Origin of the sequence: Amphritea sp. HPY (assembly GCF_050870985.1) — a bacterium.
In the GTDB taxonomy this organism is placed as follows: Bacteria; Pseudomonadota; Gammaproteobacteria; order Pseudomonadales; family Balneatricaceae; genus Amphritea.
Window position 1 is genome coordinate 1600299 of the sequence record NZ_CP194015.1, and the last position, 461373, is coordinate 2061671.

The window sequence follows — 461373 nt, forward strand, 5'->3', positions numbered from 1 at the left end:
CCGCTCGGTAATGTTTTGCAGGCTGTTATCTGCTTTGAAAATGGTGACTGGCCGGGCGTTAAACGCTCCCGTATCCCGCAAATGCTATTCAAGCCGGCGTACCGGCACAGCATCAACTGGACCGAAAGCGCAATGCAGGCGATTCATGAGATGTAAGCAACCAACGTCTGAGAAGAATGCTTGCACGGCAGTCAAAAATCAATACTAAATATTGCCATTAAGACAAACAGCTCAAGCCTGCCCTTTCTACCGCGACCACAGCATCAACTGGACCGAAAGCGCAATGCAGGCGATTCATGAGATGTAAGCAACCTACATCTGAGAAGAACACTTGCCCGGCAGTCAAAAATCATTGCTAAATATTGCCACTAAGACAAACAACTCAAGCCTGCCCTTTCTACCGCGACCACAGCACCAACTGGACCGAAAGCGCAATGCAGGCGATTCATGAGATGTAAGCAACCTACATCTGAGAAGAACACTTGCCCGGCAGTCAAAAATCATTGCTAAATATTGCCACTAAGACAAACAACTCAAGCCTGCCCTTTCTACCGCGACCACAGCACCAACTGGACCGAAAGCGCAATGCAGGCGATTCATGAGATGTAAGCAGAGATAATTATACAGGCACAAAAAAAGCACCATCAGGTGCTTTTTATTAATCAGGACCAGCTTACAGTTCAGTAATACCACCCATGTAAGGCAGTAGTACCTCAGGAACCTTAACCTTACCTTCTGCAGTCTGGTAGTTTTCCAGCACCGCAACCAGAGTACGACCCACCGCAAGTCCAGAGCCGTTCAGGGTATGCAGCAGTTCCGGCTTACCCGTTTCAGGGTTGCGCCAGCGCGCCATCATGCGGCGTGCCTGGAAGTCCTGCATATTACTGCAGGAGGAAATTTCACGGTATTTTTGCTGACCTGGCAACCAGACTTCGATGTCGTATGTCTTGGCAGCGCTAAAACCCAGATCGCCTCCGCACAGGTTTACTACGCGGTAAGGCAGATTCAGCTTCTGCAGAATTTTCTCAGCGTTGCCGATCAGTTCTTCCAGCGCATCCCATGACTTAGACGATTCAACCATATGCACCAGCTCAACCTTTTCAAACTGGTGCTGGCGAATCATGCCGCGGGTATCGCGACCATGGCTGCCTGCCTCACTCCGGAAACAGGGAGTGTGAGCAACGAATTTCAACGGCATATCAGCAGCGTCAACAATTTCGTCACGCACGATATTTGTTACAGGCACTTCGGCGGTTGGAATCAGATAGTAATCACGTTCGCCCGGCACTTTAAACAGGTCTTCTTCAAACTTAGGCAGCTGACCGGTACCACGCAGGGAATCAGCGTTAACCAGATAAGGTACGTAAGTTTCCTGATAGCCATGCTCTGCAGTGTGCGTATCCAGCATGAACTGGGTCAATGCACGGTGCAGTCGAGCAATACCGCCACGCAAAACGGCGAATCGAGCGCCGGTAATCTTAGCCGCTGTGCCGAAATCGAGACCGCCACTTAGCTCACCCAGATCGACATGATCCTTAGGCTCGAAATCCAGCTCGGCAGGGACGCCCCAGGTACGTAACTCAACGTTATCATCTTCGGTTGCGCCAGGAGGCACCGACTCATGGGGAAGGTTAGGCATCCCCATCAATAACGCGTCCATCTGCTCCTGAACTTCGTTCAGACGCTCTTTGGCAGCATCCAGCTTATCACCCAGCTGACTAACCTCTGCCAGTAGCGGTTGAATATCTTCGCCGGCAGCTTTTGCCTTGCCGATATTCTTAGAGCGGGTATTACGCTCACTCTGCAGCTGTTCTGCCTCGACCTGAACTTCGCGACGCTGATTTTCCAACGCGTTAAATTGTTCAACAGGAAATGTATAGCCCTTAATAGCCAGCAACTGAGCGACTTCTTCCGGGTTAGTTCGAATATATTTTGGATCTAGCATGATGTCAGAATGAACCTTTAATCAGAACAGGCGAGTAATCCATAAACCGCCATACAGGGCGGCAATGCAGAGCACTACGCTCACTAAAATATAAATTGCGGCCGACATTATATGCCCTTCTTGCAACAGGGTCACGGCCTCAAGAGAGAAGGTTGAGAAAGTTGTGAAAGCACCGAGAAATCCGACCATTAACAAAGGCCTCATTTCCGGGCTGATACGGGCTTTTTCCAGGATAAGAACAAACATCACCCCCATCAGGAAAGAACCCAGCACATTACATAACAAAGTACCGTAAGGCAGTCTGAAATTTGCATTATTTAACACAAAACCACTAATCCAGTACCGCGATAACGCCCCGACAGCACCGCCGACAGCAACTGCAACCAGATGCAACATAGTCATTCCTTTTTGTAGCGCTGAAGATCACTTAACCGATCCAGCTCATCTAAATGTCGTAGTTTGTCACCGATCTTTATTTCGAGCCCGCGCGGCGCTGGTTGATAATAGCGGCGTTCACTGATCTCTTCGGGCAGATAGTTCTCACCCGCTGCGAATGCATCCGGCTCGTTATGCGCATAACGATATTCGGCACCATAGCCCAGGTCTTTCATCAAACTGGTGGGGGCATTACGCAGATGTTCAGGTACTGCATAGCCAGGGTCGCTGCGCACATCAGCCATCATCTGATTGAATGCCTGGTAAACAGCATTACTTTTCGGTGCGCAAGCGCAGTAGATAGCAGCCTGAGCTATCGCTCTTTCGCCCTCAGCAGGCCCTACCCGATCAAATGCATCCCAGGCATTCAGTACCACCTGCATCGCCCGGGGATCGGCATTACCGATATCTTCAGATGCGATTGCTACCAGTCGGCGTGCCACATACAGCGGATCACCACCACCATCGAGCATCCGACAATACCAGTACAGAGCACCATCGGGCGATGATCCACGTACTGATTTATGGAAAGCAGAGATCATATCGTAAAAAAGATCACCCTGCTTATCGTAGCGGCGTACGCTTGACTTGAGCACTTCTTCAATAACGTTCAGATCAACCCGGTAACCATTCTCTACGGGTTCAGCCAGGTCGGTGGCAATTTCCAGCAGGTTTAACCCCCTGCGACCATCACCATCGGCAGCCTGCGCCAGCTTTTCCAGCACCCCTTCAGCGAAGTGTAACGGTTGTTGTGTTACTCCCCGCTCAGGTTCATTCAAAGCTCGCTGCAACAGCTGTTCGATATCGCACAACTCCAGACTGCGTAACAGATAGACCCGCGCCCTGGATAGCAGCGCATTATTCAGCTCAAACGACGGGTTTTCTGTGGTGGCACCGACAAAGATAAAAGTACCATCTTCGATATAGGGTAAAAACGCATCCTGCTGCGACTTGTTAAAGCGATGCACTTCATCGACAAACAGAATTGTTTTGCGGCCCGACTGCGCCTTTACCTGCAGCGCCTGATCGACCGCGGCGCGAATATCTTTAACTCCAGACAATACTGCTGACAGGATAATAAAGTGCGCATCGACATGATGGGCCAATAATTTAGCTAAAGTGGTTTTACCTACCCCTGGCGGCCCCCACAATATCATCGAATGGATAGCCCCTTGCTCTAGCGCTTTACGCAGAGGTTTATCCGTCCCTAGCAGGTGCTGCTGACCACAGTACTCAGCCAGTGAACGAGGCCGCATCCTGGCTGCTAGCGGCTCAAAACCTGCCGGCTCCAGCTCATCAAACAGATCGCTCATCAGTTGGCTATCTCAGCTGCATTCTCGATGATTACATCGGTACCTTCCGGTGGCACGAAAACAAACTCTTGCTCGCTCAGTTCTGGGTTCAGCTGTTGATTCTGAAACAAAATAGAGGTGCGCTGCCCAAGGGAATCCTCGAGCTGTAGCTCTGCGATAAGGCCGTCAGTAAACAGCAGGCGAATTCGGGTAAAGATACTTTGCTCTTCCAATGGCAACAGTTCAAACAACTGACTCTGCTCTTTTTCCTGCAGCAGCCGAATTCTGTATGACTGTTGCAACTCGTCCACCTGGCCATTAAGAATAAGCGCCGGAACGCTGCCTTGCTGATCACTCAGGGCGCGCCTGGTCGCCTGTTCCAGGTCAGGATCATAGATCCAAAGTATTTCACCATCGCTGACCAGCTGCTGTGGGAACGGCTCCTGTGCGACCCAGTTAAACCGGTTTGGCTTAGCCATCACTAAAGTGCCGCGAGACTGTTCCATTCGACGAGAGTCATCTGCCGCTGAGATCTGATCAAATTCTGCACTGAAACTATCAAAGCTACCGAGTAGCTGTTTAAGTCGCTGACCACCATCTTCACCAATCTCTGCCTGAGCAGCGACAGTAAAAGACAATAAAACAGATGAGATAACGGCGGTAGCTATATATTTAAACAAAGTAATATTCATAAAAACCTATCAATTCTTAGGTGGCGGTGGTGCCAGAACTTCACGGGCGCCGTTATGGCCTGCCGGGGTAATTACACCAGAAGCCTCCATCGTTTCTATCATTCGGGCAGCACGGTTATAACCTATCTTTAACTTACGCTGCACCGAAGAGATAGACGCTTTCCGGGTTTCAGTTACAAAGGCAACGGCTTCATCGTATAGCGGATCCTGTTCATCATCGACCGATCCACCACTACCTGAGCCAGCGTCTGACACTTCAGAAAGATCGTGAACCAGGTATTCAGGCGCACCTAACTTCTTCCAGGCCTCAACGACTCTATGCACTTCGTCATCACTGACAAACGCACCGTGGACCCGGTTTGGCAGGCTGCTTCCTGCAGGCAGGTAGAGCATATCGCCATTACCCAGCAAGTGCTCAGCACCGCTTTGATCGAGCACGGTACGGGAATCAATTTTAGAGGACACCTGAAAACCGATGCGGGTCGGGATATTGGCCTTAATCAAGCCGGTAATTACATCAACGGAGGGGCGCTGTGTGGCCAGAATAAGGTGTATACCGGCGGCCCGGGCCTTTTGCGCAATTCGGGCAATCAACTCCTCTACCTTTTTACCGACCACCATCATCATATCGGCGAACTCATCGATACAAACGACAATGTAAGGCAATGTTTCAAGATAAGGTGCCGGTGAGTCCGCTGGCAAGCCCTGCTCTTCCGGGTTCCATAGCGGATCAAGCAATGGCTCGCCTTTGTCACGGGCTTCAATTATTTTTTCATTGTAACCTGCGATATTCCGGACACCCATTTTAGCCATCACACGGTAGCGGTTTTCCATTTCGGCAACACACCAGCGCAAGCCCCCCGCCGCCTCCTTCATATCAGTAATAACCGGCGCTAACAGATGCGGTATACCTTCATAAATCGACAGCTCCAGCATCTTAGGGTCCACCAGCATTAACCGGACTTCGTCGGGCGTTGCCTTAAACAGCAAGCTGAGCAGCATCGCGTTAACACCCACTGATTTACCGGAGCCGGTAGTGCCCGCCACCAGCAGATGCGGCATCTTGGCCAGATTGGCTACAACAGGGTTGCCCGCAATATCATTACCAAGGCCCAGGGTCAGCTTTGAAGACGCTTCTTTATAAGGCTTAGAATTAAGCACTTCACTCAGACGAACCATCTGACGCTCTTCATTGGGTATCTCAATACCAATAACGGACTTACCCGCAATGACTTCAACGACGCGCACACTCATGACTGCCATCGAGCGAGCCAGATCTCTTGCCAGATTGGTGATCCTGCTGGCTTTAACGCCCGGTGCTGGCTGCAATTCGAAACGGGTAATAACCGGCCCCGGATTTACTTCAACCACTTCAGCAACAATACCGAAGTCTTTAAGCTTGCTTTCCAGCAAACGAGACATCTGTTCCAGTTGATCATCGGTATAGCAATGACCCTGCTTCAGCTCCGGCGCATCAAGCAGATCCATCGATGGGATCTTACGTCGCGGCTGCCGCTTGCGAATAGCCGGCGCGACATGATCAAGTCCCAGCTCATTATCTTTCATTGGCACATGGGTTTCCGACAGAGGTACGATTTTGAGCTCTTTACGCTCACTGTCGTTCAGCTCAGCCCCCCCCAAGCTAATTTCAGCTAGTGGATCGAGCTCCTGAGCCGACTCACCCCAAGGCGCAGCAGTAGGGTCTGTCAGAAACCTGTCTGATGCCACCTCAGTGGCCGGCTCAACATTCTTATCGAAAACTTGTGCTCGCGGATCTGGCGACTGCAAGGTCTGTGAAAGGGGGGGGGCGGCATCAGTGAACAAAGGATCCACAGTGAAGGATTCCGATTCAAGGCTCTGCCCGGGAGCAGGTTCAGCCGTTGATGAGGACTGCATGACCTTAGATGAATGCGTGATACTCAGATCAGGTTCTTTTCTGGCCGCAGCTCTCAACTGACTCCGCTTAGCTTCATCTTCAGCAGCATATGGATCAGACGCCCCTTTATCTGCCGATCCCGACTTTATTTTTGGCGTACTTACGGGCTGCAAAGCTTTAACTGACTTGAGAGCTACACGTCCAAGGCTATCAAGCATTGCGGTCCAGGACAGTTCAAGAAACAGAGTCAGACCAAATAACAGCACAGTCCAGAGAACAACTGAACTGCCTATCAGGCTAAACAGTTCGACAGAGATATCCGATACCGCCTGGCCGATCAAACCACCCATACTGAAGGGCAGATTCAACATCTGATTGGACAAGTGGGTGGCTGATAGGGTCGCCAGACTGCAGAGTATTAATATGCCACCGACCAGGCGCAGCATCATGAACGGCAAACCATCGAGTAATGAGATTCGACGTCGCAACATAAAACGTATAGCAGGTACCACCAGCATAAGCGGGATCAGATATGCCCCAACACCAACGATGGAGATAAGAAAGTCAGCGATCCAGGCACCGGCCTGACCGGTAAAGTTCCGCGCTTCCGGGTGATATCCAAGATGGGACCAGCCGGAGTCCCGGTTGTCGTAGCCAATCAGTGCCAGCTGCATAAAAACAGCCAGACCGAGCAAAATAATTAAACCACCCTCTTTCGCTATACGGGCAAAAACATCGGCAAATGACACTATTTTAAATTCGTTGCTCTGACTCAATCGGTAACCCTGCCTGTCAACCACACAAAAACATCCTCGAAAAATACCATAATTGCCCTTTCCTCCCCACAGTGAATCTGTTTTTTTCGACATAGAATTAACCATATAGGGAGCAAATGAGCAGAAACTGAACAAAAACGATCAAATGTCACCCTAATATTCTGTCGGCAATATTTTTTTACTGTCTTAGCAGCCACCCCGGGGCCGTCATGAAATAAAAAGATAAAACTAAACTGCCATTTGTCTCCCCCTCACAAACAGGCATAATAGGCGCCATTATTTATTAGTTATCAGTAACGGATTTCCAATGAGCGAACTACAACACCACCCGTTAATTATTCTTGGTTCCGGCCCTGCCGGATACACCGCTGCCGTATACGCTGCCCGCGCCAACCTGAAGCCAATTGTCATTACCGGCATGCAAGCTGGAGGTCAGCTGACGACAACCACAGACGTTGATAACTGGCCAGGCGATGTAGATGGCGTACAAGGCCCTGAGTTAATGCAGCGAATGCAGGCGCACGCAGAACGCTTTGATACCCAGGTTATCTTCGATCATATCAATGAGACTGACCTGCAAAATCGGCCTTTCCGCCTTAAAGGTGATATGGGTGAATACACCTGCGACTCCCTGATTATTGCTACCGGGGCATCAGCACAGTATCTGGGGCTTGAGTCTGAAGAGACATTTATGGGCAAAGGCGTCAGCGCTTGCGCAACCTGCGACGGTTTCTTCTACCGCGGCCAGAAAGTTGCAGTAATCGGCGGCGGTAATACCGCAGTTGAAGAAGCTCTCTATCTTTCCAATATCGCAGCAGAAGTTACTCTGATCCATCGCCGCGACTCTCTGCGCTCAGAAAAGATCCTGCAAGATAAGATTCTTGAGCGAGCTGAGAACGGCAATATTAATATCCTATGGAACCACCAGCTTGATGAAGTTCTCGGTGACGAGATGGGTGTAACCGGAATCAGGGTCAGGAGCACTACCTCGGATGAGACTCAGGAGCTCGATCTGCAAGGTGTATTCATCGCCATTGGCCACAAACCCAATACCGATATTTTCACCGGTCAGCTAGACATGAAAGACGGCTACTTGAAAATAAAATCCGGCATCGAAGGCAACGCTACCCAGACCTCGGTTGAAGGCGTATTCGCGGCCGGAGATGTTGCCGATCATGTCTATCGCCAGGCAGTTACTTCAGCCGGTTTCGGCTGTATGGCTGCACTGGATGCAGAGCGCTACCTGGATGACCAGGAGTAATCTGGATTAGAGGAGTGGGTTCGCACCCGCTCCTCCTTTCACCTGAGTGAGACTATGATTCCCTGGCTTGATTCAATATCCTGCGAATTCCCACCTATTTCCGGCGCCCTTGATGATCCAAACGGATTATTGGCCGCCGGTGGTGATCTGAGCCCGCAACGTCTGCTCAATGCCTACAGCAAGGGAATATTTCCCTGGTTTAATCCCGGTGAACCTATTCTCTGGTGGTCCCCCGACCCCCGCTGCTCAATCGAACCTGAGCAAATTCATCTTTCGCGCAGCTTAAAGAAGGCGATTCGCAAGGCTGAGTTCCAACTCAGTTTTGATCGCAGTTTTGAGGCGGTCGTTCAAGCCTGCTCTGAGCCACGGCAATACAGTGAAGAAACCTGGATCTCTGCCGAGATGCAAGCCGCCTATCTTAAGTTACATAATTTAGGTCATGCTCATTCCGTTGAACTATGGCAGGATGATCAACTTTGCGGAGGGCTATATGGCATCGCCATAGGCAGGCTCTTCTTTGGTGAATCGATGTTCAGCAAACGTGACAACTGCTCAAAAATCGCGTTCGCTTTTTTTGCCCGCCAATTACAGAAATGGGGCTATGCTTTAATTGATTGCCAGATAGAAAATAACCACCTCACCAGCATGGGGGCACAAAACATTCCCCGTGCCGAGTTTCAGGGCTATCTTGACAACTATCTGACCGAACAACCCGATCATGAATGGGTGTTCGATATCGATAAACAAGACGTGGTAGGACGCGAGTGACCAATCTTAAAACTCTGCATTTCTATGCAACACCGGAACATGATTGTAGCTACCTGGAAGGCTTTGAAGCAAAAACGTTGTTTGTTGATCCACAGGAGATCATCACAACAGACGCCTACAGCCAGCTATCCGATCTGGGATTCAGGCGCAGCGGTAAGCATATTTACCGACCGTACTGCGCCAATTGTCAGGCCTGCATATCGGTCAGGGTTGATATCGGCAACTTTGCTGCCAGTAAAAGCCAGAAGCGAATTATCAATAAGAATCGTGACCTGAAAGTTGTTACTGTTCCGGCGCAGTTTACTGATGAATACTATGACTTGTACGCCAAATACATAAATACACGGCACAGTGACGGCGATATGTTTCCGCCGACGCCAGATCAGTTCAGCGCTTTTCTCATCGATGGAGGCCAAAAAGGCTGCTTCTTTGAGTTTCGCGACCCGGATAATAAATTAGTTGCCCTGGCAGTAACCGACTTCCTTAATCAGGGTTTGTCGGCTATCTATACTTTTTTTGATCCTGATGAAACCCAGAGAAGCCTGGGAACTTTTGCAATTTTATGGCAGATCAAAGAGACCAAAAGACAAGATCTTGATTATCTTTATCTGGGATATTGGATTCGCGAGTGCCAGAAAATGGCCTACAAAGTCGCTTATCACCCACTGGAAATGCTGCTTCACGGGCAGTGGATTCCGGTAGATTAAAACTCTTTTCAGCAAAAGCACTAAATCTCTTTGATATGGTTAGATAAATAGGGCAGAATACGGCGCTTGAAAATCAGTCGTTTTTAACCCAATTAGGTAGGTACTTAATGGCCAAAGAAGATAGCTTTGAAATGGAAGGTGTTGTGACCGACACTCTGCCTAACACAATGTTCCGTGTAGAGCTTGAAAACGGTCACGTTGTGACTGCACATATTTCCGGTAAAATGCGCAAAAACTACATCCGCATCCTGACCGGTGATAAAGTTAAGGTTGAACTTACTCCTTACGACCTGTCTAAAGGCCGCATCACCTACCGCGCCCGCTAATAAAAAAGGCCCTCATTAATAAGAGCCTTTTTTATTGTTTCAAATGAGCCTTTCAGGCTCATTGCGTAGCTGGCAGCCTCAGGCTGCCACTACCGCATTGATCTCGATCTCACCCTCTTCGTTCAGCGTGACGTTAACATCGCCACCGCTTTCAGCAAGATCACCAAACAGAATCATCTCAGCAAGCGGCTTTTTGAGCTGATCCTGAATCAAACGCTTCATAGGGCGCGCGCCCATAGTCTCGTCATAACCCTTCTCGGCAAACCAGCCACGCGCACTTTCATCAACATGGATAACGACGTTTTTATCATCCAGCTGCACCTGCAGCTCGGTAAGAAATTTATCGACGACCCCGGCAATAACTTTCGGCGACAATGATTTGAACTGAATAATACCGTCCAGTCGGTTGCGAAACTCCGGCGTAAACATCCTCTTAATCGCTTCCATACCATCGGTTGAGTGATCCTGATGGGAGAAACCGATAGATGCCCGACTCATCTGCTCCGCACCAGCATTAGTTGTCATAACCATAATCACATTACGGAAATCTGCCTTACGGCCATTGTTATCCGTTAATGTGCCGTTATCCATAACCTGAAGCAGCAGATTAAACACTTCCGGATGAGCCTTCTCGATCTCATCGAGAAGCAGCACGCAATGAGGTGACTTGGTAATAGCCTCCGTTAGCAGACCGCCCTGGTCGTAACCTACATACCCCGGTGGCGCACCAATAAGACGGGATACTGTATGCCTCTCCATATATTCGGACATATCGAAGCGAACCAGCTCTATCCCCATAATTCGCGCCAGCTGCGTGGTAACTTCTGTTTTACCGACACCTGTTGGCCCGGAGAAAAGAAACGAGCCTACCGGCTTGTTCGGCTCATTCAGACCGGCTCGGGCAAGTTTTATCGCGGCAGACAAAGTATCGATCGCCTGCTCCTGACCAAGCACAACCATTTTAAGATTGTTATCGAGCTTTTTCAGCTGCTCCTTATCGGAAGAGGAAACGCTCTTGGCAGGTATGCGGGCAATTTTAGCAACAACAGCCTCCACTTCGTGCACATCGATCAGACTGGTTCTTTTCTCCACCGGCAACAACTGCTGATAGGCTCCCGCCTCATCAATCACATCAATCGCCTTGTCCGGCATGTGTTTATCATTGATATAGCGCTCCGCCAACTCCGATGCAACCCGTAGCGCTTCATCGCTGTATTTTAAATCGTGATGCGCCTCAAAACGGCTCTTCAGGCCCTGCAGGATTCGATAGGTATCATCGACAGAAGGCTCAAGCACATCAACCTTCTGAAAACGCCGGGCCAGCGCCCGATCCTTCTCAAAAATACCCCTGAACTCCTGGAAGGTAGTTGAACCTATGCAGCGCAACTGCCCCGAACTAAGCAAAGGCTTTAATAAATTCGACGCATCCATCGAGCCACCGGACGCTGCACCAGCGCCGATAATGGTATGAATTTCGTCGATGAAAAGAACGGCGTGGTCTTTACCTTTAATTTCGTTCAGCAAACCCTTTAGTCGCTTTTCAAAATCACCGCGATACTTGGTTCCCGCCAGCAAGGCACCCAGATCAAGGGAGTAAACTACGCTCTGAGAAATTACATCAGGCACTTGAGATTCGACGATCAACTTCGCCAACCCTTCAGCAATAGCCGTTTTACCTACGCCCGCCTCACCAACCAGCAAGGGGTTGTTTTTGCGCCGGCGAGACAATATCTGAACAACACGCTCAACCTCATCATCGCGACCGACTAACGGATCAATTCTGCCAGCAAGCGCCTGCTCATTCAGGTTAACTGCATAATTCGCCAGCGGACTCTTATCTTTTTCGGCTGCAGCATCACCCTCAAGCAAGCCTTCACCGGCCTCGCTCTCTTCACCATCTTCGATTCTGGATATGCCGTGAGAAATATAGTTAACGACATCAATACGCTCAACACCCTGCTGGTTGAGTACATAAACAGCCTGACTCTCCTGCTCGCTAAAGATGGCAACCAGTACATTGGCACCATTCACCTCAGCCTTACCTGAAGACTGAACATGAAACACTGCGCGCTGCAGAACTCGCTGGAAGCCGAGTGTCGGCTGGGTTTCAAGGTCGGGAATATCCTCCGGCAACAGTGGCGTTGTATCATCGATAAAGCTGGCCAGAGAGGCTCTTAGCTTATTAAGATCCACTCCGCAGGCATTAAGAACAGCGCTGGCTTCATAATTATCCAGCAGAGCCAGCAGCAGGTGCTCTACGGTCATAAATTCATGTCGTTTTGAACGGGCACTTTTAAAGGCAACGCTCAGCGTATCTTCAAGCTCTTTATTCAGCATATTATCGCTCCGTTACGCTTTTTCTACTTCACACAACAAGGGATGCTTACTCTCCCTTGCATATTGATTCACCTGAGCAGCTTTAGTTTCAGCGACATCTCGGGTAAATACACCGCAAACACCCTTTCCTTTAGTATGGATGGTTAACATGACTTGTGTAGCTTTTTCCTGATCATGACCGAAAAAAACCATTAAAATCTGCACCACAAAATCCATTGGCGTGTAATCGTCGTTCAATAGCACCACGCGATACATAGCCGGACGCTTAACTTCAGGCTTCGCCTCTTCAGTTGCTACGCCATCTTCCTGATCATATTCAGGATCATCCTGCCCATGTACTAGTTTAATCTGAGAAAAAGCTTGTCGCATACCATATTCCAAAATATAACACGAATTTTTACACCCCGTTTTGGGTAGCCCTTATTATCCGGGCGTTGCAGCCGAGTGTTATACTGACCACACGCAGGAGGAAGAGTATGTGCAGTATCGGTTGTCCCTGCTAAAGACAAGGAACCACCTTTCGGTAATAGCATTGTAGCAAGAGAGGTTGTTGCGGTAACAGGCCCAAGGCATAAATGGGCCGTGATATATTCGGATATTGGGGGACACCAATGCACACAGGGAAAGTCAAGTGGTTCAATAATGCCAAGGGGTTTGGTTTTATTATTTCAGAGAATCACGACGAAGATCTTTTCGCACATTACTCAGTAATACAGACCGAAGGCTATAAGAGCCTGAAGGCAGGTCAGGAGGTGCAGTTTGAAACCACTCCAGGCCCGAAAGGCACACACGCTATAAATATAAGACCGACTATGGAAGAGACAACGGAGGAGAAAGCATAATCGCCAGACATTTAATGACGGCAACCTCGCACTGCGCATAAAAAAAGACAGCTTAGCTGTCTTTTTTTATGCGCCCTGACCGCTACATATTTTCTATGATCGCCTCACCAAACTCAGAACAACTCAACAGCTCAGCACCATCCATCAAGCGCTCAAAATCATAGGTAACTGTTTTAGCGTCGATTGCACCATCCATGCCCTTTAGAATCAGATCCGCAGCCTCCAGCCAGCCCATATGTCGCAACATCATCTCTGCTGATAGAATAATTGAGCCGGGATTCACCTTATCTTTACCTGCATATTTAGGCGCTGTACCGTGAGTCGCCTCAAATATAGCTACTTTATCGGAAAGGTTGGCACCAGGTGCGATACCTATGCCGCCAACCTCCGCCGCCAGGGCATCAGAGATATAATCACCATTAAGGTTAAGTGTCGCAACAACATCATATTCAGCAGGTCGCAACAAGATCTGCTGCAACATTGCGTCAGCAATAACATCTTTTACAACAATATCTCCTCCGGTATTGGGATTTGAGAAACGCATCCAGGGACCGCCATCAATCAGCTCAGCACCAAACTCCTCTGCCGCCAGCTCATAACCCCAGTCTTTAAAGGCACCTTCGGTAAATTTCATGATATTACCTTTATGCACCAGCGTGACTGAGGCCCGATCATTATCAACAGCGTACTGCAACGCCCTGCGAACTAAGCGCTTGGTACCCTCTTCAGATACGGGCTTAATACCGATACCACACATCGTATCAAAGCGTATCTTGGTAACCCCCATCTCCTCTTTGAGAAATGCAATCACCTTATCAGCTTCCGCTGAGCCGGCCTGCCACTCAACTCCGGCATATATATCTTCTGAGTTTTCACGATAGATGACCATATCCACATCAGCGGGATTGACCAATGGACTTGGCACGCCTTTAAACCATCGCACTGGTCGCTGGCATACATAAAGATCCAGCTCCTGGCGCAAGGCCACATTAAGCGACCGGATACCCCCGCCAACAGGTGTTGTCAGCGGACCTTTAATACCAACTACAAACTCATTAAATGCCCGTAATGTCTCATCTGGCAACCAGGTATCCTGATCATATATTGAAGTCGCCTTCTCGCCGGCATAGACTTCCATCCAGGCAATTTTTCGCCGCCCGCTATAGGCTTTTGCAACGGCTGCATCGACAACTTGCAACATAACCGGGGATACATCAGCACCAATACCATCACCTTCTATATAGGGCAATATAGGATTGTCCGGCACATTAAGAGAGCTATCTTCATTAACAGTAATCTTTTCGCCGGCAGGAACGTTTATTTTTGAATATCCCATCATTTGCTCCCCTCATACTAATCTGCGAACATGGCCTTTAAAGATCAGTATAGACGGTGTTTACTGTCTCACCCGCCCAAAACAACACTAGCCATCAAATAACAATATATGCCTGAAATCATTATTTTTAACAAACCTTTTCAAGTACTTACCCAATTCACCGACAATGAAGGCAGGGCCACGCTGGCCGACTTTGTTAAAGACAAGGGCGTTTATGCGGCTGGCCGCCTCGATTACGATTCAGAGGGACTGTTAATCCTGACCAGCGATGGCCAGCTACAGCACCAACTAGCCAATCCTAAGTTTAAAATGGAAAAAACCTATTGGGCTCAGGTTGAAGGAGAGATAACTGACTCTGCGCTGCAGCAATTGCAACACGGAGTGGAACTTAAAGATGGCATGACCCGCCCGGCAAAAGCGAAAAAAATTCCTAATCCTGCCGTCTGGCAACGCACTCCACCAATTCGGGAGCGCAAGAATCAGCCAACAAGCTGGCTGGAACTGAAAATATCGGAAGGGAAAAATCGCCAGGTGCGACGCATGACTGCAGCAGTGGGTTTCCCTACTCTGCGCCTTATACGCGTTGCCATCGGCCCCTGGCAGATTGATGGCCTTGAGTCCGGCGCTAGCCGAAAGCTCACAATTAATTTACCAGCCGGACAGAAAACCCCACCAGCAAACCAAAGAAACACAAGGGCAAAACACAGCTCCCGGCAGAGAAACAGATTTAACAAAGCAGGTAAACGGAGCTCCTGAACACAGCACCTGAGCATGCTGAACCTGTTACCAAGATTGTGCAGTCGAAGTGCTAATCCCAGTCTCCAGCTGCATTAAGGTCTGACTGCTTAGCTTCAACCCAGTGCTCACCTTCGACTGTGATCTCCTTCTTCCAGAACGGCGCATCGCGCTTCAAATAATCCATGATGAACTGCGCAGCAGCAAATGCGTCTACCCGATGAGCGCTGCCAACTCCGATAAAAACAATATTCTCATTCAGATCTAAGCGCCCGATACGGTGCACTATGACGATATTGCCCAACTGCCAGCGCTGCCTTGCCTGCTCAGCGATCTGCTCTAGCGATTTCTCTGTCATTCCAGGGTAATGTTCAAGGTACATCGCTTCTAGCCCAGGCCCAGAGGATAGCTCCCGAACAATACCTGTAAAAGTTACAATGGCACCGTTACTGGCGTCATTTGCCCGTACCTGCTCACTGAGTTCGCCGATGGAAAAATTCTCAGACTGAACTGAAATACTATTACTAAACACACCGTGCTCCGAATTGCAGAAATAATCTGCCATTAATGTTATCTTTTGCCACCTCAAGCGGTAGCCTTATTATAGCGAGCCCTGCAAGTCAGCGCTCGATCACAGACCGCAACCTTATTTATGACGGAATGTAACATGCGTTGGACACCTCATGCGACAGTCGCGACCATTGTTGAACAAAACGGCCGCTTTCTATGTATCGAAGAGCAATCAAACTCTTTGGGTAAGCTGGTTATTAACCAACCCGCAGGCCATGTAGAACCCGGCGAGTCTTTTGTCGCAGCCGCAATCCGCGAGACTCAGGAAGAGACCGGCTGGACAGTACAGCCTACCGCTCTGCTTGGCATGTATGTTTATACCGCGCCGAGTAATAATATCACTTACCATCGCTACTGTTTTATCGCCAATGCGATCACTTATGATCCGGATCAAACCTTGGACACCGGAATTGAGCACGCATTATGGCTAAGCGTTGATGAGCTACAGGCCCGTAACGATCAGTTGCGCAGTCCGATGGTACTTAAATGTATCAAAGACTATTTGGCAGGGCGACGCTTTCCGTTAGACTTTATTGCGGAACAGGTAGCCGATACAAATTGAAATCAGGCTAACGCACCCAATATAGCTATTCAGAAATAATTAAACAGCAAGGTATAACGATCAGATATGTCAGATCCGGCCAACACTAAAGTAATTGTCGGCATGTCCGGCGGTGTAGACTCATCCGTCTCAGCACTTATCCTGCAACAACAGGGGTATCAGGTTGAAGGCCTGTTCATGAAAAACTGGGACGAAGACGATGGTAGCGAATACTGCACCGCCATGGATGATCTTGCCGACGCTCAGGCAGTTTGCGATAAACTAGGGCTTAAACTGCACACCGCTAATTTCGCCGCGGAATACTGGGACAATGTGTTTGAGCATTTCCTGGAAGAGTATAAAGCCGGGCGCACACCAAATCCGGACATTCTGTGTAATCGTGAAATTAAGTTTAAAGCATTTCTGGACTACGCCAGAATACTCGGTGCCGATCTGATTGCTACCGGTCACTATGTTCGCCGTGGCGAAGTAGACGGTAGCGCCGCCCTGCTCAAAGGCCTGGACAACAACAAAGACCAGAGTTATTTTCTGCATCAGGTAGGCTGCGACGAACTGGCGCAAACCCTGTTTCCGGTAGGTGAACTGGAAAAACCAGAGGTTCGACGACTGGCCGAAGAGCACGACCTGATTACACACAACAAGAAAGACAGCACCGGCATCTGCTTTATAGGCGAGCGCCGCTTCACTGACTTCCTGAAACAGTACCTGCCAGCACAACCAGGCCGGATTGAAACTCCGGACGGCGATGATATCGGCCAGCACCAGGGGTTGATGTATCATACTATCGGTCAGCGCCAGGGGCTCGGGATTGGCGGCCTCAAAAATTATCCTGAAGAACCTTGGTTTGTGGCTGAAAAAGACCTTGATCGCAATGTTTTGGTTGCGGTACAGGGCAAGCAACACCCCCTGCTGTTCAGCAACTGGCTCAGCGCCAGCGAAATATTCTGGATTAGTGGTGAGAAGCCACAACTCCCCCTGCGCTGTAAGGCCAAAGTTCGCTACCGTCAGTCGGATCAGGACTGTACTATAGATGCTACTGCTGAGGGCTACCTGATCCGTTTTGATGAACCACAAAGGGCAGTTACTCCAGGCCAGTCTGTCGCGATCTATCTTGATGATGTCTGCCTCGGCGGTGGTGTTATCGAAACGACGGGTAAAGACGATTAGCACCGGCGAAGACTATTAATAGTGTTGCGTCATTTTAATTGCAACTGCAAACAGGAACAGAACTGAACCATGTCGCGAGTAAACGATGAACAAGCAATCGCCCTTGCCGGTCTATTCCAGGCAGCAGGTCTGGTAGAGCAGATTGCTACCCGGGGTATGGTGCCGCAAAACAGTTTTGAAACCAGCATCTACAGCCTGTTCGTTACCGACCCTGGAAACACTGAACAGATTTTCGGCGGCGTTGATGAGTTGCCATACAACCTGGGGCCGGGATTTCGCAGCCTTCAGGAGCTATTAGACAAAAGCCGCAATGAACAGAATCAGGATGTAATCCGCTACGGCCTGAGTCTGATGCATCTGGAAAAAAAGCTATCAAAGCGACCAGATCTTCTGCAGACCATAGGCTCACGCATTGATCAGGTTAGCCAACAAGCTAGATACTTTGGTGACGGCTCGGAAGAGAGCCTGGAAACCCCTGCGGTTTATACTCACCCAAGCGTAATCGCCAATCTCGCGAGCCTGTATCAGGACACCCTGAGTACATTCAATTTCAGGATTCAGGTGACTGGAGAGCCACGTCACCTGCAAAACGCAGAAAACGCAGCTAAAATCAGGGCGCTATTATTGGCCGGTGTGCGTGCCGCCATGCTCTGGAGACAAGTCGGAGGAAAGCGTTGGCAGCTACTTTTTTTCAAATCCCGCCTGCGCCCTTCTATCAAAAAGATAACTGGCCGCTAATTCCAGCCACTTTTCAAATAAATATCAAAAAACCCAAGCCTCAGATTTTCACTGAGGCTTGAATTTCGCTATAATTCGCGCTCAAAATTCAACCTAGTCAGGTATTAAGTCGATATGGATCTAACTTCTTTAAGTGCAATTTCTCCGGTTGATGGTCGCTACGGTAGCAAGACCGCTGATCTGCGCCCGGTTTTCAGTGAGTTTGGCCTGATCCGTGCCCGCGTCACTGTAGAAGTTCGCTGGCTACAGAAACTGGCTGCCCATCCTCAGGTTTCCGAAGTACCGGCGCTGAGTGATGAAGCTAACGCCATCCTTAACGATCTGGTTGATAATTTCGGTGAAGCCGAAGCTATGCGTGTTAAAGAGATCGAACGCACGACTAACCACGACGTTAAAGCGGTTGAATACCTGATCAAGGAACGCATTCAGGACAATGCTGAACTCGCCGCAATCAGCGAGTTTGTTCACTTCGCCTGTACTTCTGAAGATATCAATAACCTGTCCCACGCACTGATGCTTAAAGAAGGCCAGGAAGTAATGCTTCCGGTTATGCAGCAAGTGACTGACGAGATCGCCAGAATGGGCCGTGAATTCGCTGCCCAGCCGATGTTGTCTCGCACCCATGGCCAGACTGCTTCCCCGACTACCGTTGGTAAAGAGATGGCGAACGTGGCTTACCGCCTGCAACGCCAGATCAAGCAGCTGGGTAACGTAGAACTGCTGGGTAAGATCAATGGTGCGGTTGGTAACTACAACGCTCACCTGTCAGCTTACGCTGATATTGACTGGGCGCAGAATGCTCAGGAATTCGTTGAAGGATTGGGCCTTAGCTTCAACCCTTACACTACCCAGATCGAGCCACATGACTACATAGCTGAGCTGTTTGATGCAGTATGTCGCTTCAACACCATCATCATCGATTTCGATCGCGATGTCTGGGGCTACATCTGCATGGGTTACTTCAAGCAGAAGACTATCGCCGGTGAAGTTGGTTCTTCCACTATGCCGCACAAAGTTAACCCGATCGACTTCGAAAACTCCGAAGGCAACCTGGGTATTGCCAACGCGGTAATGCAGCATCTGGCCGCTAAACTGCCGGTTTCCCGCTGGCAGCGTGACCTGACCGACTCTACTGTTCTGCGTAACATGGGCGTTGGTTTCGGTTACAGCCTGATCGCTTACCAGTCCAGCCTGAAGGGTATCAGTAAGCTGCAGCTTAACGCAGCTCGTCTGGATAGCGATCTGGAAAATAGCTGGGAAGTACTGGCTGAGCCAATTCAGACCGTTATGCGTCGCTACGGTATCGAAGAACCGTACGAAAAGCTAAAAGCCCTGACCCGTGGCCAGGATATGAGCAAAGCTACAATTCAGGCCTTTATCGATACTCTGGACATGCCTCAGGAAGCTAAGGATGAACTTAAGCAACTGACTCCGCATAACTATATCGGCAATGCCACTGAGCAAGCTAACGCAATCTGATTGCTTAGTCTGAGACCACGATAAAAAGCAGAGCAACCGCTCTGCTTTTTTATTAGCTTTTCTTTTGTCTAAATAACACTTTAATAAAGCCTCATAACCTGTTGATATTATGGAAAAGATAATTGCGAAAGATGGAGTTGAGATTCACTACCTCCGACTAGGGGCAGGCCATCCAATCATCTTTCTCCATGGCTGGAGTGCCAGCGCCAGAGACTGGCTGCCTTTCGCATCAGAGCTTGCTGAAAACCATGAGGTCATCTGCTGGGATGCCCGTGGTCATGGTGGACACCCATTAAGCCCGGACACCAGCACCCATGTCAGTGATATGGCGCGAGATCTTGCGCAACTGATCGAACATCACCAACTGGAACAGGTCACTATCGTTGGCCACTCAATGGGCGCCCTGACCCTATGGGAATATATTCGCCAGTTTGGTTGCGCTAAATTATCCGGTGTTTGTATCGTCGATCAGTCTCCTAAGCTGGTAACCAACGAGCAGTGGCACAACGGCATCTACGGTAACTTCAACCAGGCAGCCAATCTACGCCTTATCAGTAAGCTGCGTGAGGATTTCGGCGAAGGATTATTACAACTGGTAGCCAATGGTTATAATCGAAAATCCTACGATAACTATCAGCGCAACTCCCGCGGTTTCCAACAGATGCGTGAGCATCTCAACAGCCTCGAGGGCGAGCCTTTAGTACAATGCTGGGAAAGTCTGACAGCACAGGATTATCGTGACGTGCTACCTGCCATCACAGTGCCTGCACTACTGATATATGGTGATGAAAGTCAGTTTTACAGTGCTCAGGTTGCCGAATATGTGCGTGATAATATCCCGCTGGCAACACTGCATACCTATGAAAATTCAGATCACTCGCCACAACTGTGGCACCGCGATCGCTTTGTCTACGATCTGCGTTGTTTTACCGACAAGTTACAGACATAAAAACATAGCAGTACTGATTAACGACAAGCTTTATAACCTCGAATCAAGTTAATATCGCAACCGGACTTATCGCTTATTACTTCACTGAACAGGCGATAAAAGAGGCTGCTAACAATGGATAATGTACAACCATGCTCGACAATATTCGAATTGTACTGATCAACACTTTCCATCCCGGTAATATTGGTGCCGCCGCACGGGCCATGAAAAACATGGGTCTGAGCCAGCTTTATCTGGTTGATCCCCGCGTCTTTCCTGATGAAGAAGCTGATTCCCGCGCCGCAGGTGCAAAGGATCTGCTGGATAACGCTGTGGTAGTCGACAGCCTCGATGAAGCTATCGCTGATTGTCAGTTGGTTATCGGTACCAGCGCCCGTAACCGGACATTCGACTTGCCGATCTTCGATGCCCACGATTGCGCTAAAAAAGTGGTTGGCGAAGCACAGCACGGCAAAATCGCAATTATCTTCGGGCGTGAAACCATGGGCCTGCACAATGCTGAGCTACAGAAGTGCAATTACCATGTCTACATTCCTGCCAACCCCGATTATCCGGTACTTAACGTTTCCGCAGCGATACAGCTAGTCTGCTATGAAATCTGGCAAGCACACAGCAAAGCTAATTATGTCGAACAGGAACAGCCTTACCCGCGGCAGAAAGAGATGGCTCTGTTCTACGAACATCTGGAGAACGCCCTGCGCAGCACCCGCTTCATCATTCCCCAGCACGAGGGCAAGGTGATGGAAAAGCTGCGTCGCTATTTCAACCGCTCCAGACCAGAAAAAACTGAATTGAACATGCTGCGGGGCATTCTACGCTCAATCGACGAAACCGTCGCTAAGATCAAGCCTGTATCAGACCAGGCCAACGATAAAGGATCAGAGTCATGAGTCACTCACCATTCGGCGATATCTCTGTAGAAGAGTTTCTACGCGATTACTGGCAGAAGAAACCATTACTGGTACGTAACGCATTCCCGGATATCGAAGCTCCGGTTGGCGCAGATGAACTGGCCGGCCTGTCTTGCGAGGAAGAGGTCGAATCCCGCCTGGTAATCCAGAAGCCCAACAGCGATCACTGGGAGCTGAAACAAGGGCCTTTTGACGAAGATACTTTTTCTGACCTGCCAGAGAGCCACTGGACTCTTCTGGTTCAGGCCGTTGACCATTGGGTACCGGAGGCAAGCGAAATCGTCGAACAGTTCCGCTTTATCCCGAACTGGCGTTATGACGATCTGATGGTGAGTTTTGCCAGCAAAGATGGCGGCGTTGGCCCCCACTACGATAATTATGATGTATTCCTGATCCAGACCCAGGGTAAGCGGCGCTGGGAGATCGGCGGTCATTTCGATCAGAACTCACCACGACGATCCGATACCCCGGTTATGATAATTCCCGACTGGACGCCTGAACAGGTCTGGATACTTGAACCTGGTGATATGCTGTATATCCCCCCTCAGGTAGGCCACAACGGAATCGGTGAAACAGATGATTGCATGACTTACTCAGTTGGCTTTCGCGCCCCTTCCCATGCAGAGATAATGCGCAGCTTTACCGACTTTATTGGTGAAAAGCTGACTTCGGAATTCCGTTATAACGATCCGGATCTGGCTTTGCAGGAAAATCCCGGCGAAATTAAGCCCGAAGCGTTAGATAAGGTCCGTGCAATTTTTACAGATTACCTGCAGGATGATGCCCGCCTAGCTAAATGGCTTGGGGAGTATGTTACTGACCCTAAGTATCCTGATATTAACCAGGCCGCCGAAGAGCAGATCGACGCAGTTCAGCTTCGTGAGGCTCTCAAATCTGGCGACCTGCATTTCTGCCGCAATGAAGGCAGCAGATTCAGTTACAGCATCCGCAGTCAGCAAGCGTTGCAACTGTTTGTCGATGGCAACTGCTTTGAGGTAAGCGAATCTGCCTGTGCATTAGCAACAACCCTGTGTCAAAATCCGGCAATTGTTATTAGTCAGGGGGATTGGACAGAAGCACAGTTAAAACTGTTGGCCGACCTCTATAACCAGGGCTCGCTTTATATCGAATAAGCGATCGATTTACTACAATGCTGCTGACTACAAAAAGCCATCTCCGACTACAAGTAGTCAGCAACCCTTACGACAAAAGGCCATAACAGATGGTCTTTATCCGTTTTAGTCAACTGATTTACTTATAGTTTTATGCCCTTTTGAGGGGAATTTATCGATATACGCTTAGACCACTATTAATGTAGTGAAAATCACCTTATAACAATTAAGAATATCTAAAGCTACTTCTTATAACATTTATGTTTTGTAAAAAGCATCTTTTTGGTTCCATACGAAAGTCTTTAGACTTTCGACTATATCCACTCAAAGCACGATGAATAGAGCTTTTGCTGCGATGCAGCACATAATGGACTGTGTAGTTTAATTACAAACCGGCTAAACCCATGTTTTGTAGTATATTTACAGCCATTGTGCCCTGCACAAAAATGCTTTGACAGCCTCTCCGTAAAGCCCGCATTATTAAGTCCTCTTTTAAGTGTCAGCCACTTCGACAAATTGCTGACGCAAGATGTAAACCGCTCTTAGCAAAGCCACCTAATTACAAATAACGGCTCCGTTATTAGCTATCAAACAGAAGGATTAACCATGTCTAGTCTGAATCAAGATATCGAAACTATCGCAGCAGCAAAAGCCACTGCTGGTAGCCCTTGGGATGCTATTAACCCAGAATCTGCTGCTCGCATGCGCGCTCAGAATAAATTTAAAACGGGCTTAGACATCGCTCAGTACACGGCAGACATCATGCGTGCTGACATGGCTGCATTCGATAAAGACAAAACAAAGTACACTCAGTCTCTAGGCTGCTGGCACGGCTTTGTAGGTCAGCAAAAACTGATCTCTATCAAAAAGCACTTCGGTGGCAAAACTGATCGTCGTTACCTGTATCTGTCCGGCTGGATGGTTGCTGCGCTGCGTTCTGACTTCGGCCCCCTGCCTGACCAGTCTATGCACGAAAAAACCACTGTAGCGAACTTGGTTGAAGAGCTTTACACCTTCCTGCGTCAGGCTGATGCCCGTGAACTGGGCGGCCTGTTCCGCGCTCTGGATGCTGCCCGTGAAGCTGGCGATACTGCTGCAGAAGCTAAGATCCAGGATCAGATTGACAACCACGTGACTCACGTTGTGCCTATCGTTGCTGATATCGATGCTGGTTTCGGTAACGCTGAAGCGACTTACCTGATGGCTAAGCAGATGATCGAAGCCGGTGCTTGCGCACTTCAGATCGAAAACCAGGTTGCTGATGAGAAGCAGTGTGGTCACCAGGACGGTAAAGTAACCGTACCTCATGCTGACTTCCACGCTAAGCTACGTGCGCTACGTTATGCTTTCCTTGAGCTGGGTATCGACAACGGTGTTATCGTTGCACGTACCGACTCTGAAGGTGCTGGCCTGACTAAAGAGATCGCTGTTGTTAATGAACCTGGCGATCAGGGTGACGTATACAACTCTTACCTGGATGTTGAAGAGATCGACGTAGCTGATATGGCTGAAGGCGATGTATGCTTCAACCGTGACGGTAAGCTGGTTCGTCCTAAGCGTCTGCCTTCTGGCCTGTATCAGTTCCGTCAGGGCACTGGCCATGAGCGTTGTGTATTTGACTGTATCGAAGCTATTAATGCAGGTGCTGATCTACTATGGATCGAAACTGCGGTACCTACGGTACACGAAATCAAAGGCATGATGGATGATGTTCGTAAAGTTCACCCAGATGCTAAATTGGTTTACAACAACTCTCCATCGTTCAACTGGACGCTGAACTTCCGTCAGCAGACTTTCGATGCATGGGCTGCTGAAGGCAAAGACGTTTCTGCTTACGACCGCGCTAACCTCATGAGCGCTGAGTACGACAATTCAGAGCTTTCTGCTGTAGCTGACGAACGTACTCGTACTTTCCAGGCTGACACTGCACGTGAAGCGAACGTATTCCACCACCTGATCACTCTGCCGACCTACCACACTACTGCATTGTCTGTAGACAACCTGGCTAAAGAGTACTTCGGTGAGCAAGGTATGCTTGGTTACGTTAAGAACGTACAGCGTGAAGAGATCCGTCAGGGTATCGCATGCGTTAAGCACCAGAACATGTCTGGTTCTGACATGGGCGACGACCACAAAGAATACTTTGCTGGTGAGAACGCTCTGAAAGCTGGCGGTGCGAAAAACACCTCTAACCAGTTCGGTTAATAGCACCAAAGATAGTAAGGCTAACTGGTTAGGCGGTTAGTCTCTCTTAAAAAGCAGACTTCGGTCTGCTTTTTTATATCAGAACAAACTCATTCCCTAACCTTATCTGCCTTAACCTAGCTTGATTCAAACAATTATTCATTTTTAACTTATTTTGACCTCTCAGACTTTTAACCTCAGATTGGTTATATCTAAAGCCATCCCTCTGGGTTTCCTAGTAAAGTAAATATATTGCTGCGTTCTGTGCTGTAACCAGACGTTGAAATCAGTCTTTTACTAAAAATAGATTTCAGGTCTTAGTCACTACACCTGTTGAACTTAAGATTAAAAATGAGAGTCGGGTTATAACAATGGATTTTGAAAATTATTTAAAGCTGCTTGCCAAACACGATGGTTCTGACCTTTATCTAAGTACAGGCGCCCCTCCCTGCGCCAAGTTCGAGGGCACATTGAAGCCTCTTTCAAAAGAGCCGATGAAACCTGGCCAGATTGCAGAGATCGCTTATAAGGTAATGGATGAAGAGCAGCAGCAGGAATTTGAGCATGAGCTGGAAATGAATCTTGCTTATTCTATACCTTCTGTTGCGCGGTTTCGTATTAATATTTTTAAGCAGCGCAACGAGGTATCCATTGTTGCCCGTAATATCAAAATGGATATACCTCGCTTTGAAGATCTTAAACTACCGCCGATACTGAAAGAGGTGGTTATGGAAAAGCGGGGGCTGGTACTGTTTGTCGGAGGAACTGGCTCCGGGAAATCTACCTCTCTCGCTGCTTTAATTGACCATCGAAATAGTAATTCTGGCGGCCATATTATTACTATTGAAGATCCTATTGAGTTTGTACATCGACATAAGAAAAGTGTGATTAACCAGCGGGAAGTAGGAGTTGATACACGCAATTTTCATAACGCCCTAAAAAACACCTTACGGCAGGCGCCTGATGTCATTCTGATAGGCGAAATTCGTGACCGTGAAACCATGGAACATGCATTGGCATTTGCAGAAACCGGCCACCTGGCTATCTCTACCCTTCATGCTAATAATGCGAACCAGGCTCTCGATAGAATTATTAACTTCTTTCCTGAAGAGCGCAGGAACCAGCTGTTAATGGATCTGGGCATGAACATTCGCGCTTTTGTATCACAACGCCTAATTCCAACTATCGATGGTAAACGCTGTGCCGCAGTTGAGATTTTACTCGGTACTAAAACCATTCAGGAGTTAATCCTAAAAGGTGAATTCGAGAGTATCAAAGAGATCATGTCAAAATCTGAAAACTTAGGGATGCAAACCTTTGATGCGGCACTCTTCAACCTAGTGCAAGAGGGACGAATTTCAGGAGAGGAAGCGGTCAAAAATGCCGATTCCCCAAATAACTTAAGATTACGCTTAAAACTATCACAAGATCAGGGCGACGCCTCCCAGCAGCAAATATCATCTGGCCTGAACCTCACCCTGGAAGACCAAGAGGATGAGGAGGAAACTGACGACGAAGAGACTGGTAGTCAATTTAGCATTAAGCAGTAGCCACCTCGCTGATCAGATTTCGTAGCCATTGATGTGCAACGTTGTGCTGTAACAACGGACTCCAGGCCATTTTCAATTCAAAGTCCGGTATCTCAAACGGAGGTGGCTTAACTACTAGTCTCGGGTTTGCTGACTGCAACACCGCTGCTCGTGTAGGAATAGTTGCAATCAACCCCTTTTGTTCGGCAATATGCGCCGCAGACTGATAGTGCCGGGTAAATACCCGGATCTTACGTTTATCGCCGATCTGCTCCAACGCTTCGTCCACCCAACCCAGTCGTTTAGTATCTTTTGGTGAGATCCCCATACCGGCACCCATGCCGGTTTTACTTACCCACACATGATAAGCTTCTAGGTAGGTTTCGAGCCGAAAATCATTCGATATCGGATTATCAACGGCAAATAAGCATGAGAAGCTGTCTCTCCAGAGTGTCTTTTGGTGGAATGATTGCGGCATGGTATCAAAGCGGTTAATAACCAGATCAACCAACCCCTGCTCTACTTCGGTAAAACTCATATCGCTTGGAGTCAGAATATCCAGAACAATGTCCGGCGCTTCTTTACGTAGCCGTTTAAGCAGACGAGGCAGCAGTGTTGCCTCACCATAGTCACTGGTCATTATGCGAAACACCCTATCGCTCTTACTGGCGTCAAAAGCACTACTGGGCTCAATAACCTGCTCTACCGAAGATAGGATCTGTCGCAGGAGTGGCTGCAATGCCTGAGCACGCTCTGTGGGGACCATCCCCTCACTGGTACGTACCAGTAATGGATCGTTAAACGTCTCTCTTAACCGCCTCAAACCGTTACTCATAGCTGGTTGAGTAATACCTAACGCACTGGCAGAGCGGGTTACATTTCGTTCCCGCAACAGTACATCCAGATATACTAATAGATTCAGATCTACCTTATCGAGTGTCATAAAACCCCGTCATTAGTGGGCACAAGCACCACTATTTTTCTCATGAATACTGCAAATAATAGCCATTTATTTCCTTTATGTTAACCGCTCTCTTAAAATAGATCCTGAATCGAATAACAGAACAGTCCACACAGCTGTCACTATGAGAGAAGGAAAAGCCATGTCTACTCTGAATCAAGATATCGAAACTATCGCAGCGGCTAAAAATGCTGCTGGTAGCCCTTGGGATGCTATTAACCCAGAATCTGCTGCTCGCATGCGCGCTCAGAATAAATTCAAAACGGGCTTAGACATCGCTCAGTACACGGCAGACATCATGCGTGCTGACATGGCTGCATTCGATAAAGACAAAACAAAGTACACTCAGTCTCTAGGCTGCTGGCACGGCTTTGTAGGTCAGCAAAAACTGATCTCTATCAAAAAGCACTTCGGTGGCAAAACTGATCGTCGTTACCTGTATCTGTCCGGCTGGATGGTTGCTGCGCTGCGTTCTGACTTCGGCCCCCTGCCTGACCAGTCTATGCACGAAAAAACCACTGTAGCGAACTTGGTTGAAGAGCTTTACACCTTCCTGCGTCAGGCTGATGCCCGTGAACTGGGCGGCCTGTTCCGCGCTCTGGATGCTGCCCGTGAAGCTGGCGATACTGCTGCAGAAGCTAAGATCCAGGATCAGATTGACAACCACGTGACTCACGTTGTGCCTATCGTTGCTGATATCGATGCTGGTTTCGGTAACGCTGAAGCGACTTACCTGATGGCTAAGCAGATGATCGAAGCCGGTGCTTGCGCACTTCAGATCGAAAACCAGGTTGCTGATGAGAAGCAGTGTGGTCACCAGGACGGTAAAGTAACCGTACCTCATGCTGACTTCCACGCTAAGCTACGTGCGCTACGTTATGCTTTCCTTGAGCTGGGTATCGACAACGGTGTTATCGTTGCACGTACCGACTCTGAAGGTGCTGGCCTGACTAAAGAGATCGCTGTTGTTAATGAACCTGGCGATCAGGGTGACGTATACAACTCTTACCTGGATGTTGAAGAGATCGACGTAGCTGATATGGCTGAAGGCGATGTATGCTTCAACCGTGACGGTAAGCTGGTTCGTCCTAAGCGTCTGCCTTCTGGCCTGTATCAGTTCCGTCAGGGCACTGGCCATGAGCGTTGTGTATTTGACTGTATCGAAGCTATTAATGCAGGTGCTGATCTACTATGGATCGAAACTGCGGTACCTACGGTACACGAAATCAAAGGCATGATGGATGATGTTCGTAAAGTTCACCCAGATGCTAAATTGGTTTACAACAACTCTCCATCGTTCAACTGGACGCTGAACTTCCGTCAGCAGACTTTCGATGCATGGGCTGCTGAAGGCAAAGACGTTTCTGCTTACGACCGCGCTAACCTCATGAGCGCTGAGTACGACAATTCAGAGCTTTCTGCTGTAGCTGACGAACGTACTCGTACTTTCCAGGCTGACACTGCACGTGAAGCGAACGTATTCCACCACCTGATCACTCTGCCGACCTACCACACTACTGCATTGTCTGTAGACAACCTGGCTAAAGAGTACTTCGGTGAGCAAGGTATGCTTGGTTACGTTAAGAACGTACAGCGTGAAGAGATCCGTCAGGGTATCGCATGCGTTAAGCACCAGAACATGTCTGGTTCTGACATGGGCGACGACCACAAAGAATACTTTGCTGGTGAGAACGCTCTGAAAGCTGGCGGTGCGAAAAATACCTCTAACCAGTTCGGTTAATAACTGAACTTATTTTAACTAGAGCATCCTGGTAATAACTCCTTAATTATCAGGGTACTGGATATAAAAGCGGCCCTTCTTTAAGGCGCCGCTTTTTTTATAAATAGCGGTTATTTCTAGTGAGCCAACCAAGGAACTTAAAGGCTTTTTACGTTAGAATTGAGGGACTTGCTTGTAGGTCTTCGGACCTGCTTTCTACTGCAAACTGATTAAGTGACTTTGAATATGACTGATACACCTACTTTTCTTAAAGATGCTAAAGATCTGTTAACCGAACAAAGCTTTGCTACGGGCGATACCTGGTATCACGGTACTTCATCGGCACTGGTCGACTCAATCAAAGAGCAGGGCTTGAAACGCTCAGGTGATAAAGCATTGAAGGCCGCCGCCAAAAAAACCATGGCAACTATCGGGAATAACTATACAGAATCGATTGAGCCGGTTTTTTTAACGCAAAGTAAAGAATTAGCTTTTTACTGGGCTGAACAAACTGTGAGAGACCGCAGCGTACGGGTTGAAGGTGATGAGCAGCCAGTCGTGTTTGCAGTAAAACTGCCAGAAGAATTGAATGCCAAGGTAAAACCCGATGTAGGTGCAGCGAGCTTACTGTTAGTGAAAGAGGGTGAAAACTTTATGGCTTATCTGGCGGGTATCTATCAGGCGAATGGTTACGATGCACCTGAAATAGATTTGATGAGAGCAGATCGTTTGGAGTACTTAAGTAAATTGGGCATGGCTTATTTTGATGCGGATGTTGATGCTTCATGCCTGGATCTGATTACTGGCTAAGCTGTTATTTTTATGCCTGATCAGGCTAATGCTCGGCGTTCTTCTCCACCTCCTTGCTGCCTGATCAGACGCCGGTAGCGCTAGCAGGCGCAATGGCAGTTTTTTTTATGTCAGATCAGGCTCGCGTTATGCGTTTTTCCCTTCCTGGAGTGCGGCCTGATCAGACTTCGGTATCGCTGCGCAGGCGCAATGGAACATTGCTGGCTACGCTTACCTCGCATTGGCTCCGCCAATGGGAGTTTGAATTTATTACTTTGTAGCTTTTGTTTTCAACCGGTCAGGAAATCGCATTTGGATAACCCCTTTAATGACAAATTTCTATGCTGGGCTATTCTTGATGCTAACAAAATAACAGAGACTGTATGATGCAAAACTTGCTCACCAATATCCCGGCTGAATTGCCCGGTGAACTATTCACTACTCTGCTGGAAAATGACAACCTTAAAATTGAACGCATTGTCTCCCGCGGACACCATTCGCCCGATAATGGCTGGTACGACCAGGATCAACACGAATGGGTGTTGGTAATTCAGGGAGAGGCACGCATAGGATATCCGGACAGCCCCTCCCGAAAGTTGACCGGCGGCGAGTATCTTCACATACCGGCCCACCGCAAACACCGGGTTGAGTGGACATTGCCAGGACAGGACACTATCTGGCTGGCTATCCACTATCAATAAGTTAATCTAACACCCGATTGAGCGGCGCTCTCACCTAGATCAGGCCAGGACATAGCCTGGCTGGTAACACACTATCAATAACCTAATCTAAACGCCCGGTTGAGTGGAGCTCTCACCTAGATCAGGTCAGGACACTATCTGGCTGGCTATCCACTATCAATAAGTTAATCTAACACCCGATTGAGTGGCGCTCTCACCTAGATCAGGCCAGGACATAGCCTGGCTGGTAACGCACTATCAATAACCTTATCTAAACGCCCGGTTGAGTGGCGCTCTCACCTAGATCAGGCCAGGACACTATCTGGCTGGCTATCCACTATTAATAAGCTAATCTAACACCCGATTGAGTGGCGCTCTCACCTAGATCAGGTCAGGACACTATCTGGCTGGCTATCCACTATCAATAAGCTAATCTAACACCCGATTGAGTGGCGCTCTCACCTAGATCAGGCCAGGACATAGCCTGGCTGGTAACGCACTATCAATAACCTTATCTAAACGCCCGGTTGAGTGGAGCTCTCACCTAGATCAGGTCAGGACACTATCTGGCTGGCTATCCACTATCAATAAGCTAATCTAACACCCGATTTAGTGGCGCTCTCACCTAGATCAGGCCAGGACATAGCCTGGCTGGTAACACACTATCAATAACCTAATCTAAACGCCCGGTTGAGTGGAGCTCTCACCTAGATCAGGTCAGGACACTATCTGGCTGGCGATTGCTATCAATAACCAAATTGATGCGCCTGGTCACTGATCCAGCTGCTTACTTCTGATACACTTTTAACGTTTTACAAAGGCGCATAGGTAACACGCCTCACTATAATAATGAACGAGATGGACCGAGATGACTGACAATCTGCAACTGCCGGCACTGAATGACAGCGAAATAACACTCAATGGCCGTGTCGCCACCCTCACCTTTCAACGCCACGATGTACGCAACGCACTAACCGGCACCGGGCTGATAGACGATATCGTTAATGTCGCCGACTGGATCAACCGAACCTCACTGGTTTCAGTGCTGATCATTACCGGAGATGGTAGTGCCTTCTCGGCCGGTGGCAATATCAAAGAGATGAGCGAACGCGACGGTGAACATAAAGATGGCGCCTTCGGCGGTGATGTATATGAAGTACAAAACAAGTACCGTCAGGGTATCCAGCGAATCCCGATGGCAATGAGCCAGATCGACATTCCGGTCATTGCAGCAATTAACGGCCCGGCTATTGGTGCCGGCTTCGACCTGACCTGTATGTGTGATCTGCGTATTGGCTCAGAGAAGGCCCTGATGGGTGAAACCTTTGTCAATCTAGGGATAATTCCTGGGGACGGCGGAGCCTGGTTTCTACAGCGCCTGATCGGCTATCAGAAAGCAGCCGAGCTGACACTTACCGGCCGGGTAATCGGCGCCGATGAAGCCAAAGAGCTCGGAATCCTGCTGGACATAGTCAAGCCGGAACAGCTAATGGAAAAAGCGCTGGAGATGGCGACCCGGATAGCGGAGAAGCCACCCCAGGCATTGCGCATGACTAAACGCCTGTTGAAAACCGCACAGAAAATGGAGCTGCCCGAGTTTCTGGAGCACTGCGCACTGATGCAGGGAGTTTGCCACAATACTGAAGATCACTTGGAAGCGGTGAATGCATTTGTTGAAAAGCGGACACCCAACTACAAAGGCAGATAAACCAACTTACCTTTTGCTTTGATCGTTAATAAAAAAGTAACGATCAAAGCTTCCCGGTTCTACAACCTGGATTCTACAAAGCAGCAGTGACGGTTACTTCGATCAACACTACATCACGCGCCATTTCCGCCTCGACACAGGTCCGGGCCGGAGCACAGCCTTCAGGCAGCCATTCATTCCATAGCTCATTAAAGACAGCGACGTCGTTGTTATCTTTAATATGAATCAAGGCAGAAAGCATTTTGCTTTTATCGCTACCGGCTTCAAGCAGGTGATCATCAATACGGGACAATACAGATCGGGTCTGACCGACGATGTCCTCATTCACATCCAGGGCAACCTGGCCACACAGATAAACGGTTTCATTGTGGACCACAATGCGACTTACTTTCTCGCTAGTACGCTTACGAATAATAGTCATTTTCTAATCTCTTATCTGACAGTTATCAAAGGGCTGCAATAACCGTCACTTCAACCAATACGTCATCATTAGCCATTGTTGACTGAACACAAGTCCGGGCAGGGGCACAACCTTCCGGTAACCATGCATTCCATAGCTCATTAAACGCGGCAACATCACTGTTATCTTTGACATGAATGAGTGCAGACAGCATCTTACTGTTGTCGCTACCAGCTTCTTTCAGATCATCATCAATGCTAGCCAATACCGCTTTTGTCTGGCCAACGATATCAGCGCTGACATCGACTGGGATCTGACCACAAAGGTAGACAGTTTCATTATGGATCACTATACGACTTAGTTTTTCACCCGTTCGCTTGCGAATATGAGTCATTGGATTATTTCCTATCTTAGAAAGTTAAAAGACCTGAACACTACGAAAACGGTACTGCTGGCATAACCAAATCGGCAGCCGCCATTCATTCAGTGTACCCAGGTTCAATTCAGAAAAAATTGGTTGCCTGAGGCCAGCGCTAAAGGCTGACAATAGCACGAGGCACTAAGCCAAACAGAGAAAGGGTTTTCATATAATGAAATCTGGAAGCACGATACGAAAAATTGAGCCGTGCTCAAAATTCCCACATGACAGATCAGACAAGCCCATTTTTCCTACGGCTGACTAAACTTTCTTTACGATTCATATTAAAATATTGCATCTGAATTCCCTCCCCCTTTTGGAGTTGTTATGAGTCTTGATGATGTAGATAAGCCTGTTTCCAAAGAAGATGAAACGGCCCAGACCAAAAACGGTTTTCTGGCGCTGGTTTCCAGGCTGGTCTTTGATGAGAAGCTACCCGTACGTTTTATGTACAAAACCGTGCCTGAGCACCTCAACGATACCGGCTGGAGAATGTTTACAGGTTACGAGACCCCGGAATTCCTTGAAGATGAAGTGACTAACCTCATTCCTGTTGATGTTGAAAAGATGGTCAAGATCGACCCATCCATTAAAGAGCTGGTTGAATATAATGCTGGCACTGTTTGGGAGCGTACACCAGAGTCAGATGGCTGGGAGCGGGTCTATGATTTTAAGATTCCATCAAGTGAGGTAGATGTAAACATCACCAATGACGTAGATGATTTTAAACACTGATTAGCTACTGAATGACTAAGGAGGGTGCACGCGCTGACTCCCTCCATTTTAGTAAGCTTTAAGCGCCGCCTCATACAAGCTGGCCATCTGGCGATCAAAACAGCAGAATATCACTTTAAGCACTGCCCCTTCTGACGCCAGCAGGCTATTTACTTCCTGTTGTACAATGCTTACTGCAACACTCACGGCCTGGTCTTTAGGGTAACCGTAAATACCGCAACTAATAGCCGGAAAAGCGATCGACTGAACACCATGCCTTACGGCAAGCCGCAAGCTTTCACGATAACAAGATGCTAGTAGCTGCGCTTCTTTACAATGACCGCCCTGCCATACAGGGCCGACAGTATGGATAATATAGCTGGCTGGCAGGTTGTATCCGCCAGTTATCCTGGCCTCACCAGTCTGGCAGCCATCAAGAGTTTTGCATTCAGCCAGCAATTGCGGCCCCGCTGCCCGATGAATTGCCCCGTCGACACCCCCGCCACCCAGCAAAGAGCTGTTCGCAGCATTCACAACAGCATCGACTTTTAGTTGCGTAATATCCCCTTCAATTACTGAAATACTGTTAATCATTCGGTGTATCCTGAGTGATCTTTATGGCCTGGTAGACCTGACATTGCACAGCATCAGACCAGTAGTCCAAGCTGAGCCCGGCCTTTTGCTTAAGTCGCTCAACAAAACTTTTCGGATCTGGCAGCTGCTCCCACACTGCCGGCAGAAAGGTAGCCCGGTTATCTCCGGCTTCGAATACCAGCCCATCCACACCTGGACGAAGTTTTTGCAGCAGTTCTGTATTGTTTAACACCGACAATTCGCGCATTGGAGTGAGTACTGATATCTCCACCTCCAGCTGTTCCGACTCATCCCGGCTGACCGGGTTAAATCGCTGATCTCTGAAAGCTGCCAGATAAGCATTACGACTAACCGCATCAACTAGCCGGCTATCCGCCTGCAGATTACCGACGCATCCCCTTAGCTGCCCGTCAATTTTCAGCGTAACAAAGCATGCCCTCTGGCGTTGAAGGCTTGGATATTCACAAGAAACAATTTCACCACCAACGGGCTGCTGCCTATCCAGGCCGACCTTGATAACACTCCGCACTAGAGCAAGCAGATACTCCTGTTCGGCCTTCGTGTACTGCTCACCTTCCGTGCATACACCATTCTTAGCAGAAAGCATAAGCGGCATACCCCACTACCCGACTCTTATCACCAGCTGTATCTCCAGAGTTACAGATACCCAACTTCTCGACCGTCAGTCCCAGTTGCTTAGCACTTAATAACAATCCGTTCATCGCAAAACAACCACAAGCCTGCTCCGGCTTGATATCCGGATTTAATCTTTCAATGTGTGATGATGTATCTGCATCAATATCCCGGGCTTCATCATATGAGTGGAAATGACTCAAGTCAGAACTAATGACTAACAGCGTATCTTCTGAAGCCATCACATACTCAACCACAGCAGCTACCTGACGGGCATCAACGTGGCCAACAACCAGAGGAACAACCGCCTTGTCCAGACCTATGTTTTGCAGGAACGGCAGCTGGACTTCAAGACAATGCTCTTGCGCGTGGGCAGAGTCATTAACTGTCACTAAACCAGTTTCTTCCAGCTCTCTGGTAAATGCTGTATCCAGTTGCACATCCCCCAGCGGGGTGCGCCATTGATCTGCTCTAAGGCTGGCAATACTGCTTAGCGGGACCCGGTGGGACGGCCCCATCATTACGACCCGCTTAATTGAATCGGTATAAGCTCGCAAGCGGTTGTATGCCAGAGCTGCAATAGCGCCGGAATAGATCAGTCCGGCATGAGGAACAATCACTGCCTTAGGTATTACCTCAGGGTGAACGCCAGATTCTGGCTGAAGGTGCTGGTTGTCGGCCAGCAACTTGCTTACCAAGCCTGCTAACTGGTCTTTATTATCCGGATAAAACATACCGGCGACGGCAGGATTCTTGATTTTCATGGCAAAATTTCCTGTATCGGTTTCACGCTAACGGCAATACTATCTTTGTCACAAACTGCCTGAGAAAGAGCGGCAATAAAAAGCACTCGATAACCAGCAATTTATAAACAGCATAGTGAATTATAGCCATTCATACCGACAGGAGAATAAGACAACAAAGAAAGTCATCTAAGAATTACTCCTGATTGATTACAGCTACTGCAAGAAATACTCGAGAAGGCAGACAGTGGCTGAGTACACAGCCCTTTTAAGCCCCGAAACTTTAGTTACATCAAGAAGCCCGCTGCTCTGAAAGCCCCCTTCAGACAGGGTACCGGGCTTCGACAACAAGCATCATCAGATCAGCCCTGATAGCCTTTAAGAAACGCCCGAACTTCGGACACCTGCTTAAGAGTACGCATAGCCTGAAGCATCTCAGCAGCCTCTGGGTACTGACGTTGCATCATCTTAAGCCACTGCTTAATACGGCCATGCACATACTTCGGCGCTAATTGTTCGACTACCATTTCGAGAAACACCAACAACAACTGCTGCATTTCAGTCCATGAAAGATGCATCGGATCATCACCCCGCTGCAATGCTTTAATTCGCAGACCCAGGTCCGGCGAGGCAACCAGCCCGCGACCTATCATGACATCGTCACAACCACTGACTTCACGGCAGCGCTGATAATCCTGCCAGGTCCATACCTCACCATTGGCGGTGACCGGGATATCAATATGCTCCCTGATCCGGGCGATCCACTCCCAGTGGGCTGGAGGGCGATAACCCTCCTCTTTAGTCCGGGCATGGACAGTCAGGCCATCGGCACCTGCATCAGCAATTGCTGATGCATTTTCCAGTGCCAGGGTCTTATCAGAGAAACCCAGGCGCATTTTGGCAGTAACCGGCACCTCCGCAGGTACCTGAAGGCGGACCTGTCGTACGATTTCATGAACCAGCTCAGGTTCTTTCAACAGCACAGCTCCGCCCTTACTCTTATTCACGGTTTTAGCCGGACAACCAAAATTAAGATCTATCGCTGTAGCGCCTATCTTCACGGCTTTAGCAGCATTACCTGCTAATACCCCAGGGTCGCTTCCCAGTAGCTGTAAAACAACGGGCACTCCGGCACTGGTGTTAGATTCATTAAACAGCTCAGGACAGATACGGCGAAATACTTTAGCGGGCAACACCCGGTCCGATACACGCACAAACTCCGTTACGCACTGATCTATACCACCTATACGGGTAAGCATTTCACGCATCGGCGCATCAACTACCCCTTCCATCGGGGCCAGAACTATCTTCACTGCTGTTTACCACCTAAAATTTAACTATGCGCCTGTTTATGAGCTTAGATCCACCAAAAAAATTACAGCACCAGATCCTTCAGCTTTGTCCGGTGAATAAAAGTACCCGGATACTTAAGGCGGATCAGATTCACCTGACACTGCTATTTCTGGGCGAGCAGCCAGACAGTATCATTCCTGAAATTGCCGAAGCACTGGAAACGTTACACTTTAACTCATTTGCAATTGAACTGGATGATACTGGTCATTTCAGATCCGGCGTTATCTGGCTTGGCGTTAAACACAATACAGCATTGCTTAATCTTCAGAAAAATATTGCAATACTGCTACAACAACAAGGCATCAGTTTTGATCACCGAAGATTCAGTCCCCATATCACACTGGCCCGCAGCAAAAGACATTTAAAAGCATACCTGTTACAGCAATATCACCAGGCGTTTCATGAGCAACGGTTCGGATTCCAGGCTGATAAATTACTGCTCAAGAGCAGCCAGCTCACACAGCAAGGCGCTATTCACCGCATTGAAGCCGAGTGGACACCCTAAGTAAGTCATATAGCAATGACTAAAAATGCCCGCGCAGGTGTTAACCTGGCGGGCATTTCTAAACTACCCTGATTCAGATCGCAGCAAGACCCAACTGCAGATCATTTTTCAGGTCAGCAATCGCTTCAAGACCTACCGAAACACGAATAAGGTTATCCTTAATGCCTGCTTCAGATTTTGCTTCTGCAGACATTCTGCCGTGAGTGGTGGTTGCCGGATGTGTAATAGTACTTTTTACATCGCCCAGGTTACCGGTAATCGAGATCATTCGGGTAGCATCGATAAAACGCCAAGCGGCATCACGATCACCTTTCACTTCAAAGGACAAAACACCACCGAAACCGGATTGCTGTTTCTTAGCCAACTCATGTTGCGGATGAGTTGTCAGACCTGAGTAGTGAACTTTCTCTATTCCTTCCTGCTGCTGCAACCAGGTAGCCATCTCCATCGCGCTTGCGCTATGGGCTTTCATCCTGATATCCAGTGTTTCAAGACCTTTCATAAAGATCCAGGCATTAAACGGGCTCATACATGCACCACCGGTACGAATGAAGCCGAACACCTCTTCCATCTCTTTTTCACGGCCGACTACCACACCACCAACACAACGCCCCTGGCCATCCAGGTATTTCGTTGCTGAATGGATCACGATATCCGCCCCTTGAGTAAGCGGAAGCTGCAACGCCGGTGTACAGAAACAGTTATCGACCACCAGCAAGGCTTCATTGGCATGAGCAATAGCTGAGACAGCTTCAATATCGGTCAGCTCAGCCAATGGATTAGAGGGTGTCTCCATGAAAAATAGCTTAGTATTTGGCTCTACCGCAGCAGCCCAGTTATCCGGGTTAGTCGGGTCAACAAAAGTAACGCTGATCCCGGTCCGGCTAAGATATTTCTCAAACAGGGAAACGGTTGAGCCAAAAACACTGCGAGAACAGATAACATGATCACCCTGCTGTAGCAGAGCGATGCAGGTGCTTAAGATAGCCGCCATACCCGAGGACGTGGCCACTGCCCGATCGCCACCTTCAAGTGCAGCCATGCGCTTTTCAAAAGCGATCACTGTCGGATTGGTAAAGCGGGAATAGATATTCCCTTCCTCATCTCCACTGAACTTAGCCGCCGCTTCACGAGCAGACGAGTAAACAAAGCTCGATGTCGGGTAGATAGGGTCATTGTGCTCGCCCTCACCGGTACGGTGCTGACCGGCACGAACAGCTAAAGTGCTGAATTCGAACTCATCAGACGGGAACTGGATACGTTCCGGACGTTCAAAACTGGAGCTGGACATAAGTCGCGCTCTCCTTACATCAATCGGATTTAGCTGATCTCACTGTGCAGATCGGCGCTCTCGTTGGTGCTTCCTTTCTCGTCACCGTCTTTCGCTGCATCATTACGCTCAGCGTCAATACGGTCCAGATAAGCCTGATCAATATCACCGGTAACGTAGTTGCCATCGAATACAGAGGCATCAAACTTAGTTACCGAGTCATTACCGGCCAGAACACAGTCCTTAAGATCATCCAGATCCTGATACAGCATCCAGTCACAACCGATCTCCTCGCCCACTTCATCGTCGGTTCGGTTATGAGCGATCAGTTCCAGCGCAGACGGCATATCAATACCGTAAACGTTAGGATAACGCACTGCTGGAGCTGCAGAGGCAAAATAAACTTTCTTAGCCCCCATTTCTCGGGCCATCTGCACGATCTGCTTTGAGGTCGTACCGCGAACGATAGAATCATCAACCAGCATTACTACTTTATCTTTGAATTCCAGCTCGATCGGATTCAGCTTACGACGTACGGATTTCTTGCGCTGGGTCTGACCCGGCATGATAAAGGTACGACCGATATAGCGGTTTTTGATAAAGCCTTCACGGAAATTCACACCCAGATGATGCGCCATCTCCAATGCAGAAGTACGGCTGGTATCCGGTATTGGGATGATCACATCGATATCGTGATCAGGGCGCTCGCGCTTCACTTTCTCAGCCAGCTTCACACCCATCCGCATACGTGCTTTATAGACGTTAACTTCATCGATGATGGAATCAGGCCGCGCCAGGTATACATGCTCGAACAGACAAGGCGTCAGTTCCGGATTCTCGGCACACTGACAGGTCTTTACTTCGCCGTCCTGAGAAATAAAGATCGACTCACCCGGCTCAATATCACGTACCAACGTATAGCCTGAGATATCAAGAGCAACAGATTCAGAAGCAACCATATACTCAGTTCCGGTAGCTGTCTCGCGTTTACCGTATACCAACGGGCGAATACCGTTAGGATCACGGAACGCTACGATACCGTAACCGGTAATTACAGCAACAACCGCATAACCACCACTGCAGCGCTGATGTACTGCTTTAACCGCAGAAAAGATATCATCGGCAGTCGGTATCAGCTTACCGATCTGCTGCAGCTCATGGGCCAGGATATTCAACAGCACTTCGGAATCAGAAGTGGTGTTGATATGACGCAGATTCTCTTTACGCATCTGCTGACGCAGATCTGAGGTATTAGTCAGGTTTCCATTGTGAGCCAACGCAATACCGTAAGGTGAGTTGACGTAAAATGGCTGAGCCTCCGCTGAACTTGAGCTACCGGCTGTAGGATAACGGACGTGACCGATACCCATATTACCCATCAGGCGCTTCATATGCCGGGTACGAAAAACTTCGTTTACCAGACCATTATCCTTGCGCAGGTAGAAACGATCCGCATCACAGGTCACCATACCGGCGGCATCCTGTCCGCGGTGCTGTAGCACCGTCAGAGCATCAAAGATTGTCTGATTTACATTAGATATGGCAACGACGCCAACTATACCGCACATTCCAGCTACCTCAGGTATTTAGTTAGTTACTGCAAGTATAAAGTAAAAACGTACTATCCATTCTGGCCACTGATATTCCAGATAAACTGGCCGATATCACTGGCAGTATCCCGGGTCCAGGATTCCATTAACAGAAAATGGGGGATCAGCTGGGATTCGCTCCACCAACCGTCCTGCACTACCGGTGAACGCACCAGCAACGCAGTAATTACAACAATGATCAGGCCGCCCCGGATAATACCGAAGCCGACACCGAGAATTCGGTCTGTACTACTAAGCCCTGTTGCGTGAACCAGCATAGCAATCAAATTATTGATTACCGCACCAACCATAAGGGTAGCAACAAAAAGAAGAATAAAGGCGGCACCGATCCGTACCGAAGGAGTTTGCAGGAAGTCTTCCAGCAAAGTACTCAAAGAGGGTGCAAACAGGCGCGCGACGATGAATGCCGCAACCCATGTAATAAGGGATAGCGCTTCTTTAATAAAGCCTCCGCGCAAGCTAAACAAGCCGGAGATGGTGATAATGGCGATGATCGCCCAATCAGCCCAATTCAGTACCATATTGATCTCTACTTCAGGATCGCTAGTAAGAGCGCGGATTCTACCAGAGCAAGACCGCTAACCCAATGCCTGTATCCGGTTAAAAACAGCCTTGAGCTTGATAAAAACAACCTTGAGCTCGATAAAAACACTTCAGCATAGCCAAGGGCAGCTTATCTGGTTGTAAAACGCACAATAATGCCATCAAGGCCAAACTCTTGCTTGATGCTGCTCTGCAGCGCACCAAGCTTGGTTTTTTGCATATCCGGACCGACAAAAACCTTAATCAGATCACCATTCTTGCGGGTATAGACTTTATAACCAGACTTAATGAGCTTGCGTCGCAAGCCTTTAGCGTTATCTTCATCTTTAAAGCTGGCTAGCTGCAGACTCCAGGCAACGGGTACACCTTCCTGATCCAGCACCGGAGTATCCTTACTCAGATCGATAACAGGTTTCCGTTGTTCAATTGCTTTTGCCAGGGCTGCAGGCTTAGCCGCGATAGTTACCGCTGGAGCCGGCGCGGCAGCTTTTGAGGTGTCGGGCAAACGCTGATTTTGTGGTTCAATTACCACTAATTCGGGAGACGCTGGCGCCGCAGGAATAGCGCTTTCCAGATGTCGCTCTTTGTATCCTGCACCATCAAAAAAGATTGGAATCAGTATTACCGCTGCCAGAAGTAGCAACCCACCACCAACCAAGCGTTGTTTAAAGCCATCATTCACAGTAATCAGCCATCCATATAAAACTGCGTTTACAACCGTTATTCACTTTATTCAGTCTGCCATATCAAGTGCTGTCAGAGCATCACTTACAGTAAAGAAAGAACCGGCAATCACCACCCGATCATCCGGCTGCAGCTGTGATTGCAGACCGTTCAGTGCTGCCTGCACAGTACCACAAGTAGTTTGGGAATCAACCGCGATAGCCTGCTGCTTTAACAGCAACGCCAACTGCCCTGCTGACTGACCCCGGGGTACATCGAGTGTTACCAATCGCCATAAATCTACTACCGGCGCAAGTATCGAGACAACCTGCTCTATATCTTTATCAGCCAGCATACCGAGTATCAAAATATTGCGGCCGCTGACCGGTTGTTGTTGCAAGCGCTTAACAAGATAGCCTGCTGCTTCAGGATTGTGAGCCACATCCAGAATATAGTCGTGGTTCAGGTGCCGGATACGCTGCATCCTCCCGGTCAAACCTGCAGCAACTAAACTGGCAGCAAGCGGTTGCTCTGCCAGCTCTAGTTTCAACAGCTGCAGTACTTGTAAAACAACTGCCGCATTGGCTTTAGGCAGATTAATATCCGGCAGTTCCGCATGAGTAACAGGCTGACCAGTACCGGTAATTCCCTGCCAGCTCCAAGATCCATTTTCGAACTCAGCCAGATCGAAATCACGCCCCCGACAGTACAGCTGTGTGCCAATTTCATCCGCATAATCAAGCAACTTTTGCGGCGGCTCCGGATCACCACAAAGTGCAGGCATCCCGGCGCGGAATATACCGGCCTTTTCATAACCGATCTGCTCCCGATCATCACCCAGCCAATCGATATGATCGATAGCGACAGTGGTCACTATGGCGAGATCTGCATCGATGATATTGACTGCATCAAGACGTCCGCCCAACCCTACTTCAAGCAATAACACATCCGGACGCTGCTGAGCAAAAATATACAAGGCAGCGAGGGTATTATATTCAAAATAGGTTAGTCGAATGTCACCACGGGCAAGATCGATCGCTTCAAATGCTTGCACTAGAAGCTCATCTTGAACAGGCTGCCCTGCAAGCTTGATCCGCTCGTTATAGCGAAGAAAGTGCGGTGAAGTAAAACAACCAACAGACAGGCCTGCATCACGCAACACCTGATCCAGCAAAGCCACTGTGGAACCCTTGCCGTTAGTACCGCCGATAATAATCTTACGGCTGGCAGACAGGTCCAGAGACATGTTCCGATAAACCTGGCTAAGCCGCTCAAGACCCAGCTCGATCTCATTAGGGTGACATTGTTCGATCCAGTTTAACCACTGGGCAAGGGTTCGTTTCTCAGATACTGTCATAGCGTTGCTTTATAAACTCATTTTAACTTTTTCCGGTAAATAAACAGAAAGGCCGGAACAAATCATTGCTCCGGCCCTTTGTCAGTCACATCTGCTTATGCCGCCGGCAAACCCTGCATCATCCGCAGTACGGAAGACAGACGCTCACGCAATTCCCCACGAGAGATGATCATGTCGATCTGACCATGCTCCAACAGGAACTCACTACGCTGGAAACCTTCAGGTAGCTTCTCACGTACGGTCTGCTCGATAACCCTTGGCCCAGCAAAACCAACCAACGCGCCCGGCTCACCGATATTCAGATCACCCAGCATCGCAAGAGAGGCCGATACACCACCATAAACCGGATCGGTCAATACAGAGATATAAGGAATACCAGCATTCTTCAGCTTTTCCAGTGCAGCACTGGTCTTAGCCATCTGCATCAGGGAGAAAAGTGCTTCCTGCATCCGCGCGCCACCACTGGCGGAGAAACAGATCATAGGAATACCTTCTTCCAGGGCTACTTTGGCGGCACGTACAAAACGCTCACCTACTACAGCACCCATTGAGCCCCCCATGAATTTAAATTCATAAGCGACTGCAACAACCGGCAGACCATTAACCTCACCACGCATCGCGATCAGGGCATCTTTCTCGCCAGTCGCCTTCTGTGCAGCAACTAAGCGATCCTTATACTTTTTAGAGTCTTTGAACTTAAGGCGATCAACCGGCTCTACCTCAGCTGCGATCTCCCGCAGAGTTCCCTCATCAAGAAAAGCGGTCAGACGCTTGCGGGCGGTCAGACGCATATGATGATCGCACTTAGGGCAAACATTCAGGTTCTTTTCCAGTTCAGGACGATACAGAACGTTCTCACACTTAGGGCACTTCTTCCAAAGACCTTCAGGGATATTGGTACGCTTCTTTTCAGAGCGAACCAGGGAAGGAACGATTTTATCCAGCCAGTTACTCATTATTACTCCAGCTTCTGCCTATTTTGGCAGCCTTATTTATCCATTGCCTGACGCATGCTCGCAGTAATTGCTGCAACCGCTTCAGGGATCTGTTCCTGATTGCTGGAAAGCTCAGCAATCTTATTAACCAGTACGCTGCCGACAATTACGCCGTCAGCGACTTCTGAAATAGCTCGGGCTGATTCGTCATCGCGGATGCCAAAACCAACGCCGATCGGCAGGTCAGTATGGCGACGAATCATCTCAACCTTCTCTGCGACTTCTGCCACATTGAGTGATGCAGAACCGGTCACACCTTTTACCGACACATAATACACGTATCCGCTACCGGCATCACATACCTGCTTGACCCGCTCTTCTTCTGTAGTCGGCGCCAAAAGATAGATAACATCGACATTTGATTCACGCATCAGGCGATTGAATTCAATCGCTTCTTCCGGCGGCAAGTCAACGGTCAGCACACCATCAACACCTGCAGCAGATGCTTTCTCGGCAAAGGCCTGGTAGCCCATTACTTCAATCGGATTCAGGTACCCCATCAATACTACCGGAGTAGTCTGATCGGTTTTACGGAATTCAGCGACCATATCCAGCACATCCAGCAAACGCGTGCCATGCAATAACGCACGTTCACACGCCAACTGAATTACAGGGCCATCCGCCATCGGATCAGAAAACGGGATACCCAGCTCAAGAATATCAGCACCGGACTCAACCAACGCATGCATCAGTGGCAAAGTTACTTTTGGATCAGGGTCCCCTGCTGTCACATATGGAATCAGCGCTTTGCGACCCTGGTTTTTCAAATTATTAAAACACTCAGTAATACGACTCATCTGTATATCACTCTGTCAGGGCTGTTAAACGTTGATACCATCAATTTCCGCAACGGTATGGATATCTTTATCTCCCCTGCCGGAAAGATTAACCAGCAGAATCTGATCTTTATCCATAGTCGGAGCCATCTTCATCGCGTGGGCGACAGCATGACTGGACTCAAGCGCAGGCATAATACCCTCAATCTGAGTCAGCTTACGGAATGCATCCAACGCTTCATCATCATTTATGGCAACATATTCAGCGCGACCAATGTCCTTGAGATAAGAATGCTCCGGACCAACACCCGGATAATCAAGACCCGCTGAAACAGAGTGAGTTCCGATAATCTGACCGGCGTCATCGGACATCAGGTAAGTACGGTTGCCGTGCAACACGCCTGGATGGCCCGCACTCAACGGCGCAGCGTGCTGACCGGTTTCAATACCGTAACCGCCCGCCTCAACACCAACCATTCGTACCGCTTCATCCTCAATAAAAGGATGGAACAAACCGATAGCGTTAGAGCCACCACCAACACAGGCGACTAGAGCATCCGGTAACTTACCGGCTTGATCCAGACACTGCTGGCGCGCTTCACGGCCAATTATTGACTGAAAATCACGTACCAGTTTCGGATAAGGATGCGGACCTGCAGCAGTACCTATAATGTAGAAAGTGTTATCGACGTTAGTTACCCAATCGCGCATCGCTTCATTCATCGCGTCTTTCAAGGTACGGGTACCCGATTCAACAGCGATTACTTCGGCACCCAACAGCTTCATACGGTAAACATTAAGCGCCTGACGACGAACATCCTCGATGCCCATATAAACCTGACACTCAAGCCCCAGACGGGCAGCAACAGTCGCCGTAGCAACGCCATGCTGGCCAGCACCAGTTTCAGCGATAACCCTTGGCTTACCGGTATGCTTTGCCAGCAACGCCTGTCCGATAGTATTATTTACCTTATGCGCGCCGGTATGGTTTAGGTCTTCCCGCTTCAGGTAGATCTGTGCACCACCCAGTTCAGCCGAGAGACGCTCAGCATGATACAGGGGAGATGGGCGGCCTACATAGTGAGCCAGGTCGCGGTCAAATTCAGCCTGAAAGGATGGATCCCGCCAAAGCTTCTCGTAGGTCTGTTCCAGCTGCTGGAGAGCAGCCATCAGGGTTTCAGACACATAACGGCCACCGAAGTCGCCAAAATGGCCTCCTTCATCGGGCATCTGCTTTGCTATTGCAAGATCAGCTTTAGTTGGCACGAGCCACCTCTTTCATAAATAATGTTATTTTTGATCTGTCTTTAAGACCTTTACTTTTCTCTACCCCGCCGCTGACATCAACAGCAAAAGGACGAACCTGAGTAATGGCCTGATGCACATTTTCCTGATCCAGACCTCCCGCCAGAATCAGCGGTTTATCCAGATCAGCGGGAATGCGATCCCAGTCAAATGCTTCGCCGGTTCCTCCCGGAACTCCGGCACGATAAGCGTCCAGCAGTATCGCTTTAGCGCTACTGTAACGCTTTGTTTCTGCGTTAACATCCAGCCCTGGCGACATACGCAGGGCCTTAAAGTAAGGTCGCGAAAATTGGCTGCAGTACTCCGGACTCTCGTCGCCATGAAACTGCAGCAGATCAATCTGCGTCAATTCAGCAACAGCTGACACATTTTCGGCGGTCTCATTAACGAACAGTGCGGTAGTCGTAACAAATGGCGGCAACTGAGCGATTATGTCGGCGGCTGTCGCGGGTTCTACATAGCGCGGACTCGGTTCATAGAAGACGAAACCCAGTGCATCGGCACCAGCAGCTACCGCAGCCTGTGCATCCTGTAACCGGGTAATACCACAGATTTTTACGCGCGTATTGTTCACTTGATAATCACTTGGATCTTATTGCACTGAAGATCGGTAATACTAACAGATCGCAGCCCGGTAGGTTAACCGTTTTGCATCAGGAAATAGGGCCCAAGCTGAGATTTTGGCAGCTCATATTCTTCAGGGTACTTAACATCAACAAAATACAGCCCGTAAGGCGGTGCCGTTATCCCGCCCTGAGTACGGTCCCGGGCTTCGAGAACCTCTTTTGCCCACACAGGCTTAGCCTCTCCTGCACCGATGGTCATCAGTACTCCGGCAAAATTACGAATCATATGATGAAGAAAGGCGTTAGCCCTGACATCAATTACGATCAGCTCGCCTGCAGTATAAATATTCATAGCCCGCACTTCCCTGACCGGACTCTTAGCCTGACAGGCTATTGCCCGATACGATGAAAAATCATGCTCCCCCAGAAGATACTTGGTAGCTTCCTGCATGGCACTGATATCCAGTTTTTTGTGCGTCCAGGTAACACCTTTAGATAACAAGGCCGGCTTTACCGGCGAGCTGTAAATCAGATAACGATAGCGCCGCTCCAAAGCTGAAAAACGGGCATGAAAACTGTTATCGACCGGCTTCGCCCACCTGATAGCAATATCATCAGGTAACTGAGTATTGGTACCCATGACCCAGCCGCGTAAATTACGCTCAGCCGTCGTATCAAAATGGATAATCTGATAAGTACCACTGACACAGGCATCGGTACGACCTGCACAGATTACCGATATAGGTTCATTGGCAATTTTTGAAAGTGCCGCCTCAACCGTTTCCTGAACCGTTGGTACATCTTTCTCTTTCTGAGTTTGCCAGCCACGGTAGTTCCCGCCTGCATATTCTACACAGAGGGCGTAACGACTGAATTCTGAAGGGCTTTTTTCTGAACGATCAGGGGCGACCGTAGTCGCCCCTTGCTGGGTATCATCCCGTTGTTGCATCGGATTAGATCTTAATTAGTAAGTGAATCGATTAATGTGTTTGCTTCTTGCTGCTGAGTATCGCTGCCTTCCTTGATAATCTCCTGCAGGATATCTTTAGCCCCATCAAGATCTTCCATGTCGATATAGGCACGGGCCAGATCAAGCTTAGTCTCAACTTCGTCAGCGCCCTCGAGAAGATTCAGACCATCAAAGCTGCCATCATCCACCCCATCATCTTCACTCAGAGAGATGTCGCTATCACCGGCACCAGACAGAAGGTCCTCAAGTTCAGAATCAAGCTCTGCATCCAGATCATGACTGATCGACGCCTCGAGATCATTCATTGAGTCAGGCTCAGCTGAAATATCCAACTCTTCCAGAACAACATCATCAGCAACGCCATCAAGCAGCTGCTCCAGCTCTGGGTGTAGTTCATTATCATCAGCCAGAACCGGCTGATCAGCCTCTGCAGCAATCTCTTCAGAACCACCCAGCAACTCATCAAGGTCAGCGATTTCGTCTTCAACCGACAGATCCAGATCGGACTCCTGATCTGTGCCCAGCAGCTCATCCAGATCAGAGATCTCATCTACCTCTGCAGCTTCTGAACCAGCTTCTTCGACGGTATCAACTGCACCGCCAAGCAGATCATCCAGATCAGCCAGCTCATCTTCTGAATCAACTAAAGAGCCATCTTCGTTATCAAGTGTTTCTGTGACTTCTAAATCACCACCAAATAACTCATCAAGATCAGGTAGCTCTTCAGGCTCATCCTCAATCTCTGGCAGAGTTGTCGCATCGGCGACTTCCTCAATCTCACCCGCAAGCTCTTCTTCAGGCTCTACTTCAAGGTCAGCTTCAAGATTAAAATCAAGCTCAGCTTCGTCGCTGAGATCCGCGAGACTATCGTCCTCTACTACGGAGTCTACGACATCATCGTTAAGCGGCTGAATATCAAAGGCTAACTCATCATCGAGCTCTTCCTCATTAACTGACTCCGCACTCTCAACAGAACTCAGCAGATCTTCAATATCATCCACTTCACTGACTTCATTCAGGTCGAGAGACTCAGCATCCTCACCAAGAATTGAATCAAGCGCATCATCAATCTGCTCATCGTCTGTTGATTCAAGCGTCTCATCAGCCACCGACTGATCAATCTCCGAAACGTCGTCTTCAAGACCAAGATCAAACTCTTCAGCATCAATGACGTCATCAACACCTGGAGCTACTTCCTCAAGATCCATTTCGAGGTCCAGATCCAGATCGCTGAGATCATCAAGATCTTCATCAACCAGATCACTAAGCTCATCAACCTCGATCTCTTCCGGCTCTACCTCTGATACCCCTTCATCAGTATCAGCTACAAGCTCTTCAGCAACGTCTTCTTCGATCTCTTCTGGCAGATCGACCAGCGCAGCTATTTCTTCGGAATCAGCCGCCTCGGTTTCTTCCTTATCCTGCTTTCTGCGACGCCCCATGACGAAAAACAACAACGCGACTAACAAAGCGACAACAGCCGCAGCAGCGCCCGCTATATATATGCCAAACTCTTCAAGCAACCCCTTCTTCTGCGACTGCTGAGCAGGCGGGGTTACCAACGGTTGTTTTTTTGCAGCATCCAACTCAGCTTGCAGTTCTGCTATCTGGTTGTCTTTAATTTCTAACAAGCGCTGCAGACTTGTCATCTGCTCAGCCAGACTGTCAACACGCCCGGCAATCTCTTCGTTTTCGCGCTGAATCATGTCGACCGTTTCGAGCGCGCTGGCAAGTTCGGTTTCAAGCTGCTGGTTTTTTTCAAGTAAAGCAGCATTTTCCTTTGTAACTTCCGTGTCGGCTGCCTGATCGGTTACGGCGCCTGACTCAGCATCCTTCTGCTGTGCCGCCGAGACGATTTTCAGCTGCCCCTGAGCCGAACTGCTGGCAACTTCAGATCCCTTTTTTTCAGATGCTTGCTCCTTACCGGCACTAGCATCCAGTTGCGCCCCTTTCGGCTGGGTGGCAACAGCTCCCTGCTTCCAGACACCCGTCTGACGCCAAAACTCTTCATTAGCCTGCTTCTGAGTCAGCTCTCTGGCTTCATCCAAAGTGGGAATATCAAGTACGACACCAGCCTTCAGCTGATTAACATTATTATTAGCAAATGCGGAGGGGTTTTTACGCTGCAACGCAAGCATCATCTGCGCTTCAGTGATATTGGCAGCCGGCTTATATTTCTTAGCCAGATTCCATAACGTATCATTTACGTCAACATAGATCTGGCTCTGCGGATTCACACGGGTCTTGATATTATCCAGCGGCGCACTGGCAGATAGTGGCTGCGCAGTAATGGTTGATGGCGTCGCTACCGATTGGCTTTGGGCGGGCTGAACAGCGGTGGTTCGGGGTGTCGGATCATATACCGGCGGATCCAGCAGTACGGTATATTCACGCACCAGCCGACCACTCGGCCAATTTACTTCAACCAGAAAATTCAGGAATGGCTCTTTCACAGGCGCAGAGGAGGTCATTATGATAGTCCCCCGACCTGCTGCACCGGGCTTTACCTCAAAATGCACATCAGACAAGAAACGTAACTTCTCGATACCTGCCAATGCAAACTCATCAATATTAGCCATTCGAGGCTGAACCTGTTGCGGATCGAGTTCGCGCATCTGCAACAATTGAATTTCCGCCTGGAGCGGCTCATTCAAAGCAGATTTAATTCGAATTTCGCCGAGTCCAAGCGCATTTGCATTGGAGATTCCTAGTGCACCAGCAATCGCCAAGCTAAGGGCTAATTTGCGCAGCATATTTTTGCTTCCTTATATCCCCGGTTTCTGAATTGCAGTAAAAAGCTTAAGTATTCAGAAAGTTACGTATCCAGTTTCAACCACCAGAGTATTCATTAAAACCTGCGTTTAATCAACAGCCCAAAAGCCCCGAAACGCTAGACAAACAGCCTAATTAACCGGCTTTAATAACTACTGCAGCCCCAAACATTCGTGCAACAGCCAACCTCTGAGCAGTTTTTCATTTATATTTTAAGCATTTATGCGTCTATCTTGGTTAAAAATAGCATCAAACCGTAGCTTTTAGTTCAGTTAAACAAACAAGATTACCTAACTTGGGTAGTATCAAACCCTATCAACTGCGATTTGCGCAACTTAATACTTATTTGATCTGCATCAGCTTCAAGCGACAATAAAAAAACCGGCCAGATGGCCGGTCTTAAAGTCCTTTAATTATCAGTCCTGCAGCAAGATCCGCAGCATACGTCGCAGAGGCTCAGCAGCCCCCCACAATAACTGATCACCTACGCTGAATGCATTCAGGTATTCATCACCCAGATTCATTTTACGCAAGCGTCCTACAGGTACATTCAGAGTCCCGGTAATCTTTGCCGGCGTCAGCTCCTGAGCAGTGATATCACGCTCGTTTGGTATCACCTTAGCCCATTGATTGCCTTCAGCAATCATGGCCTCGATCTCATCCATTGGCACATTCTGCTTCAGCTTAATTGTAAACGCCTGGCTGTGACACCGCATCGCACCGATTCTGACACAAGTGCCATCGATTGGGATCGGACTGTCACTTAATCCCAGAATCTTGTTCGTTTCGGCAAAAGCCTTCCACTCTTCACGGCTCTGACCATTATCCAGTTTGGTATCTATCCAGGGGATCAGGGAGCCAGCCAGAGGTACGCCAAAGTTATCAGTCGGCATCGCATCGGAACGAATAGTCTCAGCAACCTGACGGTCGATATTCAGGATCGCACTGGCAGGGTTATTAAGATCAGCAGAAACTGAATCTTTAATCACACCCATCTGGGAGATCAGTTCACGCATATGACGTGCGCCACCACCAGACGCAGCCTGATAGGTCATGGAGGTCATCCACTCAATCAGACCCGCGTTAAACAAGCCACCGAGACCCATCAGCATCAGCGATACGGTACAGTTACCGCCAACATAGGTTTTAACACCCTTTGCCAGACCATCTTTGATAACATTCATGTTAACCGGATCGAGAACGATGATCGCATCATCAGACATCCGCAAGGAAGACGCCGCATCGATCCAGTAGCCATTCCAGCCCGCTTCACGGAGTGCGCCGTAAACCTGTTTCGTGTAGTCACCACCCTGACAGGAAATAATGGCATCCATCTGTTTCAGATCTGCAATGGATGTCGCATCTTTCAGCGCAGGAATATCTTTACCGATATCCGGACCTGCCTGACCTACCTGGGATGTTGTGAAGAAGACCGGCTCTTCGATTTGATCGAAATCACGTTCTTCCATCATGCGCTGCATCAGCACGGAACCCACCATTCCGCGCCAACCTACGAAACCTACACGCTTCATCTGTTCCACCAAAAACTCAGAAATTAGAAACAACAAAGCCGCCACAATCATCTGCGGCAGCTTGTCATGGCTCCGGACACCCCGGAGCCCATTAATTATGCAACATTTCCTTCACTTAGACTATCGTAATTAAGCTATCGACCAGGCCAATCACGACATTCAAAAGCTTTACGCTGTCAGAGCTGCAACTACCGCATCGCCCATCTCTGCAGTAGAGACTTTCTGCATACCCTCAGACCATATATCACCGGTACGCAGGTTCTGATCCAGCACATTACTTACTGCAGTTTCGATACGGTCTGCGGTTTCACCGGCATTCAGAGAATATCTCAGCATCATTGCCGCAGACAGAATAGTTGCCAGGGGATTAGCCAGGCCCTGGCCTGCAATATCAGGCGCTGAACCATGACAAGGCTCGTACATACCTTTGCCATCAACATCCAGTGAAGCTGAAGGCAGCATACCGATAGACCCGGTCAGCATCGCTGCCGCATCAGACAGAATATCGCCAAACATATTACCGGTTACCATCACATCAAACTGCTTCGGTGCACGAATCAGCTGCATCGCAGCGTTATCAACGTACATATGGCTAAGCTCAACATCAGGGTATTCCTTAGCCAGCTCCTCCATTATTTCACGCCACAGCACTGTTACTTCCAATACGTTAGCCTTATCGACAGAGCACAAACGCTTATCACGGGCGCGAGCCGCTTCAAATGCCACACGACCTATACGACGGATCTCATTTTCATCGTATACGTAGGTATTATATCCTTCGCGAACACCACCCTCTTTCTCACGGATACCACGTGGCTGGCCGAAGTAAATACCACCGGTCAGTTCGCGCACAATCAAGATATCCAGACCAGCAACAAGCTCCGGCTTCAGTGACGAAGCATCGGCCAGCTGTGGATACAGGATTGCAGGCCGCAGGTTACCGAACAGTCCCAGGTTAGAGCGGATACCCAGCAAGCCTTTTTCAGGACGGATCTGGAAGTCAGGATTGGTATCCCACTTTGGCCCACCTACCGCACCCAGCAAAATAGCATCGGCGGCTTTCGCTGCAGCAAGGGTGGATTCCGGCAAAGGTACGCCATCCGCATCGATGGCAGAACCACCCACCAGCGCCTCAGACAACTCCAGACCCAGATTGTCCTGCTCGTTTACCAGATCCAGCACCCGGCGCGCCTGAGCAACAATTTCAGGACCAATGCCATCACCCGGCAAAATCAGTACATTCTTAGACATTATTCAGTTTCCTATAACGTAGACTGCAAAGCCCGCTCTGCAGTCTGAATTCAATATTTTTGCCAACGCAATTATTTAATTGCGTCAAATAGCCACGGCGCTTGCTGACGACGTTTCTCTTCATAAGCACGGATATCATCACCATGCTGCAACGTCAGGCCGATATCATCAAGACCATTCAGCAGGCAGTGCTTACGGAAATCATCAATCTCAAACGCCATCTCTTCACCGGATGGGGTAACAACAACCTGACGCTCAAGATCAATACTGAGCTGATAACCGTCAGTGGCGGCGACTTCAGTAAACAGCTGATCCACCAGCGCATCGCTAAGCACGATTGGCAGCAGACCATTCTTAAAGCAGTTATTGTAGAATATCTCAGCAAAGCTAGGCGCAATAACCGAGCGGAATCCGTAATCATCCAGCGCCCATGGCGCGTGTTCACGGCTTGAACCGCAGCCGAAGTTCTCACGGGCCAGCAGCACACTGGCACCCTGATAGCGAGACTTATTCAGGACAAACTCTTCATTTAACGGGCGACCCGCGCAATCCTGATCCGGTTGACCTTCATCCTGATAGCGCAGCTCATCAAACAGGTTCTTACCAAAACCGGACCGCTTGATCGATTTCAGGAACTGCTTAGGAATAATCATATCGGTATCAATATTAGCCCGATCCATCGGCGCGGCGATACCTGTGTGCAATGTAAACTTATTCATGTCGCTCTCCGATACCTTATTTAATCAACTCACGCACATCGATAAAGTGGCCAGTTACAGCCGCTGCTGCAGCCATTGCAGGGCTGACCAGATGGGTACGACCACCGAAACCCTGACGGCCCTCGAAGTTTCGGTTAGAGGTAGACGCACAGTGCTCACCATTGCCCAGCTTATCCGGGTTCATTGCCAAGCACATAGAACAACCAGGCTCACGCCATTCCAGACCGGCAGCGATAAAGATCTTGTCCAGCCCTTCCTCTTCTGCCTGTGCTTTTACCAGACCTGAACCTGGCACCACCAGCGCCTGGATAATGTTATCAGCAACCTGGCGACCCTCAACTACCCTGGCTGCATCACGCAGGTCTTCGATACGGGAATTAGTACAGGAACCGATAAACACCCGATCCAGTTTGATATCGGTAATTTTCTGGTCAGCAGCAAGGCCCATGTACTGTAACGCACGATTAATACCGTCGATCTTCACCTGTTCAGTTTCAGCAGCCGGATTCGGCACCTGTCCAGATACCCCAACCACCATCTCCGGCGAAGTACCCCAGGTGACCTGCGGTTCAATATCAGCAGCATTAACAACAACCACTTCATCAAATTGAGCATCAGCATCAGATATCAGGCCCTGCCACTCAGCGACAGCGGCATCCCACTGTTCACCCTTAGGTGCAAACGGGCGGCCTTCAAAGTAATCAATAGTGATTTGATCAACTGACACCAGACCAACCCGGGCACCTGCTTCGATCGCCATGTTACAAACGGTCATACGACCTTCCATCGACATTGCGCGGAATACATCACCACCAAACTCAATCGCATAGCCGGTACCACCAGCAGTTCCGATCACGCCGATGACATGCAATACAACATCTTTCGGCGTAACACCGACACCCAGCTCACCATCAACACGCACCAGCATGTTCTTCATCTTCTTGGTGATCAGACACTGAGTAGCCAACACGTGCTCAACTTCTGAGGTGCCTACACCATGAGCCAACGCACCCAGCGCACCCAGGGTTGCAGTATGAGAATCGCCACATACTGCAGTGGTACCCGGCAGAATAGCGCCCTGCTCCGGCGCCATAACATGAACGATGCCCTGACGGTGATCGTTCATCTTGAATTCCAGAATACCGAACTCATCACAATTCGCATCCAGCGTTTTAACCTGAATCTTGGATACAGGATCAACGATCATATCCACACCACCGGAACGTTCAGTAGTCGGTACGTTATGATCCGGAGTAGCTATATTGGCATCGATACGCCACGGCTTACGACCCGCTATCCGCAGACCTTCAAATGCCTGCGGCGAAGTAACTTCGTGAAGTACCTGGCGATCGATGTAGATCAGGGAACTACCATCTTCATTGGTCCGTACCAGATGGGACTCAAAAAGTTTGTCGTATAATGTCTGTCCAGCCATGGGAACTCACCTCACTGTGTAACTAAGCGGCCGATATTTTGTCGACCCTTTTTATATCTCGCCATCCTAAGGCACCAGCCCGCAGAAAACAAATTCATAATTTTTATGCTTTGCATTCCAATTAGGAATAGATAGTCTTGTTAGATCTTACTCAGGAATAACTTATGGATACCAGCTCATTACAGGCCTTTGTTACTGTTGCCGAAACCAGCTCATTTTCCCGTGCAGCCGAGCAGATGTTCCTCACCCAGTCGGCGATCAGCAAACGTATATCGATATTGGAGCAGCAACTCGACAGCCGCCTGTTTGACCGCATCGGCCGCAGCACCAATCTGACTGAAGCGGGCCAGGATCTGCTGCCCCGTGCCCGTCGCATTCTAATGGAACTGACTGACGCACGCCGCTCGCTGAATAACCTGAGCGGCGAAATTGGTGGCACTCTTTCAATTGCCGCCAGTCACCATATCAGCCTGCACCGCTTGCCGCCTATTTTGCGTCAGTTTGCCAGCGAATGCCCGCAAGTGACTCTGGACCTGCGTTTTGATGAATCCGAGATCGCCTACGATAACGTTCTTAAAGGTAATCTTGAGATAGCCCTGATCACATTGTCGCCCCATCCGGATGCCAGGATTCTGCCCCAAACTATCTGGCAGGACCGGTTACGTTACGTTGTCGCACCGGATCACCCCCTGGCTCAACTAAAAACAGTATCCCTTGAACAGCTAACCGGCTACCCCGCTATATTACCGGGCAGTACCACGTTTACCCGCCAGATAGCTGAACATCAGTTTTCTGAACTTGGCCTGAGCCCCGACATCGCTATGTCAACCAACTACCTGGATACCATCCGCATGATGGTGGAGATCGGCCTGGGTTGGTCCCTGCTGCCTGAAACAATGACTAAGAACGGCCTCACAGTGCTCAAAGCTGACACGCCACCAGTAATCCGCGAACTGGGTTATATCGTCCATCGTGAACGCACCCTGAGTAATGCCGCACGGCATTTTATCGACCTGCTACAACGCGCCTCGCAGCAATGAGATTGAATAAAAGGGTTCATAAACCCGATGCAGTTCTTTAATATAATCAACACTTATCATGTATAGGAACAGATCATGACCGACCGCTCTGACACAGGCGCTGAATACTGGCTGAAGGAACAGCTACAGCGCTGGCAGGACATTGCTCAGGGCATTACCCCTCAAGGTAACGAGCAGTGGCAAAAATTTATGAGCGGCTTTGACGGGCAAAGCTTCCCTGACTTGTCGGAACAGCAGGCGGAACTGCTGAACCTCGTTAAACGTCAGTCCGAACATTACACCGTATTCTCTGAATCATTGCTCAAGCCAGATCCAGCTGATTTTAATGCAGAGCAATTTGCAGAACGTTTTCAGAAGTATATGCAACAGCAATGCAATGAAATGCTGGGAAAGCAGTGGAACCTGCCGGAGCCTTTTGCCTCGCTGATCAAAAGCACCCCGCTCAGCGCAGAATCAGTTAAAAAGATTCCGTTACGGGAACTGTTAGAGCAGCTGGCTCAGTCACCTGATATTGGCAGTGGGCCGTTCGGTCAAATACAAAACCCAGGGCAGATGAGGGATATTTCTCAGGCGCTGCTTGATTATCAGGACGCCCTGATTGGATACCTGGAGCAATATGACCAGATCTTCAATCAAACCGGTGTCGAACTTAAACAAATTTTGCAACAGGATGACACCGAAATCGACAGCATAAAAGCGCTGCACAATCTGTGGGTTGACTGTTACGAAAAAGCCTATAAAGACACTGTTTTTACCGATAGCTATCAAACCAGTCATGGTCGTATCAGCAATAGCTTGATGCAGGTCCGCAAACTGGCCTTCAGCATCCGCGACAAGAAACTACAGGAGTTCGGCTTTGTTACCCGAGAGGAACTCAACAGCACTCTCAAACAACAACACAGGATGCGTAAGCAGTTGCGCCAGCAGCAACAAGAGATCACTGAACTGCGTTTACAGATCGACGAGCTGGTAGAGGCATTAAAACAGTCTCCTGCAGACAATAAAATGAAAACCTCCAGGAAACGGAGTTAGACCTGTGAGCGGTATTAATTTCACCCCGGAAAATGTCGCCGCTGAGCTGAGCCAGTTCAGCGAAAAGCTGGTACAAAGCTATAACACTCTGCAAGACCTGGGTGAAGTTCAGGTTGGTCAGACTACCAAAGACATTATCTATAGCGAAGACAAGCTAAAGCTATACCACTATCACGCAGAAAAGACCCCAGGCCGTAAACGCTGTAAAACCCCATTGCTTATCTGCTACGCCCTGGTTAACCGACCCTACATGGTTGATCTGGATCCGCAACGATCCTTTGTCAAGCGCCTGCTTGAACTGGGTATCGACGTTTATCTGATCGACTGGGGCTACCCGGATGCCGCTGATCGTTATCTGGATATGGATGACTATATCAACTGTTACATCAGCAACTGCGTCGACCAGGTACTACAGTACAGCAGTCAGCAACAGATCAACCTGCTGGGAATCTGCCAGGGCGGCGCGCTTAGTCTGTGTTATACCGCTCTGAATCCTGACAAGATTAAAAACATTGTGACTATGGTCACCCCGGTAGATTTTCAGACTCCGGACAATATGCTCAGCCACCTGGCCCAACAGATCGATGTCGACCTTGCGGTCGAAACCTACGGCAATATCCCAGGCGCCATGCTTAATGACGCTTACAACTCCCTGATGCCGATGCGTTTAGGTATCCAGAAAAATCTTAATATTCCGCAGCAGCTTAAAGACCAGGCCTCGGCCCTTAACTTCCTGCGCATGGAAAAATGGATCTATGACAGCCCAGACCAGGCTGGCGAGATGTTCCGCCAATTTGTGCAGCAGTTCTTTAAGCAGAATGGCTTTTTGAATGGCCAGATCACCGCCGGCAACAGAAAAGTCGATCTGAAACAGATTAGCCAGCCTATTTTGAATGTATTTGGCAGTTTCGATCACCTTGTGCCACCCGATGCCTCCCGAGCACTTAAAGGCCTGACCAGCAGCTCAGATTACACCGAGTATGAGATCGCTTCAGGGCATATAGGCGTGTTCGTATCCGGCAGGTCTCAGCAGGAAGTCGCTCCCACTATTGCCGACTGGCTAAAACAGCAAGATTAGTCGATACCGCTTACCCATTCGCTCTGCCACGTCCGGTTAATATTGCAAATATTTCTCTTTTTCTCAGACAGATTCTCATCTAAAATCCGCCCTTTATTTTCCAACCGGCTATGCTGAAGTCGCCAGAAAGCGTTATGAGCGCAGATCAGAGAAGGCAAAAGCCTGAGCAAAAGCGGAGTTTACTCTAGTAAATGAGCACTTTGATCAGGCTTTTAACGCACTATGGTCAAGCGCAATAGCTTTATGTCGGCTTCTTATTTGGAGTTTACGAAGTTGCCTACCAACGGAAAAATCAAGCTACAGGGCTTTAACAATCTTACCAAGAGCCTTAGCTTCTGTATCTACGACGTATGCTACGCCAACACCGCAGAGCAGAAAGCGGAATATATCGAGTATATCGACGAACAATACAGTGCCGATCGCCTGACCGAAATACTATCCGAAGCCTGTGAAATCATCGGCGCTACGGTGTTGAATATTGCCCGCCAGGACTATGAGCCACAAGGCGCCAGCGTAACCATCCTGGTTGCCGAAGAGCCTCTAAAAGATTCAGAAAAAGTAGATACCACTGAAAAGCCAGGCCCACTGCCCGACTCCGTTGTGGCTCACCTGGACAAGAGCCACATCTGCGTGCACACCTATCCGGAAGCGCACCCCGATCATGGCATCTGCACTTTCAGGGCGGACATTGAAGTCTCTACCTGCGGCATTATTTCGCCACTAAAAGCGTTGAACTACCTGATTCATAAACTTGAATCGGATATTGTTACCATGGATTACCGGGTCCGCGGCTTCACCCGCGATGTACAGGGTGTTAAGCACTATATTGATCACGACATCAATTCTATCCAAAACTTTATCAGCCAGGATATCCGTGACCAGTACCAGATGGTCGATGTAAACGTGTATCAGGAAAACATCTTCCATACCAAGATGCTGCTGAATGATTTCAATCTGGATACCTACCTGTTTGGCACCACCACCGAAGAACTGACCGGGCTTGAAGTGAAAGAGATTACCGAGCGTCTGTACAAAGAGATGAACGAAATATTTTATGGCCGTAATATCCCAGACATGAACTAATACTGGTTAGCTACCGGCACCATTAATAAAAAGCCCGCTCTCAGAGCGGGCTTTTTTTTAACATCAGAGCACACTAATCAGGCTGACCAATGTTGTGCCAGAATCGGCTCAAGCTGCTGCCTGGCATCATCCGACACCACTCCACCAATGCCGGCTGGCACGTCAAAGGATGCCATCGCCTGCACCAGCGCTTCAACGCCGGAATCGGTAATGGTTGCACCGTTAATATTAATCTCTTCAATCTTGTAGATATTATCACTGTGATACCAATCCTGGATCTCGATCTGGTCGTCAGTACCAACAACGTTGACCAATAAAGTGTCGTCATTTCGGCTGAACCATAATTGATCAGTCGCATCGATATCGTTGAAGCTAAAGACATCTTTATCGGTGCTCAGACGCTCTTCATCGAGCACTATGTCGGCACCGTCACCGGCACGGAAAATATAGGTATCACTGCCACCACCGCCGTATAACTCATCATTACCGGCACCTCCCAGCAGCTCATCCGCAGCTGACTCACCAGCCAGAGTATCGTCACCGTTACCACCGGAAAGCTTGTCGTAACCGTAACCGCCGCGCAGGGTATCGTTACCGTCACCACCAAACAGGACATCATTGCCTTCGCCGCCATTCAGAGAGTCTGAACCAACTCCACCACTCAGCGCATCGCGGTTATAGCCACCTTCCAGACGATCATTACCGGAACCACCCACTAACAGATCGTTACCGTCATCACCTTTCAGAACATCGGTGCCATTTCCGCCAACCAGAGTATCATTGCCAAAGCCGCCCTGGAGCTTATCGTTGCCACCTTTGCCATTGATGAATTCAGCGCTATCATCACCACTCAACTTGTTACGACGCCGGTTGCCGTTAATCTTTTTAGATGCTTCATTCAGCCCAAGCACAAAATCATCGGACACCGACAGACCACCAGCATCGGTGGCTGCAACCAGTAATTCTAAAGCACCCGGCTCAAAACCTGCGGGGACATTACCCTTTAACTTACCGGTTACCGCATTAAAAATAAGCCAGTCCGGCAGCTCTTCACCATTACTCTGCTTTATTGAGTAGGTCAGCGCATCGCCATCAGGATCGATAAAAGTATCCGTGGGAATAGTCCAGCTGAACGAGTCACCCTTATCACGAATAAGGTCCGGCAGCTCAATATTCATCTCCGGGGGATGATTGATCAGCTTATCGATCACCTCGTGACAAGGTATCACCGTGCTGTCACCAAACTCGATAAATTCGATACAGTAACCATCATGACCCAGCATATTTTCGATCAGTATACTGTCGGCCGGGCCATTGGCATTATTAATCGTCAGCAGAACATGATCACCCTGCGCCGAGAAAGCAACATCATCAACGCTGATTTCAGGGGACAGTATCAGCCGATCGATAGTGTTATAGCCAGCAGTATTATCATCATTGATAACGTCGTGGCCATCACCCCGCGCAAACAGGTAGGTATCACTGCCGGTCCAGCCTTCAAGCCGGTCGTTTCCAGTGCCGCCGATAATAGTATTATTAAAGACGTTAATCAGGCCATCGATCCGGGTGATTGTGATCGTGTCATCTCCGGCACCGCCATCCATATAGTTATGGCCTTCACCATCAAACAGAATGTCGTCTCCGTCGCCACCGAAGGTCTCGTCATTACCGCCCCCACCAGCCAGAATATCATTACCGCCGTCACCGTGAACTGAGTCATTACCGGCATTACCAAACACCCGGTCATCCCCCTCCCCGCCGTGCAACTCATCAATACCCACACTACCGTTCAACAGGTCCTGACCGTCACCGCCATCGAGGTAATCATTACCCAGTGATGCATTCAGAGTATCATCACCCTCCTCACCGTAGAGCAGATCAAAACCATCACCACCGTTCAGGGTATCGTTACCGGTACCGCCATAGATACTGTCGATTCCGTTACCGCCGTGCAGAGTATCATTACCCGCACCGCCGTAAATGATATCGTTGCCGTCATCGCCGCGGACAAAATCATCACCGTCGCCAGCATCAATAGAATCATGCCCGGCATCACCGAAGATACGATCATTACCACCGTAACCGAAAATAAAGTCATTATTTACAGTACCGCGCAGCGTATCATCATTCTCAGTACCTTCAATTACCTCCCCCATCCCTGGAAATGAAGGCGCAGAAGAGGCAACCGTATCGGCTGCACTTGCTGCTGATACAGAAGCCGTACCAACAACAGGCTTAGCCACAACACTGCTTACGACCCCGGTAACAGACAGATCAGCATCCTGCGAGCCTGCAACGATCGATTCAGCACGTTGCGATGCACTAACAGCAAGATCTGAAGAAGACAGCACCGACGCTCCCGCTGGCTCTATCTCAACCTGCTCAGTGAGACTCACGCCTCCGGTATAGATTTTTGCTGAGGAATCAGCACCCTGCACCAGACCCGATAACGGGTCTTGCATAATCGCAGACTGAACTATCAACGCGTCCCGCTGCTTTTTATCATAGTCAGACATCACTTTGTCTCCTTGTGTTTACCCTGCCGCCTAGACGACAATATGCCTGAACAGAACCAGCCTGAGTATCGATCTCAATATCAGATCTCGCCGAATCCATTCGCGATTTTATTTACCGACTGTCGACTCATATAACTCAGCCTTATCCAACCGGACCTTCTTCTCTTGCAATATATGCTTCGAAACCAACGATAAAACACATAACCTCTGTGTTTACTTCTCCTCAGCGCTCCCTTGCACTCTCATTCTTATACCGTAACAGCGGCGTGAGGATAAACTCAATCAGGTACCGCTTACCGGTTTTAACTTCGGCAGTGACACTCATACCGGGCACCAGATCAACCTCACGACCATCGACCCAAAGTGCTTTTTTATCCATCAACAATCGCGTTTTGTAAATCAGACCGCGCTTCTCATCGGCTACCGCATCGCTAGATACGTTATCTACCCGGGCTTCGATAATTCCATATTTAGTAAATGGAAAAGTATGCACCTTAATTTCTGAATTCTGCCCCTGATGGACAAAGCCAATATCCTTATTCTCAAGCCATGCCTCAACCATCAACTGCTGATTCTCAGGAATTATCTTCATCAACTGCTGCGCAGGGGTTACAACGCCACCAACGGTATGCACCGCAAGCTCCTGAACTACACCATTAACCGGCGCTAACAACACCTGCTTACGATTCAGATCACGCGCCTTATTCAACTCTTCAGACATAGACGCGAATTGGCGATCAAGCTCTATCAGCTGCTGCAGATTCTCACTACGGGTTTGCGCAATAAGAGACTCCTGTTGCTGACGCAACTCTTCCAGCTGAGCATCAAGCTGTACATTACGAGCCTTTGAAGCCACCAGATCGTGTTTTTGCTCAACCCGCTCCTGCTCAAGTTCAAGAAACTGAACCCGGGCTGCCATCTTCTTCGCCATCAAAGAGCTTAACGCATCCACTCGCTGAGCAATTAAAGGAAGCGTCGATTGTAACTTACTGATCACAGCACCATTCATATCCCGCTCAGCAGCCTTATCCAGTATGCGCTGATCAAGCCGGGACAACTCAGCACGAAAGCCGGCTATCTGCTGCTTCAAAAGAGAACTTTGTGTAGACTTTTCAGCAGCTGAAATACCCTCGGGCCAATCGATCAGCGGGATAGCGCCAGATTTAAACTGCTCGGTTAGCAACGCCACGAAATAGCGCATACGCTCTGCATTGATACGGTTCTGATGAACCTCCAGGCTAAGGCGGTGCAGATCTGCAGCTGTCTGAGTACGATCGAGAATAATAAGTGGCTCGCCCTGTTTCACCACTTGCCCCTCGGCGACCAGAATCTCTGCCACCACACCTCTCTCATACGGCTGAATCTGCTTAACCTGACCGAAAGGAACTATCTTACCTTCGGCCGTTGCCACGATATTAACCTGACCAAAACAAGCCCATATTATTCCGACAGTAAACAAAACTATCAGTAACCAGGCGGTTATGCGCCCCAGCGGATGGGGTGGCCGTTCCTGTATTTCCAGGGCCGCCGGCAAAAAGTCCAGCTCCTGTTTTTGAAGCTTTTCATCCCCCAGAGTAGAGCGGGACTGCCATGCATTTTTGAGTTTTTCGAACATCCTTATTCTCTTCTCTTTTCAGGCTTAGCTGGTTATCGGGTTGCTGCCTGCAGGCTCTTTGCGTATTGAAGGAACGCCTGACTGATAACCATGCAAGGTAGAGTAATAACCCTTCATTGCCAATAGCTGATCGTGACTTCCAGACTCCACAATCTGTCCTTTTTCGACGACGATAATGCGATCGCACTGACGCACTGTCGAGAGCCGGTGAGCAATGATAAATACAGTTCGGTTACGACAGATTGCCGTCATATTATTTTGGATAATCCGCTCGGATTCATAATCCAGAGCACTGGTTGCCTCATCAAAAATCAGCACCCTAGGATCGGTGATTAACGCACGCGCTATTGCGATTCGCTGACGCTGGCCGCCTGATAAGTTACAACCATGTTCGCCTACGGGGTTATCATAGCCTTCCGGCAGTTCAAGAATAAATTCATGCGCGCCCGCTAATTTTGCAGCCCTTACTACAGCTTCCATCGGCAGGCCCGGGTTGGCCAGAGCAATATTCTCTCTGATCGAGCGATTGAATAGAAAGTTCTCTTGTAACACTACTCCGATGTTGCGCCGCAGCCAGGCAGTATCGACCATCGCAAGATCGACACCATCAACTAACACCCTGCCATTTTCCGGAATATACATCCGTTGAATAAGCTTAGTGAGGGTACTTTTACCAGAACCTGAGCGGCCAACGATCCCGATCACCTCACCGGGCCTGATATCCAGGGATACATTATTAAGTATCTGCGGCCCGTCCTGGCGATAGCGGAAACTGGTATTATCGAAACTTACCCGCCCCTTCAACTCAGGCAAAGTACTGCGGTTAGGATTGTAACCAGGCTCTTTAGGGGTATTCAGAATATCACCCAGGCGTTTAACGGAAATACCAGCCTGCTGAAAATCCTGCCACAACTGAACCAACTTAAGAATCGGTCCTGAGACACGCCCGGCTATCATATTAAACGCCACCAGCTGACCGACAGACAACGAACCATCGATAACCAGGTGTGCTCCCCACCAGATAATCAGCAGCGTGGTAATCTTGTTGATGAAGCCCGCTATCTGATTGGCAACATTATTCAGGTTATTGGCCCGGAAAGAAGCGGTCACATAGAGAGATAGCTGATCCTCCCATTTACGTTGCATCTGTGGCTCTACCGACATCGCTTTCAGGGTCTCAACCCCGGTAACCGCTTCAACCAGAAACGCCTGATTCTCGGCCCCGTGCTTAAACTTCTCATCGAGGCGATGACGTAAGATCGGCGTAATATAGATCGACAGCGCGATATAAAACGGCAACGTACCCAAAACAATCAGGGTTAATGTCGGGCTGTAGAACCAGAGCACTGCAAAAAACACAACGGTGAACAGCAGATCAATCACCAACGTTAGCGCGGAACCGGTTATAAAGTTACGTATCGTTTCCAACTCGCGAACCCGGGCGACACTCTGACCAACCTGACGGGATTCGAAATATGCCAGCGGTAGCGAAACCAGGTGATTAAACAGTTTCGCCCCTAACTCGACATCCACCCTGTTGGTGGTATGAGAAAAAATATAGGTTCGCAACCCGCCCAGCACCGCATCAAACAGCGCCACCACCACAAAACCAAAAGCCAGCACATCCAGAGTAGTAAAGCCCTTATGTACCAGAACCTTATCCATCACCACCTGAAAGAACAGAGGCGTTACCAGGGCAAATAACTGGAGAAAAAAAGAGATCAGCAGAACTTCGGCGAACAGCTTGCGGTATTTAACCAGTGAAGGGATAAACCAGCTCAAATCAAATTCTTTAAAGCTATCCAGCAAACCGCCCCGCCGGGTCAGTAAAATAAGCCGCCCATCCCAAACCGCCTCTAGCCCTTCCCGCGATAGCGCCTCGGGCTGAGACGCTCCAGCCCGCAGAATAAGGGCCTTATCTGCATCGACGCTCTTTTCTGTCCCGCTTTCATGGCTCGACACCCGGGCCAAAACAAAAAATTCGCCTTCATTATCGATACCTATTGCTGGCAGGCTTGAGTTATTAAGGCGACTGAAATTGGTTTCAAGTTGGCGGGCCTTTAAACCAAGCTTTTTAGCTGCGCGCAAAAGCTCCAGCGAGCCGAACGGCTTACCTGGTGTTGCAAACTGATGTTGAAGCTGCTGCGGCTCTGCCGGTTGGCCATGAACCCGGAGAATAGTGACTAAAGCGAATAAACCGCTATCAATAGCGTCTTGTTGCTGATCCATAAATTAGCATCATCCTTGGTGCTAGAAAAATTCCATTTATACGTGCTACACAGAATGTTACAGATATATATTGAGAGACTGGTCAACAATCTTTGTAAATATCGATATCTGAATATCCCTATCAATGTATAAACTGGATTACCGCATTGAATCAGGAACGACACTGTGTAACAGGTTTACGGCAAAAAAACCGCAATATGCTGATAGCATAACCTATCGTATAACAATGTCTAGATTTTAAACAAATTAATATTAAAATTAAAAGACCTCTATCTTATAAAACATAAGCTTACTGAATTACAATCAAACGAAAACACAAAAAAAGCCGCTCTTGGCGGCTTTTTCAATACAGCAACAACTACTTATCTTTCGCTTCACCATTGGCCGCTGACGTATCCGGTTTTGGCGGCTCTTCTCCAGCTTCGCCCGGCGGGGTAAACATATTCCACATCGCCATATTCTGATCAGCGATTTTATTCATCACATTCAATGGGTTGGTCACGCCCATCATATTCTGCATCTGTTCACGAATCCGCTCCTGATGCTCAATAAATGTAGAGATACTCTGCTCCAGGTACTGACTCATCATGCCCTGCATACTATCGCCATAAAAGCGGATCAGTTGCTGTAACACCTGATTGGTAAGCAAAGTACCGTGCCCCATCGCTTCCTGCTCACTAATAATTTGTAGCAGAATATTACGAGTCAGGTCCGCTCCGGTTTTTGAATCCTGAACCTGGAATACTTCCTGATTCAGCACTAACTGCTTCACATCTTCCAGGGTGATATAGCAGCTGCGAGAGGTGTCATACAGACGTCGATTGGTATACTTTCTTAAAATTCGCAAAATATCATCTCTCTAATAGTGCACTTTTTATCTCTGTACCCAGTCCGTTGCTAGTCAGAGCTTTTTTTACTGCCACCGGTATATGAGGTCATCATATTCATCAGCATTTTTTGTATCGTATCCATAGAGCCCAGGCTATTAGCCATATAAGGCTGAAACAGGGTCAGCGGGTCATAACCTTCAGCACCCGCCTCCATTCGCTCCTGGATTTTCTGCATCATCTCTTTCTGGAAAGTCTCAACGTCTGGCAGACCTAATACTTTACGGAGTTCTTCAGGCGTCATCTCAACATCGATTTTGAAATTCATATCCAGCCCTTCGTTTAGAAAAAGACGATTGTTATGCCTGTTGATTATATATTGTAACCAAGCAACTACTTTGCCCGAAAACACTAAATCAACCAAAAATTAATGTATTCCCTAATACTATACCAACTGCAGTGCAAAACAAATTTATCGATTCGTTTGTGCACAATTTTCCGGTTTGATCCATATAGTTGCGAGCAACACTGCAACAAACACTGCGCCAGCGGCAGTATAAAATGTTGCGCCTGCACCAAGGGTATCCCAGGCCAATCCACTAACAAGAGCCCCGGCAGCACCACCAAAACCAAATCCAAAACTACTGAACATCGCCTGCCCCTGGCCATGACAGCCCGGTGTAAAATAATGGTGCACTAAGGCTATCCCTACCGCATGCAGTGAGCCAAAAGTGACCGCATGCAACGACTGAGCAAATAACATAAGCGGAAGATTATCCGGCGTAAACCCGATTAACAACCAGCGTAGTACACACAACACCAGACTGATAATCATCACAAATCTAAGACCTAAACGACCGATGATGCGGTGCATGTAGATAAAGATGATAACCTCAGCAATCACGCCAATAGCCCATAACAAGCCGATCTCAACCCTGCTATAACCGAGACTATCCATCAATACTGAATAAAAGGTGTAATACGGACCATGACTAAACTGAATCAGGAAGCAAATAGCAAAAAATGCCAGCACCTGAGGCCGCAGCAACTGCTGCTTAAATCCGCTTTCATTCTGGTCACGCTCTACGGCCTCACCACTAACAAATAGCGAAGACAGCCAGATACAGATCATTAACCCCAGCATAAGATGAGGTAACCAGCGCACCTCTATCAGATCAAGTAGCCAGCCTATACCAACAACCGTTATGATAAATCCGATAGAACCCCATAGCCGAACTCTGCTATACAATTCCGTTCTGGAGCCAAGATGCGTCAACGTAATCACTTCAAATTGAGGTAATACCGCATTCCAGAAGAAGCTAAAACCAGCCATCACCAGGGCAATTCCCCAGGCACTTTCCTGCCAGAAAATTGCGATGAAAATGATGCAGGTAGCCAGCGATCCCAAACGCACAATCGCAACTCGTTGACCCGTGCGATCGGCGACCCAACCCCAGATATTTGGTGCGATGATACGGGACGCCATCAGAATCGACATCAGAATACCGATAGTCTCGGCATTAAAGCCGAAAGATTTCAGATACAAGCTCCAGTATGGAACCAGCGCACCCAGCAACGAAAAATAGAAAAAGTAGAAGCCGGATAGCCGGGTATATGTATTCAGATTCATTCTGTTTTTCAGACCCTATCCAGCATTTAGTCAGATTCACTCTAAGCTAGCACAAATGAAAAAGGGAGACATCAGCCTCCCTTCACAGCAATCCTTCAGAGATCAATCAGTCATCACCTAACACTTCAAGAACATACTGTGGCAGAGCGAAAGAACCGGTATGAATTGCCGGATTGTAGTAACGGGTTTTAATACCGCTCGCAGTGAAGCGCTGAGCAATAGTATCTACCGATTGCTGACGTATAGCCGCATTATCACAACCCCAGGCAAACGTCATTGCGCCGCCAATGTAGGTCGGCACGGCAGCAGTATAGAATGACTGATCAGTAAAGTATGGGCTCAGGCGCTGGCGGGTTGTCAAAACCTCATCTGGCTGCATATACACAACACCATTCTGTGCCACGAATACACCACCATCATTCAGGCAGCGCTTACAACCCTCATAGAATTTACTGCTGAACAACACTTCACCCGGCCCAACAGGATCAGTACAGTCAGATATAATAACGTCATATTTTTCATCGGTCTGGCAAACATAGTCGATTCCATCGCCAATAACGATTTTCGCCCGAGGGTTGTCGTATGCGCCCTGAGAATGATTCGGCAGATACTTAACGCACATGTCGATTACCGCCTGATCGATCTCAACCTGCGTAACAGATTCAACTGAATCATGCTTTAGTACTTCGCGCAACATACCTCCATCGCCACCGCCAATTATCAATACTTTCTTAGCACTGCCGTGGGCCAGAATAGGCACATGAGTCAGCATCTCATGGTAAATGAACTCATCTTTCTCGGTGGTCTGGATAATACCATCCAGCGCCATCACGGTACCGAACATAGGATTTTTGAAAATAATCAGATGCCAGGAATCGGTTTGTTGCTCAAATAGCACCTCTTCCACTGCATATTCCTGTCCATATCCGTTGTAGAGAGTTTCTTTATACGTCGTCATTAATTGTACCTTGTACCTTGTACCTAGTAACTACAAGCCTCTTCTTACGAGACTTATCTGTTCAAAATAAAAGACCCCGTCCGTACCACCGGAAAGGGCCTGATAGTTCACCCAGCTAACTGAGCGCAAAACTATACCGGTTGATTACGCTTTAATTACCGGTGTTGCACATTGCACATCGGCGTTCTGAGCACGATGACGCAGCAGATGATCCATCAACACAATCGCCATCATGGCTTCTGCAATTGGTGTCGCTCGAATACCGACACAAGGATCATGACGCCCCTGAGTTACTACTTCAATCGCTTCACCTTTATCGTTGATGCTACGACCCGGCAGGCGCAAACTCGACGTCGGCTTCAATGCGATATGGGCTGTTATGTCCTGACCAGTGGAGATACCACCGAGGATACCGCCAGCATGATTCGATAAGAAGCCTTCTGGGGTCATCTCATCGCGATGCTCGGTTCCCTTCTGCTCAACCGCGGCAAAACCATCACCGATCTCAATACCTTTAACCGCATTAATACTCATCAATGCATGCGCCAGATCCGCATCCAGCCGATCAAAGATAGGCTCACCCAAGCCAACTGGCACACCGCTGGCATTGACACTGATTTTAGCACCGATGGAGTTGCCCTCTTTACGCAGGGCATCCATGTACTCTTCCATTTCAGCCACTTTACTTGCATCCGGGCAGAAGAATGGGTTCTGCTCTACCTGAGTCCAATCGAAGCTATCGATCTTAATCGGCCCAAGTTGAGAAAGATAACCACGTACCTCAATGCCTTTTTGCGCCAGATATTTTTTAGCTACCGCTCCTGCAGCAACTCGCATCGCAGTTTCACGCGCAGAAGAGCGTCCGCCACCACGGTAGTCCCGGAAACCATATTTGTGGGTATAAACGTAATCAGCGTGCGCCGGACGGAAAGTCTCGGCTATATTGGAATAGTCCTTAGAACGCTGGTCGGTATTCTCAATTAACAGACCGATCGGTGTTCCGGTGGTTTTACCTTCAAATACACCAGACAAAATTTTCACCTCATCCGCCTCTCGACGTTGAGTAGTATGTCGGGATGTTCCCGGCTTACGTCGATCCAGATCACGCTGCAGATCTGCTTCAGACAATTCGATTCCCGGAGGACAACCATCGATAATACAACCCAGTGCCGGACCGTGGCTTTCTCCGAATGTAGTAACTGTAAACAGTTTACCGTAAGTATTTCCTGACATCGTATAGTCCCGAATGTAGTGCCAAATAGAGTGCTAAAAGTAGTGCCAAATCCTGCGCCAAATGTCGTATCTATAAACCGTACTTATATAGAATTCGTACCTGTATAGCGCTGATGATAAATATCAATAAAGTATAACGCGGCTACTCAGATAGAGCTGCAATACTGTTTAACTTCTGCCGCCGTAAGCAGAAATATACCATTACCGCCCTGTTCCAGTTCGACCCAGATAAAAGGGATCTCAGGAAACTGCTGCTGCAGATGCACTTCGCTGTTACCTACTTCAACCACCAGCAAGCCATCATCCGTCAGATACTCTGCCGCTTGTCGCAGAATCTGTTTGGTAATTTCAAGACCATCCGGACCAGACCCCAGCGCAAGACCCGGCTCATGCTGATACTCATCCGGCATACTATCCAGATCTGCCTTATCGACATACGGCGGATTACTCACAATCAGATCATAGCGTCGCCCGGTTAAATTAGAAAACAGGTCGCTTTCTACCGCGTGTACCCGGTCAGTTAACTCGTGGCGCCGAATATTTCTGCGGGCCACTTCAAGGGCATCCCCTGAAATATCAGCTACATCAACTTCAGCTTCTTCAAAAGCATAGGCGCAGACAATGCCGATACAGCCGCTACCGGTACACAGATCCAGAATCCGCTCTACCGGCCCCTCGCGAAACCAGGGAGCAAAATGCTGTTCAATCAGCTCCTGCACCGGAGACCGGGGAATCAATACCCGCTCATCCACGTAAAAAGGTAAGCCAGCATACCAGGCCTCCCCTATTATGTAGGGTAGCGGTCGACGCTGATCGACCCGCTGCACCAGGAAATCCAGCACCCGCTGCTTTTCATCAGTTGTGATGCGAGAGTCCAATAGCTGCTGATCACTGCTCCAAGGCAGGTGCAGTGCACCTAGCACTAACTGCACTGCCTCATCCCACGGATTATCAGTACCATGGCCAAAATAGATGTCGTACTGGTAAAACTGACTCATACTGAAACGGATAAAATCGCGAATAGTATGCAGTTCTTTTACTGTCTGTGCTTGATTGATGGTCATGTCTGGATAGATAATTCGCTCGGATTAAGTTTCAGCCCTGAATGGAACCGTTTACAGGGCCGTATATGTTAATAAATATTGTCTGCGAACGCTATGTCTGAAAAAGATCTTCCAGAAAACGGCGAGTTTGATTTTAGCAGTGCCATGAAGGGCATTACCCGTCATAAGCACGATAAAGCCGATCTCAAAGGAACGCCTGCAAAACTCAGAGCCGCTAACGACGAAACGTCGCGTTATAAAAGACAGATGGCGTCACAGGATGTAGAAGAGCTGGTTGATGGTCTCTCTTCTGAGGTTGTTAAGCTGGTTGAAACCGAAGACGAGTTGATTTACGCAACGCCCGGAGTCCAGCTAAAACTGATGAAGCGTCTGAAGCAGGGACATGTTCCCTGGAACGCGGGGCTTGACCTTCACGGCATGACTCTGGACGACGCCCGCAACGAACTGAGTGGTTTTATCCGGGAATGCAGCAACCAACAGTTTCGCTGCATTATGGTCATCCATGGCAAAGCCTATAGCGGAGAAGGTCAGCAGCCACTGATGAAGTCCTATGTGAATGACTGGCTGCGTCAGATGCCGCAAGTTATAGCCTTTACTTCAGCGCAGCCAAAGGATGGCGGCACCGGTGCACTTTATGTACTGTTGAAACGGCCAAAATAGTCTGATAAAAACTTTACCTAGGGGTCCAGATCACGTACCTTAGCCCCTTTTTCGACGCTGCTGAAATGTTTAGTAGAAAACATGCAAGTGGCCAAGTAATACCAAAACAGGATTTCTCACTGTAATGGAAAAAGAATTCGCAAGCATTATCGAGCAACTGGGTGAAGATGTCAGTCGCCCGGGCCTGGTCGATACACCAAAACGCGCTGCCAAAGCGATGAAGTTTCTGACCCGCGGTTACCAGCAGAGCCTTGATGAAGTTATCAACGGCGCGATGTTCCCCACAGAGAACAGCGAGATGGTTATCGTTAAGGACATCGAACTGTATTCCATGTGTGAGCACCATATGTTGCCGTTTATCGGCAAATGTCACGTGGGTTACATTCCTAATGGCCAGGTCATCGGACTGTCTAAGATCGCCCGTATCGTCGATATGTATGCCCGCCGACTGCAAATCCAGGAAAACATGACCAAAGAGGTCGCCGATGCAATCATGCAGGCGACCGGGGCTGCCGGTGTTGGCGTGGTTATCGAAGCCAAGCACATGTGTATGATGATGCGCGGCATAGAGAAGCAAAACAGCAGTATGAAGACCTCTATGATGCTCGGCATTTTCCGCAGCAATCAGGCAACTCGGACCGAGTTCCTGTCGCTGATCAGGTGAGTCGATTCTGCAGACAGTCAGAGCTGCCATTGATAACTCGATGGTAATAAAAAAGGAGCCCAGGCTCCTTTTTTATTATATCGCCTTCAAGGCTCTTAACTAGCGCAGCCGGCTCGACTCGAGTCTTTCCATCTGCTTACGGGTAATCTCACGACCCAATTCGATCATTTCGGCAGCACGATGAAACTCGTAAAACCGACAGGCATCTTTGGGAATTCCCACCAACAGATCCGGCGGATAGCCTGCCACTTTATATTTACCGAGCGATTCCTGCATCACCTCAACAGCACTGAGTAAAATATCTATACGACCAGTAGCCTTGCTATTACCATTACCGTTTGGCCGCGAATTTTCAACAGCATCAGCTTGAACCTGCTTACCGCTTGCCGTATCAGCATTCCACTCATCGCTAAAGCCAGAACGATTCAGATACTGAGTGTCCGGCAGATTTATCTTAACCTGCTGAGCCTCAGCATTAAGATCAACAGCAATTATAAGATCAGCATGCGCCGCTACAGTCGGAATAATCGGAATGGGATTCAACACACCACCATCCAGCAGGATCCGATCATCCTCAATGACTGGTGTGAAAAAACCCGGCACCGCAATCGATGCCCTTATCGCATCCAGCAGTGAGCCATTCTGGAACCAAACCTCTTTCTGATGGGTGATATCAGTGGACACGGCAGTATAGCTTATTGGCAGATCTTCAATCATCGGATTACCAACGATCTCCCTTAACTTCGCCAGTAAACGCTCGCCACGGATAGTCCCCTCCCCCCGTAACGTGACATCCATCAGTTTGAAAACATCCATCCAGGACAAGCTGGTCACCCAATCACGGTAATCACCAAGGCGCCCACAAGCATAGACCCCACCAACTAATGCCCCCATTGAGCTGCCAGCTATGCAGATGACCTCATAGCCACGCCGCTCTAACTCTTCAATGACTCCGACATGCGCATAACCTCTGGCGCCTCCGCTACCCAGCACCAACGATACCGTGGTCTTCATCAGCTATCCCCCTCAGTACTGCTGAACCCAAACACCAGGACTCGACCTTTGCTCCATGCTTGGAATTAATGGCCCAACCCCCGCTGTTTCAATTCTGTCTTGCTCAACTCCAGCCTCGAGGAGCAACTGCGCGACTCTATCTGCATTAGCCTGGGATGCAAGAATCATATCCATAAGCGATTGTCCTTGGACAGCGGCCATATAACCGGCCAGAACAATCCTGTCTTTATTGTTTTGCAGCAGATATTCAATCAAGGGCTTTACCCCCTCAGCCAGCTTCGCAGGACTACTGAGATCAACTGCCAACCAGCTAAAGCCTTGCTGATGCAGATCGTTAGCTATCGAATCCGCACTCTGCTGTTCAGGCTGAACAATATCTATATGAGCATACACCCTGCGGTTCCCCCGCTTAACTATGTACAGAGCAACATGAGCATCACCAACCCTGGCAGCAAGATATGACTGAGAACGGTCAATACCGTAAAGCTCGGCCACATTAAACATATTATTGGCCCATTGATTACTGCTACCACATTGACGACTGCTGCACTTAAATAGCATCTCGGAATTTTGCTGCTCAAGCTGTGCCAGAAAGTGATCAAAGACATCGGCAGCCCCATGACCATCTGGAATCCGGTACGTAATGCTGGTCAAACGACCTTGTAAACGTATCGACAGCTCCGGCGCTATCACCCCTTCGACCTTTTTCATCGGACCAAGGGCCATAGCATGGTCGGGGACAGAGTCTGTTTGGTAATGAACAATCCAGGACAAGCCATAACGCTGCAGTAATGGATGATCGATCGCACCTGTCTTATCACGGGCTGCGAGCACCGGCTGTACGCAAAATGATAACAGCACCCCTATAACCAGTAATCGCTTCAGCATAACCACTCCTTTGTAAAAATATGATCACCAATCAAACTGCATTGGTCCTTGCCTGTTGTATAAGCTTAGCAATTTGCTGCGCGGCCTGCGGCTCAAGATGCAAATGGTGACCGCCTTTCAGGGTTTGGCTTTGAATATCAGGAAACAGCGAGATACGACGATCACTCTGAGCGACCCCCTTATCACCCAGCACCAGCAGGGTCGGCGCTGCCACCCGGGTAATGAAGCTTTCCACCTGTGATTCCGACAGTCGCATTACAGAAGGCAATACCAGGCTCGGGTCGCTACGCCAGTAAAACCCATCATGCCGCTGAATAATACCCCGCCCAACCAGCCAGCGCGCAGCTTCGTCATCAACCGGAAAGCGACCACTAATTCGAGCAGCAACAGCATCATCCACTGATGCATAAGGCCGCTGCTGACGTTTCTGCATCCGTTTTCGCTTGTTAATCGCCTGAGCAAGTTGCTCAGCCACATCTTTCGGCTCAGTGACTAACGGGGCGATACCTTCGATCAACATGAGTCGGCTGACCCGATCCGGATATGCACCGGCAATCAGAGTCGCGATGCTCGCGCCCATAGAATGGCCAAGGATTTCGAAATGCTCAAGGCCCAACTGATCAGCGACACCCAGCACATCCAGAACATTGTCCCAGATATAGTAAGGCATGGACGCAGGCCTGTGGTCTGAGTAACCATGCCCCATAAGATCAAGTGCTATCAGCCTTACCCCTTTTAATAAAGGCGCCAGACGATTAAACGTAGCAGCATTGTCTAGCCAGCCATGCAATCCAATAACTGGCGTGTCGGAAGGCTTACCCCAGGCCTTTGCAGCAATGAGATGACCATTTACTTCAAAGCGAAGCTCTTCAACTTGTATAGTTTTTTCTTCTGAAACCATCTTACCCGCTTATACGACGTCGGCTTATTCGATACCCCAGCATACAAAAATAGGCTAGTATCTCCCACTGTTTTTTCTTTTTATCACAATTAGTTAAGCATGGACGCATAAGGAATCACGATGGCCCAACCCAAGCCAGACAGCCTGCTGAAGATACAACGTAGCGGATTAATATTACTGGCGGTACTGTTCCTGCCCGCCTCTCTCTTCTTTCAACCTAACCTGGGCGGAGAAGGCCTCTCGATCACATTTAACAGCACGGTGTGGATCACAGCCAGTCTGATTATCTGCTGCGCAACATTTGCCATGCTGAAACTCGGAAGCATTGAATATCCGACGGCCCTGCTGGCTCTGCTAGCGATGCCGGTAGGCATAATAGCCAGCGGCTTTATCGTGGAAAACTTTCTACCCGTAGAATGGGTATTCCGACAACTATATATACTGGCTGGATTTTTTTTCCTGCTGGCGTTGTTTCAGTTTCGTTTTACATTCCGCCAGACAGAGCAGCTATTACTCATTATTTTGATAGCGGGCATTGTTCACGCCCTGTACGCCATCAGTCAGATATTCTGGCCACAGCTTTTCTCCCAATTCAGGGCTCCGAGAATGGGATGGGCGCCGTACGGTATTTTCCAGCAGATAAATCTACTGGCCAGCTTTCAGGCCAGCGCACTCCTCATTGGCGTCTATCTTCTCAGCAGACCTATAGGTCGCAGCCAATCTTTAAGCACCCGATTGATTATTCTGCTGGCAATCCTGCTCAGTAGCTTTCTGGTCTTTTATGCCGGATCCAGGGTCGGCTTACTCGCGGCAATTCTGGGTTTACTACTGATTACCTGCAGTCGTTACCGGCAATTACTGAATAATAGAAAGCTGCTCATTATTGCACTCATACTCTTTATAGGCGCGGGTTTTGCCGGAAAGGAAGGACTTGAGCGCTCAGGTAAGAAATTTCAGGATATTATCACTAATGAAGAGCAAGGTGTTGCCGTACAAGGCGCCAGTTCACGTAAGAACATTTACGCTATATCCCTGGATCTGTTTCTGCAAGCTCCAATAGCTGGGCACGGTATCGGTAGTTTCCAGAAAGTATGGCACGAGAAAAAAGTAGAATACCTGGCTGCGCACCCAAATGCCCTGTTCCCTTCACAACGACTTAGCCACCCCCACAACGAGTTGTTTTTCTGGCTGATCGAGGGTGGCATCCTGGCCATTGCGGGAATACTTATCACCGCACTGACCATTATGGTCGCAGCCTTTAACTGTGGTTGGCGTCGTGGCCTTGCCTATCTGGCCCTGCTCTGCCCGATACTACTGCACACCCAGGTTGAACTACCCTTTTATATCAGCAACATCCACTGGTTCCTGCTGCTGACCCTGCTATTTATAATACTTCGCCACCGTCGTAAACAGAGTAAGCTTCGACTCAGCCGCGCAGCGACGGTAACCATTGCAACAACGTCAATCACAGTACTGCTACTGACAAGCTTATTCATGATTCAGGCACTGGCGGCCAACTCAGGCATTGTGCGATTCCTGCAATCCAGGATGTCGCAACCGGCACACCTGGAAACAGCATTGGAGAATTTCTATTTTCGGGACGACGCCGAGCTATACCTTATGCGCACTTTGCTATTAAGAGACCTGAATAATCAAAGTAACGACTTCGCGCCTAAGTTTATTGAATGGGCCGAGCCTGTTATCGAGTATCGTCCCATCGAACAGTTGTATATCGATCTTGCAAGAGCTTATCTGGCAATAGGAGAGAAGAAACAGGCCGGATTGATAATCGACCGGGGCATTGCGATATACCCGACAAGCAACACACTGAACCAGGCACAGACGAAGATCTATGAAGTGATTAACAAACCAGAATCGACGGCAATTAATACCGTCTCAGCAGCCGCCCCAACCCCGCAGCCGGCACCTCAAGATCAATAACAACCATCGCCCCGGGCTGCATCGGCTCAGGGCGTGTAAGATCTCCCTCGCAGAGCAAAGACACCAGATAGCCGATAAGCGGCTGATGGGTCACCAGCAGGAGCGACTCATCTTTCTGCTGAGACAACCAGTCGATCACCGCTTGCGGGGAAGAGTCTGGTGTAAGAATCTCCAGCGAATGCAACAGTGCAGGCTTCTGTTGCTGTACAAGATCTGCCGTTTGTACAGTACGCAAATAGGGGCTGTGTACGATTCGGGTCACACATGACAGCTCACCGGCGGCGGTATTAAGCATTGCCTGCAATCGCAGAACGCCACCACGGGTGAGATGCCGTTCGTAATCGGATGGCGCATCAAAGCCAGCCTCACCATGGCGCAGTAACAGCAGTCGCATCAGTCGCTATCACGCGGCAGAAGAAACTCCACATCGCTACTCTGAGTGCTGAGCATCATCGTCTTTGCCACTTCGGACACCGGTGCATTTTCAAACACAACCTGATACAAACCGGCAACCAGCGGCATATACACACCGAGAGTATCAGCTTTTTCTTTAACGTAACGCAGGGTATTCACTCCCTCTGCCACCTCACCTAACGACTCTACCGCCTGCTCCAGGGTTTTGCCTTCACCCAAAGCGTAACCAACCCTGTAGTTTCGACTCAGTGGCGAAGAACAGGTGACTATCAGGTCGCCAACACCGGCAAGCCCCAGAAAAGTCATAGGATTAGCACCAAGCTGTACCGCAAAGCGGCTCATCTCAGCCAGACTGCGGGTCATCAGCATACTCTTAGTGTTCTCCCCCATACCGAGTGCAGAACTCAGACCAGAAGCGATCGCGTAAATATTTTTCAACGTTCCACCAAGCTCCACGCCATACATATCTGAACTGGCATAGACCCTGAAGTAAGCACAGTGCATCGCCGCCTGAATAGCCTTACGCACAGAGTCATCTGCACTTGCCACCACTGTCGCTGTAAGCTGTTTTTGCACTATCTCTTTAGCCAGATTAGGACCGCTCAATACTCCTATCCGGTTATCTGGCAGCTCTTCAGCCAAAATCTGACTCATCAGACTGAAGTTTTTTGCTTCAATTCCTTTGGTAGTGCTAACCACGATCTGAGAAGGCTTGAGATAGACTTTAGCCTGCTGCGTCACAGCACGGAAGGACTGACTGGGAATAGAGATAAATACGATATCAGAGTCGGCCAGGGCATACTCCAGGTCCGAGGTCGCTTCAATTAGATCAGACAGCTTGCGTCCGGGCAGATAACGGCTATTCATCCGCTCCGTATTAACTTCTGCCGCCCTGTTACTGTCACGCATCCAAAGCTTGACCGGCAAGCCTTTATCACCGATCAGGTTGGCTATTACTGTACCAAAACTACCACCGCCCAATACGGTTACACTGACGCCATTCACCATGGTGAAAGTTCCTTATCTGTTTTGACTGTTACTTATCTGTTACTAACTGCGGCTATTATCCAGAGAGTCTAGCAATTTATTGACCCCCGCAAACAACAGCTTGACGATAAAAAAGCCAATTACCGCCAGCACTACAAACAACATTGCGACCTTTATATCACCGGTCTTCTGATAACCGGCAAAAGCCACCGCTAAGAAAAAAAGACTGACCAAAGCGCCCAATATGCGACTGATCCGTCCGGTATTATGTTTATCCACTTATCACCTCAGGATGAACAACTGATCGATAGATTTCTACCCCATTCAGGAGTTGCCTGAGAGTATATCCCGAAATCCTGATTTTGATAGGGGTATCTGAGTACGGACAGCAGCTTTACTATTTCACTATGATCTCCATCATACGCTCTGCGTACAGCTTCTTCCGCCAGATAACTACGAAGTATGTAACGAGGATTACTGCGCGCCATAATCTCAACACGTAGCTTTTTACATTCGATTCTGGCCCGGTAACGCTGCAGCCAGCCAGTAATTCCTGACTGATCAGAAAACAGTTCAGAAAAGCCCTTATTGCCAGCATCACTTTCGTGCTGGAGCAAGGCGAAAGCCCGACTATAGTCGACACCGTCTCCAGCCATCAATTGCAGCAGATCCTGAATCAATTGTGGATCCCCCAGTCGCTTATCAGCAAGACCAAGTTTGCTGCGCATCAAGTCGGTATAGACTACTGCATAGACCGCCTCAAACCGCCCCAAAACCACCTCCAGGCCAGCTTTCGGGACAAGACCACTTAATGTCTGAGCAAGGCACACACAATTCCACAGAGCAATAGAGGGCTGCTGCCCGAAAGCATAACGACCATACTCATCAGAACGATTACTGACAAATCCGGGATCATAGTCATCTAAAAAAGCAAAGGGGCCGTAGTCCAGTGTCAGGCCCAGAATAGACATATTATCGGTATTTAAAACCCCATGACAAAAACCAACCGCCTGCCAGTTAGCTACTAAAGTCGCAGTGCGTTCAACAACCTGTTGAAACAGATCAAGATAGGGGTTCTCTGCCGCAAGAGATGCAGGGTAATGATGCTCAATTACAAAATCGGCCAAACGCTTTAACTGTTCCGCCTGGCGACTGTAATAAAAGTACTCAAAATGACCAAAACGAATGTGGCTGGGACTAAGGCGCAGCATACCGGCCGCAAACTCGATAGAGTCACGGTAGATCTGTGTCTCACTGCCGATTATGCATAACGCCCGCGTGGTAGGGATACCCAGCGCAGCCATCGCTTCGCAGCCGAGATACTCACGAATAACCGAGCGTAAAGAGGCCCTGCCGTCACCATGGCGCGAGTAGGGGGTGCGCCCACAACCTTTCAGCTGCAGCTCCCACAACTGCCCATCCGGCGCTGCTACTTCGCCAAGAAGCAATGCCCGACCGTCGCCAAGCTGAGCTGAATAACCGCCAAACTGATGCCCGGAATAGACCGTAGCAAGCGGCACACTCCCTTTTAGCAACCGATGGCCGGAAAACAAAACGCTCAGCTCCAACTCACGGACCTGACATGGATCGAGTCCTATCAGAGACGCTGCGGATGTACTAAAAGCGACTAAACCGGGATTTTTCAGCGGCTGCGGCTGCAGCCGACTGTAGAACTCTTCAGGTAGCTGCAGATAACGATTACTGAGGCTTAACGAACTAAGGTCCGATTGCGTCATAACCATTCAACTACCTGTTTATTATCTGCGACCCTGATCAGCTGACACCGGATCAGACCGCTTCCAGTAAGTTAGGATCTGGATAGATACATTCCATTTTCACACCGGCTTCGGCTTCGATATCTGGCAACAGGAAGGCATCGTCTTCGGTTGCAAAACTGATAGATGTACCGGTACTACCCGCTCGCCCTGTACGCCCAATACGGTGCACATAATCATCCGGATCTTCAGGCAGGGAGTAGTTAATAACGTGGCTGACACCATCAACATGGATGCCACGACCTGCAACATCGGTCGCTACCAGTATATTTATTTTGCCGTTACGGAAATCATCCAGAGTTTTGACACGCTTCTGCTGGGCAATCTCGCCGGACATCAGCGCCGCGGCCAGACCGTCTTTCTGCAAGCGCTCAGCCAGCCGCCGGGTTTCATCACGACGGTTACCAAACACAATGACCCGCTCCAGCTGATTAATCTGCATGAAGTTTCGAAGCAATTTATACTTATCCTGCCGGGAAACCAGAAAAACCTGCTGAGTGACTGAGTCAGTACTCTTCTTTTCCGGAGCGATCTCTATCGTTACCGCATCCGTGGTCCATTGCTGAGCCAGGTTCATCACGTCATCAGTAAATGTCGCACTATAGAGTAACGTTTGACGATCACCTTTACGCGGTGTGTGACGGATGATCGTGCGAACATCGGGAATAAAGCCCATGCTCAGCATCCGATCCGCTTCATCCAGCACCAACACTTCAACGTCACCCAGATCAACATCTTTAGAGCGAACAAAGTCGATTAGTCGTCCCGGAGTTGCGACCAGAATATCGACCGGACGGGCTGCCAATTGCCTGCGCTGCTTTTCATAGTCCATCCCGCCAACCAGTGACACCACACTCAGATCACAATATTTAGCAGTCTCTACAGCGTCTGAGGCGATCTGCAATGCTAACTCACGTGTCGGAGCAATAATTAACGACCGGGGGATACCTTTGCCGCGCTTATAATCGAGCGGAAAGTCAACCAGATCGGTAATGATACTGATCAGGAAGGCGGCAGTTTTACCAGTACCCGTCTGCGCCTTGCCGATCATATCCTTGCCTTCCAATGATTCTGTCAGGGTCGCAGCCTGGATTTCAGAGCAATACTGAAAGTTAAGATCGGCGATAGCATGCATCACATCTTCAGGCAGATCGAAATCATGGAAACGGGTCTTGCCTTCAACCGCAGGAACAACAAACTGATCCCGGGTCCAGGATGCTTGAGAAGCCGCTTTTTGAGAGCTCTTCTTTGAGCTCACAGCTTTGTTTTTGTTAGCTACTTCAGGCTTTGTTTCACTGAGCGGTACAGCATTTCCGGCAGCAGGCTGTTGTTCTTGACCTGATTGAGCAGCTTCACGCTTTAATATATTCTTAATCAATGTATTACCTTATCCGGCATTACTGACGGTCAACTAAAATTTCTGCGGAATGGCGGCAGTGTATCTAACAACTGCCTGCCGTAGCGACGGGTGATTACCCGGCGATCCAATAGCACTATGCGACCACTATCCTGTTCTGTTCGTAGTAGTCGGCCTGCCGCCTGGGTCAGGCGCACTGATGCCATCGGTACTGACCATTCCATAAATGGGTTGCCACCACGTTGTTCAATCCATTCAGCCATAGTGGCATCTACCGGGTCATCCGGCACACTGAACGGTAACTTGGTAATTATCACTTCTGTCAGATAATTACCGGGCAGATCAACGCCCTCGGTAAAAGAAGCCAGACCGAAGATCATGCTTCCCTCACCCTCATCAATACGTTGCTTATGGCGTTTCAGAATCTCATTTTTGCTGAGCTCACCCTGCGACAACACCTTATTGTTTAGCTTTTCGTCCAGACTGGCAAGCACTGATCGCATCTGCCGCCACGAACTGAACAAAACCAGGGTCGCCGCAGCCGGATCTAACTCCCGGTTAAGGTATTCAATCACCTCTTCGGTATGCTGTTCAGCGTTATTTGCTTCTGCCTTCATCGCCGGAATATGCAATTCGGCAGCATTATAGTGATCGAACGGACTAGGCAATGAGTAACAGGCCGTTTCAGAAGGCAGGCCCAGATCGGCAAGTAACCGGTCGAACTTGCCTAATGCGGTAAGTGTCGCTGATGTAACGACAGCAGCAAAACAGTGTTGCCACAGATTATGCGCCAACATCTGTGCCGCAGAAACAGGTGCACTGCGACATTCAAAATCATATCCCTGCGCGGTTTCTACCAGATTAATCCAGCGCGCGGTTGGTGTGGCATTCTCCTCATCGACATGACCAAAACTGCGCCCCAGACCGGTAATCCCCTGATAGCGAGCAACCATCATCCCGACCCGGGGATACCACTGTTCGGCCTGTTGTTTGTCTATCGAACCGTTTTCACCGTCCAGCGATTCCTTCAACAGATCAAGAATCATCTCCATTTTCTTGAACTGACGTGCAGCAAGATTTTCTACCTGAAGGCCAAACTGACGCATCTCATCTGGCAATACACCACCGGGAAAGCGCAGCCGCTCAATATTCCGTCCCCGACTATCATCAAGCAGCTGTGGCCTGACCAGTTCAGCCCAGTTAGTTAACACAACATCGAGATCTTCCGCTGGCTTTTGCAGCTGCCGAACATAGTCACATAGCAGTTGTGGCTGGCCTAGCTGCTCTGTCATTTTGGTTAACTGCTTAGCGGTAGATGACAACCAGCGCACGGTGGATTTTAAACGTAACGAAAACGAAAAATGACCGCTGGCCTTATCGGATAGGTGGTGGCCTTCATCAAAGATATAGATAGTTTCGGCAGGCTCAGGGAGAATCGCACCGCCGCCGAGAGACAGATCCGCGAGAACAATATCGTGGTTGGCGATCACGCATTCAACCTGATCAAGTTCACGTCGCGCTTTAAAAAAACTACAAGCACCAAAGTTACTACAGCGTCGATTGGTACATTGCAGATGGTCGCTGGTCAGCGGATACCAATCCTGATCGTTGATTTCCTGTACCAGATTGTCCCGATCACCATCCCAGCGCCCTGAGGCAAACTCATTAAGCAGAGATTTATAAAACTCAACGGTTTCATCATCCAGGCGTAGTGCAACTTCATCTTCATATAACGCCTGCTGCCCTGTCGCACCATGGGAATCGAGATGTTGTTCAGCTTTATTAATACAGAAATACCGGCCGCGACCTTTGGCCAGACCAAACGATAGCGACAAACCTGTGTGCTCAAGAACTTCTGGCAGGTCTTTATGCAGCAACTGTTCCTGCAACGCCACTGTCGCAGTGGAAAGCACAACTTTCTTACCCAGGGCTTTCGCTATAGGGATAACCGCCAGCAGATAACCGATAGTTTTACCGGTGCCGGTACCCGCCTCAATGACACTGACATGCTTTTCACCCAAACGATGACTTTTGTCGTCGGTGAGTATATTACCCAGCACCTTGGCAACCTCAGCAATCATCTGTTTCTGACCACGACGTGGTTTCAACTGACGGCTTTCCAGAAAGCGCCGGTAAGCACCCTGAATCTCTTGTTTCAACTCTTCTGTCAGCACACGACACACCTGCAGCTCTTATTCTGCGGCCATTCTACCAATAATACTGGATATATAAACATAAAAATGTTTACAAATATAAAATACTGTATATAGTTACAGCTACTGTATAAAAAAACAGAGCCGATCATGAAACTGACACAACGCCAAACAGATGTACTTGATTGCATAAAACACTACATCCGAACCACTGGCTATCCACCTACCCGCGCAGAAATCGCTCGCGAGCTTGGTTTTAAATCAGCCAATGCTGCGGAAGAACATCTTAAAGCGCTTGCCCGTAAAGGTGCTATTGAGATGATCGCTGGCACTTCACGTGGCATACGTATTCCAAATTTCGACGATGAAGATAGCGGTCTGCCGATAGTGGGCCAGGTTGCTGCCGGTGAACCTATACTGGCGCAGGAAAACGTAGAAGACCGGATTACCATTGCTTCTGACTTCTTTCACCCCCCTGCTGATTATCTGTTACGGGTACGCGGTACGAGTATGAAAGACGTTGGCATTATGGATGGAGATCTGCTTGCAGTACATCAGTGCCAGACCGCCAAAGATGGAGAGATTGTTGTTGCACGATTGGATAACGATGTCACCGTTAAGCGCTTTAAACGGGAAGGAAAGCTGATCTATCTGATCGCAGAAAACAAAGAGTTTGAACCAATTGTTGTCGATCTGGAACAGCAAGAACTCTCAATTGAAGGCCTTGGTGTCGGGGTTATCAGAAGAGGATAAGAACATGTTGCAAGTAGAAAACAGCGTTAATCTAAATACCGCTATGCCGGCAGCCCTTTTGCGACCGGAAACTGTAAGAGTTAAGCCTCATTCAGGACTGGCCGGGAAAATAACCGAGATCGTATTACAAAATAACGATTTCGAGCAGATGACGATGTTGCTGCCACTGCTTGCACAACTCAGCAAAGATGATCGCTGGTTTGCCTGGATCGCTCCGCCAGCCACCTTGCCCAAGGCCCTGCTAGAGGCTGCAGGAATCGATCTCAACAAAGTTATGTTACTCCAGCCAGACCAGAACCATTCAACCTATGATCTGGCCTGCCAGGCACTTCAGGCAGGCACCTGTCACGCAGTTATCACCTGGCCAGGTATGCTCAACAATCAAGAATTGAAAAATCTTGAGTCTGCAGCGCTAAACGGTGCCAGCCACGGCATTGTCATCCGCGGGCGGAATGACTAAATACCTTATCATTGCAGCCTCTCCTGCTCTTTGAGTACAACTAAAAACAGCGCCAGAAGCGCTGTTTTTTTTAGCTGTACAAACAGATAATCAGTGAATCACCTTGGGCCGGAGATCATCTGTATTATCTGAAGACCCATCAGAGGCCTGACCCTCTTCCGATTTCTGATTAATATCAGATATCATATGAATTCCGGCAGTCAGCATTACCTTAGCAACATCGATATGCTGTTCGTGCAACTGCTCAAGTATGTGATCAGAAAAATTCACCCGCATAATCGGCTCATCGTCAGAATCGGCTTTTCTCAGCGCTATCTCACCATCATCCAATTCAACTATCTCAAGAAACATATCTGGCATTGTTATTCTCTATTCAGTCTCTGCTCTATCACTGTGATGGCTTATCACCATTCCTGCATACCGCTTCGCAGACGCTCTATAAGCGCCCGAAGCTGATCAAACCAGGCCTGATACTCCTTGATTATATCGGCATCTTCAGCGTGATCCGGGTTGATCTGCATAACATGGATTTCAGAAATACTTTCTGCCTTAGCCGCGGACTGCTGATGGTCTTCCGCCCGCCAGCAGCCTTTGTACGCCGCAAGCAGATGATGTAACCAGCTACGGGGGTTGAACTGCAACTCCTGCAGTTCACCGACTTCAGGCGCTTCCAACCCCTGCGCCTCCATCTGCTCCACCAACTCTTTCAACTTACTGATACGCTCAGCATCAAAACGGTACTGCTCCGCAATCTCTTTCAAGAACGCGCTATAAGCTGAAACCATATGAAACAGCACCGACTCATTGTATGACTCGATCTGCGCATGCTTACTCCATCCCGTCGATGACTGAGCGCTTTTCAGCGCTTCCAGGTGAATCCGGGTGAAGTTAAGCTTTTGATTAGTTCTTGCTAAGTACACACCACTCATTAAGCTCTCCCGATTAAGCTGTTCGAATACCTTTTATTCGTCAGCTTTCTTCTTTGCTGTAGCTTTCTTCGCTGGCGACTTCTTAGCAGGCGCTTTCTTGGTAGCTGCTTTCTTAGCAGGCGCTTTTTTGGCTTTTGCACTTTCCGCAAGCCAGCTACCATCCTTATAAAATGCCCGCCAGCCTGTTGCCTTACCCTCGACCTCAGTCATCACGTACTGCTCTTTAGTTTTGCGACTATAGCGAACAATAGATGGATTACCTTCATCATCCTGCACCGGTGCGGAAAACAAGAAACTGTATTTCGGATCGATCTCTGCCTGATGTGGCAATAGCTCACTGATTTTAGGCGCACGGGTTTCCCGCTTGCGCGGAAACTGACTGGCAGCCAGGAACAAACCCGAAGCCCCGTCACGTAATACGTAGGTATCCTCTACCTTTTCACAAGCCAGCTCAGGCATTGCAACAGGATCCATCTTAGGCGGCGCGGCCTCTCCATTTTTCAGTAGCTTACGGGTATTTTTACAGCCCTCAGCAGTACAACCGAAGAACTTGCCGAAACGGCCTGTCTTGAGCTGCATCTCGGCACCACATTTATCACAATCCAGTACCGGACCGTCGTAACCCTTGATCTTGTAGCTACCCTGCTCGACTTCAAAACCTGCACAATCCGGATTATTACCGCAAATATGCAATTTTCGCTGCTCATCGATCAGGTAGCTATCCATCGCCGTATCACAGATCTTGCAACGGTGCTTATTACGCAGAATGCGTGATTCTTCCTCATCATCACCGTCGACGCTGACCACTTCATCGCCATGCACCAGGTTCATGGTTGTTTTACAGCGCTCTTTTGGTGGTAATGCATAGCCTGAACAACCCAGGAATACCCCGGTCGTACCCGTTCGAATCGTCATCACCCGACCACAGCTGGTACAGGGAATATCGGTTTCAGTCGGCGCATTCGGGCGCATACCATCTTCAGGATGTTGCGCCTGCTCAAGACGGAAAATAAAACCATCATAGAACTGATTCAGCAATTCCTTCCAATCTGCGCTTCCAGTCGCGATATCATCCAGCGACTCCTCCATTCTGGCGGTAAAGCTGAAATCCATCAGGTCGGTGAAATTTTCCACCAGCCTTTCAGTAACAATATCGCCCATTTTCTGGGCATAGAAACGGCGATTCTGAACCTCGACATAGCCGCGATCCTGAATGGTAGAGATGATTGATGCATAGGTCGATGGACGACCAATACCCCGTTTCTCCAACTCTCGTACCAGGCTTGCTTCTGTAAAACGCGGTGCAGGCTTGGTGAAATGTTGCTTTGGATCAAACTGTTCAAGTGTCAGCAGATCGCCGGATTTAACTTCCGGCAGGATAATATCATCGCTTTTACCTTGCGCAGACATCACCCGGGTATAACCGTCAAATCGCAGAATACGCCCTTTGGTTCGCAATTCAAACTCGCCAGCATTTACTGTGATACGGCTGCTGGTATACAAAGCAGGCATCATCTGACAGGCAAGGAACTGGCGACGAATAAGCTCGTACAAGCGCTCAGCGTCACGCTCCATACCTTTTAACGATGTAGCCTCTATGGTGACATCGGAAGGGCGAATCGCCTCGTGAGCCTCCTGAGCACCCTCCTTGCTGCTGTATAGGTTGGCATCCTCCGGCAGGTACTTAGTGCCAAAGTTTTCCTTAATATAATCCCGGCAAGTCGCAACTGCTTCACCACTCAGGTTGGTGGAGTCGGTACGCATGTAAGTTATATAGCCCGCCTCATAGAGACGCTGGGCCAGCATCATGGTCTTTTTAACACCGAAGCTAAGTCGGGTACTTGCTGCCTGCTGCAGTGTTGAAGTAATGAAGGGAGCTGAAGGTTTACTACTGGTAGGCCGGTCCTGGCGACTGGCTACTTTCAGCTCCAGCCTGCTCAGCTGATCAAGGTGCGACTTAACTTCCGTCTCGCTAACCGGACGGAAGGCTTCACCCTGATATTTCTCTACCTGAAAACGGATCGAATTATTATCCGGGGTCTGCGTGTCAGCATGAATTTCCCAGAACTCTTCCGGGATAAAACTGCGTATCTCTTTTTCACGCTCCACCAACAGACGCACGGCAACCGACTGAACACGTCCGGCGGACAAGCCTCGGGCAACCTTTTCCCACAATAACGGTGACACCATGTAACCAACAATACGGTCAAGGAAACGGCGAGCCTGCTGCGCATTGACCCGGTTCAGGTCAAGATCGCTTGGCTGCTGAAACGCTTCCTGAATCGCTTTTTTGGTGATCTCGTTAAACACCACCCGGCGATATCGATCATCGTCTCCGCCGATCGCTTCACGCAGGTGCCAGGCGATCGCCTCCCCCTCTCTATCCAAATCGGTCGCGAGATAGATAGTGTCAGCATCTTTGGCCAGTCGTCTCAGTTCATCAACGACCTTTTCCTTGCCTGGCAGAATTTCATACTGCGCTTTCCAGTCCTGCTCAGGGTCGACGCCCATCCGGGCAATCAACTGTGTTTTTGCTTTCTTTGCCTTATGGCGAATCTTATCTTCCGGCGATAATTTACGCGTGATAGCGGCCTGTCTGGCGCGCTCTTTAGGATCACTTTTGGTTGCCGCACCGGAGCCGCTGGTCGGGAGATCCCGAATATGACCAACACTGGATTTAACAACAAACTGATTACCCAGATACTTATTGATGGTCTTGGCTTTTGCCGGTGATTCGACGATTACTAGGGATTTTCCCATACAAATTCAATCCTTAGGGATAAGGTTGGCAACATAAATCAGGGTGCATATATAAGGGCTGCTGGTACCTTGGTCAAGCATCCGCTTAAAAAAAAACACTTTTTAACTTTATGAACTGCCACCAATAAAGGTATATTTTAACCATAACAGGGCATACCACTTATGCCCTATCTCTATTCGTCCTATAAATACAACTACCTGAGAATATGCTGCAAGACAACCTGATTTTTATCATTATTATTGCAGCAGTCGGTTTAACCGCACTGCTAATTAACTTTTTTATCGCATCTAAAGAGCAACGGGAAGAGCGCCGAATAAAACGATTAAATTACCTGCAACACCATTCTGAGGACGCGCTGAACACCCTTGCGGTACTTCGCGAAGCAAACTGCCGTGAAGAAATTATCGAGAAGATCTCTCAATACACAGTAAAAATGATTGAGGATATCGCCCTACTTGCCCCCGAGTCACCGATACTGGAGCAGATAAGCACGCAAAAAGAGAACACTGACCGTCTCAGCCCGGTACCTGGGGGATTCAGTAACGACCGCTCGCTGAAACGCGTTCAGATCTATATTCAGCATGCTGAAAAAATCCTCATCGAGATGACCAAGCAAGGTTTTTTGGCAGTCAGTACCGCTAAACAGTTTCAGCAGGATCTCTACTGGTTGCACGTTACTGTATTCGCCGATGCCCATATTGCCCAGGGCAATCACTACCTCGAACGGGACGATAAGCTGATCGCTATGTCACATTACAAACACGCCAAAGCGATCATAACCCGGACCAACGTCCCTCAGCGTAAGAAACAGCCACATCTTGACCATATCCGAACGTTACTCAATAAAGCCCGTCCCAGCAGCGCACTGGCAGCCAGCACCCTGGCTTCATCACTAGCTGAACTTAAACAGGACAGTGGCGCGATTACTGAGTAATAAACGCAAAGCGCTCTACCAGCAACCCTTCAGCCGTTGTTACCTGACCGGTGAACATATCGAGTGGTCTGACCCAGACCGCCCGATCACCGTAACACTGCTTATAGACCACCAGCCATTCCTCTGTTTCAGAGTGGCGAGCGGTATGCAGAACCTCATATTCGGCACCTTTATAATGGCGATACAAGCCGTTTTTTATATCTGTCATTACTTCACCTATTAAACTTCAGCAACTTAAAATTTATTATCGATAAATTCCTGCATCATGACTTTAAACTGCTCCAGATCTTCAAGCCGTCCCCGTTCATCCCAAAACAAGCTGAAATGGACCGGTGTCGACTCAATCGAATCAACCCCTACGGGCAACTGAGCAATCAACTGACCCAACCGCGCCAATTGAATTTCGCTGAGCTTACGTTCTCCGACACCCCAGCTCCAACCTTCAGGTAATCCTTCGTCGGCAACTGCTGTCTGCCTGAATATTTGCCAGGCAACAAAGCTGTCCCGCTCATTTTTTTCCAGATTGAAGCGTGGCAAGCGGTAGGCAGTTGCCATATAGACTTCCGGCTCAACCTGGCCGGCGGCCCTTGGTGGCGTTAAACGTATCATCTGAACATTAAAACCAAGCTTTGAAGCTTTTAAGCGCAACTCTGCCTGAAGTTTTTGCCGCTTACTTGGCATCACCCACATCATTGAGCCCAACAGCGACATCATAATCAGAACAATAATTGCCCACTTCATTTCAAAATCCTCGTTATCCGGTTGACACCGGTCACACTTAATATCATTTTGCTTATGCTAGTCTCTTATACATAAGCCAATACGGAGATGATCCAGATGAGTCTATACAAACATATCCTGCTCGCGGTTGACCTGTCAGAGGAATCCAATCAATTGATTGGTAAAGTTCGCCAGATGGCAGAAAACTGCCAGGCTGAACTCTCTCTGGTTCACGTGATTGAGCCATTGAGCTTTGCTTATGGTGGTGACGTTCCTATGGATCTGACCGCCATCCAGGATCAACTGGATGAACATGCTCACAGTAAGATGGAAACCTACAGCAAGGCTCTCAATTACCCGGTAAAAGAAAAACTAGTAGTGTCGGGTCATACTGAAACTGAGATTCATCGAATCGCTGATGAGCAAAACTGTGATCTGGTCGTCGTCGGTAGCCATGGCCGACACGGCTTAGCTCTTTTACTTGGCTCTACTGCCAACGGTGTACTGCATGGGGCTCATTGCGACGTACTGGCAGTTCGCGTCAAAGAACAGGCCGAATAAGCCCCAGACAAGAGCTGAAGGCTACTGCATAGCCTCCAGCTCGACCCAGCGTTCCATCAACTGTTCAACCTTTTCTTCTCGCACCTGCAATTCAGCAAGTTTGTCTGTGACCTGCTGATGATCACCATTATAAAAATCAGCGGCACCGGTCTCCTGCTGCAAACGCTCGAGTTCAGCTTCCGCCTGCTCCAACAGCTCTGGCATCTGATCCAGCTCACGCTGTAGCTTATAACTGAGTTTTTTCTTTACCGTTGGTGGTGCAGCTTCAACACTTTCCTTAGCAACTGGTGCAATCGATTTCTTGACCGCTTCAGCCTTCAAAGGCTCCGGACGCTGACGCAGCCAGTCGTGATAGCCACCGACATATTCCTGCACCCTGCCCTCGCCTTCAAAAACCAGCGTAGAAGTGACAACATTGTCCAGAAAAGCCCGATCATGACTTACCAGAAGTAGCGTACCTTTATATTCAAGCAGTATCTCCTCCAGTAACTCCAGAGTTTCAATATCCAGGTCATTGGTCGGCTCATCGAGTACCAGCAAATTAGCCGGCTGACTGAATAACTTCGCCAACATTACCCGGTTACACTCACCACCAGAAAGCGCCTTAACTGGAGTTCTCGCCCGTTCAGGGGTAAACAAAAAATCGCCGAGGTAACTGATAATGTGTCGTGATTTGCCGTTAATACTGATGCTTTCGCGACCTTCAGATATATTGTCGATGATTGTTTTCTCTGGCTTTAACTGACCTCTTAACTGATCAAAATATGCCACATCAAGGTTTGTACCAATACGCACAACACCGCTATCAGGCTGTAATTTACCCAGCATAATTTTCAGCAGGGTACTTTTGCCAACACCGTTGGGGCCTATCAGACCGATCCGGTCACCGCGCTGAATCGAGACTGAAAAATCACGTAGAACAACATCACCACCATACTGCTGGTTAACATTTTCAGCTTCTGTCACAAGCTTGCCGGAGCGACCACCCTGCTCCATCGCAAACTTCGCCTTACCCTGTTTCTCACGACGTTCTGAGCGCTCAACCCGTAGTGACTTCAATGCCCGAACACGGCCTTCATTACGGGTACGCCGTGCTTTGATACCCTGTCTGATCCAACGCTCCTCTTCAGCCAGCCGCTTATCAAACAGCGCATTATGCCGCGCTTCCTCTTCCAGCATTTTTTCTTTCTTTTCCAGATATGCACTGTAGCTTCCCGGAAAAGAGGCCAGGTTGCCGCGATCTAACTCGACAATGCGGGTTGCCAGTCGTTCCACCAATGAGCGGTCGTGAGAGATAAACAGAACGCCACCGTTAAACTCCAGCATCTGCTTCTCAAGCCACTCGATAGTTTCTATATCCAGATGGTTGGTAGGCTCATCCAGTAACAGCAGATCAGGTGACTGTACCAGCGCAGCACCCAGCGCAGCCCGCCTGCGCCAGCCACCTGAAAGCGCTGACATTGGCATCTCACCATCAAGCCCCAGACGCTCGAGTACCTGCTGTATTTTTTGCGACAGATGCCAGCCATCCGCAGCTTCGATACCCTGTTGCAATCGTTCCAGCTCCGCGAGATCTGACTCGGCATGACTCATCGCCAGCGCTTCATAGCGCTGTAACAGATCCACGACCTCGGAGACTCCTTCGGCCAGAACCTCTTTAACCAGTCGGTCATCGGCTGCAGGCAGTGCCTGGGGGAGCTCAGCTATACGGCAACCACCGCGCTGCCAGAACTCGCCATCATCGGTAGCCTGCTGTTTCATAATTACACGCAACAGCGTTGACTTACCCGCGCCATTAAGTCCTACAAGCGCAACGCGCTCACCTTTATCTAACTTGAAATTGATACCATCAAGCAGCTTTTTATCACCAAAGGCTACGGAAACATTATCCAGTCTGATCAGCGACATTTTTAGTTCCAACAGAAAATTAAGGAGGCTATTCTACAAAAAAAAACAGAAGAATCCCGGTATTACTGAAAAGGATCATAATTTTCTCGTGATTATGACCCATTTGAGGCTATGATGATGCATAACCTGTGTAGCTATTATGGATAATGATGACAGTCGTAGCTTCTAATTTAAGATTTTTGCGCAATGCTGCCATCAGTGCCACATTGCTTTGCCTGTTTTTGATAACGACAGGTCCGCTGCAAGCAGCTGAACTGATCCAGCAACGTGCACTGTATCAGCAGGCTAAAGAACAACTGAAGAGCAATAAGATGGACCAGTTCTATCTTAGCAAAGCCAAACTGACTGAATATCCTCTGTACCCCTATCTGGAAAAATCCGAGTTAGAGCATCGCCTGAACTTTATTACTCAGCACCATATTAATCTGTACGCAAAACGCTATCCCGATCTGCCGACTACGATACAACTGCAACAGCGCTGGCTCAGCTATCTGGGCAGCAAATCGCGCTGGAAAGATTACTTAACTGCCTATGCCAGCGCAGATATTCAGAAAGAAAAATATCAGTGCTACCAGCGTCTCGCTTTGCTTCGGACAAAGCAATATAAAGAAGCAATGAAAGATGTCGAAAAGCTCTGGAATGTGGGCCATTCAATCAGCGACATTTGTGACCCCGTATTCGACTACTGGACCAAAAAATCCACTGGCCCGACATCAGATCAGGCAGCCGAACGGTTCTGGAAGGCAGTCGACAATAACAGCATCACCCTGGCCATCTATCTCAAGCGTTTCATAAAAGACAAAAAACAACGCCAGCAAGCAGCCCTGTTACTACAAGTACGAAATAATCCATCACTACTGAAACAACAAAAAACCATCAAAGGCGATTCCCTGGCAAGCCGTACAACCTACCTCTATGGCCTGTACCGACTATCCCGCAAAAGCCCGCAAACCGCCACCGATATCTGGCTCAGAATCCGTGACAAGTTAAGCTTCAGCCAGGCTCAGAAGGAAGCGATGAACCGTAAGCTGGCCAGCCGATTGTTCAATAGTTCCGACAAAAAAACTGACAACCTGCTGGCTCAACTCAATGTCAATCTTGACGAAGAGATCCAACAGCACCGAATCAAACTCGCCCTGACTAAACAGGACTGGAATAAAGTTTATTCACTGATCGACATGCTCAGCGAGGAACTGCAACAGCAGGAGCAATGGGTATATTGGAAAACAATAGCCGCCAGCCATACTCGCGACCTTAAGCCCAGCTATTCAGATTCATTCTTCCAGCTCAGCAAACAGCGTAGTTATTACGGCCTGCTCGCGGCAGATATGCTGCAAAGTCAGTTCCGCCTCAATCCGATGCAGCAAAAAGCGGATCCGAATAAGATCCAGGCTTTACAACAAAGCCCTGCCTTCACCAGAATGCGTGAGCTGTATCTCAATCAGGAACTTTACCTGGCCCGGCGGGAATGGAATTACGCACTTAATACAGCCGATGCCGATACATTTCACGCAGCATCTACCATAGTGCACAGCTGGAACTGGCATGCCCAGGCTATCCGCGGAGCAGCCAAGGCCCGATACTGGGATGATATCGCACTCCGTTTTCCGCTACCCTATTCTGATCTGTTCGCCAAGAAAGCCCGGCTTAACAAAATAGATACTAACTGGGCCCGCGCCATCGCTCGCCAGGAAAGCGTATACCAGCCGACCGCGCGTTCTCATGTTGGCGCCCGCGGGCTGATGCAATTGATGCCTCGCACGGCACAAAGCACCGCCAGGAAAAACAGCATACCCTATCGGCGCAGCTCGCAACTCTTTATCCCGGACATCAACATCAGTCTTGGCACAGCCTATCTCGCAGAAATGCAAAAGCGATTCGATAACAATCAGGTTTACGCCAGTGCAGCTTATAATGCCGGCCCCCATCGCGTTAAGCGCTGGCTAAAGGAGCGCGGTAACTTACCGATCGATATCTGGATCGAGACAATCCCCTTCAAGGAAACACGCAACTACGTCAAAAACGTTATGGCCTACCATGCTGTGTACCGAACACTCGCCGGACAGCCGTCCCATATACTGGTACCACAGACGGCTTTCAAGTTGGCCATGCGGGACTCCAGCGGCTCTGATCAGGCACAGCACCTTAGGGAATACATTCGCAACACCAATGACACTGCCACCATCAACAATAACGAAGACGAAAAGCTATAACTCAGATGCCTACCGATACAACTCTCCAACTGATCGACATAGGGGTTAACCTCACCGACAGCGCCTTTAGTAAAGACTGTGACGAGGTGATCGAAACGGCGCAAGCGTGTGGCGTTTCAACCATGATAGTCACTGGTACCACCCTCGAGGAAAGCGAGCAGGCGATTGAGTTATGCCAACAACAACAACCAGATATCCTCCGCTGCACCGCAGGCGTTCACCCGCACTACAGCAGCACATTCGATACCACCACACGGCAGCAGTTATGGGCACTGGCTAAAGAAGATGCTGTCGTTGCTATCGGCGAAACCGGGCTCGACTTCAACCGTAACTTTTCTACCCCGGAACAACAGATCCATGCTTTTGAACAGCAGCTGGAGCTTGCTTGTGAAACCGGCTTACCGCTTTTCCTGCACGAACGGGATGCGCATGAAAAGCAACTCGAGATGCTCAGCAGCTGCAGGGATCACTTCAGCCGGGCTGTCGCACACTGCTTTACCGGCAGTCGTAAAGAACTGTACAACTATCTGGACCTGGATCTTTATATTGGTATCACCGGCTGGATTTGTGACGAGCGGCGCGGCACTGAACTACAGAAGTTAATCAAAGAAATTCCGGCGGACCGGTTACTGCTGGAAACAGATGCGCCATACCTGATACCAAGAGATATGCGACCAAAACCAAAAAGCCGGCGAAACCTGCCGCAGTATCTGCCGCACATTCTCAGCAAAGCAGCTCAGCTAACAGGCAAAGAAGATCAGCAACTTGCTCAGGAAGTATTCAACAATAGCCGCTATTTCTTCAATCTTTAAGCACCGCAGTTTTTAGCATTGCTAAAATAGTAGCTTACTTTGAAATAGCCACCTTGCTGATGAATTTCTGCAACTGATGCTGGTCGAAAGGCCAGCCCAGCTCTGCACCTGACCGCTCATCGACAAGCACCGGAATCCTGATTGCGTACTTATTCATCAGGCCATCTTCAAAAGCTATATCAACCTCTTCAACCTGATGTATCTGTGGGTCCATTGTTGCAACGATTAATTCAGCGGCCTGATCACAAAGGTGACAACCACTGGTACCCATTAAAAGATAATTACGCATAGATCTGAACAACCTTCTAATTTGAAAAACTGATTCTAATTCTACAGTGAAATTGGATGAGGATATTAGCTCAAAAGTAAACTTCACAACACTCGACACTTAAATTTTGATGATTAGCGTAAAACACCTATAACACCAGCAGCTATCCAACCCCCTCATATTCCAGCGTATTAATTCGTTATCTAATGCCGGGGCCGGCATACCGCTACAACGTTCTGCAACATTTCTACGCTATCATCTCAATATCTAACCCTTCTGATCTGTAAAACCCGGACTAAAGTACCGCGGTTACCCCTTGCTGCACTGCATCAAGTTGTCTATGCTCATGGATCAGGTTTGTAAAAGTCGTTGTAGGGTAAAGAAGATCAGACGGCACCTCAAATCAGATTCGACTTTATAGCCGGGTATCCACTAGCGGGTACGAAACAAAGAAGTTCGTCTCGCTAATCCAGGAAGGCTTCACTAACGAAGGCAGTTTTATGGAAAATAACAGCAACATCCTTTCTAATCCGCAAGAGTTCATCAACTATCTGAATCAGGAGAGCCAGAAAGTTCTTGAGATGTATTCAACTGCAGGCAGCGAAGATATGTTCAAGCAGTTCACTCAATCCTGGACTGAACTGGCGACTCGCTCGTTCGAAGATCCAACCGTATGGGTGCGGGCCATCACTGACTACCAACAGGCTCAGATGAACCTGTGGCAGAACATTCTGACCGGCAAATCTGCAGAAACCCCGGTAGCACAACCACAAAAAGGCGACCGCCGTTTTGCCGCTGAAGAGTGGAGCCAAAATCCAGTCTTTTCTTATATCAAACAATCTTATCTGTTAAGTTCCAACCTGCTCAACGAGATGGCTTCAAATGCCAACCTGAGCGATAACGAACAGAAGAAGCTTGAGTTCTATACGCAGCAATATATTGATGCGATGTCGCCGACTAACTTCGCCGTCACTAATCCGGAAGTCCTGCAACAAGCTTTGGAAACCAAGGGCCAGAGCCTGATTGATGGTCTGCAAAACCTGCTGGGTGATGTCGACAAAGGCCGTATCACAATGTCTGACGACACCGCCTTTACCCTGGGCGAAAACATCGCCACAACCGCAGGCTCCGTCATCTTTGAAAACGAGATGCTGCAACTGATCCAGTATAAACCAACCACTGAGCAGGTGTTTAGCCGCCCGACTCTGATCGTGCCGCCATGCATTAATAAGTTTTATATCCTGGACCTTCAGGAGCATAACTCTTACGTTAAGTATTGTGTCGATCAGGGACAAACCGTATTCCTTGTTTCCTGGGTCAACCCTACCGTCGAGCAACGCGAACTCAGTTGGGATGACTACGTCGAAAACGGTACGCTTAAAGCGATCGATGCGGTTAAGAAAATCACCCAATCAGAGAAGATCAATACAGTTTCCTGGTGTATTGGCGGCACGATTATGGCATCTACCCTGGCGGTGATGGCAAAGCGCAAAGACGAGTCAGTTGCATCTTCGACTTTCCTTACTACATTGACCGATTTCACCGACCCGGGTGACCTGAGTGTATTCATCGATGAGCAGCAGGTAAAAGAGCTAACTCAGAAGGTTGACGACGAAGGCCTGCTTAACGGCCGCAACCTTGCAACGGCATTCAACATGCTGCGATCCAATGATCTGGTATGGTCGTTTGTGGTTAACAATTACCTGAAAGGTAAGAGCCCGGCACCCTTTGATATTTTGTACTGGAATGGCGACTCCACCAACCTGCCAGCAAAAATGTACAATTTCTATATCAACGAGATGTACATTAACAACAAGCTGGCTGAACCTGGCGGCCTGACCATTTGTGGCGAGTCTATTGATCTGCGCGACATTAAGATTCCGGTATACTTCTTGTCTACCATTGATGATCACATCGCACCCTGGAAAGGTACCTTCTGCAGCACAGAAACAATGCAAGGTAAGATTGAGTTCGTATTGGGCGCCAGCGGTCACGTAGCCGGTGTTATCAATCCCGCGTCTAAGAACCGTCGTAACTACTGGACCGGCGGCGAGCTGGGACAGGGTGCCGATCACTGGCTGGAAACTGCAGAACGCCAGGAGGGAAGCTGGTGGCCTAACTGGGCTAAGTGGTTGAAACCGAAAGCAGGTAAAAAAGTTGATGCACCTAAAGGCTTCGGCAACGCCGAGTTCAAAGTTGTTGAACCTGCTCCGGGACGTTATGTAAGCGCCCGCGTGGATTAAACGTTTGCTATATTTCTGACACAAGCCGGAGTTTCTCACTCCGGCTTTTTTATTTCCTGTAACATAGCCGGATGAGCTCAATACCGCCCGCTGCAACGCAGACTTTCAGCAAACTGTCACGCCGACATGAATTGGGTCAGATCCTCTATCTGGCCGTGCCTATTCTGATCGCTCAGCTATCCCAAACGGCAATGGGCTTTGTTGACACTATAATGGCTGCCAGAGTAGGTGCTGAAGATCTGGCAGCGGTATCTCTCGGCGCCAGCATCTGGCTGCCGATTATGCTTTCTCTGGGCGGCGTTCTGATGGCGACCACCCCTCTGGTTGCTCAACTTGCCGGAGCCGGGCGCGATAAAGAAAGCAAAGCGATCTTCAATCAGGCAATGCTCATTGCTCTCACGACATCGATTATCGCCTGGTTTATTCTCCGCAACAGCACTGCTTTACTGCAATTCATGGGGGTATCCGGCCCACTGCTCGAGAAAACCAACGCGTATCTGCAAGCACTCTCCTGGGGCGTACCTGCAATCATGTTTTATCAGGTCTGCCGTAGCTTCTGCGAAGGCTTTGGTAAGACTCGACCATCCATGAAGATCGGCATTCTGGGCTTACTTTGCAATATTCCGCTTAACTATATCTTTATCTATGGCAAGCTCGGAGTTCCTGCCATGGGCGGTGTTGGCTGTGGCTGGGCAACCGCCATCGTCATGTGGATCATGGCAATCTGCGGCGGACTCTACCTACACTCTTCAGCATTTTTCAGACCACTCAAATTACTATCTGCCGGCAGCCCAGAGAAGACACAAACCATCGCCTCATTTCTAAAGCTGGGGCTACCAATTGGCTTCACCCTGCTGATAGAAGTAAGCATGTTTTGTATTATCGCCTTGCTTATTGCCCGCCTGGGCGATGTCGTTATCGCGGCCCACCAGATAACCCTGAGCTTTTCCGGGCTGGTATTCATGTTTCCCCTGAGTATGGCACTGGCCCTGACCATCAGAGTCGGACAGCAGATAGGCGCAGGACAAACAGCTCATGCGCGCTTCAGCGCAACCACTGGTATTATTTTCACCTGCTGCTGCGCCGTAATCAGCTGTATTCTGATCGCTGTGTTCGCGACCCGGATTGCCTCTCTTTACAGCGATCTTCCGGAAATAATATCGCTGGCATCCAGCCTGCTGATGATCGCTGCTATCTTTCAGATTCCCGATGCGATACAGGCCTCATCTGCGGGTGCGCTTCGCGGTTACAAGGATACCTCGGTTCCATTGCTGATGGTGTTTATTGCTTTCTGGCTTATCGCCCTGCCCTGCGGATATATTCTGGCATTTTCAGGTTGGTTGATACCTGCATTAGGCGCAGCCGGTTTCTGGTATAGCCTGGTACTCGGACTAACGATTGGCGCTATACTTTTGTTAAGCCGATTTTATGTGATCTCAAAAGATGTTCCCTGCCCGACTGATTAGCCTGCTGTTATTTATATTTATAACCGGCTGTGCCGAAGACACACCGGAACAGATGCTCGAACGCTACCATCAACGCCTTGCCAACTCCCTGGATCAAACAGCCCGGTTAGATCTGCAACAGCCCCTGCCACTACCCCACTACCCTAAACGCCGAACCCGGTTAATTGAAGTAACAGAGGTACGCCAGGGGCTCTATGAGGTACTAAATCTGCGTCACTGCCAGCTATTACCGCTAATTGCAGAAAGAAACAGCTCCCTGGGCAAGGTAAAGCAACCTTCACAACAGCTGATTTACGAATTTAAACTGTATGACGGACTGCGCAAGTGCCGCTCAGAACTGAAACAAAAGCCTGCCGATCCCGAGCTACAACAACAGATCGAGGAAATCTGGCGGATCAAACGACAAAACCTGCCCCGGGTAATCTGGAATTCACTCTACAATAGCGAGGAGATGGAACGTAACTTCTCCCTCTCGGAACCCGCCCTGGCAATCAATGGTGAAGATGGCTTTACTGCATCGATGCAGGCGCTGCAGCGCTTTGAATTACTGTCTGCACTTGCCTATGAACACCCGGCATGGCAATTACCCGAATACATTAATGATCTGGAACAAGATTACGGGGCACTTTACCACAACCGTTATGGCAGCCGCTGGTTACGCTCAATCACACAACTAACACTTACGCTAAAGCAAAGCGCTGCAGTTATTGAAGACCGACTGTCACAACGCCCGTTATGCTTTAAACAACAAGCCACACCCCAGGCAAAGATTGTGCTGAATGTATTTCAAAAATTCTATGCAGCGCAAGTTCAGCCGTATATGGCACGGCTAGACCGTCAAGGCAAACGATGGCTGGAGCAGCACAACCTTATTCTGCAAAACCTCGCCCCCGTTATTCCTGCAAGCGTCAAAAACTATCGGCAACGGATACTGAGTACAGATCTTTCCAGCCTTTCACCAGCGCTCTGGCCCGATTATATTTCCGCAAGAGATCAACATACCGACGCCTGGCAAAAGCTACTTGGTCAGTGCGGCCTTATGCCCTCCACAAAAAAATGAAGCTCCACCATTTTGGGTAATCCAGCCCGGTTTCTGTAAAGTAATTATGGAACTATTGTAGTCATAGCTTTACCAGACACCGCCACGGGCAAAATGTGAACGCAATTCAGTCATATTCAATATCAAACCAGCAATCAGGCTGCCGGGGATTTTCCGGCTGGCCGGTATTATTGCTGTTGCTGTTATTGTCTCTGACCTATAGTCTGATCGCAGCGCCCGCCATGGACGTTACTATGAGCGAGGCCGAAATCAGGAAAATTGGCCAGCGCTACGGAGAAATGGCTGAACGGCGCTTACGGGCATGGCAAAAACTGATCATCGACATCGCCGATCAGAGTGATAACGAAAAGCTGCATCGGGTAAATAAGTTCTTCAACCAGGTGCGCTTTCTTGATGATATTGTGCATTGGAAGAAAACCGATTACTGGGCCAGCCCGGTCGAGTTTCTGGTCAGTAACGGCGGTGATTGCGAGGATTTTTCTATCGCCAAATACTATACCTTGCGCCAGGTAGGGGTACCGATGGAGAAGCTGAGTATCGTTTATGTTAAGGCATTGCGACTGAATCAGGCACACATGGTACTGACCTATTACCCAACCCCAAAACAGGTTCCCTTAATCCTGGATAATCTGATTGGCGAAATCAAACCCGCCAACCGACGCCCGGATTTGCAACATGTCTATAGCTTTAACGGCGACAACCTGTGGCTGACTAAAAAAGGACGCCGCAGCACTCTGGTAGGCACCTCCGACCAGCTAAAACCCTGGGTGCAGCTGCAAACAAGAATGGAAAATCAGGACATAAACCTGAAGTAATCAGGTTCGAGGAGTTAAGCATGTCAATCGTAAATCAGTTAATGGCTGCTGTATTAGCTGTTTTAATCGGCCTTGTATCAGGTACTGTCTACCTGATGTCAGACAGCTCGAAAGCGATGCTGCTGAACCAGCTCGAATCACACGGCCAGGATACTGCAACCCATCTTGGCCTGTACCTTGCCCCTTTTATGGCAGCCCAGGATAAAGCGGCTATCGAAACGACGGTCAATGCCATTTTTGATAGCGGCTTCTACCAACAGATCAATGTTGTCGACAGTAATGATCAGCCCCTGTTTACCAAAACTACGCCCGCGCGGATTAATGAACAGGTACCGCAGTGGTTTATCAATCTGGTCGAGATCACACCACCAAAGATGAACCGCGAGATTACTCACCAATGGCAAAAAGCAGGTTCTATCTTTGTTCAGAGCCGAGCCGGCTATGCTTACGAGCAACTCTGGCGTGGCACGAAACAAACCTTCATCTGGTTTGTGGTACTTTCATGTATCAGTATTTTCTTTATCAGTATCCTGATGCGCTACATCCTGTCGCCACTCAGAAATGTTGAAGAACAGGCTATAGCCTTGTCGCAACAGCGATATATTGAGCAGAGTAAAATCCCGGGTACTCGCGAACTAAGGAAAGTCGTTGAAGCGATGAATATCATGGTACGCAGGGTTCGCACCATGTTTGATGAACAAGCCAAAAGCATCGAAGAGATCCGCCGCACTGCCTACCGGGATGAACTTACGGGTCTGGCAAACCAGCGGGCAACCCATACCCAACTGGCAGAGCGATTAGATTATCGTCAGGACTTCGGCCCAGGCACCCTGATTCATCTGCATATCGACCAGCTACAGCAGCTGAACAGTCAGCTCGGAATGGAAAAGGCCAATAATTTTATTCGCGCTGCGGCTGAGCAACTATCACAGCTGGGCGAGCAAAGTGAGCAACCTGTTATTGGTCGCATCAGTGGCTCAGACTTTATACTGCTAAGCCATATTACCGACCCCGATCATCTGCAACGGGAACTGAATAAGATTAGCAGTAGCCTGACCGACTTCTACTGCCAGCTAAGCAACAATAACCAATCAGTTAATAGCGCGATCTATATCGGCTCCTGTCCTTACCGCGAAAACAGATCTGCCAGCCAGCTTACTGCAAACGCCCGCATTGCAGCTGAACAGGCAAAGCAGCAACAGATCTCAGTAAACAGCGTGCAGGATCACGACAGTAACAACCAGGACAGCTGGCACCAACACGTTGCCGACACTATAAACAATGAAGGCATATTCCTGCAGTCTCAACCGGTCAGGCCGATGTCTGATGCTGGCAGCGTTGTACACCATGAGCTCTACGCCCGGATCTACGATCAGCAAAACCAGCCCTGCATGGCGGGTGAGTTCATCAGCGTTGTAAAACAGTTAAATCTGATGGTCGCCCTCGACAAAACTGTTATCAGCAAAGTTATTAAACGGCTTAACGACGGAAGTAATGACAATTACTGTATCAATCTGAGTAACGATGCACTGAAAGACAAAGGGTTTTCAGACTGGTTCATCCAGCAGTTAGACAGTCTTAAAAATCCAGAGCAGCTGCACGTCGAGATCAACGAAAGCTCTGTGCTGAATAACATTGAGAGCATTAACGCATTCCGTGAACAGCTGAAGCAGATGAATATCCGTTTCGGCGTTGATAACTTCGGCATTCACCCTGCAGGCTTCTCATACCTATATACCGTGCATCCGGATTACATCAAAGTCGACGGTTCACTAATCCGAGAGATCGACAACAGTCCAGAAGACCGATTCTTTGTGCGCAGCCTGATTACTGCAGCCCACAGTCTGGATATCCACGTGTATGCCGAACATGTCGAGCGTGAATCACAGTTGAAGTATCTGCAGCAACTGGAGATTGATGCGACACAGGGCTGGATCCACGGACAACCGAAAGCCCTGAGCTAAGCAACGACTCCTTGCTCGGGCAGGCCTTCGCCCGTACAAAAAAAACCGCCAACAGGCGGTTTTTTTTATTCTGGTAAGGTCTTAGCCATGCTTGGTGAGCAACATATCCAGCTTATTGCTGATGCGATCTTCGCGCTGCTTAACCTTTTCCTGCTTCTGATTTTGCTGACGACGCTTATTGATCTCTTTTAACTGCTGCTTGGCATGCTCCGCCTCTGCTTCAGTCACAGTTCCTGATGCATTGCCATCGAGACCGATACGATCAGCCCCCAACTTAAGGCTGCGAAAATAATAGGGCGAACGTACATAGGAAGCCAGTGCGCGCTTTATCTTGTTCTTCGCTAGCTTCTCGTCTGCGATGAGCTCTTCCTGAATACCAATTTTCAGCGGACGCACATTCTCCCGACTGAACACTTCGGGGTAGGTTTCACAAATCAACTGAAGCGCTGCCTGATTGGCCGCCCTGTTCTTAGATTTTGACTTAGACTTAGAGTTTTCGTTAGCCGTATCAGTCGTTGTTGCAGTCACTATAAATTCTCTCAACTATAGCCCTATCACAGGTCAGACCCTGCAATAACGCTCTATCATGGAAACAGTTAAATCGGGCGATCAGCCCTGAAAAAGAGTGTTGGCAGTATAGTAGCATTTTTCTTTTACCTGCTGCTATATAAGCCCTTTCAGTTACTCACCTTTACGAATCAGATACATAAAGCGATCTTCAACGGATGATTGCGACAACAACTCATGCCCCAAAAATGTACAAAACTTTGGGATATCACGCTGAGTAGAAGGGTCAGTCGCTGTGATTTCCAGCACTTGCCCGCTATTCATCTCTCGCACCTTGTTATGCAACAACATGACTGGCTCAGGGCAATAAAGGCCCGTCGCATCCATTGTTTGATCCGCTTTAATTTCAACCATCAATAAAACCTCTAATACTGCAATTGCACATATTGTCGCAAATATCGGGCAATAGAAAAACCCATCTTTTAGTAAGATATGAATTTACCCGGGGACTGAGAGCTATTATATTGAAATGAAAGCGCTTTAAATCAGGCCAGTCGAGGAGAGAAAAATGATTCGCGTGATGATTGAACGGCATATAGCAGACGATCTTGCTGAATACTATGAGCAAGCGGCCCGCAATACTCTGCAAACCGCCATGCAGGCCCATGGCTTTATTTCCGGTGAATCCCTGCGTAATACTAACGATTCCAACCACAGAGTAGTCATGGCTAATTTTCGGACAATCCAGGATTGGCAACGATGGCATGGATCAGCAGAACGTAAAGAGATAATGGAAGCGATTATGCCGATGCTGGATGGCGAAGAGAAAATAACCGTACTGGAGCATTAAACCGTCACAATGTTACACCCGGCCTGAAACCACTCAGGCCGGAATATCAGACCACTTTCAAAGCGGCATCAGAACCCCGGATTCATCACCCGTACATGCACAGTAATTTCCTCTCTGTCATGGTAAAGGTGTTTCGCCGCCAGATGATATTTCACCCCCGCCTCCTGCAGATCAGCTTCCAACGCTGCAAGGCAGTTTTTAACTTCCATATAACGCTGCTTCATCGGCAGTTTCAAATTAAACACCGTTTCCCGACACCAGCCATTAACCAGCCAACGGGTCATCAACCCGGTAACTTTGGTTGGCTTATCAACAATATCGCAGACCATCCAGTCGAAGGATTTATACGGCTGATAGGTAAAAGCATCTTCCGTAAGATGCGTCACCTGCCCACTATCCATGAGTGATTCAGCCATAGGTCCATTATCAATCGCGGTGACGAACATATTCTGATTTACCAATTGCCAGGTCCATCCGCCGGGCGCAGCACCAAGATCGACCGCCCGTTTACCACTACTTATATAACGATCCCAATCCTGCTGCGGGATGAACCAATGCCAGGCTTCCTCGAGTTTAAGCGTTGACCGGCTTGGGGCATTTTTTGGAAACTTAAGCCGCATTATGCCCATCGGCCAGGGTGCTGAGTTCTGCTCAGGCGCATAACCTAAATAGAAACGAGTGCCGGACAGAGCAAAAATGTGCATCCGGTTAACCGCTCTGCGATCCATAAGCCCCTGCTTCCGCAGACGCTGACTGAAAGCAGAGCTAAAGCTATTACAAAACCGTTGAAGTTCACGGCCTTCGGTGGTGTCAGCCGGTTCGACGATTAATTCCGAACAAATTGGTAACTGATCGATCAACTGCAGCAAAGCACTGATTCGATCATCACTGTCAATATCATCGATCAATGGCAGACAGGCCAGCCATTGACGCACAAAAATCAAACGACTGAAATCCAACTGCTCCACTGCCTGACTGGCACCATTCGGCTGGTGGCTGACGAACAGGGCATAGCCACTGTTCTCTTCCAGCTTGCAATAACCAAATATACCCTGGCTTTCACAAAGATCCCGAACTTCTGCGGCGCACTCTTTTTCGAACCCCGGGCGACAATACAGTAGCAGGTGATTCATCAGGCGTTACCTTCACTTATCAATTGGCAAAATTGCAGCGTGGATTCTACTGCATCGGCTATATGCTCGTCCTGAGTTATTCCGGATTTTTTTCGCGGTTTAAGATCGTGATCACCATCTTCAAGCCAGTGCAACTGTATTGCAGGCGCTAATTCATAACTATCCACTATCTCTTGACGCCCCATCGCATCACGGGTTCCCTGAAATATATGAACCGGTGTATTAATTTGCTGTAGATGATCAATTCTCGGACGGTCTAGTTTTCCTGGGGCATAAAACGGATAGCCATAGACAAAACACCCAGCTACAGCATCATGATCAGCCAGCATGGTCGCCATCCTGCCACCCATAGATTTTCCCGCAAGGTATAGAGGCACACCTTCTTCCTGGTATTGCCCGATAAGCTCGCCATAGTATTGCAGTAGTTTCGGCTGGCGGTCAGGCGGACGCCTTTTACCGTCATCCCGGCGCTTTTGCATATAGGGAAATTCAAAACGAACAATCTGTAATCCACCGGCCACAAGGGCTTGTGCTACCGCTTCCATGAATTCACTATCCATCGGCGCGCCTGCGCCGTGAGCAAATAAAACCCGACCTAATTCGGGCTTGCCATCGATTAACATTTTTGACTCCAGTAGCAATAAGCGGCGAATTATGCCTGAAAATCCGCTTGATCTATATCAAACAAACGCAAACTAGTAACGTCTGATACCAACTAAAAAATATACCAAAATAGTATTTTATAGTTTTTATTAGGTTTTTAGCTCTTTTTATTCAATAATGGAATAAGCAACAATCCCTTAAATACCAACAACTTAAGTGCCAATAGCAAATGTTGCAGTGCATAAAAACAACCGTTAAAGCGAAATAATTAGTGCGACACTATGTCGCAACTAATACCCAAGACGCATTGAAATGTGACTAGTGTTTAAAGATAATAGCCGACGGAAATTTACTTTCTAAACCTTTCTAATAGCTTGTTGATGAGAGCCTGATATGAGCACAGCAGCTGAACACCCAACCTACAATTACAAGGTGGTGCGTCAATTCGCCATCATGACAGTGGTATGGGGCATCGTAGGAATGGCCGTGGGCGTATTAATCGCGTCCCAGTTAGTATGGCCTGCACTTAACTTTGATACCGCCTGGTTGACTTACGGTCGTTTGCGTCCGTTACATACCAACGCGGTTATCTTTGCATTCGGAGGCTGCGCACTGTTCGCAACCTCTTATTACGTCGTACAGCGTACGAGCCAGGTTCGCCTGATTTCTGACAAACTAGCCGCTTTCACCTTCTGGGGCTGGCAGCTGGTAATCCTGAGCGCAGCTATCACTCTGCCGCTGGGTATCACCTCTTCTAAAGAGTACGCTGAACTGGAATGGCCAATTGACCTGCTCATCACAGTAGTATGGGTAGCCTACGCTGTCGTATTCCTGGGTACAGTGAAGATGCGTAAGACATCTCACATCTATGTCGGCAACTGGTTCTATATGGCATTCATCATCACCGTTGCAGTCCTGCACATTGTTAACAGCGCAGCGATGCCTGTTTCTCTGTTCAAGTCTTACTCTGTATACCCTGGTGCTGTCGATGCGATGGTGCAGTGGTGGTACGGACACAACGCGGTAGGATTCTTCCTGACTGCGGGCTTCCTGGGTATGATGTACTACTTCGTACCTAAGCAGGCTGAGCGTCCAATCTACTCTTACCGTCTGTCCATTGTTCACTTCTGGGCGCTGATTGCGACCTACATGTGGGCTGGCGGTCATCACTTGCACTACACCTCTCTGCCAGACTGGACTCAGTCAGTAGCGATGGTTATGTCTCTGGTTCTGCTGGCACCTTCATGGGGCGGCATGATCAACGGCATGATGACTCTGTCAGGAGCATGGCACAAGCTGCGTACCGATCCGGTACTGCGCTTCCTGGTGGTATCTCTGTCCTTCTACGGTATGTCTACGTTCGAAGGCCCGATGATGTCTATCAAGACTGTAAACGCACTGTCTCACTACACTGACTGGACTGTTGGCCACGTACACGCCGGCGCTCTGGGCTGGGTAGCGATGATCTCTATCGGTGCTGTGTATCACATGATTCCTCGCCTCTGGGGCAAGACTCAGATGTTCAGTGTTGGCCTGATCAACACTCACTTCTGGCTGGCCACTATTGGTACGGTTCTTTACATCTGCGCGATGTGGGTGAACGGTATCCTGCAGGGTCTGATGTGGCGTGCAGTTAACGAAGACGGCACTCTGACATACAGCTTCGTAGAAGCTCTGGAAGCGAGCCACCCTGGTTTCTTCGTACGTGCGTTAGGTGGAGCATTCTTCCTGACTGGTATGCTGCTGATGGCATACAACGTATGGCAGACTGTACGCAAAGACAGCACAGCTCCTGCAGCTGACGCGTCTGCGCAAGCAGCTTAAGGATCAGAGGAGCACATTGAAATGATCAAACACGAAACGATTGAAAAGAACATTGGCATCATGATCCTGCTGATCATCCTGGTGATCAGTGGCGGTGGTCTTGCTGAAATCGTACCTCTGTTCTTTAGCAACTCTACTACTAAGCCGATCGAAGGACTGCGTACTTATACTGCGCTGGAACTTGAAGGTCGTGACATCTACATCCGTGAAGGCTGTAACGTATGTCACTCCCAGCAGATCCGCCCTTTCCGTGCTGAAACTGAGCGCTACGGTCACTACTCAACTGCCAACGAAGGCGTTTGGGAGCACCCATTCCTGTGGGGTTCCAAGCGTACAGGTCCTGACCTGGCTCGTGTCGGCGGTCGTTATAGTGATGACTGGCATCGTGCCCACTTGTACAACCCACGTGACGTTGTACCGGAATCTAAAATGCCGTCTTACCCTTGGCTGTTTGAAAACAAACTGTCAGGTGAAGACACTGCTGCCAAAATGCAAGTACTTGCCAAGCTAGGTGTTCCATACACCGAAGAAGACGCTTCTGCGGCTCGCGAGCAAGTGGAAGGTAAAACAGAGGTCGTAGCATTGGTCTCTTACCTTCAGTCATTAGGCAAACTGCATTCCGTTTACAATAACAAGCGGTAATTATAGTGAGCTACGAAGTTTACGGTCCCTACATTCCTGTTGTGATGCTGATCACTTTCATCGGGTTGTTTATCTGGGTATTACTGCCCGGCAATCGCAAAGGGTTTGATGATGCATCAAACCTGCCCTTTGCAGATGATGAGCAGGATCAACGGACGCTAGGCGCTGATAACGGGAGAAAAGAACAATGAGTGCTTTTTGGAGCGCATGGATAACTGTTATTACTCTGGCAGTTATTTTAGGCTGTGCATGGTTACTTTGGGCAACACGCCGAAGCGAACCACACAAAGAAGCGACCGAGGAAACCCTTGGTCACGCATTTGACGGTATCGAAGAGTACGATAACCCGCTGCCAAGCTGGTGGTTGCAGATGTTTGTTGCAACTATCATTTTTGGACTGGTTTACCTTGTAATGTACCCGGGTCTGGGTAACTTCAAGGGTGTACTTGGCTGGACCTCTGTTGGCCAGTGGGAAGAAGAGATGGCGCACGCGGAAGAGGTATACAAACCTGTTTTCGCTAAATACGCAGCCATGTCTGTCGAAGACCTGCAATCTCAGCCAGATGGTCTGAAAATGGGTCAGCGCATGTTCGCTAACAACTGTTCACTGTGTCACGGTGCTACAGGTTCAGGCGCACACGGCTTCCCTAACCTGACCGACGGTGACTGGCTGTACGGTGGTGCACCAGACGTTATCAAGCAGACTATCGCCAGCGGTCGTACCGGTGCGATGCCTCCTTGGGGCGCGGTGCTGGGTGAAGAAGGTGTACGCGACGTAACTAGCTATGTTATGTCTCTGAGCGGCAAGGAATCCGATGCTGAAGCGGCTGCCCGCGGACAGCAACAGTTCCAGGCGCTATGTACAGCTTGTCACAGCCAGGATGGTACTGGTCTGCAAGCGCTGGGCGCACCCGACCTGACCGATGATGTATGGCTATACGGCTCCTCTTTCGAGAAAGTCAGCCACACCATCCGTACCGGTCGTAGTGGTGTAATGCCTGCGCATAAAGATCTGCTGAGCGATGAGAAGATTCATCTGATCACCGCTTATGTATACAGCCTTTCTAACAAGTAAGGCTTAGATCAGGAAAAAGGCGGTATGATTAATTTCATATCGCCTTTTTTTATGCCGCAGGTTACCTCCGAGATTTAACCGCGTATAATATTCAAATTCGCTAATAAACCAGTTGAGCCCTGGCTTAGTAGCGCAGGAATTTCGAAATATTGATGGTGAGGGATGGTATGAATCAAATACCAGTTAAAGACGTAACACCGAAAAGCAACAACAGTAAAGCTGAAAGCTTTGACCTGTACGCCAAACGTGAACACATCTACGTTAAGTACTACAAAGGCCTCTTCAAAAATTTACGTACTATCTCCGGCTTTATAATGCTGGTTATGTTTTACGGTTTTTCCTGGATCCAATGGGACGGCCACCAGGCGATATTGTTTGACCTGCCAAGCCGTCAATTCCATGTTTTTGGCATTACCTTCTGGCCGCAGGATTTCATGCTGCTATCCTGGCTCCTGATAATTCTCGCCTTCGTACTGTTTTTCGTTACCGTTTTTGCCGGACGCCTCTGGTGTGGCTATGCTTGCCCTCAGTTTGTCTGGACCTGGTTCTTCATATGGGCCGAACGGGTTACCGAAGGTGATCGTAACCAGCGAATGCGGCTGGACAAACAGGGCTGGAGCGGTCAGAAAGCCATCAAAAAAACTGCCAAGCACAGCTTATGGCTTTTTATTGCCGCTGCCTCTGCAATCGCTTTTGTCGGCTACTTCACACCTATCAGAGAGCTGACCCCCGCGGTATTAAGCTGGAATCTTGGCCCATGGGAAACCTGGTGGATAGGCTTTTTGACCATCGCCACATATGCCAATGCCGGCTGGCTACGTGAGCAGGTTTGTATCTATATGTGCCCTTACGCCCGCTTTCAGAGCGTTATGTTCGATCAGGACACACTGGTAATTTCTTATGATGAAGAACGTGGTGAAAACCGCGGCAAGCGTAAGAAAAATGCCGACTACAAAGCACAGGGTATGGGTGATTGTATCGACTGCGGCAACTGTGTTCATGTTTGTCCGGTAGGTATCGATATTCGCGACGGCCTGCAATACGAATGCGTAGCCTGTGGCGCCTGCGTCGATGCTTGCGACGATATCATGGATCGCATGGGCTACGACCGAGGCCTGATACGTTACACAACCGAACACGCATTGGAAGGCGGCGAAACTCATATTCTGCGGCCACGCCTGATCGCTTACTTTGCCTGCCTGTGCGCTATGTTTATCGCATTTGGTTACACCCTGTTTACCCGCATCCCATTAGAAGTGGATATTCTCAGAGACCGGGGCCAGCTCTATGTTGAAGCGTCTAACGGCATGATTGAGAACGTCTATACGCTGAAACTGGCCAATAAGTCGCAGGAGGATCACCAGTACAGCATCGAAGTATCAGGCATCGATGGCCTGACAATGATGGCAGAGCATGAGGTGACCATCCGATCCGGTGAACTTTTAGACTACCCTGTGAGTCTACAAGCTGATCCCCGCTTCCTTGATCGCCCGAACTACAACATTATGTTCAAAGTTCAGGCCCTCGATGATGAAGATATTATGTTGGAACAGGAAAACAGGTTTATCGGCCCGGCCAAACGCCACTAACAGGGAACAGTCAGGCAACTCGTTAAATCGACTGCGATAACCCTACCCCCTAACGACTCGACTGAGTTAGAATAGCTGCCGGATTTATCTCCGTGCAGCTATTGCTTTATTTAAGGATTTTTATGACCGATCAAAGCACTCCATCACCATGGTATAAGCAGCCGTGGCTGTGGTTTATTCTGGCGCCGCTAATCGCCACTTTGCTCTATTCAACGGTATATATCACTGCGGCGATGGTTACCCATGACGGCGTCGTACTTGAAGAATACACTAAGAAAGCTAAAGCATTTCACGAAGACACGACGAAGACCGAAGCTGCAAGAGAACTTGGCTTGTACGGCGACCTGCGTATGGACCTGCTAACAGGCGACATTAATCTGCAACTGAATAGCAGCACAGGGACTGAACTGCCACAATCACTGCAGTTGATAATCGGCCACCCGACTAAAGCGTCGCTCGATATCACAGTGCAACTTCGTCAACTTAAGGACGGCTATTACGCTGGTGCTCTGGAAGCAGTACTCAAGGGCAGGAAAAACCTGATTCTGCAGCCTGCTGATAAGCAATGGCAACTAGTACAGCAAGTCGCGCCACCGTACGACGAGCAAACTTTCAAACTAGGTGTTCAGTAAGCACACTCCATGAACGCTTCTCAGGATCACATCATTAACGATCAAGCCTGCTTTCACTGTGGGCTTGACGTTCCTGTCAAATCGCAGTTTGTTACCGTTATCAGTGGCAAGCCACGCCGTATGTGCTGCCCAGGCTGTCAGGCAGTAGCACAGGCGATCACCGAAGGCGGACTCGACAATTATTACAAGCACAGAACCAGCGAGGCAACCTCTCCCGAATTTAGTGAGCAGGTCATTCCTGATCAATTATTAGCGGAACTTGCACTGTGCGATCAACCTTCAATTCAAAAAGCATTTGTCACAACCCTAGAGAGCGGTGACAAACAAGCTTCACTGGTAATCGAAGGCATCACCTGCGCAGCTTGTGTCTGGTTACTTGAACACCATATCAGCAACCTCGAAGGTGTGGTCAAAGTCAGCGTTAACCTGACCAACCACCGCGCCCAGCTTAACTGGGATGAAAGCAGCATTAAGCTCAGTGAAATTTTGCTGGCGATCCACCGTATCGGTTATCAGGGGCACCCATACCACCCCGATAAGGAAGAACAACTGCTCGCCCAGGAAACACGTAAGGCAACCCGCCGCCTCGGCATTGCCGGTGTTTTCTGCATGCAGGTAATGATGCTCGCAATCGCGCTATACGCTGGCGATATTCAGGGCCTTGAAGATCACCTGGTTACATTTATTCGCTGGGCCAGCTTTGTCCTCGCCACACCGGTAGTGATCTATTCAGCACGGCCCTTCTTTGAAGCGGCACTGCGCGATCTTAAAACCCGCCACCTGACCATGGATGTTCCTGTTTCCCTGGCTATAGGTGGAGCCTATCTGGCCAGCATATGGGCCACTGTAACGGCATCGGGCGAAGTCTATTATGACTCGGTCACCATGTTTACTTTCTTCCTTCTGATCGGTCGTTTTCTGGAAATGAAAGCCCGTCACCGTACAGGACGTGCCGGCAATTCACTGATGAATCTTTTGCCTGCCAGCGCCATTGTGCTGCGAGACAGTGAAGAACATATGATACCGGCCAATGATCTTTGTGTTGGCGACCGGGTACTGGTTAAGCCGGGCCACACCATTCCAGCTGACGGCAACATAGTCAGCGGCAAAAGCAGTATTGACGAGTCAGCCCTCACCGGCGAATACCTGCCCCTCAGCAAGAACAGTGGGGACCCGGTAGTCGGCGGCACGATCAATGTAGAGAACCCGATACAGATTGAGATCACCCAGGTCGGCGCTGCAACACAACTTTCTGCAATCGTCCGACTACTTGAACGCGCCCACGAAGAAAAGCCTGCAGTTGCCCGCGTAGCGGATCGCCTGGCCGGGTATTTCGTCGCTGCGGTACTGCTTACCGCATTTACCGTAGCCATCTCATGGTGGTTCATCGCTCCACAGCATGCATTCTGGGTCACCCTTTCTGTGCTGGTGGTCACCTGTCCATGTGCACTCTCACTGGCGACCCCGACAGCTTTAACTGTTGCCACCGGCACCCTGCGCCAGAACGGACTGCTTATCACCCGGGGCCACGTTCTTGAGAGCTTGTCACGGGCCACCCATATTGTGTTCGATAAAACCGGCACCCTGACCGAAGGCAATTTGTCGCTGCAACAGGTCGAGCCGATCAATACACTCTCCCGTGATGACTGCCTGAGCATTGCCAGTGCTCTGGAATCCCATTCAGAACATCCGATCGCAAAAGCATTTCATCATTTCTCGACGCTGCACGGCATCGCCCCTGCCGATAACGTTACAAACCATGTTGGTCAGGGACTGGAAGGTACCGTTAACGGCGAGCATTTCTTTATCGGTAAACCTGAATTTGCCAGTCGGCACTGCGGACAAAAACTGAATTATGACGCTGCGCCAGACGACAAGAACCAATGGTTATTGCTCGCCAGTGAAAGCGAAGTCATTGCCTGGTTTGGTCTTAATGATCCGGCCCGTAAACAGGCGCTGAACACAATTAACCAGCTACGCCAGCAAGGGCTTCAGGTGCAGATGCTGACCGGCGACAGCTCAGCCGCGGTTCAGCATATCGCATCGGAACTGAATATTGACCAGGCTATCTCAGGCGTCACACCTGAGCAGAAGCTACAGCATATTCAGCAACTACAGGATGAAGGCGCCAGAGTCATCATGGTGGGTGACGGCATCAACGACATTCCGGTGCTGGCTGGCGCCCAAACATCGATCGCGATGGGCTCAGCAACCGATCTAGCCAAGACAAACGCCGATGCCATACTCATATCCAGCGATCTTCACCGACTGCCACAGGCATTGAACCTGGCACGTAAAACACAGTCTATAATCAGGCAGAACCTGGGCTGGGCATTGATCTATAACCTGATAGCGCTGCCGCTTGCAGCCACCGGAATGATAGCCCCCTATATGGCTGCTATCGGCATGTCAGCCAGCTCTCTGGTAGTCGTGGGCAATGCAATGCGTTTATCTAAGCTAAGCAAAATGTATCGCCTGAAATCAAACAATCAAACAAGCCAGAAAGGTCGCTGAAAATGAACATTTTATATCTGCTTATACCTATCGCAATTATTCTGGCCGGACTCGCTATCTGTGGTTTTTTCTGGTCGGTCAATAGCGGCCAGTACGACGACCTTGAATCGCCAGCCCACAGCATCCTGTACGATGACGATGAGCATCTGATCCCGGATGATGCTAAACCAGGCAAGACTTCAGATAAGAAGTGATGACCGAATCTCTGTCTGCCGTCACCGCGCTGCTTCTGGGCCTGCTGGGTAGCGCCCACTGCCTGGGCATGTGCGGCGGAATATCCAGCGCAGTTGCGATGGGTATCGACAAGCGCAATAGCAACCCCCTGCTCCTGTTGGCCGGTTTTAATCTGGGCCGCATTGCCAGCTACAGTGTCGCCGGCGGCCTGCTGGGCGTTCTTGGCTGGCTCATCAGTTCGCCGGAAATAGCCGTATTCCTACGCACACTGGCCGGCATTATTCTGGTACTGATGGGACTCTATGTTGCCCAGATCTGGAAAGGACTGTCCCATCTTGAAAAACAGGGTGCCTTTATCTGGCGCTACATTCAGCCCTTCAGCAGTAGGTTATTACCCGTAAAGTCACCACCTCAGGCACTGTTACTCGGTGCACTCTGGGGCTGGCTACCCTGTGGGCTGGTATATAGCACGCTGATATGGAGTGCTACTGCCGCAAACTGGCAGCAATCCGCACTACTGATGGCCTGCTTTGGCTTAGGCACACTACCAGGCATGTTAGCCACTGGATTGTTAGCACAGCAGGTACAGCAACTGCTGAAAAACCGTAAAACACAAACTATTGCCGGTATGATGATTATCGCATTCGGCGTTTATACAATTCCGTTTCAGGGGCTGGGCATTGCTTGATGAATATCAACAAAGCGCCAGCGGAAACGACTATAATCTGCACTTTGCAGTTTTAAGTGAGAGTTTCTTGTGAACCAGAACAATCTGATTAAGTGGGATCTGGATCTGATCCGCCGGTACGACCTGTCCGGCCCACGCTATACATCCTACCCAACCGCTATTCAGTTCGACCCTGAACTGTCGGCCCAGGATATGGTAAACACCGGTCAGCAAACCGCCGACCAGGCCTCACCGCTGTCACTGTATGTACATATCCCTTTTTGTGCGCATGTTTGTTACTACTGTGCCTGTAACAAGGTAATTACCCGTAACCGCAAGAAAGCGCAGCCTTATCTGGATACGGTTTACAAAGAGATGGAACAGCTCTCCAAGTGGTATTCAGACGACCGTATCGTCGAACAGCTGCACTGGGGAGGTGGCACGCCGACCTTCATCAGCAATGAGCAGATGATCGAGCTGATGCAGAAACTGCGTGATAATTTCAATTTACTGGATGATGATTCCGGCGATTATTCCATTGAGATTGATCCTCGCGAAGTTGATAACGAAGCACTCAAAGTACTGCGTGAGATCGGCTTCAACCGCATCAGCTTCGGCGTGCAGGATGTTGAACTGAAAGTTCAGGAAGCGGTTAACCGTATACAACCGGTAGAGCAGGTAGCCGCCGTATTAGCTGAATCCCGTCGCCTTGGCTTCCGCTCCATCAATATGGATCTGATCTACGGCCTGCCGCATCAGACTCTGGAAAGCTTCAACAAGACCCTGGATACCATTATCGGGCTTGATCCCGACCGCTTATCGGTCTTTAACTATGCGCATATGCCTGATCGCTTTCGCTCCCAGAAACATATCAATGCGGACGATCTGCCAAGCCCTGAAACAAAGCTGGCGATACTGGAAACCACTATCCGCAAGTTAATGGACGCCGGTTATGTTTATATCGGCATGGATCACTTTGCTAAACCGGACGATGAGCTGGCGCTGGCACAGCAGAACGGCAAACTGCACCGCAACTTCCAGGGCTATACTACACACAGCGATTGCGATCTGGTCGCTATGGGCGTCTCTGCAATCAGCCAGATTGGCGATGTGTATTATCAGAACGAACATGACATGGCGCTTTACACTGCTGCGGTAGAAGACCGTGCCGACGCCATTAAGCGTGGTGTTACGCTAACCCGGGATGACCGCATCCGTCGCGCTGTGATCAATCAGCTTATCTGTCACTTTGAGCTGAATATGGGCAGGATTGAGCAAGCGCAAGATATAAATTTCCGTGAATATTTCGCAGCAGAGCTGGCAGAACTGGAACATTTCACTGAAGACGGACTGATCGAACTGACCCCGGGCAGCATAAAAGTGACCCCGGCCGGACGGCTACTGATTCGCCGTATCTGCATGGCTTTCGATGCATATATACCGAAGCAGCAAGCAACGAGAAGCTTTTCCCGTATCATTTGATACGGGAAACACTTCACCCTGATACGTATTTAGTAGATAATTCATTACTAAGCTAACGTGTCACAAATAAAAACAGGATCTATTTATGGGTAACCATAAGGCGCCAGAAGGGAAACTACACAGCTTACAACAGGGGCATTGCAATACCTGTAGCCTGAGCTCCCTGTGTTTGCCTGTATCATTAAATATGACCGAGATGGATCGGCTTGACGATATTATCGACAAAAGCCGCCCCCTGAAAAAAGGTGACCACCTGTTTCATCAGGGTGAGCCATTCTCTACCGTTTACGCGCTACGCGCCGGAACCATTAAAACCTACACCCTGACCAATGAAGGTGAAGAGCAGATCACTGGCTTCTACTTTCCTGGTGAACTGGTGGGTATGAGTGGCTTTGATAACGAAGAGTATCCGGTCTCCGCCAAGATCCTGGAAACCACTACAGTCTGCGAAATTCCTTTTGAGCGTCTCGATGAGTTGTCTGGGCAGCTGCCTGAACTTCGCCGTCAGATCCTGCGCACTATGAGTAAAGAGATTCGTGACGACCAACAAATGATGCTTCTTCTCAGCAAGAAAAACGCTGAGCAGCGGGTTGCCACCTTTCTGGTTAAACTCTCCAGTCGTTTCAAGGCCAGAGGCTATTCTGCGGTTAATTTCCGCTTATCCATGTCCCGTAACGAGATCGGAAATTACCTCGGCCTGGCGGTAGAAACCGTAAGCCGGATCTTTACCCGTTTCCAGAAAATGGATCTCATCAGCGTTGATGGTAAAGAGATCGAACTGACTGATCTTGAAGAGATTTACAACCTGTCTGGTGAATCGCCAAACGCGGACATCTGTGAAGACAAGACCTGCCCAAGTTCCTGAGAAGTACATCACTCAGCGCCCTGCACTGCAGTGACGGGCGCTGTAATTATGCAACAACCCCCTATCTCCTATAATCTGTTCAGATCTGAACCTTTTACTGATTTTCTGTTAAGGATCCAAAATGTCTTTCGATGAATGCTATATCAAGTCTGTTATGCGTACTATTCCTGACTGGCCTGAAGAAGGCGTGATGTTTCGTGACATTACACCGCTGTTCAAAGATCCAAAAGCGCTGCGCATGATCTCTGATTCCTTTATTCAACGTTATATTGATTCTGACATTACGCATATCGCCAGCATCGATGCCAGAGGATTCCTGATCAGCTCAATCATGGCTTATCAGTTGAATATCCCACTGGTGCTGGTACGTAAAAAAGGTAAGCTGCCAGGTAAGACCATTCACCGGGAATATAATCTTGAGTACGGCACCGCGGCAGTTGAAATGCAGATAGATGCGGTAGCAGAAGGCGATAATGTACTGATCTTTGATGACCTGATCGCCACCGGCGGTACTATCCTCGCGGCCAGTACCATCATCAAAGAGCTTGGCGCTACAGTTTACGAGGCCGCCGCTCTGATTGATCTGCCCGACCTGCAGGGTTCTACCAAAATCCAGGAGTCCGGTATCCCGGTACATACACTGCTGGCGTACGAAGGACTGTAATGCTTCACCAGCCTCACCCGAAACCGGAAAGCCTGGCGCTGCTCCGGTTTTTTTTATTCAGAAAGAGGTTACCGCTGCGACCTTTACAGGGTTGCCAAATGCTTTTGGTTATAAGAATATAACCAAAAAAAACAATGATTTGGTTTCATTATGTCTTGTAAGCACTTCGCAGCACAGGTTTCACTCATCGTCAGCATCACTGCAGCCAGCTCTCTTACCATTGCGCAAGAGATCAGGGTTGAACATGAAGGACTCATCCTCAATGCCAATCTGCAGCTAATCGATGGCCAGCCCCTCAACGGCGATATTGCACTGATTACCCACGGCACCCTGGCACATAATGGCATGGAGATCATCCAGGTGTTACAGGAACTACTCGCCGACGAAGAGATCCCCAGTCTGGCGCTCAACCTAAGCTTGGGGGTCAACGACCGGCACGGCATGTATGACTGTGCAACGCCACACAACCATGCTCATACAGATGCCGTCGAGGAGATTGGTGTCTGGCAGCAATGGCTAATAAATAACGGTGCTGAAGGCATTATCCTTATGGGGCACTCACGGGGTGGTAACCAGACCGCATGGTTTGCCAACGAGAACAGCAGTGTGGCTAAAGCTCAGATCCTGATAGCACCAGCAACCTGGGATGCTGTAACGGACGCCACGGCATACCAGAATCGCTACCAGCAGGCGCTAGCCCCCCTGCTCACCAGCGCTAAAGGAGCATCTGCCGGACAATGGCTGGAAAATACCGGCTTCATCTACTGCCAGGACAGTAAAGTCTCAGCCGGGAGTTTTGTATCCTACTATCAGCCTGATACGCGATTTGATACCCCCACTCTGCTGCAACAGGCAACACTTCCCAGCCTGGTCATAATCGGATCCGACGACCACACTGTCAGTGATCTTCAGGTAAAGATGCCCAGTGTGAATAATGATCGGGTACAATCGGTTGTTATCGAAGGTGCCGATCACTACTTCCGTGACCTGTATGCTGATGAAGTGATCGAAAACATTACCGACTTCCTAGGGCAACTATGAAATTACAATTATCGTTCAGCAGCTTCTTCAGTAACACCCTGCTGAGCGCTGTATTTCTGTTTTTCAGTGCAACAGCTTTTGCCCAGCCACTGCCTGTTCTTAGCAACCTGCAGCAGGACCAGCAACTTGCGGGGAATGAACGTTTCCTGCTGGTATTAGTAAGCCAGCCTGGCTGCAGTTACTGTGAGCTTATCGAAGAAGAGATACTCAAACCGATGCAGATCAGCGGCCATTACGACGCTAAACTGCTATTCCGCAACCTGATCATTCATGATGACCGCAGTATGACGGATCTTACGGGGATCCGTCTCGACACCTCTGAGTTTGCCCGCCGCTACGGTACCTCACTGACCCCGACATTACTGTTCCTTGACCCGCAAAATAGCACGGAACTAGTGCAGAAGATGGTAGGCATCAGTACTGTGGAGATGTACGGCTACTACGTTGATAAAGCCGTAGCACAAGCTTCCGACAAGCTGCAGATGAGTAGCACTCAGCCATAGTATCGATGCTTGTTTAGCCCCGGCACGAGTAATCACTGTTAAGCGCCGTAAGATCCCATTACAATACCGTCACTTCGGTATACCGTGATTTCTCTATACCATTATTTTCTCTACCCAACACTTTCTATAAATTCATACTTAGGGCCTGTGCATGTGGTTTAAAAACGCGATCTTTTACCGTTTCAGTCAGACTTTCAGCTATACCCCGGAAGCCCTTGAAGAACAATTGCTGGAGAAAGCCTTTACCCCCTGCGGCAGCCAGGAACTGAGCCGTTTTGGCTGGGTCAGCCCAACCAATGGTATGTCCGATATGCTGGTTCACGCTGGTAATGGTTTCATGCTCATAGCGGGTCAGAAAGAGGAAAAGATTCTACCCGCCACCGTGATTCGCCAGAAGTTGGATGACAAGGTCAAGGTCATTGAGCATGAGCAGGCGCGCAAGGTTTTTAAGAAAGAAAAAGATCAGCTCAAAGATGAGATTGTCATCGATCTGCTACCCCGCGCATTCAGCAAATACTCAAAAACCTGGGCACTGATAGCTCCGGATCATGACCTGATGATTGTCGATGCCAGCAGCCATAAGCGCGCCGAAGAACTGCTTAGCCATCTGCGCAGTGTTCTGGGCTCCCTGCCCGTCGTACTGCCAGACGTTAATCAATCCCCTTCAGCGGTTATGTCCAACTGGCTGGAACAGCCTGGTGAACAGTTCCAGGGACTGATCCCATTGGATGAATGTGAGCTGCGTGACAGCGCTATGGAAAACGGCGTCATCCGCTGCAAAGGTCAGGATCTGGAAAGCGACGAGATAAAATTGCACCTGGAAGCCGGCAAGCGAGTCGTTAAACTGGCACTGGAATGGCAGGAAAGCCTTAACTTTATCCTGCAGGACGACCTCTGCATCAAGCGGATCAAGCTATCCGATCAGCTGAAAGAGAAGATGGAGCAAGACAGCCCGGATGAGGCATTAGAATGCTTTGACGCCGACTTTGTCCAGATGTCTCTGGAACTGACCCGCTTAATTCCAAAACTGCTGGAAGCTTTCGGCGGCGAAGCTCAGCGCCCCTGATTAGTTGCTAGATCGTCACTTCGTGACTTGCTTGTTGTAGATGCTAAAGACCTTGTTCACACAATGAAGGGATTCGGTCTGATTAAATAAACGCGCCAATAGGCGCGTTCTTTATTCAGCTGCGTTTTACTTTTACTCTACAGCCTCGCCAACCACTGTGAGCCCCAGGCTGGTCCAGGCCTGCATGCCGCCACGGTAATATTTCAGCTTATCTTCCGGGTAGCCCGCATTCAGCAGTGCACGACCCATTGCCGGAGTCTGGCCACACCAGTAGCCATTACAGAACATGACCAGTGTCCTGGCATTATTAAAATCAGTTTTTGCACCAGTAATTTCAACACCGAAATCATCCAGCGTATCTTCCAATGACTCCTGTTCATCCATCAGCGTAAACGGATAATTCTGGGAACCTGGAATAGTCAGGCGATAATGCCAGCCTTCTGTGCGGGTATCGACGATCATAATCGTCTCATCTTTTTCCGCCTGCATCATATACTCTGTGAATTCACGCTCTCCCAATGTTTCAACATCATGTGGCGCGAAAGGATTCATCGCTTGCGGTGTGCCGCGGAACGTCGTGCTGTAAAGTTCAGACACCCTGTTCTCAGGGTTCTGATTACGCATCACTTCTATCGCATCACCTTCATGATCGACAGTAAACGAAAACAGCCCCGGTGCGATCATCGCTTTTTTTGTACCCTCTGCTTCTGCTAAAGGGGCACTCATAATAATCGTACCTAACAGAATCCCCGCTACCGTTCCTTTAAACATTTTCACACCTTTTATTATTTGATCTATCGGTTAACTCGTTCAGGCAATTATTAAGCACTCTTGGTTATAAACTAATAACGACGAGCTATAAGGGTATTTATACAACAAAGATTCTTCAGCGTCACCCGCCCGAGATATAGTAATTAGTCTGATAAGCTAAAACCAATTGCACTATGCTGATCACTGTGTAGACTAGCCCGGCCTGCTCTGCGGCTTAATGCAGAGCACGGTATTGTTGTTAATTTTGTTATGAGTGACAGTTCGGTGAGTTCAATTTACAGCGTAAAAGAGATGTTTTACACCCTGCAGGGCGAAGGCGCCCATGCGGGCCGGCCAGCAGTGTTTTGTCGTTTTGCCGGCTGTAATCTGTGGTCAGGCCGGGAACAGGACAGAGCAAAAGCGGTGTGCGATTTCTGCGATACTGACTTCATCGGTACCGATGGCCAGAACGGCGCTAAATTTACCACGCCTGCGGCACTGGCCGAAGCGGTAGCGGCACTGTGGCCTGATGCAGATCAGGGCACTCCTTATGTAGTCTGTACCGGTGGCGAACCCTTGTTGCAACTTGATCAGCCTCTGGTCGATGCATTCAAAGACCAGGGTCTTGAAATAGCGATTGAAACCAACGGCACACTGCCCTGCCCGCAAGGTATCGACTGGATCTGCGTCAGCCCTAAATCCGACGCTGAGCTGATACTGAAGCAAGGTAACGAACTGAAACTGGTTTACCCTCAGGCACAAGCGATGCCTGAACAATTCACCGAACTCAGTTTCGAAAATTTCTACCTGCAACCAATGGATAACGGCCTGCAAGCAGACAATACCAGCGCAGCAGTTCAATACTGCCTACAGCACCCCCAATGGAAATTAAGCCTGCAAACACATAAATTTATCGGTATTGACTAATTTGTTAGTTCGTCACTTCTACCTGATTAAGCTTCTGGCCTGAACAGGTAGAGCGGTGCTGCATTACGATAGATTATCAACAGTAGAGCCGGGATCTGCATTAAGATACCGTATAACAACACAGCCATAGACATCTCCGGATTGTGTAATATTGCTCCAGTAACCATCAATGCCGTACCCGCATTCTGAATCCCGGTTTCAATCGCCAGAGTTAATCCGGTTTTCACATCCAGATTAAACAGATAGCGCGGTACCAGATAACCACACAGCATAGCACTACCCGCCAACAGCAACACTGCCGGTGCTAACTGTGGTAACAGCAGCGGTAGCCCGGCAGAATTACCAGCCGTGATCAGCACCACCACGATCAGCATAAACAACAAAGACAGCAACTTGACTATTTTCTGCAGCGGCTGGCAAAGATGCGGCCAGCGCAAATTCAGCGAAATACCAATAGCAACGGGAATCAATGTCACCGTAAACAGTTTTGCTGCTGTGCTGATCAATGACAACTCAAACACCACTCCCTGCCCCATGAAGTGCTCAAGTACCAGATAGGTAAGTAACGGCAGAGTTAGCGGGCTCAGCAGGCTGCTAACTGCAGTAAGGCTGATTGACAGTGCAGTGTCAGCACGACACAGATGACTGATCATATTTGATGTTGCGCCGCCCGGGGCAAACGTAACGACCATTAAACCTGCAGCCAGCACCGCTGGCAGGTGCAGCAGAGTAACAACGATAAACCCCAGAGCAGGTAGTGCAACTAACTGCAACACTGAGCCCAGAAGAACAACACCCGGACGCTCAATTAGCTGCCTGAAGTCAGCCGGCTTAAGCGATACCCCCATTCCCAACATGATGATAAACAGCGCTGCCGGTAACAAAACCGTAAGGACTGAATCGGCCGCCATAGCATAGATCCTTGTGTTATCAATTATTAGACTTTGCTTATATTAAAAGCGTCGCAAATTAAATACAACGGCTTCCAGTACGCACCGACACTGGCCTGTATCCATCTACCCACACTTCCTGTGGATAACGCTGTGGGTAGCCCTGCGATTCTCCTCGCAAAGGCCTGTAACAGGGCTAACCCCCACAAACTGATCACTTTTTAACCAGCTGTTTTATTGCTTTAAAATCAAATAGATACCATCTTAAAACTATAATCACGGGCTGCAATACTGGCATTTTTCCACTTTTTATTGCAAAACCACGTCGCTGCTGTGACAGAGGGAAGTCAAGCTAATTCTTGTAACAAAAAGCTATAAAAAAAACCTTCTTCATCTGGTTAAACAGGTATAGAGATCGTAACATTGGATCCCGTTTATTTGTCAGCCTGAAATTCCTATGTACAGTCCAGAACAGAAACAACAACAAGCCCAGCGAGTAACCCTGGTTGGCGCCATAATCGATACGATACTTGGCCTGCTTAAGATCACTATCGGTCTGATAGCACATTCCAGCGCGCTGGTTGCCGACGGCATCCACTCTCTGTCTGACCTGCTAACCGATTTTCTGGTCGTCGCAGTGCTTAAATACTCCCACCAGGAACCCGATGAAGACCATCCCTGGGGGCACGCCCGTTTCGAAACCATAGGCACCGTGCTGTTAGGCTGCATCCTGATCGCTGTCGCAGGTGCAATGGCCTACGAAAGCGTTCTGATATTGCTCACCAGCGACCAGATCCCGTTACCAGAGTGGCCAGCCCTGATCGTTGCGGCTGTCTCTATCGGCGCTAAAGAATGGATCTTCCATTACACCATGGCGGTCGGCAAGCGTATCAAGTCAGATCTGATCATTGCTAACGCCTGGCACAGCCGCACCGACGCACTCTCATCGATAGTGGTTTTTATCGGTGTTGCCGGTGCCATGTCCGGCTATGTCTGGCTCGATGCTCTGGCCGCCGTCATTGTTGCTTTTGTAGTTGCAAAGGTCGGCTGGGAGCTGACCTGGAAAAGCATCAAAGAGCTGGTTGATACCGGTCTGCCTGAAGAACAGGTTTCACAATATACCACTGAGATAATGCGGGTAGAGGGCGTACTCAGCGTACACAGCTTCAAAAGCCGTAACATGGGCAGTCAGAGCTTACTGGAAATGCATCTGCAAGTTGCGCCCCATCTGAGTGCCTCTGAGGGTCACTATATCGGTGATGCCGCAGTTTATCGCCTGAAAGGGAAATTTGAAGATATCGGGCATGTCATCTTCCATATAGACACCTACGATGACGAAGAGGAAGTCAATTACTGCAAGACCTTGCCGATGCGAACTGAAGTCAGCGGTATTCTGTGGCAAAGCCTTGAAGCGCTGGGGGTACCCGATCCCGATATCAGCCGGCTTACCCTGCACTACCGTAGCGATGCCATTGAGATTGACCTGATGCTACTCAACAGTGAAGCCAACAAACAACTGAACCTGATTGAGCTGGAGCAAAAGCTTTCGAAATCACTCTCCGAATTCGGCTGGTTTAAGGGTATCCATCTTTGGCTGGGTACAAAAAGCACAAGACTCAACTGATTGGCCCATGACTTATTTACGACCCTCAGCGCCTGCAAGTGCCGAACTTGAGATAAAACACAGTCGTTTCATCTGTTATATCAGCCCGGTATCAGGCCGGGCAGAGGCGGATGAATTTGTTCGCTCGATAAAACGACTGCATCCGAAAGCAAATCATAACTGCTGGAGCTATATTGCCGGCATGCCAGATGACCCCCATCAGTGGAACTCCAGTGACGATGGCGAACCCAAAGGCACCGCCGGTCAGCCGATGCTGAATATTCTGAGACATAGTGAGCTTGGTGAGATCTGCGCCGTTGTTACACGTTACTTTGGTGGCGTTAAGCTCGGTACAGGAGGGCTTGTCAGGGCATACGGGCAATCAGTACAAGAAGCACTTAAAGTCCTAGAGAAAGAAACAGTAATCCCCACCTCTGCCCTGCAGCTTACTACCCCTTATAACCTTACCGGCGATATTGAACATCTGATCAGCAGTTTCAACGTCAGTGTTACAGAACGTAGTTTTGGTGAACAGTTGCTGATTCAAGGCCAAATCGAACAGGATAAAATTGACGGATTCATCGCCTCACTGACGCCGTTTCAACATCAGATTACGTTAAAAATTGATTAAACAGCCTGAAACATCTCAGTTCAACTCATCCCAGATCAATACCTGAAAGGCAGCCTCCAGGGCTTCGGCTCTTTTTTCATGACAAAACTGTGACGGAATCAGGTCTAATATCCTCAGCCGTACCAGAATATCCTTAACGATCGCATTTAAGCCGATGATGTGTACATCACGGCCAACCTTATGCGCATCCAGAATTATATCTTCAATTGCCAGTGCGGTAGATACATCGATAAATGGCACATGACCCATGTCTAACATCAAAGCATCATGGGGCCGTGCATCATCAAGTTTCGCAGAGAGTCTCTTGGCCGAAGCATAACTGATCGGGCCATCGAAATAGTACAGCACGATACGCCCCTGACTGTCTTGCAGCACCCGACGCTCTCGCTTCGATAAGCCCTCATCTTTACCGGCATGGCTATCGATAATCCGAATACTGTCTAACTGATTTTCTGACAACCTCTTTACAGTTACTACATTGGCCAGAAACACACCGACAAACACCGCTGTCACCAGGTCGACAAAAACGGTTAGACCCATCACCAGAAGCATCAGGCAAACAACGAATAACGGCGCTCTGTAGAAACGCCTCAAAAAGCGCCAGTCGATAATATCCAGCCCCACTTTAATCAGGATACCCGCCAACACAGCGTGGGGAATATTCTCGGCCAGTGGAGCCGCACCCAGCACAATAATAATTAAAACCAAGGCATGAAACATGCCTGATAATGGCGTCGTACCTCCCGCTTTAATATTGACTACGGTACGCATAGTTGCACCGGCACCGGGCAAACCGCCAAACAAACCCGCCACCATATTACCCAGTCCCTGGCCGATCAGCTCCCGCTCTGAGTCATGCACGGTTTTTGTCATACTGTCAGCCACCAGCGAGGTCAGCAGCGAATCAATCGAGCCCAGCACCGCCAGCATGACAGCGGCAAACAACATCTCCTGCAACAGTGAGATACTCACTACCGGCCATCTTATTTCAGGCAATCCTGTTGGAATATGGCCAATGATTGCCAACGACTTATCGCCATGCAGAGTGAGATAAAGAATAGTGCCAACCACCAGCGCAATCAGTGCAGGCGGCACCAGAGTTGCCAGTTTTCGCGGACAAAAAAGAATAATCGCCAGCGTTGTACCACCTAACAGTAAGGCAGCGCCATCCGGTTGATCCAGATAAACGGGAATCGCCTGAAACGACTCCAGCACGCTGGCTGAGGCCGGGAATCCAAACAAAGGGCCGAGCTGTAACAGGATGATAATAATGCCGATACCACTCATAAAACCGGATATTACCGGGAACGGCACCAGCGTAACGAACTTACCCAGCTTAAGTACGCCAAAAAGAACCTGAAAAAAGCCCCCCATGATCACCACGGTAAATGCCAGTAATGGGCCACTCTGAGGATCGATAGCAACAAACTGGGTAAATACCGATGCCATCACCACCGTCATCGGACCAGTCGGACCTGAAACCTGGCTCGGCGTTCCGCCAAACATGGCGGCAAACAAGCCAACAAAAATAGCACCATACAGTCCGGCAATAGCACCTGCGCCGGATGACACACCAAATGCCAGCGCCAGAGGTAGCGCTACTACTGCGGCAGTCAGACCGCCCAGCAGATCACCCCGCAGATTGTTAAAGGAAAGCCCGTGAATCAAGTGCATCTGATTTCTCTGTTATTTTTGTTATGAGAATCTAATCAGATCAAGGGTTTACCAGACAGCACTAAAGATCAATGCCAATTTAGTCTTAAATTCAGCAGTTAAATTTTAAAACGCACGTTTAATTTTTTTCACCGATTATCAGGCTAAGCCGTGCCGTTATACAAGTAATGATGTTATTATTTTCCGCCTCAATATATTGATAGTAAAAAAACACTATGATTTCCGCGATAAAGGGGCATTATGAAGTTCGCAGATAATCCTAAGCAGGCCGCTGAATTCCTGCGGCAGGCCATTCCACTCATGGTCAAGCACTGTATCCCACCCAATCCGCTTAATTATTCTCTATGGTATGCCTACGTTTCTCAGGCTCTGCCGGCGCTTAATGAACAGATGAATAAAGCGTTAGAGATCTACGGCACCTGCCCAAATATCATCAGCGAACAGCTATTCAGGGACTTCCTCATCACCGATGAAGTGAATAACGCTGAAGATATTCAGAACGCTCTGCTATCTGTTATGGGTGACCTGGAAAGCCAGGCAAGTACAACCGCCCAGGATACAGAAGTCTACAATGAAGTACTGCAAGACAGCCTTGCCGCCCTGCGCGATAGCAGTGACGATCAGTCGCTGGAAATGATCATCCAGAAACTCGCGGTCAATACTGAAACTATCAGTGAAAGTGCACGCTTATTCCAGAACAAAATCGATGAAGCCCAGGCTGAGATTAAAAGCCTGAAACAGGAATTGGAACAGAGCCGCCAGGACGCCACCATCGACCCACTGACCGGGCTCTATAACCGTCGGGTATTCGACCTGGAGCTGGGCCAAATAGCTAACCAGACACCACCCAAGGTTGCTTTAGTGATGGTCGACATCGATTTTTTTAAGAAGTTTAACGATACTTATGGCCACCTGATGGGCGATAAAGTGCTGCAATACGTAGGCAAGCTGGTCAAAGACCAATGCGTTGAACCTTTGATGCCAGTACGCTTCGGTGGCGAAGAATTTGCCGTCCTGCTGCCTGGAAAAACCATTGCTGAAGCGGTAAAACTGGCCGAAGCCATTCGTCAGAAAATTATGGCTATCCGTATCAAACAGAAAAAATCCGGCACTGTAATCAGCTCAGTGACGGCTTCTTTCGGCGTTGCCGTAATGAACGCCGATGAAGCGATAGAGAGCTTTATTGGTCGCGCCGACGCTGCTCTGTACCAGGCGAAAGAAGCCGGCCGTAACAATGTACAGACCGCTGCTTAATTCTGTCTGCTGATATGAAAAGGCCCTGCACGGGCCTTTTTTTATTGTCTATAAATTATTACACCAATCGGCTGATCCGCTTCCATTAAAACAGTAACGTTAATCAGTTATTCCCGACAAAAAAATCCCCGGTCTGCTTACACAGCCGGGGCAACTTGTCGATGAAGAAAAAACTAACTCGCAGGTTCACGCATGGTGACAAACTCTTCCGCAGCGGTCGGGTGAATACCTATAGTAGAATCAAATACAGCCTTAGTAGCGCCCGCTTTCAGCGCCACCGCGATACCCTGGATAATTTCCCCGGCATCAGGGCCTACCATATGCACACCGAGCACCTTATCGGTATCACGATCCACCAGCATCTTCATGAAGGTTTTCTCGTCGCTACCACTGATAGTGTGCTTCATTGCCCGGAAGCTGGATTTATAGACATCAACGTTGGCGTAGAGTTCACGGCACTTTTCTTCACTCAGGCCAACAGTACCAATGTTCGGCTGACAGAACACCGCGGTGGCAATCAGATCATAATCAACCTGCTGGTTCTGACCATCATATAAGTTACGTACCAGTGCCATGCCTTCAGCCAGCGCGACAGGCGTTAACTGTATCCGGTCAATAACATCGCCAATGGCATAAACCGATGGTTCAGCCGTCTGGAACTGGTCATTAACCTCAATAGCACCGTTTTTAGCCTGCTCGAGTTTGATATTCTCCAGTCCCAGGTCAGTCACATTCGGCACCCGGCCGGTCGCGTACATAATGGTATCCGTTTCCAGTACAGAGCCGTCGGTCAGATAGGCAAGCAGTGAGCCGTCCTGCTGTTTTTCAATTTTCTCGATATTAGTACTGAAGCGCAGATCAACGTTCTTTTTCGCAACCTCTGCTGCGGTAAACTCACGCACTTCCTGATCAAAGCCGCGCAGGAAAATCTCACCGCGGTAGATCAGTGATGTATCAGCGCCAAGCCCGGCAAATATACCGGCAAACTCTACTGCGATATAACCACCGCCCACCACGATCGCGCGCTTAGGGAACTGATCCAGGTAAAACACTTCGTTAGAGCTGATTACGTGCTCATTACCCGGAAAATCCGGTACAAAAGGCCAGCCGCCAGTAGCAATCAAAATTCTTTCCGCAGTATATTCTTTACCCGCGACAGTGACCGAGTTCGGACCAGAAATTTTTGCCCGGCCATCGATCAGGTGAACCCCGGAATTAACCAGCATATTGCGGTAAATACCGTTAAGACGTTCGATCTCTTTAGTTTTATTGTCGCGTAGCGTCGGCCAGTCAAATGTTGGTTTGCCAACCGTCCAGCCGAAACCCGCTGCGTTTTCAAAATCTTCAGTGAAATGCGAGCCATATACGAACAGCTTCTTTGGCACGCAACCAACATTGACGCAGGTACCGCCAAGATAACGATCTTCAGCCATACCTACACGCACTCCCATGGCTGCTGCCATACGCCCGGCACGCACACCGCCGGAACCAGCGCCAATCACAAACAGGTCAAAATCAAACTCTGCCACAGGAATCCCCTTGCTCACTCATATAATTAAGCTGCTAATCTACCCGCAGAACGGGGTAAGTGCCAATAAAGATATTCAAAAAAAGTAATAGACCTTTACTATGACGATACTGACTTAAATTTCTGGCTGATTTCCCCACCAGCGTAATCACAACATTCTCCTTGCCAGTAAATACTACGGGGCAGCGTCTGACGATACAGGGCAGACCTTACGAATGCCTCAAACCAGCAGCGCAATGCGATCTGCTGTCGTGGGATTTGCAGACCATAAGCCTGAGCCAGCGCCAACCGAGTGCCCAGTACGGCTAGCTGAATCGGCTTAGCCGAACACAAACCCTGTTCAAACCAGCGGTTCAGTTCGCAGCAGCAACTGCGCCATCGTTGATCTGATTGTTCCAGCAGATCCCTATCCCATTCAGATACGGTCTTTGCCCGCTTTTCAAAAATAGTATCTTTTATCGCGCTCCCTAATGCCGAATCAGCATAGCTATTTATCATGGCGATCCGGGCATTGTCGGCGGCATTATCCTCTGAGCATTCGGCATCGCCAGCATACTGTTCCATCAGGTAACTGATAATCACTGAAGACTCCCAGATTACCAACTCTGCCTGGGGATCTATTAACACCGGCACACTGCTCCTCCCTTGTGGACTGATAGCCAGAATATCAGGATGCTTTTCTCCCAGTGCGATATCAACAGAACGGTACTCCAGGTCTAAGGCACTAAGGATTAGCCTGACCCGCCAGCAAAACGGACAATCCTGCCGCTGGTATAAAGTGATCATCGTGTGAAGCCTTTTTCACGCAGCAGATCGGCAACAAAATCGATTCTGTCGTTACCCCAGAAAAGCTCACCGCCAACGATAAATGTAGGAACACCAAAGGCACCCTTTTCCTGCGCGATCTGCCAGTTAAGATCCAGTACAGCCTCGTTCGCAGGACCAGAAACCGCCTGATCAAGCAGACTCCTTGCCAAACCTATATCTTCAGCAACACGATATAACACATCGATATCACCAATATCATTACCTTCACCCCACTCCTGATGCATCACACCAATAACGTATGGCTGTAGTAAACCGGCCTTTTCTGCCGCTAATGAACCTAATGCCGCAAGAGTGCCATCGGTATGCATTGGCGGTGGAGTGAAAGGAATATCCAGTTTACGGCAGAAGCGTTTAACATCCTGGCGTACAACCGCCAATTTACTTTTCTGTCGCTCAGGCGCCGATCGGCCTGACCAGCCGGCTAAAGGCCGCCATAACAGATCAATATCAAATTGCTGCAACAGATCAAACATACGTTTCGATGCCAGGTAACAATACGGGCTGCGAAAATTGAAAAATATTTCAAGCGGCTCTCGATCAGACATAACTCACTCCTTTTTAACCAGTCTGCCCGTTAAACCAATACTTGATAAGTTGTTAATCCGCTATATCATTTATTCTTATATAGAATAAATAGACCAATTAAGAGGCCGCTTTGGATAAGTTAAATGCCATGCATCTGTACGTGCGGGTTGTCGACACAGGTAGCTTCTCGGCGGTGGCAACTGAACATGGCTATTCTCAGTCAACCGTCAGCAAGCAGATCGCAGGGCTCGAAGAAGCCCTTGGCGTACGCCTGTTACAGCGCACCACCCGGCAACTGAAAATGACCGAAGCCGGTCTGCAGTACTACAACGGCGCCCAGATACTGTTACAAGACCTTCAGCTACTTGAAGCAAGTACCCTGGAAAAGGTACAGAGTCCTGGCGGACTACTGCGTATCAATACTCCAGTAAGTTTTGGCCGTTGCCATATTGTGCCACTGCTACCCGACTTTCTGGCAGAGTATCCGGATATACGCATTGAACATATACAGGACGCCCGGCGCATCGATCTTGTCAGCGAAGGGATCGATCTTGCAATCCGTATTGGCGAGCTGGCGGACTCAAGCCTTATCTCTCGCAAACTGGGGTTGAGTACCCGCACCCTGGTATGCAGCAAAGCCTATCTCAAACAAAATGGACCGATCGACCATCACCATCATTTGCAGCAGTTGCAATGCCTGCTCTATTCTCAGGACGACGTACAGCGTTACTGGCACTTCAGTACCGCTGATGGGCCGGTCAAGCTGCGGGTCACAGGTAACTATGCTGTGAATAACATTGATTCGCTGTTATCTGCTGTTCTTAACCATATGGGTATCGCACTACTCCCGCATTGGCTGGTCAGGTCTTATATTGACAGCGGAGAGCTAACTGAAATTTTGCCGGATTATTGCGCCAGAAGTGTCAGCATCAGTGCGCTCTACCCGCAGAATATTCAGCAACCGACTAAGGTTCGTTGCTTCATCGATTTCCTGATCGACCAGTATAAAAACAATCCCGATCTGAATTGATCTTTTAAAAACAGGCCGGTACTGTAGCGCCCTGCATCTTTCTTCAGCATCTGGATAAATAATGAAACTCATCTCATTCAATACCAACGGACTGCGTGCCCGCCCCCATCAGATTAAGCAACTGATCGAAACCCACCAACCGGATGTGATCGGTATTCAGGAAACTAAAGTGCACAATGATGAGTTTCCCGTTTCGATGATTACTGATCTGGGCTACCACGTCGAATTCCATGGTCAGAAGGGCCATTACGGTGTCTGCCTTATCTCCAAGACGGCTCCGGTTAAGCTGCAGAAAGGCTTTAGCGGCGATGATGAAGACGCCCAGAAGCGAATGATTATCGGCGAATATGAGATAAATGGTCGCTTAGTTACTGTGCTCAACGGTTACTTCCCTCAAGGTGAGAATGTAGAACACGAAACTAAGTACCCTGCAAAACGAAAATTCTATCAGGATCTGCAGAGCCATCTGGAAGAGAACTGTTCTGCCGATCAGGATCTGGTTGTCATGGGTGATCTCAATATTTCAGCTGAAGACATAGACATCGGTATCGGTGAGCCTAACCGTAAACGCTGGCTGAAAACCGGTAAAGCCAGCTTCCAGCCGGAAGAGCGCGAATGGCTTGCGCGTCTGCTTAGCTGGGGTCTGAAAGATACTTTCCGTAAAGTACATCCTGACACCAATGACCGCTTCAGCTGGTTCGATTACCGTAGCCGCGGCTTCGACGCAGAACCGAAGCGAGGACTTCGCATCGACGCCGTACTGGTAACCGAATCACTGTACCAGAGCTGTTCCGCTGCCGACATCGACTATGATATCCGGGCGATGGAAAAACCATCGGACCATGCACCGATCTGGGCTGAGTTTAAATAACTCAGGAAACACTACATATGCTGTTCCGGTGACCATAAAACTATCCGGGCGGGACTGAATTTAAACAGACCAAACACTGTGCCAATAAAAAGCCCGGCTAATTAGCCGGGCTTTGTCATTTCAGGGATAGTTTAAGGAATTATCTCATTGCATTTACTCACTGATTGAACTGACAAAATCCGGTGCTTTAATCACCATCAGGTCGCAATGGATCTCATCCAGAATGCGCTCTATGGTACTGCCGACCAGTAAACGATCTATCATTCCCCTTGCCACTGCACCGATCACCAGCAGATCAATATGCTGTTCATCAACGTAATCCAGCATCGTCAGGTGCGGCTCACCCTCTTTTAATGTCACTTCCTGACTCGTAATACTCAGGCCGTAAGGCTCCAGGATCTGGTCCAGCGCATACTGATGCTCCGCCCGGACCTTAACCTGCATCCCTTCAAAGTCGGTCACCAGATGCTCGTCAAAAATCGCTGAATGGGGCAATACACTGAAACTGTGAACGACCCTTATATCCCCTTCTATGGTCTGCACTATCCGGGTTGCCCAGTCGAGAATTTTGCGGTCCAGCGTCGCCGGGCTATCACACTCATGAAACGGGTCCAGCGCTGCGGCAACGTGACCACGGTCAGACCAGGGCTTTTGCTTAACCAGCATCAGTGGCACCGGGCATTCCCGGATCAACTGCCAATCGGCCTGATCAAACACATAGTGGCCAAGACGGCTGTGCTGTTCGATCTGGTGCAGAACAACATCCGGCTGAAAGCGTAATACTTTTCGCACGATAGCCTCCGCGTGATGCCGCTCCCAGCAAACATCAATATCCACCTCGATACCTTGTTCCTGGATCGACGCCGCTATTTTCTCCAACTCAGCTTCTGCGCCATGCATAAATCCATGCTCGGCATTAATAAGTGCCTCCTTGTCGAACAAGTAGCTATTACGCAGGGAAGCATTGTAACAGCAGCGAAAAAGCTCAATCTTGGCACCCGCCCCTTCGGCCAGGCGCAGCGCTTTTTCCAACAACTGACTGCAATCTTTACCCTCTTCGACATTAACCAGAATTTTTCTGATATCCATGACACAGCCTCCCGGAAACAACTCAATAAATCCGTTACTGGTACTTTGCCGCCAGCATTAACAGACAAAGTCTCTTTAAGCATGAGTCAGACTTTGAAAAATGCCAAAAAATTATTTCTACAAGATCGCTCACCCTCTCCGTCAGTTAAAACGATTACCTCTCGCCCACAATTTTCTGACTATTACTTATCAGACACTTTATATTCAATATAAGTAATATATAATGTAGGAAGTTTTAATTTATTGTTCTCCGGTACTTGTGTACCGGCATGTACTTAACTGAACTTTTAAAGAGGGATTACAAAATGACTGTTAACGCTGCACTTCGGCTGATGGCCGGTTCCGTAATACTGCTCAGCCTGGCGCTGGGTACCTATGTAAATCCAGCCTGGTATTACCTGACCGGCTTCGTTGGTCTGAACCTGCTGCAATCAGGCTTTACCAAATGGTGCCCGGCAGTATCTGTTTTCCGCATGCTGAAACTGAGCGAGAAAAGCTGCGTAACAGGCATGAGCGTGCATCAGGGGGTACACATCATCGCAGGCACTATGGTTTTAGCAACCGTTGCTGCATACCTGTTCCTCAGCGCACCGCAGTGGATTTTGTACCTCACAGCAGCGTTTGGATTAAGCCTGCTTCAATCGGCTTTCTCCGGCTGGTGCCCGGCTTTCACTATCGCTTCCCTGCTCGGATTCAAAAAGCCCGCGTAATACGTTATCGGGCTCCTTTTCCAGCTCCACAAAAGCTACTTTGCGCCGCTGAATGCGGCGTTTTTTTATCCTGTGTAACCGGCTGTTTCTCATCTCTTACCCCACTGACATGATCAGGCTACGGCTGATACCAATGATTGAAAGTAACAATAACAAATAAATCACACCGGTTCTGAGTCGCCTTTCCGGTATGCGGTTAAACATCACACCGCCAAAATGAATCCCGACCACCATCGGCAGTAACATCGCACCACTCTGCACCAGCAACTGCTCAGTAAACAGCCCATGTCCGGAGGCACTGAACAAGAGAATAACGTCTGTGCCGAAAAAAAACAGCACTAATGTTGCTCTTAAGGCACGCATACTCAGATTACTTGCCGTCAGAAAAGCTGCCACAGGCAGTCCACCTACCGCAGCTGCACCGTTACAGACACCGGAAACTATGCCCAGCCCGGTATAGGTCATAGCCCCGCTCTTGCCACGATATTGCCAGCCACTCAGTAATAACAGGCTCAGCACCAGAATCAGTCCGGCAACGATCAGGCTGACATCTTCTGCCGGTAAAATCACCAGCACATAGATTCCCATCGGCGTCGCGACTAACGCCCCCAGCAACATGAAGCCAAGGGGCCGCAATGCCGCATCACGCCAGGTGGAAAAAGCCATATGAATACTGGCAGCAATCTCCAGCAACGCCAGCATCGGCACAATACTCAGGGGGCTCATAAACAATGTCGCCGATGCTACCACCAGCGAAGAAAAACCAAACCCGATACAACCCCTGACCATACCGGCAATGGCTACTATCGAGGTCAGTGCGATCCATTCAATCGGTTCCATGCAATCAGTTCCACCAGTTCAGCTTCAGGGGGCTGTCAATTACCCGGTTAACAGGCACAGGCAAGAGCTGTCAGTGTCAGAAATATGTCTCTTTGCGACAAGCGCCAGTAAAACCAGTCCGGTGGTACCAGAAGGTGTAGTAGTTGTTAGCAGAAGATGTAGTAGTTGTTAGCAGAAGATGTAACTTTTAGCAGGAGCTGTAGTACTTATCAGAAGAGCATTCACCAGAAGGATTCGCTGCTCATGGATAAACCCCGGCAATAAATCGGTTAAAGCTGGCCGGTGTAAATAGCCATCTGTTCCCGGCTGCGCATGATATCGGTGTCAACCACTGCACTGACGCCTTCGATCCGGGCGATATACTCCCCGGGTAGTAAAGCCTCCCTGGCACCGGTCAATACATGGTGCTTATACCAGTGAAACGGATCGATCGCCGGATCGATATGGGTCGCGAAATAAAGCACAGCCTGCCTGACATCCCCTCCTGCAGAGAAGACTGTCACTATCTTTTCATCGTAGCCTGCGCCTAAGCCTTCAAAGCGGTCGAGCAGCCGTTTATCCCGGTGCGAGATCCTGAACAGCACGCCATACAAAAGATGTTGGCTATCACCGGTCTGGAACGCATCACACTTGCCTGAGCCATCACGGCCAATCTTATGAAACCTCAGTTCATGCTGAGGCAGGCTGTAACAACCCAGCTTACGCGTAGCACCGAGTCGCGACACGATACGCGCAAGGGACATATTTGAACCATAAGCAAAGTAATTAATCACGCCGCCTCCGGATCTGCTTGCTATAGTCTAAGTTTAACTGCAGATTGCTCACCGGGCTTTGTTTAGCAGGAAGACACCAATAACAGGGATTGTTATGCAGACATTCAATCGCAATAGCTACCGCTTATTGAGTTCGTTACTCATGGTATTTCTAGCGTCGACAATCAGTATTCCAGCAGATGCTGGTATCAGAATGGCTGACGGCCAGCTGATTTCGACTGGCCACAGTAGCACTAAACTGCTCCACTATCTGGGCAAGCCGATCAGCAGATCCAGCAGCCATGGCTGCCTCAACCGGCGCTGCAGTAAAAAGGGTAAGATCGAGTCGTGGATCTATTATTACGACAACCGCACCTGGACCATCAGCATATCCGGTGGCGTCATTATCGATACTAAATGGACCCGCAGGAACCGCTAGAATAGCGGATTAGTGGCTTAGAAGGACATTACCGTCGGCGTCGGGCCGGTTTTTTACCCAGCGCCCGCTCTCTGGCCCTTTTTTTCTGCGCACCACGGCTATTTTTACCGGATGATTTAACGACCCGATCAAGATCCGGTTCAAACCCCGGCAGCCACTGTTGCAGCAGTCGGCTATCCAGCACTCTTTCGATCTCTTCCAGCAGGTGTCTTTCCTCTTCGCTGAGCAGCGATACCGCGGTTCCTGAGCCACCGGCACGACCGGTACGCCCGATTCGATGGATGTAATCTTCAGGGTTAAATGGCAGCTCATAGTTGATAACATACTTTAACTCATCGATATCCAGCCCCCGGGCTGCAACATCGGTCGCCACCAGCACCTGTACAGAACCCGCCCTGAAATCCTCTAAAGCGCGCTCTCGCTTAGCCTGTGATTTATCGCCATGGATCGCCTGGGCGGTAATAGCCGCACTGCCGAGGTATTCGACGAGTTTATCCGCGCCCTGTTTGGTCCGGGTGAAAACCAGCACCTGCTGCCAGTTACCCGCACTGATCAGATGCGCTGTAATCTCCCGCTTACGCTCCGGATCGACATTGTAGATAGTCTGCTTAACATTGATCGCGGTACTGTTACGTTGATCAACCTCGATCAGCTGCGGCTGATCCAGCAAACGTTTTGCGAACTTAAATACCTGATTATCGAAGGTCGCCGAGAACAACAACGTCTGGCGCTGCTGCGGCACCACCGCCATTATCTTGCCAATCTCTTCGCTGAATCCCATGTCCAGCATCCGGTCCGCTTCATCAAGCACCAGAGTTTGCAAAGCTGACAGATCGATCACCGACCTGAATATCAGATCCAGCAGTCGGCCCGGTGTCGCCACGACGATATCAGCGCCGTTACGCAGCTGTTCAATCTGCTCATCGATTGCCGCGCCGCCATACACCAGAACGCAGTTTAGCGGGCTGAATTGCCCGTAACGATTAAAGCTCTTATAGACCTGTTGCGCCAGCTCACGGGTCGGGGTCAGTATCAGGGCGCGGATCGTCCGCGGCCCCGTCGTGTTAACAACATCGCAAAGGCGCTGCAGTACCGGCAAAGCGAAAGCCGCCGTTTTGCCGGTACCGGTTTGCGCACCAGCCATCAGATCACGGCCATCGAGCACCACCGGAATCGCCGCCGCCTGCACCGCCGTCGGAACGCTATAACCCTGTTCAGATACCGCTTTAATCAGATCCTGATTAAGGCCTAATTCGGAAAACCCCATCGCCAGCCCATACCCCTTAACAATTTCGCGAAGTTTAACAGATTTGAAGGCGCTATTATTACCAGTTTTCTACATCCGCGCTGCCCAAAGCGGTTACTTTTACAGTTTCTTTAACAGCAGTCCGTGCTAGCATTCAAACAGCCGTTTCAGAGGAGCTGCCCTTGTTCGTCCATACCCTGTTAAAAGTGCTGCGTCTGCTGATTCCAGCGCTTATCCTGCTGGTAGCAGGCATCACCGGTTTAAGCTATCTGGCCGTGCTTCCGCTGCACTATCAATCGCTGTTCAGCCAGCTGCCGTTGATACTTGCATCGATCTGCCTGATTCTCTGTATCAGCTTTAACCAGGGGCGTCTGTTTCTCGCCAGCCTGAATATCCTGTGCCTGTTCTCACTGATTCAGTCGGATCTGCAAACCTCGCTGAATAATCCGGCCAACTTCGTTCTGTTTTCGCTGCTGACGGTACTATTTCCATTACAACAGCTGCTATTAGCAATGTACCCGGAAAAAGGCTTCAGCCTGCGCTGGGCTTTGCCCCGGGGAGCGATAATCGCAACCCCCTACCTGCTGGCCCATCTGCTCAATCAGGCAGGGGTTATGGCCAGCTGGATTACGCAGCTACCGATGAGCCTGATCGAACTGGCATTTGACCCTCTGTTATTGAGTCAGGCCGCCTGCAGCCTGTTTTTGTTCAGTTTAGCCATCAATATGCTGGTGCTGTACTTCAGAGCGACCCTTGCCGATGCGGCGATTCTGGCATCAACTCTGGGCTGTGCCCTGACCCTGCTATGGTTTGACAGAGCATTCATCTCGGCGCTGTATGCCAGCCTGATTCTGCTGTTGTTCCTGTATACCGTACTGTTTAACTCTTACAGCATGGCATTTATCGATGAACTGACCGGGTTACCGGGACGCCGTGCACTGGAAAACCATCTGTCCAGTATCGGGCGCAACTATAGCCTGGCGATGGTCGATATCGATCACTTTAAGAAATTTAACGACAGTTACGGCCACGATGTCGGAGATCAGGTGCTACGCATGGTCGCCAGCCAGATGAAACAAGCGGCAAAAGGTGCCAGCCTGTTCCGCTATGGTGGCGAGGAGTTCACCCTGGTATTTAAAGGTCAGGATGAAGCGACAGCCCTGCCGATAGCGGAAAAAATTCGCGAAGCCGTAGCCAACTATCCCATGCGCATCCGGGATAAGGACCGCCCGGAAGATTCCCAAAAAGGCCGCCAGCAACGCACATCCCGGCGTAAGAAAAAACAGGATTGCGAAATTGTACAGGTCTGTATCAGTATCGGCCTGTGCCAGAAGACAGAACAGCACAGTCATAGCCGTGATGTGCTGAAGCAGGCCGATGAATCTCTATACCAGGCGAAAAACCAGGGCCGTAACCGCACGGTTGCCGCCCATATTTCTCAGACCCGCCAACGTAAACAGGCCACCCGTACGAAATCAGCCGCCGAACATGCCTGAGTACTGTTTATGTCCAAGCACTATTCAGTTGCAAGGTTGAACCTGAATAGTTTTCATATGAGAATTCAGACCTGCGGCCGATAACTCCCCTTCGCTAAACAGTTTCCAGCGCAAAAACTTTCCTGTTTTAAAAGCAACGGGTATCGTAAGCCTATTCACAGAGGAGGTCCGGTATGGATTTAACATCAGTTCAGGGACAACCGGTCGGCAGCCGGACAGCTGAGACGCAACAAAACCGGGTTCAAACCCAACCAACGCAGAGCAAAACGGAACAGAACCAGTCGATCCTGCAAGCCTCGCTGAAAGTCAGTATCAGCTCGGGCAATGACTCTCTTACCCTACTCTACCGTAGCGCGGTGAATGAGCTTAATCAGGTACTGGAAGCTGATCTTGGCAGCAATGCCATCGACGAGGCCTATAGTTCCGGTATAGATGTAAGCCCTGATGCTACCGCCGAGCGTATCGTGTCCCTGAGTACCGCATTCTTCAGTAGCTATCAGGAACAACACCCCGAGATGGACCTGGAAACCCAGTTAAACTCGTTTGTAGAACTGATAAGCTCAGGCATCGACCAGGGCTTCAGCGAAGCCAGGGAGATTCTCGACGGCCTGCAGGTACTTGAAGGCGATATTGCTGCCAATATCGATACGACTTATGAACTGGTACAAAATAAGCTGACTGCGTTCCTCGACACCTTGCTGCAAAGCAGTGTGACTGAAACCACAGATGACACAGTGTCCAGCGACGCCTGAGCCGGTCAAAACGCATACCGCAAACGCGCGTAAATATTTGTAGCATCCTCAAACTGGCCAAAGAAGGTGTGCGGCTGGTCACCGCTAAAGATATTCGCTCCCAGCGCCATACTCAGATTGTCGTCGAAACGATAGCTGACCAGCGGCCGGATAAAGTGATCCTGATCGCTCGGCGAGTAATAGGCGAACAGCGACAGAATCAGATTATCCTGCCACATCCGATAGCGCAGCCGCGTTGTATACAGATGGCGGTATTCGTCGGGCTCGAATTGCGAGCCCGATGCCCTCTTCAGTTCAGCGTAATCCAGCGTTTGTTCCAGATAATACTGCAGCCCCAGTGTCAGCCTGGGCAACAACTCCTGTTCGTATCCGAGCAGAAAGCGCAACTGATCATTGGGCGTTAACGGATCACTGCCGACGTCATCTGCAGCCATATGCAGCGCCAGTTCGGCATTCGCCAATCCCCGCCCCAGATTACCCCTGATACTGGCACCCAGCACATCCAGCCGGGTAAATGCCGGACGACCCTGGCTATCCAATGCGTTGGGCTGTTTCTGAAAACCCCGGTAGCCGTATACCGCCCATTCTGTATTGGATACACTGCCAAAGATGCGCAACGCCAGTTCACTGTCAGACAGGCTGTCAGGTCTGTCCGGGTCGATCTTACCCTCAGGAGCTGCGATGTTCCGGCCCGCCAGCGGTGAAAAATAGGAAAACCGCTCCCCGTCGATATAACGATCGGGAGTAAATTTCGGCATCCAAACCAGATCGATGCTGGCTTGTTTACCGTAATAACTGCCTTTGATCGCCGCCACCGGCGCTTTCAGATATTCAGTGTCACGCCCGGAGAAAAACGACTGCCAGTCTTTGGGAAACATATCGTTGAGGAACAGCAGGTCGCCGGTTCCCCAGGTCAAAACCTGCTGCCCCAGTTTGAAATCCCAGGACTGCCGTACGCTGAAACTGTAGCTTGCCTCACGCAGATCCAGACTCAGGCCATCACTGACACCGTCGGCATACAGGTCAGCCTTTAGCCCGTAACGGTTATCGCCATGATAGCCGGTGGTTTCCAGTCGCAGTCGCAGATCGGCAAGCGTCAGCTCTTCAGCCAATGCAGGGTCATCATTCAGCCGGGCTCCGGCCGCACTTTCAATAAACCCGGTCCAGACCGAACCAGCTGTCTCTTCGGTCCAGCGATCATCACCCCAGTCATCATCTGCGACGATATCTGTTGCCGCGCCTGTTGCCGCGCCTGTTGCCGCGCCTGTTGCCGCGCCTGTTGTCGCGTCAGTTGCCCCGTAAACCTGACCCGACAACAACGACAGCGCAAGCAAAACACCAGTAAACTTTCTCATGCGGATCTCCGGTAAAGCTATCACTCAGGCCGCTTTAGCCAGCGGCGTGGCGGATTACGCAACGAGCGCTCGCTGAACACGTCCGCCTGCATACCCAGATCGTAACGGATAAACCTGAACTCCATGGTGGTACTGGCGCCACTCAACAGATCACTGACACGGGATCTGGTCACGGTTGGATAGCCATCAACATCGGCGGTGGCAAGCACTTCCACCCGCCGAAAAAGTTTATCATTAGCATCGTAGTATTCGATCTTCATGGGCAGCATAGAGCGCTTATCGATCCATACCTGATAGCGGCTGAACTCGACCGTTGCGGCATCCTCAGGCGTACTTTCCAATCGATAAAATTCGCTGCTGGTTTCAAGCAAACGGTGCTGATCAGCATTCGGGTTACGGCCAGACACATCTTCATAGAAATAGTGCGAGCCGACAAAACTGGTGCGTTTATCACCGGCGGAGATCCGTTTCACCAGATCCAGTCCCGGCAGGTAGAGCCAGCGGTCATCATCGCTCTGCGCATGCTTCTCCACCAGGAACACCGTATTACGTACATCCGCCGGGCGACTGAACACCACCAGAAACTGTTGATCGCCGCCGTCACTATGATCACGGCGCAGAATGGTAAATTGCCGCTGCTGCTTACGCCCCTGGGCATCCAGAATCAGCATACGCGCTTCAGAGCGGCCATCCGCGCCTTGGTAATAAGCCGCCTGGTTAGCTTGCTTAACGATCTCTGTGACATTAGTAAGATCATCGGCATAGGCTGGTGCCGATACCGGCAAGAAAAGGAAACACGACAATGTAAGACCGGTTAACAGTGATTTAAACATGGCTGGTTTCTCCTTTTTTTGTTTGCTTAGCTGAATTACGCTTTACGCCGAACAGCGCGTCTTTATCTCTGATCAGTTGCATCACCGCCGGCAACAGTACGATAGTCACGACCGCGGATACCGCCATGATCGTCGCCAGAAAGAAGCCCACGGTGATATAGGGCATCAATGGTGCAAACAGCAGCGGGGTAAAGCCGATCGCGACCACCACGGCATTCCGGCTGATCGCACGCGACGGCCCCCGGTAGACCTCGGCAATAGTCTGCTGCCAGTCACCGCATTCACGATAGGTGGCACGGGTGCGCTCCAGAAAGTGGATCGCGAAGTCTACCGACAAACCCAGGGTCAACGCAGACAACACCGCTATCGGCATATCATAATCTTTGCCGATCAAACCGATCAGGCCATAGATAAACAGAATGGTAATGCTCAGCGGCAGCATCGACAGCAGGCCAATTTTGATTGACCGGAACAGCAGCACCATGATCAGCAGGACCATCACAAAAGCCCCCAGCAGGCTGTTCAGCATTCCGTTGACCATCGCTTCCTGCCAGACCACGTTAATATAGGTCAGGCCGGCCCAGTTCAGGGTAACCCCTTGCGGTAGCGGATGCTCTGTCACGTAGTGATCCACCAGAGCCAGCACCCGGCTCATATCCTGATTGTCACCGCTACTCAGCTGCAACCACAAAGTCGTCGCCCGGTAATCCGGGGTTACCATATGCCACAGGTCATCCGGCCGGTGTGAAGACTGAAAGCTCAAAATAGTCTGTGCCGCCGCATTCGCCGTAGGCGGAAGTGTATATTGCGACGGGTCACCGCCCCGCAGCTCCCGATAGACGGTTTTCAGCAATACCGGCAAGCCGTTGCTCTTGCCGACGTATTCAGAACTGTCGAGATAGTTTTGCAACTTATCGAGGTAGCTCAGTGCTGCAGGGGTAAGAAAGTATTTTGCATCAGACTGCGCCTGTTCAGTGGTTTCCAACAGTTCCAGCCATAAGGCTTCATTAGCGCTGTCGTCATAGGCCAGCTGATCGAACAACACAACCAGCTCATCGGTCAGCTCACTGAAAGACAGATCCTGGTTTTTGATACTACCGGCAATATAACCCGTAAGATCTATACCCTGCTTAGTCGCCTGTAGTGCTAACTGTTCTAGCAAGGGCTGTTTCAGCTCACCGGTTTTTTCCAATACCAGAAACGCGTTGTAGGTACCGGGAAAGTGCTGGTTCATAACTTTATCTGCCACCCGCAGCGGATGATCCGACTTAAACCAGCGCACCGGATTATCATTGATCTGAATCTGGCTCACGCCATAGGCGCTTAGGCCCGCAACTACAGCAAAGATAAACAGCAAGCCCTTCGCTTTCGCAATTGAAAAGCGGCCGGTGCGCGCCAGCAAACGGCCCAGCAGAGAACTGTCGTCATCAGCGATATTATGATCGCGCAGCTTTGCCATCCGTTCCGGAGACAGGCTGATAATATAGGCTGGCACCAGCGTTATGGTCAGCAGAAACGCCAGCATAATGCCGAAGGCAACGTGCAGGCCAAAAATCTGTACCGGGGGAATCGGCGTCAACGCCAGCGAGGCAAAACCCACCGCCGAGGTCACCGAGGTATACAGCATCGGCGTAAACAGATGTTGCAGCACTTTATTCAAGGCGGACCTGGGATCATCACCCGGACGGTACCGATCGGCAAACTCCGACAGGATATGCACCGAATCCACCACCGCGATCGGCATCAGGAAGATCGGAATCATCGAACTCATGATATGCACTGTATAGCCCTGGCCAATGAGCAGGCCCATCGTGATAATCACCGCCCCCATAGCAACCAGCATCGGCGCAGTTATCAAGAGAAAGCTGCGAAAGAACACCCACATCAGGATAAAGATCATCAGGCCGGCTAATGGCGCGGAGATCGCCATCTGTACGAACATCTCCACACCAAAGGTATCTTCTGCGACCGGCAAACCGGATATGTAATACTGGTTATCCCGCGGCAGGTTTTCGACGACCGCCTGAATCTCGTTAGAGATGCGGTAACTTTCCGATTTGTGGGTGATCGGAATATAGATACCCGCCGCCTCGCCATCGGCCGATACCAGGGTGTTATTCAACAGCGGCAGGCGCTCGACTGCAGCTCTGATCTGATCAACCTGTTCGGCCGAGTCAGGCAGCCGCTTCATCATCCATTCAAAACGAATAGTACTTGATTCAGTCCCGCTGCCTTCCTGGCTTATATTGTCGACCCGATCCAGCGCCATCAGATCCTGACTTATGACGCCTTCGATGCCGGCAATCGCTTCTGACAGCTGCTGTAACGCGGTCAGCGAGCCAATATTATAGATACCCTCTGCGCCGTTATTCACCACCCCGACCACGACCATATCATGCAGACCGAAGCGCTGTTTTACCTCATCATGGAACAGCCGCGCCGGATTATCATGGGGCAGCATATTCTCAGGGTCGGTATCCACCTTAATCGACGGGATCTGCAAGCCAGCCAGGACGGTTAAAAGTAATATCGCCAGGAACACCCACTTCGGGCGGTTCATACTCAGATTGATGAGCGCAGACTTGAGCATCACAACACCTTTTTCGGTTATAACCTTATAGTAATTACGACAAGTATATTAGCAAAACCTAATGTATAAAAGTACTTTATTAGTAAATTGCGATTTACCCTTCGATAATCTAGAATTCCGTAGCATCTGTACGGCTATGTGGCGATCCTGCAAAGCAGCAGAAAATAACAAAAACAAGCAACACCAGAACAGGCAACAAAAATTGGAGATAGATGTGGCCAGTATTTCAGATCATCCGATGACGCCAGAAACCCTGGCGATGATGAAAGAGAACTCCAGTAAAGCAGCAAAACTGATGAAAGCGCTGGGCAATGAAAGCCGCTTGCTGATCCTCTGCTACCTGGACGGCAAAGAACTATCGGTCACCCAGCTCAACGAATGCCTCGACCTGAGCCAGTCTGCCCTGTCACAGCACCTGGCAGTGCTGCGCAAAGACGGCCTGGTGCAAACCCGCCGTGAATCCCAGACTATCTATTATTCCCTGTCCGGCAACACCGCCACCCGCATCATCCACACCCTGCATGAGATGTTCTGCCCGACGATGTGATCTGAGCGCAAATCCAGAATATAAAAAAGGGCTCGCAATGAGCCCTTTTTTTTATTGTCATAGTGATCTGTCTTTTAGACAGATTTATTCTGAACCCGGTTATACTCTTTCTTTTGCTGCGCTACTAGTAGACCCCGGTCCCATAATCGGTGTTTTTCTGACCTCGATGACGTACATCCAGATCAGCGATACCCAGGTAATACCGAACATCAGCATGAAAGCGGAAGACCTGACTGCTGTGAGATCGAGTAACGCACCAAACATTATTGGCAGTATAAAGCCGCCCAGACCACCCGCCAGGCCAACAATGCCGGAAACCGCACCCATATTATCCGGATATTCATCGGCAATGTATTTGTAGACCGATGCTTTACCAAACGCCATGGCGACACCGACTATGAATAGCAGGATTGTAAATATTGTAGGCGTCAGTGCGATCTCGAAGGTCTGCGGACCCTCAATGGTTTGGATGGTAAATTCCGTTTGCGGATAGGACATCAGGAACAGGCAGATCCAGCACACCCACATTACCCACCAGGTGACCGAATGGGCACCATACTTATCTGAGAACCAGCCGCCAAATGCCCTTAATATACCGCCGGGCAGCGAAAAGCAGGCCGCCAGCAATGCCGCTGTTTTCAGATCAAAGCCGTATTCACCGATATAGTATTTGGTCATCCACAACGCCAGCGCGACGTAGCCACCGAACACAAATGAATAGTATTGGCAGTAACGCCAGACATGCGGGTCTTTTAGTACCTTCAGCTGATCGGCAAAAGTAACATCAGAAGCGATACGGTGGCTTTTATCTTCAAAACTGAAAAACCAGAACAGGATGGCGGTAACAAGCATGATAACCGCGTAGGTTGTCGGCACCATCTCCCAGCCAAACGCGATCACAATCGATGGTGCGATCAGCTTGGTCAGAGCGGAGCCGGCGTTACCTGCGCCGAAGATACCCATGGCTAATCCCTGGTTACTCTTATCAAACCATTTGGCAACGTAGGCGATGCCGACCGAAAATGAGCCGCCCGCCACACCAACAAAAAGCCCCAACACAATGAAATGCCAGAATTCTGTTGCCATAGAAAGAAGGTAGATAGGTGCTACCGTCGAAAGCATCAGCAGGAAGAGTACAATTCTTCCACCAAATTTATCCCCAAGCAAGCCCAGCGGTAGCCGCGTCAGGGAACCGGTCAGTACCGGTGTTGCGGCCAAGAGGCCAAACTGGGTCTCATTAAGACCTAGTTGTTCTTTAATCGGGATGCCGATCACCGCGAACATCATCCAGATCATAAAGCAGACGGTGAAGGACAGTGTACTCGAGGTGAGAACCACTCCCTGTTTCAATTTCAAACTAGCCATGTACTATCTCCTTAAGTAAGGTCATGCCGCATAGTGAATGAAGACCATAAGAAAAGCCAAAGTTTACATGTATTTACCGGTTTCCGGTAAGGATATGACAGAAAAAAGGACTCATATTGAGTCCTTTTTAGATTTTCAGCCGATCTGAAATCAGTGCTGCAGACGATAGATCTGCCAGTCTTCAACCGGTTTATTCAGCATCATCTCCATCTCGATCACATCTTCTTCCATGTTGTAGCTGTTTTTAAAGCCCAGCTTCTGCGCCAGCCCCTGCATCCCCTTATTAGAAGTCAGGGTCGAACCCATCAGCATCAGGGTGCCCCGCGCTTTGCAGTAATCGACCGCTTTCTGCATCAGTACCACGCCGAGGCCCTCGCCCTGCAGATCGTCCCGAATCACCACTGAAAATTCGGCACGGACGTTATCGGCATCGGTCACCGCCCGCACCACACCCAGGGTTTCCCAGCCGATGCCATCGACTTTCGGCGCGGTAACGATAAAGGCCATTTCACGGTCGTAATCGATCTGGGTCCAGTTGGCCAGCTCCTGGTGGGTCGGAATGCCCCGGCTATAGAAGTAGCGCAGGCGGATCGATTCCGGGCTGAGTTTGTTGTAAAACTCCAGATGATTGGGTTCGTCCTCGCCACGAATCGCCCGTACTATGCCTTTGCGTTTCGAGCGTTTCAGCACGATATTTTCGGTCAGGTGTTCCGGATAAGGAGAAATGGACAGTTGCGACGGTTCGCCTAAGGAAACCGATACATCGACCGCCAGTACGCCACGATGGTTGATCAGCAGCGGGTTGATCTCCAGACCTTTAAGGTTAGGCAGCTCAACCACCATCTGCGACAGTTTGATCAACAGCTCACTGAGCTGGTCAAGATCGCGCTCCAGCTGATCGCTGTTCTCTTTCAGAATCGAGTAAACGTGGGAGTTCATCACCAGCTGCCGCGCCAGACTGAGATTCAGTGGTGGCAACATCACCTGCCGGTCAGCCATTACATCGACCGCGTAACCGCCGCTGCCAAAGACCAGTAAGGGGCCGAATACCGGGTCCCGGGTTATGCCCATATTGATCTGCACCGACTGAAAGCCCCGCTTCATCTGCTGCAGGCAGAAGCCCAACATCTCATCGTTGGGGAAGCGCTCCTGCACCCGGTAAGCCAGTTTAGTCACCGCATGCTTCACCTCACCGGAGGAAAACAGGTCCAGCGCCAGGTCTTTCCAGCGCAGGTGGTTCTTGTGGTCATAGTTAAACGGGTAGATATTTTCCTGATGCATTACCTTAACCGCGACCGCCCCGCCCAGCTTCTGCGCGATTTCCACCACCTGATCGACATCGTCGGCATAGTGGCTGTTGGATACCGGGATCTCATACTGGTCGAGCAGGTCACAAGCTTCTGCATGGGTCAGATAATCGCGCTTCTCCGCCAGGGCATCGGCGATCAGTTGCTTGGCATGTTTGTGATTCTGCTCATTCTGCCCGACAAACGGTGCCGGGGTCTGCTTCATCACCGCCTGGTTGCGGCGGAAATCGACCATGTGCATAAAGGCATTGATCGCTTCTTCGGGGGTAATAAAGGTGGTCACACCGGCGCTGTTAAAGTGATTACGGGATTCGATCGCCGTGCTGCGCCCCATCCAGCAGGTCAGTACATTACGCGGTGTGTTGCGGGCGACCTTGATAATCTCATCGGCGGTCTCAACCCCGGGAGCCAGCCGGGTCGGCGCATGGATAACCAGCACCGCATCGACATTTTTATCTTTAGTCAGTATCTGGGTGGCACGGGCAAAGCGTTCCGGCGTGGCATCAGCATGCAGATCGATTGGATTCTGCAGGTTCCAGTGTTCCGGCAAAACTTCACGCAACGCGGTAACGGTCTCGTCGGTCAGCTGGGATAGCTCACCGCCGCGTTTAATTAACTGGTCGGTAGCCAGGGCGTTCGGCCCCATACCGTTACAGACGATGGCCAGACGTTCGCCACGCATCGGCTTCATGCGGGACAGGGTTTCCAGCGCGTTATACAGCTGATCGCTGGTTTCTACCCGCACCACACCCGCCCGGCGCAACGCGGCATCGTAAACCAGGTCTTCATCTTTAATACCCGGCGCGACGTCCCCTTTATCTTCATCAAATACGATGTCGGATTTCAGCACCAGCACCAGCTTGTTGCGGGAAGCCGAGCGCAATGAGCTGAGAAAGTTACGTGATGAGCCAATTACATGATCCAGCTGTAACAGAATCGCCTGGGTATACGGGTCCTGCGCGAGGTAATCGATGATCGATGGCAGATCGACATCGACCCCGTCCCCCAGGGTCATGAAGTGCGAGAAACCGATCTCCTGGCCATTGGCCCAGTCGATCATCGCGGTACCCAACAGCCCTGACTGGCCGATATAGCTGACCTTGCCTTTACTGATATTAACGTGGGAGTAACTGGCGTTCATGTTCTGGCCGGGTACCAGCAGCCCCATACAGTCAGGCCCAAGAATACGGATACCATAAGGCTTCGCCGCCTCCCGAATATCATCGCGCAGGCAGTTACCGCGGGTTTCACTGGAGCGGGACAAACCACCGGTCAGGATCATCGCTGCCTTAACCATATGGGCACCGAGTTTGCGTACCAGATCGGCAACAGACTCAGGTGGCGAACAGATAATTGCCAGATCGGGCATTTCCGGCAATTTCGACAAGCTTTCGTAGCAGGTCACACCGAATACGGATTTATAGCCGCGCTTGTTAACCGCCATCAATTTGCCCTGATAGCCGCTTTCAAGCAGGTTATTCAGGACCACACCGCCCATGCTGTTTTCCCGTTCCGAGGCACCGAATACAGCAATGGATTTCGGTTTAAAAAAACGTTTGAGATACCTGGTACTCAAGACAGCTCTCCAGCTTATTGTGTTCTTTCATTAACTCTTTTCTATGGCCCGATTCTACTACTAAAAGCATTACTTCGCAGGTGCAGCATAAGGATTTATTACCCACTATGACTGATCCTGGTCATGAGGCATCACCAAAGTGGGTGATCCATCCTGATTAACCAGTTACCCCATTCAACTGGTAACCTGCTTTCCAGCCCAAACTCCGTAATATCAACAACACAATAGCCGACACTGAACCTGACCGCGAAAAACAGGGTGCAATTAAAAAATCTGATAATTACACAGTATTGGCCCTGTTTTTGCTTTTTTGACTCTAACAACAGAATTAACACCAGTACCCGTTAGGAATGATCCTATGGGCATAAAGCCTGACCGGTATCTGACTATTTTAGCTAAAAAATAAAAAGGTAGTGCATATGAAGCTAAGCCCTGTTTTCGCCATCACCGTAACCAGCGCCGCCATGCTGGCCACCGCCCCTGCTATGGCCCACACCGGAAGCGAAACCGCTGCAGGATTGATCGCCGGTTTTGCCCACCCCTTTACAGGTCTGGATCACTTGCTGGCGATGCTGGCCGTCGGTATCTGGGCAGCGCAACAGAAGGGCCGCTTGCAACTGAGTATCACTGCGACTTTTATAGCATTGCTGCTGACTGGCTTTATCAGCGCCGTAAACGGCTTTGTTATGCCACTGATGGAAGGCACTATCGCAACATCACTGCTGGTGTCAGGTTTGCTGATTTGCTGTGCCGCAAGGCTACCGGCACAGATCAGCCTGGCGCTGACGGCAGTATTTGCTCTGGCCCACGGTCAGGCCCACGGCATAGAGGTCGTTGGCATATCGGCGGTATTGTTCGCCGCAGGCTTTATCGCCGGATCGGCACTGCTGCAATTCTTCGGTGCAGTCTCAGCACAGGCACTACAACCGCGTATGCCATTAATCCTTAAAACTTTTGGCGGTATCACGGCTCTGATGGGTACAGCTCTGCTGCTAACGGCATAGCGTCAAAACCTGTAGATCTTAATCAAACCCTTACGTGTCCCCGTAAGGGTTCTGCTCTGCTGTTTTGATCACCCGAAACAGACAGTTTACCGGGCCCTGCCCGGTTTTTTTTTGCATCTCTGTAGCATCTGTAATTACACCGCATGAAAATCCTAAGCCGTTATGACATAACAACTATTTCCTCAATGGGCGTTAAATATCCGGTATATTTGCGGTTAAAACTTGACCAGCAGGACGGGTTTTCTGTAAGTTCTAACAACGCTCAATTATAAAAACAACTTAGCGTGTCTTTCTCGAGGCTTATGAGGTATCGTCCACCTGTTTTGGATTTAAGATGTCTCTTCTGCCAGACAGAAGGCAAGCGCCATTGAAGGCGGGAGTGTTAATGAAGAAGAATGACGACAATCAGGATGCAGGCCAGCCCCGCCTGTTGCTTCAGGGCATTGTCAAAGAGTTTCCCGGCTGCCTGGCCAACGACCGCGTTGATCTGTCTATCCTGCCCGGTGAGATCCATGCCTTACTCGGTGAAAACGGTGCGGGCAAAAGTACTCTGGTAAAGATGATTTACGGGCTCCTGAAACCCGACTCAGGCTCGATGACCTGGGAAGGTAACGAGGTTCAGGTTGCCAACCCCGCCCACGCCCGGGAACTGGGTATCGGCATGGTGTTCCAGCATTTCTCCCTTTTTGAAGCCCTCAGTGTTAAAGAAAATATCGCGTTAGGTATGAGTAATCCGCCGCCGATGGATAAGCTGGAACAGCAGATCCTCGAGGTAGAATCCCGTTACGGCCTGCCACTTGACCCTAACCGGGCGGTACACAGCCTGTCTGTGGGTGAAAAGCAGCGGATCGAGATCGTTCGCTGTCTGCTACAAGACCCAAGCCTGCTAATAATGGACGAGCCGACCTCGGTTCTGACCCCACAAGAGGCGGAAACCCTGTTTGTCACCCTCCGCCAGCTTTCGGCTGAGGGTTGCTCAATTCTCTATATCAGTCACAAACTCGATGAAGTCCGGCAACTCTGCCAAGGTGCTACCATTTTGCGCCTGGGCCGCAATGTAGGCGATTGTATTCCAGCCGATGAAACCCCTGCCAGCATGGCGGCACTGATGATAGGCGAAGAGTTTGAAGTGGCACAACGTGGCACTCACCAGGAGGCCGGACCGGTCTGCTTTGAGGTAAAGAACCTGAGTCGCAAGTCTGAGCAAAGCTTTGGTATCGACCTGCATGATATCGATCTCAACGTACGCAGCGGCGAGATAATGGGCATTGCCGGGGTGGCCGGTAACGGTCAGGCCGAACTGCTAGAGCTACTCAGTGGCGAGGTACTGTGCGATGCGAATGAGATCCTGATCGGCGGTGAGCCCGTCGGCCAGCGCGGCACCAGTCAGCGACGACAACTGGGCCTCTGCTTCGTTCCGGAAGAGAGACTGGGCCACGGCTCAGTACCGGACATGTCGCTGGAAGATAATTCACTGCTCAGCGGTTACGTCAGTCAGCCTTTTCTCAAGCAAGGCTTTATTTCATTACCGAAAGTACGCAGCTTTACCCGCAAAGTAATCGAACAGTTTGACGTTCGCTGCCCGGGCCAGGAAGCGCCAGCGAGTAGTCTATCGGGCGGTAATCTGCAGAAGTTCATCGTCGGGCGTGAAGTATTGCAGCAACCTAAAGTGCTGGTCATTGCCCAACCGACCTGGGGCGTTGATGCCGGTGCTGCAGCACTGATTCACCGCGCCCTGCTGCAACTGGCTGCCGAAGGTTCTGCGGTTTTGGTGATATCCCAGGACCTCGATGAACTGTTAGCAATCAGCCACCGTATCGCTGCGATCTGTGGTGGCAGCATGTCCGAGTCCTACGCTATTAACGACGTCAGTGCCGAAGATGTTGGTCTGCTGATGACCGGCGTTGCATTAGATACACAGCCCCGCACGGGGAACGATCTGGACCAAGGAGCCGCACAATGAGTTTATCTCTGGTCGCCAGACCGCAACCGTCCAAACTGATGGTCTATCTGTCTCCGCTGCTGGCACTTGTATTAACACTGGTCAGCGGCTTTCTGATGTTCAGCCTGATGGGCATCGATGGCCTGGACGCCCTCCATGCTTTCTTTATCCTGCCGATCAGTGATCTTTACGGTTTCAGTGAGCTGCTGGTGAAAGCGATCCCGCTGGTACTTATCGGGGTGGGTCTTTCTATCGGCTTTAAAGCCAATGTCTGGAATATAGGTGCCGAAGGGCAACTGGTCATGGGTGCGGTCGCCTCCGGTGGCGTTGCCCTGCTGGCATTTGAAAGTGACAGCGTATTGGTCCTGCCGGCAATGATGATCGCCGGGGTACTGGGCGGCATGGCCTGGGGCGCGATCCCCGCCTGGCTAAAAACCCGCTTCAATGCCAATGAGATTTTAACCAGCCTGATGCTGACCTATGTTGCCGGTCTGTTCCTCAGCTTCCTGGTGCACGGCCCCTGGAGAGATCCGGAGGGTTTTAACTTTCCCGAGTCACGCCTGTTTAGTGAATCAGCACTGTTGCCGATCATTCTTGAAGATACCCGACTGCATATCGGCCTGATACTTGCGCTGTTTGTGGTCGCGACTATCTGGGTACTGTTAAGCCGCACCCTGATCGGCTTCCAGGTTAAAGTGGTGGGCGCGGCTCCTCGCGCCGCCCGTTTTGCCGGATTCAAAGAGAAAGGCCTGATCTGGTTCAGCCTGATGCTGGGCGGTGGTCTTGCCGGACTGGCCGGGATGATTGAAGTATCCGGTCCGATCGGACAGCTGGTACCCCAGGTATCCCCGGGTTACGGCTTTACCGCTATCATAGTCGCCTTTGTCGGTCGCTTACATCCGCTCGGCGTAACGGTTGCCGGCCTGCTGCTGGCGCTGTCTTATCTCGGCGGTGAAACCCTGCAGATTGAAATGGGACTGCCACAGGCGGTTACCGGAGTATTTCAGGGCATGCTGCTGTTCTTCCTGCTGGCGTGCGATGTGTTGATCAAATTCCGGATTCGCCTCGGCCAGCCTTCTGCAAAGAAGGCCACAGCTGAAACTGAAACTGCAAACCAGGAGGCAGGCGCATGAGTGAATCCATGACCATCTTGCTGGCAGCAAGCCTGACCATTATCGGCGCTGCCACGCCACTGCTGTTTGCCGCTCTGGGCGAACTGATAACAGAGCGTTCCGGGGTACTCAACCTGGGTGTTGAAGGCATGATGCTGCTCGGCGCAGTGAGTGCTTTTGCCGGTGCCCTGATATCTGGCAACACTTACGTCGGCGTACTGACCGGCGCACTCGCAGGTATGCTGACGGCGCTGCTGCACGGTTACCTGACACTGACGTTAATGACCAATCAGGTCGCAACAGGTCTGTCGATTACAATCTTCGGCGTTGGCCTCAGCGCCCTGATCGGCCTCGACTTTGTCGGTGTCACGGTTGAGCCACTGGGTAATCTGCCGCTGCCGCTGCTATCAGAGATCCCGTTTATCGGCCCTCTGTTGTTCGATCATAACCTGCTGGTATACCTGTCGGTGGCGATGGTGTTTGGCCTGAGCTACTTCATCTTCCGCACCCGCGGCGGACTGATACTGCGGGCGGTCGGTGACTCACCCGAATCCAGTCATGCACTGGGCTACCCGGTGATTAAAATTCGCTATATGGCACTACTGTTTGGCGGCATGATGGCCGGCCTTGGTGGCGCTTACCTGTCGCTTATCTACACGCCGATGTGGTCAGAGAATATGACCGCAGGACGGGGCTGGGTGGCACTGGCGCTGGTGGTATTTGCCACCTGGAAGCCATGGCGGGTATTACTTGGCGCCTATATGTTCGGTGGCGTCACTATTCTGCAGCTGCATGGTCAGGGTTTCGGGCTGGATATCCCGTCGCAATTCCTGTCGATGCTGCCTTACCTGGCAACCATACTGGTGCTGGTGCTGATCTCACGGGATCAGCTGAAGTTACGGGAAAACTCACCGGCATCCCTTGCCCGAACATTCAGACCAACAGCCTGATTTAGAGATAACTACAAACTCACTACAAACTAGTTAAAAACTAAATAAATGCTGTTGCAGATAATAATATGAAGAAGAACCTCCAGGAGAAAACCATGAAGCATCCGTTTAAGAAGATTCTTGGCATGGCTGCGACCGTCGCAGGTCTGGCCATTGCCGGGCAGACGATGGCTGAAACCAAAGTCGGCTTTGTCTATGTCGGCCCAGTGGGAGACCACGGCTGGACATACCGTCACGATATCGGCCGTCAGGCGGTAGAAAAAGAGTTCGGCGATCAGGTAAAAACCACCTTCGTCGAAAGCGTTAAAGAGGGACCGGATGCTGAGCGTGTAGTGCGTAAAATGGCAGCGAGCGGCCATGACCTGATCTTTACTACGTCCTTCGGTTTCATGAACCCGACCCTGAAGGTTGCAAAAAAATTCCCTAAGGTTAAGTTTGAACACGCCACCGGCTATAAGGATTCCCGCAACATGAGCACCTATAACGCCCGTTTCTACGAGGGTCGTTATGTTGTCGGTACAGCAGCAGGTCATATGACAAAATCAAATGTCATCGGTTACGTTGCCTCCTTCCCTATTCCTGAAGTAGTACGCGGTATCAACGCTATCGCGCGCTCTGCCCGTGCTGTTAATCCCGATGTGACAGTAAAAGTTGTCTGGGTTAACTCCTGGTACGATCCGGGTAAAGAAGCCGATGCAGCCAAGACACTGATCGATCAGGGTGCCGATGTTATCCTGCAGCACACTGACAGCCCCGCACCTCTACAGGTTGCTGAGCAGCGCGGTGTCTGGAGTGTCGGTCAGGCATCTGACATGAGCAGCTATGCCCCTAAAACCCAGATAACGGCTATCATCGATGACTGGAACCAGTACTATATCGACCGTACTAAAGCGGTAATCGACGGTACCTGGGAAACCAGTAATACCTGGGGTGGCATCAAAGATGGTTTAGTCGGTCTGGCTGACTGGAATGCCGCGGTGCCTGCCGATGTCGTTGCCGCAGCCGAGAAGGTTAAACAGGGCATTATTGATGGTTCACTGCACCCGTTCCAGGGCCCGGTGATCAATCAAAATGGCGAAGAAGTAATCCCTGCCGGTCAGGTGCTGGATGACGGCGCACTATCTGGTATGAACTACTACGTGCAAGGCGTTGAAGGCAGCCTGCCTAAATAACGCATAGCATTCTGTAAGACACAAACCCGCCTGATGGCGGGTTTTTTTATACAAAAACGCTTTACCAGTTCGTTAACCGGTTTCATCCAGCAGGGAGAAGGATATGAAGGTAGTAAGCAGTGAGGTGGTAATGACAAAGGCGGGTACCGGGATTAGTAGCATCAACAGGCCGCTGCCGCACCAGAGCATGGCTACACGCTGTTTTTTGGCGCGATAGGCCGCAGTGAACTTACGGCGATAGAAGTGTGCTTCGTCCGGCTGCCGGTTTTGCATCCAGTCGGGCAAAACCAGCGTGAGCATAAATCGTAACAGTTCGAATCCCATGACAATCTCCCAGTGCTATTTCAGAATAACAGAGTCTGGGAGTTTTGCCCTGTGAGACAGGGTTATAAATGCGATCAGTAATCAGCCACCCGATACAGAATCGAATCCCGGTAGCCGGTCACTACCCGGATCAGGCCGGACATCGTATGGTTCAGTTCGGCATCGCCGCTATCGACGATCAGGGGGCGACCTTCCAGTTCTTTAATCTTACTTTTGGTGGCCACCACGATGATGTTCTCGCGACCTAAGCGGCGCAGCAGTGTCGGGCTGAGCTGCTGGTTACCCCGGCCGATAATATGCCCCTGACCACCGATTACGGTGATCACCAGTCGGGTCTCATGGCCGGAGGTAAGCTCTTCCAGTTGCTGGGCGGTCAGGTCCTGGCCGATCAGTTCGCCGTTTTCGATCAGGTCTACGCCGAGCAGGGTATTTTCCAGGCCTAATGAATCCATCAGCGCCTGTACGGTGGTGCCTGAGCCGATGATGTAACGGACATCGTCTTCCATGGTTTCGGCAAAATCGGCGGCGATATCATCGAGCACTAGCTCTTCTACTTCACGGCCACCATTTTTGACATGCTGCAGGAAACGGCCTTCCGCCGGCACCATCAGCTCGCCGTAATACTTCGCCCGTACTTTACCTTCACGGAATGCGGCTTCATCGATGTCACGGACCTCCTGGTCGGCCAGGGTCACCAGTTCACCCCGGACCAGCATGGCGACAATCTCTCCGGCGGCTTTCGGCGTAACGGCGTACACCCCGGAGTGGATTTTCACCCCGGCCGGGATACCCAATACCGGCGCGCTGTCACCGATCGCATCGCAGATATTGCGGGCGGTGCCATCGCCACCGGCGAAAAGTATCAGGTCGATACCCTCTTCCACCATCTGCCGGGCGGCGGTTTCAGTATCTTCGGCGGTGGTATGGCCCGGTTCGATATGACCTATGACGGAAGGATCAAAACCCGCGCCCCGCGCGGCGTTCTCACCCATTTCACCCGGATAGGTCACTAGCTTCAGATCAAGCCCTTTGAGCGGTTCCAGCGCCTGCAGTGTGCGCATGCTGGCTTTCGGTTCTGCGCCCAGTGCCAGCGCCTGGCGTGCGGTTTCCTCGCCATCGCTGCCTTTCAGCGCGACACTGCCGCCGACACCGGCTAATGGATTTATGATCAATCCCAGTCGAAACATCTATAACTCCTGCCCTGACCGATCCAGGTTACCGGTCTCAATTAAAAATTGCTGATAGACAAATGCGGCGATAATAAGCCGGGTATCTTCATCCAGTTCGAGAAATTTGTAGCCATGGTTATAGATCTCGCCGATCTCTTCGCCGACATTGTGTTGGTTGCATAGCTCGACCGGGGCTAGTAGTACCTGTTCGATATCACCGATCTGAACCCGGGTGGTCAGATAAAACTGATCGCCCACCTTACCTATAGCCCGTGGTAACTGCAGACATACACCACCCAGGCTCATATCAACACACAATGCTGAACAGGGCAGATCGGTATGTTCGGCCATTTCATCATGATCATCAACCGATACCATAAGCTTCACCGGTACCCGGGTATGACGACGTATCAGTTTCAGATCCAACTCTCTGGGGTATGATAACAGCCAGTGACTGAACGGGGTGTCGTGCTCTTTCAGAATCTTACTCTGAAAGGAGCAGATACGGTTGCCAGTGATCATTCGTACGGTAACCATGCTGCCTTCAGTCACAAAGGCGGGGCTTCCCGATGCGCCGCTAACCGGCGCGCTGATGAATACACCAGCGTTTTCAGCGTAGCCAAGCAACTTGGCATTGTAACGGCCACGGGGTGCTTTGACTTCGATGCGCACCGGTTCGCCGATCTGTAAACGCAGATCGGCCAGTGTTTTAACGCTGTCCTGCTGATCCTGTTGCTGATTAAGCGTCATTGTTGTCTGTCCATGGGGTGAAGAAGATATAGCGCCATATACATTGGCAATTTCTGTGTCTTTGTTAAGTCTGAAAAAACAGTATGAATTAGTCTGTATTAAAGCCTAACGCCGTTAACTGCGCAGCGACCCCGGAACCTGGTGTTACCCCCTTAAGCTTCACCGCAGCAAACTCTCGTCGCACCGGGTAGTGCTTGCGCAGCAGGTCAAACTGCTTAGGTTGCTCCGCCTGATCGAGCAGGGAATCTCTGAAGCGGGCGTCATCCTGCCGGGGATCGTACACCTGATGAATAGCCTTGGCGGGATCAACACAACCACTGAGTTCAAGTTCCGGCGCATTATCCTGTGGCAGACACTCTCCCAGCGTCAGCTGTGGTTCAATGCCGTTTGCAGCACAGAAAGCATGGTACAACATATACGTGCCCCGGATCTTACCATCAAGGCTGTAACCTGCAATATGCGGCGTACCTATTCTGACCCGCTCAGCCAGTGCGGCATCCACTCTGGGTTCATGTTCCCAGACGTCCAGTACCAGCGTCACATCTTCACGCTGGCGATGCCACTCAAGCAGATCCTGGTTATCGATTACCGGTCCACGCCCCGCGTTAAGCAGGATAGCGCCCTGTTTAATTAACGACAGATTACTCTTGTTTAATAAGTGCAGACTAGGATGATCACCGCCTTTTACCAGCGGCGTATGCATGCAGATGATATCGGCTTGCTGTAACAGGTTGTGCAGTTCACAAAACTCACCGCCTTCGCTCTGCTGCCGTGGTGGATCATTGAGCAGTAGCTTAACCCCGATCTGCTCAAGCCGGGCCTGTAAACGGCCACCGACATTGCCGACACCGATAATACCCAGCGTCTTATCCTGTAGTTTGAATCCCTGCTCACCCGCCAGCAGGCTTAACACGCTCAGTACGTATTCAGTCACCGCATCGGCGTTACAGCCCGGCGCACTGGCAAAGCTGATGCCCTTCTCTTGCAGATAGCGTTGATCGATATGATCGGTGCCGATAGTCGCTGTGCCGACAAAGCGAACTTTGCTGCCAGCCAGTAAAGCTTCATTTACCGGTGTAATCGAGCGCACCAGCAACAGATCAGCATCGGCTACGTCCGTCGCGCTCAGTTGACGCCCCGGGCGCCTGACAACTTCGCCAAAACCCGAAAAAAGCAGCTCTGCAGCTGGAATATTTTCGTCGGCGACGATCTTTAATGACTTAAGGTTCAAATAAGGCTCCGGAATATGGAAATTCAGCTGGTTTAGGCACTAAACGACGATTATAATTCCCCGCCACATTGGATTGCATCATAAAGATGCAGATTAACTGAGTTATGGTCGTACTCCTTGATTATTCGCTGGCATAAACAACAGGACTTTTTCATCGTCCGCCTCTATCAGGATCTGATGGGAGACTGGGTGCTGACCGAATCCTGGGGTAACTCTGTCAGTGATCAGGGGGCATTTAACCATACTGTTTACCATTGCTATCACGAAGCGCGGAACCACCTGCGCGTTATCGGCAAAAAACAGAAAAATCTCGGCTATAAAAAATCCGTTTCCAAAGAGCAGCAGATCGAACTGGATTTCGGCTGATCACCCGGCGATACCATTAGCCGCCCCCTCCCTTGAAAACCCTGTAACACAGATCAAAAAATCTCGATGCCACCCTTGGCAACCATGGCCTACAGCGATATATTGCTTGTCTTTATATACACAATAACAGCACCGCTACCTAAATCAGTATCACAATAACAACAGCGGTGTATCTGTTTCCCCATGAGAGAGGTCCTATGAGCAAGTTCGATTTCGCGCCAATGCCAGACAAAGAGGGTTTTTTCGGTAATTACGGCGGTCAGATTATCCCCCCTGAACTGAAAAAGGTGATGGACGATATCGACCAGGCTTATGAAACGATTCGTCAGACCGATGAGTTTCAAGATGAACTGATGAGCCTGTTTCAGGACTATGTCGGTCGCCCCAGCCCGATCTATCATGCGAAGCGCCTGAGCGAACAACTCGGCGGCGCTCAGATCTTCCTGAAGCGTGAAGACCTGAACCATACCGGTGCCCATAAGATCAATCACTGTCTGGGTGAAGCCCTGCTGGCTAAGTTTATGGGTAAAAAGAAAGTGCTTGCTGAAACCGGTGCCGGACAACACGGTGTTGCCCTGGCAACGGCTTGTGCACTTGTCGGCATCCCTTGTGAAATTCACATGGGCCAGGTGGATATCGAGAAGGAACATCCTAACGTTACTAAGATGAAGATACTGGGTTGTAAGCTGGTACCGGTTACCCGCGGCACCGCCACCCTGAAAGATGCAGTAGACAGCGCTTTCGAAGCATATCTGGAGAATCCGGTAGAGTATCTTTACGCCATAGGTTCTGTTGTTGGCCCACATCCGTTCCCGAAAATGGTACGCGATTTCCAGAGCATCATCGGCCGTGAAGCCCGTCAGCAGTTCAACGACAAATTCGCCAAGAATCCGGATGTAATTACAGCTTGTGTTGGCGGTGGTTCAAATGCGATGGGACTGTTCACCGCATTCCTTGACGATGACGATGTTAAGATCGTCGGTGTTGAACCTGCAGGAAAAGGCCTCGATACACCTGATCACTCAGCGACAATGACACTGGGTACACCGGGCGAACTGCACGGTTTCAAATGCTACGTATTGCAGGATGACGACGGTGAGCCGTTGCCGGTTCACTCCATCGCCTCAGGTCTTGATTATCCAGGCGTTGGCCCGCAACACTGTTACCTGAAAGATATCGAACGGGTAGAGTACGAATCTGCGACCGATGAAGAATGCCTCAATGCCTTTATGACCTTGTCCCGTGTTGAGGGCATTATTCCTGCGCTGGAAAGTGCTCACGCGGTTGCCTGGGCGATGCGTGTAGCACCAACCATGGGTAAAGATCAGCGCATTCTGATCAACCTATCCGGCCGAGGAGACAAAGACGCCGACTATGTTGCAGAGAAACTGGGACTGTAAAAACTGAAACAAACAGAAAGGATTAGATCTTATTTTATCAACCAGTTACTAATTGGCGATAGATCTAGTCCTTTCTTCTCTTGTGCAAAACCTTTCTATAAATTCGCACGCTAATCGCACGCGGAACAAACCACTAAGATTTTAAAGGTAGCTATGGATTTATAGCGACTTTACCATCTCCAGGCCCATGATCAGCCCAGGCAAGCCACTGACCTAAAACATCTTCCAGCTTTCCAAGCGGCTTCTGATGTTTGATGAACCCAATTACAAAGACCTTGGAGCTTAACCCCAGAATTAAACCGGTTCACTCAAGGCCTTTCCTGCCTCCCCCTGCTGCAATGTATCCAGAAACTATTGTTCCGCTAACAAGCTTTCCGTCACAGGATCTTGGGCACCAGCCAGACCTGCAGCAGGCCTATCTGACAGTACAAGCTGCAGACCTGAATACGCCAGTAGCCTATAAAAACCTGCCCCTTCTTTCTCCCTGACAGGATCGTTAACCAATAATGATACCAGCCTTACCGAAGCGTTATTTAGCAGTACTGCCTGGGGCTTACTGGCTCAGCTTACAACACCAATATTTCAGGGGAAAAACTCAGGGGACAAGCCAGAAGCGCTGAGCTAGTTGCGGAGTAATTTTATTGGGCTTTGCAACAATCACTCCTTCAAGCCGTAAACGAAGTTGAAGATGCTTTAGGGCAGGAAAATTCACTCGCTGTCCAGCAAAGCATATCAAAATCCCTAATACCGTTTCAGGTACTGACGAAAAGCTAAGCACCTGTTTTGATTTAGGTCTCAGGCTGTCCAGAAAACTGGTAGAGCGTTTTGCATGGGATATGAACTCCGCGATCATAAGCGACAAACACAATGTGACGGTGAGATTCTTCATCTAGCGCCACTCTATAACCAGTTCCACAACTGTTTATTCTATGAGATCAACAACGCTATCTACTGAATCGATAACTCTTGGAGCTTATACACCTTGCTCCCCTCAGCGTTATCGTTCTGAATGCTATCGCCATTAACGTGGCGATTAAGCCTGCCTGCTGAGACCGTTTCCGGCATAGAGCTCAAATAGAATTAGCCATGAATCACCCGCTCAGGATAAGCGCACCTGCTTGCTAGAAAAACGGTTAGCGGACACAGCAAGCGAACAAAAAACATACGATTAAAATACTACCTCGAAAAATACACTTTGATGATTCAAGAAACGAACTTAATTCCATTTCCCTAATGCGACCGTTTGGGTCCATTCAGAAAATAGGTGTGCATCTTACCCTTGCCCTTTATCTCAAGTAGTCCACGGTCTTCAAATTCAAACTGGCTTTTCAGGTTATCATAGGTGCTTTCTGTCACCTGGATCCGGTTTTTAAGGCCATGGGACTCCATCCGGGCCGCCACATTTACGGCTTCCCCCCACACATCATAGATAAACTTCCTGGTACCAATTACACCTGCGACCACCGGACCGCTATTAACTCCTATCCGTATACTCAGATGAGTCCCGTGACGACAGTTGAATTCCTCAATGGCTACGAGCATATCCAGGGCCATGTCTGCGATAACTGCTGCATGATCATCCCTGGTAACAGGTAACCCTGCAACGACCATATAAGCATCACCGATAGTTTTGATCTTCTCCAGCCCCCGCCGCCCGCAGAGCCGGTCAAATTCCGAGAAAATTTCATTCAACAATGTCACCAGTTCTCGCGAAGAAAGGTCTACTGAAATGTGCATAAAATTGACGATATCGGCAAACAAGATTGTCACTTCAACAAAACTATCGGCGATTGTATCTTCACCCTTCCTGAGCCGCTTTGCGATCGGCTCAGGCAGGATATTGAGCAGTAGCTGTTCGGATTTCTGCTGCTCGACGGTTAACAATGTTAAGGCTTCTGTCAGCTCCCGGGTACGTGATTTCAATTTAGTATTCAGCCGTTGCACCTCTTCTTCAGCCTTTTTTCGCTCGGTGATATCGGTCGACACGCCACAGGTCGCATAGCAGCGGCCTTTGCTATCAAAGAGTGGTATCTTCAATGAAATATAGGTATGTAAACCATCATCCTGAAGCGCCTCTTCCTCAAACTCAATCGCCCTGTGCTGTTCAACAGCTTTGATATCGTTTGCGTGGTATTTCCCAGCGATCTCAACAGGAAACAGATCTGAATCCGTTTGACCCAGAGCCTGCGTCATCGTGAAATGAAACAGTTCCAGCCAGCGTTGGTTGACCATCACGTACCGACCATCAAGGTCCTTCATATAAATCATTGCGGTGGTGTTATCCAGCAACGCCTGCACCCGGTTTTCACTGCGACGCAGGTCCCCCTCCCTGTGTTCCAAAGCTCGCATCAGCCGAAAAATTAATAAGATACACAGGATCAAAACCAGCGTGATTGCCCCTTGTCGCCAGAGGTTGGATCTACTTTGGGCAATCAGTGAGTTTTCCAGCTGTCGGACTTCCGCCAACATTTCCTGATGAATACTCCTGGTACTCGCCTCAACCTGTTTGCGCGGTAGCGTTATGTAGACCCCCCATGGGGGAACGTTATCGCCAAAAAACAACGGTTGCAGCAGCGAGAGGGAGTTATCAGAAAGCTCACGAAACTGCTGAGACCGATATGAACTATCGGTGAACTGCCTGCTAACCATGGTCCCAATGCGGTTACGGCTGCCGGAGATTGCAACAATACTGCCCTCGGCACTTACTAGCGCCAACTGCAGCTCTGGATCCAGCCCTTTAGAGGCCTCAAGATCCATCAGCAACTGAAGCCGCTTTACAGCAAGGTCGATACCAGCTACGCCGACAACACGCTGCTTCATAATAATTGGAACGGACACTGTAATGACGGAGGCAGTACCCTGCTCGGGCTGCCTTTGCCATAGGACCTGTATCGGGGCTTTACTTTCCTTCCGGATTCGCTGATAAAAATCGCCACCGCCGTTAACGGCTGTTTTGGCAAAGAATTCGGCATATTTGTGCGCTACTTTTAATTCAATAGTGCCATTAACCTTCCTGTACCAGTACGGTGCATAGTGACCGCTCGCATCGTAACCGGGTACATCTGCATAGGTGGAGTCTGACGTGCTAATAATACCCGGCTCCCAGATCGTGTAGATTGCCTGAAAATCAGGGTTATTATCCAGCAAGCTCATGAGAATCCGGTTGACCGATTCAGACCCTACATCGGCAGCAAGCTCCACCTCCTTCATACTGGAAAGCACATTTGCCAAAGTCGAAGTGACGCTGATAGCCCGTTGCATCAAACTTTCAACCTGAAGTGCTGTTGATGCTCCAGCTGCCACCAACTGTTGCTCAACCACAGATAACAACCGCTGTCGCACCATTTGCGAGGCTTCATGCGTAACCTGAGCTGCTGAATCCACAGCCAGTCGACGGTTTTGCTCAGCGGCCTGAAAGGAAACCGCAATAAACAGCGCCATGCATAGCGGCAGTGCAACCAGCAATAGCGGGTACCAGCGAAACAACGTCGGTATACGGAACAATCTAGCCATAATATGGATAGGTCATGACGGGCCAGCCCCGTCAGGCCATGTCCCTCCCTTCAGTCAAAGCCTGGTTTTAACACTCCACAAGGCTTATCTGATGTATAACTCCATGGCGAGGTCATGAAATTACTTTTGAATGTTGGTATTTTCCGCCATCCCGTGAAACCGGCTTAACCATATTCAGGAAGGGCAATCACTTTCATCAAACCATAGCGTCCAGACAGTAAGGAAAGCTTTCCACATCAAAAATCATAGCAAGGTTCTATGCCTAAGCTAAAAGCACTGCTGGAAATTGCTCATACTGAAGGGCTTTATCCCCCCCCTGAGCTATCTGGCCAGCCACTTACCATCACTTTACTCCGCTACACAAAAGAGTGAACACCAATCGTTACAATGTTTTAACTACCAATGGTTTTATCCTGATTCACTCTGCCAACCCATAGCTTCGCCAGCAGAACCCTTTCATAAATCTATCATCTGCAACGAAATCACTTCACGTCTTAACCTGTGCCAGCGAGACGTATTTATTTATAAAGCGAAAGCTGAGCCAAATCAAAAAACCAATATTGTTAACCTTAACAAAGACACATGTTTACAACAAACACCACAAACAGACCGACCACAGGCCTGAAACATACTAAAAATACTACTTTTTTGCTTCAGGCAGACAAATTTCAAAATGAAAAACAATCATCCAAATGAAAAGTATCGTGACAAAATTTATAGTGTCAATAATTTAGCCCTAAGCTAAGCACAACACTTAAACCATAACAAAACCAGTTATTTAACAAAGTGTTATAGAGATAATTCCGCCTTATATATTGTCAAGCCTGCTGTCCGAAAACGTCTTATCATTACAGTCTTAATAATTGTCAACACCACAGCGCGCCAATTGAAAACGCTTTGCATTGACAATGAGAGTGCTTATTGTCCACAATGAACACATACAAAAAACAACAAACCTCTATCTATTGTTAATTCATAGACCGAAAGGAATGTACATATGCAGATCCGCTTAATTAACCCAAACACCACTGCAAGCATGACTCAGAAGATTGGAGAGGCTGCTCAGCATATAGCGAGCTCCAACACTGATATCGTTGCAACTAACCCCCGTAGCGGGCCGGTATCGATTGAAAGTCATTATGATGAAGCAATTAGTGCAGTGGGCGTTGTAGAAGAAGTACGCAGCGATAAAACTGCTGATGCATTCATTGTTGCCTGCTTTGGTGATCCGGGATTGATGGCTGCGCGGGAGCTGACCCAGTCTCCGGTTATTGGTATTGCAGAGGCGGCCTTCCATATGGCGACTCTTATCAGTACCCGCTTTTCAATAGTTACAACACTTGGCCGCACCGGAATCATTGCCGAACATCTTTTGCAATCGTATGGATTCTCTCATCACTGTCGGAAGATTCGTGCTGCAGAAATTCCTGTACTGGATCTGGAAGATAACGGTGACCTTGCTCTGGACAGAATCGTTGAAGAGTGTCTGCGCGCCAAAGAAGAAGATGGTATTGGCGCCATTGTTCTCGGTTGCGGTGGCATGGCTGATCTGACCGAACAGATCAGTGAAAGAGTCGGACTACCAATAGTTGAAGGTGTAACAGCTGCCGTAAAACTGGCTGAATCCCTGGTTAGCCTGGGACTTAAAACCAGTAAGCACGGAGATCTTGCTTACCCACTACCTAAGCCTTTTACCGGCATCTATGAACACTTATCAGAGGAATGCAGAAGCTGAAAAACAAAAACACTAAAAACTTAGTGGTTAATTCTCACAAGTAATACAACAATAAAAAGGTCGATAGATATTCGACGATGAGGGTTTCATTATGCAACAAGAACAAACACTATCAAATTCAGAGGTCATACCGCAGCATAGCGAACATACGAAAGCTGCAGGTGATGAATCGCTTGCACCGCAAACGACCCGAATCATGGGCCGTTTTTCATACTTATTAGCCTGGTTTGGCGGCTGTGTTTCAATCGGAACATTTGCTATGGGATCCAGCCTGGTTGGCACACTAAACCTGCTACAGACTACCTTAGCTATTGCTATCGGTTGTTTTGTAATTGGCATCGCACTGGCACTAAATGGTGCTGCTGGCTACAAGTACGGTATTCCTTTCATGGTACAGGCACGCAGTGCATTCGGCTTCGCCGGCACCCGATTCCCCGGGCTGGTCAGGGCAGTTCCCGCGATAGTCTGGTATGGCTTTCAGTCGTGGATTGGCGCAGGCGCGCTAAACGCTGTTTCAGCAACGCTATTCGGCTTCGACAACCTGGTGTTCTATTTCGTCGCCTTTCAGTTTCTGCAGATCGGGCTATCAATTTTCGGTTTTCAGGGCATCAAGTGGCTGGAAAACATCGGCAGCGGTTTCATCCTTCTATCCCTTGTCTATATGTTCTACAGTGTCATCACAAAATATGGTGATGAGATCACAACCAACCTTGTCAACGTTGAGGGTACATGGGGGGCTCCTTTCTGGGGAGCAACAATGCTATTCCTCGGCATATACAGTACCATGATGCTTAATGTGAGCGATTATTCCCGAGAGCTTGAGAAAGGCACAAAGCCTGGACTTCTATCCACCATCTACGCTATGTCAATTCTACCTTGTACTCTGTTTATGGGTTTAATCGGGCTCATGGTGTCTGGTGCGACAGGTGTTTCTGATCCTATCCAGGTATTCTCCAGCGCGGTAGATAACACGCCGCTGCTTGTTACTACACTACTCTTTATCGCCTTCGCTCAGGTAACAACAAACGTCCTGAATAATGTGGTACCACCAACCTATATCCTGATGGATGTTTTCAAACTGAAATTCCGTACATCGACTATTCTGGTTGGCCTGGCTGCATTCTGTACTTTCCCGTGGGAACTGGTAAAAGAAGAGTCCTCGGCGGGTTTACAGATTTTCGTACAGACCTATTCAGCTTTTCTGGGACCAATTTTTGCGGTACTGGTTGTGGACTACTTCTTCCTCCGCAATCGTACTCTGAACCTTAATCACCTGTACGATGAAAACGGACCATACAAGGGTGTTAACTGGGCGGCGATTATTGCCTCCCTGTTTGGTGCTGCTGTTGCGCTTACCTTTTCATCAATCTCCTGGTACGCAAGCCTGATTCCAGCAGGACTAACCTATTACCTGCTAATGAATAACTGGTCAGCATGTGCACGCTTCCGTAAGTAACTCGTCTACCCCTGTGAATTAACCTGTTCACAGGCAAACAGCTCCCTCCAGTCAGGGGGCTGTTATAAGCCCTGAAAATATGACGGTGAGTTTCCCAACACACTAAACCATCGAAATACATCATTCACTATCCGTTTTCTTACACTGCCAGCGATCTTAGTAATAAGCGCCGTCAGGCTTGTAAAGCGATACTCCCCGCTGGATGGAAATACAGATTCTTTTAACTCGGATTAAAGCGGTCAATGAACAGCGCTATTCGAAGTACCGGTAACAGGCCTGCCCAGACTCCACATTCATGGTAGACAACAGTAATACGATCCGGTGATGGAGAGACTCTGTACGGGCCCACCTTAATACGTTTGTTTGTAAACTTGTCACCAGACAGAAATAACCGTCTGTTTATGGCGCTCTGATCTATAGTAAAACTTATGATGAACAGCCAAGTAGAAGCTCTAAATACAGCTGAAGATTTATTATCTGACTCCTCACGCTGGCCGGCAGAACTATCGCTCGGTTTTGCCTCTTCTAACCGCGGTGTCGTGCTGAAGTACAGCCGCCATAATGGACCGCTATATATACAAAAGCCCTTCTATCCCGAAGGCCAGCAACTGGCCCATGTCTATCTGTTACATCCACCGGGCGGTTTAGTATCTGGCGATAAGCTTAAAATCAATGTGGCGATGGCCCAAAAGGCCCAGGCATTGATCACCACACCGGGCGCTGGCCGGGTTTACCGTGCCCGATCCGATAGAACCCTTCAACACCAGCAGGTCACTTTAGAGCTGGCAGAAAATAGCACGCTGGAATGGCTGCCACAGGAAACCATAATCTATCCCGGTGCCAACACCCGATTGGATACCCAGGTTAGCCTGTCTGCTGGTGCACGCTTTATCGGCTGGGAGATTACCTGTTTGGGACTGCCCGAAAATGCAATGCGGTTTGACACCGGCCAGCTGCAGCAATGTTTCCAGATCAAAAAACAAGGACGAATCGCTTTATGTGAACACTTGCTACTGGATGATCAGAGTCGCAACACTTTTACTGGTCTGGCGGGCTTTGGCGCGCGCCCAATCAATGGACTGATGATTGCAGGCCCATTCAGTGAGTCAGCACAGGTTGACATACTGATCGAACAGTTACGTCAGCAATGCAATTACATATCACCAGAGGGCCGGACCTTAAATGAAAATCCCCTGAATATATCATCACCAGATGAACTGGCCGGAGTCAGCCATACAGGAGATTTTCTGCTCATCCGCTACCTTGGCCACAGCTCGGAGCAGGCACGTGAACTGTTTAACCAATGCTGGGCACTGATCCGGCCAAAGCTACTCGGCCTGCCAAATATCCCACCACGCATATGGGCTACATAATGATAAATTCCGACCATAACCTCGACCGGACACGGAGGCGTAACCATGGATTTACTACCTAGAGAAAAAGACAAATTACTGTTGTTTACAGCCGCCCTGCTAGCAGAACGACGCCTCAACAGAGGCCTGAAGCTGAACTACCCTGAGGCAACTGCCTATATCAGTATGGAAATTATCGAAGGCGCTCGCGATGGTAAAACTGTTGCTGAGTTAATGAGTTACGGTAAAACCCTGCTGCGGGCCGGCCAGGTGATGGATGAGGTGCCTGACCTGATTCATGAAGTACAGGTAGAAGCCACCTTCCCCGATGGCACTAAACTGGTAACAGTGCATAACCCGATTGTGTGAGGTGTAGTAATGACCACGAAGGATGATCTGTTTAGCCAGGATGATATCTGGGCTGAACACACGGAGAGGCTCATTCCCGGTGAGGTACAGGTGGCCGGAGGATATATTGAACTCAATAGTGGACGTAAAACCCTCAGCCTCTCTGTGCTTAATAGTGGCGATCGACCCGTGCAGGTCGGCTCCCATTATCACTTTTATGAAACCAATCCGGCGTTAAGTTTCGATCGCAGTATGACTCTGGGATTCAGGCTCAACATCCCTGCCGGTACAGCGGTACGGTTTGAACCTGGACAGAGTCGCACTGTTGAACTGGTGGAAATTGGCGGAAGCCGAACCCTGTACGGTTTTCGTGGCAGAGTGATGGGGCCGCTGGCAAGTCACCAGTATACGGATACCGGGGAGAAAACTGATGGTTAGAATTTCACGCCAGGCCTACGCCGAGATGTTTGGCCCTACCGTAGGGGACCGTGTGCGCCTGGGGGATACAAAACTCTGGATCGAAGTGGAAAAAGATTTCACCAGCTTCGGTGATGAAGTGAAATTTGGCGGCGGCAAGGTGATCCGTGACGGTATGGGCCAGAGCCAATGCTGCAATGATATTGCCGTCGACCTGGTAATCACCAACGCCCTGATTCTGGATCACTGGGGCATCGTCAAAGCGGATGTTGGCATCAGGGCAGGACGCATTGAAAGCATCGGCAAAGCCGGTAACCCTGATATTCAGGATAATGTCGATATTATTATTGGTCCGGGTACTGAAGTGATTGCCGGTGAGGGGAACATCCTCACTGCAGGTGGTATCGATACACATATACATTTTATCTGTCCACAACAGATTGAAGAAGCACTGATGTCTGGTATCACCACAATGATTGGTGGTGGTACAGGCCCAGCCACTGGCTCCAAAGCTACCACCTGTACTCCAGGACCATGGAACATCAGCAAGATGTTACAAGCCACCGACAACATGCCGATGAATCTCGGTTTTCTGGGTAAAGGCAGCGCAAGTCTGCCGCAAGCACTGGAAGAACAGCTTGAAGCAGGTGTTTGCGGGCTTAAATTGCATGAAGACTGGGGCACTACCCCAGCCTCGATCGACACCTGCCTGACTGTGGCGGAGAAATACGACATCCAGGTCGCAATCCACACCGATACTCTGAATGAATCAGGTTTTGTTGATGATACGCTGGATGCTTTTAAAAACCGGGTAATCCACACCTATCATACCGAAGGGGCTGGCGGCGGCCATGCGCCGGATATTATCAAAGCGTGTGCATACTCTAATGTGCTGCCCTCATCAACCAACCCGACCCGACCCTATACTCGTAATACCGTGGACGAGCACCTGGATATGCTGATGGTCTGCCACCATCTGGACAGCAGTATTCCAGAGGATGTGGCCTTTGCCGATTCACGCATTCGCAAGGAAACCATCGCGGCAGAAGATATTCTGCATGATCGCGGCGCATTCAGTATGATCTCCTCCGATTCTCAGGCCATGGGCAGGGTAGGCGAAGTCATCACACGCAGCTGGCAAACAGCCCACAAAATGAAGCTTCAGTTCGGACTACTACCAGAGGATCAAACGCTGGGAGCCGACAATCTTCGCGCCCGCCGCTACGTTGCCAAATACACCATTAATCCCGCAATTACTCACGGAATATCCCATGAAGTCGGCTCTATTGAACCGGGTAAACTGGCAGACCTGGTGCTGTGGAAACCTGCCTTCTTTGGCATCAAACCTTCGCTGATTCTCAAGGGAGGAATGATTGCAGGGGCACAGATGGGGGATCCGAATGCCTCGATTCCAACGCCCCAGCCGGTTCATTACCGGCCAATGTTTGCAGCATATGGTCAGGCGGCTGCCAGAACCTCTGTAACCTTTGTTTCTCAGGCCGCACTGAATAACGGTATCGTCGATAAACTGGGCTTAAACCGCCAATTAGTGGCTTGCAAAAACACTCGAAACATCAGTAAAGCAGATATGAAGCTCAACAGCTGGCTGCCTGATATTAGTGTAGATCCACAAACTTATGAGGTTCGGGCCGATGGTGAACTGCTTACCTGTGAGCCGGTGGATGAACTGCCACTGACACAACTTTACTGCCTGTTTTAGGAGGAGCCATGCTGGAAATTCATGACCGAATAGAAACACATTGCCATCAACCGGTACACACTACTGTCATACTCAGTCACGAACAGCGCGAAAAGGGGCGACAGCGCTTGACCAGCGAAAGCGGCGAAGAGATCCGTGTTTTTCTGCGGCGGGGAAAGCCCTTACAGATAGGCGAATTGTTGAAATCTCTGTGTGGCAAGTATGTCCGCGTGGAAGGAGCCGTTGAAGCTGTTGCTTATGCCGAATGTGATGATTGGCAGAATTTTTCCAGGGCTTGCTATCACCTGGGAAACCGCCACGTCAAACTGCAGGTAGGCGAACGCTGGCTGCGTATTAAGCCCGATCACGTACTTGAGGATATGCTGCAACAGCTTGGTCTGAAGGTCAGGCATCAACAAACGGTCTTCGTACCTGAATCAGGGGCTTACAGCCATGGACATCACCACCACTGATTATAGCCTGATTCGTTTACTACAGCTGAGCAGCGCCAGCCTTCCAGTGGGTGGCTATGCCTTCTCTCAGGGGCTGGAATACGCCATTGACCGATGCTGGGTAAACTCTGCAGATCAGGTCACTGAATGGCTGAGTCTGCAGCTTATGCAGTCGATCGCCCGGGTAGACCTTCCAATACTACAACGAACCATGCAGGCAGTCGTCGAGCAGGATCTGCCTGCTTTGTATCACTACAACGATCTGGTATTAGCCTGCAGGGAAACAAAAGAGCTGCGTCTGAGCGACACTGCTATGGGCGATGCACTGGCAAGGCTGATGCGCAACCAGGATATAAAATTACCCTTTGCCACTGGCGAGGAAATCAGCTTTGTCACTCTGTTTGCCCTGGCTGCATGCCGCTGGCAGATCAACTTTCGACCAGCAGCGCTAGGGTTCACCTGGTCCTGGTTGGAAAACCAGATCTCCGCCGCTACCAAGCTGGTGCCCCTGGGACAGACACAGGCGCAACGATTATTGACTGAGTTACAACCAGTATTGCTACAGGCACTGGCACTATCCGACACGGTGCGTGACGAAGATATCGGTTCCTGCTTGCCAGCCCTGGCGATTGCCAGTGCACGACATGAAACACAATACTCAAGACTATTCAGATCCTGAAGGATATTAACAATGAACAAATCAAAACAGACTTTACGTGTCGGTGTCGGCGGCCCCGTCGGTTCAGGTAAAACCGCGTTGCTGCGTTTACTCTGCTCGGCAATGCGCGACTATTTCGATATCGCGGTAGTCACCAATGATATCTATACCCAGGAAGACGCTAAATTCCTTACCCGGCATGAAGCATTGAGTGCCGACCGAATCATCGGCGTAGAAACAGGTGGCTGTCCTCACACTGCCATTCGCGAGGACGCCTCTATGAATCTGGCGGCAATTGATCAGCTGATCGCCAGGCACGGCGAACTGGACGTGGTGTTTGTGGAAAGCGGTGGTGATAACCTGAGTGCGACCTTCAGTCCCGAGTTATCTGATCTTACGCTGTATGTCATTGATGTTTCCGCGGGGGACAAGATCCCCCGAAAAGGAGGGCCCGGTATTACCAAATCCGATCTGCTGATTATCAATAAGACTGATCTGGCGCCAATCGTCGGAGCCTCTCTGGAAGTGATGGAAAAAGACTCACGCCAAATGCGAGGTGAACGCCCCTTTATTTTTTCCAATCTTAAAGCCGCCACTGGCGTCGATGAGATAATTCAGTTCATCATAACCACCGGCATGCTTGAGCCCAAAGCAGTGCCAGCCGTTAAGGCAGCCGTATGAGGCATTTATAGGTATTATAAGTTCGCGATATAGTATCGTCTCTAGCCATATCGACGCCTATATAGTAGATGATATGTGAACGACGAATCAGCAGAAGGGATTATTAAGGAACTTATTGAATAAGTCATGGAGTCAGCACTGCCATTCGAGCCCAAAATTTTTCATTCCGGTTTTGATGGTACTTTTTAGATACTCCGAATCGGAAAAGGCTGAGTCGGTTTTCCACGTAGCATTCCTGACTAACACTAAGCAGGCATTAGCTCATGTAGGGGACTCAGTCGTGCCTTTGCCAGGCTTTGAGTCATAAATAAATTTGAATTAAACAATTTCTACCATTAAATGGCATTCTCTGCCATTTAATGGTAATTAGTTGATATACATAAGGTTACAGATCAGGCCAATCCTTTTTTGTAGTATAATTTACAACATGATCGTTCTAATCCACTAACCAGGAAAGAACTTTGTAAGTAATTTGTTTAATAGTCTTAAGTGTTTAAGGCAGCAGTGTTTTGATATACTTCCGCCAAACAGTTTGCAGCTGGGGTTGGCTGAAAGCGACGACTTAAACTCTACTGGAACTAAATTCGAAGATAAGCAAGCCAGAAAAAATCCCACTCTAATAAGCAGCGGATAGCAGAATAATCAAAGATGAACGGTAAAACTACAAAAAACACTGTCGAGTCGATATATGACCAGATTTTAGCGGCTATATTTGAGCGTAAGCTGCTTCCAGGGACCCGGTTAAAGGAGGAGGAGCTATCCGAAGTTTTTGGCACAGGTCGTGGTGGAATCAGAAAGGTGCTACAGCAACTTGCCCACGAAAACCTGGTCGAGACAATCCCAAATAGCGGATCATTCATCGCAAAGCCCACCATCAAAGAGTCTAAAGAAGTATTTCAGGCGCGATTACTGATCGAAACAGAACTCGTTAAAGAATTAGCACTACAATTTACTCCGGACAAACGCGCGGCACTTGAAGAACACCTGGCCCGTGAACAGAGCGCCCATGATGAAGGCAATCATGGTCTACGTATCAGGTTATCCGGAGAGTATCACCTTTTAATTGGCAAGCTAGCAGACAAACCCGTATTAACTGAATTCTTGCGGGGAATTATATCTCGTACTTCACTAATCATTGCTTTGTATGAGCGTCAAAAGTCTAATGATGGGCTTGTTGGCACTCCCCCCTGCCGTGATCACCGCGCACTAATCAAAGCTCTTGATGAAGGTGCTGCCGATAAAGCAGTAACACTGATGAGAGATCACCTTTTAGATATCCAGAACATGCTTAACCTGGATCCGCCACCGGAAGAATCCATAAACCTTAAAAATATTTTTTCAAATTAACTGGTACACATAAGCAAACTGAGTATATAAATCTTGCGATTTCAGTTACCGCCAGGAGCTATATACTCAGACGCAATATCTCGATATTTATTGCGATAGGCATAACGACTAATAAGTTGTTGCGTACTCTCAGTGCAATCAGCACCAGCTCCCGTTTGTAATTGTAATAACGACTCGTATACAGCTCTTACTGACTCTTCTTATGTCTGGTGGCCAACAAAGCGTATCCGCACATTCATTTGCGCCAGTAACTCCTGGCTACCCAGGTTAGGTTCACCATAACTGATCAGCATTAGCGGCAAATAAGTGGGCTAGCCAATGCTGTTAACCGACCTCGATCAGTAAGACCAAAAATACATATACCGTCTACTCCGGTCTTAGTGTACGCCGTTACCCTCTCTACAAATTGTTCCACAGGTTGTTTAGCATGAGTCCGGGCAAATACTGATAAAGCAGAGTCTTTCCGTGCCTGCAGTGCTGACCTGAGTTTACTGCAAGCTTCATCCAGATTAATTAATAAAAACACCTTCATCCTTAAGAAAAATCTGATTAAACCTTGTTATTAAGAAATAACACGATAAAACTGATGGTCTGTCAGACGTAGTAGAACTATTAACTAATCAAGCTGTTACAAATTATATTTTTCAAAATATTCAATCCCGGCTTGAGCACAGCTCATATCCTGCTGAGGGGTACCCGAGCTGATACCAATTCCACCCACAACGTTACCATCGACAAGAACTGGTAACCCGCCACCGACAATACTAAGCCGACCACCGAGTGCAGTTTGGATACCAAACAGATAATTTTTATTTCCAGGTACACAGGCTTCGTTGTACTCATGTGTACCTTTGCATGCAGAAGCAGCAGTAAAAGCTTTATCTTGTGCGATAGTGATACTATGAATTTTCCCACCATCCATGCGTTTAAATGCAATCAGATTTCCTGACTCATCTGTAATTGCAATACACATAGGCACACCAATCTCTTCTGCTTTTCGTTCTGCTCCGTTAATAAGGATCCTGGCTTCTGATTGACTCAAACGGTTAATCGATAACATTCTTTCCTTCTCCTACATGTATAGAAAAAAAGCAGACCTGAAAATTGAATGGTACAGCTCCGCCAAGCTAAAGCCCTTTAGAAGGCTGTTCAGCAAACGTTTGTGCTTTAAGTTTTCCACGACGAAAAAAAGACGGGCCTGAAACAACAGGATCCAGACCCGCCAAAAGACAACCTAGTGACAAGCAGTGAATAACTTCAATTAACCTTAGAGGCCTTAACCTCACGTCGTCGCTGATGCAATAACAGTTCGGTATAACCGTTAGGCTGCTCGCTCCCCTTGAATACAAGGTCACAAGCGGCCTGAAACGCTATACTCCCGCTAAAGTCAGGCGCTATTTTGCGATAGGCGGGATCACCAGCATTTTGAGCATCAACCACAACAGCCATCCGCTTAAGCGTATCCAGCACCTGACTCTCGCTGCAAATTCCGTGCAATACCCAGTTAGCCAGTAACTGACTCGATATCCGTAATGTGGCCCTATCTTCCATCAAACTGACATCATTGATATCTGGCACCTTTGAGCAGCCTATACCCTGCTCAACCCAGCGCACAACATAGCCAAGAATGCTCTGTAGATTATTTTCAAGTTCGTGCTGAATGACCTTTACCTCAAGAGGAACATCAGACAACAGTGGCGGTGTCAGCAACTGTTCCAGAGAGTTCTCGGCCTGAAAATTGAATCGAGCCTGACTATCAGTAGCATTGATCTGATGGTAATGAGTTGCATGCAACGTTGCTGCTGTTGGTGATGGAACCCATGCACAGCTGGCACCAACTTCAGGATGCATTCTTTTTACCTCAAGCATGCTTTTCATCGCATCAGGCAGAGCCCACATTCCTTTACCTATCTGAGCTTTGCCTGGTAGACCACAGTTCAAACCTACATCCATATTTCGATCTTCATATGCAGAGATCCAGGGCTGGCACTTGAACTCGTCTTTAGGAACGACAGCACCAGCATGCATGGAAGTATGAATTTCATCTCCTGTACGATCAAGAAATCCGGTGTTAATAAAGAACAATCGGTTCTTCACTGCGCGTATACACTCTTTCAGGTTTGCAGAGGTCCGGCGTTCCTCATCCATAACCCCAACCTTAATCGTATACTCTTCAAGCCCCAGGGCTTCTTCCACCCGACAGAATAGCTGATCCGTAAACGCAACCTCTTCCGGACCATGCATCTTAGGCTTAACAATATATATACTGCCATGACGACTATTGCGGGATACCTTGTCTTGCCTGAGGTCATGCAAAGCACAAAGAGTCGTTACCATGGCGTCCAAAATCCCTTCTGGTACCTCTTTGCTATCTGCATCTAAAACTGCATCCGTCGTCATCAGGTGACCAACATTTCGTACCAGCATCAGACTACAACCCGGCAGATCAAAACCATCCCCCTCCGGACTGATGTAATTCCGATCACCCGCCAAAATACGCTCTGCTACTTGGCCGTTCTTGGAGACAATCTCTTTAAGATTCCCTTTCATCAGGCCAAGCCAGTTTCTATAGACCTTAACCTTATCTTCCGCATCTACGGCTGCGACCGAGTCTTCGCAATCCATAATAGTGCTTAAAGCGGATTCCAGAATTACATCTTTAACCCCGGCTGAAGACAGCTTGCCAATAAAATGCAAAGGATTAATTTTCAGCTCAATATGTAAACCGTTATTAATAAATAACAGTGTGAATTCATTGTCTGATTGATGGTAGCCAGCAAACTGAGAACAATCAGCCAGCGACGTTGATTCACCATTACCAAGCTCTATAACCAATACTTTCTTGGTATTTGCATCCGCCAGCGAATAGCCGGTTACTTCATTATGCGAACCGCTAACCAAAGGGAGGACTTCATCCAGGAAATCCATTGACCATTGAATAACCTGCTTCGCTCGATCTGTGCTGAAACCCGACTCGGGTACTTCACCCTGCTCGATAACGTCTGTGCCATAAAGAGCATCATACAGACTCCCCCAACGAGCATTCGCTGCATTCAGAGCAAAACGGGCATTATTAACCGGAACAACTAACTGAGGCCCGGCAACCTGAGCTATCTCTTTATCAACATTAGAGGTACTGATTTTAAATGGCTTACCTTCTGGCACCAGATAACCAATCTCAGAAAGAAAACTCTTGTACTCATTCATATTCAGTGACTGACCAGAACGTTGAGTATGAAAATTATCGATCTGTGCCTGAAGACTTTCCCTTTGTTCGAGTAGCTCTTTATTCTTCGGGGAGAAATCAGTGACGATCCTGGCAACATGTTTCCAAAATAGATTTGCTTCGATTCCCGTTCCTGGCGCAATTTCACTTTCGATAAGGTCGTATAACGCTGAAGAAATCTGCAAGCCCTCAATACTAATTCTGTGGTTCATGTTGTTACACTCTCTTTGCTTCGCATGCTGATCTGCCCAGACAGAGCTACTTTAAGTTTTAGTGAATAAAAGAATCCCTTCCATTTAACACACTATTCCCTGTCGACTGGCTGACTACCCTGACCGTATTCCACAATAATTTGAGAGTCTGCTCCGAAGAAAAACTCATCACAGTTATTACCCTCTCCAGCCCGATCAATAATGATAAATTCCTGATCAGGCTTTAAGGCCAGTACGGGGTGATGCCAGACACCTCGGTGGTAATTGACCCCCTGCCCTCCGTTCGTCTGAAACAGCCGTAGCTTATCCTGAGAAACCTCTTCACCAAGCGGCGCAACTAACACCAGAAAAGGTTCTCCCCCAACAGGGATAAACGTCTGACTCCCCAGCGGATGCCGTTCCATCATTTTCACAGATAACGACATCTGCAAAGGTTGAGCTCTGAAAATACTGACAATAGGTCGCCCTTTCTCTGCTGAAACATCAATGTTGGCAAGATCATGAAAACGCTCGGTTGAGCCATTATTAATAGAGAAATGCTGACTCCCCTCGGTTTCAATGACATCGCCAAATGGCTCAAAGGCCTGTTTCGTCAATAACTCAACATTCAGGATAAATTTCATCAGCCAGCTCACCTAAATTAGTTAGTCTTATCTACAACACCGAACAAACGCAGACGACTGATTCCGCCATCCGGGAATATATTGATGCGCACGTGCGTAATAGCACCAATTTCATTCACTTCAGATTCAAATGCGTGCTCGCTGTGCATTTCAAGTTTCTGAGAGGGTAATAGCTCTTTCCAGAACAGGCTTTGGGTCTCAATCTGTTCATCCGTCCCACCCTTAACATACGCCCCTTGTATAGAGCAGCTATCAGGGTAATTACCCTTAAAATGCAGGGTATCAACCACTACCTTATCAATCGCTCCGGGATGACCTAATGCCACAATTACCCAATCGTTGCCGGGAGTACGTCGTCGTGCAGTCTCCCAACCATCGCCCATATTCACGCCACGGCCGGGATTGAGAATATTCCCCATACGACCGAAATGCTCATCGCTACACGCGATTGCACGACCACCATTGATGGCTGCAACCAAATCAACTGACTCACTTTCAGACTGTAGAGACCAGTCACGGTAGGGAACGCCATAAACTCTTAGGCGTGCGACACCACCGTCAGGATAAATATTGAATCTTATGTGGGTCCAGGGACGGCTATCCTGAATCGCATGTAGATGGTGGCTATCCCCCTGAAGCGCAATTGATGGAAGAATTTCCTCCCACTCGGTTGCCTCGATAGGGTCTCCGCTGGCGCAGTAACACGCCTCAATGGAGGCTGAAGGTGGAAAATTGCCGGTAAAGTAGCGCGTATCAATATCTACCCCCTTAATAACGCCAGGCACCCCGAGTCGAATAATCGCACGATCATAGCCTTCAAAACGCTTACGACGGGACTCCCAACCATCCATCCACTTACCGTTATCGTCGAACACACCTTCCTTCCAGACGGGCTCATCGGCCTGCAACATTCGATTCACATCGGCAAACCAATCGTCGGTGACAAAAATGGCCTTAGCACCCAGGCGAGCGTCTGCAAGGTTGGTCCACTTGGTAGAATCGAAACTATCTTGATTTAAAACTTGTTCCATTATCATTTCCATAAATTCGGCATATCTACCGCTCAATGGCATCAAGGCCTGGCGGACAACTTAAGTAAGTGCGTGTTATTCAGCAGCACTCTGCTCACAAGGATGGTGCTTGTGCCAGTGACGTGCGATATCAATACGGCGACACAACCAGACATCCCGATGTTGTTGCACATACTCGAGAAACCGAGCCAAAGCAGCGATGCGCGCCGGCCGACCTACAAGACGACAATGCAAACCTATCGATAGCATTTTTGGACTCTCGGCACCCTCAGCATATAAAGTGTCAAACGCATCCTTGAGATAAGTGAAAAACTGATCTCCACTATTGAATCCCTGATTACTGGCGAAGCGCATATCGTTTGTATCCAGGGTATAAGGAATGGTTAACTGGTTACGGCCTCCCAGTTCAGACCAATAAGGGAGATCATCATCATAAGTATCAGATTCATATAAAAAGCCGCCCTCTTCTGCCACCAAGCGGCGAGTATTTGGACTGGTCCTGCCTGTATACCAGCCCAGGGGGCGCTCACCGGTAATATCGGTCAGAATCTGGATCGCCTTCTGAATATGCTCACGCTCTTCCTCTTCGCTCATATCCTGATAATTAATCCACCGATATCCATGACTACATATTTCATGGCCGGCTTTAGCCATTGCCTTAATAACCTCAGGATGACGCTCCGCAGCCATCGCAACAGCAAAAATAGTGAGCGGTATGTCATGCTTCTCAAATAGCCTTAACAGACGCCAAACACCGGCACGGCTGCCATACTCATAGATAGACTCCATACTCATATGCCGAGCCCCCGGCAACGGCTGTGCACCTACTATTTCTGAAAGAAAAGCTTCTGATTCGTCATCCCCATGCAAAACACAGCGCTCACCACCTTCTTCGTAATTCAGAACAAATGAAACCGCTACCCGGGCATTCATTGGCCATTTAGGGTTAGGAGGCGTGTGACCATAACCAACCAGATTTCTGTCATATCCAAGACTCATACTAAACACCTCATCTACTGAATATTTATTATTAATTGAGATTTATGATCGCGCCTTTTGAGCTACAAAAAATGGCAAAACAAGACAACCACAACGACCAATGTTCATTAAACATAGACCTGATTGTGCACAAACACAACACTTTTTGTTAATAATTAGCCCGACGATAGCTTTCACAATCTGATAAAAGCAAAACGGAATGCGCCAATCACTTGTGAAAAGCCGCCCTCAGCCCTTCCTTGTTAACCGCCCACTAGCTGCTACAGCGAATAGCTAACAAATGAACGATACAAACATAATGGGAATACGCGTTGTTAATTATCAAATTTACAAGGCAAAAGTGACCCTGAAACTATCTCATAAGACTGTGACTACAGAGCGCTGACTATCTTCGGGCACAATACCAACAGGCTGCCTAAGACCTTCTATTGCTACCCGGACCTCAGCCAATGGTCTGCCATGCTATCCACCAGGCTCTTGGGGGAGCCTCTCCCCTTAATAGCTGGTTGTCATACTCACCTAAATTCAAGACAGCTATTCAGGAGATCTTTGTTCAACCCGGAAAGTACAAAATAAGCCCGTATACGAATATATCGATCCTGATGGAGATGAATCAAAAAGAAAAACCAGATTGCGAAAACCCAGATTGTTGACTTAACATGACCACGCTGCTAACAATATAATAGAAGTTTGAATACATATAGCTTTACATTTGTACCACTTCAAGCGATACACAATGAAAACATTGACAATGACTGGAGCTACCCGACATAAGAGATCGGACTCAAGTTCAGCGAAGAACTCTTCGAAAATAAAAGAACAAGAGGTAATACCATGCAGTACCATTTGAGAGTAGCGCATTTCGCTTTGCGTCAAAGCAAGACTGTTATCCCCCGTATACCAGAAAACTCTGTATCCATGGGAGGTAACCATGTCTGAGAATCTAGAAATTAAAAATATTGACCCAAACCTTTACAACGAAGACCTGGCGCCGATTAAAGAGAAGGATCGTAAATGGGGTGCTTTTGAAATATTCAATGTTTGGGCCAATGACGTTCAGAGTCTGTTTGGCTATACCCTGGCGGCCTCATTATTCATTGCATATGGATTAAATGGATGGGCTGTTATGGCAGCTATTATCTGTGCTGCAATCCTGGTTATGTACTTATGTAACTTAACAGGTATACCCAGCGTAAAGTACGGCATTCCGTGTCCTGTTATGGCGCGAGCCAGTATGGGTGTAAAGGGCGCTAACTTCCCCGCCATGATGCGTGCGATTGTTGCCATCTTCTGGTACGGAGTGCAAACTTACTTCGCGTCCACGGCTGTTACACTACTGATTAATGCCTTGTTCGGCACCAGCGGAGGCGAAGAATATCTGGGAATGACGGCTATTGGCTGGTTCTCGTATATCTTAGTTTGGTTCCTTCAGCTATATATGTTCCTGAAAGGAATTGACTGGATTACCCGCTTCCTGAACTGGGCAGGCCCTTTCGTTTACGCCGTAATGATCGCACTGATGATCATGATCTGGGTTGAAGCTGGTGATCAGATGCTTCCTGCCGTCAATGATATATTCAAAGGAACCGGTGACTATGAGGGCGGACCCGTTATGGCTTTCCTCGCGATTATGGGAACGATGATCGCCTACTTTGCTGCAGTAGTTATCAATTTTGGCGACTTCTCCCGCTTTGTTAAAACAGAAGGAGAGCTAAAGAAGGGTAACTGGTGGGGTCTTCCAGCTAACGTGGCTGTATTCTCCTTTATCGCTCTGTTTGTTACCGCAGGCACCGTAGTACTCTTCGGTGAAACCCTGACAAACCCAGCAGATATCATAGAGCGGGTTGGTAGCCTGCCGCTGACGATCATTGCTTCTATCTGTTTCTTCGCAGCAACTATCGGTATCAACCTGGTCGCCAACTTTGTGCCACCTGCTTACGGTTTAGCCAACCTTGCTCCGAGCAAGATTAATTTCCGTATGGGCGGTCTTATCACTGCCGTACTGTCATTCTTCATCGGCGCACTATGGGTTTCCGTAATCAGCAAGATGGGAATTGCCAGCTTCGTTAACACTCTCGGTGCGGTACTGGCACCTATCTACGGCATCATGGTCGTGGATTACTATCTGGTGAGAAAGCAGAAGCTGAATCTTGAAGACCTGTTTTCTTCAGCACCAGAAGGCGAGTATCACTACAATAATGGCTTTAATAATAAGGCGCTTCAATCATTCGCTATTGCCGCTATTTTCTCCGTGGGTACTGTCTGGGTACCCGCCCTGGAAGCTATGGCCGGCTTTGGATGGGTAGTAGGCGCAATACTTGGCGGACTTGTTTACCGACTACTTATGGGCAAGTCAGAGGTTATAGTTATGGGAGACGAAGTAGAATCTAAAATCTAATATAGCTCCACAATCCCAAAAGCCAGCACTGAGAAATCAGTGCTGGCTTTCTTATAAGTAATATACGACCGGCTCAGCAACTAATTAGAGTTAGCAAGATACCAAAGGCGACACACCGTTCAGCCATGGCTTAATAACTTTAAGCTTAAATCCTGTATTACCGCCTTTATCTAAGCAGATTGAATAATTCATCAAACCTGCGCCCCCCTTAGGGAACCTGCGATTAAGTCCACCACAAGCGTTATAGCAACTACGAAAGGCTGGTCGATTCAATCCGTAAAAAAGAAAAAGGGGCGCTGCGCCCCTTTTTTAGTACTGCTTAACAATGCTTATTGCTAACTATTCAATCCTGCAAAACAGGAACAGTCTCTTGTTGGGCTGTTGCTCAAGAAGTCACCGGAAATAACACATTGCACTGACCAGTACCGGAGCTTGGAAAGTACTCAGTCATCATTTCGCCCTGACCTTCATATTTGTCCCAGCCCAACAGGCCGAACAGCATAGCGGTATCGTGCATGCCACCCTCACCGGAACAGTCCTCGGCATATTTCGGCATAATCTCCAGGAAGTCTTTAATACGCCCTTTCTTCCACATATCCAACACCATCAGATCGGTTTCCTGATTCAATGGACGGCTGATCTTAAACAGATAGTCACTGACATCTTTATTAGGCGGGATGCGGTGTGAAAGTGAACCGCTGGCCAGGAATGCAACTTTCTTACCCGACTTTTTCACCGCTTCAAGAATTGATTCACCGACAATTTTTGATTCTTCCAGCTCAGCGTCATACATCCAGCCGGCAACTGAAACTATCTTAATATCGGTGCCGATGCCCATATAACGTAGTGGCACCAGCGTTCCATACTGAACTTCTAAAGTGTCTACTTCGTGGTGACAAAGGGTTGTAACACCATTCTCGGTCGCAGTATCGGCGATAAGCTGACCCAGCTCAGGATCACCAACATGGTTATATTCCATATTATTCAGGAAGTGGGGAAATTCAGTACTGGTAAACAGACCCGACATATCAGGCTTGGCATTAATGTGATAACCCGCGTTAACCAACCAATGGGTATCAGCAACTACGATAGTATCAACCCCGCGCTCGCGGCACAGGTCACCGATCTGACGCAGGCCTTCGATCGCTTCCTTCCGAATCCCGTTAAGCGGCCCTTCCTGCTCAGAAATAAACATAGACGGTACATGTGTAACTTTCGCTGCCAGAACAACTTCGCCCATAACAAACCTCACTTATTATTGTTAATTTATTAATCAATATGCAGCAAGTATACGAATGTTCTGTTTTGTACCTTTGCCATTTAAAGCAAAGCTTTTACCATTTAAGACAAGAGGGGATATATTTTTGGCAGGTTACTGCACAGTGAAGCGCCGCCGGAACAGGGTGGGGCTTTCTCCGGCCCAGCGTTTAAAAGCTCGGTTGAGATGAGCCGGATCTGAAAAACCCAGCGAATAGGCTATTTCAGTAATACTCTGACGGGAATACTGCAGATACTGCCGCGCCAGTTCTTCCCGGATCTGATCACGAATTTTCTGGAGCGTAGTGCCGTTCAGGGTAAGCTGATACTGAAGCGTTCTGGCTACCATACCCAGTTCATCAGCCACATCATCAAGGGTCGTCAGGCCCAGCGGCATCAGATTTATCAGTGCATTGCGTACCTGGCTACAGAGATCATTCATCTGAAAGCGCTGCAGGTACTCCTCGACAAGTTGATCGTTCTGTTCGGCCAGCAAACGATTTCCAGTAGGCAAGATCTGATCCAGCTGATCAGCATCTAATATCAGGCTGTTATCAGAGGCGCCAAAGTTAACCGGACAATTGAAATAGTCCTGCCATAATTGTGGCTGGTGCGGCGTTTCACGGGTAAAACTGACACTAAGGGGAGCAAATGACTGATCCGACATCTCACGAAACATTTTAACCACCGCCCCGAGAAAATAGTCAACGCCCTCTTTAGCAACCAGTGGCGTATTCTCAGACTGCTTTACCTGCATAGTAAAACGGTAACCAACGGGCTGTTCTGCCGGTTGCAATGACAGTCGGCAACCATCATTGAGTAACACTTCAAAGCGCACCATCCTGTCTAACGCAGCGTGAAGGCTATTGCTGGCCCAGAGCGAAAAACCAAGCGCATGAAAAGTGGTAGGACATACATAACCTGCGACCTGTAATCCGATATTTTCCTGACCTGTTTCAGCTAAAGCGATCGCCCATAACTTCCGGGTATGGTCAGAGCTGAAGCGAACATCCGCATCATTCTTCTGAGACAGATCGACCCCTGCCGCTTTTAAAAGCTGATCGCCATTGTAGCCTAATGCATTCAGAGCCCGGCCCACGGCTACAGACCAGCCACCCACTACACTGGAAGATTGTTTGCTGGTAATACAGGATTGCTTATCACTTTCTATCATTTTGACCGACGACACTTTTCGATTACCCGGCTTAGTTAACCGTTTGTTGAATAAACAACAGTTTCCAATTCACTACACCATTAAAACAGACACCGATATCATAGCCGAGAATCTAGCTGAAGCTTATGACCTGCCGCACAAGCATCAGAAATAATTAACATATTCGATATTTTCAACGAAATTGTTTTGAACATTGATCGCAAAAGATGCCAGATCAAATTAATTACCTGCTACATATACTCTGCGTATTCAGCAATTAATCCAGTTACTACGCCCTCTATCCTTCCTATCCATATGGTTCAGCCAGAACTGCCCAACAGTGATCACAGTTTCCCCAATTTGGTTATATTTCTGTAATTATTGGTTATGCACTAACCTATAATGTGTTGTTTTAGACTCGATCACTAAGCTTCAACCAATAAGCAGAAAGGGAATTCGCTTGTCATTCAATTACATCAACAGCATTCGCGGCAAACTGATCAGCATTTTTATTTTTATAAAAGTGATCCCCCTGATCGTGATCGCACTGTTTGCCTGGCAAGCCGCCACCGTGCTGAGTGAAGATGTTACCGACCGTTCAGCTGAGATGGCCGATGGTATGCTGGATACCATTCAGAAGGTTGGTGATACCGTTATTCATGACAGCACCGAGGCGCTGGATGACCGCTCCCAGGAAGCGATAGAGCGACTGACCACCGATACCGCCCAGGCAGTGGCCCGTTTTTTATACCAGCGGGATCAGGACATCCTTCTCGCCGCTACGCTGCAACCCTCTATTGATAGTTATCGCAATTTTCTGAGTAACCGTAACCGCGCGCTGTACCAACATGGCGCCTGGCAGTTAGCTGAAGACCAACAGAGCTGGGTTCCTGTTAACAGCAGCAATGATCCTCTGACAGAAAACACTACGACCGTTAACAATAATCAGGCAGAACTTATAGATAACGGTCGACGTTTTACTTACCGCCCGCCTGAAGGAATTGGCCAGCGAAAAAATACACCATTATATCGCGAGATCACAGTCATCGGCCTCGACGGCCAGGAACAATTCAACGTAAGTAATGACGGTCAGGCCGGCCAGCTGATAGACACCCGGGACAGATTACAAACCTTCGCCAAAGCGGAAACCTACTGGCCGGAACTACAGGCTCTGCAACCGGGGCAGATATACGTCTCTGAAGTGATCGGAGAGTATGTCAAAAGCTCGGTCATCGGACCTTATACTCCGGCGACCGCCGCTGCGGCAGGAATCGAGTATGCCCCTGAACAGTCGGCCTATGCCGGCAAGGAGAACCCGCTCGGAAAACATTTTCAGGGCATCATTCGCTGGGCAACACCGCTAGTCAGTGATGGCAAGATCACCGGTTATATTACGCTGGCCCTGGATCATGACCATATTCGTCAGTTCACCGATCGAATTCTGCCTACCGGGGAACGTTACACCCCGATAGCCGCTGCCAGTGAAGGTAACTACGCTTTTATGTGGGACTACAAGAACCGTGCGATCTCCCACCCAAGAGATTACTTTATTCACGGCTATAACAGCACCACAGGATTACCCGAAACACCCTGGCTGGACCAGAATCTGTACCAGCAATGGCAAGCGTCTGGCCTGCCTTCGCAGCAATTTCTGGCAGGCGCCCCGATATTCAACCAACCTTCTCGTGACAAAAAACCTGCCCAGGCGCTTGTCCGGCAAGGCACGGTCGCCCTGGACTGTCGTTATCTTAACTTCTCACCCCAGTGTCAGGGCTGGCATCAGCTGACCCGTGACGGCGGTTCGGGCTCGTTTCTGATCTATTTCAGCGGCCTGTGGAAATTTACCACTGCAGCAGCAATCCCCTATTACACCGGTCGCTATGGCGACACAGGTAAAGGATTTGGCATTGTGACTATCGGTGCAAACTTCAATGAATTTCACCAGGCGGCGGTAGACTCAGGCAATAGCATCTCGAATACCATTACCGACGAAATAATGCATTACGGAAAACAGCGCGACGCGTTAACTAAGGCGATCAGCCGGCAACTTAACAATTCAACGCTGGAACTGACGATATCGACCGCGATTCTGGTGCTGATTGTTATCGCCATCGCTTTCTGGATGGCGAACGCCCTGACCCGCCGAATTACAACGGTCAATCAGGGCATTCAGGAGTTCCATAACGGTAATCTCAAGCACCGGCTTGAGGTTAACAGCCAGGATGAGATGGGGCAGCTGGCCGGCTCTTTCAATGCCATGGCCGGCACGATTGAAGACTCAATCAAACAGATGAGCGAAGAGATCAGCCTGCGCCGCAAGAACGAACAACAGCTACGGGTTGCCGCCGTTGCTTTTGAAACTCAGGAAGGTATGTGCATTACTGATGCCGATAATGTCATCCTTAGCGTTAATCAGGCGTTTACTGAGATAACCGGTTACATCGCTGAAGAAGCGATCGGTCAAACGCCAAAAATCCTGCGTTCCGGGAATCATACGGCAGAGTTTTATATGCAGATTAAGGATCAGGTACACAGTATTGGTCAGTGGCAGGGGGAGATCTGGTGCCAGCGCAAGAACGGAGAGATCTTCCCTGAATGGCTGACAATCACCGAAGTTACCGACGGCGATGGCAAGGTAACTCATTATGTCAGGGCGCTGACCGATATCAGCGAACGTAAAGCATCAGAGGAACATATCAAACAACTGGCATATTTTGACTCACTGACCAACCTGCCTAATCGCAGGCTGCTCACAGACCGCCTCGAACAGGCTATTCAGGCAGCCCGGCGGCACGGCGACGAAGGTGCTCTGCTGTTCATCGATCTGGACAATTTTAAAGCGCTCAACGATACCGCGGGCCATCATCACGGTGATATTTTGTTACAGCAGGTCGCCGAACGCCTAAGTAAGCTGGTTCGCAAGACCGATACAGTGGCCCGCTTTGGCGGCGATGAATTTGTCGTTATGCTGACCGACCTGGCACCGGAGCGGGATGCCGCAATGGTGCAGATTCAGCACATCAGCGAGAAAATTCTTGAGACACTGAATCAGCCCTACAGTTTTGCCGGCTTTGAACATCACAGTACGCAGAGTATCGGTATCACCCTGTTCTCCGACAATAATCAAACCGGCATTGAGCAGCTGATGCAACGGGCCGATCTGGCGATGTATCAGGCCAAAGCCGCCGGACGTAATGCGATCCGTTTCTTTGACCCGCAGATGCAGGCCGCCGCCAACTCCCGGGCTGAACTGGAAGCCGACCTGCATATTGCATTAAGAGAGCAACAGTTTCAGCTACACTACCAACCCCAGGTCGATAGTCTGGGGAAAATTATCGGTTTCGAGGCACTTATCCGCTGGCACCACCCTGACAAAGGGATGATATCGCCGTTAGATTTTATCCCGGTGGCAGAAGAGACCGGTCAGATCCTGCCGATTGGCTTATGGGTTCTGGAAACCGCCTGCGAACAGCTAAAAAAATGGCACGAGAAACCTCAATACTGTCAGCTTACCGTATCGGTAAATGTCAGTACCCGGCAATATCAGCAAGTTGATTTTGTCGCCAGGGTCATCGATATAGTACTGCGCCATGGCATCGACCCTGTCCGGCTCCACCTGGAACTGACAGAGAGCGTACTGTCGGACAACATCGACGATATCGTCAGTAAAATGTGGCAACTCCGGGAGATCGGTATCGGCTTTGCGCTGGATGACTTCGGTACCGGCTACTCATCCCTCAGTTACCTCAAGAAGCTACCGTTGGACTACCTGAAAATCGATCAGTCCTTCGTCAGAGACCTGCTTACCGATGCCAATGATGCGGTGCTGGCCCAGACTATTATCGGGCTGGCCTACAGCATGAATATCGGCGTCATCGCAGAAGGCGTAGAAACCGAAGAGCAGCGGCAGCGGCTGTTTGATTACCGCTGTAATACCTATCAGGGATACCTGTTTGGCCGCCCGCTTCCGGTTGATCAGCTAGTGTTTGATGCTGTAACTGACAATGCTGCATCAGCCACTGTTCCCGAGGTGGATGTAACACCTGACAATTGACAGTAAATCAATATTGCAGCGCTCCCTGTTTAACGTCATCATAGGCCGCCTATAACAGCCTGCAACGGCCCAGAAACCTTAATTAAACGGAAAACCATGAGTAACTTCAGCGACGTATCCTATCTCAATACTGTATTTGGTAACCTTAAGGGCGATCTGACCGATCCCAACTGGGAAAAGGCAGGTAAGCAACTACACCTGATTCAGGAAGAGTTGGCGGAACTGGTTGAGGGAATTGAAAACCATGATCTTTCTGAAATCCGCGATGCGATCGCCGATGTCCTGGTAACCACCTATGGCATGGCACACATTCTGGGTGTTGATGCAGATAAAGATATGGCGACGGTACAGGCCAGCAACCTGTCAAAACTCTGTAAATCGGAAACCGAAATTGAGCAGACCCTGGCTTATTACCGCAATGAAGTAGGCCTTGAGGTATACAACGGTGGTGAGCTACCGGAAGCTTTCATCAAATCAGCGCAGGATCAGACCGGTAAAGACGGTAAATTTTATCCGGCCCACAAATTCCTGAAATCGGTTAGCTGGCATGAGCCTCGGTTTGATTAAAAGTCAAACTGACTGTTGAATAATAAAACCGCAGCTCAGACTGCGGTTTTTTTATATTGTCGCTTCTGCTTTACCGTTTTAGTTCTTCCACCAGTCGACTTTTTACGCCGTCTGGTGGCTTTCGGCGGTGACATCGACCTGATTGACTCGGGTATCCGAACCGTGGCCGATTGCTCAATCAGCTGTTTCAGCGTGCCATTTAACGGCTGCATAAAACCACTGTAGTTACTCTTTTTCTGGCAGATATCATCCAGCGACACTTCCCATAGCGCCGTCATATCCGGTGTTGTTGCGCTATCCGGCAGGCAACTGATCAGCGTTACGCCAACCTCTGTGGCCCGAATCGCTTTACCTTCACGACGCAAAAAGCCCCGTTTAAACAGCAGTTCAATAATACCGGCCCGGGTCGCCTCTGTGCCCAGGCCATCAGTTTCTTTCAAAACTTTACGAATTTCAGGGTCGGTAACATAGCGGGCAATACCGGTCATCGCCGAGAGCAGTGTCGCGTCGGTAAAGTGTTTCGGCGGCTGGGTCTGCTTTTCATCGATTCGGGCTGACGGACAATGCAACTGCTGGCCTTTTTGTAATTCAGGCAAACTGCTGCTGCGCTCCTGGCTTTTACTGTTAAGTAACGGCTTCCAGCCCGACTCAAGGGTCTGATGGGCTGCCGCTACAAACAACCCGCCTTCAATATCGATATCCACCCGGGTATCGAAATACAGGTAATCCGCGGCAAACTGTGCCAGGTAGTAGCGACAGATCAGATCATAGAGCCAGGCTTCGTCGCGACTCAAACGTGTAACACTCATGGTCCGTTGAGTTGGGATTATGGCGTGGTGGGCCGACACTTTGCTGTCGTTCCAGGCAAGGCTGCGACGACCACTATCCAACTGCGGACGGAAGGCCTCGAGATCGGGATTATTCTGATACAGCGATGTCATCACCTGCCCCGCTTCAGCATGATGTTCCGCTGGCAGATAACGGCAATCGGAACGTGGGTAAGTAATCAGTTTATGCCTTTCATACAACCCCTGGCACAGATCCAGTACCTGCTTAGCGCTGAGATTAAAGCGCTTTGCGGCCTCGATCTGCAATGAGGAAAGGCTGAAAGGCAACGGCGCGCGTTGCTTCTTCTGTTTCTGTTGCAGCTCAGTAATCCTGGCTGGCTTATCGGTCACCCGTTGCTGTACATTTTCAGCCAGTTGTTTTGACATCACCCGCCCCTCATCATCCTGATAAGGGCGGCAATTTTCACTGGGTTTCCAGCTGGCCTCAAATGTTTCCCCAGCCTCAGTCTGCAACACGGCAACCACTTCATAGAATGGTTTCGAGACAAAACCGGCGATACTCTGATCCCGCCTGACAACCAAGCCGAGCAGTGGTGTTTGCACCCGGCCAACGGATAACACGCCATTGTAGCCCGCCTGACGGCCACGAATGGTATAGGCCCTGGTCATATTGATGCCGTACAGCCAATCAGCGCGAGACCGCGCCAACGCAGACACGGATAACGGTATAAATTCACTATTTGATTGCAGTTGCGACAGCGCTTTGCGCACCGCATTAGCATTCAGGTCACTGATCAGACAACGCTGCACCGCCTGCTTCTTTGCGCTACTGGCACCAAGGTAGTCGATCACCTCATCCACCAGCAGTTGCCCCTCACGGTCAGGGTCGCCGGCATGAACCAGCTGGTCGCTCTGCTTAATCAGCTTACGTAACACCGATAGCTGTTTGCGGGTTTTAGAACGCGGCTTGAGTTGCCATTGTTCGGGGATAATCGGCAGATGCTCAGAGCGCCAGGACTTTAGCTGTGGATCATATTCATCGGGATCCGCCTGTTCCAGCAGATGACCCAGACACCAGCTGACAATATCGCCGTTGCCCGCCTCAATATAGCCCTCATGCTTGCGCTGGGGCTTAGGTAAAACCTCTGCGATGGCCCGCGCCAGACTGGGTTTTTCTGCAATATAGAGAATCATCGATAAAACCGGTGTGTTAACTGCTAAATACTGTTTATTTATACAGCCAGAACAATACCCTAGTCAGAGGCCCGATGCCACTGCCCCCTGTCGTAATTAGAATGCCAATGAACAAATTAGCTACGAATCAGACGCAAAAAAGGCAGCTAAAGCTGCCTTGTCGTTAACTTGCCAGTTAACTTAATTGTTCACTTACCGTCAATCTGTCAGCACCGCTCAGGAGCTGACATATGATTTCTCAAGATATGCGATGATATCCGACGATTCGTACATCCAGCTAGGCTCGCCCGATGAATCCTCGATGCGCAAACAAGGTACTTTTAGTTTTCCGCCGCCGGTTTGTAACTCTTGTTTGAACTGATCGTTACGCTTAGCATCGCGAATCTCAATATTCAGACCATTACGGCGTAATGAGCGACGTACTTTGACGCAGAACGGGCACGCCTCGTACTGATACAGAGCAAGATGTGCGGTACGCTGATCGAGTTCCTGTTGCGCTTCAGCAGAGCGTTGCATCGCCCGCGGCCGAAAAATTGCATTAAGTAACAGGATTAAGCGTCCTAACAGCCAACGAATAATTGCCACAACAGGCCCTCCAAAAAAATGAGGCGGGATTATAGCATGGCTTAAACCTGTTTTTTCCACTCTTTTATGTGATTCCAGACATATGCCCCTTTATTGCGGCACATATTCAACGTAAACTCCCGCTGAACTTTTTGACTCATCCTGGGTCAACTCTGGATCAGCTTTACCTTCTTACCTTGGGGGGGGGAGGAAAGATGCCCATACCAATAGAAACAGGAACGCTATGTACCCTCAACATTTGCCGAACGCTACCGCCGACACATCTTCTGCTAGCCGACTGATACGATCTTTCTACACTTTCGTATTCGCCGCGATAGTCGTAACTTTCTCAACTTACGCAACTACAAGCTTCGCAGCGCCCGCTTATATCAGTGATGATGTGTATACCTTTTATCATGGTGGGCCAAGTGATCAGTACAAAATCTCCGGTCGAATCCGTAGCGGCACGGCGATCACAATCCTGAAACGAAACACTGCGACTAAGTACGTCCAGATCAAGACCCCAAGTGGCCGTACCGGCTGGATTCATGAAGATAATGTTACCGCGGGTACATCCCTTTCGGTTCGCTTCCCCGGCTTACAGGAACAACTGAAAAGCAGTGAAGCAATGCTGACACAGCAGACTGAAGAGATCAGGGCTCTGAAGCAACAAAGTGGCGGGCTGGAACAGCAAAACAGCGGCTATTCACAGAAAATAGCCGCATTGGAAGAGCAGATTGTGACCCTTAACCGATCCATCGACGGCATGGACGAAAGCAATCTGATGCGTTGGTTTACCTACGGTGGCCTGGTCGCATTCGGCGGTCTGATTCTGGGTCTGATGATTCCCTTCCTGCCGAAGCGCCGCAAACGTCGCGACACCTGGTAAACCACGGTACCCGGTAAGTTATTCCATTTCTGAAATAACAAAAAGGGCTGCCCTACTGGCAGCCCTTTTTGTTAAATACAGCTTGTTATATAGGGTAAGTTTCAGGAAGAGGCTTCAGTATCCCGCTCCATCTGCAGAACCAACTGATCATCGGTGTCACGAAGACGCCTGCTGAGATCCCGCGCCATATTCATAAAGATCAGGGTATATTGTTCAGGATCGGCCTGATAAACCGAAAATAACTGATCGGCTTTGATCTCTACCACCCGACACTCTTCCACCGCACATACATTACCGCTGCGCGGATAGACACCTAACAAGGCCATCGCACCAAAACATTCGCCGGGACTGAAGGTTCTTATCTGATAATGCGTACCGGACTCTCCCTGCTTATAGAGAACAGCCTTGCCTGTTTCAACGACAAAAGCTGAATCGCCCCGTTCACCTTCAACGAAGAAACTCTCACCGGCTTGCTTAATCACATAGCGGCTTCCTTCCAATATCAGCTTAACGATATCTTCACGCAATCCACCAAAAACCGGCATATCTTTCAGCCGGTGGATCGGAATATTTTCTGGCACAACATAACCTGCTTCAGTCAATTTGGTATCATTCTAAACTATGTTTGCAGCGGCGATAACCTCTGCCTATCTAAAATATAAAAAAAGGCAATTGGCACCCTGCTGCTAATACTGTTTTAATACATTCAAACAAAGTTCAGGAGATAATGAAATGCAACGAATTACTATATTTGGCCGGCCAGGCTGTGGTTTTTGTACCCGGGCAAAACAGCTCTGCGAAATCAAAGAACTGGACTTCCGCTATATCGATATCCATGCAGAGAACATCAGCAAAGAAGACCTGGAAAAGACCATCGGTAAGCCGGTTACAACCGTACCCCAGATCTTTCACGGCCAGCAGCATATTGGTGGCTTTACTGAATTTTCTGCCTTTATTGAAGAGCAGGAAAGTACAGTATAAAACTGCCCGATAACATTCTCCTGAGTAACTGCGGCAGCCCTACAGCGAATTTTATTCCTGATTCCCTGCAACACACTCCAGCAAAAAGCCCCTCAACTGAGGGGCTTTTTAATGCTTATGCAACGGCTAAAGACTCACCAAAGCCACTGCGCCAGTCCGCTGGCCCGCTCGGTTCGCTTAGCCACCGCCTGCTGCAGCGCACTGGTTGTCGTATACAGGATGAAATTCTGCTTCGCCCGGGTGACTCCGGTATAGATCAACTCCCGGGTCAGCAGCGGATTATGCTCCGGCGGTAACAACATAATCACCTGCTCAAACTCAGAGCCCTGACTCTTATGCACCGTCATTGCATAGACCGTTTCATGCTCCGGTAAGCGACTCGGCAGAATACCCCTGGCACTGCCATCGGGTTGCTCAAACCAGACCCGCAACTCGCCGCTCTGATCCGCTATCGCAATTCCGATATCACCGTTATACAGACCCAGCTGATAATCATTTCGGCTGATCATGATAGGTCGACCTGAATACCAGCCCCCCTGCTTGAGAATCAAGCCCTCACCACTCAGGCGTTGCTCAACCGCCTGATTTAACCCTTCAACGCCATACGGCCCCTGCCGGACCATGGCCAGCAACTGTGAGCGGTTAAATGCCTGCAACACTTGCTCAGGCTCAGCTGTGCTATTCACAAGACTCAGATAATCACGATAACCCACTGCTGTATCCCGGATCAGCTGCCCATAGCTATCGGCGGTCAAAGGCTCCAGCCGGATATCATCAAAGGATTGCCGAAACAGATCCGGGACAGCTTTAGCCTGGCCGCTATTAATCAGCCCGGCGAGGCGTCCGATACCACTGTCGGCTCTGAACCTGTAACTCTTACGCAGCAGCGCCAGGGAATCTGCCATAGCAGAGCATCCACCAGCAACCTCACCGGGTTTGATCTGACAAACGGCTGCCAGGTAATCAGCCTGCTGTTGCTGATACCGCAGCTCACCGTCCCCGGCGACAAAATCCCAGGCACAGATATCGCCGAGTACACTGCCCGCCTCGACTGAAGCCAACTGATCCTTATCCCCGATGAAGATAACACTGGCATGTTCCGGTAACGCATCCAACAACCGCGCCATCATCGGCAGATCAATCATCGATGCCTCATCCACCACCAGCAGGTCCAGATGTAACGGGTTATCCCGTTGATGCTTAAACTGCCTGCTGTTAGGGACTGGACCCAGCAACCGGTGCAGTGTCGTTGCATGATCAGGTATCTGCTCAATAATATCTGTCGTCAGAGGCAAGCGGGCTTTCGCAGAGCCGATCGACTCACTCAACCGCGCCGCTGCTTTACCGGTGGGTGCGGCAAGGCAGATCAGCGGCACCTTACCGCTCGCCATCGCCTGCTGCACATAAAGCCCGAGCAGACGGGTTACGGTGGTGGTCTTGCCGGTACCCGGTCCACCGCTGATGACGCTGAAGCGCCTGCTCAGGGCGACCGCCACTGCGACTTTCTGCCAGTCGGTCTCCTGATTTTCTGCTTTATCGGCTTCGGGAAACAACTGACCAAGCTGCTGCCTGACGCTGTCAATATTAAGTTGCCGGGGCTTAGCAAGATGCTTGATGGTATCAGCCACAAAATGCTCATAGCGCCAGTAGCGATACAGGTACAAACGCCCACTGCTCATGACCAGAGGCGCTTCCTCACTGCCGCTTGAAATAGTCCGGCTATTGACTAACCGTTGCTCATCCAGCAACTGTTCCGGTAATAACTGAAGCAGGTGATCGCGTAATCGCTGCGGCCAGTCGGCAACCACCTGGGTTAACTGATTCAGCGGCAGACAGACTTCGCCACGACTTAACTGATAGCTGGTCAGGGCTGCCAGCAAGGGCACTACCGAATTATCAGTGCTATCAATTTCATCACTGGCTTCCTGACCCGCAATGAACCTGGCAAACTGGTAATCCAGAGGCCGGATCAGCTTCATCGCCTTTAGCTGACTAAGAAATTGACTACGCTGCTGCAATTGCTGACCTGTATCCATCAGAGGTCCCCCTTGAACAGATTATCCATAGCCTCTACCAACACCTGCGACGGGCGACAGAAAAACACCCCGTTATCCGGCTCTGATGCGCGCATACCACGCAGGAACAGATAGTAAACCCCGCCAAAATGTTGCTCGTAATCATAGTCTCTGATCCGACTGGCGAGAAAGCGATGCAACGCCAGGCTATAGAGCTGGTACTGCAGGTCATAACGGTGTTCAAGCATCGCCTGCGCCAGATTATCAGGCTGATAAAGTGCCGTATCGTCGCCCAGATGGTTGGATTTGTAATCCAGCACATAATAACGCCCCTGATATTCAAAGATCAGGTCGATAAAACCTTTGAGCATACCTTTAAGGGGCTCAAAATCGAGCTCACTTGCAGTCTGACTTAAAGGATCGTACTGGCGGGTTAAACGCGTCAGGGCGGGGGCATTTAAGCCTTTGGAAGGCAGCATAAATTCCATTTCCACCAACTTCTGACTATTACCGATGCGGGACAGTGATAAGCCGCTCTGGTTTAACGGACAGCGCAGCACATCATCGATCAGCTGCTGCAGTACCGGAATCCATGATTCATCGTAACCCGCCAGCTGACAACGCTCCCGGAGCAGACTGTCCAGCGCATCCGGCTGACAATCGGTGAAGTCCAGGAGTTCGAACAGCTCATGTAGAAAGGTGCCTGCCTGAGCGCCCTTGGGAAAGCTGAAAATATCCTGTTGCGGCGTCAGATCGAGTTGCTCTGCTGACAATTCAGTTTCTGCCGCCTCATCGACCACTTCCAGATCGAGCCCGGGTAACGGCGGCACGTAATGACTGGCATGACTGGCCAGCGCTGAATAACTGGACATACGCCAATCCCGTCGTAACTGTCGCTGAAAAGTAGCGGCCTGGTAATCCGGCTGTGCGACCTCAGGCAGGTCAAATAGTCCCCGTTGTGTATTCCCCTGAGGCGGCGGCTCTACAGCGACAGAACAACCATTTTGCTGCAAACTCTTCAATCCCTCTTCCAGACCTGAGCAATCCGCCGCACCATTAAGTAATAGATAGCCAAGGGCTGAACGATGCAAGCCGCTTTTCTTGTACGCACGACCATCGGGAATATTCGCCAAGCCCAGATAGCAGGCGTGTACTGAACGGGTCAGAGCAACATAGAGTAACCGCAGGTCTTCTGCCAGGCGCTCACCGTCCGCTAGCGCCAACGCCTCTTTGTTACCTTTATCCAGGTCAAAACAGAGCGCGCCGTCAGCATGATGCAAAGTGGTATCCGCTTTACGGAAACTATTGGCAAACGGCAGGTACACCAGCGGATATTCCAACCCCTTACTCTTATGGATGGTAATCACTGTCACCAGCTGACTATCACTTTCCAGGCGCAGGCGTTGCTCGTCACTGTCGCCGTTAGGCTGTGACAGCTGCTCGCTGTACCAACGCAACAAAGCGGCAACGCTTTCCTGCTCCAGACTCGCCTTCTGCAGGATCTCAGCCAGATGTAGCAGATCCGTCAGGCGACGTTCGCCCTGCTCAGCATTCAACAGTTTCTCAGCCAGCTTGCGCTGCTGCATCAGGCGCCGCAGCATAGGCTGAACGCCAAGCTTCAGCCAACACTCACGATAATCGCTGAATTCGGCAACTAACGATTCCCACAGCACTTCATCCTGATTCAACTGATCGAGGAACGTCGCAGGGTAATCCAACAAACCGGTCGCCAGCGCTGCGCGCAAACGGCGTTCATCCTGGGGCTCGTCTACCGCCTGTAGAATCAGATTAAGATCAGACGCTTCCCGGGTATCGAAAACGCTCTCCCGGCTACTCAGATAGACACTGGCGATCTGCTTGTCTGCCAGCGCACTGCGCACCGCATTGGCCTCTCCCCGATCGCGCACCAGTATCGCTATGTCACCCGCCTGCAATGGCTGCTCACCGATCCGCACCAGCCCTTCGGCGGCCTGATCAAGCTGCGTGGCGATCTGCACTGCACAGGCCTCTGCAAATGTCTGCAGGTACTCCTGTTTACTACAGAGTTCATTACCCTGGTACCAGATATTCAGCGCGGCAACGGTTTTGTTATTGATTCGCAAAGGGCTTTTGTCGGCTTTATCGGCGGCCTGCACCGGCAAAAACGGAATATCATCATCGTAGATAAACGGTCGGTCGGCATTATCAAACAGGGCATTGACCGCGCCAATCATGGCGCTGGATGAACGCCAGTTAGTCGCCAGAGTATAGTGGCTGGTCACCGCGCGACGGGCGCTGATATAGGTAAATATGTCGGCGCCTCGAAAACCATAGATCGCCTGCTTAGGGTCTCCGATCATAAACAGTCCAAGCTCAGGATCGCCGTCGTATAAGGCACTGAAGATCCGGTACTGCAATGGGTCTGTATCCTGAAACTCGTCGATCAGGGCCACCGGAAACTGGCCGCTGACAGCCTGACTCAGCCGCACACTGAGGTCGCCTTGCAGGGCGTCATCGAGCTGACTCAGCAGGTCATCAAAACTTAACTGCCTCAAACCCTGTTTAAGCTCTGCAAAGCGACTTCTGACCTGCCCTAAAGCAAGAGTTATGATCAACTCACGCAGCGGCAGACGTTGCTCGAAATAGCGATCACACAGTTCAAATAGCGGATGCTCCGGTATCTGTTTCCCAGCCGGTGTTTTTTGCACCAGAACCGACTGCCGGAACCGTTCAATCTCAGCTTCTGGCTGAGACTTTGATTCACCGGCAGCATAACGCTGAATTGCCGCGATATGCTTAGGCACCGAGGCTTTTCGGTAACTGTTTTTATTGACTCCGGAGTTCTGGATCAGCTCGACCAGATCTGTTTCATCCAGCAGCCACTGCTGACGAAACTGCTGCAACCATTGCTGACTTTGCTGCCACTGCTCAAGCAGGTTATCCGTAACAACCTGAGGCTGCAGTTGTAGTTCGGGCTTACCCAGTAGCGGCCGCAACTCAGTTAACAAACGATTCGGCGACGGCCACAGATTTAATACCGCTTCAGCCAGATCTTCCGGCAGGTTGTAGATCATCCCGCGCCAGGTATCCAGCAGCGCCTGTCGCAACAAACCGGAATCATCGGTAATCAATTCGGTTTCAAACAGGCTGCCACTTTCAAACGCATGTTGCTTGAGCATTCGCTGACAGAAACCGTGGATAGTAAAGATCGCCGCTTCATCCATCTGCCGCGCTGCCAGCTCAAGCAGTCGTGCGGCGGACATATGGTTTTCGGTCTCGGCAACCAGCTGCAGCAGAAAAGGGTCGGATGTTGGCTGCCCACGAAACACTGCATACGCTTCCTGAATTCGCGCCCGAACCCGGTCACGCAGCTCTTCGGTAGCTGCTTCGGTAAACGTCACTACCAGTATCTGATCGACGTTAAGCGCTTCTTTACGGGCGCTGCCATCATTACCATGGGCCAACAACAAGCGCAGATAGAGCGCCGCGATGGTGTAGGTTTTTCCGGTACCGGCACTCGCCTCGATCAGGCGGCTGCCGTGCAACGGGAAACTGATCGGGTCGAGCAGCTGAGGCTGTACTGCAATATCAGTCATCGGTAGCCTCCCGCTCATTAGACATTTCAAGATAACTCAGCAACGGCTGATAAAGCTGTTCGGCCAGGCCTTCGAAACGGGGGCCAAGGGATGCAAATTCGGGAAACACCCGACTGATATACAGATCGTTGGCTTCACCCGGACTGAAGCGATCGTGATTAAAACAGCTGCGCGCTTTTTCCAGGCCATACTCCTGACCCTTTTCCCGGGCTTCACTGACCAATACCCAGGCACTGTCGGCAGGCATCGGCAGAGGTTCGCGCAATCCCAGGCGGTAGCAATCCAGCCATTGCTGCAGGTAATCCATAGCATCCAGCTGAGCCACCGGTTTAAACCAGAAACGGCCATTCAAACCAAAGAACTGTGAAATGCCAGACTCACCCATGGCGTGCAGAACCAGATGTTCAAGCCAGAGCAGCATCAGGTCCCGCCCCTTGGTATTGGCCGGACGATAGCGCAGCAGACCCTGATCCTGAATACCATTGATCCAACCGCACAGTTCAGTTTCGCCAAACCTTAGCCGACACTCTATACGGGCCTGTTCCTGGCTAATATACGGGGTCATTTTCTCCGCCAATTCAAGGCAATCGCGGGCCAGCTTACGGGTCTGAAAATCGCCGGCCAGACCGACCGGCAGCAAACCGGAAGCCTGCACCCGCTGCAGCGTCTCGGTCAGGGATTCCCCCTTCAGGGCGGCCGTCAGCAGTTGTTGCTTCAGCTGGTACTGCTCCAGGCCATCCAGCTCAAATGGCTCTTCATCCTGGCTCTCAATGCTGTAATCACTGAAATAGACTTTCAGCCGGCGCTGGAAAAAATGCTTTACCGGATTGCGGGCAAATGCCAGCAGTTCAGCCAGCTCCAGTTGCGGTAGCGGCTCTGCCGCCAGCGGTGCCTGCAGAAAAGAGCTTTCGCTGTACGGCTGACGACATAACAGCGGCAGCCACTCGGCCGCGTAACTGAACAACTTACCCGCCCCCTCAGGCACGAAGTAAGCGGCGCTGAATGGCTGCAACGGATGCTCAGTTGTTAGCCCCGCTAACAGCGCCCGCTCATTAAAACGGTAATTCTGCTGGCAGTACTCCAATAGCTCACTGACCAACACAGAAGGTACCTTAGCGCTGTTATCCTGGACATTGCGGCCGATAAAACTGATATAGAAACGATCCCGTGCCGATAACAGTGCCTCAAGGAACAGATAACGGTCATCATCGCGCCGGGAACGATCGCCGCGGAGGGGATTTTCCGCCATCAGATCAAAGCCCATGGCCGGTATTGAACGCGGATAAACCCCATCATTCATACCCAGCAAACAGACCACCTTAAACGGAATCGAACGCATCGGCATCAAGGTACAGAAATTCACTGCACCCACCATAAACCTTTGACTGCTGCGCGAATCACCCAACTGATTTTGCAGATAATCCTGTACGATCGGCGCACTCAGATCACTGTGATGCTGACTCTCATGCAGCTGCTGTTGCAACTGCTCAAGCGTCTTGCGGATCTGACTAAGCACGACCTCATCCTGCTCGTCAGGCAGGTACGCCCGCTGCAGAATATCATTCAGCAGGCCAACCCATTGCTCGACCGGACGGGTCTCAGACAGGCTGCTGAAACAATAATCGAGCAGTTCGATAAACTCAGCCAGCTGACCAACATCACCTGCTTCCAGGCCTTCGATCTCACTGTATGGCTCGATGCCCTGCCAGAGCTGTTGGGTACTGCCCATGGCATAGCCGGCCAGCATCCGCTTCAGGCCAAACTGCCAGCTATTCTGATCAAATCCGGGTAGCCCCATAGCGGTACGCTGTTGCTCGTCGAGCCCCCAGCGAATTTGCGACTGCTCAATCCAGCGTCGGATCCGGTCAAAGCTATCCCGATCCAACTCGAAGCGCCGCAACACGGCAGGCACTTCCAGAATATCGAGTACTTCAGACACACTGACCCTGCTTTGGGGTAACACCAGTAACTTCAGAAAACTCATCAATAAGGGGCTTTCCTGCTGCAGGGTCCGGTCAGAGATTGAGAACGGCAGATACCGCTCGCGTGGCGCATTACCAAATACCGCTTCAATATAAGGGGCGTAACCGGCAACGTCCGGCATCATCACGATTATATCCCGCGGATTCAGCGCCGGATCATTGTCCAGCAACGCCAGCAGCTGATCATAAAGTACTTCAACTTCCCGCAACGGGCTGTGACAACTATGTAACTGCAAAGAACCGTCAGAGTCCGCCAGCACAACCTTCTCATCTTGCTCCAGTACACGCTCTGCGGCAGGATCACTTAACTCAAGGATATCCCGCTGCAGGCGATGCAACAGCGATTGCTGCTCAGGTTCTACGAACAGGTCAATCTCAGGAACCGCCAGCTCCTGCAACTGATACAGATAATCCCGGCCCAGCTTACCCATAGAAGAGAGTAGCGGATTGCCATGGCTATAGTAATTTTCCCGGGTCATCCCCGGTTTCGCCAGCCAACGCTGATTGAGTCGCGCCAGGTACTTCGGATCGACGATATCGCCCCAGAAATAACGGCAGGGGTTAGTTACCATCAGATGAACATCGATCGACTCGCCAAGCGCCTGTAACGATTCGATAAAGTTTTGCGGCAATGCTGAAATACCAAACACGAACAGGCGTTTCGGCAATCGACTGTGATCATAGTCACCCTGGCGCAAAGCTGAAACAAAACCGCTGAACATATTGCCACGGTGCCAGTGCGACAAACCAAGATCGGCGCTGCGCTGGACAAGTAAGCGCCATAAGATAGGCTGCCAGGGCTGGCTGTGACTGATATCCGGGCAATCATCGCCCTGCTCCCAGCTGGCCACCCAATCCGGCCGGTAAACCAGGTATTGGTCGAAGATATCAGCGACCTTGCTGCATAACTGATACAGCTTGAACTGCTGCAGGTCATCGCTAAGATAGCGATTCAGGGCGCTGAATTCGGGTCTGTGCAACTGTTCAGGGAGCAGTTCCATCAGACTCCAGGTCATGGCGTCTTTATTAAATGCGGAACGCTTTGGCACATCTGGCAGTACGGAGGAAAAGCTATTCCACAGGAAGGTGGCCGGTAAGGGAAAGTCTATATTTGCGGCTATATCCAGCTTTTCCGCCAGCTCCAGCTTAAGCCACTGCGCCATGCCGGGGCTCTGGACCAGAATAGTTTCGACCGCAAATGGATCATCCAGCGGTTCCCTGCGGACCATTTCAACCAGCAGGTCTTTGAGCATGTCGAGCTTATTTGAATGATATATCTGAAACATTGAGGCGCTACTTTCCGTGGCCGGTTATACCCCTCAGAGTAACAATCGCATCACACCTGAGTACGCTTTAGCTGTTCTATCATTATTCAGTCTGACTGAGTCGAACAGCCCCTTCAACCAAACAGATCATTTTCAATCGCCGGCTGCGGATCGGATTGTTCAGGTTGTGAACTAACCTCACCATCTGTAGCTATAGATACCGGCAGCTGCCAAAACTCTTCGCCGGACTCAACTTTAACCACGCCATCAAAACGTTCACAGAGATACTCTACTGCGGTATCAAAATCATCAATATCGCACAGCATAACGCCACCGCGATCGGTCTCTGTTGTAAATAGATAGCTTTTCATAACTCTCTTCTGTTAATTCGCTTAGATAGTCGTTTTGAAACGGAGCCGCCTATTGCACTACAACTTGAACCGTTGCACAACCGAATCCAGGTTTTTACTCTGCAGTTTCATCTCAGCGATTGCCGCTTTGTTTGTTGCCACCGCCAAGGCAGTATCTTCAGACAGCTGAAAAATACTATGAATATTACTGTTCAGTTCATCGGTAACTGTTGACTGCTGATCAGAAGCGCTTGATATGCTGAAGTTAAGTTCCGAAATACGATTTATTTCTGCTGAAATCTCTTGCAAGGAATGCTCCGCTTTCTTGACCAGCGCCACCGAGCTTTCACTACGCGCCTCACTGTTATCCATAACACTTACCGCTTTTGCCGTACCGTCCTGCAGCTCTGAGATCATGCTGCGTATCTGTTCGGTACTCTGTTGGGTACGTCCAGCCAGGGTGCGTACTTCATCAGCAACGACGGCAAAGCCCCGCCCCTGGTCACCCGCCCGGGCAGCCTCGATCGCAGCGTTCAAAGCCAGCAGATTAGTCTGCTCTGCGATGCCACCGATTACCGTTACAATCTCGCCGATATCGTCTGAGCGCTGCTTCAGATGATCGATAACGTCCGATGCATTACGCACATCGCTGGCCAGTTCTACCATGCTTTCGACTGAATGGGATAACGACTGCACACCGCTATCGAACTCGCGCTGGGCATGGTCGACAGCATTAACTGCAGTATTTGTATTATCAGCAACCATGTGAGCTGTGTTGGCCATCTCCTCGACTGCCGCCGCCAGACTTTCTGTTTCATCTTTCTGCCGGGAAGAACGCGCAGCATTTCCTTCAGCATTCTGATGGATCTGTTTCAGTGAGACTGAAATATCACCGGAAAGGCTCCGTACGGTCATCACCAGTTTGCGCATCTGATCGATAAAGATATTGAATTCCTGCGCCACCTGGGCAAATTCATCGCTGCCCTCGACCTCTACCTTACTGCTCAGGTCGCCCTCACCACAGGCAATATTATGCACCGCCTGTTGCAGCAAACCGATCCGCCTGACCACATATCGATACAACGCCAGTGCTGAGACAAGGATCACCAGCAAAGCAACAACCAGGATCAATATGCTGTACTGTGCCACACTGCCTGATTCCTGTTCAAAGCGATGAGTATAAAGAACGGTCAGCTCCTGATAACGATCCCCCAACGCAATAAAGCCTTCAATTGCAGGGGAATCTGAAATTTTAACTACACTGTCGATCTGACCAACACTCTCTCCCTGATCGATCATTTTCCTGACCATAACTGTAGTTTTCAGGTACTGGTCGGCCACCTGGAGAATAGATTCCAGGGCTTGCTGTTCACCTACTGTCAGGTTACCTAACTGACTATAATTATTGACGATACTCGACAAATTCAGATGATTATTTACGACCCGCAGCCGATATTTTTCATCACCACGCAACACATAATTCTTAAAATTATGGATTAAAGCGCCGTAGCCAAATTCGGAGCGCATCCGTAGCAGCAGCTCCTGCCGCGCCATGGCCTGATTTTTTAACTCCTGCCAACTGTTCTTCTGCTTATCCAGCATGAACACCTGCAAACTGAACACCGCTGCAAAAGCGATCAATACGATCACGATCAACATCAGAAAACGCTGTTTCAAACCAAATATAGCCATATATTCCTCTTACTGTTCAAAGCAGCAACAGAGCACTAAAAAACAAAGCGCTACAACCTGAAGCTTAAGCCCCAATATATGGTAAAAGTCCAATATTTACACTGTTGCCAGGGCGCTAAGGTCACCAGTTCAGTGGGTTGCGATAGAAATCAAACCGCCTCAGACTTTCTTGATATAGATCAGCGTATGTTCAATTTCTTTATCGTATAACTGGTTGATAATTCAGCAAGACTGACCTTAAAAAATATTTTTTTTATTTTCTTGACGGATTAAAGATTGCGACCAATACTGAAGTTCCCTGTTACAGAGTTCGTTTGAGCGCAGGGTTTGTCCAACCCTTAAACCGCTCACGAGAATGAAAGATGGTAGTCCATGCGATGGTTGTCCATGCATCATCACCATCACAGGGATGGTAATCCCCAGCATTATGTTTCATCAACATGCTTAGGCCACAGAGCCCCACTCTGTGGCCTTTTTTTGTCTGCAATAAACCAAAGCAGATATGCATTCACCTTCAGATGAAAAAAACACCACGAGCAGCGTTCACCTTAAAACCAGTGGCCTTTTTTATCCGGCATTAGCCAGCGCCAGATGCGCATTCACTTTAGTGCGATAAAACACTACGACCAACACTGTCCATAACAACACCGGAATCATGAGACTGTTCAGTACCTGCCAACCTAAAGTGGATTCCAACCAGCCTGAACCAAATGCCGATAAGGTAACCATGCCAAATACCAGAAACTCATTAGCCGCCTGACTCTTTGCCTTTTCAGCGGGAAGATATGCACTGGTGACCATCTGTGTGGCACTGATAAACATAAAGTTCCAGCCGCCCCCTAACAATGCCAATGCGGCCCAGAAATGCCACTCACTTTGACCATGCAGATTGATGGCAATACAGGCCAGCATCAACAAAGCCCCCATTATCATCATATTCATCAGGCCGAATCGTGCGATCAGTCTTGGCGTAATAAATGATGGCAGAAACATGCCCAGCACGTGCCACTCAATAACCCAGGCTGCATCACTGAATTCAAAACCACAACGCGCCATCGCCACCGGTGTAACAGTCATAATCAGATTCATTACGGCATAGCTGACCATGCCAACGATCGCCGCAACTATAAACACAGGCTGCGCGAGTATTTCTGATAGCGACCTGGCCCGCGCTGTTATTTCTCCAGGCTCATTGCCGGTAATTTTTATAAATGAAAGCAGTAACAGTGCCAGACTATAAAGCACCAATAAACCGATGAAAGCTCCGGTAAACACACCATCGTCAAACCATTGGCGACTACTGACAGCCAGATTGGGGCCGACAACAGCAGCGATCACACCGCCGGCCATGACCAGCGATATCGCTTTGCTTTTTTGATTATCCGGACAAGCCTCAACGGCAGCGAAGCGGTACAAAGTACCAAAACCGATACCGATACCGAGCAGGAAAGTGCCAACACAGAAAAGATAGAACTGCTGCCCACTGAGGGCCAGGATGCAGCAGGCGGCACCTAAGATACCGATACAGTTACCCAGATAAAAACCGTTCTTACGGCCAATCCGAACCATAATCAGAGACGCAGGTATTGTTGCCGTCATAAGCCCAACAAACTGTAAGGCGACCGGTAGAGTGATCAGAGAAACTGACGGCGCCAACTGTTGCCCGATAAGCGCGTTGACTGAGATAAGCAGTACATTACCAGTGGTCAGTAATGCCTGACAAAGTGACAGCAGAACAACGTTGCGATTCATAAAGTTTTCCGTAACAGCGAAAGCAGAATCGCCCACTATACAGATACAGGCCCATTAAATCAGTAATAGCTTATATATCACCCTGCAGTACCGCTTTATCGATATATATATCGCCATCGACACCAAGAATACCACTCTGCACCAAAAGATGGTTCACCCCCTGATGACGCAATACCTGAGTAATCGGATCAAAAGCCCGGCCTATCAACGGCAAGGCTTCAAGCCGACTACGACGCCAGCGGCACTGACCTGAAAGGACCCAGTCAACACCGCTCAGTGATAACTTCAGATTATCCAGATAGGCCTGCTCATCACCGACCATCCACAACGCCGTCGCATCCAGGTGCAGGTAATTATCCGCGTCATTCACAATATACTGGCGCCAATAGTCGAAGTAAGTACCACTACGATTGCTCAGCAGGCTCTTGAAGCGTTCTGCAGCCAGATCATAACGCTGCAGCGCCTCATCTTTGGTACAGATAAGGGTTCGGTATTCACAGGTTTTTTCCCCTTCGCTGCTATAAACCTGCTGTAACTGCAGATCCTGTTCACGAAACATCAACAACCAGCACAATGGCAACTGATAACTGGCACGGGCTAACTCTTTAGCAGGCCCGTCACTAGTAAACAGCGACGGTTTTGTTTTATGACTGTAGATACTTGTACCTTGGTACATAGTCGATCCCTGTAAAGCAAAACGATCAGCTTGATATTGCTGCAGCAGCAATAACAAACTAATCAGTAAGAAATGGTTTATAAGATATAGAACAAAGAGATAAAGCTGACAACTGCCATATAGATAAATACAGCGAAAATAAGGCCGGCAAGTCTGACTTGCTTACCCTATGACAATAACCAGTCTAACCATATAAAGAGAAACTTATTGTTGCAGACGACTGATTTCGAGCCGCTCGTTAGCCGCAATACGCACGGTCTGACCATCGACAGTGGTAAAGCTACGATCACCAAGATCCGCTTTATACACCTGATATACAACTTCCGCAGAACTACCTGGAGTGACTATCCGCACCTCCAACAAAGTGTGACTGTCATACCATTGGTAGCCAAGATATGAGGCACTACCCAGGACAGAAACGGTTAACAGGATCGTCGCGATAAGCTTCATTGGTAACGCTTCAGACGAGCTATCAACAGCAGGCCGGCGAACGGGTTGACGCGCAACCTGATTGCGGCGCTTGAGATACAGATAGCAACCGGCTATGACCAGCAAGGTAATCAGAATTTTAGTAATCATAACCAGCTCTCAATAACAGAAGCGGGCATTGTCGCTATCAGACAAGAAAACATCAAGCGCTAACTGAATAGTAATACGCAGATTGAGCCAATAAACACCGACATCTACACACCCGGCACCAGGGCATGTAGGTAATCATCACAGCTTTGAAACGAGTTAACTAAACGCAGCGGCTAATGCATCATCCGACATAGCCATCACCGGCTCACTACCGTCTGCGATCATCTGAGCATAACCACGATAACGCGGTAGGATCTGGCTGATATAGAAAGTCGCCGACTGCTGCTTCGCAGTTAAGAGCAGGGTATCGACAGCACCATCCTGCAACAACTGCTGCGCTTTAAGCGACTGACGTAAAAGCTGCCAGGCACCGCAGGCAAAACCACTAAGCATCAGAAAGTTATATGCTACAGTCGCGGCAAATTGCGGCTGCTGTTTACTGGCCAGCAACTGATCACGGGCAATTTCAAGCGCATCCAGCGCTTCAGCCAGGCGCTCACCGTCCTTCTTGTGCGGTGTTGAATTTAACGCTTCAGAAACAACCTGCCGCATCTCCCCAAGTAACGTAGTTAACGCCTCACCATTGTCGAACAAGGTTTTTCGTCCGACCAGATCCAGCGCCTGAATACCATTGGTGCCTTCATAGATAGGCAAGATACGGGCATCACGGAAATGCTGCGCGGCACCGGTCTCTTCAATGAATCCCATGCCACCATGAACCTGAACACCGAGCGAAGTGACTTCCTGAGATACCTCAGTACACCAACCTTTAACGATAGGCGTCAGCAACGCAGCCCGTGCCGCCTGATCTTTTCTGAACGATGCATCTGAACTACGATGCGCGCGGTCGAGACTGGCACAAGCGTCATAGGTAATTGACCGCCCCGCTTCGGTTAAAACTTTCATGGTAAGTAACATGCGACGCACATCGGCATGACGTAAAATAGCGCCAGCCTCATCAAAACCAACCGCCCGTCCCTGAGTACGATCAGCAGCGTACTCAAGCGCGTGCTGATAAGCCCGCTCAGATATCGCCACACCCTGCAAGCCGACAGCCAGACGGGCGTTGTTCATCATCTTGAACATGCAGGCAAGCCCTTTACCTTCCTCGCCGATAAGATAACCTACAGCGCCGGCATTATCACCGAACGACATGACACAGGTCGGGCTGGCATGGATACCCAGCTTATGTTCTAAAGACACCGCAGCGTAATCATTACGCTCGCCAAGCGAACCGTCATCATTAACCAGAAATTTTGGCACCAGAAACAATGAGATTCCCCTCACGCCCGGCTCAGCATCAGGCAAGCGAGCCAATACAAGATGGATGATATTGTCGGCCATATCATGCTCACCCCAGGTGATGAATATCTTCTGACCTTTAATCAGGTAATGGTCACCGGCAGGCTGCGCCTTACTGCGCACTACAGACAGGTCAGACCCCGCATTAGGCTCTGTAAGATTCATAGTCCCGGTCCACTCTCCGCTAATCATGTTAGGGAGATAAACCTGCTTTAAAAGATTACTGGCACTGGCATCGACCGCTTCAACTGCCCCCTGCGAAAGCAACGGACACAGCCCCCACGACATGTTAGCCGACTGCCACATCTCCATCACCGGAATAGAAAGTGAGTACGGCAAACCCTGACCACCATACTCAGGATCAAACTGCAGGGACCCCCAGCCACCCTCGGCAAAAGCCTGATACGCCTCTTTAAAGCCTGCCGGAGTCGGCACCTCACTCCCCTGTAGTTGAACGCCGGTCTGATCACCGACTACGTTCAGTGGTGACAGTACCTCACCGGCAACCCGCCCAGCTTCATCGAGAATAGCGGCAACCATATCGGAAGATGCATCCTCAAAACCGGGTAACCGGGCCAGTCCGGGCATATCGGCAATATGCTCAAGCACAAAATTCATCTCTTTAACGGGGGCTTTATATTCTGCCATGATTACCTTCACTCTCTGTTTTCCGGACTGAAACACCCATCAAGGGCATTGCGTTACACCGACCGACTATTCATACTTCGCACTGCAACAAAATTATGCTTAACTCAGCAGCAACTCAGATAGAGTCACTGCACTTGCAGACTAGGATCAGCCGATATACTTGTATTAGGGTTTATACCTATACTAGCATAGAAAATCTAACAAATTAGGTCATCTATTTGCTACTTTCGGCCTAGCAATACGCAAAAACCCTGATTAGAGGAATCATCAAATGGAAGAACTGCACGGCTACTACCTTGAAGATCTTGAAGTCGGTATGACGGCCTCATACGCCAAAACAATTTCTGAGTCCGATGTGTATATGTTTGCCGGTATCTCCGGCGACAACAATCCAATCCACATCAACAGCGAATACGCAGCGACCACACCTTTCAAGCAGCGTATCGTGCACGGTATGTTTTGTGCTGCTCTGATCTCAACTGTCGCCGGTACACGCATGCCTGGTCCTGGCGCGATCTATATCGATCAGCAGATCAAGTTCAAAGCACCGGTTCATATTGGTGATACGGCAAAAGCAACAGGCACAATCGAAGAGATCGATGAGCGCCGCCGTCGCGTTAAGATGCGTACAGATGTGCACGTTGGCGATAAGCTGGTTGCCACAGGATATGGCACTTATATGGTAGACAAGCGCAACCCTTAATAGGGCCTATTAGCGAGAAACTGGTTGCCACAGGATATGGCACTGTTTCGCACTGATATGGTAGACAAGCGCAGCCCTTAATAGGGCCTATTAGCGAGAAACTGGTTGCCACAGGATATGGCACTGTTTCGCACTGATATGGTAGACAAGCGCAGCCCTTAATAGGGCCTATTAGCGAGAAACTGGTTGCCACAGGATATGGCGCTGTTTTCGCACTGATATGGTAGACAAGCGCAGCCCTTAATAGGACATATTGGCGAGAAACTGGTTGTCACAGGATATGGCACTGTTTTCGCACTGATATGGTAGACAAGCGCAGCCCTTAATAGGGCCTATTAGCGAGAAACTGGTTGCCACAGGATATGGCACTGTTTCGCACTGATATGGTGGACAAGCGCAGCCCTTAATAGGGCCTATTAGCGAGAAACTTATTGCCACAGGATATGGCACTGTTTTCGCACTGATATGGTGGACAAGCGCAGCCCTTAATAGGGCCTATTAGCGAGAAACTTATTGCCACAGGATATGGCACTGTTTTCGCACTGATATGGTAGACAAGCGCAACCCTTAATAAGGCCTATTAGCGAGAAACTGGTTGCCACAGGATATGGCACTGTTTTCGCACTGATATGGTAGACAAGCGCAGCCCTTAATAGGACATATTGGCGAGAAACTGGTTGTCACAGGATATGGCACTGTTTTCGCACTGATATGGGAGACAAGCGTAACCTTTAAGCGAATGCTGATCAGTAATTCCGAACACAAAAAAGCCTGCACTACGCAGGCTTTTTACTTTTAAAAACAGAATTTATCAGCCATTTTCAGCAGCGAAATCAAGTAGGCGCTGCAATGGACGCCGGGCATCTTCTAACAACGCCTCATCAACCACCACTTCACCCTCACCGGTTTCCAGCGCACTCAATACATTTTCAAGACCGTTCATCGCCATCCAGGGACAGTGAGCACAGCTACGACAAGTTGCGCCGGAACCACCAGTTGGCGCCTCGATAAACTCTTTATCAGGTGCTGCCTGTGCCATTTTGTAGAAGATGGCACGATCAGTCGCGACGATGAACTGCTTGTTCGGCATATCTTTGGCTGCGTTGATGATCTGGGTTGTCGAACCCACCATGTCAGCCATCTCAACGACAGAGTCCGGTGACTCAGGGTGAACCAGAATAGCAGCATCAGGATAAACCTTCTTGATATCCTGCAGCCCTTTAGCCTTGAACTCATCGTGCACAATACAAGCCGCATCCCACATCAACATCTCTATGCCGGTTTGCTTCTGTACATACTGACCAAGGTGCTTATCTGGCCCCCAGATGATCTTCTTACCCTGATCCGCCAGATGCTCAACCACTTTGAGCGCAATACCAGATGTCACCACCCAGTCGGCACGGGCCTTCACCGCAGCTGAAGTATTTGCATAAACAACAACTTCATGGTCCGGATGGGCATCACAGAACGCGGTGAATTCATCCGCAGGACAACCAATATCCAGCGAGCAAGTCGCCTCAAGGGTCGGCATAAGAACGCGCTTCTCTGGATTAAGAATTTTAGCGGTCTCACCCATAAACTTGACCCCAGCCACAACCAGAGTTTTGGCAGGATGATTATTGCCAAAACGCGCCATCTCAAGAGAGTCTGAAACACAACCACCGGTTTCGTCGGCCAGCTCCTGAAGCACGCCATCAGTATAATAATGAGCAACCAGGCAGGCATCTTTTTCAATTAGCAGCTGCTTGATACGCTGCTTATAATTTTCGATTTCCTGCTGACTGACTGATGCAGGCAGATGCTCGTTGGCAAAATGCTCCTGAACCAGGATTCGATCTGATAAGTCTTGTGTGGTAAACATCGATAAAATTCTTATTCTGGTAAGACAGTATTAACTGGGTAGTAACTTAGGTCGATTATACCACGCTTAAGCTACAGAATAAGAGCCTTGTCGGTATCAATCAGGAAGATTCAGATACATAAAGGAGCCGATTCACCGGGCTTCTTTTTTCAGACATAAAAAAACCACCTTACGGGGCATGCTTCTATGCAGCTCTACCCGAAGGTTATCGCGACGAGGCGTCGCTCCCACAATAATCATCAAAGCGCACGTGGGAGGCGCGCTAGCATGCCCTTTGGGTACCTCGCGGCGATTATTGCTTGATAAGAATCCCAGACATAAAAATACCACCTTGCGGTGGCTGTTCTATATGTTGCTCGTGGTAACGCTGGGACGTATAAAATAGATCTACTCAAATCGCAGGCATAAAAAAACCACCTTACGGCGGCTGTTCTATATGTTGCTCGTGGTAACGCTGGGACGTATAAAATAGACCTACTTAAATCGCAGTCATAAAAAAACCACCTTACGGTGGCTGTTCTATATGAAGTGGTGGGACGTATAGGATTACTTCGCCCTTCGGGCCGTCGTCGCAAGCTCCAACGTTGTCTCGCAGTCAAGCTGCTCGGCTCGAACCTTCTACGGTCCTTATCCTATACCCACTTTTTTCAGGCATAAAAAAACTACCTTGCGGTGGCTGTTCTATATGAAGTGGTGGGACGTATAGGATTACTTCGCCCTTCGGGCCGTCGTCGCAAGCTCCAACGTTGTCTCGCAGTCAAGCTGCTCGGCTCGAACCTTCTACGGTCCTTATCCTATACCCACTTTTTTCAGGCATAAAAAAACTACCTTGCGGTAGTTTCTTTAAAATGTTGGTGGGTCGTATAGGATTCGAACCTATGACCAATTGGTTAAAAGCCAACTGCTCTACCAACTGAGCTAACGACCCCAACCGGACGCGTATAATACGTCACAGCGATGAAAAATCAAGCCTGAAATACGACTTTATTCGACATACCTTGTCGGATCTTCAAGTCCGGCATCGGCAAAGCCCTTAGCCCGCAACCGACAGCTGTCACAGACCCGGCATGCACGCCCGTCAGCATCAGACTGATAGCATGAAACCGTCATACTATAATCAACCCCTAACGCGGTACCGGCCTGAATAATCTCTGCTTTCGTCAAATCAATCAGTGGGGTTTCGATTTTCAACAGCTCACCATTAACACCTGTCGCTGTTGCCAGGTTAGCCATCTTTTCAAATGCTGCAATATATTCAGGGCGACAATCCGGATAACCGGAATAATCTACCGCGTTAACGCCGATGAAGATGTGCTGAGCTCGCAACACTTCAGCCCAGGCCAGAGCAAGCGACATGAAGACAGTATTACGTGCAGGCACATATGTGACCGGAATTCCCTCTTCCTCTTCTTCAGGCATATCGATATTGCTATCAGTTAGTGCTGAGCCACCAAAATCTTCCAGATGCAGGCGCACGATTTTATGCTCCTTAACCCCCATCTGGCTGGCAATTTTTTTAGCAGCATTCAATTCCGTCTGTGATAGCTGTCCATAATCAAAACTGAGTACGTAGCAGTTGAAGCCTTGCGCCTGCGCCATCGCCAACGCTGTCACCGAATCAAGACCGCCGGACAGCAATATCACAGCATTGTTAGTTGAGTTAGTCATTACAGATATGCCTTACCAAGAAGCTAATAATAGAAACTATAAATAGAAACTATAAATATGAGACTTAAAAATATGGAACCAAAAATAAAGAGCCATAAAGAATTATGGCTGCACTTTCTAGAAATCTGACCGAAAAGTCAAATTATCGCTTAAGATAATCCTGCGCTAAACCCGCAGCAGATGAATCAGGGTAACTGCTCTGCGTCTGAAGGAACATCTTCTTAGCGTTATCGGTATCGCCCATCTGATGATAGATAACACCTAACTTATATGTTGCATCAGGCGCTTTACGGTGTTCAGAATACTCTGTAATAACCTTCTGGAAGGCTACTTTAGCAGGCTCAAGATTCTGTTCCGCCAGATTGACTTCACCGATCCAGTAATAGGCATTAGGTACTCTGGCACTGTCTGGATAGAACTGAATAAAGTCTGAGAACGCCTGCAGGGCTTTCGCAAAAGATTTCTGTCGTACCAGCGCAAAAGCGGCCTGATAGGCCTGTGCATCGGTCGGAGTACTATCCGCCGCAGGTAAAGGCGCCAGTGGTGCTGAAGCTCCACTAATTGTTGCAGCGTCTGAACCACCCAACTGAGCAGTACCGGAATTGAGCGACGGCGTTTGACCACCCTGACTGATTCGTCGATCGAGATCACGATAACGATCGCGTTGATCCTGCTCCATACGCCGGATCTGGTATTGCTGTTGCTCTACCATTCCGCGCAGGGAACGTACCTCATCCTGTAACTGCTGCAGCAACATAAGCAACTCACCATTATCACCGGACGTTCCGGCGTAGTAAGGCTGCTGCACAGAGGCACTACCTGAGTCAGATTGAAGTTCTATAACGGGAACCTGATCTGCAGCCGCCACACCAGCGCTAAACAGCGCCAGCGTAACGACTACAGCAGGAAGATATGCTTTAGGCATAACCACTAATAACCTTGAGGCGATTAGTATTTCAGTTCAACGCGGCGATTCTGCGCCCATGAACTATCACTATGACCCATCACTGCTGGCTTCTCTTCACCAAAGCTTACCAACTCAATCTGGCTACTGGAAACACCATTAACGGTCAGTACACGGGCAATCGCTTTTGCACGACGCTCACCCAGAGCCATGTTGTATTCACGGGTGCCGCGCTCATCTGCGTGACCTTCCAGAACAACATTAGCTGACGGATTAGCGACCAGGTACTTCGCGTGACCACGCAGAGCCTGAACCGATTCTATTTTCACCTGAGACTTATCGAAGTCAAAGTAAAATACGGTTGCCAGGTTCTTAACATCAGACATGCTGGTACCGGACATAGATGAACCGCCAGCACCCTGAGTTGTAGCAGTAGTATCACCCGCGCTACCAGAATCGGAAGTATTTGTTGTACTACAACCTGCAGCAAAAGCCACAGACAGAGCGAGAGCAGCAGCCTTGCCAAAATTCATAGCTCGCATCGATTACTCCTAAATTATTATCTCTTGCCAAGAAAAATGTTCTAAATCCTGCCTAAAGTAAATCTTGCCAAGCATTAATGCAATAGCTACAGCGCAACTTGGCTAAGTTTTCTAAGTGTTTGATTCAACTTGTCAGTTTTCAGGATCACTATTTTGTTAAGTATTGTCTTTTAACACTTACAGATAAGGCGACCAGGCTGGTTCCCGCACATCTCCAACCGACGAAGGCAGACGGAATTTCACCCGACCATCGAGGGACACTGCTCCCAACACGCCACGAATCCCCTCCTGGGTGGCGTAAAGAATGACACTACCATTCGGCGCAATCGTCGGCGACTCATCCATAAAGGTTTCGGTCAACAGCTCGAGACGACCGGTACGCAGGTCCTGTACCGCAATATGGAACGAACCATTTGACTGGTGCACCATCGCCAGGAAGCGCCCGTCATGGGTGAGTCGGCCGCGGGCATTGTAACTGCCTTCAAAAGTCAGACGGGTGATCTCACGCTTGGGCAGGTAGATCGAATAGATCTGCGGCGCGCCACCCCGATCTGAGGTAAAGATCAGCGACTGACCGTCCGGTGACCAGGATGGCTCAGTATCAATACCAAAGTGATGGGTGATCCGACTCAGGCGACGCTGATTAAGATCCAACACATAGACTTCAGGATTACCGTCTTTCGACAACACTAACGCCAGCTTACTACCATCAGGCGACCAGGCAGGTGCACCATTCAGCCCCCGGAAGGACTGCACCTTTTCACGCTGCCCGGTTTCCAGATACTGGATATAGATCGCAGGGCGGCCCGTTTCAAATGACACATAGGCCAGTTTTTTGCCGTCCCGGGACCAGGCCGGTGACATAATAGGCTCTTTAGATTCAAGTATTGTCCGGGCATTGTGACCATCGGCATCGGCCAGCTGTAGCCTGTAACGGTAACTCCCCTGACGTATCTGCTGTGCAGTGACATAGACAATACGGGTTGAAAAAGCACCACGAACCCCGGTCAGCTGTTCAAACACCTTATCGCTGATATAGTGCGAAACCGCCCGCAGGTTGGTGAAATTGGCATTGATAACTTCGCCCAACATACGCTCTTCCTTCAGCACGTCGTAAAGTTCGAATGCAACTTCCAGGTTATTGCCTTCTTTCTGATTAATCCGGCCTATGACAATGTAGTCACTGCCACTGATTCGCCAGTCGCGAAAATACAATGAACTTCGGTCAGCCGGAAAACTCAGCATGTTTTCTCTGGCCATCAATGAAAACATACCACTGCGATAAAGATCATCGGATATGACCTGTGCCACATCGTCTGGCAGAGCCTTTACTCCCTGCCAGGCGAACGGCACCACCGCAACCGGAGTTGGCTCATTCACTCCCTGAGTAATCTCTATGGTTAACTCAGCCCTGACTGCAGCACTCAACAGCAGCGCCAGCACCAATACTGCACCACGCATCATAATCATGTTCACCGGCGAAGATCCTCTGGTCTGAATTTTAGATTTATTTTTCGGAAGTAGCGGTCAAACAGAACCGGCTCCATACGCTGTAGCTCAGGAAACCGCTCAGCTCGTTTAACCGCACGAATGGCATCCTGATCAAACCGATCATCACCACTACTCTGACTAATATAAACGTTATCGACCGCCCCGGTAGGCAGCAGATGCACTGTAACCAACACCACCATACCGTTGCGGGCAGAAGGTGAACGGCGCCAATTGCGAGTTACCTGATCGATTATATAGTCTTTATAACTGGCAACGCTCTGCTCATCGTTTAACGCCTGCTGATAACGTTCTTCTTCGGCCATCGCTGCGGCAAGCTCTTCATCGCGACGTTGCTGCTCTGCCTGCTCACGCTCAGCTCGGTCTTGTGCATCTTTCTGACGCTTTTCTTCAGCAGCGATACGGGCCTGCTCTTTTTTCAGCGCATCAGCCTTTTTCTTAGCATCGGCTTGCTTCTTAGCTTGAGCAAGCTTTTTCGCTTCGGCCTTTTTCCGGGCATCAGCTTGCTTCTTAGCTTCAGCTTTTTTACGGGCATCAACCTGTTTCTTCTGCTCAGCTTTTTTCCGGGCATCAGCCTGTTTTTTAGCAGCGGCTTTTTTCCGGGCATCCGCTTGCTTCTTAGCTGCCGCCTTTTTCTTAGCCTCAGCCTGCTTACGAGCATCGTCCTGACGTTTTTTCTCACGCGCCTGCTGTTCACTGTGCTTCTTCTGCTCAGCTTTGACTTGCGAACTGATATCAACGATCTGCGCTTTTATATGCCGCGGTGTTAGCTGCCTTTCGTCCTCAGCATAACCAAACCAGTTGTATAGCAGCACACTCAGAAGCACCGAGTGCAGCAAGAATGCCAGAAATGCTGGAAACAGATAACTACGGTAAGTCACAATAGCTTATTCCGTTACCAGGCCGACACTGCCCGCCCCTGCCTGTTGCAGCAATGTCATTAACTGCACCACTTTTTCGTAATCGACGCCCTTATCACCCCTGACCAACAGTAACTTCTTTGGGTTAGTGGCAAGAACCTTACTAATACGTTCATACACCACGCCTTCACTTACTGGTGCGGCCGGATCGCCACCCACATCGATATAAAACAACCCTTCTTTATCGACTGTGACTATGACCGGCTCGCTATCCTGAGTATCGACAGGATCAGCCCCAGCCTGCGGCAACTCAACATCGACACCCTGGGTCAGCATTGGCGCTGTAATCATAAATATGACCAGCAATACCATCATGACGTCTATATAGGGAACGACGTTAATTTCAGCATTCAGCTTACGCTTCTTTTTAGCTCTGCGGATCATCGTGCCACCTGCTAATTAGACGCATGAACACGGCGATGCAAGACACCAGAGAACTCATCAGCAAAGGTCTCATAACTATTCATCAGCGCTTCTGTTTTAGCCGAGAAACGGTTGTAAGCGATAACCGCAGGAATTGCAGCAAACAGACCGATAGCCGTTGCGATAAGCGCTTCTGAGATACCCGGTGCAACCGATGCCAGGGTCGCCTGGTGCACATTCGCCAACCCGCGGAAGGAGTTCATTATCCCCCATACCGTACCAAATAAACCAACATAGGGACTGGTAGAACCGACGGTTGCCAAAAACGGCAGATGCATTTCCAGCTTCTCTTCTTCCCGCGCCAACGCAACACGCATACTGCGCTGAGCACCATCCATTACCGCATCCGGATCGACCCCTGATTGCTGATTAAGACGGGTAAATTCCTTAATACCGGCACGAAATACATTTTCGGCACCCGCATCAGTATCGGGTTCCTGATTCACTTCCCGGAACAGCTGACTCAGATCCATACCGGACCAAAAGCGATCTTCAAACAGCCGCAGTTTAATCTGCGCCTGGCGCAATATAAAATGGCGTTGAAATATCATGACCCAGGAGATAAATGATGCTAATAACAGAACCAGCATCACCAGCTGAACAACAAAACTGGCATTAACCACCAGACTCCAGATCGACATTTTATCCGGCACGTATACAACCCCTTTAATCAATAACACTATAAGATTCAGATAGTAGCGGTATCAGACCGTAAAATCTTTAATTTTTTCAATCAGATCAGACGTCAATCTGACAGGCTTCATAGTTTGCGCAGAGACACTGACCACAACGACCTCAGCCGTGCACAACAGAGTATTATCCGAAGCCCTGAGCGCCCGCTGCGAAAAACAGATCCGGGCACCGGAAATGCGTTGGATTTCAACTTCCACAATAAGTTCATCATCGAGCTTGGCAGATTGCAGATAACGGCATTGCACGTCATGCACAACAAACAGCACCCCTTGTTGCTGCAAACCGAATTGCTCAATACCGACGGCACGTAACAGCTCAGTTCTGGCTCGTTCAAAAAATTTAAGATAGTTGACGTAGTAAACAATACCGCCCATATCGGTATCTTCTACATACACCCGGAAAGGAAACTCAAAAGACATGACCAAGACACTATTGCAGAATTTTGGCACTACATTAGCAGCCAAAACCGGGGAAACAACCCCGGCAACAAAAAATAAATCAATAAATCAGACTGCCAGTCGAATGACCAGCATGACTCAGAAAGCAGCCGCCCTGCCTGTATTTCTGACATACTCTTGCTTTGACTGGCAACTCATACAGAGCGTAGCAACCGGGTTTGCAGTAAGACGATTCAACTCAATCTCGTCAGCACACTGTTCGCACGCACCGTACTCGCCACTTGCAATACGCGATAAAGCGTGTTCGCATTCGCGGATTTCATCGCCAAGCTGTGAAATGTGTGTAATGTTGGCTATGTTTGCAGCAGCTGATACTGCAGCTTCAGCCCGATCTCTGAATTCGGAGCCATCGACCAAAGTCAACTCTGCCCGCTGCGCGGCTTGCTCAGCCGCCAGATCCTGACGCAGCTGTTCAAGTTGCTGCTGAATATCCTTTTTCAGATGCAACACTTGTGTGATTGAAAGACAACGGGTCTTCATTATGCTTCCCTCTATTGAGCTAAACCCAGCGTTATTCGATTGATAAACAGAATGTAACCAGATAATAGCCCAGCCGCGTTGACTCAAATCACGTCAGCTTAAGAGTTAGCCTTTGTTTTGATCCCGATCAGGTAAATCAAGTCCAAAATGGCGATATGCATTATCTGTGACTATCCGACCACGGGGCGTACGCATCATAAAGCCCTGCTGGATAAGATAAGGCTCCAGCACATCTTCGATAGTATCCCGCTCTTCACTGATAGCTGCTGCCAGGTTATCAACGCCAACTGGCCCGCCACCAAACTTTTCAATCATCGTCAGTAACAAACGACGGTCCATATGATCAAAGCCGTGCTCATCGACGTTCAGCATGTTCAACGCCAGATCGGCCATCTTCTTAGTGATATCACCATCGCCCTTCACTTCGGCGTAGTCACGGGAACGACGCAGCAGGCGATTCGCTATACGAGGAGTCCCTCGTGAACGCCGCGCCACTTCAACCGCCCCCTCATGATGAATCTCGCTGCCGGAAAGTTTGGCAGATCGCTCAACGATTGAGGTCAGATCATCGATATTATAAAATTCGAGACGCTGTACTATGCCAAACCGATCACGTAGCGGAGACGACAGGAGACCCGCCCGGGTAGTTGCCCCGACGAGCGTAAAAGGCGGTAACTCAAGCTTTATTGAACGCGCGGCCGGACCTTCACCAATCATGATATCCAGCTGGTAATCTTCCATCGCCGGATAGAGCACCTCTTCCACCGAAGCGCTGAGACGATGAATTTCATCGATAAACAACACATCGCCGGGTTCAAGATTGGTCAGTAGTGCCGCAAGGTCGCCGGCTTTTTCTAATACCGGCCCGGAGGTAGTTTTAATATCACTCTCCATCTCATTGGCAATGATATTAGCAAGCGTCGTTTTACCTAGCCCTGGCGGCCCGAAAATAAGGGTATGATCAAGCGCCTCACTACGATTTTTAGCGGCACCGATGAAGATCTCCATCTGCTCACATACAACCGGCTGACCCACATAATCCTGTAGCGTCTTAGGCCGAATTGCACGATCCTGCACCTCTTCCTGTGGCGTACTGACCGGTGCCACAAAGCGATCCGCTTCTATCATTGCTAACCCTTTTCCGTATTAAGCTGTAATAATTTCTGAGTAACCGCACACGACTATAAGACCATATGCCAAGGCCGACTTAACCCTGCACCATACTCTTCAATGACGCCCTGATCAGCTCCTCACTGGTACTGCCAACACCGAGAGCCTTCTCAGCCTGGGCCACTGCTTTGGTCGCCTGAACAGGCTTATAACCCAATGCAACCAATGCACTTTCTGCCTCGCCCCGGTGATCAGTCAATGTCACCTGAGGCGCACTACCCAGATCATCGGTCAGGGTAAACTCATCGGCATCGGCAAACTGGAAGTCCTGCAGTTTGTCTTTCATTTCGATTATCAGGCGTTCGGCGGTTTTCTTACCGACACCCGGCAAGCGTACCAGAGCCGCAGTATCCTGATGCTGCACCGATTGCACAAACTCATTAACGCTGATGCCCGATAAGATTGTCAGGGCCAGCTTGGGCCCCACACCATTAACCTTGATCAGCGTGCGAAACAACGAACGCTCAGATCGCTCATAGAAACCGTATAGCAGCTGGGCATCTTCCCGCACCACCATATGGGTATGCAAAGTTACCGTACCACCCACGTTCGGCAGCCGGTAAAAGGTATTCATTGAAGCGTCAATCTCATAGCCAACGCCATGTACATCCAATACCAGCTGGGGCGGATGCTTCTCCAGCAGCTCACCTTTAAGTCGTCCTATCACGGCTATTTATTCTCCACATTAACTACATTACAGAGCTCAAGCTTATGCCCTTTAATGACAAATTCCGGATATCAGAAAAAGCTGAAATACACTGATGTGAATGACAGCACCTGCACTATCCACAACAGCATCAACTAAGTCGTCCTGTCACGATTCCTTATTATCCACATTAACTACATTACAGAGCACAAGCTTATGCCCTTTAATGACCAATTCCGGATATCAGAAAAAGCTGAAATACACTGATGTGAATGACAGCACCTGCACTATCCACAACAGCATCAACTAAGTCGTCCTGTCACGATTCCTTATTATCGACACTCACTACGTCACGGGGCTCAAGCTTATGCCCTTTAATGACAAATTCCGGCAATTCAAGTCCTGCATACATTGATGCCAATCGTATCGCCAGGGCAACTGCAATCGATAGCAGCATTAATAGCTCTTCCGGTATTAGACCACTGAACAGTACATAGACAATCGCCCCCACCATGGCGCAGGTGGCATACAATTCACCATTACGCTGCAGGATCAGCGGAATCTGACGGGTCAGAATATCCCGGATCATGCCACCGGCACAGCCGGTAATCATCGCCATCATTACCGCAATTACCGGCGGCATACCCAGGGCAGTAGCTTTTTGCGCACCCAACACTGCAAAAAGTGACATTCCCAGTGCATCAAGCAATAACAGAAGCCGCCGAGGATAGGCAAGATAACGACACAGGATAAAGGCCGCTATAGCAGAGATAATGGCGGTCCAGAGATAAGTGGTATTGGCAACCCAGATAACCGGATGAACGTCCAGGGTAATATCCCTGATAGTTCCGCCACCCAGCGCCGTCACTATCCCCAACACAACCACACCAAGGATATCCAGCTTTTTACCCTGCGCAGCCAGTGCTCCGGTGATCGCAAAGACAGCGACCCCAGCCACATCAAAGATATGTATTAAATCTGCAACGCCCATTAAGCTAATCTCCAAACAGCATCAGCCACAATATCGGTAAACTGCGCACCGGCATTACAAAGCAGGTAGTACAAATCTGTAGCCGCTATCAACGCAACCTCCGGCCACGACTACCCTTAGCACCGGCCATCATCACAAGACTGGTCCGGGTATGAGAGTGACACAGTGCGATAGCCAGCGCATCAGCGGCATCTTCCTGGGGCAGCCCAGGCAGCTTAAGAATGGATTTAACCATATGCTGCACCTGAGACTTATCCGCGCCACCATTACCTACCACGGCCTGCTTAACCTTACGTGCCGCGTACTCAGCCACAGGCAGTTCCTGATTGACGCCGGCAACAATTGCCACCCCCCGTGCCTGACCAAGTTTCAGTGCTGAATCAGCATTGCGCGCCATAAACACTTGCTCAATCGCCATCTCTTGCGGGCAGTAATGCTCAATAATCTCTGTTACGCCGGCATACACCTGTTTCAGCCGTTCAGGGAGATCATCACCTTTGATTCGAATACAGCCACTGGCAACATATTCATTCTTACTGCCCACACTGTTAATGATACCGTAGCCGGTAATCCGTGAGCCTGGATCAATCCCTAATATCAGCATGCTGCAGGCTGTCGCCTCCGCCCAGAAAAACACTGTTTATTTATACAGACAACCATACCTGAGTAAGCGCCATAAAAAAAGCCGTGCTAGGCACGGCTTTTCAATTACTGTGAATAAAACTTAATTAAGGCGTTTTACGCAGCTTAATGTTCAATTCACGTAGCTGCGCAGCACTTACCTCACCCGGCGCCTCAGTCATCATGCACGAAGCACTCTGAGTCTTAGGGAATGCGATAACTTCACGAATAGAGTCAGTACCGGTCATCAGCATGATAAGACGATCCAGACCGAATGCCAGACCACCGTGCGGTGGCGCACCGAATTTCAATGCGTTCAACAGGAAGCCAAACTTCTCTTCCGCTTCTTCATCACTGATACCCAGCACTTCAAACACGGTCTTCTGCATATCCTGATCGTGGATACGGACAGAACCGCCACCCAGCTCACAACCATTCAGAACCATGTCGTAGGCACGAGACAGAGCACCCAGCGGGTTTGCTTTCAGTTCTTCCGCGGAACAGCTTGGCGCTGTAAACGGATGGTGCAGCGCGGTCAGGCCACCCTTATCGGTTTCTTCAAACATCGGGAAGTCGACAACCCACATCGGCGCCCACTCACGTTCAGCCATATTCAGATCTTCACCACACTTGATACGCAGGGCACCCAGTGCTTCGCTAACAATCTTCTCCTGGTCAGCGCCAAAGAACACGATATCGCCGTTCTTAGCTTCCAGACGCTCCATGATAGCCATAGCAACGTCTGCGCCCAGGAACTTAACGATTGGAGACTGCAGACCTTCTACACCCTTCTCAAGTTCGTTAACTTTGATCCAGGCCAGGCCTTTAGCGCCGTAGATACCAACAAATTTAGTGTATTCATCGATAATCTTACGGGTCAGCTTAGCACCACCCGGAACCTTCAGAGCAGCAACCCGGCCTTTAGGATCTTTAGCAGGACCGGCAAACACCTTGAACTCGATCTCAGCCATCAGATCAGCTACATCGACCAACTCCATCGGGAAGCGCAGGTCGGGCTTATCGGAACCGTAACGCTGCATCGCCTCGGAGTATGGCATGCGCGGGAAATCACCCAGATCGACATTCAGCATATCCAGGAACAGCTTGCGGATCATAGTTTCGGTCATACCCATGATCTCTTCCTCATCCATAAATGAGGTCTCAATATCGATCTGGGTAAATTCAGGCTGACGATCGGCACGCAAATCTTCGTCACGGAAGCACTTAGCGATCTGGTAGTAACGGTCAAAACCGGAGACCATCAGCAACTGTTTGAACAGCTGCGGCGACTGCGGCAAGGCAAAAAATGAACCTTCATGGGTACGGCTAGGTACCAGATAGTCACGGGCACCTTCCGGCGTCGCACGGTTCAGGATCGGTGTTTCGATATCCAGGAAACCGTTATCGTCCATGTAGTTACGGATGGCATTAGTCACTTTAGAGCGGAAACGCATCTTTTCCTGCATTTCAGGACGACGCAGATCGATGTAGCGGTGACGCAAACGAACGTCTTCGCCCACCTGCTGATGCTCGTCCAGCTGGAACGGAGGCGTTTCAGACTTGTTCAGGATTACCAGTTCTTTACCCAGAACTTCAATTTCACCTGTCGGCATATCTGCATTTACAGTGCCTTCAGGACGCGCCCGGGCAGTACCATGTACTTCAATAACAAACTCGTTACGTACGCTGTCTGCCAGCGCAAAGCTTGCTTCACGGTCAGGGTCGAATACTACCTGAGTAACACCTTCGCGGTCGCGCACATCAAGAAAGATTACACCGCCATGGTCGCGGCGACGGTGCACCCAACCTTTCAGGACAACATCTTCACCAATATGAGTTTTGTTTAGATCGCCGCAATAATGGCTGCGCATAATTACCAGTTCCTGTTCTTTTACAATACAGAGCTTTACAGCCCGCTATGAATCAAAAAATTATTTACCCGAGCCGCCGTCCTGACTATTTCCAGCGAGGTTCTTTTTCGACCCGGTTTTAAAATCTGTTTCGTACCAACCACTACCGGACAATCTGAAGCCCGGCGCAGAGACTTTCTTAGCCACATCATCGGAATCACAGGTAACGCAATTCGGAGCAGGCGCATCAATTTTAAGCACCAACTTTTCAAACACATTGCCGCAAGACTGACATTCAAAATCGAAGATAGGCATCGCGGTAGCATTTCCTTTGAGCAGATCGGCCAGCCATCTGATCAGACCGACCACTAACGCCGCACGAACAGAGCGACGCCATTAGAAAAGCGCGAATTATACCTGAATTAATAGCCACTAACAGTGTTGAAACTAAGGTATTTTCAGCCCTGGTTATTTCTCAGCAACAAAATCAACTTCATCGGTCATCATCAGCTCAAGCTTATGGTGAATGTCATGAATCTGTTCCGCACTGTACGGTTTAGCAGGGAACGCCCCCCAGACCGGAGCAGGCCATGCAGGATCGGACTCATAGCGCACCACATGATGTATATGCAGTTGATGCACCATATTGCCCAGCGCTGCAATATTCATCTTTCTACCATCGAAAATATCATGCAGATTTTCAGCCAGAAAGGATGATTCATGCAGTAACTGCTGCTGTTCTTCGCTGGAAAGGTGATAGATCTCGGTCGCTTCAGCCCTGCGCGGCACCAGAATAAACCAGGGATAGTTTGCATCATTCATCAATAACAGGCGACACAGCGGGAAATCACCTAAAGTGATACAGTCATTAGCCAGGCGGGAATCAAGTTCGAATTCCAGTTCCAGTTCGTCCATTATGCTTCTCCTGTCAGACAGATAAATAATTGCTTAGAATTCTAGCAGTTACCAGTACCGAATATAGCCCAAGTATAGTTAATAATGTTTAAGTTCCATTTTCATAATTCAGTTGCAGAAATTGGCCAACCGGTCTGGCAAAGCCTGGCCGGCACCGACTACCCGTTCCTGCGCTATCAATTCCTGCATGCGCTGGAGGCGTCCGACAGCGTATGCAGTAGCGTCGGTTGGCAGCCTCTGCATATGGTGGTGTATTCAGATGATACGGCAGTCGCACTGATGCCTCTGTATCTTAAAAGCCACTCCTACGGCGAGTATGTTTTCGACTGGGCCTGGGCCGATGCTTATCAACGTCACGGGCTGGACTACTATCCTAAACTGGTAACGGCAATTCCCTTCACTCCGGCTTATGGGCCCAGACTCTGCATCTCTGAGCTACTCGGCAAACAGCAGCAACACGAGCTTAAGCGACAACTTCCCCAGGCACTCCTGCAGCTATGCGATACAACCGGCGCATCGGGCTGGCACGGACTGTTTCTCAAAGAGGATACTCTCGCACCATTCCTCGATGCGGGCTTTAGCCCCAGACTCGGAACCCAGTACCACTGGTTCAATAACCATTATCAGGACTTTGATCAGTTTTTGGCGGAATTCAATTCCCGTAAACGCAAGAACCTGCGTAAAGAGCGACAAAAGATACTCCAGCAAGGCATAAGCCATCGTTTTTTCAGCGGCACCGATATCAGCGATCAGCTATTGCACGAGTTTTACCGCTTTTATCAGATGACCTATCTGAAGCGCGGTCGCAAAGGTTATCTTACACTGCCGTTTTTTGATCTGATCCGCCAGACAATGCCGGACCAGATGGTGCTGTGTGTCGCATATAACGGTCATACCGCAGTCGCAGCGGCTCTATCCTTACGCAGCTGCAACACCCTCTACGGCCGATACTGGGGCTGCCTGGAAGAGTACGATTCACTGCACTTTGAAACTTGCTACTACCAGGGGATCGAATACTGCATCAGGCACCAGCTTGATCGATTTGATCCGGGAGCCCAGGGCGAACACAAGATTCAACGCGGTTTTCGGCCGATTGAAACCTGGTCAGTTCACTGGATCAGAGAACCCGGTTTCAGAGAAGCGATTGAACGTTTTCTGGATGAGGAGAAAACACTGGTCAGACAAGATATCGATAGCTTAACCACCCTACTGCCGTTTCGTAAGAATTAAGCGAAGCGAGCCAGATAGAAAAAAGGCCGTCACTTGCGTGACAGCCTTTATCACTTACATGTCCAGCCTGATAACTGATTCAGATAATCAACTGCCCCTCATCCTGCAGACTGCTGATCAGATTACTTTCCATCGCCATATCGGCGCTGACATTTTCCAGCACGATACGCTGATCGACTTCACCACCACTGCTGGCCACTTCGATAACAGCATCGCCCTGCGCATCTCTGCTCAGTGACAGATAGTCGCCAAGCACGTCGCCTGCGGCATCGAAGTCCAGCATATCCGACAGATTAAGCAAATCTTCCTGCAGGTTGAAGTCGGTGATGGTATCGGTGGCAACGTGACCTTCAGAGCCCTGATCACCGGCCTGCCAGATAAAAGTATCACGGCCTTCTCCACCGGTGAGGATATCGTCACCACCAGCACCGATCAGGATATCATCGCCGATACCGGTCACAATTTCATCACTGATATCACTGCCGTAATACTCTTCGGCCAACCCGGTCGTAAACCAGACATCCGTTGCAGCCCGCTCTTCGCCTTCACTTGTAATGTACGTTGATTGCAGACCATGAAAATTACCACTCTCATCCCACATTTCAGATATCGATGCTGAAGTATTGACCGATGCCACGCCAGCCTCTTGCAGAGTCAGCAGTTCGCCTTGCTGTACTAAACCATCACTGTTGCGGTCCTGCCAGAGCTGCAGCTCAGAAAACGCCTGATCCTGTGCATCGATCTTGCCATCCGCATTACTGTCCAGTTCCGCCAACGCATGGAATCCGTCTTCAGCCTGACTCCCGTCCTGCATCAGGGTATGATCGCCAAACAATTCACGGGCATCATCAATTATTCCATCACCATTCAGATCACGCACCAACAGCGCATCATCAGCACCCACCCAACCAGTTGCAACAGCACTGCCCGAGGCATAAATATCGAACTCAACGCCATCCGCCGTTGCCAGAGTTTCAACACCATCACCATCCAGATCCAGAATAATTGGGCTGGGACCGGTTCTGAAACTGAATGTGAGTTTGAAAGAGCCTGCGCTCGACTGCCATGAAAAAGACTTAGTAAAGTTAACATCTGTAAACTCGTCGTGATAAACGTAGCCCGGCTTGAAGGAGTAGTTCCCAGATGAGTCTACTGTCAGTGTGTGGTTGGGGCCCCAATATTTCAATTTCTGGGTACCTGAGCTGAAAGTGACCTTCTCGCCAAAATCAATATCAGACCAACTCACACTGCCCTTAGTCGTACCATGTGTGGTATTGGCCCTATAGCTTCCCAGATTTACATCTCTGACACGGGCAGCATCGTCTTTACCCTCAACATCAATCGTTAAATTATGCTCAGCGCCATCGACCGTCTTATAAACAAACGAATCCTCAACCCGCTGTCCGCCGCGCAACTGCTGAACAATTGTCGCATTGTTATTGAGAGTATATGTCCACTCACCATCAGTACTCATTGTCACATTACCGTAGTAACCGTAGAGCTTCTGCCCGACAAAACCACCACTTTCCATACCTTTTATATCCAGATCTCCACTGTCATAAAGAACAGTATCCTCTTTTGTATAACCGGACGTATCACCAACAACCTCTAATACGTCACTGTCAACAAAAGTAACGACCTGACTGTCCGTATCACCGACATTGCCTGCGCCGTCGATCACCCGAACCTTATAAGTGATAATGTCGCCGTCGTTGCGGGCTGTTAAATCGTCGTAAGTCCAGCTGCCATCGGAGTTGTTAACGACGGTACCTAACCAGTCGGATATTCCCTTTAGCTTAATCTGTACCGCTTCATCATCAGCCAGCGGACCAACGGTGCCGCTGACTGTGATGCCGTCGAGGTCGGCGGTGCGGAAGTCCGCTAAAGCGGTATCCTCAGTGATCGCGGTAATCGCAACATCGACGGATGGAGCGGTGTTGTCGATCACCACCAACTGACTGTCCTGGCCCATGACATTGCCCGCCAGATCGATAATTTTGGCGGTGTAGGTCACGTCGCTGTTCAGACCGTGCACCAGCGGATCGATCACACTCCAAGTATAATCATTGTTCACGGTGGCCTGAACCTGCCAGTCAGGGTCAGCATCGGAGTAGATCCAAACCATCTGATCATTACCCAGATTGCGCATCAAGCTGCCGTTGATGGTCAGGGTGTTGTCCTGCGTTATGAAGTCATTGTCGGTGCCGGTATCGGTGCTGATGCCGTCGATGCTGATTGTGTTGTAACGGCCCGGCAGGGCATCGACGATGATCCGCTGATCATCGACATCGCCGATATGCCCTTTGTCATTGATAATCCTAACTTCATAGAGCGGACGCGCCCGCTGGTCATGTTCAAAGTGACTACTGTCATATGACCAGTCGGTACCGTTAACTGTCGCGGTGTACCAGGTCTGACCGCCATCCCAGGTCACTTCAACCCGGTCATCCGGTCCCAGCGCTTCAGACAGTGTGCCATAAACCTCCAGGGTGCGGTCGGCGGTATTAAAGTCATCATCGAAAAAACCGGTGTCTTCGCTGATATGGGTAATGTTGATCTCGGCCGGGCTGACATCGGACTCGAATACCACGGTCTGCTTATCAACATCCAGATTGCGGCCAAAGGCGTCCTGTATGCGGGTGGTATAAACAACTTCATCGCCATTGCTGCGACCGGTGTTGTCGTCGAACGACCAGCTCAGGGTGTCGTTATCAACGCTGACGGTTTGCCAGCCGCCGCTGCGCGGCCAGGTGATCTGCAGGGTTTCTTCCGGCAGCAGTGCGCCGGTTACGTTACCAGAGATGGTCAGGCCATTGAGGTCGGCGGTGCGAAAATCCCCCGGGGTGTCGGTGTCTTCGCTGATGGCGGTGATATCGGCTTTTATTTTCGGCAGGATCTGCACTGTGGCTATGGAATCGGTGCTGCTGGTGCCGTCGCTGAGGGTGTATTCAAAATACAGGTCGCGCAGGCTGTTACCACCGATATGATCGATCTGCAGCTGACCGTCCACCTGCAGGGTAATGTCAGCGCGAACTGGCTTTACGCCCTGATAGATCTCGACCCGCACCGCCTGCCCAACAACCAGTTCAGTACCATTGATGTGAGTTACAGACAGGGCATCATCTTCGGCATCAGTATCGTTTTCCCGGACATCGACGATAAGCCGTCCGGCATAGCGCATGACATAGCTGTCCTGGGCGGCATCCGGGGTATCATTTACACCTTGCACGGTAAATGATGCGGTGGCGCTGTCGGTATTACCGTCTGGATCAGCAATGGTATAACCGAAGCTCAGTTCAGCCTCTTCGCCTGCGGTCAACGCCTGAAGCTGCTCGTTAGGAGTGAATTGCACCTGCTGTCGACCGCCCACGGTGACCACTTCCGTCTGACCGACCCATTGGCCGTCATGGAAAACGTCGCTCAGGGATATGATAGTCAGCGGCTGCCCTTGCGGGTCGCTGTCGTTGGCCAGCACATCGATCAGCACAGTACTGGTTTCATCAGTAACCAGGCTTTCCAGAGTCTCGGTCAGGCTGATGTTGTCGAGCAGCATACCCCGGCCGTGATCAATGTCATCGCCCATTTCGCGGAACTCGACGGTCACCGCCTGACCCGTACCGGTAAAGTTATATGCACCGTTCTGCCACAGGGGTTGGTTACTGCCCTGACCATTGGCTTGCCAGTCAGCAACCTGCTGGCCATCGAGAAACAGGCCGATATGGCTGCTGTTCTCCATCAACCCGGGACGACTGGCAAAATCAAAACTGAGGTTGTACAGCGCACCATCGGCTGTAGCCAGCGTACGACTTATGCTCGGCGCATCCTGGAACTTAGCCGTCGGATCACGGTTCAACTCGATCAGAAAGTCGCTGCCATCGGCCCCGCCGTAACGACTATTGACTTCAACCAGCTGGTTGCCGGTCCAGCCGTTGATCTGCTTAAGATAGAAGCCGTCGCGGTAGTAGTCCTTAACACCTTCGATTTCGAAGTCAGATCTGAAAAGCTCCCGAACGAGGGTTACAGCGCCAGCATCATCGACGGCATCCGGCGCAGCGTTAGAGGTGTTGTTTATGATGAATTGATCTTGGTTTTCCTGGCTTAGTACTGAATCATACTGGTCCATGCGACACTCCATTGCACAGAAATTCAGCGATTGCACACTGAAAGCCTGTAACTACATCCTTGTATTCACTGCAGGTACAGATACCCGAAGTACAGTTGGAAAACTGTATCAGAACGTTTGAATGAATTAAACAGCCCGATATTAAAAAGCGATAAAAATGAGAAAGATTTTGGCAATATCTAAGAACAAACACTTTGTTTATTAATAAGTTAAAAACAGATACAAAATTCACATTCGATTTTTCGAAAAAAATATCACAATGTGAAAACGCTATTTCATTTGTTTGAAATAAACAACACCAAAAACAAAAAAGCCGTCACTTGCGTGACAGCCTTTGTTAAACGCATAACCAGCCGACTCATTGAATAAGGTTTATCCCATCGCCAGATCCACAGGAATAGCATCTTGCATAAGGCCCCTACAACGCCACCTTCTACCAATAGAGAGATATTCAACTTCATCCCACTAGAAATTTGCAGTCTCATCAGCCTCTACCGGGGTATATTAAGAATATCGCCGAATGTTACGTACTCTGAGCCACCAAGACGCCCCAAAGGATCGACTTTGTCCGCCGCAATTTTCATGCGCCCTTTCGCATCGGTTGTCACTGCACTGTCATCGACATACAAATGCTTCACTAACCCAAACACTAGAAACTGCGGTTTATTGCCTATCTCTTTCACTTCATAGAGTTCACAGTCCATTGCGATCCGGGCACCCTTAACTCTTGGCAGAGAACTATTGGTAAACGGCTCCAGATCCAACCCCGCCAGCAGCACTTCAGACTCGCCTTCAGGCACTGGCCTGGCAGTACGGGTAACCGCCTCGGCCTGGCCACTATGCGCCAGATGCACAACAAAGTGGTTACGCTCAAGAATATTACGATAAGTGTCTTTCAGTGAGCCGTCAGGCTTATGCCCGATAGACAGCATAATCATAGGCGGATCGCTACACACTGCAGAAAAATACGAGAATGGCGCCAGGTTATATTCACCATTAGCATGCTCACTCAGAACCCAGGCAACAGGGCGGGGTAAGATCGCCTGAGTCATAGTAAAGTAGGCCTGATTGGCCGACAACTTTGAAAAATCAATATCCATAAAAAGCCTTAATAATACCGAACAGAATACCGTTCAAATTGAATATAAAACGCTTCAATAACCGTGTTTAACCCTAACCAATTTTGTCATGCATCAAGATATAGATAAATATCGTATAAGCAGGTTAGAGAAAACGTCATCCGTTGCCTACACTTTCTAACAGCGGGCAGCTGTACATGATTCATGAGCCCACTATCCCGCAGCATGATAAAAGCAAGGGGAAATAAGATGCTGACCTATAAAGAATGCTTGGAGTTGAGCGATCTAACGCAGGATGAAGTCGACGCGATTGCCGAACATGAGCATACAGACCCGATAATCGCAATGGCAATGGGTAACTATCTGGTTACTCATAAGGGTGAGAGCAAGGTGAGAAAGATAATTCTTGATGATATAGAAAAAGCCCGGAGAAAAGGCGATACACGTCACGAGGAGCTTCTGCAGCAAGTACTGCAACACTTTATCAAGACGCATCCGGATCACCATGCTAGCTGATCTCCAAAATCACCGTAAAGCTAGTGTTAACTTAAAGCTGCTACCCAAACTGAGTAGCAGCTTTTATTTGGCTATACCCCAGTCATTCCTAACATACCAAGCTCCCACACCTCTTTTTCATTAACTTTTCTGCGAACCAAGCTTCTATTCATACAACTATTTGCTTTATTATTTAAATACTTAACCGATATAGTGCTTAGACTTCCCGGACAAGACAGGATTCTGATGGGACCAGCAGACAAACAAAACAGAGAGCTACGCCGGACATTGCACCTTATGACAAGTAAGGTTGAGCGTAATGAGGCTATTCTAAAGTCATTCTTCGAAATGGAGATACGACTGCTGGACTGTTCTCGTCTGGATCAGCTGCTCGACCTCATCCTGGTTGAATTTAAAGAGTATTTCCGGCTTAGCGCGGTACATCTGATCCTTCTGGATCCGGAAGGTGCTGCCCGGGACCTGCTGGAACAATACACCCCGCCTGAGCCTGGACACACACTACGCTTCGTCAATAACCAACGCCTGTTGAATAGCATTTTCCCAAGCCCGCTGTTACGGGTCGGCGAACTCAGCCCACCATTAAAAAAACTGGCCTTTCCCAGCTCACCCTTTGTCCTGAGTAGCGCACTGCTGCCACTAGTGCGTCAAAACTGTCTGATTGGCAGCCTTCACCTGGGCAGTAATGATCCCGGTCGTTATAGCGAACAATTCGATTATGACTATATCGGTCATCTGGCATCGGTAATCAGTGTCTGTATTGAGAACTGCATCAATCAGCAAAATCTTAAACGGCTCAGTATAATCGACATGCTGACCAAAGTGCATAACCGCAGGGCGTTTGATCAGGAGATAACAAAGGAACTATCCCGCTCTGTTCGCGCAAAAAAAAATCTAAGCTGCCTGTTTGTCGATCTGGATTATTTTAAACTGGTGAATGACAATTACGGTCATCAGGTCGGTGACAAAGTCCTTAGTAGTATCGGCAAGCTACTGAAAAGCTCACTGCGTAAAACGGATTTCATCGCCCGTTACGGCGGCGAAGAGTTTGCAATTCTATTACCGGACTGCAGTGGTGAACAAGCCTGCCATATCGCGGATACGATACGTCAAAAAATACTTCATATGGTAATCAACTCTGCCGACGGGAAACCGTTTCGTATCAGCGCATCAATTGGTGTTTCCTGTTGCGATACAAGCAAGTACGATCACAACAACATCGAAAAGCTAGCGCACCATCTGCTCAAAAGCGCTGATATAGCCGTCTATGAAGCGAAACAGAGCGGGCGAAATCGCATCTGTTTCAGCCCGACAAACATGTTAGAAGAGGCCTGTAACTCTCAATTCAACACGGCCTGACTACTGCATATCCTGAAGCAAATCAGTATACAGCTGCGTATAACGTTCTTTCTGCTGTTCACCAAATAACGGATCATCCATTTTCGGCAGCTTAAGCTCCAGCTCAGCCCATTGCTCAGCGCTCGCCAGATCATCCAGCAACGGAAACAGCGTCCCCTCTTCAAGGTTAAGATGTTCAACCTGATGCGTCAGAAAAGTATCCAGAAGATCTATAAACTCATCCATCGGTACAACCGCATCATTCAGGATACAGTCAACCTCGACCAGCAATTCATCACTGTATTGTTTTAACCGTTTGTGCTCAGCTACACAGAGATCGATCGCCTCTGTCAACTCTTTGCAGTCAAGGTCATGGAAGTAATGGTACATCTCATCTTCGCGCGGATGATGGTAACGGTCTGCATAGTTGCTTATATAATCCACCGCATCTGCCAGCAGAATAAAGTTAGGTAACTCGCCTTGCTTCAGTTTACTGAGCTTATTTCCCAGCACCGCAAGCAATTTATTCAGATTGAGATGGTCTTGGTGCAATTCATTAAGTAGTGTCATAGCTAACTCCTTTGCGAATTAACACTATAACTAAGCATAGAAGAACGATCTTGATATCAATCAATGATCCGGAGTTATTTATCCATAGGGCGTTAAACAATCAGGTGTAACAATTGATCCAGAGATGAAACTTTAAGGTCTGTTAATTCAGGCCATTCCAGGCCTGGCCTGCTATCGACGTGAATGGTGGCAACACCCGCAGCCCGACCAACTTCCAGATCATAACGAAAATCACCCAGCATTACCGCATCATCGGCCCTGGCCTGCCATCTGCCTAACAAAATATTAATCCCCTGAGGATTCGGTTTCGCAGCCGCCTGATCCCGACCAATAACAGCATTGGCAGGAAAAAACTCAGCAGCACCTATCGCCTGCAGCGAGCTAATTGCGATCTCTTTTTTATTCCGGGTCAGAATACCAAGACGACAGTCCTTCTCAGCCAGCTTTCGCAGTAAGCTCAATGCCCCGTCAGATGCTTTCGCCTTGCTTGCGTAAAACAACTCCAGCTCATCCAGCCTGTATTGCAGATCAGCCCTGACATCATCAGATTGCCGGGCAATAGTTGCCAGAATATCTGCCCCTGAAGCAAAGCCAAGCTGACGGCGAATATACTCAAAATCATGCACCGGCTGAGTCAGGGTTCCATCGAGATCAAAGATCCAGCAGCCCGCATTCAAAAAAGCTATACGCATATTCAGGTTCGAGAGCCAGTTTCAGCTTCCGATATTGATACCGACTCCGTCTGATCAAGATTTTCAGTCAGCAGACTCAGCCGCTCCTGAATATCCCGCAGCAGGTCAAGGCGGCCAGAAGGATTACCGTTATTGGCGATTAGAATCGCCTCCAAGCCGGAAATACTTTCCTGGGAGTCTCGCAGTGCCTGTAACATATTACGGGAACGTTTCTTAGCACTGTCAGTCATCTGGTCAACCCGGTTTAAAGTACGCCGAACCTGACAATCTAACTCTTCCACATGACTGGTCAGCTGTAACATACCATCACCAAAGGCGTGATCCATTAAGCCTAGACGGTGTTCCAACTGATGCACAGCATCCCGGAAACGGGATACAAACAACTCCCCTTCACGGTCCATAAACATAGCCAGCAATTCTTCAGGATAAAGTGCCCTGGAACGGGCATCGGCACGAATAGCATATTCGCCACGCTGAGTGCAGTAAGGGCGCTTAGACCCTGGGGCGATTTCGATACGAAAAAATGGTTTTCGGGCAATATTTTCAACGACCAGCTCTATCTCAACGATCGGATAGCAGTCAGTAGCCTTATTAATAAGGCTCAGCCTGGCAGTATCATCCACTCCACAGCCAACAACTTTTCCGCGCTGCAAACCATCTGCACTGGTATATTCATCAACCCCGACCAGAATTGTGCCACCAATAGAAGAATTAGCAAATGAAACCAGATCACGACTCTTGATGCCGTTGATCTCGCGTTTAAAATCAACATCAACACCTTCCGGCCTTAACAACAGACTCTTGGCCCGCCGACTAACCCCCCGGTATTCACGCCTCATCGCTACACCTCTATCAGTTTCATATTCTGATCAGTTGTAAATCTCTTCAGCAAACGGATCGAGCGGAGATTCAAGCATCTGATCATCACGAAAATAGAGAATACGGCCTTCAAATTTAAGCCCTTTACCTGAGAACCAGCGTAACACCTCTTCACGTCCCTCATCGACCTGAAAACTGTCATACCAGCTTTTCGCTATACGGTAGAAATAGAGACCGAAAAGCGCTGCAGCAGCCCCCAGAAAAAACTCAGACGCGAAGCTAAACAATAAAGCAACCAAAGCCGCCAACCAGACTCGACTGGCTTTAGAGGTCTTCAACCGATCAAATGCCGTTTCATACTGATCCTGATACTTCAGATACCGGCGGTAGTTTTGCTGCACTTCAAATCTATCCTGAGCAGAGATTGTTCTTTCCATTGTCTTTCCTTCCATTGTCATTATCTGGCCAGCTCATTATTTAGTCAGCGGTATACACAGCAGCAGGCCTAAACATTCGAATTTATACCTTATACCTTCAACCCTTTCAGGCCAAGCCCGGACTATGCCAGACTTTTACTTAACACCTCATAAACATCCTTCGACAGATCTCCGCTAGCCGAAATCCTTTCCAACTCATGGCGCATCATCTGCTGACGAGAAGGCTCGAAACGCTTCCACCGGGTCAATGGCGTCAAGAGACGGGATGCGATTTGTGGATTCTGCTTATTCAAAAGAATAATCTGGTCCGCCAGAAAGCGATACCCGGAACCGTCTTCGCAGTGAAAGTTGATACTGTTCTGGCCACAGAACGTGGCGACCAGGGAGCGCAATTTATTCGGATTACGCGCATCATATGCTGGGTGCTGCTGAAGCTTTTCAACCCTTGCCAGAGCGCCCGGCTTTGGATCAGTTGCCTGCACCGCTAACCATTGATTCACTACCAGAGATTCGTCCTGCCAACGCTGGTAGAACTGCTCAAGCATCGATTCAGCCTCAGCTTCAAACTCTGAATGCACAACCAGGCTCAGAGCAGCCTGACTGTCAGTCATATTATCCGCCTGCTCAAATTGCTGCTTTGCCAGCTCCAGAGCATCCTGCTGACCGGTCGCCATAAGGTAAGCCAGACTCAGGTTTGCCAGACTACGACGGGCTATCGACGCTGCATCGGGGCTATAGGCTTCATTCGTCTGATTAGCAGTATAAACCTGAAGAAACTCTTGCTGTAAACGGTTCGCCAGGGTTTTGCGGACAAACTGACGCACGCAGTGTATCGCTTCAACATCTATAACCTCCGCCAGCTCGCTGAGATAAGCTTCAGAAGGCAGCGTCAGGATCTTACTAACCATGGCCCTATCCAGCTCAGAGTTGGTCAGAACTGTACGATAGGCCTCGACTAAGGCAGGATTCAACTGCAACTCTGAGCCCGCACTATAATCCTCAATAAGCTGCTGCATCAGCTGTACAGCCAGCTGTTGCGCTGCATCCCACTGGTTAAAACCATCGGAATCATTCTGCATAAGGAACACCAGTTGCTCAGCACTATAGGGATACTCAAGCTTAACCGGTGCAGAAAAACCACGCAGCAGGGAAGGCACTGGCCGCTCATCAATATTTTCAAAGACGAACTGCTGGCGTTCTTGAGTCAGGTTCAACACCTGCGTTGCAGCACCTTCAGCCAGCGTGACATCCGCCCCTTCAGGCGTCAGTAAGCCAACAGCTACGGGAATTTGGAACGGTAGTTTCTCTTCCGCTTCAGGGGTTGCCGGACAGCTCTGCTCCAGGGTCAGCGTAAAGCGACGGGCCGCAGCATCGTATTCCGAGCTCGCCTTAACCCTGGGGGTCCCCCCCTGGCTATACCAGCGCCGGAACTGGCTCAGATCAAAGCCACTGGCATCTTCCATCGCCTGTACAAAATCATCGGTTGTCACCGCCTGACCATCATGCCGTTCAAAGTACAGATCGGAGCCTTTGCGGAACCCTTCTGTCCCCAGCAATGTATGAATCATGCGTACAACCTCTGCACCTTTTTCATACACTGTCAGGGTATAGAAGTTTGATATTTCAATAAACGAAGCCGGCCGTATAGGGTGCGCCATGGGACCTGCGTCTTCAGCAAACTGAACGGTTCGCAGCAGGGTCACGTCCTCAATCCGCTTCACCGTACGGGAGTTCATATCCGCTGAGAATTCAGCATCCCGGAACACGGTAAAGCCCTCTTTCAGGCTGAGCTGGAACCAATCCCGACAGGTTACCCGGTTTCCTGACCAGTTGTGGAAGTACTCGTGGCCAACGACCCCTTCTACCCGCTGAAAACCGGCATCGACCGTCGTCTCAGGGTGGGCCAGAACGCAGGAGGTATTAAAGATATTGAGACCCTTGTTCTCCATCGCGCCCATATTGAAGAAATCGACCGCTACCACCATAAAGATGTCGAGATCATATTCCCGGCCATAGACCTGCTCATCCCACTGCATCGACCGCTTAAGCGACAACATTGCGTAGTCCAGCTTATCCAGATCTTTAGTTTCAGCAAAGATCTTCAGCTCAACCTGCCGCCCGGACAAGGTGGTATAACTATCTTCGATATGCTGCAGGTCGCCGGCAACCAGAGCAAACAGATAAGCAGGTTTCGGGAATGGATCATCCCAGCGAACCCAGTGACGGGTATCATCTTCCTCACCACAATCAACCAGATTACCGTTAGCGAGCAATACCGGATAAGCCGACTTGTCGGCCACAATTGTGGTATCAAATACTGACATTACATCGGGGCGATCCGGATAAAAGGTAATTCGACGAAAACCCTCTGCTTCACACTGGGTACAGAACATACCGTCCGACTTATACAAGCCCTCAAGCGCGGTATTATTTTGCGGTTCAATACGGGTAACACACTCAAAACTGAATGCTTCAGGCACTCGTGTAATAACCAGCTGCTCGCCCTGACGTTGGTAATCCTGCTCAGTCAGAACCTCGCCATCGATAGATATACGCTGCAGATCCAGTGACTCATGGCCGTCCAGTCGTAACGATGGATTCTGTTCTGCAGATTCAGGATTTAACCGGAACTGTAGCGTAGCACGCACCATCGCCTGGCTCTCTTCAAGCTCAAAACGCAGAGATGTTTTCTCTAACAGATAAGCGGGCACCTGATAATCGCTAAGATAGATTACGCCTGGCTGGGTCGTCTCTGACTGGGACATTGAAACATCCTTAGATACTGATCGATAAATATATGATCGCCTATCCGGCGCTAAATTCCACCTGATAGGAACCAAATTTGCGAATATTGATAACGCCGGTATCCAGAATAAGATACTGGCCTTTTATGCCTTGCAGCACACCCTCGACCACTGGTGTCTTATCCAGATTATGGGTAGATACTTTGTGCGGATAATTAAGTACCGGATAGTGAATACTAGTCACTTCTGCATCAGGCTGCCGCTGAATAGCCTGTATACCGAACTCTTGCTCAACAGCCGTCAGGTCTTCATGACACAGCTCAAATAAACGGTCCCGTTCCGCCAACAAGTCTAACGGATCAACCTGCCCTTTAAGCATCGCACGCCAGTTCGTCTTATCGGAAACATGCTCAGCGAATATCCGTTCAATCAGGCCCGATTGATAACGGCTATCAACTTTAAGAATAGGTAACGCCTGAATCGCCCCCTGATCAATCCAGCGGGTAGGCACCTGAGTCCCCCGGGTTATACCAACTTTCACGCCGGATGAATTTGCCAGATAAATATAATGGCTCTGAAAACAGAACTGCTCACCCCACTGTGGATCGCGACAGGTACCGAGATGAAAATGACATTTCTCAGGACTCATAATGCAGCGATCACATTGCGGTAGCTTGGCAAAACAAGGGTAGCAATAACCCTGTGCAAAACTCTTCTTGGTTTTACGGCCACAATGGCAACAGTTGATCTCACCCAGGTAGCTGAGCCTGACAGGCCTGCCCAGATACTGATTCAGTTCAATACGATTTTCACCCAATGACAGCTGATAGCTAACTTCATCACCCAGCTGTGCGGGCATCTTTGACAGGTTACCTTGCGCTATAACTTGCATCAGTTTTCATTCAGAATTTTAAGAACCTTGGGTTCAAGCGGATCATCGCCATGTAAACTACCGTCTTTCTTGGTACGACCGATAAAGCCGGTTCGCTCCTCCTCGGGCAGCTTTGCACTATCGTAGGCGATTACTGCGCGCAGACAGGTCTCTTTCTGATCCTGACTCAGACGCTCACCGTTTGGCCATTTTCCCAGCTCAACCGCCTGTTTTAGGCTCTGATATACATCAGGGGTCATTGCGGCAATCATTTTTTCAAAGGTCATTCTGTATCCTCCGTCTGAAAGCCGGTAATGCTACCACATTGGCTAAAGTACTGCCCGACAGATACTAGTGGTTTTTTCTAAAAATAGTCAGCGGAAAAACCAGCACCAAGCCGCTGAGCAAGCCGATAAGATGCGCTGTATTAGCAATTGCTCCCAACCCCACTCCTTCAAGGAAACCGGTAAAGCCCAACACTAACCAGAACAACATAAAACCCATTAAAGCGGGCGGCAAACCAATTTTTTGCTGCGGGTTACGGCGATCCCAAAGCCAGGCAAATCCCAGCAACGCAAAAACTACGCCCGACATACCACCAAACATCGGCCCGCTAACCCAGAACTGAGCCAGATTTGAACTCAACGCCGAAAACATAAAAATCAATAACAACGAAGGCAGGCCAAGCAATAACTCAATTCTCCGACCAACCACCCAGACCCAAAGCAGATTGAACAGAATATGAGGCAGGTTGAAATGCATAAATGCGGGAGTAAACAAACGCCACAACTGGCCATCAGTAATCGTTGTCATTAATGAAGGATAATAGATCTGCTCACCACGAACCTGAAAATCAACGATAGTAAACCAACGCATCAGTTCGAGATTCTGTCCTTGCGAGACCAGCAAAGTAATCAATGCACTAGATACTATAAGCAAAATGGACAGCTTACTGCGCCATATTGCCAGACGATTTCCTGCACCCGCCCGACTAACCTGCAGACCTGAAAGATCAGCCCCCTGTTGCCACAAATCAAACAGATGAGATATCTGCTCAGCATTAACATTTCGCGGCACCAGCAGAAGCTGAGAACCATCCTGCTCAAGCACCCGATGGGGAATCTTGTGCTGCCAGAGTATTGCTGTAAACCCGGACAGATCCTCGTCTAAGCCAACCCGAAGTACTTCAATCATATATTCCCTCAGGCCTCACCGCGGATCTCTTTCAACACATCAACCCAGACAAACTTCGACGGATCAATTTTGACTTCCTGATCTAGCCGATAGGCGACTAACTTACCAAACTTGACGGCACTGTAATCAAGGCACGCGATATTATCAGCGACCGGCTCAGGCTCCCCTTCACACCAGTAATGACCGACAAACAAAAGCGGCTCTTCACGCCCATAATGCAATAGATCAGCATAATCCTGCTCCCTCAACGGCCGGCGCGCTACATGCTCAGGTAGCGGGTCTGGCTGAAATACCACATCAACATAATGCTGCGGGTTTTCGGCCCAGAATTTTGTCCTGAAAAAACGCCGTTTAAAACCATCCTTACTGACCATCGCTTCGCCATTTGGCAGCCGCAGATGGGTACCACGCAGCAAGCGGTCCATCGACTCCCATTCCGGAGTACCCTCAATGGCAGAGCGATGCAGGTAGTCATCATTTATACAATTACCACCCACCTGTTCAACCAGGTGATCGATATGTGCCTGCGACCAGCATGCATGCACCACCCGAAACCGCTCATGCTCCAGAAACAATGGCATTTCCAGTATCCAGTCGAGAAACTCCTGCCGTTCACGCGGGTAGTTAGCAAACTGTTCGAGCGTTTCATTCAGGATTCTCAGGTGACGAGGGTTATGGGTTCTCAAATACTCCATTCCTGAGCCCGGTCGGCCCGGCGTGAGGTATGAAAGATAATTAAACTCATGATTTCCCATCACAATCTGCGCAGCACCAGCCTCAACCATATCCCGGACGATATGCAGCGACTCACGAATACGGGGACCACGATCGACTATGTCACCTAAAAAAACGGCCTGACGCTTAGAGTGCCAATAAACGCCGCCTTTTTTGCTGTAACCCAGTTTTTGCAAAAGCAAAATCAGCGACAACGCACAACCATGCACATCACCGATCAGATCATATCCCTCGAAGCGCTCTGCCATATCAGCCCCCCAGCTTTGTTCCCCAGCCCAGCTTTTCACGACAGGTCTGATAGAAATTATGGCTAAGCGGATGCAGTAACTTCAACTTATGCGGCTTCTTATGAATAGTAATAGTATCGCCCGGGGCGCAATTAATATGCTTCTGCCCGTCACAACTGACGGTCGGGTAGGTTTCATTATTATCACTGATAACCAGCTTTAGCTCGCTGTTGCCATCAACCACGATAGGACGACTGGACAAAGTGTGTGGAAACATCGGCACTAACACTAAGGCATCCAGACGCGGATGCATGATAGGACCACCGCCGGACAGTGCGTAAGCCGTTGAGCCGGTAGGGGTCGCTACGATCAGGCCATCAGAACGCTGGGTGTAAACAAACTGCCCCTCAATATAGAGTTCAAACTGGATCATCCGTGCTGATTTGCCCGGGTGCAGTACACAGTCATTGAGCCCGGTGGACTCTCCTATCGGCTCACCCTTACGCTTAACCACCACATCGATCAGAAAGCGTCGATCAACGGTATACTGACCATTGAGAACTTCACCAACCTTGTCTTCTATCTCCGCCGGGGAAATATCAGTCAGAAAGCCAAGATTGCCACGGTTAACGCCGAGCACCGGCACATTTGACTGGGCCAGATTACGCGCCGCGCCGAGCAGACTACCATCACCACCCACAACAATAACCAGATCACAAATCTCCCCCATCATCTTAGTACTGCTGGTTTGCTGACTGTGACCCGGCATCACGGAAGCGATACGCTCATCTAATATCGGCGTTAACCCCCGCTCATCCAGAAACCGAATAAGATGCTTCAGGGTATCGATAACCTTGGTACTGCCTAAACGCCCGATCAAACCAATGTTGCGAAAACTATCCATTCAAGCTCCAATACCGCCTATGCACATGTTTTTAAACATTATAACCGGAATCATGAAGGTTTAGCTGCTTTCTCAGCAGATCCCGCATACCCCGTAAACCCTGCATCCCACCACTGTGAATCATTAGCACCCGGCTACCAGCTGGCAACTCTCCTCGTGTCAGCATGCGCTCCAGCGCCAGCATAACTTTACCGGTATATACCGGCTCCAGCTCAATACCAGCAAACCTGACAAAGCGATCCATACAATCAGCCAGTTGCGGAGAAACCTTAGCGTAGCCACCCTCGTGACTATCCATAATTAAACGCCACTGGCCCGGATCGACAACGCCTGCCTGCTGCAACAAGGAGCGAATATCTGAGTAAAGAAAATCAGCCCCCTTCAGCACCGGCACTCCGACAATTTCCGTATGCTCCGGGCGCGCAGCAATCAGACCTGCAAGCGTACCGCCAGTGCCGCAGGCACAGATGATCTTGTCGAAATGACCGCCCAATCGCTCAATCTGTGCAACAATCTCCCGACAACCCTGCACAGCAAGCGCATTACTCCCCCCTTCCGGGATGAGCTGATAGTTGCCGTAGATCTCTGCTAACTGCTCCAGAAATACCGGATCATTCTTTTCTCGATATTGCTGCCGACTGACAAAGTGTAATTTCATCCCCCAACGCCGGGCATCCCGTAGAGTCTGCGAATAATTTTCGGGCTCCTCACCGCGAATAACTCCCACCGTAGTGATCCCCGCCTCCTTTCCGGCAAACGCGAGGGCATGGATATGATTGGACCAGGCGCCACCAAAACTCAGCAACACAGAACAGCCTTTCTCCTTTGCCCGGTGAAGGTTATATTTGAGTTTAAACCATTTATTACCGCTGATCTGAGGATGGGTAAGGTCAAGGCGCAGCAAATCCAGCTGGACACCACGCTCCTGGAAACCAGGCAAGTTTAATCGACTAATAACTACATCGGACTTCATTTTGCATTACCCGGTTGATGCTTAATTCATAAATCAGTAACAAAACAGAAGTATGATGCATCCAGGACATAAAAACGAGACTATTTAAGCGAGAGAAAAATGGAAGATTATCTGGAAGAACTACTTGAAAACACAGAAGAATATGATGACGACCATGAATATAGCGACGATTGCGAAATGTAATTTCACATCCCGCCCAGTCAAACCGGCTCAGCCTTTCGATCCTGCTGAAAGAACCTGACACAATTGCCGCCAGCCTGCTTTGCCTGATACATCGCCATATCTGCCCGCTGCACAAAATAATCAACCGGCTCACCACCAACACTGGTACTGACACCGACACTCAGTGAAACAACAACCCCGCTATCATGTTCAAAATCGGGCGAATAAACACAAGATCCATTAAACATCCGCTGAAGCCGATCTGCCAGCTGCAGCGCATGCTCCCTACTGGTATTAGGCAGCAGCAACATGAATTCATCACCACCGTAGCGAAATGCCTGATCAGACTCCCGCAAGCCATCATTAAACAAAGCACCTAATGCACGAATAATCTGATCACCCTCCAGATGCCCCATCCGGTCATTAGCCTGCTTAAAGCCATCAAGATCGATACAGATCAACCCCAACTCAGCACCATAGCGCTTCGCCCGGCCCATTTCGCGAGCCACCTGACTAAAGAAATACCGCTGATTGAAGAGCCCACTCAAATCATCGGTAATCGACAGCTTTTTCAGATTAGCCTCGAGTAACTTCTGCTGGGACATATCATGAAAAAAACCAATGCTGCCGCGTCGATCTCCCCTACCCCCAATCAATGATGCCGACAACCTGATCGGCACCTGCTCACCACTCCGTGTTTGAATAAAGGTTTCATAGCCTTCAAGCCGCCCAAACCCACCACTACTATCGGAAATCATGAGACGGACAATTTCCCTGGCGACAGACTCATCCGGATAGACCACGGCGATGTGCAATTCACCTACCACTTCTGCCGCACTATAACCTAACAACTTCTCCGCAGCTGGATTAAACAAGGTGACAATGCCTGCATCATCCACAGCGATAACCGGATCTGGACAGATCGATGTTAAAGCCGATTGTTCAATAGAGATGGTCATAAGTTAATCCTGCGTATGGCTATGAATATAGAAACATCAGCGAACCAGGCTCAGCCTGATACAGTTTTTTAAAACAAGTACGGGGATTCTATAAAGGCCGCTATTAATAACATAAGCGGCTTAAAGCGACACCACCTTGAAGCACATTGATTACCCAATATGAGTGCAGCTACTTCCAGAGGAGCACATCAGACCAGGAAAATGCCTGATACACAAAGCACAAGCAAATATGCAGTTAAAATTAGCGTTCGCTAATCAAGATAGCGCAATAGATTCTAACGAAGGAATTCGATAACCAGAAAGGGAGGTGGCGGAATGGACGGGACTCGAACCCGCGACCCCCTGCGTGACAGGCAGGTATTCTAACCAACTGAACTACCACTCCGCAGCGGTTGAAGCTTTCGCTTCGATATTACGGGACTCGAACCCGCGACCACCATCGCCACATATGTGACAGCCAGCAATCATACCAATAAACACCACTTCGCAGTGGCTGAAGTTTTCACTTCAAAGCTTAGTGGTGGGCGTGGAGAGGCTCGAACTCCCGACATTCGCCTTGTAAGGGCGACGCTCTCCCAACTGAGCTACACGCCCACTAAGCAGACGGCCTTTGTACGATCTTTTCAGCACTTCGAAAAGAAAGTGGCGGAACGGACTGACTTTCGCCGTGAACCGTTACCTTGATAGATGACAGGCAGGTATTCTAACCTTTCATCTAAAATAGTGGCGGAATGGACGGGACTCGAACCCGCGACCCCCTGCGTGACAGGCAGGTATTCTAACCAACTGAACTACCACTCCGCATATTACGGGACTCTAACCCGCGACCACCATCGCCACATAAGTGACAGCCAGCAATCGAACCAACAACTACCAAACTACAGTAGTAAAGCTTAGTGGTGGGCGTGGAGAGGCTCGAACTCCCGACATTCGCCTTGTAAGGGCGACGCTCTCCCAACTGAGCTACACGCCCACTAAGCAGATGGCTTTTGTACGATCTTTTCAGCACTTCGAAAAGAAAGTGGCGGAACGGACTGGCTTTCGCCGTGAACCGTTACCTTGATAGATGACAGGCAGGTATTCTAACCTTTCATCTAAAATAGTGGCGGAATGGACGGGACTCGAACCCGCGACCCCCTGCGTGACAGGCAGGTATTCTAACCAACTGAACTACCACTCCGCAGTGGTTGAAGCTTTCGCCTCAAGAGTACAGGACTCGAACCCGCGACCACCATCGCCACATATGTGACAGCCAGCAATCATACCAATAAACACCACTCCGCAGCGGCTGAAGTTTTCACTTCAAAACTTAGTGGTGGGCGTGGAGAGGCTCGAACTCCCGACATTCGCCTTGTAAGGGCGACGCTCTCCCAACTGAGCTACACGCCCACTAAGCAGACGGCCTTTGTACGATCTTTTCAGCACTTCGAAAAGAAAGTGGCGGAACGGACTGACTTTCGCCGTGAACCGTTACCTTGATAGATGACAGGCAGGTATTCTAACCTTTCATCTAAAATAGTGGCGGAATGGACGGGACTCGAACCCGCGACCCCCTGCGTGACAGGCAGGTATTCTAACCAACTGAACTACCACTCCGCAGTGGCTGAAGTTTTCACTTCAAAACTTAGTGGTGGGCGTGGAGAGGCTCGAACTCCCGACATTCGCCTTGTAAGGGCGACGCTCTCCCAACTGAGCTACACGCCCACTAAGCATATGGCTTTTGTACGATCTTTTCAGCACTTCGAAAAGAAAGTGGCGGAACGGACTGACTTTCGCCGCGAACCGTTACCTTGATAGATGACAGGCAGGTATTCTAACCTTTCATCTAAAATAGTGGCGGAATGGACGGGACTCGAACCCGCGACCCCCTGCGTGACAGGCAGGTATTCTAACCAACTGAACTACCACTCCGCATATTACGGGACTCTAACCCGCGACCACCATCGCCACATAAGTGACAGCCAGCAATCGAACCAACAACTACCAAACTACAGTAGTAAAGCTTAGTGGTGGGCGTGGAGAGGCTCGAACTCCCGACATTCGCCTTGTAAGGGCGACGCTCTCCCAACTGAGCTACACGCCCACTAAGCAGATGGCTTTTGTACGATCTTTTCAGCACTTCGAAAAGAAAGTGGCGGAACGGACTGGCTTTCGCCGTGAACCGTTACCTTGATAGATGACAGGCAGGTATTCTAACCTTTCATCTAAAATAGTGGCGGAATGGACGGGACTCGAACCCGCGACCCCCTGCGTGACAGGCAGGTATTCTAACCAACTGAACTACCACTCCGCATATTACGGGACTCTAACCCGCGACCACCATCGCCACATAAGTGACAGCCAGCAATCGAACCAACAACTACCAAACTACAGTAGTAAAGCTTAGTGGTGGGCGTGGAGAGGCTCGAACTCCCGACATTCGCCTTGTAAGGGCGACGCTCTCCCAACTGAGCTACACGCCCACTAAGCAGATGGCTTTTGTACGATCTTTTCAGCACTTCGAAAAGAAAGTGTGGAACGGACTGACTTTCGCCGTGAACCGTTACCTTGATAGATGACAGACAGGTATTCTAACCTTTCATCTAAAATAGTGGCGGAATGGACGGGACTCGAACCCGCGACCCCCTGCGTGACAGGCAGGTATTCTAACCAACTGAACTACCACTCCAAACCAGTACAGGCTTCAACCCTGCGACCCTCTTCATTAAGAAAGAAAGCCAAGTAATTCAGCTAGTGAACCACCGTTTCGACTTGGTGGGCGTGGAGAGGCTCGAACTCCCGACATTCGCCTTGTAAGGGCGACGCTCTCCCAACTGAGCTACACGCCCCCTAAATCGAGTGCCGAATTATAAGGATTTTACTTGTTACGTCAAACGTTTATCTCAAATTAATTTCAACATCTCAGGTCACTCACCCTGGCTTACATCAGACTGCCCAGTGACGCAGCAAGCGCAATCATGACACTCTGCAATCAACTCAACACAAATCTATCTCAACTCCCTTGAAATACCAGCGTGCTCTGCCTGTAAACCTGTACTTCCAGTGCAGTGATAATTCCGCCGATGCGCTTACTCTCAGATAACGCACATATGTGTTACCAACCAGCAGACAAAGAACATCTATTAGCTTTTAATATCTTTTAACTAAGGAAGATAAAGCTATTTTCATCGGCGCATAGTTTCTATTTCTTCAACTGTGCAGATAAACTAGTCTCATATTAACCACCTTGCCATGTCACTTATATTGCCGGAACCATCAATGACCCAACACCTGAAGCAATTACTGGATAACTTTATTTCGCAATCGATGGCAGTCCAGCAGCAGCACAAACACCGCCTGCCGCAGACTGAGTTTGATAGCGAATGGCCTTCAGACTGCTATCAGGGCGAACCAAACGACAAAGGCCTTGTTGCATGGCAACCCGTACGGCAAACGCAACATACGGAACAGATGTTTGAACGTCTGGAAGAAGCACTTGGCTATGAAATCCATCAGGATATCCAGCTATGGTACAGTCGCTACTGGTCAGACCCACTGCCAGCCAGCTGCTCTGAAGGAGACCTTAGTCTACTCTTTGTATGGAATGAAGCCGACTGTGAACGCCTGCGGAGCAACCTGATAGGACATTTGCTCAACAAGCAGAAGCTCAAGCACCGGCCTACACTATTCTTTGCCTGCACTGAACCAGATGGTGATCAGTTCCTGAGCATCGATAATGAAACCGGCGAGGTTTGGCTGGAACAACCTGGCAAACTACCCCAGCGTAAACTGGCTGATTCTTTATCCGAGTTTATTGCTGACCTGACAGCAATGCCCATTGACGAGTAGTCATAATAAAAGAGCCTAACCAAAGGAAGGAATAACAGGATGAACAGAAACACTCTAATTTTAATCGCTAGCCTGCTATTACTGGGCGGCTGCAGTACATTTCAACCACATCAGATTAATCTGACATCGATTCATCCTGCAATCAGTCCGCAGCACAAACTCTCCGACTCACAACAGATTGAGGTGGAAAGCCAGGATATGCGTAGCTCCTCACTTATCGGTTTCCGCATCAGCCGTCTGAGTGACCGGGCAGAGGTTAACCTGCCACTGCCAGCGACAAAGGCTCTTTCAGAAGCCGCTAAAGTCGCCCTGGTAAAACTCGGTGCCACTCCGGCAGCTGACAACGGAACCGCAAAAATAACAGTAAAACTTGAGGAGCTAAGTTACACCGCCACTCAAAAAGCCCTTCAGACAGTCGATCTTAGCGTCACAATCCAGATCAATGCCGAGCAGTTTAATGAAACATTCAGCGGTAGCTACACTACTGATAAACAGTATCAGTATGCGACCACTCCTTCACTGCAAGATAACGAACAGATGGTCAATGAAGTCATAACACTCAGCATAGGCAGAGCCTTTAATGACCCGAAACTGATCAGCTTTCTTAAAAACTAAGTCTATTTCTGCGTTCCAAAGCCCGGTGTCATCACAATTATTGCACCGGGCCTCCTGCCCCCAGGCTAGCTAAACCAACCTATTAACAAACGGTGTATTGTCACACTACTCCCACCAAGCTTTTTATTACCAGGCTTTTATTACCAAGCTTTTATTACCAACCGACAGTATAAGATAGCAATCGGCTGATGTGGGCCATCGGTCGGCCTGACTCCTGCTGCCACTGATTAAATGCATCCTGTACCTTTTTCAGATCCCTTTTCGCAGTTGGCGCCTTATCAATAATGCCTTGCGCCTTAAGCGCAGCAACCACATCATCGGTCAGCAAAAAAGTATCTTTGCCCGCCTGACGAAGAAAATATGCGCCAGAGCGACCTCCCAGCTGCTGACCTTGTTTTTTAAGCAGCGCCCAAAGCTCGGTTATCTCTTGCTCCGGCCAGTCCGCTATCAGATTGGCAAAACTACCATATTGCGCCGCAAACTCAGTCACCATGAGCGCATTAGCCCGCACGGATTTAATCTTCCCCCAGTGACGAATAATAGCTTCATTCTGCATCAGGTTTTCTAACTGCTCATCGCTCATCAATGCAACTTTATGCGGATCAAACCCCCAGAACGCCAGCTCAAAAGCGGGCCACTTGCCATCGACCACAGAGTGCTTCAACCCGGCCCGGAAAACCCGTCGCGACATCTCTGATAACAGCCTGTCATCACTGATCATACGTATCTCATCGGCCGTTCTGATCTGAGGCAACAACGCTTCAATATCTTCACCAGACTTATGCGCGCTGACATGCTCATAAAGCCACTTAAATGATTTCACTGCTTACTCCTCCGGAGTTGAAAAACCCAATGCGACGGAATTAATACAATAACGTTGCCCGGTTGCTGTCGGGCCATCGGGAAACACATGTCCAAGATGCGCACCACAACTATTACAGACTACTTCTGTGCGGATCATACCGTGGCTGCTATCCCGGTTCTCAGCAATGTTGTCACTCTGCAAAGGCGCATCAAAGCTGGGCCAGCCACAACCGGCATCAAACTTTGATTCAGAACCAAACAGAGCCTCGCCACAGCAAGTACAGTGATACACACCATTATCAAAGTGCTGATCATATTGTCCGCTGTGCGGTCGCTCGGTCCCCTTCTGACGACATACATAATATTCATCAGGGGTTAGTTGCTGCTGCCACTCCTGATCACTCTTTTGTTTCTTATAATTTGTCATAGCGTCCACCGGTGCTGATTTACCGCTCTATTCTGCCCGACTGATACTGTTTTTGGCTGGGAAAGAGCGTATTATTGCCAACCTCTGGTAAAGATTTGTTATTACAACGGGTAAAGGCTTGTTATAACAGAAAAAATTACCGATCAAATATCTGAATATTGATACTGAATCATATTCCATTACAGGACAGCTCTACAGGGTTAATTACCATGTCAGTTATAAGAAAATCGAACAAGCTGATCAATGTCTGTTATGACATCCGCGGACCCGTTCTTCAGGAAGCCAAACGGCTTGAAGAAGAGGGACAGAGAATCATCAAACTGAACATCGGTAACCCCGCCCCATTTGGCTTTGAAGCCCCGGAAGAGATCGTTCAGGATGTCATCTACAACCTGCCTACAGCGCAGGGTTACTGTGACTCCAAAGGCCTCTTCTCCGCACGTAAAGCGGTGATGCAGGAATGCCAGAAAAAAGGCATCAGCAATATCGCAATCGAGGACATCTATCTGGGCAACGGTGTTAGCGAACTGATCGTTATGGCAACCCAGGGTCTGCTCAATGACAATGATGAGCTATTGATCCCGGCACCCGACTACCCTCTCTGGACAGCAGCAGCCAGCCTGTCAGGCGGTAATCCGGTGCATTACCTATGCGACGAGGAGCATGACTGGGCTCCGAATATTGATGATATTCGCAGTAAAATTACCGAACGTACTAAAGGTATCGTGGTAATCAACCCAAATAACCCGACCGGTGCGGTCTACCCTGAATCGGTTCTGAAACAGATCATGGAGCTTGCCCATGAATTCAGCCTTATCGTCTTTGCCGATGAGATTTACGACAAGATCACTTACGATGAGGCAAAACACATTCCGCTGGCTTCTCTCAGCGACGAAGTGTTCTGTATCACCTTCAACGGTCTGTCTAAAGCTTACCGTGCGGCAGGCTTTCGCTCCGGCTGGATGGTTCTCAGCGGACCTAAGCATCATGCTCGCGACTACATCGAAGGCCTGGACATGCTCTCTAGCATGCGCTTGTGCGCCAACGTACCTGCTCAGCATGCCATCCAAACCGCACTAGGCGGTTATCAGAGCATCAATGAGCTGATCATACCCGGCGGCAGACTCTACGATCAGCGTGATATTGCCTGGAAAATGATGAACGAAATACCTGGCGTTTCCTGCGTCAAACCAGAAGGCGCTATGTACCTGTTTGCCAAGCTGGATCCGTCCATTCATCCGATCAAAAACGATGAAAAGATGGCCCTTGATCTGTTACTGCAACAGAAAGTTCTGATTGTCCAGGGCAGCGGCTTCAATATGCCTGACACACAACATTTCCGCCTGGTATTTCTACCAAGGGAAGATGAACTTTGCGATGCGATTGAACGCATAGGCACATTCCTGAAAACATACTCGCAAGAGTAATAAAGCAAAGCGATCTCATATCGTAAAATGGAGATCGCTTTTTTTATTTTCCAAAGCATGCCTATACTCTGTAATATTTTTGTTATAAAACAGACATATACTCTGGCAACATTCAATCAGACCAGAGCTCACAACAACTCGACTTCTCGGAATCAGTATGTTTATTAAGATCAAGAAGAATTGCGGCATCTATATGGAACATAACGGGATGGAAAAGAACCACATCATCCCGGTTACCAGTAACTTTCTGCTTAATCTGAGCCAGGCGGCAGAGATCTCCTTCTACACTATCAAAGAGACTAAAACCCGTTACGACCTGGAGAACCACGAAATTTCTGTGCCCCCGCACACTCGCGTAATCCACCTACAGATGACCTATCGCTACTCCAGCACTAAAGAACGTATCGGTGATACCAAAGGTACTATCGTCGAGCGTAATTACTACAAGTTCTATTTCATGCCGGAAGAGATGGGTCAGTACGACGAGCTGCGCGCCCATATCGAAAACCAGGTTCTAAACCTGTAATAAGCACATATTCTCTGCAGTGCGGCCTGCATTCGGCAGGCCGCACGCAACTCTTCTGCCACACAACCTCCCCAAACTGAGTTTAAACTCTGTTGCAAAGTCATTGACTTAGGCTGAATCTATTAATCACTTATTACCGCGGCAGCAACTCGGCAGCGGTCCGTTGAATAGCCTGATATTGTCTAAGGAGTGGCTATGGAAGTCAGTGAACTATTGCAACAATCCGCTAAGTTACCGAATGTGCCTGATGTCGTCCGGGAACTAATCCAGCAGTTAAACAACCCCAATGCCGATTACGGCTCTATCGCCGAAAAAGTTACTAAAGACCAGACCCTGTCGCTAAAGATTTTACGACTGGTCAACTCAGCCCACTTTGGCCTCAGCCGAAAAGTGTCCTCCATTGACGAAGCGGTGGTAATGCTGGGTATGGTGCAGTTAAAAACCATGGTTATTGCCTCAGGTATTGCAGGCTCTGTAAAAGAAGTCGAAGGACTGGACCTGAAAAAATTCTGGGCCGAATCTTTCAGGGTCGCGACCCTTGCCAAATGGTATGCCGAGAAAACCGAGAAAGTTGACCCTGATGTCGCCTTCACCGTTGGCCTGATCCATAACATTGGTCGCTTACTGCTGCACATTGCAAAACCCAAGCTGGCCGAAGCGATTCAGAAACGGATCGAAGAAAGTAACTGCAGCCGATCCGCCGCAGAGATGGAACGCCTCAACTTCACCACCCCACAAGCGGGTCAGGCGCTGCTGCAACACTGGCAGTTCCCTGCAGATTTAGGGGAAGCGGTTCTGAACCATAAGCGGCCTCTGGAAGCTGAAAATCCAACCCCATTAAGCGCCGTCGTCAATATCGCTTGCTATATTAATGCCTGCATTCGCAAAGAGCGCAGCATTGAAGAGGTTATTGCCCGCTTCCCGAGGGATGAGGCTGGATTCGCAGGATTGCCAAGAGAAGTTATCGACGAAACCGAAACTGCAATGCAGATCGATTCAGGACTCGACAGCCTCCTTTGAACCTAAACAAGAAGCAGAACCTGAGTCACAACCTGACTCAGAACGACAAAGGCAGCCACTGGCTGCCTTTTTTAATTGAAGATCATACTCTGAGCGCTAGTCAAAAAACTTCACGTAACTGATCGCCTGTAAGATATGCTCAACATCCTTCATCGCCCGATGCCGGCGTAGCTGCGTTTTACAAACAAAATGATATTGCACCAACTCTTCACCGGTCAGCACCGTCTCCAACCCCTGTAAACGAAAGGCCATTTTAACACCGGCTTCGTCAAACAGGCGGGTTAACCAGAAATGATCAAACTCCCGGGCATCACTGAGCACATCATTACCTTTAAGGGCTTGGTTCATCCGCTCACAAGCAGCGGTTACCGCAATACCGTCACGTACCAGCTCGGTACGGCAAATGCCATGCATCTCTTCGGCAAAGTCATCCCAATAATTCCAGTCACTTGCAGTCTCCGGGTTGATAAGAAAGCTATCCGACTGGTTATCCGCGGTACTCTTCCAGGCGACTTCGACCGGATAAGAAAGGGGACCAAGGCCACTGGCCTCAAGATCGAGACAGATTAACTCCATTACTTAACCTAACTTTTTATACATCTTTATAAATACTCAACCCACAACTAGCGTGTTACCGATACCGCATCATCTGTCCGGGTAAACAACAATACTTTCAGGGCTTGCTCAGGATCGGCATCAGGAAAATCAACCGGATTATCGATCCGCTTTGTAAATGTAAACTCTGGACAGCATTCCTGCATTAATTGATGTAGGAAATCCGTCTCAAGTTGAGGAGAATTCAAACAAGTCAGAACCTGAGAACCCGGCACAGTAAGGTCAGGTAACTTACGTAACACCTTTTTGTAATCATTGCTGGCAACAAAACTACCACGCTGAAAACTAGGCGGATCAATAATTACCACCTCATAAGGCCCTTCCCGCTTCAACTTGCCCCAGGAGCGAAACAGGTCGTGGCCAAGAAAGCTGACTTTCTGCATAGGGTGCTGGTTAAGACGATGATTCTCCCGCCCGGTATTCAGCGCCCCCTTACTCATATCCAGATTTACAACTTTCTCAGCACCGCCGGCAATGGCCGCGATTGAGAAACCACAGGTATAGGCAAACAAGTTCAACACTCGCTTACCTGCGGCATTATCCTTGACCCAGCGTCGCCCTTCACGCATATCCAGAAACAAGCCACTGTTTTGATTTTTCAACGGCTTTACCCGGTACTTGAGCCCAAGCTCCTGCACTTCAATATGATCCGGTAAGCCACCAGCCAATTCATCCCACAGCACCTCTATACCGTCTTCCCGGCGGTAACGGTGTTGAACCAGCACTATTTTAGGACGAAGGTCAGCATCCAGTTGACGGAAGAACTGCTCAAGCTGTTCCAGATAACCAGGTTCAATCTCATCAAACAACCGGATGATGGCCACCGGAGGTAACAGATCGATAATAACCTGATCGAATCCCGGATAGCATCGCCCACGACCATGAAACAATCGTCGCACTTCACCATCAGCCAGAATCAGCTGCTCAGCAATGACTTTTAAAACTGTCTGCATAACACGGTAACTCACTGTTCGCGCCGGAAGAATATCCCGAAAATCGCGATTATAGTGCTCCATAACTTCCCGGGCCAGTTTTTCTTATGCACTTTTCCTGGTCTGCCTTGAAACTTTTCCCTGTTGCCTATATCTATAACATCATCCTAACTAAAAGAGCTTCTGATTCTATGATGCGCATTGTGCTTTTCCTGATGACCAACCTGGCAATTATTCTGGTCGCCAGTGTCACACTCAGCCTGCTGGGTGTAGGTTCTATTCTGCAGTCAAACGGAGTAGACCTTGATCTCGGCAACCTGCTGGTATTTTGTGCAGTATTCGGCTTTATTGGCTCATTCGTCTCACTGCTGCTATCTAAGTTCATGGCCAAAAAAGGCACCCGAACTGAAGTCATCACTCAACCACGTAATGCTGATGAGCAGTGGTTAGTCGACACGGTAAAAGAGCTGGCTGATCAGGCGGGTATCGGTATGCCCGAGGTTGGCATCTTCCCGGCGCAGCAAGCCAACGCCTTTGCCACCGGATGGAACCGCAACAGCGCGCTGGTCGCAGTCAGTATTGGCCTGTTACAGCGCTTTCGTCGTGAAGAAATACGTGCAGTACTGGCCCATGAAATTGGTCATGTTGCCAATGGCGATATGATTACACTGGCGCTGATTCAGGGCGTGGTTAACACCTTTGTCATGTTCTTTGCCCGTATCATCGGACACTTCGTCGACCGCGTCGTGCTTAAAAATGAGGAAGGCCATGGTATTGGCTACTTCATCACAACCATCGTAGCGGAGATAGTTCTTGGTATTCTGGCTTCGACTATTGTTGCCTGGTTCAGCCGCAAGAGGGAGTTTCGTGCTGATGAAGCCGGTGCAAAATTCGCATCACCCCACGCTATGATTGGTGCTCTTCAGCGCCTGAAGGCAGAATCCAACGTACCCGACCAGATGCCGGACACTCTGACCGCTTTCGGTATCAGCAGCCACATGAAGAATGGATTTATGGCAGCTTTCGCATCACATCCACCACTGGATGATCGTATTGCAGCTCTGCAGCGACTCAGCTAAATGCTTTTGATATACCCACTAAACGCCCTTCCGGGCGTTTTTTTGTACTATCAGAAAGCGACTGTAGTTCATCGCACATTTTTTCTAAGACAAGGTCTGTCTAAAACCAATCATCTCTAAGACAGAACCTTTCTAAGACAGAGCCACTAGCATTTATAAAAATATATGCCAGACTTTTTGCTCAAAAAATTCTCATAATTACTACTCATTTCTATAAGAATTATTCATTTTCTCCTTTGCATTTCTTGTCCCATAATCTGGTTAGACGCGAACCTGTGAGGCACACGGGTTTGATCATGTGAAACGCTGGCATTTGACGGATTCACAACAGTATCCGGCAGCATTTTCCCAACCTATTTACATGTGAAGAGCGAAGCCATGACTGACGATAAAGCAACCAAGACGCCAGAAGAGACCATCGACTTAGAAGAAAGCTGGGACGACAGCGGCAACGATGTAGAACTGGACGCAAAAGAGAAAAAGTATTGCTGTGACGCTGAGAAAAGACGCCGTATTGAGGCGCTTCGGGAACAGCAGGAATTAAAACACGAACTGCGGGAATTTTACGACGACTGAGGGCGGAGTCTCCGCCCTTATCTCATCAACGCAATGCTTCTCACCCAACAGCCTTAACCAAAACGTCACCTGATTGTCACAGAGCATACATATGAAAACGGTTTTATTGCTCTATCAAACTGACAACTTCAAGGTATAGAACAATGAGCAGTAAAATTCGCCTGGACGATCTGCCGATCGAAAACCTGGATGAGTTCTTTTTCACCGGCGTGGAACCCGAACGGCAGATCCCCCCCCGCGCCAAAAAAGAAAGCGCGAGATGATCGATGACTATATAGAGGCTCGCAGCCTGAAGCGCCAGCTCAGCGAGTCTTACGAACTCTGTTAAGCAGAACCGGTGAGCTAACAGCAACCCGGTTAACAAGCAATATTAGCGACTGCGTTGCGGCCTGGACTTACCGGCCGCAGTACGGCTCTTAATTCGCGCCTTAACAGTGTCGTTGCCTGATTTCTTAGCCCCCGAACTCTTAGCAGCTGTTTTTTTAGCCACTGCCTTATTAGCTCCTGAACTCTTAGCCCCTGAACTCTTAGCCCCTGAACTCTTAGCCCCTGAACTCTTAGCTCCTGAACTCTTAGTTCCTGAACTCTTAGCTCCTGAACTCTTAGCCCCTGAATGCTGCGCAGATTTTTTAGCGTAAGCTTTAGCGGGACTCTTGCGCCCCCTACCTTGCTTAGCCGTCTGACCACCAGCAGCCCGCCGTGAAGAAACGTCATCTGAGTCTTCCGGGACCAGTTGGCTTGCACCACTGCCAATCAACTCAGTTCGGCCCATCTCTTTCAGCTTCAAGCGCAAGGTCGGCCAGTTTTCCTGATCGTGATATCGAAGCAGTGTTTTATGCGCCTTACGCTGCTCTTTATCCTTAGGGATATAGAGTCTTTCGCTCTTATAGGTAATCTGTTTAAGGGGATTTTTTTCTGAATAATACATCGCCGTTGCCAGTGACATAGGCGATGGGTAAAAGTTTTGCACCTGATCGACCTTAAGATCGTTCTGTTTCAGCCACAATGCCAGACTAAGCATATCTTCGTCTTCACACCCTGGATGGGCGGCGATGAAATACGGAATCAGGTACTGTTTTTTACCTGCCTCCCTGGAGAAGCGATCAAACATTTTCTTAAAGTCGTAGTAAGTCCCCATACCCGGTTTCATCATCTTGCTAAGGGTATTTTCTTCACTGTGCTCTGGTGCGATCTTGAGATAGCCCCCAACATGATAGGTAACCAGTTCCCTGACATATTCAGGATCCCGTACCGCCAGGTCATAGCGCAGGCCGGAAGCGATCGCAATATTATGGATACCCTTTATTTTCCGAGCTTTACGGTACAGCTGAGTCGTCGGACTATGATCAGTATTCAGGTTGCTGCAGATCGTCGGGTAGACACAACTGAGCTTACGACAGTTGGACTGTATCTCATCATCGTTACAATTGAGGAAATACATATTCGAGGTCGGGCCACCGAGATCTGAGATCGAGCCGGTGAAACCTGGCACTTTAACTTTTATGTCTTCGATCTCATTGAGAATCGATTCATGGGAACGACTCTGAATAATCCGCCCCTCATGCTCAGTAATCGAACAGAAAGTACAGCCGCCAAAACAGCCACGCATAATATTGATCGAGAACCTGATCATATCGTAGGCCGGGATCTTATCCTTACCGTACTTCGGATGGGGTATACGTTGATACGGCAGGTCAAATACCGCGTCCATCTCCGGCGTCTCTAACGGGATCGGCGGTGGATTTACCCAGATCTCACGATTGCCATGCTTTTGCATCAACGTACGGGCATTATGCGGATTAGATTCCTGATGCAGCACCCGGGATGCGTGAGCATAGAGCGACGGATCCTTTGCGACTTTCTCAAATGATGGCAGGCGAATATAAGTAGTTTCTTGCTTAAGCTTTTGTTTGCGCTTAAGCGGCATCGGAATAATACGTATCGGAGCAATCTCAGGATCATCCGTTGCCGACACAGAACTATCAGAACCGCACCGTTTAGTCGATGGGTCGAGTAGCTTATCAGCACCACTCTGATCATTGCCAAAGTCATACGGGTTATGCAGTTTATCTATATTACCCGGCCAGTCGATACGGGTGGAATCAAGCTCAACAAACCCGGCTGGCGCTTGCTGGCGAATATGCACAGTACCACGAAGGTTCCACATATCTGCCACAGTTTTACCTGCAGCTAAGCCGTGGGAAAGCGCGACAATAGCCCGTTCAGCATTACCGTATAACAGGACATCAGCGGTCGCATCCAGCAGTACCGAACGCCGTACCTTATCGCTCCAGTAATCATACTGCGCTATCCGCCTCAGACTCGCTTCAATACCGCCCAGCACAACTGGCACATCAGTATAGGCTTCCTTACAGCGCTGACTGTAAACGATGACTGCGCGGTCCGGCCGGCTACCGCCTTTACCCCCCGCAGTGTAAGCGTCATCATGGCGCATACGCAGATCGGCAGTATAGCGATTGATCATCGAATCCATATTGCCCGCAGTGACACCAAAATAGAGATTAGGCTTACCCAGCGATGTAAACTGATCGGCACTGCGCCAATCCGGTTGGGAAATTATTCCGACCCGGAAGCCCTGAGCTTCGAGTAAACGGCCCATCACCGCCATACCAAAACTGGGATGATCGACATAGGCATCGCCGGTCACGATGATGATATCGCAACTGTCCCAACCCAGCGTTTCCATCTCCTCACGGCTGGTCGGTAAAAACGGAGCGGTACCGAAGCACTCAGCCCAGTAACGGGGGTAGGAGAAAAGTTCTGGAGCTAATTTTTTCATCGATGATCTGTTCAGGTATCTTGCGAGAGACTGGTTATTTTCGCAGGATCATATTCACACTGGTTGTCATGTGCAAACATATCCTGCGCACTACTTGCTCACTTGCTATCCGCGCCAGCCTTAGACAGATGTGCTGTTTCGCAGCAGATAAAAATTGAGTAAAATAGTCGGACTTTTGTTTCGAAATCGAATGATACCGAAATAATACTGAAAAGAGTAGAAATAGCGACAGCTGAGCAAATTATGACCAGAGAAAAGCCGACAACCCCCGCAGACTATGAATGCTGCGAAAGCGAGTGCTCCCCCTGCGTATGGGATACTTATTATGAAGAGCTAAACGCCTGGAATGCAGAACAGAAAGCAGCTAAACAAGCCGCGGCAGCAAACACTGCAGAAAAGGAGGCTTGAGCCTCCTTTTGATTTTCCAATAACTGATTACGACTCAGAAATCACCTCTATCCGGTGCCCCTCGAAATACTCCGATAACTCACCAATCGGTTGCAAATTCAGAGCAAAGTCACGACCGATCTTTTCAACTGCTTCGCAATGTTCCGGGTCAACGGCAACCAGAAGCCCGCCGCTGGTTTGAGGATCACAGAGTAACTGCTGTTGACGCTCACTAAGAGGTCCTAATTTATCGCCATAGCTATCAAAGTTACGCTGGCTGCCTCCGGGAATACATCCCAGCTTAAGATACTGCTCAACGCCATCCAATAACGGAATTGAAGCCTCATCAAGCCGCGCCGCAACGCCGCTACCCTCACAGATCTCCAGCAGGTGCCCCAACAAGCCGAAGCCGGTAACATCGGTAATCGCTCTGACGCCATCCAGTTCTGATAACTGCCCGCCGATCTTATTCAGGGTGGTCATATTTTCAACCACCAACTGTTCATGCTCTGCACTCAGATGATCCTGCTTGCGAGCAGTGGTCAATATGCCAACCCCTATAGGCTTAGTCAGATATAACTTACAGCCCGCCCGGGCGCTGCTGTTACGTTTAACTTGTGCGGTCGCTATAGTACCCGTCACCGCCAGGCCGAAAATTGGTTCCGGGGCATCAATGGAGTGACCTCCGGCGAGGGCGATACCAGCCTCACGGCATACGGCCCTGCCGCCTTCCAATACTCTCTGCGCAATTTCTGGCGCCAATGTATTGATCGGCCAGCCCAAAATAGCGATAGCCATCACCGGTATACCACCCATAGCGTAGATATCACTAATCGCATTGGCCGCGGCGACCCGACCAAAATCATAAGGGTCATCAACGATAGGCATAAAGAAATCGGTGGTACTGATCAACGCCTGACCGTTGCCCAGATCGTAGACTGCGGCATCATCGCTACTCTGATTACCAACCAGTAAACGGGGATCATCAAATCCGGGCTGATCTGTTTGCAGAATCGTTTTCAGTACCGCCGGTGAAATCTTGCAGCCACATCCGGCACCATGACTATAGGCGGTCAGTTTTATATCACTCATTTTGTCCACTTCATTTTCCGACGACTAAAACAGTAAACCGCAATCATAACTGAAGCATTGGCAGCGGGTATTGGTAACGGTAAGATTCCCTGATCTCAATCAAACCGGGAATAACAATAAAGATGAGCAACCGAGCCCCCGTTATATACAGTACCCAAATCAAGCCCGAATGGCTTGATTACAATAACCATATGAATGTCGCCTACTATGTTTTGATCTTTGATCTGGCCGGTACCGAACTGGTCAGTCAGCTAGGTCTGAGCGTGGAAGTTACCAAAGCAACTGATATCTCATGGATGGTGCTGGAAAATCACATCACTTATAACGCAGAAGTCGTACTGGACCAGCCGGTAGAAGTCCGGTTGCAGCTATTAGATCACGATGAAAAACGCCTGCATCTCTATTTTGAGCTGTATGCCAAAAACAGTGATGGTACTGAATATCTGTCTTCTACACTGGAGCAGATGGCGATGTGCGTAGACCTCAAAGCCCGCCGCGGTTGTGCGTTTCCTGCTGAAATTGCGGCCAATATTCAACAGGTCGCAGATCGGCAAGCCCAACTGGCAATGCCTGAAAATATCGGTAGAAAAATTGGCATTCGTAAAAAATAATCTCTCGCAAGCTGAACTATCCTCTGCCCGGGATTCCTCTCTGCCCCCCCTAAGAGAATCCCCTAAGAATAGTTTGGCAAACCATCAAAAAAATCACGCTCAGATCGTGTCTTGTTTAGCATATTTTTTTAATTTAATTAGCGCTAAAGTCAGCTTATAACCTGAACCGAATCAGTATATTCTTGTCCACCTTGATTAAGACTCCAACAGGTGACGCGCAGTGAACAGGGATATTCTCAATAAAGCAGCAGAACAGGGTGTTATTTCTCAACAACAGGTTACCCCCCTGCTTGAATTTATTCAGTGCTATGATGAAACTGAGACAGAAGTTACCGATCCGGCCCACGCTGAAGAACAACTTAAGTTTATCCGTAATTTTGGCGACATTTTCATTACGCTGGGTATCGCTTTTGTCGCGGTCTCAATTTCGGCAATGGATCTGTCAGGCCTGCTCTGGCTGATTCCCACTGGCCTGTTTTTATTAACATCAGAATGGTTGGTACGAGCCCGCCGCTTGGCCTTGCCTGGTATTGCGCTACTCATATCGACCCTGTTCTTTGTCAGCCGCGCGCTGGGTATCGAAGAATTTGGTAATTCCTCGCTGCAGTTTCTGACCCTCAGCCTCTGCTCTCTGCTTTACTACCTGAGATATCGCATGCCGTTCAGCCTGATGCCGACCGCTGCAGGTATTGTTGCCGCAATTATCAGCCAGTTTGGTGTTGATATGGTTGCTCACCAATACCTGTTCAGTCTGCTGGGGGGGGCTGTATTTGCTGTTGCGATGGCATTCGATGCCCGCGACCGAAACCGCAGTCAACGCTATAGCGATTGCGCCTTCTGGCTACACTTGCTGGCATCACCACTGATCGTTCACGGGATGATGACCAGTATCCTGTTCAGTGATAGCCAGCTATTATCTTCAGGCCTGTTTAAAGAGATTGGCTTATTAATATTTTTCCTGATATTCATGCTCACCGCGCTGCTGGTTGACCGTCGCGCCATGCTGGTATCCAGCCTGGCATATGCCATTTATGCGATCTTTCAGGTAGTAGAGAATAGCCCCCTCGAAGCCGAAAACCTGCCTCTGTTTGTGTTTATTGGTTTTGGCATATTCATCGTGTTCTTTGGCACATACTGGTATAAAGCCCGTAGTCTTATTTTCGGCGGGCTCAAGGCTAGCCGTCTGGCCCGGTACCTACCCTATATCTGAAAATAATCGCATCAAGGCGACAAACTTAACAAGGCCTTAAAACGGCGGATTCTCAGTTGAAAAATGATCCAGCCAGAAATTCGGTCATTTATGAATTACAGCTTAGGCTTTAAGTAACAGAGATATTATTGGCAAGGGCTGACTTTACACTGCGTGAGGTCACCGAAATGAAATATCTATATCAGTTACTTGCAGCATTGACCCTGCTGTTTATTGCGACCACCGCTCAGGCCGATCAATCTTACAGGTTGTTCGGTGGCTTAGTGATAGAAGGCGATGATTATCAGATCTACCTGGGTGCTCCTATCCGCAGTTACGGTGGAATCAGACATAATTACCGCCATCACTATAGAGCGCCTGGTTATCGGCAATATAAACGCGGCCGCCATGATTACAGGCATCCCCACTCAAGTTATAAAAAGTACCGTCATAGAGACTACCGCTATAAGCATGACGATCATGCTATTCACCCACGTTTTTACAGAGACCGGCAGCAGAGACATCAAAGGCGCCATCGCTCAGGCTATTACAGAGCTCAGGATGGAATACGTAATGACTATCGATTGTACCGACATAGACGGCATTACAACAATTGGTGACCATCGCCTGGGGTAAAGATTGCCTGGCAAGCATTTAAAAACGCCAGGCAGAACCTGCCCGGGATCAAGTTACATAACTCCGGATTCGTTTTACAATGAACGTCTCTAACTGACCTATCTAACCGACCAACCGACCAACCGGATAAAAATTGATGACAGAACAACCTGATTCACAGCATTGCAAACAATGTGACTTCAAATTTGATGCCGGGAGAATATCCTGTCCGTCATGCGGCACTCCGGTGGCCAAAAGCGAAACTGTAAAAAATAAGCGATTTATCGGGTATTTTATCTGGCTGGTTATATTCTGCGCCGTAGTAATTTTGATAGCACCACGTTAATCACAAGGCTTACCTAACAATTTCCGTAACGAGCAATACAGCGCCCGGAGCTCAACCCAGCATAGCCAATACAGTGAGCCGGCACTGATTTTTGCCGTATTCGTTTGCCTGTCTGGCGCTCTGACAGGCTCTTCCTTATTACCGTTTACACCAGGATTACAAACATTACTCTTCTGTTGCTGCAGAAAATCCCTCCGTAACTGCGCATCGTTGGCCAGTTGAGTAAACTTTGCCAGCGCCTTACTATCCATCCCCGCCAGCATTGAGCTACGTACCTTATGCCGTTGCTGATGCAGGCGACGTATCTTTACTGTGCTCCACATATCTTAACCTTTCTGTAACTGATCATCTGTTAGAGTAGGCCGCAACCTGATAGGTTCAGAGAGCCTATATTTATCGGAAAAGTAAGCCAATTGCATCGCTCACCCGGGGCGGCCCTGCGTCGCTCCGGCCCTAATCCAGATCAATCAGTGCTTAAAAGCCCCTCCACACCCCCCGGTTAAACCGTTACAATTGCCAGCGTTTTATATTTAGCGGAGCCCCTCCTTGCAAAACATCTACGAACAGACCCGACAGGCACTACTTCTGGAAGATCCTGATCACAAGCTGGAACTGACTATGCAACTGGCAGGTCTGTGGGATGCCGGTCAGCTCGAATGGCAGGAAGGTCCGGCACCGCAGCTACTAAACGAACCAGGTCGACCGGACAAGCCGGAATTCGTACTGCCCGCCAATGTAAATAAACGAAAAATGGGCAAAGAGGAAGGTCGTGCTGCATTAATACATGCATTGGCCCATATCGAGCTTACCGCCGTTAACCTGGCGCTGGACTCCGTCTATCGCTATCGCGACATGCCGAAGGAATACTACGCAGACTGGATGCAGTGCGCCCGGGAAGAGTCCACTCATTTCCTCGCCTTGCGTGGCCGACTGCGTGAGATGGGCTACGATTACGGCTCGTTTACCGCGCATAATGAACTCTGGAATACCGCGGTCGATACCGCCCACGACATGATGGACCGTATGGGCATCATACATCGGGTGTTCGAAGCCCGAGCGCTGGATGTAGTACCCAAAACCATTACCCGATTCGACAAGTTGGGTGATCGTAAAATGGTCAGTATCCTGACTATGATTGCCAACGAAGAGATTGGCCATGTCAGTTCCGGCACCCGCTGGTTTCACCACCGCTGCGCCGAAAAAGGGCTCGATCCGGATAGCACATTCATTGAGCTGTTATGGAAATATATGAAAGGCCCGTTAAAAGGCCCTTTCAATCATGAAGCGCGTATCAAAGCGGGCTTTACTGAACAGGAACTGCAGATGATGGAAGCGATGGAAAGACCTGCGTCAAAAGACTGAACCGCTAACACCTGAGACTGGCTAAAAGGTAAGGCCGTGGGCTCCCGCCACCCCCCCTGCTACCGCAATCAGACTCAAACTTAATAAAATCCTGTGCATCCGATGAATCTTCCGAAAAGTTGCATCACTATCACGTAATGCCTGCTCTCTGAACCAGCGATGCAGGAACCAAGGCTCAAATACAAACAGAACCAGTGTAAACAACAGCCAGACCAGCGTCATCAGATGAAGCCACCAAAACTGAGGCTGCAGATAGCGTTCCCAGGCATCCAGGTAATAGAGCATATAGAAGCCACTCAGGCCAGTCACCAGGGTGGTAATCTTTGCCTGCAAGGCAAACCGCCCTTCAAGGGTCTCAAACAGCTCCAGACGCTGTTCCTTTCCCGCCAGCTGTTTTACCGCACTAAGCAATACTGTCGTGACAAAGGCCACCCCTCCTATCCACAACACTACAGCTAAAACATGCAATGCTCTGGCAGCAATAAACAGATTGAACTCGCTCATTATTTTCCTTGCGCTGCTGAAGTTTGAATTACCATAACCAAATACCCTGGTCAGTAACTTGATAGCCGATCAAGTACCTTTGCCCCCTTCCCTCTGAGTACAATATTACCCGCTATCAGATGCGTAAAAGCCTCACCGGTCAAAGGTTCACTGAAATAAAACCCCTGCACAATATCGCAATCATTGCGCTGCATAAACTGTAACTGTTGCCGGTTTTCAATGCCTTCGGCAACAACCCTCAACCCAAGGTGCTTGACCATCACCATCGTCGCTTCGACAATTGCTACATCGTACGCATCATTCGGTACATCCTGGATAAACGACTTATCGATCTTTAAAGTGTTAATCGGCAAGCGTTTAAGATAAGCCAAAGACGAGTAGCCGGAACCAAAGTCATCCAGCGCAATATTTAGCCCAAGACGCTTTAATTTATGCATTTTTCTGATCGTTTCATCAATATTTTTGATCGCAACGTTTTCGGCTAACTCAAGTTCCAATAAAGAGGAATCAATCGCTGCGTTACTGACAATAGTTTCAATCTGCTCGTTGAAGCCACGGTGTCGAAACTGAGCAGCACTGACATTAACCGAAACCCGCAGTTTATCGTGACCACTACACTGCCAACGCTTCATCCAGTCACAGGTATGGCGTAACACCCAGGTGCCGATTTCAATAATCTGACCACTCTCTTCCAACTGAGGAATAAAGTCTGCAGGCTGAACCAGCCCCTTATCCGGATGATTCCAGCGCAACAACGCCTCAACCCCTGTAATGTTTCCGCTACTAAGATTGATCTGAGGTTGAAAATAGAGACAGAACTCATCATTGACGAATGCACGCTGCAGCTCCGCTTCATAAGCCCGACGCTCATCTACCGCAACCTGCATCTCATGATTATAAAAACGGATACGATTGCGCCGTGCATTCTTGGCCTGATACATAGCAACATCGGAATAACGCATAACATCTTCAACCTGGTCGTCATCGCCAGGAAAAATTGCCGCACCAATACTCGCTGAAATATGAATACTGGTATTGTTCAGCACTATCGGGGCTGATATATACTTTTTGACCGTTTCAGCAAGCTGATCCAATATGTGACTGGCATGCTGCTTATCAGTGCCCAGGTCAGTAACGTAGATAATGAATTCATCACCACCTATGCGCGAGACTATATCTTCAGCGCGCAGATTCTGCTTTAGCCTGTAAGCTATCTCGATGAGAACCTGATCACCTGCGTTATGGCCGTGAGTGTCATTTATCAGCTTAAAATTATCCAGATCAACATACAGTACTGCCGCGAAAAAGCCGTGCCGCTTGGTCAGTGGCAATGCACTTTCCAGGTGTTCAATCAGCAAGCGTCTGTTGGGCAGATCGGTCAGCGCGTCGTGATACGCCAGATGTTTTATTTGCCGCTCAGCTTCTTTACGCTCGGTGATATCGGTAAAACTGGCAACAAAATTGGTTATCTCTCCTTGCTCACTTCTAACGGCCGTTGCGACCAGCCATTCGGGAAAAATATCGCCATTTTTCTTACGATTAATAACCTCCCCCTGCCAGCGTCCATGTTGATTCAACTCAGACCACATCTGACGATAAAACTCGGTATCGTGCTCACCGGATTTAAGAATTCCGATATTCCGACCGATCACCTCCTGCCCCGAGTAACCGGTTATCTGAGAAAAAGCCTGATTGGTACGAATAATATTAGCCTGACAATCTGTCACGACAATCGCTTCGATAGTATCGAAAGCATAAGCGGCTACTCTTAACTCGTCTTCGGCCAGGCGTCGCTCAGTGATATCACTCAAGGTACCGGTCAGACCCGAATAACGCCCGGTTTCATCTTTTACCGCCCGGATGTAAAGCTCCAGCAACAGAACCTTGCCGTTGGCAGCCGTAAAGCTCAGCTCACGACTGAAGTACTGGATATCGCCCTGAAGCAGGCGAAAAAAAGCGAGTCTACAGGCAGCCGAATCCAGCTCATGCAAGTGTTGGAACAGAGTACTGCCTATTGATTCAATACCACAAAATCCGGTAACGAACTGCCAGGCAGGATTTAAAAAAGTCCATTTAAAGTCGCTATCGATATGAAACACAACATCGCGCAGATGGTTTACCAGTTCCTGATAGCGTTTTTCAGATGCCTGAATATTTTCTATCAGCCTGTTCTGGGCCTCTACCAATAACTCATTATGGCTTATTCCATTTGCCATTTTATCCCTATATCCCTAGTTCATCTATGACGTCCTGTGATGATCTAACATTAGCATAGAGCGGCATTATTTCATTGCAATAGTATTCCTGCTCAAAGGCTGTTCGTGCAACGGTACAGTCACTCAACACCGTAACGTTAAACCCGAGATCAACCGCTTCCCTGCCCGCAGTATCGATACAAAGTGAAGTTACAGCCCCGGCGATAATCACATCTTCTATCTGCTGTTCACGCAGTAACTCGGCAAGACGAGTATTAGAAAATGCATTCAGCCCCCGTTTGCCTGGCAAGCTTATCAGATCCTGACAGTCTTGCAGCTGCGGAATAGTTTCAGCCCCCGGCTGTCCCGAACGAAAAGCGCCATTATCTTTGATAAGTTTCAGAATACCGATAGGATCATTAAGCTCACTATAATCCGGGGTAAAAATAATCGGCGTTGATGCCAAGAGAATATCTGCCTGCTGACACTTATCGATCAGCTGCAGTGTTTTATCTAATACCGCGCCCACCTGACTACTGTCTTCCAACGCACCATGCAAAATACCCTGCGCCGAAAAATAATCATTCTGATAGCCGATCAGCAACACCGCTGTTCGCTTATTGTCCATAATTCCCCCCCTCCATTATTTACTGAACCGGAGTTATAAAGACATTAGGTTAACAAGGGTATTATAAATCGTATTTTTTGTATGATTATTTCTAATACAGCATTGATAATATTAGTATTTTTCAAAAACCTGTTTAATTAACCAACTATTTCTGAATAATATTCGCTAATAAAATCAATAAACAATCTAACTTTTGCACTGAGATGTCTACGGTGAGAATAAACCGCGTACACCCCTATTTTATGGGGTGTATATTCGCTAAGAACCTGATTCAGACGACCATTTTCAATATCGGTACCGATAACAAAGCCTGGTAATAAACCCAGACCATGGCCAGCAATGACCATCTGATGCACTGCCGTTGCACTGTTCACCCGTATGTTTCCACTGACTGTAATCACCCCTCCCTCATAATCAGCAACCGGCCACCGCTCACCGCGTCTCAGGTTTGAATCGATAAGACAGTTATGATCCGCTAGCTGCTCCGGTGTTTCCGGCATAGGGTGGCGCTCCAAATACTCTGGCGAGGCACAGATCAGCAGCTCGATATCCGCCAGTTTTTTAGCAATCAATGAGGAATCCGGGAGTTCCCCGATGCGGATCGCCACATCGACCCCCTCTTCCACAATATCGACGTATCGATCAGCCAGCTGCATATTGATCTGCACGTCCGGATAGCGCGCCATAAAACCTGATAGAGGGCGCATCAGATGCAGTTCTGCGAAAGTAACCGGGGCACTGATTGAGAGTTCACCCCTTGGCTGTGAATGACTGTCCTGCACCGATTGTTGCAAGACCTGAAACTCTTCAAGCAAGGGCTTAGAGCGTTCATAGTATGCGCGACCCACAGTCGTCAACGACACTTTACGGGTAGTTCGATGCAGCAACCGGACACTCAGATCCGCCTCTAGTTGAGCGACGTATTTACTCACCAGATGCTTCGACCAGCCAAGCTTTCTTCCTGCAGCCGAAAAGCCCCCTTCTTCAGTCACAGCAATAAAGGCTTTAATACAGGTAAGGGTATCCATTTTCACACCACTGTTAACAGTTTGTTAACTATCCTATACCAAAACCCATAATTATCACGCCTTATATTTACTATAAGATAGTTACCAGTATTTAGGGTCTGAATAATCCCATAGATTATTCTGCACACAGGTCACAGTGATGAGGGTTCTTAAATGTTGGTCAACGGTATTTGGCAAGGCGATTGGCAACCGGTTCAGGAGAAGGATGATGATGGGCGCTTTATTCGGCAAACATCACAATTCAGGAACTGGATTACTGCAGATGGCAATGCCGGTCCGACAGGCAAAAGTGGCTTTCCGGCAGAGCCGGGGCGCTATCGCCTGTATGTTGCGCTGATCTGCCCCTGGGCTTGCCGGACTTTAATGACCTTGCAACTTAAAGGCCTGCAAGACTCTATTGAAGTGGTCGTGCTTAATCCCGTACTGAGTGACCAGGGCTGGCAATTTGGAGGCTACCCCGACACCGGAGCAGCACCTTTTGCCGGCTGCCAATACCTGCATCAACTTTATACTGCTGCTGATTCCGGCTATACCGGACGCGCCACTGTGCCCTTGCTCTGGGATACCAAACAGAATGTCCCGGTAAACAACGAGTCTGCCGATATTATCCAGATGTTTAACTCCGCCTTTAATCATCTTACCGGCAATGACACCAACCTTCGTCCGGCGCATTTGGAAAATGAGATCGACAACTTAAATGAGTGGCTCTATAACGCAGTCAATAACGGCGTCTATAAAAGCGGCTTTGCGACCTCTCAGCTTGCCTATGAAGAAGCTTACAACAGCCTGTTTAACGCACTCGATAAAATTGACCAATTGTTAACAGCGCAACCATTTTTGCTGGGCGAGCAGTTAACTGAAAGTGACATCCGCTTATTCGTCACCCTGATCAGGTTTGATGCTGCCTATCATGGCCTGTTTAAGTGCAACCAACGCACCATTGCCAGCTATCCCTCTCTGCATCAATACCTGAAACGTATCTATGACATTCAGGGCATCAGCAGAACCGTCAATATCGACCATATAAAGCAGGGCTACTATTCAATCAGAGCGCTAAATCCGAACGGTATAGTACCCGCAGGACCAGAAAATCTGTTTGATTAATCAGGCTAGTATTATGACTTTTCCGGCACTGTTTATATCCCACGGCTCACCGATGATTCTGCAGCAGCAGAGCCCTGCCAGACAGGCAATCAGCGAGCTATCATCCGGTATTCCGCGACCCGAAGCGATTATTATCATGACAGCACACTGGCTTACCGGCGAGCGCATCGGCGTCAGCAGCTGGAACAGCGCCAGCCTTATATATGATTTCTATGGATTTCCGGCTGCACTATACAACTATCAATATCCAGCCAGTGGCATGCCAGCCTTAGCTGATAATATTGTATCCAGGCTCCAGCATGCCGGCCTTGATAGTTTTACCGATAAGCAACGGGGGCTAGATCATGGCAGCTGGGTTCCCCTGCTACTGATGTACCCTCAGGCAGATATTCCGGTGATACAAATATCAGTTCCTCAGCGATCGGATAACCGGATACTGCTGCAACTTGGCGAGCTGCTGGCACCTTTAAGGAACAAGAACCTGTTGATAGGCAGCGGGCTGCTGACCCACAACCTGGCGTTGATGACCTCAGGAGGTCAACAACATCCCGACCTCAAGACGTTTATTGATCCGTTGACGCCAATGCTGGAGCTGGTCGATAAAACTGCACTCGAGGGTTGGAAAAATATTCCCTGTGCGCAACTGTTTCATCCCAGCGATGAACATTTTCGACCGTTACTGTTTGCTGCCGGGGCTGGCTCTGAAGGCCGCTTACTGCACCGCTCGATTGAATATAGCTCAATTGCGATGGATATCTGGCAGTTTGACTAAATTGTTAAACAGTTAATTACTTAAGCAGCGATTACCCAGATTGGGTAATCGTTAGACCGTTCTAACCGCGAATCAATTGCGGCCCCTGAAAATGAGTATACACTGAAAAGGATCCGGGCCTCTTTCAACCGACGCAAGGTTCTTTCCAGCAGAACCCCCCCATTGTTGGGGGTCCGGATTCTTTTCCCCTGTCAGACTCAAATCAAGCCAACTCTTTGACATTCAGACTCAGATGATGCTCAGCATCACTGAGGTATAGTTCATCGTCCGTGATCGACAACGACAGCGACATATTACGCGAGACAAACTGTTCCAGCTGATCTACCTCGGCAGAATCAAACTGAGACACCGAAACCTTTGGCAGCGCAGCCAGATCAGCGCCCTGCTTTTGCCACCAGATATCCGCATCACTACCATAGGCATACAAGGTGATTTTTGGGGCACGGCTGACGGCCTTACGAATCCGATCCGGCGACGCCTGACCCAACTCAATCCAATGCTCTATCTGACCGTCGGGGCCGATCTGCCAGAGTTCAGGCTCATCACTGCTCGACAGCCCTTTGGTAAAACTCAGATCCTGATGATAGTTCAGGCCAAATACCAGAATTCTGACCATCATCCGCTGCAGGGTTTCCGATGGGTGCTGAGCGACCGTCAGAGTACATTGTTCGTAACAGTTGCGATTAGTATCTGCCAGTTGCAGGTCGACTTTGTAAATAGTTGGTTTAAGTGCCATCCGGCTCGCCTTATAATGTGGTCTTTATTTTAAAGGCCACATTAAAACAGTTTTATGGAATGTCGAACAGGCTGCGTCGCCTGCTGTATCGCGCCAGCAATCTCATCAAAGATCCCGGGTATGCTTACGATAAAGCGCATACCGTTCAGGAACAATTACTATAAAAAAGGAGCACGAATGGCCACTTGATATAATTAAGAGATTAGCTGCAGTAATAATATTGCCATCTGAAACACAGGTACTTAAGTAAAAGCATTCGATGAATCTGCGCTTCTTCAAAAGTCATCACTCAGCTTTTAGATCATGACGCAATATGCTCACGTCCCCAGTCCTTGTACTTCTACACCTTGCGATGTTCAGTCATTCATTAAGAAAAATACATTACGAGCAAGCACGGCCACTTGGCTGAGAAACGAATTGTTTAGATGCTGTATCAGTCTTATTTTCTAAATGAAATGATACATATACATCAGAAGTACATATTGAAGCCGACAGAAAATTCATCAGCGACTGCCTTTTGATAAGTTAAGCGGATGTCCCATTCAGGGTCATTGCCAAAACGCTGCTCCAGAAGGAATTGCTCGCGATTGATGTTACCACTATTGATATAATCATTGCGCGTGTAGCGAAGTAATGCCCTATACGCAGGGCTTGCTGAAAACAAAAATTCCGTGCTGACGGTTCCAGCAAAATTACCATAGGGCCCAGTGGTTTGAGCAAATCTCCCCCCCAGCAGTAAATTCCATGCCAGTTGATCGTTGAGCATTCGAGACCAACCGTATCCAGCATCGATACTGGCAATCGTACAATTAGAGCATTGCTGATCAGGCTTGTCCCATCCTACCCTTAGATTCCATGCGTTCCGATTGTCGCCAGGCAGCCCCGTATTAGGCAACCCATATGTTCGAAGGTTTAACAGGTCCAGTCGCTCAAGCTGCAGATTATCGTTATGTAGCTGTAGACTTATATCCATCATCATCAGTTGAGACATTGGCATTCGGCCTGCGTCCAGGTTCAGCAGATCAAAATAGCTGCCACGAAAGCCTAGCTCAAGATAATCCTGCGTTTGATGATGAGTTGCGGCAATACGAATTGCAGATGAATTCTGCCCTTTGTCTGGTGGTTCAGGAGCGTTGCTGGTTACTTCTTCAAACTCTGTATGTGAAGACAGCTTTAGCATCTCTTGCAAAAGCCGCCGCTTCGCTTCCTGATATTCTGGCAGATCAGTATTATTGATCCGCAGTTCTACGTAATCAAACAGGATGTCCACAATCGCCATCTGTTCTGTCACTTGAAGATCTAAGTAATCAGGAATATCGAGATGGATTGCATTTTCAATAACGCCGAACAATGCGCGTTTCTGATTCTCAGTCAGTTGTCGGTACTTATTATAAAAGCGTTTTTGACGCGAAGGAATGTAACGAGCAGAACCAATCAGTGGCGCGCCTCGATGTGATTGTTGCTTAATTTGCTTTAACAGATCGACAGGTGGAACCCATGATTTGTTAATATCCAGAAGCGGGGCATCCGTTACCAGTTGAATAAGCTCAACAATACGATATGCACAATTTTTTGTTAGATAGTAATACGTAAATTTTTTACCTAAGAGCTCCCAGATATGGGATGTAATCAAACGAGTATCATCAGCATCTAAAAGTAGGCGATAATCCCACATATCACGGAGCTCGATGTTTCCATAAGTCTGCGTTTGCTCGTAGAACGTACCTTGGGTAAAACCTGCCTCGTACCCTCCCGAAAGGCCCTTAGCGATATAGACCAGTGGACTTTCCTGTTCTGGGATAATTGCACCGTAGTCAATACTGGTATCAAGCAGGTTTCCCTGGAAATCACCAGCTTGAGAATTTAGGCGCAATAGCAGATGACCATAAAACGATGCAGGATTATCCAGATAGCCGGTTGCATAGATAAGGCTCAGGGAGTCGATTTGCTGTTTACCGGCCCACTCGTTGAACGCTCGACACTGTGCTTTGGCTTCTTGCTGCCAATCTAATTTGCGTTTTAACCATTGGTAACGGGCTGGAAAGCGGCACTGCCCATGTTGGTCAGAATCCAGATTCTGATCACTTTTTAGCTGCTCCATAGTGGCAAGCAGTTCGGAAGCGGGATCAAAACGCCCCTGTGAACTAATAAAAAAATCAGGACTGATAATTTCACTTGACCCTGCGGATGAATCAAAGTGCAGCAGTTTGAGCCATTGCGGATCTTGGGCCAGCTTTGCAATTAAAGAGTTTTGATCCGGAGTAGGTACTGCCCCATATATGGTGCTACCTGTAAGAATCAGGAAAAAAAAGCTTATAGTCCTGAGTATTTGACGATATATAGTCAAATGTTGCGTCCTTGCTGGATATATCAAACAAAGAAGCCCGGGCATCAGCCCAGGCTCGGCAAGTGCTGTTTGACAGCTTAACTTAGCTTACACTGACCTGCAGTGCTTGTAGATACAACTTTGTACAGGCGCTCTGCTTTTTCCAGATCAGACGAATTCGCGTAGTTGTCTGCAGCAACAACAGTGCCGAACTCCTGACGCATTCGTGAAGTCAGCTCAGCATGGTCACGATCTGCACAACCTGCCATAGTTAGCATTGCAGTCAGGTGGCTGCCTTTTGCCTTAGCCGTATCTTCGGCGACAGATGGGTAGGTATCAAGAATAAACTGAGCAACATCGCTAGAATATTTGTTACAAGTTGTAGGGGAAGATATCTTCGAACTAACAGCAGTGGTGCCCAGATCCCAGATAACATTGGAAATGACAGCCGCAGTATCGTTCTTGAATACTGATCCTATACCACAATCGGTATACGGATTAAGTTCCTGCTTAGATTGTACAGGAGCGTCACCGGTTGGCGTTCCTTCAGCTAGTGCGACACCACTTAATGCAGCACTTGTGATAACAGCCAGAGCAATACTTTTCTTTACATACTTCATTACAATAATTCCATTTGTGATGATTTAGAAAGGCGAATATATTTCATCACCCAAAACCTGTCAATTTATTCTAAAAATCAACGCATTAAGCATGATTTAAGTCATTTCATAGTTTTTATCCCTTGCCTTCTCCGCAATCCAGTTAGCTATAGTTAGGTTAATTACATCATATATCGGCGAACTCGCTCTCTTCCCGGAGATCATTCTGAGCAACGTCGGGGAGGTGTGTATTAACTATGAAAGGCTTGCGCACTCTGATACCCGCGGTAGTAATACTACTTGTTCTGTCTGGATGCTCAGAGCACATCGTCAATCGAATTGCTTTTCACCCAATACCGTTTCAGACATCTGATTATGAAATAACAGACAAGCGAATTCAGGAACTTGAATTCACGACACCCGATCAAGTCAGGCTGCATGCTTTTTATATCCCCTACCCTGGTAAACAGAAGCTTGTGGTTTTTTTTCATGGCAATTTCGGCAATTCGCTGCATCGAATTTTTGCCGCATGGGAGCTGGCAAAAACCGGAGTTAACGTTATGCTGATAAGCTATCGAGGTTATGGGAGGAGTGAAGGTATACCCACAGAGAAAGGACTTTACACAGATGCTGCAACAGCAATTAACTTTGCGACTAATCAATTAGGTTATAACCAATCTAATATATTCATCCTTGGACGCTCCCTGGGTACGGCTGTAGCAATAGATGTAGCACAAGACCTTGATCTCGGAGGATTAATATTGATTAGCCCTTTCCCAAGCGGCAACGCAGTCATGGAAACTAGTGGTGCTGGATGGCTGTCCTGGTTTGTCACAGGGACCCCATTTAATTCTGCAGAGAAAATTCACCATGCTAAAGTGCCAGCACTTTTTATTCATGGCGACAGGGATACCTTGATTCCAGTTCACCTTTCTCGCGAGCTATATCGCTCATACCCATCACCATATAAAAGCATGGTTACCGTCCCAACAGCTGGACACAACGATATCTTCAGCGTGGCAGGAACGAAACTCTGGTCGCGAATCGGGGCCTTTGTAGAATCTCCGCAAAAAGACATGGACCGAATTGAAAATCTGTAAACTTGCCAAAGGTTGACGGTTGACCTTCAATTGAGCTTCCATCATTCTGTGCCGAAAACAATACCGCTGATGACAAAGAGCGGTAACCACGGAAAGCCATTATGGAATGTCGAACAGGCTGCGCCGCCTGCTGTATCGCGCCAGCAATCTCATCAAAGATCCCGGGTATGCCGCATGGCAAGGCTGCAGGTGTACCCTGTTCTAATCTGGATGATCAACTGAACTGCACAATCTGGCAACACAAAGACTATCCCGGACTCTGTACCACCTTCAAAGCAGACCCGGAACACTGTGGCAGTAACAGGGATCAGGCGATACAGATTCTGAGCCGGATGGAATCCGAAACCGCGCCGCAGCAAATCATTCCAATTACCAACCTGTGACTGCTTCACTGAGGCTGAATTTAGGTTAAACTTCTCAGCCAAGGGTTTAAATCTGACTACAGCCATCGCCTGAACAACGGAATCTCAATGGATCTTAAATTTCTCGCTATTCGTGAACTGGTTAAAGAAGCCGATGACACTATCGCCACCATCAGCGATAAAGGAGGGTCGATCTATATTCATGACCCGATGGCACAACAGCTTTTTAATGCGCTGGTTGCCGCATACGGACGCCGTTCAGCACTGACTCACGGCTCGTTCAACGAAGACAACAGGGAAGGCTATCCTTTCATATCCAGCTTTGAAAAGTTTGTTCGGATCACACCGACCGAAGACGACTTCGTGCATCTTTGTGATCAGGCGCTGGCGCAACTGGCTGCATCACTGCAGGCACCATCAGCCCGATCGGCAACCGGCGGCTATGTCATCTTTGTATACTACTCTTCAGATGTCTTTGATTACCTGCTGGTTGCGCTGGTGCGTGATAAAGCCGGCGTAGCATTTGATGACGAGTTGAACCCGACCAAGGTGATTGAAGTCGATCTGGAAAAGCTACACCAGGCGGCAAAAATCAACATCAGTACTTTTAAAGAAGGTAAAGACAGTTATCTGAGCTTTATCGGTACCAAGCGTAAAGGCGACATCACCCATTACTTTTCTAACGCTTTAGGCTGCACAGACGTGGTGCCATCGAAAAAATCCACGTCTGAGCTGATCCGGGCCACCGAAGATTTTTGCCGCCACCATAATCTAAATGAAAAGCAGGAAGAGATCGTCGAAGATATGGTCAGCTACCTGTCACGCCAGCGCGGCGACAAGCAATCTGCCTATCTGCCCGAAATGGAACAGATCTTTGATAACTACATCCCTCCGGAACAAGCCGAAACGGTCGCTGGCACCTTTAGCAAATTCGCAAACTCAGAACCCTATCAGGTAAGCCATGAGTTCCAGCCCCATACAAGCACCATTAATTCCTATACCAAGGTGAAAGCAAAGATGGATAACTGGCAACTGGACTTTGCTAAACGCTCACTTGGTCATCTCAACTCCGACAGTGAAATTGAATTCGACCCCAGTAACAACAGTCTGAAAATAAACCGCCTCTCAACCAAGGTGATTGAACAGATCAGAGAAGCACTGCAAGAGTCCTGAACACAGCGTGCTTTGCCGGTTAAGCAGCACCCTGCTGCTTAACCATTTATTCTTTTACCCGTCACGATTTTGTAATCTTCTTTATTTAATCTGCCTGCGAACCCCCTCTTGTGCAGCGCACAAAAGAGTTGACCTGAGGCTTTATTTGGTTAAAATAGCCTTCATTGTGCACTGCATCATAAAATTATGGAGATTAACATGATCAACGCTAACATCGATTTTCAAAAGCCTTTCGCTTCTATCCAGGCTCTGATGGGTCTGCAAACTGCTGCTATCACTAAGACTGTTGAACTGCAGAAGCAGTCCGGTGAGCAACTGGCTAGCTTCTTCAAGGTTGAAGCTGAAAAAGCTCAACAGCTGAAGTCTCCTGAAGAGTTCGTACAGTTTAACGTTGAATCTAACAAAGCGCTGTTTGAACTGCTGAAAGTTCAAGGTGAAGCATTCACTACTCTGGCTAAAGAGTCTGGTGAGCAAGCGATCGCTGAAATTCAGAAGATGTCTGTTTAATTCTTTAAACACGCTCTTAAAAAAAGCCTGGCAGAGAGATCTGCCGGGCTTTTTTGCGCCTGCCATATTCTCCATTCTTTAACTCCTTCTTATTACCTGCCTGCCACTTACTATTGTTATCTCAGGAATATACACAAACGGGTCACAATGCCCGGTATAGCAGCAACAATCTTATTTTTGTGCACTGCAACAAAATAAAGTTTGACTTCGCGGCAGAGTTCCCTAAAATAGACCTCATTGTGCACCGCAGCATACAACTTACTGGAGATATACCATGTCTAACAATATCGATTTTCAAAAATCTTTTGATTCCGTAAAGACCCTGATGGAAATGCAAGCTGCAGCTATCAGCAAGTCTGTTGAACTGCAAAAGCAATCTGGCGAGCAGCTGGCTGCTTTCTTCCAGTCTGAAGCTGAAAAGGCGAAAGAGCTGAAAACACCTGAAGACGTTGTTAAGTTCAACGTTGACGCTAACACTGCTCTGTTCGGCCTGCTTAAAGCACAAGGTGAAGCATTCACTACTCTGGCTAAAGAAGCCGGTGAAAACGCTATGGCAGAAGTAAGCAAGATGGCTAAGTAATACTTAGTTAGCTATTTAAAAGCCCTGCTATTGCAGGGCTTTTTTGTTTCTGAATATCACAGCCAAAAAACACCACTATACTTGAAACAGCAGTATTCCCCTGAACATACACGTGGAGTGGTGATAACAATGAGTAACAAAGTAAGGTGGGCCGCAATCGTTCTGCTGGCAATAGTAACGACTGGATGCGCCAGCACTTCAGAGTTAAGAGACGAATTAAGCGCAGTCCGCAGCATCGCAGAACAAGCCCTGGCAGAATCTCAACGAGCATCTGAACAGGCAGCAATGGCTGAAGCAAAAGCCAATGAGGCAAATAACTGTTGCATGCAAAACAGTGAAAAAATCGACCGGGCCTTTGAACGGTCAATGATGAAATAAAACAGTACAATTATTTTCAGATCTTAAGTTTTATGGGTTACATATACTTCATATACCTGACTTATGATCTTACTTGCGAAAAGGTAACAGTCTGCGACCAACAAGGGTAGGTACACCATCAGCACGGCGGTGTACCTGCTCGACCAGAGACCAGTCTAACTCCACCGGCTCCTCGCCCACCACCCGCTCTATTTCGGCAATCAGCTCCAGTTCATGATAGCGAGACCGACCATAAGCCACGGGATGGCTCTCCAGATAGAGAAAATCTCCGCGCCAACCAATCTTGTCTGACTGATCAACAATCCACACCGGCGTATTAAGTGCAACATAATTAAACAGCACCTCGATATCTTCCGGATATAAACGGATACAGCCATGACTAACCCGCATACCTATGCCGTAAGGTTTGTTCGTACCGTGCAATAGATAACCAGGCAGCGACAAACGAATAGCATATTCGCCTAATGGATTATCAGGCCCCGGAGGAACATGATCAGGTAATATAATGCCTTGTTGCAGAGATTCATCGCGGATCGATTGTGGCGGAGTCCAGGCTGGCTGCGCTGTTTTATCGACGACCCTGGCTGGACCGATTGGTGTTTGCCAGCCTTCCCGCCCAATCCCGACGGGAAAGGTCATAACCCACTTAGTGTCAGAGTCTTCTGATCGGGGGAAATAGTAAATCCTACGCTCCGCCAGATTAAGAGTGAGCCCCCGTTTTGGTGTAGCTGGCAGAACAAATAACTGAGGAATAACAACCCGGGTACCCTTGCCTGGCAACCAGATATCCACTTTCGGATTGGCACGGGTAATTTCGTCGTAGCCAATATCATAAAGACGCGCGATATCCGGCAATGTATCTGAATATTCGGTACGAATATAACTGACAGCCCCGACCAGGCCATCACCCTGAGGCAGCACATACACGCCAGCAAAAGCTAAAGAAGCCTCTAAACAGGCCAGTAGAAAAGCAAATGCCCCTGAAATACAACGCAGACAAACATACATAATCAAGCAATCCAACAGGGTTTACGTAGTGATCGAATAAAGCAATATCACCCTGTTTAAAACTAGCTGTGCAAAGATCAGAAAGCAAAACGTCCGCTTAAAGCTGTATCAAAGCTCTGCGCGAACGCTTAAACAGTGCCTGTTAATGCTCTGTATCAGAGGCAACCTTACCTGCCGCAGCCAGCGTTGTTACCCGCTCAAGCTGATAACGCTCAAGTTTAGATCGTAACCCTACCCGGGATAAACCAAGCTCCCGCGATGCCTGGCTCTTGTTCCAACGATGGCGGATAAGAGTCTCCCGCAGAATCCGCTTCTCCAGTGCTTCGATACGGTCTTTCAAACTGCCATCCAGGCCGGTTAACTGTTCGGTCCCTTGTGTTTCATCCTGCGGCGCAGCGTGCAATACCCGTGGCGACAACAGGTCAGCTCCCAGATATTCTCCATCCGCTAATACCAGCATGCGCCGCACTTCGTTTTGCAATTCCCGTACATTACCCGGCCAGCAGTATGCCTGCATGCAGACCAGTGCTTCTTCGGTGAAGCCACGCATCGGCTTATCAAACTCCCGCATCGCCTTGTCCAGAAAATTCTGTGCCAACAGGGGGATATCAACTTTCCGTTGCGCCAGCTCTGGTAACGTCATAGTGACTTCGGCGAGACGGTAGTACAGATCCTGACGGAAGCGCCCGGCTCTCACCTCCTCTTCAAGGTTCCTGTTCGTAGAGGCAATCACCCTGACATCAACATTGCGCCGCCGGTAATCCCCCAGCGGGCGTACCTCCCGCTCCTGTAACACCCGCAATAATTTAACCTGAAAGGCCGGGGAAATTTCACCAATCTCGTCGAGGAATATGGTGCCACCATCGGCTTGTTCAAACATTCCGATATGATCGCTGATAGCACCGGTAAACGAGCCTTTCTTATGACCAAACAGCTCGGAGGCAAGTAGTTCGTCTGGCATTGCGCCACAGTTTTCTACAATGAAAGGCTTATCCGCTCGCAGACTGTTATAGTGCAGCGCTCTGGCAAATAGCTCCTTACCGGTTCCCGAAGGCCCGGTGACCAGCACAGAGACATCATAAGGCGCCACTTTAGCCACCTGATCGCAGAGATTATTCAGCGGACTCTGCGCTGTACGGCGAATCTCATCAAGATGAAACTCTGACTTCAGTCTGGCTTTTTTAACACTGAGTTTTTTCTCTACCTGATCACTGGTTAAACGCATCTCCAGGGTCAGCAGATCATTTTCATTCTGTAACTGGCACAGCTGACAGGCGTTGCGCACCACCATCAGAAGATTATCCGGGTGCCAGGGCTTAGTTATGTATTGATAGATACCTGCATCATTCAGGCCGCGGATAATGTCTTCCGAATCGGTATAACCTGACAAAATCAGGCGCGCAGGCTCCGGCCAGCGTTCGCGCACTTCACTGAGCAGTTCAACGCCGGTCACTTCCGGCATCCGCTGGTCGCAAAGAATCGCCTCAACCGGGTTATTTTCCAGAATAGTGATCGCCTCGCTGGCACTGCCGGCGGTCAATACATCAAACTCTTCATCGAGGGTACGCTCCAGGGTTTCAAGCGAGCGCACCTCATCATCAACACAGAGTATCAGTGGACGTTTCTTCTTCAGCATCGTTTACACCATCGCCTGTAACTGGCTAATCCGTGACTGTAACTGATCAATACTGGTCTGAATCCGGGCCCGGCGACGTTGCTCAATCCATTCAAGCCACTGCGTCATCCCCTCACCTGAGCGGGCCGATATCTGAATGACTTCGATCTCTGGATTTACCTGACGAGCTGCGGCAATACACTGCTCTACATCGAAATCCAGGTGCGGTAGCAGATCCACCTTGTTCAGTAACATCAGATCCGCAGCATAAAACATATCCGGATACTTCAACGGCTTATCTTCGCCTTCAGTGACCGACAGAATAGCGACTTTATGCGCCTCACCCAGATCAAATGCTGCAGGGCAAACCAGATTGCCGACATTCTCAATGAACAACAAACCACCCGCCAGGTCTTCAAAACGCTCCAGCGCATGGCCAACCATGTGTGCATCCAGATGGCAGCCCTTTCCGGTATTTACCTGCACCGCCTGAACCCCGGTTTCACGAATTCGCTCAGCATCGTTTGCTGTTTGCTGATCGCCTTCGATAACCGCAACCGGGCATCGCCCCTTTATACGTTCGATCGATGCCGTCAGCAGAGTTGTCTTACCCGAGCCAGGGCTGGATACTAGATTAAGGGCAAACAGGTTACCCTGCTCAAAACGCTGCCGGTTAAGGTTGGCATAACGATCATTTTTGCCCAGGATATCCTGTTCAATCTGAACCATTCGGCTCTGCGAGAGGCCCGGCGCGTGAGCATGGGCCGGGCCATGGCCAAAGTGAAGATTATCCCCCTCACTCACCAGTACTGTCTCGGTACCATCTTCACCGGTATGACGGTTATGCTGTTGGGGTTGAGAATGAAACTGAGAGTGGCTGTCGCCATGACTATGATGACCATGCCCATGATGGTGCTCATGCCCTTCAATCGACACTTCACCTTCGCTACAGCCGCATACAGTACACATCTTATTCCACCTCTAACTCTTTAATTCTTAACTCTTCACCCTGAGTCACTTGCAGCTGGTAACTGCCGCAACCGGTACAGGCATCATAACGCTTACGTATCGCCACACTTTTTGCGCACTGCAGGCACCAGGCCTGCCCTGGCAGCTCAATAATTTCAAGCTGTGCATCCTGTGCCAGGGTATTGCGGGTCACCGCATCAAAGCAGAAACGCAGCGCATCATTCTCGATCATCGCCAACGGCCCTATTTCCAGCCAGACGGTTTTTACCTTAGTGTAATTCTGGCTCCGGGCCTGCTCTTCCAGAACCTGAATAATCCCTTCGCAGATCGACATCTCATGCATGCAGCAACTCACTCTTCAAACTTACCTGATAGCCTACACAGGGATCCACCAGTAACGCAAACAGCCCGGTCAGCTCAAGTGCATGTTGTTCAGATTCCACCGCTAAGCCTTTCAGTTTTTTTGCCAGCACACCCTGGCGGTGAAAATTCCACTCAGTCGGTGCAACAATGTGGTATTCAGCAACTTTACCCTGTTCCATTACAACCCGATGGAGCAACGTTCCCCGGGCTGTTTCTGCAATACCGTACCCGATATTGTGCAGTTGTAACTTATCGGTACCAGAGTGCACAAAACACTCTTTTGCACTCATTCTTAATCGATCCGGCATTTGTGCCAATTCCAGCAGCATACAACTATAACGGATAGCAATTTCACCCCAACCCCGTTGTCGCATCTGTCTGATCGCAGGTTCATGCTGCATCCGCTGATAACAGCCGGTTTCGCAACATTGCTGCTGCCAATGAGGAGCAACACAGTAATCGCGGCTATCAGCCGCAGTTAAGAGCTGCTCCAGTCGCGCCATAGCATCACTACAGGAAAGATCAGGCAGCGAAGGCAGGTCAGCGCAGAATGTAAAACCACCAAAGCGTTGCTGCTGCGCTACGACACTTTGCAACACAGGATTAGACGTTACGTCCTGCAGGCATAGCTGGCTAAGCCGGGTCGCCAGTTCTGTCGGCTTGAAGCCGAAGAACTCAGCGAGCAACCGTTCCAGAAGGTTAGCCTGTAGCGGCAGCTCCCGGGTCGCAGCAATTACTTCAGAAGTCGATGGTTTGAGACAAAGCGCCGCAGCAAATAGGTTTTGTAAGCCAGCGTACCAGATCATAAAATGTTGCATCAGATGATTATTGGCATCGCTCCGGGGTAGCCAGTTTTGACCTAAGCGCAGCAATATCTCGCGACAATTCTCCGCCTGCAACAACACCGCCCGTGTTCTGGACACTTCAACACCCACGCGATATCCACCGGCCTGCTCAACCGCTCTTAAGCCAGCCACGGTCTGACCAGTACTGCACAACGAGTAGAGCATTGGCAGCAACTGAATTGCATGTTGCGTTTTTTTTCCCTGTAACAAGCGATAAGTATGTAAAGGTCTTTGCGATACTATATCGATATCAACAATACAGTTATTACAAAAATCGACCTCAATGCTAAGCTGCCCCGGGCCAATACTCCCGGCCATCACCGGCGCCTTAATTCCCGCCACATTATGCCCAGTCACCTTAGCCATTACCCCCTTACCCTTTTCTTCTGTCGGTACTTAGACCGGCAGTAAAAAACTGGCGACGACTCAACTGCGCAGGTCGTTCCACCCCCTGCTGAGCTTCATCGGTAACAACAGATACAGGGCTAGCAGATACAACAAAATCTGACTCTTTATCTTTACCCATCGCCATACCAGAACGGTCATTCAAACTTTGCTCTTGTGCTGCAGCTGCTTCCTGCAATGCTATCTGCCGGTCTGTAGGAGCGTAGTTATGCTGATCAAACAGCGCGTGCAAAACCTCATCCGCAGTCGCTACAGCCTGCTGCTGTGAATCAAACTCAAACATCGGTGAAAACAGCGCACACATGCCATAACCACCCAACACCGGATCCCAGCCATAGATAAACTCGTAACGACCGGACGGTAGCCGACGGGTAGTTTTAGTACCAGCAAGCTGCTCGGTCCACTGCTCGCTACTACCGGGTAATAACATCAGGTTCATAAACCAGGGCGTCAGCAATACACCTATCTGCTCAGCGTCATCGAACGATACCCCATCAGCTCTGTTGACTGAATCATTAAGCAGCTCACGAAAACCGATTGCCGCAACATCCAGACGCTGATTAACCAGCGCCACACCTTCCATCTGTTGGTGCAGGATATCCCGATAGCGGGATTCGATATCGGCGGGCTTAACGATGTCAGTCATCCAGCACCATAAACTGTGCCTTATCGCCATCACACTCCGGGCAACGCCAATGATCAGGTAACTGGCTAAACGCAGTACCTGCTGCGATCTGCCAGACATCATCACCGCACTGCGGATCATAAACATACCAACAGATCTTGCATTCCAGCCGCGTCGCTGTGCTGAGATTTTCATCCCGTCCCAGATAACTGCCTTCGAAGCGCGCCCCTGAATTATCCTCAGCCATAGTTATACTAAAACCTCACGTATCTCTTTCAGCCGTTCAGCACTGTCCTGTAAATCTTCCTGGGCAGCACAAGCAACAGCCGGGATATCGACCACCTCCAGCGTATCCAGAATTAACTGATCCGTAGAATTGAAATACTGTACCCGCCAAACCGGTTTGATCCGGGTACTGCTGATACGGCAGTTACCATAGCCCCGGGAAAGAATAACAATCGCCCCTTGCCCCAGATTCTGTTCCAGAAGCTCATGATCAGAGGGTGAAAAGGGCAGCAGAGACAGATTAATGACATGGGGTTCGCTACCTGCCTGATAGCCATAACTCTTGTGTTGCAGCTCGACCAATACCGGTGGCGCATTCAGCACACCGACCGGCCATTGCTGTCTATCAACCTGTAATAACTCACTGCCGGCAAAGCCTTGCTCACGAATAAGTTGCGGTATCTCGGCAATTTCCAATGTCTCGCGCGTCACCTGACCCGCGCCGTTCAGATAACGCAAGCGCCATACACCGGCCAGCACGGTCTCCTGACAGTTAACCGGTAAGCCAGCAGACTGGCACACCAGACTGACCTCCCCCTCGCCCAGAATCTGATTGATAAGCTGCAAACCGCTTACAGATAGCTTATCCAGCTCAAGGCTCAGCGTTGGCTGACCTATACGATAGCTGTCCAGCCCTTGTTGTAACGTATCCAGCAGCAGCAACGTTTCAGGACAGGCGGCCAGTTCTTCAGCCTCTGGCATGATCGGCAGGTCGTAGGTATTCATCTGCGATGGCATCGGCATATAGTCCAGCACCATGTCATCTTCGGCTTCCGCCTGGGAGCCTGGCCCGGCCGGCATATTGATCAGTGGGATATCATTCGGGTGCATGCTGTTGACTCCTTAACCGCACGAATTAATTTGCGCCGGATTAACCACTACCGGAATACCGATACCGGGGTTCCGGGTTGGCTCTTTAGCAAGTAGAGAGTGGATATCCTTTAAATAGGTATCCCAATCCTGAACTTTGCTGATAGTACCCAGGTAGCGCCCCTGTTTAAGTAATACCAGGGCTGGCCAGACGGTAAAGTTATAGCGCCCCTGAAGTGGCTTTTCAGCACTGCGGGAAATCACCGCGGGTGACAGCTGCGGAAACTGTTTCAGCAGTTCCGGCAAGATCACGGCAACATCATAAGATTCCGGAAAACGCTTTGGTTCCTCGGTAAAAAACAGTACTGAGTATGGCTGCGACTCGATAAAGCTATCGAAGTTTTCGGCATCCAGTTCAGGGTACCCCAGCTCTTGGGTTAAACGCTTAATCAACATCAGCGACTCTCTTTTGTCGGGTAATAGTTAAATTGTTCTACCGTAGATGATCGGGCAGTTGTGGTTCACGCTCGGCAAGATCAGGGAACAGCCGGTCCAGCTCGGCCCCCGATGCACCACCGGCAACCGCAGCCAGCGCCTGAATCGCCTGAGCAATCTCCCGGGCTCTTTGCTGATCAAGAACCTCCCGGGCAGCACCCAGAAAAACCAGCAACCAGCTACCAACCGGTTGTGTTCCAACCAGGCTCAGATCGACCTCTTCTTGCCGTCCGTCACTTTCACACAGTGCACTCAAACCCTGGCAACTGAGAACCTGCATAGGTATACCGATACACATGCTCAGCTGCCTTTATTGCTGTCGGCGGCAGCGTTCAGAAAACGGTAATCACCCTGACGGCAGGCATCATCTTCTGAAGGCCGCTCCTGCTCATAGCGCTGACGTTGCAGCTCCGAAGGAGCCAACTGGTCATCTTCGGCCAGAGGTTGCTGACGAGGCTGCGGTTCTACGCCAAAAGGTGCCAGAAATTCCAACGCCTTAGTGATCGCAATATCAACCTGCTTACGTACAGGCTCGCGCAGGCTGCCGCCAAAGTCTTCCAGCTCAACCGGTTGCACACCGATCAGCATCAGATGCTTTGGGTAGTCACCGGTGAATTCAGCCATCGCCAGCACTTCCTGAAAGCCGGTTTGATGCAGGCTCATTTTTTTAGCACCCATGAATTTCGGCACCTGATCACCATAAATCAACTTCATAGTGCCCGGCTCAAGGCCATAATCGATCGCATCAAATACCACCAGCACATCCGCCTGCTGAACATGCTGCACCAGATAGATCCCCTGGGTACCGCCATCCATTAACTCGACGTTGTCAGGAAATGTATAGCGTTCATTCAGCGTTTCAACCACCCGGATGCCAAAGCCTTCATCGGCCCAGAGCAGATTACCTATTCCAAGAATCAGTACCTGTTTATCAGACATGATGGATTTCATTCCCCTTAACAGTCGATGTCATTATTCTGTTACAGGAAGGGTTACAAGCTTTATGCCAATATTGCTCTATGCGACGAAACGCCGGAAATACGGTGTTACAGAGGGGGTTACAGTGAAGAGATGGCCAGCAAGTGGAAAGTAACATTACACATACTGGCAACTTTACTACCATCACGAACATCAAATATAGAAACGAGAGCCACAGTGATATTTAAGAAGTATCTGAAATGCAGCTGATTTGATTTCGAGCTCGGGTCATTACACTTCACTCTACATCCTTGTTCAGGGTAAAGAAAAGTGCAGTTCAGAGTATGCCTACCCCATGGCTTCAATCGTCAGAATAGATAACTACCTTATTTCTTCCAGTTTGTTTAGCCTGATAAAGCGCCTTATCTGCCCTGCTTAAAATCGACTCAATACCCTGGTCATCTGCTTGATATTCAGCTATTCCGATACTGACACTGGCTTTGATCAGGTTACCTTCAAAAAAGACCGGGGTTTCTGCAATCTCATATCGGACTCTTTCCGCCAGAAAATGGAGCTGATCATGCTTTGCCTCTGACATGATAACCGCGAACTCTTCTCCTCCAATTCGAGCCGCCAGATCGGACTTTCTAATTTGAGACTGGATAGTTTTGGCAACTTTTTGAATAACCTTATCACCAGCTGGATGGCCGTAGATATCATTAATGTTTTTAAACAGATCAATATCAAACATCATAATTGAATAGCGATTATGGTATCTTTCCGCCTGATAGTGGACTACCTCACCCTTTTCAAAAAAAGCACGACGGTTAGGCAACTCAGTGAGTACATCTATCCGTGCCATTTTTACAGCCTGTTTATGGAGAAAAGAAAGCTCTTTAGTTCGTTCCTCAACTCTCTCTTCTAAAAGCAACCGCTCTCTGCTGAGAATATTCTTTGTCTTAATTAGCTGCCTGTTAATAAGAACAAGAACAGTTGAAAGCAGAAGTAAGATACAAGAGAACAAGGTAATGAATATCAATTTTCCTTTGTGCTGCTGCCATAGAGAAGGAGACTTAAACAGGATATTCGCTTCCTGGTTGATAAGTCCTTGATAACCCCAGCGGGTCACCTCATTCCAGTCATAGGCATAGCCGAAACCATTCTGAGTAAAGGTAATAGCCTCCCCACTGACCAGGCTATCGACTGCTTCACCGGCCATAAAGCCAAGTTTGCTGGGAGAATAAAGATACCCCCCAACAATACCGAATCCTAGGGTTGAATCTGAACTGGAATAAATTGGCGAGCGAGATACCTGATGGAGCTTTTTCAGAACATAAGCAGGTGCTAAACCCTTCCCTTCAAAACGCCGGTATATAGGCGCATAGAAAATTGCACTTTCGTTTGGTAGTTTCGAGACCGCTGTAAGCAAGTCAGGTAAAGATTTGTTTTCAAGAATTTCATAGCGGACCTTTACCTGATCTAAAGCGGAAGTAATGCTACTGAGTCTGTACTTATCGCTGGGCTGTACTGAATCACCAACAATAAAGACCTTATTAGGATTTGATAAACGAACCATTTCTCTGACCATCAATGAGTGCTCGATTTCAGCATCAATTAATGTCGCACGATCAGAGCTTTCCTCCCCTGACTGAATTAATATTCGTTTTGATGAGGCAAAAAGATTCGGGTAACGAAGAGAAAAATTCGAAGCAGCCGGGCCTGCGGCGATAAAGATATCCGGCTCTCTACCTGAATACTTTTCTTTTAAATAACGAAGCATAAGATCGTACTGTTTCAACTCATCAAACCGAGCTGCCTCCAGATGATCAATATGATAAGTATAAGGCAGACCGGACTGATTAAGCTTCTCAATTACCCCCTGACTGACCAGTTGAGTCCAGGGGGTATCAGCACTACCAGAGCCCAGAAAAAAAATCGTTGCTGATGACCTGTCACTGGCCAGGGTGTAAAACGGCAGTAAAAGGAAGATTAAGGGAAGTAATAGAATTCCCCTTAAAGAACACCGCATACCCTATTCCCTATGTTAACAAATCCAAATTCACAAGCTTCACCATAAGAGACTAATCACTGAACTAAGTTACAGGCATAAGCAACAACAGTTAAAAATTGAGAAAAGGCTTCCTGAAGTATCACTCGTTATATCAATAACATGCCCGATGGTACAGCTACACGTTTAGTTTTAATTGAAAGGTTAAGGCTAACTTAGAAAACAGAGCCAATAAATCAGATATTCCGTCCCACCTGATACAGTTCCCACAGTTGCTGTTTTTCCAGCCAGAACATCGGTGTGGTATGAAAATATTGAGCCAGTCGCAGTGCGGTATCGGCAGTAATCGCCCGCTGCCCGTTAACAATCTCGTTAACCCGACGCCGGGATATATCCAATTCTTTGGCCAGTCGCGACTGACTGATCTTAAGCGGCTTGAGATAGCATCGTTCAAGAAACTCACCGGGGTGTTCCGGTCGGCGACCATAAAACCGTAAGCGCTGCATTGCTATCTCCAACTTTCACTATTTCTAATTTTCATTTGCAACGGATAAAAAAAAGCCGAAGCCCAGCGCTTGCGAACAAACACTTAAGATCCGGCAAAATTCTCGTACGCTCTGGTGATGAGCAAGACGTGAACAAGAAACAAGTTAAGCAAACAGGCTCAGCGAGCAGCCTGCAGCCTCAATCAGGGCGATCATCTTTAAACATTCGCCAACCACCAATCATGGTCGAAATCAAACTTTGGCGGGACATAATATCTTCCCGGATGGCGACATAGACATGCACCATCACGAATGTGATCAGGTACCACATCCCCAGATGGTGCCAGGTATGCACATCCTGACTCTGCCCCATCAGTGGAATAACCCAACCGAACATCATATCGGCCCAGCTTTCCCGCCCCAGGCCTTCACTATACAAGGCAAAGCCGGTGACGATCATGAAGCTGATACCGATAACGAAGAAAAAGAACATCGCCATCTGGCCCAGCGGATTATGGCCGATATATTTCTTCGGAATCTTCTCCAGGAACAGGTACCAACGCACCTCATGCCAAACCTCTTTCCACCACTTCCCACTCAGAAGCGGAGGCAAAAACAACTCCCGCGCATGGCTGTTGCCAACAAAGGCCCAGTAGATACGCCCCAAAAAACCAACCGCTACAATATAGCCCGCAGTAAAGTGCGCAAAACGGATATAGCCCATCAGAAAATGGTCGCTGGCCTCACCCGGCATCGTCGGTAATGGCGCACCGATAAAATAGCCTGTTACGCACAAGGTAATAACTGAAAATACAGTCACCCAGTGCCACAGACGCAAAGGCGCCTCATAGACATACACCGCGGTTTGCTTTCTCTGTTTTATTGTTTCCATAGCGAAACCCTCCAGCACGCCGGTAAACGAGCTACCGGCGTAGCGGTTAATGTCAGCGAATCTTAACCTTCGTCAGCTCCTGGCCATCCTCAGACATGACATGGGTAGAACATGCCAGACAGGGATCAAAGCTGTGCAAGGTACGCAGGATTTCAACCGGCTCATCGGGCCGCTCCATCGGCGTATTCAATAATGCAGCCTCGAAAGCACCAACATTGCCCTGACCATCACGGGGTGAACCGTTCCAGGTGGTCGGCACAATCGCCTGATAGTTTTCGATCTTGCCATCTTTGATCTTGATCCAGTGACCCAGTGCGCCACGGGGGGCTTCGTTTGTACCGACACCCATTGCCTCTTTCGGCCAGCTGCTTGGATCCCACTTCTCGACGTTAGCGGTAGAACTGTCACCATTTTTGATATTGCCCACCAACTGATGCCAGTCGTCCAGCATGGTATCGACGCAAAGCTCACACTCAAGCGCCCGGGCCAGGGTTCGACCCAGCGTCGATGGCAGGAACTGCTTCAGGCCCAGCTCCAGTCCGGTAGCCTGATTAAAGCCCGCCAACGAGCGATCAACCTGTTCCTGCACATACTCCTTACCGGATACATAGGCGATGATATAGCGCGACAGCGGCCCAACCTCCATGGCATGGCCACGCCAGCGTGGCGCCTTGATCCAGGAGTACTTGGCAGATTCGTCGATCTCTTTGATATTGGTACGGCTACCGACCGTATTAGGGCCCAGCTCAAACTTCGGATCGGTCTCACCATCCCATGGGTGCAAGCCCTTCTTATCACCTTCATAGGTGTACCAGGAATGATCGACAAATTCCTGAATCTGCTCAGGATCACGAACATCAACCTCATGTACCTCGTTCCAGTTACCATTAACAATGGCACCGGCAGGCAGCAGTTCGGATGACTTGTCATACGGCACTTGCGCATAGGTACCGAAAGACATGACGTTTTGCGATGCCAGTCCACCTCCGTGCAACCAATCCTTATAGAGGCTGGCGATCGCCATCACATCGGGCAGATAGACATTTTTGGTAAACGCTTTGGCTTCTTCAATGCGCTGCAGGACGAAGTTGAGTGAGGTCATATTTACCGGCGCACCGGAGGCACCCACACCATCAATGTTAATGGCACAGGCAACACCGCCCACCATATAGTTCGGATGCGGGTTCTTGCCGCCAAAGATCGTATGAATCTTGACAATATCCTTCTGCAGATCCAGTGCCTCAAGATAATGTGCTACCGCCATCAGATCCGCTTCCGGGGGTAATTTATACGCCGGATTATCCCAATAACCGTTTGAGAACAAACCTAACTGACCGGACTCGACAAACCGCTTTAAGCGGGTCTGAACATCTTTAAAGTAGCCCGGACTGGATTTTGGATGATGCGCAGATACCATCTTCTGTAACTCAGAGGTGGCCACGGGATCCGCTTTAAGTGCATTAACCGGATTAACCCAGTCCAGCGCATGCAGATGATAGAAATGCACTATGTGATCATGCACCTGCAGCGTTTTATCCATCAGGTGGCGGATCAGGTGTGCGTTCAACGGCACCTGAATGCCAAGAGCGTCTTCTACCGCTCGTACTGATGTCAGGGCATGGGTGCCGGTACAGACACCGCAGATCCGTTCAACAAAAGCCCAGGCATCACGGGGATCACGACCCTTAAGAATCACTTCAAGGCCACGCCACATGGTACCAGTGGAAACCGCATTCCGAATTATATTATTTTCATCGACGTTGACTTCACAACGCATGTGACCTTCGATCCGGGTCACCGGATCAACGACAATACGCCGGCCACTATTATCGAGATCGCTCGCATTAAGGGGTGTATTCATTATTCCTGGTCTCCTTTATACTGCGCCCGTTTAACAGCACTTACTGCAGCATGCGCGGCCACGGCAGCACCCACACCACCCGCAACAGCCATACCGATCTCATCGGCGTTCTTCTCTATTCCAAATTGCTGGATATCGGTCAGGCGATCATAGAACGAGCCTTTATCCCAGAAACCATCTTCAGAGCAACCGATACAGCCATGACCAGCCTGAATCGGAAACGAAGTACCTTCATTCCAGCGCACAGTAGAGCAGGCGTTATAGGTGGTTGGCCCTTTACAGCCTACTTTGTAAAGGCAGTAACCTTTACGGGCGCTTTCATCATCCCACTGCTCAACAAACTGACCGGCATCAAAGTGCGGACGTCGATAGCATTTATCGTGAATCCGCTGGCTATAGAACATCTTCGGCCGACCCTGACGATCCAACTCCGGCAGTTTGCCAAAGGTCAGCATGTAGGTGATAACACCGGTCATTACCTCAGCTATAGGTGGACAGCCAGGCACTTTAATAATCGGCTTATCGGTAATCACTTTATGAATGGGAACCGCCTGGGTCGGATTCGGCCGCGCCGCCTGAACGCAGCCCCAGGATGCACAGGAACCCCAGGCGATTACCGCCGCGGCATCTTTTGCAGCGTGCTTCAGCTGTTCCAGAAATGGTTTGCCACCGACGATACAGAACATGCCGTCTTCATTGAGTGGCGGGTTACCTTCTACCGCCAGAATGTACTTGCCCTTATATTTCTGAATAGTCTCTTCCAGAGCAGCTTCAGCCTGGTGACCGGCAGCGGCCATCAGGGTATCGTCGTAGTCCAGCGAGATCATAGACAGCACGACATCTTTGACCAGTGGATGGGCAGAACGAATAAAGGATTCTGAACAGCAGGTACACTCAAGTCCATGCACCCAGATGACAGGCGTGCGTTCTTTGGTTTCCATGGCATGGGCAATACGGGGGGCAAATGTGGGGCCCAGCCCCAGCGCTGCAGCGGTCAGGCTGCAGTATTTCAGAAAACTACGACGCGTTATCCCCTGGCGTCGCATCACTTCGTAGAACGTTTCTATAGATTGGGGCATTACGGGCTCTCCGTCAGCAGACTCGCCTTTCTTATTTATTATTTATCCCACACAACACAGCAAAATACGTTCCAACTGACAAAACCCTATGTTTTATGGGTTAAAGCCGTTATCCAGTTTTTACTCAGCGAACCTGATAACCAGATGACCAACAAAGCGACAATTAACTTGCCACCCTGCCTCAGAAAAGGGGCAATAAAATGCTTAACCATTAGTCGTACTACCCGGATATACTTGATTTCAGACAATGTGAGGTAACGCAGTTGCAATACTATTAACAGCCATTTAACCGGCTACGAGATGTATATGCCCCTGATGAGCGATGCTGTTATTCCCCAGGTTGAACTGGATTTTATGAACACTGACCATGCTGCAGCGACTTCCCAGATTAATGCCCTGGATATGCTGTTAAGCCTGGTCGCTGAAGGAGACCAGGAAAGCCTTGATACCGTTGAAGCAACCCTGCAGTCGGTTTATCAGCATAGTGTTGAGCATTTTTCCCGGGAAGAGGCTGAGATGGTTCGGGTAGGATTCCCCGCGTATGGTTGCCATAAAGGGGAACACGAACGGGTACTGGAAGAGCTTCGCGCAATTCTTCAGGAATGGCAGCAGAATAAAGATATCAATCTGCTACAAAATTATGTCCGCAACACACTACCGGGATGGCTACAGGCTCACGTCGAGACGATGGACACTGTCACCGCTATGTTCGTCGCTTCCAGAGGCTGATCCGCCCCTGCGTCCTGATTATTACCTGCGCAGGCACCTTGCTACATATAGTCCTCAGAGCGCAGATGATAACGGTATAAATAAACATTACATATTTTTATATCCATGTATTTCAGTAGGTTACGTATAAAGTGAAAATAATTTTAAAAATTTGCATTTTTTTATGAACTTAATCTGAACAGCCCCCTCTAAGAATTTACATCAACGTTGTTAAGTAAGACCTGAGTATGCCCGGGACCCCTTCTTCCCGGGCATTCTTTTTTCTGGCATGTACTATTCTCTTACCACCCGGCCCCATTACAAAACTCAGTAAAATCAGTCCCCCCCCCCCCCCTAACTGCAGCAGCCTTACCTTCAGACAATATTATTTGTCTAATTTCTTTTCGCTGATATGTAAGCAACAGCCCAGTTTTGCTATGCTTCATCATTCCTTATTAATACCCTGCATAGTGATCTGCCAAACCATGAGCAAGTACTGGAGCCCGGCTATTAATCAGCTGACACCTTATGTCCCCGGCGAACAGCCGAAAGTTGATAATCTGATTAAGTTAAACACCAACGAAAATCCCTATCCTCCGTCGCCCCGCGCCGCTGATGCCCTGAATAACTATCCTAAGGATCGTCTGCGTCTGTACTGCGATCCGGAAGCGACGGCATTGAAAAACGCTCTGGCAGAGCATTTTGAACTCGACTACAACAATATCTTTGTTGGCAACGGCTCCGATGAAGTACTGGCGCTGGCATTTATGGCTTTTTTCCGCCAGGACAAACCCATCCTGCTACCGGAAACGACCTATAGTTTCTACGATGTCTACTGTAAGTTGTACGACATTGAGTACCGCCAGCTACCGTTAACCGGCCAGTTTGAAATCAATCTGGAAGAGTATCAGCAGGCCAATGGCGGCATTATTTTTGCCAATCCTAATGCACCAACAGGCCGCCTGCTGCCACTGGAGCAGATCGAAACCCTGCTGCAGAAAAATAACGGCTCAGTGGTTATCGTTGATGAAGCGTATATTGATTTCGGTGGGCATTCTGCGGTTGAGCTGGTCAATAAATACGATAATGTTCTGGTAATCCAGACCTTCTCTAAATCCCGCAGTCTGGCGGGCTTACGCGTCGGTTATGCGCTGGGGCATCCGGAACTGATCGAAGGCCTGGAACGGGTCAAAAATTCGTTTAACTCCTATCCACTGGACAGCCTGGCAATCGCAGGTGCCGTGGCGGCCCTGCAGGACGACGAATACTTCCGCGAAACCACCAACAAAATCATTGAGTGTCGTGAATGGACAGTTAAAGCGCTCGGACAGCTCGGTTTTGACGTGATTCCGTCGGCAACCAACTTTGTCTTCACCTGTCACCGCACTATCGCGGGAGCAGACCTGATGGCCCACCTGCGTAGTCAGGGCGTACTGGTACGTCATTTCAGCAAACCCGGTATCGATAACTTTCTGCGCATTACTATCGGCACCTACGACGAAATGCAGGCACTGATCGACGCACTCAAGCTTTACCCGGCCATCGGCGAATAAAGCCTTCAACGTCTGCCATAAAAAAAGCCACCCAGAGTGGCTTTTTTAATCTAAACGGCATCGTCCTGTAACAACTTACTGATCGCCCTCAACGCGATTACCGCCGAGCCGCTTCGCATTAATCAGGTAATTCTCTGAACGGCCAAACATCGCCTCGGCACTATCACTCTCCGGTAGCAGGGTAGCCACGCCGATACTGACCGTAAAGCCGACATCTATACCTGATGATGGTGCAGACAGATCCACCACCATGTTGTGGACCCGCTGCGCAGCCAGCAGCCCCTGCTCCTGATTGGTTTCCGGTAGTAATATGGCAAAATCATCGTCGCCAACCTTAGCCAGGAAATCAGCCGTTCGTTTCAGGCTGTTTAGCGATCCCGCCAATCGTTTCAGAATCTGGTCACCAACGTCCCAGCCCTTAGTGTCATTTATCAGTTGCAGGCTATCGATATCGATCAGCATCAGGCTACATACCCAATCATAGCGATGCGCCTGGGCTATCGACTGCGCCAAAACAGGCATCAGCGCCCGGCGGTTATACATCCCCGTCAGCAGATCACGCTGTACCTGTGAACGATCACGTTCAGCTTTCTTGCGCTGGCTGATATCTTCAATCCGGCACACTACACAGGGCTCATCACCGGCGGAAGGTGCCAGCCTCGCCTCAACCCAGCAGGCAGATGCCATCCCCCGCTGTTCCAGATGAGGAATCTCCTGCGGATCCAGCAAAATCTCTTTGACTACAACCTGATTAAGACTCAGCGCCTGATTAATCATGCCCTGAAAAATCCTTTCGATAGCCGACGGAAATATATCAGTCAGCTGTTTGCCGGTCAGGGAATCAGTACCGCCCCAGGGCAGGGACGAATTGGCATGGGATGAAAAAATTATGCCACCCTGCTGACTGATTACCAACACATCTTCCGACAACACATTGAGCAATGCATCAATTCGCGTTTTCAGTATATTGGCCTTCTGCATTCCTATGCCCTCTCCATCACACCATGAATGTATGCTGTCTTTATGCTGCATTTATAACATAGTAGTCCTGTTTTATAGCCGTTGAGGTTCCCATTCTGTGTAGCACGTTACTGAAACCTCACTTCCTGCTCCTGAGCCGATGTCCGTTTATGTTAAAAACCAGCGTGTATTAATCATTGTTGTAACCCGACACGGCAGTAGAATCAGGGTATATCCCTATTCTTTGTCGGCACGACTATACTGTGACGGAGAAGTAATGCGGACAACCAATACGGAACAATAATAACGATCCATAAGGCAGGCTGAAGCATGAAAACAAGAATAATTGAAACATCGGAAAACGCTTACACTTACCCACTGTTGATTAAGAGCCTTCTGCTCTCAGGTCAGCGTTATGAGCCTCACCATGAAATCGTCTACAGCGACGTCATACGCTATGACTACACCACCCTCAACAAGCGCATCAGTAAGCTCGCCAACGCGCTCAGCGCAGCAGGTGTTCAGGCGGGAGATACTGTGGCTGTAATGGACTGGGACAGCCATCGCTATCTGGAGGCGTATTTCGCCATTCCGATGATCGGCGCCATTATTCACCACGTTAACGTTCGTCTGAGTCCGGATCAGATCGCCTACACAATGAATCACGCGGCCGATGACTATGTCATGGTGCATGACGACTTTCTGGCCCTGGCCGAAGGGATCAGCAGCCAGATCCCAAGCGTTAAAAACTATATTCAACTGACCGACGAAGCGCAGGCCTGCGACACTTCTCTACCGGTTATAGGCGAGTATGAAGCCCTGCTCAGCGACGCATCCGAGGACTATGAGTTTCCCGACTTTGATGAAAACTCGGTTGCAACCACATTCTATACCACCGGTACTACCGGCAACCCAAAAGGGGTCTGCTTCAGTCATCGCCAGTTGGTGCTGCATACACTCAACATGGTCTCTATGCTGGGCATCTATGAAGGGCAGCCATTACTGCGCTCTGAAGACGTCTATATGCCGATGACGCCGATGTTCCACGTGCATGCCTGGGGCGTACCTTATGCGGCAACCATGATCGGCGTAAAACAGGTTTATCCGGGACGCTACGAGCCTAACAAGATGGTTAAGCTGTTCCGCGAAGAAGGCGTGACATTCTCCCACGGAGTGCCCGCCGTTCTACAGATGATTCTGAGTTGCGATGAAGCGGCTAAAACCGATCTCAGCGGCTGGAAGATGCTGACCGGTGGCAGCGCCCCTACCGCAGGACTCGCTAACGAAATGGCCGAACGCGGGGTACAATTTTTTACCGCATACGGGATGTCTGAAACCTGCCCTCTGCTGACGCTGGTTCATCTGCACGAAAGTGAGCGGGATCTGGCACTGGCCGATCAGGTAGCCGCCCGAACCAAAACCGGCGTACCGGTCAGTATGGTAGACCTGCGCATCGTCGACCCAGAGGGCAATGCTGTCCCCCATGACGGAGAGTCCGTCGGTGAAATCGTAGTACGCGCCCCCTGGCTAACCCAGAGCTATTACAAAGAGCCCGAAAAATCGGCAGAACTTTGGCATGGCAACTGGCTACATACCGGTGATGTGGCATCGATTGACTGCAATAATACGGTGCAGATCAAAGACCGGATCAAAGATGTAATAAAAACCGGCGGCGAATGGGTCTCCTCTCTGGAACTGGAAAGCCTGATTAGCCAGCAGGGTCAGATTGCTGAGGTGGCAGTAGTGGGCATTCCTGATGAACGGTGGGATGAACGGCCTTATGCGCTGGTGGTTCCGGTAGCCGGAGCAGAGTTAAGCGGAGAACTGATCAAACAGCACCTGCAGCAGTATGTCGATCAGGGCCGCATCAATAAGTGGGCAATTCCGCAGCAGATTGAGATCACCACCGAGATCCCGAAAACCAGCGTCGGCAAGATCAATAAGAAACTGATTCGCAGTAACCTGCAATAACAATAACCGACATCCTTAAACAAAAAAGCCCGCAAAAGCGGGCTTTTCTTATTCGACGCAGTAGTATTTCAGCGGCGGAAATCCGTTGAATTCGATCGAACAGTAAGTCGTGGTGTAAGCACCGGTAGAGAACCAATACAACCGATCGCCAATTTCCAGAGACAACGGCAGTTCGTACTTATGATTCTCATACATGATATCCATACCATCACAGGTCGGTCCCGCCAAAACCACTTCTTCGGTGGTTCCGCTGCGCTCGGTACATAACGGATATTTAATCGCTTCACCCAATGACTCAATCAGGCCATTAAACAGACCTACATCGGTAAACACCCAACGGTTCAGCGCAGTATTGGATTTACGTGAAATCAGCACGGTTTCGCTGACCATCAAACCACAGTCACCGACTAAAGAGCGTCCCGGTTCGAGAATGATTTCCGGGGGATTATCACCAAAGTCTTCTTTCAGGAAACGAATAATCTCACGACAGTAAGTCGCAAAATCATTGGCTTTGGTCAGATACTGCGCCGGAAAACCGCCGCCCATGTTGATCATTCGTAAGGTGATAGCCTGGTCGTCCCGCAAACGCTCGAAAATAAACTTAACCTTGGCAATAGCGGCATCCCAGACGTCGATGTTGCGCTGCTGGGAGCCAACATGAAATGAAATACCGTGCGGTTCAAGGCCCAGTTTATTCGCTAACACTGCTAACTCAACAGCCATCTCAGGGTTGCAACCAAACTTACGCGACAGCGGCCAGTCCGCCCCTTCCGATCCTTCGGTCAGAATCCGGATATATATTTTAGAGCCCGGTGCATACTCAGCGATATTACGCAGATCGGCTTCGGAGTCGGTGGCAAAAAGGCGCACCCCGCGCTCGTAAAAATAGGCGATATCCTTGCGCTTTTTGATGGTATTACCGAAACTGATCCGGTCAGGGCTGACATCGTGGTCCAATACCTGATCCAGCTCGTATATAGATGCGATATCGAAACTGGAACCCATATCAGCCAGCAAGCCCAGAATTTCAGTCGCTGGATTCGCTTTCACCGCGTAATAGATAGAGGCGAAATTAAACCCCTCCTGCAACTCCCGATACTTCTCTGCCACTGTCGGCAGATCGATCAGCAGGAAAGGCGTCTCATAACTGTCCGCAGCCGCTTTCAGGCGGGACCACTTGGTATTAGATATATGTTCAGGCAGTTGCATCGCAGTACTCAAAAACAGGGTTTCAGCGGTGATAAAATCAAGCGCCGAAGTATAGGTAAAAAGCGGCCGCTGTAAAGCAAATTATCTTCCCTGCCAGCAACTATGGAGCCCAATCTGAATAATCGATCGATATTTTATAATTCGCCCCCCTGGGTGACTATTTTTTCAATCTCAGCAAAGGATTTAGCCTCATACATAACATCGAAACCAACCTTGAGCTTGCGGGAGATATCGCTGGCAGAAATAATACCCCTGATGCGCTTAATTCCCAGCGCGCTTTCATCAACCACCAGCAGGTGCTGATCACCCGAACTTTTCAGGGTGAGCATTATATCCCCGATTCGCGAGTGCTGAACCTGGTCAAATGTCAGGGAACGCAAATGCAGTTTATCCAGCATGATATGAGAAACGTTAACCTCCTCACGACTGACGCTATGGCTGCTCATATACACCATCACCTTGTTGCCCATTATATCCTGGGCAGTGATCACGCCGCTGAACTTACCCGCGACGCTGGTCACAAACAACATTCGCACATGCTGACTCTTCATTCTTTCCAGCGCCTCATCAACCGCTAAAGATTCCAGCACAGTAACGGGTGAAACTACAGAAAAGTCGGTCATAACTTCAACAGCAGGGCTGCGCAGATTAACTAATTGATTAATCGTTTCCGGTGATAACAAGTGATCGACATCGCAGTTATCCTGCAGCCGCATGGGATAAAATTCCTGAAACATAAGACTCCTCCTGAGTGGCAATCCATTCATAATAGACGCCAACCGGGAATGTTTCAGTAAAGGCTAACCAATACCGTGACAAGGATCAGGCTAAATACAGAGCAACCCGCGATCCGCTTTGCCGATACTGCAGTGACGCTGTCGCGACAATCGGTTACTGGCGCCGGAGCTAGCTCATCAACGTCATATCCGGGCAGACCTTTCCAGGCCGGTTTACCTGCTTCAGCGAGCGCTTCAGCACGACTGATACCAATATCCTTCAACGCTCTGTTATCTAAGGTCAGCAGCTGCCGCCTTGAGCGATAATTGAATGCCATGCCACGAAATTTATTTACCAGACTGCCACTGAAAACTCTCATAACCGTTCCCTCATCAACTGAACCAACACACATATGTCTCCTGTACATATGCTCAATAAAGTCACTTCAGTTTATGGATACATCTGCTACCATTACAGATTCAAAAAAAATTAAATTAATGCAATACAGATCTACAATTAACCATCTGTACTGCTTTCCAGGCTCTTAATCTGTACTGCCTGGATAATCTGTAATGGGGTTTGGCATGAAACTGTACGAACAGGTCGCACAAAACCTGCGAGAACGGATAGAACTGGGCTATTACCACACCGGCGATAAACTTCCTTCCGTACGCGCACTCAGTCAGGAACACGGCGTCAGCATATCTACGGCTCAGGAAGCTTTTGGCTTACTTATAGATGACGGCATCATCGAAGCCCGCCCCAAGTCAGGCTACTATGTTCTGCAACAACAAACCCCACCTACGCTGCCCGAAACCAGTCGTCCAATGCAGCAGCCTCTGGCTGTGTCTCAAGGCCATAACCTACTGCACCTGATCAATGAATATGGCGCAGAAGAAATGACCCAGCTAAGCCTGGCTCTACCCGACCTGAGTACGCCAACGCTTAATCCACTCATTAGAATAACCGCTGAGATAAGCCGCACTATGACGGCCAGAATTCTTAGCTACGACTATATTCGGGGGACCGATGAGTTGCGAAGGCAGATTGCGCGGCTGACAATCGATTCCGGCTGCCGCATTCATCCTGATGAAATTATTGTTACCACCGGCTGCCAGGAAGCACTGTCCAGCAGTCTGCGGGCCGTTACTCAACCCGGCGATATTGTAGTGGTCGATTCACCCAGCTTCTTTGGCTCGCTGCAAGCGATCGAAATGAACGGCGTTAAAGCGCTTGAGATACCCACCCATCCGGAAACCGGCATCAGCCTCGAAGCCCTGCAACTTGCGCTTGATCAGTGGCCGGTTAAAGCTTGTCTGCTGACCCCGACCAACAATAATCCGCTCGGTTATACCATGCCCGATGAGCACAAACCTAAGCTACTGGAGCTGCTGGCCAAATACGATCTGCCTCTGATCGAAGACGATATCTATGGCGATCTTAGCTACACCCTGCCCCGCCCTCGCACCATTAAATCCTTCGATACCGATGGCCGGGTCATCCTCTGCTCATCCTTTTCCAAAACTTTGGCGGCAGGTCTCAGGGTTGGCTGGGTGGCCCCCGGCCGGTATACGGACAAAGTGATGATGATGAAATATGTTTCAAGCATGAGCACCGCCACGCTAAATCAATTGGCCATCGCTGAGTTCATCGCTCAAGGCTACTATGAAAAGCACTTGCGTAAGATGCGTAAAAATTATCGTCGTGATCGGGATGCCGTCATCGGCTGGCTGAAACGGCATATGCCTGAAGGTACCCGGATGAGCTACCCCCAAGGAGGCTACCTGATATGGGTCGAGCTGCCTTGCAACCTGAGCGCCACCGAGCTGGATAAACGCGCCCACGAACACAAGATACGAATAGCCCCCGGCACGCTGTTTTCTGCGTCAGGTAAATATAAAAACTTCATGCGCATTAATTCCAGTAACAGTCAGGAACCCGAAGTGGAAACAGCCATAGCGACACTGGGAAGGCTGTGCCATGAAATGATCGAAGAAACTTTACTGCCCATTTCTGAAGTCCTGAATCATAAGTCTTAAGCTGTTGCTTAAAAGAAACAGAATCCACCCAAACATTAATATGCTTAAATATCAACATGTAGCACGTGAAAACTTATCATAAAAACCACTCACAAAGTCGGTCATTGTTGACTAAGCTTTCCTATACGTCAGGTAACACTGCCTTTCTGTATTTATTGAAGACAACCTGAGGGAACCATAGTGGATGGATACAACCTTGAATCACGTGTAAAAAGTCTCGAGGTACTCACCTCTCTGTTATTAGCTATGACTAACAACCTGCACGCAGGGAAGCCTGCTCCATTGGATACGCTTAAAAACTTATTACATGCGCATCCGGATATTTTGACCGAGGAGCTATTAAATTATCTGGAAGAACTGGAAAGCACAGCTGAGCTACTCAAACGCCCGGAAACTAATCTGAGCTGAACTACATATAGTTAAACGGAAGTTACCTGAAAAAGGGGTAATGCCTGCTGCCAGGCATACCCCTTATCCTCTATTCTGATGCCAGCAGGTGTTGCACCTATCTCTCAACATCGATCACTCAAACCAGCGCTCTCACGCCACAGCTGAACAGCATGATTTACCGAGCTACCAGTCATAGTCCATTATGCCACTCTCCTGAAGCCAGCTGGCTGCCACACCTATCTCTCAACAAACACCTATCTCTCAACATCGATCACTCAAGCCAGCGCTCTTCACGCCACTTTTGACGTCTGGCTTTACCGAGAAAGCTCCATGCGACAAAACGGCTAACCTTCTGGCCTTGTGCCATTGCGACCGTTTCAACCCGATTGGCACCTGCCTGCTTCAGACTGCGATAGATCGCCGGCAGGTTTTCTTTTTTAGAGACCAGCGAACTGAACCAGTAACACTGTCCTCTCAGCTCCCGGCTTTGTCCGATCATACGTTGAATAAATGCCGCTTCACCACCTTCGCACCATAGCTCAGAATTCTGCCCGCCAAAATTAAGATCGGGCTTGCTTACAGGCGATTTCCCGGCACGGATCTTAACCTGACTTTTGCCTCGATTCAGGTTATCCAGTTTACGCTGGCTGCCCGCTGCCGCATCCTGACTGCTGGCATGAAAAGGAGGGTTGCACAAAGTCAGATCGAACAGCTCACCGGGCTTAATGATATTGTTGAATATATCCATCGAATCAGGCTGACGACGCAGCTTCACCAGGGGCTTTAGTGACGGGTTAGCCTCAACGATCACCGCTGCAGTATTGAGCGCCACTGTATCAAGTTCAGCACCAACAAAACTCCAGCCATATTCACGACTGCCGACGATCGGATAAATACAGTTAGCCCCGACACCAATATCCAGGGCACGAATTTGTTTACCTTTAGGTACCACACCATCGTTATCCTGCGCCAGAAGATCAGCCAGATGATGGATATAATCAGCGCGACCCGGAATCGGCGGGCAAAGATAATTATCAGGAATATTCCAGTGAGCTATACCGTAGTACTGCAGTAATAAAGCCCGGTTCAGCGCTTTTACAGCAGCCGGATCATGGAAATTCAGAGTCAGGTTGCCGTACGGGTTTTCGGTGATAAAGCCGGTTAACTCAGGAGATTTTTCAGCCAGTAACTGCAGGTCATATCGCCCCTGATGTTTATTTCGGGGATGTAGTTTCTGGCCGCTCTGCGCTTTGCCCTTACTATTCGATCGAGCGGCAGATTTTGGTTTAGCTCTTGATTTAGATCCGGTCATCGGGAGCCCCTGATTCAGCTACAGTATCGCAAAACCCGGTATTGTACCTGAATCACAGAGCGGGTGATCAACGAATCACAATATACGGCAACCAGCGCTGGTCCAGATCGGCATCATCGATATCGAATTCACCGATCGGCGGTGCATTCATATCATCCGGCGGTGAAGCCAGCATATTCAGATCCAGTGCGCGAGCTTTTCCAACAATTTGCTCCTGCTCTATTGCCAACTGATAGTAGATACCATTCCAGAAATTTGCACCAAAGCTATCCAGTTTTTTAAACATAAACAGCAGGTCATGCTCCAGCCAGCGCAGACTCTCAAGACTGACTGTTCGCGGCTGTTGATAGGGATAAGGTATCGCACACCAGAGTTCCGGGCCTTCAAGGCATTTCATCTCTTTCATCGACAGGAAATAGTCTTTAAACAGACTATGATCCAGATGCAGCTTAAATTCGGAATCTACCGCATTCAGTGGAGTAAACTCTATCCACCCGATGTTAATCTCTTTACCCGAGCGATCCTGCAGAAATATCTCTTTTTCACCGTCTAAAGCGCCACCCGCCGCAAAAACAGTAGCCGAAAAAACGGGCAACAGGCCGATAACCAGCCATGCAATAAGTCGCTGCATATCCTTCCCCCTGATTGTATTAACAGCTATCAGTTTAGAAAGATCAGAGAAAAGCTCTATGGTACTTGAGTACTGATTTAACGGCAGTCTGAATGTGACACTGTTCAGTTAATATTGACTAAAAACCAGCAACAAGGAAATTTACCCAGGCCATCAAATTGAACAACGTTTATTTTTTTGCAAAAAAAAGAGGCTTCCGTACACATTAATCGGAAACCTCTTTGTAGAACCTTCAATCAGTGAACCAATGCCCTATGGAATTGCTTTATCACCACGGATCTGGTCGATATCCAACCCCCATTTAGCAAAGTTACTCCTTACTGAGTGTTTCTCTTCCATTACGATAGAGTTGTAGTGACCCATCTCTTCCCTTGGGTACAGAGACTTCTGCAAGTCAAAGTCAGGTCGCGGCTGCGCATCAACATAGATTGAAATATCAACAGCTTCTTCACGGGTCAGGTTGGCGTTCCCCAGCGGCATATTATGCAGCAGATAGGTTGGCAGTTTTTCCGGTTTACTCAAGCCGGCACCTGTATTGTAAGAACGTTCACCCCAAACCGGAGGAAATTTGGCAGCAGCCAGACCCTGGCCATCAGGCTGGTGGCAGGAAGCACATTTTTCAGTGTACAGCTTCTGGCCATTGACATAATTATCGTGAGTTGCAGCTTTAATCATCGGCAGAACCCACTTTTTACCCCACCACTCTTTGGTATAGAAAGGGTTTACCGGTTTTTTAGAATTCATAGTAACCGGCAGACCAGAAGACAACCAGCTAACATATGTTGTCATCGCTATAGAAGCCTCTGTATCGATAATCGGCCGCTTACCATTCATACTGCGCATAAAGCAGTTATTGATCCGGTTTTGCAGTGTCTGCACTGTTTTTTCACGGGGTGAATAAGCAGGGAAAGCAGTTGCAGTACCGATGAAAGTACCCAAAGTCTTTCCTTTACCTCCTTGCAGGTGACAATTACTACAAGTCAGATCATTACCTACCATATCCTTAGTAAGATCATGAGTATTGGTATTGAAGATAATATCCTCACCCAGCTTTACCATTCTTCCCAACTCGCCTTCAGGATAAACGGTTGGAGCATCTGGAATCTCAGGATTAGCCGCTGAAAAGCCATTCATACTGACTAAGCAAGCCAGTGAAAACAGCAGCGCTTTTTGAGTTTTCATGACGGTCGCCTCTCTTTCTCTGATTCAATTCTCAAGTCAGGAGAACGGCTCTAGCTCTTTACCGTTTTAACCTGCTTTTCAAAGGGTTATCAGACTGTTAATGTCTGATGACTTTCCTTTGATTCTCAGCATAGAGAAACAATTCTTAAGGGTATATTGTGGTTAACCACATTTGGTTGTAGAACGTTGATTTATGTCAACAAGGACGCCTCAATGGCAACTCTGCTGATAAAAACAGTGCTGATAAAAACACTGCTCCTCTGGCTGGTAATAAGCTGCCTTGGACTGCCTGTAACAGTTCATGCGGACATAGAAATCGAGCGTGACCTTAAAGTTGCTGTGCTGGCTTTCAAAGGCAGGGAAAAGGCATTACAACGCTGGACTTCAACCATGGAGTACCTGAACCAGCAACTGCCAGGCTACAGCTTTACTGCAGTGCCCATGAGCCTTGCCCAGCTTGATGAAGCGGTCATCAAAGGTCAGGTTGATTTTGCCATTACCAACTCCGGACAATACGTACGGGTCGGTTCAAAATACGGTATGAGCTGGATTGCCACTCTGAAATCCCGGCGTCATCCGGGGAAAAAAGCAGTAATCGGATCGGCTTTGATAGTAAAATCAGATTCACCCTACCAAACACTGGCAGATCTCGAGGACGCCCGCCTTGGAGCAGTTGATCCTCAGGCCTTTGGCGGCTTTCAGATCTATTGGGGCGAAATGTTACAGCGGGGATACAAACCAGAACGCTTTTTCAGCCAGATCAAGTTCTCCGGCTTCCCCGTTGGTGTACTGGCATTCTGGGTCAGGGATGGACTGGCTGATGCAGCCGTACTGCCTGCCTGCACCCTGGAAACCATGGTCAAAGAAGGGCTGATACAGGCAGACACTATAAAAGTGTTAGATGCTAAACAGTTTTCCGGCTTCAACTGCCAGACAAGTACCGACCTTTACCCGAACTGGTCATTTTCAGCACTTAAATCCACCCCTGTCGATATTACTGAACAGGTAGCCCAGGCGCTGCTATTACTCCCCTCTCAGTCTCAGGTTGCAATAGATACAGGATCACTGGGCTGGACAGCTCCGGTGAGTAGCCATGATATTCATAATCTTTATGAGCGGCTCGACATACACCCCTGGCAGGTCCCCTGGTGGCAGAACCTGAGACGCTGGCTATTACAAAACTGGCAATGGACTGTAGCTATTCTGTTACTGCTACTGGCCGGCCTGATGCATCATATCTGGATACAATTTATGGTGCGCAAGCGAACCAGGGAGATACAGGAAGTCAATGAAGAACTGCTGCATCAGCAGCAACAGCTTGAGCACGCTCAGCGGATTGCCATCCTTGGAGAACTGTCATCTGACCTGGCCCATGAACTAAACCAACCCCTGTCCGCTATCAATAATTACGCTGAAGGCGGTGTTATACGCATTGACCGAAACAACGATGATGCACAGATTAGTGATCTGCTTAGTCGCATCAGCAGCGAAGCGCAGCGGGGGGCCGAGATCATCAAACGTATCCGTGGATTCGCAAAGCAAGAGAAGATGCAACGTAAAGACACGGACCTGACACAGCTAATCCGGGAAACCGTAAACCTGCTGGACTATGAGATAAAGAAATACCGGGTAGCAGTTCATCTTCAACTGCCAGATACACCACTGAGCCTGTTCGTTGATCCTATTGAGATTCAACAGCTACTCGTCAACCTGATTCGTAACAGTCTGGAAGCGATGCAGGATCAGCAGGCTGATCGGCATCTCACGATACAATTGCAAATCCAGGGCTTTGAACAAGTAATTCTTTCAATATCGGATACCGGCCCTGGTATTGAAGACAGCCAGCTAGAAAACCTTTTCAAAGCGTTTCATTCTTCAAAGCCTGATGGACTGGGTCTGGGCATGTCTATCTGCAAACGGATTGTTGAGGCGCATAGCGGTGACATATCAATGATGTCCGGCTTAGGCCGGGGAACCGTTGTAACCTGCACCCTGCCTGCTAGTCCAAACAACAGCCCAAACAACAACCCAAACAACAGGACAAATAATGGATAACAGATCTGCGATACCGGTCTACCTTGTTGATGACGATCATTCGGTACGTGAAGCGTTGCGTTATGTCCTGGAGGGCTATGGCCTGAATGTTTCAGATTTTGACTGTGGCGAGACGTTTTTAAATAACACCGACCTGAACCAGCCAGGCTGCCTTATTCTGGATAGCCGCATGCCCGGTCTGACGGGTCAGGAAGTGCATGAAAAACTAAACCAAAGCAGTTCCTGCCTTGACGTTATTTTCCTTACCGGCCATGGCGACATGCCGATGGCAATCAAAGCGTTCCGGGATGGCGCCTGTGATTTCTTCCAAAAGCCGGTACGTGCAGCTGACATTTTACCGAGCATCGAAAAAGCGCAACTGAACTCAACCATCCGCTGCCAGAAATATAATTTGGATAAACGTTTTGCCACATTAACGGTGCGAGAAAACCAACTGTTCGATCTTGTTGTCGCAGGGCTTATCAATAAACAGATTGCTGATCAGCTTTGCATTTCAGTCCGGACGGTAGAAGTCCATCGCGCTAAAATGATGGAACGCCTGGGCGCATCAAGCATTACAGAGCTGATCAAAATAGCAGAAATGATCAAACACTGATCCAGCACCCTCGCCGTTGCCTGAACCACTATCTGACTAGCGGCAGGATATCCCTGAAGCAGTCAGTAGCAGAATCGCCCACCAGCTCGAATAGGGCCATCTCAGTACTGGTAAGAGTCGCCCCCAGACTGGCCATCTTACTCATAGCCAGTTCCCGGTTATGAGCCGTGCGGGATGATACCGCATCACTGATCAACTCGACCTGATAACCCCGTTGCAACAGTTCGGCTACCGATTGATAGACACAGACGTGAGTCTCAATGCCACACACTAATAACTGATTTCTAGCCAGCCGTTGCAGCTCATCCATCACCTGGTCACTACCGCAACAGCTAAAGGTCGTCTTGCTCAATGCACTATAGTCACCGAGCAACTGCGCAATTTCCGGCACAGTTGTACCTAACCCTTGCGGATATTGCTCTATCCAGACCACCGGAACTCCTAGTATCCTGGCGCCTTGTATCATGCGCCGGATGTTATCTATCATGGTTTCTGAACTCTGCACGCTGCGCGCTAGCTTACCCTGCACATCAATCACCAGAAGCGCTGTGGTTTGAGGATTTAACATATACAATGCCCACCATCTGAAAACGATTTCGATAACAGTACACCGGTTATCCGAATAAAGTCGATACAATAGCCAAACTACCAGCCCTGCCACCACAGAGAATAATCAAGGAACTGAATGAATACCGAATACCTGAAAGGATTTCTGCTCACCGCACTGGGTGTCATCATACTAAGCTTTGACGCCCTGATGATCCGGCTTATTGAGGTCGATTCATTCAGCTTACTGTTCTGGCGCGGCCTGCTGCTGAGTCTTATGGTTACACTCTGGTGTCGATTCAGGATGCCCGGCGAAGCGTTATTCAGCAGGGATCCCGCCTTTCTTCGCTCCGCGTTCCTGTTTTTCAGCAGCTCTACCTGCTTTGTCTGCGCGATAAACCTTACTTCTGTAGCTAATGTACTGGTTATTATCAGCGCGACTCCTCTTTTTTCAGCATTGTTGGCAAGACTGCTACTTAAAGAAAAAACACCACCGGTCACAATAGCCGCGATTGTTATATCGATACTGGGGATTGCCTGGGTACTGAAAGACTCCTGGCAAAGTCCCGACCTGAAAGGCGATCTGCTGGCCCTGCTCTGTGGACTTTCACTGGCAGCAAAATTTGTTAATGACCGGGCAGTCAGCCATCGGAATATGTCCCCGGCGCTCATCAGCGCGGGACTATTAACCGCTATCGTGAGTTACGCCATAGGTCAACCGATGACGCTATCTGGCAATGACTGGGGATGGATGCTATTGCTTTGCCTGATCATTCTTCCTGTCAGTTTTGTTTTGATTACTACCGGTCCTATGCGCATCCCTGCAGCTGAAGTTGGCATGTTGATGCTGCTGGAAACGGCCATGGGGCCACTCTGGATCTGGATATGGCTGGCAGAAATACCCAACCGGTCAGCGCTTGAAGGAGGCGTGGTTGTTGTCGGTACTCTATTGATTCACGGCCTCATTCAATGGCGCAGAAACCATAATAAGCGAGTGCGTAAAACGCCGGTCACAGGCTACTGAAGACCCGCCATAAATCAAAAAAGCCGGGGCTCATAACAAGCCCCGGCAATAGATGTAACTTTCTGGGAGTCTACATCTGAAAGGGTTATCGGAATGCTGCTTTTGAGCACTGTTATTTTTCGTGAAGATTACCCTCCTACGGCGTAGTACAAGTCTTGATGACTAAATCGACATTAGAAGTCGCAAAGTGCTTCTAGATAAACACCTTGCGACGTACCTGGCCTGTTCTTCAGGCTTGAGACCTAGATTCTCGACCCGTCATAACAGAAACACAGTTCAATCATAGCGAACAAGACTGTAAGCCGGAGCGCCCTCACTATTTTCCGCCTCTAACTGATTTTCTGAAAAAGCAGTATCCAAACCACTTTCATAGAGTTTCAAGCGCCTTACCAGATTCACAACACCGAGAATAACTACGACAGAGAAAGGTACTGCAGCAATCATTGCTCCTGTCTGGAGTGATGCCAATACAGTAGCACCACCGGCAAGTAACAAAACTGCAGCAACGGTCGCAATCATCAGCGCAAGTCCAATTCGGTATCTATAACCTGCATTCTTACTTGCTTTACCCTCTTTCTCTTCATGCAACATAGATGAAAGGGAGTAAGTTCCACCATCAAGAGAGGTGATGTAGAACGTGGCAATCAGGACAATAGCGACAAGTGACAAAATCGGCGAAATCCATTCGAAACTGCTGAACTTCTCAATAGTCGTAAACAATCCAGCAGCCGGGTTTGCCTGAGTAGCATCAACAACGCCACCTACAAGGATATCAGTGGCAATTGCTGTACCACCATTAATGACAACCCACACCATCACGATCAGAGAAGGCCCGGCAATACCGCCGATCAGGAACTCTTTAATAGTCCTGCCACGGGAGACTTTTGCAATAAATGCAGCAACAAACGGAGCAAACGAGAATGCACCCCAGCACCAGATAAATGTTGTCCAGAGCCCCATCCAACTCTCATTCCAGGCGCCAGCTCCACCAATGAAGGAGTAAGAATCATTCCATAGCCCCATTGCGAACAATGAAGAAAAGTAAGAACCAACAGACTCAAAGAACAGTGAAATAATGTAGATAGTCGGACCGAAGATAAAGAACACAGAAAGCAGGACTATACTCAACCAGCTATTTGTTTCGCTGATAAGTCGCATGCCTTTATTAAGACCTGAGCGCTGCGACAGAATAGTCATGCCAGCTATCGCGACCATAAAGGCCACCTGGAATGAAACTGAAATCTCAGTGCCAAAAGCAAAGTTCAGTCCGGTGTTAAACTGTAGCGCAGCAAATCCGAATGAAGTCGCCAGACCCAGTACCGTAGTAATAATGGCAATGACCTCAACCGTTACACTCACGGGGGATCTTAAACTTACAGGGAACAAATCGGCAACTGCATTATGGAAGTTCAGTGGCTTTTTACAGTTATGAATAGAAAACGCCAGTACTACAGCAACTATGCAGTAAATTGCCCAGGCATGTATTCCCCAGTGAAAATAAGACCACTCGATGCTACTAGAAATCGCTTCTGCCGATTTTGGTTCTGCAAACTTTGAATCTCCAAATAGCAGTAACGGCTCTGCGATACCCCAGAATATCAATCCAACACCTTCGCCGCAGGCAATCAGCATCGAATACCAGGCAAAATTGCTATACTCCGGCTTCGCGTTGTCGCCACCTAGTCGTATTTTACCGTACCGACTGAATGCCAGCCAAACACAAAATATCAGGGCACTTGTCGCCAGCAGCGTAAAATACCACGTCATGTATGCAGTAATAGCAGTCCGGGTTTCTCCGATATAGTAGGCGGAGACCTCCGGAAAGGCGAAGACCAGAACTATTGCTATAGATAACAGGCCAAAGCTCCACAATGTTATCGCTTTAGTAATACTCTTTTTCAGCATACTTTCATTCATATGACTTTCCATCACACATATACCTTTTTATTATTTTCAAACCAAAGTTTCCAAATAAATAAAAACTTTAAAACCAAGCACATCCATATCATTCTCATCCACTTTAAACATCACCAGATTAATGAAGCTTTCACATAGGATAACGATCAACTAGTAAGTCACATTAATAATGCAATTCAGGATACGCCATTACCTTAAGTGCTTTTTTCATAAACAAGTGCTGCTACACATTCAAATTAGCACCACAATGACATTCATAAAATACGAAACCATCGAATCATATATCGTATAAATACGAAGTAATAATATTAAAAAGCACTCTACTTATAAGCCACCCGAAAGGCCTGCAACTATTGACTGAATTTTTACATCACGCTTAAATAAAAAAAGCAGCTACTCTCGCGAGTAACTGCTGAAGGGTGGTCTAGCCCTAGACCTACACTATGGAAAGCTAAAAACTATAAAGCCTATAGTTTTATTAAAAATAATCTGATCCGCTATTTACCTATTGAGATATCGACCGGGCCACCATAGTAGGGCAACTCATGAACTCTCGGTAAAAACTCTTCATTTGCCCTTACTTTTTGAATATGAGCAGCTATCTGTTCCATTGATGCAAACCACACATCACCTTTATTTTGCATCTCCTCAATGAACTTTACGGTTTCCCGCCAGCGAGCTAATCGTCCTGTAACAAAAGGATGCCAAACGCCAATTAGCAGCCCCCCATTTTCATACATCGCTTCAAACTCTGAGCGGAAAACCGAAATCGCTTCCTGGGGAGACTTAATTGGCATGGAGTAATTAATGTCACTCATATGCACATACGGTGGCCAGTCATCCATTGCCCAATGGGTTGGTAACTCAACTATTTCACCTTCATCTGTCTTTAATACATAGGGAACATCATCTCCCATTAAAGAAGCATCATAGGTAAAACCATGCTTAATCAACAGATCAGTTGTCCGGTGAGAGTAATTGTATAAAGGTGCCCTGAATCCTCGCGGCCGCTGCCCGGTATACTGTTCGATGATCTCAATCCCTTTGCATAATGAGCTTTCCTCTTCATCCGCAGAAATTTCATTCGGATGCTCATGAATAAAACCGTGATGTGCAATCTCATGACCCGCCTTAACAATCGCTTCTACTGCTTGAGGGTATTGTTTAATACACCAGGCTGGGATAAAAAATGTTTGTTTAATATCAAGATCACGATAGCTGTTTAAAATACGCTGCACGGCAACTTCCGGGCCATACCGTAAGGATGACAGAGTTGCTACACGCTTATAGCTATCCTCCGGGCGGTGCAGATGCAGAAAGCTATCCGCATCCATATCAAAAGTAATAGCAACCGCACATTTAGCCCCATTAGGCCAGGGTACTGGATTTGTAATCATAACAATTTCCTTAAATATCAAAATCGGGCTGAATTATTTACCGCCACGGACAAATTTATTACCGATATCCGCAGGGGGTCTGACTTTGCCGGACAGCAGAACTAAAGCAAGGATAGAAGCCATATACGGCACCATAGAAAACAGCTGGTAAGGCACATCCGGTGAAGAGAATTGAAGACGAAGTTGCATTGCGTCACATAAACCGAAGAATAGCGCGGCAAAGAAAGCTCCCATGGGATTCCAGCGTCCCAAAATTAAGGCAGCCAGAGCAATAAAGCCTTTACCAGCACTCATATGCTCGGTGAAAACGAAAACCTGCGACAAGACAATGTACGCACCTCCCAGCCCAGCCAACATGCAACTTGCAATTACGGCTAAATAGCGAACATTGATGACATTAATACCTGCAGTATCTGCCGCACGAGGGTACTCACCAATAGAACGGATATTCAGGCCCCAAGGCGTGCGATACATTACCCACCAGGCAACAGGGACAGTCACATACATTAGGTACACCAGGACATCCTGACTAAACAGGACTGGACCTATAATCGGTATATCTGAAAGCAGTGGAATAGCTATCGGCTCAAACCCGGGCAGCGTCATAGTTGTAGCGTCCAGGCCGAAAACTAATCGTGCCAGAAATGAAGTCAGGCCCAGAACTAAAATATTAATAGCAATACCTGCAACGATCTGGTTGACCCCAAGCGACACACCAAGCACCGACAAGAGCACACCAGCAGAACCTGCACACAGCAACGCAGCAAAAATACCGAAGACCGGGGAACCTGTCATATAGGTACCTAAGGCGGCACCAAAACAGCCCCCCAAAATACAACCCTCCAAAGAGATATTGTATACTCCTGCTCGTTCAGCTATGACTCCGCCTATTGCCGCGAATATCAACGGTACAGAGAGACGTAAAGTTGAAGCTAGCAAGTCACTTAGTTGATTAATATCTGTTAAGAATTCCATTTAGCCCTCCTTTCCAGTAGTTGTTTGAGTTTGGTTACTACCGATATCGATAGCATCATTAAGCACCTTACGTTTGGCTAATATTGCGCGCCATTTCGATGCATCGAAACGAAAAGCCAGGCTGGCAGCAACAAAGACAATGACCAAACCTTGAACTGCTTCGATTACCGTACTTTCCAAACCTATGGACCGCTGCATAATGAGTGCACCGACTTTCAGGCCGCTAAGGAAAAGAGCTGAAAGTGGAACAAGAATCGGGTTCAAACCCGCTAGAAAGGCAACCACTATGCCGTCATAGCCATAACCAGGACTGAACATATGGTAGAGACGGTATTTAAGCCCCATTACTTCAAAGGTTCCAGCAAGTCCTGCAATGGCACCAGCAATAACCATACATAGTATTATCTGACGTCGAACATTTACGCCGGCGTAACTTGCCGCCCTTTGATTTTTACCTACCATATCAATGCGGAAACCACCCGTGGTGTAGCGCATAAAAATCCAGGTAAATAAAGCCAGTGCAACACCTATCACCACACCAATATGCGCATCCGTACCCGGCATGACCCAGGGTAGCCACAATTGCTCACTAATCTCGGGCGAATACGGATATGGGGCTCCTTCCTGCATCATTGGACCCGACGCAAAATAACTCACCATATTGATGCCGATATAGTTCATCAAAATAGTAACGATTACTTCGTTAATCCCTTTATAAGCTTTTAAATAAGCTGGAATAAGCGCCCAAAGGCCACCACCAATTGCACCAAAAATTATACAAATCGGAATATGTATCCAGGCTGGCATTTCAGGCAAATACAACGCAGCTGCAGATGAAAAAAGCGCGCCAACATAAATCTGCCCTTCGGCACCAATGTTGAACAGTCCGGCCCGTAGAGGAATTGCTACGGCAAGACCGGCTAATAGTATCGGAGACATCTTGGTCAGAGTATCTGCGATACCGTAGTAGTCCAGAAATGCTCCTGCAAACAACTCTTTATAGGCCGTAACAGGGCTTTCGCCGGCAAGAAGAATAAGCCCTGAGCCTACAAACAACGCCAGCAGTACAGCAACAAGCGGACGAATTTGATAAATAAATCTTATAAAACTCAACATACGACCTCCTGATCTTTAATTCCGGCCATCAAGCGCCCGACACGCTCTGAATTTGCTTCCTCTGGTGTAATTACTCCGGTTATTTCACCGTGGCACATAACGCCAATGCGGTCACAAATTGTCAGGATATGTTCAAGCTCCGTTGATATATATAAAATTGCCTTTCCTGCTTTTTTCTGTTCGACAATAGTGTCCTGTACAGCGTTGATAGCACCAATATCCAGCCCTTTACACGGTTGCATTACAACGATGATATCCGGGTCACACTCAACTTCACGGGCGATGACTATTTTCTGCTGATTACCACCTGAAAGATAACGGGCTTGCTGGTGAACTGAATGCAATCGGATATCATATTTTTTTACCCAGTTGTCAGCAGTTTCATCCACTTTGCTGGACTGGATAATTGAGTTTTTGGAGTAAGGAGGTTTACTGTAATCACGCATGATGCAATTATCAGCAACGCTGAAATCAAGCACGAGTCCCGTGCCATGGCGGTCTTCAGGTACATAGCTGATGCTGGCCTGATGGCGACGATCATCAACAGATAGATGAGAAATATCTTCGCCATTTACCAATACCCGGCCCGCATCAAGATCACGCATACCGGTAATGACCTCAGCCAGCTCTGCCTGACCATTACCATCGACACCGGCAATACCTAATATCTCACCTTTACGAAGCGAGAGGCTGACATCTGTCAGCGCCTGCAAACCACGTTCATCGGTAGCACTGGCGTTATCAACCTGGAGCACAACCTCACCTACATCGGTTTTGGGTCGATTCACATCCAGAATGACATCACGGCCGACCATCATTCTTGCTATCTCATTAACATTGGTGTCTGCGACCTTGCTATGCCCGGTTACTTTTCCGTGACGCATAACAGTAATGTTATCGCCAACAGCCATCACCTCATCAAGCTTATGAGTGATAAAAAGAATTGTTTTTCCACCTGCTCGCAAGCGGTTAAGACCGTCAAGGAGGGTTTCAATTTCTGACGGGGCAAGAATACTCGTTGGCTCATCCAGAATTAACATATCTGCATTTCGATACAGAGCTTTTAGGATTTCTACGCGCTGGCGCATACCCATTGGCAGCTTCCAGATCTCGGTCCGGGGATCAATAATAAAATCGAACTCCTGACCTATAGCTTCGATCCGCTCTTCATGTTCTTTCAGACTTATGGATGCCCCCAAGCCCTCCAGACCAAGAATAATATTTTCTGTAACGGTCAGCGTATCCACCAACATAAAGTGCTGATGGATCATACCGATTCCCTGATGAATAGCCTCTCGAGGAGTGGGAATTGATACTTTTTCCCCTTTAAAGTGAATATCACCGCCATCAGGCTGATAGAGCCCGTAAATAATATTCATTAATGTTGTTTTACCAGCGCCATTTTCACCAAGCAGCGCATGGATAGAGGCTTTTTTTATTTCTAAATCAACCCCATCCAGTGCCGTGAATTCGCCGAATTTCTTAGTTATATTATCAAGCTTCAAGTAACTCATTTTCTTCACCTAACAGCATTAGAGAACGGCTTTATGGATAAGCCAATAGCTGCTTCTGCGACAATAAAAATATTGGTGCGCAGCACAGCGCACCGGCTGCACAGATTGTTATGGATTCAGCTGACCAATTTCGATCTGCTGTACGATGGAAGTTACTTCAGCTTGAATTTCTGCGGGGACTGATGGGTGGAATGATCCGATTCTGAAAGCCTGGGGAGTTTCAAATCCGTAACGATAAACCTGACCGCTGAGCTTTCCTTCCTTAGCGGTTTTTATCGTAGTGAGCAACGCGCCACGCATATCTAATATTGCAGACTGCATAACTGTATCCGGCCAATCGACGATTGCATCATAATAGATGCCGAAGCCTTTAGCTTTTTTCTCTTTCACTGCACGCAGGCTACCGATAACTGCGTTATCCATAGTTGGGAAGATAGTATCCACCCCCTGGCTGATTAAATTAAGTGCAGCTTCTTTACCTTTAGCTATATCATCCCAGTCATTGGTCCAGGCACTTAAGGCTTCACCATCAGGACGTGCCGCTTTGAAACCTATAGAAAAACCATCACCCAACTCGGTATATGACTGCACTTTTTGTGCGCCAATATATCCACCTTTACCAGTCGACGAGATTTTGCCAGCGGTATATCCCATCACATAGCCCATGGACTTCATATCAAATTGCATGACGGCCATGTTTTTCTTTGGCTCGCTGCCATTTACAACCAGAAACATTGTATCGGGATGACGCCGGGCTATACGGCCCACTGACTCCTGGAATTCCCCCCCGTGCCCGATAACAAGGTCATAACCGCGGCGGGCATAATCCGCCAGCGCCTGTGGCTGATCTGGCTGCGGCACCTTCTCGCTATAAGCCATTTCAATTCCAAGTTCTTTCTCAGCGCGAACAACCCCTTCGTAACCAGCCTGATTGAAAGACTTATCGGTGATAACACCGGGCAGAACGATAGCCACCTTAAAGGTATCTGCACTGGCACTAATAGAAAATGAGCCCAATGCAAGCGCCACACCTAAGCTCTTTATCAGAGAGCGGCGGGTAAAGGGTAAACTGTTATCTTTGGGGGACATGAAACTTTCCTCTTTATTATCTTTACTAGTGAGTAGTTCATTAATTTTTCAGTTGACAAGTTCAAAGTAGCACAGCATGTTAGTAAGAATTAATATGAAACTAACGAACCGTATTTCGTATAGGGCCGATGTAATAATATGCATGATACAGATATAGCTTTACTCAAAGTCTTCATTGCCGTTGTTCAAAGCAAGAGCTTTAGTGGCGCACAGGCAATACTCAATATTGCGCCGTCTACTATTAGTGAGCATATGACCCGTCTTGAGACCAGACTCGGGTTCCGGCTTTGTTTTCGTGGTAGAGGAGGGTTCAGGCTCACAAGCCAGGGCAAGGCGGTATACGAATCAAGTCAGCGCTTAATGGCTGCTATTGAAATGTTTAATCACGAGACTGGTGAATTAAAAAACCTGTTGAGTGGTGAATTCAGATTAGGCTTACTTGGCAACACCATTACTGATCAGAATTCACCTGTAAGGTTGGCATTAGATGCTTTCAATTCAAGAGAAGGAGATGTCACCTTACGGATGGAAATAGGCTCGCCAATTGAGCTTGAACAGCAACTTCTGGATGGGCGCCTGCACATTGGAGTCGGTACTTTTCCGGTAAAAATATCAGGTCTGGAGTATTACAGTCTTTACGAAGAACACGAAGGTTTATATTGCGGCGAAAAGCATCCCCTGTTTAGCAAACAAGACCTAACACTTGAAGATATAAGCCAATATGATCTTGCTGCCCGAGGATATATGAAGGCCAAAGACATCGAACTCTTAGGCTCAAAGGTTGCCACAGCAACTGTAGAAAACGTAGAAGCGCAGGCTTTCTTGATTCTCACTGGCAAATATATTGGCATACTTCCCAATCATTATGCTTCACCATGGGTTGAAAAAGGTGAGTTACAACGATTGCTACCAGATACAATATCACCCTGCTCATCTTTCGAATATGTTGTCCGCCAGAGTAAAATTAGCAGCTATGTAGTCAATGCATTCATTGATGACTTGCTTCAAGCAGCGCAGAATATTCAACACTGATACCTGAGATTTACAAAACTGACAGAGCCAAAAGAAAGGACGGCGGTTGTGGCGATCATACCCTGCAAAAAATCAGTGACTGGGGCGAGAAGATTGAGCAAGCAAGGCCTTGGCCTTTTTGATATCAGATGTTTCCTTAATGTCTTCCGTTGCCCGACAAATTACCGTTAACAGCTTTTGTGCATTCTTCCCTCTGCCCTGCTGCAAGTACAACTGCGCCAAGGATAACATCGCTCTCCATTCAAGCGCTCGCGCGCCTTGTCGGTGAGCCACCTTGATCGCTTGCCGAAAACAGTTTTCAGCCTCATGCTGTTTAGCGGATTCAACCGCCCCAGATACGACCAGGCCCTCTCCCCTGAGTCGATAAAGTTCAGCCTCGTAGTAGCGCTCGCCCGTTTCATCCACCACACCCAACGCTTCGCTCAATACCCTCTGGGCTTCACCAGAGCTGCCGCTCCGAATCAGGGCGTATGCCAGGTATCCAAGGAAACGAGTTAAATCCAGTAACGCGCCGGTTTTGCGGTAAGCCTCTATGCCTTGTCGAATCTGTTCTGTACCATTTTTACTCTGCCCCTGCTCCGCCAGAGACCAGCCATACAGCACTATTCCTCTAGCCTGCCAGTACGAAAAACCTTGCTCTGTCGACAGATTGATCGCCGCATCGGCCCGCGCCTGGGCCTCAGGCCCTTCCCCCAGGAGTTGTTGTAAATGACCGGCGGAGTCAAGGGCAAATGCCATGCTAGCCGGATGAGACAGCCGCTGGGCAAGGCCCAAAGCCTTATCACATGCGTTTAGCGCCCCTGACGAATCGCCTATCAGCGCGAGTGTCAGGGCTGAATAGGACAAGCTCAGCACCCCAGAATCCTGCCCAAATAGAAAAGCGAGGGAGTGGTGCTGCTTATGGTCATAGTAGTCACTGACCTTATCCAGGTGGCCCTTAGCCTGCGTCAGCTCGCCGCTTGAAAACAACACCTCCCCAACTAAGGTGTGTGCCTCGAGCAAAAGGGCCAAATCCTCTGAATCTTCAGCTATTTCGAGCAGCCGTTCGGCCAACTCGCTTGCGACCTTCATCTCGCGCCGCACCAGGTAGTAGGCATATAGCCCGTCGAGAACGGAGAAAAGTTCGGGCGTGGTACCTACCTGCCGACAGAGGGTCAGAGCCTGACTATAGGTAGTCTCCACTTCGCTTGCTGCATACCCCTTGAGGGCCATCAAAACCGGCCCCTGGATTAGGAGCAGATCAAGCTCCTGCCGAACCCGCTGGGGTGTATCGGGTAGTTTTTTGAGCAGTTTCAGGGCGGCCCCCAGATGACCGGCAGCCTCAACATTGGCACAGCGGTAAGCGGCCTGCTCCCCGGAACGCTTCAGGTACTCCACGGCTTTCGGAATATTACCACTGCAGCTGTAATGATGCGCCAGATCGCTGCATCGGTCTTCGAGGTGCCCGCTAAATAGCACCTCAATCGCCCGGGCGGTACGCTCATGCAGCCCGTTGCGCCGCTCGGACAGCAAGGAGCCATAGGCCACCTCCTGGGTCAACGCATGCTTGAAGGTAAACTCCACTTCGGGAAACGCCGGACACTCATACAGGAACTCACCGGTCTGCAGGCGGGAGAGTAAACGACGCAGTTCTTCCTCGGGCCGATCTACGACCTCCCCCACCAGGCTCCAGGTGAACTCCTTGCCGATCACAGAAAGGGTCTGCAACAAGTCCTTTTCATCCGCTGGCAGACGATCGATGCGCGCGCTCAGCACTCCCTGTACCGTTGCTGGAATATGAAGCGCGGTCGGCTCCTGCTCCAGACGATAGTGGCCAATCTCACCGGTAAGCGCATGCTCCTCGACCAGGGTCTGGACCACTTCCTCAAGGAAGAAGGGGTTACCCTCGGTCTGAGTCATTATCCTATGTTTCAAGGGTGCCAGAGTCGTGTCATCGCCCAGCAAGGAGCTGAGCAACTCCTCGGCTTCCGCTTCACCCAAAGGATCGAGCCGCAACTGGATATAGTAGCTCCGGCGCCCCCAATCATGCTGATATTCGGGCCGGTAGTTCACCAGTAACAGCATTCTGGCATTAGCCACCCCGTCGACCATATAGTCGAGAAAAGCCTCAGTCACCCTGTCAAGCCATTGCAGGTCCTCGAAGATTACCACCACGGGCTGATTAAGGCTCTCGCGCATCAGCAGACGCTTGATCGTTTCGAAGGTGCGCTGGCGCCGCAATTGCGAATCCATCGATTGCAGTGACGAATCCGGCTCGGCGATCCCCAGCAGATAGAACAGATAGGGCAGACTGTCTTCGAGGCTGCGTTCCAGATTCAACACCTTGCCGGTCACCTTTTCGCGTCGGCGTCGATCGTCATCGTGGGGGCTGATCTGAAGATAGGTATTCATCAGCTCGATCAGTGGTAAATAAGCAAACGCCTTGCCATGGGACACCGAGAAGGTTTCCAGAACCAGGTATTCCTGCTGTAAATGAGGCTTGAACTCATAAAACAGGCGCGACTTGCCAACACCCGGCTCACCCACCACCCCAACAATTTGCCCATGCCCGGCCCGGACCTTCGCCATGGCACCAGCGAGCTTTTCCAGCTCATACTGGCGACCGACAAAAGGTGCCAGCCCACGCCGGGCTGCCGCCTGCAGCCGGGTACGCAACGGCCCGCTGCCCAGTACTTCGTAGGCGGTGATCGGCTCGGAAAAGCCTTTGATCGGGATAGCCCCCAGAGCCTTGAACTTGAAATAACCTTCCACCAATTGGTATGTAGCCTCGCTGACTACGATCGATCCGGGTGAGGCAATTCCTTCCATTCGCGAGGCCAGATGAATGGACTGACCCACTGGCTCATAGTCAGTATGCAGATCCTCAGTCCTGATAGAGCGTACCACCACTTCACCGGTATGGACGCCTATCCGGATCTGCAACGGCACCTGCTTCTCCAGGCGCACCCGGTCAGCATAGCGGTGCATCGCCTCCTGCATGCGCAGCGCTGCGTAGAGCGCTCGCTGGGGATGGTCCTCATGGGCAATGGGCACGCCGAACAAAGCAAGAATCCCATCCCCCAACGACTTAGCAACATAACCCTCGTAGTGGTGTACTGCCTCCATCATCAGAATCAGTACCGGGTCGATCAAATTACGAACCTCTTCAGGATCAAGGTCCTGAATCAAGGCGGTAGAGCCTGCCATATCGGCAAATAGTGTAGTCACGATCTTGCGTTCACCGCCCCCTTTCGCCAGAAGTACTGACTGTTCGGCCAGAATACGTTCAGCAAGATGCTGGGGGGTATAGTCAATCGGCGCAATTGTTTCTGAGGGTTTAATCGTTGCTATTGAGGGTAAGGTCAAAGCGGTACCACATTGGTTACAAAACCTGTCGGCTGCAGTCATCGTATGACCACAATTCGGACAGTCCCGTGACAGCATTTCACCACACTTGCTGCAGAACTTAGCTCCACTTGTGTTTTCAGACTCGCAACTGGTACAGCGCATAAGGCCTCTTAGAATTATTCATTGGAAAGCAAACCAATAAATACTGCAGTCCTTTCTAACTTGCCTGCACAGTCATCAAAACTGTACTGACACTCCGAACTGACGCAATCGTCTGTGTCCGCCAGAATACAACTATCAGCATAGTTCAAGCCGAAAGACGCACACCCGGTGAAACTACATTCATGAATGTTCAGCATAAGACCCCGACCTGCCCCCCTCCATAAATCAAAAAAGCCGGGGCTCATAACAAGCCCCGGCAATAGATGTAACTTTCTGGGAGTCTACATCTGAAAGGTTTATCGGAATGCAATATCTCTGAGTAAAAGCGCGATCTGAGGGAAGAACGCAAGCATTACAGTAATCACGAACAGGATTAACAGAAATGGCGATACCCCTCTGATAACATCGACAAACGGACGCTTGAACACGGCTATTGCAGTAAAGATATTACATCCGAATGGCGGTGTTGCGGCCCCGATTGCAACCTGCAGCGTGATGAAAACGCCCACCAGCACCGGATCTAAACCCGCAGCCTTAACTAATGGTGCAAAAATTGGCACCAGTATCAGAATCACAACTATCGAATCAACAAACATGCAGCCGACAAAAAAGGCGATGTTTATTGCTAGCAGCGTCATCAGCGGAGATGCGCCCTCCAGGCCGATCGCAGCAATGATCTGCTGGGGAATCTGGGCATAGGATAAAGTCCAGGAGAAAGCAGCGCCGGCGGCGATCAGAATAAACACGACGGAGGTGATAGCACCGGTAGACAGCGCAATATCCAGAACATCCTTAGCCTTAATAGAACGGAAAACAAACGCCTCCAGTATCAGTGCGTAAAAGACACAAACTGCGGCGGCTTCAGTCGGACTAAAGATACCGCCATAGATACCACCCACCACGATAAACGGGAATCCCATCGGCCAGATCGCCCGACGCAGCGCGGTAAAACGCGCTTTCCAGCTAGCCTTAGGCTCGACCGGAATATTGTGCTTTTTGGCGTAGTAATAACAGTACCCGGAAAAGGCGAGGATGATCAGAAACGCTGGACCTAAACCGGCAATAAACAGTTCTGAGATCGACGTTCCCGAGATTACACCGTAGATGATCATACCGATTGAAGGCGGTATAAGATAAGCAAGGTCCGCAGCATTAATGATCAGGGCTATACCAAAAGAGTCCTGATAACCCGCCTTCAGCATACGGGGCCGCATCGCTCCACCCACCGCAACTACTGTTGCCTGGGTAGAACCACACACCGCACCAAACAAAGCACAGGCGGAAGTCACAGACATCGCCAGACCACCGCGAATATGTCCCATAAAGCGCATGACCACATCGACTAAGCGGTCAGCTGAGTGCCCTCGCGTGATAATATCAGCGGCCAGAATAAACATAGGCACAGCAATTAACGCCGCCGGCTTAACGCCACCGATCATCTGTTGAATTGTTACCTGAAGGCTCAGATCCGGAAGATAGAAAACAAACGCTAACACTGTCGCCGCAATCAGCGGCATCATCATTGGGAAACCTGCAAGCAGCAACGCTATCATTACCAGAAGCATTAAAATAGTCATCACTCACCCTCCTCTTTATTATTTTCCAGCTCATGATCTTGCTTATAGAGGTGCAACACTTCTGCCACATCAGGGTCTTCATAGAGATCAATTTCAGTGAACGAGATATAGACATCCGGATCAGCAAGGTTCATATTTTTCACTGCCGTAAGCAGGTACTGGATACCCGTCAGCACAAAACCTATAACCACCCATACATAGGTCAGGTATAGCGGTGCCTGAAGCGCCGGAGTAACCCGTCCGCGCCGGGCAATTTTTGCAACATACTCAAACGCATACCAGGCCAGTACAAACATCGCGATCGCAGTCAGGAGTGCTATAAGGATCATCAGTAGCTTTTTAAAACGGTCGGGCAGCATGTCATAAATTGCGGACATGCGAATATGACGCCCCTTGCGGGTAACATAGCCAAGCCCCATAAACGTGATAATGATGATCAGAAAGGCATTTAGCTCCTCAGTAAAATAGATACTTTGCGAGAACACATAACGCCCGAATACATTCGCAATGGAGTTCAATGCCATGATGATGACACCCCAGCAAAGCACGAAAACTTCAACTTTGCAGATGGCCATATCTAGCAGAGAAAACATACGACTGAATGTGGAGTTCTGTTTTTTCATGTTTTTCCCCCCTGTCACCGGTTCAGCTATAAACCTGTGACATAAGGAACCTTTATAAAATTAGCGAAACGAAAACAAAAAACGAGAGAGTGAAACTACTTAGCAGTCTCCAGCAAGCCGGATACACACCTTTTGTTTTGTGCTGAAAGCAATGGCTATTGCTACGTATAAAATTAACAATTAAGGATGCGAAAGAAGTGCTGCATCAGGATTGATGCAGCACTTACGCATTTACTGTGCGGATTCCACTTCAGCGATAAGCGCCTTCAATAACTCCTCACCACGCTCACCAACAATATCGGTATACGCTGTGTGAGTGGCTTTACTGCGGGCACGGAATGCTGCCTGCTCTTCCTCACTCAGATGTACCAGATTAATATCCGGCTTAGCTGCCTGTATGATTGCCAGCTTTTCCTCATTGAAACGACTGACCACATCATAGATATAGCTACTCATTTCCCGGGTCGTTTCACTGATCAGTTGCTTATACTCTGGAGAAAGCGTTTCGTACCAGTCAGTACCTGACATAACGGTCGTAGCCAGCTCCTGTTCACCGGCCCAGGTCATGTAATCCGTCACTTCATAGAACTTCATCTCTTCGATGGTTGCTGCCGGGTTAATCTGGCCATCAACCTGCTTTAATTGCAGGGCGCCGTATACCTCGCCAAATGGAATTGGGGTTGGCGACGCACCAAGGTCTTCATACGCTTTCAGCAGAATCGGCGATACCATGACGCGCATTTTAAAGTTTTTAAAATCGTCAGGAGAGCGAATTTCACGATTGGTTGTCCAGACCTGCGGGCCCTCAGAGTACATCGTGTGTAGCTTCAACCCCCGGGTCTCAAAATCTTTATTCAGCTCACCGTATATAAATTTACTGGATGCCAGCATCTGCGATAATTCAGCAGAATCAGAAGGCAGGGTATATGGAAGCAGGAATAGCTGAGACTCCGGCACGATAGTACCCAGGTTACCGACAGAGACATTGGCAAACTGAACAACACCATCGGCTACCTGCTCGACAAGCTCAGTGGGCGTTCCCAGTGAACCAAGGGGATAGATATTAACTGTAACCTCAGAATCAGTCTTTGCTTCGATTCTGCGCTTAAACTCCTGAGCGTAGCTGTCCATGATAGAGCCTGGAATCTCTTCAATAGCAAATTTCCATTCAGCTGCCATCGAAGTAATCGGGGATAAAGAGAGCGCAACGGTGAGGGCCAGACCAGAAGATATTGTTTTTATATTTTGCATTGTCATACCTTACTTTGTTTTTGTTGTAGGGTTATGAATCAAGTATTGCAAAACAACTTTCATCAAAAAATATAAATATTCATATATATACATTACAAAAAATAATATAAGTTAGATCTCAACAGCCCCTATACTCCAGTATTACTACGCGGTGTTGTGAATATATAAACAAGGTATAACTGGGGAGCAGGAGTGGCTAATCCCGCAAACAGAGGAAACAAAACATGCATTCTGTAAAGCATATGATTACCTTCTGTACTGTCGTCGAGTTCGGCGGCTTCGTTGGCGCCCAGTCCGCCCTGGGGATGAGCCAACCTGCTATCAGCACCCATATCAAGGATTTTGAGATCCGGCTTGGCTTTCAACTCTGTAATCGTGGGCGAGCCGGCTTCAGCCTGACCGAAAAGGGACAGATCACTTATAACAAGTGCCGTGAGATGCTTAATTCCATCTCGGATTTCGAAGCGGATCTTGGCGAGTTGAAAAACACACTGACGGGAACATTACGGGTTGGCGTGATAGACAGCACTATTACAAATCCGGAATTTACAGTACCAAACGCGATACACCGGTTTTATAGCCGTAACAATGATGTTTCAATCAAAATGAGTATATTATCGCCCGATGATCTGGAACGGGAACTGTTGAGTAGTAATATTCATCTTGCAATCGGCACCTTTCAAAACAAGAACAGCGCCCTCAACTACCAGCATCTGTATACAGAGAGACATCAGTTTTACTGTGGTAGTAAACACCCCCTGTTTAATATCCCGGAAGATCAGATATCGATAGAGACCCTGAAGAAATACCCAATCTCTTCCCGCACCTACTTGCACCATGCTGATCTGCAGGGTTTTCAGGAAAAGAAAAGCATCGCATCCGTTGCCAATATGGAAGCACAGGCAATTATGATCGCCAGTGGCAGTTTTATCGGGTTCCTGCCAACACACTACGCTCAACGCTGGGTTGAAAACAACGAGATGAGAGCCATAGAGCATTTAAACCTGTCCTGGAATTCCCAGTTCCACCTCGTGACCAAAGTATCGCCTGCACCGCAAAATATTGTGAAAGTATTTATTAAGGATATCAATGAGTCGCTCAACGAGCGGGAGGCAGCACAATAAAACGCCCTCCCTAATATCAATAAATCTCACTATCAATATAAATCGGCGATGGTTCTTCTGCTAATAACTCAACCACTCCCTTAAGTCCGGCCGCTAACTGCGAGGTTGATTCTGCGGAAGCAAGGCTAATTCTGACGCAATGCGGTGCAGGCTGATGGCCAACTACAAAAGGCTCAGCCGGTGTAATGCTGATATTTCTTGCCCGGGCCTGGGCAATAAAATATTCGGCTCGCCACTCTTCCGGCAGCGTTAGCCAGATTAAGGGGCCTTCCGGATGGGCTTGATAGTTATATCCGGCAAGCAGCTTTGCTGCTAGTTCCTGTCGGGACTTTAGCTCCTTGCGCTGCCACTGAACTAACTGATCAGCCACTCCCTCATTTATCCATTGTGTAGCAATTTCAGCCGCCATCGGCACAGCCATCCAGGAACTAGCCCTTAAGCGGCCCACAACCTGGTGAACTTCTCGTTTCGGTGGTACCAGATAGCCCACCCGCAAACCAGACGCTGCCGTTTTGGAAAAGCTGGTCAGATAATAACTTAGCTCGGGGATATAGCTTGAAATCGGCGGTTTATGATCACTGCTCAAAGGACCAAACACATCGTCCTCTATCACCGGGAGATTATATTTCAATGCGATCTCTGCAATCTGCTGTCGCCGGGTATTACCCATGGTTGCCGTTGTCGGGTTATGCATTGAGGGCGTTACACAAATTGCTGAGATCTGCTTTAGCTTGCAACACTGCTCCAAAGCTCCCGGTATCATCCCCTCATCATCAATAGCTATTCCCTCAAGTTTAAAGTTGAGGGTTCTCGCTAATGAGATCAGGCCATGATCAACCAATGCTTCGCAGGCCACTATTCCACCCGGCACCACCAGGCTGCTCATAGCGATCATAAGCCCGTGCGTCACACCGTTACAGATACAAATTCGATTGGCATCTGTCTCCAGCCCCTGCGCAGTTAACCAGCGACGGGCTGCCTGACGGTGAGACAACAAACCGGCAAAAGGCTTATATACATTGATCAGTTGCTGAGCGTCAGGCTGCTGCGCCATATCCAGTAAGGTCTGCCGGAACGCATCAACCTGCTTTGAACTGGCAATAGCACAGGCAATGGATAGATCGATCATTTGCGCTGGATCAACCACCTCATCTTTCAGAAACTCAACATTCTCTTCCAGATTATGATGACTGACATAGGTTCCGCTGCCGACTTTGCCGTGCACATAGCCCTCTTTTTCGGCATGGGCATAAGCAAAGCTAACAGTCTGGACACTTACCCCAACCGCCTCAGCCAGGGCTCTATGGGTCGGTAGTTTCTCTCCCACCGGAATATCACCGGCATCAACCGCTTTACATATCGCCTGCGCGATCTTCAGGTAGCGAGGCCCCTGTCCGGATTCAAGGTAATTTTTAATACGACCTTCAATATTTCCCATAATTACATCGGCACCGAAATTGTCATGAAACAATAATTACATTGACATGATTTAATTAAGCATTAATCTATATTGTAATGATCTAGAGAACGGAAAACTCAAAACAGTCCAATTACACATGTAAAAACCACTGTTAATGATCATAAAAAGATAAATTGGTATGAATTACTTCACGACAAATCAATACAAACAAAATTGTAATGAATTAATTATATAAGAATAACTAGAGGTTTAGAACCATGAGCAATAACTCATATGAAAGCGGGCGCTTAAATCTGCCATTTGTTGGCTTCTGTACTTTTGCTAAAAGCTCCACCAATGAAGACTGGGATACTATTGATGCCGATGTCGCTTTCATGGGAGCCCCATATGACTGCGGTACCCAATGGCGCTCCGGTGCCCGTATGGGACCACGCGCCATCCGCGAGGCATCTACACTGTTCTCCTTTGGTCATGGCGGCGCATATGACCATGAAGATGATGTCATGTACCTTGAAGGGGTGAAGATTGTCGATATTGGCGATGCCGATATGGTGCATACCAATACTGAGAAAAGCCATGCCAATATAGAATACGGCGTTCGTAAAATTCTCGAAGCCGGTGCATTACCGGTTATTGTCGGCGGCGATCATTCGGTAAACGCACCTTGTATTCGTGCGTTTGAAGGCAAGGGCCCGATCCATATCATTCAGATCGACGCCCACCTGGATTTTGTCGATGAGCGTCACGGCGTTCGCTATGGTCACGGTAACCCGATCCGCCGTGCCTCTGAGAAAGAGTTCGTAACCGGCATGACCCAGCTTGGCATCCGTAACGTCTCCTCTTCTAACCGCACCGACCATAAAGCGGCAGAAGACGCAGGATCGACCGTTCTCTCGGTCCGCGATGTTCGTCGCCTGGGTCCTGAAGGCGTCCTGGCGCTTATTCCTGAAGGCGTAAACTACTACATCACAATTGATATTGACGGCTTTGACCCATCCATTGCTCCGGGTACTGGTACACCAAGCCATGGCGGATTTACTTACTATGAAGTTATGGAAGTATTGCAAGGCGTTGCCAATAAGGGCGAAGTTGTAGGCATCGATCTGTGCGAGGTAGCCCCTGATTACGATCAAAGTGGCTCAACCAGCATTCTCGCGGCGCAAGTTCTGATGAACCTGATTGGCTATGTTTTCCACGCCCGCCAAACCAGAGGCTGAGTAAGTAAGTACTTTGTCAGATGGCATCCGGTCTGGATGCCATCTTCTTTCCAGCCTGCCCAATTCTATCAACACTTAACCACGCAGCTGAATTTCACGTCAGGCTTTCACCCCTAATCTTCAACAAAAAAATCCTCGCTTTTAGCTTCCGGACTATCACTCCCCCAGAGCATCCGCTTAGACTTTTTTTTCAGCAACGGCACATGTTTCGAGCAGTGGATATAAGCCTCATCGACGCTGATAACAACCCAGCGTTCGGTGTAACCCGACTGTTCCTGATCAACTTCCGCCAAGCATGTCGCCAGCCAGGTGGGCAGTTCAGCTGTCGCATAACTGGTCGCAGAACCGTTCACATGCAGGCCAACGGTAGATTTAAAAAAATCCATAAAAACCAGCCCGATATGGGGATTCTCGTGAAGGTTACCGAGACTGGCATAGACGCCGTTACCCCGGTATTCGGGAAATGCCAGGGTCTTTTCATCAAGCACCTGTACAAAACCAACAGGGCCAAAGCGAGGGGTGCAATCGCAGTTACCCGCCTTATCAGCCGTGGCAACAAACACCATCTCCTGAGACTGGATCAGCCCCCGCATTTTATTCGTCAGATGGTCATACATCTGCTTGTTATAAAAGCGTTGCGCCCGGGCTTCGCTCGCCATCAGCTGTTGCAGCTGAGACTCACCCGCAGTTCCTTTGTGGGTCATATATCACCTTCCATGTGTTATCCAGGCCAGGCCTGAGTATCAATCAAAATTGTAAGAGCTACCTTCCGCCATACCCGGCCTTAAGGTTTTGAATTGCTCAGATCAGTGTACGGTACAGACCATACAAGGATCAAACGAGCGTACGATATGCTGTACTGCCACCGGGTCGGTTTCACCCGCTAACACCGGCGCACCCGCCAGGGCCTGCTCCAGCGCGCCCGGTATACCCTGCTGATCCCGGGGCGAGAAATTCCAGGTGGTCGGTGCAATAATCTGATAATTCGCAATACGGCCATCACGAATACTGAGCCAATGCCCCAGACTGCCCCTGGCAGCCTCCACCATACCCACACCATCGGCATGCTCTGGCAGCTCGCCCTGATGGCAGAAAGGCTGCAAAGGATCGATCTCGCGGGCCCATTGCTCCATCTGCGGAATCACCAGTGCCAGCTCAAGTAACCGGGCCAGCATGCGATTCTGCACATTGCCACCGGATGAACTTACCAGATCTTCTATCAGCGGATGGCGGTTGACCAGTTGGCGGGCCAATGCACCGACCTCGACTACCCGGTTATCGAGCCGGGGAGCCTTACACCAGCTATACCCCTCAGGATTATCCAGCGATGGCTGGGTTACGCCGTTTATGGGGTGTTGCGCCCGGGTTTGTCCACTCATCCAGGCATGGGATATATCTTCGGTAATAAGCGCAGGATCCAGCGCCAGCGCCTTACCCGTCGCATCTACAACTCCGGCCCTGAAGGCCCGCTCACCACCGCTCAGATAATTACCATAACTCAGGAAGCGATCACAGGAACGGCCCAGCTGATTCAGCTGAAGCTGATCTGAAAGGTGCAGAAAAATTCGCAGATCCGAGCTCAACCAGGGCTGTTCATGCTGCCAGCTTTGCAGTTCTGATACTGAGCTCAGGCTGGCCATTCGTTCAAGACTATCACCAAACAGTCGGGTTTCGAGAAAACGCCGAAACCCGGACAGTATCGCTATAATCCTGATCCGCTCCTGAGGCTCCACCGGCTTGGCGGTGCCGCCCGGCTGAATACTCAGGCTATGGGGCCACTTACCCGCCAGCAGGCCCATCAGATGCAAGAATTCAGCCCGGGCCGGAAGCATCTCCCGGCTGGCATCGCCTTTGATTGCCCGAAAACGGTTTGCCACTTTGTCATACCAATCTGCACTGCGGTATTGATCACGGGCGAAGTCTGGCATAAAGAACAGGTAGAAATGGGTCAGCAGATCCGCCATATTCTCATTCGCCAGAATCAGGTTAGTGCAGAGCTCGCCGTTGCGCGGCATATCCACTTTGATCGCATCCGCCAGGGCATAAGCACAGGCGACTGACTGGCTGACCGAACAGATACCACAGATACGCGGGGTATAGACTAAGGCATCCATCGGGTGTTTACCCTGCAGAATTTGCTCAAAACCACGATAGAGTGTGGAATTAACCTTTGCACTGCTCACTGCTGCGCCCGAGATCTCCAGGTTAACTTCGAGGTCACCCTCAACCCGGTTAAAAGGCCCTACCGATATGCGTCGACTCATGTTCAGCTTTTCTTATTTTTGTGGTGGTTAGACAGGTCACCCGGCGGATAGATGATCCGCTCAGAGACGGCATTGGAGCGCAACCGTTCAGGAGTTGCGGCCTTTGATAACGATGCCAGGGCAACAAACCAGGCTTTTGGCATATCGGTTGGCAAACCCACCGGTATGCCCGCTATTTTCCGGGTTTTAGTGAATGCAAAAGCGGGTTCTTCAAACTCCGGCGCAGTACAGTTAATACAGGCGTAACCGCCACGGGTACAGGAGCCCTCGCCATTCCACGGCCGGATATTACAGTCAGCATGGGCCTGGGTACCGAGACAGCCCATATTTTCCATCATGCAACCCTGCTCGCCCGGATGTTCCGCACTGGCCTTGTACTCATAGTATTCATTACGGGAGCAGCCATGATGCACCAGATGATCGGCATAGTTTCTGGGCCGCCCCAGCGGATCAACGCTGTCTTCTGAAAACTCATCAAGTGCAAGTTGCAATAAGGTCTCTGTAACCCAGTTGGGGTGGGTAGGACAACCGGATATATTGATGACACTGGCCGCACCGGCCGAACGATACTCTTCGCCTAACAGACCACCCGGCAGCTCGCCATCATATTGCAGCCCGGTCGCCTCGGTGATGTTTTCCCCGGCAGCACTAATACCGCCGTAAGCGGCGCAAGATCCCACCGCAACGGTATAGCGCGACTTAGCAGCAAGATCCGTTACCCAGTCAATCATCGGTCTACCGGTGCCCCCCATCAGATGGAAGCGGCCAGTACCCGCAGGCCCCATCAACATAGATCCCTCTATGCATAAAATATCCAACCCTAAATCGCCATCGATTATCTGCTGCAGTATGGATATCACCTCGCTGCCACTCTCCTCACTCAGCGAGGGGTGCCAAAGCAGATTAATACCTGCAGCCTCTAATGTGGTGATCAGATCCGGAGACTCGGCGTTGAGCAACGACATAGTACAGCCACCGCACCCCCCGGATTGTAACCACAGCAAATTAAGCATCCTGCACCTCTTGATCAGTGTCTGGAACTGCTGAATCCCTGGGCAGTTCAAGCCTTGCCAGTACGCCACCTCGGGGATGATTTTCTACCGTCAGACTACCACCATGCTCAACCACAATACCGTAGCTGATAGACAGGCCAAGCCCTGTCCCCTCACCGACGGGTTTAGTGGTAAAAAAGGGATCGAACACCCGCGACAGGTTTTCTTCCGACAGGCCCGGGCCGCTGTCACGTAGCGTGAACCACACCCGCTGCTCATCTTCACCCGCCGCCAATTCAAGCCTTGGCTCGACTTCCTGCTTCATCGCATCAACCGCATTCTGAATCAGATTGACTATCACCTGATGGATCTGCCCGGAGTGCCCCCGCGCCGTCAGCTGCTCAGGCAGATCGATAGAAAGTTCAATATCCCGCTTACTCTCTTTGATAATCCAGTGCAATGCGGTGGTGATAACATGGTTCAGGTCAAACTCTGTCTTGGCGGTTTCCTGACAGGATGAGAACTGACGCAGATCCCGAACAATATCTTTAACCCGGTCCGCCCCCTCCATTGTGCCATCCACCAGCGAATTCAGATCTTGGATAGCCTTATCCAGTCGCAGATCTTCCCGAAGCTCACGCAGTGCCATGCGGGAAGCACCCTCATTGATGGCGTTAAAGTAGGTCACCAGCTTATCGGTATAACGCTGCAAGGCGTGCATATTGCCGTAGACAAAACTGATCGGGTTATTGAGTTCGTGGGCGACACCCGCGACCAGTCGGCCAAGGGAGGCCATCTTCTCCGACTGAACCAGACGTTCCTGTGCCAGTTTCAGTTCGGCATGGGTATGATTGAGGTCTTTGTAAGCTTTTTGCAACTCGCCAAGGGGGCGCCCAACGATCACCATCCCGGCCATCCTGCCGCGATGATCTTTACGTGGACTGCAGTTCATCGCTAAAGGCACGGTGCCTGTTGTGCTCTTTAATTCCACTTCACAGTCACGCACCGGCTGAACCCGCAACTGACTCTGGAAGCTGGCGATTTTCTGCTGGTAATCATCCGCCACCAGCGAACTGAAAGACTGGCCAATAAGCTGCTCAGCACCCTGCCCGGTCAGCTGCTCCAATGCGCTGTTAACCTGCTGAATCATGCCCTGTTTATCACAGACAATCAGCACATCACTCATAGAGCTCTGGACGCTGTCGAGAAAGCCCTGAGTCTCTTCCAGCTCAGCATTTTTCTGCTCAATCTCGACCTGGTAATGCACCAGATCGGCATAGGTCTCATCCATTTTCTGGATAACACTGACCCAGGCCTCGTCGGCCATAGCGGCATCTTCGGGTAATGGTTCGGTTTGGGGTAACTTTTTTTCTGGCATCGGTTACAGGCTTGGTTTTCAGGCTTAAATTACAGGCTTAAATTACAGGCTTAGTTTAAGCAGTGACTTATTTACTTCCATTAAGCCTACTCTCCTGTATAAGTGAGTGCAAAACCGGGCCGTGGGGAGCTTTATAATAAGCGTCATTCCTGTTCCTGTTGTGCCTGACACTTAATACAATAACGACTATCAGGCCGGGCCTTCAGGCGCGCTGGCGGAATCAGATCATCACAATCCTCGCAATAACCGTACTCAAACTCAGAGCCATTTTCTGAGTCATGCTCATTATCGTTGAACTTCTGCCGGGCATGAACCACTTGCTGTAAGCGCTGCTGACACTGTTCCAGATTAGCCAGAGCCATGTTCTGTTGCTGTAAGGCATCACCGCGGGATACCCGGCCAACTGCTTGCTGATCCAGCGTTACCGGAGCGGCACTGCGCTGCAGATCGGCAATTTCTTCACTTAACAACTCACTAAGTTGTAATAGCAATTGCCGGTAATATTGTAATTCCTGATCGGTCACAGACAGCTCCCTTTTAATCCAGCAGATGGCTCAGTAAAGCCCTTAGCTTACCCGGCTTGACCGGTTTATTCAGCACCGGAAGCTGGTGCTCCCTGAATAATCGCCTGGATTCCTGCGACCGGTCGGCGGTAATAATGATCGCCGGCAGATCCGCCCCGAGATGTTTTCGCAAGCCGGTAATAGCCTCAACACCGGTAGCATTACCATCAAGATGAAAATCAGCAACGATCAGATCAGGTTTAAAATTGTTATCGATACACACCTGAATAGCCTCTGCTTCACTTGCCGCCAGCGACACCTCACAGTTCCACTGCTCAAGTAACGCCTCCATGCTAACCAGGATACTCTCTTCATTATCGATAACTAACAGCTTCTGCCCCTGCATTGCGCTGTTGTAATCCGTGACCGACTGCTTCGCGACTGGCTGGAAACGGGCACGGCTAACAGGCACCTCAACACTGAACATAGTGCCCTTACCCTGATTCGACAGAACGCTGATACGGTGATTCAGCATCTGGGCTATACGCTCTACAATTGCCAACCCCAGGCCAACACCTTTCTTGCCACCTTTTTGCTGCTCTTCCAGCTGCTGAAATTCCCGGAAGATATCCTGCAGCCGGTTTTCAGGAATACCCGGACCTGTGTCCCACACCTGAATACTGACTTTATCTCCCCTGCGCCGGACTCCCAGCAAAATTTTACCGCTGCCGGTATAGCGAAACGCATTACTCATAAAGTTACGCAGGATACGCATCAGCAGCCGTGTATCGCTGGTAACACCGATGCCTGTTTCAACCAGATGCAGGCCGATACCGGTCTCTTTTGCCAGCGGCTGAAACTCAACCCGCAACGCGTTAAACAGATAGCTCAGCGGAAAACTCATAATATCCGGTTGTACCGCATTCTGATCCAGTCTTGATATATCCAGCAGATCGGTCAGCAATTCCTCCGCCCCTTCAAGGGCCAGGTGGATCCGCTCTACCAAGTGATCATTGCCCTCTTCCAGCTCCCGCTCTCGCAAGGTTGAAACCAACAGCCGTGCCGCGTTCAGCGGCTGTAGCAGGTCATGGCTGGCCGCCGCCAGGTACTTATCTTTGCTGCGGTTAGCCGCTTCAGCGGCTTCTTTAGCAACCTTGAGCTCTTTTTCAATGGCGCTACGTTCAGAGATCTCTTGCACCAGCTTGCCATTCAGGGACACCAGATCATGGGTACGTTCTTCAACCCGTTGCTCCAGCTCTTCATTCAGCTGTTTCAGCTTTGCCTCGGCCTTCTTTCGTTCAGTAATGTCCTGAACAAAGGCTTCGATCATCGCCCCCTGCTCATCCTGCTTAAGCAGTACATTCATTGAAACGCTGACCCGACTACCATCACGCCGACGAAACTCGGTTTCATAACCAAACAACTTGCCATACAGGCGCAGCTTTTCAAGCAACACCGGATATTCGTCTGCGTGATACAGCAGATCGATAGCAAAGTTGGTCACCTGCTGGCAGATATGCTGCGGATCGGTATAGCCGCAGATCTTGGCCAGAGCAGGATTCGCAGCACTAAGACCGTCATCAAGCCTGGACTGAAAGATACCGTGCTGGGCGTGTTCAAAGATTGATTTATAGCGGTTACGCTCCTGTTCCAGCTCTTCCAGCTTATCCGCCAGTTCAGGATAATAACTTTTGCGGGCAGACTGACCACCAAGCCCCAGCAGGCTCTCAACCGTCAGGGCATCCCTTTCTGACAATGCTTGCTTGCCGGCCGGCGCGTTCCCGCCAGGAGCATCCCCTGCAGGGGTGTTCCCGACAGAAGTACCAGGGTCAGAGCGCTTCTTCATATACAACCTCAACATCCCGCTTATTCGAGCGACGCGGATTGGTCAGTATGCAGGGATCCTTAATCGCCTTCGCCGACAAGATCGGTATATCACTCAGGTTTACACCACTGGATGCAAGGCCTTCAATAAGACCAACATCATGCTTCAGTTTAATAACAGCATCCTGTAACTGCTTATGAATCTGTACCGGGTTCAGCCCCCGGGTATCGATTCCCATCGTCTCGGCGATGACTTTAAATTTATCTTCCGTGGAGCGGTAGTTGTAACTGATCACATGCTCCAGCAGCATGGCATTGCACAAACCATGAGGCAGATCCAGGAAGCCTCCCAAACTATGCGACATGGCGTGCACGGCACCAAGAATTGCATTTGAGAACGCAAGTCCCGCCTTCATACTGCCCAGCATCACCTGCTCCCGCAGTTTAATATCCAGCGGATTTTTCACCAACGCGACCAGATTTTCATTGACCAACCGGATCGCGTCTAACGCATGCATATCCGTGAGCGGGCCACTGCCGGTGGAAACAAAAGCTTCAATCGCATGAACCAGTGCATCAACACCGGTGCAGGCTGTAAGAAACGGGTCCATTGTCACCGTTGTTTCCGGATCAATCAGTGAAACATCGGGTACTACCGCTTTACTGACTATGGATATTTTCACTTTCTCTGCCTGATCCGAAATGATGGCAAACTGAGAAACGTCGGCGGATGTGCCTGCGGTAGTCGGAATAAAGATCAACGGCGGAATAGCCACATCGATAGTATCCACCCCTTCAAATTCAAGGATATGGCGCTTATGAGTGCTTACAATACCTATGCCCTTGGCACAATCCATCGGGCTGCCGCCACCCACCGCGACGATCACATTACAACCGTGCAGGTCATAAAACTCAGCCCCTTTCATTACCTCTTCTGCGCGGGGGTTGGGTGAAACGCCGGTAAAAGTCACATACTCCAGGCCCGCCATCTGCAAGCTCTGCTCAACATCTTCAACCCAGCCTGCCGCTTTCACTCCAGGATCAGAGACCAGTAGCACCTTACGGGCACCAAATGTGCGGGCAAAATTGCCTACCGTTTTACGGGCACCGGCGCCGAAAATAATTTCGGGTGATACAAATTTACGCAGGTTGCCAATATCATCACTCATTATTTAGTCCGCTTCCGGGGCTGATCTTTCGCCCCGATTTATTGTTATTGTTCTGGTTTCCAGCTGTCTCAGGGTAATTTCAAGACAACTTAATCATTCGATTATATCAGTGTAACAGACATAAAAAAGGCGACCGATGGTCGCCTTTAGTTATAAGCATTACTACTTAATTGCTATTCAAAACACCGTTCTTAACAGTATTTTAGCTGATCAGATTTACCAGCAGCTTATTCAAACGGTTTACGTAAGCGGCAGGGTCATCCAACTGACCACCCGCTGCCAGTTGCGCCTGTTCAAACACCACCAGCGCCAGCTCATTGAAACGATCTTCATCGGTTTCAAGATCCAGCTTGCTGACCAGTGGATGCTCAGGATTGATCTCGAAGATCGGCTTAGTATCAGGGACAGCCTGACCAGCCGCTTCCATGATCTTACGCATCTGCATACCCATATCGTAGGCACCCAGAACCACACAGGCCGGTGAGTCGGTCAGACGATGCGTAACACGTACTTCGCTAACCTGCTGCTCCAGACTGGTTTTCAGACGCTCGGTCAGACCTTCCATCTCTTTGGCGGTCTCTTCCTGAGCTTTCTTCTCTTCTTCGTTTTCGGTCTCACCCAGATCCAGATCACCTTTGCTGACATCCTGGAAAGACTTACCGTCAAAGTCGAACAGCTGGCTCATCAGCCACTCATCGACACGGTCAGACATCAGCAGCACTTCGATACCTTTCTTACGGAAGATCTCCAGGTGCGGGCTGTGCTTAGCCGTGTTGTAGTTCTCTGCAACGGTATAGTAGATCTTCTCCTGACCTTCCTGCATCCGGGAAACGTAGTCTTCCAGATTTACCGACTGTTCAGAAGAATCGTTATGGGTAGAAGCAAAACGCAGCAGCTTCAGCACAGTTTCACGGTTAGCGTGGTCCTCTGCCGGGCCTTCTTTCAGAACTTCACCGAACTCGGCCCAGAATTTAGCGTACTGCTCCGGATCTTTCTTAGCCAGTTTACCCAGCATATCCAGGGCACGTTTAGTCAACTGGGTACGCAGCTTATCTACGACTGGATCTTTCTGCAGAATTTCACGGGAAACGTTCAGTGACAGATCATTTGTATCAACCACACCTTTAATAAAGCGCAGGTACATCGGCAGGAACTGGTCCGCTTCATCCATGATAAAGACGCGCTGCACGTAAAGTTTCAGGCCACGGGGTGTATCACGGTTCCACAGATCATATGGTGCGTGAGCCGGGACATACAGCAAGCTGGTATATTCCAGATTACCTTCGACGCGGTTATGGCTCCACTTCATCGGATCCTGAAAGTCGTGGGACACGTGCTTGTAGAACTCTTTGTAATCATCATCGCTCAGCTCGTTCTTGGAACAGGTCCACAGAGCTGTTGCGCTGTTGACTGTTTCATCCTCTACAGCAGCAGGCTCTTCGCCCTCTTCCGCTGGCATCGGCTGAGATTCCATGATCACAGGCAGAGAAATATGATCAGAATACTTGCGTACTAAAGTGCGCAGGCGTGAAGCATCGGCGAACTCTTCCTCACCCTCTTTCAGGTGCAATACGATGGTGGTACCACGTTGCGGCTTATCAACCGTCCCGATAGTAAACTCACCCTCGCCCTGGGAAACCCAGTGCACACCGTCAGCAACCGGGGCACCGGCTTTACGGGTAAATACTTCAACCTTATCGGCAACAATAAATGCGGAGTAAAAACCAACACCGAATTGTCCGATCAGTTGTGAATCCTGTTTCTGGTCACCGCTCAGTTCTGACAGAAACTGGGAGGTACCGGATTTAGCAATAGTACCCAGGTGATCAACGACGTCCTGACGGTTCATACCGATACCGTTGTCAGCAATTGTTACTGTCTTGGCATTGGCATCAAAATCGATACGGATATTAAGATCGCCGTCACCTTCATACAGATCATTATTGGCCAGGGCCTCAAAACGAAGCTTATCGGCAGCATCGGAGGCATTCGAGATCAATTCCCGCAGGAAGATCTCTTTATTGGAGTAAAGAGAATGGATCATCAGGTGAAGCAGCTGCTTCACTTCGGTTTGAAAGCCAAGCGTTTCTTGCTGAGTTTCTGTGCTCATTTATCAATTCCCAAACTAACTAATACAGAATAAATACTGCAAAAATAGATGGGGCCAGCACCTTTCTTTTCAAGGGGCTGGCGTAAAAAAATGATCTGAAACGAAGCTTTGTCGAATTAGAACTCAGTCGGTCTTGCTGATCACCAGCTGACGCAAAGTAGAGGATTTAAATTCACGACGGTAGAGAATAAAGACCACTCCGGCAGTCAGGGCCATAAACAACCAGGGATTAATAAACCAGCCCAGCACCGCCATACTGAAATAATAGGTACGCAGCCCCAGATTGAAGTTATTCGCCGCCATCGAACTCATCACAGCCAACCGGTTAGCATGAGCTTTATGTTCCTGTTCAGTTGAGCCATCTTCAGGCATCGGCGCACCACCGATCATCACCGAGGTAAAGCCGTACTGGCGCAGACTCCAGGTAAATTTAAAGAAGGCATAGATGAACAAGCCGATCAGCAGCAATAACTTCAGCTCCCACTCCGCCTTGGTAGCATGACCGGCAAACGGGATATCGCCGACCACATCAATGACCTTCTCGGTCGAGCCCAGCACGGTCATCAGGCCCGCCAAAATAAGCATGGTCGATGAGGCAAAAAATGAAACGCTACGTTCCAGGTTTGCAATCACCGTTGTATCAGCGATGCGCACCTCCCGGCTGAGCATATGGGTCATCCACTGCAGTCGATACTGATGCATCAGGCTGGCCAGACAGTAGGTATCCCGTGCTCGCTTACGGGTATAGGCGTTATAGCCCTTGAAACAAGCCAGAAACCAGAACATCGCCAGCAGGTTGAGCCAGTTAGTCGAGATAAAGCTGAGCAGCTGTTCCATGTGCGATGATCCGGATAGAAAACGTTATAAGCTATTGTAATTAAATAATTCAAGTAGACAACCATGGTTCAGAGCAGCTTCTCATATAAGACCACAATTGAAACTTGAGTAACTCATTGAACGATGATCCAACAGTGCTAGAACGTATAGCCCGTATTCAAAACACTGAGCATTTATCTGCCTCACCGGACAGATATACAAAAAAGCCCTCATTCCGAAAAATGAAGGCAAGGTTTTATCTCTACGACAATGATAAAACGAAGTACTTTACTTAGCAGCGGTTACCGATATTTCTACCAACAGATCGGGGCTTGCCATCGCAGCCTGTACACAAGCCCTGGCGGGGGCATGACCTTCAGGTACCCAGCTATCCCAAACAGTATTCATCTCTTTAAAATGATCCATGTTTTTAAGATAAATAGTTGCTGAAAGCATTTTTTCCGGACTGCTACCAACAGATACAAGCAGATCAGACACTTTCTCAAGCATCGTGCGGGTTTGATCCATAATATTGGCGGAGCGATCTTCAGCTACCTGGCCACACAGATAAATCGTATTTTCATGTACAACAACCTTACTCATACGGGCTGCTGTCTGATAACGTTCAATTGTCATTTCAAATAATTCTCTTAATAAACTATCAGTTTGAATCGGTATTACCGATCGCAGCCAATTCGCCCAGGGTTAATGGCTTAATAGGTGCGCGGATATTGTAATAACCAACCTGAGCAGGCGATGTTTTGAGCTCGCTGGCCAATAATGATGCAACGGTTGTTCCGCATTGGCGCCCCTGGCATGGCCCCATGCCTGCACGACAAAAAGCCTTGGTCTGATTAGGGCCGCGACACCCATCATTTGCCAGTCTACGAATTTCCCCGGCAGTCACCTCTTCACAGCGACAGACAATGGTTTCATCCGGCGGCGACATAAACTCTTCAGCAGGGCTATATAAACGGTCCAGAAACGGCCTGATGACTAACTGCTGCTGCAATTCCTGTATAGCCTTTTCCTGTTCAATCTCATTGCTCCCAGTACCAGCAGATCCGGCAGCTCTTTGGCGGACGATCTCAAATACGGCCAGTTTGCCCTGCAGCTCAGCCGCAAGTGCACCACCGATTCCGGCGGAGTCACCCGCGACCAGGATATCCGGATGGCTACTCTGTCCCCACTTATTAAGCTCAGGTTTCCAACACTTCTGTACTTCATCCCAAATATGGGCAAGACCAAGCGACCGGGTCAGCTGGGTATTAGGTATCACACCCTGATGAACTAACAGAGTGCTACAGGGAAGAGTTTGCCGATTACCTTTATGATAATAATTAACCGCCGAAAGATTGCCTGACTCGTCCTGGTCTGCACTGAGGCCGGAAACACCACTCAACTGCTGAATCCCGGCTTTTCTTATTTCAGAAAGCATCCGCATACCCTTCAGCACAAAGCGCCAGCCCTTTAAAGCACCAAGGAATTCAGGCAAAGCCGATCGATAGTTCTTACCTGGGGTCGTATCCAGAATCGCATCAATCTTAATACCGGCCCTGATCAACTGACATGAAATCAGTAACAGCAGAGGGCCACTGCCGGCAATGACTATTGGCCCCGGCGGCGTAAGCCCGGATGCCTTTAACAATATCTGAGCAGCTCCACAGGTCATTACTCCAGGCAAAGTCCAGCCGGGGAAAGGAGCGGGCCTTTCCTGTGCGCCGGTCGCAATAAGCAGCTTATTAAATTCAAAGCACCGGCTTTCACCGTTAACAGATACATAGAGGATATTATCTGTAGTCACTTCCCAGACAGTTGCCCCATGCAGATAGGTGACACCAGCGCCAGAAAAAGCAGTTAATAGCTTTTCACCATAGTAATAGTCTGGCCCAAGTATCTGCCTATCTTTTAAGACGGGGCTACCGATATTGCGATAGATCTGCCCGCCCGGGCGTGGCTGTTCATCGAGCAACAAGACCTTAAGCCCCTGCTTCGCTGCAGTGCTGGCTGCCGACATACCGGCAGGGCCTGCCCCGATAATCACTAATTCAAACTGGTTAGATTTCATAAATCATCACCCAATACCTGACGCGCCCCACGCTGAATATTCACGACCATTCCATCACGGACTTCAGTCATACAGGCTTGCGTATTTGGCTTGCCGTCTATTTCCATCAGGCAATCGAAACAGACGCCCATCATGCAAAAGGGAGCCCGCCCGCTGTCAGTGACCGGTGTTGTACGAGTAGGTCTGACCCCTGCCTGTAATACTGCAGCAGCCACACTTTCACCTTCTAACACTGTTATTGTCTGGCCTTCAATACAGATAGAAACCAGCCCTTTTTCACTAACAGGCAGACGATTAAACCTGGAATCTGTCGGCATGAAATTTCTCCAAATTAAGTACCGGATCAGCATTACCCTCGGTAATCCAATCAGCGATTGGGCCTGCGTGCGCTGCTGCCAGAGTGACGCCACTATGGCAGGTCACCAGAAATGCTCCCGGGAATTCTTCTGACTGCTGGTAAACAGGGTGTCCGTCCGGAGTCATTATTCTTAAAGCCCCCCATGAACGAATCAGGCGGACATCTTTCAACAGTGGAAACATGGTCACGGCCCGGCGAGCAATATCCGCAATGACATCGGTGGTAGTGCCACTGTCAAAGCCAACATCCTCCTTTGAATCGCCGCACTGAATCGTGCCTTCAGCGGTTTGTCTTACATGTCCGGTTGGATAATCCAGGAAATGCTTCACTCGCTCGGCTATCAGCACTTGCCCACGATTAGGAAAAATGGGGGCCTCAATACCAACCATTGAAGCAAGTTTCTTATTCCCTAAACCCGCCGCTAAAACAACTTTTTCGCTAACGTAACTACCAACAGCACTGTGCAGATGAAACTGACCATTTACCGGCTGAACACGGTTGATTGCGCCGGAATTAATTAGCTTCCCACCTAAATCAGTAAACCTTTTTAATAAGGCACGCATCAGATATAACGGATTAACATGACCATCTTCCGGTCCCCAGGTGGCACCGGCCACTTCAGGACCTATTTCAGGTACCATCTCTTTAAGCTGCTGATGATCCAACACCTCAAACGGGTAACCTTCGCTATGTTTCGCTGCCATCTGATCGAGCATTTTCGCCCGTTGTGCCAGTTCATTCTCAGACAGGCAGATAAACAAACCGCCCTTCTGTGACAGCTGAATATTTATGCCGGTGCTGTCTTCAAGACTGGCAGCCATGTCCCCCCACAATCGTGCTGATAAACGGGTTAAATTGGCATATGCCGGGTAGCTATCCCCCTTCCCCTGCACCCATACCAGACCAAAATTGCCCCGCGATGCCCGGAAAGCGATATCCCCCTCATCATAGATGGTGACTTGCTGCCCTTTCTCCTGGATGCCCAAAGCGACAGCCAAACCAACTAAGCCACCGCCAACAACAGCTACATCAGAACCATTACGGCTTGTTCGAATACCCGCCGCCATCTGCTTCTCTCCAATAGTTTTGGTAAATCTTATTCTGGTAAAACTTAAAGTTTGATCAGGTAGGTCCGGTCAGGCATGTAGCCTGACCGGCAGATCGAACTTATTGAGCCAGAGCGGCGTTAAGAATTTTCTCAGCCCATTCCTTACCGATATCATCGACAATTTCAGGCCATACATTCTGTTTAACTTTTTCAGCAGTCGCTGCAATCTGCTCAGGGGTTACCTCAACAATTGTTGCACCGGCGTCAGCCAGACGCTGCTCATTAGCCACCTGATCCTTCTCAGCCGTAGCCCAACGACGGTTTTCAAAGTTAAGAGCCGCCTGAGATACAGCAGCTTGCTGCTCAGGTTTCAGATCATTGAAGCGCTCTTCATTGATCAGCAGGTACCACACTTCAAAGTGTGTATTCAGTGGCACATAGTATTTTGTCACATCGCGGAATGATGCAAAGTATCCCTCAGCACCCGAGCCTATAACACCATCAACCACACCGGTCTGAACAGCGGTAAATGCTTCTGAGAATGGTAGTGGCGAACCGATAAAACCGACATTATCTGCCAACAACTGGAACACCTTGATCGGCGGAACACGTACTTTAGCTGACTTGCTAATAGTGGAATCAGCAGCACCATCAACTTGCTTATTCAGCGCAACACCGCCGAAATAAACAGGCCACGCACCCAATACTTTGATGCCCTGCTGCTGGTACAAAGAAGATACGGTTTCACGCATTACAGAACCGGGGCCAAATTTACCCTTGGCATCTTCCCATCCCTGAACCATGTATGGCAACGATACGATCTGGAAACGCTTATCAACGCTGGAGGCGATTGGCTGCACTGCCATATCGACAGCACCTAGCCCTACACGTTCCTGTACCACCGTATAATCACCCAGTGCATTTGCCGCGTACAATTTGACTCGCAACTTACCCTCTGTTGCTGCAGAAACATCTTCAGCGAACTGCTTGGCATCTATATCAATAGCGGCCCCTTGTGGACGAACGTGGGAGAGCTTAAGCGTTGCCGCTTCGGCAATTCCAACGGTGGCCAGCGACAAAGACATCGCCAGAACTAATTTTTTAGTAATTGATGTAAACATGGTTTTCCTCTTTTTGTTTTAAGACCATTACGGACTGTATTTAAACGTTTTTAGTAACCAAGCTTTGCCGGTATAAACTCTGAAAGTTCGGGCCAGATTAAAACCAGCACTACCACCGGCAGATAGCCAAACAGCAACAGGATCATTGCCGGCTTAATGACTTCGGTGAATTTGACATTGCCTATACGAGCACCCAGATAGAGGATGCTGGCATACGGAGGTGTCACCCCGCCCATTGCAGTGGTAACACCCATAATGGCGGCAAACTGGATAGGACTTACGCCAAGCGCGCCCATCAACGGCATCAGCAGTGGCGCAGTCAGAATGATCGCGGTGATATCATTCACCACCATGCCGATAGCGAACAGAAACAGCGTGACCAGAATCAGCAGCGTCGTTTTGTCCTGAGTAATCTCAAAAATAAACTCCACCAGCGCTTGCGGAATATCCTCCATAACGAACATCTGACTCAGCATCAGACTAAACAGGATCATGATCAGGATGGCGCCGACTGCGGTCGCTGACTCTTTGCCCGCTTCAAGGAAGCCTTTCCAGGTAAGTCCTTTATAGATCATGAAACCTACCGGCAGGGCATAAATCACAGCAACAGCAGCCGCCTCGGTTGGCGTCATGATGCCGCCATAGATACCACCCAGAATAATCACCGGCATTAACAAGGCAGGTGTAGCCAGTACGGTATTTGAGCCGGCCTGCTTTACCATTTCACCCATCGAGACTTGTTCATCCAACACCAACGGGAACTTACGAGCCATCACCAGATTCACAATGGCAAAATTCAGCATTATCAGAAGCCCTGGCCCCAGAGTTGCCAGAAAGCTTGCCAGAATTGAGGTCTCGGTGACCCAGCCATAAACGATCATGGTGACACTGGGTGGAATCAACAGGCCCAGAATTGAAGAGTTGGCGATCAGCGCCGTGGCATACGCCCGAGGGTAGCCTTTACGCTCCATCTCAGGAATCAACAGTGGGCCAATGGCCGCAATGCCTGTCAGGCCACTACCGGAAATTGCACCAATAATTGCACAGCTGATTGAAGCCACAACACCCAGGCCACCACGAATACGGCCGACAAAGACGTTAACAAACTTCAACAGACTTGCGGCAATACCGCTGACACTCATGATGGTGCCGGCAAATACGAATAAAGGAATAGCCAGAAGCACAGGGTTTGTTAACTGACTGAATCCCCATAGCATCATCCCCTTAAAGGTCGCTTCACCGATTAATGCCATTACCATCAAACCGGCACCGAAGCAGTACGGCAGGGGCACCCCTAAACTAAGCAAGATCACGAGTACCGCGAATGCTAATAGCGCTATTTCAACCATCTGCACGCACCTCTTTCTGTTCTAACATCTGAAATTCATCGAGCTCACTGGTATGGGGATGCTCATGATCTATCGGCTTATCTGCATCAGGACCTCCTTTGATCAGGAATCCAATATGCTTATACAGATGCCAGGCGACATAACCACTCATCAGCAGCAGACCAATAAACAAGGCTGACTCATAAATAATGGTTGGTAGATAAAGGGTCGGAGTCTCTTTGCCGACACGCATGGCATACTTGAAGTAGTCCCAGGCCCACCAAGTCAGCCAGACAGAGATGATCAAACTTAAGAACTCTGATATCACTAACAGAATATGACGGGCTCTTTCCGTATCGAGAAAAATCTCAAGGACATTAGCCCTGATTTGAGTATCCTCACGTGAGGCATTTACTGCGCCAAGGATGTAAAGCCAAAGGGTCGGAATAACAGCGACCTCCTCTAATCCCATAATCGGGGTTTCAAAGACGTAACGCGTAATAACCTGAACGAATTGCAAACCAGCAACGGTGCTGATTAATATCGCCAGTGTGTATCTGAACAACCTCTCCATAATTATTATCTCTTTGCTGGAGCCTATTAAAAGTTGATAGTGCTGAAACGAAGTTCATCTCAGCAGGTCATGCCATGGTCACAAAACGAGCAAATAACATCAAATCGTTTGTTTTTGGCACTTGATAACATAATGTTATATAGTTTCGCCTTGAAGGAGATCTAATATGGCCAAATTGAGCTTTAGACAGGTAGAAGCATTTCGTGCGGTAATGATTGCAGGCACCACAACCGGTGCAGCTGAGATGTTGTTTATTTCACAACCTGCTGTCAGCCGCCTGTTAAGTGACTTCGAAGCATCAGTTAAGGTATCGCTGTTTGAGCGTCATAAGAAACGCCTGCTACCGACACCTGAAGCTTTAATACTTTTCGAAGAAGTTGAAAGATCATTCGTTGGCGTTGAACAGCTGGCAAGAACGGCTGAAGAACTCAGGGAATTTCATCGGGGAACACTCCGGATAGCCTGTATGCCAACGATGGCTCAGGAGTTTCTGCCGAAGGTAGCCCATGACTTTCAGCAACAGAATAAAGGAGTTTCGATGACCCTTCAGGTCAGAAGCTCACAGCAGGTAGCCGACTGGATTGCTACCCAACACTTCGATATCGGATTGTCCGCAATAAAAGTGTCTGACCCTGCCATTAAAGTCGAGTCGCTTGCACAGACTCAGCTAGTTTGTATCTTGCCGCCCGGCCACCACCTGAAGGACAAAAGTGAAATTGTTCCTAAAGATCTTGAAGGTGAGTTATTTGTTTCACTGGGAACGGAGCAAAGCATCAGGTACAAAGTTGATGAAGTATTTGAGCAAGCGGATGTTAAAAGGCAGATGCTGTTCGATACCCAGGTTTCCCATGTGGCTTGCTCCTACGTACTGGCGGGATCAGGAGTATCTCTGGTAGACGCAGTTACGGCAATTAACTACGCCGACAGAGGCTTAATCATTAAGCCTTTTACCCCGTCGATACGCTTTAATTACAACATTATCTATCCAGCCACACGCTCAAAATCCAGGCTGGCACTGGAATTCTCAGAACTTTTGAGATCAAGACTTGCAGAGCTATCAAACAGATCAAATGGACTACTTATCATTAAGTGAGGAGCTCAATAAAGATCTAAAAAAATGGCTCTATCGATACACGCCACCATCGACAAACAAGATTAAACGACAACAGATAAGCCCACGCCTTAGTAGTTGTTTTTACAAATTCTTTCCTGACCTTCGCGCCTAAGCAATGCTCTTATCTATTACTGATAGCATCTCAACCTTCACACGCTGTATCATCACCTCTATCGATGAAGAGAAACAGTTCTAACTATATTCTTTAGCAAGCTGCAGGATAGACAACCTTGGCAACCCAACAATCCCGCTTACTGCTCGGCGCAAGCCTGGCCCTGGCCACCTCATTAGTGATGAGCCTGGCTGCTGCGGCGATTAAATATACTGCCGGTTATGTTTCGGTTGAACAGATCGTACTGGCTCAGTATCTGATCTGTGTCGCGGTAATGCTGCCCTGGCTGTGGCGTAAAGGCCCGACAGTTCTGAAAACCGAGCGCCCACTATTGCATCTGATTCGCGGTGCGGCAGGCTGGCTCTGTTTTTACTCCTACTATCTGGCATTAGATGCCATTCCAATGGTCGATGCTGCTCTGCTGCGTAACGCCGCGCCACTTTGCGTACCATTTGTCTTATTAGCATGGCAGGGCTATCGCATGCCATGGCTAAACTGGCTACCGATACTGATCGGTTTTGTCGGCATCGCCCTGGTCTTAAAACCCGATGGCAGCAACCTCAGCATCTGGTACCTGGTAGCCTTTGGCTCGGCGATCACTCTGGCGGGTTCTATTGTAACCACCCGGGTTTTGACCGCTAGCGAGCCAACCAACCGTATCCTGTTTTACTATTTTGGTTTTTCAGCCGTATGCAGCCTGCCCCTGGCCATCATTAACTGGCAGCAGGTGCCGCTGTTTACCCTGCCGCTGATGCTGGCAATCGGGCTCTCAATATGGATAATCATGTGGCTCTATACCCGGGCCTACAGCTACGCAAAAGCGTCGGTGATCTCACCAATCAGCTATTTCGGGGTTGTTTTTACTGGCATACTGGGCTGGCTTTTCTGGCAGCAAGTACCTGATATGATTGCAATTATCGGTGCAGCACTTATTATCACAGGCGGTATCGGCTCAGTGTATTTAGGCAGAGAAAAGGATTAACGATGTACTTTGAATTATCAGACCTGCTCTGGCTAACCTTCCTTGGTCTGGCCGGGTTACATTGGTGGCATGGCCAGAAAGCCAAAGAGATCGCGCTCAGAACCGCCCAAAAGCATTGTAAAGAGCTGGATCTGCAGCTACTGGATCAAGGTATCTATCTGCGCGGTTTCTGGTTCAAGCGGGATGAAAAAGGCGCTATCAGAATCTGGCGCTCCTACCAGTTTGATTTCACAGCCACCGGCGATGATCGCGCCAAAGGACGGGTGGCGATGCTCGGCTTTAAAGTGACCGGCATATCACTTGAGGCGCATCGAATCTAATCTGATGCGCCAGCCTGCGATACTCTGAAACCAGTCAACTGCTGCTGTAAGTCCGTACTCATTTCAGTCATATCTAAACTGTATTTTGCACTGGCCTCACCTTCTGTCTTTACATCCTGAAAACTCTGATCCATCAGGGTAAAACTGTTAGTCACCGTTTCCAAATTACTATTCTGCAAAGCCACCGACTGCACTATCTCTTCTGCTGAACCGGAAATGTTAGCCATAACCTCCTGCAGGTGTGCCAGATTCTCCCGCGCATGCTCTATCTCGCTAACACTCTCACGTGAGCCATTCTCACCCAGCGCCATTGCAGTAACAACCCGTTGCGTGCCCTGCTGAATCGCCTCGACCATCGACTGCACTTCCATAGTGGAGTGCCGTGTTTTAGCTGCGAGATTACGCACCTCATCAGCGACTACCGCAAAGCCACGCCCAGTATCTCCTGCTCGAGCAGCTTCAATAGAAGCATTCAACGCCAGTAAGTTAGTCTGTTCAGCAATACCATTGATCACATCAATAACAGAAGCTACCGCCTCACTATCCTGCTTCAGCTGCGCCACTGCATCGGAAGCCCCCCGCATCTCATCAGACAGGTTATTCAGGCTACCACTAAGGCCCGCAATTACATTACCACCGTCGGTAACCACTTGATCACCGTAGCTGGTTGCCTCATTGATCTTAAAAGCTTCGTCGTATACCTGCCTGGCAATGTCAGCCGTAACATCGATAGATTCACGCAGCATCATGCTCTGCTGATTTTGTTCGCTGGCCTGCTGATTAATAAAGGTATTGGTCTGCGCAAGATTTTGCGACAACGGCACCAGCTTAATAACCGAACCAACCACCCCGGACACCATCTGATCACTCATAGCGATGAACCGGTTAACACCACGCCCCAGCTCGGTAACCTCGTCGTTACCGCTAAGCTTTAACCTGTGGGTAAGGTCCACCTGACCTTCAGACAGAGAATCGACCATAGTCTGCATGCGACGAATCGGACGCAGAACATAGTGAACAGTCCCGCTAAACAGCAACACCATCATCAATATCATCGCGCCAAGAAAGAGATCACCGAGCTGCCGGCTTAACTCAGCACTGTTTATCTGCCGGGTCATCGATAACTCTGACTCCGATAGGCTCACAGTCATTAATTGATCTATCTGCTGATATATAGCACTGGCAGCCCGATCAAAATCCGCCATCATCCGGTTACCCGCCACAGGGCCTTGCGCGACATAAGCTTCGGCCATTGTGATACCGGCCTGATAGTAATTATCGAACACCACCAATAAGGCCTGGTAACGCTCACTGTTTGCGCTATCCAATTGCTCGAGTTGCAGCAAGGTCTGACGAAAAGAGATAGCCGACTTCTTCGCTTCATCAAAGCCATCATCGAGACCGTCCAGCCCACGGGTTGCACTGATATCCGTAAGCCATTGCTGCACCTGAATCACATCGACCTGCAATGTTTGCGAATGTTCCAACACCGGCTGGTAGAACTGACTATAACGGAGTGCTTCAGAATACACCTGATCAGACTGGCGATGGGTAAACCAGGCCTGTGCCGCGAGAATCAGGATCACGATGCCAAAGAAAATAATTCCTTTACTACGAATACTACCGGCGTTCATCAATCACCTTCTATTACCTTTAAAGCCAGATAACCACAAATTAAATAAGCCTAAACAGAAACTAACAAACAGGCTAAGCCTATCCAAACCTATATATACCACTTTGGGAGGTGGTATTAGAGAGTGCCTGGAAATAGGCAACAGTTATCTAATGCGCAATAAAAAAGAGCGCATAACAGGATAGAGTTATATAAAAAATCGACAGGGAATCATAAGTTACTGGCCAGCTACCACAGCTGGCCGAAAGACCTTAAAACTGCAAGACCGCCAGCTTCAGTGGGTATTTACCATCGGGGGATGGAAAATCACTTTCCGGGGTGATTATATCCAGCTCACGCACCGGCCGTCCCGCCTTAGAAGCGCAACGTCGGACCACATCCAACCAGTCATCTAAACCAACACTGGCAACATTGTTAGCACAGACCAACTGCCCCCCCTCTTTCACGGCCAGCAAAGAAGGCTTCAGCACACTGGGGTAATCACGAATCAGATCAACGGTACCAAAGGCGCTCTTCGCCCAACGAGGCGGATCAAGAAACACCAGATCGAACTGTTCCTCGTCGATATGTGGAAAGGGCTTGGGTTTGCGCCCCCGGCCAACCCGCTGTTTAATCGGAATACCGGCAAGCTGCTTTGCAGCTGTAAAAAAATCACTCTGAAAAAATTCGATCTGTGACCGGTCCAGATTATTCAATTCGGCGTTGCGTTTGCCTACATCAAGCGAGCGGGTAGAAAAATCGACATTCAGCACCCGGTTGGCACCCGCGCTGGCTGCAACGACACCGACACCGCAGGTATAGGAAAACAGATTCAGAACCGACTTATCAGCAGCGTTCTGCTGCACCCAACGCCGCCCGGCCCGCATATCTAGAAACAGTAGTGGATCCTGCCCCTGATGCTTACCTTTAACGAGGTAACTAACACCCAGCTCGAGACCGGTATATTCCTGCCCATCGATCCTTTGCTCATCACTGCGGCGAGAATTCTTCTGGCTACGGTCGTTGTAAACCAGTTGCAACGGTTTACCCAACTGCTCTTCAACTGCCTGCTGAATCTGCTCGGCATCCGTCTGGCTGATCGACTGATGAAAGGTCTGAATCAATAGCTGCGGGCCATATCGATCAACGGTAAGACCGGAACAACCTTCATTGGTCCCATGAAACAAGCGATAACAGTCAGTATTTTCATTGTGCAGCTGATCCAGTAAACCGGTGCGGTTTGCCAGCGCCTGTTGCAGCAGAGCTATCATTAAAATTCCTTAAGCGTTGTCAGAATCAATTCGAGTCTCTGACGAGGGTTATCCAACTCAAGCATCTGCTGTTTTTCAGATCCTGAAAATGGCAATAGATCAGCAATTTGATAGCTAATAGTGATCGCATCGGTTGCGAGTAGATCCAGAGGCAGGAATGATACCAGAGGATGCTGCTGAATATGCTGTAATATCTCATCAAGCTCATCATGAGCATCTAAAGAGGTCGATTCAGCCTTTAACAGCTCCAGGTTAGCGACTATAAGGCCATCCTTTTCACTACTGAATTCAAGCACACGAACTTTCGAGAGACCTTTCAGCTCAATACCGATCATTTCATTAGGTAGCGGATGCCAATCGACAATTTCGCCATAGGTGCCAGTAAGATGAAAGCTGATATCCGGATGTTTACTATCCTTTCCCTGAACTACCGCAAAGCCACTATTCCGGGCAAGACACTCTTTAACCATGCGCCGATACCGCAGCTCAAAAATCTGCAAGGGCAGCAAGGTCTCGGGAAATAACACAACAGGCAGGGGAAACAGCGGTATAGATTTCATCAGATCAGTATAGCGACTGAGTAATCTTTATGCCCCGGAGGCCAGAACGGCTTTATTAAGATTGTAGTTAATTCTGGCCAGATGCCGGCTAACCCGGCGAGTCCAGCGAATTGCCTCAAGCATATCGGTTCCCTGCGGTACATCTATTTGGGAGTCAGCTATCGCCTGGGTAACCTGATCACGGCACTGACTACTGTCCTCCTCAATTCTGATACGGCAACGATTAGCACGTAGATATGCATCCATCCACCGGCCACTGCTGATATCCTGATCGACCCCCGACACGGTTGCACTAAGCAACTGACACATACTTTCAAGAGGCCTTGCAGTGCTGGCTGTAATAGCCCGGTCACTTTCCTCTTCACAACGCTCATGTAATCTTTGCAAGTGATCCAAGGCATGTAGCAAGCCCCTTAATCGGGCCATATCAACGGAGGTTCCTGCGATAATCAGATCAAGATAACGATGGGTTTCATCCAGTGATCGCTGCAAGTCAGCCAGTGCTTTTCGCTCGGTTTCATCACCACTAAGAATGGCTTCAAGATAGCTCAGTAAGACCTGGTACTCTTGCAACACTGAGCGTTGCACTGCGTTAAGCGCCAGCCCTGGCTGACTCAGCAGCACATCCTCAAGCCCCCGGGTCAGTGCATCAGCCGGGGCTGGAAACAGCCACACTATAAGCCTCTCAAACTGCCGGGTGCATGGCAGCACCAGAATTACACCGATCAGATTAAAACTACTATGAAAGCCAACCAGAGCAAGCTCTGCTTCACGCTCAATCAGCCCCGGTTGTATCCATTCCAGCATCTGCTGAAACGGTGTAATCAGAAATAACGCGACTAATCCCGTGCCCAGATTATAAATAACATGGGAAAAACCGGTTCTGCGAGCATCAATGCTGCCACCTATTGTTGCCAGTGCCGCAGTCACCGTAGTGCCGATATCCATACCTATAACGATAGCCGCCCCATGCTGCCACTGAATCAGCCCCGCAAACAGGGCGGATAAAACCGCAGCAATACCTGCACTCGAAGATTGAGTAACCAGGGTAAAAGCGACTCCCAATAGCACCAACTGTATACGCCCGCTAAGACTGTCTCCCGGCAATCCACTGAAATCAAAAACAGCCTGCAGCCCTGCCATCCCTTCCTGAAGCGTAGTCACACCAACAAAAATAAGACCAAACCCTGCCAGCGCAAAGCCGATATTGGATATCCTGCCCCGCCTGAATAACTTAAGCACTGTGCCAACAAAAACAATGGGCAACGCGATGACGCCAAGCTTTACCTTAAAACCAAGCAGCGCAACCAGCCAGCCGGTCAGTGTAGTTCCAAGGTTTGCTCCGAAAATGACCCCAAGTGCGTTCTGAAAGCTCATCAGTTCAGCACCAACAAAGCCGACTGCAGCAACTGTTGTGGCGCTGGAAGATTGCAAAACTGCAGTGCAAAATACCCCCATGACAGCCCCGGTCGCCGGGGTCCGTGTGAAACGCATCAAGCCGGCTCGCAGTGAATCTCCTGCCAGCGTCTTCAGGGCATCGGTCATTATCACCATGCCCAGTAGAAAAATACCCAATCCACCGATGATTATTATGTAAGGCATCAGATGTAAAATACAAACGCTCCTGAAAAGTGCATTCTGCGTTAATAAAGATGTAACACAGGATGGCAAACCGCGCATTTTTCAGGGCAAAAAAAATCACCCCGATGGGGTGATTTTTTAATTCAGGTCTGCTTACTTACTGATAATCGCGGTCCAGATTAAGCGTAGACAATGTACGTTTCCGGCTAGCACGCAGCAGCTCGCCGTCCGAGGTCAGATCCTGACCATAAGTCGGCACCATCTGCTTCAGTTTTTCCTGCCATTCAGCCGTCGCCATCTGCTCGGGGAAACAACGCTCGAGCACATCGATCATTGTAGGCGTTGCAGTAGACGCACCAGGGGAAGCGCCTAACAGCGCAGCCAGCCTGCGGTCTTCAGAAGAGATAACTTCGGTACCAAACTCAAGCTTGCCTTTACCGGATTCATTCTTTTTGATGATCTGAACCCGCTGGCCCGCATAGGACAACTCCCAGTCATCATCTTTAGCGCCCGGGAAGAAACGACGCAGTGCATCCACACGATCAGAATGGGACTGCATCACTTCACTGATCAGGTAGCGGGTCAGATCCATATTCTTAGCCCCCACTTCCATCATCGGCTTCAAGTTATTCAACCGCACACTCAACGGCATATCCATGACCGATCCCTCTTTCAGGAACTTGGTCGTAAAGCCGGCAAACGGGCCAAACAGCAGGGCACGCTTGCCATCGATGACCCGGCTATCCAGATGCGGTACCGACATCGGCGGAGCACCGATAGGCGCCTGACCATAGACCTTTGCCATATGCTGTTCGACGATTTCCGGCTTATTACACACCAGCCACTGACCGCTAACGGGAAAACCACCGTAGCCGTCACTTTCAGGAATACCGGACTTTTGCAGCAACGGTAACGCTCCGCCGCCAGCACCCAGAAACAGAAAGCGGGTACGAATGGATTCGGTATTACCGGTATGGCCATTTTTCAGCTCTACCTTCCAGTCACCATCGGAGTACTGAACCATATCCTCAACAGAACGACTCAGCAGCAGCTCGAAATTATCCTGCTGTTCCAGATAATCAACCATATTACGGGCCAGCGCACCGAAGTTCACATCGGCGCCGTAACGCACCCGGGTCCCCGCAACAGGCTCATCGGCAGCGCGATTCTGCATAATCAGTGGCATCCACTGTGACAGAATTTCAGGATCATCCGAAAATTCCATCTCGGCAAATTGCGGCTGGGAACTCAGCGCGGCATGACGCTGACGGAGGAATTCAACGTTCTCTGCACCCATAACAAAGCTCTGGTGCGGTACGTTATTGATAAAATTATGGGGTTCCGGCAGAGAGCCCTGCTCTACCAGATAGGACCAGAACTGAAGACTGGTTTCAAACGCGCCGTTTATAGCAAAAGCCTTGTCGGTATTGATACTACCGTCAGGATTCTGTGAAGTATAATTCAACTCACAATAGGCGGCATGGCCTGTACCTGCGTTATTCATCGCGTCGGTACTTTCGCTGGCAACGTGATCGAGACGTTCAACCATAGCGATTTTCAAAGATGGGTCCAGCTGTTTAAGCAAAACCCCCAAAGTAGTACTCATTGCACCTGCACCGACCAGCAGTACATCAACAGATTTTGAGGTCATAAATACTTCGCCATTTAACAGTAATTAATGGAAGTTGAGACGACATCCGAACATGGCTTGTGACCAGAGCAGAGGCCATATAACAAATCTGTCATATTCAAGCCGTATGCTAGTCCGGACAATCTCTCAGGCAGCTATGGTCAGATAATTATCGATATACTCACTCAATCGACAAGCTGAGAGCCATGCTGTTACTGTGGCGCTGATTATACTTATTCCTACCAAAAAATCTTGTGCAATGCGGCAAAAAGTACTCATCCCTTTGGGTTATTGTCAGCCTAAAGTAGTAGATATTACTGTTTTTTGAGACTTTTACAGACTAAAGGCGTACAACAGAATTTTCCTCTGTTTTTCATGCATTTGAATCATATTTTTCCTGCGCCTGTTACCAGCAATTTTTCCCCCTTCCTACCAGCAGCTTTGTTATGCTCTGTACAAACCAAAGGAGACAGATTAATGGCACACAGCTCAAGGACGGCCGTTCTCACTGCAATCTGCGCGAACGGGATAGTCACGGTTATCAAATTTTTTGCCGCTATGGCAGGCGGTTCAGCATCGATGATGAACGAAGCGGTTCATAGCCTGATGGACACTCTGAACCAGGCCTTCCTGCTTTTCGGTCTGATCCATGCCGATAAACCCGCCGATGAGCAATATGCTTTCGGTCACGGCCAGAAGAAATATCTGTGGAACCTGTGGAGCGCCATCGGTCTGTTCTCGATAGGCTGCGGCCTTGGACTGGCCCATGCCTGGCACAGCTACCATAGCCCGGCGAGCGAAGCGGCAACCGACACGGTAATACTCGGTCTGAGCCTCAGCCCGCTGGTTCTCAGCCTCAGCGTGTTGTTTATCGCATTCATTCTGGAAGGCTACTCCTTCCTGGTCGCGTTAAAGGAGTTCCTGCAACGGATGAAAGCAGATAAACACCAGGGAGCTTTCAGTTATCTGCTGAAGTGTGAAGACGCCACATTAGTCGCAGTCGTACTGGAAGACTCTGTCGCCATGCTTGGCCTGCTCATGGCCGCTATCGGCATCAGCCTGTCTGCGCTAACCGGCAATCCATTCTGGGATATTCTGTTTTCAGCCGCGATTGCAACGATGCTAGGCTGTATCGCCTTTTATCTTGGCTACATCAACATGCGCTTTCTCACCGATATGCGTGACATAAAAGCTGAACAACTGCTATCGCAGGTGGTAGCACAGCACCCTGAGATCGATCGCCATCACGATCTGCGTTCGATTATTCTGGACGAGCAAACCACTATTCTGGTTGCCGAAATAGAGCTACGGGAAGAAGCAATCGTCAGCGGCCTGCACGCTCGCCTGGAACAGGAGCGCGAGAAACTGGCCCAACACATTCCTGATGACAAGAAACAGGACGCCGCACTTGCGGAATATATCGATGCCAGAGCCGCTGTTCAGGTCACCCTGGAACGTACGGAAGAGATAATCCGAGAACTGGAAATGACCATTCGCGATAGCCTGCCAAGGGTCAGCCATATCACTATCGAGGTCAAAGGCATTACCGACGCTAAATAAAAGGCATTACCGGCACTTAATAAAAGGCATTACCGGCACTTAATAAAAGGCATTACCGGCACTTATTAAAAGACATTACCGGTACTTATTAAAAGGTATTACCGGTACTTATTAAAAGGTATTACCGATAAACCTAAAAACCAAAAAAGGCGACCTCGCGGTCGCCTTTTTAGTTTCAGATCTGATATCAGATATCGATCACATCGAACTCAACCAGCGGGCTGACCTCAGCGTCGTAATCAACGCCATCGACACCAAAACCAAACAGCTTCAGGAATTCGTCCTTATACAGCTGATAATCGGTAACATCGAACAGATTTTCAGAGGTCACCTGTGGCCACAGTTCGCGACACTTCTTCTGAATATCATCGCGTAGTTCCCAGTCATCCATTCGCAAACGGTTAGTGTCATCGACTGCGCCAGCATCACCAGCGATCGCAGTATTGAACAGACGGAATACCTGCTCCATACAGCCTTCGTGAACACCCTCTTCGCGCATGATCTTAAAGACCATAGACAGGTACAACGGCATAACAGGGATAGCAGAGCTGGCCTGAGTAACAACGGACTTCAGTACCGCAACGTTAGCACTGCCACCTTTCTTAGCCAGCGTCTCATTCAACGCAGCTGCAGCACGGTCAACATCTTTCTTAGCCTGACCCAGCGCACCATCCCAGTAGATCGGCCAGGTGATATCGGTACCGATATAGCTGTACGCAACAGACTTACAACCATCAGCCAGAACACCGGCATCATTCAGAGCGTTGATCCACAGCTCCCAATCTTCACCACCCATCACTGTTACGGTATCAGCCACTTCCTCTTCGGTAGCAGGCTCGATCTCAGCTTCGATGATAACGTTCTTGTTGGTATCGATCGCAGTAGAACGGTAAGTTTCACCGATCGGCTTCAGGCAGGAGCGGATCACCTCACCGGTTTCAGGCAACTTACGTACCGGAGACGCCAGCGAGTAAACCACCAGATCGATCTGACCCAGGTCTTCTTTAATCAGATCAATGGTCTTCTGCTTAGCTTCATTAGAGAAAGCATCACCATTCAGGCTTTTTGAGTATAAACCCGCTTCATGGGCCTTCTTGTCAAATGCCGCAGCGTTGTACCAACCCGCAGTACCGGTCTTACGCTCAGTGGCAGGCTTTTCAAAAAACACACCGATAGTCGCAGCACCACAACCAAACGCAGCAGAGATACGGGAAGACATACCGTAACCACTTGAAGAGCCGATCACTAATACCCGCTTCGGACCGTTTTCAACCGGGCCCTGAGCCTTAGTGTAATCGATCTGTTCCTGGATATTTTTGTCACAGCCGGTTGGATGCGTTGTCGTACAGATGAAACCACGAATCTTCGGTTTAATAATCATGTTCTGTCCACTTTAGTTCGTCGTATATTGCCGCCCGAAAAACCACTGGCGACCGATAAGGAATACAGTATAAGGGCAGCAACCTGAAGGTCAAAAGGCCCCTTAAAAATCAGCCCGTTAAGATACCTGATTTTGACTTTCTAATACAGCAAAAAAAGCCCGTATCTGTTTCCAGATACGGGCTAATACAAGCATGAAGGGAGGACAACTACCCTTCAAAAGTGCAAAATAATGGGCTGTTTCCAGCCCTTAGCAGATCGATTTAAAGCTTAGCGTCCAGTTCAGGCACCGCTTCAAACAGATCAGCCACCAGACCATAGTCCGCAACAGAGAAGATTGGTGCTTCTTCATCTTTGTTAATCGCGACGATAACCTTGGAGTCTTTCATACCTGCAAGGTGCTGAATCGCACCGGAGATACCAACAGCGATATACAGATCAGGGGCGACAATCTTACCCGTCTGGCCCACCTGCATATCATTAGGTACGAAGCCGGCATCAACCGCCGCACGGGATGCACCTACAGCAGCGCCTAGCTTATCGGCAACGGATTCCAGCAGAGCAAAGTTCTCACCGTTACCCATACCACGACCACCAGAGATGATCACACTGGCAGCGGTCAGTTCAGGACGATCGCTCTTAGCAACTTCTTCACCGACAAAGCTGGAGATACCCGCATCATGGGCAGCAGCAACAGCTTCTACGGTAGCACTGCCACCTTCGGTAGCAGCAGCATCAAATGCAGTACCACGAACGGTAATCACCTTGATAGCATCCAGCGACTTGACTGTAGCAATCGCGTTACCCGCGTAGATCGGACGCGCAAAAGTATCTTCGCTGTCGACCCGGATAATATCGGAGATCTGGGCTACATCCAGCAGCGCTGCTACGCGTGGCAAAACATTCTTACCTGTCGTCGTAGCAGGCGCAATAACATGGCTGTAATCACGACCCAACTCTGCCACCAGCTGGCTTAGGTTCTCAGCCAGTTGATGTGCGTATGCGGCGTTATCAGCCAGCAATACCTTATTAACACCAGCAACCGTTGCTGCAGCATCCGCAGCAGCCTGACAGTCAGAGCCTGCGATCAGCAGATGGATATCTCCACCAATCTGAGACGCCGCTGTAACCGCATTCAGCGTAGCAGCCTTGAGGGATTGATTGTCGTGTTCTGCAATAATCAGAGTAGCCATCAGATCACCTTCGCTTCATTCTTCAGTTTATCTACCAACTCCTCAACAGAAGCTACCTTGATGCCGGCCTGACGCTCAGATGGCGGCTCAACACTTATCAGCTGAGTATGCGCTTTTACCGCAACACCCAGATCTTCAGGGGTTTTAGTATCCAGTGGCTTGCGCTTGGCTTTCATAATATTGGGCAGAGAAGCATAACGCGGCTCATTCAGACGCAGGTCTGTGGTGATGATCGCTGGCATATTCAGCTCAACAGTCTGCAAACCTCCATCAACTTCACGGGTCACCTGAACCTTGTCACCTTCAACCTTAACTTCCGATGCGAATGTGCCTTGCGGCATATTAGTCAGCGCCGCCAGCATCTGGCCGGTCTGATTATTATCACTATCGATCGCCTGCTTACCCATGATAACCAGGCCTGGCTGCTCCTCTTCAACGATCTTAGCCAGTAACTTGGCTACGGTCAGCGATTCAAGATTTTCATCTGACTGAACCAGAATACCGCGATCGGCACCCAGCGCCAGTGCAGTACGAACCTGCTCCTGTGCAGCCTGAGGCCCCAGAGAAACAACAACAACTTCAGAAGCGACACCCGCCTCTTTGAGTCGTACCGCTTCTTCTACGGCGATCTCACAGAACGGATTCATCGCCATTTTTACATTACTTAAATCAACGTCACTGTTATCGGACTTAACACGTACTTTTACGTTGTAATCGATAACACGTTTGACAGTTACCAGCACTTTCATCTGTTTACCGCCTTTTCTCTTAATTTATCAGGGAGTAATCCCAGTTTAACGCACGTTTGAGCCGCACAAAAATTAGGGCATTCCCCTATTTTACACGGGCACTTCGAATAAGCAATAACCCTAACAGGCTAAAAAGTTTCAAATTCAGTTGATTTTCCCCCTTGTTTTTTATTAGGGTAAACACCTATAACTAAAATGCATCTTTCCTCCGCGAGGATAGACGCTCTGATCCGACATGAACTATAATACAGAATTTGTGTTCGCTGGGAGTAAAACGTGACAAGAGAATCGATGGAATTTGATGTTGTAATCGTCGGCGCAGGTCCGGCCGGACTATCGACCGCGTGCCGCCTGATGCAACAGGCCAACGAGGCAGGCACAGAGCTGACCGTCTGCGTGGTGGAGAAAGGCTCCGAAGTCGGTGCGCATATTCTCTCCGGTGCGGTAGTTGAGCCCCGCGCCCTGAATGAGCTATTCCCCGACTGGAAAGAGCAAGGCGCACCGCTGAAAACCGAAGTCACCGAAGATCAGATCTTCCTGCTTAAGAATGACCAGAAAGGCAGCAAAATCCCGAACTTCCTGGTGCCGAAGACCATGCACAACCATGGCAACTATATCGCCAGTGTTGGCAACCTGTGCCGCTGGCTGGCCGAACAGGCGGAGCAGCTGGGCGTCGAAGTATTCCCTGGTTTTCCGGCCTCTCACATCATCTACGGTGACGAGGGTCAGGTAACAGGTATCGGTACCGGCGATATGGGGCTGGATGAACAAGGTAACCAGAAGGATAGCTACATGCCGGGCATGGACCTGCTGGCTAAATACACCATCTTCAGCGAGGGCTGTCGTGGTCATCTGGGTAAAGAGCTGATCGCAAAATACGAACTGGATGCGGGCAAAGATGCCCAGCATTACGGTATCGGTATCAAAGAGTTGTGGGACATCGATCCGGCTAAACATCAGCCAGGCCTGGTACTGCACGGAGCAGGCTGGCCACTGACCGAAGGCGGCGCCAGCGGTGGTTTCTTCCTCTACCACACCGAAGATAATCAGGTCGTGGTTGGTCTGATCACCGATCTGAACTACGACAATCCGCACCTGAGCCCGTTCGATGAGTTCCAGCGCATGAAACACCATCCGCAGCTTGCTCAATACCTTGAAGGCGGCAAGCGGGTCTCTTACGGCGCCCGCGCCATCACTAAAGGTGGATTCAATGCTCTGCCGAAGATGACCATGCCCGGCGCACTGCTGCTAGGCTGCGATGTCGGTACCCTGAACTTCTCCAAGATCAAGGGCACCCATACCGCGATGAAATCCGGCATGATCGCGGCTGAAACGATTTTTGCGGCAATTCAGGGTGGTGATGAAGGTGGTAAGGATCTGACCGCTTACGCTGAAAGCTTTAAGAATTCCTGGGTCTATGACGAGCTGTACAGCAGCCGCAACTTCGGTCCGGCACTGCACAAATACGGCACGGTAGTTGGCGGCGCGCTGAATTATATCGATCAGAACATCTTCAGCCTGCCGTTCACTATTCACGATAACCATCCCGATCACGCGCAGATGAAAGCGGCCAGCGAATGCGCCACGATCAGCTACCCGAAACCGGATGGCGTACTCAGCTTCGATAAGCCATCTTCTGTATTCCTGTCGAATACCAACCACGAAGAAAACCAGCTTTGTCACCTGAAGCTGACCGACAGCTCAATCCCTCTGGGACAGAACCTGCCCAAGTTCGACGAACCGGCACAGCGTTACTGCCCGGCCGGGGTGTATGAAGTGATCGACGACGAGAACGGTGATAAACAGTTCCAGATCAACTCACAGAACTGCGTGCATTGTAAGACCTGTGATATCAAAGATCCGGCGCAGAACATCACCTGGGTAACGCCTGAGGGTGGCGGCGGGCCGAATTACCCTAATATGTAAGGATATAATGAAATAGGGGCTTTCAGAACGAAGGCCCCATAAAGTAAGCAATAAGTAAGCAAATCAAATGCAAATTCAGGCAAAGATTGGACAAATATACTCTCTCTAACCTGCCAGCCATCTTTTCAATCTATCACCGATAGAGACCCCCACCCTCAAAAATTCACATCTCCGTAGCTCTGGTGCATCCCATCCACACATTTTTTTGGGATCTGAAAACTAACCGAGTCAGCCTTCATCCTCATAGATAATACCGATAGGATTATAGGAAGTTGAGTGGTCTGACAAGTTCAATATTAAGTAGGTCGAGCTCTAAGCTTCATTTCGACACAAAGTGGTAATACCACTTGCGTTCTTTATCCAATCCATCAAACTCGATTGAGTGTATTTCCCATCCAGCGGCCAAGAACTTCTGAACAGCCACTTCGCAATATTCATTTTCGTAGTCTATTGCAGGATCTACTCCTCCGGCGACGATGGCTTGTGCATAAGCAGGGTGATCTAATGTAACACCTACAACCTGAAGAAACGCCCTATTTATTGTTAAGTCAAAATCCAATCGACACCTCATTAAAGCGTATCCCGGCGAGCCGCCTCCGCTTCTTGCTGCTTCTACGTTACGTGGAAAGGATACGGCGGAAATACTGATAACCACCATTAACGCAACAATTGATATAATCAACAAAGACCATATTCTTATTTTTCTTGTGTACATAATGACCTCCATAGAAAGCAGGAGTATTGAGTAAGTGCGTCATGTCATATAGTAGAACGCACTGGTCAGTGTGAGCTCATCACCGCCTCGCCCACTACCAAAGTGTAGTAAAGAGATCAGCAAGACTTCGTTCAAGCCCCCCCCCATCAAAAACACATTATCCGAATAGAACTAGACATCTCGTCCATACACCGGAGGGGAAAGTTAGAAACTCTGGCTTTTGCTTTGGTGCTCGAATACAACCTACCTAAATTAGATAGCAGAAACTTCAGGGACGATGCTCGCCAAGCAGGCACTAAGATAGCCCTACACCTAATAACACGTAGTTGTGCAATTGTTATCACTATAACAGTATGTGTTACAGATAATTCCGCCAGGGGTAGGGTTAATAGGCTGCAGTCCTTGTCTTGGTTGGGTTGGTGGCTGCCGTACCGCATCGTATGGATTTTGTAGCTCAGCATAGTGATTCTCAATAAGTACTGGTTGTTGCACCAACATCAACTGCACGCTTATATTTGATGTTTGGGCTGCTACTGTCGAGAAACCCAAGAGACCTACAGTAAAGCACGCTGCTATAAAAAAGAATTTGATCATGGAGAGTCCCTCCATTGCGGATTTTTTTATTATTTGTGTCTCTATTATTGATTGTAGTTTAAGGGCACTGATGCATATATCGAAATGATAACCATGAGTCTCATTGACGACATTAATTTTGCGCTATTAACCGCTTGGGTTGACTCTTATTGACTAAGGTCTAGCGTCATACTTATGGTTGTAAAAGAGTGCCGTGAACTAATGCGCGGTACGTTATTCAACTCTGGCTTTTAAGTTTCTCTGCTTGAATTTCCTCTTTGTGTCATCAGCTGCCGTTGATGGACCTGGTCATATCGTTGGGTCTATGTGTGGCCGTAAGAGGCAGCAGTCGCCCAACAGCGTAATCCGCTGCAAGCTTCTAATAATCATGAATATCTCGATTTCTACCGATACGTGAAGCACACCTCCAATTTCGTAGCTATATTTCAACGTAATATGTGTTCCCTTGTTGATTTCATGGACCTAATTAACTAGCTGTAAAGGATATATATGAGAAAAATTCAGATCCTATATTTCATACTTATGGTAGCTTTTATTGCGGGATGTGCATCCACTGTTTTAGAAAGGAAAACATTCAAAAGTTACGCTATTGGTAAGCAATCAACCACTCCTATTGGTATTCCTTTTCTTATTGATCAAGATGGTTCCGTAGAAAAAGTAAAAACATGGGTCGGGATACTTTATTCTCCAGATGGCTGGAAAATCGAAAAAAGGTATTCAGAGGACTTTGTCAGAAAAGAACTTATTTATTCTGGAAAATCAGGAGATACCGTTGAAATAAGCTATAGGGAATTTCGAGGTGGCCTTGCCGCACCTGCTTTTTATCAAAACCTAAAATACGATCTTTTAGAGTCGAGAATAGTAACGTTTCAAAATTTCCGAGTAGATATCATTAATGCTGATAACCAGTCCATAACATACAGAATTGTAAGGGATTGAACTCCATTAACAACAATATTTATAAATGTAGACTGGATATTTAGCTACGATCCAAAGCCGGATTTGTTAAGCAGATAATTATTCAGAGCCACACACTGACAACTTATGTGTCATTGGCTACCGAAGGTGGCGGTAAGCCAGCGTGAAGTCGCTTTGTGCCAACAGCGGTCACGGATAGTAACCCTAAAGATAAGCCGCTATCGACCCAAACCAGACCTATCGCGTACCAGCTTCACAGACTGCTCTTTGGTAGCTAATGACACATACCCGCCGCTCGCTGAAGTTCAATAACGGCTACAGTTGAGGCAAAGTGTTGGCTTTTATTGGACTCTTGGATGGTGTGGGTTGATTGTCCTCTCATCCTAGTAGACACAGCAAAAAGCAGGGAATAGTCTATAGACTCCTCCCTGCTTAACTCACATCAAGGGCAGCTCACATAGCGATCTATACGTCCTAGTGACACGTATCCTTGACAATATTAACGCTGTCAGTGCCTTCAATTGGAGTCCCGTCCAGAAGTTCACCATTCACCGTGGCGGAGGTCGTATCACCGTCAAGAGCTGCGATATCCGACGTTAAGTAATGACAGACGAGGTCATCAATAGAATCGTCATTGATATCTTCGTAGCTGCAAAGGGAGTGTGGGTCTTTCTTACCAACCACCTTAACAGCCGTCTCAGCAAATCTGAGGGTCTCGGTATTGATGTCGAATACGTTGAACGTATCAGAGCCCAGAATCCCAATCGGCACCGTGCCGTTGGAGCAAAGATTGATGCTGTTGGGGAAGCTGTCCGGATGGATGTCGATGGCAACCGAAATACTTACAGAACATAATTCCTGTATTTCTTCATCAGAAAGGGCACGGTCATATATGCGCACATCATCAATTATTCCTTGAAATGCGCCATTCCCATTCCCCAAATGATTTGAGTTTTTGTAATTCCCAATTCTGAGAGGTTCGGGGCCGGTATAGGCTATGACAGAACCAATATTGCTACTTTCCTCCAACACCCCGTTAACGTTAATCTTGAGATTCGTCCCATCATAGATGCCCACAGCACAGTGCCACTCACCGGGGAGATATTCTCCAGAAGAACGAACCACGAAATCCAAGCCATCCGAAGCCCGCTCCAATTTATTCCCGAAAAACTCATCAGTCCCAGTTATCCAAAATAGACCAAATGTATCCTCATTTCCCCCATTGTATGCGATTTTCCAAATAATAGGACCCGGTGTATCTTCTGAGATATCATCAGGTCTTACCCAAGCTATCAATGTCCAAGAATCGACTAAATCAAATGGGCGGGGGGGATCGCCCGGATTAGGTACCTCAATATAATCATCCACACTAAGTCCACCAAACATATAGGCACTATCAGGATTACCAAACCTATCTGCTGTCGAAGTAGCACCAGATACCGTACCGTGATGCATGTTTCCACTTGCATCATCAGCGTTTCCATTAAATGGGTAATAAGCTACCAAACCACTAGTCAAATCAGCAAATGTTAAATTGGTAGTAAAAAAAATCATAGCTAGAGCTGAAACAAAGATTGAAAATTTTTTCATGTTTGCCTCCTCACAAGGCGCTCGCGCATCCACCCAGAAAAAAGAAACGCAGTAGCAAACTGTTGTCGAAAAGTTGTTACAAGAAAAAAAGCAAAATATTTGCCATAAAAACTATAAGGGTTATTTTTCAGCGCATTAGGTCATCCCAAGGGTCGGTGCGGTTTCCCGTAGTTGTCAGCAATACTTTACAGTGGCCCGGTGCTGATATTGCCGCCGCCAGCGAAGTGAAGCCCATTGGCCTAGTTGGACAGCAACAGGAATCGCATCGCGGCGCACAGCACTAGAACGCCGTTTATGGGGGCTGTCTCGGCTGAGAATGCGTCGATAGCAGAAGTAACCGACGGATATAAAAAGAGAATCGTTGAGAGAATGCTCTGTCATTAGGGACTTATGGGCTGGCCCCAGAGCCTGATTCAATGATTACGCCCCGTTGGGATGAAGCTCTAGCAGCGATCAATCAAACTCCTGCGGCAGGACTTGAGCGGTTGGGCAGCGGCTGTTAAATTTTTGATACAGCTAAACAGACCATTTGTGGCTTCGCAGGGCAGATCCCTACCGGGAGTCATTACTAGCAGCCTTGGGCTGTAGGTCTGCTTAATGCGTAACCTGCCGCTCGGCTTTAGCACACTGAATGACTGAAATTCGCCGATAGCCGAAGTACAGACAGGTCTCGCTCGAAGGTCAGCTTTGGGTCGTTAGCGGAAGTTCAAACAGGCCAGCCAGAAAGTCAGCTGTGTGCCAACAGCGGACATAATTGCACTACCGACTCAGCTTGAATTAACGACTCCTTTCGACCTATAGCGGACTCTCACGGCTCTATGGGAAATTCTTCCCGATCCCTACGTTGTTGCTCAGCTCGGGTAAGATTACCATCTCTGTCACTCTGGTTCGGCCTGCTACCACCTAAGAAATCACCAAGAATTCCAGCTGCAGCGGCAAGATCATGATTACCTTGTTCACCTCCAAGAGAAAATACACGATCGGGTACAAACTTGTGGGCATTGGTTAGACCTGTAGTCAAAATATCTGGATGATTCTCGAATAGGTCAAAGATTCGGCTTACTATTACCTCGAACTTTCGCAGTTCCACTACACGGTCCTCGCCAAGAACTTGCGCCTGTTCCTTCTGTCCTGTAGCTATCAAGCTAAGCTTATCTCTTTCCCCTTTACCTTCGTTTAGGCGAGCTATTGCAAATTGCTCTGAGCGTTTTACTTCAATTTCTGCCTCGACTAAATTAGGCTGTTTATCCGCCGTGGCACGTGCTCTTTCGGTTTTAATACGCTCATCCTGTGCTAACCGTTCTTGGTTATATGACTTGGCAAGTTGTTGCGCAAGCTGTTCTCGCTTTCGAGCTACCAAAAGTTCAGGTGGTAAGTCTGGTTCGAGCAATCGCACCTCTTTTATATCCACTCCTGCTTTTACGCCCTCAACTTTAATAGTTTCTTCTATATTTGCTTCTAGTTCTGCACGGCGCTCTATCACATCCAATACCTGTGTACGGCGGTGTATTATCCTTGTTTTCGGATTACCGGTTTCGTCTAATATCTCCTCTCCATATTTATCTAACACTGGTACTGTATAGCTAATAAAACCACCAGCAACATTTCGGACGATCGACTGAACAGAGGGGCTCATAATTCGATTCTCGACTTCCTTAAGCCCACCAACCGAAGCAATCACAAACGGGGCAAGCCTGGGAGTTACCTGAACAAGTACACGTAGTTGTTGAGCTACAGTCCAACCCTCAATCTTGAGAAAAACTGCTTCATCCACTGCCTTGCTTGGCACCTTTACGTACTCTACATGTTCGCTCTGACTAATACGGCCTTGCTGATCAACGGTAAGGTCTATACGACGTCGACTGAAACCCCCTCTGTATTCCCATGTTTGAACACGAGTGTCTATTAAGGTGACATGGTAAGCAGAACGATTGATGTAATACTTTCCTGGATTAAGAGCCCGCTCCCAAATGCCAATACATCCAACAGGAACAAGTGGAACCTCTAACTCGACGCCAATAATCCCTTCTTTGCTGATAGGTGAGCAATCCCTTGGTCTGTCTGTCTTCAAATTTCCAAAATCGACTCTAGAATGAACATTAGATTTGATCACTCCAACAAAGCCTTTAGGTATTTCCGTCACGGCTTTAAATGTTACATCCCAAAGATATTTGTTCAGTCGGTGTTTACCAGGAGTCAGTACTGATGTCTGAGGTCCCTTTTGCCCACCATTTTTTAAGAAGTATGCTGCATCATATAACCTCTGACTTGTTTCTCCAGATATAAATGCATCAGCGAATGTCTGATCTGGGCGTAACGGTTGACCGTCACGAGCCATAAGAAACCCATACTTACCTGATGGTATTTCGATAACATCCATCACTTTAATATCATACAAGATATTCAAAAAAGGTCTGAAATGAAATCCAGGAGGTAAAATTTCAGCCTGCGGTCCCTTTTCGCCATCTACTGCGATAATTGATCCATATTTGAGATTACCGCCAGTGTAAATCTTAAACATATGACCTGTTTCGTCGTCTTCTATAAACACAAAAGATGTCAAAATGCAGACAAAAATAATGACAATAGAGCCTCCATATAGAAAAACACTATCAAAAAAATACTTCTTTCTTTCATCCTTAATTGAGATGAGCTTAGGCGCAATTAACATGCAAGCCAAGGCAAAAACTATAATCGCAATTAGTTCCATTTTAATATCCTCCAAGTTTTCATTAACCCCTGAATGGCTTATTAATAAATATGCGACACTAGAGGGTATGTTATAAAATATTATTCTTACTCTTAATCCAGGAGTTATGAATAAAATGAAAATTTATAATAGGTTGCGTCTTAATTCAGACTGCCTTTAGGAAAATGGGATGAGCTCCCCCTCTAACAGTATCTATGTTTCGTCAACTGCCGTTCATTATCTTAGTGAGATCGTTGGACCTATGTGTGAAGATAGGGACCGCAGTCGGCACAAAGCGGGTCTCTGACAACTCAGTAATAACACTTTGTTACGCCTAGTGGTTTGGAGGTGGCGCCATCAAGGTGTCGGTTAAGCTACTTGTTAAGAGGGCCTTCTATCTTTTCCTGTAAAACCACTCTTCGACTTGTTCACGCAACGCTTCACGTATAGCTGGATTGCTAAGTTCAGGGTGTGTTTCTTCTCCTTGAAGGATGCTATGAGCTTGTCGAACGTATGAGTTCGCTTTGCCATGACGTCCCTTACCAGCGCTTATGTTGGCTAGTACCATTAATGAGTTAACGACTGATGTATTTGTTGGACCACACGCTTTTTTGAAAATGCCCAGCGCACGATTAGCATAACCCTCAGCTTCCTCCCACCGTTCCTGAAACAAAATAGCAATCGCCAAGCTTATTAGCACAGGTGCGGTGTTACTCTCATCCCAATGAGTCTCAGCTAACTTAAGTGCTTGTCTTAGAACAATCTCTGCTTCTACCATTTTTCCATTTACCATATAGTCAGCGGCTTCTTCTTCAAGCTTCGTGACTTTCCACAGCGGGTATATATTCCAAAATAGAATTACTATACCAACAGCTATGGTACCTAGAACCAATTTCCACCAAATCATTTTCATCTCCTAACGCCACGCATGCGATTGTTAGGTTTTCGGTTCCGAAATCACAGTTGACTCTATGTTTGGCAGATCTTTTGCGAGCTGGACATATGCTAAAGACATACTTCCTTCCTCAATATCCGAGACCTTCCATTCCCCATTGTCCATAGTAAAAGACCAAACTGTTGATACTTCTTTGCATCGTTTGCTCCCTTCAACAACCTTGCCTGTATTTCTATCTTGAAGGTAGTCTCTCATTATTGCTTTTATTAAAATAACAACCATAGAGTCTTCATGCTCTTTCCCTTCATTCCGATGAACAAATAGAAGGGGCTTAATGCAGGTAATTATATTTACATCACAAATATTTTTTAGCCCTTCTTTTTTCCATCTATCTAGATGCAGGAATTGTTGGTTCTGCCAATACCAATCTGTCATCCAGTTAGTGACACCAGAAAGATCTTCATTTTCCCAACCTGAGTGAACTCGGAAGAAACAATCTATTGCTCTTTCTTGGACCTTTAACCATTCAAATTTAGAACTATGTACCGCCATAAATCGTAAATCTTTTCGAGCACGACGCTCCGATAGCTTCTCACGCAAAAAAACATAAGTGATTAACGGGAAAAAAATAATTGTCAGAATCCCGAGAACCACCTGCCCCCAAAATGTTTCAAAAACAACACTAGCGATTTTACCACCAGGTCCTGCAAATGCCGGATCAGCAAAAACAAATGCAGTTGCCACAACCAACACAACCATTACTACTACCTTTTTATTCATATCCATTTCTCCAATGTATACGTCTAACAGCTAAAGTGTGCTAAAACGGTATTTGTGTCGCTAGAGGGTAGTGCTTACAATGTTATAAGCAGAACTAATAGCACTCTGCCAGAGAGTTAACTGATGGAGTTTAGAGACCCTTATAAAGTAATGGATCTGAAAGCACTGAGGTGCTTCTGGGCCACTGCTAAACACGGTAGCCTGACACAAGCGGGCGTTGAACTTGGCATCTCAGAAGCCGCTATCTCCCAACGGCTAAAATCTCTGGAGTCCTATCTGGATTCCAAGCTTTACGAAACAAGAGGAGGCAGGTTCAAGCTGACTGCCGCTGGACATCAGACATTCGATCTTGCCGTTCTCGTGTTTGATCAGTTACAGGCCTTCGAGAGCAGCATTCATGATAACGATCAAATTGCCAATATCGTATTGGCATGCCCCGAATCAATTATTCGCTATGCTTTGCCTGACGTGATGCATCAATTTGCGCGAAATCATCCCCTCTGCGAAGTAAAGATCCTAAGCCGTACGCCAAAAGACACTATTGAATTGGTTAAATGCAACGAAGCGGATTTCGGAATCATCCCCGATCGAATACTTCCAAAAGGTATTAGTTTTTTGCCATGGCGAACCTATGCTGCTTACCTGATCATGCCAATCAATCACCCGGTAGCGTGTGGTAACCAGTCAAATTTTCAGGATATTGTTAATGAATTAAAGCGCAAGAAATATCGTTTTATCGCTAATGAATTAGACGAACATCAAAACCAAAAAATAGCCAAAGGCATGCAAGAAGCAGGACTGGATTATGAGGTCAGTCTGGAAGTCGGTTCAATCGATACAGTAAAACTGTATGTAGCAAGGGGACACGGAATCGCAATCGTTTCCGGGCTCTGCCTCACAGAGATTGATAAGCATTCGATATCTGCAATCAAAATTCCAAACGGCTACTGCAGTGATACGCTCTATGGCGTGATATTGCGGGACAATAAATGCGTCTCTAGACTGGTAAAAACCTTATTAGAAGCATTGGGTATGATGCCAATAGATGAAATTTGCAGTCGCTGATACGCCCGGATAGATTTTAGTACCACCTGCTATCGAACTGACCATTGATCCATAGCTGCTCCGGTTCTGTTTGGTCGCTTACTGACACAAAGAATCATTCGCCTGCTGTGTTTCTCAGCAACTGTACGTAAAATCGAATTATCTCGCCGTAATTCACAATGCTGATTCTTTCGTCCTTTCCATGAATTCGTTTCAGATCTTGCTTTTCCAGGCGCATAGGAATAAAGCGAAAACTCTGTTCAGCGATCTTTTCATAATGTTTTGAGTCGGTGCCCCCTATCACCAGGCTAGGAGCAACCACCGTATCTGGAAATACCTGTCGAATGGTTTTGTGCAACGCCTGGAACTCAGATGATTCATGATCTGAAACAGAAGAGGCCTCCACCGAATGACCAAGTTTATTAATCGTGATGTCTAAGCCACTAACGGTCTGCTTCACGTGGTCTAATACCCCCTGAATTGTATCACCTGGAAGGATTCGGAAGTTGATAATCGCTCTGGCCTGTTCAGGGATCACATTCTCCTTTGTTCCCGTCTCAGGCAGCATTGTCGGCGTTGTAGTTGTCCGGATGATTGCATTGGTCGCGGGTGAGCCTTCCAATTGTGACAACAATAGCGGTTCGAAAAGCCAGCGATTAGCCACCACTACGCGCATGCCGATAGACATTTCTGAAGCCAGATATTCAAAAATCCCGGCAGCCGGCTGCCTTAACTCCGCGGGCATCCGGTTACTTTCCAGGCGATAAATGGCCCTTGCAAGTTTCTCGATAGCCGTTGGGTGTTTCGGCCTGGAAGAATGTCCCCCTTCACCGATCGCAGTCAACTCAAGTGTTAAATACCCTTTCTCGGCCAGAGCAATCAGTGCAACCGGCTTTGCTACTCCAGGTACGACGTCCTTAACAATGGCAGAGCCTTCGTCCAGAGTAAATTCTGCCAGTACCCCACGCTCCTGAAGCAAGTTCGCAATCTTTGCTGCACCGTTCTGCCCCCCGGTTTCCTCATCATGCCCGAAGGCAAGATAAACTGTGCGCTGAGGCTGGAATCCTTGTTTGATTAGGATTTCTACTGCTTCAAGGGATGCTGTTATCGCCAGCTTGACGTCCAGACTCCCACGACCCCATATATATCCATCCGCTATATGCCCATCGAATGGTGGGTAGGTCCAGTCACCCTCCTTTCCACTTACACTTGGCACGACGTCCATATGAGCGATCAAGACGATTGGCTTCAGCGTCTTAGAAGATCCTTTCCAGGTATAAAGCAGGCTGAAGTTGTTAACCACTTCCTTACTTAGTGTCGTGTGGGCTCGAGGAAAAGCCTTTTCGAGGTACTGATGTAGTTTAAGAAACTCCGCACCATTTCTTTGCGAGGGGTCTTGGTAAGAGATCGTCTTGTAGCGGATGGCTTCAGCCAGGCGCCTAGCAGCTTGATCTACAATTAGGGTAGTCGGTACTACCGGCTCGACAATAATTTGCCGATTGCTTATTAGAGAGGTTCGAAAGAGAATAACACCGAGAAAAATCAAAATAATTCCGGTGATCACTGCTGCCATGAGCTTCATGTGCATCTACTCTGTGATCGCTAGGTCCAGTGTTCAGCCAATAGCGCTGACTGATTGAGTTAGTGTAGACCTGTGACGCACAATCTTCTAAGGGCTCAAAAGCCGGATATTTCCAGTATCAACCGGAAGTGATACTGGGGAGGACTCAGCGGAAGGGTATGCATACCTGGCTCCAAGATCCGCTTTGGGTCGTAAGCGGAAGTTCAAACAAGCCAGCCAGAAAGTCCGCTGTGTGCCAAGAGCGGACATGGCGCAGTACGACAGGATTAGACTCTTATCGACCCAAAGGAGACCTCCGAACCAAGCCTACTTTCAACCCGGGGCAGGCAGTGTTCCCTTCAGGCTATGGAGTTACCTTTCTCGAACTTAAATACGCGTTACTGAACACCAACCGGTGCCGCGCATGCTATTGGTAATACTAAGGTACATGGGAAGCGATCCATACGGTCGTACGGAGCGATGGACAATCCAGTTAACGCAGACTCGTTTGAGTATAAGTCACACGAAAGGAAATCCATGGTCGATTGTGCTGACGTGCTAGGCTCGCTCAGGACTACAACGCGGGTCTCGAACGCTTGAAATAAATTGTCCGATCGAATGATTAATTCGACATGATCCGGTTGAATCCATGCCCGTTCGGTTACTACACTTGAAATGGCGGGCGTCCGAAGCGCATCTAATGCTGTAGCCGCTCGGGCTAAGGGACCGTATTCGCCGCACCATAAATTCGCTGCGGACGGTCCGAAAACGGTAACCCCTTCTAAGTTGTACCGTACGCGCCCGGTGGTGCGGTGAGTTGTTATTCCGACGACCCTATATTCCGTACCAATGGTATCGTTGCCGCGCTGACTCGGAGGGGCTGCATGCGCACAGGGCGGGAGGATCAATGGTAGGCACAGAGCAATACATACTACGACTTTCTGCTGGTAAAGTGACATGTGAAAGCCCCTAAACTTAAAATAGTTGTGAATTAAATCCTTGGTAGTGAGACACGCATAACTTACATCGCTCAGTTGTTACGCTGAACTTGTACTTGTCATTATAGTTAGAGTTGAAGCACTGATGTTTCTATTAACTAAAACTGCCACTATTAATACCCTTTCTATACCAGGTCGCCTGCTGGCGGTTAATTTCTATCAAATCACCACCTTCTTGTTTTGACAGCCCGGCCTCTTGAACTTTACTTACTAGTACACGTCGAACTGTCACATACAATAGGTATCTGTATGAAAAGCCGCCTGCTCATAGCCACCTTACTTTTTTTGGGTGCAGCAAATGTATTCAGTGCGCCAACAACGAGTATCCTCGATTTCGAAGTCCTGCGGCACGATGATGCCAATATAAGCGTTCACGGGCCAGAGTATGTCGAGGACGGTTTTCGGCTGAAAGCGCAACACTCCGAACCTGGAAATCCACTTCGACTCAATACGCTAGGCACACTTCAGCCTGGATTTCCGGGATCAACCGCACTGTATCAAGGCGTAGTCTTGGGAGAAATCATACTCACTGAGGTTGACGGTAAGCCCTTCGATCTGCTTTCGATTCAGCTCGCTGAACTACCGGGTCTCGATACGTCGGGGCTGCCAATCAATAGCGGGCCTTTCGATGTTACCTTCTTTGGACAGCAAGTTGACGGTTCGTTAGTTACGAAGACTTTCATCGTCGACGGGTTCCTAACGCTAAACACCTACTCATTTTCTGGATTCACAGACTTGCTGTCAGTCAACTGGTTTCAGGGTGGCGGTGACATACCGACTCACCAGTTCGATAACATCACTGTCGCTGTGACCCCTTTAACAGTAGATATTGATATAAAACCTGGCAGCGACCCGAACTGCTTTAATACCAATGGCCATGGTGTGATTCCTGTGGCCATTCTCGGTAATGATAATTTTGATGTGCGTAATATCGATCAAAGCAGCCTGTCTTTTTCCGGGCAGGAGGTTCGGATGAGAGGGAATAAAGGTCCATTATGTGGGGAGGAAGATTCTAACAGCGACGGATTCTTCGATCTGGTCTGCCATTTCGAAGACGACTCCACGAACTGGTCTCCGGGCAGCTTTGGCAATGCAACACTCACCGGAGTGATGCTCGATGGTACCGAGTTCGAGGGCACCGATTCGATCTGCATTGTTCTGTAGCCAATCCTGAATCATAAAGTCATTGATTGAGACTAGTCCTCAACGGTGGTTAATTATTCTTGTCGAGGGTCTCCTAAGTGCCGAAAGCATACTTAACTATGACAGCTGCTCAAAGCCAAACTAGCTATGAATAAGAAACTAAAACAAAAGATGCCTCAAAGATAGGGAATCGTCTCAAGTTCAGCTAATAACAGACTAAATAGCTGGTTTTTTTATTCTGTTGGTAGGCCAATCGATAAGGGAGCAGAAAAGCCACCATTTGGTACGCCAGTTATCACTGGATCGTTTGGCATCGCTTCGACAGCTGGACCGCCAAAGTTACCGCATGACCCATTGGGAGCTAGGGAGTAGAAAGAACCGTTGACCTCGACTGGATTAATTGGAATATAAAATAAGTCTGTGACTTCCCCATTTACAATCGCAGGGGGGTATTGAAAGAGCTGTCGTGGTGTCGCATCACTTTGTCGGAACGATTCATACCAGGACGTAGAAAGTCTCACATAGCGTGGTATATCAGAACAGTCGGATGTCATGTAAAGAAGATCTTTACTGGAAAAAGTACCTAAAGGTGTGATCTCAAATAAATACCCTGTTGAGCTCATGGCGAGTACGATTCCTTCTTCACTAACTTCGCTTATGAGCTCTCGAACATCCACAACCACTGCTACAGCTTTTCCTGAGGAGTTAATTAACGCTGCGGGTGATAGAGTCTCCTGCTTTTTATTTGCGTGAGATGGGGGCTCACTCAATGCGAGGGATGAAGCTATGAATGCAGCGAAGGAAATCAAACCTAACTTAATTTTATTCATTTCGATGACTCCTTATCACGAGGAGTTGATACTGAGTTCGATATACTAATTAGCCTAGTACATATGTAGTTGATCAGCGTGCTATCCACAAAAGACAAGCCCCCTTGTAGTGGTCAAGTTCATGATGGCACTAAAGCCCTACAGGAAGCAGCGGATTCTGCATCTCTGAAGCTGGACCATCTGGATCGGGTGACTGTGCAGGGGTAAAACAGGGGACCGAGCTCCCTCACTCTGCCAGCCTCTGGGCAAAACTGGTTGTGGGGATGGTTACGCCCGCAAACTGCAGACTGCCGCATTGCGATTGGAAGTTGCACTCGATGTTCTGCATTAGAAATAAAAGCCACCGCTGAGATCCGCTTTGTGCCTTTTGCTGAAGCTTTGCGCAGCAAGCCAATAAGACCGCTCTGTGCCGTTAGCTGAAGTCCAAGCCGCCTTAGTGACATGTCCGTTTTGTGTCGCTAGCTGCCGTCCAGGGGCTGTTCAGGCCCTTAGAAATGGCTATTACTATGAGTGTCTAGTCAGGCTTGATGTAACGCCCACAGTTTTCATTACATTACTTAATAGCCTAATATAATATACTTTTTCAATATCTATCAATAGTATGCGTATCAACACGCTACATTATATTAGCTGGCTCTAATATAGAAGCAATTCATGAATGTCAGTAGCCAAATTCCAACGAAAATAGATCTGTATAACGCCATTGCATAAGACTAATGGCTCATTAAATAGGTCCACCTTTACCCACACGCACACCCTCGTTGAAAAACATTGAGCATACTTATCAGCCAAATAAGGTTGTATAAAAGCTCATCAATACTCGATTTCACAGACCGAATTCTTCATTTTATTCTCCAGCTTCCCCTTTTTGAAACCCTACCCATCTACCTTCCGCATGGTTACTGGGCTGTAGAGAATTTTGAAACTCTACTTCAAACTACTTGGTAGAGTTTTCTATATCGCTAGAGAGGGCATGGTTACTTGCATGTAGAGAGGTAGAGCTTTGATCAGAGGGATTGGGAAGATAACGTGCAAAAGCGTCTTCGAACATGGCTAATTCATAGCCATTTTTGTTCACGGTATCAATCTTTATCTGGCGAGGCTTAATCCCATAATGTTTGAGTAACCTTGCCAATGAGTTCGTAGTCAACTGTTTGCCATGATTCCATTCAGCCCAAGGACGATCCTCTAAACAGACTAACTCTCGAACTAAATCCATTGAGTGAATCCGGCTCGATTGTTGTCCCGCAAATATCTTTTGGATATCTTGTAATAGCTGTGGCCCAATACTATCTTCATCATCCTTAACTCTCTCCAGTGCCATCATTGCCTCCCTGGCTCGAATGGGCCATTCACCTCCTAGGCAATCAGCAATGGCGAGTATTGGAAGCCAATTATCTTTGGCTCTATCGCTATTAACTTCAGGAATCTGAGGCTCTGCAGTTTTCAAATTCTCAAAATGATCTTGAGCCCACCGAAGACACTGGCGTCGCAAGTTCTTGTTCTGTTCGAACAAGTCCAGAGGTAACCGGTCAACACTTTCACTCTGTAACTTCCGGCGCAACAATATCATAATCGACCGATCGCGAATGGTATCTGGAGGAGACTTTATCATAGCGATAGCCATTGCTGACCATGTACTAAATCGCTTAGGCATTAGATGCTTACCATCCCCTACAGTCCTAACTACAAATGCAGTACTCCGTGTATGCCCAGAATTAATTATTCCGCGTAATTCTTCATTACCCTTCATAAAAGTATCTCCCTCATCAATTAATAAGGTCGAATGCCATTGATCGATCGCACGAAAAATAGCTGATGGAGTGATATTGGATGCTATGAGTGATTTGTTAACTAAGGCCCCCAATACTTCTAAGGTAGTTGTCTTACCACAACGCTTTTCAGGAGAAGATAGACACACTTTCGGAAAGATTCTGAAAGCATTTAAGCAGTAAGTCCCCAGTGTCCAAATAGTTAACGCTTCAGCCGCACCTGGTGGGAGTAGCGTGTAACTTTTAAAGTTGTTAAGAATAGATTCCGCAATTATCTGACCGTCTACTGAATCATGCCAAGGCTCTATGCCATCACTGAACTCGGCACTGTCTTCCTTAGCCATATCATCAACTTTTGATTCCGACTTCGGTACTGATCTAGGCTGTAGCATGCCAGCGGAAAAACCACTATTGATTGTTCGATCCGCTTCATCAGTGTGTAAACCACACAAACAGCCTGCATTCATTAACATCCCCCTGGCTGTTTCTTCTTTTAATTCTCCACTCCCTACAAGCTGACCAGCGGAAAATGCTGCACGATTAAGCATATCGTTCCTGCAGCCCTCTAACGCCTTAGCAACGCTTTCACATCCACGTTCAAGAGCAGCTAAAGCGTAAGAGCTTCCATTACCTATAACCTGCTGAGAGGGCTCTGAGGCTGCCTGTTCATGTGAGGGTTCCTTTTTCACAATCATATTCAGTAACCATTCTGGAGGTTGAGGCAGAGGAGTATTGAACAAATCTGTAAGAAATTCGTACCGATTTCCGTTTGAATGAATGGATGGAGGAGCGACAATGTAACCACCATCACCCCTTACATCAAAGCAACTTTTAACATTACAACGAGTTCGAATTGGTACGTCATCAGGAATAACAAAGAATAGGTGTAGCCCTTTCCCTGTTTGCACGACAGGTCCTGCAGGAAGCTCTCCTCCGTTGTCCGAAAGCAACTTTCCCCAGACTTCTAAATTATCAACATCAACGACAAAAAAACCATTGATCTTTCCTGTACATAAACCAATGTTGTAATCATGTCCGTTCCACATCTGTTTAACTAATTCAGGATCCTTTTCAGCATCTTTAAATCCATGCTTCGTTGCAGGTTGCTTGCCCTTAGGTTTCAGAGGAAAAACAGAATATCCCTGCTCAGCGTATTGGACCGCAGCTTCCGAAAGAGATGTACAAGATTCTGAACTCGAACTCTCTGGTTCGGAGGAGTGCAACACACTATCTTTGGTCTGCTGATCAAGGAGGTTACTGTCTTGTGTGATTATGTTCTTTTCCATTGTCATCATGCAGCTCCTTTACCCGAATCATATAGTTCCCCATCACGTGCAGTATCTACTCGGCTCTGCTCGATAAACGCCCGATAATCAGCCATCCGATACCGAACTGAAGATCCAATTTTTATGAATGGAATGCCTTGTTTGAGATAGCGATCATTGCGTAGCCGAGACAGAGAAAAGCCTGTCAGCTCCGCGATTTGATGTTCATCTAGTAAAACGTCAGTTTCGTTGTGTATGTTGTTATTCATGTATGCCTCCATCCACATAGGTTTGTATTGAATGATGGTCTACAAAGTCAGCGGCTAATAGATAGCAGGGATTGGTAGGTTAGGGTAAAAAGGGATGGGTAGGTTAACTGAGGGTTACTGCTGGCGGGGCTTTCAAGGATTGGTAGGTTTTTAATCACTTTTAGGGCTACCACCTCTTTTTTTCCAATTTATCATCGTGGCTATGCGCTTAATTGCTTCGCCTGAGAGTTTACTCGGGTGGTCTTTAAGCCACTTTTCTATGGCCTGTTTAGGTGACTTCTTGATTACTTTTTGGTCCTGAAAATATTCCCAAGCTTCAATGGCTAAATCTAACTCTTGGCTATACCTCGCGTTTTCAGGATTCAAGTATTCCGGTTTGTGGTTTATTTCTGGAAGACTTGCCTGCTCTACAAACCTTTTTAGTTCCTCGTCATAGTCAAACCTTTTCGATTCTAGCCACTTCAAGAATGATTTTGGCTGGTTATGAGGCTCATTAAGTTCACCTACCTCAATGCTTCTGGATGCAACGTGAAAACGCTCCATATATTGATCTGGCACGCTAAATCCGTAACCAAACTCGTCCTCCATATTTTCCAATTTTATAGTGTAAGGATTTAAGCCTAATGAAAGACAAATCCCCTCCTCAACAGACCAGTACGACATGCGGCTCCAAAGCTCATATTTTGCTCTATTCACTGGAATATTCCACCATTCCCGATAGGGCTTGAACTCTTCTAGTTCTTGTAATGTTTTTTCTCGTAAAGCGATGCAACGCTCAATAAGCTCCTTCCTCACCAGTGCGCTTAATTCCTCCTGAAAGCTGTCTTCATTAGACTCTTGCCCTTCGATGTCTTCTGCACTGCCATTTTTATCTACCAATCTGTAAGAAAGGATCCCGTTATTTAAGAATTCGGCCCGAAGCAGGATATCTCGAAGCGCTCGGTCAGATAACAGGTCAAGGTTCTCTAAAGTGCCTAGTCTTCGCCATAGGAAACGGTATTGCTCATTACATTCATCCAAGTCTTCTGGAATTTTTGGTCCTGGCTCTTCATTCATCTGTATGCTGCCTCGGGCCCCCTTCAGTAGAGATATCAAATCAGGCCATGATAATGACGACTATTCGGAACATATCCTCAACTTGCTAAAACCAGTCAGTGTTTATTAATTGGCACCACGTTGCTGACCTTGTCTTCATTCTCCAAAATATTTTCAAGCGTCGTAGCCCACTGGTCCAAGTAGCGCCTTTTCTGCTTAATATAGCCACTATTGATGTAAACCTCGGTCACATCACCAAAGCTATGATTGAGTACTGCTTTTATATCCTCCCGTCGCACTTCTTCATTACTTAACATTGTAGCTACAGTGCGTCGAAGGTCATGGGGCGTGAATCCTTTATCTTGATCAATGCCTAACTTATCGAAGTCTCTGCGAAGTAGATTTGTGACTGTTTGGGGCGCTATATGGTTGTTAGGATTACGCGGAGCAGGGACCAAATATGGGGATCCAGCAGACAATTCCTTCATCTTCTCCAAAGTACAGATCGCTAACGATGATAATGGAACAATATTGGATCCTTTCCTATTTTTTACGCTCGCCCTGGGAATTGTTAAGGTTTTCTGATCCCAGTCGATCCAGTCCCATCGTGCTGTAACAATTTCACTACGTCTTTGGGCAGTCACTAATAACAGTTTGAGAGCCAGTTGAACTAGAGGCGGTATGCTTGTCTTTTCTAAACCAAACCAAAAACATCGTATCTCCGCTTCCGAAAGTGTCCGCTCTACGGGGATATACTGATAATCGGTAGATACATCTGTACACGGATTCTGGCCAATATACTCTTCGTCTAATGCAAACCGCATGAGGGCTTTCAGTCTCTGCAGTACGTTGTTTGCTACTTTGTCGCCATGCTTGTTAGAGATGCCACGAATGAATGTCCTAACATCTACTCGTTGAATGTCAGTGACCAATGCATCTGTCCAATAGGGGCGTATGTGCTTTTCGATAGTCCATCGGTATTGTTTCAGGGTGTCTTTAGATAGGTGTTTGCCGCCTTTACCCTTTTCTGCAGCCATTTGCCGCTTTTCATGATGATTGTAGTACTCTTCAATTAGTCTTCTCATAGATGGTTTACGAGCCATCTGTAGCTTTTGGTGAGCAGCTTCTGCTTTGGCTTGTTGTCTTTCTTGTATGGGATCGCTTTTGTTAGCCAGTATGCTTCGTGCAATACCTCGTGCCTTTTCCACAGCTAACACATCAACTTTGCCAATCCTGGAAAATTTCATTCTAGGATTACCTTCTGGTCGATACCCTACGACATAGGACTTTTTACCACTGGGGTAGAGCCGCACGCCGAACCCAGCTAACTTGCCATCCCAGATATATTGGACGCTCGGGCCTTCTGGATCATATGTTGCGGACTCAATTAATGCCTTGGTGAGATTATCTTTCTTCTTGGACATACAGCTACCAATTGATCAACCGAAAAGTAAGCAATAAGTAAGCAGATTGGATGAAGAAGTAAGCAAACAGGAATAAGCAGCAAGAAATCAAACTTACTTAACGTGCTGTATATTAAGAATAGATGTGAAAGCAAGTAAGCGCAAAGAATCAACTTTACATACTACCCGAATATGTAAAAGAGCAGTGGCTAGACCGCCGCTGCGCGGCTCGCTAGAACGGAAAGCAAGCTTTCCTGCTAGTGGCTAGAAAAAGCAACTTCAAAAACATAAAACCGCCTGCAGGCGGTTTTCTTTATTATGGGAGTCATGACGCCCTAATAATGTGCAAAAAATTGGTTGCTAAAATGTTGAGGAACGAAAACAGCAAACCGTTTTTTATCCTTATTAATTAGCTTGTTATGCCGAATTCCACTTATTTAGGCTTCTCTTCGTGAACAAGCATGTTCATGAATTTTGCAAACCGCCTTAGTCTGGTTTCGGGTTTCTTTGCACTTATCAATCCGTACGCGATAACATAACGACTCGATTTATTAAGAGTTTCAAAAAACTCTTTTACATTCGGCTTGCTCTCCAGAGCTGCCAGGAAATCCGCAGGCACTTCCATTTCACTTACCACATAGGCTTTTTCCCAACGACCGTCAGCTTTTGCAGCACGAATATGCACGAGCCCTGATTCCATCATCCGCCCCTCACTTATCAAACGTTCCGCATGTTCTGTGTTCCTTTTAGACCAGTTGCTTCGCTTTTTTCTGGGAGTAATGCGCTGAAGATAGGCTTGATCATCGATTGACCTCTTAACACCGTCGATCCAACCCCAGCATAGAGCCTCGATCACGACATCATTCCAAGTTACGCTCTGAATTCCAGTATTTTTCTTGTATATCTTCACCCATAGTTCACTTTCACAGGCGTGATTCACCTTGAGCCACTGGCCGAGACCTTTCGATGATTCAAATGTCATAATTCTCAATGGATCTGGTTCAGGCATCTAATTAGATTCTCTTCGGCATAACGCCTAAAGCAGCGGGCGCACGTTAGTGCGTCCGACTGCCTTTTTTTGTTATGCCTATTTAGTGGTCTTAAGCTCAAAGTTACCACCTATTTTAACTGAAGCTTCTCTTTGGGATTTTATATAGTAGTCAGCGTCTAGCGGTGACTGACGACCTAAAACCTTACTTGAGCATTTTCCACACTTATGGGTAGGGTCTTCATTGGACCAGGCCAGCAATGGGAATAAGTCTTTTGATTGTGCCCAGCACGTTGGACAATGTGGACTGCCTGTAGGGTCACCATCGTCATTGACGTAATAGCGGGCACCAAGAAAGCCAACAGTTTCTCCTTGCGTTTTTATCTTTTCCTCTAATGATGAGATCGTTTCATCTTTATCAATCAAATCCAATTTGATATTTGCAACATCCACTTTTGCATCAGCTAGTGCTCCTAGCAATTCAGCCATATGGAGTTTAACTTCGGCCTGCTCTAGGCTAGACCCGCTGTCTTTAATAAGGCGAGCGATTTCGGTTGCAGTCTTAATACTTCCCAGTGCTGCGCCAATGGTTGCTAAATCTGGCATCCTATCTCCTTGGGGGCATAACGCCTCGTTAAGAGGCGATAAATTGTTGGCTAAAATTAGCGACGAAGGAGCAAAAGCCAACTGTTTTTTGTCCTTTTAAACGACTTGTTAACTGCGCTTTACTGAGTGCCAATAAGGAAATTTTAGTTTGGAACTTTCATCAATATCAATACTGGACTGTAAAGATATATATTTTTTGGGAATCATCATCTCCATGGAAAGTTTATCCATGAATGTATCATAACGCATTGAGTCAAAGGATACTTTTCCGTCCAAAGTGTACTTCTCCCAGCCTTTTTCACCATACAGTATATTTTCACCATCAAAATAAACTTCTTTGATAAGAATGCTTCCTTTTTTGTTCTCTTTAACCGTTAACTCTATCGCTGCATCTTCAATTGATTTCCCCGGTATTATGTAGAAACTATTACTGAATGGTAATAGTAATTCAGCCATAAAATCAAAGGCGGGTTTAAATTCAGGATGGATATCTAAGTCAAAAATAGTGTTGAACATTGTGACTTTAAAGGAGTCCCTAAAGTCACCTTTAGAATTAAAAAATATTTCAAACAGCATTCCTTCAAGAATGCAAATCTGCTTGGCGATTGGTATTCCATTTACTTTTGATTTGAAGTTATTCAAGTACTCAATGGCACTACCTGAATCACCGCATGCAGCTTGATAAATGTTTCTTCCCAACACAAATAACGTATCATCATCGGACTTTGAAATTATAATGGACGACAAGCTATTAATCGCAGGGTTTTGCGTATACCAGTTATGACTCTTCAATTTTGAAATTATTTTATGGCAGGCAATAGTCGAATCTAATACGTAAAGCTCATCAGCTATAGCCAATTTGCTATATTTATCAATTCTATTCCCAAGACTTAAATTAAAATAAAAATCACCCGTTAGAGATGTATGCTCCCATGAGGTTTGCTTTCCTTGGGTAACAACTGATAAAGAGTTTCTAACTTTTTTAAACACATCTTCGATTGTTATATCTGGCTTATTTATATGTTTTAATAACGATTCAGTATAGGCGCCATTATTCCCAAGGCCGTCGGAAGCTATCTCCCCTGGAGATGTTGAATAAGCAATAAGAGTTCCTTTTGGAGCAAACATAGGCGCTAATGAACTCGCTTTTGCGGATCTAGCCCAACCTTTTTCGCAAGGGTTATCCCTGCAAGCGTCAAGAATGACAAGATTAGTCTTATTGGAGCAAGAGTCCATTGCTTCAATCAAGCGATTCAAAGGGTAAGATGTATACCTTACGGAGGACTCATCGATAAAGGATGAGTTAATAGCTGTTATATAATTTTCACCATCAATTTGTATACCGTGACCAGCAAAATAGAATAACCCCACATCATTGCTATTTAGACTGTCTTTAAACGATGATACTGCTCTATCTAGATCCTCTATATTACAATCTACGTGTTTTATAACCGTGAATCCAAGTTTATCCAATGCCGTAGCCATGTCATTAGCATCATTTACAGCATTGATTAGTTTTGTTATGCCATTTTGATATTCGCCATTTCCGACTATCAAAGCAATCATTTTTCTATTCATACATCCCTACAGCTTGAAGAACACGAAAGCAGTTAACATTTTAATTGTGCGCATGCGCATATGTACGGAGTGAATGACTCTGATAGATAGCAATAACTATTTGATACTAAAGGTCTGTTGAGCAAAATCCATCTCCGGTGATTCCATGAAAACGCGCATGCGCGTTATTCTTTTTGCGTTGCGCATAAGTTCCGATGCGCAATTTCGTAACCCTCTGATACTAGTTACTTTTCTGCAGAACTGCCAGATGCAAATACGCATGCGCTCCGTGCAAACACGCAATAACTGTCGTGAATCAAAACTTAACTGTATACCCGCTCAGGAATCATGATGGCCGCAAGAGAGCGACTTAAGAAGAGCTTCCGAGCCATGAATCTCAGCTTGTTGGGCTTCGTTTCACTCAAACCAACCTACAGTTCTTACGGAGTGAAATGTTTAAATTGGCAGACTGTTTCTTAAGAAGGCTTTTACGCTTTTTCTAGCCACTAGCAGGAAAGCTTGCTTTCCGTTCTAGCGAGCCGCGTAGCGGCGTTCTAGCTAGTCGAACTTGTTCGACGGTCTAACGGCTATCCCTCTACAGCCTTTCAGCCTTCTACCACCTGCTCTTTACAGATCACGTATCCATTTTTACCGTTACGTTTTGCATCGTACATCGCTTCATCCGCATAGGCTTTGAGGGTATCAAAATCATTGCCGTGCTGGCCGTATACGGCGACCCCCATACTCAGGGTCGCCTTGCGAATTTCGCCATTGATCAGGAAAGGACGGTTAAACTGCTTAACGATACGTTCGGCGATACTGACTACCTCTTCATCCTCTTCCAGCACCATCAGCATGATAAATTCATCTCCGCCAAAGCGCGCCACGGTGTCCATATCCCGGCATTCAATCGCTAAGCGCTCCGAAACTTTGATCAGCAGCTCGTCGCCGGCAGAGTGGCCCATGGTATCGTTAATCTGCTTAAAGCCATCCAGATCGATAAACAACAGGGCAACCTTGCCTCCCCGACGCTCCTGATGTGCCATCGCTTTCTTCAGGCGATCTTCAAACAGAGTACGGTTGGGCAGTCCGGTCAGGCCATCGTAAAACGCCTGTGCAGCAAGCTTTTGATTCAGATTTTCTAGTTCCTGAGTACGCTTTTTAACTTCCGCTTCGAGCATCTGATCACGGCTTTCGATCTGTTCCAGCATGCCATTGAACACCGTCGCCAGATCACCGATCTCGTCATTTTCCCGAACCCTCGCCCTTAACGAGTAGTTTCCCAGGTCTTTAACTTCGCGCGCCACGTTAGACAGATGCACGATAGGACCCGACAGTTGCTTTTGCAGCCAGAACGAAAGGGCCAGGGAGAACATCACCGAACCAATCAGTACAAATATCGCGACCGCAAGGTAGATCTCGATCTGACTGTAGAAAGAGGCTTTATCTCCCACCAGCAGCAAGCGGCCTACTCTCTGGCGATCAAGATACAACTCGCGCTCGATAACCACGTAATTGCTATACAAGGTTCCGATATCAATCTGATCAAAACTCTGATCACCGTAGCTGGCCATCACTTCGCCAGTGATATCTGTCACTCTGGCAAAGCGGATGCTCATATCCGCGTTAAGGATGTTAATCAATTCGCCGGTGGCATCCTTATCATCAAAGGCGACTGCCGCGGTGATGTTTTCAGCCACGACTTCGCCTAGTAGCGTGACCCGTTCACGCAGCTGACGTTCAGCCGAATAATACTCATTCATGGTAAACATCGCGGTAGCAAAGATTATAGATACCGTACTGATCAGCATGATCAGCGCGACAAATTTCTGCGCAATCGTCAGTCGGGAGAACAATGATTTAATCATTGGATGTCTCCTCATTCCGAATCAGCTTTGCCAGACGCAGCAATCGTGAACTGATTTTCAGACCCGAGTTCTCCAATGAATCCAGATTAATTTCGAAGCGCAGCTTATTGCCCGCCAGAAAGAAGTTAATATTACCCACTTCATGGGCAAACCCACGGCGTTCGCCGACGATCAGAATACCTTCAGCATCCACTTCAGAAAGATACTTAACCCAAAGGTCAGCCTCTTCCACCAGAATAAACAGCAGATCACACTGCCATTCTTCCCCTGGATCAACAGCGGTAAGCCGAATAGGCTTGTTTTCAACCTGTTTGCCTTTAAGCGCAGGACGGGCAATTTCAACGAACCGTTCACTGCTGGAACAAAACACAAACTCAGAGCTTTCCGTTTTACGGGTAATATCCGGCCACTGGGTATAGCTTATGAAGTTAGTCAGGAAAGCGATCTTGATCTGGTATTCCCTGTCTCCGGGCGCAGCGATACTGCCGCTGATACCGCATAGCAGTATCAGCGTAGTCAGTAAAACCCTAAAACCCGATGATAGTTTCAACCGATCAATCTTCCTTTATCAGAATGTCCATACCGCACGGGCATAGACATCACGCTCAATCTCGGTGGTATATGAATTAGTCAGTTCCCCGGAAGCAAACTCAGGATGGGACGGATCAAACAGGTTCTGGACATATAAACCCAATTCCAGATCCGGGTTAACCTGCCAGGTGAGCCCGGCATCAACTGTTGTGTAGCCATCGATGGCTACATTCAGGTTATCCGTAAAACCGTTCTGGTAAGCTACTTTAATATAGCTGCTGAGCGATGACGTGTGCCGATAATCTGAGCGAATGGCTACCTGCTTTTGAATCATGCTGGGTAGTAACGGCAGGTATTCGGGTCTGTTTGCTCTATTCTGCTGGTCAAGATAGTTGAAGCTTAACTGCAGGCTCCAGTTATACAGCGGCTGCAGATTGATAAGCAGTTCGCCGCCTTGCTTAACCAGATGCGCGCCATTTACCGTTTTGCCATTAATTTGTGACGGGATGAAAAATGGAGGGAAAGGGACAACTGCACCTAGCACCTCATTTTCCAAAGACACCGCATTATCCGACTCTATATAAAACAGTGACAGATCAACCTCGACATCATCGAACTGGCCTCGATATCCCAACTCATAGTTGTCGAATTTCTCAGCATCAAAATCCGGCGACCCGACGAGAAAACTTTGAACACCTGCTAACGGATCCGGAGTTGGTACTCGCAGTGTGATATTTGTCGAGTAGTCGGTTGGCGTCAGTACCGAGCGGGATACTCCGCCCCACAGACGGTGTTCCGGGGTCAGTTTATGCATCAGACGTAATGAAGGCTGATATTCCCAGCCGCTGATCGCATCTTTATCAGCACGGACCGCGCCTATCAGAAAGGTCTGGTCTGCGATCAACTCGACTTCGTTCTGAATAAAGCCACCGAAGTTATCCAACCGGCTATGGCCGTCACCCTCTATCATAATAAAGTCGTTTTCAACGGTGAAAGCCTTATTCTGCTGATATTCTAATCCCCAATCCAGCTTGTGCCTTGCAAACTCAGTATTCATCGAATAGTTCAGATTGAGGAGTTCCAGATTACCATCCAGATCATCAACTGCAGCGCTGCCATCTGAATAGGCAAACTGAAGCATCTGACTTCGGGTCGCAGAGAGCCGCTGGTCAAGACGCAGCATCAGATTGGTCTTCTCAGCCACGGTGTTATTTTGCCAGGGGGTACCCTGATATAAAGGTGCGGATATTTTATTGGTGGTAATCTCGCTGTCGCTATCCAGATAGCTGGCCTTAACCATCAGTGAGAGGTCATCACTGAAGGTATAATCCATGCGGGTACTGAATGAGTCGACTTGTTGGCCATCATGGGCCGGCTCGGCGAAATCAGCCGAACGATCTATTTTCTGTGTACCCAGGTTAATACGGTAGCTACCGCCATCACCAAACAGGCCACCATAGCGCAGATTAACTTTTCTTTCGGTACGGGTACCCGTGCCCAGCGTCACTTCGAATCCCTGAGTATCGATACTGTGGCTGGTAATAATATTGATCACGCCGTTGCTGGCTTTGCTACTCCACAGCGTGCCAGCCGAGCCACGAATCAGCTCGATCCTTTCGATCTCACCGAGGGGGATTTCCAGATGTTCCCAGATAGTACCCGGGAAAATAGGGTTGTAAACATAACGACCGTCGATCATCAGCAGAAAGCCTAAGCTCAACTGATCGGGGGTTTGCCGTATACCGACCGCGCGCTGACTATTGCTCATCTCCCGGTAGAACAAGCCCGGCAGCAGGCTTACTGCCTCGGTTAAAGTTGTCGCCCCTGACAGGTTGATCTGATCCGCTGTCAGGACATATACCGATGCGGGTGTATCGATGACAGACTCAACCCGTTTCATTACTGAGGTTGCCTGTACATCGAGAGACATCAGCGCCTCCAGATCCATCGTATTGATCGAATCCTGATCTGCCAATGCAACCGAACAACAAGTTGTAAAACCAGCGCCTAACAGCCAATATTTCATAGTACGCATAATTTATACCTTACTCCCTAGATTCCATATCATGACCTATCAAAAGGCCGTCCATTCCAACTTTGTCACCATCCATTCTGGTGCACAATTACCGGCCATAATACCTCAAAACTACTCATTCTGATGAAAATTATTGACAACAGTTTGATTATCGTCACTACGACCGGTTTTATTTGATGCTACTGTTGCCGCATTATTGTTATCTAATCGGTTATTTTAATGGCACGCCCTAACACTCTGACCCCCGCGACTATCTCAGCCGCCGATTCGACACTAGTTTACCGGATCGAAGACAACCTATATGTCAATCTGACAGATCGCTGCACCCTGGCATGCCAGTTTTGCCCTAAACATAACGGTTGTACTGAGGTAAAGGGCTATGAGCTGGAGCTTGGCCAACGGCCGGATGCTGAAAAAATTATCGGCCTGATCGGTGACCCGAAAAACTATAACGCCATCGTCTTTTGCGGTTACGGTGAACCGACTTTACGCCTCAAAGTACTGTTAGAGATCGCCCACTGGATTAAAGCTAACGGCGGCAACACCCGGATCAATACTGACGGCTTAGGCAATCTGGTAAACAAGCGAAATATTTTGCCTGAACTTGGCGAATGTATTGATGCACTCTCGATCTCACTGAATGCACAGAATGAAGAGATCTATAATCGCCACTGCGTACCCGCTCTTAGCGGTGCCTATGACGCAATGCTGGACTTCGTTGAGCAGGCTCCGCACTATATTACTGATGTCAGCGCCAGTGCTATCAACGGCTTACAAGGTGTCGATATTGACGCATGCCGCCAACTGTCAGAACAGCGCGGCGTAAAATTCCGCCAGCGGGAGCTGGACGTTGTTGGATAACACATATTTAGTCGCACCAGCCCAGGCATCAGCCAACCCGGACATGAACCTGACCCGGTATATCAATACCTTTGCCTGTGCGATGCAGCAGCGTTACGGCGAAAAAGTACATAAGGTCTCGATCAATGCGGCCTTCACCTGCCCTAACCGGGACGGCACTAAAGGCATTGGCGGTTGCACCTTCTGCAACAATTCATCATTCAACCCCAATACCCAACAAGCACCCGGAGTGTGTGAACAGGTTGCGGCCGGTAAGCAGGTGATACGCAAGCGCACAGGTGCACGAAAGTATCTGGCCTACTTCCAGGCATACACCAACACTTACGCTGAAATCAGTAGCCTTAAAGCACTCTATGATGAAGCGCTTGCCATCGATGATGTGATCGGCCTGTCGATAGGTACCCGCCCCGATTGCGTACCGGACAAAGTTCTCGACCTGTTGGCCAGCTATCGCGATCAGGGTTACGAAATCTGGCTTGAGCTGGGCCTGCAATCCACTTCAGATAAAGTCTTGCAAGGGGTCAATCGAGGCCACGGCTTCGGCGAATATGTTGATGCAGTAAACCGAGTTCAACAAAGGGAGCTGCAGTACTGCACCCATCTCATTGCAGGCCTGCCGGGGGAATCCGTTCAGGCCACCGCAGACTCTGCTCAGCGAGTAATCTCCATGGGGACTACTGGCCTGAAACTACATCCATTACATATTGTCCGCGGCACCCAGATGGCCCGCCAGTGGAAACAGGGCGGCGTCACACCGATGACGCTTGATGAATACATCCAGGTGGTCGCAGATATTGTCTGTGAAGCACCGCCTGAACTGATATTTCATCGCCTGACCGGCACGGCTAATAAGGATCTGCTACTGGCGCCGGACTGGACCGAATATAAGTGGAAGGTACTGAATGGTATCTATCTGGAGCTGGAACAACGGGGAACCATCCAGGGTAGCGCCTTCGGCGCAAGGATTCGTCAGGATAACAACGCGATAATTCAAAGTCTTAGTATATAACTCGTTGTTCGTGGCTCGAACGTCGCTTCGCAACTTGCTCGTGGCTCGGAAAAGCCTTCCTAAGCAGGAGCTGTGAATGGTTTCACAGAAAAGCTTGGTAAGAAAGTTGGGTAAAAGCGTGTTTAGAGGCGTATTTACAGACTTTCTTACCCGTCACACTGTTAAGCTTTTCTAACAAACAGCATAAAGAAGGATTTTCTGGTTTTTCGAGCAACGAGTAACGAGCAACGATCTTTTAGTTTTTCGAGCTACGATTGTTTCCGCTTCAGCATATGCGTCACAATAAAGCTGATCACCTGATCGTTATGCTGGTTATAGCCCCGTACATAATAACGAATAACACCCAGATCAGCCTTCGATGCTGAAGCATTATGTTCAATGATTTCCAGCTCGGATCTAAGCGTATCTCCCGGTCTGACCGGCGCCATAAAACGGGTTTCATCAATTGCAGGCCCACCCAGCGAACAAGCTTCAAAGATCCCCTGCTGCACCAGCAACCTGAAGCACAACCCCATCGTCTGGAAACCACTGGCAATCAGACCACCAAAGTGGCTCTCAGCCGCCGCATTAACATCGATATGGAAGCTCTGCGGATCATAGGTCAGCGCAAAATCAATCATCTGCGCTTCGGTCAGCGTCGCACTGCGTCCCTGAAAAACATCGCCCACTGCGAAATCGTCAAAATATCTGTCCATCTCTCTCCCCTTTATATTCATTATTTTTTGTTAGCAAGAGGTATATCTTTTTCAACATTGGCAACAGCCAATGCGAGGTAAGCGCAGCCAGCAATGTTTCATTGCGCCTGCTGCGTGATACCGACATCTGCTCAGGGTTTACCGGGCTGGGTAGAACTTTGAACCTTAGCCTGAGCAGATAAAACAAAAAAAAGGGAAGCAAGCTTCCCCTAAAAAGGTACCTTTGCAAGTACCAGCGCTATTTCAGACAAGCAAAATCTAAACAGACATCTGAATAAGAGATGCCTGTTTTAAAAGGCCAGCGAGCTACTTAAGCATACCCGCCTGATCCATCAGTTCAGTAATTTCACCGAGGATACTTTCATCATCAATGGTGGATGGCATCTTATACTCTTCATTCGCCGCGATCTTACGCAGAATAGCGCGCAGGATCTTACCTGAGCGGGTCTTCGGCAGACGCTGCACGATAACTGCCCGGCGGAAACAAGCCAGTGCACCGACCTGATCACGCACCATCTGTACCAGTTCAGCTTCCAGCTGTTGCTCATCTACCTCTTCACCGGCTTTCAGCACGATCAGACCAACCGGCAGCTGCCCGCGCAGAGAATCATTCATACCGATAACGGCACACTCGGCAACCGCCGAATGGGATGACACGACTTCTTCCATTTCACCGGTCGACAGACGATGACCCGATACGTTGATCACATCATCGGTACGCCCGGTGATGTAGACGTAACCATCGTCATCTTTAAAACCACCATCACCGGTATGGTAGTAACCCGGGAATGCAGTCAGATAGGAGTCAGTAAAGCGCTCCGGCTGATTCCAGATATCCCACGCTACACCTGGTGGCATCGGCAGGGTCACTACGATGTTGCCGGTTTCGTTAGGCTCGACCTTGTTACCTTCGCCGTCCACCACCTGAATGTCATAACCCGGTATCGGCTTATTGGTCGACCCTAAACGCGCCGCTGAAGGACTATCCCAGCCCATCATCGGTGAAGTCATCGGCCAGCCGGTTTCGGTCTGCCACCAGTGATCGATTACCGGTACCTTAAGCAGGTCATCAAGCCAGTTATAGGTCGACGAATCGAGCTTCTCACCGGCAACAAACACCCAGTTGAGGCTCGACAGATCATATTTCTTCGACAGTGCACCTTCCGGATCTTCCTTACGGATTGCACGGAAAGCGGTTGGCGCACAGAACATTGAATTGACGCCATACTCTTCGATCACGCGCCAGAAAGTACCGGCATCTGGATTGCGGATCGGTTTACCTTCGAAAAAGATAGCGCTACAGCCCCCCATCAAAGGACCGTAAACGATAAAGGAGTGACCAACGACCCAACCGATATCGGATGCGCCCCACCAGATATCGCCGGGATTCATGCCGTAGACATTATGCAACGCGTAGTTCAGTGCCACCGCATGGCCGCCATTATCACGCACGATGCCTTTTGGTGCCCCTGTAGTACCTGAGGTATACAGGATATATAACGGATCACTGCCTTTAACCGGCACGCAATCGGCAGGCTCGGCACCTTGCTGGAAATCGTTCCAATCAAGATCACGCTCACCCTGCATTTCAGCTGCCAGCATAGGACGCTGGAAAACAATCGTATTGTCAGGCTTGTGTGTGGCCAGATCGATCGCTTTATCCACCAGCGGCTTATACGCGATCTGCTTATCAAACTCGATACCGCAAGACGCCGTTATAATCAGTTTCGGCTTGGCATCATCGATTCGGATCGCCATCTCGTTCGGCGCAAAACCACCAAATACGACCGAGTGAATTGCGCCGATACGGGCACAGGCCAGCATCGCGACTGCTGCTTGCGGAATCATCGGCATATAGATTACAACGGTATCGCCCTTCTCTACCCCAAGGCCTTTCATCGCTCCAGCAAACTGCGCAACCTGCTGATGCAGTTCGCGGTACGTAATTGCCTGCTTAGAGTTGGTCGCTGGCGAATCATAATACAGCGCTACCTGGTCACCGCGGGTTTCCAGATGCTGATCCAGCGCCAGATAGCAGCTATTCAGTTCACCATCGGGATACCAGCTAAAGGTACCGTTTGCGGTTTTTTCAAGAATAGTTTGCGGCTTTTTAAACCAGCTGATGCGGTTGGCCTGTTCGGCCCAGTATGCTTCCGGATTCTGTTGTGCAGCCCGGTACTCTTCGTTGTAACCCATTACCTAACTCCTGAACTTTTTCTTATAGGGAGTCTGCCGAGCGAAACCGACAGGTGGTCATATATCTTGTTCTGGTAATTCTTAGTGCTGAAATGAATGCGGTAGAGCAAGGCAAATTTTGTCGAAATAGCGGAGCCTACACACCGTAGGTGAGCATATTGAGACTAAATTTAACGCCGCTATCCCGCATTCAGGCGGCACTGATTAGCTATCCTGATACAGTTTGATCACGCTTGAGAAATCCAGACCGCCATTACCTTTCGCTTTATGCAAGCTAAACAGTGAACGCGCCGCAGAGCCCATTGGAACCGCAGCAGCACTCTGCTGACTCAGGTCCATCGCCAGCCCCAGATCTTTAAACATCAGATCAACCTGGAAACCACCCTGGTAGTCGTTAGAAGAAGGCACCCCGTCCATCACACCGGGTACCGGGTTGTATACGTTCAGCGCCCAGTTACCACCGGAACTTTGCTTCATAATCTCTGACAGTACCGCCGGATCCAGACCGTTCTTCATGCCCATATTCAGAGCTTCACAGGTACCGGTCATCAGAATTGACAACAGCATGTTGTTACACGCTTTAGCGATCTGGCCCGCACCACTCTGACCCGCATGGAAGATATTCTTGCCCATGACATCAAGAATTGGCTTAGCCTTGGCAAACTGCTCATCTGTTGCACCCACCATGAATGCCAGGGTACCGGCGACCGCGCCACCAACACCACCGGATACCGGCGCATCGATAAAGCTCAGGCCACGCTCAGCCGCAGCTGCAGAAACACTCTGCGCTGTTGCTGCATCAATAGTCGAGGAATCGATAATCAGGGCATCTTTAGATACCACATCAAACAGCGGTTGATCGCCGCTCTGGTACAGGCCTTGTACATGCTTACCTGCTGGTAGCATTGAAACAATAAAGTCAGCGCCTGTAGCTGCTTCTACCGCAGATGCAGCGGCACTGGCACCTTCTGATACCACATGATCCAGTGCTGCCTGAGACAGGTCGAATGCTTTAACTGAGTGACCCGCCTTAACCAGGTTGATCGCCATTGGGCCGCCCATGTTGCCCAAGCCAATAAATCCTATTGTAGCCATAACACTTTGCCTCTTTTAATTCTTATTTAATTCTTTCAGAAACGACGGAATCACATATCTGCCAGTGGATTCACTTCCCACGGCGAAACAAAGAATTCATCAACCACTGCCTGATCTACTTCACCGACAGTCTTGTAAGTCCACTGTGGCGCGCCATCTTTATCCACCAGCAATGCCCGTACACCTTCGGGGAATTCACGGTGCTTACTACACTGTACCGACAGAATCAGCTCACTTTCGAAGATCTGTTTAAGGGACATATGCTTAGTTACATCCATCTGCTTCTTGATCAGATGCACCGCCAGTGGGCTACCGTGGCTGATCGCTTTCTGCGCCCGGGTGATCCACTTGTCATCACTTTCTTCGGCCAGCAGTGCTTCAACAACCTCACTAACACTGTCCTGATCGGTGACTTTCTGAATAAAATCAAAATGACTCTGAACCGGCGAATCAGTATCAAAAGCTGACTGGGATTCTTCCTCAAGCTCGCGCAGTACCCGGTTAGTCGATGCCGTAGCATCACCATCCCAGGACTCAGCCTGTAACCGCTCTACCAGCAGACCACGACACTCTGAAGCGATAAAGCGGTCTGCCAGGCCCAGAAACAGCGCATCGGCTGCATTCATCGGATTTCCGGTCAGGCCCAGGAACAAACCTGTGCGACCAGGCATATGGTTGAGGAACCAGCTGCCACCGACATCCGGATATAAACCGATAGTCACTTCCGGCATCGCCATACGGGTTTTCTCAGTCACAACCCTATGGCTGCAACCGTTCATCAGACCCATACCGCCGCCCATCACGATACCGTGGCCCCAGCATATGATCGGCTTAGGATAAGTATGGATGGTGTAATCGAGAATATATTCCCGGGCAAAGAAATCGGTAGCAAAGTTCGGATCACCCTCACCCACCATCGACTTATACAGATCGACGACGTCGCCACCGGCACAAAATGCCTTCTCACCGGCACTGTTGAACAGTACGCAGACAACCGAATCATCACTCTTCCACGCATCCAGCTTCGGCTGGATCAGGTCGATCATCTCCAGCGTCAGGGAGTTCAGGGTACGCTCTGAATTCAACCGGATCTCAACAATTTTCTTACCATCCTGAGTTGCAAACTCATTAAACAATACACAGCTCATAGTCATTTTCTCCTGTATACCGCTTAGCGGTTTTTCCATTCTGGGGCACGCTTACCAAGGAACGCATTGACGCCCTCTTTCTGATCTTCGGTGAAGAACAGATCAACAAACAACTCACGCTCAAGAATATAACCGGCATCCCAGTGATTAGTACGGTTGTTCTGGATCAACTGCTTGCAGGAAGCCACCGCAGTCGGGCTCTGATGAGCGACATTAGCTGCCAGCTCAAGTGCTTTTTCCAGTGCCTGACCCTGAGGTACAACTTCCTCTACCAGACCGATCTCCAGCGCCTTCGCCGCCTTAATACGCTCACCACATAGAATGAGACGCTTAGTCCAGCCTTCGCCAACCAGCATGGTCAGATTCTGCGTACCACCGGCACATGGCAGTAGACCCACTTTCGCTTCTGGCAGCGCCATCTGCGACTGCTCCTCAGCAATACGAACATCACAGGCCAGCGCCACTTCCAGACCACCGCCCATAGCAAAACCGTTAATCGCCGCGATCGATACGCCGCGGAATTTACTCAGGGTTTCGAACGCTTCACCAAAATAGCGCGCCATATCACGGGCAACGCTGCGATCACCGTCGGCAAACAGGTTCAGATCGGCACCGGCAGAGAAAAACTTTTCGCCCTGGCCTGTTATCACCAGACTATAGATATCAAGGTCAGCATTAAGCTCTTCCACCAGTGTTTTTAAACCCTTCAGGCTTTCTTCAGTCCAGGTATTCGCGGGCGGGTTGTTCATTGTCAGCAGCGCAATATTGCCGCGCTTTTCAACAATCAGCTTATCGGTCATAGCGTTCTTCCTTTTTATTCTGACAGGACGTTAATTTCGTCCTTTTATGTTCTTATTAGCGCTTCAGCTCACCCGTTACAGAACCGCAGCTGCGTCTTCCAGCAACAATCGACGGGCGATAATGACATTCATAATTTCGTTGGTTCCTTCAAGGATCCGGTGCACCCGGTTATCCCGCAGGAAACGTTCCATCGGATACTCTTTGATATAACCATTACCACCAAAGATCTGCAGAGCCTCGTCGGCAATATTAAAACCGACATCGGTAGCAAAGCGTTTCGCCATCGCACAGTAAGTAGTCTTATCCGGGTGATTGTTATCGAGACGGGATGCCGCCATGCGCACCATCTGACGCGCAGCAACCAGCTCAGTTGCCGCATTGGCCAGCTTGAACTGCAGCGCCTGGAAGTTAGCCAGAGTCTGGCCAAACTGCTTACGCTCGTGCATATATTCAGTGGCGTTGTTCAAAGCCTGCTGGGCAGTACCGATTGAACAGGTCGCAATATTGATACGACCACCATCGAGGCCACGCATCGCTATTTTAAAGCCATCGCCTTCCTGCCCCAGAATCGCTGAAGCAGGAATGCGGACATCTTCAAAGGTAATCATTCGGGTTGGCTGGCTGTTCCAGCCCATCTTCTCTTCTTTGCGGCCGTAGGTAATACCCGGCAGATTGGCATTAATCGCAAACGCCGAGATTCCCTTAGGACCATCGACCCCGGTACGCGCCATCACCACCAGGCAATCGGTTGCACCGGCACCTGAAATGAAGATTTTGCTGCCGTTTAAAATGTAGTCATCACCCTCACGACGCGCGCTGGTCTTCAGCGAAGCGGCATCGGAGCCGGCATTCGGCTCGGTGAGACAGTAAGATGCCAGTTTTTCACCGGCGGTAAGCTCCGGACACCACTGCTGACGCACATCTTCGGCGCCAAACTCAGAGATCATCCAGGTAGCCATATTATGTATCGTTATGAATGCGGTAGTGGAAGTACAGCCCATCGCCAACTGTTCGAAGATAATGCTGGAATCAAGACGACTCAGCCCCAGGCCACCCACATCTTCATGGGAATAAAGACCGCAGAAGCCCAGCTCACCGGCAGCTTTTAACACCTCAACCGGGAAGGTCTGATTCAGATCCCACTCACCGGCATGCGGTGCCAGCTCGTTTTGAGCGAAAGAGCGGGCCATATCGGCAAACGCTACCTGTTCTTCGTTCAGTTCAAAATCCATAATTATCCCATTCATTACCAGCGTGCTAAGCGCACGCCTGTTCGATTCTTATTATTGAGCAACATAAAAAACGGGAGACTGAAACTTCAGTCTCCCGCTTAATGATTTACTTCAGGTTGATTGAGGTATTCACCCCGGTATCAATATCATCCTCAAACCAGCGCGCAGTTACGGTCTTGGTCTCTGTGTAGAAACGTACCGCCTGCTTACCGTAAGCATGCTGATCACCGTAGAAAGACTTTCTCCAGCCAGTGAAAGAGAACATTGGCAGAGGCACTGGTACAGGTACGTTAATACCGACCTGACCAACCTTAATCTCGTGCTGATACTTACGTGCAGCCGCACCGGATGAGGTAAACATTGAAGTACCGTTACCGTATGGGTTGTTATTGATCAGCTCGATAGCTTCGTCCAGCGTATCAACTTCCAGCGTGATCAGGACAGGACCAAAGATCTCTTCCTGATAGATAGACATATCAGTGGTCACGTTACGGAACATCGTCGGGCCAACCCAGTTGCCATCCGGGTAACCTTCAACAACCACTTCAGAGCCGTCCAGAATACAGTCAGCACCGGCATCTTTACCTTGCTGAATGAAGCCCAGAACCTTCTCTTTAGCCTGTGGATTGATCTGCGGACCATAACCCGCTTCAGGATCGTTCCATGCACCCGGACGCACTTTAGCCAGCGCATCACGTACTTCAGGGATCCACTCGCGAGACTTACCGACGAACACGGCAACAGAGATAGCCATACAACGCTGGCCAGCAGCACCGACTGAAGCACCTGCGATGCTGTTAACAACCTGATTCTTCGCCGCATCCGGCATGATAACCATGTGGTTCTTAGCACCGGCAAATGCCTGTACACGCTTCATCTTATCGGTACCGGTACGGTAGATATGCTCACCGACAGCAACTGAACCAACGAAAGAGATCGCCGGAGTGTCTTTGTGAGTCAGTAACTGATTTACCGCATCTTTAGTACCGTGAACAACCTGCAGCAGACCAGCCGGAGCACCCGCTTCCTGGAACAGTTCAGCCAGACGCATCGGTGTCAGTGGATCCTGCTCAGAAGGCTTCAGTACAAAGGTGTTACCGCAGGCAATCGCCATAGGGAACATCCATAGAGGGATCATTGCAGGGAAGTTGAATGGCGTAATACCAACACACACACCTAATGGCTGAGTGATGCTGTAGCAATCGATCTTACGCGCTACGTTTTCAACCGTCTCGCCCATGCTCAGGGAAGCGATGTTACAGGCGTGTTCAACTACTTCTATACCACGCCATACGTCACCTTTAGCATCTTCAAACGTCTTACCGGTTTCCTGTGAAAGGATGGTTGCAATCTCATCGTGGTTTTCTTTCAGCAGCGCCTGGTAACGCAACATCAGACGGGCACGCTCACCGACCGGCGTCTCTTTCCAGGTTTCAAAAGCCGCTTTCGCCGCATCTACTGCCTGCTCGACCTCTGCAGCCGTTGCACAAGGAACCTGGGCAATGACTTCTTGCGTTGCCGGGTTAGTTACCGGAAGCCATTGCTCACTCTGGCTCTGAATCATTTCACCATTGATCAGTAGAGGGACTTGCTGGGTCATTATCTTCACCTTTGCACTTTTTATACTTGAAAAAATTCCAGACCGACCTAAATTAGGCGAATCCTGAAACTTTCATGTTTTGATGCTATCGATTAAAGCACAGCTTGGCGCTGCGCATGATTGATAATGTTGCTATATTAATGGACTATATTGCTGTTGAATACATGAATACCCTAATATTCGCCTTATACCTTAGTCGAGCCCTACCTATGAGTACCCCCTCTAGCTGGCCCCTGCCACCGCAAAGCATTCGCTTTGTCATCCCCCACAAAATCATTCGTAAACTCACGCAGAATCCGCTTTCCAGAGATCTTTATCCGCTTGGAGCAGGATACTACAAGCAAGCTGCAGGGCATCGTATGGAGCGCCTTACCCATGATGATAACCTGCTCATTTACTGTCTCGAAGGCAGAGGAAAAATCCGCATAAATCAGAAGAACATTGCGGTAAATAGTGGCGATCTTGCGGTATTACCCAGGGGTATGGCACACCAGTATGCTTCCAGCGCCAAGCAGCCATGGACCATTTACTGGTGTCATTTTGAAGGGGATCTTTCAGAAGATTTCATCGCACACCTGCAGCTGGCGAAACAGAAACCGGTGCTGCACTTAGGCCTGCACAGCAACCTGGTCAGTGAGTTTGATGCCTTGCTTGAAGCCCGTCACAGTAGTTACCACCTCAACGCATTCATCAATGCCGCAAACCAGCTGCGCCAGATCCTCACTCACATAGCCCTGCTCCAACCACTGGTCAGAAGCCAGGACTCAGACAGTTTTAATCTGGAAACGGTGCACAGCCTGATGCAGGCCAGAATTCACGAACAACTGGACCTGGACACCCTGGCAGCCAGCGTTAACCTGTCAAAATATCATTTCGTTAAAAAATACAAAGAGATCACCGGCACCACCCCGATCAACCACTTTATTCAACTTAAAATCGAACGCGCCTGCCACCTCCTGGATATCAGTACCAAAACCATTGCTGAAATCGCCTTCATGGTCGGCTATGAGGACGCTTACTACTTCTCCAGAATCTTCAAAAAAGTGATGGGCATATCCCCCACTCAATACAGGAAATTGCAGGTCGGCGCCTGGTCGTATAAAAGCTTTAAATCTTCCCCCGTAGCAAAACCATCACCCAAATAGCTTTTATGGCGGGCTATGAGGACGACAACACCTGCAAACACTTCTCAAGAATCTTCAAAAAAGTGATGGGCATATCCCCCACTCAATACAGGAAATTGCAGGTCGGCGCCTGGTCGTATAAAAGCTTTAAATCTCCCCCGTAGCAAAACCATCACCCAAATAGCTTTTATGGCGGGCTATGAGGACGACAACGCCTACAAACACTTCTCAAGAATCTTCAAAAAAGTGATGGGCATATCCCCCACCCAATACAGGAAATTACAGGTCGGCGCCTGGTCGTATAAAAGCTTTAAATCTTCCCCCGTAGCAAAACCATCACCCAAATAGCTTTTATGGCGGGCTATGAGGACGACAACGCCTACAAACACTTCTCAAGAATCTTCAAAAAAGTGATGGGCATATCCCCCACTCAATACAGGAAATTACAGGTCGGCGCCTGGTCGTATAAAAGCTTTAAGTCGACATCTTAATCAGCAGAAAAACAATCGCCGAAGCAGCCTAAATTATGGGCATACCACCCACACAGTATCGTAAGCTGCAGTGGGTGCATGGCCATAAAAAAGTTAAAGCCAGAATTGATCCATTAAGTGTTAATAATTCTGTTCACATTCCTTTGCGGTTTTAAACTAACTAAAGTGCCTCAACCAACGCTCAGCCAGGTCCCTGCGAATTGAAGTAGGTAACTCCATAATTTGCTGATCTAATGAGTTTTCGTAGAGATAATTAACCGCTGCAACAACCTCCCCCTGCACCAGATATATGTAGGGCCCAACTTCCGCATTATGAATAAAATTAATTGCATTCCCGCTATTTGCCAGATGAAAATACTGCCCGAGGCGCTCATACCGTGAAACATACTCTGTTACCCGATTGACCGTAAAATTACAGTCAGCTCTGGACAGATCCAACTCGTCATCCGAAGAGGTCACCGAAAAGATAAATGCACCGTTTTTTACCCGGTTAAAATCATGATTATTCAGCGACTGATTTCCGGTCGCGCAAAAAATCACATCACTGGTCTGAAGGGCTTCATCTTTATGAATCAGATCAAAACCTCTGGAACGCGCTTCAATCGCCCTTATCGGATCGATCTCAACGACTTTTGTATTTATATTTTTGGCATGTAACGCTTTAGCAATTGAACGACCGATCTTGCCATATCCAAAAACGACGGCGTTGCCGCCATTCATAATATGATGGCACTCACGCATTAATGCCTCAGCTGAATACACTATCGACTGGCCCGTCAGGTAGTCTTCCGGACCTTTCAGAGGACTGCGGGCTAACGACACAACCGGCACCGCAAGTTCAGGCAAGACAGCATAGCGTTGGTGGCCGTTTTCCGTGACCTCTACCACACCGATTAAGTTCGCTTTAAGCAAGGGCGCAATAGCAGACAAGCAGGCTGCAAAATATCCACCGATATCGACTAATACCAGATCTCCCCGGGGCACAGCATTATTTAAAATTGCGGCAGCAACTTCTGCCGACGCCATTTGCGAACGGTTTTTAATGACTACCTGAAACCGCTTCTCCAACTGCTCCAGTATTTTAGGGCAGATACTCTTCGGCTTTGGCAGCAACATCGCCAGATTGGCAAAACTGTGCAGAGAATCCAGGTAAACCTGTGGGTTATCAAGCAAGTGAGTTACCACAGCTAAATTAAGATCGGATCGATGAGGGGGCTGAATATCCTCAAAAAAATGCGCGCCTTTCACATACAACGGATTCATAGCGATGCTCCTTTAGAACAATAAGTGATGATGCCGTTGCTTGTGTAAAAGATTAACGCTATAAATTCAAACTTTAGTTTTAATTGCCTGTTTAACAGAACCGATTCTGGTCGACGATGGTTAATTAAATATGACCGGGTTGCCTGACCAGCCAAAGGATCCAGACAGAAAACACTATGCTCTCAATTCGAGTACAAAATTTCTGACTGCTATTCATAGATCATCAATTACAAGATATGCTGAAAGGCTGCAAGGAAGGTTCCACCTGCACAAACCTTGCTTACAGTCTGATTTAAAGCATTCCAGGGCGTATATGAATTCCAGACAAGATACGGATATGACTACAGGTTTGAGTTCAGAGTTAGCGATTATTAACCTTCTCGATGACTTAGTTTCAGTGGTGGATGACAGCTATCATTACCGGGCTGTCAGCAAAGGATATACAAATTTTTTCGGTTGTAAGCAGAGTGACATTGTTGGCAAACATGTTGCGCAAGTCCACGGAACAGAAAACTTTGAGCAGCATATTAAAGAAGGTCTCGATAAAGCCCTGGCAGGTGAAGATGTGCATCTGCAGTTCTGGCGACCCAATCATGACGGCGATCTTCGCTTTCTGGACAGCAAACACACACCCTATTCCGGCCCCTTAACTGAAGGCAAAGGCATCGTCGTTGTTGCCCGGGATGTTACTGAGCTGATCCGTTCCCAGGATGCTCTGGAAAAAGAGAAGTCCCTGCTGAATACCGTTATCAACGCAGTACCTGACATCATCTTCGTCAAAGATTTAAAAGGCACCTATCAACTCTGCAACACCAGTTTCGAAGAGTTTCTGGGAATTTCATCTGAACAGATTATTGGCAAAACAGATAATGAGCTGATGTCGGAAGCTTCAGCACAGTATATTGCAGCCCAGGACAAGCGCGTCACAAACTCACACACCCCTCAGCGCTGTGATGAATGGGTAACCTATAAGGATGGCCGTGAACGCCTGCTGGATATGTACAAGCTGCCTTTGATCGATAAACAACAGGCACTGTCAGGATTACTTGGCATCGGCCGTAATGTAACCTTCGAGAGAGAGACCGAACAGAAGCAACTAATGGCTGCGCTGATGTTTGAAACCACACCGGACCCATGCCTGATTGTATCCGGGGAAGGCCAGATCATTTCAAGTAATGCCGCAGCTAAAAACCAGTTTTCCAGGCAACTGAATGACACCCAGGCCAAGATCCGTTTTTCTGATATTTTCTATAGCCCGGGTAAAAGCCTGAGAACAATCAAAGAGATGCTCGAGAAAGATGACTGCTGGCAAGGCGAAATATGCACGACTGACCACAGCACATTTATGGCAACGATCAATGCCGTTCATGAAGCAACCGGCAGACTCACCAAATATGTCGTTATTATTCGTAATGAACATAGCCGCCACCAGCTAACTGAAGCACTGATGGCAAAGGCCTATCATGATTCACTCACCGGCTTACCCAATAGATTACTGTTCCAGTCTCGGCTTGAAAGTGCGATCACCCGTAGCGAGAGGCAGTTTCGAAAAATTGCGGTACTGTTCATCGATCTGAATAAGTTCAAACCGGTGAACGATCAGTTTGGCCATACTGCCGGTGATCAGGTACTCATAGATATTGCACAACGCTTGCAGGAAAACTTCAGGGCGACCGATACCTTAGCCCGTATTGGCGGCGATGAGTTTGTCGCGCTCATTGATATTGAACACCGTGATACCGCTGCCGTTGTCGCAGATAAAATAGTGCATAGCCTTAGCCAGCCTTTTCATATCGACAATAATGAAATAAACGTTGGCGCAAGCATCGGTATCAGCATCTTCCCCAGCGACGCTGGCTCAGCAGATGATCTGTTACAGAAAGCCGACGAAGCGATGTATAAGGCGAAGCGAGACCCGAGACTCAGTTACGCTTACTACACAAAGGAATAGATCCACTTTTATTAAGCAAAGACACTGCCTGCAGATCAAGCGCTAGTTATTTGAAGCCGCCCTCTTCAACGCAGCTTCGCCTGCTCTTGCTCTAATTTCTGTAACAGCCCTTCCATCTCAATCTTACCAAACCTTCGCAACCGGAAAGTCTTTGCTTCTTCCAGATTCACCGGCTCACCAACCACCAGCAATGCGACCATGCCATAGCGGTTATGCACCCGACACTTGAGACCATAGACTCCGGGAATATCAAATTTAATCTCTTTGCCTGGCACTGAGTTAATTTCGATATGCTCTGCACCTTGCGGCAACATCCGCTGCACACTGGTGATGGTATGCTCCCCAATAGTGCCACTGAAACGCACGGTATCACCTGGCTCTATCCGCAGATAGTTAGGCTCGAAGCGAAACATATGGTTGATATCCTGCGCTTCTACATTGGAGGTCTGATGCATCATATGAATAGTATGAGGTTCAGCGATAGCGAGATCAGAGATCAGCACTAATAGACTCAGCAGCATGGTTTTCATGTAAATTCCTTTTTTGAGATGTGTTTCGTCTACATGGCTGCGAACGATAATACTTCTCATTCATTAAATATACAGATACCTGTCACTCAAATGCGCTGCATCAATAACATTTCAGCCTGCAGCTTTGTTTCGCGATTTACCGGTACGAGACAGACAATCCAGCAGAAAAATAATCCATGAGGTCAATACAAACGGCGCTGTTAATGGCGTAATGCCAAGCAACTGAAAGCCCCGGGTAATGAGTATCGTCATTATGATCCCCCCAGCTATAAGCAGAAAGCGATTGGGAAATCTGTCGCCTAATACAATCGCGACTAACACCCCATTAAAACCAAACAGACCGGCAGCTACCAGCGGTTCCGGGTATTGCAGCAATGTTGCAGCTTCATACCCCAGCACAGAGCCGAAAACTCCCCACAGTGCCACTTTCGGTGCCGCGACAGCCAAACCCGCGATAAAGAGCAACCCGGTAACAGTATTGCCCTGAAACATAACCTGCCCCAGGCCATGACTTATTGCCTGAACGGCTCCCTCACTTAACAGTTCATCAACAAATACTGTCACAGCCAAATCATTACCTACGATTGGTAATACTGTGTCATTAAGGTCGAACCATTGAGCTAACAACAAAGCCATCCATCCCGTTATAACAAAGGGCCCTGTTAGCGGCGCCACTCTGACAGTGACAAGTAACCGCTGTATGACAGTAGCCAGCATCGAACAAACAATAAGTATTATCACCGACGATAATGATAACGGCAGATAGAAGCTGACAGCTAAACCAATCAGAGCACCGTTATAACCATAAAGCCCCCGATCAAGGTCGGCTGTATCAGCCCGGTACATCATCGCTGCCAGCATTGAGCTGCAACTACCGACAACAGCACACGCCAGCATCAACCAGGAGTTAAACCCGATGCCGAGCATAAACAGTAAACCGGTGAGCCTGTTTTCCTGCAACATCACCTGTGAAAAGCCACAGCTCAGCCGTTTAGCCGACAAACTGATCTGATCAACAAACATCGGTAGGTCCTGTACTGATTGATAAAGCAGCGTCTGATGACAAGGGCATAACGAATTTACTACCCTGCTTGCTGCAGAACAGGGATCAAAAAAGGGACAGGCATTCTCACACAGAATGTACACAAAACAAACATGATATGATCACAAAAAATTTCAGATAATAAAAAACCGACCATCGGGTCGGTTTTTTATGACAGCTTTTAAGGTTTATAACATTTCTACCGCGACTGCAGTTGCTTCGCCGCCACCGATACAGAGTGAGGCAACACCTTTGCTCTTACCCTGGTTTTTCAGGGCGTATAGCAGAGTTACCAGAATCCGGGAGCCGGAAGATCCGATCGGATGACCCAGCGCGCAGGCGCCACCGTTAACGTTTACCTTGTCTGCATCAAGCCCCATCTCATTGATCGCCAGCAGGCTGACAACCGCAAAGGCTTCGTTGATCTCATACAGATCGACGTCCTCTTTACTCCAGCCGGCACGGGCCAGAACTTTATCAATGGCACCGATTGGCGCGAGGGTAAACTCAGCTGGCAGCTGAGCATGGGTAGAATGCGCAGCGATACGCGCCAGCGGACTCAAACCACGGGCCCGGGCATCTGATTCACGCATCAGTACCAACGCCGAACCACCGTCAGAGATTGAACTGGAGTTAGCGGCAGTCACCGTGCCATCTTTCTTAAACGCCGGACGCAGGCTGCGAATCTTATCGATACGGGCGTTACCGGGCTGCTCATCGGTATCAACAACGGTATCGCCACGACGTGAGCTAATGGTTACCGCAGCGATCTCATCTTTGAAGGCGCCTGTTTCAATCGCTTTCAGCGCTTTCTCAAGCGAACCAATAGCAAAGTCATCCATCGCTTCACGGGTGATGTTGTAATCATCGGCGCTCTTTTGCGCAAATGTTCCCATCAGACCGCCTTCATAGGCATCTTCCAGGCCATCGAAAAACATGTGATCGATACACTGCTGGTGACCCATACGCATACCCGAACGGGCTTTCGGCAACAGGTAAGGTGCCTGGCTCATATTCTCCATACCACCGGCAACCATGACATCAACCTGACCGGCCATAATCTGATCGTGGGCAAGCATCACCGCTTTCATGCCGGAACCACACATCTTGTTTACCGTTGTCGCACCTGCTGCATCAGGTATACCAGCGCCACGGGAAGCCTGACGGGCGGGAGCCTGTCCCAGACCTGCCGGCAACACGCAACCCATCACTACTTCATCGACATCGGAACCCTGAATACCAGCACGCTCAACCGCCGCTTTAATTGCTGTGGCGCAAAGATCGGGCGCACGCACATCACTCAGAGCGCCCATCATGCCCCCCATCGGAGTACGGGCAGCACTGACAATAACAATTGAATCCTGACTCATCTTTTTTCTCCCGACCACAATCAATTACGCTGTATTACAGCCTGATAAATTTTAGACAACAAAAAGGGGCACCTGATGGACAGATGCCCCTTTATTAAACTTTTTAGAAGTTTTTCTTCACCAGCTTCTGGAATTCGCCAACGATACCGCTGCGGAATGCCAGTACACAGACAATGAAAATTGCGCCCATGATGATATGGATATAGTTACCCAGCTCACCACCGGACAGATAGTTCTGAATAGCAACCACCACACCGGCACCAACTACAGGCCCGAAGATAGTACCCATACCACCCAGCAGGGTCATCAGTACCACTTCGCCAGACATGTGCCAGTGCACATCGGTCAGTGACGCCAGCTGGAACACCAGAGTTTTAGTGGAACCGGCCAGACCTGCCAGCGCAGCAGAGATGACAAACGCAGCCCACTTATAGTCATTGACGTTGTAGCCTAAAGAGATTGCACGCGGCTCATTCTCGCGAATCGCTTTCAGAATCTGACCAAACGGCGAATGAATCGTGCGGTGGATCAACCAGAATCCGAAGATAAAGATCGCCAGCACGAAGTAGTACATAATCATGTTGTTGTTCAGATCGAACATACCCAGCAGTAAGCCGCGCGGCACACCCTGAAGACCATCCTCACCACCGGTAAACGGTGCCTGCAGATAGAAGAAGAATGCCAGCTGAGCTAATGCCAGAGTTACCATCGCAAAGTAGATACCTTCACGCTTAACCGCCAACTTACCATACACAGCACCCAGTAACGCAGCTCCCACGGTACCCGCCAGGATAGACAGCTCAGGTCCCATACCGGTATGCAACATCATCGCACCGGTTATATAACCACCGGTACCGAGGAAGATCGCATGACCGAATGAGAGCAGGCCAACGAAGCCCAGCAACAGGTTAAAGGCGCAGGCAAACAGCGCAAAACACAGCACCTTCATCAGGAACACCGGGTATAAAACCGCAGGTGCTACCAAAGCCAGAAGGAACAGAACCAGATAGAGTTTATTAATTTTCATGGTCGACTCCTACGCCTCTTTACCAAACAGACCGGCAGGCTTGACCAGCAGCACGATCACCATAACCAGGAAGATTACTGTGGAAGATGCTTCCGGATACAGGAACTTAGTCAGACCCTCGACTACACCCATCAACAGACCTGTCAGGATGGCACCACCGATGGAACCCATACCGCCGATAACAACGATAGCGAATACCACGATCAGAATATTAGAGCCCATTTCCGGACTAACTGAGTACACGGGGGCTGCCAGAACACCGGCAAAGCCAGCCAGCGCTACACCAAAACCAAATGTCAGGGTAGTGATCAGCGGTACATTGATACCGAAGCCCTGCATAAGTTGTGGATTTTCAGTACCGGCACGCAGATACGCACCCAGCTTGGTTTTCTCGATTACCCACCAGGTACTGAAACAAACAATCAGCGAGATCACAATGATCCAGGCACGGTAGTTGGGCAGATACATAAACGGCAGTTTAGTACCGCCTTTCAGCTCTACAGGGATCGCATAAGGCAAACCTGAAGAACCATAAATATGAGTAAACAGACCCTGCATAATCAGTGCGATACCGAATGTAAGCAGCAGGCTGTAAAGGTGATCTTCGTTGGCAATGGGACGAACCAGAAAGCGCTCGATCAGAATAGCTAAGCCACCGACCGCCAAAGGCACCAGGATCAGCGCCGCCCAGTAGTTGATACCCATGTAGTTCAGGGCCATCCAGGCAGCAAAAGCGCCGAGCATATACATCGCGCCCTGCGCGAAGTTAATAATTTTTAACAGACCAAAAATAATCGCCAGACCGAGACTGAGCAGTGCATAGAATGAACCATTGATCAGGCCCACCAGCAGCTGTCCGGACAGCGCAAACAGATTAATACCAAGAAACTCAGCCATAACACCACCTAGATAAAACAAAGCAACTGTGTCAGCTGTGCTGACACGCTACTTTTGGGAAAGCCAGAGAGTGGCAGACGACGTCTGCCCTCTCTGTTCAAGTGCTATTTACTTGAAGTCACACGAAGGAATCATAGCGTTGAATGCCACATCACCCGGGATGGTCGCTTCGATGTTGTAGATATCATCTTCAGACTTACGGCTTGCAGCATCTTTGATGCTTACCAGCAGCATGTCATGGACCATACGACCGTCGTTACGCAGGTATGCGTTACGAGCGAAGAAGTCGTCAGGCTTAGTTTGCTTCATCTGCTTCATTACCGCATCAGACTCATCAGTACCCGCCGCCTTGATCGCGTTCAGGTAGTGCATAGTCATAGAGTAAGCACCAGCCTGACCCATTGCCGGGATAGAACCGTGACGTGCCTTGAAGCGAGCAGACCATTCGCGAGTTTGATCATCCATATCCCAGTAGAAACCGGTAGTCGCCTTCATGCCCGCAGCAATTGCAGGATCCAGTGCCTTAGCGTTAGGCGTGAATACCAGCAGACCTGCTACATCAGCAGTTTCGGTCAGACCGAATTCAGCAGAGGTTTTCAGGGCGTTGATGAAGTCAGCACCGGCGTTTGCCAGACCTACTACGTCAGCACCGGAAGCCTGAGCCTGCAGCACGTAAGAGGAGAAGTCGGTAGTACCCAGTGGCGCACGAACCTTACCCACTACTTCACCGCCGCTGGTTTCGATTACCTTAGAAGCGATACCTTCCAGTGCATGACCGAATGCATAGTCAGCAGTAATGAAGAACCACTTCTTCTTACCCGCATCAACCATCGGCTTAACCGTACCGTTAGCCAGAGCGGCTACGTTGTAAGTCCAGTGCACGTTATATGGAGAACACGCCTTAGTGGTAAAGGCATGGCTTGCAGAGGTAGAGATCAGGGCGATCTTCTTGGCATCGGTCAGTACTTTAGTTACCGCACCGGTAACAGAAGAAGCTACCAGACCGTTTACCGCATCAACCTGTTCACTTTCGATCCACTGACGCACTTTAGCAGAACCTACATCCGGCTTGTTCTGGTCGTCTGCGCTTACTACTTTGATCGGCTTACCCAGTACGGTACCACCGAAATCTTCTACGGCCATCTCAACCGCCGTTACACAGCCAGGACCACAGACATCAGCGTAAACACCGCCCATATCTGCCAGTACACCGATCTTTACAACATCATCGGATACTCCAGCCGCCTGAACACCTGTGGCCGCTGCTACACTCATCGCTGCTGCCAGTAAGGTTTTCTTCATTACTTTCATGTTGTCACTCCTGCTTGAGAATTTTTATTTTTATCGAACTTCAAGGGATTAAGGTATTTAACTGAGTTCCGGGGAACCCGATCAGACACCCAAATAGGTATTCAACAGCTCCGTCTTCTCGTCCAGCTCATCTTTGCGCACTTCTTCCACGATATGGCCATGTTCCATAACGTAGTGGCGGTCAGCGATTGGCGCGGCAAAACGGAAATTCTGCTCGACCAGCAAAATAGTAAGGCCACGCTCTTTCAGCATTACCAGAACTTCAGCCAGTTTTTGCACGATCACCGGAGCAAGACCTTCTGTAATCTCATCGAGCAGCAAGATATTTGCTCCGGTTCGCAGAATACGGGCCATCGCCAGCATCTGCTGTTCCCCGCCTGACAGGCGTGTTCCCTGACTGTAACGACGTTCAGCCAGGTTCGGGAAAATGTCATAAATCTCTTCAACGCTCATGCCATCGGAACGAACGCTTGGCGGCAGCATCAGATTCTCTTCAACGTTCAGGCTGGAGAAGATACCGCGCTCTTCCGGGCAATAACCTACGCCCAGATGCGCGATCTTATGCGCCGGCATCTCAATGGTTTCGTTACCATTGATGTTGACCTGACCGGTACGACGACCGACCATATTCATGATCGACTTGAGAGTTGTCGAACGGCCCGAGCCGTTACGGCCCAATAAAGTAACCAGTTCGCCCTGCATGATAGTCATATCGATGCCATGCAATATGTGGGACTCACCGTAGTAAGAATGCAGATCGACTATACGGATCTTTTCGCCAGTACTACTCATGCGACAGTCTCCTTATCACCAGCATCATTCGCTGCCGCTGTCGCCGCCGCATTTTCTGCAGCAATCGCATTAGCGACCTCATCATCAGCCTCAACACCCATATAAGCCTCACGCACCTGAGGGTCTTGCGATACAGTTTCGTAATTGCCTTCGGTAAGAATGGCGCCACGCTGCAATACAGTAATAGTGTCAGCCAGCTGGGCTACAACATGCAGGTTATGTTCGACCATCAGAATGGTTCGGTTAGCCGAAACCTTCTTAATCAGATCAGCAACTACACCGACATCCTCATGACCCATACCCTGGGTTGGCTCGTCCAGTAATAGCATTTCAGGGTCAAGCGCCAGAGTTGTAGCAATTTCCAGTGCCCGCTTACGGCCATATGGAAGATCCACAGTGATCGTATTGGCATACTCTTTCAGACCCACCTCATCTAGCAGTTCGACGGCACGGTCATTCAATTTGTCCAGAACCTTCTCAGATTTCCAGAAATGGAAGCTGTTTCCCTCTTTACGTTGCAGTGCAATCCGTACATTCTCCAATAGGGTCAGGTGCGGAAATACTGCAGAGATCTGAAATGAACGGACAATACCTTTACGGGCAATAGCCGCCGACTTCATAGACGTAATGTCTTCACCGTTAAACAGAATAGTGCCGGTGGTAGGAGTTAGAAATTTTGTCAGCAGGTTAAATACCGTCGTCTTACCTGCGCCGTTAGGCCCGATAAGCGCGTGGATTGTTCCCCGCTCAACCTTAAGATTCACATCGTCAACGGCGGTAAAGCCCTTGAATTCCTTAACCAGATTTCTGGTCTCGAGAACGTAGTCACCACTCATGCAGAACCAGCCTCTCTAATATTTGTTTTTATTATCAACGGGCAAAAATATCTTCTACCCATGTCAGCCTTGTATCGAAGTTAGCAATTTCCCTTACTGGTTAACAAGTACTACTTTAGTCTAAGGGAATACCCTTACATCTCACTGATTATTTTTAATGCCTTTAAAAACAACAAGTTATCAACAATAAGACAGAGATCAACAAATTGTTACGAATTGTATTGCCGCTTTACGTTTACGTAAACTTCCGCTAAATTTAAATCATCACTAAAAACAAGAAGAACGTTATGAGCCCATCTACATATTCAATAAGCGATCTGGCAGGCGAGTTTGACGTTACAACCCGCAGCATCCGTTTCTATGAAGATCAGAAACTGCTGTTCCCTACCCGCCGCGGACAGACACGTATCTATAGCGGTCCGGACCGGGTACGTCTGAAGCTTATCCTGCGGGGTAAGCGCTTAGGCTTCTCTCTGGCAGAAACCCGTGAGCTGTTCGAACTCTGGGATGAAACGCCGACAGGCAGCATTAAGCAGTTACAACTGCTGATGACCAAGATAGAAGAGAAGAAAGCAGCACTTGAACAGCAACTCAAAGATATCGCGATGCTTCAGCTGGAACTGGACAGCGCAGAATCCCGTTGCCGAGAGGCGATAGACGAAATGAAGCAGGAATCGACGTAACAAAGAGTTAAAGATATCGCGATGCTGCGACTTGAAACCAAACAAAGCACAACTCCGTTGCCGAGAGGCGACAGACGAAATGAAGCAGGAATCGACGTAGCAAAGAGTTAAAGATATCGCGATGCTGCGACTTGAAACCAAACAAAACACAACTCCGTTGCCGAGAGGCGATAGACGAAATGAAGCAGGAATCGACGTAGCAAAGAGTTTAAAGATATCGCGATGCTGCGACTTGAAACCAAACAAAGCACAACTCCGTTGCCGAGAGGCGATGGAAGATATGAAACAAGATTCGATATAAAAGTCGGTATAGAGCAGAACGACTTTCGCTCTGACTAAACGCACAACAATAATAGCTATTAAGCAAAGACAGGTGGACAGAAAATGATTGCACAATACAGCTCACTAAACTTCGGCCTAGGTGAAACTCTGGATATGTTGCGCGAGCATGTGAACAGTTTCGCAGCACAGGAAATTGCACCGCGCGCCGAGCAGATCGATCACGACAACGAGTTCCCGAATGATCTGTGGCAGAAATTTGGCGATATGGGTCTGCTGGGTATCACCGTAAGTGAAGAGTATGGCGGTGTTGGTATGGGTTACCTGGCACATATGATCGCGATGGAAGAGATCAGCCGCGCGTCTGCCTCTGTTGGCCTGTCTTATGGCGCACACTCAAACCTCTGCGTTAACCAGATTAACCGTAACGGTACTCACGAACAAAAACTCAAGTACCTGCCAAAGCTGATCAGCGGTGAGCATATCGGTGCGCTGGCGATGTCCGAGCCAAATGCTGGTTCCGACGTGGTATCTATGAAGCTGTCTGCCCGTGATAACGGCGACCATTACCTGCTGAACGGCAACAAGATGTGGATCACCAACGGTCCTGATGCCAACACTTATGTTATCTACGCTAAAACTGATGTTCATGCCGGTCCTAAAGGGATCACAGCTTTCATCGTTGAACGCGATGCACCAGGTTTCTCCCGCCACCAGAAACTGGACAAGCTGGGCATGCGCGGTTCCAACACCTGTGAGCTGGTGTTTGAAGATTGCATCGTGCCTAAAGAAAACATTCTGGGCGAGTTAAACGGTGGCACCAAGGTTCTGATGTCCGGTCTGGACTATGAGCGCCTGGTACTGGCCGGTGGCCCGCTGGGTATCATGCAGGCAGCGATGGATATCACTGTACCTTACACCCGCGACCGCGTGCAGTTCGGTAAAGCGATCGGTGAGTTCGAACTGGTACAGGGTAAAGTCGCAGATATGTACACCCTGATGAACGCTTCCAAGTCTTACGCTTACACTGTTGCTCAGGCAGCGATGCGCGGCGAGACCTCCCGTAAAGACTGTGCCGCAGTAATCCTGTACACCGCTGAGATGGCAACCAAGATCGCGCTGGATGCGATCCAGCTTCTCGGTGGCAATGGCTATATCAACGAGTTCCCGACGGGTCGCCTGCTGCGTGATGCCAAGTTGTATGAGATCGGCGCGGGTACGTCTGAGATCCGCCGTATGCTGATCGGCCGTGAGCTGTTCCTGAATAAATAAGTTTTAAGTAAGTGGACTCCTTCGCAAGAAGGACTTTTGGGGGGATTTTTCTTCCCCCCTTATTTTCCACCCTTAATAAGAACAGCAGCAAAGGAAAGATTAATGAGCATAATAAATACTAAAATCAATTCCCGGGCTGAAGATTTCCGCGCCAATTATGACTCCATGGCGGAAGCGGTAACCGACCTGCGCGAAAAGACAGCAACAATTCATCAGGGTGGCGGCGCTAAGTATCAGGAACGCCACCTGTCCCGCGGTAAACTACTGCCCCGCGAACGTATCAATACACTGTTGGATGAAGGCTCGCCTCTGCTGGAACTGTCCCAGCTGGCCGCCTACGGCGTCTACGATGACGACATTCCGGCAGCGGGCATTATCACCGGCATCGGCCGGGTTAGCGGTCAGGAATGTATGATCATCGCTAACGATGCCACTGTTAAGGGTGGTACTTACTTCCCACTGACGGTGAAGAAGCACCTGCGCGCGCAGGACATCGCCGAGCAGAATCACCTGCCATGTATCTACCTGGTGGATTCCGGTGGTGCTAACCTGCCGCAACAGGACGATGTATTCCCGGATCGTGACCACTTCGGTCGCATCTTCTATAACCAGGCTCGCATGTCATCTAAAGGGATCCCACAGATCGCTGTGGTAATGGGCCTGTGTACTGCCGGTGGTGCTTATGTACCCGCTATGGCTGACGAGTCTATTATTGTCCGCGAACAGGGCACGATCTTCCTGGCTGGTCCTCCGCTGGTTAAAGCAGCGACCGGCGAAGTGGTCAGCGCTGAAGATCTGGGCGGTGCCGACGTGCACTGTAAAGTATCCGGTGTAGCCGATCACTATGCGGAAAATGACCAGCACGCACTGGAAATTGCCCGTACCTGTGTTGCCAACCTGAATCGCCGCAAAGATATCAATATCAAAACCCAGCCGACCAAAGAGCCACTCTACCCGGCTGATGATCTGTACGGCATTGTCGGTACCGATCTGAAAAAACCGTACGATGTCCGTGAAGTAATCGCACGTATCGTCGACGGTTCTGAATTCGATGAGTTTAAAAAGCTTTACGGTACCACGCTGGTAACCGGCTTTGCCCATATCCACGGTTATCCGGTCGGCATCGTTGCTAACAATGGCATCCTGTTCGGTGAGTCCGCTCAGAAAGGCGCGCACTTTATCGAATTGTGCTGTCAGCGCAAGATTCCACTGCTGTTCCTGCAGAACATCACCGGCTTTATGGTCGGCCAGAAGTACGAGTCTGAAGGTATCGCAAAACACGGCGCTAAGATGGTAACTGCGGTTGCCTGTGCCGATGTACCTAAATTTACCGTACTGATCGGCGGCAGCTTCGGTGCCGGTAACTACGGCATGTGTGGTCGTGCTTACAGCCCTAATCTGATGTTCATGTGGCCTAATGCCCGTATCTCTGTAATGGGTGGCGAACAGGCAGCCGGTGTACTGGCGACGGTTAAGCGCGACAACATGGATCGCGTCGGCCAGCAATGGTCCGCCGATGAAGAAGCTGAATTTAAACAGCCGATCATCGATACTTACGAGCATCAGGGCCATCCTTATTATGCCTCTGCCCGTCTTTGGGATGATGGCGTTATCGATCCTAAACAGACCCGTGATGTTCTCGGCATGAGCCTTTCTGCAGCACTGAACAAGCCGGTGGGTGAAACCCGTTTCGGCGTGTTCCGCATGTAACGGGGATTGTGACTATGACTATGACCACAGATAACCTTTCTCAAGAGCCTAACCCACTGGTACTGCTGGAAAAAAGCAGCAACGGTGTGGCTGAGCTGATCATCAACCGTCCCGAAGTGCATAACGCTTTCGACGACGACGTAATCGAGCAGCTGATCGCTAATCTGGAAGCGACCAACGCAGATCCTGAAGTCAGGGTTCTGGTACTGCGCTCCCGGGGTAAGAACTTCTCTGCCGGTGCCGATCTGGCCTGGATGAAACGCATGGCTAAAAACAGCTATGAAGAGAATATGGTCGACGCCGGTCGCCTGGCCCGTCTGATGCAAGTACTGAACGACCACACCAAGCCGACTATCGCACTGGTACAAGGCGCAGCTTACGGTGGTGCGGTTGGCCTGGCGGCCTGCTGTGACATTGTGATCGCCGCTGAAAGCAGCGTTTTCTGCCTGTCCGAAGTAAAGATCGGACTGATCCCGGCTGTTATCAGCCCTTATGTTGTACGCGCTATTGGTGAACGCCAGTCACGACGTTACTTTGTTACCGCTGAACTGTTCAGTGCCCGTACTGCTCAGGATTTCGGTCTGGTACATGAAGTCGTCGAAAGCGTCGACCAACTGGATGAAGCCTGCGACCGTTTTATCGCAACCTTGCGAAAAAACAGCCCACAGGCGATGAAAGCCGCTAAAGATCTGATCTATGCGGTCAGCCAGAAGGAGATCACTAAAGAGGTGATCGACGATACCGCCCGTCGCATCGCGGATATCCGTGTCAGCGAAGAGGGTCAGGAGGGGCTAGGCTCCTTCCTGCAAAAGCGTAAACCGAACTGGATCCAGGAGTAAGCGGTATGTTTAGTAAAATTCTTATAGCAAACCGCGGTGACCAGTTGCGAAGCAATCTGGCGGCGCAGCCAAATCGCATGCCTGCGCATGCAATGCGCTCATGCAAATTCGACGCGGAGACACACAATGTTTAATAAAATTCTGATCGCAAACCGCGGCGAAATTGCATGTAGAGTTATTCAAACCGCACACCGCATGGGTATCCGCTGTGTCGCTGTCTATTCTGAAGCTGACCGTAACGCCCGCCATGTTGCGATGGCAGATGAAGCTTTCCTGCTGGGGCCTGCACCGAGCAGTGAAAGTTACCTGCGGGCTGACAAAATCCTGGAGATCGCCAAGCAATCAGGCGCCCAGGCGGTTCATCCGGGTTATGGCTTCCTGTCAGAAAATGCAGAGTTCGCTCAGGCCTGTGCTGACAACGGTATCGAGTTCATAGGCCCACCAACCGGTGCCATTGAAGCTATGGGTTCAAAGTCTGCGGCTAAAGAGATTATGTCGCACGCTGATGTACCGCTGGTACCGGGTTATCACGGCGATGACCAGACTCCGGCATTTCTCAAAGAAGAATCAGTAAAGTGTGGTTTCCCACAACTGCTTAAAGCCGTTGCCGGTGGTGGTGGTAAAGGGATGCGGGTGGTTAACTCTATCGATGAGTTCGATGAAGCCCTGATATCTGCCTGCCGTGAAGCGAAAAACGCGTTCGGCAACCCGGACATGCTGATCGAGCGCTACCTGACGCAACCACGTCACGTCGAGATTCAGGTGTTCTGCGATAAGCAGGGTAACGGTGTCTATCTGGCCGAGCGGGACTGTTCGGTACAACGTCGTCACCAGAAAGTCATTGAAGAAGCGCCGGCACCTAATCTGAGCGATGAGACCCGTAAAGCGATGGGTGATGCGGCTGTTCGTGCCGCCCAGGCGATCGATTATGTCGGCGCCGGCACCGTGGAATTCCTTTATGACGTGGATGGTTCTTTCTACTTTATGGAGATGAACACCCGTCTGCAGGTTGAGCACCCGGTTACCGAACTGATCACCGGACAGGATCTGGTGGAATGGCAGCTGCGTATCGCCAGTGGTGAGCCACTGCCGCAGCAACAGGATGAGATCCGTATCCACGGCCATGCACTGGAAGCCCGTGTTTATGCCGAAGATCCGGATAACGAGTTCCTGCCGGCTACCGGCACCTTACGCTACCTGCGCACACCGGAAGAAAGCCAACACGTACGGGTTGATACCGGTGTCGTTGAAGGCGACGAAGTCAGCGTGTTCTACGATCCGATGATCGCGAAACTGATCGTCTGGGACGATGACCGTGACCGTGCTATCGCCCGTATGGAACAGGCGCTTGAGGAATACCGCATCAGCGGTCTGAAGACCAACCTGCGCTTCCTGCGTAATCTGGCTGGCAGTGCGCCATTTAAGGCACTGGATCTGGATACCGGCTTTATCGAGAAGCATGAAAAGTTGTTGTTCCCGGCCAGTAACCTGGATACCCAGTACTGCCTGGTAATGGCAGCCTGCTTCTTCAGCGAAAAGACCAAGCAGCAAGCGACCAATCCGGATGATCCATATTCACCGTTTGGAATCCAGAACAGCTGGCGCGTTAACTCCGAGTATGCCCGCCCGCTTAAGCTGATTCATAACGAAGTCGAATATGATCTGAGCATTCTGGAGCAGAACGCTCAGTATCAGGTACAGGTTGGCGATGCCAGCTATCAGGTATCTGCCCAGCTCAATGATGACAAACTCAACGTGGTCATCAACGGTCACCGCCTTGGTGTACACCTCTACAACGATGGTGACGACCTGACCCTGTTCCACGAAGGTGAGCAGTTTATATGCGAACAGCATCGTGAAACCTTCGGCAGTGACGACCACGCTGGTGACAACAGCCTGACTGCCCCTATGAACGGTGCAGTAGTTGCTGTACTGGTTGAAGCCGGTCAGGCAGTGAAAGAAGGCGAAACGCTGGTGATCATGGAAGCGATGAAGATGGAGCACAGCCTCAAAGCACCGCATGACGGTACTGTGGCTGAGATCTACTTCGCCGAGGGCGACCTGGTTGAAGATGGTGCTGAGCTTATTTCGCTCGATACTGCGGAGGACTAAGCATGGCTTTTCCTAAGCATGTTCGCTTGTTCGAGATGGGCGCTGACCGTGAAGAGAGTGGCTTCCAGAACGAGCCAATGATCACTTATCCAAAGCAACATAAGGAGGCTAAATAATGGCCTTTCCTAAGCATGCTCGCTTGTTCGAGATGGGCGCCCGCGATGGATTACAAAACGAATCCGGACCGGTGATCGATACCGCGATTAAGGTTGAGCTGATCAACCGGCTCAGCGATACCGGCCTGACCCATATCGAAGCAGCCAGTTTTGTCTCGCCTAAATGGGTACCGCAGATGGGCGATGCCAGCGCAGTGATGGCCGGCATCTCCCGTAAAGCGGGTGTTACCTACTCGGCCCTGACGCCTAACCTTAAAGGCCTGGAATCTGCGATTGCTGCCGGAGCTGATGAAGTTGCCGTGTTTGGTGCGGCATCTGAAGCCTTCACGCAGAAGAATATCAACTGTTCTATCAAAGAGAGTCTGGAGCGTTTCGCGCCCGTGATCGAACTGGCTAAAGAGCACAACATCCGGGTGCGGGGCTATGTCTCCACCGTGATGGGCTGTCCTTATGATGGTGAGATCGACCCTGCACAGGTTGCTGCGGTAAGCCGCGACCTGATGGACATGGGCTGCTACGAGATCTCTTTGGGTGACACTATCGGTGTCGGCACCCCGCTTAAAGCGAAGCGGATGCTCGAGGCTGTTGCAAAACAAGTACCGGTTGAAAAGCTGGCAGCGCACTTCCATGACACTTACGGTCAGGCCCTGGCTAATCTGTATGCCGTTGTCGAAGAAGGCGTTGCAGTAATCGACTCTTCTGTCGCAGGTCTCGGAGGATGCCCTTACGCTAAGGGCGCTTCCGGTAATGTCGCCACCGAAGACGTGCTCTACATGCTTAATGGACTGGGCATTGAGACCGGCGTAGATCTGCAGAAACTGGCACAAACCGGCCATTGGATCACCGCTCAACTGGGCCGCACCAGCGGTTCGAAAGTAGCACTTGCCATGGGCTGCAATTGATATAGATTATTGATTCTATATTAGGGTTTACCCTAGTATAGAGTCATCTGTATCTTTAGTAACAGTGAAACCGCTCTGACATAAAAATTACAACGGAGTAACACAATGTCTCAACCGGATCATATTACAGCACTGGATCTGAACTATCCGTCACGGGATGAACTGTCCCCGGACTTTAAGAAATACTTCGATGTCTGCGATGAAAAGCTGGGCATGGTTCCTAATGTACTAACCGCCTACAGCCAGAACGCAGCCCAGCTTGAAGTCTTCTCGAAGTTTTATAACGAACTGATGTTCGGTGAAAGTAATCTGACCCCGCTGGAGCGGGAGATGATCGCGGTTGCAGTTTCATCGCAAAACCATTGTTTCTACTGCATTGTCGCCCATGGCGCAGCAGTACGTGACTATTCAGGCGATCCTGCACTGGGCGAGTTGATCGCGATTAACTACCGCGCAGCCAACCTGTCGCTGAGACACCGGGCGATGCTCGATTTCGCCGTCAAAATGACCGTTTCTCCAGACAGTATTGAAGAGGCTGATCGTCAGGCGCTGCGTGACGCAGACTTTTCCGACCAGGATATCTGGGATATCGCCAACGTCGCCGGTTTTTACAATATGACCAACCGGATCGCCAGCGCGGTTGATATGCAACCGAACCCTGAATATCACGCCAAAGCCCGTTAACCCGAATTAAGATCTGAACACATAAATTGAAGCGAGGGTCGGGTCTGCTCAGGCTGACAGATCTGACATTAAGTACTCCGCTCTTTGTAACCGGGAAACAAAGATTAAAAGTTCTCCCGGTTAACAATATAAGAATAAAGGGATACAGCAATGAGCAATGCAAAACCCAGTTATACCAGCGGTACCAGTAGTCAACCGCTACTCGGCATGACCATCGGCGATAAGTTCGATGAGATCTGCGCCACCTACCCAGACAACGACGCTCTGATCGTACACTATCAAAACATCCGCTGGAGCTATTCTGACCTGAAAGAACAGGTCGAACAGTGTGCCCGCGCCCTGCTCTCTGTTGGCGTTAAAGCCGGCGATCGCGTCGGTATGTGGTCACCTAACAACGCTCAGTGGACAGTTACCCAGTTTGCCACGGCTAAGGTTGGCGCGATCCTGGTTAACATTAACCCCGCTTACCGCCTGCATGAGTTGGAATACTCTCTGAACCAGTCCGGCGCTAAGTTTCTGGTTACAGCCGACAGCTTCAAGTCATCTAACTACACCCAGATGCTACAGGAACTGGCACCGGAACTGAGCAGCTGCGAAAAAGGCCAGCTGAAATCCGCCAAGCTGAAAACCCTGGAATGCATTATCAACCTGTCTGAAGAGCAGCATCCGGGCATGTGGCGCTGGAACGACTTCGTCGAAGAAGCCAACAAGGTTGAGCTGGCAGAAGTTGAAGCGATACAGGCTACGCTGCAGTTCGATGATGCGATCAATATTCAGTACACCTCGGGTACCACCGGCTTCCCTAAAGGCGCGACCCTGAGCCACCATAATATTCTGAACAACGGTTATTTTGTCGGTGAGAGCCAGAACCTCACCGATAAAGACCGTATGATCATTCCGGTACCGCTGTATCACTGCTTCGGTATGGTTATGGGTAACCTGGGCTGCATGACCCACGGTGCGGCTATGATCTATCCGACTGACGGTTTCGAGCCGAAAGCGGTACTCGAAGCGGTACAGAAAGAGAAAGCCACTGCGGTATACGGCGTACCCACTATGTTTATCGCCGAGCTGGAAGACCCTGAATTTGACAGCTACGACCTTTCCTCCCTGCGCACCGGTATCATGGCAGGCTCCATCTGCCCGGCTGAGGTGATGAAAGCGGTTAATTCCAAGATGAATATGAAAGAGGTTCAGATCGCCTACGGCATGACAGAAACCAGCCCGGTTTCCACCCAGACCGCAGCCGACGACCCATTCGAGAAGCGGGTAACCACCGTTGGTCGTACCCAGCCGCATCTGGAAACCAAGATCGTTAACGCTGCGACCGGTCGTGTTGTACCCCGTGGCGAGATCGGTGAGCTCTGTACCCGTGGTTACAGCGTAATGCTGAAATACTGGAACAACGAAGAAGCCACCAAAGGCTCGATCGATGATAATGGCTGGATGCACACCGAAGACCTGGCAACCATGGATGAAGAAGGCTATATCCAGATCGTGGGCCGAATCAAAGATATGGTGATCCGCGGCGGCGAAAACGTCTACCCGAAAGAGATCGAAGAGTTCCTGTACACCCACCCTGGCATCAGCGATGTTCAGGTAACCGGCGTCCCAGACAAGAAATACGGCGAAGAACTGATCGCCTGGGTTAAGCTCAACGCCGATGCGGAAAACGTCACCGAAGATCAATTGCGGGCATTCTGTAAGGGCAAGATCACCCACTTTAAAGTACCGCGCTACTTTAAGTTTGTGGAAGAGTTCCCGATGACCGTCACCGGTAAGATCCAGAAATTTAAGATGCGTGAAGTATCGATCAAAGAACTGGGACTGGATGATATCTGAACCAGTTAAATGACAGGAAACGGGATCGCAAGATCCCGTTTTTATTTACCATGACTATACACCGGCATTACAGTGACAACCTGCAACAGGACCAGCTCCTGCAGCAGATCCGGGAGCGCTATCCAGACGGCGCTGACGCTTATCAGCTGGCACCGGTCGATCAGCTCCATATTGGCGGTATCAAAGCCTCACAAAAGCTACTGCAACGGCTGGAGCAGCTAAAACCCAAACGGATCCTCGAGATCGGTTCCGGGCTCGGCGGGCTGATGCGCCTGATCCGCACCAGCTTCGACTGTGACATCATCGGCATCGATATAACCCACGACTTCAATACCTTAAACCGATCGCTGTCAGGGCTGTCTGAGAAGCAATCAGGCACGACCACCCTCACCTGCGATGCGCAGCATCTGCCTTTTGCCGACGACAGCTTCGATTGCATCATCTTTCAGCACAGCCTGCTGAATATTCCTGACACAGAGAAATGCCTGCAGGAATGCAGCAGAGTACTGGGTCAGAACGGTTCCCTGCTGCTGCATGAAGTGTTACAAGGCTCCAATCATCAGGCGATGCTCTACCCTGTGCCATGGGCACGTAACGCTGACCACTCGCACCTGATAACAGCGGAACAACTGCAAGCGCTGTTACAGCACAACGGCTTTGCCATCGACAGTACCAGCAACTGGACCGAAGAAGCCCTGCAATGGCGACAGCGTCAGGCTGCAAAAGAGTCGAACAGTCAGCCAGTAACAACTCTGTCCCCTGCCCATATACTCGGCAGTGACTTTAAGAAGATGGCGCCGAATGTGATGGCTAATCTTAGTTCAGAGGCGGTGCAGGTGTGGGAGGTGGTCGCTAAGCTCGAGAACGTCGCTGCGCGACTTGCTAGTGGCTAGAACGGCGAGCAAGCTCGCCTGCTAGTGGCTAGAAAAAACTTAAAAAACCTTCTTTTAGAATTATCTAGAAAAATAAGATTATTGACTCCGTAAGATACGGTCTTGGCTCGCCATCAAAACGAAATCGGATTATCAGCATCAGCCTATGCGAAGAAAAAATCACATAGCTAAAACGGGCGCAGCCCGGCTTCTGGCTAACAGTTCGCAGCGCTGTGTACTGGCAGGCGAGCGTACTCTCCGTTCTGGTTGTAAGGCCTTTTCTAGCAAGTCGTTTACGACGTCTAGCCACTAGCAGGCGCAGAGCGCCGTTCTAGCAAGGTGAGCTTGCTCACCGGTCTGCCCTTATCCCCAAATATGTTTGTTCTTACCGGGATCACTAGTACTGGGGGTGCGTTTATCAGATCGCTTATTACGAGACTTAGATGCAGGTTTAGACTTAGATTCAGATTTAGATTCAGACTTAGATTCAGACTTAGATTCAGATTTAGACTTAGATTCAGATTCAGACTTGGACGCAGGTTTTGCTTTGGGTTGAGTTTTACGAACATAGTTCAGGATTGAGATTGGCACTTCTTTTCTCACCGGAAAGCCTTCAATCTCTTTGCGATCAATTAAGTGGTCTAAGCGGCTTTCAATGGCGCATAGGTTTTTAAAGTCGCCCATTGCAACAAAAGAGATAGCTTCGCCGGTCTCGCCAGCACGGCCGGTTCGGCCGATACGATGGATGTATTCTTCGGGTTTGAAAGGCAGGTCGTAATTAACAACGCGGCTAAGTTTACCTATATCAAGACCCCGGGCTGCTACGCCAGTGGCCACCAGATATTTCAGCCTGCCCGATTTGAAATCGGCCAATATTTTTTCGCGCATGACCTGGCTTCTGTCCCCATGAATACAATCAGCTTTGATACCGCGCTTTGCTAACTGAACCACCAGCTTTGCCGCTGCGTGTTTCTTCTCGATAAAAATGAGCGCCTGATCCCATTTTTGCTCGTTAATCAGGTGACTCAGTAACGCTGACTTGGTGTCTTTATCTACCGTGATTAGCCATTGCCTGATCGAAGCTGCTGATTTCACCTTAGGTGAAACAGATATCTCAACCGCCGCAGCACTCATCTTGCTATCAGAGAAACCATCCGCCAGATGCCACACGCCAGGATTCATGGTCGCTGAGAATAATAAGTTCTGACGCGCATCGGGTAAGCGATCGACAATTTTATCTATATCGCCAATAAAGCCCATATCCACCATTCGGTCGGCTTCATCCAACACCAGCACTTCAAGTTCATCAAAGTGCAACGCGCGCTGATGAGCCAGATCAAGCAGCCTGCCAGGTGTAGCAACTAAGATGTCGATACCTTCAATTAAACGCTCTTTCTGTGCTTCTGAATCCACACCACCATAAATGGCCATAGAGCTCAGGTTTAAATGCTTACTGTATTGAGCAACACTCGCCTGAACCTGTACCGCAAGTTCCCGAGTAGGCGTAAGAATCAGCGCGCGTATACGCTTACCACGGAGCTTACGATCCTTATTAAACATCTCCAAAATAGGTAAAACGAAAGAGGCGGTTTTACCCGTTCCGGTTTGCGCAGTGGCAATCAGATCTTTACCCGAGAGAATAATGGGGATGGCTTGTTTTTGAATAGGCGTAGGGGTGGCATAACCCTGGTCTGCAATGGCTTGTACAATAGGATCGCACAATCCAAGATTTGAAAATGGCATGGAGTCTCAGATAGATAGTCAATAAGGAGAGGAGCCGTGAGTATACCAGTGAGGCTTATTGTGTAATAGGTGAATCAATCTTGGGCTGCATTGTGGCGTAGCTGCAATGCGCAAAACCACTATAGCGGAAGTCAAAAGACCAAAGCACAGCTCAAAGCGGGACAGTCAAAGCAGACATTGGCTGGTACTGGTTGTCCGGTTTCGCCTTGATGGCCCTTTTTTAAAAAGTAAGGGGACCTTTAAACGGCCAAAGGTCTTAGCAATCTAAACCCGCCCCTACTGCTGGGTTGGCTAAGCCAACTCCCCTGCGCGTTTCGCTTACCAATGGGCGCTCAAGAACTCGAGCGCTGCGCACTCTCAAACAGCCCTCGCACTGATCCATTGGTAACCTGCAATACCCAAAGGGCACGATGTGCTCAGCTACAGAAGGGGAATATTTCCGTGCCAAATCGACCTTTAGGAGTAATAGATCAAGGGAATTCAACAACGACGCCGGACACTCAAGTAGAAAACAACCTTACTCTGACCCCATTTATTCCCTTCCTAATTATTCTTCCTTTTATTCCAATCCCATTTATTCGCCATTTATTCGTGCTTTTGGTTTCCTGTGCGTGGCATTATTATGTTTCCTGAAATGCTTACTGCTTGGTCAACTTGGATTGTACTTATAAGTATCGTAATCACTCTTTACTGATTTCAAATCAACATTATCTTTTATAGAAAATAGCCCGATGGTGTCAGCCTTATCTATAGCATCAAGATACTTGAGTACCACATGATATTCTTCCCTATTCCAAAAGTCATGGATCAATATTTTTAGATTATTAGTTTCGAGGCACTCTAAAATTACTTTCAAAATACAGGCCACTCTAAATCTACCATCCACCAACACTAAATCTATAGTATTACTGTCTATTTCCTTGAAGACATTTGCTGAGTAATCAGAAAAAAGGGGTTGATAATCATTTGTTTTGGGATATCCCCACTCGCCGGTAGGTCCTATATCGACAGGGAATATAAACAGCCTTTTATTGACAAAATACTTGACATAAATATATTTCCGCATATGCCTTATCCAATCAGGACTTGATTCAACTGTATATATCTTTGCTTTTGATTTCTGGATTGCTCGTATAGAGCTTCCACCCAAGCCAAACTCAAGATAATTATTTGATTCTTTTATAGCAGCATCAAATATCGCCTTCTCATTTTCTGACATTATAAAAGGATAAAATAGCGGATAGGGAGAAAGCTTATCTAATCTTCTTCTTATGCTTTTAACGGCTCTCTTAATTGTCATATTTTTTTACTATATCTCCTTTATATAAAACATAACACCCAGCTTGCGGATTGCGCGACTTAAACAGATTGCTATGTCTTGTAACCAATTTTTCTGCTGTTTTAAGCAGTAGTTAATATACCTGTAATACCATCTGTTATTTTCGTTTGCCCGGCCCAGTGCTGGGAAGCCCAGACAGCCCTGTATTGTTGGGCTTGCCCCGGCTTTGATAAGGGTTTCCGCAGTTTCATATGAGTAGTAGGTAAGTGGGGGCAGATCAGACTTTTTATATGTTTCATCTGACCCCTCTTATTCTATTTCCACTTATTCCACTTATTCCACTTATTCCACTTATTCGATGACCCCACTTATTCGCTGATCCATTAGTAACCTGCAATGCTCGGCTGCACATAAGGGGAATCATTTCCGTGCCGACCCAACCTTGCGGAGTAACAATATAGAAACAACCTTACTCTGACCCTAATTATCCTAATTATCTCGGAGTAACAATATAGAAACAACCTTACTCTGACCCTAATTATCTTCTGATTATCTGCAAAATTGACTATCTAAACAAACCCGCGAAGAAGGGTTTTACGCTTTTTCGAACAACAAGCAAGCAGCTTGCTGCGTTCGAGCCACGAGCTACGTCATTCAGCCCCGCCCATTCCCTGCTAACCTGAAGTTAACCCGTCCCTATTTCAGGAGGTACTTCCCAATGTCCAGAGATTCAATACTGCGCCCACCTGAGGCGCAGCTACCAAAAACCTTTAGCCGGATTATGGAGCGTTACCCTGACTATGCCGCTGCGGTTGAGCAACTGGGTAAAACCGTCAGTGATGCAGGTCCGCTCGATGAAAAAACCGCGCAGCTGATCCAGCTTGCAGCAGCGGCTGGTATCCGCTCCGAAGGCGCGGTACACAGCCATGTAAGACGCGCCCGACAAGCCGGTGCATCAATGGAAGAGATACAACATTCGATTATCCTGCTGACCAGCACCATCGGCCTGCCCGCCGTGATGGCAGCCCTAAGCTGGGTAGAACAGAGTCATGAATGATTCAGCAGGTATTTGTAAGTGACTGCCTACTTATAAAGCGCAGACATACAAAGTCCGCACTTTAGTGATTAAGAAGGCCCCTAAGTTTTTCCGAGCAACGAGCGACGAACAACCAGCTACAGCATTTATGCTTTTTCGAGCAACGAGCAAGCAGCTTGCTGCGTTCGAGCCACGAGCGACGGCTTTCCGGCCTTTTCTACAACTAGCAGGAAAGCTTGCTTTCCGTTCTAGCGAGCTGCGAAGCAGCGTTCTAGCCAGGCGAGCTTGCTCGCCGGTCTGCTTTTATCCCGTTCTAGCAAGGTGAGCTTGCTCACCGGCCATGTCCACCTCCTGGGACAATCACACTTTGTTGCAGGTGTTGAATAAACAGGCGCAGGGGTGTCATTGAGCGGTATTCCTGGGGGAAATAGATGTTAACGCCGGGCATGGTTATCCGGTGCTCGGTCAATATTTCTTTGAGTTCTTCACGGTCTAAGAGATCGGTGCAATATTCACGGAAAGTGTAGGCAATTCCCAATCCTTGAGCTGCCATTTCAATCGTTACCGGCAAGGAGTTTGCGATCAGGCTACCGCTTGCTACAACCGGATAGTCACCTTCTGCACCGGAAAATGTCCAGGGAGCTAACTGGCCGGAGCTTTGGAAGCGATAACGCAGGCAATTATGTGCCAACAGTTCCGTAGGATGCTCTGGAATGCCGTGCTCTTCCAGGTATGCCGGGCTTGCCACCACCGCGGATGTCATGGGATCGGTCAGACTGATGGCAACCATGTCCTGCGCAATCAGCCCGCCAAGTCGAAACCCCGCATGCAGACCCTCTTTAAGGATATCCGACAAGGCATCGGTCAGAGAAAGTTCAACCTCTATTTCAGGATAAAGCTTCTGAAATGCTGCCAGATGTTTGCTGAGCAGCAAGTGATAAGCAAACTCAGGAATAGCAAGCTTCAAAGTGCCACGTGCCGCATGGCCCGCTGTACGTGCGCTTTCCAACCCATCGGCCAGTTGCTCAAATGCCGGTCCTGAAGTACGCGCCAAAGCACGCCCTGCTTCGGTCAGACTGATCGAGCGAGTGGTTCGGACAAACAACGCCGCACCCAGCTGATCCTCAAGGCTTTTCAGTTGATGGCTCACTGTCGACCGCTTGATCCCGAGTGCTTGCGCAGCAGCACGCATACTACCCTCTCGAACAATCGCATCGAACACTTCAAGGGTCGAAAGAGGCAATCGCATTGGTGAATCTCCTGCACCATTAAGTTTGATATTGGGGGAATTGTTGCATCAATGGAGGGTAGCTATATTAGGACCACTTGTAAACACAACACTCCAGCCCGCTGCAGAGAAGAAATCAGCACCACTGGGGTACAACGACCGAGGCACCCAATGAATACCCTTGTTTTGACAGCTCATCCGGATCTATCTTCCTCTTCAATCAATCGAAGATGGTTTGAGGCACTGTCGAATGTGGCGGGCATAACCACCAGAGACCTGATGGCTGTTGGTGGGCCTGAAATGCATTTTGACCCAGCGGTCGAGCAGGCGCTTCTTCAAAAAGCTGACCGCGTGGTGCTGCAATTTCCATTCTACTGGTACTCATCGCCCCCTGTTCTCAAGGCCTGGCTCGATCAGGTATTGCTTTTCGGGTATGCCTATGGCCCTGGAGGCAATAAGCTGCGAGGAAAGGAGCTCATGCTTGTTATCTCCACTGGCGGCCCGGCCGAAAGCTATGCCGCTGATTCCTACAACAGCTTTTCCATACCCGAATTCCTGACACCCTTTCAGCAAACGGCAACAATGGTCGGCATGACATATCTGTCTCCATTTGTACTGCATAGCGCAATGGGAAGAGACCAGTCGCTGATCGAAGCCAGCATTCCGGCAGTAATTTCGCATATAACCACCCCTGGAATTGCTACCAACAGGATAGTGTCACAGGCGCGCAAAACCGCCTAAAGCTCTCAAAAAGCGGCATATTGCGAAATGTCTTTTGCGCTGCGATGCGCAATGGATGAGAACACCAGGAAAGGCCGCTAATCAACGCAACTAACTATTCACCTTTTATTAATCTCACTTAAAAAGAGTCTAGGATCATGCCACTAACAACTGAAGATAAACTGGAAATACAAGACCTTATGGGGCGTTTTGCCCTTGCCGTTGACGTTCAAGGTCCGGACGCAATGCGTGAACTATTTGTCGACGATGCGCGATTTGTTATCGACTCGTTTCAGGTTGATGTAAAAGGCCTGAACAATATCATCAACTGGATTAAGGAAAATTCAGACACCTTCCCGCCTAACCTGAATCATGTCCAGAGCAATTTCGTAATCGACGGCGATGGGACCGAGGCGAAATTGAGCTGCATCAGCCAAGCTATTCAGGACTTCGAAGGTGAGATCAAACATTTTGTGATTGGCCGCTATGATGAAACTTTAGTCAAAACCCCTGCGGGCTGGCGTCTGAAAGTCCACAAACTCAATTTGCGTTCGTAATGCGTGATCTTCACAAGTTTCGCTCAGTACTGTGATGTAACGACGGGAATGTCAGATGTTATCGAGAGAGCCTTTCCCATCGGTAACTGAATGATGTGCGCGTAAGGGCCGGAGTAACGGCCCTGTTAATTCAATACCTCCACTTGAATAAAAGGAACCCCGTAATGAAACTCTATTCCGCTCCCGGAACCTGCGCCACCGCGATGCATATTGCTCTTGAGTGGATCGGCAAGCCTTATGAGGTCGAGCACCTCGACTATGCAGGTATGAAATCGCCGGAATACCTGAAACTCAACCCCTCGGGCGTCGTCCCTACAATCGTTGATGGTGACCTGATCTTGCCTGAGGGCATGGCGATCCTGCTTTATCTGGTCGATCAGAACCCTGATGTGGAAATTGGCCCCGCCTTCGGAACTGCCGAGCGCAACGAGCTTCACAGATGGCTGGTCTACCTGTCAGGCACGCTGCACCCTTATTTCTGGCCACATTTCACGCCGATGCGGTTTACCACCGATGAAGACGGCCATGCAGCGGTGCAGGCGGCAAGCCATGTACTGGTCGACAAAGCACTGACCCAGATCGACACACATCTGGAGGGGCGCGAATGGATGGTGGGTAACGCTAAGTCTGTCGCTGATGCCTTCCTCTACCCGATGGCGAACTGGGCCTACGATCTCGAGAAACCGACGACCAAGTACAAAAACATCGATCGGATCATTCGCAAGTTGGCTGCAGACCCTGCAGTTCAAAAAGTTCATAAAGCACAAGGCACTTCGGCCAGAGTCGATCTGACAGCGTGACAAGAAACAGAAGCTCAACGGGTGGATGCAAACCGCCCGTTTAAAGCGCATCTAAAAATGGTACAAAAGTGGCAGTGATGGTGTACTTATTTAACAGCCATACTCATAACCGTCTCAAATAAGATGGAAAACCATTCAGAGTAGCAAAAATCAGAATCCAGGTACTGAGCACAACCTGCTTGTACGCTTTTTCTAGCAAGGTGAGCCTGCTCACCGGTCTGCCTTTAAGCTTTTTCTAGCCACTAACAGGCGCAGAGCGCCGTTCTAGCAAGGCGAGCTTGCTCGCCGGTCTGGCCGATACAGCCGCACCAAGGTCAAAGCACTGCCTGACTACTATACTTAAAACCGTACTCCCCGAACTGCCAAAGCGAGGCCCCCTCCGATGGATCCCATCACGTTAATTGTCATTTTTATCTCAACCTGGGTGGTCTGCGGGATCAATGCAGCCAAGAAGCTTGATAAGTACTATCATCGCCAGGGCGATAGCTTTTATGAACTCAATGCCGACAGCATCTCCGAAGCCAACTTCTGTGTTTTCTTTCTCGGCCCGATCGGATTACTTGGGGTTTGCCTTCTGCTCAAAGCAGATTGAGCACCGTAAAGTGGCGGATTTACAGGATCTGAATTGATATATATCTTATTAAAATCACTCAGTTTTTCCGCTAAGCAATTTTCTGTTGTCTGAAACGCAAAAGCAGGCTTTAATTAGGCTGTGTGTGTGCTGCATAAGTCATTTTGTACTGTTATCAGGCTTTGCGTACTGCGCAATCTTATTTGGCTATTAAAGTTAAGGTTATCTCTGCTGTGTCTGAATTCCATCGCGTTGCCAAACAACCCCTTATGCAATGGCATGATGCTATTGCCGGAATCATTACCGAAGGCGTCAATGACGATGCGGTCGATAATCTGATCGATACTATGCGTCGTATCGTCGATGCCGATGGCTGTAGCCTGATTGTCTATCCGGAAGGCTCGCAACCATACTGCCCGTTTCGTAAGCGGCGACAAGGTGAAGACCCTCGTATCCATATTGATCAGTATCTGGAAAGCGCCTACCTGCTGGATCCGTTTTACCGCCTCGCTGTGGATGGTACTGCTAAAGGAGTCTATGCCCTGTCAGATGTGGCACCCGGTGCATTTAAACAGAGTGAATTTTACCGGGTCTATTACCGACTGGTTAATTTCGGTGATGAGATCTGCCTGATTATTCCAACAGAGAATGCCAGCATCCAGGTATCCATCAGCCGGCAGGATGATAAGCCCCGCTTTACAGCGGCGCAGCAGGCTCTGATCGAACGGATCTATTCCACAGTTCGCGCGATTCTGCTGAAATGGTGGAACGCATCCCATAAAGATAACAAAGAGACATTCCTTGAATCTCACCTGGAATGCGCCCTGAGTAATTTTGGCAGCTCAGTGCTGACCCAGCGTGAGACTCAGATCCTGCAGCTGGTACTACGAGGCTATGCGGTCAAGTATATCGCTCAGAAGCTGGAGATCAGTCCGGAAACCATTAAGCACCACCGGAAAAACATCTATGCCAAGCTGGATATCAACTCCCAGGCCGAGATGTTCCACCTGTTTATCGACTCCCTGCGCATGGTAACCCCCGACTCACCGCCTGATCCACTGACCAATTACCTTAAGCCGCCCCTCTGAAGAAGCTCTATGCTTCTTCTTTCTACAACATAAGCTCTACTGACTGACATACAGGCGGCACAGCGTCTGCCGCCTCTCTGTCATATCCCAGTTTAGGTACTCAGCTAAACAAAGCATCGTCATTCTGTGATCCAATACGCAAAACAGAGATAAGCGTAAAAGGATTTTTCAGGGATGGCGTATCAATACACTATGACGGAACAGGGTGACTTTCTCCGCGTCGAAGTCTCAGGTAAAAGAGAGGCCGAGCGAACTGTCAGTGACACAATCGCATTCTGGCAAGCGATCCTTAACGAGTCGAACGCAAATAACCGCAATAACATCCTGGCCATATTCAGAGTCACCGGAAAGCGCTCGCTGATGGAAACTTTTGATATCGTCGAAGCGCTACAGGGTCTTATCCGGGACGACATTAAGATCGCTTACGTAGAAACAATTCCGGAGAATCGGGCTGAGACCTCTATTATCGGAACCACCGCCAGAATGCATGGCATCGCCTTTCAGGCCTTTGACAATGAAGCTGAAGCAAGCGAATGGCTGACTATCCAATGACAAACTACACTGCAGCTTGGCTGTCGGCTGCAAACCTGTAATAATTTTGTCACACAAATAACATATAGATGCAGCAGTGCGGATAAGCGAGGTTTGCTAATGCCCTATCAATACAGTGTTATCAAACAAGATAACTACCTCCGGGTTGAAGTCTCTGGTAGCCGGGAGGGGATCAATGTCGCTCAGGCATCTTTGCAGATGTGGACTGAGGTAGCAGCCACCTGCCGCAGTAAGAACATCGATCACATCCTCGCTATATTCCACCTCAGCGGCAAGCGTTCTCTGCTCAACACTCTCGATATCGTAGACGGGGTCAAATCCATGGTCTGGCCAGAGCTGATGATCGCCTATGTTGATACTGATCCTGATAATAAACAACAGAATGCGATTGCCGAAGATTCCGCTATGAGCCACGGTATTAACTTCCGCACTTTTGAAACTGAAGAGGAAGGCCGCCAGTGGCTACTGGCTTTCAGCCCCGCATAGCCCTACTTATATCTTGACCCGAAACAAAAAAAACCGCTCAAATGAGCGGTTTTGGGACATTACAGTTCAGGTTAACCGAAGATAAGTTCAGGTAACCAGAGCGCAATCTGGGGAAAGGTTACAACCAGTGCCAGCCCGATAACCTGCAAGATAATAAACGGGATCACCGCTTTATACAGGTCGTAGATAGTAATCGAGGGTGGTGCCACCGATCGCATATAGAACAGGTTATAGCCAAAGGGGGGCGTGAGATACGCGGTTTGCATACTGATAATGAACAGTACCGCGAACCAGACGGTATCGAAACCCAGATCCTGAACGATAGGCACGAACAACGGCACGGTGATAAACACGATGGCAAAATCATCCAGGAACATGCCCAGAATGAAATACGTTGCCAGCATCGCGATGATCACCAGATACGGCGACAGATTTGAATCTTCTACCAGTTCGGTGATCAGCATCCCGGCGCCCAGGCCGATATAGACCTTACTGAAGAATACCGCAGCAATGGTGATCCACAGCAGCATACCCATCAGCTGGGTGGTACTCATCAGCACCTCTTTCAGCATCTTCAGATTGAGAGTGCGATATATTGCAGCACAGATCAGTGAGCCTGCAGCACCAATAGCAGATGCCTCCGACGGTGAGGTCACACCACCGACAATAAAGCCCAGCACGGTACCGATCAGAGCACCCGGCAGAACCAAAGCCTTCAGCGCTTTAATCTTATCAATGCCGCTAACCCGCTCTTCGAGTGAGATACAGGGTGCTTTCTCAGGATTTTTCAACGCAAACAGGTAGATGTACACCATGTAGATGCCGGCCAGCATCAGACCCGGCATCAGCCCTGCAGCAAACAACTTACCAACCGATTCACGTGCCAGGAAAGCATATACAATCATCAATACACTGGGCGGGATAAGGAAGCCTAAAGCGCCACCGGCCATAATGGTACCGGTCACCAGCTTCTTATCGTAGCCACGCTTGAGCATCGATGGCAGCGCGATAATACCCAGACTCACGGTTGCCGCACCGGACACTCCGGCCATCGCAGCAATAATGGCACAGATAATAACGGTACCCATGCCTAGACCACCAGGTATGCCGCCCATGAGCTTGTTAATCATGTCAAACAGGTCATCGGTAATACCGGAACGCTGCAACATAAGACCCATGAAAATAAACATCGGCAGCGCGACCAACAGGAAGTTATCCATTGCCGAGAATGCGCTGGTCGCCAACAGTTCAAGGCCGGCAGGTCCCCACAGGAAATATGCCGAACCCACACCAACGGTTAGCAGCGCCCAGGTCAGCGGGGCTCCCATCGCCAGCAGGATCAGCATGGAGAAAAACATGCCCAGAGTGACTACTAAAGGATCTAGCTCTATCACGAAAACACCTTTGCTTTTAGTCAAAAAACATCTGCCTGCATCGTTTTTTCAGAACGACAGAATTCGCAACTTCGACCATCAAGGGTCGAGCTTTACATTACGTTTCTTAGCAGTGACAGATTTGGGGACTTACAGAGAGTACAGCCGGTTTAGTGTTCTGCTACCGGCTGTGCACCCATAACGATCATCATATTTCGAATGACCGCCACGATACTCTGTAAAATCATCAGGCCTACGGCCAGAGGGAGCATGGACTTGAAAGGATAAACAATCGGTGCCCAGGTACTCTTCGAAGATACTTCTTTTATCGCCCAGGAATCTGCGGCGTAATTGAAAGTAATGACAAAGAATATGGCAAATACCACCAGACCAATCAATCCGGTCAGTACATCCAGCACTGCCCTTCCCCTGACAGGGAACAGATTGTAGATCACTTCGCTGCGCACATGACCGTGATGTTTATGGGTATAAACACCGGCCAGGATGCAGAAAGTACCGTATAGCATAGTGGTAGATTCATGGGCCCACGAGGTCGGGCTGAGAAACAGATATCTCGCACCAACCTCGTAGCAAAGTCCAGCAATCATGGCAAGACACATCCAGGAGACGGTCTTGCCAACCCACTCAGATACCCTGTCTTGAAAAGCAAGATATTGAGAAAGTTTTGACATTAAGCTCTCCCGGTAGCCTTCGCAGTCGCAGTAATGGCAGCAATCGCTTTCTCATTACGTGGTGACTTCTTAGCTTCTTCCTTCCAGACATCCATAGCCGCTGCAGTCAGCGCCATAGAGTCTTCAGCCGGCAGAGAAGCAAACTCGAAGATACCTTCGCCGTTTACATCCAGACAACCGTTAACGTTCCAGGCATGCATGTTAGTCGCGTGCTTGGCAGTCGCCAGTTCGATCGCCTTCTGCTGATCTTCAGACATGGCATCCCATTTCTTCTGGTTGATCAGCATTCCGTCAGCATAACCAGGGTTGATCATGTTCAGGTAGGTGTAGTGCTTAGCTGCTTCATGCAGTTTCAGCGCTTTATATTCCAGAGAACCGCCATAGATAACACCGTCGATTGCACCGGTAGACAGAGCTACATACAGCTCCTGGCTTGGCAGGTAAACGGTTGGAATACCGAATTTCTCAAGGATCGCAGCAACAGTCGCTGTGGCACGGATCTTCATGTTTTTCAGGTCAGCCAGGCTCTTAACCGGCTTGTTAGTCAGCAGGTCATAAGGACCGCCGAAGATAGCGCCCAGGTACTTAACGCCTTTCTCAGCGTAAGCTTCTTCCAGCAGAGCTGTCAGGCCTTTAGATTGGTGCAGGTACATCGCTTCGTCATAGCTGGTCCAAGCGCCCGGGATACCGGATTCAATCTTAGCGATATCCAGCTGGCCAGCCCAGTAGCCGCCGTAACCCTGACACATGTCCAGAGTACCTTTGGAGACTGCGTCCAGCATCTGGTCGTTAGGCACCAGCTCAGAACCGCGGAAACGCTGGATACGTACAGTCTTGTTAGAAACTGTCTTAACGTCATTAGCGAAGGCTTTGTAAAGATCGTCAGTCTCTGTTCCGTACAGAGTCTGCATGCGCAGACGAACAGTGTCACCCGCCTGTGCAGTAGTAGAGGAAAGGGCCAGTGGTGCTGCAGCCATACCGGTTGCAGCTGCTTTAAGCAAATCTCTTCTTTTCACTATCTTCTTCCTTTTTTTATATGCTCTGATGGCTTAGGGTCTACGGAATCTATGTCCGGCACTATTTATTGTTTAGTACCTGAACATGCCTCCCGATAACGTCTCTACCTCAAGGATAGATGTGCGTTATTTTTAACATCATTTCCTGTAAATGGAAAGCGACAACTGTTCAAAAAGCCATCAATCCCAACCTACATCACAACGGCTATTTTATCCAGAAGACAGTCTTAACCAACATCTCAAGACCTCTTGAATATAACCCTATCCCGTTGTTTTAAATGATGATTCTTTATATGCAGCCCCTCTCATCAAAGGCACCGCATCGTTTTTTTATTTGCAACTTTGGCAGACTACCCCTATCAGGGGATAACGCCTGTTCAATATATTGAACAACAGTAGTAGATACCTTTTTTACGACTATCGTCTTATAAAGCTTTTTCTCTGGTTCTTTGGCCTAAATCGATCCATATATTTGAGCAATTCGAATAAGTTCGGACCACCGGCACCTTCTTACATGTTTGAGTACTTCAAATGAGTCGGTCCGCCGACACCTTTCTACATATTTGGGCACTTTGAATGAGTCGGTCCACCGGCTCCTTCCAGCACTACCCAGAGATTGTTCTGCGCCAAATCTTTAAAGTCTTACATGTTCAGGCACTTTGACTGAGTTGGTCCACCGGCACCTTCTTGCATGTGTGAGTGCTTCAAATGAGTCGGTCCACTGGCACCTTTCTACATGTTCGGATAATTAGGTCCACCAGCACCTTCCGGCACTACCCAGGTAATGTTTTGCGCCGGGTCTTTGATATCACAGGTCTTACAGTGCAGGCAGTTCTGGCTGTTGATCTGGAAGCGCTTGCCGGCCTCATCCTCCTCCACCTCATACACCCCTGCCGGGCAGTAGCGTTGTGCCGGCTCGTCAAATTGAGCCAGGTTCGAGGCCAAAGGAACCTCTGTGTCCGTCAGACGCAGATGACACAGCTGATCTTCTTCATGGTTAGTATTGGACAGAAACACGGATGACAACTTGTCGAAGCTCAACTTGCCATCCGGTTTCGGATAATCGATATAGCGACTCTCGCTGAGCGGTTTAAGCTGGGCATAATCTTCACTGTTATCTCGCAGGGTCAGCGGGATCTTGCCATTAAAGATGTTCTGGTCGACAAAGTTAAACCCGCCCCCCAGAATAGCGCCAAACTTGTGCATCGCCGGGCCAAAGTTACGGCCACGGAACAGCTCATCGTAAAGCCAGCTCTGCTTGAAGTTATCTTCAAATGCGCTCAGCTCCTTACCACCGTCACAGCCGTTGCTGATCGCCTGAAAAACAGTTTCTGCCGCAACCATGCCGGACTTCATCGCCGTATGGGTGCCCTTGATCTTGGCAAAATTCAGGGTGCCGGCATTACAACCGGCGACCAGACCGCCCGGGAAAGTCATTTTTGGCAGTGCGTTGAAACCACCTTTGGTAATGGCGCGGGCGCCGTAAGAGACCCGCTTGCCCCCTTCCAGATACTGCTTGAGTACCGGATGGTGCTTTAAGCGCTGAAATTCATCGAACGGACTCAGATGCGGGTTGCTGTAGTTGAGATCGATTATCAGGCCGACCACCGCCTGGTTGTTCTCGGTATGGTAGAGGAAGAAGCCACCGGTAGTATCACCGCTCATCGGCCAGCCAGCACCGTGGATAACCAGCCCCGGCTGATGCTTAGCAGGATCTCCTTCTTCTCTTTCAGGCAGGTCCCACAGTTCTTTAATACCGATGCCGTAATGCTGGGCATCCGCCTCGGCCTGCAGGTCGAAGCGTTCCATCAACTCCTTACCCAGGTGACCACGACAACCCTCAGAGAATATAGTGTATTTAGCATGCAGCTCCATGCCTGGCATATAGCTGTCTTTCTGCTCACCGGATTCACTGATGCCCATATCGCCGGTAGCGATACCTTTTACGCTACCATCCTCGTTATACAACACTTCAGATGCTGCAAAGCCCGGAAAAATCTCGACGCCTAACTGTTCAGCCTGCTCTGCCAGCCAACGGCAGACGTTACCCAGACTGACAATGTAGTTGTCATGGTTATGCATGGTTTTCGGCACTAAGGCGTTCGGTATCTGCTTACCTTTCTGCTCATCTTTTAGCAGGAAGATCTGATCTTCGGTAACCGGGGTATTCAGCGGCGCACCACGCTCTTTCCAATCCGGGAACAGTTCATTCAACGCACGCGGCTCCATTACCGCGCCGGATAGAATGTGGGCACCGACTTCGGAACCCTTCTCTACAACGCAGATCATGAGTTCGGTTTCATTTTCCTGTGCCAGTTGCGCCAGGCGACAGGCGGTCGATAATCCCGCCGGCCCCGCGCCTACAATGACTACATCAAATTCCATCGACTCACGATTGCTCATAGATACCACTCACTCTTTATTCTTTACTCTGTATTCTTTGATCGGCCCTGACTTCAGCCAGGGCTATCGCAGACCAAATCCTGAATTTAAATTTTGGACTCGAATTCCGGTAGCGCTTCGAACAGGTCCGCAACCAGACCGTAATCTGCGACCGAGAAGATCGGCGCTTCTTCATCTTTATTGATCGCGACAATCACTTTGGAGTCTTTCATACCTGCCAGATGCTGGATTGCACCGGAGATACCGACAGCGATATACAGTTCAGGCGCAACGATCTTACCGGTCTGACCGACCTGCATATCGTTCGGTACAAAACCCGCATCAACCGCAGCTCGGGATGCACCAACAGCCGCACCCAGCTTGTCTGCAATACCATCCAGCAACTTAAAGTTGCCACCGTTACCCATGCCACGACCACCAGAGATTATCACCTTGGCAGCAGTCAGCTCAGGACGATCAGAGACCGCCAATTCGTCGGAGACATGCTTAGAGATGCCGGCATTTTCAGCAAAGCCAATCGCTTCAACCGCCGCGGATCCGCCTTCAGCAGGGACCGCCTCAAAACCGGTACCGCGCACGGTAATCACATGCTTTGGCTCTTCGCTCTGCACAGTCGCGATGGCGTTACCGGCATAGATTGGTCGCTTAAAGGTATTTTCATTATCGACCGCGATAATGTCGGATACCTGAGCCACATCCAGCAGCGCCGCTACGCGGGGCATAAAGTTCTTACCCGTCGTTGTGGCAGGCGCCAGGATATGGCTATAGTTCGCAGACAGACCGGTCACCAGCAGTGACATATTCTCTGCCAGCTGATGGCTGTAGATCTCATTATCAGCCAACAGTACCTTGCTCACGCCAGCGACCTTCGCTGCCGCATCGGCTACCGCCTGACAGCCGCTACCGGCCACCAGCACTTCAATATCACCACCAATCTGCGCCGCGGCCTGAACAACATTCAGAGTGACCGGTTTCAGCTCAGCATTATCGTGTTCCGCAATTACCAGAGTTGTCATCAAATCGCCCCTTGTATTAACTATTTGTCAGCACTTTTGCTTCGTTTTTCAGTTTATCGACCAGTTCATCGACAGACGCGACAATAATGCCGCCCTGACGCTCAGCAGGTGGCTCAACTTTCAGGGTCTTGATGTTGTTCTTCAGTGCAACGCCAAGCTCTTGCGGGGTTTTCACCGCCAGAGGCTTACGTTTGGCTTTCATAATGTTCGGCAGGGAGGCGTAACGCGGCTCGTTCAGACGCAGGTCGGTGGTTACCACTGCAGGCAGAGTCAGTTCCAGAGTCTGCAGACCGCCATCAACTTCACGGGTCACTGCAACAGTGCCTTCAGCTATATTCACTTCAGAAGCAAAAGTAGCCTGTGGCATACCTGACAACGCAGCCAGCATCTGACCGGTCTGGTTATTGTCGGAATCGATCGACTGCTTACCCAGAATAACCAGCTGAGGCTGTTCTTCATCGACAATCGCATTCAGCAATTTGGCAACGGACAAGGAATCAGTAGCGGCGTCGGTTGCAATCTGGATACCGCGATCAGCACCCAGCGCCAGCGCGGTACGGATCTGCTCCTGGCACTCTTTAGCACCAACAGAAACGACTACTACTTCAGTCGCCAGGCCTTTCTCTTTCAGTCGGATCGCTTCTTCTACCGCGATCTCGCAGAACGGGTTCAGGGCCATCTTGGTGTTGGCCAGATCCACATCTGAGCAATCAGACTTAACACGGACTTTGACGTTGTAATCAATTACGCGCTTTACCGCGACAAGTACTTTCATATCAACTCCTTATCTGGGACCGCTTATACGGGTTACAGAGCGGTTTTAAGCTAGTCACTCACATTGCGTCTATTATTGTTCTCCAGCCTTCTTACAGGTATACCCTGATAGGGGGATTGGCTAAAAACAACAATAGAAAGACAAATGTAAGCGTTTGATTTAACAGGGAATAATAAATATTTTCATGAAGCCACTGAGACCATCATCTTGGCCAGTAACATGGAATTCAGACGCCGACCGGCAGAATCGGACCGGGAATTAAGCACTACAGGAACTTTCGCCCCCAATACCAGGCCTCCGGAATCGGCACCGCCATGGTATTTATAGGCTTTACCCAGGATGTTGGCGGCCTCCATATTGGGCATCAGCAACAGGTCCGGATCGCCGCAAACTTCTGAGTCAGTAATTCCTTTCTTACGCGCCGAGTCATTACAGATACAAGCGTCATAACCGAACGGACCATCGATCATAAAGCCCTGCTGCTGCCCAGCCCTATTATCATTGCGCAGGGTAACGGCATCGACTGTCGCCGGCATCGCCGGGTTCTCTTTCTCTATTGCTGCGACAATGCCAACCTTGGCTTGCGCCACACCTAAAGCCCTGAACAGCGGCCGGGTATTCTCGATGATCGCCCGCTTCTGCTCCAGATCCGGATTGAGGATAATGGCGTTATCGGTGATCGTTAACAGCTTATGGTAGGAGGCCAGCTCAAATACCGTCACATTTGATAGCACTGTTGACGCCCGCAAGCCCCACTCCCGGTTCAGAATCGCCCTGAAATAGTACGAAGAATCCAGCGCTCCTTTTACCAGGACATCTGCCTCCCCGGCACTTACCGCCTGCACGGCCTGCGTCGCCGCTGCGGTATAGTCAACTGCCTCACGTATATCAAAGCTACTGCAATCGAGCTTCAACTGGTCCGCCAGCTGCGCAATTTTTTCACTATCACCGGTCAGTATCGCCCGATTGATCAGCCCCTCTTCGCGGGCCGCTGCAACGCTGAGCAAAACCTCCTCTTTCTCTGCCGACGCCACGGCTATAGTAATCGGGTCAGTCGCTAAGGCCGCCTGCTTCAGCTCGCTGAAATTTCTGATCGCCATTACCACACCCCCTCATCCAGGCCACTATCGACCGCCTTTACCGGCCAGTTCAATGAACCGGCCTGCCCCTTGAATACCTGCGCCGCAGTTTCAGCGAGCGATTCATTTTCGTTACTGCCCGGAAACAGATAGACCGGAGCAATTTTTTCCAGAGCCGGAGTCAGATCACCGGTCAGCCGCTCACTGAACGCCAGCCCGCCGGTCAGGATGAAAGCATCAACCTCAAAATCGACCACCGAGGCCATCGCCGCCATAGACTTCTTAATCTGGTAAACCATCGCGTCATACACCAATCGCGCTGGCGCATCACCAGCGACGATCATCTTCTCGACATCACGCAGATCACGGCAGCCAAGATAGGCATAGAGCCCACCCTCGCCGTATAATTTCTTTTTCAATTCAGCCTGAGTAAACTGCCCGGAAAAACAGGCATCGATCAGCGGGATCGGTGGCACTCCGCCCGCGCGTTCCGGGGTAAACGCGCCCCCTTCCATGCGATTATCGTTATCAACAATCCGCCCCTGCTTAATACAAGAGATAGAGAAACCACCTCCCAGGTGGGCGACGACGAAATTCATCTCGTCGAACGCTTTATCCTGCTGCCTGGCAACATGCTTAGCGGTCGCCCGGGTATTTAGCGCATGTACAAAACTGAAACGGTTAAAATCAGGACTACCGGACAAACGGGCCACCGGCGCAAATTCATCGACACAGACCGGATCGACAATATAAGCATCAACGCCGAATTGCTGGCCAACCTTATAGGCTAAGGGAGCGCCAAGATTACTGGCATGCTGATACACCGGAGTCTGCAGCGAAAAGACGACCAGCTCCATATTCACTTTAATTGCACCACTGGGTACCGGCGTCAGCATGCCGCCCCGCCCAGCACAAACCACAATCTGATCATCGGCAGTCAGGCCGTTGGTAAGAAACGTATCCACTAGCTGATAGCGATACTCCAGCTGATCCGGGATACCGGCAAAATCGGCCAGCTCAGAATCCAGATGCTCTATTGTGACATCGAGATACGGCTGCACGCCGGTATCGGTCATCTCAAACAGCGCACACTTGGTCGACGTTGCGCCCGGGTTAACAGTAAAAATCAGTTTCCGACTCATCCTCTGTCCTCTCCATTTTCTTTTTAGTATCAGAGAGAGCGGGCCACAGCACTATGCCCCGATATGGGGAGCCGGCTAATTGCCACTTTCAGGGGATGCACCCGCTGGTCAGACCTTTTGCGTCAAGGCTGTAGTAGTAAAACATTTGCCGGGGATCAATAAATAACGACTGCGATACAAGAAAGCGAACAACAAAACTATAAATGGTCATATAAACTGCTTAGAATTACCGCATAGCCTGCGGATATAACGACACAGCGCTTCGCCGGGCCATACACCAGTTATATAAAAACAGTAAATTCTGGTTCCTTAAATCTTTTCTAAACTGAACCTGTAGCCCTCAAAAGTACCGGGCTGAACAAGGAACTCTGATGTCACAAGCATTACTACTCGCCCCAACGGGTGTTGGCGCGGGTCTTACTACTGCCGTTTTAGGATTGTTCCAGGCGATGAATCGTCAGGGCATAAAAGTCCATTTTTTTAAGCCTATCGCGCAAAGCGGCAATGGCGGTCAGAACCAAGACAGTTCTGTGACCATGCTGGAAAACGACTGCACCTCCCCTATTGCTGAGCCGGTTCCAATCCGTGATGCCGAACATCTGGTCAGCCAGGATAAAGGTGATCAGCTGCTGGAGCAGATTGTGGCCCGTTACGAGCAGAGCCTGCCGGCAGACAATGAGGTCGTCATCATCGAGGGGATGGTGCATACCGAAAGCCAGCCCTACTCGACCCGTATCAATAAAGAGATCGCAAAAGCGCTGGATGCCCAGGTGGTACTGGTCGCCTCTCCGGGTACCGATAGCATCGAAGCTCTGCAGGACCACATAGATATCACCGCTCGCGCTTACGGGGGCGTGAAGAGCAAAAAACTGCTGGGCTGTATTCTCAGTAAACTGGGAGCGCCGGTTGACCGGGATGGTTATATGCAACCTTTCCTTGGCGCCGGTAATGCGGTCACCCACAGCCTGACCGAAGAGGTTATCCGTGAGCACAGCAGTATTTTCAATAATAACTTCAAGCTGCTGGGCTGCATCCCGTGGAACCGGGACCTGATTATCCCGCGAGTCAGGGATATCGCCGATTATCTCAGTGCCAGCCTGATCAACACCGGAGATATCGATAACCGCAGGGCCACCCGGATCACAATGTGCGCCCGCACCGTTGCCAATGCCGTCCACGAGTTCCGGCCCGGTACGCTGGTATTCACCCCCGGTGACAGGGACGACATGATCATCGCAGCCTGTATGGCCGCCGTGAATGGCGTTGAACTGGCAGCCCTGGTGCTTACCGGCGGCTTCAAGCCCTCTACTGCAGTACTGAAACTCTGCGCCGGCGCCTGCGAAACCGGCCTGCCGATTCTCAGCGTGACCCAGGACAGCTGGCAAACAGCGATCGCCATGTCTCAACTGAGCCAGGAAACCCGGTCCGATGACCACCCCCGTATCCGGGATATTAAAGAAGCCACCGCGGCCCATATTGATCGCGAGTGGCTTGCCACCCTCGTTGATAGCAGCTACCAGCGCCGCCTGTCACCGCCGGCATTCCGTTACCAGTTGATTAAGCGCGCCCGTAAAGCCGACAAGGTTATTGTCCTGCCGGAAGGCGACGAACCTCGCACTGTAAAAGCAGCCGCAATTTGCGCCGAACGGGGTATCGCCCGCTGCGTCCTGCTGGGTAATACTAAAGAGATCAACCGGGTAGCGAAAAACCAGGGCATCCTGCTCGGCGAAGGCGTCGAAATCCGCGATCCGGACCTGATCCGCAGTGACTATATTCCTCGCTTAGTCGAGCTGCGTAAGCATAAGGGGATGACCGAAATCATCGCCGAAGAGCAGCTTCAGGACAGCGTAGTACTGGCGACACTGATGCTGGAGATGGACCATGTCGACGGCCTGGTCAGTGGCGCAGTGCACACCACCGCAAATACGATCCGGCCGCCACTGCAGCTGATCAAAACCGCCCCGGATTCAAACCTTGTCTCTTCCGTGTTCTTCATGTGCATGCCGGAACAGGTATTAGTATACGGTGACTGCGCTATCAACCCTGATCCGGATGCAGAAGCTCTGGCCGACATTGCGATCCAGTCAGCAGATTCTGCCGCCGCCTTTGGCATTCCACCCAGGGTAGCAATGATCAGCTACTCAACCGGCGCATCAGGACAAGGCGCAGATGTCGATAAAGTCCGGACCGCAACGCGTATCGCAAAGGAAAAACGCCCCGACCTGCTGATCGATGGCCCACTGCAATACGATGCAGCCGTTATGGAGAGCGTCGCTAAGTCGAAAGCTCCTGACAGCTCCGTCGCCGGCCAGGCCACCGTGTTTGTCTTCCCGGATCTGAATACCGGCAACACGACATATAAAGCGGTACAACGTAGCGCGGATGTAATCAGTATCGGACCTATGCTGCAGGGCATGCGAAAGCCGGTTAACGATCTGTCCCGCGGCGCGCTGGTCGACGACATTGTCTTTACTATCGCACTGACCGCGATTCAGGCTGGCGCCAATACTCAGTAAATTTCCTCAATACAGATAGCGCCAAACTCAATACGCGCAAAAAAAGCATATAAAAAGGGCCGAAGTGAAAGAACTACAATACAGTCTTTCGCTTTGGCCCTTTCTGTTAGCCGCAAAGTAGCTTCCGACAGCAATATAGCAATCAGCCCCTGCCCATCAGAATACCAGAGGCATAGTCACCCGGTGGTATTCAAGAGCACCCGATGAGCTAGCTTCGTCATCGGTTTCTACCTGAACCAGATTGGCCTTATGAATGCCACTATCACGACACAAGTCATACGCCTGAGCGATATTCTCCAGCGTAATCATGGCACCATCATCATGTTTCATCAGCGCCTTTGAAAGCCCTTTGCGCTCGTTCCGATACTCTATCTCAATAACCAAAGGGCTATGGCCCGATTCAATAAAATTAACCGCCAGCAGATCCTGCGCGCGGTTGATTGACCTTAGCTCACTTATATTCATTTCAGCCCCCCGAATCAGTTCACTGTAGATAGCTTAGACTCATTCCACAATACAGCCAGCCCGGCTTTACATGGCGGCACAGATATACAAGCTAATTGGAAGCCAGTATCTGGGCACTAATAATTTTCACATTATGAGAAAAAGCCGTGAGTACAAAAACAATTCATCTATGTATACAATAAAAATGGCCTGATAACTGATAAGAATCACCCAATTCGTTTCACTATAAGCCCTCAAACCGGTGATATTGGCTGGAAAATGCCATCTCAGCGTCTTTGTATTGGTAGTAAGCTCTGAGAGCATCCTGAATATATGTACTGATTAAAAACTTGACTTAGGAGTCAGCTTTTACTTTAATCGATGTATACCATTTAAATGCCATGACAAATACAACTATAAAAAAGGAGGTCTGCCTTGATCAGCTTCTTAGTTAATCAGGAATTGCGGGTTGAACAAAGTATCGATCCCAACATGACAGTTCTAAATTACCTGCGCTCCCATATCGGTAAGACCGGTACTAAAGAAGGCTGCGCTTCAGGCGACTGCGGTGCCTGCACCGTCGTACTGGGTGAATTAGTCGGTGACAGTATTCAATACAAAAGCATCAACTCCTGCCTCACCTTTATCTCTGCCCTGAACGGCAAGCAACTGATCACTGTCGAAGATCTGAAACAGGGCGATAAGCTTCACCCGGCACAGCAATCTATGGTCGACTGCCACGGTAGCCAGTGCGGCTTCTGTACGCCGGGCTTTGTCATGTCCATGTTTGCCCTGGGTAAGAATGTTGGCAATCCGGAGAAAGAAGAGATTCATGAAGCGCTGGCGGGCAACCTCTGTCGCTGCACCGGCTACCGTCCTATCGTTGAAGCGACTGAAGCTATGTATGACGATGTCACGCCAGACAGCTTCGACCAGCAGCAAGAGCAGACTATCGCTAAGCTGCGTGCAATCCAGACTAAACAGGAACAACAACCTGAACTGAGTGACGGCAGCAAACGCGCCTTTAACCCGCGTACGCTTAATGAGCTGACCGAGCTGTATAGCCAGAACCCGGGCGCTCGCCTTGTTGCCGGCGGTACCGATCTGGCGCTGGAAGTAACCCAGTTCCACCGCGAAATTGAAACCCTGATCTATGTCGGTGACATTGCCGAAATGAAACAGGTCGAAGTGTTTGATGACCGCATCGAGCTGGGTGCCGGCGCACCTTTGACCGACTGCTATAAGGCACTGAACAGCGACTATCCGGACTTTGGCGCGCTGCTGCACCGTTTTGCTTCGTTGCAGATCCGTAACCAGGGCACCCTGGGCGGTAACATCGGTAACGCCTCTCCGATCGGTGATTCACCACCGGCGCTGATCGCTCTTGATGCTCAGCTGGTACTGCGTAAAGGCGACCAGAATCGCACTATCGCGCTGAAAGACTACTTTATCGATTATAAAGTGACTGATCAGGAAGAAGCCGAGTTTATCGAAAAGGTCATTGTGCCTCGTGCCAAAGATAACGGCGAGTTCCGCAGCTACAAGATCTCTAAGCGAATCGACGATGATATCTCAGCGGTACTGGGTTGCTTTAACCTTGATATCCAGGACGGTCAGATTGCCAGCGCCAAAGTTGCCTTTGGCGGCATGGCCGCTATTCCGATGCGCGCCAAGCATTGTGAAGCTGTTCTGACCGGCGCTGACTGGAATATGGATACCATCAACCGCGCTAAAGAAGCCCTGAAGCAGGACTTCAGTCCAATTTCAGATTTCAGAGCGTCGAAGGAATACCGGCTTTTAACCGCGACAAACATGCTGACCCGCTATTTTGTCGAGATTGAATCCCCACAAGTTGAAACACGGGTAACCGCTTATGTCTAACCATCAGAATAATAAAAAAACCCACGAAGAGATGCTGGAACTGGTAAAGCAGGATCTGCAAACCGGTGTTGGTCGCAGCGTTAAACATGAGAGCGCGGCAAAACAGGTCAGCGGCGAAGCGGTTTATATCGATGACCGTCTGGAGTTTCCTAACCAGCTGCATGTCTATGCCCGCATGTCGGAACGTGCCCATGCCCGCATTACTAAGCTGGACGTTTCCCCTTGCTACGATTTCCCGGGGGTTGCCATTGCAATCACCGCTAAAGATGTACCAGGACAACTGGATATCGGTGCGGTACTGCCCGGAGACCCTTTGCTGGCCGACGGCAAAGTTGAGTTTTTTGGCCAGCCAGTATTAGCAGTTGCAGCCAACGACCTTGAAACCGCCCGCAAAGCGGCGATGGCGGCTATTGTCGAATACGAAGACCTTGAAGCGATCATCTCTGTCGAAGAAGCACTGGAAAAAGAACATTTCGTCAGCGAGCCGCATACCCACCAACGTGGCGATTCGCAAACCGCCCTTGCAAACGCCCTGCATAAAGTAAAAGGCAGCGTGCATATCGGTGGCCAGGAACACTTCTATCTGGAAACTCAGATCGCTTCCGTAGTGCCTACCGAAGACAGTGGCATGATCGTCTACGTATCAAGCCAGAACCCGACCGAAGTACAAAAGCTGGTCGCTGAAGTACTTGGCGTCTCGTTCAATAAGATTCAGATCGATATGCGTCGTATGGGCGGCGGCTTCGGTGGCAAAGAGACCCAGGCAGCAGGCCCGGCCTGTATTGCTGCAGTTATTGCCCACCACACCGGACGCCCTACCAAAATGCGTCTGCCGCGGATGGAAGATATGATGATGACCGGTAAACGTCATCCGTTCTTCAACCAGTACGAAGTCGGTTATGATGATAACGGTCGTATTACCGGCTGCGAAATGAAACTGGCCGGCGACTGCGGTTACTCCCCGGACCTGTCCAACTCCATCATTGACCGGGCGATGTTCCACAGTGATAACAGCTACTACCTGGGCGATGCCACTATTACCGGCTATCGCTGCAAGACCAATATCGCATCCAACACGGCATACCGTGGCTTCGGCGGCCCCCAGGGCCTGATCATGCCGGAAATCATCCTGGACGATATTGCACGCAGCCTGGGTAAAGATCCGCTGGATGTTCGTAAAGCCAACTTTTACGGCGAAGAAGGCCGCGATACCACCCACTACTATCAGAAGGTCGAGGATAATGTCCTGCCTGAACTGATCGCTGAGCTTGAAGAAAGCAGCGAGTACCAGAAACGCCGGGAAGAGATCAAGGCATTCAATGCCAGCAGTCCGATCCTGAAAAAAGGCCTGGCGATGACGCCGGTTAAGTTTGGTATCTCATTCACTGCGACCTTCCTTAACCAGGCCGGTGCACTGATTCATATCTACACCGATGGCAGTATCCACCTGAACCACGGTGGTACCGAGATGGGCCAGGGCCTGAATACTAAGGTTGCCCAGATCGTTGCCGAAGAGTTCCAGGTGGATTTTGATACGATTCACATCACTGCAACGGATACAGACAAGGTACCTAACACTTCACCGACAGCGGCATCCTCCGGCGCTGACCTGAACGGTAAAGCCGCTCAGAATGCAGCCCAGACCATTAAGCAACGCCTGGTTGAATTTGCCGCACGGTACTTCAACGTCACCGACGAGGATGTTGTATTCCGCAACAACCACCTGGTGATCCGTGATCAGGTGATGCCGTTTGCCGAATTTATTGAACTGGCTTATTTCAACCAGATCTCTCTGTCCAGTACCGGTTTCTACCGCACACCGAAGATCTACTACGACCGTGATCAGGCGCGTGGCCGCCCGTTCTACTACTACGCTTACGGCGCAGCTTGCAGCGAAGTTGTAATCGATACTTTAACGGGTGAGTACAAGATCCTGCGTGCCGATGTGCTGCACGATGTTGGCGCATCGCTTAACCCTGCTCTCGATATAGGCCAGGTAGAAGGCGCCTTTGTTCAGGGTGCTGGCTGGCTGACTTCGGAAGAACTGGTCTGGAATGATCAGGGCCGCCTGATGACATCCGGCCCTGCCAGCTACAAGATTCCTGCGGTAGCCGACATGCCGATCGACTTCAGGGTGAAACTGGTTGAAAACCGGAAAAATCCGGAAGATACAGTATTTAACTCTAAAGCCGTAGGTGAGCCGCCATTCATGCTGGGTATCTCAGTGTTCTGCGCCATCAAGGATGCGATTGCCAGTCTGGCCGACTACCGTGTCAGCCCGGCAATTGATGCGCCTGCGACACCGGAACGTGTGCTATGGGCTGTACAATCAGTACAACAACAGCACAGCAGCGCAGCGCAAAACGAATCCGCTTTAGAAACTGTCTAAAGCGGTAAGTCGTCTGATAACAACTCCCTGAACTATAAAGATAACAACGGGAACGGATATGAATACAAAGTGGATTAAGGCATTAGCCAAACTGGAAGCCGACGGCGTTCCGGCAGTCATGATTACAGTGGTCGACGAGCGCGGTTCTACGCCGCGCAACGCCGGTGCCAAAATGGTGGTCAGCGATGACCAGCAGTTTGACACTATCGGCGGCGGTCATCTGGAATACAAGGCGATCAAGATCGCCCGCAAGCTGTTGGAAGAAGGTCAAACCCAGCCCCGGCTGGAACGCTTTTCCCTGGGTGCAAGCCTGGGCCAGTGCTGTGGCGGCGCCACCACGTTGTTATTCGAACCGATGGGTACCGGCACTGTACAGATAGCTCTGTTCGGTGCCGGTCATGTCGGCCGTGCGCTGGCTCCGATCCTGGCCAGCCTGCCCTGCAAGATACACTGGATAGATGCCAGGGAAGATGAGTTCCCCGACACCATTCCGGAAGGCGTTAACAAGATAGTTAACGAATTTCCGGTAGATGAGGTCGAGAACCTACCGGCAAACAGCTACTTTATCGTTATGACCCATAACCACCAGTTGGATCAGGAGCTGACCGAAGCGATATTAGAGCGTAATGATTTCTCTTACTTCGGCCTGATTGGCTCGCTGACTAAGCGCAACAAGTTTATCCATCGACTTAAAGCTAAAGGCTTTGTCGAGGACCAGATAGAGCGGATGACATGCCCGATGGGCATCCCGGAAGTTAAAGGCAAGCTACCCGCTGAGATCGCAGTATCTGTCGCCGGTGAAGTTATCGCACAGTACAACGCTGCGTTCGGCTGCGAACAGCAAACGCCGCCTCAGGAAACCACTATCGTAGAACGCCTGGCGATTTAGCCCGTCGCGCCCCATTGAAAAAAACGAGACAAAAACCACATGACACAGCCTAAGCAAACGATTCAAGCTTACCGCGCAGCTATCCTGGACAGTATTGGCGATCCCGCTGAAGTTGGGATTGAAGCCAGTTATCGCTATTTTGAAGACGGTCTGATGGTCGTAGAAAACGGCCAGATAACAGCGTTGGGCGAGGCCAGCAATCTGCTAAAAGATCTGCCAGCCGACGTGCCGGTAAAGCAGTATACGGACGCGCTGATCACCCCGGGATTCATTGATACTCATATCCACTACCCCCAGACCGGTATGATCGCCTCTTACGGCGAGCAACTGCTGGACTGGCTGGAGAACTACACCTTCCCGGCAGAACACCGCTTTGAAGACAAAAAGCACGCCGATGAAGTGGCCGATATTTTCCTCACCGAACTGCTGCGTAACGGCACGACTACTGCTCTGGTCTTTGGCACAGTACATCCACAATCCGTCGATGCGTTCTTTGAGGCCGCAGAACAACGCGACCTGCGAATGATCGCCGGCAAAGTAATGATGGACCGCAATGCGCCTGAAACCCTGACCGACACCCCTGAAAGCAGCTACCAGGACAGTAAAGCTCTGATCGAACGCTGGCACGGCAAAGGCCGGCTGCATTATGCGGTAACGCCGCGTTTTGCACCGACCAGTACCAGCGAACAGCTGGCTGCCGCAGGTAAGCTGCTGGGGGAATATGAAGGTCTGTATATGCATACGCACCTGTCGGAAAACAAACAAGAGGTCGAGTGGGTCAAGGAACTGTTCCCGGAACAGAATGGCTACCTGGACGTCTATGATCATCACAACCTGCTGAGTGAGCGTTCAGTATTTGCCCACGGCATCCATCTCTGTGACGACGAGTGCAAGCGACTGGCAGAAACCGATTCAGCTATCGCCTTCTGCCCGACCTCCAACCTGTTCCTGGGTAGCGGTCTGTTCGACCTGCCAAAGATGGAAGCGCATAAAATCAAAGTGGGTTTAGGTACCGATGTTGGCGCAGGCACCAGCTTCTCGATTCTGCAAACCATTAATGAAGCCTATAAAGTAATGCAGTTACAGGGCGAGAAACTGAACCCGTTTAAGTCACTGTATCTGGCTACTTTAGGTGGTGCCCGGGCACTCAAACTTGAAGATAAAGTCGGCAACCTGGAGCCTGGAACAGAGGCTGACTTTACTGTGCTGGACTACAACTCCACACCATTGATGGGCTATCGCATGGCTCAGGCCAAAACCCTTGAAGAGCGCCTGTTTGTAATGATGACGCTGGGTGATGACCGGGCCGTACAAGAGACCTTCGCGGCAGGCCGCTCGGTCTACCTTCGCGACTGAGGCGTCGTTTTCGCAGACCCCATAAACAAAAAAACGCCCTGATGGGCGTTTTTTTTGTTTTCCTTTTTAAGCAAAGCAGAAGCGTCTACTGGCCTACTTTTTGCCCCGAACATTTGAAAACACAGCCTTCAGATCATCGGAGGCATTATCATCATCCAGACTCAGTTTTTTCTCGACATGATCCAGATGATGCATCATCAAACGCACCGCTTTACTCTTATCCCGTTTCTTGATTGCATCGATCAGTTCGAAGTGCTCGTCATAGGAACAATGGGATTTAGCACCGCTCTCGAACTGGGCAATAATAAGCGAACACTGGGACACCAGGCTACGCTGAAAGCTCAGTAGTGGCGGATTGTCCGCCATCTCGGCCATCTGCAGGTGAAACTCACCGGATAAGCGAATCCCGGCACCGCGATCACCGCGGGAAAAACACTCCTGCTCTTCCAGCACCAATTGGTTTAGCTTATCGATCTGACTATCTTCAGCATTATCGATCACCAGCTCGGTAACCGCCTTTTCGACGATCCGGCGGGCAAATACGATCTGACGTGCTTCTTCAATCGTTGGACTGGCAACAACAGCCCCCCGGTTGGGCCGCAACACCACAACCTGCTCATGCCCCAAACGGGACAGTGCGCGTCGGATGATGGTGCGGCTTACGCCAAAGATTTCACCGAGGGACTCTTCATTGAGCTTAGTTCCGGGAGCAAGTCGCTGCTCAAGGATTGCATCAAAGATATGCGCATAAACGACATCATCTTGAGTGCTCTTATTTTTGCGGCCTTTTTCAGGTGCAATCGCGTGTAATGTTTGATTCATAGACTCTACTATCTACATAGCTGTACAGAACAAATAGTGCGTGCTTCAACAACGAACCTGCTTCAGACATGGGCACGCTAATAATATAGACAAATAGTACATAAAAGCCTGTATTTTGTACACAGCACTGCCCGAACCACTCCGTTAATACTCACTTATTATAGTAAATCTAGTTGTTACCCTGCTATAGACTTGTAGCAACTTAGATCAACAGTATGATTCATAAGCGGATTTTCAACTTTCAGCAACCAAGCTAAAGCTTGACTTTTTTGTATACAATTGTAATATAACAACCCATACAATCCCTGCTTTTCTTTGGCGACAGGTCTTCCTGTAGCCTTTCCTGTATACCCCTCCTTTGAGGGCCCTCTTCTGTAAATTATGGAGTACGACTATGACCCTGGATACCTGGCTACTATTTTGTTCTGCTTCCCTGCTGGTAATACTGATTCCAGGCCCACTGTCCCTGCTGATGGTAGCCAACAGCCTTAACCATGGCTTGCTGCGCAGCACGCCGGCATTCATTGGTGGAGTCAGTGCCTCCCTTATCCTGCTGATCGCTTCCGCATCCGGGCTCGGCGCCCTGCTGCTGGCCTCTGAAGATCTATTCAGCTTTATACGCTATGCCGGCGCAGCTTATCTTATCTACCTTGGCTTTATGACATGGAAAGACGCCCGCCAGGCAGCGAAACCGCAACAAGACACCTCAGTACCTTCGGTCAGCTTTGCTCCTATGTTCTTGCGCGCATTTACCCTGGGTATCAGCAACCCCAAAGACATCCTGTTTTTTGTCGCTTTTCTGCCTCAGTTTATTAATCCTGAAACGGCTTTAGGCACCCAATTACTGGTCATGACCGCTAGCTGGTGCGTCCTCGATCTGTGCTGCAAACTGGCCTACGGTACCAGTGCCCGCCTGTTAGCGCCGGTATTACGCAAAGGTCGTCACATGCAGACTTTTAACCGTTTCAGTGCGGGACTGTTCGTCAGTGCCGGTACTGCGGTGATTCTTAAATAGTCAAAAACAGTTACCTCTGATCGGACAGATAGCCCTCAGCCGATACTATCAATCCACAACGATGGCTATAAAAAAAGCCGCCAGGTCAGACCTGGCGGCTTTTTTACATTTGATAGCAATGCTAGCTACTTAGCTGCCCCGATAAGTCGAATAGCTGTACGGGGAAATTAACAGGGGTACATGATAGTGCTCACCTTCATCGGCGACACCAAAGCGCAACACGACCTCATCGAGAAATGCCGGTTCAGGCAGCTCAACGCCACGCTTGCGATAATAGGCGCCCACACTGAACACCAGCTCATAAACACCTTTGGTAAAATCACTGCCTTCCAAAACCGGTTGATCACAGCGACCATCATCATTGGTATTGACGGTAGTGATCAGCTCCCGCTCAGTACCAATTCGGTAGAGTGCGACCGGAATATCGTTACCCGGACAACCGTGGGCGGAGTCCAGCACATGCGTAGTTAAATAACCCATAAATTTATTACAGTGCCTGAAGCACTCTCCTGAGTATTGTTAGTATTAGCCGGCCCGGCAATTTAACAACGGGCCAGCAGCCATTAGATATGACCACTATAGAGCAGAAACCGAAAACACATCAACAATAATTTATACTTTTGTATACATTATCAGCCAAAATTAGCTAAACCAGCTCTAAATCCATATGCAAACCCGGCAAAAAGTCACTCACATAAGCAGAGAGCCTAACATAAACACACAAAACCTGACCCGCGAGACAAGTTTTTTTTGCATTTTGTGATATTTATTGTATACAATGAGTGGAGTTAATGTTTATATTTATACCATCATTAAAGAATACTTTGATTTTCTCTGCACCCTAAGGAGTCGACCCGTGAGCAATGACTATCCACGCGATCTGATCGGATACGGCAATAACCCACCACACCCTCGTTGGCCAGACCAGGCACGTATTGCTATATCTTTCGTACTTAACTACGAAGAAGGTGGTGAGCGCTGCATTCTTCACGGCGATAATGAATCTGAAGCCTTCCTGTCTGAAATGCCTGGCGCGCAGTCGCTGTCTGGTGTGCGTAACATGAGCATGGAATCATGCTATGAATATGGCAGCCGCGCTGGTGTATGGCGTCTTCTGAAACTGTTCAACAAATATGAAATCCCACTGACGATCTTTGCTGTTGCAATGGCCGTTGAACGTCATCCTGAAGTCGCCCGGGCGATGGCAGCAGCCGGCCACGAGATCTGCAGCCATGGCTATCGCTGGATCGACTATCAGTACACCAGCGAAGCGGAAGAACGTGAACACCTGAACAAAGCGATCGA

At 49.1% G+C, this 461373-nt stretch carries 413 protein-coding genes, 15 tRNA genes and 2 other RNA genes (2 of these 430 running past the window's edge); 163 read left to right on the top strand and 267 right to left on the bottom strand.

Going from position 1 to position 461373, the window contains the following annotated elements; genetic code table 11:
- On the top strand, nt 1-156 hold the final stretch of the coding sequence (locus ACQUQM_RS07215; protein WP_432473808.1) for an EAL and HDOD domain-containing protein. Its footprint begins 1089 nt before the window's first position; 156 of the gene's 1245 nt are visible here — the last part of the coding sequence; the start codon falls outside the window, past its left edge; it ends in the stop codon at nt 154-156.
- 517 nt (nt 157-673) lie between these two features.
- Here the strand turns inward: ACQUQM_RS07215 and serS are convergent.
- From serS to ACQUQM_RS07240, 5 genes are read right to left on the bottom strand one after another with little or no spacing between them, the layout of a single operon-like run.
- Nucleotides 674-1945 carry a serine--tRNA ligase gene (gene serS / locus ACQUQM_RS07220; RefSeq protein WP_432473809.1) on the bottom strand — a complete coding sequence of 424 codons (1272 nt, stop codon included), beginning with the start codon at nt 1943-1945 and terminating at the stop codon, nt 674-676.
- A gap of 21 nt (nt 1946-1966) precedes the next feature.
- Nucleotides 1967-2341, bottom strand: coding sequence for a fluoride efflux transporter CrcB (gene crcB / locus ACQUQM_RS07225; RefSeq protein ID WP_432473810.1), 375 nt, complete (start codon nt 2339-2341; stop codon nt 1967-1969).
- A gap of 2 nt (nt 2342-2343) precedes the next feature.
- Nucleotides 2344-3693, bottom strand: coding sequence for a replication-associated recombination protein A (locus ACQUQM_RS07230; RefSeq protein WP_432473811.1), 1350 nt, complete (start codon nt 3691-3693; stop codon nt 2344-2346).
- Nucleotides 3693-4364: an outer membrane lipoprotein chaperone LolA gene (gene lolA / locus ACQUQM_RS07235; RefSeq protein ID WP_432473812.1), complete on the bottom strand. Its 672-nt coding sequence runs from the start codon at nt 4362-4364 to the stop codon at nt 3693-3695. The genes ACQUQM_RS07230 and lolA overlap by 1 nt, the downstream gene beginning before the upstream one ends.
- A gap of 9 nt (nt 4365-4373) precedes the next feature.
- Nucleotides 4374-7016, bottom strand: coding sequence for a DNA translocase FtsK (locus tag ACQUQM_RS07240; RefSeq protein ID WP_432473813.1), 2643 nt, complete (start codon nt 7014-7016; stop codon nt 4374-4376).
- Nucleotides 7017-7323: 307 nt separating this feature from the next.
- On the opposite strand from ACQUQM_RS07240, the gene trxB reads away from it, so the two are divergent.
- The 4 genes from trxB to infA all read left to right on the top strand — a co-directional run bounded on the left by trxB (nt 7324) and on the right by infA (nt 10078).
- Nucleotides 7324-8277: a thioredoxin-disulfide reductase gene (gene trxB / locus ACQUQM_RS07245; protein ID WP_432473814.1), complete on the top strand. Its 954-nt coding sequence runs from the start codon at nt 7324-7326 to the stop codon at nt 8275-8277.
- A 54-nt stretch (nt 8278-8331) separates the two neighbouring features.
- Nucleotides 8332-9045: a leucyl/phenylalanyl-tRNA--protein transferase gene (gene aat, locus ACQUQM_RS07250; RefSeq protein WP_432473815.1), complete on the top strand. Its 714-nt coding sequence runs from the start codon at nt 8332-8334 to the stop codon at nt 9043-9045.
- Entirely contained in the window at nt 9042-9752 is a 711-nt protein-coding gene (locus ACQUQM_RS07255) for an arginyltransferase (RefSeq protein WP_432473816.1), read from the top strand. The genes aat and ACQUQM_RS07255 overlap by 4 nt, the downstream gene beginning before the upstream one ends.
- Before the next feature lie 107 nt (nt 9753-9859).
- Complete coding sequence (gene infA, locus ACQUQM_RS07260) at nt 9860-10078, top strand: translation initiation factor IF-1 (protein ID WP_290702914.1); 219 nt, start codon at nt 9860-9862, stop codon at nt 10076-10078.
- A 78-nt stretch (nt 10079-10156) separates the two neighbouring features.
- On the opposite strand, the gene clpA is transcribed toward infA, so the two are convergent.
- Both clpA and clpS read right to left on the bottom strand, forming a co-directional pair.
- Nucleotides 10157-12415: an ATP-dependent Clp protease ATP-binding subunit ClpA gene (gene clpA / locus ACQUQM_RS07265; protein ID WP_432473817.1), complete on the bottom strand. Its 2259-nt coding sequence runs from the start codon at nt 12413-12415 to the stop codon at nt 10157-10159.
- A gap of 12 nt (nt 12416-12427) precedes the next feature.
- Nucleotides 12428-12784 (bottom strand): ATP-dependent Clp protease adapter ClpS, encoded by a 357-nt coding sequence (gene clpS, locus ACQUQM_RS07270; RefSeq protein ID WP_432473818.1) that lies wholly within the window; start codon nt 12782-12784, stop codon nt 12428-12430.
- Between the two features lie 242 nt (nt 12785-13026).
- Here clpS and cspD point away from each other — a divergent pair, with 242 nt between their 5' ends.
- Nucleotides 13027-13257: a cold shock domain-containing protein CspD gene (cspD, locus tag ACQUQM_RS07275; RefSeq protein ID WP_432473819.1), complete on the top strand. Its 231-nt coding sequence runs from the start codon at nt 13027-13029 to the stop codon at nt 13255-13257.
- 82 nt (nt 13258-13339) lie between these two features.
- Here cspD and icd read toward each other — a convergent pair whose 3' ends face one another.
- Entirely contained in the window at nt 13340-14593 is a 1254-nt protein-coding gene (gene icd / locus ACQUQM_RS07280) for an NADP-dependent isocitrate dehydrogenase (protein ID WP_432474806.1), read from the bottom strand.
- Nucleotides 14594-14701: 108 nt separating this feature from the next.
- On the opposite strand from icd, the gene ACQUQM_RS07285 reads away from it, so the two are divergent.
- Nucleotides 14702-15349 carry an rRNA large subunit pseudouridine synthase E gene (locus ACQUQM_RS07285; protein ID WP_432473820.1) on the top strand — a complete coding sequence of 216 codons (648 nt, stop codon included), beginning with the start codon at nt 14702-14704 and terminating at the stop codon, nt 15347-15349.
- Nucleotides 15350-15401: 52 nt separating this feature from the next.
- Here the strand turns inward: ACQUQM_RS07285 and moaE are convergent, their stop codons facing one another.
- Entirely contained in the window at nt 15402-15860 is a 459-nt protein-coding gene (gene moaE / locus ACQUQM_RS07290; protein WP_432473821.1) for a molybdopterin synthase catalytic subunit MoaE, read from the bottom strand.
- Between the two features lie 135 nt (nt 15861-15995).
- Here moaE and ACQUQM_RS07295 point away from each other — a divergent pair, with 135 nt between their 5' ends.
- From ACQUQM_RS07295 to ACQUQM_RS07335, 9 genes are all read left to right on the top strand, one after another.
- Entirely contained in the window at nt 15996-16460 is a 465-nt protein-coding gene (locus ACQUQM_RS07295) for an NUDIX hydrolase (protein WP_432473822.1), read from the top strand.
- Nucleotides 16461-16526: 66 nt separating this feature from the next.
- Nucleotides 16527-17627, top strand: a complete 1101-nt coding sequence (mnmA, locus tag ACQUQM_RS07300) for a tRNA 2-thiouridine(34) synthase MnmA (protein ID WP_432473823.1) — start codon at nt 16527-16529, stop codon at nt 17625-17627.
- 69 nt (nt 17628-17696) lie between these two features.
- Nucleotides 17697-18365 (top strand): high frequency lysogenization protein HflD, encoded by a 669-nt coding sequence (gene hflD, locus ACQUQM_RS07305; RefSeq protein ID WP_432473824.1) that lies wholly within the window; start codon nt 17697-17699, stop codon nt 18363-18365.
- A 114-nt stretch (nt 18366-18479) separates the two neighbouring features.
- Nucleotides 18480-19844, top strand: coding sequence for an adenylosuccinate lyase (gene purB / locus ACQUQM_RS07310; RefSeq protein WP_432473825.1), 1365 nt, complete (start codon nt 18480-18482; stop codon nt 19842-19844).
- Between the two features lie 109 nt (nt 19845-19953).
- On the top strand, nt 19954-20793 hold the full coding sequence (locus tag ACQUQM_RS07315) for an alpha/beta fold hydrolase (RefSeq protein ID WP_432473826.1): 840 nt from the start codon (nt 19954-19956) through the stop codon (nt 20791-20793).
- Nucleotides 20794-20924: 131 nt separating this feature from the next.
- Complete coding sequence (gene trmJ, locus ACQUQM_RS07320) at nt 20925-21683, top strand: tRNA (cytosine(32)/uridine(32)-2'-O)-methyltransferase TrmJ (RefSeq protein ID WP_432473827.1); 759 nt, start codon at nt 20925-20927, stop codon at nt 21681-21683.
- Complete coding sequence (locus ACQUQM_RS07325) at nt 21680-22837, top strand: JmjC domain-containing protein (protein ID WP_432473828.1); 1158 nt, start codon at nt 21680-21682, stop codon at nt 22835-22837. Before trmJ ends, ACQUQM_RS07325 begins: the two co-directional genes overlap by 4 nt.
- 585 nt (nt 22838-23422) lie before the next feature.
- Nucleotides 23423-25021 carry an isocitrate lyase gene (locus ACQUQM_RS07330; protein WP_432473829.1) on the top strand — a complete coding sequence of 533 codons (1599 nt, stop codon included), beginning with the start codon at nt 23423-23425 and terminating at the stop codon, nt 25019-25021.
- 350 nt (nt 25022-25371) lie between these two features.
- Nucleotides 25372-26550 carry a PilT/PilU family type 4a pilus ATPase gene (locus tag ACQUQM_RS07335; RefSeq protein ID WP_432473830.1) on the top strand — a complete coding sequence of 393 codons (1179 nt, stop codon included), beginning with the start codon at nt 25372-25374 and terminating at the stop codon, nt 26548-26550.
- On the opposite strand, the gene ACQUQM_RS07340 is transcribed toward ACQUQM_RS07335, so the two are convergent.
- Nucleotides 26540-27472 (bottom strand): LysR family transcriptional regulator, encoded by a 933-nt coding sequence (locus ACQUQM_RS07340; RefSeq protein ID WP_432473831.1) that lies wholly within the window; start codon nt 27470-27472, stop codon nt 26540-26542. The two genes, ACQUQM_RS07335 and ACQUQM_RS07340, sit on opposite strands and share 11 nt — an antisense overlap.
- 160 nt (nt 27473-27632) lie before the next feature.
- Between ACQUQM_RS07340 and ACQUQM_RS07345 the strand changes: the two genes are divergently transcribed.
- The 4 genes from ACQUQM_RS07345 to ACQUQM_RS07360 all read left to right on the top strand — a co-directional run bounded on the left by ACQUQM_RS07345 (nt 27633) and on the right by ACQUQM_RS07360 (nt 32387).
- Nucleotides 27633-29231, top strand: coding sequence for an isocitrate lyase (locus tag ACQUQM_RS07345; RefSeq protein ID WP_432473832.1), 1599 nt, complete (start codon nt 27633-27635; stop codon nt 29229-29231).
- A gap of 225 nt (nt 29232-29456) precedes the next feature.
- Nucleotides 29457-30020, top strand: a complete 564-nt coding sequence (locus tag ACQUQM_RS07350; RefSeq protein WP_432473833.1) for a hypothetical protein — start codon at nt 29457-29459, stop codon at nt 30018-30020.
- 362 nt (nt 30021-30382) lie between these two features.
- The gene (locus ACQUQM_RS07355) at nt 30383-30700 is read left to right on the top strand and encodes a cupin domain-containing protein (RefSeq protein ID WP_432473834.1); all 318 of its coding nucleotides are present in this window, start codon (nt 30383-30385) and stop codon (nt 30698-30700) included.
- Between the two features lie 847 nt (nt 30701-31547).
- Nucleotides 31548-32387, top strand: coding sequence for an enoyl-CoA hydratase-related protein (locus tag ACQUQM_RS07360; protein WP_432473835.1), 840 nt, complete (start codon nt 31548-31550; stop codon nt 32385-32387).
- Between the two features lie 73 nt (nt 32388-32460).
- Here ACQUQM_RS07360 and ACQUQM_RS07365 read toward each other — a convergent pair whose 3' ends face one another.
- A complete protein-coding gene (locus ACQUQM_RS07365; protein WP_432473836.1) occupies nt 32461-32808 on the bottom strand; it encodes a RidA family protein in 348 nt (115 codons plus the stop codon).
- A 25-nt stretch (nt 32809-32833) separates the two neighbouring features.
- The gene (locus ACQUQM_RS07370; RefSeq protein WP_432473837.1) at nt 32834-33181 is read right to left on the bottom strand and encodes a RidA family protein; all 348 of its coding nucleotides are present in this window, start codon (nt 33179-33181) and stop codon (nt 32834-32836) included.
- 351 nt (nt 33182-33532) lie between these two features.
- Here ACQUQM_RS07370 and ACQUQM_RS07375 point away from each other — a divergent pair, with 351 nt between their 5' ends.
- The gene (locus ACQUQM_RS07375; protein WP_432473838.1) at nt 33533-33940 is read left to right on the top strand and encodes an immunity protein Imm33 domain-containing protein; all 408 of its coding nucleotides are present in this window, start codon (nt 33533-33535) and stop codon (nt 33938-33940) included.
- Between the two features lie 48 nt (nt 33941-33988).
- Here the strand turns inward: ACQUQM_RS07375 and ACQUQM_RS07380 are convergent, their stop codons facing one another.
- The 4 genes from ACQUQM_RS07380 to ACQUQM_RS07395 form a co-directional block, all read right to left on the bottom strand.
- Nucleotides 33989-34513 carry an O-acetyl-ADP-ribose deacetylase gene (locus tag ACQUQM_RS07380; protein WP_432473839.1) on the bottom strand — a complete coding sequence of 175 codons (525 nt, stop codon included), beginning with the start codon at nt 34511-34513 and terminating at the stop codon, nt 33989-33991.
- A complete protein-coding gene (gene amrA / locus ACQUQM_RS07385) occupies nt 34506-35129 on the bottom strand; it encodes an AmmeMemoRadiSam system protein A (protein ID WP_432473840.1) in 624 nt (207 codons plus the stop codon). The genes ACQUQM_RS07380 and amrA overlap by 8 nt, the downstream gene beginning before the upstream one ends.
- Nucleotides 35107-35910 (bottom strand): AmmeMemoRadiSam system protein B, encoded by an 804-nt coding sequence (gene amrB, locus ACQUQM_RS07390; RefSeq protein ID WP_432473841.1) that lies wholly within the window; start codon nt 35908-35910, stop codon nt 35107-35109. Before amrB ends, amrA begins: the two co-directional genes overlap by 23 nt.
- Before the next feature lie 341 nt (nt 35911-36251).
- A complete protein-coding gene (locus ACQUQM_RS07395) occupies nt 36252-37202 on the bottom strand; it encodes a tRNA dihydrouridine synthase (RefSeq protein WP_432473842.1) in 951 nt (316 codons plus the stop codon).
- 38 nt (nt 37203-37240) lie between these two features.
- On the opposite strand from ACQUQM_RS07395, the gene thpR reads away from it, so the two are divergent.
- On the top strand, nt 37241-37747 hold the full coding sequence (thpR, locus tag ACQUQM_RS07400) for an RNA 2',3'-cyclic phosphodiesterase (protein WP_432473843.1): 507 nt from the start codon (nt 37241-37243) through the stop codon (nt 37745-37747).
- Nucleotides 37748-37820: 73 nt separating this feature from the next.
- On the opposite strand, the gene ACQUQM_RS07405 is transcribed toward thpR, so the two are convergent.
- From ACQUQM_RS07405 to leuC, 15 genes are all read right to left on the bottom strand, one after another.
- Complete coding sequence (locus ACQUQM_RS07405; protein WP_432473844.1) at nt 37821-39038, bottom strand: O-succinylhomoserine sulfhydrylase; 1218 nt, start codon at nt 39036-39038, stop codon at nt 37821-37823.
- Nucleotides 39039-39067: 29 nt separating this feature from the next.
- Nucleotides 39068-40585 (bottom strand): amidophosphoribosyltransferase, encoded by a 1518-nt coding sequence (purF, locus tag ACQUQM_RS07410; protein ID WP_432473845.1) that lies wholly within the window; start codon nt 40583-40585, stop codon nt 39068-39070.
- A 53-nt stretch (nt 40586-40638) separates the two neighbouring features.
- Nucleotides 40639-41148 carry a CvpA family protein gene (locus tag ACQUQM_RS07415; RefSeq protein ID WP_432473846.1) on the bottom strand — a complete coding sequence of 170 codons (510 nt, stop codon included), beginning with the start codon at nt 41146-41148 and terminating at the stop codon, nt 40639-40641.
- 152 nt (nt 41149-41300) lie between these two features.
- Nucleotides 41301-41852 (bottom strand): SPOR domain-containing protein, encoded by a 552-nt coding sequence (locus ACQUQM_RS07420; protein ID WP_432473847.1) that lies wholly within the window; start codon nt 41850-41852, stop codon nt 41301-41303.
- Nucleotides 41853-41903: 51 nt separating this feature from the next.
- Nucleotides 41904-43190 carry a bifunctional tetrahydrofolate synthase/dihydrofolate synthase gene (gene folC, locus ACQUQM_RS07425; protein ID WP_432473848.1) on the bottom strand — a complete coding sequence of 429 codons (1287 nt, stop codon included), beginning with the start codon at nt 43188-43190 and terminating at the stop codon, nt 41904-41906.
- Between the two features lie 95 nt (nt 43191-43285).
- Nucleotides 43286-44146, bottom strand: a complete 861-nt coding sequence (accD, locus tag ACQUQM_RS07430) for an acetyl-CoA carboxylase, carboxyltransferase subunit beta (RefSeq protein ID WP_432473849.1) — start codon at nt 44144-44146, stop codon at nt 43286-43288.
- Between the two features lie 32 nt (nt 44147-44178).
- Nucleotides 44179-44982, bottom strand: coding sequence for a tryptophan synthase subunit alpha (trpA, locus tag ACQUQM_RS07435; protein ID WP_432473850.1), 804 nt, complete (start codon nt 44980-44982; stop codon nt 44179-44181).
- A 24-nt stretch (nt 44983-45006) separates the two neighbouring features.
- Nucleotides 45007-46191, bottom strand: a complete 1185-nt coding sequence (trpB, locus tag ACQUQM_RS07440) for a tryptophan synthase subunit beta (protein ID WP_432474807.1) — start codon at nt 46189-46191, stop codon at nt 45007-45009.
- 25 nt (nt 46192-46216) lie between these two features.
- Nucleotides 46217-46840 (bottom strand): phosphoribosylanthranilate isomerase, encoded by a 624-nt coding sequence (locus ACQUQM_RS07445; protein WP_432473851.1) that lies wholly within the window; start codon nt 46838-46840, stop codon nt 46217-46219.
- A gap of 65 nt (nt 46841-46905) precedes the next feature.
- Nucleotides 46906-47781 carry a tRNA pseudouridine(38-40) synthase TruA gene (gene truA, locus ACQUQM_RS07450; RefSeq protein ID WP_432473852.1) on the bottom strand — a complete coding sequence of 292 codons (876 nt, stop codon included), beginning with the start codon at nt 47779-47781 and terminating at the stop codon, nt 46906-46908.
- An 11-nt stretch (nt 47782-47792) separates the two neighbouring features.
- Complete coding sequence (locus tag ACQUQM_RS07455) at nt 47793-50555, bottom strand: FimV/HubP family polar landmark protein (protein ID WP_432473853.1); 2763 nt, start codon at nt 50553-50555, stop codon at nt 47793-47795.
- A 435-nt stretch (nt 50556-50990) separates the two neighbouring features.
- Nucleotides 50991-52106, bottom strand: a complete 1116-nt coding sequence (gene asd, locus ACQUQM_RS07460; protein ID WP_432473854.1) for an aspartate-semialdehyde dehydrogenase — start codon at nt 52104-52106, stop codon at nt 50991-50993.
- A 168-nt stretch (nt 52107-52274) separates the two neighbouring features.
- A complete protein-coding gene (gene leuB / locus ACQUQM_RS07465) occupies nt 52275-53357 on the bottom strand; it encodes a 3-isopropylmalate dehydrogenase (RefSeq protein ID WP_432473855.1) in 1083 nt (360 codons plus the stop codon).
- 71 nt (nt 53358-53428) lie between these two features.
- Nucleotides 53429-54076, bottom strand: coding sequence for a 3-isopropylmalate dehydratase small subunit (gene leuD, locus ACQUQM_RS07470; RefSeq protein WP_432473856.1), 648 nt, complete (start codon nt 54074-54076; stop codon nt 53429-53431).
- 16 nt (nt 54077-54092) lie between these two features.
- Nucleotides 54093-55511, bottom strand: a complete 1419-nt coding sequence (gene leuC / locus ACQUQM_RS07475; RefSeq protein ID WP_432473857.1) for a 3-isopropylmalate dehydratase large subunit — start codon at nt 55509-55511, stop codon at nt 54093-54095.
- A 164-nt stretch (nt 55512-55675) separates the two neighbouring features.
- Between leuC and ACQUQM_RS07480 the strand changes: the two genes are divergently transcribed.
- The 4 genes from ACQUQM_RS07480 (at nt 55676) to speD (ending at nt 59744) form a co-directional block, all read left to right on the top strand.
- Nucleotides 55676-56551, top strand: coding sequence for a LysR family transcriptional regulator (locus tag ACQUQM_RS07480; RefSeq protein ID WP_432473858.1), 876 nt, complete (start codon nt 55676-55678; stop codon nt 56549-56551).
- A 75-nt stretch (nt 56552-56626) separates the two neighbouring features.
- Nucleotides 56627-57583 (top strand): poly(R)-hydroxyalkanoic acid synthase subunit PhaE, encoded by a 957-nt coding sequence (locus ACQUQM_RS07485; protein WP_432473859.1) that lies wholly within the window; start codon nt 56627-56629, stop codon nt 57581-57583.
- A 4-nt stretch (nt 57584-57587) separates the two neighbouring features.
- A complete protein-coding gene (gene phaC / locus ACQUQM_RS07490) occupies nt 57588-58661 on the top strand; it encodes a class III poly(R)-hydroxyalkanoic acid synthase subunit PhaC (RefSeq protein ID WP_432473860.1) in 1074 nt (357 codons plus the stop codon).
- Between the two features lie 273 nt (nt 58662-58934).
- A complete protein-coding gene (gene speD / locus ACQUQM_RS07495; RefSeq protein WP_432473861.1) occupies nt 58935-59744 on the top strand; it encodes an adenosylmethionine decarboxylase in 810 nt (269 codons plus the stop codon).
- Nucleotides 59745-59821: 77 nt separating this feature from the next.
- Here speD and ACQUQM_RS07500 read toward each other — a convergent pair whose 3' ends face one another.
- From ACQUQM_RS07500 to prmB, 9 genes are all read right to left on the bottom strand, one after another.
- Nucleotides 59822-62260, bottom strand: coding sequence for a putative Ig domain-containing protein (locus ACQUQM_RS07500; protein ID WP_432473862.1), 2439 nt, complete (start codon nt 62258-62260; stop codon nt 59822-59824).
- Nucleotides 62261-62483: 223 nt separating this feature from the next.
- Nucleotides 62484-63875: an HlyD family type I secretion periplasmic adaptor subunit gene (locus ACQUQM_RS07505; RefSeq protein ID WP_432473863.1), complete on the bottom strand. Its 1392-nt coding sequence runs from the start codon at nt 63873-63875 to the stop codon at nt 62484-62486.
- Nucleotides 63876-63899: 24 nt separating this feature from the next.
- Entirely contained in the window at nt 63900-66104 is a 2205-nt protein-coding gene (locus ACQUQM_RS07510; protein ID WP_432473864.1) for a type I secretion system permease/ATPase, read from the bottom strand.
- Nucleotides 66105-66462: 358 nt separating this feature from the next.
- Nucleotides 66463-66951, bottom strand: a complete 489-nt coding sequence (gene phaR / locus ACQUQM_RS07515) for a polyhydroxyalkanoate synthesis repressor PhaR (RefSeq protein WP_432473865.1) — start codon at nt 66949-66951, stop codon at nt 66463-66465.
- A gap of 50 nt (nt 66952-67001) precedes the next feature.
- Nucleotides 67002-67259 carry a DUF6489 family protein gene (locus ACQUQM_RS07520; RefSeq protein WP_432473866.1) on the bottom strand — a complete coding sequence of 86 codons (258 nt, stop codon included), beginning with the start codon at nt 67257-67259 and terminating at the stop codon, nt 67002-67004.
- 144 nt (nt 67260-67403) lie between these two features.
- Complete coding sequence (locus tag ACQUQM_RS07525; RefSeq protein WP_432473867.1) at nt 67404-68561, bottom strand: MFS transporter; 1158 nt, start codon at nt 68559-68561, stop codon at nt 67404-67406.
- Nucleotides 68562-68667: 106 nt separating this feature from the next.
- Complete coding sequence (gene speE / locus ACQUQM_RS07530) at nt 68668-69519, bottom strand: polyamine aminopropyltransferase (protein ID WP_432473868.1); 852 nt, start codon at nt 69517-69519, stop codon at nt 68668-68670.
- A gap of 144 nt (nt 69520-69663) precedes the next feature.
- A complete protein-coding gene (gene aroC, locus ACQUQM_RS07535) occupies nt 69664-70752 on the bottom strand; it encodes a chorismate synthase (protein WP_432473869.1) in 1089 nt (362 codons plus the stop codon).
- A 146-nt stretch (nt 70753-70898) separates the two neighbouring features.
- Nucleotides 70899-71816 carry a 50S ribosomal protein L3 N(5)-glutamine methyltransferase gene (gene prmB / locus ACQUQM_RS07540; RefSeq protein ID WP_432473870.1) on the bottom strand — a complete coding sequence of 306 codons (918 nt, stop codon included), beginning with the start codon at nt 71814-71816 and terminating at the stop codon, nt 70899-70901.
- A gap of 93 nt (nt 71817-71909) precedes the next feature.
- Between prmB and ACQUQM_RS07545 the strand changes: the two genes are divergently transcribed.
- Together ACQUQM_RS07545 and folE are read left to right on the top strand one after the other, a co-directional pair.
- Nucleotides 71910-72476: a Smr/MutS family protein gene (locus ACQUQM_RS07545; protein ID WP_432473871.1), complete on the top strand. Its 567-nt coding sequence runs from the start codon at nt 71910-71912 to the stop codon at nt 72474-72476.
- Between the two features lie 124 nt (nt 72477-72600).
- Nucleotides 72601-73140, top strand: a complete 540-nt coding sequence (gene folE, locus ACQUQM_RS07550; protein ID WP_432473872.1) for a GTP cyclohydrolase I FolE — start codon at nt 72601-72603, stop codon at nt 73138-73140.
- Between the two features lie 99 nt (nt 73141-73239).
- Here the strand turns inward: folE and ACQUQM_RS07555 are convergent, their stop codons facing one another.
- The 3 genes from ACQUQM_RS07555 to ACQUQM_RS07565 are packed head-to-tail and all read right to left on the bottom strand — an operon-like array spanning nt 73240 to nt 75943.
- Complete coding sequence (locus ACQUQM_RS07555) at nt 73240-74154, bottom strand: patatin-like phospholipase family protein (protein ID WP_432473873.1); 915 nt, start codon at nt 74152-74154, stop codon at nt 73240-73242.
- A 12-nt stretch (nt 74155-74166) separates the two neighbouring features.
- Entirely contained in the window at nt 74167-75042 is an 876-nt protein-coding gene (locus ACQUQM_RS07560) for a DUF4892 domain-containing protein (protein WP_432473874.1), read from the bottom strand.
- Between the two features lie 31 nt (nt 75043-75073).
- Entirely contained in the window at nt 75074-75943 is an 870-nt protein-coding gene (locus tag ACQUQM_RS07565; RefSeq protein ID WP_432473875.1) for an alpha/beta fold hydrolase, read from the bottom strand.
- A 120-nt stretch (nt 75944-76063) separates the two neighbouring features.
- On the opposite strand from ACQUQM_RS07565, the gene ACQUQM_RS07570 reads away from it, so the two are divergent.
- A complete protein-coding gene (locus ACQUQM_RS07570) occupies nt 76064-77884 on the top strand; it encodes a Wzy polymerase domain-containing protein (RefSeq protein WP_432473876.1) in 1821 nt (606 codons plus the stop codon).
- Here the strand turns inward: ACQUQM_RS07570 and sixA are convergent.
- From sixA to dinG, 6 genes are all read right to left on the bottom strand, one after another.
- Nucleotides 77829-78278 carry a phosphohistidine phosphatase SixA gene (gene sixA, locus ACQUQM_RS07575; protein ID WP_432473877.1) on the bottom strand — a complete coding sequence of 150 codons (450 nt, stop codon included), beginning with the start codon at nt 78276-78278 and terminating at the stop codon, nt 77829-77831. The genes ACQUQM_RS07570 and sixA overlap by 56 nt on opposite strands.
- Entirely contained in the window at nt 78278-79306 is a 1029-nt protein-coding gene (locus tag ACQUQM_RS07580; protein WP_432473878.1) for an NAD(P)H-dependent glycerol-3-phosphate dehydrogenase, read from the bottom strand. The genes sixA and ACQUQM_RS07580 overlap by 1 nt, the downstream gene beginning before the upstream one ends.
- Before the next feature lie 42 nt (nt 79307-79348).
- Entirely contained in the window at nt 79349-79564 is a 216-nt protein-coding gene (locus ACQUQM_RS07585; RefSeq protein ID WP_432473879.1) for a hypothetical protein, read from the bottom strand.
- 8 nt (nt 79565-79572) lie between these two features.
- Nucleotides 79573-81027 carry a protein adenylyltransferase SelO gene (locus ACQUQM_RS07590; RefSeq protein ID WP_432473880.1) on the bottom strand — a complete coding sequence of 485 codons (1455 nt, stop codon included), beginning with the start codon at nt 81025-81027 and terminating at the stop codon, nt 79573-79575.
- 46 nt (nt 81028-81073) lie between these two features.
- Complete coding sequence (rhlB, locus tag ACQUQM_RS07595; RefSeq protein ID WP_432474808.1) at nt 81074-82318, bottom strand: ATP-dependent RNA helicase RhlB; 1245 nt, start codon at nt 82316-82318, stop codon at nt 81074-81076.
- Nucleotides 82319-82467: 149 nt separating this feature from the next.
- On the bottom strand, nt 82468-84591 hold the full coding sequence (gene dinG, locus ACQUQM_RS07600) for an ATP-dependent DNA helicase DinG (protein WP_432473881.1): 2124 nt from the start codon (nt 84589-84591) through the stop codon (nt 82468-82470).
- Nucleotides 84592-84720: 129 nt separating this feature from the next.
- Here dinG and lexA point away from each other — a divergent pair, with 129 nt between their 5' ends.
- Together lexA and ACQUQM_RS07610 are read left to right on the top strand one after the other, a co-directional pair.
- On the top strand, nt 84721-85323 hold the full coding sequence (gene lexA / locus ACQUQM_RS07605; protein WP_432473882.1) for a transcriptional repressor LexA: 603 nt from the start codon (nt 84721-84723) through the stop codon (nt 85321-85323).
- Nucleotides 85324-85327: 4 nt separating this feature from the next.
- Entirely contained in the window at nt 85328-85783 is a 456-nt protein-coding gene (locus tag ACQUQM_RS07610; protein WP_432473883.1) for a cell division inhibitor SulA, read from the top strand.
- Nucleotides 85784-85873: 90 nt separating this feature from the next.
- On the opposite strand, the gene ACQUQM_RS07615 is transcribed toward ACQUQM_RS07610, so the two are convergent.
- Genes ACQUQM_RS07615 through topA form a run of 3 tightly spaced genes read right to left on the bottom strand, consistent with a single transcriptional unit; the run spans nt 85874 to nt 89472 of the window.
- The gene (locus ACQUQM_RS07615) at nt 85874-86143 is read right to left on the bottom strand and encodes a hypothetical protein (protein ID WP_432473884.1); all 270 of its coding nucleotides are present in this window, start codon (nt 86141-86143) and stop codon (nt 85874-85876) included.
- Between the two features lie 44 nt (nt 86144-86187).
- Nucleotides 86188-86712 carry a DUF6586 family protein gene (locus ACQUQM_RS07620; RefSeq protein ID WP_432473885.1) on the bottom strand — a complete coding sequence of 175 codons (525 nt, stop codon included), beginning with the start codon at nt 86710-86712 and terminating at the stop codon, nt 86188-86190.
- Nucleotides 86713-86745: 33 nt separating this feature from the next.
- A complete protein-coding gene (topA, locus tag ACQUQM_RS07625) occupies nt 86746-89472 on the bottom strand; it encodes a type I DNA topoisomerase (RefSeq protein WP_432473886.1) in 2727 nt (908 codons plus the stop codon).
- A 206-nt stretch (nt 89473-89678) separates the two neighbouring features.
- Between topA and ACQUQM_RS07630 the strand changes: the two genes are divergently transcribed.
- A complete protein-coding gene (locus ACQUQM_RS07630) occupies nt 89679-90407 on the top strand; it encodes a DNA topoisomerase I (RefSeq protein ID WP_432473887.1) in 729 nt (242 codons plus the stop codon).
- Here ACQUQM_RS07630 and ACQUQM_RS07635 read toward each other — a convergent pair.
- Both ACQUQM_RS07635 and ACQUQM_RS07640 read right to left on the bottom strand, forming a co-directional pair.
- On the bottom strand, nt 90397-90615 hold the full coding sequence (locus ACQUQM_RS07635) for a DUF1653 domain-containing protein (protein WP_432473888.1): 219 nt from the start codon (nt 90613-90615) through the stop codon (nt 90397-90399). The two genes, ACQUQM_RS07630 and ACQUQM_RS07635, sit on opposite strands and share 11 nt — an antisense overlap.
- 26 nt (nt 90616-90641) lie before the next feature.
- Nucleotides 90642-91148 carry a hypothetical protein gene (locus ACQUQM_RS07640; RefSeq protein ID WP_432473889.1) on the bottom strand — a complete coding sequence of 169 codons (507 nt, stop codon included), beginning with the start codon at nt 91146-91148 and terminating at the stop codon, nt 90642-90644.
- Nucleotides 91149-91244: 96 nt separating this feature from the next.
- Between ACQUQM_RS07640 and ACQUQM_RS07645 the strand changes: the two genes are divergently transcribed.
- Nucleotides 91245-91688, top strand: a complete 444-nt coding sequence (locus ACQUQM_RS07645; RefSeq protein ID WP_432473890.1) for a universal stress protein — start codon at nt 91245-91247, stop codon at nt 91686-91688.
- 21 nt (nt 91689-91709) lie between these two features.
- On the opposite strand, the gene ACQUQM_RS07650 is transcribed toward ACQUQM_RS07645, so the two are convergent.
- Complete coding sequence (locus ACQUQM_RS07650) at nt 91710-93596, bottom strand: ATP-binding cassette domain-containing protein (protein WP_432473891.1); 1887 nt, start codon at nt 93594-93596, stop codon at nt 91710-91712.
- Between the two features lie 146 nt (nt 93597-93742).
- Here ACQUQM_RS07650 and ACQUQM_RS07655 point away from each other — a divergent pair, with 146 nt between their 5' ends.
- Nucleotides 93743-95809: a transglycosylase SLT domain-containing protein gene (locus tag ACQUQM_RS07655; RefSeq protein ID WP_432473892.1), complete on the top strand. Its 2067-nt coding sequence runs from the start codon at nt 93743-93745 to the stop codon at nt 95807-95809.
- A gap of 5 nt (nt 95810-95814) precedes the next feature.
- The gene (locus ACQUQM_RS07660) at nt 95815-96621 is read left to right on the top strand and encodes a TatD family hydrolase (protein WP_432473893.1); all 807 of its coding nucleotides are present in this window, start codon (nt 95815-95817) and stop codon (nt 96619-96621) included.
- 34 nt (nt 96622-96655) lie between these two features.
- On the opposite strand, the gene ACQUQM_RS07665 is transcribed toward ACQUQM_RS07660, so the two are convergent.
- Complete coding sequence (locus ACQUQM_RS07665; RefSeq protein WP_432473894.1) at nt 96656-96910, bottom strand: glutaredoxin family protein; 255 nt, start codon at nt 96908-96910, stop codon at nt 96656-96658.
- A gap of 479 nt (nt 96911-97389) precedes the next feature.
- Here ACQUQM_RS07665 and ACQUQM_RS07670 point away from each other — a divergent pair, with 479 nt between their 5' ends.
- The 5 genes from ACQUQM_RS07670 (at nt 97390) to ACQUQM_RS07690 (ending at nt 104437) form a co-directional block, all read left to right on the top strand.
- Nucleotides 97390-99132 (top strand): PHA/PHB synthase family protein, encoded by a 1743-nt coding sequence (locus ACQUQM_RS07670; protein ID WP_432473895.1) that lies wholly within the window; start codon nt 97390-97392, stop codon nt 99130-99132.
- Nucleotides 99133-99203: 71 nt separating this feature from the next.
- Nucleotides 99204-100598 (top strand): MATE family efflux transporter, encoded by a 1395-nt coding sequence (locus ACQUQM_RS07675; RefSeq protein WP_432473896.1) that lies wholly within the window; start codon nt 99204-99206, stop codon nt 100596-100598.
- A complete protein-coding gene (locus ACQUQM_RS07680; RefSeq protein WP_432473897.1) occupies nt 100576-101658 on the top strand; it encodes a DUF3080 family protein in 1083 nt (360 codons plus the stop codon). Before ACQUQM_RS07675 ends, ACQUQM_RS07680 begins: the two co-directional genes overlap by 23 nt.
- A 95-nt stretch (nt 101659-101753) precedes the next feature.
- Nucleotides 101754-102473: a transglutaminase-like cysteine peptidase gene (locus tag ACQUQM_RS07685; protein WP_432473898.1), complete on the top strand. Its 720-nt coding sequence runs from the start codon at nt 101754-101756 to the stop codon at nt 102471-102473.
- A 20-nt stretch (nt 102474-102493) separates the two neighbouring features.
- A complete protein-coding gene (locus tag ACQUQM_RS07690) occupies nt 102494-104437 on the top strand; it encodes a bifunctional diguanylate cyclase/phosphodiesterase (RefSeq protein ID WP_432473899.1) in 1944 nt (647 codons plus the stop codon).
- An 81-nt stretch (nt 104438-104518) separates the two neighbouring features.
- Here the strand turns inward: ACQUQM_RS07690 and ACQUQM_RS07695 are convergent, their stop codons facing one another.
- Nucleotides 104519-104965: a ProQ/FINO family protein gene (locus ACQUQM_RS07695; RefSeq protein ID WP_432473900.1), complete on the bottom strand. Its 447-nt coding sequence runs from the start codon at nt 104963-104965 to the stop codon at nt 104519-104521.
- A gap of 153 nt (nt 104966-105118) precedes the next feature.
- Nucleotides 105119-105358: a sulfurtransferase TusA gene (tusA, locus tag ACQUQM_RS07700; protein WP_432473901.1), complete on the bottom strand. Its 240-nt coding sequence runs from the start codon at nt 105356-105358 to the stop codon at nt 105119-105121.
- A 154-nt stretch (nt 105359-105512) separates the two neighbouring features.
- On the opposite strand from tusA, the gene ACQUQM_RS07705 reads away from it, so the two are divergent.
- On the top strand, nt 105513-105794 hold the full coding sequence (locus tag ACQUQM_RS07705) for an antibiotic biosynthesis monooxygenase family protein (protein WP_432473902.1): 282 nt from the start codon (nt 105513-105515) through the stop codon (nt 105792-105794).
- Between the two features lie 68 nt (nt 105795-105862).
- Here ACQUQM_RS07705 and rlmM read toward each other — a convergent pair whose 3' ends face one another.
- Nucleotides 105863-106927 carry a 23S rRNA (cytidine(2498)-2'-O)-methyltransferase RlmM gene (gene rlmM, locus ACQUQM_RS07710; protein ID WP_432473903.1) on the bottom strand — a complete coding sequence of 355 codons (1065 nt, stop codon included), beginning with the start codon at nt 106925-106927 and terminating at the stop codon, nt 105863-105865.
- The gene (locus ACQUQM_RS07715) at nt 106927-107550 is read right to left on the bottom strand and encodes an alpha/beta family hydrolase (RefSeq protein ID WP_432473904.1); all 624 of its coding nucleotides are present in this window, start codon (nt 107548-107550) and stop codon (nt 106927-106929) included. The genes rlmM and ACQUQM_RS07715 overlap by 1 nt, the downstream gene beginning before the upstream one ends.
- Before the next feature lie 373 nt (nt 107551-107923).
- On the opposite strand from ACQUQM_RS07715, the gene ccoN reads away from it, so the two are divergent.
- The 15 genes from ccoN (at nt 107924) to rdgC (ending at nt 122268) form a co-directional block, all read left to right on the top strand.
- Entirely contained in the window at nt 107924-109354 is a 1431-nt protein-coding gene (ccoN, locus tag ACQUQM_RS07720; RefSeq protein ID WP_432473905.1) for a cytochrome-c oxidase, cbb3-type subunit I, read from the top strand.
- Between the two features lie 21 nt (nt 109355-109375).
- The gene (gene ccoO, locus ACQUQM_RS07725) at nt 109376-109996 is read left to right on the top strand and encodes a cytochrome-c oxidase, cbb3-type subunit II (protein WP_432473906.1); all 621 of its coding nucleotides are present in this window, start codon (nt 109376-109378) and stop codon (nt 109994-109996) included.
- 5 nt (nt 109997-110001) lie between these two features.
- Nucleotides 110002-110187, top strand: coding sequence for a cbb3-type cytochrome oxidase subunit 3 (locus tag ACQUQM_RS07730; protein WP_432473907.1), 186 nt, complete (start codon nt 110002-110004; stop codon nt 110185-110187).
- The gene (ccoP, locus tag ACQUQM_RS07735; protein ID WP_432473908.1) at nt 110184-111071 is read left to right on the top strand and encodes a cytochrome-c oxidase, cbb3-type subunit III; all 888 of its coding nucleotides are present in this window, start codon (nt 110184-110186) and stop codon (nt 111069-111071) included. The genes ACQUQM_RS07730 and ccoP overlap by 4 nt, the downstream gene beginning before the upstream one ends.
- A 167-nt stretch (nt 111072-111238) precedes the next feature.
- A complete protein-coding gene (gene ccoG / locus ACQUQM_RS07740) occupies nt 111239-112660 on the top strand; it encodes a cytochrome c oxidase accessory protein CcoG (protein WP_432473909.1) in 1422 nt (473 codons plus the stop codon).
- A 122-nt stretch (nt 112661-112782) separates the two neighbouring features.
- Nucleotides 112783-113292: a FixH family protein gene (locus ACQUQM_RS07745; protein WP_432473910.1), complete on the top strand. Its 510-nt coding sequence runs from the start codon at nt 112783-112785 to the stop codon at nt 113290-113292.
- 9 nt (nt 113293-113301) lie between these two features.
- A complete protein-coding gene (locus ACQUQM_RS07750; protein ID WP_432473911.1) occupies nt 113302-115806 on the top strand; it encodes a heavy metal translocating P-type ATPase in 2505 nt (834 codons plus the stop codon).
- 2 nt (nt 115807-115808) lie between these two features.
- Nucleotides 115809-116000, top strand: coding sequence for a cbb3-type cytochrome oxidase assembly protein CcoS (gene ccoS, locus ACQUQM_RS07755; RefSeq protein WP_432473912.1), 192 nt, complete (start codon nt 115809-115811; stop codon nt 115998-116000).
- A complete protein-coding gene (locus ACQUQM_RS07760) occupies nt 116000-116668 on the top strand; it encodes a sulfite exporter TauE/SafE family protein (RefSeq protein ID WP_432473913.1) in 669 nt (222 codons plus the stop codon). The genes ccoS and ACQUQM_RS07760 overlap by 1 nt, the downstream gene beginning before the upstream one ends.
- A gap of 69 nt (nt 116669-116737) precedes the next feature.
- Nucleotides 116738-118129 carry an oxygen-independent coproporphyrinogen III oxidase gene (hemN, locus tag ACQUQM_RS07765; protein ID WP_432473914.1) on the top strand — a complete coding sequence of 464 codons (1392 nt, stop codon included), beginning with the start codon at nt 116738-116740 and terminating at the stop codon, nt 118127-118129.
- A gap of 85 nt (nt 118130-118214) precedes the next feature.
- Complete coding sequence (fnr, locus tag ACQUQM_RS07770) at nt 118215-118994, top strand: fumarate/nitrate reduction transcriptional regulator Fnr (protein WP_432473915.1); 780 nt, start codon at nt 118215-118217, stop codon at nt 118992-118994.
- Between the two features lie 121 nt (nt 118995-119115).
- The gene (locus ACQUQM_RS07775) at nt 119116-119658 is read left to right on the top strand and encodes an adenine phosphoribosyltransferase (RefSeq protein WP_432473916.1); all 543 of its coding nucleotides are present in this window, start codon (nt 119116-119118) and stop codon (nt 119656-119658) included.
- A gap of 150 nt (nt 119659-119808) precedes the next feature.
- Complete coding sequence (locus ACQUQM_RS07780) at nt 119809-120699, top strand: alpha/beta hydrolase (protein WP_432473917.1); 891 nt, start codon at nt 119809-119811, stop codon at nt 120697-120699.
- Nucleotides 120696-121202 carry a thioredoxin family protein gene (locus ACQUQM_RS07785; RefSeq protein ID WP_432473918.1) on the top strand — a complete coding sequence of 169 codons (507 nt, stop codon included), beginning with the start codon at nt 120696-120698 and terminating at the stop codon, nt 121200-121202. The genes ACQUQM_RS07780 and ACQUQM_RS07785 overlap by 4 nt, the downstream gene beginning before the upstream one ends.
- A 151-nt stretch (nt 121203-121353) precedes the next feature.
- Nucleotides 121354-122268 carry a recombination-associated protein RdgC gene (gene rdgC / locus ACQUQM_RS07790; RefSeq protein WP_432473919.1) on the top strand — a complete coding sequence of 305 codons (915 nt, stop codon included), beginning with the start codon at nt 121354-121356 and terminating at the stop codon, nt 122266-122268.
- Between the two features lie 132 nt (nt 122269-122400).
- On the opposite strand, the gene ACQUQM_RS07795 is transcribed toward rdgC, so the two are convergent.
- On the bottom strand, nt 122401-123039 hold the full coding sequence (locus tag ACQUQM_RS07795) for a rhodanese-like domain-containing protein (protein WP_432473920.1): 639 nt from the start codon (nt 123037-123039) through the stop codon (nt 122401-122403).
- 273 nt (nt 123040-123312) lie between these two features.
- Between ACQUQM_RS07795 and queE the strand changes: the two genes are divergently transcribed.
- Nucleotides 123313-123945, top strand: coding sequence for a 7-carboxy-7-deazaguanine synthase (gene queE / locus ACQUQM_RS07800; protein ID WP_432474809.1), 633 nt, complete (start codon nt 123313-123315; stop codon nt 123943-123945).
- A gap of 26 nt (nt 123946-123971) precedes the next feature.
- On the opposite strand, the gene ACQUQM_RS07805 is transcribed toward queE, so the two are convergent.
- Nucleotides 123972-124856 (bottom strand): bile acid:sodium symporter family protein, encoded by an 885-nt coding sequence (locus ACQUQM_RS07805; protein WP_432473921.1) that lies wholly within the window; start codon nt 124854-124856, stop codon nt 123972-123974.
- Between the two features lie 436 nt (nt 124857-125292).
- On the opposite strand from ACQUQM_RS07805, the gene ACQUQM_RS07810 reads away from it, so the two are divergent.
- Together ACQUQM_RS07810 and ACQUQM_RS07815 are read left to right on the top strand one after the other, a co-directional pair.
- Nucleotides 125293-126459 carry a cation diffusion facilitator family transporter gene (locus ACQUQM_RS07810; protein WP_432473922.1) on the top strand — a complete coding sequence of 389 codons (1167 nt, stop codon included), beginning with the start codon at nt 125293-125295 and terminating at the stop codon, nt 126457-126459.
- A 7-nt stretch (nt 126460-126466) separates the two neighbouring features.
- Nucleotides 126467-127069: a YigZ family protein gene (locus ACQUQM_RS07815; RefSeq protein ID WP_432473923.1), complete on the top strand. Its 603-nt coding sequence runs from the start codon at nt 126467-126469 to the stop codon at nt 127067-127069.
- Between the two features lie 15 nt (nt 127070-127084).
- On the opposite strand, the gene ACQUQM_RS07820 is transcribed toward ACQUQM_RS07815, so the two are convergent.
- Complete coding sequence (locus tag ACQUQM_RS07820) at nt 127085-128743, bottom strand: SulP family inorganic anion transporter (RefSeq protein WP_432473924.1); 1659 nt, start codon at nt 128741-128743, stop codon at nt 127085-127087.
- Between the two features lie 240 nt (nt 128744-128983).
- Here ACQUQM_RS07820 and ACQUQM_RS07825 point away from each other — a divergent pair, with 240 nt between their 5' ends.
- Nucleotides 128984-129997 (top strand): GGDEF domain-containing protein, encoded by a 1014-nt coding sequence (locus ACQUQM_RS07825; RefSeq protein ID WP_432473925.1) that lies wholly within the window; start codon nt 128984-128986, stop codon nt 129995-129997.
- A gap of 173 nt (nt 129998-130170) precedes the next feature.
- On the opposite strand, the gene gorA is transcribed toward ACQUQM_RS07825, so the two are convergent.
- The 3 genes from gorA to ACQUQM_RS07840 form a co-directional block, all read right to left on the bottom strand.
- Nucleotides 130171-131526, bottom strand: a complete 1356-nt coding sequence (gene gorA / locus ACQUQM_RS07830; protein WP_432473926.1) for a glutathione-disulfide reductase — start codon at nt 131524-131526, stop codon at nt 130171-130173.
- A 98-nt stretch (nt 131527-131624) separates the two neighbouring features.
- A complete protein-coding gene (locus ACQUQM_RS07835) occupies nt 131625-132311 on the bottom strand; it encodes a glutathione S-transferase family protein (RefSeq protein WP_432473927.1) in 687 nt (228 codons plus the stop codon).
- Nucleotides 132308-132898 (bottom strand): 2-hydroxychromene-2-carboxylate isomerase, encoded by a 591-nt coding sequence (locus ACQUQM_RS07840; protein ID WP_432473928.1) that lies wholly within the window; start codon nt 132896-132898, stop codon nt 132308-132310. The genes ACQUQM_RS07835 and ACQUQM_RS07840 overlap by 4 nt, the downstream gene beginning before the upstream one ends.
- A 110-nt stretch (nt 132899-133008) precedes the next feature.
- Between ACQUQM_RS07840 and ACQUQM_RS07845 the strand changes: the two genes are divergently transcribed.
- Together ACQUQM_RS07845 and xthA are read left to right on the top strand one after the other, a co-directional pair.
- Nucleotides 133009-133908, top strand: a complete 900-nt coding sequence (locus tag ACQUQM_RS07845; protein ID WP_432473929.1) for a LysR family transcriptional regulator — start codon at nt 133009-133011, stop codon at nt 133906-133908.
- 61 nt (nt 133909-133969) lie between these two features.
- On the top strand, nt 133970-134779 hold the full coding sequence (xthA, locus tag ACQUQM_RS07850; RefSeq protein ID WP_432473930.1) for an exodeoxyribonuclease III: 810 nt from the start codon (nt 133970-133972) through the stop codon (nt 134777-134779).
- A gap of 153 nt (nt 134780-134932) precedes the next feature.
- On the opposite strand, the gene ACQUQM_RS07855 is transcribed toward xthA, so the two are convergent.
- Entirely contained in the window at nt 134933-135868 is a 936-nt protein-coding gene (locus ACQUQM_RS07855; RefSeq protein ID WP_432473931.1) for a universal stress protein, read from the bottom strand.
- A 305-nt stretch (nt 135869-136173) separates the two neighbouring features.
- On the opposite strand from ACQUQM_RS07855, the gene ACQUQM_RS07860 reads away from it, so the two are divergent.
- Nucleotides 136174-136578, top strand: coding sequence for a YgaP family membrane protein (locus tag ACQUQM_RS07860; protein WP_432473932.1), 405 nt, complete (start codon nt 136174-136176; stop codon nt 136576-136578).
- Between the two features lie 96 nt (nt 136579-136674).
- Here ACQUQM_RS07860 and ACQUQM_RS07865 read toward each other — a convergent pair whose 3' ends face one another.
- Nucleotides 136675-137418, bottom strand: coding sequence for a sulfite exporter TauE/SafE family protein (locus tag ACQUQM_RS07865; RefSeq protein ID WP_432473933.1), 744 nt, complete (start codon nt 137416-137418; stop codon nt 136675-136677).
- 269 nt (nt 137419-137687) lie between these two features.
- Nucleotides 137688-138191: a gamma-glutamylcyclotransferase family protein gene (locus ACQUQM_RS07870; RefSeq protein ID WP_432473934.1), complete on the bottom strand. Its 504-nt coding sequence runs from the start codon at nt 138189-138191 to the stop codon at nt 137688-137690.
- A gap of 94 nt (nt 138192-138285) precedes the next feature.
- Between ACQUQM_RS07870 and ACQUQM_RS07875 the strand changes: the two genes are divergently transcribed.
- A complete protein-coding gene (locus ACQUQM_RS07875) occupies nt 138286-138609 on the top strand; it encodes a hypothetical protein (RefSeq protein ID WP_432473935.1) in 324 nt (107 codons plus the stop codon).
- A 28-nt stretch (nt 138610-138637) separates the two neighbouring features.
- Here ACQUQM_RS07875 and ACQUQM_RS07880 read toward each other — a convergent pair whose 3' ends face one another.
- Nucleotides 138638-139876: a DEAD/DEAH box helicase gene (locus tag ACQUQM_RS07880; RefSeq protein ID WP_432473936.1), complete on the bottom strand. Its 1239-nt coding sequence runs from the start codon at nt 139874-139876 to the stop codon at nt 138638-138640.
- A 161-nt stretch (nt 139877-140037) separates the two neighbouring features.
- Here ACQUQM_RS07880 and ACQUQM_RS07885 point away from each other — a divergent pair, with 161 nt between their 5' ends.
- Complete coding sequence (locus ACQUQM_RS07885) at nt 140038-141351, top strand: GGDEF domain-containing protein (RefSeq protein WP_432473937.1); 1314 nt, start codon at nt 140038-140040, stop codon at nt 141349-141351.
- 173 nt (nt 141352-141524) lie between these two features.
- On the top strand, nt 141525-142103 hold the full coding sequence (locus ACQUQM_RS07890) for a DUF5610 domain-containing protein (protein ID WP_432473938.1): 579 nt from the start codon (nt 141525-141527) through the stop codon (nt 142101-142103).
- A gap of 5 nt (nt 142104-142108) precedes the next feature.
- Here ACQUQM_RS07890 and ACQUQM_RS07895 read toward each other — a convergent pair whose 3' ends face one another.
- Genes ACQUQM_RS07895 through ACQUQM_RS07905 form a run of 3 tightly spaced genes read right to left on the bottom strand, consistent with a single transcriptional unit; the run spans nt 142109 to nt 146881 of the window.
- Nucleotides 142109-143458, bottom strand: a complete 1350-nt coding sequence (locus tag ACQUQM_RS07895; RefSeq protein WP_432473939.1) for a hypothetical protein — start codon at nt 143456-143458, stop codon at nt 142109-142111.
- A gap of 20 nt (nt 143459-143478) precedes the next feature.
- Complete coding sequence (locus ACQUQM_RS07900; RefSeq protein ID WP_432473940.1) at nt 143479-144291, bottom strand: outer membrane lipoprotein-sorting protein; 813 nt, start codon at nt 144289-144291, stop codon at nt 143479-143481.
- Nucleotides 144284-146881 carry an efflux RND transporter permease subunit gene (locus tag ACQUQM_RS07905; RefSeq protein ID WP_432473941.1) on the bottom strand — a complete coding sequence of 866 codons (2598 nt, stop codon included), beginning with the start codon at nt 146879-146881 and terminating at the stop codon, nt 144284-144286. Before ACQUQM_RS07905 ends, ACQUQM_RS07900 begins: the two co-directional genes overlap by 8 nt.
- Before the next feature lie 238 nt (nt 146882-147119).
- Between ACQUQM_RS07905 and ACQUQM_RS07910 the strand changes: the two genes are divergently transcribed.
- The gene (locus ACQUQM_RS07910) at nt 147120-147428 is read left to right on the top strand and encodes an ArsR/SmtB family transcription factor (protein ID WP_432474810.1); all 309 of its coding nucleotides are present in this window, start codon (nt 147120-147122) and stop codon (nt 147426-147428) included.
- Nucleotides 147429-147527: 99 nt separating this feature from the next.
- Here ACQUQM_RS07910 and ACQUQM_RS07915 read toward each other — a convergent pair whose 3' ends face one another.
- Both ACQUQM_RS07915 and ACQUQM_RS07920 read right to left on the bottom strand, forming a co-directional pair.
- Nucleotides 147528-148793, bottom strand: coding sequence for an MFS transporter (locus ACQUQM_RS07915; protein WP_432473942.1), 1266 nt, complete (start codon nt 148791-148793; stop codon nt 147528-147530).
- 150 nt (nt 148794-148943) lie between these two features.
- Nucleotides 148944-151676, bottom strand: a complete 2733-nt coding sequence (locus tag ACQUQM_RS07920) for a GNAT family N-acetyltransferase (RefSeq protein ID WP_432473943.1) — start codon at nt 151674-151676, stop codon at nt 148944-148946.
- 419 nt (nt 151677-152095) lie between these two features.
- Between ACQUQM_RS07920 and ACQUQM_RS07925 the strand changes: the two genes are divergently transcribed.
- The 5 genes from ACQUQM_RS07925 (at nt 152096) to ACQUQM_RS07945 (ending at nt 157856) form a co-directional block, all read left to right on the top strand.
- Entirely contained in the window at nt 152096-152680 is a 585-nt protein-coding gene (locus ACQUQM_RS07925) for a HupE/UreJ family protein (RefSeq protein WP_432473944.1), read from the top strand.
- Between the two features lie 385 nt (nt 152681-153065).
- Nucleotides 153066-154643 (top strand): ABC transporter ATP-binding protein, encoded by a 1578-nt coding sequence (locus ACQUQM_RS07930; RefSeq protein ID WP_432473945.1) that lies wholly within the window; start codon nt 153066-153068, stop codon nt 154641-154643.
- Nucleotides 154640-155755, top strand: a complete 1116-nt coding sequence (locus ACQUQM_RS07935) for an ABC transporter permease (protein WP_432473946.1) — start codon at nt 154640-154642, stop codon at nt 155753-155755. The genes ACQUQM_RS07930 and ACQUQM_RS07935 overlap by 4 nt, the downstream gene beginning before the upstream one ends.
- Nucleotides 155752-156684 carry an ABC transporter permease gene (locus ACQUQM_RS07940; RefSeq protein ID WP_432473947.1) on the top strand — a complete coding sequence of 311 codons (933 nt, stop codon included), beginning with the start codon at nt 155752-155754 and terminating at the stop codon, nt 156682-156684. Before ACQUQM_RS07935 ends, ACQUQM_RS07940 begins: the two co-directional genes overlap by 4 nt.
- A 68-nt stretch (nt 156685-156752) precedes the next feature.
- Entirely contained in the window at nt 156753-157856 is a 1104-nt protein-coding gene (locus tag ACQUQM_RS07945; RefSeq protein WP_432473948.1) for a BMP family ABC transporter substrate-binding protein, read from the top strand.
- 72 nt (nt 157857-157928) lie between these two features.
- Here ACQUQM_RS07945 and ACQUQM_RS07950 read toward each other — a convergent pair whose 3' ends face one another.
- The 4 genes from ACQUQM_RS07950 to pdxB all read right to left on the bottom strand — a co-directional run bounded on the left by ACQUQM_RS07950 (nt 157929) and on the right by pdxB (nt 161330).
- Entirely contained in the window at nt 157929-158180 is a 252-nt protein-coding gene (locus ACQUQM_RS07950) for a hypothetical protein (protein ID WP_432473949.1), read from the bottom strand.
- Nucleotides 158181-158254: 74 nt separating this feature from the next.
- Nucleotides 158255-159367, bottom strand: a complete 1113-nt coding sequence (locus ACQUQM_RS07955) for an ATP-NAD kinase family protein (RefSeq protein WP_432473950.1) — start codon at nt 159365-159367, stop codon at nt 158255-158257.
- Entirely contained in the window at nt 159368-160099 is a 732-nt protein-coding gene (locus tag ACQUQM_RS07960; protein ID WP_432473951.1) for a flagellar brake protein, read from the bottom strand. It abuts the gene before it with no gap.
- Nucleotides 160100-160187: 88 nt separating this feature from the next.
- Nucleotides 160188-161330, bottom strand: a complete 1143-nt coding sequence (pdxB, locus tag ACQUQM_RS07965) for a 4-phosphoerythronate dehydrogenase PdxB (RefSeq protein ID WP_432473952.1) — start codon at nt 161328-161330, stop codon at nt 160188-160190.
- 117 nt (nt 161331-161447) lie between these two features.
- Between pdxB and ACQUQM_RS07970 the strand changes: the two genes are divergently transcribed.
- Both ACQUQM_RS07970 and trpB (ACQUQM_RS07975) read left to right on the top strand, forming a co-directional pair.
- Nucleotides 161448-161696: a hypothetical protein gene (locus ACQUQM_RS07970; protein WP_432473953.1), complete on the top strand. Its 249-nt coding sequence runs from the start codon at nt 161448-161450 to the stop codon at nt 161694-161696.
- Between the two features lie 197 nt (nt 161697-161893).
- Nucleotides 161894-163096 carry a tryptophan synthase subunit beta gene (gene trpB / locus ACQUQM_RS07975; RefSeq protein ID WP_432473954.1) on the top strand — a complete coding sequence of 401 codons (1203 nt, stop codon included), beginning with the start codon at nt 161894-161896 and terminating at the stop codon, nt 163094-163096.
- Between the two features lie 1230 nt (nt 163097-164326).
- On the opposite strand, the gene ACQUQM_RS07980 is transcribed toward trpB (ACQUQM_RS07975), so the two are convergent.
- Nucleotides 164327-166609, bottom strand: coding sequence for an adenylate/guanylate cyclase domain-containing protein (locus ACQUQM_RS07980; RefSeq protein WP_432473955.1), 2283 nt, complete (start codon nt 166607-166609; stop codon nt 164327-164329).
- A gap of 997 nt (nt 166610-167606) precedes the next feature.
- On the opposite strand from ACQUQM_RS07980, the gene ACQUQM_RS07985 reads away from it, so the two are divergent.
- From ACQUQM_RS07985 to ACQUQM_RS08030, 10 genes are all read left to right on the top strand, one after another.
- On the top strand, nt 167607-168344 hold the full coding sequence (locus ACQUQM_RS07985) for an aspartate/glutamate racemase family protein (RefSeq protein WP_432473956.1): 738 nt from the start codon (nt 167607-167609) through the stop codon (nt 168342-168344).
- Between the two features lie 91 nt (nt 168345-168435).
- Complete coding sequence (locus tag ACQUQM_RS07990; protein WP_432473957.1) at nt 168436-169800, top strand: NCS1 family transporter; 1365 nt, start codon at nt 168436-168438, stop codon at nt 169798-169800.
- A 428-nt stretch (nt 169801-170228) separates the two neighbouring features.
- Nucleotides 170229-171173: an urease accessory protein UreD gene (locus ACQUQM_RS07995; RefSeq protein WP_432473958.1), complete on the top strand. Its 945-nt coding sequence runs from the start codon at nt 170229-170231 to the stop codon at nt 171171-171173.
- Nucleotides 171174-171218: 45 nt separating this feature from the next.
- A complete protein-coding gene (locus ACQUQM_RS08000) occupies nt 171219-171521 on the top strand; it encodes an urease subunit gamma (protein WP_432473959.1) in 303 nt (100 codons plus the stop codon).
- Between the two features lie 9 nt (nt 171522-171530).
- The gene (locus ACQUQM_RS08005; protein WP_432473960.1) at nt 171531-171938 is read left to right on the top strand and encodes an urease subunit beta; all 408 of its coding nucleotides are present in this window, start codon (nt 171531-171533) and stop codon (nt 171936-171938) included.
- Entirely contained in the window at nt 171931-173637 is a 1707-nt protein-coding gene (gene ureC, locus ACQUQM_RS08010) for an urease subunit alpha (RefSeq protein ID WP_432473961.1), read from the top strand. Before ACQUQM_RS08005 ends, ureC begins: the two co-directional genes overlap by 8 nt.
- A gap of 8 nt (nt 173638-173645) precedes the next feature.
- Complete coding sequence (gene ureE, locus ACQUQM_RS08015; RefSeq protein WP_432473962.1) at nt 173646-174089, top strand: urease accessory protein UreE; 444 nt, start codon at nt 173646-173648, stop codon at nt 174087-174089.
- Complete coding sequence (locus ACQUQM_RS08020; protein ID WP_432473963.1) at nt 174070-174747, top strand: urease accessory protein UreF; 678 nt, start codon at nt 174070-174072, stop codon at nt 174745-174747. Before ureE ends, ACQUQM_RS08020 begins: the two co-directional genes overlap by 20 nt.
- 12 nt (nt 174748-174759) lie before the next feature.
- Nucleotides 174760-175407 carry an urease accessory protein UreG gene (gene ureG / locus ACQUQM_RS08025; RefSeq protein WP_432473964.1) on the top strand — a complete coding sequence of 216 codons (648 nt, stop codon included), beginning with the start codon at nt 174760-174762 and terminating at the stop codon, nt 175405-175407.
- Between the two features lie 648 nt (nt 175408-176055).
- Nucleotides 176056-176754: a GntR family transcriptional regulator gene (locus tag ACQUQM_RS08030; protein ID WP_432473965.1), complete on the top strand. Its 699-nt coding sequence runs from the start codon at nt 176056-176058 to the stop codon at nt 176752-176754.
- Between the two features lie 628 nt (nt 176755-177382).
- Here the strand turns inward: ACQUQM_RS08030 and ACQUQM_RS08035 are convergent.
- The 5 genes from ACQUQM_RS08035 to puuE (ACQUQM_RS08055) all read right to left on the bottom strand — a co-directional run bounded on the left by ACQUQM_RS08035 (nt 177383) and on the right by puuE (ACQUQM_RS08055) (nt 182845).
- Nucleotides 177383-177814, bottom strand: a complete 432-nt coding sequence (locus ACQUQM_RS08035) for a GlcG/HbpS family heme-binding protein (RefSeq protein WP_432473966.1) — start codon at nt 177812-177814, stop codon at nt 177383-177385.
- A 197-nt stretch (nt 177815-178011) separates the two neighbouring features.
- A complete protein-coding gene (locus ACQUQM_RS08040) occupies nt 178012-180192 on the bottom strand; it encodes a malate synthase G (RefSeq protein WP_432473967.1) in 2181 nt (726 codons plus the stop codon).
- 92 nt (nt 180193-180284) lie between these two features.
- Nucleotides 180285-180815 (bottom strand): ureidoglycolate lyase, encoded by a 531-nt coding sequence (locus tag ACQUQM_RS08045; RefSeq protein ID WP_432473968.1) that lies wholly within the window; start codon nt 180813-180815, stop codon nt 180285-180287.
- 17 nt (nt 180816-180832) lie between these two features.
- A complete protein-coding gene (gene alc, locus ACQUQM_RS08050) occupies nt 180833-181846 on the bottom strand; it encodes an allantoicase (RefSeq protein ID WP_432473969.1) in 1014 nt (337 codons plus the stop codon).
- Between the two features lie 75 nt (nt 181847-181921).
- Nucleotides 181922-182845 carry an allantoinase PuuE gene (gene puuE, locus ACQUQM_RS08055; RefSeq protein ID WP_432473970.1) on the bottom strand — a complete coding sequence of 308 codons (924 nt, stop codon included), beginning with the start codon at nt 182843-182845 and terminating at the stop codon, nt 181922-181924.
- Between the two features lie 931 nt (nt 182846-183776).
- Here puuE (ACQUQM_RS08055) and ACQUQM_RS08060 point away from each other — a divergent pair.
- Complete coding sequence (locus tag ACQUQM_RS08060) at nt 183777-185243, top strand: NCS1 family nucleobase:cation symporter-1 (protein ID WP_432473971.1); 1467 nt, start codon at nt 183777-183779, stop codon at nt 185241-185243.
- 385 nt (nt 185244-185628) lie between these two features.
- Here ACQUQM_RS08060 and hpaD read toward each other — a convergent pair whose 3' ends face one another.
- Complete coding sequence (gene hpaD / locus ACQUQM_RS08065; RefSeq protein ID WP_432473972.1) at nt 185629-186483, bottom strand: 3,4-dihydroxyphenylacetate 2,3-dioxygenase; 855 nt, start codon at nt 186481-186483, stop codon at nt 185629-185631.
- A gap of 132 nt (nt 186484-186615) precedes the next feature.
- A complete protein-coding gene (locus ACQUQM_RS08070; RefSeq protein WP_432473973.1) occupies nt 186616-187674 on the bottom strand; it encodes an AraC family transcriptional regulator in 1059 nt (352 codons plus the stop codon).
- A 439-nt stretch (nt 187675-188113) separates the two neighbouring features.
- Between ACQUQM_RS08070 and ACQUQM_RS08075 the strand changes: the two genes are divergently transcribed.
- Nucleotides 188114-191707, top strand: a complete 3594-nt coding sequence (locus tag ACQUQM_RS08075) for a putative bifunctional diguanylate cyclase/phosphodiesterase (RefSeq protein WP_432473974.1) — start codon at nt 188114-188116, stop codon at nt 191705-191707.
- A gap of 96 nt (nt 191708-191803) precedes the next feature.
- Entirely contained in the window at nt 191804-192274 is a 471-nt protein-coding gene (locus tag ACQUQM_RS08080) for a nucleoside triphosphate pyrophosphohydrolase family protein (RefSeq protein WP_432473975.1), read from the top strand.
- Between the two features lie 35 nt (nt 192275-192309).
- On the opposite strand, the gene ACQUQM_RS08085 is transcribed toward ACQUQM_RS08080, so the two are convergent.
- Together ACQUQM_RS08085 and ACQUQM_RS08090 are read right to left on the bottom strand one after the other, a co-directional pair.
- Nucleotides 192310-194256 carry a DNA topoisomerase III gene (locus ACQUQM_RS08085; RefSeq protein ID WP_432473976.1) on the bottom strand — a complete coding sequence of 649 codons (1947 nt, stop codon included), beginning with the start codon at nt 194254-194256 and terminating at the stop codon, nt 192310-192312.
- Nucleotides 194257-194472: 216 nt separating this feature from the next.
- Nucleotides 194473-194841: a glutathione S-transferase N-terminal domain-containing protein gene (locus ACQUQM_RS08090; protein WP_432473977.1), complete on the bottom strand. Its 369-nt coding sequence runs from the start codon at nt 194839-194841 to the stop codon at nt 194473-194475.
- Nucleotides 194842-195064: 223 nt separating this feature from the next.
- Here ACQUQM_RS08090 and ACQUQM_RS08095 point away from each other — a divergent pair, with 223 nt between their 5' ends.
- Nucleotides 195065-195709, top strand: coding sequence for a TIGR04211 family SH3 domain-containing protein (locus ACQUQM_RS08095; protein WP_432473978.1), 645 nt, complete (start codon nt 195065-195067; stop codon nt 195707-195709).
- A gap of 101 nt (nt 195710-195810) precedes the next feature.
- Here ACQUQM_RS08095 and ACQUQM_RS08100 read toward each other — a convergent pair whose 3' ends face one another.
- A complete protein-coding gene (locus ACQUQM_RS08100; protein ID WP_432473979.1) occupies nt 195811-196290 on the bottom strand; it encodes a Crp/Fnr family transcriptional regulator in 480 nt (159 codons plus the stop codon).
- 151 nt (nt 196291-196441) lie between these two features.
- On the opposite strand from ACQUQM_RS08100, the gene ACQUQM_RS08105 reads away from it, so the two are divergent.
- Complete coding sequence (locus tag ACQUQM_RS08105) at nt 196442-196690, top strand: GrxA family glutaredoxin (RefSeq protein WP_432473980.1); 249 nt, start codon at nt 196442-196444, stop codon at nt 196688-196690.
- A 134-nt stretch (nt 196691-196824) separates the two neighbouring features.
- Here ACQUQM_RS08105 and recD read toward each other — a convergent pair whose 3' ends face one another.
- The 9 genes from recD to ACQUQM_RS08150 form a co-directional block, all read right to left on the bottom strand.
- On the bottom strand, nt 196825-198726 hold the full coding sequence (gene recD / locus ACQUQM_RS08110) for an exodeoxyribonuclease V subunit alpha (protein WP_432473981.1): 1902 nt from the start codon (nt 198724-198726) through the stop codon (nt 196825-196827).
- Nucleotides 198726-202280, bottom strand: coding sequence for an exodeoxyribonuclease V subunit beta (gene recB, locus ACQUQM_RS08115; protein ID WP_432473982.1), 3555 nt, complete (start codon nt 202278-202280; stop codon nt 198726-198728). Before recB ends, recD begins: the two co-directional genes overlap by 1 nt.
- Nucleotides 202273-205548: an exodeoxyribonuclease V subunit gamma gene (gene recC / locus ACQUQM_RS08120; protein ID WP_432473983.1), complete on the bottom strand. Its 3276-nt coding sequence runs from the start codon at nt 205546-205548 to the stop codon at nt 202273-202275. The genes recB and recC overlap by 8 nt, the downstream gene beginning before the upstream one ends.
- 113 nt (nt 205549-205661) lie before the next feature.
- Nucleotides 205662-205898 carry a hypothetical protein gene (locus ACQUQM_RS08125; RefSeq protein WP_432473984.1) on the bottom strand — a complete coding sequence of 79 codons (237 nt, stop codon included), beginning with the start codon at nt 205896-205898 and terminating at the stop codon, nt 205662-205664.
- A 57-nt stretch (nt 205899-205955) separates the two neighbouring features.
- Nucleotides 205956-207569, bottom strand: a complete 1614-nt coding sequence (locus tag ACQUQM_RS08130; protein ID WP_432473985.1) for a methyl-accepting chemotaxis protein — start codon at nt 207567-207569, stop codon at nt 205956-205958.
- Nucleotides 207570-208136: 567 nt separating this feature from the next.
- Entirely contained in the window at nt 208137-209321 is a 1185-nt protein-coding gene (locus tag ACQUQM_RS08135; RefSeq protein ID WP_432473986.1) for an MFS transporter, read from the bottom strand.
- A gap of 70 nt (nt 209322-209391) precedes the next feature.
- The gene (locus ACQUQM_RS08140; protein WP_432473987.1) at nt 209392-209997 is read right to left on the bottom strand and encodes a hypothetical protein; all 606 of its coding nucleotides are present in this window, start codon (nt 209995-209997) and stop codon (nt 209392-209394) included.
- A gap of 204 nt (nt 209998-210201) precedes the next feature.
- Nucleotides 210202-210576 (bottom strand): hypothetical protein, encoded by a 375-nt coding sequence (locus tag ACQUQM_RS08145; RefSeq protein ID WP_432473988.1) that lies wholly within the window; start codon nt 210574-210576, stop codon nt 210202-210204.
- Between the two features lie 156 nt (nt 210577-210732).
- The gene (locus tag ACQUQM_RS08150; RefSeq protein WP_432473989.1) at nt 210733-212526 is read right to left on the bottom strand and encodes an acyl-CoA dehydrogenase family protein; all 1794 of its coding nucleotides are present in this window, start codon (nt 212524-212526) and stop codon (nt 210733-210735) included.
- A gap of 271 nt (nt 212527-212797) precedes the next feature.
- Between ACQUQM_RS08150 and ACQUQM_RS08155 the strand changes: the two genes are divergently transcribed.
- Nucleotides 212798-213229: a MaoC family dehydratase gene (locus ACQUQM_RS08155; protein WP_432473990.1), complete on the top strand. Its 432-nt coding sequence runs from the start codon at nt 212798-212800 to the stop codon at nt 213227-213229.
- A gap of 811 nt (nt 213230-214040) precedes the next feature.
- On the opposite strand, the gene nadA is transcribed toward ACQUQM_RS08155, so the two are convergent.
- The 20 genes from nadA to ACQUQM_RS08255 form a co-directional block, all read right to left on the bottom strand.
- Nucleotides 214041-215090: a quinolinate synthase NadA gene (gene nadA, locus ACQUQM_RS08160; protein WP_432473991.1), complete on the bottom strand. Its 1050-nt coding sequence runs from the start codon at nt 215088-215090 to the stop codon at nt 214041-214043.
- Nucleotides 215091-215619: 529 nt separating this feature from the next.
- A non-coding RNA gene (locus ACQUQM_RS08165) (RtT sRNA) lies at nt 215620-215742 on the bottom strand.
- A 39-nt stretch (nt 215743-215781) separates the two neighbouring features.
- Nucleotides 215782-215904, bottom strand: a non-coding RNA gene (locus ACQUQM_RS08170) — RtT sRNA.
- A gap of 38 nt (nt 215905-215942) precedes the next feature.
- Nucleotides 215943-216018 (bottom strand) — tRNA-Lys (locus ACQUQM_RS08175).
- 56 nt (nt 216019-216074) lie between these two features.
- Complete coding sequence (gene queC, locus ACQUQM_RS08180; RefSeq protein ID WP_432473992.1) at nt 216075-216758, bottom strand: 7-cyano-7-deazaguanine synthase QueC; 684 nt, start codon at nt 216756-216758, stop codon at nt 216075-216077.
- 142 nt (nt 216759-216900) lie between these two features.
- On the bottom strand, nt 216901-217683 hold the full coding sequence (gene ybgF, locus ACQUQM_RS08185; RefSeq protein ID WP_432473993.1) for a tol-pal system protein YbgF: 783 nt from the start codon (nt 217681-217683) through the stop codon (nt 216901-216903).
- Nucleotides 217684-217706: 23 nt separating this feature from the next.
- On the bottom strand, nt 217707-218204 hold the full coding sequence (pal, locus tag ACQUQM_RS08190) for a peptidoglycan-associated lipoprotein Pal (RefSeq protein ID WP_432473994.1): 498 nt from the start codon (nt 218202-218204) through the stop codon (nt 217707-217709).
- A 177-nt stretch (nt 218205-218381) separates the two neighbouring features.
- A complete protein-coding gene (tolB, locus tag ACQUQM_RS08195) occupies nt 218382-219674 on the bottom strand; it encodes a Tol-Pal system beta propeller repeat protein TolB (protein WP_432474811.1) in 1293 nt (430 codons plus the stop codon).
- A gap of 2 nt (nt 219675-219676) precedes the next feature.
- Nucleotides 219677-220594, bottom strand: coding sequence for a cell envelope integrity protein TolA (gene tolA, locus ACQUQM_RS08200; protein WP_432473995.1), 918 nt, complete (start codon nt 220592-220594; stop codon nt 219677-219679).
- Between the two features lie 6 nt (nt 220595-220600).
- A complete protein-coding gene (tolR, locus tag ACQUQM_RS08205; RefSeq protein ID WP_432473996.1) occupies nt 220601-221017 on the bottom strand; it encodes a protein TolR in 417 nt (138 codons plus the stop codon).
- Between the two features lie 11 nt (nt 221018-221028).
- Nucleotides 221029-221709, bottom strand: a complete 681-nt coding sequence (gene tolQ, locus ACQUQM_RS08210; RefSeq protein ID WP_432473997.1) for a protein TolQ — start codon at nt 221707-221709, stop codon at nt 221029-221031.
- Between the two features lie 51 nt (nt 221710-221760).
- Nucleotides 221761-222168: a tol-pal system-associated acyl-CoA thioesterase gene (gene ybgC, locus ACQUQM_RS08215; protein WP_432473998.1), complete on the bottom strand. Its 408-nt coding sequence runs from the start codon at nt 222166-222168 to the stop codon at nt 221761-221763.
- 117 nt (nt 222169-222285) lie between these two features.
- Entirely contained in the window at nt 222286-222687 is a 402-nt protein-coding gene (locus ACQUQM_RS08220) for a TraR/DksA family transcriptional regulator (protein WP_432473999.1), read from the bottom strand.
- Nucleotides 222688-222792: 105 nt separating this feature from the next.
- Nucleotides 222793-223815 (bottom strand): Holliday junction branch migration DNA helicase RuvB, encoded by a 1023-nt coding sequence (gene ruvB, locus ACQUQM_RS08225; protein ID WP_432474000.1) that lies wholly within the window; start codon nt 223813-223815, stop codon nt 222793-222795.
- A gap of 79 nt (nt 223816-223894) precedes the next feature.
- Nucleotides 223895-224524: a Holliday junction branch migration protein RuvA gene (gene ruvA, locus ACQUQM_RS08230; protein ID WP_432474001.1), complete on the bottom strand. Its 630-nt coding sequence runs from the start codon at nt 224522-224524 to the stop codon at nt 223895-223897.
- 298 nt (nt 224525-224822) lie between these two features.
- Entirely contained in the window at nt 224823-225494 is a 672-nt protein-coding gene (locus tag ACQUQM_RS08235; RefSeq protein WP_432474002.1) for a trimeric intracellular cation channel family protein, read from the bottom strand.
- 88 nt (nt 225495-225582) lie between these two features.
- Complete coding sequence (gene ruvC, locus ACQUQM_RS08240; protein ID WP_432474003.1) at nt 225583-226098, bottom strand: crossover junction endodeoxyribonuclease RuvC; 516 nt, start codon at nt 226096-226098, stop codon at nt 225583-225585.
- A 124-nt stretch (nt 226099-226222) separates the two neighbouring features.
- On the bottom strand, nt 226223-227986 hold the full coding sequence (gene aspS / locus ACQUQM_RS08245) for an aspartate--tRNA ligase (RefSeq protein WP_432474004.1): 1764 nt from the start codon (nt 227984-227986) through the stop codon (nt 226223-226225).
- A 60-nt stretch (nt 227987-228046) separates the two neighbouring features.
- Nucleotides 228047-228280, bottom strand: coding sequence for an FmdB family zinc ribbon protein (locus ACQUQM_RS08250; protein ID WP_432474005.1), 234 nt, complete (start codon nt 228278-228280; stop codon nt 228047-228049).
- Between the two features lie 153 nt (nt 228281-228433).
- Nucleotides 228434-228880, bottom strand: a complete 447-nt coding sequence (locus tag ACQUQM_RS08255; protein WP_432474006.1) for an HIT domain-containing protein — start codon at nt 228878-228880, stop codon at nt 228434-228436.
- An 84-nt stretch (nt 228881-228964) separates the two neighbouring features.
- On the opposite strand from ACQUQM_RS08255, the gene ACQUQM_RS08260 reads away from it, so the two are divergent.
- Nucleotides 228965-230110, top strand: a complete 1146-nt coding sequence (locus ACQUQM_RS08260) for a GNAT family N-acetyltransferase (RefSeq protein ID WP_432474007.1) — start codon at nt 228965-228967, stop codon at nt 230108-230110.
- A 79-nt stretch (nt 230111-230189) separates the two neighbouring features.
- Here ACQUQM_RS08260 and ACQUQM_RS08265 read toward each other — a convergent pair whose 3' ends face one another.
- Nucleotides 230190-234269, bottom strand: coding sequence for a VCBS domain-containing protein (locus tag ACQUQM_RS08265; protein ID WP_432474008.1), 4080 nt, complete (start codon nt 234267-234269; stop codon nt 230190-230192).
- 455 nt (nt 234270-234724) lie between these two features.
- Complete coding sequence (locus tag ACQUQM_RS08270) at nt 234725-235333, bottom strand: flavin reductase family protein (protein WP_432474009.1); 609 nt, start codon at nt 235331-235333, stop codon at nt 234725-234727.
- A gap of 255 nt (nt 235334-235588) precedes the next feature.
- Between ACQUQM_RS08270 and ACQUQM_RS08275 the strand changes: the two genes are divergently transcribed.
- The gene (locus ACQUQM_RS08275) at nt 235589-235828 is read left to right on the top strand and encodes a hypothetical protein (protein WP_432474010.1); all 240 of its coding nucleotides are present in this window, start codon (nt 235589-235591) and stop codon (nt 235826-235828) included.
- A gap of 225 nt (nt 235829-236053) precedes the next feature.
- On the top strand, nt 236054-237184 hold the full coding sequence (locus tag ACQUQM_RS08280) for a DUF484 family protein (RefSeq protein WP_432474011.1): 1131 nt from the start codon (nt 236054-236056) through the stop codon (nt 237182-237184).
- On the opposite strand, the gene ACQUQM_RS08285 is transcribed toward ACQUQM_RS08280, so the two are convergent.
- The 26 genes from ACQUQM_RS08285 to ACQUQM_RS08410 form a co-directional block, all read right to left on the bottom strand.
- On the bottom strand, nt 237185-237733 hold the full coding sequence (locus ACQUQM_RS08285) for a hemerythrin domain-containing protein (protein WP_432474012.1): 549 nt from the start codon (nt 237731-237733) through the stop codon (nt 237185-237187).
- Nucleotides 237734-237825: 92 nt separating this feature from the next.
- Nucleotides 237826-238425, bottom strand: coding sequence for an HAD family hydrolase (locus tag ACQUQM_RS08290; protein WP_432474013.1), 600 nt, complete (start codon nt 238423-238425; stop codon nt 237826-237828).
- Nucleotides 238426-238427: 2 nt separating this feature from the next.
- Nucleotides 238428-239264, bottom strand: coding sequence for an AlbA family DNA-binding domain-containing protein (locus ACQUQM_RS08295; RefSeq protein WP_432474014.1), 837 nt, complete (start codon nt 239262-239264; stop codon nt 238428-238430).
- Between the two features lie 30 nt (nt 239265-239294).
- On the bottom strand, nt 239295-239681 hold the full coding sequence (locus tag ACQUQM_RS08300) for a hypothetical protein (RefSeq protein ID WP_432474015.1): 387 nt from the start codon (nt 239679-239681) through the stop codon (nt 239295-239297).
- Between the two features lie 122 nt (nt 239682-239803).
- Nucleotides 239804-242446 (bottom strand): aminopeptidase N, encoded by a 2643-nt coding sequence (pepN, locus tag ACQUQM_RS08305; protein WP_432474016.1) that lies wholly within the window; start codon nt 242444-242446, stop codon nt 239804-239806.
- A gap of 40 nt (nt 242447-242486) precedes the next feature.
- Nucleotides 242487-243317, bottom strand: a complete 831-nt coding sequence (locus ACQUQM_RS08310) for a DUF2797 domain-containing protein (protein WP_432474017.1) — start codon at nt 243315-243317, stop codon at nt 242487-242489.
- The gene (locus ACQUQM_RS08315) at nt 243317-243583 is read right to left on the bottom strand and encodes a YeaC family protein (protein ID WP_432474018.1); all 267 of its coding nucleotides are present in this window, start codon (nt 243581-243583) and stop codon (nt 243317-243319) included. The genes ACQUQM_RS08310 and ACQUQM_RS08315 overlap by 1 nt, the downstream gene beginning before the upstream one ends.
- Before the next feature lie 64 nt (nt 243584-243647).
- On the bottom strand, nt 243648-244490 hold the full coding sequence (locus tag ACQUQM_RS08320) for a rhomboid family intramembrane serine protease (RefSeq protein WP_432474019.1): 843 nt from the start codon (nt 244488-244490) through the stop codon (nt 243648-243650).
- Between the two features lie 8 nt (nt 244491-244498).
- On the bottom strand, nt 244499-245473 hold the full coding sequence (locus ACQUQM_RS08325) for a metallophosphoesterase (protein WP_432474020.1): 975 nt from the start codon (nt 245471-245473) through the stop codon (nt 244499-244501).
- 1 nt (nt 245474) lies between these two features.
- Complete coding sequence (locus tag ACQUQM_RS08330; protein ID WP_432474021.1) at nt 245475-246356, bottom strand: NAD(+) kinase; 882 nt, start codon at nt 246354-246356, stop codon at nt 245475-245477.
- 31 nt (nt 246357-246387) lie between these two features.
- Nucleotides 246388-247329 (bottom strand): 1-aminocyclopropane-1-carboxylate deaminase/D-cysteine desulfhydrase, encoded by a 942-nt coding sequence (locus ACQUQM_RS08335; RefSeq protein ID WP_432474022.1) that lies wholly within the window; start codon nt 247327-247329, stop codon nt 246388-246390.
- A 200-nt stretch (nt 247330-247529) separates the two neighbouring features.
- Complete coding sequence (locus tag ACQUQM_RS08340) at nt 247530-248450, bottom strand: sensor domain-containing diguanylate cyclase (RefSeq protein WP_432474023.1); 921 nt, start codon at nt 248448-248450, stop codon at nt 247530-247532.
- Between the two features lie 308 nt (nt 248451-248758).
- Nucleotides 248759-248835 (bottom strand) — tRNA-Asp (locus tag ACQUQM_RS08345).
- 133 nt (nt 248836-248968) lie between these two features.
- A tRNA-Val gene (locus ACQUQM_RS08350) sits at nt 248969-249044 on the bottom strand.
- A 130-nt stretch (nt 249045-249174) separates the two neighbouring features.
- Nucleotides 249175-249251, bottom strand: a tRNA-Asp gene (locus ACQUQM_RS08355).
- A gap of 96 nt (nt 249252-249347) precedes the next feature.
- A tRNA-Val gene (locus tag ACQUQM_RS08360) sits at nt 249348-249423 on the bottom strand.
- A 130-nt stretch (nt 249424-249553) separates the two neighbouring features.
- Nucleotides 249554-249630: transfer RNA gene (locus ACQUQM_RS08365), tRNA-Asp, on the bottom strand.
- 133 nt (nt 249631-249763) lie between these two features.
- Nucleotides 249764-249839, bottom strand: a tRNA-Val gene (locus ACQUQM_RS08370).
- A 130-nt stretch (nt 249840-249969) separates the two neighbouring features.
- Nucleotides 249970-250046 (bottom strand) — tRNA-Asp (locus ACQUQM_RS08375).
- A gap of 32 nt (nt 250047-250078) precedes the next feature.
- Nucleotides 250079-250154 (bottom strand) — tRNA-Val (locus ACQUQM_RS08380).
- Between the two features lie 130 nt (nt 250155-250284).
- Nucleotides 250285-250361 (bottom strand) — tRNA-Asp (locus tag ACQUQM_RS08385).
- Nucleotides 250362-250457: 96 nt separating this feature from the next.
- Nucleotides 250458-250533 (bottom strand) — tRNA-Val (locus ACQUQM_RS08390).
- Between the two features lie 130 nt (nt 250534-250663).
- A tRNA-Asp gene (locus tag ACQUQM_RS08395) sits at nt 250664-250740 on the bottom strand.
- Nucleotides 250741-250836: 96 nt separating this feature from the next.
- Nucleotides 250837-250912, bottom strand: a tRNA-Val gene (locus ACQUQM_RS08400).
- 129 nt (nt 250913-251041) lie between these two features.
- Nucleotides 251042-251118, bottom strand: a tRNA-Asp gene (locus ACQUQM_RS08405).
- Between the two features lie 84 nt (nt 251119-251202).
- A tRNA-Val gene (locus ACQUQM_RS08410) sits at nt 251203-251278 on the bottom strand.
- A 430-nt stretch (nt 251279-251708) separates the two neighbouring features.
- Between ACQUQM_RS08410 and syd the strand changes: the two genes are divergently transcribed.
- Complete coding sequence (gene syd, locus ACQUQM_RS08415; protein ID WP_432474024.1) at nt 251709-252278, top strand: SecY-interacting protein; 570 nt, start codon at nt 251709-251711, stop codon at nt 252276-252278.
- Between the two features lie 39 nt (nt 252279-252317).
- Nucleotides 252318-252893, top strand: a complete 576-nt coding sequence (locus ACQUQM_RS08420) for a YajG family lipoprotein (RefSeq protein ID WP_432474025.1) — start codon at nt 252318-252320, stop codon at nt 252891-252893.
- Between the two features lie 154 nt (nt 252894-253047).
- Here the strand turns inward: ACQUQM_RS08420 and ACQUQM_RS08425 are convergent, their stop codons facing one another.
- Both ACQUQM_RS08425 and msrB read right to left on the bottom strand, forming a co-directional pair.
- Entirely contained in the window at nt 253048-253716 is a 669-nt protein-coding gene (locus ACQUQM_RS08425) for a DNA-3-methyladenine glycosylase I (protein WP_432474026.1), read from the bottom strand.
- A gap of 3 nt (nt 253717-253719) precedes the next feature.
- Nucleotides 253720-254124 (bottom strand): peptide-methionine (R)-S-oxide reductase MsrB, encoded by a 405-nt coding sequence (gene msrB, locus ACQUQM_RS08430; protein ID WP_432474027.1) that lies wholly within the window; start codon nt 254122-254124, stop codon nt 253720-253722.
- A gap of 209 nt (nt 254125-254333) precedes the next feature.
- Between msrB and ACQUQM_RS08435 the strand changes: the two genes are divergently transcribed.
- The 3 genes from ACQUQM_RS08435 to ACQUQM_RS08445 all read left to right on the top strand — a co-directional run bounded on the left by ACQUQM_RS08435 (nt 254334) and on the right by ACQUQM_RS08445 (nt 257097).
- Nucleotides 254334-255551, top strand: a complete 1218-nt coding sequence (locus ACQUQM_RS08435) for a pyridoxal phosphate-dependent aminotransferase (protein ID WP_432474028.1) — start codon at nt 254334-254336, stop codon at nt 255549-255551.
- Nucleotides 255552-255708: 157 nt separating this feature from the next.
- On the top strand, nt 255709-256077 hold the full coding sequence (locus ACQUQM_RS08440) for a hypothetical protein (protein WP_432474029.1): 369 nt from the start codon (nt 255709-255711) through the stop codon (nt 256075-256077).
- A gap of 195 nt (nt 256078-256272) precedes the next feature.
- Nucleotides 256273-257097 carry an HDOD domain-containing protein gene (locus ACQUQM_RS08445; RefSeq protein ID WP_432474030.1) on the top strand — a complete coding sequence of 275 codons (825 nt, stop codon included), beginning with the start codon at nt 256273-256275 and terminating at the stop codon, nt 257095-257097.
- Nucleotides 257098-257193: 96 nt separating this feature from the next.
- Here the strand turns inward: ACQUQM_RS08445 and ACQUQM_RS08450 are convergent, their stop codons facing one another.
- Nucleotides 257194-257673: a hypothetical protein gene (locus ACQUQM_RS08450; RefSeq protein WP_432474031.1), complete on the bottom strand. Its 480-nt coding sequence runs from the start codon at nt 257671-257673 to the stop codon at nt 257194-257196.
- A gap of 47 nt (nt 257674-257720) precedes the next feature.
- On the bottom strand, nt 257721-258665 hold the full coding sequence (locus ACQUQM_RS08455) for a class I SAM-dependent methyltransferase (RefSeq protein WP_432474032.1): 945 nt from the start codon (nt 258663-258665) through the stop codon (nt 257721-257723).
- A gap of 170 nt (nt 258666-258835) precedes the next feature.
- On the opposite strand from ACQUQM_RS08455, the gene htpX reads away from it, so the two are divergent.
- Together htpX and ACQUQM_RS08465 are read left to right on the top strand one after the other, a co-directional pair.
- Nucleotides 258836-259723 carry a protease HtpX gene (gene htpX, locus ACQUQM_RS08460; RefSeq protein ID WP_432474033.1) on the top strand — a complete coding sequence of 296 codons (888 nt, stop codon included), beginning with the start codon at nt 258836-258838 and terminating at the stop codon, nt 259721-259723.
- A gap of 378 nt (nt 259724-260101) precedes the next feature.
- The gene (locus ACQUQM_RS08465; protein ID WP_432474034.1) at nt 260102-260299 is read left to right on the top strand and encodes a hypothetical protein; all 198 of its coding nucleotides are present in this window, start codon (nt 260102-260104) and stop codon (nt 260297-260299) included.
- Nucleotides 260300-260669: 370 nt separating this feature from the next.
- On the opposite strand, the gene ACQUQM_RS08470 is transcribed toward ACQUQM_RS08465, so the two are convergent.
- Entirely contained in the window at nt 260670-263099 is a 2430-nt protein-coding gene (locus ACQUQM_RS08470) for a YgiQ family radical SAM protein (RefSeq protein WP_432474035.1), read from the bottom strand.
- Between the two features lie 243 nt (nt 263100-263342).
- Between ACQUQM_RS08470 and ACQUQM_RS08475 the strand changes: the two genes are divergently transcribed.
- Entirely contained in the window at nt 263343-263507 is a 165-nt protein-coding gene (locus ACQUQM_RS08475; protein WP_432474036.1) for an oxidoreductase-like domain-containing protein, read from the top strand.
- A gap of 27 nt (nt 263508-263534) precedes the next feature.
- Here ACQUQM_RS08475 and selD read toward each other — a convergent pair whose 3' ends face one another.
- Nucleotides 263535-264578, bottom strand: coding sequence for a selenide, water dikinase SelD (selD, locus tag ACQUQM_RS08480; RefSeq protein ID WP_432474037.1), 1044 nt, complete (start codon nt 264576-264578; stop codon nt 263535-263537).
- Between the two features lie 122 nt (nt 264579-264700).
- Between selD and ACQUQM_RS08485 the strand changes: the two genes are divergently transcribed.
- The 3 genes from ACQUQM_RS08485 (at nt 264701) to ACQUQM_RS08495 (ending at nt 267014) form a co-directional block, all read left to right on the top strand.
- Nucleotides 264701-265189: a thioesterase family protein gene (locus ACQUQM_RS08485; protein ID WP_432474038.1), complete on the top strand. Its 489-nt coding sequence runs from the start codon at nt 264701-264703 to the stop codon at nt 265187-265189.
- A gap of 220 nt (nt 265190-265409) precedes the next feature.
- Nucleotides 265410-266399, top strand: a complete 990-nt coding sequence (locus ACQUQM_RS08490; protein WP_432474039.1) for a hypothetical protein — start codon at nt 265410-265412, stop codon at nt 266397-266399.
- Nucleotides 266400-266675: 276 nt separating this feature from the next.
- On the top strand, nt 266676-267014 hold the full coding sequence (locus ACQUQM_RS08495) for a hypothetical protein (protein ID WP_432474040.1): 339 nt from the start codon (nt 266676-266678) through the stop codon (nt 267012-267014).
- A 321-nt stretch (nt 267015-267335) separates the two neighbouring features.
- Here the strand turns inward: ACQUQM_RS08495 and ACQUQM_RS08500 are convergent, their stop codons facing one another.
- Complete coding sequence (locus tag ACQUQM_RS08500) at nt 267336-267662, bottom strand: hypothetical protein (protein ID WP_432474041.1); 327 nt, start codon at nt 267660-267662, stop codon at nt 267336-267338.
- Nucleotides 267663-267885: 223 nt separating this feature from the next.
- On the opposite strand from ACQUQM_RS08500, the gene ACQUQM_RS08505 reads away from it, so the two are divergent.
- Nucleotides 267886-268701 carry a ferritin-like domain-containing protein gene (locus ACQUQM_RS08505; RefSeq protein ID WP_432474042.1) on the top strand — a complete coding sequence of 272 codons (816 nt, stop codon included), beginning with the start codon at nt 267886-267888 and terminating at the stop codon, nt 268699-268701.
- 21 nt (nt 268702-268722) lie between these two features.
- Here the strand turns inward: ACQUQM_RS08505 and ACQUQM_RS08510 are convergent, their stop codons facing one another.
- The 4 genes from ACQUQM_RS08510 to ACQUQM_RS08525 all read right to left on the bottom strand — a co-directional run bounded on the left by ACQUQM_RS08510 (nt 268723) and on the right by ACQUQM_RS08525 (nt 273056).
- Nucleotides 268723-269205 (bottom strand): hypothetical protein, encoded by a 483-nt coding sequence (locus ACQUQM_RS08510; RefSeq protein ID WP_432474043.1) that lies wholly within the window; start codon nt 269203-269205, stop codon nt 268723-268725.
- Between the two features lie 50 nt (nt 269206-269255).
- Nucleotides 269256-271421: a sensor domain-containing protein gene (locus tag ACQUQM_RS08515; protein WP_432474044.1), complete on the bottom strand. Its 2166-nt coding sequence runs from the start codon at nt 271419-271421 to the stop codon at nt 269256-269258.
- Nucleotides 271422-271428: 7 nt separating this feature from the next.
- A complete protein-coding gene (locus ACQUQM_RS08520) occupies nt 271429-272028 on the bottom strand; it encodes a cysteine hydrolase family protein (RefSeq protein WP_432474045.1) in 600 nt (199 codons plus the stop codon).
- 137 nt (nt 272029-272165) lie between these two features.
- Nucleotides 272166-273056: a LysR family transcriptional regulator gene (locus ACQUQM_RS08525; RefSeq protein ID WP_432474046.1), complete on the bottom strand. Its 891-nt coding sequence runs from the start codon at nt 273054-273056 to the stop codon at nt 272166-272168.
- Nucleotides 273057-273209: 153 nt separating this feature from the next.
- On the opposite strand from ACQUQM_RS08525, the gene ACQUQM_RS08530 reads away from it, so the two are divergent.
- Nucleotides 273210-274160 carry a glutathione S-transferase family protein gene (locus ACQUQM_RS08530; protein ID WP_432474047.1) on the top strand — a complete coding sequence of 317 codons (951 nt, stop codon included), beginning with the start codon at nt 273210-273212 and terminating at the stop codon, nt 274158-274160.
- A gap of 13 nt (nt 274161-274173) precedes the next feature.
- Nucleotides 274174-274932, top strand: coding sequence for a DODA-type extradiol aromatic ring-opening family dioxygenase (locus ACQUQM_RS08535; protein ID WP_432474048.1), 759 nt, complete (start codon nt 274174-274176; stop codon nt 274930-274932).
- A gap of 202 nt (nt 274933-275134) precedes the next feature.
- On the opposite strand, the gene ACQUQM_RS08540 is transcribed toward ACQUQM_RS08535, so the two are convergent.
- From ACQUQM_RS08540 to ACQUQM_RS08550, 3 genes are all read right to left on the bottom strand, one after another.
- Nucleotides 275135-275668 carry a YaeQ family protein gene (locus tag ACQUQM_RS08540; RefSeq protein WP_432474049.1) on the bottom strand — a complete coding sequence of 178 codons (534 nt, stop codon included), beginning with the start codon at nt 275666-275668 and terminating at the stop codon, nt 275135-275137.
- 469 nt (nt 275669-276137) lie between these two features.
- Nucleotides 276138-278015, bottom strand: coding sequence for an Lnb N-terminal periplasmic domain-containing protein (locus ACQUQM_RS08545; RefSeq protein ID WP_432474050.1), 1878 nt, complete (start codon nt 278013-278015; stop codon nt 276138-276140).
- 77 nt (nt 278016-278092) lie between these two features.
- Nucleotides 278093-278614, bottom strand: coding sequence for a DUF3015 family protein (locus tag ACQUQM_RS08550; RefSeq protein WP_432474051.1), 522 nt, complete (start codon nt 278612-278614; stop codon nt 278093-278095).
- Nucleotides 278615-278850: 236 nt separating this feature from the next.
- On the opposite strand from ACQUQM_RS08550, the gene ACQUQM_RS08555 reads away from it, so the two are divergent.
- From ACQUQM_RS08555 to ACQUQM_RS08580, 6 genes are all read left to right on the top strand, one after another.
- The gene (locus ACQUQM_RS08555; protein ID WP_432474052.1) at nt 278851-279693 is read left to right on the top strand and encodes an alpha/beta hydrolase; all 843 of its coding nucleotides are present in this window, start codon (nt 278851-278853) and stop codon (nt 279691-279693) included.
- Nucleotides 279694-279794: 101 nt separating this feature from the next.
- Nucleotides 279795-280076, top strand: a complete 282-nt coding sequence (locus ACQUQM_RS08560; RefSeq protein ID WP_432474053.1) for a YkgJ family cysteine cluster protein — start codon at nt 279795-279797, stop codon at nt 280074-280076.
- Between the two features lie 87 nt (nt 280077-280163).
- Nucleotides 280164-281228, top strand: a complete 1065-nt coding sequence (locus tag ACQUQM_RS08565; RefSeq protein ID WP_432474054.1) for a nucleoid-associated protein — start codon at nt 280164-280166, stop codon at nt 281226-281228.
- Between the two features lie 198 nt (nt 281229-281426).
- Nucleotides 281427-281735: a hypothetical protein gene (locus ACQUQM_RS08570; RefSeq protein WP_432474055.1), complete on the top strand. Its 309-nt coding sequence runs from the start codon at nt 281427-281429 to the stop codon at nt 281733-281735.
- Between the two features lie 274 nt (nt 281736-282009).
- Nucleotides 282010-282315 (top strand): hypothetical protein, encoded by a 306-nt coding sequence (locus tag ACQUQM_RS08575; protein WP_432474056.1) that lies wholly within the window; start codon nt 282010-282012, stop codon nt 282313-282315.
- A 129-nt stretch (nt 282316-282444) separates the two neighbouring features.
- The gene (locus tag ACQUQM_RS08580; RefSeq protein WP_432474057.1) at nt 282445-282693 is read left to right on the top strand and encodes an alanine-zipper protein; all 249 of its coding nucleotides are present in this window, start codon (nt 282445-282447) and stop codon (nt 282691-282693) included.
- A gap of 69 nt (nt 282694-282762) precedes the next feature.
- On the opposite strand, the gene ACQUQM_RS08585 is transcribed toward ACQUQM_RS08580, so the two are convergent.
- From ACQUQM_RS08585 to ACQUQM_RS08660, 16 genes are all read right to left on the bottom strand, one after another.
- A complete protein-coding gene (locus ACQUQM_RS08585; RefSeq protein WP_432474058.1) occupies nt 282763-283701 on the bottom strand; it encodes a L,D-transpeptidase family protein in 939 nt (312 codons plus the stop codon).
- 142 nt (nt 283702-283843) lie between these two features.
- Entirely contained in the window at nt 283844-285337 is a 1494-nt protein-coding gene (locus tag ACQUQM_RS08590; protein ID WP_432474059.1) for a sigma-54-dependent transcriptional regulator, read from the bottom strand.
- Nucleotides 285338-285340: 3 nt separating this feature from the next.
- Nucleotides 285341-286285, bottom strand: coding sequence for a hydrogenase nickel incorporation protein HypB (gene hypB / locus ACQUQM_RS08595; RefSeq protein WP_432474060.1), 945 nt, complete (start codon nt 286283-286285; stop codon nt 285341-285343).
- Between the two features lies 1 nt (nt 286286).
- Nucleotides 286287-286628 (bottom strand): hydrogenase maturation nickel metallochaperone HypA, encoded by a 342-nt coding sequence (gene hypA, locus ACQUQM_RS08600; protein ID WP_432474061.1) that lies wholly within the window; start codon nt 286626-286628, stop codon nt 286287-286289.
- Nucleotides 286621-287859, bottom strand: coding sequence for a nickel-dependent hydrogenase large subunit (locus tag ACQUQM_RS08605; protein WP_432474062.1), 1239 nt, complete (start codon nt 287857-287859; stop codon nt 286621-286623). Before ACQUQM_RS08605 ends, hypA begins: the two co-directional genes overlap by 8 nt.
- 7 nt (nt 287860-287866) lie before the next feature.
- Nucleotides 287867-288544 carry a [NiFe]-hydrogenase assembly chaperone HybE gene (hybE, locus tag ACQUQM_RS08610; RefSeq protein WP_432474063.1) on the bottom strand — a complete coding sequence of 226 codons (678 nt, stop codon included), beginning with the start codon at nt 288542-288544 and terminating at the stop codon, nt 287867-287869.
- On the bottom strand, nt 288537-288770 hold the full coding sequence (locus ACQUQM_RS08615) for a rubredoxin (protein WP_432474064.1): 234 nt from the start codon (nt 288768-288770) through the stop codon (nt 288537-288539). The genes hybE and ACQUQM_RS08615 overlap by 8 nt, the downstream gene beginning before the upstream one ends.
- A 2-nt stretch (nt 288771-288772) precedes the next feature.
- Nucleotides 288773-289639 (bottom strand): hydrogenase expression/formation C-terminal domain-containing protein, encoded by an 867-nt coding sequence (locus tag ACQUQM_RS08620; RefSeq protein ID WP_432474065.1) that lies wholly within the window; start codon nt 289637-289639, stop codon nt 288773-288775.
- Nucleotides 289640-289651: 12 nt separating this feature from the next.
- Entirely contained in the window at nt 289652-290074 is a 423-nt protein-coding gene (locus ACQUQM_RS08625; protein WP_432474066.1) for a hypothetical protein, read from the bottom strand.
- A 37-nt stretch (nt 290075-290111) separates the two neighbouring features.
- Nucleotides 290112-290411 (bottom strand): HypC/HybG/HupF family hydrogenase formation chaperone, encoded by a 300-nt coding sequence (locus ACQUQM_RS08630; RefSeq protein WP_432474067.1) that lies wholly within the window; start codon nt 290409-290411, stop codon nt 290112-290114.
- 2 nt (nt 290412-290413) lie between these two features.
- Nucleotides 290414-291052 carry a HyaD/HybD family hydrogenase maturation endopeptidase gene (locus ACQUQM_RS08635; protein ID WP_432474068.1) on the bottom strand — a complete coding sequence of 213 codons (639 nt, stop codon included), beginning with the start codon at nt 291050-291052 and terminating at the stop codon, nt 290414-290416.
- A gap of 340 nt (nt 291053-291392) precedes the next feature.
- The gene (locus ACQUQM_RS08640; protein ID WP_432474069.1) at nt 291393-293060 is read right to left on the bottom strand and encodes a diguanylate cyclase; all 1668 of its coding nucleotides are present in this window, start codon (nt 293058-293060) and stop codon (nt 291393-291395) included.
- A gap of 215 nt (nt 293061-293275) precedes the next feature.
- The gene (locus ACQUQM_RS08645) at nt 293276-293545 is read right to left on the bottom strand and encodes a HigA family addiction module antitoxin (RefSeq protein WP_432474070.1); all 270 of its coding nucleotides are present in this window, start codon (nt 293543-293545) and stop codon (nt 293276-293278) included.
- A gap of 178 nt (nt 293546-293723) precedes the next feature.
- A complete protein-coding gene (cybH, locus tag ACQUQM_RS08650) occupies nt 293724-294416 on the bottom strand; it encodes a Ni/Fe-hydrogenase, b-type cytochrome subunit (protein WP_432474071.1) in 693 nt (230 codons plus the stop codon).
- Between the two features lie 52 nt (nt 294417-294468).
- Nucleotides 294469-296277, bottom strand: a complete 1809-nt coding sequence (locus tag ACQUQM_RS08655; protein ID WP_432474072.1) for a nickel-dependent hydrogenase large subunit — start codon at nt 296275-296277, stop codon at nt 294469-294471.
- Entirely contained in the window at nt 296277-297356 is a 1080-nt protein-coding gene (locus ACQUQM_RS08660; protein WP_432474073.1) for a hydrogenase small subunit, read from the bottom strand. The genes ACQUQM_RS08655 and ACQUQM_RS08660 overlap by 1 nt, the downstream gene beginning before the upstream one ends.
- Before the next feature lie 315 nt (nt 297357-297671).
- On the opposite strand from ACQUQM_RS08660, the gene ACQUQM_RS08665 reads away from it, so the two are divergent.
- Nucleotides 297672-298085: a bacteriohemerythrin gene (locus ACQUQM_RS08665; RefSeq protein WP_432474074.1), complete on the top strand. Its 414-nt coding sequence runs from the start codon at nt 297672-297674 to the stop codon at nt 298083-298085.
- Between the two features lie 464 nt (nt 298086-298549).
- The gene (hisC, locus tag ACQUQM_RS08670) at nt 298550-299617 is read left to right on the top strand and encodes a histidinol-phosphate transaminase (RefSeq protein ID WP_432474075.1); all 1068 of its coding nucleotides are present in this window, start codon (nt 298550-298552) and stop codon (nt 299615-299617) included.
- A 75-nt stretch (nt 299618-299692) separates the two neighbouring features.
- Here hisC and ACQUQM_RS08675 read toward each other — a convergent pair whose 3' ends face one another.
- Nucleotides 299693-300598: a diguanylate cyclase gene (locus tag ACQUQM_RS08675; protein WP_432474076.1), complete on the bottom strand. Its 906-nt coding sequence runs from the start codon at nt 300596-300598 to the stop codon at nt 299693-299695.
- Nucleotides 300599-300907: 309 nt separating this feature from the next.
- Here ACQUQM_RS08675 and ACQUQM_RS08680 point away from each other — a divergent pair, with 309 nt between their 5' ends.
- Nucleotides 300908-302548: a fatty acid--CoA ligase gene (locus tag ACQUQM_RS08680; protein WP_432474077.1), complete on the top strand. Its 1641-nt coding sequence runs from the start codon at nt 300908-300910 to the stop codon at nt 302546-302548.
- A 48-nt stretch (nt 302549-302596) separates the two neighbouring features.
- Here the strand turns inward: ACQUQM_RS08680 and ACQUQM_RS08685 are convergent, their stop codons facing one another.
- The 3 genes from ACQUQM_RS08685 to ACQUQM_RS08695 form a co-directional block, all read right to left on the bottom strand.
- A complete protein-coding gene (locus ACQUQM_RS08685) occupies nt 302597-303769 on the bottom strand; it encodes a type III PLP-dependent enzyme (RefSeq protein ID WP_432474078.1) in 1173 nt (390 codons plus the stop codon).
- A 122-nt stretch (nt 303770-303891) separates the two neighbouring features.
- Nucleotides 303892-304494 carry a CBS domain-containing protein gene (locus ACQUQM_RS08690; RefSeq protein ID WP_432474079.1) on the bottom strand — a complete coding sequence of 201 codons (603 nt, stop codon included), beginning with the start codon at nt 304492-304494 and terminating at the stop codon, nt 303892-303894.
- A 53-nt stretch (nt 304495-304547) separates the two neighbouring features.
- A complete protein-coding gene (locus ACQUQM_RS08695; protein ID WP_432474080.1) occupies nt 304548-304853 on the bottom strand; it encodes a DUF1127 domain-containing protein in 306 nt (101 codons plus the stop codon).
- 205 nt (nt 304854-305058) lie between these two features.
- On the opposite strand from ACQUQM_RS08695, the gene ACQUQM_RS08700 reads away from it, so the two are divergent.
- Together ACQUQM_RS08700 and ACQUQM_RS08705 are read left to right on the top strand one after the other, a co-directional pair.
- Nucleotides 305059-306513 carry a PLP-dependent aminotransferase family protein gene (locus ACQUQM_RS08700; protein ID WP_432474081.1) on the top strand — a complete coding sequence of 485 codons (1455 nt, stop codon included), beginning with the start codon at nt 305059-305061 and terminating at the stop codon, nt 306511-306513.
- Nucleotides 306514-306693: 180 nt separating this feature from the next.
- A complete protein-coding gene (locus ACQUQM_RS08705) occupies nt 306694-306921 on the top strand; it encodes a hypothetical protein (protein ID WP_432474082.1) in 228 nt (75 codons plus the stop codon).
- 253 nt (nt 306922-307174) lie between these two features.
- Here the strand turns inward: ACQUQM_RS08705 and rlmF are convergent, their stop codons facing one another.
- The 3 genes from rlmF to ACQUQM_RS08720 all read right to left on the bottom strand — a co-directional run bounded on the left by rlmF (nt 307175) and on the right by ACQUQM_RS08720 (nt 310028).
- Complete coding sequence (gene rlmF, locus ACQUQM_RS08710; protein ID WP_432474083.1) at nt 307175-308215, bottom strand: 23S rRNA (adenine(1618)-N(6))-methyltransferase RlmF; 1041 nt, start codon at nt 308213-308215, stop codon at nt 307175-307177.
- Nucleotides 308216-308282: 67 nt separating this feature from the next.
- The gene (locus ACQUQM_RS08715) at nt 308283-308846 is read right to left on the bottom strand and encodes a hypothetical protein (protein WP_432474084.1); all 564 of its coding nucleotides are present in this window, start codon (nt 308844-308846) and stop codon (nt 308283-308285) included.
- A 252-nt stretch (nt 308847-309098) separates the two neighbouring features.
- Nucleotides 309099-310028, bottom strand: a complete 930-nt coding sequence (locus ACQUQM_RS08720) for a c-type cytochrome (RefSeq protein WP_432474085.1) — start codon at nt 310026-310028, stop codon at nt 309099-309101.
- Nucleotides 310029-310241: 213 nt separating this feature from the next.
- Here ACQUQM_RS08720 and ACQUQM_RS08725 point away from each other — a divergent pair, with 213 nt between their 5' ends.
- On the top strand, nt 310242-312083 hold the full coding sequence (locus tag ACQUQM_RS08725; RefSeq protein ID WP_432474086.1) for a sensor histidine kinase: 1842 nt from the start codon (nt 310242-310244) through the stop codon (nt 312081-312083).
- A complete protein-coding gene (locus ACQUQM_RS08730; protein ID WP_432474087.1) occupies nt 312076-312678 on the top strand; it encodes a response regulator transcription factor in 603 nt (200 codons plus the stop codon). Before ACQUQM_RS08725 ends, ACQUQM_RS08730 begins: the two co-directional genes overlap by 8 nt.
- Nucleotides 312679-312706: 28 nt before the next feature.
- Here the strand turns inward: ACQUQM_RS08730 and ACQUQM_RS08735 are convergent, their stop codons facing one another.
- Nucleotides 312707-313246, bottom strand: coding sequence for a hydrolase (locus ACQUQM_RS08735; RefSeq protein ID WP_432474088.1), 540 nt, complete (start codon nt 313244-313246; stop codon nt 312707-312709).
- 117 nt (nt 313247-313363) lie between these two features.
- Between ACQUQM_RS08735 and ACQUQM_RS08740 the strand changes: the two genes are divergently transcribed.
- Entirely contained in the window at nt 313364-314248 is an 885-nt protein-coding gene (locus ACQUQM_RS08740) for a DMT family transporter (protein WP_432474089.1), read from the top strand.
- A gap of 276 nt (nt 314249-314524) precedes the next feature.
- Here ACQUQM_RS08740 and ACQUQM_RS08745 read toward each other — a convergent pair whose 3' ends face one another.
- From ACQUQM_RS08745 to ACQUQM_RS08770, 6 genes are all read right to left on the bottom strand, one after another.
- Nucleotides 314525-316165 carry a BCCT family transporter gene (locus ACQUQM_RS08745; RefSeq protein WP_432474090.1) on the bottom strand — a complete coding sequence of 547 codons (1641 nt, stop codon included), beginning with the start codon at nt 316163-316165 and terminating at the stop codon, nt 314525-314527.
- 497 nt (nt 316166-316662) lie between these two features.
- Nucleotides 316663-317562 (bottom strand): polysaccharide deacetylase family protein, encoded by a 900-nt coding sequence (locus ACQUQM_RS08750; protein ID WP_432474091.1) that lies wholly within the window; start codon nt 317560-317562, stop codon nt 316663-316665.
- Nucleotides 317563-317595: 33 nt separating this feature from the next.
- Nucleotides 317596-318537 carry an ABC transporter permease gene (locus ACQUQM_RS08755; RefSeq protein ID WP_432474092.1) on the bottom strand — a complete coding sequence of 314 codons (942 nt, stop codon included), beginning with the start codon at nt 318535-318537 and terminating at the stop codon, nt 317596-317598.
- On the bottom strand, nt 318538-319653 hold the full coding sequence (locus tag ACQUQM_RS08760; protein WP_432474093.1) for an ABC transporter permease: 1116 nt from the start codon (nt 319651-319653) through the stop codon (nt 318538-318540). It lies immediately after the preceding gene.
- Nucleotides 319647-321167 carry an ABC transporter ATP-binding protein gene (locus tag ACQUQM_RS08765; protein ID WP_432474094.1) on the bottom strand — a complete coding sequence of 507 codons (1521 nt, stop codon included), beginning with the start codon at nt 321165-321167 and terminating at the stop codon, nt 319647-319649. The genes ACQUQM_RS08760 and ACQUQM_RS08765 overlap by 7 nt, the downstream gene beginning before the upstream one ends.
- Nucleotides 321168-321275: 108 nt before the next feature.
- Nucleotides 321276-322256, bottom strand: coding sequence for a BMP family protein (locus ACQUQM_RS08770; RefSeq protein WP_432474095.1), 981 nt, complete (start codon nt 322254-322256; stop codon nt 321276-321278).
- Between the two features lie 138 nt (nt 322257-322394).
- Here ACQUQM_RS08770 and ACQUQM_RS08775 point away from each other — a divergent pair, with 138 nt between their 5' ends.
- Nucleotides 322395-323288 (top strand): LysR family transcriptional regulator, encoded by an 894-nt coding sequence (locus ACQUQM_RS08775; protein WP_432474096.1) that lies wholly within the window; start codon nt 322395-322397, stop codon nt 323286-323288.
- A 72-nt stretch (nt 323289-323360) separates the two neighbouring features.
- Here the strand turns inward: ACQUQM_RS08775 and ACQUQM_RS08780 are convergent, their stop codons facing one another.
- The 4 genes from ACQUQM_RS08780 to dctP (ACQUQM_RS08795) all read right to left on the bottom strand — a co-directional run bounded on the left by ACQUQM_RS08780 (nt 323361) and on the right by dctP (ACQUQM_RS08795) (nt 330228).
- Nucleotides 323361-326777 carry an adenylate/guanylate cyclase domain-containing protein gene (locus ACQUQM_RS08780; protein ID WP_432474097.1) on the bottom strand — a complete coding sequence of 1139 codons (3417 nt, stop codon included), beginning with the start codon at nt 326775-326777 and terminating at the stop codon, nt 323361-323363.
- A 296-nt stretch (nt 326778-327073) separates the two neighbouring features.
- Complete coding sequence (locus tag ACQUQM_RS08785; protein ID WP_432474098.1) at nt 327074-328354, bottom strand: TRAP transporter large permease; 1281 nt, start codon at nt 328352-328354, stop codon at nt 327074-327076.
- A complete protein-coding gene (locus ACQUQM_RS08790) occupies nt 328354-328977 on the bottom strand; it encodes a TRAP transporter small permease (RefSeq protein ID WP_432474099.1) in 624 nt (207 codons plus the stop codon). Before ACQUQM_RS08790 ends, ACQUQM_RS08785 begins: the two co-directional genes overlap by 1 nt.
- Before the next feature lie 231 nt (nt 328978-329208).
- Nucleotides 329209-330228 carry a TRAP transporter substrate-binding protein DctP gene (gene dctP, locus ACQUQM_RS08795; protein ID WP_432474100.1) on the bottom strand — a complete coding sequence of 340 codons (1020 nt, stop codon included), beginning with the start codon at nt 330226-330228 and terminating at the stop codon, nt 329209-329211.
- A 224-nt stretch (nt 330229-330452) separates the two neighbouring features.
- Here dctP (ACQUQM_RS08795) and ACQUQM_RS08800 point away from each other — a divergent pair, with 224 nt between their 5' ends.
- On the top strand, nt 330453-331352 hold the full coding sequence (locus tag ACQUQM_RS08800) for a LysR family transcriptional regulator (protein ID WP_432474101.1): 900 nt from the start codon (nt 330453-330455) through the stop codon (nt 331350-331352).
- A 16-nt stretch (nt 331353-331368) separates the two neighbouring features.
- Here ACQUQM_RS08800 and ACQUQM_RS08805 read toward each other — a convergent pair whose 3' ends face one another.
- A complete protein-coding gene (locus tag ACQUQM_RS08805; RefSeq protein WP_432474102.1) occupies nt 331369-332790 on the bottom strand; it encodes a PLP-dependent aminotransferase family protein in 1422 nt (473 codons plus the stop codon).
- A gap of 239 nt (nt 332791-333029) precedes the next feature.
- On the opposite strand from ACQUQM_RS08805, the gene speB reads away from it, so the two are divergent.
- Complete coding sequence (gene speB / locus ACQUQM_RS08810; RefSeq protein ID WP_432474103.1) at nt 333030-333989, top strand: agmatinase; 960 nt, start codon at nt 333030-333032, stop codon at nt 333987-333989.
- A 113-nt stretch (nt 333990-334102) separates the two neighbouring features.
- On the opposite strand, the gene ACQUQM_RS08815 is transcribed toward speB, so the two are convergent.
- The 16 genes from ACQUQM_RS08815 to ACQUQM_RS08890 form a co-directional block, all read right to left on the bottom strand.
- Nucleotides 334103-334693 (bottom strand): pyridoxamine 5'-phosphate oxidase family protein, encoded by a 591-nt coding sequence (locus tag ACQUQM_RS08815; RefSeq protein ID WP_432474104.1) that lies wholly within the window; start codon nt 334691-334693, stop codon nt 334103-334105.
- Nucleotides 334694-334795: 102 nt separating this feature from the next.
- A complete protein-coding gene (locus tag ACQUQM_RS08820; protein WP_432474105.1) occupies nt 334796-336253 on the bottom strand; it encodes a nickel-dependent hydrogenase large subunit in 1458 nt (485 codons plus the stop codon).
- A 2-nt stretch (nt 336254-336255) separates the two neighbouring features.
- Entirely contained in the window at nt 336256-337266 is a 1011-nt protein-coding gene (locus ACQUQM_RS08825; RefSeq protein ID WP_432474106.1) for a HupU protein, read from the bottom strand.
- Nucleotides 337259-338623 (bottom strand): ATP-binding protein, encoded by a 1365-nt coding sequence (locus ACQUQM_RS08830; RefSeq protein WP_432474107.1) that lies wholly within the window; start codon nt 338621-338623, stop codon nt 337259-337261. The genes ACQUQM_RS08825 and ACQUQM_RS08830 overlap by 8 nt, the downstream gene beginning before the upstream one ends.
- A 143-nt stretch (nt 338624-338766) precedes the next feature.
- A complete protein-coding gene (locus ACQUQM_RS08835; protein ID WP_432474108.1) occupies nt 338767-339147 on the bottom strand; it encodes a TraR/DksA family transcriptional regulator in 381 nt (126 codons plus the stop codon).
- 13 nt (nt 339148-339160) lie between these two features.
- Nucleotides 339161-340972 carry a PAS domain-containing hybrid sensor histidine kinase/response regulator gene (locus ACQUQM_RS08840; protein WP_432474109.1) on the bottom strand — a complete coding sequence of 604 codons (1812 nt, stop codon included), beginning with the start codon at nt 340970-340972 and terminating at the stop codon, nt 339161-339163.
- Nucleotides 340956-342119 (bottom strand): alcohol dehydrogenase-like regulatory protein ErcA, encoded by a 1164-nt coding sequence (ercA, locus tag ACQUQM_RS08845; protein ID WP_432474110.1) that lies wholly within the window; start codon nt 342117-342119, stop codon nt 340956-340958. The genes ACQUQM_RS08840 and ercA overlap by 17 nt, the downstream gene beginning before the upstream one ends.
- 202 nt (nt 342120-342321) lie before the next feature.
- Nucleotides 342322-344229, bottom strand: a complete 1908-nt coding sequence (gene htpG / locus ACQUQM_RS08850; protein ID WP_432474111.1) for a molecular chaperone HtpG — start codon at nt 344227-344229, stop codon at nt 342322-342324.
- Nucleotides 344230-344352: 123 nt separating this feature from the next.
- Entirely contained in the window at nt 344353-345066 is a 714-nt protein-coding gene (locus tag ACQUQM_RS08855; protein WP_432474112.1) for a DUF599 domain-containing protein, read from the bottom strand.
- Nucleotides 345067-345333: 267 nt separating this feature from the next.
- Nucleotides 345334-345681 (bottom strand): RidA family protein, encoded by a 348-nt coding sequence (locus tag ACQUQM_RS08860; RefSeq protein ID WP_432474113.1) that lies wholly within the window; start codon nt 345679-345681, stop codon nt 345334-345336.
- Between the two features lie 25 nt (nt 345682-345706).
- Nucleotides 345707-347113 carry an FAD-dependent oxidoreductase gene (locus ACQUQM_RS08865; protein ID WP_432474114.1) on the bottom strand — a complete coding sequence of 469 codons (1407 nt, stop codon included), beginning with the start codon at nt 347111-347113 and terminating at the stop codon, nt 345707-345709.
- Nucleotides 347110-347430 carry a (2Fe-2S)-binding protein gene (locus tag ACQUQM_RS08870; protein ID WP_432474115.1) on the bottom strand — a complete coding sequence of 107 codons (321 nt, stop codon included), beginning with the start codon at nt 347428-347430 and terminating at the stop codon, nt 347110-347112. Before ACQUQM_RS08870 ends, ACQUQM_RS08865 begins: the two co-directional genes overlap by 4 nt.
- Nucleotides 347408-348538, bottom strand: coding sequence for an NAD(P)/FAD-dependent oxidoreductase (locus ACQUQM_RS08875; protein ID WP_432474116.1), 1131 nt, complete (start codon nt 348536-348538; stop codon nt 347408-347410). Before ACQUQM_RS08875 ends, ACQUQM_RS08870 begins: the two co-directional genes overlap by 23 nt.
- Nucleotides 348539-348638: 100 nt before the next feature.
- Nucleotides 348639-349640, bottom strand: coding sequence for a TRAP transporter substrate-binding protein DctP (dctP, locus tag ACQUQM_RS08880; RefSeq protein ID WP_432474117.1), 1002 nt, complete (start codon nt 349638-349640; stop codon nt 348639-348641).
- Nucleotides 349641-349690: 50 nt separating this feature from the next.
- Nucleotides 349691-350989 carry a TRAP transporter large permease gene (locus ACQUQM_RS08885; RefSeq protein ID WP_432474118.1) on the bottom strand — a complete coding sequence of 433 codons (1299 nt, stop codon included), beginning with the start codon at nt 350987-350989 and terminating at the stop codon, nt 349691-349693.
- Nucleotides 350982-351542 carry a TRAP transporter small permease gene (locus tag ACQUQM_RS08890; protein ID WP_432474119.1) on the bottom strand — a complete coding sequence of 187 codons (561 nt, stop codon included), beginning with the start codon at nt 351540-351542 and terminating at the stop codon, nt 350982-350984. The genes ACQUQM_RS08885 and ACQUQM_RS08890 overlap by 8 nt, the downstream gene beginning before the upstream one ends.
- A gap of 166 nt (nt 351543-351708) precedes the next feature.
- Here ACQUQM_RS08890 and ACQUQM_RS08895 point away from each other — a divergent pair, with 166 nt between their 5' ends.
- The 3 genes from ACQUQM_RS08895 to ACQUQM_RS08905 all read left to right on the top strand — a co-directional run bounded on the left by ACQUQM_RS08895 (nt 351709) and on the right by ACQUQM_RS08905 (nt 354070).
- A complete protein-coding gene (locus ACQUQM_RS08895) occupies nt 351709-352635 on the top strand; it encodes a LysR family transcriptional regulator (RefSeq protein ID WP_432474120.1) in 927 nt (308 codons plus the stop codon).
- Nucleotides 352636-352886: 251 nt separating this feature from the next.
- Nucleotides 352887-353750 carry a DMT family transporter gene (locus ACQUQM_RS08900; protein WP_432474121.1) on the top strand — a complete coding sequence of 288 codons (864 nt, stop codon included), beginning with the start codon at nt 352887-352889 and terminating at the stop codon, nt 353748-353750.
- A 2-nt stretch (nt 353751-353752) separates the two neighbouring features.
- Nucleotides 353753-354070, top strand: a complete 318-nt coding sequence (locus ACQUQM_RS08905) for a DUF3301 domain-containing protein (protein ID WP_432474122.1) — start codon at nt 353753-353755, stop codon at nt 354068-354070.
- Here the strand turns inward: ACQUQM_RS08905 and ACQUQM_RS08910 are convergent.
- The 5 genes from ACQUQM_RS08910 to mqo all read right to left on the bottom strand — a co-directional run bounded on the left by ACQUQM_RS08910 (nt 354067) and on the right by mqo (nt 360745).
- Nucleotides 354067-355704 (bottom strand): methyl-accepting chemotaxis protein, encoded by a 1638-nt coding sequence (locus ACQUQM_RS08910; RefSeq protein WP_432474123.1) that lies wholly within the window; start codon nt 355702-355704, stop codon nt 354067-354069. The two genes, ACQUQM_RS08905 and ACQUQM_RS08910, sit on opposite strands and share 4 nt — an antisense overlap.
- A gap of 250 nt (nt 355705-355954) precedes the next feature.
- Nucleotides 355955-356953, bottom strand: a complete 999-nt coding sequence (locus ACQUQM_RS08915; RefSeq protein ID WP_432474124.1) for a class I SAM-dependent rRNA methyltransferase — start codon at nt 356951-356953, stop codon at nt 355955-355957.
- Entirely contained in the window at nt 356953-357513 is a 561-nt protein-coding gene (locus ACQUQM_RS08920) for an LON peptidase substrate-binding domain-containing protein (protein WP_432474125.1), read from the bottom strand. The genes ACQUQM_RS08915 and ACQUQM_RS08920 overlap by 1 nt, the downstream gene beginning before the upstream one ends.
- A gap of 27 nt (nt 357514-357540) precedes the next feature.
- On the bottom strand, nt 357541-359115 hold the full coding sequence (locus tag ACQUQM_RS08925; RefSeq protein ID WP_432474126.1) for a Na/Pi cotransporter family protein: 1575 nt from the start codon (nt 359113-359115) through the stop codon (nt 357541-357543).
- Between the two features lie 136 nt (nt 359116-359251).
- Nucleotides 359252-360745, bottom strand: coding sequence for a malate dehydrogenase (quinone) (gene mqo / locus ACQUQM_RS08930; RefSeq protein ID WP_432474127.1), 1494 nt, complete (start codon nt 360743-360745; stop codon nt 359252-359254).
- A 456-nt stretch (nt 360746-361201) separates the two neighbouring features.
- Here mqo and ACQUQM_RS08935 point away from each other — a divergent pair, with 456 nt between their 5' ends.
- Nucleotides 361202-362284: a cation diffusion facilitator family transporter gene (locus tag ACQUQM_RS08935; protein WP_432474128.1), complete on the top strand. Its 1083-nt coding sequence runs from the start codon at nt 361202-361204 to the stop codon at nt 362282-362284.
- 187 nt (nt 362285-362471) lie between these two features.
- On the opposite strand, the gene fabV is transcribed toward ACQUQM_RS08935, so the two are convergent.
- The 3 genes from fabV to ACQUQM_RS08950 form a co-directional block, all read right to left on the bottom strand.
- Nucleotides 362472-363665: an enoyl-ACP reductase FabV gene (gene fabV / locus ACQUQM_RS08940; protein WP_432474129.1), complete on the bottom strand. Its 1194-nt coding sequence runs from the start codon at nt 363663-363665 to the stop codon at nt 362472-362474.
- Between the two features lie 262 nt (nt 363666-363927).
- Complete coding sequence (locus ACQUQM_RS08945; RefSeq protein ID WP_432474130.1) at nt 363928-364857, bottom strand: electron transfer flavoprotein subunit alpha/FixB family protein; 930 nt, start codon at nt 364855-364857, stop codon at nt 363928-363930.
- Nucleotides 364857-365606 (bottom strand): electron transfer flavoprotein subunit beta/FixA family protein, encoded by a 750-nt coding sequence (locus ACQUQM_RS08950; protein WP_432474131.1) that lies wholly within the window; start codon nt 365604-365606, stop codon nt 364857-364859. The genes ACQUQM_RS08945 and ACQUQM_RS08950 overlap by 1 nt, the downstream gene beginning before the upstream one ends.
- A gap of 291 nt (nt 365607-365897) precedes the next feature.
- On the opposite strand from ACQUQM_RS08950, the gene ACQUQM_RS08955 reads away from it, so the two are divergent.
- Complete coding sequence (locus ACQUQM_RS08955; RefSeq protein ID WP_432474132.1) at nt 365898-367532, top strand: electron transfer flavoprotein-ubiquinone oxidoreductase; 1635 nt, start codon at nt 365898-365900, stop codon at nt 367530-367532.
- Nucleotides 367533-367851: 319 nt separating this feature from the next.
- Here ACQUQM_RS08955 and ACQUQM_RS08960 read toward each other — a convergent pair whose 3' ends face one another.
- Nucleotides 367852-368247 (bottom strand): hypothetical protein, encoded by a 396-nt coding sequence (locus ACQUQM_RS08960; protein WP_432474133.1) that lies wholly within the window; start codon nt 368245-368247, stop codon nt 367852-367854.
- Nucleotides 368248-369330: 1083 nt separating this feature from the next.
- Here ACQUQM_RS08960 and ACQUQM_RS08965 point away from each other — a divergent pair.
- Entirely contained in the window at nt 369331-369780 is a 450-nt protein-coding gene (locus tag ACQUQM_RS08965; RefSeq protein ID WP_432474134.1) for a hypothetical protein, read from the top strand.
- 453 nt (nt 369781-370233) lie between these two features.
- Here the strand turns inward: ACQUQM_RS08965 and ACQUQM_RS08970 are convergent, their stop codons facing one another.
- The 4 genes from ACQUQM_RS08970 to ACQUQM_RS08985 all read right to left on the bottom strand — a co-directional run bounded on the left by ACQUQM_RS08970 (nt 370234) and on the right by ACQUQM_RS08985 (nt 375713).
- Nucleotides 370234-371349, bottom strand: coding sequence for a LamG domain-containing protein (locus ACQUQM_RS08970; protein WP_432474135.1), 1116 nt, complete (start codon nt 371347-371349; stop codon nt 370234-370236).
- Between the two features lie 808 nt (nt 371350-372157).
- On the bottom strand, nt 372158-374059 hold the full coding sequence (locus tag ACQUQM_RS08975; protein ID WP_432474136.1) for a hypothetical protein: 1902 nt from the start codon (nt 374057-374059) through the stop codon (nt 372158-372160).
- A 373-nt stretch (nt 374060-374432) separates the two neighbouring features.
- On the bottom strand, nt 374433-374951 hold the full coding sequence (locus ACQUQM_RS08980) for a tetratricopeptide repeat protein (RefSeq protein ID WP_432474137.1): 519 nt from the start codon (nt 374949-374951) through the stop codon (nt 374433-374435).
- Between the two features lie 24 nt (nt 374952-374975).
- On the bottom strand, nt 374976-375713 hold the full coding sequence (locus ACQUQM_RS08985; RefSeq protein WP_432474138.1) for a Tim44 domain-containing protein: 738 nt from the start codon (nt 375711-375713) through the stop codon (nt 374976-374978).
- Between the two features lie 123 nt (nt 375714-375836).
- On the opposite strand from ACQUQM_RS08985, the gene ACQUQM_RS08990 reads away from it, so the two are divergent.
- Nucleotides 375837-376778 (top strand): LysR family transcriptional regulator, encoded by a 942-nt coding sequence (locus tag ACQUQM_RS08990; protein WP_432474139.1) that lies wholly within the window; start codon nt 375837-375839, stop codon nt 376776-376778.
- Between the two features lie 94 nt (nt 376779-376872).
- Here ACQUQM_RS08990 and ACQUQM_RS08995 read toward each other — a convergent pair whose 3' ends face one another.
- Nucleotides 376873-378339 (bottom strand): M20 family peptidase, encoded by a 1467-nt coding sequence (locus ACQUQM_RS08995; protein WP_432474140.1) that lies wholly within the window; start codon nt 378337-378339, stop codon nt 376873-376875.
- 1226 nt (nt 378340-379565) lie between these two features.
- Between ACQUQM_RS08995 and ACQUQM_RS09000 the strand changes: the two genes are divergently transcribed.
- A complete protein-coding gene (locus ACQUQM_RS09000; protein ID WP_432474141.1) occupies nt 379566-380480 on the top strand; it encodes a hypothetical protein in 915 nt (304 codons plus the stop codon).
- A 212-nt stretch (nt 380481-380692) separates the two neighbouring features.
- Here ACQUQM_RS09000 and ACQUQM_RS09005 read toward each other — a convergent pair whose 3' ends face one another.
- The 11 genes from ACQUQM_RS09005 to ACQUQM_RS09055 all read right to left on the bottom strand — a co-directional run bounded on the left by ACQUQM_RS09005 (nt 380693) and on the right by ACQUQM_RS09055 (nt 394618).
- On the bottom strand, nt 380693-381289 hold the full coding sequence (locus tag ACQUQM_RS09005) for a hypothetical protein (protein WP_432474142.1): 597 nt from the start codon (nt 381287-381289) through the stop codon (nt 380693-380695).
- A 937-nt stretch (nt 381290-382226) separates the two neighbouring features.
- Entirely contained in the window at nt 382227-384356 is a 2130-nt protein-coding gene (locus ACQUQM_RS09010; protein ID WP_432474143.1) for a DUF3631 domain-containing protein, read from the bottom strand.
- The gene (locus tag ACQUQM_RS09015; protein WP_432474144.1) at nt 384353-384595 is read right to left on the bottom strand and encodes a helix-turn-helix transcriptional regulator; all 243 of its coding nucleotides are present in this window, start codon (nt 384593-384595) and stop codon (nt 384353-384355) included. The genes ACQUQM_RS09010 and ACQUQM_RS09015 overlap by 4 nt, the downstream gene beginning before the upstream one ends.
- 150 nt (nt 384596-384745) lie before the next feature.
- Nucleotides 384746-385651 (bottom strand): hypothetical protein, encoded by a 906-nt coding sequence (locus ACQUQM_RS09020; RefSeq protein ID WP_432474145.1) that lies wholly within the window; start codon nt 385649-385651, stop codon nt 384746-384748.
- Nucleotides 385652-385746: 95 nt separating this feature from the next.
- Nucleotides 385747-387054: a tyrosine-type recombinase/integrase gene (locus tag ACQUQM_RS09025; RefSeq protein ID WP_432474146.1), complete on the bottom strand. Its 1308-nt coding sequence runs from the start codon at nt 387052-387054 to the stop codon at nt 385747-385749.
- Between the two features lie 412 nt (nt 387055-387466).
- A complete protein-coding gene (locus tag ACQUQM_RS09030; protein WP_432474147.1) occupies nt 387467-388042 on the bottom strand; it encodes a YdeI/OmpD-associated family protein in 576 nt (191 codons plus the stop codon).
- Between the two features lie 78 nt (nt 388043-388120).
- The gene (locus tag ACQUQM_RS09035) at nt 388121-388627 is read right to left on the bottom strand and encodes a hypothetical protein (RefSeq protein WP_432474148.1); all 507 of its coding nucleotides are present in this window, start codon (nt 388625-388627) and stop codon (nt 388121-388123) included.
- A gap of 108 nt (nt 388628-388735) precedes the next feature.
- Nucleotides 388736-390205: a caspase family protein gene (locus ACQUQM_RS09040; protein ID WP_432474149.1), complete on the bottom strand. Its 1470-nt coding sequence runs from the start codon at nt 390203-390205 to the stop codon at nt 388736-388738.
- A gap of 584 nt (nt 390206-390789) precedes the next feature.
- On the bottom strand, nt 390790-392052 hold the full coding sequence (locus tag ACQUQM_RS09045; protein ID WP_432474150.1) for a diguanylate cyclase domain-containing protein: 1263 nt from the start codon (nt 392050-392052) through the stop codon (nt 390790-390792).
- On the bottom strand, nt 392045-392602 hold the full coding sequence (locus ACQUQM_RS09050) for a YfiR family protein (RefSeq protein ID WP_432474151.1): 558 nt from the start codon (nt 392600-392602) through the stop codon (nt 392045-392047). The genes ACQUQM_RS09045 and ACQUQM_RS09050 overlap by 8 nt, the downstream gene beginning before the upstream one ends.
- Before the next feature lie 18 nt (nt 392603-392620).
- The gene (locus tag ACQUQM_RS09055) at nt 392621-394618 is read right to left on the bottom strand and encodes a TonB-dependent receptor plug domain-containing protein (RefSeq protein ID WP_432474152.1); all 1998 of its coding nucleotides are present in this window, start codon (nt 394616-394618) and stop codon (nt 392621-392623) included.
- A 219-nt stretch (nt 394619-394837) separates the two neighbouring features.
- On the opposite strand from ACQUQM_RS09055, the gene ACQUQM_RS09060 reads away from it, so the two are divergent.
- Both ACQUQM_RS09060 and ACQUQM_RS09065 read left to right on the top strand, forming a co-directional pair.
- Nucleotides 394838-395479: a TatD family nuclease-associated radical SAM protein gene (locus ACQUQM_RS09060; protein ID WP_432474153.1), complete on the top strand. Its 642-nt coding sequence runs from the start codon at nt 394838-394840 to the stop codon at nt 395477-395479.
- Nucleotides 395472-396488, top strand: a complete 1017-nt coding sequence (locus ACQUQM_RS09065) for a TIGR01212 family radical SAM protein (RefSeq protein ID WP_432474154.1) — start codon at nt 395472-395474, stop codon at nt 396486-396488. The genes ACQUQM_RS09060 and ACQUQM_RS09065 overlap by 8 nt, the downstream gene beginning before the upstream one ends.
- A gap of 248 nt (nt 396489-396736) precedes the next feature.
- On the opposite strand, the gene ACQUQM_RS09070 is transcribed toward ACQUQM_RS09065, so the two are convergent.
- From ACQUQM_RS09070 to ACQUQM_RS09100, 7 genes are all read right to left on the bottom strand, one after another.
- A complete protein-coding gene (locus ACQUQM_RS09070) occupies nt 396737-397183 on the bottom strand; it encodes a MaoC family dehydratase (RefSeq protein WP_432474155.1) in 447 nt (148 codons plus the stop codon).
- A 306-nt stretch (nt 397184-397489) separates the two neighbouring features.
- Complete coding sequence (locus tag ACQUQM_RS09075; protein ID WP_432474156.1) at nt 397490-399379, bottom strand: acetate--CoA ligase; 1890 nt, start codon at nt 399377-399379, stop codon at nt 397490-397492.
- Between the two features lie 204 nt (nt 399380-399583).
- A complete protein-coding gene (gene mmsB, locus ACQUQM_RS09080) occupies nt 399584-400474 on the bottom strand; it encodes a 3-hydroxyisobutyrate dehydrogenase (protein WP_432474157.1) in 891 nt (296 codons plus the stop codon).
- A gap of 50 nt (nt 400475-400524) precedes the next feature.
- The gene (locus ACQUQM_RS09085) at nt 400525-401622 is read right to left on the bottom strand and encodes an enoyl-CoA hydratase/isomerase family protein (protein WP_432474158.1); all 1098 of its coding nucleotides are present in this window, start codon (nt 401620-401622) and stop codon (nt 400525-400527) included.
- 23 nt (nt 401623-401645) lie between these two features.
- Nucleotides 401646-402422, bottom strand: a complete 777-nt coding sequence (locus ACQUQM_RS09090; RefSeq protein ID WP_432474159.1) for an enoyl-CoA hydratase — start codon at nt 402420-402422, stop codon at nt 401646-401648.
- A gap of 75 nt (nt 402423-402497) precedes the next feature.
- A complete protein-coding gene (locus tag ACQUQM_RS09095) occupies nt 402498-403655 on the bottom strand; it encodes an acyl-CoA dehydrogenase family protein (protein ID WP_432474160.1) in 1158 nt (385 codons plus the stop codon).
- Nucleotides 403656-403761: 106 nt separating this feature from the next.
- Entirely contained in the window at nt 403762-405255 is a 1494-nt protein-coding gene (locus ACQUQM_RS09100) for a CoA-acylating methylmalonate-semialdehyde dehydrogenase (protein ID WP_432474161.1), read from the bottom strand.
- 209 nt (nt 405256-405464) lie between these two features.
- Between ACQUQM_RS09100 and ACQUQM_RS09105 the strand changes: the two genes are divergently transcribed.
- The 4 genes from ACQUQM_RS09105 to ACQUQM_RS09120 are packed head-to-tail and all read left to right on the top strand — an operon-like array spanning nt 405465 to nt 406870.
- A complete protein-coding gene (locus ACQUQM_RS09105) occupies nt 405465-406400 on the top strand; it encodes an AraC family transcriptional regulator (RefSeq protein ID WP_432474162.1) in 936 nt (311 codons plus the stop codon).
- A gap of 5 nt (nt 406401-406405) precedes the next feature.
- A complete protein-coding gene (locus tag ACQUQM_RS09110) occupies nt 406406-406543 on the top strand; it encodes an AraC family transcriptional regulator (RefSeq protein WP_432474163.1) in 138 nt (45 codons plus the stop codon).
- The gene (locus tag ACQUQM_RS09115) at nt 406518-406727 is read left to right on the top strand and encodes a helix-turn-helix domain-containing protein (protein WP_432474812.1); all 210 of its coding nucleotides are present in this window, start codon (nt 406518-406520) and stop codon (nt 406725-406727) included. The genes ACQUQM_RS09110 and ACQUQM_RS09115 overlap by 26 nt, the downstream gene beginning before the upstream one ends.
- Nucleotides 406715-406870 (top strand): helix-turn-helix domain-containing protein, encoded by a 156-nt coding sequence (locus ACQUQM_RS09120; protein WP_432474813.1) that lies wholly within the window; start codon nt 406715-406717, stop codon nt 406868-406870. Before ACQUQM_RS09115 ends, ACQUQM_RS09120 begins: the two co-directional genes overlap by 13 nt.
- 156 nt (nt 406871-407026) lie before the next feature.
- On the opposite strand, the gene ACQUQM_RS09125 is transcribed toward ACQUQM_RS09120, so the two are convergent.
- Nucleotides 407027-408133 (bottom strand): adenosylhomocysteinase, encoded by a 1107-nt coding sequence (locus ACQUQM_RS09125; RefSeq protein ID WP_432474164.1) that lies wholly within the window; start codon nt 408131-408133, stop codon nt 407027-407029.
- Nucleotides 408134-408446: 313 nt separating this feature from the next.
- Here ACQUQM_RS09125 and ACQUQM_RS09130 point away from each other — a divergent pair, with 313 nt between their 5' ends.
- A complete protein-coding gene (locus tag ACQUQM_RS09130; RefSeq protein WP_432474165.1) occupies nt 408447-410084 on the top strand; it encodes a diguanylate cyclase domain-containing protein in 1638 nt (545 codons plus the stop codon).
- 65 nt (nt 410085-410149) lie between these two features.
- Here the strand turns inward: ACQUQM_RS09130 and ACQUQM_RS09135 are convergent, their stop codons facing one another.
- The 8 genes from ACQUQM_RS09135 to ACQUQM_RS09170 all read right to left on the bottom strand — a co-directional run bounded on the left by ACQUQM_RS09135 (nt 410150) and on the right by ACQUQM_RS09170 (nt 417889).
- Nucleotides 410150-410614 carry a plastocyanin/azurin family copper-binding protein gene (locus ACQUQM_RS09135; RefSeq protein ID WP_432474166.1) on the bottom strand — a complete coding sequence of 155 codons (465 nt, stop codon included), beginning with the start codon at nt 410612-410614 and terminating at the stop codon, nt 410150-410152.
- Between the two features lie 111 nt (nt 410615-410725).
- Nucleotides 410726-411637 carry an urea transporter gene (locus ACQUQM_RS09140; protein ID WP_432474167.1) on the bottom strand — a complete coding sequence of 304 codons (912 nt, stop codon included), beginning with the start codon at nt 411635-411637 and terminating at the stop codon, nt 410726-410728.
- A gap of 207 nt (nt 411638-411844) precedes the next feature.
- Nucleotides 411845-413026, bottom strand: a complete 1182-nt coding sequence (locus ACQUQM_RS09145) for a thiolase family protein (protein ID WP_432474168.1) — start codon at nt 413024-413026, stop codon at nt 411845-411847.
- Nucleotides 413027-413129: 103 nt separating this feature from the next.
- The gene (locus ACQUQM_RS09150) at nt 413130-414053 is read right to left on the bottom strand and encodes a branched-chain amino acid ABC transporter permease (RefSeq protein ID WP_432474169.1); all 924 of its coding nucleotides are present in this window, start codon (nt 414051-414053) and stop codon (nt 413130-413132) included.
- 9 nt (nt 414054-414062) lie between these two features.
- Nucleotides 414063-414950 (bottom strand): branched-chain amino acid ABC transporter permease, encoded by an 888-nt coding sequence (locus ACQUQM_RS09155; RefSeq protein WP_432474170.1) that lies wholly within the window; start codon nt 414948-414950, stop codon nt 414063-414065.
- Between the two features lie 108 nt (nt 414951-415058).
- Nucleotides 415059-416261: an ABC transporter substrate-binding protein gene (locus ACQUQM_RS09160; RefSeq protein WP_432474171.1), complete on the bottom strand. Its 1203-nt coding sequence runs from the start codon at nt 416259-416261 to the stop codon at nt 415059-415061.
- 81 nt (nt 416262-416342) lie between these two features.
- On the bottom strand, nt 416343-417053 hold the full coding sequence (locus tag ACQUQM_RS09165; protein WP_432474172.1) for an ABC transporter ATP-binding protein: 711 nt from the start codon (nt 417051-417053) through the stop codon (nt 416343-416345).
- Entirely contained in the window at nt 417050-417889 is an 840-nt protein-coding gene (locus ACQUQM_RS09170) for an ABC transporter ATP-binding protein (RefSeq protein WP_432474173.1), read from the bottom strand. The genes ACQUQM_RS09165 and ACQUQM_RS09170 overlap by 4 nt, the downstream gene beginning before the upstream one ends.
- A gap of 287 nt (nt 417890-418176) precedes the next feature.
- On the opposite strand from ACQUQM_RS09170, the gene ACQUQM_RS09175 reads away from it, so the two are divergent.
- From ACQUQM_RS09175 to ACQUQM_RS09215, 9 genes are all read left to right on the top strand, one after another.
- Nucleotides 418177-418572 (top strand): MerR family transcriptional regulator, encoded by a 396-nt coding sequence (locus ACQUQM_RS09175; RefSeq protein WP_432474174.1) that lies wholly within the window; start codon nt 418177-418179, stop codon nt 418570-418572.
- 384 nt (nt 418573-418956) lie between these two features.
- Entirely contained in the window at nt 418957-420123 is a 1167-nt protein-coding gene (locus ACQUQM_RS09180) for an isovaleryl-CoA dehydrogenase (protein ID WP_432474175.1), read from the top strand.
- 102 nt (nt 420124-420225) lie between these two features.
- Nucleotides 420226-421833: a carboxyl transferase domain-containing protein gene (locus ACQUQM_RS09185; RefSeq protein WP_432474176.1), complete on the top strand. Its 1608-nt coding sequence runs from the start codon at nt 420226-420228 to the stop codon at nt 421831-421833.
- A 20-nt stretch (nt 421834-421853) separates the two neighbouring features.
- Nucleotides 421854-422672 carry an enoyl-CoA hydratase/isomerase family protein gene (locus ACQUQM_RS09190; RefSeq protein ID WP_432474814.1) on the top strand — a complete coding sequence of 273 codons (819 nt, stop codon included), beginning with the start codon at nt 421854-421856 and terminating at the stop codon, nt 422670-422672.
- A 126-nt stretch (nt 422673-422798) separates the two neighbouring features.
- A complete protein-coding gene (locus ACQUQM_RS09195) occupies nt 422799-424784 on the top strand; it encodes an acetyl/propionyl/methylcrotonyl-CoA carboxylase subunit alpha (protein WP_432474177.1) in 1986 nt (661 codons plus the stop codon).
- 115 nt (nt 424785-424899) lie between these two features.
- The gene (locus ACQUQM_RS09200) at nt 424900-425802 is read left to right on the top strand and encodes a hydroxymethylglutaryl-CoA lyase (protein ID WP_432474178.1); all 903 of its coding nucleotides are present in this window, start codon (nt 424900-424902) and stop codon (nt 425800-425802) included.
- A 105-nt stretch (nt 425803-425907) separates the two neighbouring features.
- The gene (locus ACQUQM_RS09205) at nt 425908-426486 is read left to right on the top strand and encodes a peroxidase-related enzyme (protein WP_432474179.1); all 579 of its coding nucleotides are present in this window, start codon (nt 425908-425910) and stop codon (nt 426484-426486) included.
- A gap of 150 nt (nt 426487-426636) precedes the next feature.
- Entirely contained in the window at nt 426637-428328 is a 1692-nt protein-coding gene (locus tag ACQUQM_RS09210) for an AMP-binding protein (protein WP_432474180.1), read from the top strand.
- 50 nt (nt 428329-428378) lie between these two features.
- Entirely contained in the window at nt 428379-429221 is an 843-nt protein-coding gene (locus tag ACQUQM_RS09215; RefSeq protein ID WP_432474181.1) for a methyltransferase domain-containing protein, read from the top strand.
- Between the two features lie 342 nt (nt 429222-429563).
- Here the strand turns inward: ACQUQM_RS09215 and ACQUQM_RS09220 are convergent, their stop codons facing one another.
- Both ACQUQM_RS09220 and ACQUQM_RS09225 read right to left on the bottom strand, forming a co-directional pair.
- Nucleotides 429564-430943 carry a DEAD/DEAH box helicase gene (locus ACQUQM_RS09220; RefSeq protein WP_432474182.1) on the bottom strand — a complete coding sequence of 460 codons (1380 nt, stop codon included), beginning with the start codon at nt 430941-430943 and terminating at the stop codon, nt 429564-429566.
- Nucleotides 430944-431592: 649 nt separating this feature from the next.
- Nucleotides 431593-432243 (bottom strand): hypothetical protein, encoded by a 651-nt coding sequence (locus tag ACQUQM_RS09225; protein WP_432474183.1) that lies wholly within the window; start codon nt 432241-432243, stop codon nt 431593-431595.
- A gap of 697 nt (nt 432244-432940) precedes the next feature.
- On the opposite strand from ACQUQM_RS09225, the gene ACQUQM_RS09230 reads away from it, so the two are divergent.
- On the top strand, nt 432941-433279 hold the full coding sequence (locus ACQUQM_RS09230) for a carboxymuconolactone decarboxylase family protein (RefSeq protein ID WP_432474184.1): 339 nt from the start codon (nt 432941-432943) through the stop codon (nt 433277-433279).
- Between the two features lie 310 nt (nt 433280-433589).
- On the opposite strand, the gene ACQUQM_RS09235 is transcribed toward ACQUQM_RS09230, so the two are convergent.
- Nucleotides 433590-434507 carry a LysR family transcriptional regulator gene (locus ACQUQM_RS09235; RefSeq protein WP_432474185.1) on the bottom strand — a complete coding sequence of 306 codons (918 nt, stop codon included), beginning with the start codon at nt 434505-434507 and terminating at the stop codon, nt 433590-433592.
- A 150-nt stretch (nt 434508-434657) separates the two neighbouring features.
- Here ACQUQM_RS09235 and ACQUQM_RS09240 point away from each other — a divergent pair, with 150 nt between their 5' ends.
- The 7 genes from ACQUQM_RS09240 (at nt 434658) to ACQUQM_RS09270 (ending at nt 439260) form a co-directional block, all read left to right on the top strand.
- Nucleotides 434658-435227 (top strand): NAD(P)H-dependent oxidoreductase, encoded by a 570-nt coding sequence (locus ACQUQM_RS09240; RefSeq protein WP_432474186.1) that lies wholly within the window; start codon nt 434658-434660, stop codon nt 435225-435227.
- A gap of 137 nt (nt 435228-435364) precedes the next feature.
- Nucleotides 435365-435763 carry a nuclear transport factor 2 family protein gene (locus ACQUQM_RS09245; protein ID WP_432474187.1) on the top strand — a complete coding sequence of 133 codons (399 nt, stop codon included), beginning with the start codon at nt 435365-435367 and terminating at the stop codon, nt 435761-435763.
- 164 nt (nt 435764-435927) lie between these two features.
- Nucleotides 435928-436563 (top strand): glutathione S-transferase family protein, encoded by a 636-nt coding sequence (locus ACQUQM_RS09250; protein ID WP_432474188.1) that lies wholly within the window; start codon nt 435928-435930, stop codon nt 436561-436563.
- 382 nt (nt 436564-436945) lie between these two features.
- Nucleotides 436946-437155 carry a hypothetical protein gene (locus ACQUQM_RS09255; protein WP_432474189.1) on the top strand — a complete coding sequence of 70 codons (210 nt, stop codon included), beginning with the start codon at nt 436946-436948 and terminating at the stop codon, nt 437153-437155.
- 212 nt (nt 437156-437367) lie between these two features.
- Complete coding sequence (locus tag ACQUQM_RS09260) at nt 437368-438222, top strand: response regulator transcription factor (RefSeq protein WP_432474190.1); 855 nt, start codon at nt 437368-437370, stop codon at nt 438220-438222.
- A 174-nt stretch (nt 438223-438396) separates the two neighbouring features.
- Nucleotides 438397-438774 (top strand): hypothetical protein, encoded by a 378-nt coding sequence (locus ACQUQM_RS09265; RefSeq protein WP_432474191.1) that lies wholly within the window; start codon nt 438397-438399, stop codon nt 438772-438774.
- Between the two features lie 99 nt (nt 438775-438873).
- Nucleotides 438874-439260: a hypothetical protein gene (locus ACQUQM_RS09270; protein ID WP_432474192.1), complete on the top strand. Its 387-nt coding sequence runs from the start codon at nt 438874-438876 to the stop codon at nt 439258-439260.
- A gap of 71 nt (nt 439261-439331) precedes the next feature.
- Here the strand turns inward: ACQUQM_RS09270 and ACQUQM_RS09275 are convergent, their stop codons facing one another.
- The 8 genes from ACQUQM_RS09275 to buk form a co-directional block, all read right to left on the bottom strand.
- The gene (locus tag ACQUQM_RS09275) at nt 439332-440654 is read right to left on the bottom strand and encodes a TRAP transporter large permease (protein ID WP_432474193.1); all 1323 of its coding nucleotides are present in this window, start codon (nt 440652-440654) and stop codon (nt 439332-439334) included.
- A 149-nt stretch (nt 440655-440803) separates the two neighbouring features.
- Nucleotides 440804-441325 (bottom strand): TRAP transporter small permease subunit, encoded by a 522-nt coding sequence (locus ACQUQM_RS09280; protein ID WP_432474194.1) that lies wholly within the window; start codon nt 441323-441325, stop codon nt 440804-440806.
- Nucleotides 441325-442341, bottom strand: a complete 1017-nt coding sequence (gene dctP, locus ACQUQM_RS09285; RefSeq protein ID WP_432474195.1) for a TRAP transporter substrate-binding protein DctP — start codon at nt 442339-442341, stop codon at nt 441325-441327. The genes ACQUQM_RS09280 and dctP (ACQUQM_RS09285) overlap by 1 nt, the downstream gene beginning before the upstream one ends.
- 732 nt (nt 442342-443073) lie before the next feature.
- Entirely contained in the window at nt 443074-444744 is a 1671-nt protein-coding gene (locus ACQUQM_RS09290) for an electron transfer flavoprotein-ubiquinone oxidoreductase (protein WP_432474196.1), read from the bottom strand.
- Between the two features lie 86 nt (nt 444745-444830).
- On the bottom strand, nt 444831-445760 hold the full coding sequence (locus tag ACQUQM_RS09295) for an electron transfer flavoprotein subunit alpha/FixB family protein (protein WP_432474197.1): 930 nt from the start codon (nt 445758-445760) through the stop codon (nt 444831-444833).
- Nucleotides 445761-445776: 16 nt separating this feature from the next.
- Nucleotides 445777-446535, bottom strand: a complete 759-nt coding sequence (locus ACQUQM_RS09300) for an electron transfer flavoprotein subunit beta/FixA family protein (RefSeq protein ID WP_432474198.1) — start codon at nt 446533-446535, stop codon at nt 445777-445779.
- A 182-nt stretch (nt 446536-446717) separates the two neighbouring features.
- Nucleotides 446718-447635: a phosphate acyltransferase gene (locus tag ACQUQM_RS09305; RefSeq protein ID WP_432474199.1), complete on the bottom strand. Its 918-nt coding sequence runs from the start codon at nt 447633-447635 to the stop codon at nt 446718-446720.
- Nucleotides 447635-448756 (bottom strand): butyrate kinase, encoded by a 1122-nt coding sequence (gene buk, locus ACQUQM_RS09310; protein WP_432474200.1) that lies wholly within the window; start codon nt 448754-448756, stop codon nt 447635-447637. Before buk ends, ACQUQM_RS09305 begins: the two co-directional genes overlap by 1 nt.
- Nucleotides 448757-449127: 371 nt before the next feature.
- On the opposite strand from buk, the gene pta reads away from it, so the two are divergent.
- Entirely contained in the window at nt 449128-451272 is a 2145-nt protein-coding gene (pta, locus tag ACQUQM_RS09315; RefSeq protein ID WP_432474201.1) for a phosphate acetyltransferase, read from the top strand.
- 156 nt (nt 451273-451428) lie between these two features.
- On the opposite strand, the gene ACQUQM_RS09320 is transcribed toward pta, so the two are convergent.
- On the bottom strand, nt 451429-451737 hold the full coding sequence (locus ACQUQM_RS09320; RefSeq protein ID WP_432474202.1) for a hypothetical protein: 309 nt from the start codon (nt 451735-451737) through the stop codon (nt 451429-451431).
- A 414-nt stretch (nt 451738-452151) separates the two neighbouring features.
- Between ACQUQM_RS09320 and xdhA the strand changes: the two genes are divergently transcribed.
- From xdhA to guaD, 4 genes are read left to right on the top strand one after another with little or no spacing between them, the layout of a single operon-like run.
- Complete coding sequence (gene xdhA, locus ACQUQM_RS09325) at nt 452152-453597, top strand: xanthine dehydrogenase small subunit (protein ID WP_432474203.1); 1446 nt, start codon at nt 452152-452154, stop codon at nt 453595-453597.
- The gene (gene xdhB / locus ACQUQM_RS09330) at nt 453590-455986 is read left to right on the top strand and encodes a xanthine dehydrogenase molybdopterin binding subunit (protein ID WP_432474204.1); all 2397 of its coding nucleotides are present in this window, start codon (nt 453590-453592) and stop codon (nt 455984-455986) included. The genes xdhA and xdhB overlap by 8 nt, the downstream gene beginning before the upstream one ends.
- 58 nt (nt 455987-456044) lie before the next feature.
- Nucleotides 456045-456875: a xanthine dehydrogenase accessory protein XdhC gene (xdhC, locus tag ACQUQM_RS09335; protein ID WP_432474205.1), complete on the top strand. Its 831-nt coding sequence runs from the start codon at nt 456045-456047 to the stop codon at nt 456873-456875.
- A gap of 39 nt (nt 456876-456914) precedes the next feature.
- Nucleotides 456915-458231, top strand: a complete 1317-nt coding sequence (gene guaD, locus ACQUQM_RS09340; protein WP_432474206.1) for a guanine deaminase — start codon at nt 456915-456917, stop codon at nt 458229-458231.
- A 93-nt stretch (nt 458232-458324) separates the two neighbouring features.
- On the opposite strand, the gene ACQUQM_RS09345 is transcribed toward guaD, so the two are convergent.
- Entirely contained in the window at nt 458325-459053 is a 729-nt protein-coding gene (locus ACQUQM_RS09345) for a GntR family transcriptional regulator (RefSeq protein ID WP_432474207.1), read from the bottom strand.
- Between the two features lie 394 nt (nt 459054-459447).
- On the opposite strand from ACQUQM_RS09345, the gene ACQUQM_RS09350 reads away from it, so the two are divergent.
- Nucleotides 459448-460068, top strand: coding sequence for a LysE family translocator (locus ACQUQM_RS09350; protein ID WP_432474208.1), 621 nt, complete (start codon nt 459448-459450; stop codon nt 460066-460068).
- A gap of 129 nt (nt 460069-460197) precedes the next feature.
- Here the strand turns inward: ACQUQM_RS09350 and uraH are convergent, their stop codons facing one another.
- Nucleotides 460198-460548 (bottom strand): hydroxyisourate hydrolase, encoded by a 351-nt coding sequence (gene uraH / locus ACQUQM_RS09355; protein WP_432474209.1) that lies wholly within the window; start codon nt 460546-460548, stop codon nt 460198-460200.
- A 376-nt stretch (nt 460549-460924) separates the two neighbouring features.
- Here uraH and puuE (ACQUQM_RS09360) point away from each other — a divergent pair, with 376 nt between their 5' ends.
- Nucleotides 460925-461373, top strand: partial view of an allantoinase PuuE gene (puuE, locus tag ACQUQM_RS09360; protein WP_432474210.1) — the 5' portion only. 475 nt of this gene lie beyond the right edge of the window; 449 of the gene's 924 nt are visible here — the first part of the coding sequence; the start codon lies at nt 460925-460927; its stop codon lies off the right edge, out of view.

Bases quoted from the DNA above. Each gene is read 5' to 3' on its own strand.
- serS (WP_432473809.1), bottom strand. From the start codon at position 1,945: ATGCTAGATCCAAAATATATTCGAACTAACCCGGAAGAAGTCGCTCAG.
- crcB (WP_432473810.1), bottom strand. From the start codon at position 2,341: ATGTTGCATCTGGTTGCAGTTGCTGTCGGCGGTGCTGTCGGGGCGTTA.
- ACQUQM_RS07230 (WP_432473811.1), bottom strand. From the start codon at position 3,693: ATGAGCGATCTGTTTGATGAGCTGGAGCCGGCAGGTTTTGAGCCGCTA.
- lolA (WP_432473812.1), bottom strand. From the start codon at position 4,364: ATGAATATTACTTTGTTTAAATATATAGCTACCGCCGTTATCTCATCT.
- trxB (WP_432473814.1), top strand. From the start codon at position 7,324: ATGAGCGAACTACAACACCACCCGTTAATTATTCTTGGTTCCGGCCCT.
- aat (WP_432473815.1), top strand. From the start codon at position 8,332: ATGATTCCCTGGCTTGATTCAATATCCTGCGAATTCCCACCTATTTCC.
- infA (WP_290702914.1), top strand. From the start codon at position 9,860: ATGGCCAAAGAAGATAGCTTTGAAATGGAAGGTGTTGTGACCGACACT.
- clpA (WP_432473817.1), bottom strand. From the start codon at position 12,415: ATGCTGAATAAAGAGCTTGAAGATACGCTGAGCGTTGCCTTTAAAAGT.
- clpS (WP_432473818.1), bottom strand. From the start codon at position 12,784: ATGCGACAAGCTTTTTCTCAGATTAAACTAGTACATGGGCAGGATGAT.
- cspD (WP_432473819.1), top strand. From the start codon at position 13,027: ATGCACACAGGGAAAGTCAAGTGGTTCAATAATGCCAAGGGGTTTGGT.
- icd (WP_432474806.1), bottom strand. From the start codon at position 14,593: ATGGGATATTCAAAAATAAACGTTCCTGCCGGCGAAAAGATTACTGTT.
- ACQUQM_RS07285 (WP_432473820.1), top strand. From the start codon at position 14,702: ATGCCTGAAATCATTATTTTTAACAAACCTTTTCAAGTACTTACCCAA.
- ACQUQM_RS07295 (WP_432473822.1), top strand. From the start codon at position 15,996: ATGCGTTGGACACCTCATGCGACAGTCGCGACCATTGTTGAACAAAAC.
- mnmA (WP_432473823.1), top strand. From the start codon at position 16,527: ATGTCAGATCCGGCCAACACTAAAGTAATTGTCGGCATGTCCGGCGGT.
- hflD (WP_432473824.1), top strand. From the start codon at position 17,697: ATGTCGCGAGTAAACGATGAACAAGCAATCGCCCTTGCCGGTCTATTC.
- purB (WP_432473825.1), top strand. From the start codon at position 18,480: ATGGATCTAACTTCTTTAAGTGCAATTTCTCCGGTTGATGGTCGCTAC.
- ACQUQM_RS07315 (WP_432473826.1), top strand. From the start codon at position 19,954: ATGGAAAAGATAATTGCGAAAGATGGAGTTGAGATTCACTACCTCCGA.
- trmJ (WP_432473827.1), top strand. From the start codon at position 20,925: ATGCTCGACAATATTCGAATTGTACTGATCAACACTTTCCATCCCGGT.
- ACQUQM_RS07325 (WP_432473828.1), top strand. From the start codon at position 21,680: ATGAGTCACTCACCATTCGGCGATATCTCTGTAGAAGAGTTTCTACGC.
- ACQUQM_RS07330 (WP_432473829.1), top strand. From the start codon at position 23,423: ATGTCTAGTCTGAATCAAGATATCGAAACTATCGCAGCAGCAAAAGCC.
- ACQUQM_RS07335 (WP_432473830.1), top strand. From the start codon at position 25,372: ATGGATTTTGAAAATTATTTAAAGCTGCTTGCCAAACACGATGGTTCT.
- ACQUQM_RS07340 (WP_432473831.1), bottom strand. From the start codon at position 27,472: ATGACACTCGATAAGGTAGATCTGAATCTATTAGTATATCTGGATGTA.
- ACQUQM_RS07345 (WP_432473832.1), top strand. From the start codon at position 27,633: ATGTCTACTCTGAATCAAGATATCGAAACTATCGCAGCGGCTAAAAAT.
- ACQUQM_RS07350 (WP_432473833.1), top strand. From the start codon at position 29,457: ATGACTGATACACCTACTTTTCTTAAAGATGCTAAAGATCTGTTAACC.
- ACQUQM_RS07355 (WP_432473834.1), top strand. From the start codon at position 30,383: ATGATGCAAAACTTGCTCACCAATATCCCGGCTGAATTGCCCGGTGAA.
- ACQUQM_RS07360 (WP_432473835.1), top strand. From the start codon at position 31,548: ATGACTGACAATCTGCAACTGCCGGCACTGAATGACAGCGAAATAACA.
- ACQUQM_RS07365 (WP_432473836.1), bottom strand. From the start codon at position 32,808: ATGACTATTATTCGTAAGCGTACTAGCGAGAAAGTAAGTCGCATTGTG.
- ACQUQM_RS07370 (WP_432473837.1), bottom strand. From the start codon at position 33,181: ATGACTCATATTCGCAAGCGAACGGGTGAAAAACTAAGTCGTATAGTG.
- ACQUQM_RS07375 (WP_432473838.1), top strand. From the start codon at position 33,533: ATGAGTCTTGATGATGTAGATAAGCCTGTTTCCAAAGAAGATGAAACG.
- ACQUQM_RS07380 (WP_432473839.1), bottom strand. From the start codon at position 34,513: ATGATTAACAGTATTTCAGTAATTGAAGGGGATATTACGCAACTAAAA.
- amrA (WP_432473840.1), bottom strand. From the start codon at position 35,129: ATGCCGCTTATGCTTTCTGCTAAGAATGGTGTATGCACGGAAGGTGAG.
- amrB (WP_432473841.1), bottom strand. From the start codon at position 35,910: ATGAAAATCAAGAATCCTGCCGTCGCCGGTATGTTTTATCCGGATAAT.
- thpR (WP_432473843.1), top strand. From the start codon at position 37,241: ATGAGCTTAGATCCACCAAAAAAATTACAGCACCAGATCCTTCAGCTT.
- ACQUQM_RS07405 (WP_432473844.1), bottom strand. From the start codon at position 39,038: ATGTCCAGCTCCAGTTTTGAACGTCCGGAACGTATCCAGTTCCCGTCT.
- purF (WP_432473845.1), bottom strand. From the start codon at position 40,585: ATGTGCGGTATAGTTGGCGTCGTTGCCATATCTAATGTAAATCAGACA.
- ACQUQM_RS07415 (WP_432473846.1), bottom strand. From the start codon at position 41,148: ATGGTACTGAATTGGGCTGATTGGGCGATCATCGCCATTATCACCATC.
- folC (WP_432473848.1), bottom strand. From the start codon at position 43,190: ATGACAGTATCTGAGAAACGAACCCTTGCCCAGTGGTTAAACTGGATC.
- accD (WP_432473849.1), bottom strand. From the start codon at position 44,146: ATGAGTAACTGGCTGGATAAAATCGTTCCTTCCCTGGTTCGCTCTGAA.
- trpA (WP_432473850.1), bottom strand. From the start codon at position 44,982: ATGAGTCGTATTACTGAGTGTTTTAATAATTTGAAAAACCAGGGTCGC.
- trpB (WP_432474807.1), bottom strand. From the start codon at position 46,191: ATGCCCGATGAAGGAGGCCATTTTGGCGACTTCGGTGGCCGTTATGTG.
- truA (WP_432473852.1), bottom strand. From the start codon at position 47,781: ATGCAACAACGGGATGATACCCAGCAAGGGGCGACTACGGTCGCCCCT.
- ACQUQM_RS07455 (WP_432473853.1), bottom strand. From the start codon at position 50,555: ATGCTGCGCAAATTAGCCCTTAGCTTGGCGATTGCTGGTGCACTAGGA.
- asd (WP_432473854.1), bottom strand. From the start codon at position 52,106: ATGAAGCGTGTAGGTTTCGTAGGTTGGCGCGGAATGGTGGGTTCCGTG.
- leuB (WP_432473855.1), bottom strand. From the start codon at position 53,357: ATGTCTAAGAATGTACTGATTTTGCCGGGTGATGGCATTGGTCCTGAA.
- leuD (WP_432473856.1), bottom strand. From the start codon at position 54,076: ATGAATAAGTTTACATTGCACACAGGTATCGCCGCGCCGATGGATCGG.
- leuC (WP_432473857.1), bottom strand. From the start codon at position 55,511: ATGGCTGGACAGACATTATACGACAAACTTTTTGAGTCCCATCTGGTA.
- ACQUQM_RS07480 (WP_432473858.1), top strand. From the start codon at position 55,676: ATGGATACCAGCTCATTACAGGCCTTTGTTACTGTTGCCGAAACCAGC.
- ACQUQM_RS07485 (WP_432473859.1), top strand. From the start codon at position 56,627: ATGACCGACCGCTCTGACACAGGCGCTGAATACTGGCTGAAGGAACAG.
- ACQUQM_RS07500 (WP_432473862.1), bottom strand. From the start codon at position 62,260: ATGTCTGACTATGATAAAAAGCAGCGGGACGCGTTGATAGTTCAGTCT.
- ACQUQM_RS07505 (WP_432473863.1), bottom strand. From the start codon at position 63,875: ATGTTCGAAAAACTCAAAAATGCATGGCAGTCCCGCTCTACTCTGGGG.
- ACQUQM_RS07510 (WP_432473864.1), bottom strand. From the start codon at position 66,104: ATGGATCAGCAACAAGACGCTATTGATAGCGGTTTATTCGCTTTAGTC.
- ACQUQM_RS07520 (WP_432473866.1), bottom strand. From the start codon at position 67,259: ATGAATTTCAAAATCGATGTTGAGATGACGCCTGAAGAACTCCGTAAA.
- ACQUQM_RS07525 (WP_432473867.1), bottom strand. From the start codon at position 68,561: ATGAATCTGAATACATATACCCGGCTATCCGGCTTCTACTTTTTCTAT.
- speE (WP_432473868.1), bottom strand. From the start codon at position 69,519: ATGACGACGTATAAAGAAACTCTCTACAACGGATATGGACAGGAATAT.
- aroC (WP_432473869.1), bottom strand. From the start codon at position 70,752: ATGTCAGGAAATACTTACGGTAAACTGTTTACAGTTACTACATTCGGA.
- prmB (WP_432473870.1), bottom strand. From the start codon at position 71,816: ATGACCATCAATCAAGCACAGACAGTAAAAGAACTGCATACTATTCGC.
- ACQUQM_RS07545 (WP_432473871.1), top strand. From the start codon at position 71,910: ATGTCTGAAAAAGATCTTCCAGAAAACGGCGAGTTTGATTTTAGCAGT.
- folE (WP_432473872.1), top strand. From the start codon at position 72,601: ATGGAAAAAGAATTCGCAAGCATTATCGAGCAACTGGGTGAAGATGTC.
- ACQUQM_RS07555 (WP_432473873.1), bottom strand. From the start codon at position 74,154: ATGAAGACCACGGTATCGTTGGTGCTGGGTAGCGGAGGCGCCAGAGGT.
- ACQUQM_RS07560 (WP_432473874.1), bottom strand. From the start codon at position 75,042: ATGCTGAAGCGATTACTGGTTATAGGGGTGCTGTTATCATTTTGCGTA.
- ACQUQM_RS07565 (WP_432473875.1), bottom strand. From the start codon at position 75,943: ATGGTTTCAGAAGAAAAAACTATACAAGTTGAAGAGCTTCGCTTTGAA.
- ACQUQM_RS07570 (WP_432473876.1), top strand. From the start codon at position 76,064: ATGGCCCAACCCAAGCCAGACAGCCTGCTGAAGATACAACGTAGCGGA.
- sixA (WP_432473877.1), bottom strand. From the start codon at position 78,278: ATGCGACTGCTGTTACTGCGCCATGGTGAGGCTGGCTTTGATGCGCCA.
- ACQUQM_RS07580 (WP_432473878.1), bottom strand. From the start codon at position 79,306: ATGGTGAATGGCGTCAGTGTAACCGTATTGGGCGGTGGTAGTTTTGGT.
- ACQUQM_RS07590 (WP_432473880.1), bottom strand. From the start codon at position 81,027: ATGGTTATGACGCAATCGGACCTTAGTTCGTTAAGCCTCAGTAATCGT.
- lexA (WP_432473882.1), top strand. From the start codon at position 84,721: ATGAAACTGACACAACGCCAAACAGATGTACTTGATTGCATAAAACAC.
- ACQUQM_RS07610 (WP_432473883.1), top strand. From the start codon at position 85,328: ATGTTGCAAGTAGAAAACAGCGTTAATCTAAATACCGCTATGCCGGCA.
- ACQUQM_RS07615 (WP_432473884.1), bottom strand. From the start codon at position 86,143: ATGCCAGATATGTTTCTTGAGATAGTTGAATTGGATGATGGTGAGATA.
- ACQUQM_RS07620 (WP_432473885.1), bottom strand. From the start codon at position 86,712: ATGAGTGGTGTGTACTTAGCAAGAACTAATCAAAAGCTTAACTTCACC.
- topA (WP_432473886.1), bottom strand. From the start codon at position 89,472: ATGGGAAAATCCCTAGTAATCGTCGAATCACCGGCAAAAGCCAAGACC.
- ACQUQM_RS07630 (WP_432473887.1), top strand. From the start codon at position 89,679: ATGCTGCAAGACAACCTGATTTTTATCATTATTATTGCAGCAGTCGGT.
- ACQUQM_RS07635 (WP_432473888.1), bottom strand. From the start codon at position 90,615: ATGACAGATATAAAAAACGGCTTGTATCGCCATTATAAAGGTGCCGAA.
- ACQUQM_RS07640 (WP_432473889.1), bottom strand. From the start codon at position 91,148: ATGAAGTGGGCAATTATTGTTCTGATTATGATGTCGCTGTTGGGCTCA.
- ACQUQM_RS07645 (WP_432473890.1), top strand. From the start codon at position 91,245: ATGAGTCTATACAAACATATCCTGCTCGCGGTTGACCTGTCAGAGGAA.
- ACQUQM_RS07650 (WP_432473891.1), bottom strand. From the start codon at position 93,596: ATGTCGCTGATCAGACTGGATAATGTTTCCGTAGCCTTTGGTGATAAA.
- ACQUQM_RS07655 (WP_432473892.1), top strand. From the start codon at position 93,743: ATGATGACAGTCGTAGCTTCTAATTTAAGATTTTTGCGCAATGCTGCC.
- ACQUQM_RS07660 (WP_432473893.1), top strand. From the start codon at position 95,815: ATGCCTACCGATACAACTCTCCAACTGATCGACATAGGGGTTAACCTC.
- ACQUQM_RS07665 (WP_432473894.1), bottom strand. From the start codon at position 96,910: ATGCGTAATTATCTTTTAATGGGTACCAGTGGTTGTCACCTTTGTGAT.
- ACQUQM_RS07670 (WP_432473895.1), top strand. From the start codon at position 97,390: ATGGAAAATAACAGCAACATCCTTTCTAATCCGCAAGAGTTCATCAAC.
- ACQUQM_RS07675 (WP_432473896.1), top strand. From the start codon at position 99,204: ATGAGCTCAATACCGCCCGCTGCAACGCAGACTTTCAGCAAACTGTCA.
- ACQUQM_RS07680 (WP_432473897.1), top strand. From the start codon at position 100,576: ATGTTCCCTGCCCGACTGATTAGCCTGCTGTTATTTATATTTATAACC.
- ACQUQM_RS07690 (WP_432473899.1), top strand. From the start codon at position 102,494: ATGTCAATCGTAAATCAGTTAATGGCTGCTGTATTAGCTGTTTTAATC.
- tusA (WP_432473901.1), bottom strand. From the start codon at position 105,358: ATGGTTGAAATTAAAGCGGATCAAACAATGGATGCGACGGGCCTTTAT.
- ACQUQM_RS07705 (WP_432473902.1), top strand. From the start codon at position 105,513: ATGATTCGCGTGATGATTGAACGGCATATAGCAGACGATCTTGCTGAA.
- rlmM (WP_432473903.1), bottom strand. From the start codon at position 106,927: ATGAATCACCTGCTACTGTATTGTCGCCCGGGGTTCGAAAAAGAGTGC.
- ACQUQM_RS07715 (WP_432473904.1), bottom strand. From the start codon at position 107,550: ATGTTAATCGATGGCAAGCCCGAATTAGGTCGGGTTTTATTTGCTCAC.
- ccoN (WP_432473905.1), top strand. From the start codon at position 107,924: ATGAGCACAGCAGCTGAACACCCAACCTACAATTACAAGGTGGTGCGT.
- ccoO (WP_432473906.1), top strand. From the start codon at position 109,376: ATGATCAAACACGAAACGATTGAAAAGAACATTGGCATCATGATCCTG.
- ccoP (WP_432473908.1), top strand. From the start codon at position 110,184: ATGAGTGCTTTTTGGAGCGCATGGATAACTGTTATTACTCTGGCAGTT.
- ccoG (WP_432473909.1), top strand. From the start codon at position 111,239: ATGAATCAAATACCAGTTAAAGACGTAACACCGAAAAGCAACAACAGT.
- ACQUQM_RS07745 (WP_432473910.1), top strand. From the start codon at position 112,783: ATGACCGATCAAAGCACTCCATCACCATGGTATAAGCAGCCGTGGCTG.
- ACQUQM_RS07750 (WP_432473911.1), top strand. From the start codon at position 113,302: ATGAACGCTTCTCAGGATCACATCATTAACGATCAAGCCTGCTTTCAC.
- ccoS (WP_432473912.1), top strand. From the start codon at position 115,809: ATGAACATTTTATATCTGCTTATACCTATCGCAATTATTCTGGCCGGA.
- ACQUQM_RS07760 (WP_432473913.1), top strand. From the start codon at position 116,000: ATGACCGAATCTCTGTCTGCCGTCACCGCGCTGCTTCTGGGCCTGCTG.
- fnr (WP_432473915.1), top strand. From the start codon at position 118,215: ATGGGTAACCATAAGGCGCCAGAAGGGAAACTACACAGCTTACAACAG.
- ACQUQM_RS07775 (WP_432473916.1), top strand. From the start codon at position 119,116: ATGTCTTTCGATGAATGCTATATCAAGTCTGTTATGCGTACTATTCCT.
- ACQUQM_RS07780 (WP_432473917.1), top strand. From the start codon at position 119,809: ATGTCTTGTAAGCACTTCGCAGCACAGGTTTCACTCATCGTCAGCATC.
- ACQUQM_RS07785 (WP_432473918.1), top strand. From the start codon at position 120,696: ATGAAATTACAATTATCGTTCAGCAGCTTCTTCAGTAACACCCTGCTG.
- rdgC (WP_432473919.1), top strand. From the start codon at position 121,354: ATGTGGTTTAAAAACGCGATCTTTTACCGTTTCAGTCAGACTTTCAGC.
- ACQUQM_RS07795 (WP_432473920.1), bottom strand. From the start codon at position 123,039: ATGTTTAAAGGAACGGTAGCGGGGATTCTGTTAGGTACGATTATTATG.
- ACQUQM_RS07805 (WP_432473921.1), bottom strand. From the start codon at position 124,856: ATGGCGGCCGATTCAGTCCTTACGGTTTTGTTACCGGCAGCGCTGTTT.
- ACQUQM_RS07810 (WP_432473922.1), top strand. From the start codon at position 125,293: ATGTACAGTCCAGAACAGAAACAACAACAAGCCCAGCGAGTAACCCTG.
- ACQUQM_RS07815 (WP_432473923.1), top strand. From the start codon at position 126,467: ATGACTTATTTACGACCCTCAGCGCCTGCAAGTGCCGAACTTGAGATA.
- ACQUQM_RS07820 (WP_432473924.1), bottom strand. From the start codon at position 128,743: ATGCACTTGATTCACGGGCTTTCCTTTAACAATCTGCGGGGTGATCTG.
- ACQUQM_RS07825 (WP_432473925.1), top strand. From the start codon at position 128,984: ATGAAGTTCGCAGATAATCCTAAGCAGGCCGCTGAATTCCTGCGGCAG.
- ACQUQM_RS07835 (WP_432473927.1), bottom strand. From the start codon at position 132,311: ATGATCACTTTATACCAGCGGCAGGATTGTCCGTTTTGCTGGCGGGTC.
- ACQUQM_RS07840 (WP_432473928.1), bottom strand. From the start codon at position 132,898: ATGTCTGATCGAGAGCCGCTTGAAATATTTTTCAATTTTCGCAGCCCG.
- xthA (WP_432473930.1), top strand. From the start codon at position 133,970: ATGAAACTCATCTCATTCAATACCAACGGACTGCGTGCCCGCCCCCAT.
- ACQUQM_RS07855 (WP_432473931.1), bottom strand. From the start codon at position 135,868: ATGGATATCAGAAAAATTCTGGTTAATGTCGAAGAGGGTAAAGATTGC.
- ACQUQM_RS07860 (WP_432473932.1), top strand. From the start codon at position 136,174: ATGACTGTTAACGCTGCACTTCGGCTGATGGCCGGTTCCGTAATACTG.
- ACQUQM_RS07865 (WP_432473933.1), bottom strand. From the start codon at position 137,418: ATGGAACCGATTGAATGGATCGCACTGACCTCGATAGTAGCCATTGCC.
- ACQUQM_RS07875 (WP_432473935.1), top strand. From the start codon at position 138,286: ATGCAGACATTCAATCGCAATAGCTACCGCTTATTGAGTTCGTTACTC.
- ACQUQM_RS07880 (WP_432473936.1), bottom strand. From the start codon at position 139,876: ATGGGGTTTTCCGAATTAGGCCTTAATCAGGATCTGATTAAAGCGGTA.
- ACQUQM_RS07890 (WP_432473938.1), top strand. From the start codon at position 141,525: ATGGATTTAACATCAGTTCAGGGACAACCGGTCGGCAGCCGGACAGCT.
- ACQUQM_RS07895 (WP_432473939.1), bottom strand. From the start codon at position 143,458: ATGAGAAAGTTTACTGGTGTTTTGCTTGCGCTGTCGTTGTTGTCGGGT.
- ACQUQM_RS07900 (WP_432473940.1), bottom strand. From the start codon at position 144,291: ATGTTTAAATCACTGTTAACCGGTCTTACATTGTCGTGTTTCCTTTTC.
- ACQUQM_RS07905 (WP_432473941.1), bottom strand. From the start codon at position 146,881: ATGCTCAAGTCTGCGCTCATCAATCTGAGTATGAACCGCCCGAAGTGG.
- ACQUQM_RS07910 (WP_432474810.1), top strand. From the start codon at position 147,120: ATGACGCCAGAAACCCTGGCGATGATGAAAGAGAACTCCAGTAAAGCA.
- ACQUQM_RS07915 (WP_432473942.1), bottom strand. From the start codon at position 148,793: ATGGCTAGTTTGAAATTGAAACAGGGAGTGGTTCTCACCTCGAGTACA.
- ACQUQM_RS07925 (WP_432473944.1), top strand. From the start codon at position 152,096: ATGAAGCTAAGCCCTGTTTTCGCCATCACCGTAACCAGCGCCGCCATG.
- ACQUQM_RS07930 (WP_432473945.1), top strand. From the start codon at position 153,066: ATGAAGAAGAATGACGACAATCAGGATGCAGGCCAGCCCCGCCTGTTG.
- ACQUQM_RS07935 (WP_432473946.1), top strand. From the start codon at position 154,640: ATGAGTTTATCTCTGGTCGCCAGACCGCAACCGTCCAAACTGATGGTC.
- ACQUQM_RS07940 (WP_432473947.1), top strand. From the start codon at position 155,752: ATGAGTGAATCCATGACCATCTTGCTGGCAGCAAGCCTGACCATTATC.
- ACQUQM_RS07945 (WP_432473948.1), top strand. From the start codon at position 156,753: ATGAAGAAGAACCTCCAGGAGAAAACCATGAAGCATCCGTTTAAGAAG.
- ACQUQM_RS07950 (WP_432473949.1), bottom strand. From the start codon at position 158,180: ATGGGATTCGAACTGTTACGATTTATGCTCACGCTGGTTTTGCCCGAC.
- ACQUQM_RS07955 (WP_432473950.1), bottom strand. From the start codon at position 159,367: ATGTTTCGACTGGGATTGATCATAAATCCATTAGCCGGTGTCGGCGGC.
- ACQUQM_RS07960 (WP_432473951.1), bottom strand. From the start codon at position 160,099: ATGACGCTTAATCAGCAACAGGATCAGCAGGACAGCGTTAAAACACTG.
- trpB (WP_432473954.1), top strand. From the start codon at position 161,894: ATGAGCAAGTTCGATTTCGCGCCAATGCCAGACAAAGAGGGTTTTTTC.
- ACQUQM_RS07980 (WP_432473955.1), bottom strand. From the start codon at position 166,609: ATGGCTAGATTGTTCCGTATACCGACGTTGTTTCGCTGGTACCCGCTA.
- ACQUQM_RS07985 (WP_432473956.1), top strand. From the start codon at position 167,607: ATGCAGATCCGCTTAATTAACCCAAACACCACTGCAAGCATGACTCAG.
- ACQUQM_RS07990 (WP_432473957.1), top strand. From the start codon at position 168,436: ATGCAACAAGAACAAACACTATCAAATTCAGAGGTCATACCGCAGCAT.
- ACQUQM_RS07995 (WP_432473958.1), top strand. From the start codon at position 170,229: ATGATGAACAGCCAAGTAGAAGCTCTAAATACAGCTGAAGATTTATTA.
- ACQUQM_RS08000 (WP_432473959.1), top strand. From the start codon at position 171,219: ATGGATTTACTACCTAGAGAAAAAGACAAATTACTGTTGTTTACAGCC.
- ACQUQM_RS08005 (WP_432473960.1), top strand. From the start codon at position 171,531: ATGACCACGAAGGATGATCTGTTTAGCCAGGATGATATCTGGGCTGAA.
- ureC (WP_432473961.1), top strand. From the start codon at position 171,931: ATGGTTAGAATTTCACGCCAGGCCTACGCCGAGATGTTTGGCCCTACC.
- ureE (WP_432473962.1), top strand. From the start codon at position 173,646: ATGCTGGAAATTCATGACCGAATAGAAACACATTGCCATCAACCGGTA.
- ACQUQM_RS08020 (WP_432473963.1), top strand. From the start codon at position 174,070: ATGGACATCACCACCACTGATTATAGCCTGATTCGTTTACTACAGCTG.
- ureG (WP_432473964.1), top strand. From the start codon at position 174,760: ATGAACAAATCAAAACAGACTTTACGTGTCGGTGTCGGCGGCCCCGTC.
- ACQUQM_RS08030 (WP_432473965.1), top strand. From the start codon at position 176,056: ATGAACGGTAAAACTACAAAAAACACTGTCGAGTCGATATATGACCAG.
- ACQUQM_RS08035 (WP_432473966.1), bottom strand. From the start codon at position 177,814: ATGTTATCGATTAACCGTTTGAGTCAATCAGAAGCCAGGATCCTTATT.
- ACQUQM_RS08040 (WP_432473967.1), bottom strand. From the start codon at position 180,192: ATGAACCACAGAATTAGTATTGAGGGCTTGCAGATTTCTTCAGCGTTA.
- ACQUQM_RS08045 (WP_432473968.1), bottom strand. From the start codon at position 180,815: ATGAAATTTATCCTGAATGTTGAGTTATTGACGAAACAGGCCTTTGAG.
- alc (WP_432473969.1), bottom strand. From the start codon at position 181,846: ATGGAACAAGTTTTAAATCAAGATAGTTTCGATTCTACCAAGTGGACC.
- puuE (WP_432473970.1), bottom strand. From the start codon at position 182,845: ATGAGTCTTGGATATGACAGAAATCTGGTTGGTTATGGTCACACGCCT.
- ACQUQM_RS08060 (WP_432473971.1), top strand. From the start codon at position 183,777: ATGTCTGAGAATCTAGAAATTAAAAATATTGACCCAAACCTTTACAAC.
- hpaD (WP_432473972.1), bottom strand. From the start codon at position 186,483: ATGGGCGAAGTTGTTCTGGCAGCGAAAGTTACACATGTACCGTCTATG.
- ACQUQM_RS08070 (WP_432473973.1), bottom strand. From the start codon at position 187,674: ATGATAGAAAGTGATAAGCAATCCTGTATTACCAGCAAACAATCTTCC.
- ACQUQM_RS08080 (WP_432473975.1), top strand. From the start codon at position 191,804: ATGAGTAACTTCAGCGACGTATCCTATCTCAATACTGTATTTGGTAAC.
- ACQUQM_RS08085 (WP_432473976.1), bottom strand. From the start codon at position 194,256: ATGATTCTCTATATTGCAGAAAAACCCAGTCTGGCGCGGGCCATCGCA.
- ACQUQM_RS08095 (WP_432473978.1), top strand. From the start codon at position 195,065: ATGTACCCTCAACATTTGCCGAACGCTACCGCCGACACATCTTCTGCT.
- ACQUQM_RS08105 (WP_432473980.1), top strand. From the start codon at position 196,442: ATGCAACGAATTACTATATTTGGCCGGCCAGGCTGTGGTTTTTGTACC.
- recD (WP_432473981.1), bottom strand. From the start codon at position 198,726: ATGGATACAGGTCAGCAATTGCAGCAGCGTAGTCAATTTCTTAGTCAG.
- recB (WP_432473982.1), bottom strand. From the start codon at position 202,280: ATGACTGATATTGCAGTACAGCCTCAGCTGCTCGACCCGATCAGTTTC.
- recC (WP_432473983.1), bottom strand. From the start codon at position 205,548: ATGTTTCAGATATATCATTCAAATAAGCTCGACATGCTCAAAGACCTG.
- ACQUQM_RS08125 (WP_432473984.1), bottom strand. From the start codon at position 205,898: ATGAAAAGCTATCTATTTACAACAGAGACCGATCGCGGTGGCGTTATG.
- ACQUQM_RS08130 (WP_432473985.1), bottom strand. From the start codon at position 207,569: ATGGCTATATTTGGTTTGAAACAGCGTTTTCTGATGTTGATCGTGATC.
- ACQUQM_RS08135 (WP_432473986.1), bottom strand. From the start codon at position 209,321: ATGAATCGCAACGTTGTTCTGCTGTCACTTTGTCAGGCATTACTGACC.
- ACQUQM_RS08140 (WP_432473987.1), bottom strand. From the start codon at position 209,997: ATGTACCAAGGTACAAGTATCTACAGTCATAAAACAAAACCGTCGCTG.
- ACQUQM_RS08145 (WP_432473988.1), bottom strand. From the start codon at position 210,576: ATGATTACTAAAATTCTGATTACCTTGCTGGTCATAGCCGGTTGCTAT.
- ACQUQM_RS08150 (WP_432473989.1), bottom strand. From the start codon at position 212,526: ATGGCAGAATATAAAGCCCCCGTTAAAGAGATGAATTTTGTGCTTGAG.
- ACQUQM_RS08155 (WP_432473990.1), top strand. From the start codon at position 212,798: ATGGAAGAACTGCACGGCTACTACCTTGAAGATCTTGAAGTCGGTATG.
- nadA (WP_432473991.1), bottom strand. From the start codon at position 215,090: ATGTTTACCACACAAGACTTATCAGATCGAATCCTGGTTCAGGAGCAT.
- queC (WP_432473992.1), bottom strand. From the start codon at position 216,758: ATGACTAACTCAACTAACAATGCTGTGATATTGCTGTCCGGCGGTCTT.
- ybgF (WP_432473993.1), bottom strand. From the start codon at position 217,683: ATGCCTAAAGCATATCTTCCTGCTGTAGTCGTTACGCTGGCGCTGTTT.
- pal (WP_432473994.1), bottom strand. From the start codon at position 218,204: ATGCGAGCTATGAATTTTGGCAAGGCTGCTGCTCTCGCTCTGTCTGTG.
- tolB (WP_432474811.1), bottom strand. From the start codon at position 219,674: ATGATTATGATGCGTGGTGCAGTATTGGTGCTGGCGCTGCTGTTGAGT.
- tolR (WP_432473996.1), bottom strand. From the start codon at position 221,017: ATGATCCGCAGAGCTAAAAAGAAGCGTAAGCTGAATGCTGAAATTAAC.
- ybgC (WP_432473998.1), bottom strand. From the start codon at position 222,168: ATGTCTTTTGAGTTTCCTTTCCGGGTGTATGTAGAAGATACCGATATG.
- ACQUQM_RS08220 (WP_432473999.1), bottom strand. From the start codon at position 222,687: ATGAAGACCCGTTGTCTTTCAATCACACAAGTGTTGCATCTGAAAAAG.
- ruvB (WP_432474000.1), bottom strand. From the start codon at position 223,815: ATGATAGAAGCGGATCGCTTTGTGGCACCGGTCAGTACGCCACAGGAA.
- ACQUQM_RS08235 (WP_432474002.1), bottom strand. From the start codon at position 225,494: ATGGGCGTTGCAGATTTAATACATATCTTTGATGTGGCTGGGGTCGCT.
- ruvC (WP_432474003.1), bottom strand. From the start codon at position 226,098: ATGCTGATATTAGGGATTGATCCAGGCTCACGGATTACCGGCTACGGT.
- aspS (WP_432474004.1), bottom strand. From the start codon at position 227,986: ATGCGCAGCCATTATTGCGGCGATCTAAACAAAACTCATATTGGTGAA.
- ACQUQM_RS08250 (WP_432474005.1), bottom strand. From the start codon at position 228,280: ATGCCTATCTTCGATTTTGAATGTCAGTCTTGCGGCAATGTGTTTGAA.
- ACQUQM_RS08255 (WP_432474006.1), bottom strand. From the start codon at position 228,880: ATGGACGAACTGGAACTGGAATTCGAACTTGATTCCCGCCTGGCTAAT.
- ACQUQM_RS08260 (WP_432474007.1), top strand. From the start codon at position 228,965: ATGTTTAAGTTCCATTTTCATAATTCAGTTGCAGAAATTGGCCAACCG.
- ACQUQM_RS08270 (WP_432474009.1), bottom strand. From the start codon at position 235,333: ATGGATATTGATTTTTCAAAGTTGTCGGCCAATCAGGCCTACTTTACT.
- ACQUQM_RS08280 (WP_432474011.1), top strand. From the start codon at position 236,054: ATGGGACCAGCAGACAAACAAAACAGAGAGCTACGCCGGACATTGCAC.
- ACQUQM_RS08285 (WP_432474012.1), bottom strand. From the start codon at position 237,733: ATGACACTACTTAATGAATTGCACCAAGACCATCTCAATCTGAATAAA.
- ACQUQM_RS08290 (WP_432474013.1), bottom strand. From the start codon at position 238,425: ATGCGTATAGCTTTTTTGAATGCGGGCTGCTGGATCTTTGATCTCGAT.
- ACQUQM_RS08295 (WP_432474014.1), bottom strand. From the start codon at position 239,264: ATGAGGCGTGAATACCGGGGGGTTAGTCGGCGGGCCAAGAGTCTGTTG.
- ACQUQM_RS08300 (WP_432474015.1), bottom strand. From the start codon at position 239,681: ATGGAAAGAACAATCTCTGCTCAGGATAGATTTGAAGTGCAGCAAAAC.
- pepN (WP_432474016.1), bottom strand. From the start codon at position 242,446: ATGTCCCAGTCAGAGACGACCCAGCCAGGCGTAATCTATCTTAGCGAT.
- ACQUQM_RS08310 (WP_432474017.1), bottom strand. From the start codon at position 243,317: ATGCAAGTTATAGCGCAAGGTAACCTGTCAAAGATGCCCGCACAGCTG.
- ACQUQM_RS08315 (WP_432474018.1), bottom strand. From the start codon at position 243,583: ATGACCTTTGAAAAAATGATTGCCGCAATGACCCCTGATGTATATCAG.
- ACQUQM_RS08320 (WP_432474019.1), bottom strand. From the start codon at position 244,490: ATGATTGAAGTACTTCGGGTTGGCTTAGACGAGGATCTGTCCGGGTTT.
- ACQUQM_RS08325 (WP_432474020.1), bottom strand. From the start codon at position 245,473: ATGGCAGAGCGCTTCGAGGGATATGATCTGATCGGTGATGTGCATGGT.
- ACQUQM_RS08330 (WP_432474021.1), bottom strand. From the start codon at position 246,356: ATGGATAGTTTTCGCAACATTGGTTTGATCGGGCGTTTAGGCAGTACC.
- ACQUQM_RS08335 (WP_432474022.1), bottom strand. From the start codon at position 247,329: ATGAAGTCCGATGTAGTTATTAGTCGATTAAACTTGCCTGGTTTCCAG.
- ACQUQM_RS08340 (WP_432474023.1), bottom strand. From the start codon at position 248,450: ATGACCATCTCTATTGAACAATCGGCTTTAACATCGATCTGTCCAGAT.
- syd (WP_432474024.1), top strand. From the start codon at position 251,709: ATGACCCAACACCTGAAGCAATTACTGGATAACTTTATTTCGCAATCG.
- ACQUQM_RS08420 (WP_432474025.1), top strand. From the start codon at position 252,318: ATGAACAGAAACACTCTAATTTTAATCGCTAGCCTGCTATTACTGGGC.
- msrB (WP_432474027.1), bottom strand. From the start codon at position 254,124: ATGACAAATTATAAGAAACAAAAGAGTGATCAGGAGTGGCAGCAGCAA.
- ACQUQM_RS08435 (WP_432474028.1), top strand. From the start codon at position 254,334: ATGTCAGTTATAAGAAAATCGAACAAGCTGATCAATGTCTGTTATGAC.
- ACQUQM_RS08440 (WP_432474029.1), top strand. From the start codon at position 255,709: ATGTTTATTAAGATCAAGAAGAATTGCGGCATCTATATGGAACATAAC.
- ACQUQM_RS08445 (WP_432474030.1), top strand. From the start codon at position 256,273: ATGGAAGTCAGTGAACTATTGCAACAATCCGCTAAGTTACCGAATGTG.
- ACQUQM_RS08450 (WP_432474031.1), bottom strand. From the start codon at position 257,673: ATGGAGTTAATCTGTCTCGATCTTGAGGCCAGTGGCCTTGGTCCCCTT.
- ACQUQM_RS08455 (WP_432474032.1), bottom strand. From the start codon at position 258,665: ATGCAGACAGTTTTAAAAGTCATTGCTGAGCAGCTGATTCTGGCTGAT.
- htpX (WP_432474033.1), top strand. From the start codon at position 258,836: ATGATGCGCATTGTGCTTTTCCTGATGACCAACCTGGCAATTATTCTG.
- ACQUQM_RS08465 (WP_432474034.1), top strand. From the start codon at position 260,102: ATGACTGACGATAAAGCAACCAAGACGCCAGAAGAGACCATCGACTTA.
- ACQUQM_RS08470 (WP_432474035.1), bottom strand. From the start codon at position 263,099: ATGAAAAAATTAGCTCCAGAACTTTTCTCCTACCCCCGTTACTGGGCT.
- ACQUQM_RS08475 (WP_432474036.1), top strand. From the start codon at position 263,343: ATGACCAGAGAAAAGCCGACAACCCCCGCAGACTATGAATGCTGCGAA.
- selD (WP_432474037.1), bottom strand. From the start codon at position 264,578: ATGAGTGATATAAAACTGACCGCCTATAGTCATGGTGCCGGATGTGGC.
- ACQUQM_RS08485 (WP_432474038.1), top strand. From the start codon at position 264,701: ATGAGCAACCGAGCCCCCGTTATATACAGTACCCAAATCAAGCCCGAA.
- ACQUQM_RS08495 (WP_432474040.1), top strand. From the start codon at position 266,676: ATGATTATCAGATCTACCTGGGTGCTCCTATCCGCAGTTACGGTGGAA.
- ACQUQM_RS08500 (WP_432474041.1), bottom strand. From the start codon at position 267,662: ATGTGGAGCACAGTAAAGATACGTCGCCTGCATCAGCAACGGCATAAG.
- ACQUQM_RS08510 (WP_432474043.1), bottom strand. From the start codon at position 269,205: ATGAGCGAGTTCAATCTGTTTATTGCTGCCAGAGCATTGCATGTTTTA.
- ACQUQM_RS08515 (WP_432474044.1), bottom strand. From the start codon at position 271,421: ATGGCAAATGGAATAAGCCATAATGAGTTATTGGTAGAGGCCCAGAAC.
- ACQUQM_RS08520 (WP_432474045.1), bottom strand. From the start codon at position 272,028: ATGGACAATAAGCGAACAGCGGTGTTGCTGATCGGCTATCAGAATGAT.
- ACQUQM_RS08525 (WP_432474046.1), bottom strand. From the start codon at position 273,056: ATGGATACCCTTACCTGTATTAAAGCCTTTATTGCTGTGACTGAAGAA.
- ACQUQM_RS08530 (WP_432474047.1), top strand. From the start codon at position 273,210: ATGTTGGTCAACGGTATTTGGCAAGGCGATTGGCAACCGGTTCAGGAG.
- ACQUQM_RS08535 (WP_432474048.1), top strand. From the start codon at position 274,174: ATGACTTTTCCGGCACTGTTTATATCCCACGGCTCACCGATGATTCTG.
- ACQUQM_RS08540 (WP_432474049.1), bottom strand. From the start codon at position 275,668: ATGGCACTTAAACCAACTATTTACAAAGTCGACCTGCAACTGGCAGAT.
- ACQUQM_RS08550 (WP_432474051.1), bottom strand. From the start codon at position 278,614: ATGAAGTATGTAAAGAAAAGTATTGCTCTGGCTGTTATCACAAGTGCT.
- ACQUQM_RS08555 (WP_432474052.1), top strand. From the start codon at position 278,851: ATGAAAGGCTTGCGCACTCTGATACCCGCGGTAGTAATACTACTTGTT.
- ACQUQM_RS08560 (WP_432474053.1), top strand. From the start codon at position 279,795: ATGGAATGTCGAACAGGCTGCGCCGCCTGCTGTATCGCGCCAGCAATC.
- ACQUQM_RS08565 (WP_432474054.1), top strand. From the start codon at position 280,164: ATGGATCTTAAATTTCTCGCTATTCGTGAACTGGTTAAAGAAGCCGAT.
- ACQUQM_RS08570 (WP_432474055.1), top strand. From the start codon at position 281,427: ATGATCAACGCTAACATCGATTTTCAAAAGCCTTTCGCTTCTATCCAG.
- ACQUQM_RS08575 (WP_432474056.1), top strand. From the start codon at position 282,010: ATGTCTAACAATATCGATTTTCAAAAATCTTTTGATTCCGTAAAGACC.
- ACQUQM_RS08580 (WP_432474057.1), top strand. From the start codon at position 282,445: ATGAGTAACAAAGTAAGGTGGGCCGCAATCGTTCTGCTGGCAATAGTA.
- ACQUQM_RS08585 (WP_432474058.1), bottom strand. From the start codon at position 283,701: ATGTATGTTTGTCTGCGTTGTATTTCAGGGGCATTTGCTTTTCTACTG.
- ACQUQM_RS08590 (WP_432474059.1), bottom strand. From the start codon at position 285,337: ATGCTGAAGAAGAAACGTCCACTGATACTCTGTGTTGATGATGAGGTG.
- hypB (WP_432474060.1), bottom strand. From the start codon at position 286,285: ATGTGTACTGTATGCGGCTGTAGCGAAGGTGAAGTGTCGATTGAAGGG.
- hypA (WP_432474061.1), bottom strand. From the start codon at position 286,628: ATGCATGAGATGTCGATCTGCGAAGGGATTATTCAGGTTCTGGAAGAG.
- ACQUQM_RS08605 (WP_432474062.1), bottom strand. From the start codon at position 287,859: ATGGCTAAGGTGACTGGGCATAATGTGGCGGGAATTAAGGCGCCGGTG.
- hybE (WP_432474063.1), bottom strand. From the start codon at position 288,544: ATGACTGACATCGTTAAGCCCGCCGATATCGAATCCCGCTATCGGGAT.
- ACQUQM_RS08615 (WP_432474064.1), bottom strand. From the start codon at position 288,770: ATGGCTGAGGATAATTCAGGGGCGCGCTTCGAAGGCAGTTATCTGGGA.
- ACQUQM_RS08620 (WP_432474065.1), bottom strand. From the start codon at position 289,639: ATGCACCCGAATGATATCCCACTGATCAATATGCCGGCCGGGCCAGGC.
- ACQUQM_RS08625 (WP_432474066.1), bottom strand. From the start codon at position 290,074: ATGTTGATTAAGCGTTTAACCCAAGAGCTGGGGTACCCTGAACTGGAT.
- ACQUQM_RS08630 (WP_432474067.1), bottom strand. From the start codon at position 290,411: ATGTGTATCGGTATACCTATGCAGGTTCTCAGTTGCCAGGGTTTGAGT.
- ACQUQM_RS08635 (WP_432474068.1), bottom strand. From the start codon at position 291,052: ATGTCTGATAAACAGGTACTGATTCTTGGAATAGGTAATCTGCTCTGG.
- ACQUQM_RS08640 (WP_432474069.1), bottom strand. From the start codon at position 293,060: ATGCGGTGTTCTTTAAGGGGAATTCTATTACTTCCCTTAATCTTCCTT.
- ACQUQM_RS08645 (WP_432474070.1), bottom strand. From the start codon at position 293,545: ATGCAGCGCTTACGGTTTTATGGTCGCCGACCGGAACACCCCGGTGAG.
- cybH (WP_432474071.1), bottom strand. From the start codon at position 294,416: ATGGAAACAATAAAACAGAGAAAGCAAACCGCGGTGTATGTCTATGAG.
- ACQUQM_RS08655 (WP_432474072.1), bottom strand. From the start codon at position 296,277: ATGAATACACCCCTTAATGCGAGCGATCTCGATAATAGTGGCCGGCGT.
- ACQUQM_RS08660 (WP_432474073.1), bottom strand. From the start codon at position 297,356: ATGCCCCAATCTATAGAAACGTTCTACGAAGTGATGCGACGCCAGGGG.
- ACQUQM_RS08665 (WP_432474074.1), top strand. From the start codon at position 297,672: ATGAGCGATGCTGTTATTCCCCAGGTTGAACTGGATTTTATGAACACT.
- hisC (WP_432474075.1), top strand. From the start codon at position 298,550: ATGAGCAAGTACTGGAGCCCGGCTATTAATCAGCTGACACCTTATGTC.
- ACQUQM_RS08675 (WP_432474076.1), bottom strand. From the start codon at position 300,598: ATGCAGAAGGCCAATATACTGAAAACGCGAATTGATGCATTGCTCAAT.
- ACQUQM_RS08680 (WP_432474077.1), top strand. From the start codon at position 300,908: ATGAAAACAAGAATAATTGAAACATCGGAAAACGCTTACACTTACCCA.
- ACQUQM_RS08690 (WP_432474079.1), bottom strand. From the start codon at position 304,494: ATGTTTCAGGAATTTTATCCCATGCGGCTGCAGGATAACTGCGATGTC.
- ACQUQM_RS08695 (WP_432474080.1), bottom strand. From the start codon at position 304,853: ATGAGAGTTTTCAGTGGCAGTCTGGTAAATAAATTTCGTGGCATGGCA.
- ACQUQM_RS08700 (WP_432474081.1), top strand. From the start codon at position 305,059: ATGAAACTGTACGAACAGGTCGCACAAAACCTGCGAGAACGGATAGAA.
- rlmF (WP_432474083.1), bottom strand. From the start codon at position 308,215: ATGACCGGATCTAAATCAAGAGCTAAACCAAAATCTGCCGCTCGATCG.
- ACQUQM_RS08715 (WP_432474084.1), bottom strand. From the start codon at position 308,846: ATGCAGCGACTTATTGCATGGCTGGTTATCGGCCTGTTGCCCGTTTTT.
- ACQUQM_RS08720 (WP_432474085.1), bottom strand. From the start codon at position 310,028: ATGAAAACTCAAAAAGCGCTGCTGTTTTCACTGGCTTGCTTAGTCAGT.
- ACQUQM_RS08725 (WP_432474086.1), top strand. From the start codon at position 310,242: ATGGCAACTCTGCTGATAAAAACAGTGCTGATAAAAACACTGCTCCTC.
- ACQUQM_RS08730 (WP_432474087.1), top strand. From the start codon at position 312,076: ATGGATAACAGATCTGCGATACCGGTCTACCTTGTTGATGACGATCAT.
- ACQUQM_RS08735 (WP_432474088.1), bottom strand. From the start codon at position 313,246: ATGTTAAATCCTCAAACCACAGCGCTTCTGGTGATTGATGTGCAGGGT.
- ACQUQM_RS08740 (WP_432474089.1), top strand. From the start codon at position 313,364: ATGAATACCGAATACCTGAAAGGATTTCTGCTCACCGCACTGGGTGTC.
- ACQUQM_RS08745 (WP_432474090.1), bottom strand. From the start codon at position 316,165: ATGAATGAAAGTATGCTGAAAAAGAGTATTACTAAAGCGATAACATTG.
- ACQUQM_RS08750 (WP_432474091.1), bottom strand. From the start codon at position 317,562: ATGATTACAAATCCAGTACCCTGGCCTAATGGGGCTAAATGTGCGGTT.
- ACQUQM_RS08755 (WP_432474092.1), bottom strand. From the start codon at position 318,537: ATGGAATTCTTAACAGATATTAATCAACTAAGTGACTTGCTAGCTTCA.
- ACQUQM_RS08760 (WP_432474093.1), bottom strand. From the start codon at position 319,653: ATGTTGAGTTTTATAAGATTTATTTATCAAATTCGTCCGCTTGTTGCT.
- ACQUQM_RS08765 (WP_432474094.1), bottom strand. From the start codon at position 321,167: ATGAGTTACTTGAAGCTTGATAATATAACTAAGAAATTCGGCGAATTC.
- ACQUQM_RS08770 (WP_432474095.1), bottom strand. From the start codon at position 322,256: ATGTCCCCCAAAGATAACAGTTTACCCTTTACCCGCCGCTCTCTGATA.
- ACQUQM_RS08775 (WP_432474096.1), top strand. From the start codon at position 322,395: ATGCATGATACAGATATAGCTTTACTCAAAGTCTTCATTGCCGTTGTT.
- ACQUQM_RS08780 (WP_432474097.1), bottom strand. From the start codon at position 326,777: ATGCGCTGTACCAGTTGCGAGTCTGAAAACACAAGTGGAGCTAAGTTC.
- ACQUQM_RS08785 (WP_432474098.1), bottom strand. From the start codon at position 328,354: ATGACTATTTTAATGCTTCTGGTAATGATAGCGTTGCTGCTTGCAGGT.
- ACQUQM_RS08790 (WP_432474099.1), bottom strand. From the start codon at position 328,977: ATGAAAAAACAGAACTCCACATTCAGTCGTATGTTTTCTCTGCTAGAT.
- dctP (WP_432474100.1), bottom strand. From the start codon at position 330,228: ATGCAAAATATAAAAACAATATCTTCTGGTCTGGCCCTCACCGTTGCG.
- ACQUQM_RS08800 (WP_432474101.1), top strand. From the start codon at position 330,453: ATGCATTCTGTAAAGCATATGATTACCTTCTGTACTGTCGTCGAGTTC.
- ACQUQM_RS08805 (WP_432474102.1), bottom strand. From the start codon at position 332,790: ATGGGAAATATTGAAGGTCGTATTAAAAATTACCTTGAATCCGGACAG.
- speB (WP_432474103.1), top strand. From the start codon at position 333,030: ATGAGCAATAACTCATATGAAAGCGGGCGCTTAAATCTGCCATTTGTT.
- ACQUQM_RS08815 (WP_432474104.1), bottom strand. From the start codon at position 334,693: ATGACCCACAAAGGAACTGCGGGTGAGTCTCAGCTGCAACAGCTGATG.
- ACQUQM_RS08820 (WP_432474105.1), bottom strand. From the start codon at position 336,253: ATGAGTCGACGCATATCGGTAGGGCCTTTTAACCGGGTTGAGGGTGAC.
- ACQUQM_RS08825 (WP_432474106.1), bottom strand. From the start codon at position 337,266: ATGCTTAATTTGCTGTGGTTACAATCCGGGGGGTGCGGTGGCTGTACT.
- ACQUQM_RS08830 (WP_432474107.1), bottom strand. From the start codon at position 338,623: ATGCCAGAAAAAAAGTTACCCCAAACCGAACCATTACCCGAAGATGCC.
- ACQUQM_RS08840 (WP_432474109.1), bottom strand. From the start codon at position 340,972: ATGAAGAAGCGCTCTGACCCTGGTACTTCTGTCGGGAACACCCCTGCA.
- ercA (WP_432474110.1), bottom strand. From the start codon at position 342,119: ATGAGTGATGATATTGGCAACCTGCGTAAATTTGTATCACCCGAAATT.
- htpG (WP_432474111.1), bottom strand. From the start codon at position 344,229: ATGAGCACAGAAACTCAGCAAGAAACGCTTGGCTTTCAAACCGAAGTG.
- ACQUQM_RS08855 (WP_432474112.1), bottom strand. From the start codon at position 345,066: ATGGAACAGCTGCTCAGCTTTATCTCGACTAACTGGCTCAACCTGCTG.
- ACQUQM_RS08860 (WP_432474113.1), bottom strand. From the start codon at position 345,681: ATGACAATTGAACGTTATCAGACAGCAGCCCGTATGAGTAAGGTTGTT.
- ACQUQM_RS08865 (WP_432474114.1), bottom strand. From the start codon at position 347,113: ATGAAATCTAACCAGTTTGAATTAGTGATTATCGGGGCAGGCCCTGCC.
- ACQUQM_RS08870 (WP_432474115.1), bottom strand. From the start codon at position 347,430: ATGCCGACAGATTCCAGGTTTAATCGTCTGCCTGTTAGTGAAAAAGGG.
- ACQUQM_RS08875 (WP_432474116.1), bottom strand. From the start codon at position 348,538: ATGGCGGCGGGTATTCGAACAAGCCGTAATGGTTCTGATGTAGCTGTT.
- dctP (WP_432474117.1), bottom strand. From the start codon at position 349,640: ATGTTTACATCAATTACTAAAAAATTAGTTCTGGCGATGTCTTTGTCG.
- ACQUQM_RS08885 (WP_432474118.1), bottom strand. From the start codon at position 350,989: ATGGTTGAAATAGCGCTATTAGCATTCGCGGTACTCGTGATCTTGCTT.
- ACQUQM_RS08890 (WP_432474119.1), bottom strand. From the start codon at position 351,542: ATGGAGAGGTTGTTCAGATACACACTGGCGATATTAATCAGCACCGTT.
- ACQUQM_RS08895 (WP_432474120.1), top strand. From the start codon at position 351,709: ATGGCCAAATTGAGCTTTAGACAGGTAGAAGCATTTCGTGCGGTAATG.
- ACQUQM_RS08905 (WP_432474122.1), top strand. From the start codon at position 353,753: ATGTACTTTGAATTATCAGACCTGCTCTGGCTAACCTTCCTTGGTCTG.
- ACQUQM_RS08910 (WP_432474123.1), bottom strand. From the start codon at position 355,704: ATGAACGCCGGTAGTATTCGTAGTAAAGGAATTATTTTCTTTGGCATC.
- ACQUQM_RS08915 (WP_432474124.1), bottom strand. From the start codon at position 356,953: ATGATAGCTCTGCTGCAACAGGCGCTGGCAAACCGCACCGGTTTACTG.
- ACQUQM_RS08920 (WP_432474125.1), bottom strand. From the start codon at position 357,513: ATGAAATCTATACCGCTGTTTCCCCTGCCTGTTGTGTTATTTCCCGAG.
- ACQUQM_RS08925 (WP_432474126.1), bottom strand. From the start codon at position 359,115: ATGCCTTACATAATAATCATCGGTGGATTGGGTATTTTTCTACTGGGC.
- mqo (WP_432474127.1), bottom strand. From the start codon at position 360,745: ATGACCTCAAAATCTGTTGATGTACTGCTGGTCGGTGCAGGTGCAATG.
- ACQUQM_RS08935 (WP_432474128.1), top strand. From the start codon at position 361,202: ATGGCACACAGCTCAAGGACGGCCGTTCTCACTGCAATCTGCGCGAAC.
- fabV (WP_432474129.1), bottom strand. From the start codon at position 363,665: ATGATTATTAAACCGAAGATTCGTGGTTTCATCTGTACGACAACGCAT.
- ACQUQM_RS08945 (WP_432474130.1), bottom strand. From the start codon at position 364,857: ATGGCTACTCTGATTATTGCAGAACACGACAATCAATCCCTCAAGGCT.
- ACQUQM_RS08950 (WP_432474131.1), bottom strand. From the start codon at position 365,606: ATGAAAGTGCTGGTAACTGTCAAACGTGTTATCGATTACAACGTAAAA.
- ACQUQM_RS08955 (WP_432474132.1), top strand. From the start codon at position 365,898: ATGGAATTTGATGTTGTAATCGTCGGCGCAGGTCCGGCCGGACTATCG.
- ACQUQM_RS08960 (WP_432474133.1), bottom strand. From the start codon at position 368,247: ATGTACACAAGAAAAATAAGAATATGGTCTTTGTTGATTATATCAATT.
- ACQUQM_RS08965 (WP_432474134.1), top strand. From the start codon at position 369,331: ATGAGAAAAATTCAGATCCTATATTTCATACTTATGGTAGCTTTTATT.
- ACQUQM_RS08970 (WP_432474135.1), bottom strand. From the start codon at position 371,349: ATGAAAAAATTTTCAATCTTTGTTTCAGCTCTAGCTATGATTTTTTTT.
- ACQUQM_RS08975 (WP_432474136.1), bottom strand. From the start codon at position 374,059: ATGGAACTAATTGCGATTATAGTTTTTGCCTTGGCTTGCATGTTAATT.
- ACQUQM_RS08980 (WP_432474137.1), bottom strand. From the start codon at position 374,951: ATGAAAATGATTTGGTGGAAATTGGTTCTAGGTACCATAGCTGTTGGT.
- ACQUQM_RS08985 (WP_432474138.1), bottom strand. From the start codon at position 375,713: ATGAATAAAAAGGTAGTAGTAATGGTTGTGTTGGTTGTGGCAACTGCA.
- ACQUQM_RS08990 (WP_432474139.1), top strand. From the start codon at position 375,837: ATGGAGTTTAGAGACCCTTATAAAGTAATGGATCTGAAAGCACTGAGG.
- ACQUQM_RS08995 (WP_432474140.1), bottom strand. From the start codon at position 378,339: ATGAAGCTCATGGCAGCAGTGATCACCGGAATTATTTTGATTTTTCTC.
- ACQUQM_RS09000 (WP_432474141.1), top strand. From the start codon at position 379,566: ATGAAAAGCCGCCTGCTCATAGCCACCTTACTTTTTTTGGGTGCAGCA.
- ACQUQM_RS09005 (WP_432474142.1), bottom strand. From the start codon at position 381,289: ATGAATAAAATTAAGTTAGGTTTGATTTCCTTCGCTGCATTCATAGCT.
- ACQUQM_RS09010 (WP_432474143.1), bottom strand. From the start codon at position 384,356: ATGATGACAATGGAAAAGAACATAATCACACAAGACAGTAACCTCCTT.
- ACQUQM_RS09015 (WP_432474144.1), bottom strand. From the start codon at position 384,595: ATGAATAACAACATACACAACGAAACTGACGTTTTACTAGATGAACAT.
- ACQUQM_RS09020 (WP_432474145.1), bottom strand. From the start codon at position 385,651: ATGAATGAAGAGCCAGGACCAAAAATTCCAGAAGACTTGGATGAATGT.
- ACQUQM_RS09025 (WP_432474146.1), bottom strand. From the start codon at position 387,054: ATGTCCAAGAAGAAAGATAATCTCACCAAGGCATTAATTGAGTCCGCA.
- ACQUQM_RS09030 (WP_432474147.1), bottom strand. From the start codon at position 388,042: ATGCCTGAACCAGATCCATTGAGAATTATGACATTTGAATCATCGAAA.
- ACQUQM_RS09035 (WP_432474148.1), bottom strand. From the start codon at position 388,627: ATGCCAGATTTAGCAACCATTGGCGCAGCACTGGGAAGTATTAAGACT.
- ACQUQM_RS09040 (WP_432474149.1), bottom strand. From the start codon at position 390,205: ATGAATAGAAAAATGATTGCTTTGATAGTCGGAAATGGCGAATATCAA.
- ACQUQM_RS09045 (WP_432474150.1), bottom strand. From the start codon at position 392,052: ATGATTAAATCATTGTTCTCCCGACTGACGATTGCGCAGAAATTTGTC.
- ACQUQM_RS09055 (WP_432474152.1), bottom strand. From the start codon at position 394,618: ATGCGTACTATGAAATATTGGCTGTTAGGCGCTGGTTTTACAACTTGT.
- ACQUQM_RS09060 (WP_432474153.1), top strand. From the start codon at position 394,838: ATGGCACGCCCTAACACTCTGACCCCCGCGACTATCTCAGCCGCCGAT.
- ACQUQM_RS09070 (WP_432474155.1), bottom strand. From the start codon at position 397,183: ATGGACAGATATTTTGACGATTTCGCAGTGGGCGATGTTTTTCAGGGA.
- ACQUQM_RS09075 (WP_432474156.1), bottom strand. From the start codon at position 399,379: ATGGGTTACAACGAAGAGTACCGGGCTGCACAACAGAATCCGGAAGCA.
- mmsB (WP_432474157.1), bottom strand. From the start codon at position 400,474: ATGGCTACAATAGGATTTATTGGCTTGGGCAACATGGGCGGCCCAATG.
- ACQUQM_RS09085 (WP_432474158.1), bottom strand. From the start codon at position 401,622: ATGAGCTGTGTATTGTTTAATGAGTTTGCAACTCAGGATGGTAAGAAA.
- ACQUQM_RS09090 (WP_432474159.1), bottom strand. From the start codon at position 402,422: ATGACCGATAAGCTGATTGTTGAAAAGCGCGGCAATATTGCGCTGCTG.
- ACQUQM_RS09095 (WP_432474160.1), bottom strand. From the start codon at position 403,655: ATGGATTTTGAACTGAACGAAGAACAGGTAGCGTTTGCCGATATGGCC.
- ACQUQM_RS09100 (WP_432474161.1), bottom strand. From the start codon at position 405,255: ATGACCCAGCAAGTCCCTCTACTGATCAATGGTGAAATGATTCAGAGC.
- ACQUQM_RS09105 (WP_432474162.1), top strand. From the start codon at position 405,465: ATGAGTACCCCCTCTAGCTGGCCCCTGCCACCGCAAAGCATTCGCTTT.
- ACQUQM_RS09110 (WP_432474163.1), top strand. From the start codon at position 406,406: ATGGCGGGCTATGAGGACGACAACACCTGCAAACACTTCTCAAGAATC.
- ACQUQM_RS09125 (WP_432474164.1), bottom strand. From the start codon at position 408,133: ATGAATCCGTTGTATGTGAAAGGCGCGCATTTTTTTGAGGATATTCAG.
- ACQUQM_RS09130 (WP_432474165.1), top strand. From the start codon at position 408,447: ATGAATTCCAGACAAGATACGGATATGACTACAGGTTTGAGTTCAGAG.
- ACQUQM_RS09135 (WP_432474166.1), bottom strand. From the start codon at position 410,614: ATGAAAACCATGCTGCTGAGTCTATTAGTGCTGATCTCTGATCTCGCT.
- ACQUQM_RS09140 (WP_432474167.1), bottom strand. From the start codon at position 411,637: ATGTTTGTTGATCAGATCAGTTTGTCGGCTAAACGGCTGAGCTGTGGC.
- ACQUQM_RS09145 (WP_432474168.1), bottom strand. From the start codon at position 413,026: ATGAGTCAGGATTCAATTGTTATTGTCAGTGCTGCCCGTACTCCGATG.
- ACQUQM_RS09150 (WP_432474169.1), bottom strand. From the start codon at position 414,053: ATGAAAATTAATAAACTCTATCTGGTTCTGTTCCTTCTGGCTTTGGTA.
- ACQUQM_RS09155 (WP_432474170.1), bottom strand. From the start codon at position 414,950: ATGGCTGAGTTTCTTGGTATTAATCTGTTTGCGCTGTCCGGACAGCTG.
- ACQUQM_RS09160 (WP_432474171.1), bottom strand. From the start codon at position 416,261: ATGAAAGTAATGAAGAAAACCTTACTGGCAGCAGCGATGAGTGTAGCA.
- ACQUQM_RS09165 (WP_432474172.1), bottom strand. From the start codon at position 417,053: ATGAGTAGTACTGGCGAAAAGATCCGTATAGTCGATCTGCATTCTTAC.
- ACQUQM_RS09170 (WP_432474173.1), bottom strand. From the start codon at position 417,889: ATGAGTGGTGACTACGTTCTCGAGACCAGAAATCTGGTTAAGGAATTC.
- ACQUQM_RS09175 (WP_432474174.1), top strand. From the start codon at position 418,177: ATGAGCCCATCTACATATTCAATAAGCGATCTGGCAGGCGAGTTTGAC.
- ACQUQM_RS09180 (WP_432474175.1), top strand. From the start codon at position 418,957: ATGATTGCACAATACAGCTCACTAAACTTCGGCCTAGGTGAAACTCTG.
- ACQUQM_RS09185 (WP_432474176.1), top strand. From the start codon at position 420,226: ATGAGCATAATAAATACTAAAATCAATTCCCGGGCTGAAGATTTCCGC.
- ACQUQM_RS09190 (WP_432474814.1), top strand. From the start codon at position 421,854: ATGACCACAGATAACCTTTCTCAAGAGCCTAACCCACTGGTACTGCTG.
- ACQUQM_RS09195 (WP_432474177.1), top strand. From the start codon at position 422,799: ATGTTTAATAAAATTCTGATCGCAAACCGCGGCGAAATTGCATGTAGA.
- ACQUQM_RS09200 (WP_432474178.1), top strand. From the start codon at position 424,900: ATGGCCTTTCCTAAGCATGCTCGCTTGTTCGAGATGGGCGCCCGCGAT.
- ACQUQM_RS09205 (WP_432474179.1), top strand. From the start codon at position 425,908: ATGTCTCAACCGGATCATATTACAGCACTGGATCTGAACTATCCGTCA.
- ACQUQM_RS09210 (WP_432474180.1), top strand. From the start codon at position 426,637: ATGAGCAATGCAAAACCCAGTTATACCAGCGGTACCAGTAGTCAACCG.
- ACQUQM_RS09215 (WP_432474181.1), top strand. From the start codon at position 428,379: ATGACTATACACCGGCATTACAGTGACAACCTGCAACAGGACCAGCTC.
- ACQUQM_RS09220 (WP_432474182.1), bottom strand. From the start codon at position 430,943: ATGCCATTTTCAAATCTTGGATTGTGCGATCCTATTGTACAAGCCATT.
- ACQUQM_RS09225 (WP_432474183.1), bottom strand. From the start codon at position 432,243: ATGACAATTAAGAGAGCCGTTAAAAGCATAAGAAGAAGATTAGATAAG.
- ACQUQM_RS09230 (WP_432474184.1), top strand. From the start codon at position 432,941: ATGTCCAGAGATTCAATACTGCGCCCACCTGAGGCGCAGCTACCAAAA.
- ACQUQM_RS09235 (WP_432474185.1), bottom strand. From the start codon at position 434,507: ATGCGATTGCCTCTTTCGACCCTTGAAGTGTTCGATGCGATTGTTCGA.
- ACQUQM_RS09240 (WP_432474186.1), top strand. From the start codon at position 434,658: ATGAATACCCTTGTTTTGACAGCTCATCCGGATCTATCTTCCTCTTCA.
- ACQUQM_RS09245 (WP_432474187.1), top strand. From the start codon at position 435,365: ATGCCACTAACAACTGAAGATAAACTGGAAATACAAGACCTTATGGGG.
- ACQUQM_RS09250 (WP_432474188.1), top strand. From the start codon at position 435,928: ATGAAACTCTATTCCGCTCCCGGAACCTGCGCCACCGCGATGCATATT.
- ACQUQM_RS09255 (WP_432474189.1), top strand. From the start codon at position 436,946: ATGGATCCCATCACGTTAATTGTCATTTTTATCTCAACCTGGGTGGTC.
- ACQUQM_RS09265 (WP_432474191.1), top strand. From the start codon at position 438,397: ATGGCGTATCAATACACTATGACGGAACAGGGTGACTTTCTCCGCGTC.
- ACQUQM_RS09270 (WP_432474192.1), top strand. From the start codon at position 438,874: ATGCCCTATCAATACAGTGTTATCAAACAAGATAACTACCTCCGGGTT.
- ACQUQM_RS09280 (WP_432474194.1), bottom strand. From the start codon at position 441,325: ATGTCAAAACTTTCTCAATATCTTGCTTTTCAAGACAGGGTATCTGAG.
- ACQUQM_RS09290 (WP_432474196.1), bottom strand. From the start codon at position 444,744: ATGAGCAATCGTGAGTCGATGGAATTTGATGTAGTCATTGTAGGCGCG.
- ACQUQM_RS09295 (WP_432474197.1), bottom strand. From the start codon at position 445,760: ATGACAACTCTGGTAATTGCGGAACACGATAATGCTGAGCTGAAACCG.
- ACQUQM_RS09300 (WP_432474198.1), bottom strand. From the start codon at position 446,535: ATGAAAGTACTTGTCGCGGTAAAGCGCGTAATTGATTACAACGTCAAA.
- ACQUQM_RS09305 (WP_432474199.1), bottom strand. From the start codon at position 447,635: ATGGCGATCAGAAATTTCAGCGAGCTGAAGCAGGCGGCCTTAGCGACT.
- buk (WP_432474200.1), bottom strand. From the start codon at position 448,756: ATGAGTCGGAAACTGATTTTTACTGTTAACCCGGGCGCAACGTCGACC.
- pta (WP_432474201.1), top strand. From the start codon at position 449,128: ATGTCACAAGCATTACTACTCGCCCCAACGGGTGTTGGCGCGGGTCTT.
- ACQUQM_RS09320 (WP_432474202.1), bottom strand. From the start codon at position 451,737: ATGAATATAAGTGAGCTAAGGTCAATCAACCGCGCGCAGGATCTGCTG.
- xdhB (WP_432474204.1), top strand. From the start codon at position 453,590: ATGTCTAACCATCAGAATAATAAAAAAACCCACGAAGAGATGCTGGAA.
- xdhC (WP_432474205.1), top strand. From the start codon at position 456,045: ATGAATACAAAGTGGATTAAGGCATTAGCCAAACTGGAAGCCGACGGC.
- guaD (WP_432474206.1), top strand. From the start codon at position 456,915: ATGACACAGCCTAAGCAAACGATTCAAGCTTACCGCGCAGCTATCCTG.
- ACQUQM_RS09345 (WP_432474207.1), bottom strand. From the start codon at position 459,053: ATGAATCAAACATTACACGCGATTGCACCTGAAAAAGGCCGCAAAAAT.
- ACQUQM_RS09350 (WP_432474208.1), top strand. From the start codon at position 459,448: ATGACCCTGGATACCTGGCTACTATTTTGTTCTGCTTCCCTGCTGGTA.
- uraH (WP_432474209.1), bottom strand. From the start codon at position 460,548: ATGGGTTATTTAACTACGCATGTGCTGGACTCCGCCCACGGTTGTCCG.